Annotated in this window: 367 protein-coding genes, 6 tRNA genes and 60 pseudogenes (2 of these 433 running past the window's edge); 273 read left to right on the plus strand and 160 right to left on the minus strand. The window is 69.3% G+C overall.

What is annotated here, in order from left to right; all coding sequences use genetic code 11:
• The 6 genes from BTZ20_RS10345 to BTZ20_RS10370 all read right to left on the minus strand — a co-directional run.
• A protein-coding gene (locus tag BTZ20_RS10345; protein WP_077041291.1) for a hypothetical protein crosses the window boundary here: on the minus strand, window positions 1–645 show its 5' portion. 303 nt of this gene lie to the left of the window's left edge; the window shows 645 of its 948 coding nt (coding positions 1–645); the start codon lies at window positions 643–645; its stop codon lies beyond the left edge, outside the window.
• Window positions 646–734: 89 nt separating this feature from the next.
• Window positions 735–2,204, minus strand: a complete 1,470-nt coding sequence (locus BTZ20_RS10350; protein ID WP_077041292.1) for an FAD-dependent oxidoreductase — start codon at window positions 2,202–2,204, stop codon at window positions 735–737.
• A gap of 57 nt (window positions 2,205–2,261) precedes the next feature.
• Window positions 2,262–2,702 carry a carboxymuconolactone decarboxylase family protein gene (locus BTZ20_RS10355; RefSeq protein ID WP_077041293.1) on the minus strand — a complete coding sequence of 147 codons (441 nt, stop codon included), beginning with the start codon at window positions 2,700–2,702 and terminating at the stop codon, window positions 2,262–2,264.
• Window positions 2,699–3,598 carry an NAD(P)-dependent oxidoreductase gene (locus BTZ20_RS10360; RefSeq protein WP_077041294.1) on the minus strand — a complete coding sequence of 300 codons (900 nt, stop codon included), beginning with the start codon at window positions 3,596–3,598 and terminating at the stop codon, window positions 2,699–2,701. Before BTZ20_RS10360 ends, BTZ20_RS10355 begins: the two co-directional genes overlap by 4 nt.
• Window positions 3,595–4,344, minus strand: a complete 750-nt coding sequence (locus tag BTZ20_RS10365; RefSeq protein ID WP_077041295.1) for an SDR family oxidoreductase — start codon at window positions 4,342–4,344, stop codon at window positions 3,595–3,597. The genes BTZ20_RS10360 and BTZ20_RS10365 overlap by 4 nt, the downstream gene beginning before the upstream one ends.
• A gap of 42 nt (window positions 4,345–4,386) precedes the next feature.
• Window positions 4,387–5,859, minus strand: a complete 1,473-nt coding sequence (locus BTZ20_RS10370; RefSeq protein WP_077041296.1) for an aldehyde dehydrogenase — start codon at window positions 5,857–5,859, stop codon at window positions 4,387–4,389.
• Between the two features lie 115 nt (window positions 5,860–5,974).
• Here BTZ20_RS10370 and BTZ20_RS10375 point away from each other — a divergent pair, with 115 nt between their 5' ends.
• The 23 genes and pseudogenes from BTZ20_RS10375 (at window position 5,975) to BTZ20_RS10475 (ending at window position 26,293) form a co-directional block, all read left to right on the plus strand.
• Window positions 5,975–6,832 carry a mycofactocin-coupled SDR family oxidoreductase gene (locus tag BTZ20_RS10375; RefSeq protein WP_077041297.1) on the plus strand — a complete coding sequence of 286 codons (858 nt, stop codon included), beginning with the start codon at window positions 5,975–5,977 and terminating at the stop codon, window positions 6,830–6,832.
• A gap of 77 nt (window positions 6,833–6,909) precedes the next feature.
• The gene (locus tag BTZ20_RS10380; RefSeq protein ID WP_077041298.1) at window positions 6,910–7,497 is read left to right on the plus strand and encodes a TetR/AcrR family transcriptional regulator; all 588 of its coding nucleotides are present in this window, start codon (window positions 6,910–6,912) and stop codon (window positions 7,495–7,497) included.
• On the plus strand, window positions 7,494–8,699 hold the full coding sequence (locus BTZ20_RS10385) for a cytochrome P450 (protein ID WP_077041299.1): 1,206 nt from the start codon (window positions 7,494–7,496) through the stop codon (window positions 8,697–8,699). The genes BTZ20_RS10380 and BTZ20_RS10385 overlap by 4 nt, the downstream gene beginning before the upstream one ends.
• Window positions 8,699–9,517: an SDR family oxidoreductase gene (locus tag BTZ20_RS10390; protein WP_077041300.1), complete on the plus strand. Its 819-nt coding sequence runs from the start codon at window positions 8,699–8,701 to the stop codon at window positions 9,515–9,517. The genes BTZ20_RS10385 and BTZ20_RS10390 overlap by 1 nt, the downstream gene beginning before the upstream one ends.
• On the plus strand, window positions 9,514–10,869 hold the full coding sequence (locus tag BTZ20_RS10395) for a cytochrome P450 (RefSeq protein WP_077041301.1): 1,356 nt from the start codon (window positions 9,514–9,516) through the stop codon (window positions 10,867–10,869). Before BTZ20_RS10390 ends, BTZ20_RS10395 begins: the two co-directional genes overlap by 4 nt.
• Window positions 10,866–11,072, plus strand: coding sequence for a ferredoxin (locus tag BTZ20_RS10400; protein ID WP_077041302.1), 207 nt, complete (start codon window positions 10,866–10,868; stop codon window positions 11,070–11,072). The genes BTZ20_RS10395 and BTZ20_RS10400 overlap by 4 nt, the downstream gene beginning before the upstream one ends.
• Window positions 11,072–11,623, plus strand: coding sequence for a hypothetical protein (locus BTZ20_RS10405; protein ID WP_077041303.1), 552 nt, complete (start codon window positions 11,072–11,074; stop codon window positions 11,621–11,623). The genes BTZ20_RS10400 and BTZ20_RS10405 overlap by 1 nt, the downstream gene beginning before the upstream one ends.
• Window positions 11,617–12,876, plus strand: a complete 1,260-nt coding sequence (locus BTZ20_RS10410; protein WP_077041304.1) for a hypothetical protein — start codon at window positions 11,617–11,619, stop codon at window positions 12,874–12,876. Before BTZ20_RS10405 ends, BTZ20_RS10410 begins: the two co-directional genes overlap by 7 nt.
• A 24-nt stretch (window positions 12,877–12,900) precedes the next feature.
• The gene (locus BTZ20_RS10415; RefSeq protein ID WP_077041305.1) at window positions 12,901–14,529 is read left to right on the plus strand and encodes an acyl-CoA synthetase; all 1,629 of its coding nucleotides are present in this window, start codon (window positions 12,901–12,903) and stop codon (window positions 14,527–14,529) included.
• Window positions 14,530–14,550: 21 nt separating this feature from the next.
• Window positions 14,551–15,820 (plus strand): annotated as a pseudogene (locus tag BTZ20_RS10420) (cytochrome P450).
• 56 nt (window positions 15,821–15,876) lie between these two features.
• A complete protein-coding gene (locus tag BTZ20_RS10425; RefSeq protein WP_037175188.1) occupies window positions 15,877–16,617 on the plus strand; it encodes an MlaE family ABC transporter permease in 741 nt (246 codons plus the stop codon).
• 4 nt (window positions 16,618–16,621) lie between these two features.
• Window positions 16,622–17,473, plus strand: a complete 852-nt coding sequence (locus BTZ20_RS10430) for an MlaE family ABC transporter permease (RefSeq protein ID WP_077041306.1) — start codon at window positions 16,622–16,624, stop codon at window positions 17,471–17,473.
• A 7-nt stretch (window positions 17,474–17,480) separates the two neighbouring features.
• Window positions 17,481–18,650, plus strand: coding sequence for an MCE family protein (locus BTZ20_RS10435; protein ID WP_077041307.1), 1,170 nt, complete (start codon window positions 17,481–17,483; stop codon window positions 18,648–18,650).
• On the plus strand, window positions 18,647–19,669 hold the full coding sequence (locus BTZ20_RS10440; RefSeq protein ID WP_077041308.1) for an MCE family protein: 1,023 nt from the start codon (window positions 18,647–18,649) through the stop codon (window positions 19,667–19,669). Before BTZ20_RS10435 ends, BTZ20_RS10440 begins: the two co-directional genes overlap by 4 nt.
• Window positions 19,666–20,688: an MCE family protein gene (locus BTZ20_RS10445; protein ID WP_077043614.1), complete on the plus strand. Its 1,023-nt coding sequence runs from the start codon at window positions 19,666–19,668 to the stop codon at window positions 20,686–20,688. The genes BTZ20_RS10440 and BTZ20_RS10445 overlap by 4 nt, the downstream gene beginning before the upstream one ends.
• Window positions 20,688–21,947, plus strand: coding sequence for an MCE family protein (locus tag BTZ20_RS10450; RefSeq protein WP_077041309.1), 1,260 nt, complete (start codon window positions 20,688–20,690; stop codon window positions 21,945–21,947). Before BTZ20_RS10445 ends, BTZ20_RS10450 begins: the two co-directional genes overlap by 1 nt.
• Window positions 21,944–22,384: an MlaD family protein gene (locus BTZ20_RS27195; protein ID WP_189636625.1), complete on the plus strand. Its 441-nt coding sequence runs from the start codon at window positions 21,944–21,946 to the stop codon at window positions 22,382–22,384. Before BTZ20_RS10450 ends, BTZ20_RS27195 begins: the two co-directional genes overlap by 4 nt.
• On the plus strand, window positions 22,357–22,902 hold the full coding sequence (locus BTZ20_RS27200) for an MCE family protein (RefSeq protein WP_189636626.1): 546 nt from the start codon (window positions 22,357–22,359) through the stop codon (window positions 22,900–22,902). The genes BTZ20_RS27195 and BTZ20_RS27200 overlap by 28 nt, the downstream gene beginning before the upstream one ends.
• Entirely contained in the window at window positions 22,869–23,048 is a 180-nt protein-coding gene (locus tag BTZ20_RS27205; RefSeq protein ID WP_189636627.1) for a hypothetical protein, read from the plus strand. The genes BTZ20_RS27200 and BTZ20_RS27205 overlap by 34 nt, the downstream gene beginning before the upstream one ends.
• The gene (locus BTZ20_RS10460) at window positions 23,045–24,358 is read left to right on the plus strand and encodes an MCE family protein (protein ID WP_077041310.1); all 1,314 of its coding nucleotides are present in this window, start codon (window positions 23,045–23,047) and stop codon (window positions 24,356–24,358) included. The genes BTZ20_RS27205 and BTZ20_RS10460 overlap by 4 nt, the downstream gene beginning before the upstream one ends.
• A complete protein-coding gene (locus tag BTZ20_RS10465; protein WP_145982268.1) occupies window positions 24,325–24,903 on the plus strand; it encodes a hypothetical protein in 579 nt (192 codons plus the stop codon). Before BTZ20_RS10460 ends, BTZ20_RS10465 begins: the two co-directional genes overlap by 34 nt.
• Window positions 24,900–25,388, plus strand: coding sequence for a hypothetical protein (locus BTZ20_RS10470; protein ID WP_077041311.1), 489 nt, complete (start codon window positions 24,900–24,902; stop codon window positions 25,386–25,388). Before BTZ20_RS10465 ends, BTZ20_RS10470 begins: the two co-directional genes overlap by 4 nt.
• 47 nt (window positions 25,389–25,435) lie before the next feature.
• Window positions 25,436–26,293 (plus strand): hypothetical protein, encoded by an 858-nt coding sequence (locus BTZ20_RS10475; RefSeq protein WP_077041312.1) that lies wholly within the window; start codon window positions 25,436–25,438, stop codon window positions 26,291–26,293.
• Window positions 26,294–26,304: 11 nt separating this feature from the next.
• On the opposite strand, the gene BTZ20_RS10480 is transcribed toward BTZ20_RS10475, so the two are convergent.
• Window positions 26,305–27,168 (minus strand): RNA polymerase sigma-70 factor, encoded by an 864-nt coding sequence (locus BTZ20_RS10480; RefSeq protein WP_077041313.1) that lies wholly within the window; start codon window positions 27,166–27,168, stop codon window positions 26,305–26,307.
• Window positions 27,165–27,737 (minus strand): carboxymuconolactone decarboxylase family protein, encoded by a 573-nt coding sequence (locus tag BTZ20_RS10485; RefSeq protein WP_077041314.1) that lies wholly within the window; start codon window positions 27,735–27,737, stop codon window positions 27,165–27,167. The genes BTZ20_RS10480 and BTZ20_RS10485 overlap by 4 nt, the downstream gene beginning before the upstream one ends.
• Before the next feature lie 431 nt (window positions 27,738–28,168).
• On the opposite strand from BTZ20_RS10485, the gene BTZ20_RS10490 reads away from it, so the two are divergent.
• The 3 genes from BTZ20_RS10490 to BTZ20_RS10500 all read left to right on the plus strand — a co-directional run bounded on the left by BTZ20_RS10490 (window position 28,169) and on the right by BTZ20_RS10500 (window position 32,528).
• The gene (locus BTZ20_RS10490; protein WP_145982269.1) at window positions 28,169–28,753 is read left to right on the plus strand and encodes a hypothetical protein; all 585 of its coding nucleotides are present in this window, start codon (window positions 28,169–28,171) and stop codon (window positions 28,751–28,753) included.
• Window positions 28,754–29,400: 647 nt separating this feature from the next.
• Entirely contained in the window at window positions 29,401–31,353 is a 1,953-nt protein-coding gene (locus tag BTZ20_RS10495) for an HNH endonuclease signature motif containing protein (protein WP_077041316.1), read from the plus strand.
• Between the two features lie 206 nt (window positions 31,354–31,559).
• Window positions 31,560–32,528 carry an alpha/beta fold hydrolase gene (locus BTZ20_RS10500; RefSeq protein WP_077041317.1) on the plus strand — a complete coding sequence of 323 codons (969 nt, stop codon included), beginning with the start codon at window positions 31,560–31,562 and terminating at the stop codon, window positions 32,526–32,528.
• Here the strand turns inward: BTZ20_RS10500 and BTZ20_RS10505 are convergent, their stop codons facing one another.
• Window positions 32,529–33,173: an FHA domain-containing protein gene (locus tag BTZ20_RS10505; protein ID WP_077041318.1), complete on the minus strand. Its 645-nt coding sequence runs from the start codon at window positions 33,171–33,173 to the stop codon at window positions 32,529–32,531.
• 588 nt (window positions 33,174–33,761) lie between these two features.
• On the opposite strand from BTZ20_RS10505, the gene BTZ20_RS27210 reads away from it, so the two are divergent.
• The 4 genes and pseudogenes from BTZ20_RS27210 (at window position 33,762) to BTZ20_RS27215 (ending at window position 61,343) form a co-directional block, all read left to right on the plus strand.
• Window positions 33,762–33,902 carry a hypothetical protein gene (locus tag BTZ20_RS27210; RefSeq protein ID WP_169310410.1) on the plus strand — a complete coding sequence of 47 codons (141 nt, stop codon included), beginning with the start codon at window positions 33,762–33,764 and terminating at the stop codon, window positions 33,900–33,902.
• Window positions 33,903–33,916: 14 nt separating this feature from the next.
• A complete protein-coding gene (locus tag BTZ20_RS10510) occupies window positions 33,917–34,357 on the plus strand; it encodes a tail fiber domain-containing protein (protein WP_223263714.1) in 441 nt (146 codons plus the stop codon).
• A 66-nt stretch (window positions 34,358–34,423) separates the two neighbouring features.
• Window positions 34,424–61,175 (plus strand): annotated as a pseudogene (locus BTZ20_RS10515) (non-ribosomal peptide synthase/polyketide synthase).
• A 15-nt stretch (window positions 61,176–61,190) separates the two neighbouring features.
• Window positions 61,191–61,343, plus strand: coding sequence for a hypothetical protein (locus tag BTZ20_RS27215; RefSeq protein WP_189636628.1), 153 nt, complete (start codon window positions 61,191–61,193; stop codon window positions 61,341–61,343).
• A 35-nt stretch (window positions 61,344–61,378) separates the two neighbouring features.
• Here the strand turns inward: BTZ20_RS27215 and BTZ20_RS10520 are convergent, their stop codons facing one another.
• From BTZ20_RS10520 to BTZ20_RS10535, 4 genes are all read right to left on the minus strand, one after another.
• Window positions 61,379–62,689 (minus strand): condensation domain-containing protein, encoded by a 1,311-nt coding sequence (locus BTZ20_RS10520; RefSeq protein ID WP_145982270.1) that lies wholly within the window; start codon window positions 62,687–62,689, stop codon window positions 61,379–61,381.
• Between the two features lie 146 nt (window positions 62,690–62,835).
• Window positions 62,836–63,684, minus strand: coding sequence for an SDR family NAD(P)-dependent oxidoreductase (locus BTZ20_RS10525; protein WP_077041321.1), 849 nt, complete (start codon window positions 63,682–63,684; stop codon window positions 62,836–62,838).
• Complete coding sequence (locus BTZ20_RS10530; protein ID WP_077041322.1) at window positions 63,681–64,181, minus strand: nuclear transport factor 2 family protein; 501 nt, start codon at window positions 64,179–64,181, stop codon at window positions 63,681–63,683. Before BTZ20_RS10530 ends, BTZ20_RS10525 begins: the two co-directional genes overlap by 4 nt.
• 115 nt (window positions 64,182–64,296) lie before the next feature.
• A complete protein-coding gene (locus BTZ20_RS10535; protein WP_083742617.1) occupies window positions 64,297–64,920 on the minus strand; it encodes a TetR/AcrR family transcriptional regulator in 624 nt (207 codons plus the stop codon).
• Between the two features lie 146 nt (window positions 64,921–65,066).
• Here BTZ20_RS10535 and BTZ20_RS10540 point away from each other — a divergent pair, with 146 nt between their 5' ends.
• A complete protein-coding gene (locus tag BTZ20_RS10540; protein ID WP_077043616.1) occupies window positions 65,067–66,500 on the plus strand; it encodes a DHA2 family efflux MFS transporter permease subunit in 1,434 nt (477 codons plus the stop codon).
• Window positions 66,501–66,511: 11 nt separating this feature from the next.
• On the opposite strand, the gene BTZ20_RS10545 is transcribed toward BTZ20_RS10540, so the two are convergent.
• Window positions 66,512–66,970, minus strand: a complete 459-nt coding sequence (locus BTZ20_RS10545; RefSeq protein ID WP_077041324.1) for a ferritin-like domain-containing protein — start codon at window positions 66,968–66,970, stop codon at window positions 66,512–66,514.
• Window positions 66,967–67,482: a hypothetical protein gene (locus BTZ20_RS10550; RefSeq protein WP_077041325.1), complete on the minus strand. Its 516-nt coding sequence runs from the start codon at window positions 67,480–67,482 to the stop codon at window positions 66,967–66,969. The genes BTZ20_RS10545 and BTZ20_RS10550 overlap by 4 nt, the downstream gene beginning before the upstream one ends.
• 163 nt (window positions 67,483–67,645) lie before the next feature.
• Between BTZ20_RS10550 and rimP the strand changes: the two genes are divergently transcribed.
• The 11 genes and pseudogenes from rimP (at window position 67,646) to truB (ending at window position 78,433) form a co-directional block, all read left to right on the plus strand.
• Entirely contained in the window at window positions 67,646–68,215 is a 570-nt protein-coding gene (rimP, locus tag BTZ20_RS10555) for a ribosome maturation factor RimP (RefSeq protein ID WP_077041326.1), read from the plus strand.
• A 4-nt stretch (window positions 68,216–68,219) separates the two neighbouring features.
• A pseudogene (nusA, locus tag BTZ20_RS10560) lies at window positions 68,220–69,250 on the plus strand (transcription termination factor NusA).
• Window positions 69,251–69,479: 229 nt separating this feature from the next.
• On the plus strand, window positions 69,480–69,602 hold the full coding sequence (locus BTZ20_RS29765) for a hypothetical protein (protein ID WP_411269122.1): 123 nt from the start codon (window positions 69,480–69,482) through the stop codon (window positions 69,600–69,602).
• 135 nt (window positions 69,603–69,737) lie between these two features.
• A complete protein-coding gene (gene infB, locus BTZ20_RS10570) occupies window positions 69,738–72,599 on the plus strand; it encodes a translation initiation factor IF-2 (protein WP_077041327.1) in 2,862 nt (953 codons plus the stop codon).
• Window positions 72,600–72,677: 78 nt separating this feature from the next.
• A complete protein-coding gene (locus BTZ20_RS10575; RefSeq protein WP_077041328.1) occupies window positions 72,678–72,968 on the plus strand; it encodes a DUF503 domain-containing protein in 291 nt (96 codons plus the stop codon).
• 100 nt (window positions 72,969–73,068) lie between these two features.
• Window positions 73,069–73,542: a 30S ribosome-binding factor RbfA gene (gene rbfA, locus BTZ20_RS10580; protein WP_077041329.1), complete on the plus strand. Its 474-nt coding sequence runs from the start codon at window positions 73,069–73,071 to the stop codon at window positions 73,540–73,542.
• A gap of 8 nt (window positions 73,543–73,550) precedes the next feature.
• Window positions 73,551–74,531, plus strand: coding sequence for a DHH family phosphoesterase (locus BTZ20_RS10585; protein ID WP_077041330.1), 981 nt, complete (start codon window positions 73,551–73,553; stop codon window positions 74,529–74,531).
• A 56-nt stretch (window positions 74,532–74,587) separates the two neighbouring features.
• Window positions 74,588–75,904, plus strand: a complete 1,317-nt coding sequence (locus tag BTZ20_RS10590; protein WP_077041331.1) for an MATE family efflux transporter — start codon at window positions 74,588–74,590, stop codon at window positions 75,902–75,904.
• Between the two features lie 5 nt (window positions 75,905–75,909).
• Window positions 75,910–76,836: a metallophosphoesterase family protein gene (locus tag BTZ20_RS10595; protein WP_077043617.1), complete on the plus strand. Its 927-nt coding sequence runs from the start codon at window positions 75,910–75,912 to the stop codon at window positions 76,834–76,836.
• Entirely contained in the window at window positions 76,833–77,501 is a 669-nt protein-coding gene (npt, locus tag BTZ20_RS10600) for a 4'-phosphopantetheinyl transferase Npt (protein ID WP_077041332.1), read from the plus strand. Before BTZ20_RS10595 ends, npt begins: the two co-directional genes overlap by 4 nt.
• Before the next feature lie 11 nt (window positions 77,502–77,512).
• On the plus strand, window positions 77,513–78,433 hold the full coding sequence (gene truB, locus BTZ20_RS10605) for a tRNA pseudouridine(55) synthase TruB (RefSeq protein ID WP_077041333.1): 921 nt from the start codon (window positions 77,513–77,515) through the stop codon (window positions 78,431–78,433).
• On the opposite strand, the pseudogene BTZ20_RS29770 reads toward truB, so the two are convergent.
• From BTZ20_RS29770 to BTZ20_RS10625, 4 genes and pseudogenes are all read right to left on the minus strand, one after another.
• A pseudogene (locus tag BTZ20_RS29770) lies at window positions 78,430–79,268 on the minus strand (cytochrome c biogenesis CcdA family protein). The gene truB and the pseudogene BTZ20_RS29770 overlap by 4 nt on opposite strands.
• A gap of 11 nt (window positions 79,269–79,279) precedes the next feature.
• On the minus strand, window positions 79,280–80,062 hold the full coding sequence (locus tag BTZ20_RS10615; protein ID WP_083742619.1) for a DsbA family protein: 783 nt from the start codon (window positions 80,060–80,062) through the stop codon (window positions 79,280–79,282).
• Window positions 80,063–80,184: 122 nt separating this feature from the next.
• Window positions 80,185–80,556 (minus strand): hypothetical protein, encoded by a 372-nt coding sequence (locus BTZ20_RS10620; protein WP_145982271.1) that lies wholly within the window; start codon window positions 80,554–80,556, stop codon window positions 80,185–80,187.
• Window positions 80,557–80,570: 14 nt separating this feature from the next.
• Window positions 80,571–81,296 (minus strand): metal-dependent transcriptional regulator, encoded by a 726-nt coding sequence (locus tag BTZ20_RS10625; RefSeq protein WP_077041335.1) that lies wholly within the window; start codon window positions 81,294–81,296, stop codon window positions 80,571–80,573.
• Window positions 81,297–81,473: 177 nt separating this feature from the next.
• Here BTZ20_RS10625 and BTZ20_RS10630 point away from each other — a divergent pair, with 177 nt between their 5' ends.
• From BTZ20_RS10630 to BTZ20_RS10650, 5 genes and pseudogenes are all read left to right on the plus strand, one after another.
• Window positions 81,474–82,208, plus strand: a complete 735-nt coding sequence (locus BTZ20_RS10630; RefSeq protein WP_223263717.1) for a TetR/AcrR family transcriptional regulator — start codon at window positions 81,474–81,476, stop codon at window positions 82,206–82,208.
• Window positions 82,209–82,251: 43 nt separating this feature from the next.
• On the plus strand, window positions 82,252–83,232 hold the full coding sequence (locus BTZ20_RS10635) for a bifunctional riboflavin kinase/FAD synthetase (protein ID WP_189636629.1): 981 nt from the start codon (window positions 82,252–82,254) through the stop codon (window positions 83,230–83,232).
• A gap of 135 nt (window positions 83,233–83,367) precedes the next feature.
• Entirely contained in the window at window positions 83,368–83,637 is a 270-nt protein-coding gene (gene rpsO / locus BTZ20_RS10640; protein ID WP_077041337.1) for a 30S ribosomal protein S15, read from the plus strand.
• Between the two features lie 374 nt (window positions 83,638–84,011).
• Entirely contained in the window at window positions 84,012–86,294 is a 2,283-nt protein-coding gene (locus tag BTZ20_RS10645) for a polyribonucleotide nucleotidyltransferase (RefSeq protein WP_077041338.1), read from the plus strand.
• Between the two features lie 136 nt (window positions 86,295–86,430).
• A pseudogene (locus tag BTZ20_RS10650) lies at window positions 86,431–87,761 on the plus strand (M16 family metallopeptidase).
• 108 nt (window positions 87,762–87,869) lie between these two features.
• Here BTZ20_RS10650 and BTZ20_RS10655 read toward each other — a convergent pair.
• Window positions 87,870–89,012 carry an epoxide hydrolase family protein gene (locus BTZ20_RS10655; protein WP_077041339.1) on the minus strand — a complete coding sequence of 381 codons (1,143 nt, stop codon included), beginning with the start codon at window positions 89,010–89,012 and terminating at the stop codon, window positions 87,870–87,872.
• A 101-nt stretch (window positions 89,013–89,113) separates the two neighbouring features.
• Here BTZ20_RS10655 and BTZ20_RS10660 point away from each other — a divergent pair, with 101 nt between their 5' ends.
• The 6 genes from BTZ20_RS10660 to BTZ20_RS10685 all read left to right on the plus strand — a co-directional run bounded on the left by BTZ20_RS10660 (window position 89,114) and on the right by BTZ20_RS10685 (window position 94,412).
• Window positions 89,114–90,775, plus strand: coding sequence for an ATP-binding protein (locus BTZ20_RS10660; protein WP_189636630.1), 1,662 nt, complete (start codon window positions 89,114–89,116; stop codon window positions 90,773–90,775).
• Window positions 90,715–91,290 carry a hypothetical protein gene (locus BTZ20_RS10665; RefSeq protein WP_145982272.1) on the plus strand — a complete coding sequence of 192 codons (576 nt, stop codon included), beginning with the start codon at window positions 90,715–90,717 and terminating at the stop codon, window positions 91,288–91,290. Before BTZ20_RS10660 ends, BTZ20_RS10665 begins: the two co-directional genes overlap by 61 nt.
• Window positions 91,221–91,946: a LuxR C-terminal-related transcriptional regulator gene (locus BTZ20_RS29415; RefSeq protein WP_077041342.1), complete on the plus strand. Its 726-nt coding sequence runs from the start codon at window positions 91,221–91,223 to the stop codon at window positions 91,944–91,946. Before BTZ20_RS10665 ends, BTZ20_RS29415 begins: the two co-directional genes overlap by 70 nt.
• 3 nt (window positions 91,947–91,949) lie before the next feature.
• Window positions 91,950–92,327: a VanZ family protein gene (locus BTZ20_RS10675; protein WP_411269123.1), complete on the plus strand. Its 378-nt coding sequence runs from the start codon at window positions 91,950–91,952 to the stop codon at window positions 92,325–92,327.
• Window positions 92,328–92,331: 4 nt separating this feature from the next.
• A complete protein-coding gene (locus BTZ20_RS10680) occupies window positions 92,332–93,438 on the plus strand; it encodes an alcohol dehydrogenase catalytic domain-containing protein (protein ID WP_077041343.1) in 1,107 nt (368 codons plus the stop codon).
• Window positions 93,439–93,557: 119 nt separating this feature from the next.
• Complete coding sequence (locus BTZ20_RS10685) at window positions 93,558–94,412, plus strand: esterase/lipase family protein (protein ID WP_223263718.1); 855 nt, start codon at window positions 93,558–93,560, stop codon at window positions 94,410–94,412.
• A 237-nt stretch (window positions 94,413–94,649) separates the two neighbouring features.
• On the opposite strand, the pseudogene BTZ20_RS27975 reads toward BTZ20_RS10685, so the two are convergent.
• Window positions 94,650–94,862 (minus strand): annotated as a pseudogene (locus BTZ20_RS27975) (MarR family transcriptional regulator); the annotation flags it as partial.
• Between the two features lie 91 nt (window positions 94,863–94,953).
• On the opposite strand from BTZ20_RS27975, the gene BTZ20_RS10695 reads away from it, so the two are divergent.
• The 5 genes and pseudogenes from BTZ20_RS10695 (at window position 94,954) to BTZ20_RS10715 (ending at window position 98,485) form a co-directional block, all read left to right on the plus strand.
• The gene (locus BTZ20_RS10695; protein WP_077041345.1) at window positions 94,954–95,403 is read left to right on the plus strand and encodes an SgcJ/EcaC family oxidoreductase; all 450 of its coding nucleotides are present in this window, start codon (window positions 94,954–94,956) and stop codon (window positions 95,401–95,403) included.
• A gap of 79 nt (window positions 95,404–95,482) precedes the next feature.
• Window positions 95,483–96,226, plus strand: a complete 744-nt coding sequence (dapB, locus tag BTZ20_RS10700) for a 4-hydroxy-tetrahydrodipicolinate reductase (protein WP_077043621.1) — start codon at window positions 95,483–95,485, stop codon at window positions 96,224–96,226.
• A pseudogene (locus tag BTZ20_RS10705) lies at window positions 96,223–96,692 on the plus strand (hypothetical protein). The gene dapB and the pseudogene BTZ20_RS10705 overlap by 4 nt, the downstream one beginning before the upstream one ends.
• Window positions 96,693–96,732: 40 nt before the next feature.
• The gene (locus BTZ20_RS10710; RefSeq protein ID WP_077041346.1) at window positions 96,733–97,212 is read left to right on the plus strand and encodes a flavodoxin family protein; all 480 of its coding nucleotides are present in this window, start codon (window positions 96,733–96,735) and stop codon (window positions 97,210–97,212) included.
• A gap of 59 nt (window positions 97,213–97,271) precedes the next feature.
• Window positions 97,272–98,485 (plus strand): annotated as a pseudogene (locus BTZ20_RS10715) (winged helix-turn-helix domain-containing protein).
• Window positions 98,486–98,511: 26 nt separating this feature from the next.
• Here the strand turns inward: BTZ20_RS10715 and BTZ20_RS10720 are convergent.
• The 3 genes from BTZ20_RS10720 to BTZ20_RS10730 all read right to left on the minus strand — a co-directional run bounded on the left by BTZ20_RS10720 (window position 98,512) and on the right by BTZ20_RS10730 (window position 100,366).
• A complete protein-coding gene (locus BTZ20_RS10720) occupies window positions 98,512–98,946 on the minus strand; it encodes an SRPBCC family protein (RefSeq protein WP_077041347.1) in 435 nt (144 codons plus the stop codon).
• Between the two features lie 89 nt (window positions 98,947–99,035).
• On the minus strand, window positions 99,036–99,512 hold the full coding sequence (locus tag BTZ20_RS10725) for a toxin-antitoxin system HicB family antitoxin (RefSeq protein WP_077041348.1): 477 nt from the start codon (window positions 99,510–99,512) through the stop codon (window positions 99,036–99,038).
• Window positions 99,513–99,559: 47 nt separating this feature from the next.
• Window positions 99,560–100,366 (minus strand): tyrosine-protein phosphatase, encoded by an 807-nt coding sequence (locus BTZ20_RS10730; protein ID WP_223263719.1) that lies wholly within the window; start codon window positions 100,364–100,366, stop codon window positions 99,560–99,562.
• A 166-nt stretch (window positions 100,367–100,532) separates the two neighbouring features.
• On the opposite strand from BTZ20_RS10730, the gene thyX reads away from it, so the two are divergent.
• The 3 genes from thyX (at window position 100,533) to BTZ20_RS10745 (ending at window position 104,287) form a co-directional block, all read left to right on the plus strand.
• Window positions 100,533–101,285 (plus strand): FAD-dependent thymidylate synthase, encoded by a 753-nt coding sequence (gene thyX, locus BTZ20_RS10735; protein ID WP_077041349.1) that lies wholly within the window; start codon window positions 100,533–100,535, stop codon window positions 101,283–101,285.
• Window positions 101,286–101,352: 67 nt separating this feature from the next.
• The gene (gene dapA, locus BTZ20_RS10740; RefSeq protein WP_077041350.1) at window positions 101,353–102,258 is read left to right on the plus strand and encodes a 4-hydroxy-tetrahydrodipicolinate synthase; all 906 of its coding nucleotides are present in this window, start codon (window positions 101,353–101,355) and stop codon (window positions 102,256–102,258) included.
• Window positions 102,170–104,287, plus strand: a complete 2,118-nt coding sequence (locus tag BTZ20_RS10745; RefSeq protein WP_317616087.1) for a ribonuclease J — start codon at window positions 102,170–102,172, stop codon at window positions 104,285–104,287. The genes dapA and BTZ20_RS10745 overlap by 89 nt, the downstream gene beginning before the upstream one ends.
• Before the next feature lie 67 nt (window positions 104,288–104,354).
• Here the strand turns inward: BTZ20_RS10745 and BTZ20_RS10750 are convergent, their stop codons facing one another.
• The gene (locus BTZ20_RS10750; protein ID WP_083742918.1) at window positions 104,355–105,119 is read right to left on the minus strand and encodes a sulfite exporter TauE/SafE family protein; all 765 of its coding nucleotides are present in this window, start codon (window positions 105,117–105,119) and stop codon (window positions 104,355–104,357) included.
• 80 nt (window positions 105,120–105,199) lie between these two features.
• Here BTZ20_RS10750 and BTZ20_RS10755 point away from each other — a divergent pair, with 80 nt between their 5' ends.
• The 3 genes from BTZ20_RS10755 to BTZ20_RS10765 all read left to right on the plus strand — a co-directional run bounded on the left by BTZ20_RS10755 (window position 105,200) and on the right by BTZ20_RS10765 (window position 109,718).
• A complete protein-coding gene (locus BTZ20_RS10755) occupies window positions 105,200–105,823 on the plus strand; it encodes a TIGR03085 family metal-binding protein (protein ID WP_077041352.1) in 624 nt (207 codons plus the stop codon).
• 61 nt (window positions 105,824–105,884) lie between these two features.
• Entirely contained in the window at window positions 105,885–108,539 is a 2,655-nt protein-coding gene (locus BTZ20_RS10760) for a DNA translocase FtsK (protein WP_189636631.1), read from the plus strand.
• Window positions 108,540–108,737: 198 nt separating this feature from the next.
• On the plus strand, window positions 108,738–109,718 hold the full coding sequence (locus tag BTZ20_RS10765; protein WP_077041353.1) for a TerC family protein: 981 nt from the start codon (window positions 108,738–108,740) through the stop codon (window positions 109,716–109,718).
• Between the two features lie 81 nt (window positions 109,719–109,799).
• On the opposite strand, the gene BTZ20_RS10770 is transcribed toward BTZ20_RS10765, so the two are convergent.
• Window positions 109,800–110,081 carry a YciI family protein gene (locus BTZ20_RS10770; protein WP_077041354.1) on the minus strand — a complete coding sequence of 94 codons (282 nt, stop codon included), beginning with the start codon at window positions 110,079–110,081 and terminating at the stop codon, window positions 109,800–109,802.
• Window positions 110,082–110,114: 33 nt separating this feature from the next.
• On the minus strand, window positions 110,115–110,639 hold the full coding sequence (locus tag BTZ20_RS10775) for an amino-acid N-acetyltransferase (RefSeq protein ID WP_077041355.1): 525 nt from the start codon (window positions 110,637–110,639) through the stop codon (window positions 110,115–110,117).
• Between the two features lie 147 nt (window positions 110,640–110,786).
• Here BTZ20_RS10775 and pgsA (BTZ20_RS10780) point away from each other — a divergent pair, with 147 nt between their 5' ends.
• The 5 genes from pgsA (BTZ20_RS10780) (at window position 110,787) to pspM (ending at window position 114,289) form a co-directional block, all read left to right on the plus strand.
• Entirely contained in the window at window positions 110,787–111,428 is a 642-nt protein-coding gene (gene pgsA / locus BTZ20_RS10780; RefSeq protein ID WP_083742919.1) for a CDP-diacylglycerol--glycerol-3-phosphate 3-phosphatidyltransferase, read from the plus strand.
• Window positions 111,425–111,925, plus strand: coding sequence for a CinA family protein (locus tag BTZ20_RS10785; protein WP_077041356.1), 501 nt, complete (start codon window positions 111,425–111,427; stop codon window positions 111,923–111,925). The genes pgsA (BTZ20_RS10780) and BTZ20_RS10785 overlap by 4 nt, the downstream gene beginning before the upstream one ends.
• Window positions 111,926–112,016: 91 nt before the next feature.
• Window positions 112,017–112,394, plus strand: coding sequence for a helix-turn-helix domain-containing protein (locus BTZ20_RS10790; protein WP_077041357.1), 378 nt, complete (start codon window positions 112,017–112,019; stop codon window positions 112,392–112,394).
• A gap of 186 nt (window positions 112,395–112,580) precedes the next feature.
• Window positions 112,581–113,414 (plus strand): PspA/IM30 family protein, encoded by an 834-nt coding sequence (locus BTZ20_RS10795; RefSeq protein ID WP_077041358.1) that lies wholly within the window; start codon window positions 112,581–112,583, stop codon window positions 113,412–113,414.
• 23 nt (window positions 113,415–113,437) lie between these two features.
• Window positions 113,438–114,289, plus strand: a complete 852-nt coding sequence (gene pspM, locus BTZ20_RS10800; protein WP_223263720.1) for a phage shock envelope stress response protein PspM — start codon at window positions 113,438–113,440, stop codon at window positions 114,287–114,289.
• Here the strand turns inward: pspM and BTZ20_RS10805 are convergent.
• The 3 genes from BTZ20_RS10805 to BTZ20_RS10815 are packed head-to-tail and all read right to left on the minus strand — an operon-like array spanning window position 114,286 to window position 116,117.
• Entirely contained in the window at window positions 114,286–114,891 is a 606-nt protein-coding gene (locus BTZ20_RS10805; protein WP_077041359.1) for an energy-coupling factor transporter transmembrane component T family protein, read from the minus strand. The genes pspM and BTZ20_RS10805 overlap by 4 nt on opposite strands.
• Window positions 114,888–115,568: an energy-coupling factor ABC transporter ATP-binding protein gene (locus BTZ20_RS10810; protein ID WP_077041360.1), complete on the minus strand. Its 681-nt coding sequence runs from the start codon at window positions 115,566–115,568 to the stop codon at window positions 114,888–114,890. The genes BTZ20_RS10805 and BTZ20_RS10810 overlap by 4 nt, the downstream gene beginning before the upstream one ends.
• Window positions 115,569–115,571: 3 nt before the next feature.
• Window positions 115,572–116,117, minus strand: coding sequence for a biotin transporter BioY (locus BTZ20_RS10815; protein WP_077041361.1), 546 nt, complete (start codon window positions 116,115–116,117; stop codon window positions 115,572–115,574).
• A gap of 285 nt (window positions 116,118–116,402) precedes the next feature.
• On the opposite strand from BTZ20_RS10815, the gene BTZ20_RS27220 reads away from it, so the two are divergent.
• Entirely contained in the window at window positions 116,403–116,576 is a 174-nt protein-coding gene (locus BTZ20_RS27220; protein ID WP_189636632.1) for a hypothetical protein, read from the plus strand.
• 45 nt (window positions 116,577–116,621) lie between these two features.
• Entirely contained in the window at window positions 116,622–117,329 is a 708-nt protein-coding gene (locus BTZ20_RS10820; protein WP_077041362.1) for a PIG-L deacetylase family protein, read from the plus strand.
• A 71-nt stretch (window positions 117,330–117,400) separates the two neighbouring features.
• Here BTZ20_RS10820 and BTZ20_RS10825 read toward each other — a convergent pair whose 3' ends face one another.
• A complete protein-coding gene (locus BTZ20_RS10825; protein WP_077041363.1) occupies window positions 117,401–118,285 on the minus strand; it encodes a diacylglycerol kinase in 885 nt (294 codons plus the stop codon).
• Window positions 118,282–119,862, minus strand: a complete 1,581-nt coding sequence (locus BTZ20_RS10830; RefSeq protein ID WP_223263779.1) for an FAD-binding oxidoreductase — start codon at window positions 119,860–119,862, stop codon at window positions 118,282–118,284. The genes BTZ20_RS10825 and BTZ20_RS10830 overlap by 4 nt, the downstream gene beginning before the upstream one ends.
• An 86-nt stretch (window positions 119,863–119,948) precedes the next feature.
• Here BTZ20_RS10830 and BTZ20_RS10835 point away from each other — a divergent pair, with 86 nt between their 5' ends.
• The 3 genes from BTZ20_RS10835 to BTZ20_RS10845 all read left to right on the plus strand — a co-directional run bounded on the left by BTZ20_RS10835 (window position 119,949) and on the right by BTZ20_RS10845 (window position 122,730).
• Entirely contained in the window at window positions 119,949–120,554 is a 606-nt protein-coding gene (locus tag BTZ20_RS10835) for a TetR/AcrR family transcriptional regulator (RefSeq protein WP_077041365.1), read from the plus strand.
• A gap of 8 nt (window positions 120,555–120,562) precedes the next feature.
• On the plus strand, window positions 120,563–122,068 hold the full coding sequence (locus BTZ20_RS10840) for a glycerol-3-phosphate dehydrogenase/oxidase (RefSeq protein WP_077041366.1): 1,506 nt from the start codon (window positions 120,563–120,565) through the stop codon (window positions 122,066–122,068).
• A gap of 107 nt (window positions 122,069–122,175) precedes the next feature.
• A complete protein-coding gene (locus BTZ20_RS10845) occupies window positions 122,176–122,730 on the plus strand; it encodes a DinB family protein (RefSeq protein WP_077041367.1) in 555 nt (184 codons plus the stop codon).
• Here BTZ20_RS10845 and BTZ20_RS10850 read toward each other — a convergent pair.
• Window positions 122,660–123,346 (minus strand): pyridoxamine 5'-phosphate oxidase family protein, encoded by a 687-nt coding sequence (locus BTZ20_RS10850; RefSeq protein ID WP_077041368.1) that lies wholly within the window; start codon window positions 123,344–123,346, stop codon window positions 122,660–122,662. The two genes, BTZ20_RS10845 and BTZ20_RS10850, sit on opposite strands and share 71 nt — an antisense overlap.
• 164 nt (window positions 123,347–123,510) lie before the next feature.
• Between BTZ20_RS10850 and BTZ20_RS10855 the strand changes: the two genes are divergently transcribed.
• From BTZ20_RS10855 to recX, 6 genes and pseudogenes are all read left to right on the plus strand, one after another.
• Window positions 123,511–124,494 (plus strand): LLM class F420-dependent oxidoreductase, encoded by a 984-nt coding sequence (locus BTZ20_RS10855; protein WP_189636633.1) that lies wholly within the window; start codon window positions 123,511–123,513, stop codon window positions 124,492–124,494.
• A gap of 15 nt (window positions 124,495–124,509) precedes the next feature.
• Entirely contained in the window at window positions 124,510–124,908 is a 399-nt protein-coding gene (locus BTZ20_RS10860) for a low affinity iron permease family protein (RefSeq protein WP_077041369.1), read from the plus strand.
• 37 nt (window positions 124,909–124,945) lie between these two features.
• Window positions 124,946–126,094 carry a glycosyltransferase gene (locus tag BTZ20_RS10865; RefSeq protein WP_077041370.1) on the plus strand — a complete coding sequence of 383 codons (1,149 nt, stop codon included), beginning with the start codon at window positions 124,946–124,948 and terminating at the stop codon, window positions 126,092–126,094.
• Between the two features lie 22 nt (window positions 126,095–126,116).
• On the plus strand, window positions 126,117–126,311 hold the full coding sequence (locus BTZ20_RS10870) for a DUF3046 domain-containing protein (protein ID WP_077041371.1): 195 nt from the start codon (window positions 126,117–126,119) through the stop codon (window positions 126,309–126,311).
• 234 nt (window positions 126,312–126,545) lie between these two features.
• Window positions 126,546–127,589 carry a recombinase RecA gene (gene recA, locus BTZ20_RS10875; RefSeq protein WP_077041372.1) on the plus strand — a complete coding sequence of 348 codons (1,044 nt, stop codon included), beginning with the start codon at window positions 126,546–126,548 and terminating at the stop codon, window positions 127,587–127,589.
• Window positions 127,590–127,619: 30 nt separating this feature from the next.
• Window positions 127,620–128,144: pseudogene (recX, locus tag BTZ20_RS10880) on the plus strand (recombination regulator RecX); the annotation flags it as partial.
• Window positions 128,145–128,149: 5 nt separating this feature from the next.
• On the opposite strand, the gene BTZ20_RS27980 reads toward recX, so the two are convergent.
• The gene (locus BTZ20_RS27980) at window positions 128,150–128,353 is read right to left on the minus strand and encodes a hypothetical protein (RefSeq protein WP_223263896.1); all 204 of its coding nucleotides are present in this window, start codon (window positions 128,351–128,353) and stop codon (window positions 128,150–128,152) included.
• An 80-nt stretch (window positions 128,354–128,433) separates the two neighbouring features.
• Window positions 128,434–128,778 (minus strand): annotated as a pseudogene (locus tag BTZ20_RS29775) (pyridoxamine 5'-phosphate oxidase family protein); the annotation flags it as partial.
• On the opposite strand from BTZ20_RS29775, the gene BTZ20_RS10890 reads away from it, so the two are divergent.
• Window positions 128,777–129,667: an alpha/beta fold hydrolase gene (locus tag BTZ20_RS10890; protein WP_077041374.1), complete on the plus strand. Its 891-nt coding sequence runs from the start codon at window positions 128,777–128,779 to the stop codon at window positions 129,665–129,667. The pseudogene BTZ20_RS29775 and the gene BTZ20_RS10890 overlap by 2 nt on opposite strands.
• Before the next feature lie 20 nt (window positions 129,668–129,687).
• Here BTZ20_RS10890 and BTZ20_RS10895 read toward each other — a convergent pair whose 3' ends face one another.
• The 4 genes and pseudogenes from BTZ20_RS10895 to BTZ20_RS10910 all read right to left on the minus strand — a co-directional run bounded on the left by BTZ20_RS10895 (window position 129,688) and on the right by BTZ20_RS10910 (window position 133,005).
• Entirely contained in the window at window positions 129,688–130,596 is a 909-nt protein-coding gene (locus BTZ20_RS10895) for an amino acid ABC transporter permease (RefSeq protein WP_077041375.1), read from the minus strand.
• Window positions 130,593–131,272: pseudogene (locus BTZ20_RS10900) on the minus strand (amino acid ABC transporter permease). The gene BTZ20_RS10895 and the pseudogene BTZ20_RS10900 overlap by 4 nt, the downstream one beginning before the upstream one ends.
• 98 nt (window positions 131,273–131,370) lie before the next feature.
• Window positions 131,371–132,203 (minus strand): annotated as a pseudogene (locus BTZ20_RS10905) (glutamate ABC transporter substrate-binding protein).
• A gap of 73 nt (window positions 132,204–132,276) precedes the next feature.
• Complete coding sequence (locus BTZ20_RS10910) at window positions 132,277–133,005, minus strand: amino acid ABC transporter ATP-binding protein (RefSeq protein WP_097211334.1); 729 nt, start codon at window positions 133,003–133,005, stop codon at window positions 132,277–132,279.
• 167 nt (window positions 133,006–133,172) lie between these two features.
• Here BTZ20_RS10910 and BTZ20_RS10915 point away from each other — a divergent pair, with 167 nt between their 5' ends.
• The 4 genes and pseudogenes from BTZ20_RS10915 to BTZ20_RS10930 all read left to right on the plus strand — a co-directional run bounded on the left by BTZ20_RS10915 (window position 133,173) and on the right by BTZ20_RS10930 (window position 136,855).
• Window positions 133,173–133,637 carry a group III truncated hemoglobin gene (locus tag BTZ20_RS10915; RefSeq protein WP_077041377.1) on the plus strand — a complete coding sequence of 155 codons (465 nt, stop codon included), beginning with the start codon at window positions 133,173–133,175 and terminating at the stop codon, window positions 133,635–133,637.
• Window positions 133,638–133,694: 57 nt separating this feature from the next.
• A complete protein-coding gene (gene miaB / locus BTZ20_RS10920) occupies window positions 133,695–135,245 on the plus strand; it encodes a tRNA (N6-isopentenyl adenosine(37)-C2)-methylthiotransferase MiaB (protein WP_077041378.1) in 1,551 nt (516 codons plus the stop codon).
• A pseudogene (locus tag BTZ20_RS10925) lies at window positions 135,233–135,816 on the plus strand (hypothetical protein). The gene miaB and the pseudogene BTZ20_RS10925 overlap by 13 nt, the downstream one beginning before the upstream one ends.
• A 55-nt stretch (window positions 135,817–135,871) precedes the next feature.
• Window positions 135,872–136,855, plus strand: a complete 984-nt coding sequence (locus tag BTZ20_RS10930; RefSeq protein WP_077041379.1) for a tellurite resistance/C4-dicarboxylate transporter family protein — start codon at window positions 135,872–135,874, stop codon at window positions 136,853–136,855.
• On the opposite strand, the gene BTZ20_RS10935 is transcribed toward BTZ20_RS10930, so the two are convergent.
• Window positions 136,852–138,207 carry a DUF349 domain-containing protein gene (locus tag BTZ20_RS10935; protein ID WP_077041380.1) on the minus strand — a complete coding sequence of 452 codons (1,356 nt, stop codon included), beginning with the start codon at window positions 138,205–138,207 and terminating at the stop codon, window positions 136,852–136,854. The genes BTZ20_RS10930 and BTZ20_RS10935 overlap by 4 nt on opposite strands.
• Before the next feature lie 160 nt (window positions 138,208–138,367).
• On the opposite strand from BTZ20_RS10935, the gene BTZ20_RS10940 reads away from it, so the two are divergent.
• From BTZ20_RS10940 to BTZ20_RS10980, 9 genes and pseudogenes are all read left to right on the plus strand, one after another.
• The gene (locus tag BTZ20_RS10940) at window positions 138,368–139,081 is read left to right on the plus strand and encodes a class III extradiol dioxygenase subunit B-like domain-containing protein (RefSeq protein ID WP_077041381.1); all 714 of its coding nucleotides are present in this window, start codon (window positions 138,368–138,370) and stop codon (window positions 139,079–139,081) included.
• Window positions 139,078–139,995 (plus strand): tRNA (adenosine(37)-N6)-dimethylallyltransferase MiaA, encoded by a 918-nt coding sequence (gene miaA, locus BTZ20_RS10945; RefSeq protein WP_077043627.1) that lies wholly within the window; start codon window positions 139,078–139,080, stop codon window positions 139,993–139,995. The genes BTZ20_RS10940 and miaA overlap by 4 nt, the downstream gene beginning before the upstream one ends.
• Entirely contained in the window at window positions 139,992–140,837 is an 846-nt protein-coding gene (locus BTZ20_RS10950) for a TrmH family RNA methyltransferase (RefSeq protein WP_077041382.1), read from the plus strand. The genes miaA and BTZ20_RS10950 overlap by 4 nt, the downstream gene beginning before the upstream one ends.
• Window positions 140,838–140,971: 134 nt before the next feature.
• A complete protein-coding gene (gene dapF / locus BTZ20_RS10955) occupies window positions 140,972–141,841 on the plus strand; it encodes a diaminopimelate epimerase (protein ID WP_077043628.1) in 870 nt (289 codons plus the stop codon).
• Window positions 141,842–141,886: 45 nt separating this feature from the next.
• A complete protein-coding gene (gene hflX, locus BTZ20_RS10960; RefSeq protein WP_077041383.1) occupies window positions 141,887–143,386 on the plus strand; it encodes a GTPase HflX in 1,500 nt (499 codons plus the stop codon).
• Between the two features lie 86 nt (window positions 143,387–143,472).
• Window positions 143,473–144,414, plus strand: a complete 942-nt coding sequence (locus BTZ20_RS10965) for a hypothetical protein (RefSeq protein WP_077041384.1) — start codon at window positions 143,473–143,475, stop codon at window positions 144,412–144,414.
• Between the two features lie 144 nt (window positions 144,415–144,558).
• Window positions 144,559–145,461 carry a hypothetical protein gene (locus tag BTZ20_RS10970; protein ID WP_145982273.1) on the plus strand — a complete coding sequence of 301 codons (903 nt, stop codon included), beginning with the start codon at window positions 144,559–144,561 and terminating at the stop codon, window positions 145,459–145,461.
• 93 nt (window positions 145,462–145,554) lie between these two features.
• Window positions 145,555–146,613 carry a beta-ketoacyl-ACP synthase 3 gene (locus BTZ20_RS10975; RefSeq protein ID WP_077043629.1) on the plus strand — a complete coding sequence of 353 codons (1,059 nt, stop codon included), beginning with the start codon at window positions 145,555–145,557 and terminating at the stop codon, window positions 146,611–146,613.
• A gap of 55 nt (window positions 146,614–146,668) precedes the next feature.
• Window positions 146,669–147,678: pseudogene (locus BTZ20_RS10980) on the plus strand (PHP domain-containing protein).
• A 339-nt stretch (window positions 147,679–148,017) separates the two neighbouring features.
• Here the strand turns inward: BTZ20_RS10980 and BTZ20_RS27990 are convergent.
• Window positions 148,018–148,617: pseudogene (locus BTZ20_RS27990) on the minus strand (pyridoxamine 5'-phosphate oxidase family protein); the annotation flags it as partial.
• 149 nt (window positions 148,618–148,766) lie between these two features.
• Between BTZ20_RS27990 and BTZ20_RS10990 the strand changes: the two are divergent.
• Complete coding sequence (locus tag BTZ20_RS10990) at window positions 148,767–150,044, plus strand: solute carrier family 23 protein (protein ID WP_077043630.1); 1,278 nt, start codon at window positions 148,767–148,769, stop codon at window positions 150,042–150,044.
• A gap of 122 nt (window positions 150,045–150,166) precedes the next feature.
• Window positions 150,167–151,312 (plus strand): acyl-CoA dehydrogenase family protein, encoded by a 1,146-nt coding sequence (locus BTZ20_RS10995; protein ID WP_027499503.1) that lies wholly within the window; start codon window positions 150,167–150,169, stop codon window positions 151,310–151,312.
• Between the two features lie 78 nt (window positions 151,313–151,390).
• Here the strand turns inward: BTZ20_RS10995 and lexA are convergent, their stop codons facing one another.
• The gene (lexA, locus tag BTZ20_RS11000; protein ID WP_077041386.1) at window positions 151,391–152,122 is read right to left on the minus strand and encodes a transcriptional repressor LexA; all 732 of its coding nucleotides are present in this window, start codon (window positions 152,120–152,122) and stop codon (window positions 151,391–151,393) included.
• Window positions 152,123–152,309: 187 nt separating this feature from the next.
• Here lexA and BTZ20_RS11005 point away from each other — a divergent pair, with 187 nt between their 5' ends.
• Together BTZ20_RS11005 and nrdR are read left to right on the plus strand one after the other, a co-directional pair.
• Window positions 152,310–152,792, plus strand: a complete 483-nt coding sequence (locus BTZ20_RS11005; RefSeq protein WP_145982274.1) for a LysM peptidoglycan-binding domain-containing protein — start codon at window positions 152,310–152,312, stop codon at window positions 152,790–152,792.
• A gap of 108 nt (window positions 152,793–152,900) precedes the next feature.
• Window positions 152,901–153,365: a transcriptional regulator NrdR gene (gene nrdR, locus BTZ20_RS11010; RefSeq protein ID WP_077041388.1), complete on the plus strand. Its 465-nt coding sequence runs from the start codon at window positions 152,901–152,903 to the stop codon at window positions 153,363–153,365.
• A 3-nt stretch (window positions 153,366–153,368) separates the two neighbouring features.
• Here the strand turns inward: nrdR and hrpA are convergent, their stop codons facing one another.
• On the minus strand, window positions 153,369–157,277 hold the full coding sequence (gene hrpA / locus BTZ20_RS11015; RefSeq protein ID WP_077041389.1) for an ATP-dependent RNA helicase HrpA: 3,909 nt from the start codon (window positions 157,275–157,277) through the stop codon (window positions 153,369–153,371).
• Between the two features lie 73 nt (window positions 157,278–157,350).
• Between hrpA and BTZ20_RS11020 the strand changes: the two genes are divergently transcribed.
• Both BTZ20_RS11020 and BTZ20_RS11025 read left to right on the plus strand, forming a co-directional pair.
• Window positions 157,351–158,052 (plus strand): Pr6Pr family membrane protein, encoded by a 702-nt coding sequence (locus BTZ20_RS11020; RefSeq protein ID WP_077041390.1) that lies wholly within the window; start codon window positions 157,351–157,353, stop codon window positions 158,050–158,052.
• A gap of 35 nt (window positions 158,053–158,087) precedes the next feature.
• Window positions 158,088–159,281, plus strand: a complete 1,194-nt coding sequence (locus BTZ20_RS11025; RefSeq protein ID WP_083742921.1) for an aspartate aminotransferase family protein — start codon at window positions 158,088–158,090, stop codon at window positions 159,279–159,281.
• A gap of 25 nt (window positions 159,282–159,306) precedes the next feature.
• Here the strand turns inward: BTZ20_RS11025 and BTZ20_RS11030 are convergent, their stop codons facing one another.
• The 3 genes and pseudogenes from BTZ20_RS11030 to BTZ20_RS11040 all read right to left on the minus strand — a co-directional run bounded on the left by BTZ20_RS11030 (window position 159,307) and on the right by BTZ20_RS11040 (window position 161,649).
• Window positions 159,307–160,284 carry an Acg family FMN-binding oxidoreductase gene (locus tag BTZ20_RS11030; protein WP_077041392.1) on the minus strand — a complete coding sequence of 326 codons (978 nt, stop codon included), beginning with the start codon at window positions 160,282–160,284 and terminating at the stop codon, window positions 159,307–159,309.
• Between the two features lie 135 nt (window positions 160,285–160,419).
• Complete coding sequence (locus tag BTZ20_RS11035; protein ID WP_077041393.1) at window positions 160,420–161,382, minus strand: TauD/TfdA family dioxygenase; 963 nt, start codon at window positions 161,380–161,382, stop codon at window positions 160,420–160,422.
• Between the two features lies 1 nt (window position 161,383).
• Window positions 161,384–161,649, minus strand: a pseudogene (locus tag BTZ20_RS11040) (hypothetical protein).
• Between the two features lie 17 nt (window positions 161,650–161,666).
• Here BTZ20_RS11040 and BTZ20_RS11045 point away from each other — a divergent pair.
• Window positions 161,667–162,383 (plus strand): hypothetical protein, encoded by a 717-nt coding sequence (locus BTZ20_RS11045; RefSeq protein WP_077041394.1) that lies wholly within the window; start codon window positions 161,667–161,669, stop codon window positions 162,381–162,383.
• A 23-nt stretch (window positions 162,384–162,406) separates the two neighbouring features.
• Here the strand turns inward: BTZ20_RS11045 and BTZ20_RS11050 are convergent, their stop codons facing one another.
• Window positions 162,407–162,985 (minus strand): dihydrofolate reductase family protein, encoded by a 579-nt coding sequence (locus tag BTZ20_RS11050; RefSeq protein ID WP_077041395.1) that lies wholly within the window; start codon window positions 162,983–162,985, stop codon window positions 162,407–162,409.
• Window positions 162,986–163,041: 56 nt separating this feature from the next.
• Between BTZ20_RS11050 and BTZ20_RS11055 the strand changes: the two are divergent.
• A pseudogene (locus tag BTZ20_RS11055) lies at window positions 163,042–163,628 on the plus strand (TetR/AcrR family transcriptional regulator).
• A 9-nt stretch (window positions 163,629–163,637) separates the two neighbouring features.
• Here BTZ20_RS11055 and BTZ20_RS11060 read toward each other — a convergent pair.
• From BTZ20_RS11060 to BTZ20_RS11070, 3 genes are all read right to left on the minus strand, one after another.
• Window positions 163,638–164,312 (minus strand): PhzF family phenazine biosynthesis protein, encoded by a 675-nt coding sequence (locus BTZ20_RS11060; protein ID WP_077041396.1) that lies wholly within the window; start codon window positions 164,310–164,312, stop codon window positions 163,638–163,640.
• Between the two features lie 93 nt (window positions 164,313–164,405).
• Window positions 164,406–164,945, minus strand: coding sequence for a carboxymuconolactone decarboxylase family protein (locus BTZ20_RS11065; RefSeq protein WP_077041397.1), 540 nt, complete (start codon window positions 164,943–164,945; stop codon window positions 164,406–164,408).
• A 2-nt stretch (window positions 164,946–164,947) separates the two neighbouring features.
• The gene (locus BTZ20_RS11070) at window positions 164,948–165,535 is read right to left on the minus strand and encodes a peroxiredoxin (protein WP_077041398.1); all 588 of its coding nucleotides are present in this window, start codon (window positions 165,533–165,535) and stop codon (window positions 164,948–164,950) included.
• Between the two features lie 188 nt (window positions 165,536–165,723).
• On the opposite strand from BTZ20_RS11070, the pseudogene BTZ20_RS11075 reads away from it, so the two are divergent.
• The 4 genes and pseudogenes from BTZ20_RS11075 to BTZ20_RS11090 all read left to right on the plus strand — a co-directional run bounded on the left by BTZ20_RS11075 (window position 165,724) and on the right by BTZ20_RS11090 (window position 170,454).
• Window positions 165,724–166,664, plus strand: a pseudogene (locus BTZ20_RS11075) (LysR substrate-binding domain-containing protein).
• Window positions 166,665–166,728: 64 nt separating this feature from the next.
• Window positions 166,729–167,013: a DUF1490 family protein gene (locus BTZ20_RS11080; protein WP_077041399.1), complete on the plus strand. Its 285-nt coding sequence runs from the start codon at window positions 166,729–166,731 to the stop codon at window positions 167,011–167,013.
• Between the two features lie 6 nt (window positions 167,014–167,019).
• Complete coding sequence (locus BTZ20_RS11085) at window positions 167,020–169,209, plus strand: heavy metal translocating P-type ATPase (protein ID WP_077041400.1); 2,190 nt, start codon at window positions 167,020–167,022, stop codon at window positions 169,207–169,209.
• 66 nt (window positions 169,210–169,275) lie between these two features.
• Window positions 169,276–170,454, plus strand: coding sequence for an acetyl-CoA C-acyltransferase (locus BTZ20_RS11090; protein WP_189636635.1), 1,179 nt, complete (start codon window positions 169,276–169,278; stop codon window positions 170,452–170,454).
• Window positions 170,455–170,497: 43 nt separating this feature from the next.
• Here BTZ20_RS11090 and BTZ20_RS11095 read toward each other — a convergent pair whose 3' ends face one another.
• Window positions 170,498–171,262 (minus strand): LysR substrate-binding domain-containing protein, encoded by a 765-nt coding sequence (locus tag BTZ20_RS11095; protein ID WP_083742624.1) that lies wholly within the window; start codon window positions 171,260–171,262, stop codon window positions 170,498–170,500.
• Between the two features lie 55 nt (window positions 171,263–171,317).
• Here BTZ20_RS11095 and BTZ20_RS11100 point away from each other — a divergent pair, with 55 nt between their 5' ends.
• Window positions 171,318–171,755, plus strand: a complete 438-nt coding sequence (locus BTZ20_RS11100; RefSeq protein WP_077041402.1) for a DUF5997 family protein — start codon at window positions 171,318–171,320, stop codon at window positions 171,753–171,755.
• On the opposite strand, the gene BTZ20_RS11105 is transcribed toward BTZ20_RS11100, so the two are convergent.
• From BTZ20_RS11105 to BTZ20_RS11120, 4 genes and pseudogenes are all read right to left on the minus strand, one after another.
• Window positions 171,752–173,182 (minus strand): amidohydrolase, encoded by a 1,431-nt coding sequence (locus BTZ20_RS11105; RefSeq protein ID WP_077041403.1) that lies wholly within the window; start codon window positions 173,180–173,182, stop codon window positions 171,752–171,754. The genes BTZ20_RS11100 and BTZ20_RS11105 overlap by 4 nt on opposite strands.
• A 7-nt stretch (window positions 173,183–173,189) precedes the next feature.
• Window positions 173,190–175,689: pseudogene (locus tag BTZ20_RS11110) on the minus strand (DEAD/DEAH box helicase); the annotation flags it as partial.
• Between the two features lie 26 nt (window positions 175,690–175,715).
• On the minus strand, window positions 175,716–176,753 hold the full coding sequence (locus BTZ20_RS11115; protein ID WP_077041404.1) for an alpha/beta fold hydrolase: 1,038 nt from the start codon (window positions 176,751–176,753) through the stop codon (window positions 175,716–175,718).
• Window positions 176,754–176,851: 98 nt separating this feature from the next.
• Window positions 176,852–177,802 (minus strand): proteasome assembly chaperone family protein, encoded by a 951-nt coding sequence (locus tag BTZ20_RS11120; RefSeq protein ID WP_027499525.1) that lies wholly within the window; start codon window positions 177,800–177,802, stop codon window positions 176,852–176,854.
• Window positions 177,803–178,031: 229 nt separating this feature from the next.
• On the opposite strand from BTZ20_RS11120, the gene BTZ20_RS11125 reads away from it, so the two are divergent.
• Together BTZ20_RS11125 and BTZ20_RS11130 are read left to right on the plus strand one after the other, a co-directional pair.
• The gene (locus BTZ20_RS11125; protein WP_411269124.1) at window positions 178,032–178,763 is read left to right on the plus strand and encodes a DUF5642 family protein; all 732 of its coding nucleotides are present in this window, start codon (window positions 178,032–178,034) and stop codon (window positions 178,761–178,763) included.
• Between the two features lie 43 nt (window positions 178,764–178,806).
• Window positions 178,807–179,907 carry a DUF4192 domain-containing protein gene (locus BTZ20_RS11130; protein ID WP_223263722.1) on the plus strand — a complete coding sequence of 367 codons (1,101 nt, stop codon included), beginning with the start codon at window positions 178,807–178,809 and terminating at the stop codon, window positions 179,905–179,907.
• Window positions 179,908–179,920: 13 nt separating this feature from the next.
• Here BTZ20_RS11130 and BTZ20_RS11135 read toward each other — a convergent pair whose 3' ends face one another.
• From BTZ20_RS11135 to BTZ20_RS11145, 4 genes are all read right to left on the minus strand, one after another.
• On the minus strand, window positions 179,921–180,679 hold the full coding sequence (locus BTZ20_RS11135; protein ID WP_223263723.1) for a phosphatidylinositol-specific phospholipase C: 759 nt from the start codon (window positions 180,677–180,679) through the stop codon (window positions 179,921–179,923).
• Window positions 180,649–180,930 (minus strand): hypothetical protein, encoded by a 282-nt coding sequence (locus BTZ20_RS27995; RefSeq protein WP_223263724.1) that lies wholly within the window; start codon window positions 180,928–180,930, stop codon window positions 180,649–180,651. The genes BTZ20_RS11135 and BTZ20_RS27995 overlap by 31 nt, the downstream gene beginning before the upstream one ends.
• A 69-nt stretch (window positions 180,931–180,999) precedes the next feature.
• Window positions 181,000–181,995 carry a UDP-glucose 4-epimerase GalE gene (gene galE, locus BTZ20_RS11140; RefSeq protein ID WP_077041405.1) on the minus strand — a complete coding sequence of 332 codons (996 nt, stop codon included), beginning with the start codon at window positions 181,993–181,995 and terminating at the stop codon, window positions 181,000–181,002.
• Window positions 181,996–181,999: 4 nt separating this feature from the next.
• Window positions 182,000–182,686: a metal-dependent transcriptional regulator gene (locus tag BTZ20_RS11145; RefSeq protein ID WP_077043633.1), complete on the minus strand. Its 687-nt coding sequence runs from the start codon at window positions 182,684–182,686 to the stop codon at window positions 182,000–182,002.
• A gap of 231 nt (window positions 182,687–182,917) precedes the next feature.
• Here BTZ20_RS11145 and BTZ20_RS27225 point away from each other — a divergent pair.
• A pseudogene (locus BTZ20_RS27225) lies at window positions 182,918–184,087 on the plus strand (acetoin utilization protein AcuC); the annotation flags it as partial.
• Window positions 184,088–186,767: pseudogene (locus BTZ20_RS28000) on the plus strand (GNAT family N-acetyltransferase).
• A gap of 126 nt (window positions 186,768–186,893) precedes the next feature.
• Here the strand turns inward: BTZ20_RS28000 and BTZ20_RS11160 are convergent.
• The 3 genes from BTZ20_RS11160 to BTZ20_RS11170 all read right to left on the minus strand — a co-directional run bounded on the left by BTZ20_RS11160 (window position 186,894) and on the right by BTZ20_RS11170 (window position 189,925).
• Window positions 186,894–187,865, minus strand: coding sequence for a sigma-70 family RNA polymerase sigma factor (locus tag BTZ20_RS11160; RefSeq protein ID WP_077041406.1), 972 nt, complete (start codon window positions 187,863–187,865; stop codon window positions 186,894–186,896).
• A gap of 157 nt (window positions 187,866–188,022) precedes the next feature.
• On the minus strand, window positions 188,023–189,510 hold the full coding sequence (locus BTZ20_RS11165; protein WP_077043634.1) for a methyltransferase: 1,488 nt from the start codon (window positions 189,508–189,510) through the stop codon (window positions 188,023–188,025).
• A 52-nt stretch (window positions 189,511–189,562) separates the two neighbouring features.
• On the minus strand, window positions 189,563–189,925 hold the full coding sequence (locus tag BTZ20_RS11170; protein WP_077041407.1) for a DUF3099 domain-containing protein: 363 nt from the start codon (window positions 189,923–189,925) through the stop codon (window positions 189,563–189,565).
• 80 nt (window positions 189,926–190,005) lie between these two features.
• On the opposite strand from BTZ20_RS11170, the gene BTZ20_RS11175 reads away from it, so the two are divergent.
• Window positions 190,006–190,242 (plus strand): DUF3039 domain-containing protein, encoded by a 237-nt coding sequence (locus BTZ20_RS11175; protein ID WP_077041408.1) that lies wholly within the window; start codon window positions 190,006–190,008, stop codon window positions 190,240–190,242.
• On the opposite strand, the gene BTZ20_RS11180 is transcribed toward BTZ20_RS11175, so the two are convergent.
• Entirely contained in the window at window positions 190,215–191,396 is a 1,182-nt protein-coding gene (locus tag BTZ20_RS11180; RefSeq protein ID WP_077041409.1) for a YihY/virulence factor BrkB family protein, read from the minus strand. The genes BTZ20_RS11175 and BTZ20_RS11180 overlap by 28 nt on opposite strands.
• Before the next feature lie 223 nt (window positions 191,397–191,619).
• On the opposite strand from BTZ20_RS11180, the pseudogene BTZ20_RS11185 reads away from it, so the two are divergent.
• Window positions 191,620–193,346, plus strand: a pseudogene (locus BTZ20_RS11185) (DEAD/DEAH box helicase).
• A gap of 113 nt (window positions 193,347–193,459) precedes the next feature.
• On the opposite strand, the pseudogene BTZ20_RS11190 reads toward BTZ20_RS11185, so the two are convergent.
• Window positions 193,460–193,662, minus strand: a pseudogene (locus tag BTZ20_RS11190) (hypothetical protein).
• A gap of 205 nt (window positions 193,663–193,867) precedes the next feature.
• Here BTZ20_RS11190 and BTZ20_RS11195 point away from each other — a divergent pair.
• Complete coding sequence (locus BTZ20_RS11195) at window positions 193,868–194,272, plus strand: DUF952 domain-containing protein (protein ID WP_077041410.1); 405 nt, start codon at window positions 193,868–193,870, stop codon at window positions 194,270–194,272.
• On the opposite strand, the gene BTZ20_RS11200 is transcribed toward BTZ20_RS11195, so the two are convergent.
• On the minus strand, window positions 194,225–194,866 hold the full coding sequence (locus BTZ20_RS11200; RefSeq protein WP_077041411.1) for a response regulator: 642 nt from the start codon (window positions 194,864–194,866) through the stop codon (window positions 194,225–194,227). The two genes, BTZ20_RS11195 and BTZ20_RS11200, sit on opposite strands and share 48 nt — an antisense overlap.
• Complete coding sequence (locus BTZ20_RS11205; RefSeq protein ID WP_077041412.1) at window positions 194,863–196,050, minus strand: sensor histidine kinase; 1,188 nt, start codon at window positions 196,048–196,050, stop codon at window positions 194,863–194,865. Before BTZ20_RS11205 ends, BTZ20_RS11200 begins: the two co-directional genes overlap by 4 nt.
• A gap of 72 nt (window positions 196,051–196,122) precedes the next feature.
• Here BTZ20_RS11205 and BTZ20_RS11210 point away from each other — a divergent pair, with 72 nt between their 5' ends.
• Genes BTZ20_RS11210 through BTZ20_RS11220 form a run of 3 tightly spaced genes read left to right on the plus strand, consistent with a single transcriptional unit; the run spans window position 196,123 to window position 198,650 of the window.
• The gene (locus BTZ20_RS11210; protein ID WP_223263725.1) at window positions 196,123–196,851 is read left to right on the plus strand and encodes a GAP family protein; all 729 of its coding nucleotides are present in this window, start codon (window positions 196,123–196,125) and stop codon (window positions 196,849–196,851) included.
• 59 nt (window positions 196,852–196,910) lie between these two features.
• Window positions 196,911–197,393, plus strand: coding sequence for a cation:proton antiporter regulatory subunit (locus tag BTZ20_RS11215; RefSeq protein WP_077041413.1), 483 nt, complete (start codon window positions 196,911–196,913; stop codon window positions 197,391–197,393).
• Between the two features lie 54 nt (window positions 197,394–197,447).
• Window positions 197,448–198,650, plus strand: a complete 1,203-nt coding sequence (locus tag BTZ20_RS11220) for a cation:proton antiporter (protein ID WP_077041414.1) — start codon at window positions 197,448–197,450, stop codon at window positions 198,648–198,650.
• Window positions 198,651–198,665: 15 nt separating this feature from the next.
• Here BTZ20_RS11220 and BTZ20_RS11225 read toward each other — a convergent pair whose 3' ends face one another.
• The 4 genes and pseudogenes from BTZ20_RS11225 to ppgK all read right to left on the minus strand — a co-directional run bounded on the left by BTZ20_RS11225 (window position 198,666) and on the right by ppgK (window position 203,465).
• The gene (locus BTZ20_RS11225) at window positions 198,666–199,013 is read right to left on the minus strand and encodes a hypothetical protein (RefSeq protein ID WP_077041415.1); all 348 of its coding nucleotides are present in this window, start codon (window positions 199,011–199,013) and stop codon (window positions 198,666–198,668) included.
• Window positions 199,014–199,046: 33 nt separating this feature from the next.
• Window positions 199,047–201,026 (minus strand): alkaline phosphatase D family protein, encoded by a 1,980-nt coding sequence (locus BTZ20_RS11230; protein ID WP_077041416.1) that lies wholly within the window; start codon window positions 201,024–201,026, stop codon window positions 199,047–199,049.
• A gap of 154 nt (window positions 201,027–201,180) precedes the next feature.
• Window positions 201,181–202,547: pseudogene (locus BTZ20_RS11235) on the minus strand (RNA polymerase sigma factor).
• A 120-nt stretch (window positions 202,548–202,667) separates the two neighbouring features.
• Window positions 202,668–203,465 carry a polyphosphate--glucose phosphotransferase gene (ppgK, locus tag BTZ20_RS11240; protein WP_077041417.1) on the minus strand — a complete coding sequence of 266 codons (798 nt, stop codon included), beginning with the start codon at window positions 203,463–203,465 and terminating at the stop codon, window positions 202,668–202,670.
• A 58-nt stretch (window positions 203,466–203,523) separates the two neighbouring features.
• Here ppgK and BTZ20_RS11245 point away from each other — a divergent pair, with 58 nt between their 5' ends.
• Window positions 203,524–204,447 carry an inositol monophosphatase family protein gene (locus BTZ20_RS11245; RefSeq protein ID WP_083742625.1) on the plus strand — a complete coding sequence of 308 codons (924 nt, stop codon included), beginning with the start codon at window positions 203,524–203,526 and terminating at the stop codon, window positions 204,445–204,447.
• A gap of 4 nt (window positions 204,448–204,451) precedes the next feature.
• On the opposite strand, the gene cei is transcribed toward BTZ20_RS11245, so the two are convergent.
• Complete coding sequence (gene cei, locus BTZ20_RS11250) at window positions 204,452–205,144, minus strand: envelope integrity protein Cei (protein WP_077041418.1); 693 nt, start codon at window positions 205,142–205,144, stop codon at window positions 204,452–204,454.
• A gap of 420 nt (window positions 205,145–205,564) precedes the next feature.
• On the opposite strand from cei, the gene BTZ20_RS11255 reads away from it, so the two are divergent.
• The gene (locus BTZ20_RS11255; RefSeq protein WP_027499550.1) at window positions 205,565–205,867 is read left to right on the plus strand and encodes a DUF4193 domain-containing protein; all 303 of its coding nucleotides are present in this window, start codon (window positions 205,565–205,567) and stop codon (window positions 205,865–205,867) included.
• A gap of 117 nt (window positions 205,868–205,984) precedes the next feature.
• On the opposite strand, the gene BTZ20_RS11260 is transcribed toward BTZ20_RS11255, so the two are convergent.
• Window positions 205,985–206,428 carry a DUF3093 domain-containing protein gene (locus tag BTZ20_RS11260; RefSeq protein ID WP_077043637.1) on the minus strand — a complete coding sequence of 148 codons (444 nt, stop codon included), beginning with the start codon at window positions 206,426–206,428 and terminating at the stop codon, window positions 205,985–205,987.
• A 90-nt stretch (window positions 206,429–206,518) separates the two neighbouring features.
• Between BTZ20_RS11260 and dut the strand changes: the two genes are divergently transcribed.
• Both dut and BTZ20_RS11270 read left to right on the plus strand, forming a co-directional pair.
• Window positions 206,519–207,010 carry a dUTP diphosphatase gene (gene dut, locus BTZ20_RS11265; protein WP_097211344.1) on the plus strand — a complete coding sequence of 164 codons (492 nt, stop codon included), beginning with the start codon at window positions 206,519–206,521 and terminating at the stop codon, window positions 207,008–207,010.
• Window positions 207,010–207,860 (plus strand): annotated as a pseudogene (locus tag BTZ20_RS11270) (DUF3710 domain-containing protein). Before dut ends, BTZ20_RS11270 begins: the two are co-directional and overlap by 1 nt.
• A 16-nt stretch (window positions 207,861–207,876) precedes the next feature.
• Here the strand turns inward: BTZ20_RS11270 and BTZ20_RS11275 are convergent.
• Window positions 207,877–208,578 carry a hypothetical protein gene (locus BTZ20_RS11275; RefSeq protein ID WP_077041420.1) on the minus strand — a complete coding sequence of 234 codons (702 nt, stop codon included), beginning with the start codon at window positions 208,576–208,578 and terminating at the stop codon, window positions 207,877–207,879.
• Between the two features lie 194 nt (window positions 208,579–208,772).
• Between BTZ20_RS11275 and BTZ20_RS11280 the strand changes: the two genes are divergently transcribed.
• Together BTZ20_RS11280 and BTZ20_RS11285 are read left to right on the plus strand one after the other, a co-directional pair.
• Window positions 208,773–209,150, plus strand: a complete 378-nt coding sequence (locus BTZ20_RS11280; protein ID WP_077041421.1) for an OB-fold nucleic acid binding domain-containing protein — start codon at window positions 208,773–208,775, stop codon at window positions 209,148–209,150.
• 31 nt (window positions 209,151–209,181) lie between these two features.
• The gene (locus tag BTZ20_RS11285; protein ID WP_077041422.1) at window positions 209,182–209,886 is read left to right on the plus strand and encodes a DUF3159 domain-containing protein; all 705 of its coding nucleotides are present in this window, start codon (window positions 209,182–209,184) and stop codon (window positions 209,884–209,886) included.
• A 187-nt stretch (window positions 209,887–210,073) separates the two neighbouring features.
• Here BTZ20_RS11285 and BTZ20_RS11290 read toward each other — a convergent pair whose 3' ends face one another.
• A complete protein-coding gene (locus BTZ20_RS11290; RefSeq protein ID WP_077043638.1) occupies window positions 210,074–210,736 on the minus strand; it encodes a potassium channel family protein in 663 nt (220 codons plus the stop codon).
• Between the two features lie 70 nt (window positions 210,737–210,806).
• Window positions 210,807–211,472 (minus strand): potassium channel family protein, encoded by a 666-nt coding sequence (locus BTZ20_RS11295; protein ID WP_077041423.1) that lies wholly within the window; start codon window positions 211,470–211,472, stop codon window positions 210,807–210,809.
• A gap of 170 nt (window positions 211,473–211,642) precedes the next feature.
• On the opposite strand from BTZ20_RS11295, the pseudogene BTZ20_RS11300 reads away from it, so the two are divergent.
• The 4 genes and pseudogenes from BTZ20_RS11300 to BTZ20_RS11315 all read left to right on the plus strand — a co-directional run bounded on the left by BTZ20_RS11300 (window position 211,643) and on the right by BTZ20_RS11315 (window position 217,286).
• Window positions 211,643–213,645 (plus strand): annotated as a pseudogene (locus tag BTZ20_RS11300) (APC family permease).
• On the plus strand, window positions 213,642–214,910 hold the full coding sequence (locus tag BTZ20_RS11305; RefSeq protein WP_077041424.1) for a class I SAM-dependent RNA methyltransferase: 1,269 nt from the start codon (window positions 213,642–213,644) through the stop codon (window positions 214,908–214,910). Before BTZ20_RS11300 ends, BTZ20_RS11305 begins: the two are co-directional and overlap by 4 nt.
• Window positions 214,911–215,208: 298 nt before the next feature.
• Entirely contained in the window at window positions 215,209–215,700 is a 492-nt protein-coding gene (locus BTZ20_RS11310) for a MarR family winged helix-turn-helix transcriptional regulator (protein WP_077041425.1), read from the plus strand.
• On the plus strand, window positions 215,697–217,286 hold the full coding sequence (locus BTZ20_RS11315) for an MDR family MFS transporter (RefSeq protein WP_077041426.1): 1,590 nt from the start codon (window positions 215,697–215,699) through the stop codon (window positions 217,284–217,286). The genes BTZ20_RS11310 and BTZ20_RS11315 overlap by 4 nt, the downstream gene beginning before the upstream one ends.
• Window positions 217,287–217,406: 120 nt before the next feature.
• Here BTZ20_RS11315 and BTZ20_RS11320 read toward each other — a convergent pair whose 3' ends face one another.
• The 5 genes and pseudogenes from BTZ20_RS11320 to glsA all read right to left on the minus strand — a co-directional run bounded on the left by BTZ20_RS11320 (window position 217,407) and on the right by glsA (window position 222,099).
• On the minus strand, window positions 217,407–217,622 hold the full coding sequence (locus BTZ20_RS11320) for a hypothetical protein (protein ID WP_077041427.1): 216 nt from the start codon (window positions 217,620–217,622) through the stop codon (window positions 217,407–217,409).
• A 94-nt stretch (window positions 217,623–217,716) separates the two neighbouring features.
• Window positions 217,717–218,342, minus strand: a pseudogene (locus BTZ20_RS11325) (SIMPL domain-containing protein).
• A gap of 8 nt (window positions 218,343–218,350) precedes the next feature.
• The gene (locus tag BTZ20_RS11330) at window positions 218,351–219,190 is read right to left on the minus strand and encodes an ABC transporter permease (protein ID WP_083742628.1); all 840 of its coding nucleotides are present in this window, start codon (window positions 219,188–219,190) and stop codon (window positions 218,351–218,353) included.
• On the minus strand, window positions 219,187–220,176 hold the full coding sequence (locus BTZ20_RS11335) for an ATP-binding cassette domain-containing protein (RefSeq protein ID WP_077041429.1): 990 nt from the start codon (window positions 220,174–220,176) through the stop codon (window positions 219,187–219,189). The genes BTZ20_RS11330 and BTZ20_RS11335 overlap by 4 nt, the downstream gene beginning before the upstream one ends.
• 100 nt (window positions 220,177–220,276) lie before the next feature.
• A pseudogene (glsA, locus tag BTZ20_RS11340) lies at window positions 220,277–222,099 on the minus strand (glutaminase A).
• 197 nt (window positions 222,100–222,296) lie between these two features.
• Here glsA and dxs point away from each other — a divergent pair.
• Both dxs and BTZ20_RS11350 read left to right on the plus strand, forming a co-directional pair.
• Window positions 222,297–224,228 carry a 1-deoxy-D-xylulose-5-phosphate synthase gene (gene dxs, locus BTZ20_RS11345; protein ID WP_077043639.1) on the plus strand — a complete coding sequence of 644 codons (1,932 nt, stop codon included), beginning with the start codon at window positions 222,297–222,299 and terminating at the stop codon, window positions 224,226–224,228.
• 270 nt (window positions 224,229–224,498) lie between these two features.
• Window positions 224,499–225,950, plus strand: coding sequence for an amidase (locus BTZ20_RS11350; protein ID WP_262982566.1), 1,452 nt, complete (start codon window positions 224,499–224,501; stop codon window positions 225,948–225,950).
• Here the strand turns inward: BTZ20_RS11350 and BTZ20_RS11355 are convergent.
• Together BTZ20_RS11355 and BTZ20_RS11360 are read right to left on the minus strand one after the other, a co-directional pair.
• Window positions 225,910–227,354: pseudogene (locus BTZ20_RS11355) on the minus strand (sugar porter family MFS transporter). The gene BTZ20_RS11350 and the pseudogene BTZ20_RS11355 overlap by 41 nt on opposite strands.
• A gap of 177 nt (window positions 227,355–227,531) precedes the next feature.
• Complete coding sequence (locus tag BTZ20_RS11360) at window positions 227,532–228,182, minus strand: TetR family transcriptional regulator (protein WP_189636637.1); 651 nt, start codon at window positions 228,180–228,182, stop codon at window positions 227,532–227,534.
• 26 nt (window positions 228,183–228,208) lie between these two features.
• On the opposite strand from BTZ20_RS11360, the gene BTZ20_RS11365 reads away from it, so the two are divergent.
• Window positions 228,209–229,144: an aldo/keto reductase gene (locus BTZ20_RS11365; protein ID WP_077041431.1), complete on the plus strand. Its 936-nt coding sequence runs from the start codon at window positions 228,209–228,211 to the stop codon at window positions 229,142–229,144.
• 11 nt (window positions 229,145–229,155) lie between these two features.
• Here the strand turns inward: BTZ20_RS11365 and BTZ20_RS11370 are convergent, their stop codons facing one another.
• The 6 genes and pseudogenes from BTZ20_RS11370 to BTZ20_RS11395 all read right to left on the minus strand — a co-directional run bounded on the left by BTZ20_RS11370 (window position 229,156) and on the right by BTZ20_RS11395 (window position 237,717).
• The gene (locus BTZ20_RS11370) at window positions 229,156–230,160 is read right to left on the minus strand and encodes an iron-siderophore ABC transporter substrate-binding protein (RefSeq protein ID WP_077041432.1); all 1,005 of its coding nucleotides are present in this window, start codon (window positions 230,158–230,160) and stop codon (window positions 229,156–229,158) included.
• Between the two features lie 98 nt (window positions 230,161–230,258).
• Window positions 230,259–231,323 carry an alpha/beta hydrolase gene (locus BTZ20_RS11375; RefSeq protein ID WP_077041433.1) on the minus strand — a complete coding sequence of 355 codons (1,065 nt, stop codon included), beginning with the start codon at window positions 231,321–231,323 and terminating at the stop codon, window positions 230,259–230,261.
• Window positions 231,324–231,587: 264 nt separating this feature from the next.
• The gene (locus tag BTZ20_RS11380) at window positions 231,588–233,693 is read right to left on the minus strand and encodes a 3-hydroxyacyl-CoA dehydrogenase NAD-binding domain-containing protein (protein WP_077041434.1); all 2,106 of its coding nucleotides are present in this window, start codon (window positions 233,691–233,693) and stop codon (window positions 231,588–231,590) included.
• Between the two features lie 2 nt (window positions 233,694–233,695).
• Window positions 233,696–234,819: pseudogene (locus tag BTZ20_RS11385) on the minus strand (thiolase family protein).
• A 151-nt stretch (window positions 234,820–234,970) separates the two neighbouring features.
• A pseudogene (locus BTZ20_RS11390) lies at window positions 234,971–236,246 on the minus strand (HRDC domain-containing protein).
• A 47-nt stretch (window positions 236,247–236,293) separates the two neighbouring features.
• Window positions 236,294–237,717 (minus strand): annotated as a pseudogene (locus BTZ20_RS11395) (WS/DGAT/MGAT family O-acyltransferase).
• A gap of 81 nt (window positions 237,718–237,798) precedes the next feature.
• On the opposite strand from BTZ20_RS11395, the gene BTZ20_RS11400 reads away from it, so the two are divergent.
• A complete protein-coding gene (locus BTZ20_RS11400; RefSeq protein ID WP_077041435.1) occupies window positions 237,799–239,055 on the plus strand; it encodes an alpha/beta hydrolase in 1,257 nt (418 codons plus the stop codon).
• Here the strand turns inward: BTZ20_RS11400 and BTZ20_RS11405 are convergent.
• Window positions 239,024–239,617 carry a DUF3000 domain-containing protein gene (locus tag BTZ20_RS11405; RefSeq protein ID WP_077041436.1) on the minus strand — a complete coding sequence of 198 codons (594 nt, stop codon included), beginning with the start codon at window positions 239,615–239,617 and terminating at the stop codon, window positions 239,024–239,026. The genes BTZ20_RS11400 and BTZ20_RS11405 overlap by 32 nt on opposite strands.
• A 115-nt stretch (window positions 239,618–239,732) precedes the next feature.
• Here BTZ20_RS11405 and BTZ20_RS11410 point away from each other — a divergent pair, with 115 nt between their 5' ends.
• The 4 genes and pseudogenes from BTZ20_RS11410 to hemQ all read left to right on the plus strand — a co-directional run bounded on the left by BTZ20_RS11410 (window position 239,733) and on the right by hemQ (window position 243,676).
• Entirely contained in the window at window positions 239,733–240,425 is a 693-nt protein-coding gene (locus BTZ20_RS11410; protein WP_077041437.1) for a hypothetical protein, read from the plus strand.
• A gap of 102 nt (window positions 240,426–240,527) precedes the next feature.
• The gene (hemE, locus tag BTZ20_RS11415; RefSeq protein WP_077041438.1) at window positions 240,528–241,625 is read left to right on the plus strand and encodes a uroporphyrinogen decarboxylase; all 1,098 of its coding nucleotides are present in this window, start codon (window positions 240,528–240,530) and stop codon (window positions 241,623–241,625) included.
• Window positions 241,622–242,976 (plus strand): annotated as a pseudogene (locus tag BTZ20_RS11420) (protoporphyrinogen oxidase). The gene hemE and the pseudogene BTZ20_RS11420 overlap by 4 nt, the downstream one beginning before the upstream one ends.
• 4 nt (window positions 242,977–242,980) lie before the next feature.
• Window positions 242,981–243,676, plus strand: a complete 696-nt coding sequence (gene hemQ / locus BTZ20_RS11425) for a hydrogen peroxide-dependent heme synthase (protein ID WP_077041439.1) — start codon at window positions 242,981–242,983, stop codon at window positions 243,674–243,676.
• Window positions 243,677–243,681: 5 nt separating this feature from the next.
• Here hemQ and BTZ20_RS11430 read toward each other — a convergent pair whose 3' ends face one another.
• On the minus strand, window positions 243,682–246,123 hold the full coding sequence (locus BTZ20_RS11430) for a hypothetical protein (RefSeq protein WP_145982275.1): 2,442 nt from the start codon (window positions 246,121–246,123) through the stop codon (window positions 243,682–243,684).
• A gap of 160 nt (window positions 246,124–246,283) precedes the next feature.
• Here BTZ20_RS11430 and BTZ20_RS11435 point away from each other — a divergent pair, with 160 nt between their 5' ends.
• Window positions 246,284–248,560, plus strand: a complete 2,277-nt coding sequence (locus tag BTZ20_RS11435; RefSeq protein ID WP_077041441.1) for a molybdopterin-dependent oxidoreductase — start codon at window positions 246,284–246,286, stop codon at window positions 248,558–248,560.
• Between the two features lie 6 nt (window positions 248,561–248,566).
• Here the strand turns inward: BTZ20_RS11435 and BTZ20_RS11440 are convergent, their stop codons facing one another.
• The gene (locus tag BTZ20_RS11440) at window positions 248,567–249,745 is read right to left on the minus strand and encodes an MFS transporter (RefSeq protein WP_223263728.1); all 1,179 of its coding nucleotides are present in this window, start codon (window positions 249,743–249,745) and stop codon (window positions 248,567–248,569) included.
• Between the two features lie 192 nt (window positions 249,746–249,937).
• Here BTZ20_RS11440 and BTZ20_RS11445 point away from each other — a divergent pair, with 192 nt between their 5' ends.
• Together BTZ20_RS11445 and BTZ20_RS11450 are read left to right on the plus strand one after the other, a co-directional pair.
• Window positions 249,938–250,726 carry a LysR family transcriptional regulator gene (locus BTZ20_RS11445; RefSeq protein ID WP_223263729.1) on the plus strand — a complete coding sequence of 263 codons (789 nt, stop codon included), beginning with the start codon at window positions 249,938–249,940 and terminating at the stop codon, window positions 250,724–250,726.
• Window positions 250,727–250,965: 239 nt separating this feature from the next.
• Entirely contained in the window at window positions 250,966–252,216 is a 1,251-nt protein-coding gene (locus tag BTZ20_RS11450; RefSeq protein WP_077041442.1) for a serine hydrolase domain-containing protein, read from the plus strand.
• 27 nt (window positions 252,217–252,243) lie between these two features.
• Here BTZ20_RS11450 and BTZ20_RS29420 read toward each other — a convergent pair whose 3' ends face one another.
• Together BTZ20_RS29420 and BTZ20_RS11455 are read right to left on the minus strand one after the other, a co-directional pair.
• Window positions 252,244–252,402, minus strand: a complete 159-nt coding sequence (locus BTZ20_RS29420) for a hypothetical protein (protein WP_317616088.1) — start codon at window positions 252,400–252,402, stop codon at window positions 252,244–252,246.
• A gap of 8 nt (window positions 252,403–252,410) precedes the next feature.
• Entirely contained in the window at window positions 252,411–253,184 is a 774-nt protein-coding gene (locus BTZ20_RS11455) for a sigma-70 family RNA polymerase sigma factor (RefSeq protein ID WP_317616089.1), read from the minus strand.
• A gap of 121 nt (window positions 253,185–253,305) precedes the next feature.
• On the opposite strand from BTZ20_RS11455, the gene BTZ20_RS11460 reads away from it, so the two are divergent.
• A complete protein-coding gene (locus BTZ20_RS11460) occupies window positions 253,306–253,689 on the plus strand; it encodes a hypothetical protein (protein WP_077041443.1) in 384 nt (127 codons plus the stop codon).
• A 7-nt stretch (window positions 253,690–253,696) separates the two neighbouring features.
• On the opposite strand, the gene msrB is transcribed toward BTZ20_RS11460, so the two are convergent.
• The 4 genes from msrB to BTZ20_RS11480 are packed head-to-tail and all read right to left on the minus strand — an operon-like array spanning window position 253,697 to window position 257,777.
• Window positions 253,697–254,116: a peptide-methionine (R)-S-oxide reductase MsrB gene (msrB, locus tag BTZ20_RS11465; protein ID WP_077041444.1), complete on the minus strand. Its 420-nt coding sequence runs from the start codon at window positions 254,114–254,116 to the stop codon at window positions 253,697–253,699.
• Window positions 254,117–254,129: 13 nt separating this feature from the next.
• Entirely contained in the window at window positions 254,130–255,368 is a 1,239-nt protein-coding gene (locus tag BTZ20_RS11470) for a glycosyltransferase family 87 protein (protein ID WP_189636638.1), read from the minus strand.
• Window positions 255,369–255,427: 59 nt separating this feature from the next.
• Entirely contained in the window at window positions 255,428–256,999 is a 1,572-nt protein-coding gene (locus BTZ20_RS11475; protein ID WP_223263730.1) for an alpha/beta hydrolase, read from the minus strand.
• Window positions 257,000–257,021: 22 nt separating this feature from the next.
• The gene (locus BTZ20_RS11480) at window positions 257,022–257,777 is read right to left on the minus strand and encodes a pyrimidine reductase family protein (protein ID WP_077041446.1); all 756 of its coding nucleotides are present in this window, start codon (window positions 257,775–257,777) and stop codon (window positions 257,022–257,024) included.
• 34 nt (window positions 257,778–257,811) lie between these two features.
• Here BTZ20_RS11480 and zapE point away from each other — a divergent pair, with 34 nt between their 5' ends.
• A complete protein-coding gene (zapE, locus tag BTZ20_RS11485) occupies window positions 257,812–258,825 on the plus strand; it encodes a cell division protein ZapE (protein WP_077041447.1) in 1,014 nt (337 codons plus the stop codon).
• Here zapE and BTZ20_RS11490 read toward each other — a convergent pair.
• Both BTZ20_RS11490 and BTZ20_RS11495 read right to left on the minus strand, forming a co-directional pair.
• Complete coding sequence (locus BTZ20_RS11490) at window positions 258,822–259,358, minus strand: GNAT family N-acetyltransferase (protein WP_077041448.1); 537 nt, start codon at window positions 259,356–259,358, stop codon at window positions 258,822–258,824. The genes zapE and BTZ20_RS11490 overlap by 4 nt on opposite strands.
• A 4-nt stretch (window positions 259,359–259,362) precedes the next feature.
• Entirely contained in the window at window positions 259,363–260,646 is a 1,284-nt protein-coding gene (locus BTZ20_RS11495; protein ID WP_262982568.1) for an MFS transporter, read from the minus strand.
• 17 nt (window positions 260,647–260,663) lie between these two features.
• Between BTZ20_RS11495 and BTZ20_RS11500 the strand changes: the two genes are divergently transcribed.
• Complete coding sequence (locus BTZ20_RS11500; protein ID WP_077041450.1) at window positions 260,664–262,052, plus strand: GH1 family beta-glucosidase; 1,389 nt, start codon at window positions 260,664–260,666, stop codon at window positions 262,050–262,052.
• The gene (locus tag BTZ20_RS11505) at window positions 262,052–262,975 is read left to right on the plus strand and encodes an alpha/beta hydrolase fold domain-containing protein (protein ID WP_077041451.1); all 924 of its coding nucleotides are present in this window, start codon (window positions 262,052–262,054) and stop codon (window positions 262,973–262,975) included. Before BTZ20_RS11500 ends, BTZ20_RS11505 begins: the two co-directional genes overlap by 1 nt.
• Here BTZ20_RS11505 and BTZ20_RS11510 read toward each other — a convergent pair.
• The 7 genes and pseudogenes from BTZ20_RS11510 to BTZ20_RS11540 form a co-directional block, all read right to left on the minus strand.
• Window positions 262,959–263,339 (minus strand): DUF2784 domain-containing protein, encoded by a 381-nt coding sequence (locus BTZ20_RS11510; protein ID WP_077041452.1) that lies wholly within the window; start codon window positions 263,337–263,339, stop codon window positions 262,959–262,961. The genes BTZ20_RS11505 and BTZ20_RS11510 overlap by 17 nt on opposite strands.
• A 47-nt stretch (window positions 263,340–263,386) precedes the next feature.
• Window positions 263,387–264,465 (minus strand): annotated as a pseudogene (locus BTZ20_RS29780) (metallophosphoesterase).
• 188 nt (window positions 264,466–264,653) lie between these two features.
• Window positions 264,654–264,728: transfer RNA gene (locus BTZ20_RS11520), tRNA-Val, on the minus strand.
• A 30-nt stretch (window positions 264,729–264,758) separates the two neighbouring features.
• Window positions 264,759–264,830, minus strand: a tRNA-Gly gene (locus BTZ20_RS11525).
• Window positions 264,831–264,910: 80 nt separating this feature from the next.
• Window positions 264,911–264,982, minus strand: a tRNA-Val gene (locus tag BTZ20_RS11530).
• A gap of 1 nt (window position 264,983) precedes the next feature.
• Window positions 264,984–265,054 (minus strand) — tRNA-Cys (locus BTZ20_RS11535).
• 24 nt (window positions 265,055–265,078) lie between these two features.
• Window positions 265,079–265,150 (minus strand) — tRNA-Gly (locus BTZ20_RS11540).
• Window positions 265,151–265,481: 331 nt separating this feature from the next.
• Here BTZ20_RS11540 and BTZ20_RS11545 point away from each other — a divergent pair.
• From BTZ20_RS11545 to BTZ20_RS11605, 14 genes and pseudogenes are all read left to right on the plus strand, one after another.
• A tRNA-Val gene (locus tag BTZ20_RS11545) sits at window positions 265,482–265,553 on the plus strand.
• A gap of 145 nt (window positions 265,554–265,698) precedes the next feature.
• Complete coding sequence (locus tag BTZ20_RS29785) at window positions 265,699–266,247, plus strand: beta-ketoacyl synthase N-terminal-like domain-containing protein (protein WP_262982569.1); 549 nt, start codon at window positions 265,699–265,701, stop codon at window positions 266,245–266,247.
• Window positions 266,244–276,290, plus strand: coding sequence for a type I polyketide synthase (locus BTZ20_RS11550; RefSeq protein ID WP_262982570.1), 10,047 nt, complete (start codon window positions 266,244–266,246; stop codon window positions 276,288–276,290). Before BTZ20_RS29785 ends, BTZ20_RS11550 begins: the two co-directional genes overlap by 4 nt.
• Window positions 276,291–276,356: 66 nt before the next feature.
• Window positions 276,357–276,857, plus strand: a complete 501-nt coding sequence (locus BTZ20_RS11555; RefSeq protein ID WP_077041453.1) for a DNA-deoxyinosine glycosylase — start codon at window positions 276,357–276,359, stop codon at window positions 276,855–276,857.
• Window positions 276,858–276,928: 71 nt separating this feature from the next.
• Window positions 276,929–277,306: a TIGR02611 family protein gene (locus BTZ20_RS11560; RefSeq protein WP_077041454.1), complete on the plus strand. Its 378-nt coding sequence runs from the start codon at window positions 276,929–276,931 to the stop codon at window positions 277,304–277,306.
• An 8-nt stretch (window positions 277,307–277,314) separates the two neighbouring features.
• On the plus strand, window positions 277,315–278,097 hold the full coding sequence (locus BTZ20_RS11565) for a (2Fe-2S)-binding protein (protein ID WP_077043641.1): 783 nt from the start codon (window positions 277,315–277,317) through the stop codon (window positions 278,095–278,097).
• An 89-nt stretch (window positions 278,098–278,186) separates the two neighbouring features.
• Window positions 278,187–280,238 (plus strand): threonine--tRNA ligase, encoded by a 2,052-nt coding sequence (gene thrS / locus BTZ20_RS11570; RefSeq protein ID WP_077043642.1) that lies wholly within the window; start codon window positions 278,187–278,189, stop codon window positions 280,236–280,238.
• A complete protein-coding gene (locus tag BTZ20_RS11575; RefSeq protein ID WP_027499599.1) occupies window positions 280,235–280,774 on the plus strand; it encodes an HIT family protein in 540 nt (179 codons plus the stop codon). Before thrS ends, BTZ20_RS11575 begins: the two co-directional genes overlap by 4 nt.
• A gap of 85 nt (window positions 280,775–280,859) precedes the next feature.
• A complete protein-coding gene (gene pgsA / locus BTZ20_RS11580; RefSeq protein ID WP_077041455.1) occupies window positions 280,860–281,540 on the plus strand; it encodes a phosphatidylinositol phosphate synthase in 681 nt (226 codons plus the stop codon).
• Complete coding sequence (locus BTZ20_RS11585; protein ID WP_077041456.1) at window positions 281,537–282,439, plus strand: phosphatidylinositol mannoside acyltransferase; 903 nt, start codon at window positions 281,537–281,539, stop codon at window positions 282,437–282,439. The genes pgsA (BTZ20_RS11580) and BTZ20_RS11585 overlap by 4 nt, the downstream gene beginning before the upstream one ends.
• Window positions 282,436–283,565 (plus strand): annotated as a pseudogene (locus tag BTZ20_RS11590) (glycosyltransferase family 4 protein). Before BTZ20_RS11585 ends, BTZ20_RS11590 begins: the two are co-directional and overlap by 4 nt.
• Window positions 283,562–284,599 carry an NUDIX hydrolase gene (locus tag BTZ20_RS11595; RefSeq protein ID WP_077041457.1) on the plus strand — a complete coding sequence of 346 codons (1,038 nt, stop codon included), beginning with the start codon at window positions 283,562–283,564 and terminating at the stop codon, window positions 284,597–284,599. The pseudogene BTZ20_RS11590 and the gene BTZ20_RS11595 overlap by 4 nt, the downstream one beginning before the upstream one ends.
• A 78-nt stretch (window positions 284,600–284,677) precedes the next feature.
• Entirely contained in the window at window positions 284,678–285,580 is a 903-nt protein-coding gene (pdxS, locus tag BTZ20_RS11600; protein WP_077043643.1) for a pyridoxal 5'-phosphate synthase lyase subunit PdxS, read from the plus strand.
• A gap of 99 nt (window positions 285,581–285,679) precedes the next feature.
• Window positions 285,680–286,497: pseudogene (locus tag BTZ20_RS11605) on the plus strand (acyl-CoA thioesterase).
• On the opposite strand, the gene BTZ20_RS11610 reads toward BTZ20_RS11605, so the two are convergent.
• Window positions 286,384–288,189, minus strand: coding sequence for an APC family permease (locus tag BTZ20_RS11610; RefSeq protein ID WP_083742924.1), 1,806 nt, complete (start codon window positions 288,187–288,189; stop codon window positions 286,384–286,386). The pseudogene BTZ20_RS11605 and the gene BTZ20_RS11610 sit on opposite strands and share 114 nt — an antisense overlap.
• 211 nt (window positions 288,190–288,400) lie before the next feature.
• On the minus strand, window positions 288,401–289,567 hold the full coding sequence (locus BTZ20_RS11615; protein ID WP_411269125.1) for a sodium:proton exchanger: 1,167 nt from the start codon (window positions 289,565–289,567) through the stop codon (window positions 288,401–288,403).
• Window positions 289,568–290,141: 574 nt separating this feature from the next.
• Between BTZ20_RS11615 and BTZ20_RS11620 the strand changes: the two genes are divergently transcribed.
• The 16 genes and pseudogenes from BTZ20_RS11620 (at window position 290,142) to BTZ20_RS11695 (ending at window position 307,430) form a co-directional block, all read left to right on the plus strand.
• A complete protein-coding gene (locus BTZ20_RS11620; protein ID WP_077041459.1) occupies window positions 290,142–290,549 on the plus strand; it encodes a YciI family protein in 408 nt (135 codons plus the stop codon).
• Window positions 290,550–290,557: 8 nt separating this feature from the next.
• On the plus strand, window positions 290,558–291,730 hold the full coding sequence (locus BTZ20_RS11625) for an RNA polymerase sigma factor (RefSeq protein ID WP_077043644.1): 1,173 nt from the start codon (window positions 290,558–290,560) through the stop codon (window positions 291,728–291,730).
• 96 nt (window positions 291,731–291,826) lie between these two features.
• Entirely contained in the window at window positions 291,827–293,083 is a 1,257-nt protein-coding gene (locus BTZ20_RS11630) for a hypothetical protein (RefSeq protein ID WP_083742631.1), read from the plus strand.
• A gap of 43 nt (window positions 293,084–293,126) precedes the next feature.
• Window positions 293,127–295,052 carry an HNH endonuclease signature motif containing protein gene (locus BTZ20_RS11635; protein WP_083742632.1) on the plus strand — a complete coding sequence of 642 codons (1,926 nt, stop codon included), beginning with the start codon at window positions 293,127–293,129 and terminating at the stop codon, window positions 295,050–295,052.
• A 19-nt stretch (window positions 295,053–295,071) separates the two neighbouring features.
• Entirely contained in the window at window positions 295,072–295,524 is a 453-nt protein-coding gene (locus BTZ20_RS11640) for a YbaY family lipoprotein (protein ID WP_083742633.1), read from the plus strand.
• Between the two features lie 8 nt (window positions 295,525–295,532).
• A complete protein-coding gene (gene pdxT / locus BTZ20_RS11645; protein WP_411269126.1) occupies window positions 295,533–296,171 on the plus strand; it encodes a pyridoxal 5'-phosphate synthase glutaminase subunit PdxT in 639 nt (212 codons plus the stop codon).
• 80 nt (window positions 296,172–296,251) lie between these two features.
• A complete protein-coding gene (locus BTZ20_RS11650) occupies window positions 296,252–297,004 on the plus strand; it encodes a YebC/PmpR family DNA-binding transcriptional regulator (RefSeq protein ID WP_077041462.1) in 753 nt (250 codons plus the stop codon).
• Window positions 297,005–297,139: 135 nt separating this feature from the next.
• On the plus strand, window positions 297,140–297,724 hold the full coding sequence (ruvC, locus tag BTZ20_RS11655; protein WP_077043647.1) for a crossover junction endodeoxyribonuclease RuvC: 585 nt from the start codon (window positions 297,140–297,142) through the stop codon (window positions 297,722–297,724).
• Complete coding sequence (ruvA, locus tag BTZ20_RS11660) at window positions 297,721–298,320, plus strand: Holliday junction branch migration protein RuvA (RefSeq protein WP_077041463.1); 600 nt, start codon at window positions 297,721–297,723, stop codon at window positions 298,318–298,320. The genes ruvC and ruvA overlap by 4 nt, the downstream gene beginning before the upstream one ends.
• Window positions 298,321–298,328: 8 nt before the next feature.
• Window positions 298,329–299,401, plus strand: a pseudogene (ruvB, locus tag BTZ20_RS11665) (Holliday junction branch migration DNA helicase RuvB).
• Between the two features lie 73 nt (window positions 299,402–299,474).
• On the plus strand, window positions 299,475–299,861 hold the full coding sequence (gene yajC, locus BTZ20_RS11670) for a preprotein translocase subunit YajC (RefSeq protein ID WP_077041464.1): 387 nt from the start codon (window positions 299,475–299,477) through the stop codon (window positions 299,859–299,861).
• 104 nt (window positions 299,862–299,965) lie between these two features.
• Window positions 299,966–301,628, plus strand: a pseudogene (gene secD, locus BTZ20_RS11675) (protein translocase subunit SecD).
• A gap of 2 nt (window positions 301,629–301,630) precedes the next feature.
• The gene (secF, locus tag BTZ20_RS11680; RefSeq protein WP_223263731.1) at window positions 301,631–302,806 is read left to right on the plus strand and encodes a protein translocase subunit SecF; all 1,176 of its coding nucleotides are present in this window, start codon (window positions 301,631–301,633) and stop codon (window positions 302,804–302,806) included.
• Window position 302,807: 1 nt separating this feature from the next.
• Window positions 302,808–304,522: pseudogene (locus BTZ20_RS29790) on the plus strand (ABC transporter substrate-binding protein).
• Window positions 304,489–305,052, plus strand: coding sequence for an adenine phosphoribosyltransferase (locus BTZ20_RS11690; protein ID WP_077041466.1), 564 nt, complete (start codon window positions 304,489–304,491; stop codon window positions 305,050–305,052). The pseudogene BTZ20_RS29790 and the gene BTZ20_RS11690 overlap by 34 nt, the downstream one beginning before the upstream one ends.
• Before the next feature lie 47 nt (window positions 305,053–305,099).
• Window positions 305,100–307,430, plus strand: a complete 2,331-nt coding sequence (locus BTZ20_RS11695) for a RelA/SpoT family protein (RefSeq protein ID WP_077041467.1) — start codon at window positions 305,100–305,102, stop codon at window positions 307,428–307,430.
• A gap of 68 nt (window positions 307,431–307,498) precedes the next feature.
• On the opposite strand, the gene BTZ20_RS11700 is transcribed toward BTZ20_RS11695, so the two are convergent.
• Together BTZ20_RS11700 and BTZ20_RS11705 are read right to left on the minus strand one after the other, a co-directional pair.
• Window positions 307,499–308,299, minus strand: a complete 801-nt coding sequence (locus BTZ20_RS11700) for a peptidylprolyl isomerase (protein ID WP_145982276.1) — start codon at window positions 308,297–308,299, stop codon at window positions 307,499–307,501.
• Window positions 308,296–309,168, minus strand: coding sequence for a peptidylprolyl isomerase (locus BTZ20_RS11705; RefSeq protein WP_077041468.1), 873 nt, complete (start codon window positions 309,166–309,168; stop codon window positions 308,296–308,298). The genes BTZ20_RS11700 and BTZ20_RS11705 overlap by 4 nt, the downstream gene beginning before the upstream one ends.
• Window positions 309,169–309,355: 187 nt before the next feature.
• Between BTZ20_RS11705 and BTZ20_RS11710 the strand changes: the two genes are divergently transcribed.
• The 4 genes from BTZ20_RS11710 to BTZ20_RS11725 are packed head-to-tail and all read left to right on the plus strand — an operon-like array spanning window position 309,356 to window position 312,580.
• On the plus strand, window positions 309,356–310,036 hold the full coding sequence (locus BTZ20_RS11710; RefSeq protein ID WP_077041469.1) for an MBL fold metallo-hydrolase: 681 nt from the start codon (window positions 309,356–309,358) through the stop codon (window positions 310,034–310,036).
• Between the two features lie 34 nt (window positions 310,037–310,070).
• Window positions 310,071–311,351 carry a histidine--tRNA ligase gene (gene hisS / locus BTZ20_RS11715; RefSeq protein WP_077041470.1) on the plus strand — a complete coding sequence of 427 codons (1,281 nt, stop codon included), beginning with the start codon at window positions 310,071–310,073 and terminating at the stop codon, window positions 311,349–311,351.
• Window positions 311,338–311,973: a hypothetical protein gene (locus BTZ20_RS11720; protein WP_077041471.1), complete on the plus strand. Its 636-nt coding sequence runs from the start codon at window positions 311,338–311,340 to the stop codon at window positions 311,971–311,973. Before hisS ends, BTZ20_RS11720 begins: the two co-directional genes overlap by 14 nt.
• Before the next feature lie 7 nt (window positions 311,974–311,980).
• A complete protein-coding gene (locus BTZ20_RS11725) occupies window positions 311,981–312,580 on the plus strand; it encodes a CHAP domain-containing protein (RefSeq protein WP_077041472.1) in 600 nt (199 codons plus the stop codon).
• A gap of 147 nt (window positions 312,581–312,727) precedes the next feature.
• Here BTZ20_RS11725 and BTZ20_RS11730 read toward each other — a convergent pair whose 3' ends face one another.
• Genes BTZ20_RS11730 through BTZ20_RS28010 form a run of 5 tightly spaced genes read right to left on the minus strand, consistent with a single transcriptional unit; the run spans window position 312,728 to window position 316,125 of the window.
• A complete protein-coding gene (locus BTZ20_RS11730) occupies window positions 312,728–313,150 on the minus strand; it encodes an HIT family protein (RefSeq protein WP_077041473.1) in 423 nt (140 codons plus the stop codon).
• Window positions 313,147–313,821: a TetR/AcrR family transcriptional regulator gene (locus BTZ20_RS11735; RefSeq protein ID WP_077041474.1), complete on the minus strand. Its 675-nt coding sequence runs from the start codon at window positions 313,819–313,821 to the stop codon at window positions 313,147–313,149. The genes BTZ20_RS11730 and BTZ20_RS11735 overlap by 4 nt, the downstream gene beginning before the upstream one ends.
• Window positions 313,818–314,672 carry a Fic/DOC family protein gene (locus BTZ20_RS11740; RefSeq protein WP_223263732.1) on the minus strand — a complete coding sequence of 285 codons (855 nt, stop codon included), beginning with the start codon at window positions 314,670–314,672 and terminating at the stop codon, window positions 313,818–313,820. Before BTZ20_RS11740 ends, BTZ20_RS11735 begins: the two co-directional genes overlap by 4 nt.
• Window positions 314,669–315,979: a putative nucleotidyltransferase substrate binding domain-containing protein gene (locus tag BTZ20_RS11745; protein WP_262982571.1), complete on the minus strand. Its 1,311-nt coding sequence runs from the start codon at window positions 315,977–315,979 to the stop codon at window positions 314,669–314,671. Before BTZ20_RS11745 ends, BTZ20_RS11740 begins: the two co-directional genes overlap by 4 nt.
• Window positions 315,979–316,125 carry a hypothetical protein gene (locus tag BTZ20_RS28010; RefSeq protein WP_223263897.1) on the minus strand — a complete coding sequence of 49 codons (147 nt, stop codon included), beginning with the start codon at window positions 316,123–316,125 and terminating at the stop codon, window positions 315,979–315,981. The genes BTZ20_RS11745 and BTZ20_RS28010 overlap by 1 nt, the downstream gene beginning before the upstream one ends.
• A gap of 197 nt (window positions 316,126–316,322) precedes the next feature.
• On the opposite strand from BTZ20_RS28010, the gene BTZ20_RS11750 reads away from it, so the two are divergent.
• The 7 genes and pseudogenes from BTZ20_RS11750 (at window position 316,323) to BTZ20_RS11780 (ending at window position 323,705) form a co-directional block, all read left to right on the plus strand.
• Window positions 316,323–317,840, plus strand: a complete 1,518-nt coding sequence (locus BTZ20_RS11750; RefSeq protein WP_077041475.1) for an amino acid permease — start codon at window positions 316,323–316,325, stop codon at window positions 317,838–317,840.
• A 2-nt stretch (window positions 317,841–317,842) separates the two neighbouring features.
• Window positions 317,843–318,682 carry an urea amidolyase associated protein UAAP1 gene (locus tag BTZ20_RS11755; RefSeq protein WP_077041476.1) on the plus strand — a complete coding sequence of 280 codons (840 nt, stop codon included), beginning with the start codon at window positions 317,843–317,845 and terminating at the stop codon, window positions 318,680–318,682.
• Complete coding sequence (locus tag BTZ20_RS11760; RefSeq protein WP_077041477.1) at window positions 318,679–319,335, plus strand: urea amidolyase associated protein UAAP2; 657 nt, start codon at window positions 318,679–318,681, stop codon at window positions 319,333–319,335. Before BTZ20_RS11755 ends, BTZ20_RS11760 begins: the two co-directional genes overlap by 4 nt.
• Entirely contained in the window at window positions 319,332–321,338 is a 2,007-nt protein-coding gene (locus tag BTZ20_RS11765) for a 5-oxoprolinase/urea amidolyase family protein (RefSeq protein ID WP_077041478.1), read from the plus strand. Before BTZ20_RS11760 ends, BTZ20_RS11765 begins: the two co-directional genes overlap by 4 nt.
• Before the next feature lie 17 nt (window positions 321,339–321,355).
• A pseudogene (atzF, locus tag BTZ20_RS11770) lies at window positions 321,356–323,010 on the plus strand (allophanate hydrolase).
• 78 nt (window positions 323,011–323,088) lie between these two features.
• Window positions 323,089–323,355: a DUF1876 domain-containing protein gene (locus BTZ20_RS11775; RefSeq protein ID WP_077043650.1), complete on the plus strand. Its 267-nt coding sequence runs from the start codon at window positions 323,089–323,091 to the stop codon at window positions 323,353–323,355.
• Window positions 323,356–323,357: 2 nt separating this feature from the next.
• Window positions 323,358–323,705 carry a YidH family protein gene (locus tag BTZ20_RS11780; RefSeq protein WP_077041479.1) on the plus strand — a complete coding sequence of 116 codons (348 nt, stop codon included), beginning with the start codon at window positions 323,358–323,360 and terminating at the stop codon, window positions 323,703–323,705.
• Here the strand turns inward: BTZ20_RS11780 and BTZ20_RS11785 are convergent.
• From BTZ20_RS11785 to BTZ20_RS11810, 6 genes and pseudogenes are all read right to left on the minus strand, one after another.
• A complete protein-coding gene (locus tag BTZ20_RS11785; RefSeq protein ID WP_077041480.1) occupies window positions 323,700–324,629 on the minus strand; it encodes a formylglycine-generating enzyme family protein in 930 nt (309 codons plus the stop codon). The two genes, BTZ20_RS11780 and BTZ20_RS11785, sit on opposite strands and share 6 nt — an antisense overlap.
• A gap of 22 nt (window positions 324,630–324,651) precedes the next feature.
• A pseudogene (locus tag BTZ20_RS11790) lies at window positions 324,652–325,592 on the minus strand (HAD family hydrolase).
• A 5-nt stretch (window positions 325,593–325,597) separates the two neighbouring features.
• Entirely contained in the window at window positions 325,598–327,136 is a 1,539-nt protein-coding gene (locus BTZ20_RS11795; protein WP_077041481.1) for an arylsulfatase, read from the minus strand.
• Window positions 327,137–327,187: 51 nt separating this feature from the next.
• Window positions 327,188–327,871 (minus strand): hypothetical protein, encoded by a 684-nt coding sequence (locus BTZ20_RS11800; RefSeq protein ID WP_077041482.1) that lies wholly within the window; start codon window positions 327,869–327,871, stop codon window positions 327,188–327,190.
• A gap of 53 nt (window positions 327,872–327,924) precedes the next feature.
• Window positions 327,925–329,564: pseudogene (locus BTZ20_RS28015) on the minus strand (FAD-dependent monooxygenase).
• 12 nt (window positions 329,565–329,576) lie between these two features.
• A complete protein-coding gene (locus BTZ20_RS11810) occupies window positions 329,577–330,491 on the minus strand; it encodes a DUF5995 family protein (RefSeq protein WP_077041483.1) in 915 nt (304 codons plus the stop codon).
• A gap of 87 nt (window positions 330,492–330,578) precedes the next feature.
• On the opposite strand from BTZ20_RS11810, the gene BTZ20_RS11815 reads away from it, so the two are divergent.
• From BTZ20_RS11815 to BTZ20_RS11825, 3 genes are all read left to right on the plus strand, one after another.
• Window positions 330,579–331,607: an Rv2578c family radical SAM protein gene (locus BTZ20_RS11815; RefSeq protein ID WP_077041484.1), complete on the plus strand. Its 1,029-nt coding sequence runs from the start codon at window positions 330,579–330,581 to the stop codon at window positions 331,605–331,607.
• Window positions 331,608–331,665: 58 nt separating this feature from the next.
• The gene (locus BTZ20_RS11820; RefSeq protein WP_145982277.1) at window positions 331,666–332,604 is read left to right on the plus strand and encodes a hypothetical protein; all 939 of its coding nucleotides are present in this window, start codon (window positions 331,666–331,668) and stop codon (window positions 332,602–332,604) included.
• An 83-nt stretch (window positions 332,605–332,687) separates the two neighbouring features.
• Window positions 332,688–333,821 (plus strand): AI-2E family transporter, encoded by a 1,134-nt coding sequence (locus tag BTZ20_RS11825; protein WP_077041486.1) that lies wholly within the window; start codon window positions 332,688–332,690, stop codon window positions 333,819–333,821.
• Between the two features lie 38 nt (window positions 333,822–333,859).
• Here BTZ20_RS11825 and BTZ20_RS11830 read toward each other — a convergent pair.
• A pseudogene (locus tag BTZ20_RS11830) lies at window positions 333,860–334,806 on the minus strand (neutral zinc metallopeptidase).
• A 153-nt stretch (window positions 334,807–334,959) separates the two neighbouring features.
• Here BTZ20_RS11830 and aspS point away from each other — a divergent pair.
• The 3 genes and pseudogenes from aspS (at window position 334,960) to BTZ20_RS11845 (ending at window position 339,082) form a co-directional block, all read left to right on the plus strand.
• A pseudogene (gene aspS, locus BTZ20_RS11835) lies at window positions 334,960–336,755 on the plus strand (aspartate--tRNA ligase).
• 207 nt (window positions 336,756–336,962) lie between these two features.
• Window positions 336,963–338,150 (plus strand): phosphotransferase family protein, encoded by a 1,188-nt coding sequence (locus tag BTZ20_RS11840; protein ID WP_077041487.1) that lies wholly within the window; start codon window positions 336,963–336,965, stop codon window positions 338,148–338,150.
• An 83-nt stretch (window positions 338,151–338,233) separates the two neighbouring features.
• Window positions 338,234–339,082, plus strand: a complete 849-nt coding sequence (locus BTZ20_RS11845; RefSeq protein WP_077041488.1) for an alpha/beta fold hydrolase — start codon at window positions 338,234–338,236, stop codon at window positions 339,080–339,082.
• Between the two features lie 82 nt (window positions 339,083–339,164).
• Here the strand turns inward: BTZ20_RS11845 and BTZ20_RS11850 are convergent, their stop codons facing one another.
• Together BTZ20_RS11850 and BTZ20_RS11855 are read right to left on the minus strand one after the other, a co-directional pair.
• Window positions 339,165–340,853: an alkaline phosphatase D family protein gene (locus tag BTZ20_RS11850; protein WP_077043651.1), complete on the minus strand. Its 1,689-nt coding sequence runs from the start codon at window positions 340,851–340,853 to the stop codon at window positions 339,165–339,167.
• A gap of 143 nt (window positions 340,854–340,996) precedes the next feature.
• Window positions 340,997–342,781 (minus strand): alkaline phosphatase D family protein, encoded by a 1,785-nt coding sequence (locus BTZ20_RS11855; RefSeq protein ID WP_083742636.1) that lies wholly within the window; start codon window positions 342,779–342,781, stop codon window positions 340,997–340,999.
• A gap of 73 nt (window positions 342,782–342,854) precedes the next feature.
• Here BTZ20_RS11855 and BTZ20_RS11860 point away from each other — a divergent pair, with 73 nt between their 5' ends.
• The 10 genes and pseudogenes from BTZ20_RS11860 to aroQ all read left to right on the plus strand — a co-directional run bounded on the left by BTZ20_RS11860 (window position 342,855) and on the right by aroQ (window position 353,583).
• On the plus strand, window positions 342,855–344,255 hold the full coding sequence (locus BTZ20_RS11860) for a replication-associated recombination protein A (RefSeq protein WP_077041489.1): 1,401 nt from the start codon (window positions 342,855–342,857) through the stop codon (window positions 344,253–344,255).
• Window positions 344,256–344,342: 87 nt separating this feature from the next.
• Window positions 344,343–347,012, plus strand: a complete 2,670-nt coding sequence (gene alaS, locus BTZ20_RS11865) for an alanine--tRNA ligase (protein WP_077041490.1) — start codon at window positions 344,343–344,345, stop codon at window positions 347,010–347,012.
• Window positions 347,009–347,518, plus strand: a complete 510-nt coding sequence (ruvX, locus tag BTZ20_RS11870) for a Holliday junction resolvase RuvX (protein WP_077041491.1) — start codon at window positions 347,009–347,011, stop codon at window positions 347,516–347,518. Before alaS ends, ruvX begins: the two co-directional genes overlap by 4 nt.
• Window positions 347,519–347,541: 23 nt before the next feature.
• Window positions 347,542–348,749, plus strand: a pseudogene (locus tag BTZ20_RS11875) (endolytic transglycosylase MltG); the annotation flags it as partial.
• Window positions 348,739–349,562, plus strand: a pseudogene (locus BTZ20_RS11880) (shikimate dehydrogenase). The pseudogenes BTZ20_RS11875 and BTZ20_RS11880, both read left to right, overlap by 11 nt.
• Before the next feature lie 243 nt (window positions 349,563–349,805).
• Window positions 349,806–350,239 (plus strand): annotated as a pseudogene (locus tag BTZ20_RS29025) (prepilin peptidase).
• 46 nt (window positions 350,240–350,285) lie between these two features.
• Entirely contained in the window at window positions 350,286–351,485 is a 1,200-nt protein-coding gene (gene aroC, locus BTZ20_RS11890) for a chorismate synthase (protein WP_189636640.1), read from the plus strand.
• A complete protein-coding gene (locus tag BTZ20_RS11895; protein WP_077041493.1) occupies window positions 351,482–351,985 on the plus strand; it encodes a shikimate kinase in 504 nt (167 codons plus the stop codon). Before aroC ends, BTZ20_RS11895 begins: the two co-directional genes overlap by 4 nt.
• A 63-nt stretch (window positions 351,986–352,048) precedes the next feature.
• Entirely contained in the window at window positions 352,049–353,161 is a 1,113-nt protein-coding gene (gene aroB, locus BTZ20_RS11900; RefSeq protein WP_077041494.1) for a 3-dehydroquinate synthase, read from the plus strand.
• Window positions 353,158–353,583, plus strand: coding sequence for a type II 3-dehydroquinate dehydratase (gene aroQ / locus BTZ20_RS11905; RefSeq protein ID WP_077041495.1), 426 nt, complete (start codon window positions 353,158–353,160; stop codon window positions 353,581–353,583). Before aroB ends, aroQ begins: the two co-directional genes overlap by 4 nt.
• A 67-nt stretch (window positions 353,584–353,650) precedes the next feature.
• On the opposite strand, the gene BTZ20_RS11910 is transcribed toward aroQ, so the two are convergent.
• Window positions 353,651–354,352: a B-4DMT family transporter gene (locus BTZ20_RS11910; protein ID WP_189636641.1), complete on the minus strand. Its 702-nt coding sequence runs from the start codon at window positions 354,350–354,352 to the stop codon at window positions 353,651–353,653.
• Between the two features lie 100 nt (window positions 354,353–354,452).
• On the opposite strand from BTZ20_RS11910, the gene BTZ20_RS11915 reads away from it, so the two are divergent.
• The 21 genes and pseudogenes from BTZ20_RS11915 (at window position 354,453) to BTZ20_RS12015 (ending at window position 375,579) form a co-directional block, all read left to right on the plus strand.
• Window positions 354,453–355,565, plus strand: a complete 1,113-nt coding sequence (locus tag BTZ20_RS11915) for a M24 family metallopeptidase (RefSeq protein WP_077041497.1) — start codon at window positions 354,453–354,455, stop codon at window positions 355,563–355,565.
• Window positions 355,566–355,581: 16 nt separating this feature from the next.
• Window positions 355,582–356,145, plus strand: a complete 564-nt coding sequence (gene efp / locus BTZ20_RS11920) for an elongation factor P (protein WP_077041498.1) — start codon at window positions 355,582–355,584, stop codon at window positions 356,143–356,145.
• Window position 356,146: 1 nt separating this feature from the next.
• The gene (gene nusB, locus BTZ20_RS11925; protein WP_077041499.1) at window positions 356,147–356,650 is read left to right on the plus strand and encodes a transcription antitermination factor NusB; all 504 of its coding nucleotides are present in this window, start codon (window positions 356,147–356,149) and stop codon (window positions 356,648–356,650) included.
• 207 nt (window positions 356,651–356,857) lie between these two features.
• Window positions 356,858–357,507, plus strand: a pseudogene (pyrR, locus tag BTZ20_RS11930) (bifunctional pyr operon transcriptional regulator/uracil phosphoribosyltransferase PyrR).
• The gene (locus BTZ20_RS11935; protein ID WP_077041500.1) at window positions 357,504–358,448 is read left to right on the plus strand and encodes an aspartate carbamoyltransferase catalytic subunit; all 945 of its coding nucleotides are present in this window, start codon (window positions 357,504–357,506) and stop codon (window positions 358,446–358,448) included. The pseudogene pyrR and the gene BTZ20_RS11935 overlap by 4 nt, the downstream one beginning before the upstream one ends.
• Window positions 358,445–359,770, plus strand: coding sequence for a dihydroorotase (locus tag BTZ20_RS11940; protein WP_223263734.1), 1,326 nt, complete (start codon window positions 358,445–358,447; stop codon window positions 359,768–359,770). Before BTZ20_RS11935 ends, BTZ20_RS11940 begins: the two co-directional genes overlap by 4 nt.
• Window positions 359,767–360,258 carry a transporter gene (locus BTZ20_RS11945; protein ID WP_077041501.1) on the plus strand — a complete coding sequence of 164 codons (492 nt, stop codon included), beginning with the start codon at window positions 359,767–359,769 and terminating at the stop codon, window positions 360,256–360,258. The genes BTZ20_RS11940 and BTZ20_RS11945 overlap by 4 nt, the downstream gene beginning before the upstream one ends.
• Complete coding sequence (gene carA / locus BTZ20_RS11950; RefSeq protein ID WP_223263735.1) at window positions 360,255–361,436, plus strand: glutamine-hydrolyzing carbamoyl-phosphate synthase small subunit; 1,182 nt, start codon at window positions 360,255–360,257, stop codon at window positions 361,434–361,436. Before BTZ20_RS11945 ends, carA begins: the two co-directional genes overlap by 4 nt.
• On the plus strand, window positions 361,436–364,789 hold the full coding sequence (gene carB, locus BTZ20_RS11955) for a carbamoyl-phosphate synthase large subunit (protein ID WP_077041503.1): 3,354 nt from the start codon (window positions 361,436–361,438) through the stop codon (window positions 364,787–364,789). Before carA ends, carB begins: the two co-directional genes overlap by 1 nt.
• Window positions 364,786–365,643: an orotidine-5'-phosphate decarboxylase gene (gene pyrF, locus BTZ20_RS11960; protein ID WP_077041504.1), complete on the plus strand. Its 858-nt coding sequence runs from the start codon at window positions 364,786–364,788 to the stop codon at window positions 365,641–365,643. The genes carB and pyrF overlap by 4 nt, the downstream gene beginning before the upstream one ends.
• Before the next feature lie 126 nt (window positions 365,644–365,769).
• Window positions 365,770–366,093: an integration host factor, actinobacterial type gene (mihF, locus tag BTZ20_RS11965; protein WP_027499670.1), complete on the plus strand. Its 324-nt coding sequence runs from the start codon at window positions 365,770–365,772 to the stop codon at window positions 366,091–366,093.
• 91 nt (window positions 366,094–366,184) lie between these two features.
• On the plus strand, window positions 366,185–366,736 hold the full coding sequence (gene gmk / locus BTZ20_RS11970; RefSeq protein WP_077043655.1) for a guanylate kinase: 552 nt from the start codon (window positions 366,185–366,187) through the stop codon (window positions 366,734–366,736).
• A gap of 128 nt (window positions 366,737–366,864) precedes the next feature.
• A complete protein-coding gene (gene rpoZ, locus BTZ20_RS11975) occupies window positions 366,865–367,167 on the plus strand; it encodes a DNA-directed RNA polymerase subunit omega (protein WP_027499672.1) in 303 nt (100 codons plus the stop codon).
• Between the two features lie 10 nt (window positions 367,168–367,177).
• On the plus strand, window positions 367,178–368,473 hold the full coding sequence (gene coaBC, locus BTZ20_RS11980) for a bifunctional phosphopantothenoylcysteine decarboxylase/phosphopantothenate--cysteine ligase CoaBC (protein WP_077041505.1): 1,296 nt from the start codon (window positions 367,178–367,180) through the stop codon (window positions 368,471–368,473).
• Window positions 368,474–368,625: 152 nt separating this feature from the next.
• Window positions 368,626–369,840, plus strand: a complete 1,215-nt coding sequence (gene metK / locus BTZ20_RS11985) for a methionine adenosyltransferase (protein ID WP_077041506.1) — start codon at window positions 368,626–368,628, stop codon at window positions 369,838–369,840.
• Between the two features lie 179 nt (window positions 369,841–370,019).
• Window positions 370,020–371,981 carry a primosomal protein N' gene (locus tag BTZ20_RS11990; RefSeq protein WP_411269146.1) on the plus strand — a complete coding sequence of 654 codons (1,962 nt, stop codon included), beginning with the start codon at window positions 370,020–370,022 and terminating at the stop codon, window positions 371,979–371,981.
• Window positions 371,982–372,078: 97 nt separating this feature from the next.
• Window positions 372,079–372,477, plus strand: coding sequence for a VOC family protein (locus tag BTZ20_RS11995; RefSeq protein WP_077041507.1), 399 nt, complete (start codon window positions 372,079–372,081; stop codon window positions 372,475–372,477).
• 120 nt (window positions 372,478–372,597) lie between these two features.
• A complete protein-coding gene (locus BTZ20_RS12000) occupies window positions 372,598–372,828 on the plus strand; it encodes a DUF2188 domain-containing protein (protein ID WP_145982278.1) in 231 nt (76 codons plus the stop codon).
• Between the two features lie 42 nt (window positions 372,829–372,870).
• Window positions 372,871–373,665 carry a class I SAM-dependent methyltransferase gene (locus BTZ20_RS12005; RefSeq protein ID WP_077041509.1) on the plus strand — a complete coding sequence of 265 codons (795 nt, stop codon included), beginning with the start codon at window positions 372,871–372,873 and terminating at the stop codon, window positions 373,663–373,665.
• A gap of 101 nt (window positions 373,666–373,766) precedes the next feature.
• A complete protein-coding gene (locus tag BTZ20_RS12010) occupies window positions 373,767–374,444 on the plus strand; it encodes a PadR family transcriptional regulator (protein WP_077041510.1) in 678 nt (225 codons plus the stop codon).
• A 91-nt stretch (window positions 374,445–374,535) separates the two neighbouring features.
• Complete coding sequence (locus BTZ20_RS12015; RefSeq protein ID WP_223263736.1) at window positions 374,536–375,579, plus strand: esterase/lipase family protein; 1,044 nt, start codon at window positions 374,536–374,538, stop codon at window positions 375,577–375,579.
• 24 nt (window positions 375,580–375,603) lie between these two features.
• Here the strand turns inward: BTZ20_RS12015 and BTZ20_RS12020 are convergent, their stop codons facing one another.
• On the minus strand, window positions 375,604–376,794 hold the full coding sequence (locus BTZ20_RS12020; protein WP_077041511.1) for a dipeptidase: 1,191 nt from the start codon (window positions 376,792–376,794) through the stop codon (window positions 375,604–375,606).
• A gap of 99 nt (window positions 376,795–376,893) precedes the next feature.
• The gene (locus BTZ20_RS12025; protein ID WP_077043658.1) at window positions 376,894–377,100 is read right to left on the minus strand and encodes a hypothetical protein; all 207 of its coding nucleotides are present in this window, start codon (window positions 377,098–377,100) and stop codon (window positions 376,894–376,896) included.
• 223 nt (window positions 377,101–377,323) lie between these two features.
• Between BTZ20_RS12025 and def the strand changes: the two genes are divergently transcribed.
• From def to BTZ20_RS12040, 3 genes and pseudogenes are all read left to right on the plus strand, one after another.
• Window positions 377,324–377,869, plus strand: a complete 546-nt coding sequence (gene def / locus BTZ20_RS12030; RefSeq protein ID WP_077041512.1) for a peptide deformylase — start codon at window positions 377,324–377,326, stop codon at window positions 377,867–377,869.
• A 1-nt stretch (window position 377,870) separates the two neighbouring features.
• Window positions 377,871–378,793: pseudogene (gene fmt, locus BTZ20_RS12035) on the plus strand (methionyl-tRNA formyltransferase).
• Window positions 378,790–380,256 carry an RsmB/NOP family class I SAM-dependent RNA methyltransferase gene (locus BTZ20_RS12040; RefSeq protein ID WP_077041513.1) on the plus strand — a complete coding sequence of 489 codons (1,467 nt, stop codon included), beginning with the start codon at window positions 378,790–378,792 and terminating at the stop codon, window positions 380,254–380,256. The pseudogene fmt and the gene BTZ20_RS12040 overlap by 4 nt, the downstream one beginning before the upstream one ends.
• A 9-nt stretch (window positions 380,257–380,265) precedes the next feature.
• Here BTZ20_RS12040 and BTZ20_RS12045 read toward each other — a convergent pair whose 3' ends face one another.
• A complete protein-coding gene (locus BTZ20_RS12045) occupies window positions 380,266–380,622 on the minus strand; it encodes an Rv2640c family ArsR-like transcriptional regulator (RefSeq protein WP_077043659.1) in 357 nt (118 codons plus the stop codon).
• Window positions 380,623–380,715: 93 nt separating this feature from the next.
• Here BTZ20_RS12045 and BTZ20_RS12050 point away from each other — a divergent pair, with 93 nt between their 5' ends.
• The gene (locus tag BTZ20_RS12050) at window positions 380,716–381,201 is read left to right on the plus strand and encodes an ArsI/CadI family heavy metal resistance metalloenzyme (protein WP_077041514.1); all 486 of its coding nucleotides are present in this window, start codon (window positions 380,716–380,718) and stop codon (window positions 381,199–381,201) included.
• 15 nt (window positions 381,202–381,216) lie between these two features.
• Here the strand turns inward: BTZ20_RS12050 and BTZ20_RS12055 are convergent, their stop codons facing one another.
• From BTZ20_RS12055 to BTZ20_RS29795, 3 genes and pseudogenes are all read right to left on the minus strand, one after another.
• Window positions 381,217–381,867 (minus strand): YrhK family protein, encoded by a 651-nt coding sequence (locus BTZ20_RS12055; RefSeq protein WP_077041515.1) that lies wholly within the window; start codon window positions 381,865–381,867, stop codon window positions 381,217–381,219.
• Window positions 381,868–381,922: 55 nt separating this feature from the next.
• Window positions 381,923–382,165, minus strand: coding sequence for a hypothetical protein (locus BTZ20_RS28030; protein WP_223263898.1), 243 nt, complete (start codon window positions 382,163–382,165; stop codon window positions 381,923–381,925).
• 182 nt (window positions 382,166–382,347) lie between these two features.
• A pseudogene (locus BTZ20_RS29795) lies at window positions 382,348–382,506 on the minus strand (helix-turn-helix domain-containing protein); the annotation flags it as partial.
• A 176-nt stretch (window positions 382,507–382,682) separates the two neighbouring features.
• Between BTZ20_RS29795 and BTZ20_RS12065 the strand changes: the two are divergent.
• The 10 genes from BTZ20_RS12065 (at window position 382,683) to BTZ20_RS12110 (ending at window position 391,355) form a co-directional block, all read left to right on the plus strand.
• The gene (locus BTZ20_RS12065) at window positions 382,683–384,395 is read left to right on the plus strand and encodes a DUF3556 domain-containing protein (RefSeq protein ID WP_077041517.1); all 1,713 of its coding nucleotides are present in this window, start codon (window positions 382,683–382,685) and stop codon (window positions 384,393–384,395) included.
• A 1-nt stretch (window position 384,396) separates the two neighbouring features.
• Window positions 384,397–385,851, plus strand: coding sequence for a phytoene desaturase family protein (locus BTZ20_RS12070; RefSeq protein ID WP_077041518.1), 1,455 nt, complete (start codon window positions 384,397–384,399; stop codon window positions 385,849–385,851).
• A 40-nt stretch (window positions 385,852–385,891) separates the two neighbouring features.
• Entirely contained in the window at window positions 385,892–386,575 is a 684-nt protein-coding gene (gene rpe / locus BTZ20_RS12075; RefSeq protein WP_077041519.1) for a ribulose-phosphate 3-epimerase, read from the plus strand.
• 1 nt (window position 386,576) lies between these two features.
• Window positions 386,577–387,668, plus strand: a complete 1,092-nt coding sequence (ribD, locus tag BTZ20_RS12080; protein WP_077041520.1) for a bifunctional diaminohydroxyphosphoribosylaminopyrimidine deaminase/5-amino-6-(5-phosphoribosylamino)uracil reductase RibD — start codon at window positions 386,577–386,579, stop codon at window positions 387,666–387,668.
• Window positions 387,669–387,681: 13 nt separating this feature from the next.
• Window positions 387,682–388,293 carry a riboflavin synthase gene (locus BTZ20_RS12085; protein ID WP_077041521.1) on the plus strand — a complete coding sequence of 204 codons (612 nt, stop codon included), beginning with the start codon at window positions 387,682–387,684 and terminating at the stop codon, window positions 388,291–388,293.
• Between the two features lie 93 nt (window positions 388,294–388,386).
• Window positions 388,387–389,640 (plus strand): bifunctional 3,4-dihydroxy-2-butanone-4-phosphate synthase/GTP cyclohydrolase II, encoded by a 1,254-nt coding sequence (locus BTZ20_RS12090; RefSeq protein WP_027499690.1) that lies wholly within the window; start codon window positions 388,387–388,389, stop codon window positions 389,638–389,640.
• A complete protein-coding gene (ribH, locus tag BTZ20_RS12095; protein ID WP_027499691.1) occupies window positions 389,637–390,134 on the plus strand; it encodes a 6,7-dimethyl-8-ribityllumazine synthase in 498 nt (165 codons plus the stop codon). Before BTZ20_RS12090 ends, ribH begins: the two co-directional genes overlap by 4 nt.
• Window positions 390,131–390,580: a PH domain-containing protein gene (locus BTZ20_RS12100; RefSeq protein ID WP_077041522.1), complete on the plus strand. Its 450-nt coding sequence runs from the start codon at window positions 390,131–390,133 to the stop codon at window positions 390,578–390,580. The genes ribH and BTZ20_RS12100 overlap by 4 nt, the downstream gene beginning before the upstream one ends.
• A 98-nt stretch (window positions 390,581–390,678) precedes the next feature.
• Window positions 390,679–390,879, plus strand: coding sequence for a dodecin family protein (locus BTZ20_RS12105; protein WP_077041523.1), 201 nt, complete (start codon window positions 390,679–390,681; stop codon window positions 390,877–390,879).
• Between the two features lie 215 nt (window positions 390,880–391,094).
• Complete coding sequence (locus BTZ20_RS12110; protein ID WP_077041524.1) at window positions 391,095–391,355, plus strand: hypothetical protein; 261 nt, start codon at window positions 391,095–391,097, stop codon at window positions 391,353–391,355.
• A gap of 24 nt (window positions 391,356–391,379) precedes the next feature.
• Here the strand turns inward: BTZ20_RS12110 and ggt are convergent, their stop codons facing one another.
• On the minus strand, window positions 391,380–393,305 hold the full coding sequence (gene ggt, locus BTZ20_RS12115; RefSeq protein ID WP_077043660.1) for a gamma-glutamyltransferase: 1,926 nt from the start codon (window positions 393,303–393,305) through the stop codon (window positions 391,380–391,382).
• A gap of 132 nt (window positions 393,306–393,437) precedes the next feature.
• On the opposite strand from ggt, the pseudogene uvrC reads away from it, so the two are divergent.
• From uvrC to BTZ20_RS12155, 8 genes and pseudogenes are all read left to right on the plus strand, one after another.
• Window positions 393,438–395,577, plus strand: a pseudogene (gene uvrC / locus BTZ20_RS12120) (excinuclease ABC subunit UvrC).
• A gap of 29 nt (window positions 395,578–395,606) precedes the next feature.
• Window positions 395,607–396,473, plus strand: coding sequence for an RNase adapter RapZ (gene rapZ / locus BTZ20_RS12125; protein ID WP_077041525.1), 867 nt, complete (start codon window positions 395,607–395,609; stop codon window positions 396,471–396,473).
• A pseudogene (locus BTZ20_RS12130) lies at window positions 396,470–397,484 on the plus strand (gluconeogenesis factor YvcK family protein). The gene rapZ and the pseudogene BTZ20_RS12130 overlap by 4 nt, the downstream one beginning before the upstream one ends.
• Window positions 397,475–398,458 (plus strand): DNA-binding protein WhiA, encoded by a 984-nt coding sequence (gene whiA / locus BTZ20_RS12135; RefSeq protein ID WP_077041526.1) that lies wholly within the window; start codon window positions 397,475–397,477, stop codon window positions 398,456–398,458. Before BTZ20_RS12130 ends, whiA begins: the two are co-directional and overlap by 10 nt.
• 218 nt (window positions 398,459–398,676) lie before the next feature.
• The gene (gene gap / locus BTZ20_RS12140) at window positions 398,677–399,696 is read left to right on the plus strand and encodes a type I glyceraldehyde-3-phosphate dehydrogenase (protein ID WP_077041527.1); all 1,020 of its coding nucleotides are present in this window, start codon (window positions 398,677–398,679) and stop codon (window positions 399,694–399,696) included.
• 5 nt (window positions 399,697–399,701) lie between these two features.
• Window positions 399,702–400,913 carry a phosphoglycerate kinase gene (locus BTZ20_RS12145; RefSeq protein WP_077041528.1) on the plus strand — a complete coding sequence of 404 codons (1,212 nt, stop codon included), beginning with the start codon at window positions 399,702–399,704 and terminating at the stop codon, window positions 400,911–400,913.
• Between the two features lie 3 nt (window positions 400,914–400,916).
• A complete protein-coding gene (tpiA, locus tag BTZ20_RS12150) occupies window positions 400,917–401,702 on the plus strand; it encodes a triose-phosphate isomerase (RefSeq protein WP_077041529.1) in 786 nt (261 codons plus the stop codon).
• 113 nt (window positions 401,703–401,815) lie between these two features.
• Window positions 401,816–402,265 carry a nitroreductase family deazaflavin-dependent oxidoreductase gene (locus tag BTZ20_RS12155; protein WP_223263737.1) on the plus strand — a complete coding sequence of 150 codons (450 nt, stop codon included), beginning with the start codon at window positions 401,816–401,818 and terminating at the stop codon, window positions 402,263–402,265.
• A gap of 67 nt (window positions 402,266–402,332) precedes the next feature.
• On the opposite strand, the pseudogene BTZ20_RS29800 reads toward BTZ20_RS12155, so the two are convergent.
• Window positions 402,333–403,261 (minus strand): annotated as a pseudogene (locus BTZ20_RS29800) (tyrosine-protein phosphatase).
• Between the two features lie 214 nt (window positions 403,262–403,475).
• Here BTZ20_RS29800 and secG point away from each other — a divergent pair.
• From secG to BTZ20_RS12175, 3 genes are all read left to right on the plus strand, one after another.
• Window positions 403,476–403,709 carry a preprotein translocase subunit SecG gene (gene secG, locus BTZ20_RS12165; RefSeq protein WP_077041530.1) on the plus strand — a complete coding sequence of 78 codons (234 nt, stop codon included), beginning with the start codon at window positions 403,476–403,478 and terminating at the stop codon, window positions 403,707–403,709.
• A 64-nt stretch (window positions 403,710–403,773) separates the two neighbouring features.
• Window positions 403,774–406,590, plus strand: coding sequence for a phosphoenolpyruvate carboxylase (gene ppc / locus BTZ20_RS12170; RefSeq protein WP_077041531.1), 2,817 nt, complete (start codon window positions 403,774–403,776; stop codon window positions 406,588–406,590).
• Window positions 406,591–406,627: 37 nt separating this feature from the next.
• Window positions 406,628–407,248, plus strand: a complete 621-nt coding sequence (locus BTZ20_RS12175) for an isochorismatase family protein (RefSeq protein WP_077041532.1) — start codon at window positions 406,628–406,630, stop codon at window positions 407,246–407,248.
• Here the strand turns inward: BTZ20_RS12175 and BTZ20_RS12180 are convergent.
• From BTZ20_RS12180 to tkt, 6 genes are all read right to left on the minus strand, one after another.
• Window positions 407,158–408,654, minus strand: coding sequence for an HNH endonuclease signature motif containing protein (locus BTZ20_RS12180; protein WP_083742639.1), 1,497 nt, complete (start codon window positions 408,652–408,654; stop codon window positions 407,158–407,160). The two genes, BTZ20_RS12175 and BTZ20_RS12180, sit on opposite strands and share 91 nt — an antisense overlap.
• A gap of 346 nt (window positions 408,655–409,000) precedes the next feature.
• A complete protein-coding gene (pgl, locus tag BTZ20_RS12185; protein ID WP_077041533.1) occupies window positions 409,001–409,750 on the minus strand; it encodes a 6-phosphogluconolactonase in 750 nt (249 codons plus the stop codon).
• Window positions 409,743–410,651: a glucose-6-phosphate dehydrogenase assembly protein OpcA gene (opcA, locus tag BTZ20_RS12190; RefSeq protein ID WP_077041534.1), complete on the minus strand. Its 909-nt coding sequence runs from the start codon at window positions 410,649–410,651 to the stop codon at window positions 409,743–409,745. Before opcA ends, pgl begins: the two co-directional genes overlap by 8 nt.
• A 19-nt stretch (window positions 410,652–410,670) precedes the next feature.
• A complete protein-coding gene (gene zwf / locus BTZ20_RS12195) occupies window positions 410,671–412,275 on the minus strand; it encodes a glucose-6-phosphate dehydrogenase (RefSeq protein WP_411269127.1) in 1,605 nt (534 codons plus the stop codon).
• Window positions 412,220–413,353: a transaldolase gene (tal, locus tag BTZ20_RS12200; protein ID WP_077043662.1), complete on the minus strand. Its 1,134-nt coding sequence runs from the start codon at window positions 413,351–413,353 to the stop codon at window positions 412,220–412,222. Before tal ends, zwf begins: the two co-directional genes overlap by 56 nt.
• Before the next feature lie 5 nt (window positions 413,354–413,358).
• On the minus strand, window positions 413,359–415,461 hold the full coding sequence (gene tkt, locus BTZ20_RS12205) for a transketolase (RefSeq protein ID WP_077041536.1): 2,103 nt from the start codon (window positions 415,459–415,461) through the stop codon (window positions 413,359–413,361).
• A 264-nt stretch (window positions 415,462–415,725) separates the two neighbouring features.
• Between tkt and BTZ20_RS12210 the strand changes: the two genes are divergently transcribed.
• The gene (locus tag BTZ20_RS12210) at window positions 415,726–416,709 is read left to right on the plus strand and encodes a heme o synthase (protein WP_077041537.1); all 984 of its coding nucleotides are present in this window, start codon (window positions 415,726–415,728) and stop codon (window positions 416,707–416,709) included.
• A gap of 529 nt (window positions 416,710–417,238) precedes the next feature.
• Here the strand turns inward: BTZ20_RS12210 and BTZ20_RS12215 are convergent.
• Window positions 417,239–418,201, minus strand: a pseudogene (locus BTZ20_RS12215) (quinone oxidoreductase family protein); the annotation flags it as partial.
• Window positions 418,202–418,305: 104 nt separating this feature from the next.
• On the opposite strand from BTZ20_RS12215, the gene BTZ20_RS12220 reads away from it, so the two are divergent.
• A complete protein-coding gene (locus BTZ20_RS12220; RefSeq protein WP_411269128.1) occupies window positions 418,306–418,599 on the plus strand; it encodes a hypothetical protein in 294 nt (97 codons plus the stop codon).
• A gap of 112 nt (window positions 418,600–418,711) precedes the next feature.
• Here the strand turns inward: BTZ20_RS12220 and BTZ20_RS12225 are convergent, their stop codons facing one another.
• The 6 genes from BTZ20_RS12225 to mptB form a co-directional block, all read right to left on the minus strand.
• Window positions 418,712–419,119, minus strand: coding sequence for a hypothetical protein (locus BTZ20_RS12225; protein WP_077041539.1), 408 nt, complete (start codon window positions 419,117–419,119; stop codon window positions 418,712–418,714).
• Window positions 419,120–419,171: 52 nt separating this feature from the next.
• Complete coding sequence (locus BTZ20_RS12230; RefSeq protein ID WP_077041540.1) at window positions 419,172–420,146, minus strand: COX15/CtaA family protein; 975 nt, start codon at window positions 420,144–420,146, stop codon at window positions 419,172–419,174.
• A gap of 63 nt (window positions 420,147–420,209) precedes the next feature.
• Complete coding sequence (locus BTZ20_RS12235; RefSeq protein WP_077041541.1) at window positions 420,210–421,628, minus strand: hypothetical protein; 1,419 nt, start codon at window positions 421,626–421,628, stop codon at window positions 420,210–420,212.
• A gap of 86 nt (window positions 421,629–421,714) precedes the next feature.
• Window positions 421,715–422,506 (minus strand): ABC transporter permease, encoded by a 792-nt coding sequence (locus BTZ20_RS12240; protein ID WP_077041542.1) that lies wholly within the window; start codon window positions 422,504–422,506, stop codon window positions 421,715–421,717.
• A complete protein-coding gene (locus tag BTZ20_RS12245; RefSeq protein WP_077041543.1) occupies window positions 422,503–423,447 on the minus strand; it encodes an ABC transporter ATP-binding protein in 945 nt (314 codons plus the stop codon). The genes BTZ20_RS12240 and BTZ20_RS12245 overlap by 4 nt, the downstream gene beginning before the upstream one ends.
• The gene (gene mptB, locus BTZ20_RS12250) at window positions 423,444–425,132 is read right to left on the minus strand and encodes a polyprenol phosphomannose-dependent alpha 1,6 mannosyltransferase MptB (RefSeq protein ID WP_145982279.1); all 1,689 of its coding nucleotides are present in this window, start codon (window positions 425,130–425,132) and stop codon (window positions 423,444–423,446) included. The genes BTZ20_RS12245 and mptB overlap by 4 nt, the downstream gene beginning before the upstream one ends.
• Before the next feature lie 243 nt (window positions 425,133–425,375).
• On the opposite strand from mptB, the gene BTZ20_RS12255 reads away from it, so the two are divergent.
• From BTZ20_RS12255 to BTZ20_RS12285, 7 genes and pseudogenes are all read left to right on the plus strand, one after another.
• Window positions 425,376–426,056, plus strand: a complete 681-nt coding sequence (locus tag BTZ20_RS12255) for a helix-turn-helix transcriptional regulator (protein WP_223263738.1) — start codon at window positions 425,376–425,378, stop codon at window positions 426,054–426,056.
• A gap of 62 nt (window positions 426,057–426,118) precedes the next feature.
• The gene (gene sufB / locus BTZ20_RS12260) at window positions 426,119–427,576 is read left to right on the plus strand and encodes a Fe-S cluster assembly protein SufB (protein ID WP_077041545.1); all 1,458 of its coding nucleotides are present in this window, start codon (window positions 426,119–426,121) and stop codon (window positions 427,574–427,576) included.
• Complete coding sequence (sufD, locus tag BTZ20_RS12265; RefSeq protein WP_077041546.1) at window positions 427,576–428,775, plus strand: Fe-S cluster assembly protein SufD; 1,200 nt, start codon at window positions 427,576–427,578, stop codon at window positions 428,773–428,775. Before sufB ends, sufD begins: the two co-directional genes overlap by 1 nt.
• A gap of 35 nt (window positions 428,776–428,810) precedes the next feature.
• Window positions 428,811–429,601, plus strand: a pseudogene (sufC, locus tag BTZ20_RS12270) (Fe-S cluster assembly ATPase SufC).
• A gap of 4 nt (window positions 429,602–429,605) precedes the next feature.
• Window positions 429,606–430,900 (plus strand): annotated as a pseudogene (locus tag BTZ20_RS12275) (cysteine desulfurase).
• Window positions 430,901–430,903: 3 nt separating this feature from the next.
• A complete protein-coding gene (gene sufU, locus BTZ20_RS12280; RefSeq protein WP_077041547.1) occupies window positions 430,904–431,413 on the plus strand; it encodes a Fe-S cluster assembly sulfur transfer protein SufU in 510 nt (169 codons plus the stop codon).
• A complete protein-coding gene (locus BTZ20_RS12285; protein ID WP_077041548.1) occupies window positions 431,410–431,829 on the plus strand; it encodes a metal-sulfur cluster assembly factor in 420 nt (139 codons plus the stop codon). The genes sufU and BTZ20_RS12285 overlap by 4 nt, the downstream gene beginning before the upstream one ends.
• Before the next feature lie 71 nt (window positions 431,830–431,900).
• On the opposite strand, the gene BTZ20_RS12290 is transcribed toward BTZ20_RS12285, so the two are convergent.
• The 6 genes and pseudogenes from BTZ20_RS12290 to BTZ20_RS12315 form a co-directional block, all read right to left on the minus strand.
• On the minus strand, window positions 431,901–432,254 hold the full coding sequence (locus tag BTZ20_RS12290) for a hypothetical protein (RefSeq protein WP_145982280.1): 354 nt from the start codon (window positions 432,252–432,254) through the stop codon (window positions 431,901–431,903).
• 270 nt (window positions 432,255–432,524) lie between these two features.
• Window positions 432,525–432,908, minus strand: coding sequence for a fumarate reductase subunit FrdD (gene frdD, locus BTZ20_RS12295; protein WP_077041549.1), 384 nt, complete (start codon window positions 432,906–432,908; stop codon window positions 432,525–432,527).
• Window positions 432,905–433,315, minus strand: coding sequence for a fumarate reductase subunit C (locus BTZ20_RS12300; protein ID WP_077041550.1), 411 nt, complete (start codon window positions 433,313–433,315; stop codon window positions 432,905–432,907). The genes frdD and BTZ20_RS12300 overlap by 4 nt, the downstream gene beginning before the upstream one ends.
• Entirely contained in the window at window positions 433,312–434,058 is a 747-nt protein-coding gene (gene sdhB / locus BTZ20_RS12305) for a succinate dehydrogenase iron-sulfur subunit (protein ID WP_077041551.1), read from the minus strand. Before sdhB ends, BTZ20_RS12300 begins: the two co-directional genes overlap by 4 nt.
• A 3-nt stretch (window positions 434,059–434,061) precedes the next feature.
• Window positions 434,062–435,817: pseudogene (gene frdA, locus BTZ20_RS12310) on the minus strand (fumarate reductase (quinol) flavoprotein subunit).
• Between the two features lie 3 nt (window positions 435,818–435,820).
• Entirely contained in the window at window positions 435,821–436,000 is a 180-nt protein-coding gene (locus BTZ20_RS12315) for a hypothetical protein (RefSeq protein WP_223263739.1), read from the minus strand.
• A 341-nt stretch (window positions 436,001–436,341) separates the two neighbouring features.
• On the opposite strand from BTZ20_RS12315, the gene BTZ20_RS12320 reads away from it, so the two are divergent.
• Window positions 436,342–437,337, plus strand: coding sequence for a zinc-binding dehydrogenase (locus BTZ20_RS12320; protein WP_083742642.1), 996 nt, complete (start codon window positions 436,342–436,344; stop codon window positions 437,335–437,337).
• A gap of 46 nt (window positions 437,338–437,383) precedes the next feature.
• Window positions 437,384–437,851 (plus strand): DUF4334 domain-containing protein, encoded by a 468-nt coding sequence (locus BTZ20_RS12325; protein WP_077041554.1) that lies wholly within the window; start codon window positions 437,384–437,386, stop codon window positions 437,849–437,851.
• Here the strand turns inward: BTZ20_RS12325 and BTZ20_RS12330 are convergent.
• A pseudogene (locus tag BTZ20_RS12330) lies at window positions 437,848–438,728 on the minus strand (Ku protein). The gene BTZ20_RS12325 and the pseudogene BTZ20_RS12330 sit on opposite strands and share 4 nt — an antisense overlap.
• 64 nt (window positions 438,729–438,792) lie before the next feature.
• Between BTZ20_RS12330 and ligD the strand changes: the two are divergent.
• The 5 genes from ligD (at window position 438,793) to BTZ20_RS12355 (ending at window position 442,439) form a co-directional block, all read left to right on the plus strand.
• The gene (gene ligD, locus BTZ20_RS26260; RefSeq protein ID WP_411269129.1) at window positions 438,793–440,478 is read left to right on the plus strand and encodes a non-homologous end-joining DNA ligase; all 1,686 of its coding nucleotides are present in this window, start codon (window positions 438,793–438,795) and stop codon (window positions 440,476–440,478) included.
• Complete coding sequence (locus BTZ20_RS29805; protein ID WP_411269130.1) at window positions 440,409–440,696, plus strand: hypothetical protein; 288 nt, start codon at window positions 440,409–440,411, stop codon at window positions 440,694–440,696. The genes ligD and BTZ20_RS29805 overlap by 70 nt, the downstream gene beginning before the upstream one ends.
• A gap of 135 nt (window positions 440,697–440,831) precedes the next feature.
• On the plus strand, window positions 440,832–441,203 hold the full coding sequence (locus BTZ20_RS28040; protein ID WP_262982597.1) for a hypothetical protein: 372 nt from the start codon (window positions 440,832–440,834) through the stop codon (window positions 441,201–441,203).
• Entirely contained in the window at window positions 441,136–441,504 is a 369-nt protein-coding gene (locus BTZ20_RS28045) for a sulfatase-like hydrolase/transferase (RefSeq protein WP_083742644.1), read from the plus strand. Before BTZ20_RS28040 ends, BTZ20_RS28045 begins: the two co-directional genes overlap by 68 nt.
• 125 nt (window positions 441,505–441,629) lie before the next feature.
• A complete protein-coding gene (locus tag BTZ20_RS12355) occupies window positions 441,630–442,439 on the plus strand; it encodes a metal-dependent hydrolase (protein ID WP_077041557.1) in 810 nt (269 codons plus the stop codon).
• Here BTZ20_RS12355 and BTZ20_RS12360 read toward each other — a convergent pair.
• The 3 genes from BTZ20_RS12360 to BTZ20_RS12370 are packed head-to-tail and all read right to left on the minus strand — an operon-like array spanning window position 442,402 to window position 444,707.
• On the minus strand, window positions 442,402–443,565 hold the full coding sequence (locus tag BTZ20_RS12360; protein ID WP_077041558.1) for a lycopene cyclase family protein: 1,164 nt from the start codon (window positions 443,563–443,565) through the stop codon (window positions 442,402–442,404). The two genes, BTZ20_RS12355 and BTZ20_RS12360, sit on opposite strands and share 38 nt — an antisense overlap.
• 4 nt (window positions 443,566–443,569) lie before the next feature.
• A complete protein-coding gene (locus tag BTZ20_RS12365) occupies window positions 443,570–443,917 on the minus strand; it encodes a VOC family protein (RefSeq protein WP_077041559.1) in 348 nt (115 codons plus the stop codon).
• 19 nt (window positions 443,918–443,936) lie between these two features.
• A complete protein-coding gene (locus BTZ20_RS12370) occupies window positions 443,937–444,707 on the minus strand; it encodes an SDR family oxidoreductase (protein ID WP_077041560.1) in 771 nt (256 codons plus the stop codon).
• A 139-nt stretch (window positions 444,708–444,846) separates the two neighbouring features.
• Here BTZ20_RS12370 and BTZ20_RS12375 point away from each other — a divergent pair, with 139 nt between their 5' ends.
• Together BTZ20_RS12375 and BTZ20_RS12380 are read left to right on the plus strand one after the other, a co-directional pair.
• Window positions 444,847–446,478 (plus strand): ABC-F family ATP-binding cassette domain-containing protein, encoded by a 1,632-nt coding sequence (locus BTZ20_RS12375; RefSeq protein ID WP_077043665.1) that lies wholly within the window; start codon window positions 444,847–444,849, stop codon window positions 446,476–446,478.
• Between the two features lie 115 nt (window positions 446,479–446,593).
• Window positions 446,594–446,818 (plus strand): helix-turn-helix domain-containing protein, encoded by a 225-nt coding sequence (locus tag BTZ20_RS12380; RefSeq protein ID WP_077041561.1) that lies wholly within the window; start codon window positions 446,594–446,596, stop codon window positions 446,816–446,818.
• A 22-nt stretch (window positions 446,819–446,840) separates the two neighbouring features.
• On the opposite strand, the gene BTZ20_RS12385 is transcribed toward BTZ20_RS12380, so the two are convergent.
• Together BTZ20_RS12385 and BTZ20_RS12390 are read right to left on the minus strand one after the other, a co-directional pair.
• Window positions 446,841–447,407, minus strand: a complete 567-nt coding sequence (locus tag BTZ20_RS12385) for a TetR/AcrR family transcriptional regulator (RefSeq protein WP_077041562.1) — start codon at window positions 447,405–447,407, stop codon at window positions 446,841–446,843.
• 93 nt (window positions 447,408–447,500) lie between these two features.
• Window positions 447,501–450,322, minus strand: a pseudogene (locus BTZ20_RS12390) (aconitate hydratase).
• Window positions 450,323–450,663: 341 nt separating this feature from the next.
• On the opposite strand from BTZ20_RS12390, the gene BTZ20_RS12395 reads away from it, so the two are divergent.
• From BTZ20_RS12395 to BTZ20_RS12430, 8 genes and pseudogenes are all read left to right on the plus strand, one after another.
• Window positions 450,664–451,170 (plus strand): DUF6676 family protein, encoded by a 507-nt coding sequence (locus tag BTZ20_RS12395; protein WP_223263740.1) that lies wholly within the window; start codon window positions 450,664–450,666, stop codon window positions 451,168–451,170.
• 418 nt (window positions 451,171–451,588) lie between these two features.
• Window positions 451,589–453,088, plus strand: a complete 1,500-nt coding sequence (locus BTZ20_RS12400) for an NlpC/P60 family protein (protein WP_083742645.1) — start codon at window positions 451,589–451,591, stop codon at window positions 453,086–453,088.
• A gap of 64 nt (window positions 453,089–453,152) precedes the next feature.
• A pseudogene (locus BTZ20_RS12405) lies at window positions 453,153–454,272 on the plus strand (AAA family ATPase).
• Entirely contained in the window at window positions 454,269–455,237 is a 969-nt protein-coding gene (locus tag BTZ20_RS12410; protein WP_077041565.1) for a DUF58 domain-containing protein, read from the plus strand. Before BTZ20_RS12405 ends, BTZ20_RS12410 begins: the two are co-directional and overlap by 4 nt.
• Window positions 455,234–456,214: a VWA domain-containing protein gene (locus tag BTZ20_RS12415; protein ID WP_077041566.1), complete on the plus strand. Its 981-nt coding sequence runs from the start codon at window positions 455,234–455,236 to the stop codon at window positions 456,212–456,214. Before BTZ20_RS12410 ends, BTZ20_RS12415 begins: the two co-directional genes overlap by 4 nt.
• 71 nt (window positions 456,215–456,285) lie before the next feature.
• A complete protein-coding gene (fabG1, locus tag BTZ20_RS12420) occupies window positions 456,286–457,008 on the plus strand; it encodes a 3-oxoacyl-ACP reductase FabG1 (RefSeq protein ID WP_077041567.1) in 723 nt (240 codons plus the stop codon).
• A gap of 51 nt (window positions 457,009–457,059) precedes the next feature.
• Entirely contained in the window at window positions 457,060–457,890 is an 831-nt protein-coding gene (gene inhA, locus BTZ20_RS12425; RefSeq protein ID WP_077041568.1) for an NADH-dependent enoyl-ACP reductase InhA, read from the plus strand.
• A gap of 7 nt (window positions 457,891–457,897) precedes the next feature.
• Window positions 457,898–458,947, plus strand: a complete 1,050-nt coding sequence (locus BTZ20_RS12430; protein ID WP_077043666.1) for a ferrochelatase — start codon at window positions 457,898–457,900, stop codon at window positions 458,945–458,947.
• 9 nt (window positions 458,948–458,956) lie between these two features.
• Here BTZ20_RS12430 and BTZ20_RS12435 read toward each other — a convergent pair whose 3' ends face one another.
• Window positions 458,957–459,337 carry a VOC family protein gene (locus BTZ20_RS12435; protein ID WP_077041569.1) on the minus strand — a complete coding sequence of 127 codons (381 nt, stop codon included), beginning with the start codon at window positions 459,335–459,337 and terminating at the stop codon, window positions 458,957–458,959.
• Between the two features lie 154 nt (window positions 459,338–459,491).
• Between BTZ20_RS12435 and BTZ20_RS12440 the strand changes: the two genes are divergently transcribed.
• Window positions 459,492–460,382: a class I SAM-dependent methyltransferase gene (locus BTZ20_RS12440; RefSeq protein ID WP_077043667.1), complete on the plus strand. Its 891-nt coding sequence runs from the start codon at window positions 459,492–459,494 to the stop codon at window positions 460,380–460,382.
• Between the two features lie 8 nt (window positions 460,383–460,390).
• On the opposite strand, the gene BTZ20_RS12445 is transcribed toward BTZ20_RS12440, so the two are convergent.
• Complete coding sequence (locus BTZ20_RS12445) at window positions 460,391–461,203, minus strand: hypothetical protein (protein WP_077041570.1); 813 nt, start codon at window positions 461,201–461,203, stop codon at window positions 460,391–460,393.
• Window positions 461,204–461,270: 67 nt separating this feature from the next.
• Here BTZ20_RS12445 and BTZ20_RS12450 point away from each other — a divergent pair, with 67 nt between their 5' ends.
• Window positions 461,271–461,373, plus strand: the start of a protein-coding gene (locus BTZ20_RS12450; RefSeq protein ID WP_223263741.1) for a DUF3097 domain-containing protein. It continues 728 nt past the right edge of the window; the window shows 103 of its 831 coding nt (coding positions 1–103); the start codon lies at window positions 461,271–461,273; the stop codon falls past the right edge of the window.

The following is a 461,373-nucleotide window of genomic DNA, read 5'->3' on the forward strand; positions in this document are numbered from 1 at the left end:
CGGGGCGATCACCGGATATCGGTCCGCGTCGCGGTAGGCGAGCAGCAGGTGCGGCAGCCTCGCCGCCCGCTCGCCGGTTTTCGCCGCGTCCACCCGCGGGCCGGTGCCCTTCTTCGGTGGCCGCTGCGGCGCGGCGGCGGCCTCGGGCCGTGGTGCACCGAATACCTCGGGCTCACCGTCTGCGTTGGCCGAGGGCCAGGCCACGACGCGGGTCACGGTCACCGTCACCAGCACCCGGTCCTCGTAGTACGCGCGCAGCCACCGGTCCCAGAACCACCCCGTCTTCGGTGCGCCCATGTACGGCCCCAGACGGTCGCCGATCTCGTCGAGCGTCGCACGGTCGGGGTGTGGGTCGAATCGGGCCTCGCCCTGGACGAGGACGAACCGCGGGTCGGGGCGATCACCGACGCCGTGTTCGCGGGCGTGGAACGCCAGCGCGACCAGGGGATCGTCTTTGATGCGCTCGAGTTTGCGGCCGAAGCCGAGCGAGGTGGTGAAGCCGACCGTGCCGCGTTCGCGGTCGCGGATCCCGATGGGCGCCACCGACGTCACGACCGCCCCGCCCGCCGGGGTGAGGCAGGCGAGACCACAGGTGAGGTCTCCGCCGATGATGTCGTCGACCTCGTCCGACCAGGTGACCGGCATGGGTCAAGGCTACTCGGGCGCTTCGCGCCTGTGCGCGGTTGACGAGTCCCTGCACTCGTCAACCACGCACAGGCGGCGCAGCCGCCTGCCTACCCCTTCGCTGCGGCGATTCCGGCGCGGCGACCGTAGAAGCTGCCGTCGCCCAGCGAGGTGCCGCTTGCGTAGCCGCCCGCGCAGACGCCGGAGGTGCAGCGGCCGGCCGCGAACAGGCCGGGGATCGGCTCGCCGCTCACGTGCAGCACCTCCGAGTTGAGCGTGGTGCGCAGTCCGCCGAGGGTGAATCCGGCGGTGAAGTTGCGCAGGTCGAGCGCGGCGATGGGGGAGCCGATCGGCTTGCACCATTCGGACTTCTTGCCCAGCACCGGATCCTCGCCGTTCTCGGCGTGCCGGTTGTACACCTCGACGGTCGAGACCAGCGTGCCGGCAGGCAGGCCCATCTCCGACTCGAGCTCCTCGACCGTCTCCGCCACCCACTTCGGCTGGAACCGGAAGAACGGCGTCGAGCTGTCGCCCGCGCAGCCCTCCTCGTAGGCGTCTTCATCGATGATCAGGTAGGCCTGGTTCTCGTTGCGCAGCAACGTCTCCTGGCCGATCCGGCCCGGGTACGTGTCCTCGTTGACGTATCGCTGGCCGCGGCCGTTGACGAGGATGCCCCTGACCATCAGCTGCGGGTCGCCGAAGAACGCGACCTCGGTCGCGTCCATGTGCGCCAGGTCCGCGCCGAGGGCCTGTGCCATCCGGATCGCCCTGCCGTCGTGCTCCTCGATCGAGGCGCCCGGCTTGCCGATCAGGCGCGGCGCGTAGTTCTGCACCATCTCCTTGTTGTAGGCGAAGCTGCCGGTGGCAAGCACCACGCCGGTGCGGGCGCGGACCGCGATCTCCTTGCCGTACTGCTTGGCGACGATCCCCACGACCCGGCCGTCCGCATCGACGATCAGGCGCTGCACCCGCATGTCGTACTCGGCACGGACGCCGAGCTCCTCGGCCGTCTCCACCAGCGGCTTCATCAGCATGTAGCCGCCGCCCTTCTCGCCGGTGCGCTTGTCCGCCATCTGCGGGACGTGCCCGCGCGGCGCCGGGGTGGCGATGGTGTTGAACGGCGCCGCGTTCTCGCCGCCGGAGTACATCAGCCCGTCGTCGAACGGGGTCTCCCAGCCGGGCTGGCCGTAGAAGGACTCCTTGAACGGAACCCCGTTGTCCACCAGCCAGTTGTAGTGCTCGACGCTGCCCTCGCAGTAGTCGGTGATCTTCTCCTCGTCGGCGCCGGGGCCGAGGGCCGCCATCATGAAGGCCTTCATGTTGGCCGGCGTGTCCTCGAAGCCGAGCGCCTTCTGAAGCGGGGTGCCGCCGCCGAGGTAGATGAATCCGCCTGCCAGCGCCGCCGCGCCGCCCCAGCCGCTGGTTCGCTCGAGCACCAGGACATCCGCGCCAGCGCGAGCGGCCTCGATCGCGGCGCTGACTCCGGCGATCCCGTAGCCGGCGACGACCACGTCGGCTTCGTAGTGCCAGGTTTCGATGGTGTCAGCGGGCTGCGGACGGATGGGAGTGGCCTCGGCCATGAATGTGATCCTTGTCTCGAGAGTTGTTGCCTAGAGTGCAGTATTTCCGGCCGAGCCTCAACCGGCGGTGGTTTCCGCGGAGTCGGCCTCGGAGGCCTCCGCGGCCTTCGCCGCGGCGCGTGCGGCCTTGCGGCGGTCCGCCTTGACGGCGATCAGGGCGTTGTTGAGTCCGGTACCCAGCGGCCAGCCGACGTAGTGGCAGAGGAAGATCGCCGCCTCCTCGACCTGTTCCTCGGTCAGTTCCTCGTTGTGCAGTGCCGCGTTGATCTGGATCTTCGCGACGTCGCCCTGACCCTGCGCGGTGATGGCGCCGAGCAGCAACAGCCGCCGGTCGCGCAGGCTCAGCCCGGGCCGGGTCCAGATGTCGGCGAACAGATGGTCGGCGGTGACCGCGAAGAAGTCGCCGGGGATGTCGGCGGGCATCTCCCAGCCGTAGACCTGGTTCATCATCGCCACCCCGCGCGCGCGGGCGTCGCTGACACCGTTTCCGTCGGTCATGCGTGCTCCTTTGTGACAGCGTCGGATTGGGCACCGGTCCCGACCCCGAGTCCGGGGCCGAGGTCGGTGAGGGCTCGCCGGGCGAGCGGCAGGTCGATGTCGAGCCGCTCGCCGAGGTCGAGTGCCAGGGACAGGTCCTTCTCGCCGAGGTTGCGGACGTGCGAGAGGATCGGGTGCCAGAAGTCGTCCTCGGCGACCGGGGCGGTGTTCTCGCGCAACATGATCGCGCCCGCGCCCCCGGTGATGGCGTCGGTGTGCCGGACCACCTTGCCGAGCTCGCGGATGTCCAGGCCCGCGGCCTCGGCGAGGCGCTGTGCCTCGCTCGCGGCGGTGAACGAGACGAAGTGGAGCAGGTTGCGTGCCAGTTTCATCCGGGTGCCCGCGCCGACCGGACCGGCGTGGACGACCAACTCGGCCCAGCATGCGAACGGCCCGCTCACCGCAGCGAATGCCTCCTCGGACCCGCCGACCATGACCGCGAGACGCCCCTGCTTGGCGCCAGGGGCTCCGCCGCTGACGGGCGCATCGACCAGGTCGACCCCCCGTTCCCGGCAACGCTGCGCGAGGTCGGTGGCCGTCTGGTCGCTGATCGTCGAGTGCACCGCGATCACCGTGCCGGGTTCGGCGGCGGACAGGATCCCGTCGGGTCCGTCGACCACGTCCCGTACCTGTGCGTCGTCGAGGACGGTCACCGAGATCACCTGGGCCTGTGCGGCGACCGCGGCGGGCGTGTCCGCCGCGGTCGCACCCGCGTCCGTGAACGGTGTCAGTACCTCCGGTCGTGCGTCGCACACGACCAGTCCGCCGGGCCAGTCGAGCAACCGGGTGGCCATCGGCGCGCCCATGTTGCCGAGGCCGATGTAGCCGACCGTGATGTCGGTGTCGGTGCCCGTCATGACCGGAACACCTGTCCGCCGTCGACATTGAAGATCTGCCCGGTCACCCAGCCCGCCTCGTCGGAGAGCAGGAACAGGCACATTCCGACCAGGTCGTCGGTTGTTCCCATGCGCTGCAGGGGGATTCGCCTGACGATGTCCTTGACGATGTTGCCGGGCGTGACGGTGCGGGTGGCCTCGGTGTCGATAGGGCCCGGCGCGATCGCATTGATGCGAATGTTCGACCAGCCGAGCTCGGTGGCGAGCTGCTGGGTGAGGCTGTTGACGCCCGCCTTCGCCAGTCCGTAGTAGTTCGAGTACAACCAGGCCGCGGTGGAGGACTGGTTGACGATCGAGCCGCCATTGGCCCGCATGTGCGGGACGACCGCCCTGCAGACCTGCAGCGCGCCGTCCATGTTCACGCTCATGAACCTGCGGTAGTAGTCCCAGTCCACCGTGAGCAGCGAGTCGATCTTCATCTCGCCGTAGATCGCGGCGTTGTTGACCAGGTGCTCGATGCTGCCGTACCTCTCGATCGTGAAGTCCGCCAGCGCCTTCGTCGATGCCCCGTCCGCCACATCGACTTCCTTGAAGGCGGCGGAGCCCCCGTCCGCGGTGATCTGCTTGGCCACGGTCTCGCCGAGCTCACGGTTGAGGTCGGCGACCACCACGTTGGCGCCCTCCGCCGCGAGTGCTCGCGCGTAGCTCTCGCCGATGCCCTGCGCCGCGCCGGTGACGATGGCGGTGCGTCCGTCGAAACGTCCCATGTGTCTGTTCTCCTCGGTAGGTGTACGTCGGCAGGCTGTGGATCAGGTCGTCGCGGGGGAGGCGACGAGTTTGGTCTCCAGGTACTCCTCGAAGCCGGCCACGCCCATCTCGCGGCCGATCCCGGACTGCTTGTAGCCACCGAACGGGGCGTCCGCGGAGTACCAGACCCCGCCGTTGACGCTGAGCGTTCCGGTGCGCACACCTGCGACCACGCGGTTCACCCGTTCCGGGTCGGTACCCCACACCGAGCCGGACAGCCCGTACGGCGAGTCGTTGGCGATCCGGACGGCGTCCTCGTCGCCGTCGTGCGGGAGGATCACCAGGACCGGGCCGAAGATCTCCTCCTGGGCGACCCGCGCGGAGTTGTCCACCCCGGCGATCAGGGTCGGCTCGACGAAGAACCCGCGGTCCCGGTCGGCGGGTCGGCCACCGCCGGTGACGATGGTGCCGCCCTCCTCGACCGCCAGCTTCAGGTAGCCCTCGACCCGCTCGCGTTGGCGCGCGGAGATCAGTGGCCCGCATACCGTTCCTGGCTTGCTGGGGTCGCCTGCGCGGATGCCGGACATGGTCGCGGCGGTCGCCGCGACCGCCTCGTCGTAGCGGGCGCGTGGGACGAGCAGCCGGGTCGTCAGCGCGCAGCCCTGCCCCGCGTGCACGCAGACCGAGAAGGCCGCGACCGAACAGGCGCTCGCGAGGTCGGCGTCGTCGAGCACGATGAACGCGGACTTGCCGCCGAGCTCGAGGAACACCTTCTTCAGGCTGTCGGCCGCCGAGGCCATCACCGTGCGGCCGGTCGCGGTGGACCCGGTGAACGAGACCAGGTCCACGCGCGGGTCGGTGCACAGCTGCGCGCCGAGTGCGTGGTCGGTGGAGGTCACGATGTTGACCACGCCCGCAGGGATCTCGGTCTCCTCGGCGATCACCCTGCCGACCAGCGCCGCACACCACGGGGTGTCGGGTGCCGGCTTGAGCACCACGGTGTTGCCCGCGGCAAGGGCGGGCCCGAGCTTGGCGAAGTTGATCTGGTGCGGGAAGTTCCACGGGGTGATCGCGCCGACGACACCGACGGCCTCCTTGAGAACCCGGCGGGCGGTGGGGATCCCCATCGGCGTCGCGGACCCGAGATCCTGTTCCCACGAGTAGTTCTCGGCCAGATCGGCCCAGTAGCGCAGGTCTGCGATGGGGCCCTCGAGCTGCGGTCCGCTTGTCAGCATCGCGGGCGCACCGACCTCGGCGATGGTCACCTCGCGCAACTCCTCGATGTGTGACTGCAAGGCGTCGCACAGTTGGCGCAGGCACCGGGCGCGGAACGCGTGATCGCGGGACCAGGTGCCCTGATCGAACGCGCGGCGGGCGGCCGCGATCGCGGCGTCCATGTCGGCGGCGGTGGCCTCGGCCGCCGATCCGAGCACCTCCTCTGTTGCGGGGTTGAGCACCTCGAAGGTGCCGCCGGAACCGGGGACGAGCTTTCCGTCGATCAGCAGGGCCGAACTGTCGGTCGGGCGAAGCGTCATGCTCAATTCCTCCACATCTGGACAGGTGTCTGGACTATAGTTCGCACAGAGGTGCCTCGCAATGCTTTCAGGCAGAAGAACGTCGAACGTTCCATTGATTGCAGGGAGTAATCCGATGAATCGAGTCGCAGGCAAGGTCGTGTTCGTGACCGGCGCAGCACGCGGGCAGGGCCGCAGTCACGCGGTCCACCTCGCCGAAGAGGGCGCGGACATCATCGCGTTCGACCTCTGTGCGGACATCGCGAGCAACGAATACCCGCTCGCCACCGAGGCCGATCTGGAGGAGACGGCACGGCTGGTCGAGAAGACCGGCCGCAGGGCGTTCACGGCCCGCGTCGACGTCCGCGACCGGGCGGCCGTCGAGGCGTCGCTGGCCGAGGCCGTCGGCGAGCTGGGGGGCCTCGATGTCGTGGTGGCCAACGCGGGAATCTGCCCGCTGGGCAAGCACGTTCCCAACGCGGGCTTCGTGGACGCCTTCGATGTGAACTTCGTCGGCGTGGTGAACACCGTGCACGCGGCGATGGAGTACCTCGGCGAGGGTGGCTCGATCATCGCGATCGGTTCGGTCGCCGGCCTGGTGCCGCAGACCGGGTTCAACGGCCAGCAGGCGCTGCAGGGTCCGGGCGGTGACGGGTACGGGCTGGCCAAGAAGCTGATCCAGGCCTATACGAACGCGCTGGCGCTGACGTTGGGGCCGAGTTCGATCAGGGTCAACGCGATCCATCCGACGAACGTGAACACCGACATGTTGCAGAGTGCGCCGATGTACAAGACGTTCCGGCCCGACCTCGAGAACCCCACCGCTGAGGACGCGGCGCTGACCTTTCCGTTCATGCAGGCCATGCCGATTCCGTGGGTCGAGCCCGCGGACATCTCGCACGCGGTGGTGTACCTGGCCTCGGACGAATCGCGGTACGTGACCGGTCAGCAACTGCGTGTCGACGGCGGGGCCGGAATGAAGATCGGGCTCTAGGCGATCGACTCGCTGACCGGCCGCGAAAGGCGAAATCGAGCGCGAAAACGGGTACCGCCGGACGGGAGACCGTAGTAATGTCCAGACATGTGTCCAGTCGTAGTTTCGAGTCGACCCGCAGACGGTTGACCGAGAAGCAGGCCGACACCGTCGAGCGACTGACCGGTGCCGCCGTCGAGGTGTTGCGCGAGCAGGAGTTCGGTGGGCTGACCGTGCGTGCGGTGGCCGCGCGGGCAGGCGTCGGCCCGGCGACCGCGTACACCTACTTCTCGTCGAAGGAACATCTCGTCGCCGAGGTCTTCTGGCGACGGCTCGAGGCCTCCGAGGTTCCGGACGGCACCGGCCTGGACCGCACGGAACGGGTGCTGTCGGTGCTGCGCGGGATCGCACTGCTGCTGGCCGACGAGCCGGAGGTGTCCGACGCGGTGACCGGCGCCCTGCTCGGCGCCGATCCGGACGTCGAGCACCTACGCGGCCGGATCGGATTCGAGATCCACAACCGGCTCGGGCAGGCCCTCGGCCCGGGGCACGACCCAGAACTGCTCGAAACCCTCGAACTTCTCTACGCGGGAGCTCTCCTGCGCGCCGGGATGGGATACGGGTCCTACCCGCAACTCGCGCAGCGACTAGAGGCCTCCGCCAGACTGATCCTGGAGCCACGATGACCGAAGCCCTGATCACCCCGGTGGTCTTCAATCCGTACGACTACGACTTCCACGACGATCCGTACCCCACGTACAAGCGGCTGCGTGAGGAGTCACCGATCTATCACAATCCGGCGATCGGGTTCTGGGCGCTCTCGCGGCACGGCGACGTCGCCGACGCCTTCAAGGACAATCGCCGGCTCTCGAGTGCCAACGGCGTCTCGCTCGATCCGGCCGCCTACGGACCGCACGCGCATCTGGTGATGTCCTTCCTCGCGATGGACGACCCGCGGCATATGCGGTTGCGGCAGTTGGTCTCTCGTGGGTTCACGCCCCGCAGGGTGGCCGAGCTCGAGGGTCGGATCCTGGAGCTGACCGATCAGTACCTGGAGCCGGCGCTGGCGGCGGGAGAGTTCGACTGGATCGCCGAGGTGGCAGGCAGGCTGCCGATGGACGTGATCTCCGAGCTGATGGGGGTGCCGGAGCCGGATCGCGCTGAACTGCGACGGATGGCGGACCTGGTGGTGCACCGGGAGGACGGGGTTCAGGACGTCCCGCAGGCCGCGGTGGAGTCCTCGATCGCCCTGATGGGCTACTACCGGGACATGATCGCGGAGCGCAGGCGGTCGGCGACGGAGGACCTCACCTCCGCGCTCCTCGAGGCCGAGATCGACGGGGACCGGCTCAGCGACGAGGAGATCCTCGGGTTCATGTTCCTGATGGTGGTGGCGGGCAACGAGACCACCACCAAGCTGCTGGGGAACGCGCTGTACTGGGGCTCACGTCATCCCGGCCAGGTTGCGCCGGTGCTCGCCGACCCGGACCGGACACCGGACTGGGTGGAGGAGACGCTGCGCTACGACACCTCGAGCCAGATCATCGCCCGCACAACGGCGGTGGATCTCGAGTACTACGGCCAGACCGTGCCCGCGGGGGAGAAGATGCTGCTCCTGATCGGCTCCGCCAACCGGGACTCCGACGTGTTCGAGGAGGCCGACGAGTTCCAGATCGGGCGGAACTCGACCAACAAGCTGGCGAGTTTCGGTGGCGGCGTGCACTTCTGCCTCGGAGCCCACCTGGCCAGGCTCGAGGCCAACATCGCGCTTGCGGAGTTCGCCAGGAAGGTGTGCGACTTCGAGGTGGACGAGTCCGGGATCGAGCGCGTCCATTCGACGAACGTCAGGGGCTTCGCGGCCCTGCCGGTGAAGGTGCAGGTGAACTGATGCCACGATTCGAACCGAACCCGGAGCGCAGACCCGCGGTGATCTCCGGCGCCTCCTCGGGGATCGGCACCGCCACCGCCTATGCGCTCGCCGAGCTCGGCCACCCGGTGGCGCTGGGAGCCAGGCGGGTCGCGGAGTGCGAGGCGATCGCGGAGAAGATCAGGCAGGGCGGCGGCGAGGCGTTCGCGTACTTCCTCGACGTCACCGACGCCGCCTCGGTCGACGAGTTCGTCACGGCCGCGGAGGATGCCTTGGGGCCGACGGAGATCGTGCTCTCCGGCGCCGGCGACCTCGAGTTCGGTGCGGCCGACCAGATGGAGCCGGAGCGATTCCTCAAGCAGGTCGAGGTGCACCTGGTCGGTGCGCAGCGGCTGGCGCACCGGATCCTGCCCGGCATGCGCGAGCGGCGCCGCGGCGACTTCGTGCTGATCGGATCCGACTGCGCGGACCGTCCACGGCCGCTGATGGGTGCCTACGACGCGGCCAAGGCGGGTCTCGAGGCGATGGGGCGGCAGATGCGAATGGAGCTCGAGGGCACCGGAATTCGTGCCTCCATTGTCAGGCCGGGGCCGACGCTCACCGGGATGGGGATGGATTCCACCCCTGAGGTCATCGGCCCGCTCGCCGAATCCTGGAAGACCTGGGGCTTCGCCCGGCACGGCTACTTCCTGCGCGCCTCCGACATCGCGAACGCCGTCGTCGCGGTGGTGTCGGCGCCGCGCGGCGCGCACCTGGTGCTGGTCGAGGTCCAGCCGGAGGCGCCGCTGAGCGCTCCCGCCACCGAGAACCACCCCGACCCGAAGGAGGCGAAGCGATGAGTCTGCAAGATCCCCAACGCGTATCCGGCGGCGAGCACGAGCACGGCCACCTCGAGGAACTGCGCACCGATCCGATCGCGTTGATGCGCCGCGTGCGCGAGGAGTGCGGCGATGTCGGGACCTTCCGGCTCGCCGACCGCGAGGTGGTGCTGCTCTCCGGGGCCGAGGCCAACGAGTTCTTCTTCCGCTCGTCGGACGAGGACCTCGACCAGCAGGCCGCGTACCCGTTCATGAAGCCGATCTTCGGGGCGGGTGTGGTGTTCGACGCCAGCCCGGAGCGGCGCAAGGAGATGCTGCACAACCAGGCACTGCGCGGTGAGCAGATGAAGGGTCACGCCGCGACGATCGGTGCCGAGGTGGAGGCGATGGTCGCGGGATGGGGAGACGAGGGGGAGATCGACCTGCTCGACTTCTTCGCCGAGCTGACCATCTACACCTCCTCGGCCTGCCTGATCGGCAAGAAGTTCCGCGATCAGCTCGACGATCGGTTCGCCAAGCTCTACCACGAGCTCGAACAGGGCACGGACGCAATCGCATTCGTCGACCCGTACGCGCCGATCGAAAGCTTCCGGCGCCGCGACGAGGCGCGGCTGGCGCTCGTGGCGCTCGTGCAGGAGATCATGACCGGACGGATCGCGAACCCGCCGCAGGGCAAGGACGACCGGGACATGCTCGACGTGCTGGTCTCGATCAAGGACGAGTCCGGTGCGGAGCGGTTCAGCGCCGACGAGATCACCGGAATCTTCATCTCGATGATGTTCGCGGGCCACCACACCACCTCCGGCACCGCGGCCTGGAGCCTGATCGAACTGCTCCGGCACCCGGACGCCATGAAACAGGTGGTCGGCGAGCTCGACGAGCTGTACTCGGACGGCGCGGACATCAGCTTTCACGCGCTGCGGCAGATCCCGGTGCTGGAGGCGGTGGTCAAGGAGACCCTGCGACTGCACCCGCCGCTGATCATCCTGCTGCGGCTGGCGCGCGACGACTTCGAGGTCGGTGGGTTCCGGATCGAGAAGGGCAACCTGGTCGCGGCGACCCCGGCGATCTCCAACCGGATCCCCGAGGACTTCCCGCGCCCGGACGACTTCGACCCGGGTCGCTACATCGATCCGAACCAGGAGGACATCGTCAACCGGTGGACCTGGATCCCGTTCGGGGCGGGCAGGCACCGCTGCGTCGGGGCCGCGTTCGCGCAGATGCAGCTGAAGGCGATCTTCTCGATCCTGTTGCGGGACTTCGAGTTCGAGATGGCGCAGCCGTCGGAGTCGTATCGGAACGACCACAGCAAGATGGTGGTCCAGCTCGAGCAACCGTGTCGGGTCCTGTATCGCAGGCGGCGAGTCGAATGAGGATCGAGGTCGACGCGGACCTGTGCCAGGGGCACGCCGCGTGCGAGATGGAGGCGCCCGAGGTCTTCTCCGTACCCAAGCACGGGACCGTGCAGATCCTCGATTCCGACCCTCCCGAGTCCCTGCGCGCGAGTGTGGAGAACGCGGTGAAGTTCTGTCCGACCCGCGCGCTGAGAATGACCGAATCCGAAGGAGACCAGTGATGTCCCAGTTCGATCGTGCGGAGCTCGACGAGATGGTGTCGCGATGGGTCGAGGAGAACAAGCGTTGCGAGGCCGCAGGCGACTGGAAGCCGTTGGCGCAGATGTACACCGAGGACGCGACCTACGGCTGGAACTACGGCCCGCAACAGGACTTCATGGCCGTCGGCCGCGACGAGATCCGCGACATCGCGCTCGGCCAGGAGATGTTCGGCCTCGAGGGCTGGCAGTACCCCTATCAGGAATTCGTTGTCGACGAGCGCAGTGGCAACGTCATCGGCCTGTGGAAGCAGATCGCCGACGCCACCCGCGCCGACGGCAGCAACTATTCCGTCCACGGCATCGGTGGCAGCTGGTTCCGCTACGGCGGAGACTTCCAGTGGTCCTGGCAGCGTGACTTCTTCGACTTCGGCAACGTCTCGGCGCTGTTCCTGGAGATGATCACCGACGGCGCGCTCTCGGACGGAATGAACGCGCGCATCCAGCGGTCGGTCTCCGGGGAGAAGCTCCCCGGCTGGTACCCGGCCGGCGGCGCCCCGGTTCCACTGTGGTGAGCGGGGTGGCGGTCAGCGATTCGTTCGCGGCGCTGTCGCGGGCCGAACTCGCGACATTGGTGCCCGAGCTGCTGCTGTGTGGGCAGCTGATCGATCGCTCGGGAATGGCGCACCTGATCGTGGAGTTCGGGCGCGAGGGCATGGCGGCCGTCGCGATCGAGGAGTGGCAGGCGTCGAGCCCCTGGTACACGCGCCGGATGCAGAAGGCGCTGGGATACGAGGGCGACGACGTGGTCACGATCTTCAAGGGACTACAGCTCGACATCGGGGCACCGCCCCAGTTCATGGACTTTCGGTACCGGGTCGACGATCCCGCGCACGGCGAGTTCTGGCTCGATCACTGCGGCGCCCTGATGGACGTCGAGCCGCTCGGTGACGAGTACGTGAAGACCATGTGCCACGACATCGAGGACCCGACCTTCGATGCGACTGCGCTGGCCACCAACCCGCACGCACAGGTGCGGCCCATCCACCGCCCGCCGCGCCGCCCGGCGGACCGTGGGCCGCACTGCGCGTGGACGGTGGTCATCGACCCGTCGCACGCGCCGCCCCAGATGACTACGCACACCGAGCAGATCGGCCGCACCGAGGCCAACACGGTGGAGCTGAGCCCCATCGACCGCACGGGGGAGGGCGCGCACGACTATTCGGGCCCGTTGCTCTCCGACGTCCGGTTCGCGGACTTCTCGCACTCGGCCCTGGTGCGGATCGCGGAGGAGGTCTGCCTGCAACACCATCTGCTCGCGCTCGGGTTCCTGCTCGCGGTCCGCAAGCGGGCGGAGGAGGACAAGGCGCTCGAGATCACGCGCAAGCAACTCACCGGGATCGCGGGCGTGGCCGCGCAGCGGATCCGCGATGCGCTCGGGCTGCCGCATGACCTGGCCGGCCTTGCCGAGGTGATGTCGGTGCATCCGCTGCTGAACCCGAAGCAGTACGTGGACAGCGATATCCGGCTCGGGGGCGGGCGGCTGGAGCTGCAGCTCGGTCGCGGCGGAGCTGCGGACGCCGACGGAGGCTGGCCAGCCCTGATCGTCGGCGACCACCTCGAGCCGCTGCAGGCGCTGGTGCGCGGGGTCGACCCCCGATTCACCGTCCGATTGCTCTCGGAGGACGTCGACGCGCTCCTCGTCGAGGTGGTGACCGAGGACGAACCCGCGCCTGAGTGTGTCGAGGTCGCCATCACCCGGGTCAGTACCGGGGCCGGGTTCGTGTTCGCAGATCGTGGAATCCCCTTGCCGCTCACGGTGATCTGAGCGCCCAACGCTGGAAGGACTCGCATGGCATATACGTTCGCTGACCTGTTCGAGCACGCCGTCGACGCCATGGGCGACCGCGTCGCCGTGATCGCGGGCGACGGGCAGGTGACCTACCGGGAGTTGGACGAGCGCGCGAACCGCCTCGCCCACCATCTCGAGTCCGTGGGGTTCGGCGCGGGGGCGCACATCGGTATCCAGATGCACAACTCGATCGAGACCATGGAGGCGGTGCTGGCCGCCTTCAAGATCCGGGCGGTGCCGCTGACCGTCAACTATCGTTACACGGCCGACGAATTGGCTTACCTCTACGACGACGCCGATCTGGATGCGGTGGTCTATCACCGCGGGTTCGGCGAGCGGGTCGCGGAGGTCGCGCCCTCGATGCCGCGGATCCGGCATTTCGTCGAGGTGCCGGACGTGCTGGAACCGGCCGCCGTCGACGCCCCGGTGCTCGTTCATGGCGCGGTCCGATACGAGGAAGCGCTCGCCGCCGAGTCCCCGGCCCGCGGCTTCGACGAGCGCAGCGGCGACGACGTCTACATCCTGTACACCGGCGGCACCACCGGCAGGCCGAAGGGGGTGGTGTGGCGACAGGAGGACATGTGGCGGGTCCTCGGCGGCGGCCTCGACTTCTTCACAGGGGAACCGATCGCCGACGAGTACCAGCAGTCCCGCACCGGGGCCGCTGGCGAGCAGATCCGGATGCTGATCCTGCCGCCGCTGATCCACACCTCGGCGCTGATGCCGACGTTCACCGCGCTGCTGGCGGGCAACGCGGTGGTCTACGACGCGAAGTTCGATGCCGAACGCACCTGGGACCTGGTCGCCCGGCACCGGCCGACGGCGATGGTCATCACCGGCGACGCGATGGGTCGGCCGCTGGTGGAGGCATACCGGAACGTCCAGGCGGACACGTCGAGCCTGGCCGTGGTCGCCTCGGGTGCGGCGCTGTTCTCCGCGTCCGTCAAGGATGCGTTCTTCGAGGCCATCCCGAACCTGATGATCTCGGACTCGGTGGGTTCCTCCGAAACCGGCTTCGGTGGTATCGGATTCGCCACGAAGGGGTTCGAGCAGCATGGCGGCCCGAAGGTGGGATCGCACAGGCACACCGTGGTGGTCGACGACGAGAATCGGGTGCTCGCACCGGGATCCGGCGGGGAGGGATGGCTGGCGAAGCTCGGCTACGTCCCCCTCGGCTACTACAACGACCCCGTCAAATCGGCGGAGATCTTCCGGGAGATCGACGGGGCGCCTGCCGTGGTCACCGGGGATAGAGCGCGCATCGAGGACGACGGGTCGGTCACGCTGCTCGGTCGCGGCAACATGGTGATCAACACCGGCGGCGAGAAGGTGTTCGCCGAGGAGGTCGAGGCGATCGTCAAGGCCCATCCGGACGTATACGACGCCATCGTGATCGGGGTGCCCGACGAGCGCTGGGGAAATCGGGTGGCCACGGTGCTGTGCCCCCGCGACGGTGCGCCCGACTTCGAGAGCCTCGAGAAGCACGCCCGCAGCCACCTCGCCGGGTACAAGATCCCGCGATCGTTCTGGATCGCCGACGAGGTCGAGCGGACGCCGAGCGGCAAGCCGGACTACCGCTGGGCCCGCGACCACGCCGCCGGCCGCGCGCCCGATCACCGAATCGACTGACCCCGCCCCGAAAGGCCTGCCATGACCGATCTGCACGTCCCGGCGCTCGACCTCCCGACGGGCTTCGACGTCACCGATCCCAAGCTGTACGGCGACCGCGTGCCGCTCGCCGAGTTCGCGCAACTGCGCCGCTGCGCCCCGGTGTGGTGGAACGAGCAGGAACCGGGCACCGGCGGCTTCCACGACGGCGGCTGCTGGGTGGTCTCGCGGCACGCCGACGTGCGCGAGATCTCGCGCCGACCCGAGCACTTCTCGAACCACGCGAACGGGTCGATCCCGCGGCACCAGGACGACATCTCCGCCGAGGAGCTGGAGGTGACCAAGCACGTCCTGATCAACAAGGACGCGCCCGAGCACACCCAGCTGCGCAAACCGGTCTCGCGGCTGTTCACCCCGCGCGCGGTCGAGTCGATGCGGGCCGCCCTGGACGAGCGCGCGGACCTCATCGCCCGCACCGCGGTGGCGAACCGGAGCGGGGACTTCGTCTCCGAGGTTGCCAGTGAACTCCCGATGCAGGCGATCTCGGAACTGCTCGGGGTGCCGGAGGACGCCAGGAAGCAGCTCTTCGAGTGGTCCAACCAGATGACCGGGTATGACGACGAGACCCTCGAGGGCGCGTCGCGGATGGCGTCGGCGCAGATCCTCGGGTACGCCTACCAGCTCGCGGAGGCGCGCCGTACGGAGCCGCTCGAGGACATCATCTCCACGCTGGTGCACGCCGATGTCGACGGGGAGGCCCTGACCCCGAGCAGTTCGGCTTCTTCGTGATCATGCTCGCGGTTGCAGGCAACGAAACGACCCGAAACGCGACGACGCTCGGCATGATGGCGTTCATGGAGCACCCCGAGCAGTGGGAGCGCTACAAACGTGAGCGTCCCCGCACCGCGGCGGACGAGATAATCCGCTGGGCGTCGCCGCTGACCTCGCTGCAGCGAACGGCGCTGGTGGACACGGAAATCGGTGGAACCGCCATCAAGGCGGGACAGCGAGTGGTACTGCTGTACGGGTCAGCGAATTTCGACGAGGACGTGTTCGACAACCCACGCACCTTCGACATCACCAGGGATCCGAACCCGCACCTCGCCTTCGGGGGACCGGGCCGCACTACTGCATCGGGGCCAACCTGGCCCGAATGGAACTGGATTTGATCTTCAACAAGATCGCAGACCACATGCCCGACATCTCGAAGCTCGGTGACCCTCGCCGCCTGCAGTCCGGATGGATCAACGGGGTCACGAGCTTCGAGGTCGACTACGGACCCCGCGCGTCCGGGTGTCCCGTAGCGCACTGACAGGGCGTGCACACGACGAGGGAGGGCTCGTGGCGAGTACGACGCTGAAGGGGCCGATGCGCGAGCTCGGCCACTTCTACCGGATGGGGGCGGATGTCGCGGTCGGGTTGGTGCGCACCCGTTTCCAGCTCCAGGAGTTCCTGGAACAGAGCTGGATGATCGCGCGGGTGTCGATCGTGCCGACGGTGCTGGTCGCGGTGCCGTTCACCGTGCTGGTCAGCTTCACACTCAACATCCTGCTCCGTGAGATCGGGGCGGCCGACCTCAGCGGGGCGGGCGCCGCCCTCGGCGCGGTCACCCAGGTGGGCCCGGTGGTGACGGTGCTGATCGTCGCGGGTGCAGGGGCCACCGCGATCTGCGCCGATCTCGGCTCGCGCACCATCCGCGAGGAGATCGATGCGATGGAGGTGCTCGGCATCGATCCGGTGACCCGCCTGGTGATCCCGCGGGTGGTGGCGTCGACGGTGGTCGCGCTGCTGCTCAACGGGCTGGTCTGCGTGATCGGCATCGCGGGCGGGTTCGTGTTCTCGGTGTTCCTGCAGGGCGTCAATCCGGGCGCGTTCGCGGACGGGATCACGCTGCTGACCGGCCTGCCGGAGGTGGCGATCTCGATGGTGAAGGCGGCGCTGTTCGGCCTGCTCGCGGGGCTGGTCGCGTGCTATCGGGGACTGACGGTGCGCGGTGGGCCCAAGGGCGTGGGGGAGGCGGTCAACGAGACCGTGGTCTACGCCTTCATGGCGCTCTTCGTGGTCAACACCATCGTCACCGCGGTGGGCATCCGGCTGACGGCGGGCTGACGCGATGGCATTGGCGACGACCGGCAAGTTCGGCCGTACCCGCAACCGGGCGGCAGGCCTTTCCCGAACCGTGGACGACATCGGCCGCCAGGCGGTGTTCTTCGTCCGCGCGCTCGCGCACGTGCCGTGGGCGCTGCGTAAGCATCCCAAGGAGGTGCTCCGGCTGATCGCCGAGATCAGTATGGGCACAGGTGCATTGGCCCTGATCGGCGGGACCGTTGCCGTCGTCGGGTTCCTCACCCTTGCCTCCGGTGGCACGATCGCGATCCAGGGTTTCAGCTCGCTGGGTAATATCGGGGTCGAGGCGCTGACCGGGTTCTTTTCCGCCTTCATCAACGTGCGGATCGCGGCGCCGGTGATCGCCGGCATCGGGCTGTCGGCCACGATCGGCGCCGGTTCGACGGCGCAGCTAGGCGCGATGCGGATCAGCGAGGAGATCGACGCGCTCGAATCGATGGCGATCAGTTCCGTTCCGTATGTGGTCAGTACCCGGGTGGTGGCGGGCATGATCTCGATCCTGCCGCTGTACTCGCTGGCGCTGGTCGCCTCGTTCCTGGCGGGCCGGTTCACCACCGTGGTGCTGTTCGGCCAGTCGTCCGGGCTCTACGACCACTACTTCTCGACCTTCCTCGACCCGATCGACGTCATGTGGTCGTTCGTGCAGGTCCTCGTGATGGCGATGCTGGTCATGCTGATCCACACCTATTACGGCTACCACGCGACGGGTGGGCCCTCCGGGGTCGGCACCGCGGTCGGCCGCGCGGTCCGGCTGTCGCTGATCTGTGTGGTCGCGGTGACCCTGCTCGTCTCACTCGCCATCTACGGCGGGTCCGGCAACTTCAACCTGTCGGGTTAGGGGGCAGATGCGCAGGAACGGGTACAAGCTGGCCGCACTCGCGCTGGTGACCGCGATCGGGGGCGTCGTCGCACTGGCCGTGGCGATGTTCGATCAGTCCTTCTCCGACCGGGTTCCGGTGACCGTGGTCGCCCAGCGCGCGGGCCTGGTGATGGATCCGGGCGCCAGGGTCAAGATGGCGGGGGTCACCGTCGGCACCGTCGATTCGATCACCCAGTCCGGCGAGTCCACCGCGCTCCTGTCACTGCTGATCGATCCCGATGCGCTCGATGCGATCCCGGCGAACGTCGACGTGCAGGTCACGTCGAACACGGCGTTCGGAGCCAAGTTCGTCAGCATGTCCGCGCCCGAGCAGCCGAGCGCGGAGCGGCTCGCCGCGGGTTCGACCATCGACGCCTCACACGTGACGGTGGAGATGAACACGGTCTTCGAGAACCTGACCGAGGTGCTGCGCACCGTCCAGCCCGAGAAGCTGGACGCCACGCTTGCCGCCCTCTCGAGTGCACTGCAGGGCCGTGGTGATCGGCTCGGTGTCGCACTCGGACAGGCGGACTCGTCGCTGGCGGAGTTCGGGGCGGCCCACGGCGCGCTCGACCAGGTGCTGACCGAGCTGCCGCCCGTGTCCGACACCTATGCCGCGGTGGCCCCGGATCTGATGCGTTCGCTCGGCGCGCTGACCACCACCGGGAACACCGTGGTGGACCGACAGGCGGACCTTGACCTGTTGCTGCTCGAGGTGACCGGGCTAGCGAACACGGGGGACGAGGTGTTGACGCAGAACAGCAACGCAGCCGTCGACGTGGTCTCGCTGCTGCGTCCCACCGCGGTGCTCCTCGAGGAGTACTCGCCGGTGATCCCCTGCATGTTCACCGGACTGCAGGAGAGCAAGAAGATCGGTGACGGCGCGTACAACGGCCAGCCGGGGATCAAGATGTCGATCGGCCTGATCGCAGGCACCGAGCCCTACCACTACCCCGACGACCTGCCCAAGGTCGCGGCGACCGGCGGCCCGCATTGCATGGGGCTGCCACTGCGTGACCCGAACGTCAACGCACCCTTCCTGGTCACCGATATCGGAGTGAATCCCTTTGCCCCCGAGCGTCAGCCGAATGGCGGCCTGCCGAGCGGTGCGACAGCGAACCTGATGACCTACCTGTTCGGAACGGCGGTCCGATGAAAGTGCGCGGGTACACCGTCAAGTTCGGGATCTTCGTCCTGGTGATGCTGCTGGTGAACGCGGGATTGATCCTCGTGTTCGGCCAGTTGCGTAGCGGCGGCGCGAACTCGTACGGCGCCGAGTTCACCAGCGTGTCCGGTCTCAAGCCCGGCGACAAGGTGCGGATCGCCGGGGTGCCGGTTGGTGCCGTCAGCGCGGTCGAGCTCGGCGAGAACCGGCGGGCACAGGTGGAATTCACCGTCGACGCCGGTAACACGGTGACCGTCGCGACCAGAGCCGCGGTGCGATACCAGGACCTGGTCGGCAACCGGTACCTCGAGTTGCTCGACAGCCCCGGCACCGCCGAGCCGCTCGTCGAGGACGCGACCATCCCGGTCGAACGCACCGCGCCCGCACTGGATCTCGACGCGTTGCTCGGCGGCTTCAAGCCCCTGTTCCAGGCACTCGACCCGGAGCAGGTGAACGCGCTGTCGATGTCGTTGCTGGAGGTGTTCCAGGGGCAGTCGGGGACCGTCTCGTCGGTGCTCGCGCACACGGGCTCGCTGACCAACACCCTGGCGGACCGCGACGAGCTGATCGGCCGCGTGATCGACAATCTCGACGGGGTGCTGAGCGAACTACGTGCTCGCGGTGGGCAGTTCAGCGGCACCCTGGACCACCTACAGCAGCTGGTCAGCGGCCTCGACGCGGACCGCCAACTGATCGGCGCCGCCGTGACGAGCGTGAACACCGCCACCGGTACCTTCGCCGACCTGCTGACCGACACCCGGCCGAACATCGCGGGCACCCTGACCGAGCTGAACACGAGCCTGGATCCACTGATCGAGCAGCAGGGCGAGCTGAACCGGATCGTGGAATCGATGCCCGCGAACTACCGACAGCTCATCCGGGTCGGCGCCTACGGTTCGTTCTTCAACTTCTACCTGTGCGGAATCGCGATGAAGGTCGACGGTGCCGACGGCAGGCCGATCACGGTCGACCTGGTCGACCAGAAGACCGGGAGGTGTGCGCCGCGATGAGGAACATGGTGGAGAGCAACGCGGTGCGCGTCGGGGTGATCGGCCTCGCCGTCACCGCGGCGGTCGTGCTGACCGCGCTGCAGTACCAGGACCTTCAGTTCCTGAAGTCCGGGGTGGGGTACAGCGCGGTGTTCGACGATGCCAGCGGGCTGGCCGTCGGCGACGAGGTCAACGCCGCGGGAGTGAAGATCGGCACCGTCGAGGAGATCGGTGTCGAGGGCGGGCGAGCCGTGGTGAGCTTCACCCTCGACGGATCGATCGGCATGGGGGAGAGCACCGCCGCCGCCATCACCACCATGTCGCTGCTCGGCAAGCGGGCGGTCACCCTCGACCTGGCGGACGACGGCCGGATGCCGGTGGGCGGGCAGATATCCCTCGAACGCACCCGGTCGGCGTACTCCTTGCCGGATGTCCTGGGGGACCTGACCACGACCGTGGAGGACATCGACCTCGACCAGTTGTCGGCCTCGCTGGACGAGGTGGGGAAGGTGATGGCGGACAGCGCCCCGAACCTGCGACCCGCCCTCGACGGCGTCAGCCGGATCTCCACCAGCATCAGCAGCCGTGACGAGACCCTGCGGGCGCTGCTCGCCGACGCGAACAACGTGGCCGGGCTGCTCGCCGAGCGTGGTCCGCAGGTGAATTCCCTGCTCGTGGACGGCAATACGCTGCTCGGAGAGCTCGTCAGTCGCCAGGGCGCCCTGTCGGAGGTGATCACGAACGTCTCCGCGGTCTCGACAGAGTTGAGCGGGCTGGTGCATGACAACGAGGCGCAGTTGAGCCCGGTCCTCGACGAGCTCAACACCGTGGTGGGGATCCTGCAGAAGAACCGGGACAACCTGGCGCAGGGCATCGACGGGTTGGGAACCTATGTCGGCACTCTCGGCGACACCGTGGCCAGCGGCCCGTTCTACTACGCGTACATCCAGAACCTGTTGCCCGCCCAGTACAACCAGCCGCTGATCAATGCGATGTTCGGGCTGCCGCCCGCGCCGCTGCCGATTCCGGAGGTCCGCTGATGATCACCTGGCGCAGGATGGTTGTTGGCGGGGTGGGCCTCGCACTGGCAGCCGCGGTCGTGGTGTCCGGTTACCTTGCGGTGGACCATTTCCGGCACTACCGGGTGACCGCCTACTTCACCTCCGTCACCGGCCTGTACGTCGGCGACGACGTGCGCGTGGTCGGGGTCGACGTCGGCAAGGTGACCGGCATCGACCCGGATGGCGACCGGATGCGGGTGCGACTCGAACTGGATCGCTCGGTGCCCGTGGCTGCCGACGCGAAGGCGGTGATCGTGGCGCAGTCCCTCGTCTCCGCGCGGTTCGTCCAGCTGACCCCGGCGGTCACAGAGGAGTCGACACCGGCCCTGGCCGACGGCGCCGAGATCGGACTCGATCGCACCGCCGTCCCGGTCGAGTGGGACCGGGTCAAGCAGGAACTGGGCCGGGCGGCGGAGGCGTTGGGTCCGAACGGGGACGACCCCGGCCCCGCGGCGAACCTGCTCGACGGGGCGGGAACCGCGTTGCAGGGCAACGGCGTCGCGCTGGGGGAGTCCGTTGTGGAGCTGTCGCGGGCGATGAGCACCCTCGCGGGCAGCGGCGGTGACCTGTTCGGCACGATCCGCGGTCTGCAGGCGTTCACCACCGCGCTGGCCGCAAGCAACGAGCAGATCGTGCAGTTCCAGGGCCGACTCGCGACGGTGACGGGGGTACTGGCCGACAGTCGAACACAATTGGCGCCCGCGCTGGCACAGCTGGACACCGCGATCGCCGACGTGCAGCGTTTCGTCGCGCAGAACCGGGCCGGGCTGACCGAGCAGGTGCGCACACTCGCGGACGTGTCGCAGGTGCTGGTCGACAAGAAGGACGGCCTCGAGAAGGTGCTGCACCTGGGGCCGACCGCACTGTCGAACTACTACAACGTCTACCGCCCGGCGCAGGGCGCGATGGTCGGCGTGCCCGCCTTCCAGAACATCGGCAACCCTATCGACCTGATCTGCGGCGGCATCGCCGGTCTGGCGAACGAGACCTCGGAGCAGGGTGCGGAACTGTGCGCCCAGTATCTCGGTCCGCTGCTGAACACCGTCCGGGCCAACTATCCGGACCTGAGCATCAATCCGACTCGGGCGCTCGGCGCCACCCCGGACCAGTTGGTGTACAGCGAGCCGCAACTGAAGCCGGCGGCGTCCGCCACGTCGATGCCTGCACTGACCATGCCGACGGTTCCGGTGCCGCCGAACCTGGCCGATCTGATGACACCAGGGAGGTCGACCCGATGACGAAGCGCGCGTGGGGGATCGGCGGCGCGGTGGTGGCCGCCGCGACGCTGCTGTCCGGCTGCCAGTGGAGTGGGCTGAACTCGGTGGCCCTGCCCGGCGCGGCAGGCAGGGGCGAGGGCAGCTACACCGTGGTGATCGAGATGCCCGACGTCACCACGATCAGCCCGAACTCCCCGGTGCTCGTCGATGACGTCACGGTCGGCAGCATCAGCTCCATCGAGACGCAGAACTGGCACGCGAGAGTGACCGTGTCGCTGGAGGACTCGGTGCAACTCCCGGCCAACGCGACCGCGAAGATCGGTCAGACCAGCCTGCTCGGCTCCAAACACATCGCGCTGGCGCCGCCGACCGATGTCGCACCGGAGGGCAGGCTCGACGAGGGGTCCGTGATCCCGCTGGCCTCGGCGGGGTGTACCCGACCACCGAGGAGGCGCTGACCGCGCTGTCCGTCGTCCTCAACGGTGGCGGGCTCGCGCAGGTGCAGACCATCACCACCGAACTGAACAAGGCGCTCGACGGCAGGCAGGATGCGGTGCGGGACCTGCTGCCGCAGCTGGACTCGCTCACCGAGATCCTGGACCGGCAGCGGGAGGCGATGGTGACCACGATGGCGAACCTGGAGCTGTTCGCGGGCGAGATCAGCTCTCAGCGTGAGGTTCTCGGTCAGGCGCTGGAGACCCTGGACCCGGCGATGGCGGTGCTGGCCGCGCAGCGCGCCGACCTGACGGCCGCCCTCGACGCGGTCGGGAGGTTCGGCGACGTGGGGACCGACCTCGTGAACAGGAGCCGCGACGATCTCAAGGCGGATCTCGCGGCACTGGAGCCGACCCTGGCCAAGGTCGTCGAGGCGGGGCCGGACCTGATCAACAATCTGGGCAACCTCAGCACCTTCCCGTTCCCCAGACGGCGATCGACCAGGGCATGCGAGGCGACTACACGAATCTGTGGGCGCTGATGGACCTGACCTCGGATCGGTTGCGGACCGGCCTCGGCTTCGGCACGCCGTTCGGTCCGCCGCCGTCCGTGTCCGGTGGCAAGCCCACCAACCCGATGACCGCGCCGCTCACGGCCGCGGCAGGCCAGGACGGGAGCGGTCGATGATCCTGACACGCATGGTCCGCACGCAGTTGACGATCTTCGCGGTCATCGCGGTGATCGGCATGACCGCGGCAGCGGTCTCCTACCTGAGGGTCCCGACGGCGCTCGGTATCGGCCGCTACACGGTGACCGTGGAATTGCCGAATGCCGGTGGCCTGTACCGCAACGCGAACGTCACCTACCGCGGTGACACCGTGGGCCGTGTGCGGGAGGTGCGACTGGATCCGGACAGTGTGCGCGCCGAGCTGACGCTGGAGAGCGCGGTGCCGGTGCCCAGCAGCGATCTCACGGTCGCGGTGCGCAGCGTGTCGGCGATCGGTGAGCAGTACGTGGACCTGCAGCCGACCGGCACCGAGGGGCCGTTCCTTGCCGATGGCGATGTCATCGAGGCCGAGCAGGTGACGGTGCCGCAGGAGATCGGTCCGGTTCTCGACCAGGCGAAGGCGATGCTGGCGTCGGTTCCGAGGGACAAGTTGCGCGCGGTGATCGACGAATCCGCGGCCGCCTTCGCGGGCCGGGCTCCGGACCTCGCGCGGTTGCTGGACTCGACCACTTCGTTCATCGACCAGGCGTCGGAGGCGACCACTCCCGCGACCACACTGGTGCAGCAGCTCGCCCCGCTGCTCGAGACCCAGGTGGTGACCGGTGATCAGATCCGGCAGTGGACCACGAATGTGGCGCACCTGAGCGGCGAGTTGGCGACCGCAGACGGGTCGGTGCGCGGCATCCTCGACAAGGGCCCGGGGTTCGCCGACGAGGCCGACGCGCTTTTCCAGGACCTGCGCCCGACCCTGCCGCTGCTGCTCGCGAATCTCACCAGCACCGAGCAGGTCGCGGTGACGTACAACGCGTCCCTCGAGCAGGTCCTGGTGATCCTCCCGCCGCTCATCGCGGCCCAGGAGACGGTGGTGCAGCGCGGTCAGGCCGATGGAGCCGCCAACGTCAACTTCCACCTGGAGGCCCAGGATCCGGCGGCCTGCTCGACCGGGTACCTGCCCGCCTCGGAGCGTCGTGATCCCAACCAGACGAGCGTCCCCGACACACCCCCGGATCTGTACTGCAAGGTGCCGCAGGACTCGATCTTCGCGGTGCGCGGATCCCGGAACATCCCGTGCACGGAGGTGCCGGGCAAGCGGGCGCCGAATCCCCAGATCTGCCGCAGCCCCGAGCCGTTCGTCCCGAGCGGGACCAATGCGCCGGACGAGCTGTCCACGGGCGCAGCGGGAACCCGGCACACCGACCTCGCCCCCGCGGCGGCGCCCGCGGAGGGGGCACCGGGATGGCAGCAGCTGCTGACGGGACCGCGGCCATGACCGAGGCCGACACGGAGGTCCCCGACTCGCCCGTTGTGGATGAGGGCACCCGATCGCCGTCCGGACGACGTCGAATCCTGTTGTCCGCGTTGGCCGGCGGGGCGGCGATCGCAGTGGTGGCCTGCGCCGTCGTGGCGACCACCACCTACCTCGGCGATCGCTCGCGCGAGGCGCACCGCCAGGCGCTGGTCGAGGCTGCCGGCGACGGGGTGTTGGCGCTGATCGACGTGCACACCGGCACCACGGAAGACGACCTGGCGCAACTGCGAGAGCGGAGCACCGGTGCGTTCGCGCAGGAGCTCGGTGACAGCTCCGACGGACTCGCGGCGTCGATCCGGGACGCGGCGGTGAACTCGGACGGGCGGATCGACTCGGCCGCGCTGGTGAGCGAGTCGGGAGAATCGGGCGTGGTGATCGTGGCGGCATCGGCACAGGTCGGCAACGCCGACAGTCCGACCGCGACACCGCGCAGCTACCGGCTCCGGGTGATGATCGACGAGGTCGAGGGTCGGCTGCTGATGTCGGGTGTGGAGTTCGTGCCGTGAGCGGGCGGACGCGGCGGGTCGCGGCCGGCGGGGCAGTTCTGGTGCTCCTCGCATCGCTGCTCGTGACCGCGGCGCTGATGTGGACCAACCGGACGACGGCGCAGCAGGAGTCGGCCCGCGGCGAGGCGCTGGCCGTGGCACCGGAGCGAATCGAGGCGCTGCTGAGCTACGACCCCGCGACGGTGGATGCCGACCTCGACGAGGCGGCGCGCGGCGCCACCGGGACGTTCGCGGAGGGGTTCCGCGACTTCGCGGCGAACACCGTCGCCCCGAAGTCGAAGAGTGAGGGGATCAGCACCAGGGCGCGGATCGCGGAGACCGGCTATCTCGGCGGGTCCGCGGATCGTGCGCGACTGCTCGCCTTCGTCGACCAGATCACCACCAGCACGCGATCGCCCGCGCCGACCTCGACGTCGAGTCGGGTGATCGTGACGATGGAGCGCATCGGCGACGAGTGGTTGATCGCGGAGATGACCCCGATCTGATCGGTGGGTCGACCGCGGCGCGGCGGCGACGGTGACAGGATCGAGAGGTGGATCTTGACGATGTCACCGACGAGCTCTACGCCCTCGACCCCGCCGAGTTCGTCGAGAAGAGGACGGCGCGTGCCGCCGAGGCCCGCGAGGACGGGGACCGGGCGCTCGCGACCGCGATCACCGGGCTGCGGAGGCCGACGACGGTCGGGTGGGTGGTCAATCTCCTGGCCCGCGAGTCGCCGGACGAGGTCGCGGCGTTACTCCGGTTGGGCGAGGAGCTGCGCGACGCCCAGCGGCAGTTGTCCGGCGAGGACCTGCGGCAGCTGTCCTCGCAGCGGCAGCAGGTCGTCCGCGCGCTCGCCCGGCGGGCCGGTCGGCTCGCGGCGCAGCGCGGGCGGAAGGTCGGCGAGGGCTCGCTACGGGAGGTCGGGCAGACCCTGCACGCGGCGCTCGCGGATCCCGAGGTCGCGGACCGGGTCCGTGGGGGCCGCGTTGTCACCGCGGCCAGTTACAGCGGGTTCGGGCCAGCGGGGCTGAGTGTGGTCGCCGACCAGGAACCTGCTGCCCCGAAGCCGGAGCCGGGGCAGGAGGCAACGGAGCCTGCGGTGGTCGACGAAGACGAGCTGGCCGGAGCCCGAACCGAGCTCGCCGAGGCGACCGCGGACCTCGAGCGGGTGACCGCGGCCGCCGAGCGCGCACGGGCGGAACTCGAACACGCATCGGAAGGAACGGCAGAGATCGACGTCCGGATCGCCGCGCTCAGGGGCGAACTCGAGCGCGCCGAACAGGAACGTCAGTTCGCGCGCAGTGCGGAGACTGCTGCGGACGCGGCCTCGAAGCGGAGCGAGAGCGACCTGCAGGGCGCCCGTCGGCGGGTCGAGGAGGCCGAGCGGCGTCTCGGCGAGCTCGGGTAGGTGAGCGATCCTCAGCGCCGCAGTTCCGCCACCGTGCCCAGCCGCTCGAGCTTGTGCGGGTTGCGGATTGCGTATATCCGGGTGATCCGGCCGTCCTCGACCACCACACTCACCGCGGTGGCCTCGCCGCCGACGTCGATCCGAATTCCCGGCATGCCGTTGAAGAACGTTGACGCGGTCACGAAGTCCGGGAACTTTGCCGCGCGGGACAGGAAAGCCGCCACCCGTTCGGCCCCGACGATGGGCTTGCGCGCCGCCGCCGCGATGCCGCCGCCGTCGGCGATCACCACCACGTCCGGCGCGATCACCTCCATCAGTCCCTGTACGTCACCGGTGGAGAGGGCGGCCATCAGCTTTTCGACGGCCGCCAGCTGTTGGGCTCGGTCCACTTGCATCCGCGGCCGCCGCGCGGCGACGTGCTCGCGGGCTCGGTGCGCGATCTGACGGACCGCGGCCGGGGTCTTGCCCATCACCTCGGCGATCTCCTGGTACGGCGTCTCGAACACCTCGTGCAGCACGAACACCGCCCGTTCGGCAGGACCGAGGGTCTCCAGCACGGTGAGCATCGCGATCGAGACGCTCTCGGCGAGCTCGACATCCTCGGCCACATCGGGACTGGTCAGCAGCGGTTCGGGCAGCCATTCCCCGACGTACTCCTCCCTGCGGCGCGACACCGACCGGAGCCGGTTCAGCGCCTGTCGGGTGACGATCCGGACCAGATAGGCACGTGGGTGGTGAATCTCGGTCTGGTCGACGTCGGCCCAGCGCAGCCAGGTCTCCTGGACGACGTCCTCGGCGTCGGCGGCGGAGCCGAGCATCTCGTAGGCGACCGTGAAGAGCAGGCTGCGGTGTGTGACGAACGGGTCGTCGGTCATGACTTCGAGCGTACGGCGAGGGGCTTGAGGCCACAGGCCGCCGAGAATCCTTGCGATGTGATGCCCATTGCGGTGTTGCTTCGGGTGTAGAGGTTCGCCAGTCCGATGAACGCGGTCAGCTCCACCAGCGCGGGTGCGCCGAGCTGCTCGAGCAGCCGTGCGGACATCTCGTCGGTCACCGTCGGCGGGGTCTGGGTCATCGCCTCGGCGTATCCCATGACCTCCCGCTCCAACGGCGTGAACACGTCGGACTCGCGCCAGCGTGGCACCTCGCGTGCCTTGGTCAAATCGAGCCCGTCGTTGTTGGCTTGGAAGTAGCCGAGGTCCAGGCAGAAGCTGCAGCCGACCATGCTGGCCACCGCCATGTGGGCGAATGTCTTCAGATTCTCGTCGCACTGATCCCACTTCTGCGCCTTGCGACCGATGGTGAAGCTGAAATTCAGCACCTTGCGGTTGTGCCATGCCACCTCGGCCGGCTCGGGTACCTCGCCGAACATTTTGCGGGACATCCGCTTGACGATCGCGCCGTAGACGCCGGTCAGCTCGGCCCTCGGGATCCTGGTAGTCATCGTTCCTCCTCCGGTTGCTTGCTCTCGGCATGAAGACACCGGCGGAGGATTGAATGTGACACCTACGCGCCTACTCGGCGATCGAAATGCATGCCCGGCGGCCCGGCGCAGAGGAAGCCCCGAGTACGAAGAACCGTCCAGCTGGATCAGCGATCTAGGTCATCTGGTCGTCCATGTTCTCGCTTGTCCAGCCGTTCCATCTGTGAATCGCCAGCGCTGTTGGCAATCCCCGGAGCACTGACGTGCGGTGTGACAACCAGCGTGGCGATGAGAGAGCGCGATCGTGGTCATCGAAGTTGGTAATTGTTCGGTCGGCGATGGCTGACCCCGAAGTTCGGCATCGGCCGCGCATGCGCAGATTCAGAACCCGATGGCCGCACAGACTAAGGGCGAAATGTTCGGCCGAGCCATTGCTCTGCGATGATCTTCGAGTGGGACAACTCGGGCACGACGCGGCGAAACTGCTGGACGATGCAGGGATCGAACTCGGTCCCGGCTTGACCGACGCCGAATTCGACTCGATCGACGAACGCTTCGGATTCCGATTCAACCCGGACCACCACAGTCTCCTCGCGACAGCCCTACCGCTGGGCGACCGCTGGCCGGATTGGCGCAATGGTAGCGACCTCGAGTTAAGGACCTGGCTGGACAGGGTGGCCGAGGGGTTCATTTTCGACGCACTGAACCAAAATCCACCCTTCTGGCCTGCATCCTGGGGCGAGTTACCCTGCGCACCTGAGGATGTAGCCACGACCGTGCGCCGAGAACTAGCGACGTGGCCTCGCCTCGTCCCGATCTTCGGGCACCGGTTCACCCCCGCAGCGCCCTCCCCGGCGGGATCGCCGGTGTTCTCCGCGTGGCAAACCGACATCATCTACTACGGGGCCAACCTCGTCGAGTATTTGACCAACGAACTGCCATTCGGCCAGGGACGAAAAACGCTCTCACCCATCATCGTGCGAGTGCCGTACTGGTCACGGTTCGTCGAGTCGGCAAATAGCGCCGAATCGATCTGATCGGTCCACCAGGACACCGACTTAGATTACCCCGGCCCCTCCAGTCGCTGTCGAACCTGACTCGACAGGATGGGAGCCATGTGGTCGACGATCTCGACCGACGCTGTGCCAACTACCTGTCAATTTGCCAACTATGGTGACCGCTCTGCCAACTAGGGTGGCGATTCACACCATCAGGCTGACTGCGATGCCAAGGATCGCGAAGAATCCAACAATAAGCGCGATGATGCCTGCCAATTTCCCCCTGGATCACGCGCGGCAGTAAACAGGCCTGCCTTGGAGTCGCCCCCCGGCCGGCTCGTGCTCGAAACGGTACCAACCAGTTTGCCGCGGTAATGTCACCTTTGGACATTTATCCAGACTCAATCCGCAGTAGCCATGCGGCTGGCGGGACCCCGAGACGTTCGTACAATCCTCGCGCATCGTGCGCCAGGGACGTTTCGCGACTTGGTGTTTGAGACAGCGCTCGGCGTCGAGGTTTGCACTAGGCCGTCTTGCGTGGCGATAGACGTATCCGTTGGTGCTGGGTGTTCGTGGCTCGCCCCGCAGTTCGTGTCGGTGGCCGGGCGTAGACTCGTACACATGTTCGATGCCGGGGGTTTCGGGGTGGCGCCGCAGGTGAGGGCGCCCGCGGCGACGAGCGCCCGGTGGATTTCGAGGACGGTGCGGCGGCGTTGGCGGCGCTGCGGGAGTACGGGCGGGCGGAGAACATCGCCGCCGCCCACAAGGTGTTGACGGCGGCGGCATTCGCGCGGCGGCAGTTCGCGCACGAGGTGGATCTGTTCGGGGAGGAGTTCGCCTACCGGGCGGGGCGGTCGGCGGAGATGGAGACCTCGCTGGCGTTGGGTGTGAGTGCGTTCACCGCGGAACGGTATGTGGCGGTGGGTAATGCGTTGGATCTGCGGTTGCCGTTGATTCGTGCGGTGTTCGTGTCGGGGCGGGTGGACTTTCCGAGGGTGTTCGCGATCGTCGACGCGACCGCGGAGATCTCCGATGCCACTCTCGAACGGATGGAAGGCCACCTCGCGGACGCGGCCCTGTATCTGACGCCGAAGAAGTTGGCGGCGGAGGTGATGCGGGAGTTGATCCGCATCAATCCGGCGGAGGCGGAGGAACTCCGCAAGCGGCGGGAGCGGCACTCTCGGCGGGTGTCGGTGACCGCGGACCTGCACGGCATGGCCCAGGTATATGCCACCCTCACCGCGGCGGAGGGCCGAACCCTCGATTCGTTCGTCCGGGAGATGGCGGGCACGGTCTGCCGGGAGGACCCCCGCACGGTCGACAACCTGCGCACGGATGCGTTCATGGCGTTGGTGCACGGCGAGACCTATCTGCACTGCCTGTGCGGGCGCGACGTGTGTCCGACGGCGGATTTGCCGCGACCTGAACGGCCAAAGCCCGAGGTCCACATCCATATCGATCTGGAGAGCCTGCTGCGGCTGGCGGATCATCCCGGGCATCTGGAGGGTCATGGGCCGATTGATCCGGAGTTGGTTCGGTTGCTCGCCGGGGATGCGACGTGGCAGGCGGTGATTGCCGATGCGAGACGTATCCAGTCGGAACGAAACGCCGCGGTCGGTAATGAGGGAGAGACCGACATCGACACCGACGGTGACGCCGAGGTCGGGGCGGTCGAGGGGGTGGGGGACGAGCTACCTGACCCGGCGGGCGCTCAGGGTGACGGCCGGAACCCGATGGATCCCGACCGGTCCGGCCCTGCGAACGGTGCGCTGCCGCGAGAATTGAAGGGCAACATCGGTTTAGGGGACAGCTCTGCCTCCACCGCAACGCCCGGGGTCCCGACCCGCTACCGACTGCGACGCAGGACCGCAGGGCAACTGCCGCCGCGCAACCACCCACCGAAACCATCCCCGGGTACGAACTCTCGCGAGCCTCGGATCACGGACATCCTCGACGCCATCGCAGCCAACCCGACCCTGCTCGACGGCCAATACCCGGACGGGCACGGCGGCTTCGACCACCCGCCGCGCGGCGCCCTGACCTACCGCCCCAGCAACTCCGTCCGCGCCGCGGTCTTCGACAAATACGACACCTGCACCTTCCCCGGCTGCACCGTCAAAGCCCGCGACTGCCAGTTCGACCACATCATCGAATTCGACCCAAACAACCCCCACGCCGGCGGCTGGACCGTCGAGAGCAACGGCGAACCCGCCTGCACCCGCCACCACCAAGCCAAGACAGACCGCCTCTTCCGCGTCGTCCGCCTCGACGGCGACGTCATCGCCTGGATCGGCGCACACGGCACCATCGGCATCACCCTGCCGCTCCCGGTCGAACAACGACCCAGCGCCCGCACCACAACACCCACACCCCGACCGATCCAGAAACCGACACCCGCACCACCGCCACCCGCACCACCCGACCTCGGGATCTACGAACCGACCTGGTGGGAAACCCACATGCAACCCACCGACCTACCCCCGACGCTCCCGCAGCTCGCCACCATCACCGACCCCGGCCACCTCGCCCGATGCGCACAACTCCGCACCCACCACGCCGAACACCTCGCGATCATCGCCGCACGCGAGAAGCTCCGTCCCCGCCGTTCTGAGGGTGAGGGTTTTCCACCCCTGTGGTGATGGTCCGACGGGCCGCGCGCGAGTCATCCTTGAACGACTCCAGTCGAGCAGAATTTCCGCGGATTCCACCCCAGGTGTAAGAAACTGCACCCTCAGGTCGATATAGCGAGTACTTGGGTAGCTGGCTCCGTATCACCGCAGATAGCAGATTGGTATGTAACCGCAGAAGAGGGCGGAACAGGACGAACCCAGGTACGGAGGACGCAATGTTGAGCACGCCGAGCGCACGAGATCATTCCGGTCGCCGCATCACGGTGCTCGCCGACGATGGCGTCCCCCTCGCCGTCCAGGAGTTCGGTCGGGTGGATGCCCCCATCACTGCCGTATTCGTGCACGGTCACTGCCTGCGCACGGAATCGTGGTCCTTCATCCGCGAATACCTGTCCTATTCCTGGGGCGCCGACGTCCGCATGGTCTTCTACGATCACCGCGGGCACGGCGACTCCGGCCACGGCCCTGTCGACACCTACACGATCGACCAGCTCGGACACGACCTGGAAGCCGTCATCCGCACGGTGGTACCCGAGGGCCCGGTGGTGCTGATCGGCCATTCGATGGGCGGGATGACGGCCCTGGCGTATGCACGGCAGTACCCGGACTCGATCGGCTCGCGGATCGTCGGGATGGCGTTCATCGCATCGGCCGCCAACGGGCTCACGGAGGCCGGTCTCGGCCGGCTCCTGCACTCCCCGATGGTCTCCGCCTTCCGTAAGGCCGTCCGCAGGGCGCCGCGGGTGATGCAGGGCTCCAAGCAGCTCAGCCGCATGCTGTGCGCAGGCATCGTCCGGGTGATCGGGTGCGGCAGCCGCAGGGTGGATTCGCGGGTCGTCGCGCTCGCGGCCGCGATGGTCAACGACACCTCGGTGGTCACGATGTCCAGCTTCCTGGAATCACTGATCGGCTTCGACGAGTCGGAGTCGCTGTCCTCCCTTGTGGGGATCCCTTCGCTGGTCCTGTGCGGCGACGCCGACGTGATGACCCCGTTCGAGCACTCCGCAGCCATCGCGTCCCGGCTGCCGGCCTCCGAGCTCGTGCGCATCAGCGGGGCGGGTCACTCGGTGATCCTGGAGCGCGCGGCCGAGGTCGCACACGCGGTGGCCGCGCTCGTCGCCCGCGCAGGTCACGGTGGGTCGGCTACCACGGCGGACGAGGGGATCCTCGCCAACGCCGGCTGATCACAGGTCGCGCTCGTTGATGATGCCGCTCTGCATGGCCAGCTCGGCCAGCCGCACCCGCTTCTGGTTCTGAGGGAGGTCCTCGACATCGAACTTGGCGAATAGTGCCCGCAGGTGCGTCTTGATCGCATCGACGCTGAGGAACAGTTCCGCGGCGATCTGCTGGTTCGACGCCGGATTGGCGAACGTCGCCCCGTGCTTGTACGGCCTGCACAGCCCGGTCAGCACCGCGCGTTGTGTCTCGGTCAACGATCGCACGTTCGGCATGTTCGCGGCGACCATGGTCGCGTCGTCGACCGCGCCGCCGAACTCGTTGTAGGTCAACAGGGTTCCGCCGATCCTGATGCTGTCGCCCTGGCGCAGACGTCGGCGCCCGGTGATCCGCTCACCGTTGACGAAGGTGCCGTTGCGGGACATACCGTCGTCGACGACGGTCCAGTGGCTGCCCACACATTCGATGACCGCGTGCAGCCGCGACACCTCCTCGTCGGCGGTCAACGGCAGTCCGGAATCGGGTGAGCGCCCGACGGTCAGGCGTGGGTTATCGGGGGAGAGGTCCAGCTTGTGCTGTCGACCTTCCCTGTCTGAGTAGATCAGGCGAGACTCAGTTGCTCGGTCCACGACAACCCCAGGGCACGGTTCCATCGTGCCCTCCGGAGGTGCGCGCAGCAAGATCGAATTCTCGATAGCTGCGGTAAGGAACAATCTTGATCGCCTTGACGCCCACCTCGACCACGTCGAATACTTTTTCGTGAGGGTTGAATCGGAAAACTCGCCGCTGACCCCGCACAGGGGCTTCGGCGTATCGTGATAGACCTGCGTCAAAGGTGGTTGTGATGAACGCGTACGTGCAGGCCGGCAGACCCGCCGGCGCGGCGCCCGCCTATTCGAGCGGCGGGCGGCAGGCGCACATCACGTCCCGGAGTCGGTCCCGATCGGGGACCGAGCCAGCGGTCGGGGAGCTCAGGCGCCCATGGTCACCGCAGCACGCTCACGCACAGGATTTCTGGTGATGATCTGATGACGCCCTGACAAGGTAGAGGCATCAACTCTCTTGTGGCACAGCTGTTTCAGCCGTTGGGTTCCGCCGCATGGGTTTCGGGAAGGGTGGGCGTCACCACCCCTTGGGTTGGTTTCGGCGCCCGCATCGATGAATCAGGGTTGTAGGTGTTCACAACAGGAAGTTCGGCACATCGGCGGACTTCCGACACCAGACGACAATCAGGAGGAATCATGCTCGGACTTGTAATCGGACTCGGCGGCGCGGCGCTCAGTATCGGGCTCGGACTCGGACTCGGAGCGATCGGGCTCGGGCTCGGGCTCTTGCTCAGCGACGCGACCATCAAGCACGACGTCACAGAACTCACGGACTGAACCGAGGCGATTCGGTGACCGAAGCCATGAAAGCGAGCACCGAGCGCGCGCAGGACGCCCCTGGCCAGTGGGTGGACACCGGCCAGGGGCGAGCGCGTGCGCGCCTTTCCGCGCGAATCCGGCACCCGCTGGCCTGGCTGAATTCGGCCCTCAGCCGCCGGCGCGGGGTCCAGACCGACCGGTCCGTGCCCACCGGAGCCGACGAGGTCCTCCAACGCCTCGCCGAGATGCCGCTCAGCGTGTGGACCTACGGGTTCGACCACCCGTCGGTGCGCCACATGGGCCCGATGGCACAGGACTTCGCCGCAGCGTTCGGGCTGGGATCCACGGACCGGCGGATCTCCGTCGCCGATGCGAACGGGGTGTGTATGGCCTCTATCCAGGCACTCCATCGGCGCCTCGTCGAACTCGAGACCGAGGTGGCGCAGCTGCGCTCGGCCCGTGAGGAACTCTGAAAGGGGCCCGCGGTGGCTACCAACATTCCAGCCGGAGCGTTTCCCCTCTCTGCGGCGCAACGCGCAATGTGGTTCGCCCAGCAACTCACCCCGACGGTCCCGATCACCATCGCCCAGTACATCGAGTTGCACGGGGACCTCGATTTCGAGGTGCTGCACCAGGCGGCGAAGACCGCGGCGCACGAGTTCCAGTCGCCCTACCTCCGGGTGATCGAGGTCGACGGTGAACCGTTCCAGCTCGTCGACGAATCCATCGGCCTACCACTCGGCTTCGTGGACTTCCGGGGCGAGGACGATCCGGCCGCGGCGGCCGAGGAATGGATGCACCGGGACTATGCGACTCCGGTGAACCTCTCGACCGATCGCCTGTTCGACATCACCGTCCTGCAGGTCGGCGACCGGGACTACCTCTGGTACAGCCGAATTCACCATGTTGCTCTCGACGGCTACGGCGGCGCGACAGTGATGAACCGGATCGCCGCGCTGTACACCGCCGCGGTGGAGGGCGGGGACGCCGGTCCGGCCAAATGCTCTCCGTTGACGGATCTGTACGAGCTCGACGTGAAGTACCGGACGTCCAGCCGGTTCGAGTCGGACCGCAAGTTCTGGGCTGATCGGATCCGTGGCATCGAGGAGGGCTCGAGCCTGGTGGCGGAGGTGGCGCCCGCCGCCGCCCGTAGCCGGCTCGCGAGCGCGCCCCTGACCGAGGACGCCGTCCGGCTGCTCGAGGACTCCGACCTCCGGCGCGGCGCGACGTCGGCGGCCGTGGTGATCGCGGGATTCGCCTGCTATCTGTCCCAGATGACCGGTACCGAGGACGTCCTGGTCAACATCCCCGTCTCGGCGCGAACCACCTCGGTTCTGCACCGATCCGGCGGGATGCTGGTCAACGTGGTGCCGCTGCGCCTGAGCGTGCGGCCGGGCGACACCGTCGCCGAGCTGGTGCAGCGCGTCAATCTCGAGTTGATGGGTGCGCTGCGGCATCAGCGTTGCAGCCTCGAGGACATCCGTAGGGACGCCGGGCGCAGCGGCGAGCGCTCCCTGCACGCGCCGATGGTCAACGTGATGCTGTTCAGCCAACAGGTCACGCTCGGCTCCGTCGTCGGCGAGAACCGCATCATGACCTCGGGCCCGGTCGACGACCTGCTGGTCAACATCTATCAGAGCGGCAGCCCTCCGAGCACCGTCATCGACTTCCGGGGCAACCCGAACCTCTACGAGGACGACGACCTGCGATCGCGGCACCACGCCTTCGTCGAGATGCTGGAGGGGTTCGTCGCGGCCGATCCCGACACCAGGCTGATGGAGATCCACGCGCGCAGCTTCCGGATGGCCGGGCGCAAGCACAAGGCCGCGTCGCTGCTGGCGCACTGGTCTCGAGTCCTCTCGGGGATACCCGAGGTGCTGACGCTGCCCGCGGATCGACCCCGCCCGATCGTGCTGTCGGACCGACGCCGTCGTGTGGAGTTCGACATCGGCGCCGATCTCCAGGAGCGGCTGATCTCGCTGACCCGGGACCGGAGCTCGAGTGTGTTCACTGCGGTGCACGCGGCGCTGGGCGTGCTGCTGAGCAGGCTCGGCGATACCGACGATGTGGCCATCGGCACCCCGGTCACGGTGCACGCCGCGACCGTGGACGGCACCGTCGAACCCTCCGACAACACGGTCGTCCTGCGCACGCGGGTCGACGGCGGCGACTCGTTCGGCAAACTCCTGCACGAGGCGTGCCTCGGCGAGCTCAGCGCCTTCAATCACGCCGAGCAGTCCTTCGAGCGTCTCGTCGAGACGGTCTGTCCGGTCCGCTCGACGGCCTACGCGCCCCTGGTCCAGGTGCTGCTCGAGGTGCGCAATGCGCGGCGACCACATCTCGAACTGCCAGGGCTCACAGTCGAATATGCCGATGCCGACGGTGTCGCAGGCGAGGTGGATCTGTGCCTGAGCATCGCCGAGCGGCACGACGCCGACGGCGCCCTCGCTGGGATGTCGGCCGCGTTCACCTACGCCACCGACCTGTTCGATCCGGGGACGATCGAGCGCTTCGCGACCCGGTTCGTCCGGATACTCGATGCCGCGACCGCGGACCCGTCGATCGCGGTGGGGGACATCGAAATACTCGACCCCGACGAACGCGACGCCCTGGCGCCGGTGTTCGGGGCCCGGAGGCGCCGCCGCGGACGTTGCCGGAGCTGTTCGCCGACGCCGCGCACATCGACCCCGATTCGGCGGCGCTCGTGTTCCAGGACGTGAGCCTGACGTACCGCGAACTCGACGAGCGCTCGAATCGGCTGGCGCGGCTGTTGATCGAACGGGGAGCGGGCCCGGAATCGATTGTGGCGCTGGGGATGGCCAGGTCCGTCGAGTCCGTGCTGTCGGTGTGGGCGGTGGCCAAGGCAGGCGCCGCGTTCGTGCCGGTCGACCCGAACTATCCGGCCGAGCGCATCGAGCACATGCTCACCGATTCCGGTGCCGCCCTAGGCCTGACCGTGGGCGAACGCAGGAATCGACTTCCCGACGCGGTGCCGTGGCTGGTCCTCGACGCACCCGACCTGCAGGCAGAACTCGAGCGCTACTCCCCGGCGCAGGTGACGGACGAGGACCGCCGCGCCCCGCTGCTGCTCACGCACCCGGCCTACCTGATCTACACCTCGGGCTCGACGGGTGTGCCCAAGGGCGTGGTGCTGAGCCACCGCGGCCTCGCCAGCCTCGCGGCCGAGGAGCGTGACCGTTTCGCCGTGACCCCGGCGTCGCGAACCCTGCACTTCTCGTCGCCGAGTTTCGACGCGTCCGTCCTCGAATTGCTGATGGCCTTCGGATCGGGCGCGACGATGGTGGTCGCCCCTCCGAGCGTGTACGGCGGCGCGGAACTCGCCGAACTACTCGGCCGACGCCGGGTCACCCATGCCTTCGTCACCCCGGCCGCGCTGGCCTCCGTGGACCCCGTCGGCCTCGACGACATCGAATGCCTCATCACCGGCGGCGACACCTGCCCGCCGGAACTGGTGCAGCAGTGGGCGCCCGGCCATCGGATGTTCAACGCCTACGGCCCGACCGAGACGACGATCGTCTCGTCGATCAGCCACCGGATGACCCCCGGTGAACAGGTCACCATCGGCAGGCCGCCGCTCGGGTGCGGCGAGGTGGTGCTCGATGGCCGACTGCACCCGGTGCCCGCGGGGGTGCCCGGTGAGCTCTATGTCACCGGCACCGGTCTCGCTCGTGGCTACCACCGGCGGCCGGTCCCCACGGCGGACCGCTTCGTGGCCAGCCCGTTCGGTGGGCCCGGCACCCGGATGTACCGGACGGGAGACCTCGCGCGCTGGACGAGGAGCGAGGACGGGCACGGCTACACCCTCGAGTACCTCGGACGCAGCGACTTCCAGGTGAAGATCAGGGGCTTCCGGATCGAGCTCGGCGAGATCGACGCCACCCTCACCACACACCCCGACGTCAGCTTCGCCGCCACCGTCGGCCACCCCGGCCCGTTCGGGGACACCGTGCTGGTGTCGTACGTGCACCCGACCAACGACGCTGCGATCGCCGCCGCCGAGCTGACCGCGCACCTGGCCGCCCGGCTGCCGGGGCACATGGTGCCGTCCAGCATCGTCCTGCTCGACGAGATCCCGATGACGCCAGCGGGGAAGTTCGACCGGAAGGCGCTGCCCGCACCGGACTTCGTCACCTCGACCGCCGAGTTCCTTGCACCGGAAACCCACAGCGAAGAGGCGGTCGCCGGGGTCTTCGCCACGGTCCTCAGCGTCGAGCGGATCAGTACAAGGGACAGCTTCTTCGACCTCGGCGGCAACTCACTCATCGCGACCCGGGTCGTCGCGCGCATCAACGCAGTCCTCGACAGCGACATCGGGGTGCTGGATCTGTTCGAGGCGCCGACGGTCGAGACGCTCGCCGCGCGGATCGATCTGATCGGCCGCCGGGACTCGGACCGGCCCGTGCTGGTGGCGGGGGAGCGGCCGGACCGTGTACCGGTCTCCCTTGCGCAGCAACGTATGTGGTTCATCAACCGGTTCGACCCGTCCTCGGCGGCGTACAACATCCCGATCGCCGTGCGCCTCGCGGGCGAACTGGACCCCGACGCGTTGGCCAGGGCGCTGGCCGATGTCGTCGAACGGCACGAGTCGCTGCGCACCGTTTTCCCCGACTCTCCCGACGGTCCCTTCCAGCTGATCCGGCCCGCTGCCGAGGTGGTGCCGGATCTCACCCCGGTGCCCGTGTCCGAGGGCGGTCTGCGTGACATGGTCACCGGGCTCGCGTCGACCGGCTTCGATGTCACCACCGAGTTCCCGGTGCGGACCGAGCTGCTCCGCCTCGGGCCGACCGAGCACGTGTTGGTCCTGGTCGTCCACCACATCGCCGCCGACGGCTACTCCATGGCACCGCTCGCGCGGGACGTGATGACCGCGTACAACTCCCGCAGGCTCGGCAGTGAACCGGACTGGGCTCCGCTCGAGGTGCAGTACGCGGACTACTCCCTGTGGCAGCGCGAGCTGCTCGGTGACGAACACGACCCCGACAGCCTGATCTCTCGCCAGTTCGAGTACTGGACGAGGGCGCTGTCGGGCGCCCCCGACGTGCTCGAGCTGCCCACGGATCGTCCCCGCCCCCTGAACAGTCGTTCCGGGGTGCGATCGAGGAGTTCACGATCTCCGCCGAGCTGCACAACAAGCTGATCTCGCGTGCAGGGCAGATGGATTCGAGCCTGTTCATGGTGCTGCACTCCGCCTTGGCGGTCCTGCTGGCGCGGCTGAGCGGGTCATCGGACATCTCCATCGGAACGCCGATCGCGGGCAGGGGTGAGGCCGCGCTCGACGACCTGGTCGGCATGTTCGTCAACACGCTGGTGCTCCGCACACCCGTTGATGCCGGGATGACCTTCTCGGAGATGGTCAGGCAGACCCGCACTGTGGACCTGAATGCGTTCGGCCACACCGACGTACCGTTCGAGCGGGTCGTGGAGGTGCTCAACCCGACGCGGTCCACCGCATACTCCCCGCTGTTCCAGGTGCTGCTGGTGCTCCAGAACACCGGTCACACGCGACTCGAACTACCCGACCTGATCGTGGACGTCGAGGCGCTGGACAACGGAACCGCCAAGTTCGACCTGCAGCTCACCCTGACCGAGACCTATGACGGCCAGGGCGCGCCTGGCCGGATCCATGCTGCGTTCTCCTATGCCACCGACCTGTTCGACGCGCCGAGCGTCCGCCGGTTCGCGCAGCGATTCGTCCGGGTGCTCGAATCGGTCACCGAGGACGTCGCGGTGACGGTCGGTGATGTCGAGCTCCTCGCCGGGAGCGAGCGCTCGCAGGTGCTGACCGACTGGAACGCCACCGAGCAGGAGTTGCCGTCGACCACCCTCGGCGACCTCTTCGACGCGCAGGTCGCACGCACACCCGACGCGGTCGCCGTCGTGTTCGGCGAGGACCGGCTGACCTACGCCGAGCTCGACGCTGCGGCCAATCGACTGGCCCGTCACCTGATCTCGCTGGGGGTCGGACCCGAGTCGACCGTCGGCCTCGCGATGCGCCGCTCCATTGAGCTCGTGGTCGGCATGTACGCGGTGGTCAAGGCAGGCGGCGCGTACGTGCCGATCGATCCGGACCATCCGGCGGACCGGACCGCGTATGTGCTGGGCAGCGCCCGGCCGGTGTGCGTGCTCACCACCCACGCCGACCGCGGTGCACTCTCGGAGTCGTTGGAGGCGTTGGAGATCGACCGCCTCGACCTCGACGCGCAGGATCCGTCGCCGATCGTCGACGCCGACCGGCTGGGCCGCGTACACCCCGACGACGTCGCGTATGTGATCTACACGTCCGGTTCGACCGGCAGGCCGAAGGGCGTAGCGGTCACGCACGCAGGGATCGCCAACAGGTTGTCGTGGATGCAGCACCGGTACCCCCTCACGTCCGAGGACGTGGTGCTACAGAAGACCCCTGCCACCTTCGACGTCTCGGTGTGGGAGTTCTTCTGGCCACTGCAGACCGGTGCCCGGCTGGTGGTCGCCGCCCCCGACGGTCACCGGGATCCGGATTACCTGTCGCGGCTGATCGAGGCCGAACGGGTCACCACGATCCACTTCGTGCCCTCGATGCTGGCGACCTTCACCGCGGGCGCGAATCCGGCCCGTTGCCGGTCGCTGCGCCAGGTGTTCTGCAGCGGCGAGGCGCTCGCACCGTCGGCGGCGGAGGCGTTCCGAGAGTTCAGCGGCGCGGAGTTGCACAACCTGTACGGACCGACCGAGGCCTCGGTCGACGTGACGCACTGGGCGTGCAGCGCCGCTGACGAGGTGGTCGTGCCCATCGGCGCGCCGGTGTGGAACACCCGGGTCTACGTACTCGACGGCCGGTTGAACCCGGTCCCTGTCGGTGTCGCGGGCGAGTTGTACCTGGGTGGTGTCCAGCTGGCGCGCGGCTACGTCGGTCGAGCGGACCTCACCGCGGACCGTTTCGTGGCCAACCCCTTCGCACCGGGTGAGCGGATGTACCGCACCGGCGACCTGGTGCGGTGGAACGAGACCGGGAACATCGAGTACATCGGCCGCACCGACTTCCAGGTCAAGCTGCGGGGTCTGCGCATCGAGCTGTCCGAGATCGAGCTGGCATTGCTCGAACACCCTGCGGTTGCGCAGGCGGCGGTGACGATGCACAGCGACGCGCTCACGGGCGATTCGCTGATCGGCTACCTGGTCGCCGAGGTCGGCCTCGAGATCGACACCGACGACGTGCTCGAACGCCTCGCGTCGAGGCTGCCCGGCTACATGGTTCCCGCGCAGCTGATGGTGCTGGAGGAATTCCCCCTCGGTTCAACCGGCAAGCTCAACCGTTCCGCGCTTCCTGAACCGGTGTTCGCGGCCAAGACCTCCGAGTTCGTGGCGCCGCGGAACCCGATCGAGGAGATCATCGCGTCGATCTTCGCGGACCTGCTCGGCCTCGGTCGGATCGGCGTGTACGACAACTTCTTCGACCTGGGCGGGAACTCGCTGGTGGCGACCAGGTTGGTCGCCAGGGTGAACGCGGCCGTCGACACCCGGATCGGGGTGCGCGAGCTCTTCGACTCCCCGACGGTGGCTGCGCTCGCCGTGTGCGCCGAGTCCGAGAGTTCACGGGCGGTTCCGCGCCCCGCGTTGCTGGCGGCCGCTCGTCCGCCGCGGGTGCCCGTCTCGCTCGCGCAGCGACGGATGTGGTTCATGAACCAGTTCGACACGTCGTCCGCCGCTTACAATGTTGCACTGCCGGTCCGGCTCTCCGGTGCACTCGACGCGGACGCCATGGGTAAGGCGATCCTCGACGTCGTCGACCGGCACGAGGCACTGCGCACGATGTTCCCGCTCGTCGAGGGGGAGCCGATGCAGGTGATCGTCGACGCCGACGACGTGGTGGGGGACCTGTCGCCGATCGCGGTGCCACCGGATGCGATGCCAGAGGAACTGGCCCGCTTCGTCGCCGCCGGCTTCGACGTGACCGCGTGGGTTCCGTTGCGGGCGGTGCTGTTCGAACTGAGCGAGACCGAGCACGTCCTTGTCGTCGTCGTGCACCACATCTCGGCCGACGGCTTCTCGCTGGTCCCGCTGGCCCGGGATGTCATGGCGGCGTACAGCTCCCGGATGGCGGGCGAGTCCCCGCAGTGGGCACCGCTGCCGGTGCAGTATGCCGACTACGCGCTCTGGCAGCGCGAGATGCTCGGCTCCGAGGAGGACCCCGAGTCCCTGGTCGCGCGGCAGCTGAACTACTGGACGCGGACGCTGTCCGGCCTGCCCGAGGTGCTGGCCTTGCCGGTCGACCGGCAGCGGCCCGCGGAGCGCTCGTTGCGCGGCGACCGGGTGGAGTTCTCGATCGCCGCCGATACCCATCGCAGGCTCGTCGCGACCGCGAGGGCGCGCAGTTCGAGCGTGTTCATGGCGATGCACGCCGTCCTGGCGGTACTGCTGAGCAGGCTGGCGGACACCGACGATGTCGCGGTCGGCACGCCGATCGCCGGCCGCGGCGAGGCCGCGCTAGACGACCTCGTCGGGATGTTCGTCAACACCCTCGTCCTGCGCACCCGCGTCGACCGCTCGACCACTTTCGCCGACTTGCTCGACTCCGTCCGCGAGACGGATCTCGGCGCGTTCGGTCACGCCGATCTCCCGTTCGAGCGCCTGGTGGACGTCCTCGCCCCGCAACGCTCGACTGCGCACTCCCCGTTGTTCCAGGTGATGCTCGAGTTCAAGAACACCGAGCGGGCGCGGCTGGAGCTGCCCGGACTCGTCATCGAGCCCGTCGAACTCGATTCCGTCACAGCGAACTTCGATCTGCAGCTGACCCTTGACGAACGCTATGACGGGGACGGCACCCCCGCGGGGGTTGCGGCCGCGTTCACCTTCGCCACCGACCTCTTCGACTCGGCGACGGTCGACGGCCTCGCCGCGCGGTTTGTCCGGCTCCTCGAGGCCGCGACCGCGGATCCGTCGATCGCGGTGGGGGACATCGAGCTGCTCGATCCGAGCGAGCGCCGGTCGCTGACGCCGGTCACAGGGCCCGCAGGGGCGACGCCGCGCACCCTGCCCCAATTGCTCTCGGACGCCGCCGTGATCGATCCCGATGCCGTCGCGGTGACATGCGAGGGCGACAGTCTGACGTACCGCGAGCTGGACGAACGCGCGAACAGGTTGGCGCGGGTGCTCATCGGCCGGGGCGTCGGCCCGGAATCGATCGTGGCGCTCGGGATGGCGCGGTCGATCGAGTCGGTGCTGTCGGTGTGGGCCGTGGCGAAGGCGGGGGCCGCCTTCGTGCCGGTGGATCCGAGCTATCCGGCCGAGCGCATCGAGCACATGCTGACCGATTCCGGGGCCGTGCTGGGTCTCACGGTCTCGCGGTCGCGTACGCAGCTGCCGGACACGACGCAGTGGCTGGTCCTCGACGACCCGGGATTCGGCGCCGAGATCGACGGGCAGCCGGGAACGGCGGTCACCGACACCGACCGGCGTGCGCCGCTACTGCTCGGGCACCCCGCCTACCTGATCTACACCTCCGGTTCGACCGGCGTCCCCAAGGGGGTGGTGCTCACGCACCGCGGGCTCGCGAACTTCGCGGCCGACGAGCGCACCCGGTTCGGGGTCCGCCCGGTGGCGCGGACACTGCACTTCTCCTCGCCGAGCTTCGACGCGTCCGTGCTGGAGTTGCTGCTGGCCTTCGGCGCGGGTGCCACGATGGTGATCGCGCCGCCCACCATCTACGGCGGCGCGGAGTTGGCCGAACTGCTCGCCCGCGAGCGGGTCACCCACGCCTTCGTCACCCCCGCCGCGCTGGCCTCCGTTGACCCGGCCGGGCTCGAGGCCCTCGAGTGCGTGGTGACCGGTGGCGACACCTGCCCGCCGGAACTGGTGCGCCAGTGGGCCGCAACTGTCACGATGTTCAACGCCTACGGCCCGACCGAGGCCACCGTCGTGGCCAGCGTCAGCGATCCGATGGTCCCTGGCACGGCGGTCGCGATCGGGCGGCCCCCGGTCGGGTGCGGCGTCGCGGTCCTCGACGAGCGCCTGCACCCGGTTCCGGCGGGTGTCGCGGGTGAGCTCTATGTCATGGGACCCGGGCTCGCCCGCGGATACCACCGCAGGGCGAGGGCGACCGCGGACCGGTTCCTGGCGAATCCCTTCGGCGACCCCGGATCCCGGATGTACCGCACCGGCGACGTGGTCCGCTGGCGTCCCGACGGCCAATTGGCCTACCTGGGCCGCAGCGACTTCCAGGTCAAGGTCCGCGGATTCCGCATCGAACTCGGCGAGGTCGAATCCGCCTTGCGGGGCTGCGCGGGGGTGGCCGACGCGGTAGCCACCGTCCGGGATGACGGCCGCGGCGTCGGGCGACTGGTCGGTTACGTGGTGCCCGAGGAGGGCGGCGAGCTCGCTGCCACGGAGATCCTGGCCTCGGTCGGGGAGGTGCTGGCGCCGCACATGGTGCCAGCCGCGCTGGTGGTGCTGGACGAGCTTCCGCTGACCCCTGCGGGCAAGATCGACCGGAAGGCGCTGCCCGCGCCCGACTTCGGCGCCCGCGCGACCGAGAGCCGGGCTCCGGTCACCGAGACCGAACGCCTGCTGGCCGAGCTGTTCGCCGAGGTGCTCGGGGTGGAGTCGATCGGCGTCGACGATTCCTTCTTCGCTCTTGGCGGCGACAGCATCATGTCGATCCAGCTGGTCTCGCGGGCCAAGACGGCCGGGGTGTTCCTGTCGCCGCGGGATGTCTTCGAGCACAAGACCGTCGCCGCGCTCGCCGAGGTGGCCGTGGTCGGCGAGACGGCCGAGGTGCCCACACTCGACGAGCTCCCCGGCGGCGGGGTGGGCGAGGTCCCGCTCACGCCGATCGTGCGCTGGCTGCTCGATCGCGGGGGTGACTTCGACCGCTACTCCCAGTCCGTGCTGCTCACGCTCCCGCCGGGCATGGACCGCGACGTGCTCGAACGCGCGTTGCAGGCGGTGCTGGACCGCCACGACATGCTCCGTTCCCGCTTGCACGGCGGGCAAGGAGGCTGGGGACTCGAGGTACTGCCGACCGGATCGGTGTCGTCGGAGACGGTGCTGCGCCGGATCCCGGTCGACGCGGTCACCGGCCAGGAGTTCACGGCCGTGGTGGCCGACACGCTCGCGCAGACACAGGGCCGACTCGACCCGTCCGCAGGGGACATGGTGCAGGCGGTGTGGTTCGAGACCCCTGCCGGGGTCGGACGGCTGCTGGTGGTCGCGCATCACCTCGTGGTGGACGGGGTGTCCTGGCGGGTACTGATTCCCGACCTCGCGACCGCATGGGCACAGCTGGAGGCGGGGGAGCGGCCGGACCTCGCCGCCGTCGGTACCTCGATGCGCCGCTGGGCGCACGCGCTGGCCGACGCCGCGCGCGACCGGTCCGATGAGCTGGACACCTGGACCCGGATGCTGGCCGAACCGGACCCGCTGCTCGGGTCCCGGCCGCTCGATCCGGCCGTCGACGTCAATGCCACGGTTGCCAGGGTCGAGATCGAACTCCCGCCCGCGGTGACCGAGGCGGTGCTCACCGCGCTGCCCTCGGCATTCCACGGCAGCGTGAACGACGGTCTGCTCACCGCCCTGGCTCTGGCGTTGACCCGGTGGCGTGAGAACAGGGGCGTGCGCACGAGCGGAGCGCTCGTCACCCTCGAGGGCCACGGTCGCGAGGCGCAGGTGGTGCCGGGCGCGGACCTGACCCGCACGGTCGGCTGGTTCACCGCGGTGTTCCCTGTGCGCCTCGACCTGTCCGGCATCGACCTCGACGACGCGTTCGCAGGCGGACCGGCTGCCGGCGCGGCGATCAAGTCGGTGAAGGAGCAATTGCTGGCGATCCCGGATCACGGCATCGGGTACGGAATGCTGCGCCACCTCGACCACGCCGCCTCCTCGGTGCTCGGCGAGCTGGCCACACCCCAGATCAGCTTCAACTACCTCGGCCGGTTCGCCACGGCCACATCCGATCACGGTGACGTCGGCTGGCTTCCTGTCGAGGATGCGGGGGACCTCGGCGGCGTCACGGATCCGCGGCTGCCCGTCGCGGCGGCCGTCGATGTCAACGCGGTCACCGCCACGACCACCGCAGGCCCCCAGCTGCGGGCCACCTGGGCGTTCCCAACCGGAGCCCTCTCCGAGGACGAGGTCGAGGAGCTCGCCGAGCTGTGGGTCACGGCGCTCACGGCGCTCGCCGGGTACGCCCTGTCCCCCGGAGCGGGTGGCCTGACGCCCTCGGACCTCGGATTGGTGTCGCTGGACCAGGCGGCGATCGACCGGCTCGAGGTCCGGTACCCGGACCTGGCCGACGTATGGACGATGGCCCCGCTGCAGAAGGGTCTGCTGTTCCACGCGCTGCTGTCGGACCGGTCGGTGGACGCCTACCTCGTCCAGCTCGGACTGGAGCTGGACGGCGTCGTCGACGCGGAGCGGATGCGGCGCGCCGCGCAGGCACTGCTGGACCGGCACCCCAATCTGCGTGCCGCCTTCCATCAGGACGGCGACGCCGAGCCCGTGCAGCTGATTGCCGAGCATGTCGAGGTGCCGTGGGTCGAACTGGACCTGTCCGAGGAGGTTCCTGCGGTGCTCGAGGCACGGCTCGCGACGATCCTCGCGGCGGACCGCGCCACCAGCTTCGACATGGCGAGGCCGCCGCTGATGCGGTTCATGCTGATCAAGACGGCACCGAACCGGCACCGGATCTATATGACCAACCACCACATCCTGCTCGACGGCTGGTCGACACCGTTGCTGCTCAAGGAGCTGCTCGTCCTCTATGCCACCGATGGAGATGCTGACGTGCTCCCGCGGGTGGCGCCTTACCGGAACTATCTGGAATGGCTTGCGCGTCAAGATATCGCGGAGTCGACGGACGTGTGGGTGCGCGCGTTCGCAGACGTCGAGGACCCGACGCTGCTCGTCCCCGCGGAGCCGGGACGCGAGGTGAGCACCGTCCCGGGGGAGGTGTACGCCTCGGTCAGCGAGGAGCACACCGATGCGCTGCGCGAGGTGGCACGGACACACGGGGTCACGCTGAACACCATGGTGCAGGCGGCCTGGGGGATCGTGCTCGGGATGCTGACCGGTCGGGACGACGTGGTGTTCGGGGCCACCGTCTCCGGAAGGCCACCGCAGATCGCGGGCGTCGAGACGATGGTCGGATTGTTCATCAACACGCTGCCGGTTCGAATCACCCTGGACCCCAACGAGACTCTCGGTGAGTTGTTGAGCCGAGTCCAGACGGAGCAGGCCGCCCTGCTCGACCACCACCACCTCGGCCTGCCGCAGATCGCCGAGGCGGTCGGATCCGGGCTCGGCTTCGACACCCTCACCGTGTTCGAGTCGTATCCCGTCGACCGGGCCGGGCTGTCCCAGGTCACCGACATCGCCGGGATGCGGATCGCGGATGTGATCGAGGGTGGCGACGCGACGCACTATCCGCTGACCGTCATCGCCTCCGCCGACGCGGAACTGCGACTGCGGCTCACGTACCTGCCGGACCTGCTGGATCGCGCAGCGGTGGAATCCATCGCGGATCGGGTGGTCCGGGTACTGACGGCGGTCGCGGCCGATCCCGGCACGGCGCTGGCCGGTCTGGACCTGCTCAGCGCGGCCGAGCGGGATCGGCTCGCGCCCGTGTACGGGCCGAGGGGACTGTCCATCCGGCTGCTGCCGCAGTTGCTCGCCGATGCGGCGGCCCGCCGGGCCGATGCGGTCGCGGTGATCTGCGAGCACGACTCGGTGACCTACGGCGAACTCGACCAACGCTCGAACCGGATGGCCCGTGTCCTGATCGAACGCGGAGCGTGTGCCGAGACCTTTGTGGCGGTGGCGATCTCCCGATCGATCGAGTCCGTGCTCGCGGTGTGGGCGGTGGCCAAGAGCGGTGCGGCCTTCGTGCCGGTGGACCCGAACTACCCATCCGAGCGGATCGTGCACATGCTCACCGACGCGGGCGTGACCGAGGGGCTGACCGTCACGGCCCAACGCGACTCGCTGCCGGGCCGGGTCGACTGGATGGCGATCGACGATCCCCACTTCGAGCGCGACTGTGCGCGCATGTCCGCGGACCCCGTCACCGATGCCGACCGGCGCACCGCGCTGCGCTTCGACCATCCGGCCTACCTGATCTACACCTCGGGATCGACGGGCATGCCGAAGGGTGTCGTGGTCACGCACCGGGGGCTGGACAACTTCGCCGCCGAGGAGCGGGCGCGCTGCGGGACCGAGGCAACCTCACGGGTGCTGCACTTCTCCTCGCCCAGCTTCGACGCATCGGTCCTCGAGTACCTGCTGGCGTTCGGTCCTGGCGCGACGATGGTGATCGCGCCGCCGACCGTCTACGGCGGCGCCGAACTCGCGGAACTGCTGCGCGCCCAGCGCGTCACGCATGGCTTCCTCACCCCGTCCGCCCTGGCATCGATCGAACCCGACGGCCTTGACGAGTTCACCTCCGTGATCGTCGGTGGCGAGGCCGTCCCGCGCGAGCTGGTCGGCGAGTGGGCGGCGGCGTCGCGACGGCTGTTCAACGCGTACGGCCCCACCGAGGCCACCGTCGCGACGAACATGAGCGACGCGATGTCGGCGGGTGAGTCCGTCACCATCGGCGGCCCGATCCGTGGCGTCGCCGAGGTCGTCCTCGACTCCCGGCTGCAGCCGGTGCCGGTGGGTGTGCCGGGCGAGTTGTACGTTGCCGGAGCCGGTCTGGCCAGGGGCTATCACCGCCGCGGGCCGCTGACCGCCGATCGGTTCGTCGCGAGCCCGCACGGTGAGCCCGGTTCGCGGATGTACCGAACCGGCGACCTCGCCCGGTGGACGGACGACGGCAGGCTCGAGTACCTGGGGCGTGCCGACTCCCAGGTGAAGGTCCGCGGTTTCCGGATCGAGCTGGGCGAGATCGACGCCGTACTCACCGACCACCCGGAGGTCGACTTCGCGACCACGGTCGGTCACACCGGCCCCTCCGGGGACACCAGGCTGGTCGCCTATGTGCTGCCTGCCCCGGATGTGGCCGCCGCGAACGGATCCGCGGCCGATCTCACCGCCCGGCTCACCGCACACGCCGCCACCCGGCTGCCCGGACACATGGTGCCGTCCTCGATCGTGATGATCGAGGAGATCCCACTGACCCCGGTCGGGAAACTCGATCGAAAGGCGCTGCCCGCGCCGGAGTACGTGCTGTCCACCGCGGAGTTCCGGGCGCCGGCGACCCCGGCGGAGGAAGCCATCGCGGACGTGTTCGTCGCGGTCCTCGGTGCCGATCGGATCGGTGTCGACGACGACTTCTTCGATCTAGGCGGCAATTCGCTGACCGCCACCCGCGTCATCGCCCGGGTCAACGAGGCGCTCGGCTCGGACATCGGCGTGCGCGCGCTGTTCGAGGCGCCCACCGTGCACCGCCTGGCGACCGCCATCGAGCACCACACCGACGACCGGCGGGACCGCCCCGTGCTGCGTCCGGTCCCTCGCCCCGACCGCATCCCGCTCTCGCTGGCGCAGCAGCGGATGTGGTTCATCAACCAGTTCGACCCCGCCTCGTCGGCGTACAACATCCCCCTTGCCATCCGGCTCACCGGCAGCCTGGACGTGATCGCCCTGCGCGCCGCGATCCGCGACGTACTGACCAGGCACGAGTCGCTGCGCACCGAGTTCCCCACCATCGACGGGCAGCCGGTCCAGCGGATCGTCGACGCCGCGCAGGCCGGGCCGGATCTGGTTCCGGTTGAGGTGGTCGAGGCGGACCTGGCGGACCGGATCGCGTCCTTCGTCTCGGCCGGATTCGACGTCACCCGTGAGGTCCCGTTGCGCGCGGGCCTTTTCGAACTCGGCGAGAACGATCACGTCCTCACGGTCGTCGTGCACCACATCGCCGCGGACGGCTTCTCGATGGCGCCGTTGGCCCGCGACGTCATGATCGCGTACAGCTCCCGGGTGGAGGGGCGGGAGCCCGAGTGGGCCCCGCTGGCCGTGCAGTACGCCGATTTCACGCTCTGGCAGCACGAGCTTCTCGGCTCGGAGGACGACCCCGACTCGGTGATCTCGCAGCAGCTGGCGTACTGGACGTCGAACCTCACCGGGCTGCCCGATCTGCTGCAGCTCCCGGCTGACCGCCCGCGCCCGCTCGCCCGCTCCTTCCGTGGCGAGGTGGTCGACTTCGACATCGGCCCGCGCATCCACCGGGAGCTGGCAACGATTGCCCGGCAGCACAACTCGACCTTGTTCATGGTGGCGCACGCCGCCCTCGCGGTGCTGCTCGCCCGCCTGTCCGGGACTGCCGACATCGCCATCGGTACCCCGGTCGCCGGACGTGGCGAGGCGGAGCTCGACGACATGGTCGGGATGTTCGTCAACACCCTCGTCCTGCGCAGCGACGTCCAGGCCGCGGCGACCTTCGCCGACCTGCTGACCCGGGTTCGTGAGACCGACCTGGCGGCGTTCGGGAACGCGGACCTGCCGTTCGAGCGCCTGGTCGACGTGCTGGCGCCCGAACGCTCCACCGCGCACTCGCCGCTGTTCCAGGTGTTGATCGAGTACCAGAACAACCTGTCCGCCCACCTCGAGCTGCCCGGACTCGCCGTCGACGCGGTCGACCACGACCTGGGCGTGTCGAAGTTCGATCTGCAGCTCACCCTCGGCGAACGTCACGACGATCAGGGTGAGCCGGTGGGCATGAGCGCCGGGTTCACCTTCGCCACCGACCTTTTCGACCGGGACACCGCTGCGGCCTTCGCCGAGCGGTACCTGCGCATCCTCGAAGCGGTCACCGCGGACCCGGACAGCACCATCGGCGACATCGACATCGTGGACCCAGCCGAGCGGGATCGGATGCTCGTAGGCGAGGAGGGCGTTGCCGTCTCCTCTGTCACGCTCGCGGACCTGTTCGCGCGCAGCGCCGCGGAGCATCCAGGAGCCGTCGCGGTCACCTACGAGAACACCTCCCTGACCTACGCGGAGCTCGACGACCGCGCCAACCGCCTAGCGCGCCATCTGATCTCGCTCGGGGTCGGGCCGGAGGACCTGGTGGCCGTTGCGATGCCGCGCTCCGCCGAGCTGGTCGTCGCGCTCCTCGCGGTGATCAAGGCGGGCGGCGGCTACCTGCCGGTGGACGTGACCTATCCCGCGGAACGGCTGGCGTTCATGCTCGAGGACTCGCGGCCCGTGTGCGTCCTGACCACGGTGGCCGACGCCGAGTCGGTACCCGGGTCGGGGATCCCGACCGTCCGGCTCGACACGCCCGAGATCGTCGGCCGGCTCGACGCCCTGCCCTCCGCGCCGATCACCGACGCGGATCGTCGCGGGGTGCTGGAACCGGCGTCGTTGGCGTACGTGATCTACACCTCGGGGTCGACCGGGAGACCCAAGGGCGTCGTCGTCTCGCATCGGAACGTGGCGACACTGATGGCCAATACCGAGGGCCGGTTCGGATTCGACCACACGGACGTGTGGACGATGTTCCATTCCTACGCTTTCGATTTCTCGGTGTGGGAGCTGTGGGGCCCGCTCGTGTACGGCGGCACGCTGGTGGTCGTGGACTACTTCACCGCCCGCGCGCCGGAGATGTTCCTGGAGCTGTTGCGGCGCGAGCGGGTGACGGTGCTCAATCAGACGCCGACCGCCTTCTACCAGCTGGCCGAGGCCGACCGGGTGGCGGCGGAGCGCGGCGACCCGGCCGGGCTCGGCCTGCGGTACGTGATCTTCGGCGGCGAGGCGCTCGATCTCGGTCAGCTCGGCCGCTGGTACGGCAGACACAGCGACAGGGCCCCCGCGCTGGTCAACATGTACGGCATCACCGAGACCACGGTGCACGTCAGCCACATCCCCCTTGACCGGGAGTTCGCAGCCGAGGCGTCCGCGTCCGTCATCGGCAGGGGTCTACCCGGGCTTCGGGTGTACGTGCTCGACGAGAGGCTGCACCCGGTCCCTCCCGGCGTCTCGGGTGAGATGTACGTCTCGGGTGCCCAGGCCGCCCGTGGCTACCTCGGCCGGGCCGCGCTGACCTCCTGCCGTTTCGTGGCCGATCCGTTCCGCGGCGACGGCGCGCGGATGTACCGGTCCGGCGACGTGGCCAGGTGGAACACCGATGGCGAGCTGGAATACCTGGGCCGCAGCGATTTCCAGGTGAAGGTCCGCGGGTTCCGGATCGAGCTCGGCGAGATCGAATCCGCGCTGCTGCGCTGCCCTGGCGTCGCGCAGACCGTGGTCCTTGCCCGCGACGACGGCAGCGGTGGAGTCCGCCTCGTCGGGTACCTCGTGCCGGAGGCGGGCACCGTTCTCGACGTCGGCGCCGTCTCCGATTTCGCGGCGGAGGTGCTCGCCGCGCACATGGTGCCCGCAGCGCTGGTGGTCCTCGACGAGTTGCCGCTGACCTCGAACGGCAAGCTGGACAGGAAGGCGCTGCCTGCGCCGGACTTCGGGGCGCGGGTGACGGCGAGCCGGGCGCCGGTCAGCGAGTCGGAACGGGTGCTGGCCGAGCTGTTCGCCGAGGCACTCGGGCTCGAGTCGGTCGGAATCGAGGACTCGTTCTTCGCGCTCGGCGGCGACAGCATCATGTCGATCCAGCTGGTGGCGAGGGCGAAGGCCGCCGGGGTCGTCATCACTCCCCGAGATGTCTTCGAGCGCAAGACGGTCGCCGCGCTCGCCGAGGTGGCCCGTGTCGCGGAGGCCGCCGGGGCCGAGGTGCTGGAGGAGCTCCCCGACGGCGGCGTCGGAACGGTTCCGCTCACGCCGATCGTGCGCTGGATGCTCGAACGCGGCGGCACATTCCATCGCTACGCACAGGCGGCGGTGCTGGCCCTGCCGCCCGACATCGACGAGTTCTCGTTGCGGCGCACCGTGCAGGCCGTCGTGGACCAGCACGACGCGCTGCGCGCGCGGTTGCGGTCGGATCGGGGCGACTGGTTCCTGGAGGTGCAGCCCGTCGGCTCGGAGCACGGGGACCGGATGCTCCGCCGGGTCGCCGTGCCGTCGGTGGTGGGCGAGGAGTTCACCGCGATCGCTGCGGCCGAGTTGGACGCGGCGGCGGACCGGCTGGACCCCGCGGCCGGGATCATGCTGCAGGCCGTCTGGTTCGACCCGCCCGAGGGGCAGGGCCGGCTGCTGGTGCTCGCGCACCACGTCGCGATCGACGGGGTGTCCTGGCGCATCCTGGTCCCGGATCTGGCCGCCGCTTGGGCGCAGATCGCCTCCGGCGCCGAGCCCGTGCTCGCGCCGGTCGGGACATCCCTGCGCCGGTGGTCCCACGGACTGACCGAGGCGGTGCACCGCGAGGAGCGCATCGCGGAGCTGGACCTGTGGCGGGAGATGCTGGCGGCCGAGGACCCGGTGCTCGGCAGCAGGCCGCGGGACCGCGCCCTCGATCTCAACGCGACCGTGCAGAAGGTTCAGGTCACGGTGCCGACCGACGTGACCGACGCGGTCCTGACCTCGTTGCCGCAGGCGTTCCACGGCAGCGTCAACGACGCCCTGCTCGCCGCGCTGGCGATGGCGATCACCCGGTGGCGGCGCGAGCGGGGAGTGCGGGCCGACAGTGCGCTGGTCAACCTCGAGGGTCACGGTCGCGAGGAGCAGGTCGTTCCCGGCGCCGACCTCGCGCGGACCCTCGGTTGGTTCACCACGATATTCCCTGTGCGCCTCGATCTCTCGGGCATCGACCTCGACGACGCGTTCGCGGGCGGGCCCGCAGCGGGCGCAGCGGTGAAGGCGGTCAAGGAGCAGCTACTGGCGATCCCGGACCACGGCATCGGTTTCGGCATGCTGCGGTATCTCGACGACGCGTCGGCGGCCGTGCTCCGCGAGTTGCCGGTGCCACAGGTCAGCTTCAACTACCTGGGCCGGTTCGCGTCGGCCACGGCAGGCGGTTCCGGTGAGGCGGCCTGGCTGCCGGTCGACTACGCGGGGCTCGGCGACCCGCACAACCCGGAGATGCCGGTCGCGGCGGTACTGGACATCAACGCCATGACCAGGACCACCGAGAACGGTCCGCAGCTGCGGGCGACGTGGTCGTTCCCCGGCGGCGTGCTCACCGTTGCCGAGGTGGAGGACGTCGCGGAGATGTGGATCCGCGCGCTCCGGGCCCTGGCGACGCACGCCGCCGGCCCCCGTGCGGGCGGGCTGACCCCCTCGGACCTGGACCTCGTTGACCTCGACCAGTCCGCGATCGATCGCCTCGAGAGCCGGTACCCCGACCTGACCGACGTCTGGTCGATGTCGCCGCTCCAATCCGGAATGCTGTTCCACGCCTTGCTGTCCGACGAGAGCGTCGACTCCTATCTGGTCCAGCTCGGGCTGGAACTGCGCGGGGCCGTCGACCCGCAGCGGATGCGCAGGGCGGGGCAGGCGCTGCTGGACCGGCACGCGAACCTACGGGCAGCCTTCGTCCAGGACGAGGAGGGCCGGTCGGTACAGGTCATCCAGGACCGGGTGACACTGCCGTGGGCCGAGGTCGACCTCTCGCCCCTGGATCCGGTGGTGCGCGAGGCCGAGCTGACGGCGCGACTCGCCGCGGACCGGGTCACCAGCTTCGACATGGCGCGGGCTCCACTGCTGCGGTTCACGATGATCAGGACGGCACCGGAGCACTACCGACTGGTGATGACCAACCATCACGTCCTGCTCGACGGCTGGTCCACCCCGCTGCTGCTGCGCGAACTGCTGGTCCTCTACGCGACGGACGGCGACGCGGAGGTCCTGCCGCGCGTCCGCTCGTACCGCGACTACCTCGAATGGCTGTCGGAGCGCGATGCCGCCGAGTCCATCGCGGCATGGACGACCGCTCTCGCGGGGGTCACCGATCCGACCCTGCTCGTCCCGGCCGATCCGGGCCGGGAGGTGTCCACGGTCTCGAACGAGGTGGAGCTCTCGCTCACCGAGCAGCAGACCGATCGCCTGCGGGCGATGGCACGAGAGCGTGGACTGACCCTCAACACCGTCGTGCAGGCCGTGTGGGCCATCGTGCTCGGTGCCATGACCGGCCGCGACGACATCGTCTTCGGTGCGACGGTGTCCGGCCGCCCGCCGCAGATCTCCGGGATCGAATCGATGATCGGACTGTTCATCAACACGATCCCGGTCCGGGTCCGGCTGTTGCCGGGGGAGACCCTCGGCGACCTGCTGGACCGGGTCCAGACCGAACAGGCCGCCGTGCTCGATCACCACTACATGGGCCTGCCCGAGATCAAGCGCGCGGTCGGGGAGGGGCTCGGTTTCGACACGCTCGCCGTGTTCGAGTCCTACCCCGTCGACCGCTCCGGACTGTCCGAGGAGACGGACATCGCGGGCATGCGGGTCGTCGATGTGGAGGGATCCGACTCCGCGCACTACCCGCTGTGTCTGGTCGCGTCCGTGGACTCCCGCATGCACCTCAAGCTCGAGTACCTCCCCGATCTGTTCGATCGCGACAGCGTCGAGTCCATCGCGCGGCGGGTGGAGCGCGTGCTCGACCTCCTGGATCTCGACCTCCCGGTGGCCCGGATACAGGTGCTCGACGAGCGGGAGCGCCGCGAGTTGGCGCCGGTGCGAGGGCACCCCGGCGGGTCGATCCGCACACTGCCGCACATCTTCTCGGATGCCGCGGCGACCGACCCGGAGGCGATCGCGCTGAGCTTCGAGGGTCGGGAGGTCAGCTATCGCGAGCTCGACGAGCGTTCGAACCGGATCGCCCGCCTGCTGATCGCGCAGGGTGCCGGACCGGAGACCTTTGTCGCGCTCGGCATCCCACGATCGGTGGAGTCGGTTCTCGGGGTCTGGGCGGTCGCGAAGACCGGGGCCGCCTTCGTGCCGGTCGACCCGAACTACCCGGCCGAGCGGATCGAGCACATGCTCACCGACGCAGGCGCCACGCTCGGCCTGACGACCGCGGCCGAGCGGGATCGACTCCCGGCCGCGGCGCACTGGATCGCCCTCGACGATCCCGCCTTCGAGTCGGACTGTGCGGCAACCTCATGCGCGGACCTGACCGACGCCGACCGGATGTCACCGATCACGCTGGACTCCGCCGCGTACATCGTCTACACGTCGGGGTCGACCGGTGTGCCGAAGGGCGTCGTCGTCACCCACCGCGGGCTCGACAACTTCGCGGCCATGCAGACCGAGCGGTTCCACGCCACGCCCGCGTCGCGGACACTGCACTTCTCGTCGCCGAGTTTCGACGGGTCGATCTACGAGTACCTGCAGGCCTGCGGGGCGGGCGCGACGATGGTGGTGGTCCCGCCGACCGTCTACGGCGGCGTCGAGCTGACCCGGCTGCTGGCGGCGGAACGGGTCACGCACGGGTTCATCACCACGGCGGCGTTCTCCACCATGGATCCCGCGGGCCTCGACGACTTCCAGTTCGTGGTGTTCGGCGGCGAGGCCTGCCCGCCGGACCTGGTGGCCAGGTGGGCGCCGGGCCGCCGGCTGTTCAACGCCTACGGCCCGACCGAGACCACCGTCATGTCGAACATCAGCGCTGCGATGACCCCGGGGGAGCCGATCACCATCGGCGGGCCGCTCCGCGGCGTCGCTGAGTTGGTGCTGGACTCCAGGCTGCAGCCGGTGCCCGTCGGCGTCGCGGGCGAGCTGTACCTCGCAGGCGTCGGGCTGGCGCGCGGCTACCACCGGCGGGCGGCGCTGACCGCGGGCCGCTTCGTGGCCAATCCGTTCGAGCCGGGCGCCCGGATGTACCGGACCGGGGACATCGTGCGCTGGAGGCGGGAAACCGAGAGCGGCGCCCTGGCGATCGAGTACGTGGGCCGCAGCGACTTCCAGGTCAAGGTCCGCGGGTTCCGCGTCGAGCTCGGCGAGATCGACACGGCGCTCACCGATCATCCCGACGTCGCCTTCGCCGCGACCCTCGGGCACACCGGGCGATCGGGCGACACCGTGCTGGTCTCGTACGTGCTGCCTGCGGGCGGCGCGCCGGTGGCGACCCGCGAGCTCACCGAGCACCTCGCGAGCCGGCTGCCCGCGCACATGGTGCCATCGGCGATCACCGTGCTCGACGAGATCCCGTTGAACCCGGTCGGCAAGCTCGACCGAAAGGCGTTGCCGGAACCCGACTTCGTCTTCGCCACCACCGAGTTCCGTGCGCCGACGACGCCGATCGAGGAGGCCGTCGCGGACGTCTTCACCGCGGTCATCGGATGCGATCGCGCGGGCCTCGACGACAACTTCTTCGATCTGGGCGGCAACTCGCTGACCGCAACCCGGGTGATGGCCCGCCTGAACGCGGCGCTGCACACCGAGATCGGCGTGCGCGCGCTGTTCGAGGCCCCCACCGTGTGGGAGTTGGCCAACCGTGTCGAGCGGCACGCGGGGGTCGGCACCGCCCGGCCCGCGTTGTCCGCTGGACCGCGCCCCGCGGACATCCCGCTCTCCCTTGCCCAGCAGCGGATGTGGTTCATCAACCAGTTCGACCCGTCCTCGGCCGCGTACAACATCCCGCTCGCGGTCCGCCTCTCCGGCGATCTCGACCTGCATGCGCTGCAGACCGCGCTCGCCGATGTCGTGGCCCGGCACGAGTCGTTGCGGACCACTTTCCCGGAGTCGACAGAGGGACCGCGCCAGGTGATCCACCCGGTGACCGGGGTCGTGCCCGATCTCACCCCCATCGATCTCGGCGACGAGACCGATCTGCCGGATCGCCTCGGCCGGTTCATGGCGACCGGATTCGATGTGACCACCGCCATCCCGCACCGTATCGCCCTGTTCCGGCTGGCGCCCGACGAGCACGTGCTTGCGATCGTGGTCCACCACATCTGCGCCGACGGGTTCTCGATGGCGCCGTTGGCACGCGACGTCATGACCGCCTACACCTGTCGGATCGACGGCCGCGCGCCGGACTGGGCGCCGCTGGAGATCCAGTACGCCGACTACGCGCTCTGGCAGCACGAGCTGCTCGGCTCCACGGACGATCCGGGCAGCCTGGCGTCGCGCCAGCTCGACTTCTGGACCGAGACGCTGGCGGGCCTGCCTGACGTGTTGCAGCTGCCGGCCGACCGGCCCCGACCCGTTCAGCAGTCCTTCCATGGCGACCGGGTCGACTTCACCGTCGAACCCGACCTGCACCGCCGGATGGTCGCACTGGCACGGGAGCACAACACGAGCGTGTTCATGGTCGTCCACGCCGCGCTCGCCGTGCTGCTCAGCAGGATCGGCGGCACCGATGACGTCGCGATCGGCACGCCGGTCGCGGGCCGGGGGGAGGAGGAACTCGACGACCTCGTCGGGATGTTCGTCAACACGCTGGTGCTCCGCAGCCGCGTAGACGGGGCCGCGTCGTTCATCGAGCTGCTCGCCGGGGCGCGCGAGGTCGATCTGGCCGCGTTCGGCAATGCCGACGTGCCGTTCGAGCGGATCGTCGAGGCGCTCAACCCGATCCGATCGACCTCCTACTCGCCGATCTTCCAGGTTTCGCTGGAGTTCCAGAACAACCTCCGTCCCCGGCTGGAACTGCCCGGACTGACCGTGTCCGGCGTCGATCTCGAGGTGAACGTGGCGAAGGAGGACCTGGAACTGTTGCTGTCCGAGGAGTTCGGCACCGATGGCACGCCCGCGGGGATGACGGCCGGCTTCGACTTCGCGACGGATCTGTTCGACCCCGGTACGGTGCGCGGTTTCGCGGAGCGGTTCCTGCGCATCCTCGAGTCCGCCACCGCGGACCCGGCCCGGCCGGTCGGTGACATCGAGATCCTCGACGGCAGCGAACGGGCCGACCTGGCGCCCGCGATGGGACTGCCGGGCGAGCCGCCGCGGACCTGGCCGGAGTTGCTCGCCGACGCGGTCGCGGCCCGGCCCGACTCGGTGGCGCTGACCTACCTGGGATCCTCGATGACCTACCGCGAGCTGGACGAGCGCTCGAACCGGCTGGCGCGCGCACTGGTCGACCGGGGCGTCGGACCCGAGTCGGTGGTGGCGCTCGGACTGCCGAGATCCGTCGAATCGGTTCTCTCGGTGTGGGCCGTGACCAAGGCGGGCGCCGCCTTCGTGCCGGTTGACCCGAACCATCCCGCGATGCGAATCGGCCACATGCTGACCGATTCCGGGGCGCTGCTGGGGCTGACGGCGAGCGGCAGCAGGGCGAACCTGCCCGACCTCGTGCCGTGGCTGGCGCTCGACGCTGCCGAGGTGCAGGCCTGGGTTCACGGGTACTCGGCCGCCCCACTGACCGACCACGACCGGATCTCTCCGCTGAGGCACGTGCACCCCGCCTACCTGATCTACACCTCCGGCTCGACCGGGGTGCCCAAGGGCGTCGTGGTCACCCACGGCGGACTGGCGAACCTCGCGAGGCAGGAGCGCGAGCTCTTCGAGGTGACGCACGAGTCGCGGGTGTCGCACCTGGCGTCGCCCAGTTTCGATGCGTCGGTGTACGAGCTGCTGATGGCGTTCGGGGCGGCCGCGCGCCTGGTGATCGTCCCGCCCACCGTGTTCGGCGGCGCCGAGCTCGCCGACCTGCTGCGCGACGAGGGCGTCACCCACGCGCTGGTCACCCCGACCGCGCTCTCGTCGATCGACCACCGTGGACTCGATGGCGTGGAGGTCCTCGTCGTCGCGGGGGAGGCGTGCCCGCCGGAACTCGTCGCGCGCTGGGCCCCGGGACGCCGGATGTACAACGGGTACGGCCCCACCGAGACGACGGTGCAGGCAGCTGTAGGCGGTCCGATGATCTCGGGGAAGGCGGTGGACATCGGCGGGCCCGCAATCGGTTTCGGTGTGGCGGTGCTCGATTCCCGCCTGCGGCCCGTTCCGATGGGGGTGTCCGGCGAGCTGTACGTGTTCGGTCCCGCCCTCGCTCGCGGCTACAACGGAAAGGGCGGGCTGACCGCCCAGCGCTTCGTGGCCAATCCGTTCCGCGGGGCGAGCGAAGCGACGGGGAATGTCTCAGCGAATGGGTCGAGGATGTACCGGACCGGGGATCTCGTGCGATGGCTGCCCGACCACACCCTCGACTACCTCGGCCGCAGCGACTTCCAGGTCAAGGTGCGCGGGTTCCGGATCGAGCTGGGCGAGATCGACGCCGTGCTGATGGGTCACCAGGGGGTCAGCTTCGCGACCACGATCGGGCACGCCGGCCCAACCGGCGACACCGTCCTGGTGTCGTACGTCCTCCCGCACGAGGGCGTCACCCTCGAGCCGGGGGAGGTCAAGGCCCATGCCGCGGCGTTCCTCCCCGCGTACATGGTGCCCTCGTCCATCCGTGTGCTGAGCGAGGTCCCGTTGACGCCGGTCGGAAAGCTCGACCGAAATGCGCTGCCCGCACCCGAATTCGGTGCGCGGACGGAGGGGTTCCGGGTGCCGGGCAGTCCGCTCGAGGAGGCCGTCGTCGGCGCCTTCGAGACAATCCTCGGCCTCGAGCGGGTCGGTGTCGACGACAGCTTCTTCGACCTCGGCGGGAACTCTCTTGTGGCCACCCGGGTGATGGCGGAGCTGCACGAGCGGCTCGGCAGGCCGATCCCGCTGCAACTGATGTTCTTCGATCCGACACCCGCGGGTCTCGCCCGGCGCATCGCGGACCTGGACGGTGAGGTCACCGGGGTCGGGGCCTCGGGCCTCGAGGAGGCGCTGTCGGTGGTGATCTCCCTGCGCGCGACCGGTAGCAAGGCGCCGCTGTTCTGCGTGCACCCCGGAATCGGTCTGTCCTGGGGGTACGCCGGCCTGGTCGCGCAGCTCGCGGCGGATCGGCCCGTCTACGGACTGCAGCTGCCGACCATCAGCGAAGGCGTGCACTTCGATTCGGTGGAGCAGCTCGCGCACCGCTACGTCGAGGAACTGCGCTCGATCCAGCCGCAGGGCCCGTACCACCTGCTGGGCTGGTCACTGGGTGGGTGTGTGGCGCACGCGATGGCGGTAGAACTGCGCGGCGCAGGCAATGAGGTGGCGACCCTCGCCCTCATGGACAGTTACGCGGTGACCGGGGAGCCGGTCCAGCCGCGGCTGAGTGCCGAGGAACTGCTCGCCGGCCTCGGCCTCGAGGTCGAGGACACGGGCGACGGCGGCCTGACCTACGAGCGCGCCGCCGAGCTGCTCAATGATTCGCTGGGCCAGGACATGGGACTGACCGCGGCGCACCTCGAGAGGATCGCCGACGGCTTCGCCGATTCCGCCGAGAACATGTCCCGGTTCAGGCCGGGGCTCTTCGACGGTGACCTGCTGTTCTTCTCCGCGGTGAGGTCGGAGAGTGGGCACTCCGCGCAGGAATGGCGGCAGGCGATCACCGGCGAGCTCCGGGAGATCGAGGTGGACTGCGAACACAATCAGATGATCGAGCCAGACGCGGTCGAGGTGATCGGTCCGGTGCTGGCGGAGCACCTCGATGTGCAGGTGGGGGGCGCATTCTGAGGAAGGCTTCCGGTGATGACCTTCCCCGTACGCACGGGCCAGGAAACCAGCCATTCAGCGAGAAGATTCATCATGCTCGGACTCGCGGGCGCCGCCCTCGGACTCGGATTCGCCTTGCTCATCAGCGACAGAAACATCAAGTACAACATCGAAGAACTCGCGGCCTGATCCGCCGGCGCCGACCGCACTCCCGGTGCGTCAGGTCAGGCGACCGTCGACACCGGGCTGTCCGCGTCCGCGGCGAGGAAGCCCTCGACGAAGACCAGGAACCGCTGGTGCAGTCGGCGGAGTTCGGTCTCCGAGTACAGGTCCCGGTTCGCCAGGAAGTCGATCCGGGTGGCGCCCTCGACCGCGCCCGGGCGGACCCGGACGGTGAGGTCGTCGACCCGGCCCGTGGTCAGGACGTGGAGTGCGCCGTCCAGCGGTCCGAGCGGGACCTCGCTGTCGGCGAGCATCAGCTCGATGGTGGGGCCGAAGGAGGCCGCGCGGTCGCCGATCACGCCGACCTCGCGTGCGATGTCCTCCTGGCGGTACCGCTGACGACTCAGCGCACCCGCGAGTTCCCGGCCTGCCGCCATGCTCGCGTCACCGACCGTCATCCCCGCGCCCGAGGACAGACGCAGTGGGACCACGTTGGCGAGCGATCCACCCGAGCGCCGCAGTGCCGCGGTGCCCCGGGCGGGGGTCGGGAGCGTGACGGTGACCTCGTCTCGCCCGGTGTGCTGCGCCAGGAAGGCCCCGAACGCGGCGACCACCGTCGGCGCCGACAGGGCGGCACCGGGGCCCGAGGGCGCCAGCTCGCCGCCGATCACCAGGGGCTCGGACTGCGCCGGTGCCGCCGCGCCTGCGAACGTGACCGGATCCGGGACGCCCGCGAGATGCTCGGCCCAGGACTCGCGGTCGCGCTCGAAACGGTCGGATGTCCGGTAGGTCGCGTCGGATGCCACCACTGCCTCGAGGTCGAGGGCCTCGGACGGGCTGGCGGCGGCGCCGACGAATGCATGGGTGTAGAGCTCGGCGGAGCGTTCGATCAGTGTGCGCAGCCCGTACGCGTCGAGGGCGACCTGGTGTGCCCGCACGTACCAGTAGGTGTGCTCCTCGCTGATCCGCAGCACGGCCGCGACGATGAGCTGGTCGGCCGACATGTCGACCGGGCGGGACTGTTCTTCGCGCATCCATTGCTGTGCGGCGGCAACCGGGTTCACCCGGCCGCGGAAGTCGACCGTGGCGACGAAGTCGTCGTCGGCGGCGGCGAGGGCCTGGTAAGGGAACCCGTCGACCTCGACCACGTGCAGCCGTCCCGCCCCGAATTCCCGTCCCGCCCATCGGACCGAGTCCATGAGCAGGTCGACGTCGAGCGCGCCGCGGATGTCGACGTACTGCGCGACGGAGATCGGTGCGTCACCGGAGACGCGCTGGGAGAACCAGACCGAGTGCGCGGCGGCGGAGAGCGGGAGGACCCGCGTCCTTGCGCCACAACCGGAGATGCTGGCGGGCTGCACTGGCTGGTTCACGAAACTCTCCCTCGACTCGGACTTCGGTGACCGGAACTGCTCTGGTCTCAAAGTCTCGTCGGAGGGGGAGGGCGCGGACAGGCCCCCAAGCGGTGGGGCGGGCGACACCCAGGGTGATGGATTCACCACCCTGGGTGTCGTCGGCGTCAGAACAGGGGACCGCCACCGAACGCGGCGCGGTGCGAGGCAGGCTGGGCGCCGTCAACGTCGGTGATCCCGTACTCGAGGGCGGTCTCCGCGGTGATCTGGGTGCTCCCACTGAGCTTGCCGACCTCCGGGTCGTTGGCGAGGGCGACGATCACCCGGCCGATGAACTCGGGGGTCTCCGCCTCGGAGAGGGGGAACCCGGCGAAGCTCTCCATCCCGCTCGCCAGCATCGCCTCGTTGCGCACCAGTCCGGGCCAGAAGGACAGGGCCGTGACGCCGGTGCCCTTCAGTTCGACCGCCATGTCCGCCGCCATCTTGTCGAGGCCGGCCTTGGACATCCCGTACAGCACCGAATGCAGGTAGCCGCGGGTGCCGAACGAGGAGATGTTGCCGATCAGGCCGGAACCGCGCGGGACCATGAGCTTGGCGGCCTCGACGCTGGCGACGTAGTGAGCGCGCAGTCCGACGCCGATCAGCGTGTCCCAGTCGCTGATGGGACGCTTCCAGAACGGGTCGGAGAAGCCGGCGAAACCCTTTGGGTGCGCCCAGACGTTGTTGACCAGCAGGTCCAGCCGTCCGGACTGCTCGTCGGCGATGCGGGCGAACAGCGCCTCGATCTGCGCGTCGTCGGTGTGGTCGCACTGCACGGCGATCCCGGTGCCGCCGCGCGAGGTGACCTCGGCCGCCGTCGCGTCGAGCGGGCCGTCGGTCCCGACCTCGCCACGGGCCGTGACATAGACCGTCCAGCCGTCCGAGCCGAGGGCAAGCGCGATGCCCTTGCCGACGCTGCGGCTGGCGCCGGTGACGAGGGCGACCCGCCGCTCACTCGCTGCTTCATGAACATTCACTGCGCCACCCCCGCGAACTTGCCCTCGGACACCACGGCGTCGGGAGAGAGCGGGCGGGTCAGCGACCAGGTCTCGGTGAAGTGGCACTTCGACATGCGCCACTCGCCGTCCTCGAGCACGTACTCGTCGTCGTATTCGCCGGTCGAGACGGTCTCGGTGTTCTCGAGCAGGTTCAACTGACGAAAGCGCAGCGTCCACCGCCCCGTCGCGGTGCCCTCGCCCGTGATGGTGATGTCGGGGTGCAGGCCGTGGTGCATGTCGAGGATGACGTGCTTGCCGCCGACCCGGTGCAAGGCGATCTTCTCGAAGATCTCGGCCATCGGCTCGATGTCGTCGAACGCGCCGAGCCGGCCGTAGTCGATGTTCGCTCCCGAGCGGATGAAGCAGGCGCGGAAGGACTTCGGGTCCTTGCCGTCGCACGCCCGCCAGTATCGGTGCTTGAGGTTCTTGATCGCTTCGATCTCTTCGAGGGCGGCGATCCGTTGCGCGAGGTCCAAGGTGTGTCCCGTTCTCTGGTCACTGATCTTCTGTGACCTGGACGATAGGTGGCCCGGGTCACACCGCGCAGCAACCCTTCCCACACTGCGGGCAAAAGACGAGCAGGCGCCGGAGCTATCCCCGCGCGGCCGCGGCGGCGTTCATGATGGCCGCCGAACCCGAGATCGCGGCGTCCAGGGTCTGGCCGAAGGCGCACTCGGAGAGCTCGGCGAGCGCCGGGTCCTCGTCGAAATGCTCGGGCGCCTGCATGGCGAGCAGGACGTTGAGCAGCATCCCCTTCGCGATGAACTCCCGCGCCTCCTCCGGGGTGCACCCGGTGCGGGTGCGGATCTGGGTGTAGATCTCCGACATCGCGGCCCGCGCCTGCGCGCCGATCTCGGGGGTTCCGCCCGCGGAGAACCCGTGCATCATCACCAGCAGCAGGTCGCCGTCGGAGATGAGCTCGCCGTAGGAGGCGCCGAGCCGGGACCAGAAATCCTCGCTCTGGGGATCGATGCCGCCCGGCTCGGCCGCGATCCGGTCCAGTTCCTCGTCGAAGGCCGCCACGATGCTCGTCAGCGCGCGGGCGAACACCTCGCGGAAGAGTTCGGCCTTGGAGCCGAACATCCGGACCACGTAGGGCTGCGACACGCCCGCCTCCTTGGCGACCGCGTCCGTGCTGGTGCCGGCGTAGCCGCCGCGCGCGAAGGCCCGCGAGGCCGCGGCCAGCACGAGCTCGCGGCGCTCCGGTGCGCTCATCCGGGTCGCGGGACGGGGGGACTTCGTCGACTCAGCGGAGCCGCCTTGCACTGCCATGTTGACAGGTTATCACTTGATGCCTTAGCGTTCTCATTTAAGTAATCATTCGATGCTTACAAGTCAGATCTTCGCTTCGAGGAGTGGTGATGACCGCAACAACCGATGAACTCGATGTCCTGATCGAGAGCCCGCCTCGAATACGGGCCGGGCGCCGGGTGCCGATCTGGCTGGCGATGCTCGCGGCCTCGCTGCCGATGTTCATGGCGACCCTGGACAACCTGGTGATGACCAGCGCGCTGCCGGTGATCCAGGCGGATCTCGGTGCCTCGGTCGGGCAGCTGCAGTGGTTCATGAACGCGTACACGCTGTGCTTCGCGACGCTGATGCTGTCGGCGGCGACGCTCGGGGACCGGTGGGGCAGGCGGCGCATGTTCCTGTTCGGCATCGGGCTGTTCACGGTCGCCTCGATCGCCTCCGCGCTGTCCACAACGCCGGAGCTGTTGATCGCCTCGCGCGCCCTGCAGGGAGCAGGCGCGGCCGCGATCATGCCGCTGTCGCTGACCCTGCTCGCGGGTGCGGTGCCCGCCTCCAAGCGGGCGCTGGCCATCGGTGTCTGGGGCGGGGTGTCCGGCCTCGGCGTCGCGCTCGGCCCTGTGGTCGGTGGGGCCGTGGTCGACGGCGTCTCCTGGCAGGCGATCTTCTGGCTCAACGTCCCGGTCGCGCTGGTCGCGGTGCCGCTCGCTCTCTACGCGCTCAGCGAATCCCGCGGCAGGCGTGAGCGCCTCGACGTGCTCGGCGTGGTGCTGGCGGGCGCGGGCGTCTTCCTCGGTGTCTGGGGAATCGTGCACGGCAACGATGACGGTTGGACCTCCGCGAGCGTGCTGGGCGCGCTGGCCGGCTCCGTGGTCACCCTCGCCGCGTTCGTGTTCCGCGAGGCGCGGACGTCGAATCCGGTGATGCCGTTGCGGCTGTTCCGTTCGCGCAGTTTCTCGATGGCCAACATCATCGGTCTCGCGTTCACGCTCGGCATGTTCGGTGCGGTGTTCCTGCTGGCCCAGTACCTCCAGATCGTGATGGGGTACAGCCCATTCGAGGCCGGACTGCGAACCCTTCCGTGGACGGCCGCGCCGATGGTGGTGGCGCCCATCGCGGGCATCCTGGCGCCGCGGGTCGGTCTGCGGCCGCTGCTGATCGCCGGTCTCGCCCTGCAGGCGGCGTCACTGGTGTGGATGTCCCAGCTGCTCGAGCCGGGCGCCGCCTACGGCGAGATGGTGCCCGCGTTCGTGATGGCAGGCATCGGCATGGGGCTGACCTTCGCCCCGAGCGCGACCGCGGTGCTCGCGGACATGGCTGAGGTGGACCACGCGACCGCCAGCTCCGCGAACTCCACCATCCGGGAGATCGGCGTCGCGCTCGGCATCGCGATCCTCACGGCGGTGTTCCTCGGCAACGGCGGCAGCCTCACCCCGGCAGGCTACGCGGAGGGACTGCAGCCAGCGCTGCTCGTCGGCGCGGGCGCCGTCGGGGTCGCCATCATCGCGGCACTGTTCATGCCGAGCCGGCAGGCTCAGCAGGTCTAGCCGGAGGTCGGTCAGGGCTGGCCCGGGAACGGCACCGTCGGCGGCGCCGTTCCCAGGATCGCGCGCCAATTCGCCGCGCGCAGAGCCGCTTCCGTCAGTGCGTCGACCGCCGCCTGGCGGGTGTGCTCGGACTCGGCCCGCTCGATCACGGACCGCCACGCGACCGCGGTATCGGCCTCGACCGCCGCCGCCAACTGGATCGCGGAGATCGGATCGACGACGGGGAAGGGCATGGTGTAGCCCGAGTCGGCCGCGGGCGCACGGACCCCGGCGGCGGTGAGCGCATCGATGGTGGCGTCGCGCCTGGCCCGGTGGGCCGCCGCATCGGTCGTGATGTCGCCGATCCGGGCGGGGTTCGAGAAGGCGGCGATCAGGCCGTAGGCGTAGACGGCGGCGTGCTCGGCGCGCAGCGCATCGGACAGGGCCTGCTGCTCCGGACCGAGTGACGATGTGGGGCTGGGTGAGGTCATAGCAGCAACACCGCCTGCTCTGCCGCGATGGCGGCGCTGATCGAACCGAGTAGGCCGGCCCGGTAACCGGACAGGCGACGGGCAAGGCCCGCGGCATCGCGCTGGGAAGTGGCCAGCTGGGTGCGCAACTCGTCGACGGTCGGTGGGGGCGGTGCCGGTTCCGTGGGGGAGCCCGTCGGGCTGGGTGAGGGCATCGCGGTCGGATCGACCCCGGCCGCGCGCGCGACCTCCGCCGAGAGTGCGTCGGCGTGGGCGCCGCGCTCGCTCGCGATGACGCTCAGCGCCCCGGCCCGCTCGGGCGCGAGGGCGGTCGCGGCGGTCGCGGTGGCCGCGTCCCTGCGCGCCGATTCCGCCGCGGAGATCAACGGATCGGGTTCGGCGGAGTCCCGGTCGGAGGAGTCGGATGTGCACCCGGCGGACAGCGCGAGCGCGGTCAGTCCGACCGACGCGGCGCCCGCGATCCGGAAGGCCGAACGCCGGGAGATCGGTGACGGGGTGACGGCTACAGGCACCCGACCATCTTGGCAGGTGCCCCGTCGATCGCGACGACCGAGGCTGGTCACGGAGCGGTCAAATGCGCGATATCCTTGATCATCGCGCCGGAAACCATTTCGGGCGCGCACGACTTGTGCACACGAGGCCTGCCGACCACAACTGAACGAGGGAGCTCCACTGATGCCGGTTCCGCCGAAGGAGAGGGTGATCGAGCTTCTCTCCGATCTGGTTCATCGCCAGGGATACGACCTGGAGGATGTGGCGGTCACCCTCGCGGGCAAGCACAGTGTGGTCCGGGTGATGATCGACAGCGACACCGGACTCGACCTCGACGACGTCGCGGAGCTCAGCCGGACGATCTCCGAGACCTTCGACGCGACACCCGAATTCGGGGAGGCGCCCTACACGCTCGAGGTCACCTCGCCCGGGATCGACCGGCCTCTGACGGAGGACCGGCACTGGCGCCGGGCGCGGGGTCGCAAGGTCAAGATCGACCTCGCCGACGAGAGCGTGACCGGTCGCATCGGTCTCCTCGGTGACGGCGTGATCGCGATCGTGCTGCCCGGCAAGGGCGGACCGTCGGTGCGCGAGATCGCGCTCGCGGACATCGACAAGGCGGTCGTGCAGGTGGAGTTCTCGCCCCCGAACGAGCGCGAGCTCGAACTGGCCGGTGGCGTGGCCGAGGGTCGGGTGGCCTCGGCGCAGATCGATGAGACAGATTTTCAGGTTGATGAAGAGGTAGAGGGGTAGACAAGTGAATATCGACATTGCCGCGCTGCGCGCGATCGAGGTGGAGAAGGGAATCTCCGCAGGCACCATCATCGCGGCGATCCAGACCGCGCTGCTGACCGCGTACCGGCACACCGAGGGCCACCACGCGCACGCGCGGATCGACGTGGACACCAAGACCGGTGTCGTCCGGGTCATGACCCATGACGTCGACGCCGACGGGAACATGATCGGCGAAGAGATCGACGACACCCCGAGGGCTTCGGGCGGATCGCGGCGACCACCGCTCGCCAGGTGATCCTGCAGCGTCTGCGCGACGCCGAGCACGAGCGCAGCTTCGGTGAATTCTCCACGCACGAAGGCGAAATCGTCGGCGGCGTCATCCAGCGCGACACAAGGGCCAACGCCCGCGGCATGGTCGTCGTGCACATCGGCAGCGAGGCCAGTGGCGCCGAGGGCATCATCCCGGCCGCCGAGCAGGTGCCGGGGGAGAGCTACGAGCACGGCGAGCGGATCAAGTGCTACGTGGTCGGCGTCACCCGCGGCCAGCGTGGCCCGCAGATCACCCTGTCCCGGACGCACCCGAACCTCGTCCGCAAGCTGTTCGCGCTCGAGGTCCCGGAGATCGCGGACGGCTCGGTCGAGATCATCGCCGTCGCCCGCGAGGCCGGTCACCGGTCGAAGATCGCGGTGCAGTCGCGCGTCCAGGGTCTCAATGCCAAGGGTGCGTGCATCGGCCCGATGGGTCAGCGGGTGCGCAATGTGATGAGCGAGCTCGCGGGCGAGAAGATCGACATCATCGACTACGACCCGGATCCGGCCCGGTTCGTCGGAAACGCACTCTCCCCGTCGAAAGTGGTGTCGGTCACAGTCGTGGACGCGGATGCGCGTGCAGCCCGGGTGGTCGTCCCCGATTTCCAGTTGTCCCTTGCCATCGGCAAGGAAGGGCAAAATGCCCGCCTGGCAGCGCGGTTGACCGGGTGGCGAATCGACATCCGCAGCGACGCCGAACCCTCCCAGGATCGGCCTGCCGGACCCGCTTCCTCGCGTGTCTAGGGGCGGCATGCGGGAAACTGGCCCGAACAGCGGTAGAGTGGTCAATGGCTCAGCGTGAGCTTTCGGTACAGGCGCGTGCGAAACCCGGGAAACCGGTCCGCACATGCATCGGATGCCGTAAACAAGCGTTGGCCGCTGATCTGCTGAGGATCGTTGCGCGAGAGGTGCAGCCGGAAGGCTGGACGCTGGTGCCCGACCCGCGACGCAGACTCCCGGGCGAGGTGCCTGGTTGCACCCCGACCCGCAGTGTCTGAGTCAGGCCGAGAAGCGCCGAGCATTCGGCAGAGCACTGCGAGTGTCCGGAAGCCTGGACACGGCGGCCCTCGATCACATGATCGAATCGCTCCCATAACAGAGCAGTACCTCTCGAGAAGTCAGGCAAACACATCATGAGCACACCGTGAAGCACCAGCGATGATCGTCCATCGGAGATAACCCGAGGTCGTGCGGGCACCCAGCCGCGCTCGACCTCTCAGTGAGGAGAGCAGTGGCAGGCAAGGCCCGCGTGCACGAGTTGGCAAAAGAACTCGGTGTCACAAGCAAGGAACTACTCGCGAGGCTCAAGGAGCAAGGCGAGTTCGTGAAGTCGGCGTCCTCCACCGTGGAGGCCCCGGTTGCACGGCGCATCAGGGAGTCATTCCCCGGCGCACAGTCGGCAGATGCCGAGGCAGCAAAGCCCAAGACCCCGTCGCCCAGCGCGGCGAAGCCCGGTGCCCCGCGCCCCGGCCCGAAGCCGGCTGCACCCGCACCGGCAGCTCCGGCTCAGCCGGTCGCCCCCGCGGCCCCGGCCGCGCCGACCCCGGCCCCCGTCGCCCAGCAGCCGGCACCGCGTCCGGCAGCGCCTGCGGCACCGGTCCCGGCGGCCCCGCCGGTCCCCGCACCCGCGGCTCCGGCAGCGCCTGCGGCACCCGCCGCGAGCGCGGCTCCTGCCGCTCCTGCGGCCCCCGCAGGTCCGAAGCCCGGCCCGAAGCCGCCGCGCGTCGGTAACAACCCGTACTCCTCGGCCCCGGCCGAGCGTCCCGCGCCGCGTCCGGCCCCTGGTGCACCCCGTCCGGGTGCCCCGCGTCCGGCTCCCGGCCAGGGCGGTCCCCGTCCCGCGCCCGGCGCACCGCGTCCGGCCGCAGGTCAGGGCGGTCCCCGTCCGGCTCCCGGCCAGGGTGGCCCGCGTCCGAGCCCCGGCTCGATGCCTCCTCGCCCGAACCCGGGTGCCATGCCGTCTCGTTCGGCTCGTCCCGCTCCCGGTGCCGGTAGGCCCGGCGGCGGCGGTCGTCCCGGTGGTCCGGGCGGTCGTCCGCCCGGTGGCGGCGGATACCGCGGTGGCGGAGCTCCCGGCGCAGGTGCAGGCACGGGCGCTCCCGCCGGTGGCGCTCCCGCCGGTGGTTTCCGCGGTCGTCCCGGTGGCGGCGGTGGCCGTCCCGGCCAGCGCGGTGCCGCGGCAGGCGCGTTCGGTCGCCCCGGTGGTGCCGTTCGTCGTGGCCGTAAGTCGAAGCGGGCGAAGCGCGCCGAGTACGAGAGCATGCAGGCTCCCGCAGTCGGTGGCGTCAGGCTGCCTCGCGGCAACGGCGAGACCATCCGTCTCGCCCGCGGCGCGTCGCTGTCCGACTTCGCAGACAAGATCGATGCGAACCCCGCAGCACTCGTGCAGGCGCTGTTCAACCTCGGCGAGATGGTCACGGCCACGCAGTCGGTGAACGACGAGACCCTCGAGCTGCTCGGCGGCGAGATGAACTACGTCGTCCAGGTCGTCAGCCCGGAGGACGAGGATCGCGAGCTGCTCGACTCGTTCGACCTGACCTACGGCGAGGATGCCGGTGGCGAGGAGGACCTCGAGTCCCGTCCGCCGGTGGTCACCGTCATGGGCCACGTCGATCACGGTAAGACCCGACTGCTCGACACGATCCGTAAGGCCAACGTCCGTGAGGGCGAGGCAGGCGGCATCACCCAGCACATCGGCGCCTACCAGGTGCTGACCGAGCTGGACGGCAACGAGCGCCTGGTCACCTTCATCGACACCCCGGGTCACGAGGCCTTCACGGCCATGCGTGCCCGTGGTGCGAAGGCCACCGACATCGCGATCCTCGTGGTCGCGGCCGACGACGGCGTCATGCCGCAGACGGTGGAGGCGATCAACCACGCCCAGGCGGCCGACGTGCCGATCGTGGTCGCGGTGAACAAGATCGACAAGGAGGGGGCAAACCCCGACAAGATCCGCCAGCAGCTCACCGAGTACGGCCTCGTCACCGAGGAGTACGGCGGAGACACCATGTTCGTCAACATCTCGGCCAAGCAGGGCACCAACATCGATGCCCTCCTGGAAGCGGTGCTGCTGACCGCGGATGCCTCCCTGGATCTGCGCGCCAACCCGGACATGGACGCCCAGGGTGTCGCCATCGAGGCGCACCTCGACCGTGGCCGCGGCCCCGTCGCGACCGTGCTCATCCAGCGCGGAACGCTGCGGGTCGGCGACTCGATCGTGGCGGGCGACGCCTACGGACGCGTTCGCCGGATGGTCGACGAGCACGGCAACGACGTGCTCGAGGCGCTGCCCTCGCGTCCCGTCCAGGTGGTCGGCTTCACGTCGGTCCCCGGTGCAGGCGACAACCTGCTCGTGGTCGACGAGGACCGCATCGCCCGGCAGATCGCGGATCGTCGCAATGCGCGTAAGCGCAACGCGCTGGCCGCACGCAGCCGCAAGCGGATCAGCCTCGACGATCTCGATGCAGCGCTCAAGGAGACGAGTCAGCTCAACCTCATCCTCAAGGGTGACAACTCGGGCACCGTGGAGGCGCTCGAGGAGGCTCTGCTCGGCATCCAGATCGACGACGAGGTGCAGTTGCGCGTCATCGACCGCGGTGTCGGTGGCGTGACCGAGACGAACGTGAACCTGGCCTCGGCCTCGAACGCGATCATCATCGGCTTCAACGTCCGGGCCGAGGGCAAGGCAACGGAGCTGGCGAACCGCGAGGGCGTCGACATCCGGTACTACTCGGTGATCTACCAGGCCATCGACGAGATCGAGAAGGCCCTCAAGGGCATGCTCAAGCCGATCTACGAAGAGGTCGAGCTGGGCAAGGCGGAGATCCGCGCGATGTTCCGCTCCTCGAAGGTCGGCAACATCGCCGGCTGCCTGGTCACCTCCGGGTCGATCAAGCGCAACGCCAAGGCACGCCTCCTCCGCGACAGCGTCGTGGTTGCGGAGACGGTCACCATCTCCTCGCTCAAGCGGGAGAAGGAGGACGTCACCGAGGTCCGCGAGGGCTACGAGTGCGGCCTGACCGTCACCTACAACGACATCAAGGTCGGTGACGTGATCGAGGCGTACGAGCTTCGCGAGAAGCCGCGCGACTGAGCAGTGTGACACCTCGTGCGCGCCCCGTCGACCGCTGGTCGGCGGGGCGCGCACTGGGCAGACCGACGGGAGGGCTCGTTGTATCTCGGTGCTCTTGAGCTGGACATCCTGCTGGGCGACGTGCGTTCGCTCAAGGAGAAGCGGTCTGTGGTCAAGCCCGTGATCGCCGCCCTGGCCCGATACGGGGTGTCCGTTGCCGAGACCGGCGAGCACGACTGGTATCGGCGTTCACTGCTCGGTGTCGCGGTCGCGAGCGCCGACGTCGGCCACCTCACCGAGGTGCTCGACACCTGCGAGCGTCATGTGGCGGGCCGACCCGAGTTGCAGTTGCTCGCGGTACGGCGAAGGATCTTCGGACCCGAGGATTGACTCGGTGTCCGCATGGAATTGAATGGCTTCACGACGGCGGTGCCGTCAGGACACATCGACGGCACTGCCGTCCGATGATTTCGAGAAGGGACATCCCGTCATGGCAGATCCGGCGAGAGCGCGCAAGCTGGCGAAGCGCATCGCGACGATCGTCGCGTCGGCGATCGGGGGCGAGATCAAGGATCCGCGCCTCGACTTCGTCACGATCACCGATGCCAAGGTCACCGCGGACCTGCACGACGCGACCGTCTACTACACGGTTCGTGGTGTCGACCTCGAGACCGAGCCCGACTACGAGGGTGCCGCGGCCGGCCTCGCGAAGGCCACCGGATCGCTGCGCTCCAAGGTGGGCGCGGGTACCGGCGTCCGGTTCACCCCGACCCTGACCTTCGTCGCCGACACCGTGCCCGACACGGCCCGGCACATGGAGGAGCTCCTCGCCAAGGCCCGCGCGGCCGACGACGAGGTGGCCCGTGCCAGGGCGAACGCAACGCATGCGGGCGAGGCCGATCCGTACAAGGAGCCGCGCTCGGTGGACGACGAGGACGACGACCGGGCCGGCGAGGACGACTAGGGCCCGGGATGACCGTGACCGAGCAGAACTCTGACGTCGACCTGGCAGGCGCGGTCGGGTTGCTGTCCGCCGCCGCATCGGTGACGGTGCTGTGCCACATCCAGCCGGATGCGGACACCATCGGCAGCGGACTCGCGCTTGCGATCGTCCTCGAGCGCAAGGGCATCCCCGTTCAGGTGGCGTTCGCCCGCCCGGACGAACTGCCCGAGTCGATGAGCGGCCTGCCGGGAACACACCTGCTGGCCGCGGCCTCGGAGGTCAAACCCGAGGTGGACCTGTTGGTGACGGTCGACTGCGGTAGCCGCGGTCGGCTCGGTCACCTCGCCGATCGCTTCGACGGCGCGCGCACCAGCCTGGTGATCGATCACCACCGCTCCAACACCCGGTACGCCGAGCACAATCTGGTCGACGAATCGGCCGAGTCGACGACTGCGATCCTCGCGCGGCTCCTCGACGAGTGGGGCGTGGAGATCGATCGGGACATCGCACACTGCCTGTACGCCGGTCTTGTCACCGACACCGGTTCGTTCCGCTGGGTCCAGCCCGGCACCCACCTGCTGGCCGAGCGGCTCATCGACACCGGCATCGATTCGGCGGAGATCGCCCGCGTGCTGCTCGACACCCATCCGTTCGGCTGGCTGCCGATGCTCGCCGCGGTGCTCGGGTCGGCGCAGTTGGTCCCCGACTCCGCCGAGGGGCTGGGGCTCGTGTACGCGCTACTCCGGCACGAGGACACCATCGGGATGCGCTCCGAGGAGATCGAGAGCGTGATCGACATCGTCCGGACCACATCGGAGGCCGAGGTCGCCGCTGTGCTCAAGGAGACCGCACCCGGCATGTGGTCGGTGTCGCTGCGGTCGAAGGCCGCCGTCGACGTGTCCGTCATCGCCGCTCGCCTCGGTGGGGGCGGACACCGGTTCGCCTCCGGGTACACCGCCGAGGGCGACAGCGAGTACGTCGTAGCCGCGCTGCTCGGCGCCCTCACCTGACAGACATTGGCTGAGCAGATCGCCCGGCGGGCCGGGCCGAACCGTCCGCCTCGCGGATACTGGGGCTCGCGCTGCCCGCTCTCGGCGTGCTGGCCGCCGAACCGCTGTACCTGCTCTTCGACATCGCGGTGGTCGGCAGGCTCGGCGCGTTCGCGCTCGCCGGGCTGGCCGTCGGCGGGCTGATCCTGGCGCAGGTCAGTACCCAGCTCACCTTCCTGTCCTACGGCACCACCGCCCGCGCCGCCCGGATGCACGGCTCGGGCGACGAGTCGGGCGCGGTCCGCGAGGGCGTGCAGGCCACCTACCTGGCCGTGGGTATCGGGCTGGCGATCATCACAGCGGTCCAGGTCCTGGCCGAGCCGGTCACCTCGCTGATCGCAGGCGGCGGTGACATCGCCGCCGAGGCGCTGTCGTGGCTGCGCATCGCGGTGTTCGGTGCGCCCCTGATCCTGGTGGCGATGGCGGGCAACGGCTGGATGCGCGGGGTGCAGAACACGGTGCGCCCGCTGCGCTTCGTGCTGGTGGGACTCGGGCTGTCCGCCGTGCTGTGCCCGGTTCTGGTGCACGGCCTCCTCGGCGCGCCGCGCTGGGGGTTGATCGGCTCCGCGGTCGCCAATGTCGTCGGGCAGGCCGTCACCGCGGCGTTCTTCGTCGTGGCGCTGCTGCTACAGGCCCGTTCCTCGGGCTCGGGGGTTTCCCTGCGGCCGGACTCGGCGGTGATGCGGGCCCAGATCATGCTGGGCCGGGACCTGATCCTGCGGAGCCTCGCCTTCCAGGCCTGCTTCCTGTCGGCGGCCGCCGTCGCGGCCCGGTTCGGGGCGGCCGCGGTCGCCGCCCATCAGGTGGTTCTGCAGCTCTGGAACCTGGTGGCGCTGACCCTGGACTCGCTCGCGATCGCCGCGCAGACGCTGGTCGGTGCGGCGCTCGGTGCGGGCAGGGCGGCCCAGGCGAAGGGGCTCGCGCGCCGGCTCACCGAGTGGTCGACGGTGTTCGCGGTGGCGCTCGCCGCGGCATTCGCGCTCGGGCACACGGTGATCCCGGAGCTGTTCACCGACGACACCGCCGTCCTCGGCCAGATCGATGTCATCTGGTGGTTCTTCGTCGCGATCATGCCGGTCGCCGGGGTGGTCTTCGCGCTGGACGGGGTGTTGCTCGGCGCGGGCGACGCGCCGTTCCTGCGAAACGCGACGCTCGGTTGTGCGATCGTCGGATTCCTGCCGGTGATCTGGCTCTCGCTCGTCCAGGACTGGGGTCTGGCGGGAATCTGGTCGGGGCTTATGGTGTTCATGGTGCTGCGGATGCTGGCCGTCGTGTGGCGGGTGGGTTCCGGGCGATGGGCCGTGACCGGTGCCGATATTCAGGCGGGAAGGTAGTGCACGTGACACGCAAGCTGTGGGCGGTGAGCGACACCCATGTCGGGCATCGCGGGAATCGTCCGATCACCGAGGAGCTGTACCCGGATTCGCCGGAGGACTGGCTGATCCTGGCGGGCGACGTCTCGGAGAAGACCGACGACATCGCGTGGGCGCTGAAACTGCTCCGCGGCCGGTTCGAGAAGGTGATCTGGGTGCCCGGCAACCACGAACTGTGGACCACGGCCAAGGATCCCGTCCAGATCCACGGCGCTGCCCGGTACGACCACCTGGTCGCGATGTGCCGCGAGCTCGACGTGATCACGCCCGAGGATCCCTATCCGGTGTGGGAGGGCGAGGGCGGCCCCGCCACCCTCGTGCCGATGTTCCTGCTCTACGACTACACGTTCCGGCCGCCGGGATCGATCTCCAAGGCGCACGCGCTGCAGATCGCGCGGGACAAGGGCGTGGTCGCCACCGACGAGTTCCTGCTCTCCTGCGAGCCGTACAGCACAAGGGCGGCGTGGTGTCACGCCAGGGTGGAGTCGACCCGTGCCCGGCTGGACGCGCTGGATCCCACCATCCCGACGGTGCTGATCAATCACTTCCCGCTGGTCCGCGAGCCCACCTCGGTGCTGTTCTACCCGGAGTTCTCGCTGTGGTGCGGCACCGAGCTGACGGCCGACTGGCACACCCGGTACAACGCCATCTGCAGCGTGTACGGCCACCTGCACATCCCGCGCACCACCTACTACGACGGCGTCCGCTTCGAGGAGGTCTCGCTCGGCTATCCGCGTGAGTGGCAGCGCCGCGGGATGCCCGAGCGGCTGCTGCGTCAGATCCTGCCGGTGCCGGAGTACCCGCCGGGCACGCTGAACAAGTGGGGCGGCCACTTCAAGGTCACCCCGGAGCAGGAAGCCGAATTCGATGCGATGAGGGCGGGGCGCGCGTGATCGAGAAGATTCTGCCGACCGGCGTCGCGTTCGCCGAGCTGTTCGAGGATCCGCCCGGACTCGTGCCGCACCCGCAGGAGGAGTCGCTGATCTCCAGGGCGGTCGAGAAGCGCCGCCGCGAGTTCACAAGCGCGCGGCACTGCGCGCGGGTCGCGCTCGACAAGCTCGGCATGGACCCGGCCCCGATCCTCAGGGGCGAGCGGGGCGTCCCGCTGTTCCCGCGTGGGGTGGTCGGCAGCCTGACGCACTGCGACGGCTACCGCGGCGCGGTCCTCGGCTACTCGATGCAGGTGCGGTCGGTCGGCATCGACGCGGAGCCGCACGGCCCGCTGCCGGACGGTGTCCTCGACGCGGTCAGCCTGCCGGAGGAGCGCACCGCCATCGCGGCCACCGAGGCGGGCGTCGTGCACTGGGACCGGATCCTCTTCTGCGCCAAGGAGGCCACCTACAAGGCCTGGTTCCCGGTGACCGGCCGCTGGCTCGGGTTCGAGGAGGCGCACATCACCTTCACCCTGTCCGAGGCCGCTGAGGGCACGGCGGAGGGCACCTTCCATTCGAAGCTGCTGGTGCCGGGGGAGGCGACGTCGGGCCCGCCGCTGTCCTCGTTCGACGGCCGCTGGATGGTCGCCGACGGCCTGGTGATCACCGCGATCACCGTCCAGTAGTCTCGAAACCCGTGTCTTCTCACCGCAAACCGTCCTCCGGCCTCGTTGGCGCCGGGCTGCTGATCGTCGACAAGGACGCGGGGATGACCAGCCACGACGTCGTGGCGCGGTGCCGCAAGATCCTGAACACACGCAAGGTCGGGCATGCGGGCACCCTCGATCCGATGGCCACCGGCGTGCTGGTGCTCGGCGTCGAGCGGGCCACCAAGCTGCTCGGGCTGCTGGCCCTGACCACCAAGGCGTACACGGCGACGATCCGGCTGGGCCAGGCGATGACCACCGACGACGCCGAGGGCGAGCCGATGTCGGAGGCCGACGCCTCCGCCGTCACCGACGCCGAGATCGCGGCCGTGATGGGCACGCTGACCGGCGACATCTCCCAGGTCCCGGCCAGCGTCAGCGCGATCAAGGTGGACGGGCAGCGGGCCCACAAGCTGATCCGCGCGGGCGAGGAGTTCGAACTCAAGGCCCGGCCCGTCACGGTGGACCGGTTCGCGCTGACCGAGACCAGGCGCGACGGACCGTTCGTCGACCTGGACGTGGAGGTCGAGTGCTCGTCAGGAACCTACGTCCGGGCGCTGGCCCGGGACCTGGGTGCCGCGCTCGGCGTCGGCGGACACCTGACGGTGCTGCGGCGCACCCGGGTCGGCCCGTTTACCCTGGAGCACGCGCGCACCCTCGAGGCGCTCGCCGAGGATCCGGCGGTCAGCCTCGACATCGATCAGGCCGCCCAGACCGCGTTCGCCCACCGGCAGATCACCGCGGACGAGGCCGAGTCGATCAGCCAGGGTCGGTGGCTCGAGCCGATCGGGATCCCGGGCACCTACGCGGCCATCGACCCGGGCGGCCACACGATCGCACTGCTGCAGGAGCGTGGCAGGCGAGCCAGCTCGGTGATGGTGGTCCGCCCGGCGACGCTGCGCGAGCACTAGTCCGAATCGGGCGAATCCTCGGCCCGCACCCCCGGCCGCAGGAGCCGCCAGGCCAGCACCAGCAGCGCTGCGACGCCGAGCAGGAGCAGCACGGCTGTCGTCGGGACGGCATCGCCCAACCGCATGACCTGGGTCTCCAGCGTGAAACCGGTATCGGCTCCGACGGTTCCGGCCAGGGCGGAAGTGCCGTCGGACACGAGGAACAGGACGCCGACGGCAATGAAGAAGACCCCGGAGATCAGCGATGTGGTGTGCAGGTGGAAGCGGCCGACCGTGATGGCCCGACCCCGCAGCCAGCGGCGATGACCCAGATCGAAGCGGTCCCAGAGGATCGCCATCAGGAACAGCGGCATGGCCATCCCGAGGGCGTAGACGGCCAGCAGCGAACCACCGTGGATGGGGAGGAACTCAGCGCCGCAACGGTGAGGATCGAGCCCAGAATGGGGCCGACACAGAACCCGGACAGGCCGTAGACCATGCCGAGCAGATAGACGGCGCCACCCCTGTCGGATCGGCCGTGCTCGGCCATCGTGCGCTGCGCGAACTCGAATGAGAAACCGCGGCCGAGGATCTGGAGGATGCCCAGCACGATGATGGTCACACCGCCGATCGTGATCACCGTTTCGCGGTGCCGGGTCAGCACCCCACCCAGGAGGGAACCGGCCGCGCCCAGCGGCACGAGAGTCGTGCACAGGCCCAGGTAGAACGTGCCGGTGCGGGTGAGCAGCTTGCCGGTGGAGTTGAAGGAGTAGGCGAAGAAGCTGGGCAGCAGCAGCGCGCTGCACGGGCTGAGCAGGGCGAGCAGCCCGCCGAGGAAGGCTGCGCCGTATCCGATTCCGAAGCCCACTACCGACCCGCCTCGGTGTCGTCCTGCAGTCCCGCTTCGATGACCGCGATCATCTGCTCGATCGGACGCGCGCCGAGGACCGGCCTGCCGTTGATCAGGAAGGCGGGGGTGGAATTGATGCCGATGCCGACCGCCTCGTCGACATCGGTGTTCATGGCGGCGCGCGCGGCATCGGAATCCATGTCGGCACGGAACCTGGTCAGGTCCGCGACGCCGGCCTGCCCGGCCCATTCGGTCAGTCGATCGGCGGTGTACACGCCGGTGTTCTTCTTGGCGGGCGAGTGCTCGAACATGATCGCGTGCATTTCCGGGAACTTGTCCTGCTGCCCGGCCGCCCAGGCGGCGCGCGCCGCGAGCTCGGATTCGTCGCCGAAGATGGCGAGGTTGCGCCATTCGATCCGCAACTGGCCGCTGTCGACGTACTTCTCGATCAGTTCGGGCTCGGTGTTCTGTGCGAACTGGCGGCAGAACGGGCACTGGAAATCGGAGTACTCGATCATGACCACAGGTGCGGTCACCGAGCCCCGTGCCATCGGATCGGCCGCATCGCGGCGCGCGAACGCGGCCAGCTGTCGGTACATCTCGCTCTCGCCCGACTGCGTCGCCGCGGCCCTGTCCGGCTGTTCGGATTCGGTGCGATCACCGATCTGTGAGATCGCGAGGAAGAGCAATCCGACCGCTGCGAGGAGGGCGAGCGCCGCGCCGATCTTGCGGGCGGGTGAACCGGTCCGAAGCGGTGTGGGAGCGGACTTCTTGGCACGACTCTGGGGACGGTTGGACATGGGGATGGCTCCTGACTGGGCGCGCGCCGACTCGGTGGCGCGCGAAACCGCGAATTGAGGACATGGCGAAGCCCGGCCCGAGCACCGCCCATCGGGCGACGTCGAGGCCGGGCACGGGTCGTCTAAATTCGCAGAATTGTGGTCAGGTCCATGGCCGGTGACGGCGGACCGTTCGTGTCGACCGGTCCGAAGCCGGTGTGGATCGAGCGCCCGAGCATCAGCGGCGCGGGTGCGTGGTGGACGGCGAGCGGAATCCGAATGTCCTCGCGATGGGGAACCCCCGCCTGGATCGGCGCGACCGGTGCGGCCGGATCCTTACGACAGGAGGGCGACTTGCCGATGGCATCGCGTTGATCGGCGGTGACCGGCGCGGTATGAGCGAGCGCGGAACCTTCGGCGACCACGGTCCGCTCGGCGAGCGGGCAGGCCGCGATGATCCCGATGAACAATCCGATGATCGCGGTCAGCACGCCGCCGAGCAGCATGGTCCTCACTCGCCGCACCCCGGTCAGCCCTCGACGAGCCAGATCGCCTCGGCGGCCGGATTGCCCAGGTCCACGGTGTCGTCGACGCCGTCCCCGAGCCGGACCGAGACGGTGCCGGCGAAGTCGCGTCGTTCGATCACCGTGATCGTCAGGTCGAGGGCGATCCCCACCGTGTCGAAGTACCGCAGCATCGCCGGGTCGGAGTCGGAGATCCTCGCCACCCGGCCGCTCTCGCCGTCCGCGAAATCGCTGAGCTGCCGGGCGGGCGGGGTCGGGATCGCGCCGTCGGCGGTCGGGATCGGGTCGCCGTGCGGGTCCCGCTCCGGATGGCCCAGCTTGGCGTCGATCCGGGCGATCATCAGCTCCGAGACCGCGTGCTCGAGGACCTCGGCCTCGTCGTGGACCTCGTCCCAGCCATAGCCGAGCTCGTTGACCAGGAAGGTCTCGATCAGCCGATGCCTGCGGACCATGCCGATCGCGGCGGCCCTGCCCCTGTCGGTCAGCGCGATCGATCCGTAGCGGGCGTGGTCGACCAGACCCTGGCCCGCGAGCTTGCGGATCGCCTCGGACACGGTGGAGGCCGATACCCCGATCTTCTCGGAGAGCATCTTCGTCGAGACGTGCTCGCCGGACCATTCGCCTGCCGTCCAGATCACCTTGAGATAGTCCTGCGCGACGGTGGTCAGGGATTCCGGCGCCGCCGCGCTCCCGGTCTCGCTCGGTCCACTCTTGCTCTCGGCCACGATCATGAGCTTAGGCAATGCACGCCTGCGGGCGTAAGCCGACACTCTCGGGGCCGGGGGCGGGGGACCCGACAGGGGGGATTCGCGGGGGATAGGGGCTGGGGACACGGGCCGGCCCCTATTCGACCCCTAACGCGTGTCCGCCATCTCACCAGAGCCCCTTAGCGCTGGTATCAATATGCGATGACCTCCACGATGATGACCGACACGATGACGACCGGCGCGGTGACGGTTCAGTCGGCGCCCTCGGGTGGCCCCACGGCTTCCGCCCCGGTCTCGACAGCTCGGCTGACCGCCGACGAGCGCCGCCGCCAATTGATCGAGTGTGCGCTGGACATCGCCGAGCGCGGCGGAATCGGCGCGGTCACGGTGCGGGCGATCGCACGGGAGGCGGGCATATCCCTCGGGATGGTGCACTACTGCTTCACGAGCAAGGAAGCGCTCCTGACGGAGATGGCGGAGCGGCTGGTGCTCGAACTGAGCACAGCCTCGCAGATGGTGCTCGCCGCGGTGGGCGACGCACCACAGGCGCACGGACAGGCGGGACTGCGTGAGTTCGTCCGGATCGGGCTGAAGGCCATGTGGTCGATCGTCGAGGCCAATCCGAATCGCAGGTTGCTGACCTATGAGATCGCCACGCATGCCCTGCGCCTGCGCGAGGCGGGATCGCCCGATGCGGGCGATGTCGTCGGCGAGCAGTACCGGATCATGGACCGTGAGGTCACGGCGTTTCTCGACGAGTGTGCGGACCGCACCGGGATGGTCTGGACGGAGCCTGTCGCGTCGATCGCGCACCGCAGCCTGTCCGTCGTCGACGGTCTGGTGCTGCGCTGGTTGGTCGACAGGGACACCGACGCGATCACCCTCGGACTCGCCGAGGTCGCGAATGCGATCGCCGCGAAGGCCGTCGAGTCCTGAGCCGAAGGTGACGCACTCGGACCGGGGCCGTAGGCTGCCACTCGTGCAGAGATGGCGTGGTCTCGACGAAGTGCCTGCCGACTGGGGTCGTTGCGTTCTCACGATCGGCGTTTTCGATGGCGTGCACCGTGGGCACGCACAACTGATCAGCAGGGCGGTCAAGGCCGCCAGCGAGCGTGGAATCGCAAGTGTGCTCATGACTTTCGATCCACATCCGGCCGAGGTCGTGCGCGCGGGCAGTCACCCCGCGCAATTGACGACGCTCGCGCGCAGGGCGGAACTGGCCGAGGAACTCGGCATCGACGTCTTCTGCGTGATGCCGTTCACCCCGGAGTTCATGAAGCTGACCCCCGAGCGCTACGTGCACGAGATCCTCGTGGAGCGGCTGCACGTCGCCGAGGTGGTGGTCGGCGAGAACTTCACCTTCGGGCGCAAGGCGGCAGGCAACGTGGACCTGCTGCGCAAGACCGGCGAACGGTTCGGCTTCGCGGTCGACGGGGTCAGTCTGCTGGCCGAACACGCGGTGACCTTCTCGTCGACGTACATCCGCTCGTGCGTGGACGCAGGCGACGTCGCGGCCGCGTCCGAGGCGCTGGGTCGGCCGCACCGGGTCGAGGGTGTGGTGGTGCACGGCGACGGGCGCGGCCGCCAGCTCGGCTTCCCCACGGCGAACATCGCGCCCCCGATGTACTCGGCGATTCCCGCGGACGGCGTGTACGCGGCGTGGTTCACCGTCCTTGGCGCCGGACCGCTGACCGGAACCGTCGTTCCTGGCGAGCGGCACCAGGCGGCGGTGTCGGTTGGCACCAACCCGACGTTCTCCGGACGCAGCCGCACGGTCGAGGCGTTCGTGCTCGACGGTGAGGCCGACCTGTACGGCCAGCACGTCGCGGTCGACTTCGTGGAGCGACTACGCGGCATGGAGAAGTTCGACTCGGTCGATGAACTCGTCACGCAGATGGGCAGGGACGCGGAGCGCTCGCGCGAGATCCTGATCGAGGCCGACCTGCGTCACGGCGAGTAGTTCGCCCCGTATGCCCTGGTAGTATCTGCTGTCGGTGTGTGCTGCGGTCCGCGGTGGCCGCACCAACTGGGGTGAACATCTTCGGGTGGGAGCCGCGGTTCCAATCACGCGGACGTCAGTTACAGGAGATTCACAGTGGCATTGACCACCGAAGAGAAGAAGTCCGTCCTCGGCGAGTACGGACTGCACGAGACCGACACCGGTTCGCCGGAGGCGCAGGTGGCGATGCTCACCAAGCGCATCGTCGATCTCACCGAGCACCTCAAGAAGCACAAGCACGACCACCACTCCCGCCGCGGCCTGCTGCTGCTGGTCGGACGCCGTCGTCGTCTGCTCAAGTACGTTCAGAAGGTCGACATCGCGCGTTACCGCTCGCTGATCGAGCGTCTGGGCCTGCGTCGATAATTCGGCGTGCACGGTGACCCGCGACACGTTGCGGGTCATCTGGACGTGAACTTCCCGGTAGCCAGCGAGCCGAGTGCATAGACTTGGCCTCGCTGGCTACCGGCGTTTTTCACGCCGCAGCTTTAGCATCGGATCCACGGGATCCAGCCGTACGTACCTGAAGCCGTGGCGTCGGTCCTCGGTAGTGGTCACTCGGACGCGTCGGTCACACGACGGCGCCAATCCGGAGGGCTTCGATCGATGACCGCCTCCGCGCAGCGATGTTCCCGCCCGCCTCGGGCGCTGGACCGTCGTGATGGTGCGCGTCGCAGCCAGGAGGGCTGCGACGCCCACACACGGATACGGCAAAAGACGAGAGGACGAGAAGAGAAAAGATGACAGAGAATTCCGCAGTAGAAGTCGACGAGGGCGTGTTCGAATCCACCGCCGTGATCGACAACGGGAGCTACGGCACCCGCACCATCCGTTTCGAGACCGGTCGTCTCGCGCAGCAGGCCGCAGGCGCGGTCGTCGCCTACCTGGACGACGAGACCATGCTGCTGTCGGCCACCACGGCCAGCAAGCACCCCAAGGAGCACTTCGACTTCTTCCCCCTCACGGTGGACGTCGAGGAGCGCATGTACGCCGCGGGCCGCATCCCCGGCTCCTTCTTCCGTCGTGAGGGTCGTCCCTCCACGGACGCGATCCTGACCTGCCGCCTGATCGACCGGCCGCTGCGCCCGTCCTTCGTCGACGGTCTGCGCAACGAGATCCAGGTCGTCGTGACGGTCCTGAGCCTGGACCCGAAGGACCTGTACGACGTGGTGGCGATCAACGCCGCCTCGGCGTCGACGCAGATCGCGGGCCTGCCGTTCTCCGGCCCGGTCGGTGGCGTTCGTGTCGCGCTGCTCACCTCGGAGGAGAACAAGAAGGGCCAGTGGGTCGCCTTCCCGACCGTCGAGCAGCTCGAGACCGCGGTCTTCGACATGGTCGTCGCCGGCCGTATCGTCTCCGGTTCCGGTGACGACGCCGACGTCGCGATCATGATGGTCGAGGCCGAGGCGCCCGCACACGTGATCGACCTGATCGAGGGCGGCGCGCAGGCGCCGACCGAGGCGATCGTGGCCGAGGGCCTCGAGGCCGCCAAGCCGTTCATCGCGCGTCTGTGCACCGCTCAGCAGGCACTCGCCGCCAAGGCCGCCAAGCCGACCGGCGACTACCCGGTGTTCCCGGCCTACCAGGACGACGTCTTCGCCGCCGTGGAGAAGGCCGCAGCCGACAAGCTCAGCGCCGCACTGACCATCGCGGGCAAGCAGGAGCGCGACGACAAGACCGACGAGATCAAGGTCGAGGTCCTCGAGCTGGTCGCCCCGAACTTCGAGGGTCGCGAGAAGGAGATCGGCGCGGCGTTCCGCTCGCTGACCAAGAAGCTCGTGCGCCAGCGGATCCTCAAGGACCACTTCCGCATCGACGGCCGCGGCATCACGGACATCCGTTCGTTGTCGGCCGAGGTCGCGGTCATCCCGCGGGCCCACGGCTCCGCGCTGTTCGAGCGTGGCGAGACCCAGATCATGGGCGTCACCACCCTCGACATGGTCAAGATGGCGCAGCAGATCGACTCGCTGGGCCCCGAGACCAGCAAGCGTTACATGCACCACTACAACTTCCCGCCGTACTCCACCGGTGAGACCGGTCGCGTCGGCTCGCCGAAGCGTCGCGAGATCGGCCACGGCGCCCTCGCCGAGCGCGCCCTGATGCCGGTGCTGCCGAGCCAGGACGAGTTCCCGTACGCGATCCGTCAGGTCTCGGAGGCGTTGAGCTCCAACGGTTCCACCTCGATGGGTTCCGTCTGTGCCTCGACCCTGTCGCTGCTCAACGCCGGTGTGCCGCTGAAGGCTCCGGTCGCGGGCATCGCCATGGGCCTGGTCTCCGACCAGGTCGACGGTGAGACCCGGTACGTCGCGCTGACCGACATCCTCGGTGCCGAGGATGCGTTCGGCGACATGGACTTCAAGGTCGCGGGCACGAAGGACTTCGTCACGGCGCTGCAGCTGGACACGAAGCTCGACGGCATCCCGTCCAAGGTGCTGGCAGGCGCGCTCTCGCAGGCGCACGATGCCCGCACCACGATCCTCGAGGTCATGGCCGAGGCCATCGACACCCCGGACGAGATGAGCCCGTACGCCCCGCGCGTCACGGCCATCAAGGTGCCGGTGGACAAGATCGGCGAGGTCATCGGGCCCAAGGGCAAGATGATCAACTCGATCACCGAGCAGACCGGTGCGAACATCTCCATCGAGGACGACGGCACCGTGTTCGTCGGCGCCACCGATGGTCCGTCTGCGCAGGCCGCGATCGACATGATCAACGCCATCGCCAACCCGCAGCTGCCCAAGGTGGGCGAGCGTTTCCTCGGCACGGTCGTCAAGACCACCGCCTTCGGCGCGTTCGTCTCGCTGCTCCCGGGCCGCGATGGGCTGGTGCACATCTCGAAGCTGGGCAACGGCAAGCGGATCGCCAAGGTCGAGGACGTGGTCAACGTGGGCTCCAAGCTCCGCGTCGAGATCGCCGACATCGACAACCGCGGCAAGATCTCGCTGATCCCCGTCGAGGACGAGTCCTCGGCATCGGACGCGCCTGCTGACGCGGCCGCCGACGAGGCGACCGACTCGGAGTAGATCCGGCCCTATCGGCTGGTTGAACACCGGTGCTCCCGCGCGCTCGCGCGGGAGCACCGGTGTTTTCGTATCCCGCCCGGTGTGTACTGTTTGAGCCTCACACCCGCACAGCTGACGAGGACCGTAGACCCACTTCATGGCCGCACACAATCGCAGTCGAACCTCCGCACTGACGACCAGATCCGAGGACTTCGGAGTCCGACGCACCGTCCTCCCCGGCGGTCTCCGGGTGGTCACCGAGCACATGCCGGGCGTCCGTTCCGCATCGGTGGGCGTGTGGGTGGGCGTGGGGTCTCGCGACGAGCAACCGTCGGTGGCGGGCGCCGCGCACTTCCTCGAGCACCTGCTCTTCAAGTCGACGCCGACCCGAAGCGCGCTGGAGATCGCCCAGGTGGTCGACGGCATCGGCGGCGAGCTCAACGCCTTCACTTCCCGCGAGCACACCTGCTTCTACGCGCACGTGCTCGACGACGACCTGCCGCTGGCCATCGACCTGGTCAGCGATGTCGTGCTGCGGGACGCTGCCGCTCCGACGACGTCGACGTCGAGCGCCAGGTGGTGCTCGAGGAGATCTCGATGCGCGACGACGACCCCGAGGACCTGCTCGGTGACGACTTCCTGACCGCGCTCTTCGGTGACCACCCGGTGGGCCGCCCGGTGATCGGCAGCGTCGAGTCGATCGAGTCGATGTCCCGCACCCAGCTGCACTCGTTCCACGTCCGCCGGTACACGCCGCCGCGGATGGTCGTGGCGGTGGCGGGCAATGTGGACCACGACGAGACCGTCGCACTGGTGCGGCGCAGTTTCAAGGGGCACCTGACCAGGGGGCCGAAACCGGCGGAGCGGCGCGAGGGCCGGCTGCGGCTGCGCACCGTCCCCGAGCTCACCCTGCGTGGGCGCGACAGCGAGCAGGCGCACCTGTGCATGGGTGTGCGCGCATTCGGGCGGCACGAGGGTCACAGGTGGGCGCTGTCCGTGCTGAACACCGCCGTCGGTGGTGGGCTCAGTTCCCGTCTGTTCCAGGAGATCCGGGAGTCGCGCGGCCTTGCGTATTCGGTGTACTCGAGCATCGACACGTTCGCGGACAGCGGCGCGTTCTCGGTGTACGCCGGTTGCCAGCCGGAGAACCTCGGCGAGGTGACGACGGTGATCCGCGAGGTGCTCGCGAACGTTGCGGCCAACGGCATCACCGACGACGAATGCGCGCGCGCCAAGGGTTCGATCCGCGGCGGACTGGTTCTCGGCCTGGAGGATTCCGGCTCCCGGATGCACCGGATCGGCCGAAGCGAACTGAACTACGGGAACCACCGCAGCATCTCGGAGACGCTGGCACGGATAGACGAGGTCACCACCGAGGAGGTGCGTGAGGTCGCCGCGATGCTGTTGACCCGGCCGTTCGGCGCCTCGGTCGTCGGTCCCTACAAGCGCAAGAGGGACCTGCCTGCCGCCGTCCGCGGAATCGTCTGACCGCTGACGCTTCCTACGTACTGCTGAACTCGGCACACCTGTAGCCCGCGCTCGGACGCGGGCTACAGGTGACCGGGAAGCCTCTCTGTCACACGGGGATGCGTGCAGCTACAGGCCGGCGAAGAAGGCGCGGATATCGTCGATCAGCAGGTCGGGGACCTCCAGGGCGGGGAAGTGACCGCCCTTGTAGAACTCGGACCAGTGCGTGATGTTGTGCGCCTTCTCGGCGAAGCGGCGGATCGCGAAGTCGCCGTCCTTGAACACCGCGACGCCGGTGGGCACGGTGCCGCGCGGCTTGGGCGCGAACATGGCGGCGTCGTGGAAGCGCTCGTAGTAGAGGTTGGCGACACTGCCTGCGGTATCGGTGAGCCAGTAGATGCTGACGATGGTGAGCAGTCGATCCCGGTCCACGGCCATATCCGGGAGCTCGTGCGACTGGTCGGTCCACTCCTTGAACTTCTCCACGATCCAGCCCAGCTGCCCGGTCGGCGAATCTGCCAGCAGCTGCGCGATGGTGTTCGGGCGGGTGCCGTTGAGCTGCATGTACGCCGAGCCATCGTCCTGGAAGTTCTTCATGGCACCCAGACGCTGCTTCTCGGTATCGGTCAGCGCCGCCATGTCGGCCGGGTCGCCGGTCGGGAAGGTGACCAGGGCATTGGCGTGTACGCCGATCACGCGGTCGGCGAAGTCGCGGCCGATCCGCGGGCCGATGAACGCCCCGTGGTCACCGCCATGCACGCCGAAACGCTCATAGCCGAGGCGTGTCATGAGGTCGGTCATGGCGGCCGCCACCCGGCCGTCGTGCCAACCGGTTTCGGTGAGGGGGCCGGAGAAACCGTGGCCGGGGAGGGAGGGGATCACCAGGTGGAAGGCGGGCGCATCGTCGGACGGGTCGGTGAGCGGGTCGATCAGGTCGAGGAAGTCGACCACCGAGCTGGGCCAGCCGTGAATGAGCAGCAGCGGGGTGGCATCCTCGCGGGCAGAGCGAACGTGCAGGAAATGAATCTTCTGCCCGTCGATGACGGTGGTGAACTGCGGGTGCGCGTTGAGTTCGGCCTCTGCTGCGCGCCAATCGAACTTGTCGGCCCAGTAGTCGGCCAGCTCCTTCAGGTAGGCGGTGGGTACGCCGCGCTCCCAGCCGACCCCGGGGATCTCGTCGATCCAGCGGGTGCGAGCCAGGCGGTCACGCAGATCGTCGAGGTCGGCCTGTTGGATGTCGACGCGGAAGGGGCGGATCTCGGTGTTTGTCATGGCATTCACTGTTCCGGTAACGAGGGGGTCGGCGAATCATGAATCTTCGTTACTTCTGGCCGTGATGGCTCTGTATGGCTCTTTGCGGCATGATCGGTCCGGTGGTGAACCTCCCTGTCAGCAGCACCTTCGTCGGGCGGGGCGGTGAGTTGACCACATTGCTCGACGGTCAGCGGGATCCACTGGTGCACGCCGTGCTGGTGGCAGGTGAGGCCGGTATCGGGAAGTCTCGGCTGATCGGTGAGTTCACTGATCGGCTACCTGCGGGAACGCTGGTCCTGATCGGTCGATGCCCGGAGTTCGGCAACGAGGGTGTGCCGTTCGCACCGTTCATCGCCATCATGCGAACGCTGATTCGTCGGTTGGGTGCCACACGGCTCGCGGCGCTACTCCCGGCGCGCCCGGCGCTCGGCCGGTGGCTTCCCGAGCTGACCACGGAATCGAGCTCGGCAGTGGAATCCGATCGCATCCGGCTGTTCGGGGAGATCCTCACCCTGTTCGAACAGCTGGCCGCCGCCGAGCCTGTGGTGGTGGTGATCGAGGACCTGCACTGGGCCGATGACTCCAGCCGGGAACTGCTCGCCTTCCTGGTCGCCAATCTGGCTGTGACCCAGGTGTTGTTGGTGGCCACCTATCGGCCGGTCGGCGCGCCCGAGATGCGGCAGATGCTCGCCGAACTCGCACGCAATCCGGGGGTGCGAAGCATTGCGCCGACCCCGTTCACCAAGCATGAAGTGGGCCGCCAGCTCGCGGCGATACTCGGAACCGAACCCGAATCCGACATGGTGGCTAGGGTTTTCGACCGTAGTGCGGGTAATCCGCTGTTCGTCGCGGCGCTGAGCCTGTCGCCGGAGGACGCACCGGTGGAGCTCAGCGAACTACTGCTGGCCTGCCGATCAGGGCTCTCCGACGACGCTCTCGTGGTGTTGCAGGTCTCCGCCGTGGCCGGCTCGCCGGTCGGACACGAACTCCTGGAGGCCGCCGCCGAACTGCCCGAACGGGCATTGAATGCCGCGGTGCGCGAACTCATCGACCATCGGCTGCTGGTCACCGTGGATACCGGCTACGAGTTCCACCACGTCCTGCTGAAGCGGGCGGTGTACACCGATCTGCTGCCGATCGAACGGAACCGCCTGCACGCACGGCTGGCGCGCCTGCTGCAGAAATATCCGAGTCTCGTTCCGGTGGAAAGTCACAGCGCCGAGCTCGCCGAGCATGCCCTGGTGGCGGGGGAACCGGCGCTCGCGTTGGAGGCATCCTGGGCGGCGTCGGGAATCGCTGAAGTTGCAGGCGCGCACCCGGAGCGACTGAGGCACCTGGAACGGGTCCTGGAGTTGTGGGACAAAGTCCCGGAGAACGCGGAACGGCCCGTGGCCGACCGGCTCGCAGTACTCGAGCAGATCGTTGACGCCTGCTATCGCGGAGCGACGGGCGAGCGAGGCATCGATGCGGCGGACGAGGCGATCGAGGCCGTTGATGCGCAGTTGTATCCGCACCGGGTCGCGCTGTTGCGACATCGGCGGGCGGTGCTACGGAACAAGGCGGGTAAGGGCGGTCGGGACGATCTGTTGCGGGCACTGGAACTGCTACCCCCGAAGCGCCGACGCCGTTGCTCGGGGAGGTCCAGGCGGACCTGGCCGGGACCCTGGCCTTCGGTGGCCGATCGGAGGACGCCGCGCGCTGTGCCGCAGCCGCATTGGAGGTGGGTGAGCAGCTCGCCGTACCGTCGCTCATCGCGCGGGCGAATGCCTACCTCGGCTTGACGGCAACCGAAACCGAGACGGCGGTGGCACATTTCGCCGATGCGCACGCGGCGGCCGAGGATCCGCGGACCCTGCTCGAGGTGGTCACCTGGGAGTCGGCCATGCTCGTCGCGGCCGGCGACTACGAGACGGCGATTCACGCCATCCAGCAGGGACTACGGGCCGCCCACCAGACCCTACGATTCACCGAGCAGGGTCCGCTGTTGACGGTGAAGTGGGTGCAGGCGTTGCATGCACTCGGGCGTTGGGATGAGGCGGTCAACCTCGTGGACGAAACCCTGGCAGAACCCGTACCACCGCTCAGCGCCGCGGTGCTGCGGTTGAACCGTGCTGGAATCTCGTTGACGCGTGGTCATCTGGACAGGGCGGGGGCGGACGCCGATATCGCAGGGGAACTGCTCGGGGCAGCCTCTGGGCAGGACAGTACCGGCTCGAGTTGGCCGGTGTGCGTTGCCGACTCGCGCTCCAGCAGGGCTCGCACGAACAGGCGGCGACCATTCTTGCCGACGCGCTGATCGGCGAGGAGCTCGCGAGGCATCCGCGTGAAGCCTGGATGCTGCTCGTGCTCGGTGCTCGAATCCCGGAACTGACGGTGGATCTCACAGAGTTCGCGGCTGTGTTGCCGTCGCCGACGCCGGTCGGGGCCGCGTATCGCACGGTCTACGCCGCAGTCAGGAGCGGCGATTCGACGATCTGGACCGACGCGGTGCGGCAATGGCGAGCGTTGGGGGAGCGCGAAGAGGAGGCGAGGAGTCTGCTCGGCGCTGCCGAAGCCGCATTGGTGCACGGGGATCGGACCGAGGCAGGGACTGCCCTCCTGGACGCGTTGACCATCGCGACGGACCTCGATGCGGCCGCATTGGTGGATGTGGCGCAGAAGATGGCTTCCCGTGCCCGGTTGAGTCTCGGTACGCAGGCGAAGGGCGCCTCGTCCGGGCATCAGGTTTCCAGCACTCTCGGCCTGACCCCGCGCGAACTCGAGGTATTGCGTCTCGTCGCACAGGGGTTGAGCAATCGAGGCATCGCGGAGGAACTGTTCATCAGTGCCAATACCGCCGGTGTGCACGTCTCCCGCATTCTCACCAAACTCGGTGCGGCGTCCCGCACCGAGGCCGCCGCTGCGGCGCACCGGCACGGGTTGTTCCCCGCGTCGGTCCGCGGAATCGTCTGACCGGTGGCGCTCTTCCGATCGCGGCGTGTGGTGCCGCTGGCCGTCGTCACGCTCATCACCCTCGTGATGCTGTTCTCACCCGGTTCCACGGTGCCGAGCGGGCCGCCGAACATCGACAAGGTCACCCACCTGCTGATGTTCGCGGCCCTGGCCTACAGCGCGCGGTTCGCGGGTGTCGGGGTCGCGGCGGTGGTCGTCTGGGCCGGGCTCTACGCGGCGGCGTCGGAGGTCCTGCAGGGTCTGCTGCCGATCCACCGGAGCGCGTCGGTCTGGGACTGGGTCGCGGACATCGTGGGTGTGGCAGTCGGGCTGGGGATCTTCCTGGCGTGGCAGGCTGGACAGCGGAGACCGGCGACGGACGGTCGCGACGAGGAGAGGTAGCGGCATGCGGATTCGTGGTGCGGTGCTGGAGGAGATCGGTCGGGAGCGTCCGTTCGCGCAGTCGCGGCCCATCTCGATCTCGGAGCTCGAGCTCGACGGGCCCGGCCCCGGCGAGCTGCTGGTCCGCATCGAGGCGGCCGGGCTGTGCCACTCGGACCTGTCCGTGGTGGACGGGAACCGGGTACGACCCGTACCGATGCTGCTCGGTCACGAGGCCGCGGGACGCGTCGAGCGGGTCGGCGACGGCGTCAGCGACGTCAGGGTCGGTGAGCGCGTGGTGATGACCTTCCTACCGCGCTGCGGTGAGTGTGCGGGCTGTGCGACCGACGGCCGGATGCCCTGCAGCGCGGGCGGTGCCGCGAACAACGCGGGCACCCTGCTCGGCGGAGGGGAGCGGCTGCACCGCGACGGCGAGCCGGTGCACCACCATCTCGGTGTGTCCGGGTTCGCGACGCATGCGGTGGTCGACCGCCGGTCGGTGGTCCCGGTTGGCGACGACGTGCCACCCGCGGTCGCCGCGGTGCTCGGGTGCGCCGTGCTGACCGGCGGCGGCGCGGTGCTGAACGCGGCACGGACGGCGCCGGGGGATTCGATCATGGTGGTTGGCCTCGGTGGGGTGGGGATGGCCGCGATATTGACCGCGGTGTCGCTCGGCCTCGGCGAGGTGATCGGCGTCGATGCGATGCCCGAGAAGCTCGCGGTGGCAACCGAACTCGGCGCCACGCAGGTGTACACCCCGACTGAGCTGGCGGAACGCGGCGTGCGGGCATCGCTGGTGGTGGAGGCGGCGGGCAACGCGCGCGCCTTCGAGTCCGCGGTGGCGGCGACGGCCCCCGGCGGCACCACCGTCACGGTCGGGCTGCCCAGTCCCGAGGCCAGGTCCTCGGTTTCGCCGCTGTTGCTGGTCGCCGAGGCCAGGACCATCGTCGGCAGCTACCTCGGATCGGCCGTGCCCTCGAGGGACATCCCGAGGTACGCGCAGATGTGGCGCGAGGGCCGACTGCCCGTCGAGCGGCTGATCTCCTCGCAGATCACGCTCGACGACATCAATCGCGGCATGGACGAGCTGGCCGAGGGCCGGGCGATCCGTCAGGTGATCGTCTTCGACTGAGCCGGCCGCTCCGGCGCGCAAGAGGCTGTGATCTGCGTTACTGTCCAGCCGTGACAAGACCTATGAGTGCCTGGACCCTGATCCGTCGGGTCGGAACAGCGTTGATCACACTGGGCGCGTTGACATTTGCCGTCGCAGGTCCGGCGGGCGCCGGGTCGGTCGGCGATTCCGAGCCCGCGGAGGCGCCGCCAGGCGCGAACATCTGGGAGTGCAAGCCCACCGCCGATCATCCGCGTCCCGTCGTCCTGTTGCACGGCACCATGAGCAACCAGAACAGCTGGGACGGTCTCTCGCCCGAACTCGCGGCGGACGGGTACTGCGTCTTCACGCTGAACTACGGCCAGGACCCGACGAGCATGATGGGCGCGATGGGCATGTACGCGACCGGCGACATCCCGACGTCGGCCAGGCAGGTCGGTGCGTTCGTCGGTCGCGTGCTGGAGAGCACCGGCGCCGATCAGGTGGACGTCGTCGCGCATTCGCAGGGCGGGGTGGTCGCCCGCCAGTTCCTCAGGTTCGAGGGCGGTGCGAACGCCGAGCATCCGTCGCAGAACAAGGTTCGCACGCTGATCACGCTCGGCGCGACCAATCACGGCACCACGATGTCCGGGATGTCCGAGCTGGCGAAGCGGATCCCGCCGATTGTCGGTCTGGCCGAGGGCGTCGCGGGCAAGGCCTCGGTCCAGCAGCTCGTGGACAGTCCGGTGATCACCGCACTGAACTCCGGTGGTGACACCCTGCCGGGGATCGACTACACGGTCGTCGCGAGCCGGAACGACTCGATCTCCACGCCGCCAGAGGCGACCTTCCTCGCCGCGGGCCCCGGTGCCACGGTCGAGAATCTGTGGATCCAGGACCTGTGCGCCGCGGATCACTCCGACCACATCGCGCTCGCCACCTCGCCGACGGCCGGCTATATCGTCAGGAAGGCGCTGGACCCGAGCTTCTCCGCGGACCCCTGTTCCGGGAAGTAGTCGCGGCGCGGATCTCCTCGGTGGCCGCGCGAAAGGCCGGCGCGGCGTGCGAGAAATAGTCGAACAGCAGGTCGAGCTGTTCGGGGAGTATCGACTGAGGACCTCGGCCAGGCGTCGGCGGGCCGGGCCCACCACCTCGTCGACCTCGGGTAGGGCTTCCGCGACCGGTTCGATGATCACGCGCCTGCGGTCGGCGGGATCGGCTGCCCGCCGCACGTACCCGGCGCGCTCGAGACGGTCGATCAGGCGGGTGGTGGCGCCGGTGGTGAGGCCGGTCTCGGCCGCCAGCTGACCCGACGTCAGGCTGCCGTGCAGGCCGATCCTGCTCAGGGCGTGCCATTCGGAGGTGTGCAGCCCAGCCGCTTCCGCGCTGGCCAGGCCGTTGAGGCCGACGGCGTCGAGGTATTCGCGGAAGATCGCGTGCCGGTTAGCCTCGGTATCGCTTGCCATGACCGTGCATCCCTCCTAGTCTTATATCTGCACGCATGCAGATAATGATTATGTGCAGTATCTGCTCCAGTCTAACGAGGAGGAGGACGGTATGGGTACCACCGAGGATCGCGCCGCGATCGGTCAGGTCATCGATGCACTGGTCGACGCGTGGGGGCGCCACGACGCCGATGCCTACGGCGCGCAGTTCACCGACGATGCCACCTACGTCACCTATGTCGGCACCTACTACCGGGGCCGCGCCGACATCGTCGAGAGTCATCGGGTGCTGTTCGACAAGTTCGTCAAGGGAACCCGCCTGGCGGACCAGGTGCTCGAGGTCAGGTTCCTCGGCGCGGACGCCGCCGTGGTCACCGGCCGCGGCGACACCTTCAAGGGAGATCCTCCCGCGAAGCTCGGCAAGGTCCAGACGTACGCGATGGTCCGCGAGGCCGACGGGCGGTGGCGGATCGCGGCGTTTCACAACACCAAGCGCAGGCCGTTGATGGAGCGGATCTCGTTCCGGACGGCGCCCGGTCTGGTGCCCGCGGCGGATCGGTAGCGCCGCGCGCGCCGCGGGTGCGATTGCGTAGGCTTCCTTCGAGAGTCAACGTGATAGACGGAGAGTGAATCGAGTGACGATGATCCGGGTCGGTGTTCTGGGTGCCAGCGGCAAGGTCGGCCGCGCTATCTGCGAGGCCGTTGAGGCCGCGCCCGATCTGGAACTCGTCGCGCAGGTCGACCAGGGCGATCGGATCGAGACGTTCGTCGACACCCGCACGCAGGTCGTTGTCGATTTCACCCACCCCGATGTGGTGATGGGGAACCTGGAGTTCCTTGTCGCCAACCGCATCCATGCGGTCGTCGGGACCACCGGCTTCGACGACGCCAGGCTGGCCACCGTGCAGTCCTGGCTGGTGCAGAACCCCGAGGTGGGCGTGCTGATCGCACCGAACTTCGCCATCGGCGCGGTGCTGTCGATGCGGTTCGCCGAGCAGGCCGCGCGATTCTTCGACTCGGTCGAGGTCATCGAACTGCACCACCCGAACAAGGCGGACGCTCCGTCGGGCACCGCCTACCGCACCGCCGCGTTGATCGCGGCGGCACGCGAGAAGGCCGGCCGCGGGCCGAGCCCGGACGCGACCTCCACCGAGCTCGAGGGTGCGCGCGGCGCCGACGTGAACGGGGTCAGGGTTCACTCGGTCCGTCTCGCGGGACTCGTTGCGCACCAGGAGGTTCTGCTCGGAACCCAGGGTGAGACGCTGACCATCCGGCACGATTCGATCGACCGCAACTCCTTCGCGCCCGGCGTTCTGCTCGGTGTCCGGGAGATCGCGGGTCGTCCGGGGCTCACCGTCGGCATCGACCCCCTGCTCGACCTGTGAAGAACGGCACCACCAAGGTCGTCGTCACCATCGCGGCGATCGTCCTCGCGCTCGGCTTCTACTTCGTGCTGCTCGGCCAGCGCGGCCTCGACCTGATCCGGGAGGGGGAGTCGCGCCGATCGGGCTGGGAATCGGCGTGTTGCTGCTGCCGGTGCTGGGAGTCTGGATCGTGGTGGTGACGCTGCGCGCCGGGTTTCAGCACCAGCACCTCGCGCAGCGCATCGCGGACGAGGGCCTCGAGCTCGACGTGTCGGAGCTGCCGAAGCGGCCCTCCGGCCGCGTCGACAGGGACGCCGCGGATCAGCTTTTCGCACAGGTGAAGTCGGAGTGGGAGGCCGATCCGGACAACTGGCGCAACTCCTACCGGCTCGCGCGGGCGTACGACTACGCGGGCGATCGCGGCCGGGCCCGCGACACCATGCGCCGGGCCGTCGCGCTGGAGCAGGCCGAGCGGGAGCAGGGCTGACCCGCACCGCCGGTCCCGCCTCGGCCGTACTCTGGACCACGTGACGGACGAGCGCAGGCAGCCAACCCTTTTGGTCGTGCACCACACGCCCTCGCCCGCTACCCGCGAATTGCTCGAATCGGTACTCGGCGGTGCCAATGACCCGGAGATCGAGGGTGTCACCGTGCGTTCGCTGCCTGCGCTCGGGGCCACAATCCCGGATGTGCTGGGTGCGGACGGCTACGTCTTCGGCACCTCGGCGAACTTCGGCTACATGTCGGGGGCACTCAAGCACTTCTTCGACACCGTCTACTACCCGTGCCTCGACGCCGTCGCGGGCCGCCCGTACGGGCTGTGGGTGCACGGCAACAACGACACCGCAGGGGCGGTGCGGTCGGTGGACAAGATCGTCGCCGGGCTCGCGCTGACGAAGGTGGCCCAGACGGTGGAGGTAACGGACGGGATCGATGCCCGCGCCCGCGAACTCTGTTACGAGCTGGGGGCGACCGTCGCGGTGACGCTGGCGGAATCCCGGGGCTGAACCGGAAGGCGCCGCTGCGGAATCGATCGGATGTCGGACCCCGATGGCAGGGTGGGGACATGCTCGAGATGACGGCCGCGGCCGCCAGGCGAACCGCGCTGGCCGCACAGGGGTTCGCCGACACCCGCCCGACCGCCGCGCCCACCCGCAGGCACCTGCTCAAGGCCGTCGGTAGGACCTCGCTGCTGCAGATCGATTCGGTCTCGGTGGCCGTGCGGGCGCACTACATGCCGGTGTTCAGCCGGATCGGCGCCTACGACCGGGGTCTCCTGGACGACGCCGCGTGGCGGCACACCGCCGCGAAGCCCCGTGCGCTGGTCGAGTATTGGGCCCACGAGGCGGCGCTGATCCCGGTGGGGACTGGCCGCTGCTGCGCTGGCGGATGCGCGCCTACGAGGGCGGTCGCTGGGAGGGGGAGCGCAAGGTGCTCGAGCGGAACCCGGCCCTGATTCGCGACGTCCTCGACGTGATCTCGGCGGTCGGGTCGGCGAGCGCGGGCGACATCGAGCGGCACCTCGAGATCGACCGCGGTCGCAAGGCCGGGCCGTGGTGGGATCGCAGTGATACGAAGGTCATCTGCGAGCAGCTCTTCGCGGCGGGTGCACTGTCGGTGGACAGGCGGGTCGGCTTCGTCCGGCGCTACGACCTCGCCGACCGGGTGCTCCCGGCCGGCGTCGTGTCCAGCCGGATCGACGACGGGGACGCGGTGCGCGAACTGATCCGTCGCGCCGCGCGGTCGCTCGGCGTCGGGACGGAGCCGGACCTGCGCGACTACTACCGGCTCTCGCGGGCCCAGGCCGCCACCGCGATCGCGGACCTGGTGGACGAGGGGACCCTGGTCCCGGTGACCGTGCGCGGCTGGGGAGTACCCGCCTACCACCACGTCGAGGCGCGGACGCCGCGCCGGATCACCGGAGCGGCGTTGCTGTGCCCGTTCGACCCGCTGGTGTTCTTCCGCCCGCGGACCGAACGGATCTTCGACTTCCACTACCGGCTCGAGATCTACACACCCCAGCACAAGCGGGTGCACGGGTACTACGTGTTCCCGTTCCTGCTCGACGGCGAGTTGGTCGCCCGCGTGGATCTCAAGGCCGACCGCGGGGCCGACGCCCTCCAGGTGCTCGGTGCCTTCGCGGAGGGCGAGCGCGGGGACGGGCGCGTGGTGGAGTCGCTGGCCTCGTCGCTGCGCGAGATGGCGGACTGGCTCGGGCTCTCGGACGTCAGGGTCGGTGAGCGCGGCGATCTCGCCGCCGCGCTCGCCGACCGGGTCTGATCACCCGGATCGGATCCGGTTGTCGGTCAGAGCGTTTCGACGAACTTCGTGAGACCCTTCGAGGCCGTTTCGAGGGCGATCTTCTGGCCGCGCTTGACGATGAACCCGGGCATCGGGATCTTCAGGTCGACGGTCAGATCGAAGGTCACATTCGTGCCGTCGCCGTCCGCGACGAGCGTGTACGAGCCGTCCTGGGTCTTCTGCTGGTCGCTTTCCACGAGGGTCCAGCTCACCTTCTCGTCGCCGACCCACTGGTAGTCCACGACCTGCTCGTCGTTGACGCCCAGCACCGAGACCTTCATGCGCACGCGCAGCGGACGGCCGTCGGGGTGGGTGCTCTCGACGATCACCGACTTGTGCGAGGACGACCACTCCGGTACCCGTTCCACCGCGACGATTGCCTCCATCACCTTGGCCGGATCGGCCTTGATGTGGAATTCCTTGTTGCCTGACACGGCCATCGAGCCCACCCCTTAATGCGATTGCGTCCAAACTCAGTGCGTCATTACATCACTCCGGGACCGTCCTGGGTTGCGGACGCGCGTCCAGCTCATTCCTCCGGACGCCTGCCCTTGCGCACCTGGTCCCGCAGTGCCCCCTGGACGGCCTGCGACACCCAGGAGTTCAGCGACATCCCGTTCTGGGATGCGGCCTCCTCCGCGCGTGACTTCATCTGATCCACCAGGCGCAGGGTCACCCGGGAGATGTCACCTGTGACGTCATCAACGGCGTCATTGATGTAGTCGCTCGTCGTGCTCTCGCCGCGCGGCCCGGATCCGGGCCGCGCACGGCGAGCCACCTCGACATGCGTTCGATCGCCGTCGAGTCGCACGTGCACCGTCCGGTCGCCGAGCGCGGTCGACACCTCCGCCGCCAGGTCGGAGAGCGCGGACAGCAGCATCAATCGCGCCGAGTTCTCGGCCGCGACGGCCAGCGCCTCGGCGATTCGCTTGGTGTTCTCGTCGCCGAGGGCGGCCGCCGCGATCAGGTCGTCGCGCAGGGTGGTGGTGTACTCCGACAGTTCCATGACGTCATTGTGACGTCATAATTGACGTCGGTCAAGGTGCCGTGGCGTCAGGCGAGCAGCTTCGCCTTCAGTGCGGCGATGTCGGCGTCGGTCAGGCCGAGGCCCTGGTGCACGTAGTTGTCGAAGCTGCTGTAGCGCTCGTCGGCGGTGGCGAAGGCGTTGTCGAGCCATTCCTGCTTGACGCCGTCGAGCATCGCGGTGGGGCTGGTTGCGTCGACCCCGCGGTAGACGTTGCTGAGCATGAAGTCGGCGTTCACCGTCGCGCGGTCGACACCGAGGATCGTCAGCAGCACCGCCGCGGTCCAGCCGGTCCTGTCCTTGCCCGCGCTGCAGTGGAAGAGCACCGAGCCGTCGGTGTCGCGGATGTCGCGGAGCACGGCGGCGAAGGCCTCGTTGGCGCCGGGGCCGGTGATGAAGGCGCGGTACGCCGAGTTCAGGTCGACCAGCGTGGTGACGGGTGAGGCGCCGAGCACGTCGTACCAGTTGGCCTTGGCGCCCGCGGGCACGAGGTCGGGCTGCAGGGCCCGCTCGTAGACGGTGCGCAGGTCGTCGACGGCCTTGACGTTGCGGCCCTCGAGCTTGGTGAGGTCGGCGGGGGACAGCTTGTTCAGCGCATCGGTGCGGAAGACGAGCCCGGTCTTGACCGTGCGGCCGTCGACGGTGGTGTATCCGCCGACGTCGCGGGCGTTCTTGGCGCCGTCGAGGTGCAGGGACCGGTCGAAGGTGGGCTGCTCGACAGCGGCCGGCGCCGAGGCGAGGGCGGTGCCTGCGGCGGAACCGACGAAGATCGAGGTTCCGACGGCGAGGGCGGCGACCGCGCGCAGGACGCGGGCGCGGTTCATGGTGAGGGCCACGAGGTGTCTCCATCAGGGGTGGGCGCGGATCACGGAGCGGTGATCCAAGACGTTCGGACACTGGAGTTGGTACACCGTTCAGGTGAACGCGAGGAGTCGCGCCGATAGGGTGCGGTGATTCGGCGAGCAGGACTCAGCAGGGCGAGCAGGACCAGGAAGGAACGCAGTGCGGCAAGCGGTGTCTCTGAAAGTGCAACTCATCGCGAAGACGGAGTTCGCCCCACCGGCGGACGTGCCGTGGGAGACCGATGCCGACGGCGGCGAGGCGCTCGTCGAGTTCGCCGGTCGGGCCTGCTATCAGAGTTGGTCGAAGCCGAACCCGCGAACCGCGACCAACGCCGGCTACCTGCGTCACCTGCTCGAGGTCGGGCACCTGTCGGTCCTCGAACACGGCAGCGTGAGCTTCTACGTCACGGGGATCTCGCGGTCCTGCACGCACGAGCTGATCCGGCATCGGCACCTGTCGTACTCGCAGCTCTCGCAGCGATCGGTCACCGAGCGGGACGCCAATGTCGTGGTGCCACCCGCCGTGGTCGGCGACCCCGAGCTCGAAGCGCTGTTCATCGCGGCGACCGATGCCAGCCGCGCCGCCTACGTGGAACTGCTCGAGGCGCTCGAGGCCAAGCTCGCGCACGTCCCGAACGGGTCCCTGCGGGCGCGCCAGGCTCGGCAGGCGGCGAGGTCCGTGCTGCCCAATGCGACCGAGACCCGGGTGGTCGTCACCGGCAACTACCGCGCCTGGCGGCATTTCATCGCGATGCGTGCCTCCGAGCATGCCGACGTGGAGATTCGCAGCCTGGCAATCGAATGCCTTCGTCAGCTCACGGAGGCAGCGCCGAATGTGTTCGGAGACTTCGAGATCGCGACACTGCCGGACGGCACCGAGGTCGCGGTGAGCGAGTTCGACAACCGCGACTGAGCGGGGCGATTCGGCACGGGCACTGCGGTGTTCAATCTTCACCTGCCCACCGGGTAACCTTCTGACCATGACCAACGGTGAATCCGCCCCCGTCGAGCATCCGTTCGGCACCATCCTGACCGCGATGGTGACCCCGTTTACCGGCGACGGGAAGCTGGACGTCGATGCGGGCGTTCGGCTGGCGACGCACCTCGTCGACGGCGGCTGCGACGGGTTGGTGCTCGCGGGCACCACCGGTGAATCTCCCACCACCACGGAGAACGAGAAGCTCGAGCTGATGCGCGCGGTCATCGACGCCGTCGGCAGCCGGGCCCGGATCATCGCGGGCGCGGGCAGCAACGACACCGCACACAGCGTCGAGCTGGCGCGTGACGCCGCTCGGGCGGGTGCGCACGGACTGCTCGTCGTCACCCCGTACTACTCGAAGCCGCCGCAGGCAGGCCTGCTGGCGCATTTCACCGCGGTCGCCGACGCGACGGACCTGCCCGTGATGCTGTACGACATCCCGCCGCGCTCGGTGGTGCCGATCGAGACAGAGACGATCTACCGGCTCGCCGAGCACCCGAGGATCCTGGCGGTCAAGGACGCGAAGGGCGACCTGAACGCGGGCGCGGAGCTGATCGCGAACACGGACCTGCAGTTCTTCTCCGGCGACGACCCGCTGAACCTGCCGTGGCTCTCCGTAGGAGCCACCGGTTTCGTCAGCGTGATCGGTCACCTCGTCCCTGGGCGCCTGCGCGAGCTGCGTGATGCGTTCCTGGCGGGCGACAACGACCGCGCCCGCGAGATCAACGTGAGCCTGCTCCCGCTGATCCGTTCGCTCGGCATGCTCGGTGGCGTCTCGGCCTCGAAGGCCGGGCTGCGACTGCAGGGCATCGACGTCGGTGACCCACGATTGCCACAGGTGCCGCCAAGCCCGGAACAGGTCGAGGTCCTCGCGGCCGACCTGCGCGCGGCAGGGGTGCTGTCATGACCCGCCCGCCGCGTCGTCGCAGCGCCAGCCGTCAGGCCGGCCCCCGGCCCCCGCCGCGGCTCCCGAGGCAGCCCCGAAGCAGCAGGCGCCCGCCCCGCAGCAGCAGCAGGCACCCGCGCCGGCCGCCGAACAGCCGCAGCAGCAGGCACCGGCCGAGTCGGCACCGGCGGCGCAGGAGCAGGCACCCAAGCGTCGCCGCGGTGGCGCGAAGTCCCAGGGCGGCGCCGCCGCCAAGTCGCAGGGTGGCAACGCCCCCAAGTCCCGTTCGCAGGGCGGTTCGGGACGTCCGCAGCGGCAGCCCAAGAACGCGGGCGGCGCGCAGCGCCCGGACGGCCGTGTCGGGGTCGACCCGACCGAACGGCTCGGCCTCCCGCCGAAGGCGCCCCGTAACGGCCTGCGGGTCGTCGCGCTCGGCGGCATCGGTGAGATCGGCCGCAACATGACGGTCTTCGAGCACAAGGGCAAGATCCTCATCGTCGACTGCGGCGTCCTCTTCCCCGAGGACCAGCAGCCCGGCGTCGACCTGATCCTCCCGGACTTCGCGTACATCGAGGACCGGATGGCGGACGTCGAGGCCGTGGTGCTCACGCACGGTCACGAGGACCACATCGGCGCGATCCCGTTCCTGCTGCGCCTGCGCCCGGACCTGCCGGTCATCGGCTCGAAGTTCACCCTCGCGCTGGTCGCCGCCAAGTGCCGCGAGCACCGGCAGCGGCCGAACCTGATCGAGGTCATCGAGGGTCAGCGCACCACGCACGGCCCGTTCGAGTGCGAGTACTTCGCCGTCAACCACTCGATTCCGGACGCCATCGCCATCGCGATCCGCACCGACGCAGGCGTCGTGCTGCACACCGGCGACATCAAGCTGGACCAGCTGCCGCTCGACGGCCGCCTGACCGACCTCGCGGGCTTCTCGCGGCTCGGCGACGAGGGCGTCGACCTGTTCCTGGTGGACTCCACCAACGCCGAGGTGCCCGGCTTCGTCACTCCCGAGCGGGAGATCGGCGGCGTCCTGGACAACGTCATCGGCAAGGCCAAGCAGCGCGTCATCGTCGCGTCGTTCGCCAGCCACGTGCACCGCATCCAGCAGGTGGTGGACGTCGCGGTGCGGTACAACCGCCGGATCGCATTCGTCGGCCGGTCCATGGTCCGCAACATGCAGATCGCCCAGGACCTCGGTTATCTGTCCGTTCCCGACGGGGTCGTCGTCGACGTCGACACCGCGGCGAACCTGCCCGACGACCGGCTGGTGCTCATTTCCACCGGCTCGCAGGGCGAACCGCTCTCCGCGCTGTCCCGGATGGCCCGCGGCGAGCACCGGCAGATCAACGTCCGCGCGAACGACCTCGTGGTCCTCGCGTCCTCGCTGATCCCCGGCAACGAGAACTCGGTGTTCGCGGTGGTCAACGGCCTCGCCAAGCGCGGCGCCACCGTCGTCACCCAGCAGAGCGCGAAGGTGCACGTCTCCGGTCACGCCTCGGCGGGCGAGCTGCTGTATCTGTACAACGCGGTGCGGCCGACCAACGCGATGCCCGTGCACGGCGAGTGGCGGCACCTGCGGGCCAACGCGGCGCTGGCCAAGGCCACCGGTGTCCCGGAGGAGCGCATCGTGCTCGCCGAGGACGGCGTCGTGGTGGACATGGTCGACGGACTCGCGGAGATCGTTGGCCGGGTCCCGGTCGGCATGGTCTACGTGGACGGGAACTCCGTCGGCGACGTCGGCGACTCGACCCTCTCGGACCGGCTGGTGCTCGGCGAGGGTGGATTCATCTCGATCTCGCTGGCCGTGGACACGCACACCGGCAAGGCCGTCAGCACCCCCGAGGTGCACGGGCGCGGCTTCTCCGACGACCCGGCGGCGCTCAAGGAGGCCGCGGTGCTCGTCGAGGCGGAGCTCGCCCGACTCGCGGCCGAGGGCATCACCGACACCCATCGGATCGCACAGGCGGTTCGGCGCGTTGTCGGTCGCTGGGTGGCGGACAAGTACCGGCGTCGGCCGATGATCGTGCCGACCGTCATCGGCGTTTAGCCCGCCGCGCCACCACACCTCGTGACGGCCGGCCCGGTTCGATCACTGGGCCGGCCCGCGCGGGGCGTCAGAACAGTAGTCGCCACAGTCCGATCAGGCCGACGACGACGATGACGGCGCGGAGCGCCGTCGGGGACAGGTGTCGGCCGTACCTGGCGCCGACGGCTCCACCGATGAGCGATCCGACGGCGATGAGTCCCGCTGCGGCCCAACTGATCCGGTCGAAGGCCACCAGGGTGTACGCGGTGGCGGCGACGACGTTGACCAGCAGCGAGAGCAGGTTCTTCGCGGCGTTCATCCGTTGCATCGACTCCGGCAGCAGGGCGCCCATCACGCCAACCAGCAGGATTCCCTGTGCGGCCGTGAAGTAGCCGCCGTACACCCCGACCGCGAAGGTGCCCGCGGTCAGCGCAGCCATCCGACCAGGCCCGACGTGCTCGGCGTTCCGGCCCTGCGCCTCCGCGCGCTCGCGGGCCCAGGTCTGGATCCGTGGACCGGCGACCACCAGGATAAGTGCGAGTGCCAACAGCACCGGCACGATCGTGACGAACGCCTTCTCGGGCAGGTGTAGCAGCAGCCAGGCGCCGAGGCCCGCTCCCGCCAGCGATGCCGGGATCTGCCAGCGCAGCCGGTCCCACTGGCCACGGAGTTCGCGGCGGTATCCCCAGGTACTCGACACGCCACCAGCAACGAGGCCGACCGCATTCGACATCGTCGCGACCACAGGCGGATAGCCGAACGCGACCAGGGTGGGAAAGGTGATCAGGGTTCCCGAGCCGACGAGGGCGTTGATCGCGCCCGCGCCGAATCCGGCGAGGGCGATGACGATCATCTCGGTGATGGGCACCGGAGGGACGGTACTGGGTGCGTGTCAGCGCGCGGACGGGCCCGCGCGGCAGTAGCGTTGCGGGCATGAAGCTGGCCCATGACGAGCGTCTCGCGCTCGTGGTCACGATGGCCGAGTTCGGGCCCGACGCGCCAACGCTGTGCGGCGAGTGGACCGTCCGGGATCTGGCTGCCCACCTGGTGCTCCGCGAACGACGCCCCGACGCGGCCGCGGGCATCATGGTCTCCGCCCTGTCCGGGTACACCGAGCGGGTGCAGGCGTCGATCGCCAGCGGATCCTTCGAGGACCTGCTCGAGCAGATCAGGACGGGCCCGCCAGTGTGGTCGCTGATGCGGCCCTTCGACGAGCAGCTGAACATGGCCGAGATGTTCGTCCACCACGAGGACGTGCGGCGCGGTGGTCCGGACTGGGAGCCCCGGACCCTCGATCCGGCCTGGTCGGGTCCGCTGTGGACGCTGGCCCGGCGGATGGGCAGGCGCGCTTATCGAGGGGCGTCCTGCTCGGTCGTGCTGGAGCGCCCGGACGGAGGACGGGCCACGGTGCGCAGCGCGGGCGGCGAGACGGTGGTGCTGCGCGGCGACCCCGCGGAACTCGCCCTGCACGCCTTCGGGCGCGACGCGGTCCGACTCGAGGCCACCGGCTCCGATCAGGCCGTCCGGGGTGTGATGTCGCTCGATCGCGGCATCTAGAAGCCCTGTTGCGGGTGTTGCGGATGGTCCTGATGGGGCCTCAGCGACTAACCTGACGTGCATGGCAGGTAAGACCGGGACCAGAACTACCAAGAGCGCGTCATCCTCGCCGCGGTCCTCCGCGAACTCGGGATCGTCGGCGTCGGGTGGTTCGAAGGCGCGGTCGGGCGGCCGGACCACCAAGACGGTGACCACCCCGCGCAAGCCGACGGCGCCGCGCAGCAACGCACAGGCGGCGAGGCGCAAGCCGGCCGCGAAGGCGCCGGTGAGCCCGCTCAAGGCCGCAGGGCGAGGGTTGGGCCGCGGCTGGGCCTTGATGGCGCGCGGCGTCGGCGCGACGACGAGGACGGTCAGCAAGGCCGCCGACATCGAGCCGGGACACCGCAGGGACGGAATCGCGCTCGGCCTCGTCGCGGGCAGCGTGATCGTCGCGGCCGCCATGTGGTTCGCCGCCGGTGGCCCGGTCGGGGACTGGATCGAGACCGGGGTGCGGGCGCTGTTCGGTGGCGCGGGCGCGGTCCTGCCGATCATCGCGGGCGCGATCGCGGTGGTGCTGATGCGTTCGGAACCGCACCCGGAGGTCCGGCCACGGTTGATCCTCGGTTCGCTGCTGATCGGCTTGCCCGCGCTTGGGGTGTGGCACGTCATCAGCGGGGCGCCCGTCGATGCGGAGGGCAGGGCCGGGGCGGCGGGGTTCCTCGGGTACGTCATCGGTGGACCGCTGACCGACGGCCTCACCATGTGGCTCTCGATCCCGCTGCTGATCCTGGCGATGGGGTTCGGGGTCCTGCTGGTCACCGGCACCACCGTCCGTGAGGTGCCGGAACGGCTGAGGGCGCTGTTCGGCGTGCACGGTCACGCCGACGAGTACGAGCCGTACGACCCGGAGGACGGCTACGACCACGACGAGCAGGGGTACGACGACCTCGAGGACCTGCGAAACCTGCGTCCGGCGCGCCGATCACGTCGGTCGAGCCAGGACCCGTCTGACTTCGACCCGACCCTGTTCGACGCCGACGGCTACCCGGTGGACGAGCGGGTGGGGCCCGCCGCGAACTATCCGGTCGAGGAGACCGCGAACGAGGCGGTCACCGAGGTCATCGCGGCGCCGCCCGCCGCGCCTGCGCCCCCTGCCCGACCGCGACCGAAGCCGAAGCCGACCCCCGCCCCGGCCGCGGCCGAGGACACGACGCCCGCGATGCTGATCCCGGACCGTGTCATCGAGGGCGATTACACGTTGCCGCCGACGTCGCTGCTGATCGAGGGCGATCCGCCGAAGACCCGCAGCTCGGCCAACGACACCATGATCGAGGCCATCACCGAGGTGCTCGAGCAGTTCAAGATCGACGCCGCGGTCACGGGTTTCACCCGCGGACCGACGGTCACCCGATACGAGGTGGAGCTCGGCCCCGGCGTCAAGGTCGAGAAGATCACCGCCCTGGCCCGCAACATCGCGTATGCCGTTGCGACCGACAACGTCCGGTTGCTTGCGCCGATCCCCGGCAAGTCCGCGGTGGGCATCGAGGTACCGAACTCGGACCGGGAGATGGTGCGCCTGGCGGACGTGCTGTCGGCGCCGTCGACCCGGAAGGATCACCACCCGTTGGTGATCGGTCTCGGCAAGGACATCGAGGGCAATTTCGTCAGCGCCAACCTGGCGAAGATGCCGCACCTGCTGGTGGCGGGTTCGACGGGCTCCGGTAAGTCCAGCTTCGTGAACTCCATGCTGGTCTCCCTGCTCGCCAGGGCCACCCCGGACGAGGTGCGGATGATCCTGATCGACCCGAAGATGGTCGAACTGACCCCGTACGAGGGCATCCCGCACCTGATCACGCCGATCATCACCCAGCCGAAGAAGGCGGCGGCCGCGCTGGCGTGGCTGGTCGAGGAGATGGAGCAGCGCTACCAGGACATGCAGGCCAACAAGGTCCGGCACGTCGACGACTTCAACAAGAAGGTCCGCTCCGGGGAGATCACCGCACCGCTCGGCAGCGAGCGCGTGTACCGGCCGTACCCGTACATCCTGGCCATCGTCGACGAGCTGGCGGACCTGATGATGACCGCGCCGAGGGACGTGGAGGAGGCGATCGTCCGGATCACGCAGAAGGCGCGCGCTGCGGGCATCCATCTGGTGCTCGCCACCCAGCGCCCGTCGGTGGACGTGGTCACCGGACTGATCAAGACGAACGTGCCCTCCCGCCTTGCGTTCGCGACATCCTCGCTCACGGACTCGCGGGTCATCCTCGACCAGCCGGGCGCAGAGAAGCTGATCGGTATGGGCGACGCGCTGTTCCTGCCGATGGGGGCAGGCAAGCCGACTCGTCTGCAGGGCGCCTTCATCACCGACGAAGAGATCTCCGCGATCGTCGACTTCTCCAAGAATCAGGCCGAGCCCGAGTACACCGAGGGCGTCACGGCCTCGAAGGCGGCGGACAAGAAGGACGTCGATCCCGACATCGGCGACGACATGGACGTGCTGCTGCAGGCCGTCGAGCTGGTGGTCACCAGCCAGTTCGGGTCGACCTCCATGCTGCAGCGCAAGCTCCGGGTCGGCTTCGCCAAGGCGGGTCGACTGATGGACCTGATGGAGACCAGGGGAGTGGTCGGCCCCAGCGAGGGCTCCAAGGCACGCGACGTGCTGATCAAGCCGGACGAGCTGGACGGGCTGCTGTGGTCGATCCGTGGTGGGGACCCGGAGTCCGAGCCGGAGGACTGAGTCGGGCCAGCGCCTGACCGGCGGGCGGGCCGTGTTGTGGTTGAATGAACGGGCCTTGGAGGGGAGTATCCCCCATTCCTGTGGCAACCTCGTCAGCACGAGCGGCACCATTGCCGCTCCGGGGTTGCCGGTCGACTGCACCGTCGGCGGGAGAGACCTCCGGTGCCCTACCTATCGGCAACCGGAGGTCGTTGGCTGATGCATGTCACACCGCTCATCTGGATCGTCACCATCTTGGTGATCCTGGGGCTCTTCGTATTCGACTTCTTCGCGCACGTGCGCACCCCCCACGAGCCCACCTTCCGCGAATCCGCCTTCTGGTCGGCCGTCTACATCGGTATCGCGATCCTGTTCGGCTTCGTGATCATCTGGGGCTGGGGCGGCACCTACGGCGGTGAGTATTTCGCCGGGTACGTCACCGAGAAGGCCCTCTCGGTCGACAACCTGTTCGTGTTCGTCATCATCATGTCGACCTTCGCGATTCCCCGTCAGTACCAGCAGAAGGTGCTGTTGATCGGCATCGTGATGGCCCTGGTGATGCGCGGCGCCTTCATCGCCGTCGGCGCCGCGGCGATCAACGCGTACAGCTGGGTCTTCTACCTGTTCGGCATTTTCCTCGTCTACACCGCGTACAAGCTGATCCGCGAGGCCGGTCACGAGGCGGAGGTCGAGGAGGAACGCGAGAGCAAGATCATCGCGATGGCCAAGCGCTTCCTGCCGACTACCGAGGAGTTCGACGGCGACCGGCTGACCACCAAGATCGACGGCAAGCGTCTGGTCACGCCGCTGTTCCTGGCTCTCGTCGCGATCGGGTTCACCGACATCCTGTTCGCGCTCGATTCCATCCCGGCGATCTACGGCCTCACCAAGGAGCCGTACATCGTGTTCACCGCGAACGCGTTCGCGCTGATGGGCCTGCGGCAGCTGTACTTCCTGATCGGCGGGCTGCTCGAGCGGCTCGTGTACCTGTCCTATGGCCTCTCGATCATCCTCGCGTTCATCGGCGTGAAGCTGGTGCTGCACGCGCTGCACGAGAACACCCTGCCGTTCATCAACGGCGGCGAGCCCGTGAGCGTCCCCGTGATCTCCACGGGATTCTCGCTGCTCGTGATCCTCGGTGTGCTGGTGGTGACCGCGGTGGCGAGCCTGCTCAAGACCCGCAACACCGCCGCCAAGTAAGGCCGAGCAATACGCTGACGCCGCGGTGGTGCGGTCACGGAACCCAAGGGCTCGTGACCGCACCACCGCGGCGCAGCCGCATCAGGAGAAGGCGCCCATCACCGGCGTCCATTCGGTGAACCGTGCGGCCTCGACGAGGCCGGCCTTGGCGAAGGGGTCGTTCGTGAAGAGCGAGCGCACGGCCGCGACGTCCTCGGCCGTCGCCAGGATCAGTGCGCCGCTGCCGTCCGCGAACGGTCCCGTTGTCAGCACGGCGCCGCGCTCGACCAGTCCGGACAGCCACGCGCGGTGGTCGGGCCGGATCTCGTCCCTTGCGGCGGCGGTTGCCTCGCTGTAGGTGTACTCGACGGCGACGATGGGCATGGGGGCTCGCTTTCGGGAGGGGGTGGGCGGGTTCTAGAGGGTGAGGAGCATGCGGGTGTTGCCGAGCGTGTTCGGCTTCACGTAGCTCAGGTCGAGGAACTCCGCCACGCCGGTGTCGTAGGACCGGCACATCTCGCCGAACACCTCCGCGGTCACCGGGGTCCCCTCGATCTCGACGAAACCGTGCTTGCCGAAGAAGTCGACCTCGAAGGTGAGCACGAACACCCGCCCGAGTTCGAGCTCGCGCGCGACCTGGACGAGCTGCGCGACCACGAGGTGCCCGATACCGCGGCCCTTGACCTTCGGGTCGACGGCGACCGTGCGTACCTCGCCGAGGTCGGCCCACAGGACATGCAGTGCGCCACAACCGATCACCTCGCCGTCGAGTTCGACGATCCAGAACTCCTGAACGGCCTCGTAGAGGGTCACCAGGTTCTTCTCGAGCAGGATCCGGCCCGCGTAGATGTCGATCAGGCGCTTGATCTGCGGCACGTCGGAGGTTCGTGCGCGGCGGACGGTCGGAGCGTCCGGATCGGAGGTCATGGGCCCAGAGGTCATGTGGTGAAGAGTAGTCATGGAGCCAACCGATATTCTTAGCCATGTGCCCGCCCGATTGGACAGCGTCCGCGACGAAACCCTCTTCTACGGGGTGGCGTCTCGCGCTGCGTGGGTGGCGTCCCGGTGACCGCGCAGTCGCACGACGAGATGGCGTCCGGCGGGCACAAGGACGCCGGGACTGAGGTGGCACCGATCTCCGGCGGCGTGCCGCACGAGAAGCCGGTGCCCGTGGTCAACATCGCCAACATCCTCACGGTGCTCCGCATCTTCCTGGTCCCTGTCTTCCTGGTCACGCTGTTCATGGACGGCGGGCACTCGACCTTCTGGCGGATCATCGCCACGATCGTCTTCGCGGTCGCCGCGATCACGGACCGGATCGACGGCCAGCTCGCGCGGAAGTACGGACTGGTCACCGACTTCGGCAAGCTGGCCGATCCGATCGCCGACAAGGCCCTGATCGGTGCCGCTCTGGTGGGGCTGTCGGTGCTCGGCGATCTCAGCTGGTGGGTCACGGCGATCATCGCTGCCCGCGAACTCGGGATCACCCTGATGCGTTTCGCGGTCCTGCGGCACGGAGTGATCCCCGCTGGACGGGGCGGCAAGCTCAAGACGCTCGTGCAATCCCTGGCCATCGGCATGTACCTGCTGCCGCTGCCCTCCGGTTGGGCGGCGGTGAGCGCGATCGCGATGGGCCTGGCGGTCTTCCTCACGGTCGTGACCGGACTGGACTACGTGATCCAGGCGGTTCGCCTCAGGGCAGGCGTGCACCCGCACGAACCCGGGCAATGACCGACCCCCTGGTCGCCGGGACCGAGGCGGCTGACCTGGTGTCCGCTCTCACCTCGCGGGGGCAGACGGTCGCCACCGCGGAGTCGCTCACCGCGGGTCTGCTCGCGGCCACGATCGCCGGGGTTCCGGGCGCGAGCCTGGTGCTGCGCGGCGGACTGGTGGTGTACGCAACGGATCTCAAAACCGGCCTCGCTGGAGTCGATCCCGTGGTGCTGGCCTCGGATGGTCCGGTCGCCGCGAGCACGGCCAGGGCGCTGGCGGTGGGCGCGCAGGCACGGTGCGGGGCCGACTGGGGTGTGGGATTGACCGGTGTGGCGGGGCCAGACCCGCAGGATGGCCAGCCGGTCGGCACGGTCTACCTCGGTATCGCCGGGCCCGACGGGGTCTCGGCGGAGCGGCTCGAACTCGCCGGTGACCGCTGGGCGATTCGTAGCGGCGCGGTCCGATCGGCCGTGTCGACACTCCTAGTCCGCATGCGCGCGGCCGCGGCGGGATAGGCTCGGTTTGCTCAAGCCGCGGCCACCGGGAACCATTTCGGAACCCTCGGGCGTTGAACAAGCTGTTGGGCGGAGATGAAGGAGGAGCCACATGGCGGTGCTGTTGCGTGAAGCAATCGGTGACAGTCTGCGGCGTGCGAGGGTCTCGCAGAGCCGAACCCTGCGTGAGGTCTCGGGCACCGCGCGGGTGAGCCTGGGCTATCTCTCCGAGGTGGAACGCGGGCGCAAGGAGGCCTCCAGCGAGCTGCTGGCGGCCATTTGCGATGCCCTCGAAGTGCCCCTGTCCGAGGTTCTGTACGACGTCAGCGAGTCGCTGTCGGACTCCGCAGCCGATCGGGGCGCCCCTGCGAACCCGAACGTGGCCCCCGCGAGCGCGACCCCCGGTGTGGCAGGCGGTTCGCCACGCATCGCCGAGGACACCCGCATGGTGATCCCGGCGCCGAACGCCACCGCGCTCGCCGCCGCATAAGTTCTTGACAATTGGGCCGTGGCGGGGATGCCAGCGGTCGTCCGAACCGATAGATTTGTGTGTGACCACCAGTGCTCGGCTGGTGGGTCCGACCAGCATGTAGGGCAGTGCCCGTGTTCCGGTGCGTGACGGTCGCGCATCGGGTCGCGCATCGCGCGGCGCATCAAATGGAGGCAGGATCAACCCATGGCTAATCCGTTCGTCAAGGCATGGAAGTACCTGATGGCGCTCTTCAATGCGAAGATCGACGAGAAGGCCGACCCGAAGGTTCAGATTCAGCAGGCGATCGAGGACGCGCAGCGTCAGCACCAGGCACTTTCCCAGCAGGCCGCGTCGGTGATCGGTAACCAGCGTCAGCTGGAGATGAAGCTCAGCCGCCAGCTCGACGAGGTGGAGAAGCTCAACGCCAATGCCCGTCAGGCGGTCACGCTTGCGGATCAGGCCGCCACCGCCGGTGACGTCGAGAAGGCCACCCAGTACACCAATGCCGCCGAGGCGTTCGCCGCGCAGCTCGTCACCGCCGAGCAGGGCGTCGAGGACCTCAAGGCGCTGCACGACCAGTCGCTGCAGGCCGCCACCCAGGCGAAGAAGGCCGTGGAGCAGAACGCGATGGCCCTGCAGGCCAAGGTCGCCGAGCGGACCAAGCTGCTCAGCCAGCTCGAGCAGGCCAAGATGCAGGAGAAGGTCAGCGACTCGCTGCGCTCGATGGACAGCACGCTCTCCGCACCGGGCAACACCCCGAACCTGGACGAGGTCCGCGACAAGATCGAGCGTCGCTACGCGGATGCGCTCGGTTCGGCCGAGCTGGCGCAGAACTCGGTGCAGGGTCGCATGATGGAGGTCCAGCAGGCCAGCGTCCAGATGGCAGGGCACAGCCGGCTCGAGCAGATCCGGGCCTCGATGAAGGGCGACGCGCTGCCCACCGGCGGCACGGCGACCCCCGCCGCGGCCCCCGCCACCCCGGCAGCCCCCGCCACCCCGGCGGCCAATCCCGATGCAGCGGGACCTGCCGCGCAGTAGTCGCGTGGTCCGATGAGGGTGAGATGACGAGTTCGAGGCGCGGCCGAGCGGGAAGTGATTCCCGTTCGGCCGCTGCCTTTTTCACCGCCGCGGCGAACGGTGCCTCCGGTGTGGTCGCGGCCACCGAGGCGGCCCGCACCATGAGCGGGACGGTGGCGTCGGCCGTGCGGAAATGGTCCGATCCCCGTGCGAAGTTGCTCCGCAGGCGGCGCCGCGCAAACCGGCGTCGGATGCGGTACGGCACCGTCTCGGGTGCCTCGGCGGTGGGCACGGTGGGTCTGGCCGCTGCGTCGGCGCCGGAATGGTCGCTGATCGTGGGCGGCGGCGCCACCGCGCTGTTCGCGGTTCCTGCGGTCGCCGCATGGCGAACCTACCGGCGGCTCAACGAGATTCCGTTGCCCGCGCGCGCCCCGGCGCGACGGGCACTGCCACCGGTCGGGTCGGCGGCACGCGAGCCGGTTGGTCGGCTGCTCGGCGCACAGACGGGTCTGCAGGAGCTGCTGGGGGTGCTCACCAGGTCCGCTGTGGTCGCGGAGGAGGACATCGAGCAGATCGGCGATACCGCGGCGTCGGCCGCCGAGGCGCTGTTCGCGGTGGCCGATGACGTCATCGCGATGGAACGCGCGGGTTCGACGACGGCGGGGCTGCAGCTCGGCGGCGCGATCGAGGCCACAGCTGCCCGCCTGTCGGCAGGCGTGGAGCAGTACGAGGAGCTCCTCGCCTCCGTGGCGAAGATGACGGTGCCCGCCACGGCCGATTCGCTCGGAGCCCTCGAAAGGCAGCGGTCCGAGATGCTTTCGGCGTCGGATCGCCTGGAGGGGTTGGCCGGGGCGCTCGAGGAGATCGAGGCGATCAGGCGCAGGCACCGCGCCTAATCGTCGACGCCGCGCGCGGCCAGTGCCTCGCCCATCGCGTCGGCGGTGCGCAACGCGCCCACCACGACCGGTACCGCGAGTGCGCGCAGCGAGAACCCAAGGCCCCTGGCCTTTCTCGCCTCCGTCACGTCGGAGACGAGGCCGCTGAGCAGGGGGATACACCGGATGGTCATGGCGAGGACGAGTCCCACCCGATCCGGGTTGACGCCGAACCGCCGCAACGGAGCCAGCATCCGCGCCACCGCGTCCAGCATGTCCATGACCTTGGTGGTCAGCGTGACCAGGGCGGCGAGCGCCACGGACAGCAGCAGCACCCCGCACACCACGAGCGCGCGCTGCCAACCGGTGAAGATCACCTGGAAGGCGCCGACGAAGAGGAGCATCCAGATGGCAGGTCGCAGCTGCCCGAGGGTGAGCCGCCATGGGATGCGCGCCGTCGCGAATCCCGCCGCCACCAGCAGCGCGGCGGGGATGAGTTGCCAGGGTGACCGCACCGCCGCTGCGAGCGCGATGAGCGCAACGACGAGGCCGGCGAGCTTGGCCCCTGCGGGCGCTCGATGCAGCAGTGAGGCGCCCGGGTGGTAGATGCCGAGCGTGGTCATCCGATCAGTCGCCGGTAGAAGCCGATCGCCTCGTCCGGGGCGCCGTCCGCGACCACCCGACCGGAGTCGATCACCAGAACCCGGTCGAAGTCGCCGAGCAGGTCGAGCTGGTGGGTCACCGCGACCACCTGCTGGGTCAGCGCGGCGAATGTCTCGGCCACCAATCGGGTGTTACGCAGGTCGAGCAGCGTGGTCGGCTCGTCGGCGACGATCAGCTCGGGGTCGGTGACCATGATCGCGGCGAGGGCGAGCAGCTGCTTCTGGCCCCCGGAGAGCAGATGCGTCGGATGCTCTGCGTGCCCGGCCAGTCCGAACGTCTCGAGCACCGTCGCGACCCGGGCGGCGCGATCGGCTGCGGGAATCGAGCTGCGGCGCAAGGAGAACGCGATGTCCTCCGCGACCGTCGGCATGATGATCTGGTGGTCGGGGTCGGTGAACACGAAGCCGACCTTGCGCCGCACCTTGCGGCCCTCGCGCGCGGTGTCGAGGCCGTCAACTGTGACCCGACCGCCACTCGGTGTCACCAGGCCGTTGATCATCCGGGCCAGGGTGGACTTACCGCTGCCGTTCGCGCCGATGACCCCGATCCGCGCCTCGGTGAGGACCAGATCGACATCCGAGAGCACGGCGCGCTCACCGTAGTGGTGAGCGACGGACTCGAAGCGGATCTCGGGCATCGACTAGACGGCGTCGGCGGGCGTGCGGGCGGGTGCCGCCGACGTCAGCAGCGCCGGGTAGGCGCGATGCACCTGGGCGGCCACGACCGCCGCGATGACGGCCTTGAGGAGGTCGCCGGGGACGAAGGTGCCGTTGGCGCTCAGCGCCTGCCAGAAGGTGAGGTCGCTGCGGAGCATCATGCCCGCGATGCCGAAGGCGTAGATCACCACGATCCCGCCGAGCACGTTGATGACGATGCCGATGAAGACGTTGTAGCGGGGCAGCATCTTGACCGTGAGCCAGCCGATCAGCGCAACCGCGGGAATCCAGCCGATGAGGAATCCACCGGTGACGCTGGAGAGGGAGGTGAGCGACGTCCGGCCGCCCGCGAGCACGGGCAGGGCCAGGCCGAGCACGATGACGGTGAGCACGGTCAGGACGCCCTTGCGGGGTCCCAGCAGCGCGCCCGCGACCATCACGCCCAGCGTCTGCAGCGTGATGGGGACGCCGGAGGAACCGATGGTGATCGTGCCGGGCAGCCCGAGGGCGATGATCAGGGCGGCGAACACCGCGACCTGGGCGAGGTCACGAGCGGTGTTGCGGGGGCGCCTGCGGTGCGTGTAGACACGAGCGGTCGAGCTCCTTGCGAGTACGGGGACAACCCGCTGAGCCTATGCCAGCGGTGAGGACCTGCGGTGGTTCACCCGGACCGCCGCGACCTCGGCACACTAAGGGATCACCCTGATCTTTCCCTGATCTTGCCTCTGAGCTGGTGCTTTTCTGATCGATCCCTGCCAGGCTGGACGCATCGGGCCGTCAAATGCGGCGGTCGGATCGAGTGAACGGAGACCCCGGTGTTCTGGAAGATCGTAGGTATTGTCGCTCTCGTCTGGATCGCGCTCGCCGTGGTCGGCGCGCTGGTCAAGGGGCTGTTCTGGGTTCTGGTCGTCGGTGCGGTGGTGTTCGGCCTGTACCTGCTCTTCAAGGCGATGTCCGACAGCGATGCGAAGGACGTCACCCGGCTCTAGCGCGGCGCCGCGCGGTACCGCTCGGGGCCGGGCATGCTGAGGCGCATGGAGCCGATTCCCGAGGACTGGAAGCGGGGCGTCGTCATCGTCGCCCACCCCGACGACATCGAGTACGGGGCCGCCGCGGCGGTGGCCCGCTGGACCGGACAGGGTAAGGACATCCGGTATGTCCTCGCGACCAGCGGCGAGGCGGGCATCGCGGGCCTGCCGCCCGCCGAGTGCGGGCCGCTGCGCGAGGAGGAGGAACGCCGCTCGGCGGCAGTCGTCGGTGTCAGTGAGGTCGAATTCCTGGGTCACCGGGACGGCACGCTCCAGGAGGGGCTGGACCTTCGACGCGATCTGGCGGCGGCGATCCGGCGGCATCGGCCCGAGTTCGTGCTCACCATGAACTATCGCGAGACCTGGGGGCCGGGCTTCCTCAACAGCGCCGACCATCGGGCGCTCGGGCAGAGCGTGCTCGACGCGGTGTCCGACGCGGCCAACGAGTGGATCTTTCCCGAGCTCACCGAACTGCGGTGGTCGGGCGTGCGGTGGGTGGCGGTCAATGTCATGGTCGGGGCCACGCACGCCGTCGACGTCAGCGGCACGGTCGACACCGCGGTGGCGTCGCTCGCCGAACACAGCCGGTACCTGCAGGCGCTCAGCGACGTCCCGGTACTGGACCAGGCGCGGGCGCAGATCGAGATGGCGACAGGTCCGAGGGACGGTTTCGCGGCCGATCGTGCCGTCGGGTTCGAGCTGTACCAGTTCTGACGGCCTCGATGCGCTCGCCGAGGTGGAGGCGGAATGGACCGCCCACCTCGGCGAGCGCTACGACCGGACCGTCAGCGGACCGGCGCCCCGACGATGACGGATCCGGCGCCGGGAACCGCCTCGATGTCGATCGGCAGAGGGGCGACCCGCTCGCCGTCGGCGTATGCGGTGATGCCCGCCGCCTCGAGCCGCACCCGGCGGGACCGGAACGTCTGCACCTCGTCCAGGTCGACGTGGGTGCCCTTGTAGACCGTCGGGAACAGGCGCACCAGCCGCAACCGGCTCCCGGCCGCCACCACGGTGACGTCCAGCAGTCCGTCGGTGACCTCCGCGTTCGGGGTGATCAGCATGCCGCCGCCGTACGAGGTGCCGTTGCCGACCGTGACCATCGCCGCGTCCAGCTCGATCGTCTGGTCGTCGAGCACGATCCGGTAGGGGATCGGGCGCAGCTGCGCCAGCTCGACGAGCATCGCGACGTTGTAGCGCATCGGCCCGCGGGGCCACCGCAGCCGGTTCGCGCGGTCGGTGACCAGCGAGTCGAAGCCGCTGGAGAGCACGGTGCCGAACCAGCGGTCGCCGATCTTGCCGAGATCGATGGTCTCGGTGGTGCCGCGGGCGATGACATCGGCGGCGGCGGCCGGGTCGTCGACCGGGATGTGGAACAGCCGGGCGTGGTCGTTGCCGGTGCCGCCGGGGATGATGCCGAGCGGGATGCCGCTCTGGGCAAGGGCCTGCCAGGCGATGCTGATCAGCCCGTCGCCGCCGGCCGCGACCAACGCGTCGGTGCCGTCGGCAACCGCCTTCCGTGCCAGCTCGAGCGCCTCGGCCGCGGAGTCTCCCTCGATCTCGGTGACCTGGACGCCGAGCTCGCGGAGCCGGGCGATCGCGGCCGCGGCGGCCTCAGGGGCGTGGCCGTTGCCTGCGGCGGGGTTCGTCAGAACCGTGACTGATCTCATGGAATCAGCTTGCCAGGGTTGAGGATTCCGGTGGGATCAACGGCGTCCTTGACTGCCTGGAGCACCCGTCCGCCCAGCTCGCCGACCTCATTCGACATCCACGGACGGTGATCGCGCCCGACGGCGTGGTGGTGGGTGATGGTGGCGCCGACGGAGACGATCGCGTCGCCAGCGGCCTTCTTCGCCGCCGCCCACTGGGGCAGCGGATCGGCGGTCTGTGCGCAGACCACGGTGAAGTAGAGGGAGGCGCCGGTGGGGTAGGTGTGCGAGATGTGGCACATCACCAACGCCGGAGTGCCCTGTGCGGTCAGCGATTCGGTGAGCGCGGTGGTGACGGCGGTACGCAGGTTCGACAGGTTCGACCAGGTGGTGGCCGTCTCCAGTGTCTCCACGATGGCGCCCGCGTTGAGCAGCGCATCGCGCAGGTACGGCGCGTCGTAGCGGCCGTGCTCCCATGACCTGGCCGGCAGCTCGCCCAGGTCGGTACCGCCCGCGGCGGCGAGCAGCGCGCACGCCTCGGCGTGCCGGGACTCCACGTGCGCCGCGGTGCCCTCGAAGGTGGTGATCGCCAGGCAGCCCGCCGCGGGGCTCTCGCCGCCGACGTCGCCCGCCAGCGCCAGATTGAGGCCGGTCTCCGCCTCGTCGGACAGCCGCATCACGGTCGGGGTCGCGCCGGTCTGGATCACCGTGCGCAGCGCGGCCGCGCCGGTCTCGAAATCGGGGAACGACCAGGCCCGGTAGGCGGTGGTCTCGGGAATCGGGTGCACGCGAACGGCGACCTCGGTGATGATCCCGAACGCGCCCTCCGACCCGACGAACAGCTCGCGCAGGTCCGGTCCGGCGGCGGACGCGGGCGCCCGACCGAGGTCGAGGTCGCCGGTGGGGGTGGCGACCCGGATCCGCTGGACCATGTCGTCGAAGCGGCCGTAACCGGCGGAGGCCTGGCCGGAGGACCTGGTCGCGGCGAACCCGCCGATCGTGGCGAACTGGAAGCTCTGCGGGAAGTGTCCGAGCGAGAAGCCGTGTGTGCCGAGGAGCTGCTCGGCCTGCGGGCCGGTGACGCCGGCCTGCAGCGTCGCGATGCCGGACACGGTGTCGAGCTCGAGCAGGGCGTCCAGGCAGCGCAGGTCGAGAGCGATCACCTCGTGGAAACCGCCGCGCGCCGGGTCGACGCCGCCGACGACGCTGGTGCCGCCGCCGAAGGGCACCACCGCGATCGACTCGGCCGCGCAATACCGCAGCAGGGCGAGCACCTCGTCGTGCGAGCCGGGCAGGACCACCGCGTCGGGGGCATCCTGCGGCTCGGTGTCCTTGCGGCGCAACAGGTCCGGCGTGCTCTTGCCGCCTGCATGGCGGAGTCGCGTCGCGTCGTCGGTGCGCACGTGCTCGGAGCCGATCAGCTCGGCGAGGTCGGTGTGGTGGCCATCGGTCAGGTCGGTCGGGCGCAGCACCGCGGCCGACTCCTCGGGCGGCGGCGACTGCTCGGCGCTGACGCCGAGTGCGGAACGGAGCAGGGTGAGCACCTGCGGCGAGAGTTGCTTGCGGAACTCGGCGACTCCCCAGGCGTCCCACTCCATGGTGGGTGCCGCGGTGTCGGGGAACTGCGGAGTGGAGGCTGATTGCGGAGCTGCGGTGTCGGACATGCGTTACAGTGTTACATACGATGTCTATCCGTAACGCTGATCCGCAGACTGCAGCCGCAGCGCCCACCGTCGACGACCTCATTCTCGACGCAACCCGTGCCTGTGTGCTGGAGTTTGGCCTCAGGCGGACCACCCTGGCCGAGATCGCCCGTCGCGCGGGGGTGAGCCGACCCACCGTGTACCGCCGCTGGCCCGACACCAAGGCGGTCGTCGCGGACCTGCTGACCAGGGAGATCGAGCAGGCGCTGCCGGAGATGTCCGGGTCGGGGGTTGCGCGTGAGCAGTTGGTACGCGGCGTGGCGGAGACCGCTGAGACGGTGCGGACCCATCCGCTGTTCGTCAAGATCCTGCGCTCGGACCCGGAACTGCTCATCACCTACATCGTCGACCGGCTCGGGGCGAGCCAGCGGGCGATCGTCGAGACGCTCACCCCGGTCGTTCTTGTCGGCCAACACGACGGCTCGATCCGCGCGGGCGATGCCACCGGTATCGCCACCATGATCCTGCTGATGGCGCAGTCGGCCGTGCAGTCCGCCGGCATGGTCGCGGAGATCCTGCCGCCGAAGGCGCTGATCGCGGAGCTCACGCACGCGGTCGACGCGTACCTCAGACCACCCCTCACATAGGAGCAACGGTGAACCAGCAATCGAAGTCGGCGCTGAACGCGGACCGGCGCAGCCGGGAACTGTCCGGGCTCGGCGACGGGACCGCGGTGGACGTGCTCGTCGTCGGCGGCGGCATCACCGGTGTGGGTACCGCCCTCGATGCGGCCTCGCGCGGCCTGCGGGTGGTGCTCGTGGACAAGCACGACCTGGCGTTCGGGACGAGCCGGTGGAGCTCCAAGCTCGCCCACGGCGGGTTGCGCTACCTGGCGTCGGGAAATGTCGGCATCGCGCGGGAAAGCGCCGTCGAGCGCGGGATCCTGATGACGAGCACAGCGCCGCACCTGGTCCGGGCGATGCCGCAGCTCGTGCCGCTGCTGCCGTCGGTCGGGGCCTTCGAGAAGACCCTGGTGCGAACCGGATTCCTGGCGGGCGACGTGCTGCGGGCGACGGCCCGCACGTCGACGAAGGTGCTGCCGCGCTCGCGCCGGGTGTCCGCCGATCGCGCCGCGGAGCTCGCGCCCGCGGTCCGGCGGGACGGCCTGCGCGGTGGGCTGCTGGCGTTCGACGGTCAGCTGATCGACGATGCCAGGCTGGTGGTGGCCATCGCGCGCACCGCAGCGCAGCACGGTGCCACCGTACTGACCCGGGTGGGCGCGTACGACGTGACCGGTACCTCGGCGCGGCTGCGCGATGAGCAGACCGGCGAGGAACTGACGATCCGGGCGCGCGCGGTGGTGAACGCGGCGGGGGTCTGGGCCGGACAGGTCGATCCCGACATCCGTCTGAAGCCGAGCCGGGGCACTCACCTGGTGTTGCCTGCGCAGGCGCTGGGGAATCCCACCGCCGCGCTGACGGTGCCGATCCCTGGCGAGACCAACCGATTCGTGTTCGCGCTGCCCGCGCAGCTCGGGCGGGTCTACCTCGGCCTCACCGACGAGGCGATCGAGGGCGAGATCCCCGACGTGCCGCAGGCCGCGGACTTCGAGATCGACTTCCTGCTCGACACGGTGAACACCGCACTGGGGACGCCGCTGACCAGGGCGGACGTGCTGGCCACCTATTCGGGTCTGCGGCCGCTGCTCGACACCGGGGAGGGCTCCACCGCCGATCTCTCACGCAACCACGCGGTGCTCCGGTCGTCGAACGGCGTCATCAGCGTGGTCGGCGGCAAGCTGACCACCTATCGGAAGATGGCGCAGGACGCGGTCGACGCGGCCATCCGCGCGGGTGGTCTCGTGGCGGGACCGTGTGTGACCAAGAAGCTCCCGGTGGTCGGCGCGGGGCCGGTCACGGGCGACCTGCCCGCCTCGCTCGTCGCCCGCTACGGCAACGAGTCGGCGCAGGTGGCGGCGGCGGGCGAGCTCGCCCCGATCGCCGAGGGCATCGACGTCACGCACGCCGAGCTGGCCTTCGCGGTCAGCCACGAGGGGGCCCTCGACGTCGACGACCTGCTGGACCGGCGGACCCGGATCGGGCTGGTGCCCGCGGATCGCGAACGCGCGACGCAGGCGGCCGAGGCCGCGCTGAACGGCTGACGGGGCGGATCTACGGGTTTTTCCCCGACACCGGTAATTGAGGACCGTTTCTGACCGCAATTGCTCGTAGCGTCATCCCTACCAACAGACAAGGGAAGGCCGATCACATGAGCACCGTTCAGAACGCCGCCGCACAGGCCACCGTCACCGGAGAGCACGCCGACATCCTGGCGATGCTGGCCGACCAGCGCCAGACCTTCCTCATCACGTTTCGGGGACTCGACGACGCACAGGCGCGGACCCGGTCCACGGCGAGTGAACTCACCCTGATGGCCCTCGTCAAGCACGTGGCCGCCACGGAACGGCACTGGATCGAGACGCTGCTCGAGCCCGACGAGAACGCCGAGTTCGACATGGAGACCGCCACCGCGGCGTGGACCGTGGGCGAGGACGAGACCCTGGCCTCGCTGCTCGAGGACTACGCGGCGGTCGCGCGCGCGACGGAGGCCGCGGTGTCGGGGTTGCCGGACCTGGGCGTGCTCATCCCGATGCCGACCGCGCCGTGGGCCCCCGAGCGCGAGTGGTGGACGGCCCGAAAGATCCTGCTGCACATCCTCCGGGAGACCGCGCAGCACTCGGGTCACGCGGACATCATCCGCGAGTCGCTCGACGGCGGGAACACCACCATGCAGATGGGGGCCGACGCCGGCATGGAGTTCTAACGGGGAGGTCGCGCTCGGCGGCGACTCCGAAGTAGTCGCCGCCCTTGTGCTCCGCGTCGTGGGTGCCCCACCAGCGGACCCGGTCGACAGGCACCAACCGGGGGATGTGCTTGCGGCAGTGGATGTATGCCTCCTCGACGTGCACGAGAACCCAGCGCTCCGCGCGGCGGCCGCGTACCCGCTCCGTCGGGAGGTCCGGGTGCGCGCGGCGCACCTCGTCATCGGTGACGATCCGCGCCGTGCCGTTGACGTGCAGACCGATCAGATCGGTGACGAAATCCGCCATGAACAGCCCGATGTGCGGGTTCTCGACGATATTGCCCAGGCTGGCCATCACCCCGTTGCCCTGGTACTCGGGATATCCGATGAGGTCCGCGGCGAAGACCTGGACGAAACCCGGTGGGCCTGCCCGCAGCGACACGTCGCAGGTGCCGTCCGACGCGGCCGTGCCGATGAACACCAGGTCCATTCTCGCGATGAACTCGATCATCGCGGGGTTCAGGCGGGCGCACATCTGGCGGGCGTAGAAGCGGTCGGCGCGGAACGAGGTCGCCAACTCGTCCTGCATCTCCCGCTCGCCGTTGGTGCCGTTCGCCGGGAGTTCGGCGCTGGACATCGTGGTTCTCCTGGAGCCGAGGCATGTGGTGCGAAGCGATCACCCTCATGATCTGTCCGGCCAGGGTCCGCCACCACCGACCCTGGGGTGACGATCCGCCACCCTTGGGGTGGCCCGCCTCGATGCCGCGCGTGCCGGGCCCGCCGGGAGTAGCGTCGGAGTTCGTGAGCATTCGACTCGGATATCAGATGCCCAACTTCAGCTACTCGCGGTCGGTGCGGGAGCTGTTCCCCACCGTGATCGCCCAGGCCCGCGAGGCCGAGGCGGCCGGATTCGATACCGCATTCGTGATGGACCACTTCTATCAGCTGCCCGGCATCGGGGAGCCCGACGAACCGATGCTCGAGGCCTATACGGCGCTGGCCGGGCTCGCGGCGTCGACCCAGAGCATCCAGCTCTCGGCGCTCGTCACCGGCAACACCTACCGGAACCCGCCGATGCTCGCCAAGACGGTGACGACCCTGGACGTGGTCAGCGGCGGGCGGGCCGTGCTGGGCATCGGCGCCGGCTGGTTCGAGCTCGAACACCGCCAGTTCGGTTATGAGTTCGGCACTTTCACCGATCGCTTCGAGCGGCTAGGCGAGGCGTTGGAGATCATCGTGCCGATGCTGCGCGGTCAGCGTCCGACGTTCGAGGGCAAGTGGTACCGGACCGAGGGTGCGATCAACGAACCGCGGGTCCGCGACGATCTGCCCATCCTGATCGGCGGCAGCGGCGAGAAGAAGACCTTCGCGTACGCCGCCCGGTTCGCCGACCATCTCAATGTCATCTGCAACGCATCCGAGCTGCCCCGCAAACTCGACGCGCTCGAGGCGCGCTGCGCGGAGATCGGCCGGGACCGCAGCACGCTGGAGACGAGCTTCCTGGCGTTCGTGATGATCGACGAGGACGGCGATCGCGCCCGCCGGCTACAACGCGACTTCCTGCTCGCCCGCGGCATCGACCTGAGCGCGCTCGACGAGGACGGGCGCGCCGCCGCGACGGACCGGCAGTTCGTCGGCGATCCCGACGACGTGGCCGAGCAGATCGCGTCGCGGGTCCTCGATCGCGGGATCGACGGCGTCATCATCAATCTGGTCGCGAACGGTCACGAGCCGGGCATCGTCGAGCTGGCGGGCCGGACCCTGGGCGGGTTGGTGCGCCGCTAGGAGGAGGCGAGCGGGATGGAACGCAGGAGTGACGCGGCGCAGACCCGGCGGAGCGGGGATCGGCGTTCCGCGTTCGAGCGGTTCGTCGAGCAGGCCCAGCTCCGGGTCAGTCAGGCGCCCTTCTTCTTCGTGTGCGCCGGGTTGGTCGCACTCTGGCTGGTCAGCCTTCCGCTGTGGACCGACCTCAAGACGTGGCAGGTCGCCATCCATACCGTCGCGAGCGTCTTCACCCTGCTGTTGGTTGTGCTGCTGGAGAACGCGAGCCGCCGGGCCGACGAGGCCGCGCAGGAGAAGCTCAACGTCATCGCCGAGGCGTTGGCCGCGCTGATGGATTCGTCGGCGGCGCACGACCCGGCGCTGCGCGAGGCGGCGGCACGGCTTCGCGACGCCGTCGGGCTCGAAGCACGTCACTGAGGTCGGGGCGCTCCGGCCGCTGTGGCACGCTGATCGGATGCGAGTCGCCGTCGTCGCCGGACCGGATCCGGGTCATGCCATTCCAGCCATTGCGCTCTGCCTGAGATTCATTGCGGCCGGTGACGATCCGGTTCTCTTCACCGGGGCCCGCTGGTTGGAGGCGGCGCGGGAGGCCGGCATCACCGCGCGCAAGCTAAAGGGCCTGGCGCCGCGGCCCGAGGACGACGACATGGACGCGGGCCAGCGCATCCACTCGCGGGCGGCGCACATCTCGACCGAGGTGTTGCCGGACCTGAGCGCCATGCTCCCGGACCTGGTGGTCTCCGACATCCTCACCGCGGGCGGCGGGATGGCGGCCGAACGCCTCGACGTGCCATGGGTGGAGTTGTCGCCGCACCCGCTGTACTCGGCCTCGAAGGGCTTGCCGCCCATCGGCAGCGGCCTCGCGCCGGGGGAGGGCCTGCGGGGCAAGGCCAGGGACGCGCTGATGCGCGCGGCCACCGCGCGTTCGATCCGGCAGGGCGCACGCCAGCGATCCGCCGCCCGGGTCGGCGTCGGGTTGCCCGCGACGGACCCCGGCCCGGTCGCCCGGCTGATCGCGACGCTGCCCGCGCTGGAGGTACCGCGGCCGGACTGGCCGGAGAACGCGCACGTGGTCGGCCCGCTGCTGTGGGAGCCGACCGCGGACCTGCTGACGCCGCCGCCGGGCGACGAGCCGCTGGTGATGATCGCGCCCTCCACCGCGTTCACCGGCGCCGAGGGCATGCTGGAGACGGCGCTGAAGGCGCTCGACGGCGCGGGCGTGCGGGTGGTCGCCTCGATGCTCGACGAGCCGCCGACCGACCTGCCGGACTGGGCCCGCGCGGGGCTGGGCAGGCAGGACGCGTTGCTCGCGCAGTCCGCCGCGGTCGTGTGCGGCGGCGGGCACGGCATGCTCGCCAAGACCCTGCTGGCCGGGGTCCCTGCGGTCACGGTGCCCGGTGGTGGGGACCAATGGGAACTGGCGAACCGCGCGTCCAGGCAGGGCAGCGCCGTTGTGGTGCGCCCGCTCGGGGTGGACGCCCTGCGCGAGGCCGTCCTGCGCGTGCTGTCCGAACCCGGGTTCGGTGCTGCCGCGGCGGGCGCGGCAGCAGGCCTGACGGAGGTGGCGGACCCGGTGGCGGTGTGCAGGGCGGCGGCCCGGTGACGATGCGCGCTACCGTTGCCGTGTGCGACTGACCGAGTTCAACGAGATGGTCCACGGGGAGTTCGGCCGACTGTACGGCGACTCGCTGCTGGTGGACCACGTCCTGATCAGCCTCGACGGCAAGACCGCGGCCGAGGCCATCGAGGCAGGTCGCGATCCCCGCGAGGTCTGGCGTGCGCTGTGTGCCGAGTTCGAGGTCCCGCGCGCCCGCTGGTGAAACCGGATCCGTCGATTGGTCCGGCGCCACGCCGCCGCGGATGTTGACTCGAACAGGTGTTCCCCTATGCTTGGGTGTGTTCGGTGATCGCCCGGATCGGCGACCTTGTTCCTGGACAAGTCGACTGATCACGAACTTGTCGGTACCCCGCTCTAACGTGACGGCATCGCTTGAAACAGATCGCTGATGAATCCCAGATCGCTGGACGAGTCGTTGACTTAAGGAGAACCGAAGATGGCACCACAGGCACACGATCGCGACAAGGCGCTCGAGCTCGCGCTGGCGCAGATCGACAAGAACTTCGGCAAGGGTTCGGTGATGCGCCTCGGGGACGAGTCTCGTCAGCCCATCGCGGTGATCCCGACCGGCTCGATCGCGCTGGATGTCGCCCTCGGCATCGGCGGTCTGCCGCGCGGTCGTGTGATCGAGATCTACGGTCCGGAATCCTCCGGTAAGACTACGGTCGCCCTGCACGCGGTCGCCAACGCGCAGGCCAACGGCGGAATCGCGGCCTTCATCGACGCCGAGCACGCGCTCGATCCGGACTACGCCAAGAAGCTCGGCGTCGACACCGATGCGCTGCTGGTCTCCCAGCCGGACACCGGTGAGCAGGCGCTGGAGATCACGGACATGCTGATCCGTTCCGGCGCGCTCGACATCCTGGTCGTCGACTCCGTGGCGGCGCTGGTGCCCCGCGCCGAGATCGAGGGCGAGATGGGCGACAGCCACGTCGGTCTGCAGGCCCGACTGATGAGCCAGGCGCTGCGCAAGATCACGGGCGCGATGAGCAACTCCGGCACCACCGTCATCTTCATCAACCAGCTGCGCGAGAAGATCGGTGTCATGTTCGGCTCGCCGGAGACCACCACCGGCGGTAAGGCGCTGAAGTTCTATGCGTCCGTCCGGATGGACATCCGGCGGATCGAGACGTTGAAGGACGGCTCCGATGCGGTCGGTAACCGCACCCGCATCAAGGTCGTCAAGAACAAGATGGCGCCGCCGTTCAAGCAGGCCGAGTTCGACATCCTCTACGGTCACGGGATCAGCAAGGAAGGCTCGCTGATCGACATGGGCGTCGAGCACGGCTTCATCAGGAAGTCGGGCTCCTGGTTCACCTACGAGGGCGACCAGTTGGGCCAGGGCAAGGAGAACGCCCGGAAGTTCCTGCTGGAGAACACCGACATCCGCGACGAGATCGAGAAGAAGATCAAGGAAAAGCTGGGCATCGGCGCCGACGTGACGGCGGACGCGGCGCCTGCTGCACCGGTCGACTTCTAGGACCACCGTGCGTTCCGGTGACGATGCCCCCGGACCCCCGCCGCTCAGGAGGCGCAGGCAAAGGATGCGTGCCTGCGCCTCCTGACGGATCGGGCGCGCAGCCGGGCGGAGCTGGCGAAGAAGCTCGCGGACAAGGGCTTCGACGAGGATGTCGCCGTGCGGGTGCTCGATCGGCTCACCGTGGTCGGTCTGATCGACGACGCGTCCTTCGCCGCCCAATGGGTGCACTCGCGGCACACCTACTCCGGCAAGGGGAAGCGCGCGCTGGCGATGGAACTGCGCACCAAGGGGGTCGCGCCGGAGATCGCCGCGCAGGCGCTGGACCAGATCGACGGTGACGACGAGCGTGCCCGCGCCATCGAACTGGTGCAGCGGAAGCTACGCACCATGTCCCTGGACTTCGAGGTGGACGGACCGGGCGGGCGCAGCAGCGAAAGGGACCGGGCCGTGCGCCGGCTGGTGTCCATGCTGGCCCGCCGCGGCTACCCGCAGTCGATGGCCTTCGATGTGGTGAAGAGCGAACTCGCGCAGGCCGGTTCGGATCTCGACGACTAGGTCTCCTAGCCGTCGATGTCGAGTGCCGTTCCGTACAGCCGATCTACCTTCAGCCGGATCACCACCCGGCGCTCGGCTACCAACTGCTCGAGGAACGCGTCTTCATCCTGCGGCCTCGCGGCCTCCGGAACCATCGCGAGCAGCTCTCGCCCGATCGCATCACCCGGCGTGGTCGTGATCTCGGAGACCTCGGCCTCGCCCTCGGCCACGGCGAACGACCATACGTCGCCCCAGGAACGTGCACGGCCGCGCGCGGATCACGCCGAAGCTGCGTGACCTTGATGCGGTCGGCAGTGGTGGAGAACCGCACTATGCGCGCTTCGGCATCCCAGTTGTAGAGCATGGTCGTGAGATGTGGATGGCCACTGCGCTTATTGGTGGCAAGGGTGCCGAACTGCTGAGTGCGCAGCAGATCGGAGAGTGCGTCGTCGGACAGGGTGCGGGGTGCTGGACCTTGAGCCATGACGTGATCAACTTCCGAATGCGCCTCGGCATTCCGCAAACCCCACCATCGGGAGCACCGACCAGAACCTCGGTGGTGCCTACTATGGGGGAGATCGGAGTACCTGCAGTTTCGACGCCGGACCATCCATCCCAGTGGGGATGTCCGGCCAACACTGTGAGGAGTCCTCATGACTCGAGAGGGAAGTATCCGGGTAGGCAACCGGACCGTCACCTATCTCGAAGCCGGTGACCCGGCCGACCCACTCGTCCTGCACAACCACGGGGGACCCTCGAGTCGACTCGAGGCCGAGCTGTTCGAGAAGTCCGCGAAGGCCAACGGATTGAGACTTGTGTGCGCGGATCGGCCGGGCATGGGCGGGTCAGATCCTCAGCCGGGCCGCACCTTCGAGGGCTGGACCGATGACCTGCTGCTACTGGCCGACTCTCTTGGCGCACACCGATTCGCGGTGACCGGCTGGTCCGAGGGTGGACCGTGGGCCCTTGCGGCCGCCGCGTACCTGGACCCGGCCCGCCTCGTCCACGTCTCCTGCATTGCAGGCGGGAACTACGGAACGTTCGGAGCGAACTGGGCCGCGAAGTATCTGAGCAGCGTGGACGCGCTTGGCGGTCGTCTGGCGCTGCACTTCCACCCCGGATTCACGCTCATGTACGAGCTGCTCGGTATGAGCGCCACCCACTTCGAGGATCGCTATGCGAAGGCGATCACCAAGTCGGTCAGCACCGCGGATCGGGAGGTGTTGGCCGACGAGGAGGTTCTGAGGCAGTTTCTCGGCGCGAGCCGGGAGTGCTTCCGGCACGGCGCGGACGGCCTCGTGGTGGACGCCACCATGCTCTACCAGGCCTGGCCCTTCGACATGACCCAGGTGACGCGACCGGTGCACTTCTGGCAGGGCAACGCTGACACCCTGGTGCCCGAGGTGATCAACAAGACGGTGGCGGACAAGACCCCGGGGGCGCTCTGGCATCCGATCAGCGGCGGTGGTCATTTCATCGCTGTCAGCCACGCGGACGACATTCTCGCGCTGGTGGCGAACGATCTTGCGCCGGAGTCGAACTGAACCAGTCTCACATTCGCCGGCTAGCTGCGAACCTCGGGTTCGTTGCCGGTCAGGTCCATCCCCGGTACAGCTGTGACCGGGACGGCGGTCGGGACCACGGCGGCGCGGCCCCGCCTGCCCGTGCGCAACCGCTTCTCGACCCGGGTGGCGAGCAGGGTCAGCGCCGAGTTCAGCGCGATCATGATCGCTGCCACCACCAGCAGCGCCGGTAGGTAGTTGCCGTAGAACGAGCCGAGCTGCTGCCCCGAGCGGACCACCTCGATGTAGCCGATGAGGTAACCGAGCGCGGAGTCCTTCAGCGCGACCACCATCTGGGAGATGAGCGCGGGCAGCATCGCTGTCACCGCCTGCGGCAACAGGATGGTCCGCATGATCATGCTCTTGCGCATGCCGAGCGCCTTCGCGGCCTCGGTCTGGCCCTTCGGGAGCGACTTGATGCCCGCGCGGACGATCTCGGCGATGACCGAGCCGTTGTAGAGCGTCAGTCCCGTGACCACGGCCGCCAACGCCAGGTACTTCGCCTTGAAGATCTGGTAGTCGGCGAACAACTGGTAGGCGAAGATCATCAGGATCAGCACCGGGATCGCGCGGAACAGCTCGACGAAGAAGCCTGCCAGGCTCCGGATCACCCGATGATCGGACAGTCGGGCGATGCCGAGCACCGCGCCGAGGATCAGCGCGAGCACGATCGAGAGGGCCGCGGCGATCAGGGTGCCTCGGATGCCGGGGATCAGATACGTCGTCCACGAGGTGGACTCGGTGAAGGGGCTCCACTTCTCGGAGGTGAGCTGGCCCTTCGAGTCCAGCGCGCGGTAGACGAGGTATCCGATGACACCGAGCGCCACCGCCACCGCCACCGACAGCAGTCGGTAGAGATTGCGTGCCTTCGGGCCGGGCACGTCGTAGAGGAGGGTCGGTTCGGCTCTCATCGGGCGACCTCCAGCCGCTTGCCCAGATAGCCGAAGAGCAGTCCCATCGGCAGTGTCAGGATCACGAACCCGAGGGCAAAGATGCCGCCGACCACGAAGATCGCGGCCTCGTTCTCGATCATCGACTTCATCAGCAGCGACGCCTCGGCCACACCGATCACCGAGGCGATCGTCGAGTTCTTGGTCAGCGCGATCAGCACGCTGCCCAGGGGCGCGATCACGGACCGGAACGCCTGCGGCAACACGATCAACCGGAGGTTCTGCGCGAAGGTGAGGCCGAGCGAGCGCCCGGCCTCGGCCTGTCCGACGTGCACGGTGTTGATCCCGGCGCGCAGCGACTCGCAGACGAACGCGGCGGTGTACACGCTCAGGCCCAGGATTGCGAGCCGAATGTTGTTGTCCACCAGGAAGGTCGGTGAATTCTCCGGCGCCAGGCTGACGCCCATCGTCTGATACAGGCCGAACGAGCAGAAGATGATGATCAGCGTCAGCGGGGTGTTGCGGAAGATGGTCACGTAGGCGGTGCCGATCCACCGGGCCACCGGGATGGGGAGACACGCATGGCGGCCAGAATCGTGCCGAGGACGAGCGCACCCACCGCGGACAGCGCGGTCAGTTTGATCGTCATCCAGAATGCGGAGATCAGTTGATCCCAATACTCGCTGAGTATGTCCACGCGGCCTCTCCCGAGTCGTGAAGATGATGCGGCTGCGCCAGTGGTGCGGTTACGGAGAGCAGGCCCTCGGTCACCGCACCACTGGCGCGTAGCGCCGGCTAGTAGCGGTCGACGGTGGGCGGAGCCGGGATCGGGTAGCCGGACGGGCCGACGTTCTTCTCCAGCGCCGCCTGCCAGGAGCCGTCCGCGATCATCGCCTCGATCGCGTCGTTGATCTTGTTGCGGGTCTCGGTGTCGCCCTTGGCGAGTCCGATGCCGTAGTTCTCCGTGGTGAACGGCTGCCCGACGACCTTGAGCTGACCGGGGTACTGGGCGGCGTAGCCGGCCAGGATGACCGCGTCGGTCGTCACCGCGTCCACCGCGCCGTTGCGCAGCGCCTCGACACAGGCCGAGTAGGTGTCGAACTCCTGCAGCTGGACGTCCTTGGCGTAGTTGTCCTTGACCTTCTGCGCGGGCGTCGAACCGGTCACCGAGCACAGCTTCTTGCCGCCGGTGAGGGACTCGGGGCCGGTGATGTCCGTGTTGTCCGAGCGCACCAGCAGAGACTGGCCGGTGGTCAGGTACGGGCCGGCGAAGTCGACCTTCTCCTTGCGTGCGTCGGTGATCGAGTACGTCGCGACGATGTAGTCGACCTCGCCGTTCTGGATCAGCGTCTCGCGCTGGGCGGAGGGGACTCCTTGAAGGTGATGCCGGAGGCGGGCACGCCCAGCTTGTCGGCCACGTAGGTGGCGACGTCGACATCGAAGCCGGTGAACGTGCCGTCCGGATTGCGCAGGCCGAGGCCGGGCTGGTCGAACTTGATGCCGACGGTCAGCTTGCCGCTCTCGGCGCTCTCCGAGGCGTTCTTCTGCTCGTCGCCTCCGCATGCGGTGGCGACGACGGCGATCGCGACCATGCCGACGCCGAGTCGTAGTGCGCGGGTGATCCTCATGGTGTTCCTCTCTGTGGTCAGAACGGTGGTGAAGGGTGGCGGGTGGGGCCGTGTCCGGAGGAGCGTCCCGAGCTCAGTGGCCCAGGATCTTGCCCAGAAAGTCCTTGGCGCGGTCGGTTTCCGGTGCGGTGAAGAAGGTCTCGGGATCGGTGTCCTCGACGATCAGGCCGTCTGCCATGAACAGGACGCGGTTGCCCGCGCGGCGTGCGAACCCCATCTCGTGGGTGACCACGAGCATCGTCATGCCCTCCTTCGCCAGCGAGATCATCACCTCGAGGACCTCGCTGACCATCTCGGGATCCAGCGCGGAGGTCGGCTCGTCGAACAGCATCACCTTGGGGTTCATCGCGAGTGCCCGCGCGATGGCCACCCGCTGCTGCTGGCCTCCCGAGAGCTGGGCCGGATACTTGTCCGCCTGGTTGGCGATGCCGACCCGCTCGAGCAGTTCCGTCGCCCGCTGCTTGGCCTCGCTCTTGCTCTTCTTGCGCACCTTCATCGGCCCGAGCATCACGTTCTCGAGAATTGTCTTGTGCGCGAACAGGTTGAAGGACTGGAACACCATCCCGACGTCGGCCCGCAGCGCGGCGAGCGCCCGGCCCTCGGCGGGCAACTCCTTGCCGTCGATCGCGATCGTTCCGGAGTCGATCGGCTCGAGCCGGTTGATCGTTCGGCACAGCGTGGACTTTCCGGACCCCGACGGCCCGAGCACGATCACGACCTGACCGGTCGGGACCTCCAGGTCGATGTCACGAAGCACGTGCAGGTCACCGAAGTGTTTCTGGACCGACTTCATCGAGATCATGGTGGGGGAGTCGGCCACCGAGGTGGCAGCCCCCGATTCACCCGCGTTCGTCATAGCCCAAGACCCTAGGGGGTCGGGACGGCGCACCGCGACCTTTGCGGGCCGCGCCGCGCCGTGGCCCCGGTAGGTTTGCCGGGCCGAACGTGACAGGAAGCAAAGGGGAGCGCATGACCGGGGACCTGACCTGCCGGGCCGACGTGGAGGCCCTGCTCCGACGGTTCTACGGCCGGGCCCTTGTCGACGACCTGCTCGCGGAGCCGTTCACGGAGGTGCGCGAACAGGGCCTCGAGTCCCACCTGCCGGTGATGTGCGACTTCTGGGAGACGGTGTTGTTCGGCGCGGGGACCTACCGGGGTAGCGCGTTCCGGGTGCACCAGCGGGTCCGGACGCAGCACCCGTTCGGGGCCGCGCACTTCGATCGCTGGCTCGAACTCTGGCACCGCACCGTCGACGAGATGTACGCGGGTCCGCATGCGGACCGGGCCAAGGTCCAGGGCGCCGGGATCGCGACGTCGATGAACCGGCGTTTGTCGGGGCTGCCGAGCATGGCGGCGGAGCTCGCTGGTCGCTCCGCAGGCTCCGCTCCGGAAGCCCTGAGGCTGGGCGTACCGGGGTCGCCGTCGCCGGCCTGAGCCGCAGGCAAACGTGGGCGTGCGAGCGGCCCTCGACGGGGCCGTACCCTTGTTGACGTGGACACGATCGACCGAGAGACCCCCGCGGCGCACAGCGACTCCGACGACCAGGTGGCGCGTAGCTACGAGGTACGCACGTTCGGCTGCCAGATGAACGTGCACGACTCCGAGCGCCTGTCCGGTCTGCTCGAGGACGCCGGCTACACAAGGGCGGAGCCGGGGGCCGAGCCCGACCTGCTGGTGTTCAACACCTGCGCCGTCCGCGAGAACGCCGACAACAAGCTGTACGGCACCCTCGGCATGCTCCGACCGACCAAGGCCTCGCACCCGGGCATGCAGATCGCCGTCGGCGGCTGCCTGGCGCAGAAGGACCGCGACACCGTGGTCAAGAAGGCGCCCTGGGTGGACGTGGTGTTCGGCACCCACAACATCGGTTCGCTGCCCACCCTGCTCGACCGGGCCAGGCACAACCAGCGGGCCGAGGTGGAGATCCTCGAGTCGCTCGAGGCCTTCCCCTCCACCCTGCCCGCCAAGCGGGAGTCCGCCTACGCGGGCTGGGTGTCCATCTCGGTCGGCTGCAACAACACCTGCACGTTCTGCATCGTGCCCGCGCTTCGCGGCAAGGAGGTGGACCGCCGTCCCGGCGACATCCTCGCCGAGGTGCAGGCCCTGGTCGACGAGGGAGTCCTCGAGGTCACCCTGCTCGGCCAGAACGTCAACTCCTACGGCGTCTCCTTCGCCGACCCCGAGGTCCCCCGCGACAGGGGCGCCTTCGCCGCCCTGCTGAGCGCCTGCGGGAACATCGAGGGTCTGGAGCGGGTCCGCTTCACCTCCCCGCACCCCGCCGAGTTCACCGACGACGTGATCGAGGCGATGGCCACCACCCCCAATGTGTGCCCCCAGCTGCACATGCCGCTGCAGTCCGGCTCCGACCGCGTGCTCAAGGCCATGCGCCGCTCCTACCGCAAGACCAAGTTCCTCGGCATCATCGAGAAGGTCCGGGCGGCCATGCCGCACGCCGCGATCACCACCGACATCATCGTGGGCTTCCCCGGGGAGACCGAGGAGGACTTCCAGGAGACCCTCGACGTGGTCAGGAAGGCCCGCTTCACCAGCGCCTTCACCTTCCAGTACTCCAAGCGTCCCGGTACCCCCGCCGCCGAGATGGAGGGCCAGCTGTCGAAGGCGGTCGTCCAGGAACGGTACGAGCGGCTGATCGCGCTGCAGGAGCAGATCACCCTCGAGGAGAACCAGAAGCTCCTCGGCGCCGAGGTCGAGCTGCTCGTCGCCGCGGGTGAGGGCCGCAAGAACGAGGCGACGCAGCGGATGAGCGGGCGCGCCCGCGACGGCCGGCTGGTGCACTTCCGCCCGGAGGGCAGGCTCGACGGCGTCATCCGCCCCGGCGACGTGATCACCGCGACGATCACCGGCGCCGCTCCTCACCACCTGATCGCTGACGGCCCGGTGCTCAGCCACCGTCGCACCAGGGCGGGCGACTCGCACGAACGTGGCATCACCCCCAAGACGCCGCCCATCGGCGTGGGGCTGGGCCTACCGCAGATCGGCGCGCCCGCGCCGCTGCCCACCGCAACCGGATGTGGAGCATGAGCAAAGACGCGCACGAGGACCCCATCGAGCAGTACCGCAAGGACATCGACGCGGCGGAGCGGAAGGTCGCAGGGGAGATCGACCCCGGGATGCGCGCTGTCGTCGTCGCGGTGGCCGTGCTGGTGCTCCTGCTCTCGTTCATGCTGCCGCATGCCGGGTCCGCGAACGGGTGGGACGTGCTCGCGGGCGACGACACCGCCATCGCCGAGTCGATCGCGCTGCCGTCCCGCATATTCGTGTGGCTCGCCATGGTGTTCGGCGTCGGGGTGAGCGTGCTGGCCCTGGTCACCCGCCGCTGGGCGTTGGCCTGGATCGCGTCGGCCGGCTGCGCGGTGGCCTTCGTGTTCGGCATGCTGGCCATCTGGTCGCGGCAGACGCTGCCCCGACCAGCACGGGCGGCGGGCCAGGCATCGGCCTGATCCTCGGCTGGATCGCGGTGCTGGTGCTGACCTTCCACTGGCTGAAGGTGGTCTGGAGCCGTACCTCCCTGCAACTGGCCGCGGAGCAGGAACGCAGGCAGAAGACGGCCGAGGCCGAGCAGCGGACGATCTGGGGCGACCAGAAGGATTGAGCGGCCTGACCGTATTCGTCCGGCGCGGCGCCGTCGCTGCCGTCATGCTGGGTCGGTGCGCAGTCACCATCAGGACGTAGTCGCCGCGGATCGCGCTCTGAGCGCCGTGCCGCCTGGCGCGGGTGCCGCCGCCATGGCGACCGGGATCGTGTCGGTCGCGCTGCACCTGGCCGACATCGAGTGGTTCTCCAGGATCTGGCTGGCCATCGCGATCGGTATCTGGGCGGTGCTCGTCGGCGTTTTCCTCATGCGGTTGGTCGGCGACCGGGCCCGCTGGGTGGCGGAGGCCGACACCCCGGCCGCACTGACGGCTGTCGCGGCGACCACGGTCCTCGGCGCCCGGGTCGTCCTGCTCGGCTGGGACGCGATCGCGGTGCTCGCGCTGTGCGTGGCCGCTCTGGTCTGGGCGGTACTGATGCCCGCGGTGATCGGGCACTGGACCGGACCGACCGTCGGGGCGCACTTCCTGCTGTGCGTGGCGACGCAGGGACTGGTCGTCCTCGGCGCGACCCTCTCGGTGGCGCTCCCGGTGTTCTGGCTGACCCCGGTGGCGGCGGCGACCTTCGTCCTCGGACTGATCGCGTACCTCGTGGTGCTCTCGCGGTTCTCGTTCGCGCAGTTCAAGACCGGCGCGGGCGACCACTGGGTGTGCGCGGGCGGACTGGCCATCAGCGCTCTCGCGGCGGGCAAGCTCATCGTCGCGATGGATGCGGCCGGCTGGAATGGCTGGCCGCACACCGTGATCCGGGTCGCCGCGGCGGTGATCCTTGCCCTGGACCTCGCCGGGTACCTGGCGCTGGTGATCTGTGAGGTGCGGTGGCCCCGCATGGGATTCGACGTCCGGCGTTGGTCCACCGCGTTTCCGATGGGGATGACCGCCGCGGCAACGATCACGGTCGCCGATGCGATCGGAGCGCCCTGGCTCAGATCGATCGGGCTGACGCTGATCTGGCCCGCGGTGGCGGTGTGCGTGATCCTGTTGGTGGCCTCGGCCCGGCACCTGGTGTCCGCGGGATCCGCGGACACCAGCGCCGACTAGAGTCCGTTGACCGCGCCCTCGGCGGCCTCGGCCCACTCGCGCCACTGCTGTGCCTGGGCGAGGGCCTTCTCCGCGTCCTTGGTCTTGCCCGCGGCAGTCGCCTTGGCGGCCTGGTCCTCGAACTGCGCGACCCGCTCGCGGAACTGGGCTGCCCTGGCCATGGCCTCGGGATCGGTCCGGCGCCACTGGGAATCGACGGCGTCGCGGACCTTCTTCTCGATCGCGCGCAGCTTGCCCTCGAGATCGTGCATGCGCTCGCGCGGCACCTTCCCGATGGCGTCCCACTTGTCCTGCAGGTCCCGCAGCGCGGCGCGGGCGGCCTCGAGGTCCTTCTCGGGGTTGATGTCGCCGAACTCGCGCAGCAACGCCTCCTTCGCGGTGGCGTTCTCGTCGAACTCGGCGTCGCGCTCGGACGCCGCGGCGTTGCGGGCGGCGAAGAACACGTCCTGGGCGCCCTTGAACCGCTTCCACAGGGCGTCGTCGGCATCGCGCGGCGCCCGGCCCGCGGCCTTCCACTCGGTCAGGAGATCACGGAAGGCGGCGGCCGTCGGGCCCCAATCGGTGGAGTCGGACAGCGCCTCGGCGCGGACCACGAGCTCCTCCTTGACGACCTTCGCGGAGGCACGGTCGCGGTCGAGTTCGGCGAAATGCGCGCCGCGACGCCGGTTGAACGCCTCCCTGGCCTTCGAGTACCGCTTCCAGAGCGCGTCGTCGACCTTACGGTCCACTCCGCGGATCGTCTTCCACTCGTCGAGGATCTCGCGCAGCCGATCGCCCGCGGCCTTCCACTGGGTGGACTCGGCGCCGATCTGCTCGGCCTCCGCGGCGAGCTCCTCCTTGCGGTGGGTGTGCTCCTCCCGCTCGTGCTCGCGTTCGACCTTCGCGGCCGCTGCGGCCTGATCGGATTCGGCGACGACCACGTCCAGCCTGCGTGCCAGCGCATCGATGTCGCCGATCACCGCGGCCGTCGACAGCGACTCCGCGAGCGCGACGGCTGCGGCCTTGGTCTTCTTCGCGTCGCCAGCACCAGAGGCGAGCCGGGCCTCCAGCAATCCGACCTCGGTGGCCAGGTCGTCGTATCGGCGACCGAAGTGGGCCAGGCCCTCGGCCGCGTCCCCGGCCTGCCAGGAACCGATCTGGCGCTCGCCGTCGGTGGTCTTGACCCAGGCGGTGCCGTCCTCGTCCACCCGGCCGAAGAGGCTCGGGTCGCTCGGCGGAGCCAGGGTGGGCGGGTGCGCCACGGCGGGGGCGGGCCCGGCGGCCGACGGCTTGATCGCGCCGGGCTTGGGGGCGCCGGGCTTGGGCGCTCCTGGCTTCGGGGCGCCTGGCTTGGGTGCGCTGCTGTCGGTCATGACTCCTCATCTCTGCCGCGCGTCACGGCTGCCGTTGCGTCGTTGGTCTCATGCCACTCGTACATGTGGGTTCCATTCAACCCGCTGCAAGTGGCCAGGACTATTGAAACAGGTCAGACCCCGAAGTCGGGGATTCCGCCGTCGACTACCGTGGCCCACTGTGTTCACCGCCGCGGCTCTCGTCCCCTCGCCACCCCTGCTGATACCCGAGTTGGCTGGCGGCGCGGCGGCCGAGACCGATGAGCTGCGGCTGGCCTCGAAAGGTGTGGCCGCACGGCTCGGCGCGCTCTCGACTCGCTGGACCGCGATCGGCGTCGGACGCACCGAATGCGAGATCCCGGCGACCGCGGCGGGCACCTTCCGCGGCTACGGGGCTGACGTGCGGGTCGCGCTGTCGCCCGCCGCCTCGGGTCTGGACCCGGAGCTGCCGCTGGCCGCGTTGATGGCCGGCTGGCTGCGGGCCGCTGCGCCCGCCGAGACCGTCGTGGACGCGATCATCGTGGCCGAGGACACCTCGCCGGTGTACTGCGCCGAACTCGGCGCCCAGCTGCGTGATCGCCTCGAGGCCGACCCCCGACCACACGGCGTGCTGGTGATAGCCGACGGCGCCCGGACGCTGACGGCCAAGGCGCCGGGCTCGTTCGACGAGCGGGCGCCCGAGGCGCAGGCCGAGCTGGACCGGGCACTGGACTCCGGTGACGCGGAGTACCTGGCGGAACTCGACCCGGTGGCCTGCCTCGACATCGGGATCGAGGGGCGCGCGGCCTGGCAGGTGCTGGCCGGGCTGTTCGGGGGCGCTCCGAGCGAGTGCCGGACCTACTACCGCGGCGCGCCGTTCGGCGTCGGCTACCACGTCGGCATGTGGTTGCCGTGAGCGAGCGCACACCCGTACCGGTCGCGGTGGTCGGACCGACCGCGACCGGGAAGTCGGACCTCGGACTCGACCTCGCGGAGCGGCTCGGCGGCGAGATCGTCAACATCGACGCGATGCAGCAGTACCGCGGCATGGACATCGGCACCGCCAAGCTGCCACCGGATCAGCGCCGCGGCATCCCGCACCACCAGCTCGACGTGCTCGACGTGACGGAGACGGCCACCGTCGCCAACTATCAGAGTTCGGCGAGGGCTGACGTGGAGGCGATCGCAGCCCGCGGCGCGGTGCCGATCATCGTCGGCGGGTCGATGATGTACGTGCAGTCCCTGCTCGACGACTGGTCGTTCCCCGCCACCGATCCCACGGTGCGGGCGCGCTGGGAGGCCGTACTGGCCGAGCGCGGGGTGGCGGGGGTGCACGCGGAACTGCTCAAGGCGGATCCCGAGGCCGCCGCGACGATCCTGCCGACCGACGGCAGACGGATGGTCCGGGCCCTCGAGGTCGTCGAGCTCACCGGCAGGCCGTTCGCGGCATCTGCGCCGGCCATCGGCGAACCGCGTTGGGGGACCGTTATTCTCGGTGTGGATCGCGACACCGCGGAGCTCGATGAACGAATCGGGCTGCGCACCCGGTTGATGTTCGACGGCGGTCTCGTCGAGGAGGTTCTCGGCCTGATCGAGGTGGGACTGCGCAAGGGTGTGACGGCCCCGCGTGCCATCGGCTATGCCCAGGTGCTGGCCGCCCTCGACGGCGAGTACGACATGGACGAGGCCCGGGAGCGGACCCTGATCGGGACCAGGCGGTACGTCCGCAGGCAGCGTTCCTGGTTCCGGCGCGACCAGCGGGTGCACTGGCTCGACGGCGGTGACCGCGATGTGATCTCTAGAGCAATGACGATTGTGGGGAGCCAGTGAGCAAGAAGCCGGTGAGCAGACTCGCGGCACGTGAGGCGCGGGTCACGGTGCGCAATGCGCGCTTTCAGCAGTGGGAGTCGTACCTGAACACCCGCGCCAAGCGGACGAAGTCGGCGCGGTTCCTGATCCAGGGCGTGCGACCGCTGACGCTCGCGATCGAGCACGACTGGCCGCTGGAGGCGCTGCTGTACCGGATCGACGGACCGCCGCTCTCGTCCTGGGCCCGCGGTGTGCTCGATGGTTGGCAGCACGAGAAGGTCGGCGTCAGTGGCGAACTCATGGCGGAACTGGGGGAGAAGGACGCCTCACCCGAACTAATCGCGGTCGCGAAGCAGCGGCATCGCGGACTGGGTTCGCTTGCCCTCGCCGGTGCGTCGCCCCTGCTCGTGGTGTTCGACCGGCCGTCCTCGCCAGGCAACCTGGGCACCCTCATCCGGTCGGCCAATGCCTTCGGCGCGGACGCGGTGATCGTCGCAGGGCACGCGGCCGATCCCTACGACCCGCAGTGCGTGCGCGCCTCGACGGGATCGCTGTTCGCCGTGCCCGTGCTGACGGTCTCCGACGCGGACGAGGTGCTGGCCTACCGGGCGCGGGTCCGCGACGGCGGCACCGAGCTGCGGATCGTCGGCACCGACGAGGACGGCGACATGGCGATCTTCGAGCACGACTTCACCGGGGGCACGATCCTGGTCATCGGCAACGAGACCCGCGGGATGAGCGCCTCATGGCGCGCGGCCTGCGACGTCACCGTGAGCATCCCGATCGGCGGTGCGGCCAGCTCCCTCGGCGCGCCGAGCGCGGGCGCGGTCTGCCTCTACGAGATTGCGAGGCAGCGCGGATGAGCGACGAGTGGGATTCGGACTGGACGTCGCATCCGGACGCGTCGTCGTCGGCGCTCGCGGGCAGGCTCGCCGCGCGGATGGCGCTGTTCGCCGGGGTCGGCGAGCCGTACCCGCCGCTCGGTAGCATGATCGGCATGGAATTCAGCAAGGGCCACGGCACCGAGAACGACTTCGTGGTGCTGCCGGACCTCGACGTGCGCCTGGATCTGCGCGCCGATCGGGTGGCCGCGCTGTGTGACCGGCGTCGGGGACTCGGCGCCGACGGCGTCCTGCGGGTCGCCAGGGCGGGCGCCCTGCGCGCGGCAGGCGTCCTCGACGCGCTGCCCGAGGGCGTCGGAGACGACGACTGGTTCATGGACTACCGCAACGGCGACGGCTCGATCGCCGAGATGTGCGGCAACGGGGTCCGGGTGTTCGCGCATTATCTCCGGGCCACCGGCCTCGAGGGATCCGCCGAATTCGTGGTCGGCAGCCGCGCGGGCGCCAGGCCGGTGGTCGTGCACCGCTGCGACGGATGGACGGCCGATGTGAGCGTCGGCATGGGCACGGTCACCGAGCTCGGGACCTCCAGCGCCACCGTGGGCGGCCAGACGTTCACCGGGGTGGGCATCGACGTGGGCAATCCGCACCTGGCCTGCGTCGAGGAGTCGCTCACGGCCGACAAGCTCGCCGCGCTCGACCTGACCGCCGCGCCCGAGTTCGCGACGGACTTCTTCCCGCACGGGGTCAACATCGAGATCCTCACCCCGCTCGTCGACGGCGCCGTCGATATGCGCGTCTACGAGCGCGGGGTCGGCGAGACCCGGTCCTGCGGCACCGGCACGGTCGCGGCCGCCGCTGCTGCGCTGCGGGCCGACGGGCGCGAGGAGGGCGAGGTCCTGGTGCGGGTGCCGGGTGGTGAGGTCCTGGTCGCGGTGCGCGACGGCGCAGCCGAACTGCGGGGTCCGTCGGTTCTGGTCGGCTCCGGGCGCATCGACGACGACTGGTGGAACGCGCTCGCGTAAATGCGCGTGCACCAGGAGGGTCGGTCGTGGGACCATGGGTCTTGTATGACGAAAACACCGCGTATCACGAAGACACCGATCCTCGATCACATCGACGCCGAGCACGACGGCGCCGATGGCCACGACGCCACCGACCGCGACACCGACTGGGCGGGCCATGACCCCTCGGTCGGCGAGATGCAGTTGGACGAGCGCGCCGCGCTGCGCCGGGTCGCCGGACTGTCCACCGAGCTCACCGACGTCACCGAGGTCGAGTACCGACAACTCCGCCTCGAGCGGGTGGTGCTGGTCGGCGTCTGGACCCATGGCACGGCCGAGCAGGCCGAGGCGAGCATGGCCGAGCTGGCGGCGCTTGCCGAGACCGCGGGTTCGGAGGTGCTCGAGGGGCTGGTGCAGCGCCGCGACAAGCCCGACGCCGCGACCTATATCGGCTCCGGCAAGGCCAACGAACTGCGTGAGGTGGTGCTCGCCACCGGCGCCGACACCGTCATCGCCGACGGCGAGCTGACCCCTGCGCAGCTCAACGCGCTGGAGAAGGTCGTGAAGGTCAAGGTCATCGACCGGACCGCGCTGATCCTCGACATCTTCGCCCAGCACGCCACCTCCAGCGAGGGCAAGGCGCAGGTCGCGCTGGCGCAGATGCAGTACATGCTGCCGCGGCTGCGCGGCTGGGGTGAGTCGATGTCCCGGCAGGCGGGCGGACGCGCGGGCAAGGACGGCGGCGTGGGAACGCGCGGACCGGGCGAGACCAAGATCGAGACCGACCGCCGACGGATCCGCGAGCGGATGGCGAAACTGCGCCGCGAGATCAAGGAGATGAAGGGCGCCCGCGACACCAAACGCACCCAGCGTCTGCGGAACGAGGTGCCCTCGGTCGCGATCATCGGTTACACCAATGCCGGCAAGTCCAGCCTGCTCAACTCGCTCACCGGCGCGGGAGTGCTGGTGCAGAACGCACTCTTCGCCACCCTCGACCCGACCACCCGCAAGGCGGAGTTCGAGGACGGCCGCCAGTACGTACTGACCGACACCGTCGGCTTCGTCCGGCACCTGCCGACCCAGTTGGTCGAGGCGTTCCGGTCGACGCTGGAGGAGGTGGCCGACGCCGACCTGCTGCTGCACGTCGTCGACGGCTCCGACCCGCTGCCCACCGATCAGATCAAGGCGGTGCGCGAGGTGGTCACCGAGGTGCTCCGCGAGACCGATTCGCCTGCGCCGCCCGAGCTGTTGGTGGTCAACAAGATCGACGCCGCGGATCCGGTGATGCTCACCCAGTTGCGGGGGCTGCTGCCCGGTGCGGTGTTCGTCTCCGCGCGGACCGGCGAGGGGATCGCCGAGCTGCGGGAGTGCCTCGCAGAGATCGTGAAGGCGCCGGAGGTGGAGGTCACCGTGCTGGTGCCGTACACCCGCGGCGACCTGGTGGCCCGAATTCACGCGGATGGCCGCATTCTCGGGTCTTCGCACGAGCCGGAGGGCACACTGGTCCGCGCGAAGGTGCCGGAGGCGCTGGCCTCCGCACTCCAGGAGTACCGACACAGCGCCTGACCGGACGGGAACGGACATGACGGAACCGGGCGCTGCTGCCTGTCTCGACGCCGCGGGCACCGCGGCCGGATCTTGTTGGTGGGCCGATGCGTAGCAAGCTGGCGGTACTCGCGCTGGCGGTGGTCGGGTCGGCCGTGGTGACCGCGGCCTCGGCCGGGGCCGCGCCGGGGTCGAGCGGTTCCGCCGGCTCCTCGACCGGTTCCGAGGCGTCCGACGCGCGTTTCGAGACGCTCTGCACCCCAACCGATCCCGGGCTCGCGGAGATCTCCGGGCTGGTCTCCACCGGCGAGACGATCTACGCCATCGGTGACAGCGGCACCGACGACGAGGTGTGGGTGCTCGACAACCAGTGCCAGGTCACAGGCACGGTGGCGGTTCCGCCGACTCCGGTCGACGTCGAGGACATGGCCATGGCAGGCGGTCGGCTCTGGCTCTCGGACACCGGCGACAACACCAAGGTCCGCCAGCAGGTGTCGCTGACCGGCCTGGACCCCGTCACCGGCGCAGGCGCGATGCACCTGCTCACCTACCCGGACGGCCCGCACGATGCGGAGACGCTGCTGGTCGGCCATGACGGCCGACCGGTGATCGTCACCAAGGAAATCCTCGCGGCCAGCGGCATCTACCGACCGGCCGGCGGCGCCACCCTTGACCAGCTCGGCCCGGGCCCGGCGCCGCTGCAGCGCATCGGGCAGATCGCCTACGCACCCACCGACACCCCCGGCAGCCCGATGCCGGTCGCGGGGTCCATCCTGGTGACCGGCGGCGCGGTCAGCGCCGACGGCCGGGTCGTCGCGGTGCGCACCTACACCGACGTCTACCTCTACCCTGCGCCCGACGGCGACATCGCGGCCGCGCTGACCGGCGCGACGCCGGTGCGGGTCCCGATGCCGGATCAGCCGCAGGGTGAGGCCATCGCGTTCACCCCGGACGGCGATCTGCTCAGCGCATCCGAGGCGAACGGCGGTCCGCTGCCGCCGATTCAGGTCCTGCGCGGCGCAACCGGACTGGTCGACCTCGGTGCGTAGCCGCCTCGCGGCGGTGGTCGTCACAGTCCTGGGTTCGGCCGTTCTCTGCGCGCTGCCCGCGGTGGCGCAGCCGAGCTCGGCCCCGGGGCGATCGAGACCGTCGATGCCGACTTCGAGAACCTCTGCACTCCAACGGATCCCGCTTTGGAGGAGTTGTCCGGACTGGCGGTCACCGACGAGGGGATCTATGCGGCCGCCGACAGCGGGACGGACGATGCGGTCCGGGTCCTCGACGATCAGTGCCGGGTGACCGGCACGTTGCCCCTGCCCGTCGACCCGTTCGACGTGGAGGACCTCGCCCAGGCCGACGGGCGGTTGTGGCTCTCGGACACAGGCGACAACGCCGGTGCGCGGACCACCGTCGCGCTGACCGACATGGACACCGGCACCGGCGCGGGAACATTGCGCCGGCTCACCTACCCGGACGGCGCCCACGACGCCGAGGCGATCCTCCTTGGCAGTGACGGGGTCCCTGTGCTCGTGACGAAGGAACTGTTCGGCGCGAGCGGCATCTATCGGCCCGCCGGTGCGCTGCGCGCCGAGCAGTTGCCGAGCCCGGGACCCACCGCGTTGGAGCGGGTGGGGCAGATCGGGTTCGAGCCCACCGAGACGCCGGGCGGCCCGATCCCGTTCGCTGCCTCGACCATGATCACCGGCGGCGCGGTCAGCGCGGACGGCACGGTGGTGGCGCTGCGTACATACACCGACGTGTACCTGTACCCGGCGCCGGACGGCGACGTCGTGGCGGCGCTGACCGGCGCCGAACCGATCAGGGTGCCGATGCCGGAGCAGCCGCAGGGCGAGGCCATCGCCTTCACCCCGGCAGGCGACCTGCTCAGCGCGTCCGAGGCGAACGGCGGACCGCTGCCACCGATCCGGGTCCTGTACGGGGCGGAGGGGCTGGTTGAGCCCGGGACCGGGTCGGTGGAGGTCGCACTGCAGGTGGAACCCGGGGCGGTGATCGCCGCGGGCGTCGGCGCCGGGCTCGTGGTCGCCCTCGGCGGCGTGCTGTGGTGGCGGATCCGCTCGCGGCGTCGACGGAACTGAACAGTTGTCGGGTTCGGGTCGGTAGGCTCCATGCCGATTCACACGTCAGCCGAACGGCGGACAACTCTCACAGCGGCGAAGGGCAAGCTCCAGATGTTCAACATTGCGGTCAAGAAGGGGCACGAGAACGTGTCGCTGCTCGGTATCGGTGCCTACCGGCCCCAGCGGATCGTCAGCAACGCCGAGGTGTGCGAGGTACTCGACTCGTCGGACGAGTGGATCTACGAGCGCAGCGGCATCCGCAACCGCCGTTGGATCAGCGGCGACGAGACCGCGAAGTCGATGGCCGTGGCCGCGGCCGAGCGCGCGATCAAGAACAGCGGCATCGACAAGGAGCAGATCGGTGCGCTCGTCCTCGCCACCGGTAGCTGGAAGACGAAGATCCCGCACGGCGCCCCGCAGGTGGCGCACGAGCTGGGGATCAACGGCATCGCGGCGTTCGACCTCGCGTCCGGCTGTGGCGGCTTCGGCTACGGGCTCGGCGTTGCCACCGACATGATCCGGTCCGGTTCGGCCGAGTACGTCCTTGTCATCGGTGTCGAGACGATGTCCGTGGTGATGGAACCGACCGACCGCAACACCGCCTTCATCTTCGGCGACGGCGCGGGTGCGGTTGTTGTCGGCCCCAGCGAGCGGAACGGCATTTCGCCGACCGTGTGGGGTAGCGACGGCGAGAACTCCGCCGCCATCAGCCAGAACTACGACATCCCCGCGTACATGGACCGTGCGGAGGCGCTGCAGGCCCAGGGTGCGGACGCCGAGCAGATCGGCCGCATGGTGGTGTCGATGGAGGGCCCCCGCGTGTTCCGGTGGGCGGCGATCACCCTGCCCAAGGCCCTCGGCAGCATCTTGTCGGAGTCCGGCGTCGCGATCGAGGACATCGAGGTCTTCGTCCCGCACCAGGCCAACGCCCGGATCAACGACCTCATGAAGAAGAACCTGGGCCTCGGGGACGACGTGCCCGTCGCGAACGACATCGAGAACACCGGCAACACGTCGGCCGCGTCGATTCCGCTCGCGATGGAGGAGATGCTGGTGACGGGCAAGGCGAAGGGCGGACAACTCGCCCTGCTGCTCGGCTTCGGCGCCGGACTGAGCTACGCGGGCCAGGTCGTCACGTTGCCGCCGGTGCCCGTCGAAACGAGCTTCTGACCCGTCGCAGCCGCGTGCGGCTGCCCGGAGCGCTGTCGTAGCGCATCATGGGCTGATGGACCCTGTCGAGGCGTTGCGGGAGATCGCATACTGGCTCGAGCGATCGCGGGCCGAGACGCATCGCGTCAAGGCCTACCGCCGCGCCGCGGACATCGTCGAGGCCCTCAGTGACGAGCAGCGGGACCGGCTCGGCCGCACCGGGACCTGGGCCGCGCTGAGCGGGATCGGGCCTAAGACGGCCGCGGTGATCGCGGAGGCGTATGCGGGTGGGGTGCCCGCCTACCTGACCGAGGTGAAGTCGAAGGCCGGCCAGATCGGTGAGGGTGGGCGGGCGCTGCTCGCGGCGCTGCGCGGCGACCTGCACACGCACTCGGACTGGTCCGATGGGGTAGCCCCATCGGGGAGATGATGCGCCGGGCCGCGATGGTCGGTCACGAGTACTGCGCACTGACCGACCATTCGCCGCGGCTGACGGTGGCGAACGGACTCTCCGCGGAGCGGCTGCGCCGACAGCTCGAGGTGGTGGCGGAGCTGAACTCAGAGCTCGCGCCGTTCCGCATCCTGACCGGGATCGAGGTGGACATCCTCGACGACGGCTCCCTTGACCAGGAGGAGGAGCTGCTCGCCGAACTCGACATCGTGGTCGCGAGCGTGCACTCGAAGCTCGCGATGGAGTCCGACGCGATGACCAGACGGATGGTGCGGGCCGTCGCGAACCCGCATGTGGACGTGCTCGGGCACTGCACCGGCAGGCTGGTCGAGGGCACCCGAGGGACAAGGCCGGAGTCGAAGTTCAACGCGGAGGTCGTCTTCGAGGCGTGCCGCCAGTTCGGCACGGCGGTGGAGATCAACAGCAGGCCCGAGCGCCGTGATCCGCCCGCGCGTCTGATCGAGTTGGCACTCGAACGGGACTGCCTGTTCGCGATCGACACCGATGCGCACGCGCCCGGCCAGCTCGACTTCCAGGGATACGGGTGTGAGCGGGCTCAGGCGGCCGGGATCGGGGCCGAACGGGTGGTCAACACCTGGACAGCCGACGATCTGATCGCCTGGACCCGGCAATAGATCCTCCGGTCACTCCTCGACGGCCGGCTCCGATGCGCCCGTCCGCTTCGCCGGAGTGCGTGCGGCAGTGGTCTTCTGGGTGACGCTCTTCTTGACCGGGGTCCGCGAGGTGGCCGCCGTCGCGGCGACGGCCTTTCGTGGAGCGGCCTTTCGTGCGGGGGCCTTCTTGGCTGGTGTCTTGGCCGTCGGTGTCTTCTTGGCCGGAGTCTTGGTGGCTGGAGTCTTGGTCGCCGGGGTCTTTCCGGTGGCCGCCTTCTTCGCGGTCCGCTTCCGCGCGGGCGCCTCGGCGGGTACGACCGGGACCTCCGCGGCCGGCGCGGCCGGCTCCTGCAGTTCGTGCGGGGTGCCCTTCGCGTCGAAGTAGTCGCCACCCTTTCGGCGCACGTCATCGGTGCCCCAGGACCGATCCCTGTCTACGGGCGCCATCCGTGGAATGTGCTTGCGGCAGTGAATGTATGCCTCCTCGACATCCACGACCACCCAGCGTTCGGGCGTGCGGCCGTTGGCGTGTGTGTCGGGCAGGTCGGCCAACTGGGCACGTAGGTCGACATCCTCGACAATGCGGGCCGAGCCGTTGACGTGGAGACCGATCAGGTCGCGGACGAAATCCATCATCAGGATACCGACATGTGGGTTCTCCCTGATGTTGCCGAGACTGGCCATCACCCCGTTGCCGCGATATTCCGGATATGCGACGGTCCGCGGATCGATGACGTGGATGAAGCCCGGTTCACCTGCTCGGAATGTGGAATCGCATTCGCCGTGTGCATCGGCTGTCGCGATGAACGCCATTTCCTGCCGGGCTACGAACTCGATCATTGTCGGATTCAGGTGATTGAGCATCTGATCGGAATAGAACCGCTCGGCACGTTCTGTGGTGCCGAATTCGTTCTGCAGTTCATGTTCGCCAACACTCCCCAAAGTGGGACGAATAGACATGGAACTCCTCGGGAACGGAAGTCACGGACCAGCTGGCCCGTTCATGGGCGGTAACGCTAGCCGAGGGGCCGATCGATCGCACCGTTTCCTCCACGTGGGCGCGAATGCGGTGTCGCGTCCTAGAATTGGCCCCCGTGACTGAGCAGGAGATGACGACGGGCGCCGGTGGATCCCGATTCCGCTGGCAGATGCACGGCGACGGCAAGAGGATCGCGGACGGTGCCGTCGTGGCGCCCGACGAGCGGCTGTCGTGGCCCCGCACGGTCGGAATCGGCATGCAGCACGTGATCGCAATGTTCGGCGCAACATTGTTGGTGCCGACGATCACCGGGTTCCCGGTGACGACCACACTCTTGTTCTCTGGCATCGGCACCGTGCTGTTCCTCGTCATCACCAGGGGCCGGATCCCGAGCTATCTGGGTTCGTCGTTCGCGTTCATCGCTCCGCTCACCGCCTCCGCGGCCGACGGACCTGCCGCGCAGCTCGGCGCGGTGCTGGCTGTCGGCATCGTGCTGATGTTGGTCGGCATCGTGGTCAAGCTGGCGGGCGCCCGGGTGCTCGACGCCGTGATGCCGCCGGTGGTGACCGGTGCCGTGGTCATGCTGATCGGATTGAACCTGGCGCCTGCGGCGGTCGGCTCGTTTCAGGCCCAGCCGCTGATCGCGGCCGTCACCCTCGTCGCGATCCTTGTCGTCACCGCGGCCGGTCCGGGACTGCTCGGCAGGCTGGGAATCCTTGTCGGCGTCGTGATCGGGTGGGTGTTCGCCGCGGTGACGGGTGGCCTGTCGACCGAGCGAGTGGACGCGCTCCGTGAGGCGGCCTGGGTGGGTTTGCCGCACCTACGAGGGCCGAGTTTCCAGTGGTCGGCGATCGCGCTCGCGCTCCCGGTGGTGATCGTGCTGATCGCCGAGAACGTCGGTCACGTCAAGGCGGTCGCGGCGATGACCGGTCGGTCGCTCGACGACGTCGCGGGCGACGCGCTCTTCGCGGACGGTCTCGCCACCACCCTCGCGGGCGCGGGCGGTGGCTCGGGTACCACCACCTATGCGGAGAACATCGGCGTGATGGCGGCGACAAGGGTGTACTCCACCGCCGCCTACTGGGTGGCGGCGGCGACGGCGATCGTGCTCGCGTTCTCGCCGAAGTTCGGTGCCCTCGTGTTCACCGTGCCGGACGGCGTGATCGGCGGCGCCACGCTGGTGCTCTACGGGCTCATCGGGATTCTCGGCGTTCGGATCTGGATGGAGGCGAAGGTCGATTTCACCGATCCGGTGAATCTCACCGTCGTCGCCGCGGCGCTGGTGGCAGGCATCGGAAACCTCACCCTGATGGTCGGGTCGGTTGAGCTCGGTGGCATCGCGTGGGGCTCGGTCGGGATCCTCGTCGGGTACCCGCTGATGCGGGCGTTGGCGCGGCTGCGTCGGTGACCCACTCGTCGCCGAGGCCGGGATTCGCCGTGGGTCACAGATTGCGCTCGCTAGGGTCATCGACCGCCGAGTCGGCCGACGCCTAGCCTGGCAGGCAGCTACGTCGACACACAGGAGCCTTGATGGAACGCACGCTTTTCGAGCCCGAGCACCTTCTCTTCCGGGAGTCCTACCAGAAGTTCCTCGAGCAGGAGGTCGCTCCCAACCACGACAAGTGGGAAGAGCAGAACATCGTCGACCGTGAGGTCTGGAAGAAGGCCGGCGAGCAGGGCTTCCTCGGCATGGACGTGCCGGAGGAGTACGGCGGCGGCGGCGTCGAGGACTTCCGCTACAACGCAATCATCACCGAGGAGACCACCCGCGGTGGTTTCAGTGGCGTCGGCTTCATGCTGCACAACGACGTGGTGGCGCCGTACCTGCTCAAGCTGGCCAACGAGGAGCAGAAGAAGCGCTGGCTGCCCGGTTTCTGTTCCGGTGAGATCATCACCGCGATCGCGATGACCGAGCCGGGAACCGGCAGCGACCTGCAGAACATCAAGACCCGCGCGGTGCGCGACGGCGACCACTGGGTCCTCAACGGCTCGAAGACCTTCATCACCAACGGGATCAACGCCGACCTGGTGGTCGTGGTCGCGTGCACGGACCCGGACAAGGGTGCCCAGGGCTTCTCGCTCCTCGTCGTCGAGCGCGGCATGGAGGGCTTCGAGCGCGGTCGCAACCTGGACAAGATCGGCCTCAAGGCGCAGGACACCGCCGAGCTCAGCTTCACCGACGTGCGGGTTCCCGCAGCCAACCTCCTCGGCGAGGAGGGCATGGGCTTCATCTACCTGATGCAGAACCTGCCGCAGGAGCGCATGTCGATCGCCGTCGTGGCCGCTGCCGCGATGGAATCCTGCCTCGAGATGACGATGCAGTACGTCCGCGACCGCAAGGCGTTCGGCAAGCCGATCGGCAGCTTCCAGAACACCCGCTTCGTGCTGGCCGAGCTCGCCACCGAGACCACCGCCGTGCGGATCCTCGTGGACAAGTTCATCGAGCAGCTCAACGAAGGCAAGCTCACCGTCCAGGAGGCCGCGATGGCCAAGTGGTGGACCACCGAGGCGCAGGTCAAGCTCATCGATCGCTGCCTTCAGCTGCACGGCGGTTACGGCTACATGCGCGAGTACCCGATCGCCAAGGCGTACATGGACTCTCGCGTGCAGACCATTTACGGCGGCACCACCGAGATCATGAAGGAGATCATCGGTCGGGGACTGAACCTGTCCTGATCGGACCGGAGACGAGAAAGGCCGCGGCACCGGGTGCCGCGGCCTTTCTCGTGCGCACTGGGGTTCAGTCGCGGCGGATCAGATCTTGCGCATCACCGTGACGACCTTGCCGAGAATGGCCGCGTCGTTGCCGGGGATCGGTTCGAACAGCGGGTTGTGCGGCATCAGCCACACCTCGCCCTTGGTCCGCTTGAATGTCTTGACGGTCGCCTCGCCGTCGATCATCGCGGCAACGATGTCGCCGTTGTCGGCCACGCTCTGCTGCCGGACGACCACCCAGTCGCCGTCGCAGATCGCCGCCTCGATCATCGATTCGCCGACCACCTTCAGCAGGAACAACGATCCCTGGCCGACGAGCTCGCGGGGGAGGGGGAACACGTCCTCGACGGCCTCCTCGGCGAGGATCGGACCGCCTGCGGCGATCCGTCCGAGCACGGGGACGAAAGTCGGCTTCGGCAGCTGGGTCTCGGTGCCCTCGCCCGCGGGCTGCGCCGCGTGCTCGAAGCCTGCCTCGGTGTCGGAGGCCGCAACACCGTCGTCCAGCCCGCGGACGTCCACGGCGCGCGGACGGTTGGGATCGCGTCGCAGGAAGCCCTTGCGTTCGAGCGTGCGGAGCTGGTGTGCGACCGACGAGGTCGACGTGAGCCCGACCGCGTCGCCGATCTCGCGGATGCTCGGCGGGTAGCCGCGTTCGCTGACCGAAGCGCGGATCACCTCCAGGACCCGGCGCTGACGATCCGTGAGCCCCGCCGCGAGGTCGGATCCGCCTGGGGTGGCGGCCGAGCCGTCGTTGGAGCTGTCGTCCTTCATGGAGGGCCTCCCGTGTCGATGTGGGTTCTGACACGAATCTAGACCGGATTCCAGCATGTTTCAAACATCTGTTCGAGATGTGTCGCGTCAAGTCGAGACTTTGTCGGACCGCCGTGGTAGAAATCGAACATGCGTTCACTCGAACGTGTGAACGAATGAAGCGACACGAGCACCGGCGGAGGTTCCGATGAGCATGGCAGTCCCCATGAGCATGGCAGTTCCCACGAGCAGGGCGGTCCCGAAGAACACGGTCCCGAAGAACACGGTCCCGAACGGCGCGAGGTCGCGACAGGTCGCCGCGCGCCGACGCCGGGTGGACGGGTTCGTCGAATACGGCCGGGCGCCGATGCCGGTGTCGAGGGCGGTCCACGGCAGGCGCAGGCGGGACGGCGGAATCGGCGCGCTGCTCGTGGGGATGCTGCTGTCGGCCGTCGCCGTGGCTGGCCTGCTCGGGATCGCGCAGGCCCGGTCGAACCCGCAGTTCGCCCTCGGCGAGACCGCGGTGGTGCAGGTGCAGGGCGGGGAGACGCTCAGCGACGTCGCGTCGCGCGTCGCGCCTGCGAGCCGTGTCGAGCAGGTCGTGGCGCGGATTCTCGACCTGAACGCCATGTCAGGAGCCTCGGTGCAGGCGGGACAATCGCTGGTGGTGCCCGTCGGACCGGTGGACTGAACCCCGATGCGCGCCCTCGGGCGCCCGGCGGCGGTATCCTCGAACCCTGTCAGCCCCACCACATCCAGTGGTCGTACAGGGCTCCTCGGTTCCGACGAAGGATTCGCCATGCATTGCCCGTTCTGTAGGCATCCCGATTCGCGCGTGGTCGACTCTCGTGAAGCCGACGAGGGCAACGCCATTCGCAGGCGGCGATCATGCCCGGAATGCGGTCGGCGGTTCACCACCGTCGAGACCGCGGTGCTCTCGGTGGTCAAGCGCAGCGGCGTCACCGAGCCGTTCAGCCGCGAGAAGGTGGTCCGCGGCGTTCGGCGAGCCTGCCAGGGCCGGGCGGTGGACGAGGACGCGCTCTACAAGCTCGCCCAGAAGGTCGAGGAGGCCGTGCGCGCGGCCGGATCGGCAGAGATCCCCAGCAACGAGGTCGGGTTGGCGATTCTCGGCCCGCTCCGCGACCTCGACGAGGTGGCCTACCTGCGATTCGCCTCGGTGTACCGCTCTTTCAGCTCCGCGGAGGATTTCGAGCGCGAGATCAAGGACCTGCGCGTGCATCGCGAGGAATCCGCGACCGACTGACCGTCACCGGGTGATCGCGGCGATCGCCTTTCGGATCCGCTTCTCGGACACGGGGTACGGGGTCCCGAGCGACTGCGCGAACAGGCCGACCCTCAATTCCTCGATCATCCAGCGGACCGCGTCCACATCCGGATCGTGGTGCCTGCGCTCGTCCAGGCGTGCGAGCAGTCGGCCGTAGTCCTCGTACACCGCGTCCAGCACCACCAAACCCTGGCTGTCGCGCCCCGCGCTCGCGGGGAGCGCCTCCAGACGGCGGATGGCTCCCTCCAGGTAGCGAGGCAGCTCCCGCAGCCGGTCGGTGCCGGTGTCGGTGACGAATCCGGCATACATCAGCGCCTCGAGCTGCTCGCGCACGTCGTCGGCGGCCTCTCCCGTTGCGCGATCGAGGATCACGCGCAGCTCCTGGGCGCGGGACAGCGCGGGGACCACCAACCGGACCAGCACAGCCACCCGAGTGGCGAGCTGGGCTCGCACCGCGGCCTGCAGCTTCTCGAACGCCTCCGGGGTCCGGGTCGGCCCGCCGTTCGCGTCCATCAGCTCGTTCACCGCGCAGGCGCGGCAGTCCTCGACGAGGGCCTCCACGTTGCCGTGCGGGTTCTGACTCAGTGCCAGCCGATCCCGGGTGCCGAGGCCGGAGACCGCGGTCTTGGTCGGGGTGACGATGGCGCTGAGCAGCAGGGCCCTTGTGCCCTCGCGCATCGCCTGGCGCTGCGCGAGAGGGGTGCTGAGGACCCGGACCGCGACGCCCTCCTTCTCGGGGACGAGTGCCGGGTAGCCGACCACCTTCTGGCCCGCGATGGTGCGGGTCACGCTGTCCGGCAGGGTGCCGAGTGTCTCCGACGTCCAGACCGCGGCGGCCGGACGCTCGGTGCTCGAGGCGGCCTTGGCCACCTCGACGTCGACGCGGGGCGAGAGCGAGGCGGAGAGCCCGGTCAGGCTCTTGCTCCGGCCCAGCACCTTGCCCGAACCGTCGACCGCGGCGAAGGTCATCCTCAGGTGATCCGGGACCGCGCTCAGGTCGAAGTCGCGGGGCGAGATCGGGGCGCCTGCCATTCGGGACAGTTCCCTGGCGATCGCCATCGTCAACGCCTCGGATCGCGGTTTGACGGCCGACAGTGCTGCCCTGGCGTAGTCGGGTGCGGGGACCACGGTGCGACGCAACGGTTTCGGCAGCGTCTTGATGAGCGCGGTGACCAGGTCCTCGCGCATGCCGGGCACCAGCCAGTCGAAGCCGACCGGGCGGACCTGGGCGAGCAGCGCGACAGGGATGCGTGCGGTGACGCCGTCGTCCTCGGTCCCGGGTTCGAACTGGTAGGTCAGCGGGAACGAGATCTCGCCCTGGCGCCAGGTGTTCGGGTAGTCGCCGCCGAGCACCCCGGCGGCATCGGCATTCACCACGGTCGACGCGGTGAAGTTCAGCAGGTCCGGATCCGTGCGCCGGGCGCGCTTCCACCAGGTGTCGAAGTGCCTGGCGGACACGGCCTCCTGGCCGACGCGCTGGTCGTAGAACTCGTAGAGGGCCTCGTCGTCGACCAGGATGTCGCGCCTGCGTGCCCTGGTCTCCATCTCCTCGACGTCCTCGAGCAGGGCGCGGTTCTGATGGAAGAACTTGTGCTGGGTCTGCCATTCGCCCTGTACCAGCGCGTGCCGGATGAACAGCTCTCGCGAGGTCTCGGGGTCGATCGAGCTGTAGGTGACAGCCCGCTTCGCGACCAGTGGGATGCCGTACAGAGTGACCCGCTCGTACGCCATCGCGCAGGCGCGCTTGGTCGACCAGTGTGGCTCGGAGTAGGTGCGCTTGATCAGGTGCGGTGCCAGCTTCTCCGCCCACTCGGGCTCGATGCCTGCCGCCATCCTGCCCCAGAGCCTGGAGGTTTCCACCAGTTCGGCGGCCATCACCCAGCGCGGCGGCTTCTTGAACAGCGAGGAACCGGGGAACACCGCGAACCGGGCACCACGGGCGCCGAGGAAGTCTCGCTTGTCGCCCTCGCGCAGGCCGACGTGGGAGAGCAACCCGGACAGCAGCGCCTGGTGCACCGAGGCCTCGCTCGCGGGCTGGTCGTTGCCGGTCCAGCCGAGCCCACGGGTGATCTGCGCGAGCTGGCCGTGCAGGTCCTGCCACTCCCTGATCCGCAGCCAGTGCAAGAACTCGTTCTTGCACATCTTCCGGAACTGGTTGGAGGACAGCTCCTTCCGCTGCTCGCCGAGGTACTCCCACAGCTTGAGGTAGGCGAGGAAATCGGAGCCGGCAACGGTGAACCGCGCGTGCTTCTCGTCGGCGGCCTGCTGGTGTTCGGCGGGCCGCTCGCGTACGTCCTGGATCGACAGCGCGGCGACGATGATGAGGGTCTCGCGCAGGCACCCGGTGTTGTGCGCATGGGCGAGCATCCGCGCCATCCTGGGGTCCACCGGCAACTGGGCGAGCTCCCGCCCGACCGGGGTCAGCTCGGTGACGCCGTCCTTGGCGCCCGGTTTGATCGCCCCGAGTTCCTCGAGCAACGCGACGCCGTCACGGATGGCACGCGGATCCGGCGCCTCCACGAACGGGAAGGCGGCGATGTCACCGAGGCCGAGTGCGGTCATCTGCAGCACCACCGACGCCAGGTTGGTACGCAGGATCTCGGGTTCGGTGAAGGCCGGACGCGACTCGAAGTCGTCCTCGGAGTAGAGGCGGATGCAGATGCCGTCGGCGACACGGCCACAGCGTCCGGCCCGCTGCCGGGCCGAGGCCTGCGAGATCTCCTCGATCGGCAGTCGCTGGACCTTGGTGCGGACGGAGTACCTGGAGATGCGGGCGGTGCCCGGATCGACCACGTACCGGATGCCGGGGACCGTCAGCGAGGTCTCCGCGACGTTGGTCGAGAGCACCACCCGGCGTCCCGTGTGCCGCTCGAAGACCCGGTGCTGCTCGGCCGCGGACAGCCGCGCGTACAGGGGCAGGATCTCCGTGCCGCGCAGCTTGCGGTCCCGCAGCGCGTCGGCGGTGTCGCGGATCTCGCGTTCGCCGGAGAGGAACACGAGGATGTCGCCGTCACCCTCGCCGAGCAGTTCCTCGACGGCCTCGCCGACCGCGTCGACAGGGTCGCGATCGATGGTCTGCTCGCCGACGTCGACGCTCAGCGGCCGGTACCGGACCTCGACAGGGAAGGTGCGACCCGAGACCTCCACGATCGGCGCGGGCACCCCGTTCACGGCGAAGTGCTGGGCGAAGCGCTCCGGGTCGATCGTCGCGGAGGTGATGATCACCTTCAGGTCGGGCCGCCGCGGCAACAGTTCCCTGAGGTAGCCGAGGATGAAGTCGATGTTGAGGCTGCGTTCGTGCGCCTCGTCGATGATGAGGGTGTCGTACCGGCGCAGCATCCGGTCGCGCTGGATCTCGGCGAGCAGGATGCCGTCGGTCATCAGCTTGATCAGAGTGCCGTCGGACACCTGGTCGGTGAAGCGGACCGTGTAGCCAACGGCCTCGCCGAGCGGGGTGTCCAACTCCTCGGCGATGCGCTCGGCGACGGTGCGCGCCGCGATCCGGCGCGGCTGGGTGTGCCCGATCAGCCCGCGCACCCCACGCCCGAGGTCGAGACAGATCTTCGGGATCTGTGTTGTCTTACCGGATCCGGTCTCGCCGGCCACGATGACGACCTGGTTAGCCGCGATCGCGGCGGCGATGTCGTCACGGCGCAGGCTGACAGGAAGGTTGTCCGGATAGCTGGTCTTCGGGGTGTTCGCGCGGCGAGTGGCGATCCGGGCCTCCGCCTGCGACACCTCGCGGAGGACCCCGGCGAGGGCCTCGGGGTTCGAGGCGCGGTCGAGGCGGCGCCGGAGTCGGTGCTCGTCCCGGAGGGAGAGGTGGGCCAGGCGGCGCTTGAGCTCACGCCGGTCGACGTCGGGCAGCTCGGGCGAAGGTGTGGTGGACATGCTCGGACCAGCCTATCGAAAGGCCGCCACTCAAATACCGCAGCCCGTTGTTGCCCTGTGCGAACATCTGCGGGTGACTGCTGCCACGGAGACCCCGGTCTACCCACACACGAACCCGATCTGGCGGGCGCTGCGGCTGGTGTTCGCCGGTCTCGGGATCCTCGCGCTGGTCTGGATCCCGCTGCGCAACATCGACAGCGAGACGTTCTCGACGACCAACTACTTCAGCTACTTCACCATCCTCAGCAATGTGTTGACGGTGATCGTGTTCCTCGTCGGGGCGTTCGCGGACCCGCAGTCGCGGAACTGGCAGCTCTTTCGCGGGGCGACCACCGTGTACATGGTCATCACCGGGATCATCTACGCGGTCCTGCTCGCCAACGTCGATGTGATGCTGCAGGACAAATGGATCAACGTCCTGCTGCACGAGATCCTGCCACTGGTCATCTTCCTCGATTGGCTGATCAACCCGCCGCGCATGCGGATCACCGACCGGCAGTCGATGACCTGGCTGACGTTCCCGGTCGTCTACGGCGTCTACACGCTCGTCCGCGGCCCGATCGTCGACTGGTACCCGTATCCGTTCATCGATCCCCGCGTGCAGGGCTACCTGCAGATGTCCATCGGACTCGTGGTGCTGCTGTTGGCCATGGTGCTGATGTCGTTCGCGGTCAACGCCGCGGGCAGGCTCGCCCAGCGGTGGCGATACGGTGGAACCGAGCGCCGGACGGCGGCGGACGGGATCGCCACCGGCGAGAGCGAGGAGATGGCGTGACGAACACCCAGGCACTGTGGCACGGATTCGCGGACATGGGCGCGGTGAGCGATGGCGGTCCTTTCGTCGTCAGCCGCGGCGAGGGCGCGTACATCTGGGACGACAAGGGCAATCGCTACCTGGACGCGACCGCGGGCCTCTGGTTCACCAACGTCGGGCACGGTCGCGCCGAGATCGCGGACGCGGTCGCGACGCAGCTCCGGTCGATCGCGCACTTCTCCAACTTCGGCGACTTCGCCCCCGAGACGACGTTCGCGCTCGCCGAGCGCTTGTCCGCGATCGCGCCGGTGCCCGGTAGCAAGATCTTCTTCACCTCGGGCGGCTCGGACTCCGTCGACACGGCGGCCAAGCTGGCCAGGCGCTACTGGCACGAGATGGGCAAGCCGAACAAGCGGATCGTGGTCGGGCGGCAGAAGGCCTACCACGGCATGCACGTGGCTGGCACCGCGCTGGCAGGCATCCCGGTGAACCGGGAAGGCTACGGCGAGCTGATGCCGGATGCCAGGACGGTGGAGTGGGACAACGGCAAGAGCCTGCTCGAGCTCATCGAGCGGGAGGGCGCCGACACGATCGCGGCCTTCTTCGTCGAGCCGATCATCGGCGCGGGTGGGATCTACCTGCCGCCGGAGGGCTACCTCGCCGAGGTCCGGCAGATCTGCCGCGAGCACGACATCCTGTTCGTCGTCGACGAGGTGGTCACGGGCTTCGGCCGGATCGGCGGGTCGTGGTTCGCCTCGACGCGTTTCGACCTGCAGCCGGACATGGTGACCACGGCGAAGGGGCTCACCTCGGGGTACGTCCCGATGGGTGCGGTGTTCATCGCGCCCCGGGTCGCCGAGCCCTTCTTCTCCGGCGGCGTGTGGTGGCGGCACGGGTACACCTATGGCGGGCACGCGGGCGCGGCAGCCGCGGCACTGGCGAACCTCGACATCCTCGAGCGGGAGAACCTGCTCGAGGAGTCCGCTCGGCTCGAGCGTTCGCTGCACGAGCACCTGTCGCCGCTGGCCGAGCACCCGCGGGTCGCGGAGGTGCGCAGCGGTCTCGGCGCGGTCGCGGCGGTGCAGCTCGCGGATCCCGCGGAGGCGTTGCCATTCGTCAAGACCCTTCGGGAGCACGGCATCTCGGGTCGCGCGGCAGGCGTCGGCGCCATGCAGTTCTCGCCGTCCTTCGTGATGACCGACGACGAGGTGGCCGAGATGGCGGCGGGGGTCCTCAAGGCGCTCGGCTGAGTGCTCGCGCCCGCCGGTCGGCGGTTCAGTGCAGGGTGAGAACCTCTGCGGTCGATCGGCGCGGCGTGCGCCCCGCCGGGGGCGAACCGGTGACCGAGCCGACCCGGAGCAGGACCTGGGGGAGTCCGGCGTCGGGCGCCAGCGCCGCGATCATGTCCCGGCTCCGTCCGACTTCGGTGAGGTGCGTCAGCGGGCAGGTCGCGATCCCTCTCGATGTCGCCTCGAGCAGGACCGCGGACAGTGCCTGCCCGCATCGCGTCCAGGCCGCCGGTGAGTCGGAATCGGTGCTCAGCATCAGCACGGTGGACTCGTCGACGCCCGGCAGGGGCGTCGACTCCTGCCTGCCAGGCCGCGGGAACACTCGTCCGATCGGGACGTGTGCGCTCTCGCCCGTGGTCGCCAGCGAATCGGGAGGTATCCCCTCGCCGGTGAGGGAGTGCCCGGCCCACCAGTGCAGTTCGGCCTGGTAGTCGGAGTCGTACCGCCTTGCCGCGGAGCTGGCGTCGGTCGCCGCGGCCAGCGTCGTCCGTGCCTCGGGCGCGAGGACCGTCAGCGTGACGCCGAACCTGCCCGCCTGATCGCCCAGGCGCTCGGCCGGCCCCGCCTCCACCGCGAGCGGGCCGAAGGGTCTGCGATCGGTGCGGCGATGGCGGATGGCGGAGACCAGGTCGAAGTCGTGTGAGCGTGGGGTCGCATCCCGGTGACAGTGGATCGCGGCGACGAGCCGGGGGAGGCTGGGCTCCGGCAGGAGGTCGATGTCCGATCGCCAGCGCAGTGAGATGAGGGCGACCTCGACGTGATGGAGCGCCGCGCCGCAGCTGATGTGCAGCTGGCGTCCGGACGGATCGGCGGAGGGCAGGAGCCGGGTGCGCTCGCTGAACAGGTCGAGCCGACCCGCGGAGTATCGCCACCGCCACGGCTGGCTGTTGTGCACCGATGGTGCTCGGCACGCCAGATCGACCGCGCTCTGGATGACGCCGGTGTCCGGCACCGCGGTGTCCATGACTGTCTCCTCACCGTTGACCGGTGCCAGGGGACCTCGCCTGGGAGCCTCCCCGATACCGGACAGTCAATTATCTGCCATGCGGATCGGGCTCGGCTAGGGCCTTTCGACCCCACTCCAGGGATCGCCCGTGGCTCAGCGCCGCGGGATGCCCGATCGCAGCGGTTCCGCGACGCTGGGTGCGCTGGCGGCCGACAGCCACAAACGCAGCAGGTGCCTGCGCTTGTCGAGGTCGGGGTGGTCCTGGTAGGTGTTGCGGGCGTGCAGGATGCGCCCGTTGTTCAGGATCTGGACGTCGCCGGGTTCGAAGACCATCTCGACATGGAAGCGCGGCTCGTTGGCGATGGCCTCGACGAGTTCGAGGGCCTCGTGTTGCTCCGCCGTCAGGCGTGGGGCCTGCGGGTGCCGTTGGGAGTCGCGGATGTACCAGCTGATGTAGAACAGGCGGGGCACCCCGCCGATGTCGTTGAGTGGGGCGAGTTCGAAGTACGGGGGGTCGCCCGCGGCCTCCTCGCCGTTGCGGTCCCATGGCATGGGGGAGTAGAGGACCTCGAGCAGATCCGGCCGCCGCCGCAGCACCTCGTTGTAGATCGCTGCCGAGCTGGCGATCCAGCTCTCGCCTCCGGTGGCCGCCTTGGCCAGGCACAGCAGCGCGACCAGGTCGGAACCGTCGGTGTGGAAATCCTGGCGCTCCCTGGTCCGGTAGAGCCGGACGGTGGGATCGGTCCTCTCGATCCGCTCGTCGCGAATGTGGGTGAGCACCGAGCCGTCGCGATCCTGACTCACCGGGTCTCCGAGCATGGCTCCCAGCGCGAGGTAGGCCCGCTCGATCTCATCGGTGCCGAGTTCGTCCAGGGGGAACCCGCGCAGCAGGACGAAACCGCATCCCGAGTTCAGCGTGTGCGCCCACCGGCCGCAGCGGGACCGAAGGGTGGGGAACAGGTGCGAGTCGTCGGCGGCGTCGGATCTGGCCGCCTCGACGATCTCCGATCGCTCGGCTCGGGTGAGCACCACGGTCCACGTCGAACTGTCGGGGAAGTCCGATCTCTCCCAGACCGCGTCCGAAACCTGAGGTGATCGGATCACATGATCGGGCATGTCATTTCCCGCCTTGCCGGCAAACTCGCCGGAAGAGGCCCGACACGCGTTCGCGCAGAGTCGGTTTCACCTCGATCAGATCCACCCGTGGGAGGTCGGCCGCGGCGGTGGCCTGCGCGAAGCGGGCGTGCAGCTGGGACCTGACCTCGTCGGGGTGTAGGCGCGGCGCTTGCGTTCGGCGCGCGCGGCGAGCGCCCCCGTGGCCGCGACCCCGACGACGCCCGCGAGACCGACGAGCTTCCACACGTTCCTGCCGTCCATGCGCATCGCTCTAGGCTAGGTGCATGAGTCGCCGGATGCACGAATCGCAGGTGAGCCTCGACGAGGCCGTGGATGCCACCCGAACCGGGGACATCTGGATCTTCCGCGGCCACTCGGGCGCCGATCGGGCGATCCAGACGCTGACGAACAGCCCCGTGAACCACGTCGGGATGTCGGTGGTTCTCGATGACATGCCGCCGCTGATGTGGCACGCGGAGCTCGGACATTCCTTGCAGGACATGTGGACCGGGCGGTTCCAGCGCGGCGTGCAGCTGCACGACCTGCGGCAGGCGGTCCAGGTGTGGGGTGCGAAGTACGGTCAGCGCGGCTGGCTGCGGCAGCTCGAGGAGCCGGTGACCAGGGAGCAGGAGGACGCGCTGATGCGCACCGTCGCGCGGCTCGACGGCACGCCGTTCCCGTCCACGGCGAAGCTGGTCTCGCGCTGGTTCGGTGGCAGGCTGCCGTCGCTGCGTCGCCGTTCGGCAGGGGATTCCGCGGAGGCTTCGGCCGGCCTCGAGAGCGCGTACTGCGCCGAGGTGGTCGCGCAGACTTACGAGTCGATGGGGCTGCTCACCGAGCGCCGCAAGACGAATTGGTATGACCCGGGCCGATTCTGGAGCGGCGACCGGTTGCCGCTCGCGCCGGGGGTGACGCTGGGCGGGGAGATCGAAGTGTTGCTCAGCGAGGCGGATCTCGCGGCGGGCCGGTCGCCGCAACACCTCGGGCAATGTGAGAGCTGACGGCGACCGGCCTCCGCTTCGGGTCAGGCCGCCGGGGTCCGGGAGAGCCAGGTGACCGAGGCGCCGCTGTCGAAGGACTCGGTGCGGTTCGGGGTGAACCGCGTCGGCTGGAACGCCCCGTCGAACGCCGGGATGCCTGCCCCCGCGACCACCGGGTAGCGCTTGATGACCAGTTCGTCGATCTCGGGCAGCAGGGTGCCCGCCAGCTTTCCGCCGCCCGCGAGCCAGACGTCCATCCCCTCCTGGGCCTTGAGGTCACGGACGAGGCCGAGCGGGTCGCCGGCGACCAGTTCGACCGCCGGGTCGGCGATCTCGCCGAGGGTGGTCGAGACCACGTACTGCTTCAGGTGGGCGTAGGGGCTGGTGACGCCGACGTCGAGGGCGGGTTGATAGGTCCCGAGGCCCATCACCACCGCTCCGAACGCCTGGTTGGCGGCGCCCTCAAGGCCGACGTGCGGGCGGATATGGGTGGGGACGGTGTCCGGGTACCGCTGCGTGATCCACGCCGTCACGTCGTCCGAGACCATGAAGTCCCATTCGCCGCCCGGGCCTGCGATGTAACCGTCGAGCGAGATACCCACGTAGTAGACAAGCTTTCGCATATGTACCGCTCCGTCCGTAGTACTCTATTTGAAGTGGTCTGAAAGTAGTACTACGGATGGAGTGGTGTCAAGTGCGGAGCAATCCGGAGAGACGAGCGGCGTTGGTCGACGCCGCGATCGAGGTCCTGGCGGAACTGGGCGCGCGCGGACTCACCTTCCGGGCCGTCGATTCGCGGGCGGGGGTGCCACCGGGTACGGCGTCGAACTACTTCGCCAACCGCGACGACCTGTTGGCTCAGGCGGGCGGCCGGTTCTACGAGCGGCTGACCCCGACGACGAGTCCTTGGCGCAGAGCCTCGGCGGTCCGCACGACCGTGATCATCTGGTCGGGCTGATGCGCGAGGTCGTCGGCAGGATCACCGAGTTCCGCACGGGCTTCCTCGCCCTACTCGAGCTCAGGCTCGAGGCGACCCGGCGACCCGAGTTGCGCGCGGTGCTGACCGAACGGATCCGGGCCGACCTGGACTTCAACGTCACCAACCACCTGGACGCGGGCATGCCGGGCGACGCCACCACGGTCCGCCTGCTCTATCTCGCGCTGAACTGGCTGATCGTCGATCGGCTGACGCTGCCAGAGCTGTTCTCGGAGAGCGAGATCGACGAACTCATCGAGGCCGCGGTCGACCGCGCGTTGTCCGGGTAACCGGTCGGTCTACACGCTCAGCGTGCGGTCCGGGTGCACCCGTCCGCCGACGTCGACCCATCCGTCGCGTGAGTAGACGGTGTAGATCTGCGATCCGCGCCCCTGGGTGATGTGCAGGCTTCGACGCAGGTGCTCGGTGATCCGGACCGCCGCCGCACCGGTGGCCTCGTCCTCCGGTATCCCCATGAGCGGGGCGAACATTCGGGATCTGATCGCACCCTCACCCGCCCAGGCCCAGACGTAGTGGTGTCCGGAGTCGAAGGAATCCGCCCTGGTGGAGACCACCGCCGCGGAGTCGGGCTTCGGGTGCAGGGTGAACTCGGGCGCCCAATCGGGTTTGGCGCGCACCCAGGTCATCCCGCGGTCGACGTAGGTCGTGACCGGACCCGCCGGGACCTCGAGGACGTCGACCGCCGCGCCCCGTTCGCGCAGCCACCAGGACAGGCCCACCGTCGGGTGCCCGGCGAAGGGCAGTTCGGTGGCGGGGGTGAAGATCTGCGCCCGCACGCTCGCGGCGCCCGGGCCGGGCAGTTCGACGAAAATCGTCTCGCTGAACCCGAGTTCGGCGGCCAGGCCCTGCCTGCGCTCCGCCGGCACCAATGCCGCATCCACGATGCCCAATGCGTTGCCGTGGTGGCCGTTCGCATCGGTGAAGACCCTGACGACGTCAACCTCGATACTCATCGTTAAACGATACCGCCGGTAACGACCGAAGGTGCCTTTTGCGCGGGTTGATCGCACAAAAGACACCTTCGGGGTGTTGCGGGTGAAGCCGGCCTAGACGCTCGCGCCCGCGAGGGCCTCGCTGGCGGTGACCGCCTGGGCCACGCCCTGGAGGGTCGCGGCGACCTTGACGGCCTCCCAGACCTGTTCCTTGGTCAGGCCCTCCTTGCGGACGACCGCGTCGTGGGCGCCGGTGCAATGGTCGCAGCCGTTGATGGTCGACACCGCGAGCGACCACAGCTCGAAGTCGGCCTTCTCGACGCCGGGGCTGCCGATGATGTTCATGCGAAGGCCCATGCGCACCTGGGTGTAATCCTCACCGAGGTAGCCCTTTGCGCGGTACGCGACGTTGTTCATGCCCATGATCGTCGCGGCACCGAGGGCGGCGTTGTACGCCTCCGCCGACAGGTTGTCGGCGGCCTCTTCCGCGATCTCCCGCAGCACGGTCGCGGAGCGGGTGGCCGCCGCTGCGGCGAGGAACGTGCCCCAGAGCTGCTGCTCGTTCAGCTCGGTGGACCGGGACAGCGAGCTGAGGTTCAGCTTGAGGTCCTTGGCGTACTCGGGCAGCGAGTTCTTCAGGTTCTCGACGCTCATGACTAGACGCTCTCGGCCAGGAGCTCGCCGGCGTTGATGGTCGGGTCGCCCTTCTTCCAGTTGCAGGCGCACAGCTCGTCGGACTGCAGTGCGTCGAGCACGCGCAGCACCTCGTCGACGTTGCGGCCGACGGAACCGGCGGTCACGGAGACGAACTGGATCTCGTTGTTCGGGTCCACGATGAAGGTGGCGCGGTCCGCGACGCCGTCGGCGTTGAGAACGCCGGTGGCCTCGGCCAGCTCACGCTTGAGGTCCGAGAGCATCGGGAAGGGGAGGGTCTTGAGCTCGTCGTGCTGTGCGCGCCACTGGAAGTGCACGAACTCGTTGTCGACCGAGGCGCCGAGCACCTGGGCGTCGCGATCCGCGAACTCCTCGTTCAGCTTGCCGAACGCGGCGATCTCGGTGGGGCACACGAAGGTGAAGTCCTTGGGCCAGAAGAAGACGATCCGCCACTTGCCCGCGTAGTCGTCGCTGGTGACCTGGGTGAAGTAGTCGTCGGGCTGCTGGGCGTCGACCTTGGACAGGTCCCCGCCGATGACGGCCTTGAGGTTGTACGCCGGGAACTGGTCGCCGATGGTCAGCAGAGCCATATGTCTCGTCCTCCTACTTGTGATGGATCTTCGGGCACGGGCAGCCGCACTGGTGGCTGCGCCGGGGTGATTTCGATACCGGGAGCGGGTCCCGCGGTTCCCCGCTGACCTGCGCTCTTTGGTATGAGTCCATAGTGCCCGAAACCTTTCAAAAGGTAAAGGCGATATATGCCACTACACTGATAGGTATGGCTGATCAGACTTATCAACCCACACTGTCGCAGCTGCGTGCCTTCGTCGCGGTGGCCGAATACCGCCACTTCGGTACCGCGGCAGCGCGATTGAATGTGAGCCAGCCCACGTTGTCGCAGGCGCTGGCGGCGCTCGAGAACGGGCTCGGGGTGCAGCTGATCGAGCGCAGCACGCGTCGCGTGCTCGTGACCGACGCAGGCACCCAGCTGCTCGCGCAGGCGAAGATGATCCTCGAAGCCGCGGACGGGTTCGTCGCCACCGCGGCGGGCGTGGGGGACCGGCTCGGCGGCCCGCTTCGCATGGGTCTGATCCCGACCGTCGCGCCGTACGTGCTGCCCGCTCTGCTGCCTGCGATGCGTGCGGAGCTGCCGGCCGTGGTGCCGCAGGTGATCGAGGACCAGACCGCGCGGCTGCTGGATTCGCTGCGCGCGGGCGTGCTGGACGTCGCGGTCCTTGCGCTTCCGTCGGAGGCGACCGGGTTGGTGGAGATCCCCCTCTACACAGAGGATTTCGTGATGGTGGTGCCAGGCGACCACGAGCTGGCCGGCCGGGTCGACCTGTCGCCACAGGTGCTCGACGACCTGCCGCTGCTGTTGCTCGACGAGGGGCACTGCCTCCGTGACCAGACCCTCGACCTGTGCCGATCGGTGGACGCGCATCCGTCGTCGGGGATACAAGGGCGACCTCGCTCGCGACCGTGGTGCAGTGCGTCGCAGGCGGCCTCGGGGTGACCCTGGTGCCGGATTCGGCGGTCCCGGTGGAGACCCGCCGAGGTGACCTCGCCACGGCCCGGTTCGCGAGCCCGGCGCCGGGCCGGACGATCGGCCTCGTGTTCCGCTCCTCCAGCGGGCGGGCCGACGGCTACCGCAGGCTCGCCGATGTGGTGCGGACTGTCGCGCCCGGCGCCGCCGCGCCGCCGTCCGTGGGTTCGCGATAGGGCTCCGCGATTGCGTGTCGGTGCGTCACAATGGACATACGCCGCACCAGCAGGAGGAACGACGATGCCTCTGCACGGACTGATCATCAAGGCCGCCTCGACGGTCGTCACCGGAGCCGTGGGTGTCGCCGCCTACAACGGGGCGCGGCGGATCGTCGCGAGAGCGCCGCTGCGGGAGGCCGCCGTGACGGCCACCGAATGGGGCCTGCGCGGCGCCCGCAAGGCGGAGGAAGGCGCGGAGTCCGCCCGTCTCACGATGGCAGACGTGGTGGCCGAAGCGCGCGAGCGACTCGGTGAAGAGGTGCCGCCGCCAGGGGTTGCGGACGCGGGCCACGGGCACGCTCACTAGGGCGAGATGTCCGCGGAACCGGCGGTGCTGCATCAGGTTCCGACCACGGTCGGCGACCTGACTGTCCTCTCCGACGCGGGTGGGCGGGTGCGGATGCACGCGCCGTGGCTGCGGGGCAGCCGACCGCGGGCGGTCGCCGTCGAGGACGCCGTCGGCGCCCTGACCGGGGTGCGGGCCGTGCACGCCTATCCGCGCACCGCCTCGATCGTCATCTGGTACTCGCCCCGCACCGCCGACCGGGACGGATTCGCGGCGGCCATCCGCGACAGCAGGCTCATCCCCGACGCCCTGGTACCGGATCGGGCGCCGACCTCCGCGGACATCGGCAATGCGGACGTCGTGCGGATGGCGGTCGGCGGGGTGGCGCTCGTGCTTCTCGGTTTCCGCAGGTACGCGCTCGGGAGGCCCGCGCTGCTCGGCCCCGCCGGACGCGCCGTGGCCACAGGGGCGACGGTGTTCACGGGATACCCGTTCCTGCGCGGGGCGCTGCGGGCGCTGCGCGGCAGCAGGGCGCCCGGCACCGATGCGCTGGTCTCGGCCGCGACCGTCGCCAGCCTCGTGCTCCGCGAGAACGTCGTCGCCCTGACCGTGCTGTGGCTCCTGAACATCGGTGAGTACCTTCAGGATCTGACCCTGCGCCGTACCCGACGCGCCATCTCGGACCTGCTCAAGGGCACCCAGGACACCGCCTGGGTCCTGACCGCCGACGGGAGTGAGATCCAGGTCGGGATCGACGCACTGGAGATCGGCGACGAGGTGATCGTGCACGAGCACGTCGCCCTCGCGGTCGACGGGATTGTGATCGAGGGTGAGGCCATCGTCGACCGGTCCGCGATCACCGGCGAGACGCTGCCCGCGAGCATCGTCGCAGGGGTAAGGGTGCACGCAGGGTCGGTGGTGATGCGGGGCAGGCTGGTGGTGCGTGCGGACGCGGTCGGTGACGACACGACCATCGGTCGGATCATCACCCGCGTCGAGGAGGCGCAGGAGGACCGGGCCGCGATCCAGACGGTGGGGGAGAACTTCTCGCGCCGGTTCGTCCCCGCCTCCTTCGTGCTCTCCGCGCTGACACTGGCGGCGACGCGGGACGTACGCCGGGCGATGACCATGCTGCTGGTCGCCTGCCCGTGCGCGGTCGGGCTCGCGACGCCGACGGCCATCAGCGCGGCCATCGGCAACGGCGCCCGGCGGGGGATCCTCATCAAGGGCGGCTCGCACCTCGAGGACGCAGGCCGGGTGGACGCGTTCGTCTTCGACAAGACGGGAACCCTGACCGTCGGCAGGCCCGTGGTGACCAATATCGTCGCGTTGGCGAAGGACTGGCGACCCGATCAGGTGCTGGCCTACGCCGCGAGCTCCGAGATCCACTCGCGGCATCCGCTGGCCGAGGCGGTGCTGCGATCGACGGCGGAACGGCACATCGAGATCCCGCCGCACCAGGAGTGCGAGGTGCTCGTCGGGCTGGGCATGCGCACCTGGGCCGACGGCAGGACACTGCTGCTCGGCAGCGTGTCGCTGCTGGAATCGGAGAACGTGCGGGTGTCGAAACGGGCCGCCGACTGGGTCGGCAAGTTACGTCGCCGGGCGGAGACCCCGCTGCTGCTGGCGGTCGACGGCAGGCTGGTCGGCCTGATCAGCCTGCGCGACGAGCTGCGACCGGAGGCGCAATCGGTCCTGGACCGATTGCGGGCCACCGGGGCGCGGCGGGTGATCATGCTCACCGGCGACCATCCGGAGACGGCCGCCGCGGTCGCGACGGAGCTGGGTATCGAGGAGTGGCGGGCCGAGGTGCTCCCCGACGACAAGCTCGAGGTCGTGCAGCGGCTGCGGGCGGAGGGCCATGTGGTCGCAATGGTCGGCGACGGCACCAACGACGCACCCGCTCTCGCCGCGGCCGACATCGGGATAGCGATGGGCCTGGCGGGTACGGACGTCGCCGTCGAGACCGCTGACGTCGCGCTCGCGAGCGATGATCTGACCAGGCTGCTCGAGGTCCGCGACCTCGGGGGTCACGCGGTCCGCCTGATCCGGCAGAACTACTCGATGTCCATCGCCGTCAACGCGCTCGGCCTGCTGGTCGGGGCGGGCGGCGCGTTGTCCCCGGTGTTCGCGGCGATCCTGCACAACGCGTCCTCGGTAGCCGTGGTGGCCAACAGTTCCCGCCTGATCCGCTACCGGGTCGACGGGGAACGCTGAGGCCCTGGGACGATGGATCGAACCCGCACCGGCGTGCGGCGATCGAACGACGAAGGAGATTCAGGCGTGAGCACCAGTGTCATCGTGGCGGGGGCCAGGACCCCGATCGGCAAGCTCTCCGGCGCGCTGGCGTCGCTGACGGCGGCGGAGCTGGGTGGGCGCGCGATCGCCGCCGCCCTCGAACGCAGCGGCCTCGGTACCGACGGTGTCGACGCAGTGGTGATGGGCACCGTGGTGCAGGCCGGTGTCGGCCCGAACCCGGCGCGGCAGGCGGCGGTCGCGGCAGGCCTGCCGATGACGGTGCCCGCCACCACCGTGAACAACCTCTGTCTGTCCGGCCTCGAGGCGATCATGCAGGCCGACCGGCTGATCGCCACCGGCGCCGCCGACGTCGTGGTCGCGGGCGGCATGGAGTCGATGACGAACGCGCCGTATCTGGTACGCGGAGCCAGGACCGGACTGAAGTACGGCACCACCGGCTTCGAGGACGCCCTGGACCGGGACGCGCTGGTGTGCGCGTTCGACGGCGTGTCGATGGGCGCGTCCACCGAGAGCTACCAGGCGTCGGAGGACATCAGCCGCGCCGAGCAGGACGAGTTCGCGGCCCGCTCGCACCGCCTCGCCGCCGCCGCGACCGAGTCGGGCGCGTTCGCGGCCGAGATCGCGCCGGTGGAGATCGCGTCCCGGAAGGGCGCCGTCACCGTCGCCGACGACGAGGGCATCCGCGCGGGGACCACCGTGGACTCCCTCGGCAAGCTGCGTCCGGCGTTCGCGAAGGACGGCACCATCACCGCGGGTGCGTCCTCGCAGCTGTCGGACGGCGCGGCCGCCGTCATCGTGATGCGTAAGGACGTCGCCGAGGCACGCGGCATCGAGTGGATCGCCGAGATCAAGGCGCACGCCCTGGTCGCGGGCCCCGACACCTCCCTGCTGCACCAGCCCGCCAACGCCATCGAGGCGGCGCTGAAGCGAGACGGTGAGACCACCGTCGCCGACCTCGACCTGCTCGAGATCAACGAGGCGTTCGCCGGCGTCGCGATCGCGTCGATGCGTCAGCTCGGCGTCGACGCGGACAAGGTCAACATCCACGGAGGCGCGATCGCGGTCGGGCACCCGGTCGGCATGTCCGGCGCGAGGATCGTCCTCTCCCTGGCGCATTCGCTCAAGGCGCGCGGCGGCGGCAAGGGCGCGGCCGCCCTCTGCGGCGGCGGTGGCCAGGGCATCGCGATGATCATCGAGGTCTAGGCGGCTACGCCGCCCGTGCGCGGTTGACGAGTGTCAGGACTCGTCAACCGCGCACAGGCGCGTCAGCGCCTGCCGCGCTTGGCGGGCTTGCCGCCCTTGGTGTTCCGGGGGTCGGGGTCTTGCCCGCCTTGGCGCGCGCCGCTTGTTTCGCGGCGGCCTTCTGGGAGGCGGTGCGCTTGGGGGCGGGCTCCTGCGCGTCGCGACCGCGGGAGCTGTTGACGCTGCGGCCGCGCACGATCCCGACGAACTCCTCCACCCTGTCCGTGGTCGCGTCCTGCGGCCAGGCCAGCGCGACCGGCGACTCCGGCGCATCGGTGACGGTGCGGTAGGTGAGGTCCTTGCGGTGGTGCAGCCGGGCCAGCGACTGTGGCAGCACCAGCACCCCGATCCCGGCCGCGACCAGCTCGATCGCGTCGGCGGTGGTGGCGGGCCGCTGGGCGGCGGGCGTCCCCGGCAGCGACTCCCAGTCCAGGGCGTCGTCGAGCGGGTGCAGCACGATCTCGCCCTCCAGGTCCGCCGTCGACACCTCGTCGGCAGCGGTGACCACGTGGTCCTTCGGCACCACCACGACCGGGGTCTCCTCGTACAACGCGATCACGCTCAGGCCGACGCTGTCGATCGGCAGCCGCACCAGGCCGGCATCCGCGAGGCCGTCACGCAGCAGGGTCGGCGCGTCGGCCGCGGTGGTGTCGACCAGCTCCAGCCGGACGTCGGGGTGGCGTTCACCCCAGATCCGCACCCACTTGGACGGGGTGACGCCGGGCACATAGGCGAGCCGGAACGGGGTGGGCGCATCGGGCTCGGTCATTCCGCCAGGCTACCGGGGCGGGGAGCTCGGGTGGCAGCTCGATAGGCTGAACCCCATGAGCGCGCAGAAGACACCCCAGACGATGAAGCCGGCGACCGCCGCGAAGAAGCTGGACGTCTACCTCGAGGCAACCCCCGCCGAGTTCCGCGACGGTGTGGTGACTCGCGACGAGCTCGCCGAGCTGCGCACGAACCCGCCGCAGTGGCTGATCGACCTGCGCGCCGAGGGCCCGCACCCGAAGTCCGTGGTCGCCGACAAGCTCGGTGTCTCGATCGCCGGGCTGGCCCGCGGCGGCGTCGAAGAGGCGCTCACCACCGCTCAGATCGAGGCGCTGCTCGCCGATCAGCCGGACTGGCTGCAGGCCGAGCGCAAGTCCCTGGTGGAGGTCCGCAAGGAGGAGAAGCGGATCAAGGAGCAGCAGGCCACCCGCCGCGAGCAGTCGAACCGCAAGCAGCGGTTCGCGAAGCCGATCCACCACCCGAACGAGGACTAGGCCGCCGGTTCGTAGGTCCACCGCCCGCCGAGCATCGTGCCCCACACGGGCATCGAGGCCAGGCAGGCACCGGTGGTCGGGAGCTCGTCGGTGTCCAGCACCACCAGGTCCGCGAGGTCGCCGTTCGTGACTCTCGCGCGGCCGCCGGTCGACGCGGCGAGGGCAACCTCCCACGGGATCTCGTGCTCGCGGTGCCACACCCGGCCGTCCGGCAGGGTGCGGTCCACCGCGGCGGCAAGGGTCAGCCACGGGTCCAGCGGCGCCACCGGAGCATCCGAGCCCAACGCCAACCGCGTACCCGAGGACAGCAGCGAGCCGTACGGGAACGACCGGCCGGTGCGGCCGGCCCAGTAACGTTCGGCCAGGTCCGCGTCGTCGTGCACGTGTGCGGGCTGGACACTCGCGATCACACCCAGCTCCGCGAACCGCCGAAAGTCCTTCTCCGCCACCAGTTGCGCGTGCTCGACGGACCCGTGTGCACCCGTGGTCGCGAAGGCGTCGAGCACGTGCTCGCATGCCTGGTCGCCGATCGCGTGGATCGCGCACTCGAGCCCGTGACGGGTGGCCCGCGACATCAGCCCGACCAGTTCGCGCGGCGGCACCGACAGCACCCCGTTCCCGCCGCCCGGATACGGGGCGTGGCAGTACGCGGTCCTGGTGCCGAGCGAACCGTCCACGATCACCTTCATCGGCCCGACCGTGGCCAGCCCGCGGGTACCGGGCACCGCGTCCCCGGTGCCAACGCCGTCGGTGATCGCCTGGTCGAGCCACCGCGGCCAGATGCCGCAGCGCACCCGCAGCAGGTCGGTGCCCGCGGCGATCCGCCTCGCCCATACCGCGCGGTTGTCGGCGATCTCGAAGTCCGTCACCCCGACAACCCCGCGCGCGGCCGCGGCCCGTACCGCCGCGTCGACACGGCGATCGAGCACCGCCGGGTCCACTCGCTGCACGTCGTTCATGATCGGCATGAACTCGGTCTCGGTGAGCAGGCCGCTCGGGTGCGGCGCGAGCGAGAAGCGCCGCAGCGCAGCGGTGTTGAACCAGCCGCTGTGCAGGTCGCCGCTCAACGCGACGACCGGGCGGTCGGCGGTGGCCGCGTCCAGCAGCGCGGCGGTGGGGGAGTCCGGCCACAGGCCGTCCCGGAACCCGTGTACGACGACGACCGCGGTGTCGGCTGAGGGCAGGTACTCCGCGATCGACCGAACGGCGTGCGCGGCCGAGGTTGCGCCCGACAGGTCAAGCGCGGCGCGTGAGAGTGCCCACTGGTCGAGGTGCACGTGCGCGTCCCACAGGCCCGGGAGCACCAGCCGCCCACCGAGATCGACGACATCCGACGCGGTGGAGCCGTCGCCGCCGATCCGGTCGCCGGTGACCATCAGATCCGTCGGCGCCTCGCCCGGCCCCAACCGGGCCCCGCGCAGCAGCATCGCGCTCACCCTCGACGACCTCGAACTCGTCGAACACCACCTCGCCTGCCGCGTCGGACTCCGCCAGGTTCACCTCGCCGACCAGCGCCCAGCCGTGATCGCCCTGCGGATCGGCGATGGTCTGGCGCACCCGCCACAGCTCCGGCTCCACCTGGACCGAGAACAGTTGCGGTCCCCTGGCATCGGGTCCGGTGCCGATCTCGTCGTACTCGTCGAAGTACAGCTCCATCAGATCGGACCAGTCCTCCGACTCCAGTCCGTCGCCGAGCTCGGCGAGCGCGTCCCAGCGTTTGCGCGAGGCCAGCTCGATCCGCTTGAACATCGCGTTGCGGATCATCACCTTGAAGGCCCTGGTGTTCGCGGAGACCGGGCGCGGGATGTCGGCGCCGAACGCGATCTGCTGATCGTCGGACTCCACGCCCGGATTGGTGAGCTGCTCCCACTCGTCCAGCAGCGAGGAATCGACCTGGCGGATCAGCTCACCCAGCCACTCGGTGATGTCCTCGAGCTCCTCGGTGCGGGCCGCGTCGGGCACGGTCTGACGCAGCGCGCGGTAGGCGTCGGCGAGATAGCGCAGCACCAGGCCCTCGGAGCGGGCCAGCCCGTAGTGGCTGACCAGCTCGGCGAAGGTCATCACGTTCTCCACCATGTCCCGCACCACCGACTTGGGGAGAGGGAGAACTCGGAGACCCAGGGGTGCCCGCCGCGGTACATCTCGAACGCGGGATAGAGCAGTTCCTCCAAGGGTTTCGGCCAGGTGATCTCCTCGAGCAGCTCCATCCGCTCGTCGTACTCGATGCCGTCGGCCTTCATCTGCGCGACCGCTTCGCCGCGGGCATGGTGCTGCTGGCCCATCAGGATCTGGCGGGGGTCGTCCAGGGTGGACTCGATCACCGACACCACGTCGAGGGCGTAGGTCACCGACTCCTGGTCGAGCAGTTCGATCGCGGCCAGCGCGAAGGGCGACAGCGGCTGGTTGAGTGCGAAGTCGCGCTGCAGGTCCACCGTCAGCCGGGCCCATGACCCGTCCGGGTCCGGTGCATCGAGCTGCTCGACGATGCCTGCCTGGATCAGCCCGCGGTACAGCGCGATCGCCCGGAGGATGTGCTTGCGCTGCTGGGGACGGGTCTCGTGGCTGTCCTCGAGGAGGTGACGCATCGCGCCGAAGCAGTTGCCAGGGCGGGCTATCACGTTGAGCAGCATCGAGTTCGAGACCCGGAAGCGGGACGTGAGCTGCTCGGGGGAAGCGGAGACGAGTCGCTCGAACGTCGGTTCCCCCCAGGACACGAAGCCCTCCGGCGGCTTCTTGCGCTGGATCTTCTTGAGCTTCTTCGGGTCGTCGCCGGCCCGCGCCACGAGCCGGTGGTTCTCGATCTCGTACTCAGGGGCCTGCACCACCACGGTGCCCATGGTGTCGTAGCCGGCCCGGCCTGCCCGGCCCGCGATCTGATGGAACTCCCGGGCCCGCAGGTGCCGGGTCCTTGTGCCGTCGTACTTGGTGAGTCCGGTCAGCAGCACGGTCCGGATCGGCACGTTGATGCCGACGCCGAGGGTGTCGGTTCCGCAGATGACCTTGAGCAGTCCGTCCTGCGCGAGCTTCTCGATGAGCCTGCGGTACTTGGGCAGCATGCCTGCGTGGTGCACGCCGATGCCGTGCCGGACCAAGCGGGACAACGTCTTTCCGAAACCGGTGCTGAACCGGAAACTCCCGATCGCCTCCGCGATGGCGTCCTTTTCCTCCCGGCTGCTCATGTTGACACTGGTCAACGCCTGCGCCCGTTCGAGCGCAGCGGCCTGGGTGAAGTGCACGACGTACACGGGTGCCTGGTTGGTGGTGGCCAGTTCCTCGATGGTCTCGCCGATGGGGGTGCGGGCATACGAGAAGGACAGCGGCACCGGCCGTTCGGTGCCGCCGACCAGCGTTGTGGGGCGCCCGGTCCTGCGGGTCAGATCCTCCTGGAAGAACGAGACGTCACCGAGCGTCGCGGACATCAGCAGGAACTGGGCGTGCGGGAGTTCGATCAGCGGGACCTGCCAGGCCCATCCGCGGTCCGGCTCCGAGTAGTAGTGGAACTCGTCCATCACGACCTGGCCGATGTCGGAGTCGGCGCCCTGCCGCAGCGCGAGGTTCGCCACGATCTCTGCGGTGGCGCAGATGATCGGCGCGCCGGCGTTGACCGAGGCGTCGCCGGTCATCATGCCGACGTTCTCGGCGCCGAACACCTCGCAGAGAGCGAAGAACTTCTCGCTCACCAGCGCCTTGATCGGTGCGGTGTAGTAGGTGCGCCTGCCCTCGGCGAGCGCCGCGAAATGGGCGCCGATCGCGACCATCGACTTGCCGGACCCGGTCGGCGTCGACAGGATGACGTTCGCGCCCGAGACCACCTCGATCAGCGACTCCTCCTGCGCCGGATACAGGGTCAGGCCCTGCTCGGCCGTCCACCGTGAGAAGGCGTCGAAGAGCGAGTCGGCATCGGGACTCGCGGGACCAGGTCGGAGAGCAGCACCGACCCAGGTTACGGCCTTGCCGGAGTCAGGTCGCGCTGCGCTCGTCCGAGCCCATCGCCTCCAGCACGGCCTCGCGGGTGGAATCGGTGCCGGTGATCTGCGATTCGCCGACGCCGTCGACGAGCATCTGCCGCCACTTCGCCGGATCGAACTCCAGCGGTGCGGTGCTCGCGATGAAGTCCTCGACCACCTGCAGGAACCGGATGGGGTCGTCGTGGAACGGGAAATGGCCGCTACCGCGGAAGATCTCCAGGCGTGAGCCCGGCATCGCGGAGTGCGCCAGGTGGGCATGGCTGACCGGGATCACCGAGTCGACGTCGCCCCAGATGATCTGCACCGGCAGGTCGGCGGTCAGGTAACACCGATCCAGCATGGTGATCGCCTGGCCACGCCAGTCCACGGCCGCACGCAGCGTGCGCAGGAAGGCCTCTCGCGCGGTGGGATCGGGCAGGTCGCTGAGCACCCGCACCAGGTCGGGCGCGTCGTGGAAGACCCGCACCGCCTTGAAGGGCCCGCGGTACAGCTGGTCGGCGATCTTGCCGAGCACGCTGAGGGCGGAGATGGTGCCGGGGATCTGCAGCAGGCGCAGCGACTGGTTCGCGATCGGCAGCGATGCGAAGCGCAGCGCGGGGTTGACGTCCTTGGTCACGCCCCCGGCGGAGACCACCACGAGGCGTTCGATCATCTGCGGGAACTGGTACGCGAACTGCAGCGCGACGCCGCCGCCCAGCGAATGGCCGATGACCGTGACACGGTCGTAGCCGAGCACCGTGAGCAGATCCCGCATCCCGTTCGCGTAGGCCGCGATGGAGTAGTCGGCACGCGGCTTGTCCGAACGGCCGTGGCCGAGCAGGTCGGGCGCGATCACCGTGAAGTGCTTGGCGAGGTGCGGGATGATGTCGTTCCAGGTCGACGAGTTGTCGCCGATGCCGTGGATCAGCAGGATCGGCGGACCCTCGCCCGCCATCCGGAAGGCCCGCCGGTACCCGTGCACGGTCCGGAAGACGAGGCGCGGTTCGGTGTTCGGAACCGGCCGCAAGGCGCGGCCCTTGCGTTCACTCATGTCGCCTCCTCTGTCGCCGGCTGTGCCGACCCCTAAGTCACTGACTTGGGCGATCGTATAGTTCGGGGGTCGGCCCGCCGGGTAACTGTGCAACCGAGTCACAGATCAGGCTCGTCTCGGTCGGTCTTCTCGTCCAGTCCGGCCTGCTCAGCGAGGAATTTCTCGAATTCCGCGCCGAGTTCGTCGCCGCTGGGCAGGTCGGCCTCCCCTGCGAGCAGGGTGGACTGGCGTTCCTGCGCCGCGACGAACGAGTCGTACTGGCGTTCGAGGGCGGCGACGACGGACTGGACCTCGTCATTGCCGGTGATCTGCGCGTCGACCTGCTCGCGGACGCGGGCGGCCGCCTCGCCGAGTGCGGCGAGCGGCAGCTCCAGGTCCGCGATCTCGCCGAGGTTCTCCAGCAGCGTCTCCGCGGCCGCCGGATAGTCCGTCTGTGCCAGGTAGTGCGGCACGTGCACCGAGTAGCCCATCGACTCGTGACCGTGCTGGGCCATCCGCAGCTCCAGCAGCGCGGAGGCGCTGCCCGGGATCTGCAGTTCCCCGGACCAGCTCTGGTTCTCGCCGATCAGGTCCTTGTTGGTCGAATGTGCCGTCACCCCGAGCGGGCGGGTGTGCGGGATCGCCATCGGGATCGCGCCGAGGGAGATGGTGCGTCGCACCCCGAGCTGCTCGGCGAGCAGCCGCACCGCCGTCGTGAAGCGTTCCCACTTCAGGTCGGGCTCCAGGCCCGCGAGCAGCAGAAACGGCGTTCCGGCGGTGTCGCGGAGCGCATACAGGTTGAGCTCCGGCTCGTCGTAGTCGGAGAAATGATCCGCCTTGAAGGTCATCGTGGGTCGACGCGATCGGTAGTCGATCAGCTCATCCACGGAGAACGACGCGACGAGTTCGGTCTCCAGGCTCTCGCGGAGGTGGGTGGTGGCGATCTTCACCGCGTGTCCCGCGTCGGAGAATCCCTCGAGACCATGCACCAGCACCGGCCCTCGGCCGTCGCCCGCGGACACCTGGGGTGCCGGGAATTCCAGCTCGTACATCCTCGACTGATCGTCCATCAGTGATCCCTTCGCGTTTCGTTCACTCTCAGTGTCCCCCACACGGCTGCGAGCACCCACACCCGATATCGGAAAAACGTGCCGCGGCGTCACATTCATTCCCGGAACCGGCGTTTTGTGCTGACAGCGAACTGCCGTTCGACGACACCGCAGCCGGCCTGCGGCGACCCGGCAGGCGGAGGTGGCACAGTGGTGGGGCAGTGTCCCGCGAGTACTGGAGGACTTTCCGTTGAAGCGCCGCATCCTGATCGCGGGCCTCGCCATGGGCGCATGCCTTGGTGTCGCCGGGTGTTCGTCCACGGTGGACGGCATGGCGAGCCCGGTGGCCGCCGCAGGCCCCTCGTCCGCATCCGGCCCCTCGTCGTCTGCGGGTGCAGGCGAGGACGGCCGGGTGGATGCGACCCTGGAGTCGATGTTGTTGACCCCGACCGATTTTCCGGCGCCGTACCAGGCGATCGTGTTGCCGCCACATGCCGTCTCGCAGGCCGCCGCGGACCTGGACGGGATCCCGCCGGGCGCGAAGGTCGACCCGCCCGGGTGCAAGCCACCCGCCCAGGACTACGGCCCGGACGGCACCGCGATGATCGTCGGCACCGACAACGCGAACAGGTCCACCATCTCGGTGGAGCTGATGCGATCGGATCTGCCGCTCGACAAGCGCACCGGGGAGATCGAGCGGTGCCTGGAGGTGACCACCACCAAGGACGGCGCCGAGGCGGTCGTACGGACCGAAATCCTGCCTGCGCCGCCGCTGAACGCGGACGACACCATCGCCATGCGACAGACCGTGACCTCGGGCAAGGGTGAGGGGAAGGTGACCCAGTCGATGCTCACGCTCGTCGCGCAGATCGATGACGTGCGGGTTTCGGCGACATACATGTCGTTCGGCGACGGAAAACCGGACACGGTGGTGCTCGACCAGGTGTTCACGGAGGCTGTGCAGCGAGTCAACGCGGCCTGACCGACCGAACCTGTGGATAGTCCGTTTTCCCTCCACAGGCCCGGTGAAGACGCAGGTCGCGGCCGTGGCCCGGTCGGGGCAGGGCGGCATGGTCATGGCCATGACAACCATGCATCCGGACCAGCCGGTCCGAATCGGCGACCCCGGTGACCTGATCGCGGCGATCCCCGCGATGCTGGGGTTTCGGCCCGCACATTCACTGGTCCTCGTCTGTCTCGACGGCGGCGGCGGCGACGGCCCGGCCCGGGTGCGGGCGGTGATGCGGCACGACCTGCCGGACGGCGCGGTCGGCGCGCTCGATCGGGAGGCCATCGAGCGGATGTCCCTCGTCTGCGCACGAGAGGACATCGGTGCGGTCATCGCGGTGCTCGTCGACGAGCGGCGGGCGACCGGCATGCACCATGCCGTGGTCGGTGAACTCGATCTGCACCTGAGCGGTCGCGGTGTCGTTCTGGTGGGAGCGCTCGTGGTCCCCGAGATCGCGGCGGGACGGCCGTGGCGAGGTCTGTGCGGCGACGCCCGTCGCGGACGGCTCCCGGACCCGGCGGCCTCCTGTGTCGCGCTCGCCCAGGTGGTCGGCGGGCGCGCGATCCGGTCCTCACGCGAGGAACTGGAAGCAGTCGTGGCCCGGCGGCCGGAGCGCGAGCGCGCCCGTCTCGCGGAGCTGCTGCGCGTCCGGCCAGCGTGCCGTTCGCGCCCACGCGACGAACTGCGGCTGGTGCTCACCCGGATCGAGGAGCTGGCCTCCGGACAGGCGTTGCAGCTCCACGATCTCGCGGACCTGGCCAGCGCGCTGTCGAACCCGCGGGTGCGCGACGCGTTGCTGTCGCTCGCGGTGACCGCCGAGGCCGACGCGGCCGAGCAGCTGTGGATCCTGCTGGCCCGGGCGTTGCCCGATCCGGAGCGCGCCGAGCCCGCGACACTGCTCGGCTACAGCGCCTACGCGCGCGGGGACGGGCCGATGGCGGGGGTGGCCCTCGTCGCGGCGCTGGAGGCGAACCCGCGGCACCGGCTGGCGGGCATGCTCGACGCCGCGTTGCAGTCCGGCATGCGGCCGGAGACCATCACGGGGCTCGCGGTGACCGGGTTCGACGAGGCCGCGAGGATCGGGGTGCGGATGCCGCCGCCGATCGAAGGCGGTTGAGCGTCGTGGCAGGTCAGCGGAAGTTCTGCTCGATGATCTCGGTCACCAGTTCCGCGGTCGGGAAGTCGGCCATCACCGCGCCCAGCCGTCCGGGGCCGTCGGCCTTCAGGTACTCCTCGGTGCGGGGGAGGATCCCGACGACACCGGGGGCGCCGCGCGCAACGGTGACCGGGACCGTGCCCGTCACCAGGGCTGCGGGGTTTCCGGTGGCGCTGAGATGGTTGATGAACAGGATGTCGGGGGACCCGGTCCGGGCTCGCTCGAACTGTGCACGGATCAGCTCCCACTTGCGGCCGATGTCGGCCGGGCCGGTCAGCTCGTAGGTGTCCTGGATCGCCATGCTCGCATCGCCTAACCGGGGCCCGGGCCACGCGATCGCGTCGAAGTCCCGGAGGACGACGATCTTGCCGCGGGCCTCGCCGAGGCGGGGCAGGCCGCCGCTGTATCCGGCGGCCGGGCGCCACAGACGTTCTTGGAGCCGGTCCCTGGTCTCGGGGTTCTCGTTCAGGTACCAGTTCAGTGTGTCCTCGTAGCTGCGAGTGTTCTCCGCAGGGGTGTACTCCTCCTTGAGTCGCATGACGATGGACTCGGTCGGGTGTGCGCTCAGGAAGTCGGTGAGCGCGACCACCACGTCGGTGAAGTTCGAGTTCAGGTACTCGACCCCGTGATGGATGGGGAACACATTCCGGAAATGCCGGGTGCGGATGTCGACGGCGCGAACCCCGGCCCTCAGCTGGGTGGTCAGGTCGGCATCCTGGGTCTGTGCGAACACGGAGGCCCCGAGGCCATCGTGTCGTGGGTACCGGGCAGCGACAGCCCCGCGAGGCCGTCCCCGTCGGGCAGTCGGCCCATCCAATCCGGATTGACGGCATCGGCCAGCCCGCTCGATTGCAGTGACCCGGTCGACCCGGCATCGGACCCGGTCGTCGCGGACGCGAGCGGGGCGGGCAGCATCACGGTCGCGATCGCGATACCCACCAGGGCGCGCGCGAACCCGCGCCGCCTGCGGACGGAGAAACTCATCGTGGCAGCGTGCCACGCCGATACCTCCCGTGGGGTGGTATCGGCGTGATCGGCGGTCGAACGGGTGGGTCAGCCGCGGTGTGCGTGCGACCTGTCGCCCAACTGCTGCAGGAACTCCCAGGCATCCGCGACGATCTCGTCGAGGTCGGTGTGCTGCGGCTGCCAGCCGAGGTCGGCGATCGCCCGCTCGCTGGAGGCGATGAGGACCGCGGGATCGCCCGCACGGCGTGGGGCGTCCTCCACGGCGATCGGCAGCCCGGTGACGCGCTGGCAGGCCGAGATCACCTCGCGGACACTGAAACCGGCCCCACTGCCGAGGTTGTAGATGCTGTGTGTGCCAGGGGTCGCCGCCCCCAGCGCCAGCAGGTGCGCCTCGGCGAGGTCCAGGACGTGGATGTAGTCGCGGACCGCGGTGCCGTCCTCGGTCGGCCAGTCGGTGCCGAAGACCGAGATCTTGTCCCGCTGCCCGAGGGCAACCTGCAGCACGAGCGGGATGAGATGTGTTTCCACCACCCGGTTTTCGCCGGCGCCGCGGTACGCGCCCGCGACATTGAAGTAGCGCAGGCTGGTGGCGGCGAGTCCGTACGCGTTGGCATACGAGGTGATCGCGTGGTCGATCGCCAGCTTCGTGGCCCCATAAGGGTTCGTCGGCCTCGTCGGATCCGTCTCGGTGATCGGGGAGCGCTCCGGCTCGCCGTACGTCGCGGCGGTCGAGGAGAAGACCAGCTTCGGGGTGCGGGAGACCCGGATCGCCTCGAGGAGCTCGATCGTGGCGACGACGTTTCCGCGCCAGTACTTTTCGGGCGCGACGACCGATTCGCCGACGAGCGACTGCGCCGCGAAGTGCAGCACGCCGTCGAAGCGGGGTTCGGTCGACCCGTCGCCGAGAACGGACGAGGCGACCTCGGCGACGTCGCCCTCGACGAACTCGGCTCCGGTCGGTACCGCATCCGCGTTCCCGGTGGACAGATCGTCGACGACGACCACCTCGTGGCCGCGTTCGAGCAGGACGGTGGCACACACGCTGCCGACATAGCCGGCACCGCCGGTGACCAGGAGTCGCACGCCGCTAGACCTGCTTGACCTGGACTGCGTGCGCCATCTCCTCGGACAGGTCGAAACCCTCGTGTCCCGGAACGGTGATGGTCACCGAACCCGGCTTGGTCTCCACCGTCACGCGTGCGTCGGGGACGACGCCCGCCTCGCGGAGGCGGCCGATCACCTCCGGATCGGACTGCACGTGCTCGGCGAGCCTGCGCACCACCACAGCGGTGGGCTGCCCGGGCGGCACATCGGTCAGGCGGATCAGGGTCTCGCCGTTGTCGGCGGGCCGATTCAGTCCGAGTTCGTCCAGTCCCGGGATCGGGTTGCCATAGGGCGAGGTGGTGGGGTTGTTGAGCACCTCGACCAGACGGCGCTCGACCTCCTCGCTCATCACGTGCTCCCAGCGGCAGGCCTCGGCATGCACCTGGTCCCAGTCGAGTCCGATCACATCGACGAGCAGTCGCTCGGCGAGCCGGTGCTTGCGCATCACGGCGATCGCGAGCCCACGACCCTTGTCGGTCAACTCGAGATGGCGGTCACCGGCCACCAGTAGGAGACCGTCGCGTTCCATCCTGGCGACCGTCTGGCTCACCGTCGGACCGCTCTGCTCGAGCCGCTCGGCAATACGTGCCCGCAGCGGCACCACGCCTTCCTCTTCAAGGTCGTAGATGGTACGGAGGTACATCTCCGTCGTGTCGACAAGATCCTTCACCTGCACGCCCCTTCGTCTGTGGCCGATTCTACCGGCATGCGTGCGGGAATCGGCGTTGCACTCACTCTGACGCAACGCCACCCGCCCTCGCCTCTTCCCGCGGCGCGCAAGTAGCGTGGATCGTATGGCCTCGACCTCCAGCCCCCGGTGGGGCATGCGCACCCGAATTCGGACCGGGCCGTCGTCTGGAGTCCGGACTATCTCAGCTACCGGTGGAGCGCCGACCACCCGATGAACCCCACCCGACTCGAGCTGACGATGAACCTCGCGCGGAGCCTCGGTCTCATCGAGGGTGCCGAGATGGTCCGCCCCGCCGCCGCCACCGACGCGGACCTGCTGCGGATCCACACCCCCGCCTACGTCGCCGCGGTCAAGGCGGCGGGAGCGGGGCCACTGCAGGGACTGGCCGACGCCCGCGCGGATGGCGATGTGGCCCCGCACGGACTCGGTACCGAGGACAACCCGATCTTCCCCAGGATGCACGAGGCGAGCGCGATTCTCGCAGGTGGAACGCTCACCGCGGCGAAGGAGATCGCGTCGGGCCGGGCCCGCAGGGCCGTCAGCATCGGGGGCGGGATGCACCACGCGATGTCCGACTGGGCCTCCGGATTCTGCGTCTACAACGACGCAGCGATCGCGATCTCGTGGTTGCTCGACAACGGTTTCGATCGCATCGCCTATATCGACGTCGACGCCCATCACGGGGACGGCGTCCAGCATGCCTTCCTCGGTGACCCCAGGGTCCTGACCGTGTCCATCCATCAGCACCCGGCCACGCTGTGGCCGAACACCGGATGGTCGAGCGAGGTCGGATCGGGCGCGGCCGAGGGTGCGACGATCAACCTGCCGGTACTGCCGGGAACCGTGGATTCGGTGTGGCTGAGGGGTTTTCACGCCGTCGTTCCTGCGGCGATGGGGGCCTTCAAGCCGCAGATCGTGATCAGCCAGTGCGGGGTGGACAGCCACAGGGAGGACCCGCTGGCAGACCTCTCGCTGACGGTCGACGGTCAGCGGGCGGCGTTCCTGGCGATGCGTCAGCTCGCGGATCGGTACGCGGAGGGTCGCTGGCTTGCCGTCGGCGGTGGCGGCTACGGGCTGGTGCGGGTGGTCCCGCGCGCGTGGACGCACCTGATCGCCGCGGCGCTCGACCGCGACATCGATCCCGCGCTCGCGGTGCCGCAGTCCTGGCGCGACCGGGTCTCGACGCTGGCGCCGAGCGTCGAGCTGCCGGAGACGATGGGCGACGGCAGCGAGGCGACGTACCTGTCCTGGGACGGACCCGGCGGCACCCCGGAGACCGGCGTCGAATCGATGGATCGCGCTCTGGTCCGGGTGGATTCGGCGATCGCCGCAACCCGTCGCGCTGCCTTCCCGCTGCTCGGCCTCGACCCGGAGGATCCCGTGACTGAGCCCGTGACCGGGGGTACCGACGCCGAATCGCGTGCACCGTTCCCCAAACACTGGCTGGCGGACGTGCTGCTCACCGACGGCGGAGTCGCGGCCCTGCGGCCGATCTCGCCGGACGACGCAGACCGGCTGATCGCCTTCCACGCCAAGTTGTCCGAGCGCACCCGTTACCTGCGCTACTTCGGTCCGTACCCGACGATGTCGCAGCGTGACCTCAAGCGGTTCACCACCGTCGACCACAAGGACCGGGTCGCGTTCGTGGCCGTGCTCGGCGACGAGATCATCGCGGTCGGCCGGTACGAGCGGTTGCTCGACGTCGGTGACGGCAGGTCCGCGGAGGTCGCGTTCGTGGTCGCCGATGCGCACCAGGGACGCGGGCTGGGGCCGATCCTGCTCGAGCACCTGGCCGCGGCCGCCGCCGAGAACGGCCTGACCATGTTCGTGGCCGAGGTGCTCGCCGAGAACCGGAACATGGTGACCGTGTTCCGCGAGGCCGGGTATCAGGTCAGCCGGACCTACGAGGGGGGAGTGCTGCGGCTCGAGTTCGCCATCGATCCGACCGAAACCCTTGTCACGGTTCGTAATTCTCGCGAACGGGCCACGGAGGCGCGGAGCGTCCGTAACCTGCTCAGCCCGCAGTCGGTCGCCCTGATCGGCGCGTCGACCGACGCAGCGAAGGTGGGCAATGCGGTGCTGCGCAACCTGCTCGGGGCCGGGTTCACCGGGCCGGTCTACCCGGTCAACGCCGAGAACCGCTCCGTGCGGGGGTGCGGGCCTACCCGACGGTGCACGACATTCCCGACGACGTGGACCTCGCGGTGGTGGCGGTTCCGGCAGAGGCCATCGACTCGGTCCTCGACGACTGCCTCGCGAAGGGCGTCAAGGCGCTGGTCGTGGTGTCGGGTGGGTTCAGCGACGCGGGACCCGACGGACGCCAGTCCGAGCGACGGCTGGTGCACGCCGCACGAGCGCACGGGATGCGACTGGTCGGTCCCAACGCACTCGGTGTCGCGAACACCAGCGCGGCCGTTCGGCTCAACGCCACCCTCGCGCCCGAACTGCCGCCGCCGGGCCGGGTCGGGTTCTTCTGCCAGTCCGGCGCGCTCGGCATCGCGATCCTCGACGAGGCGGCGCGCCGTCAGCTCGGTCTGTCCACCTTCGTCTCGGCGGGCAACCGCGCCGACGTCTCCGGAAACGATCTACTGCAGTACTGGGACTCGGACCCCGAGACCGAGGTGGTGCTGCTGTACCTGGAGAGCTTCGGCAACCCACGCAAGTTCTCCAGGATCGCGCGCCGGGTCGGCAGGAACAAGCCGATCGTGGCGGTGAAGTCCGGCAGGCACGCCGTGCCCGAGGCACTCGCCGCGAACGGGGTCGAGATCGACGACTCCGTGGTGTCGGCGTTGTTCGAGCAGGCGGGTGTCGTGCAGGTCGGCTCGATCGCCCAGCTCTTCGACTGCGCGGTGCTGCTCGGCTACCAGCCGCTGCCCGCGGGGCCGAGGGTCGCGGTGGTGGGCAACTCGTCGGCGCTCGGCGTGCTGGCCGCGGGAGCGGCCCGCAGCGAGGGGCTCGAGCCGGCGAAGCCCGTCGACCTGGCCGCGCAGTCCACGCCGGCGGAGTTCGCCGGTGCGGTGAGCGCCGCGCTGGAGTCGGCCGAGGTGGACTCGGTCTTCGCGGTGTTCGTGCCGCCGGTGAGCGTGGACGTCGAGCCGTACGCGAAGGCGCTGCGCGATGCGGCCCGGGACAGCAGCAAGCCGATCGTGACGACATTTCTTGCCGCGGAAGGTATCCCGGATGTGCTGGCGGTCCGAGGGGAGGACGGTCATCCCACGAGGGGGTCGGTCCCGTCGTATCCCGGGCCGGAGCGTGCCGCCCTGGCGCTCTCACGCGCCTGGCGTTACGCCAAGTGGAGGTCGCGGCCTGCCTCGAAGGTGGTCCGCCCGAGCGGTATCGACTCCGACCGCGCGGAGGCGCTGGTGCAGTCGTGGCTGGGCGCGGGCGAGGGGCGCTGGCTGACGGATTTCGAGGCGTCGGAGTTGCTGGCCTGCTACGGCCTGCGGGTGGTGGATTTCACGCTGGCGCGCTCCGAGGACGAAGCGGTCGCCGCGGCGCAGGCGCTCGGCTTTCCCGTCGCGGTCAAGGCGACCCGCGAGGGGTGGCGGCACCGCCCCGACCTCAGCGGCGTGCGGTTGGACGTCAGCACCCCCGACGCGGTGCGCGACGCCTACCGCGCGCTTTCCGTGGCGTCTGCGGAACCGCTTCTGCACGTGCAGAAGATGGCGAACAAGGGAATCGGCTGCGTCGTCGGGGTGCAGGACGATCCGTCCTTCGGTTCGCTGATCTCGTTCGGACTCGCGGGGTGATCTCGGATCTGCTCGGTGACCGCGCCTACCGGGTGCTGCCGCTGACGGAGGACGAGGCGACCGAACTGATCGACGCCCCGAAGGCCGCGCCGCTGCTGTCCGGCTATCGGAATGCGGCGCCGGTCGACAAGAGCGCCCTGGTCGATCTGGTTCAGCGGGTCTCCGCGCTCGCCGACGACCTGCCCGAGGTGCGGGAGCTCGTCTGCGAGCCGGTGCTGGCCAGTGCGATGGGGGCCGAGATCACCGACACCCGGGTTCGGATCGGCCCCGAGCCGAGCCGGGCCGACCTGGGTCCGCGCCGGCTGCGTTAGCGCCCGCAACGCAGTCGCGCCGGCCGATCCTTGCGCTCCGAGGGGGAGGAGCGGGTCGGATCGACCGGCGGGGGGTGCGCTGACACTCAGGGGGATGGTCAGCGCACCGGACTGTGGGCGGGAGTATCAGCTCGCGTAGGAACGCAGCCGCTCGGCGCGGTCGCCCTCGCGGAGCTTGCCCATCACCTCACGCTCGATCTGGCGGACGCGCTCGCGGGAGAGCCCGAAGATCTTGCCGATCTGATCGAGGGTGCGCGGCTGGCCGTCGTCGAGACCGTACCGGAACCGGATCACCTGCTGCTCGCGCTCGTCGAGGGTGGCGAGGACGGACCGGATGTCGCTGTGCAGCAGGCCCGCGATCACCGCGTTCTCGGCCGACGTGGCCTCGGCGTCCTCGATGAAGTCGCCGAGCGGCGCCTCCTCGTCGCTGCCGACCGGCATGTCGAGGCTGACCGGGTCCCGGCTGTGGTCGAGCAGGTCCGCGATCTTCGCGACCGCGATTCCCGATTCGTTCGAGAGCTCCTCGTCGGTGGCCTCGCGGCCGAGCTGCTGATGCAGTTCACGCTTGATCCTGGCCAGCTTGTTGACCTGCTCCACCAGGTGCACTGGCAGCCGGATCGTGCGGCTCTGATCGGCCATGCCACGGGTGATGGCCTGGCGGATCCACCAGGTCGCATACGTGGAGAACTTGAAGCCCTTCGCGTAGTCGAACTTCTCCATCGCGCGGATCAGGCCCAGGTTTCCCTCCTGGATCAGGTCCAGCAACGGCATTCCGCGCCCGGTGTACCGCTTGGCCAGTGACACCACGAGCCGCAGGTTCGCCTCGAGCAGGTGGCTGCGCGCCGACTGGCCCTCGCGGACGATGGTGGCGAGGTCACGCTTCTTGGCGGCGGTCAGCCTCTTGCCGGTCTCGAGCACGTGTGCGGCGTACAGACCCGCCTCGATCCGCTTGGCCAGCTCGACCTCATCCGCGGCGGTCAGCAGCGCGGTGCGGCCGATCCCGTTCAGATAGACGCGAACCAGGTCCGCAGCGGGGCTCTGGGCATCCAGATCCTCGGCGCTGGGGCGCAGCCGGCGGGTGGTGGTGGGGCTTGTCATGACCTGCCTCCTCATCGGTGGTGTCTCATATGGCTCAACGCCGCGCCACCGTGCAAAGTTCCCGCGTGTGATCCACGGAATTACTTCTGACCTGCATTTTTGCGTCGGCGGTCCTGAGAAGTTGCTGAGAAGACGGGCCGGGGGAACCGACCGGGAACTACCGCGGGAACTCCGCGGGCAGCACCAGCCCGTGCCGAACCAGCGAGTGCACCAGCGGGATGGCGGCGGAGGCGAGCTCGTCGGGATCTTCGCCGTTCGCGGCCGCCAGCAGTTCGAGCAACTCGTTCAACGCCAGCGAGTCCGGCCGCATTCCACCGAGCAGCGCGGCGGTCAGATCGTCCACCTCGTGCTGCCAGTTCGGTCCGCTGCCGCGGTGCACCCGGGCCACGACCTGCTGCCAGCCCTCCTCGCCCGGCAGCGACACCCGCTCGAGGGCGGTCGTCGGCTCGAGCCTGAAGCGCTGTTCGAGCACGTCACGCTCGCGCAACCAGGCCAGCCGGTCGAAATAGCCGAGCGCCTCGCCGCCGAGCGGATCGGTGAAGCCGTGCCGCAGGTCCTCGGCGAGCACATCGCTTGGCTCGTCCGTGCGCCGCAGGTAGACGAAGCCGAAGCCGATGCCCTCGACATCGGCGGCCTCGAAATGGGCCAACCAGGCCTCGGCCTGCGCCGCGGTCGCCGGGTCACGCGGATCCAGGCCGCCGTCGCGCATCCACGTGCCCACGTACAGCGCGGGGTCGGCGACGTCGCGCTGCACGATCCAGGCGTCGACGCCGTGCGCGGGCAGCCAGGACGCGATCCGCGACCGCCAGTCCTCGCCGCGCACGCGCACCCAGGACGCCAGCATGGATGCGGTGCCGCCCGGCTCGAGATGGTCGAGCACGTTCGAGACCATCAGTTCGCTCGCGCCGTCGAGATCGAGCCCGGAATCGCGGTAGGTGTGCTCGACCCGGCCGCGGCCGACCACGAACGGCGGGTTGGCGACCACCCGGTCGAAGCGGCGGCCGTCGACCGGCTCGAACCACGGACCGCCGAGCAGTTCGACGTCGATCTCGTTGAGCGCGAACGTCGCAGCCGACAGGTCGAGCGCGCGCAGGTTGATGTCGGTGGCGGTGACCGACCGCGCGTACCCGGCTGCGTGCAGCGCCTGGATGCCACAGCCGGTACCCAGGTCGAGCACCGAACCGGTCGGGGTGGTCGGGGTGGCGCGAAGCAGGGACAGCGACGCGTGCCCGACGCCGAGCACGTGATCGGGCGCCGTCGTCCGCGGTCCCATGCTGCCGTCCAGGTCGGAGAGCACCCATCGGTCGCCCGCGCCGAGGTCGAGCGGCCGCAGGTCGAGCGCCGCCCGGACCTCGTCGCCCGAGCGCTCGAGCAGTCCCACGGCCACGGCCCTGTCCAGATCGAGCGGCCGCAGCGCGCGGGCGACCTCCGCCGCCGGGCAGGGATCGGCCAACAGGAAGAGCCTCGTCAGTACCCCGAGATCGCCCGCGGTGCGGCTGGCCAGCCGCACAGGAACGGGTTCGCTGCGGCCGAGCGCATCGTGTGCGTCGGAGCCGAGCATCTCCAGCAGGGCGTCGGCGGTGTACTCGGTGCGGTGCAGGGCCTCGCGGAGCGGTGCGCAGGCGGAGAGCAGTTCTCGGTTCACCGCCACAGTTTGTCAGCTCGTGGCGGCGGGGTCGGCGGTCGATGCCGAAACGTCAGCCCTCGATCGTGGGGTGCTGCTGCGATTCGATCGCGGGCGGGGTCGGGGCCTGGCGGTCGTAGCGGCGCGGCTCGTCGGCCTTGCGCGGCGGGCGGTCGTTCGCGACCAGCACCGCGATCCACGGCAACGGGACGGAGATGCCGATGATGGCCAGGCTGATCCAGGGGTTGGCCCATTCGCTGTATGCCAGCGCGGCCAGCACCAGTGCCGGGATCCGGATCGCCATCAGGATCGTGTACTTGCGGACCCGGACGCGCTGTTCGTCGTAGAACGACTGGGCCGCATCGGTGATGAGAACCGGGTTTCCCGACGCGTCGTCGTTGCCCTTCGCGCGGTCGAAATCCGAACTCGATGCCATCTGTCCACCTTCCCACTCTCCGCAGTCGAATGCACTACCGGGGGCTCGCCCACCGCGCGGGAGTGCGTCATCATGGACGGGTGAGCACTCAGACCAAGGAACGTCCCGACACCACCACCGACGAGTCCACCGATGACGACCGCCCCAAGTTCTTCCACTATGTGAAGAAGAACAAGATCGCCGAGAGCGCGGTGATGGGTACCCACGTCGTCGCGTTGTGCGGTGAGGTCTTCCCGGTGACCAAATCGGCCAAGCCCGGCTCGCCGGTGTGCCCCGAATGCAAGAAGATCTACGACGGGTTGCGCGCGGGCGACTGAGCCGCCACGACCGGACAGCGGCCGCCGTCGGTGTCGTCGGCCGCGTCGACGGTGGACGCGTCCTCGGCGGCCTCGTGCTTGCCGCGGTCCGGTCCGGCGATCCGCATCGGGCCGCCCGCGAGTCGCCTGGTGAGATTCGTGACGGGCCCGACGGACGCGCCGTCGGGCGCCCGTGCGGCCGCCGCGGCCTGCGCGGCGAGCCACTCCCGCATCTGCTCCATCCGGGTGGCCCTGGCCGGCCAGAACTCCTGGATGGTCGCGTTGAACTCGGCGCCGAGGACCACCGCGAAGCCAAGGAAGAACGTGAACAGCAGGAAGGCGATCGGTGCCGCCAGCGCGCCGTAGGTGTAGCCGGTCTGGGTGATCCAGGAGAGGTACCAGCGCAGGACGGTGCTCGCGCCCATGAAGAAGACGCCCGCGAGCAGCGACCCGCCGAGCAGTCGGTGCCAGGGCAGGGACTTGGCCAGCGCAACCTTGTACAGGGTGGTCAGGCCGATGATCAGGAGCAGGCCGACGGCCGGGTAGTAGAAGGCATCCACCGCCTCTGTCCCGAACGAATACCAGGACCGCGGTAGCACCTGCCCGATCAGGGTGGGGCCCAGTGCGACGAGCGGCAGCACGAACACCGCGACGATGAGAAACATCACATAGAGCAGCAGCGCGAAGATCCGTTGCCAGACGGGATGTCTCACGTCCTTCTGGCCGTGCGCCTCGACGATGGAGTCGACGAACGTGGAGATCGCGGACGATCCCGCCCACAGCGACAGCAGGAAGCCGGCGGAGACGATCTCGGGTCGGCCCTGGCCGAGGACGTCGTTCACCGTCGGGCTGATGAGCTGGTCGACGACGCTCTCGCTGAAGGCCGTGCGGCTGAAGGTGATGATCTTCGACTCGATGATCTCGACCGTGTCGGGGCCGAACCAGCCGCCGACGTAGCCGATGCTGCCGAGCAGTCCGAGCAGCAGGGGAGGCAGCGAGAGGGTCTGCCAGAAGGCGGCCGTCGCGGCCTTGCCGAAGATCGAGTCGCCCCAGGCCTTCGTCGCTGTTCTCGCGATGACCTGCCAGGCGCGGTGGAGCGGGTGGAATCCCGAGCGCGCATCGGTGTGCCCGGCAGGCTGGTCGCCGCCCGGCTCTCCGTTGCTCGGCTCGTCCATGATGGTTCCAGCATTCCCGACGCGGCCACATCGCCGCGCATTGAGGCCCCCGTGTCGGGAGAAATCTGCCGCTACCAGAGATCGCGGCCGGTCCGCGACCGCGCCGCGACGCGCGGTCACCGGTGATGCGGGGAACGTCGGTGGTCGGCGTTAGGCTCCTCCAGGATCGAATCACGGCGACCGATCGCATCACGGACACAGCGCAGAAGGAGCGGCAGCGACAGTGCTCACGGGTAGTACCGAATCCACACCACCCGCACCCGTCGCCACCCTCCGAGCGTGGCAGCGTCGCGCGCTGACCAAGTACCTGGCCACCGGGCCCCGCGACTTCCTCGCGGTGGCGACGCCCGGCGCAGGCAAGACGACATTCGCGCTCCGGGTCGCCTCGGAGCTGCTGCGGGATCGCACCATCGACCAGGTGACGGTCGTGGCGCCTACCGAACACCTCAAGCACCAGTGGTCAGGGGCCGCGGCCCGGATGGGCATCGCGCTGGACTCGAACTTCACCAACTCGACGGGTCAGACGTCCTCCGAGTATCACGGCGTTGTCGTCACCTACGCGCAGGTGGCCTCGCATCCGACCAAGCATCGGGTGCGCACCGAGAACCGGCGCACCCTGGTGATCCTCGACGAGATCCACCACGGCGGCGACGCCAAGAGCTGGGGCGACGCGATTAGGGAGGCGTACGAGCCTGCCACCCGCCGGCTGGCCCTGACCGGAACCCCGTTCCGCAGCGACGACAGCGCGATCCCGTTCGTGCAGTACGAGCCGGACCGCGAGGGGTTGCTGCGGTCGAAGGCCGACCACTCCTACGGCTACTCGGATGCCCTCGCCGACGGCGTCGTGCGGCCCGTGGTCTTCCTCGCGTACTCGGGGAGGCGCGCTGGCGCAACAACGCCGGTGAGGAGTTCGCGGCCCGGCTCGGCGAGCCGCTGTCCGCCGAGCAGACCGCGCGAGCCTGGCGGACCGCCCTCGACCCGAACGGCGACTGGATCCCGTCGGTGCTCACCGCAGCCAACACACGGCTGCAGCAGCTGCGCGCCGGTGGCATGCCCGACGCTGGCGGGCTGGTCATCGCGACGGACCAGACGGTGGCGCGGGCGTACGCGAAGATCCTCGAGGCAGGCACCGGGCGGGCGCCGACCGTCGTGCTGTCCGACGACCCGACCGCCTCGAAGAAGATCGCCGAGTTCAGCGAGAGCTCCGAGCCGTGGATGGTGGCGGTGCGGATGGTGTCCGAGGGTGTCGACGTGCCGCGGCTGGCCGTCGGCGTCTACGCCACCAGCTCCTCGACACCACTGTTCTTCGCGCAGGCCATCGGCCGGTTCGTGCGCATGCGGGCCAAGGGCGAGACGGCCAGCGTGTTCGTGCCCTCCGTGCCGGTGCTGCTCGACCTCGCCAGCCAGCTCGAGCTGCAGCGCGACCACGTGCTCGGCAAGCCGCACCGGGAGAAGGACGGCCTCGACGACGAACTGCTCGTCGACGCCAACAAGCAGAAGGACGAACCGGGGGAGGAGGAGAAGGCGTTCACCTCGCTCGGCGCCGATGCGGAGCTCGACCAGGTGATCTACGACGGATCCTCGTTCGGGACGGCGACCTTCGCGGGTAGCGACGAGGAGGCGGACTATCTGGGCCTTCCGGGGCTGCTCGACGCCGACCAGATGCGGGCCCTGCTGCGTGAGCGCCAGGCCGATCAGCTGGACAAGGGGAGCAGGGAGCCCGCGCCGGTCCAGGCGCCCGCCGCGGTGGCCGACCGGGTCTCGTCCGCGAGCAAGCTGGCCGAGCTGCGCAAGGAGCTCAACGGGCTCGTCGCGATGCAGCACCACCGAACCGGCAAGCCGCACGGATGGATCCACGGTGAGCTGCGCCGGGTCTGCGGCGGTCCGCCGACCGCGATCGCCACGGTCGAGCAGCTCACCGAACGGATCGCGATGCTCCGGCAGTGGTGACACGGCAGTGGTGAAAACCAGACAGTGCTGAAACCAGACAGAGCCCGCACCGGGAGGTGCGGGCTCTGTGCTGACTGGGGTGCCCCGAACGGGCGCCCGGTTTGGCTGACGGCCTAGATCGTCGCCTCATCGAGTACGGCATCGGAGACGATGGTGGCGTTCATCGCGCGGAGTCGATCCTCGTGCTCATTGGCGTGGTGCTGGCAGAAGAGAAGCTCTCCGCCAGTCGAGAGGACCGCGCGCACGCGGGCTCCCGCACCACACCGGTCGCACCGGTCGGCAGCGGTCAATGGGGGCTGGTCAGTGTTCCGGGCATGACTCCTCCGTACTGGCGTTCGGCCGAAGCCGGGTGCCTGGGGCCTGGTCCGCCGCACCGGGATGGCGCGGTGAATCCACTCTGTCAGACGTTTGGGCTTCAGGAGTTGTTCCCGTCGGCGTTTCTTTGTGGTTTCACTAACAGGGAACACGGGCCTCGCACGTGACGGAGATCACTGCCGGGACGCCCCGGATAGCCTGCGGGGGTGACTCATCCGGACAGCACCCTGGTACACATCTGCACCGCCGAACAGTGGCGGCAGGCGCAGCGGGCGGGGGAGCGGCTGCCCGAGACCTACGACGCCGACGGCTTCGTACACCTCTCGAGCACCGAACAGGTGCACCTGCCCGCCAACCGGCTGTTCGCCGGCCGCACCGATCTCGTGCTGTTGTACCTGGACCGGGAGCGACTCGGGGCCGAGGTCCGCTGGGAACCGGGCGTGCCGACGGACCCCGAGTCGATGCGGTTCCCACACCTGTACGGGCCGCTTCCTGTGGTGGCGGTCACCGGGGTGTGCGCGTACCGGCCCGGTCCCGACGGCAGGTTCGGGACACCGGAGGACTCAGTACGCGGGGAGTTCCCTGGCGATGATCGCGGCCTGGACGCGTGAGCTGACGCCGAGCTTGGTGAGCACCCGGGACACATGGGTCTTGACGGTGGTCTCTCCGATGAACAGGCGTCCGGCGATCTGCTGGTTCGTCAGACCGTCGCCCAGACAAGCGAGCACCTCCCGTTCTCGGTCGGTGAGGTCCTCGAGGCCCGCGGGCTGCCGTGCCGGGGTCGGCGGTACCGCCGCGAAGGCGTCGATCAGGGTGCGGGTCACCTGTGGGGCCAGCACGCCGTCCCCCGCGGCGACCGCGCGGACGGCTGCCGTCAGCTCCGCGGCCGCCGCCGATTTCAACAGGAACCCGGAGGCGCCCGCCTGCAGCGCCCCGAACACGTACTCGTCGATGTCGAAGGTCGTCAGCACCAGTACATGGGCCAGGCCGGCCGCGGTGATCTCCCTGGTCGCCGCGATGCCGTCGGTGCCGGGCATCCGGATGTCCATCAGCACCACGTCGGGCCGCAACGCGCGGGCCTGGCCGAGCGCCACCTCGCCGTCGGCGGCCTCGCCGACCACCTCGATGTCGTCGGCCGACCCGAGGATCATCGACAAACCCGATCGGATCGCGGCGTGGTCGTCGGCGACGACTACCCGGATCATGCGCTTGCCGCCGGTCCGTCGACCGGGATGGACACCGCGACCCGCCAGCCGTCGGTGGCCGGTCCGGCGCTGAACCGGCCACCGAGCAGTTCGGTGCGCTCGCGCATGTTCGTGAGCCCCGTGCGTTGGCGTGGCGGATCCGACGGGAACCCTCGCGGCGGAAGCGGATTGCAGATCGTCATCAGCAACTGCCCGGACTGCGACTCGAGGGTGAGTTCGACCGGATGGCCCGGTGCGTGCTTGATGGCATTGGTGAGGGCCTCCTGGGCGATCCGATAGGCGGTGTGGTCCACGGCGGTGGGGAGGTGGCCGGGTGCGAGGTGGTCGTGCACCGCGACCTCGGTGCCCGCGGCGTGTGCGGAGTCGACCAGCTTGGCGAGCTGACGGAGACGGCCGGGCGCCGCCGCCTCGTCGACGATCTCCGTGCGGAGCAGACCGATCATCGAGCGCATCTCCTCGAGCGCGTCGATGCTGTTGCCGCGCACGGATTTCAGGATCCGGTGCAGGCGCTCGTCGGACTCCGCGCCGGTGATGCCGAGGGCGGCCTCGGACTGGATGGCGATCGCGGACAGGTGACCGGCGACGACGTCGTGCAGGTCGCGGGCCATCCGAGTCCGCTCGTCCGCGATCGCCGCCTGTCGGTCCAGTACCGCGATGGTGGTCAGCGCCTCGGCCCGCGCCCGCTCGGAGTCTGCGACGTCCTTGTGCAGCCGCACCGCGCGCCCCCACCACAGCGGGGTGCCGACGAAGGCGAAGGCGGCGATCGTGCCGATCACCAGCGGCGGCCAGCTCCTGGTGAGGATCAGCACGAGGGCAAGGCCAACGCCGGTGCCCGCCGCGGCCACGCCGACCATGATGCGGGACTGCCTTGCGGTGCCGTACAGCGCGACGGCGTACACGAGGTCGGAGAAGACCAGCCAGATCGGCAGGGTCGGCCCGAGCGCGAAATCGATGCCGAGGGGGATGGTGGCGAGCCAGATCGCCAGTACCGGGCGGTCCCGCCGGTACACCGCCGCGCCGCAGATCGCGGCCAGCAGGACAAGTCTGGTCGGGACGGGGACCCCGGCGGAGATCGGTGCGAGCGAGTACAGGTTGGTCGAGTACAGCACCGCGCCCGCGGCGAACGCGAGGAGCGCGATCAGCGCACTCTGCGCGAGTGAGGGCAGGGCGGTCCAACGTGACACGCCATCATCACAGCACACCGAGCACCCCGTGACGTCCTCCCAAGGGAGGACGTCGGATCCGGCGTGCGGGCGATGCGCGGCAGCGTCGCGCTGCTGATGATCGTCTGCATGGAGATGGCACTCGTTCTCGGGCTCGTCGCGCTCGCCCTGGTGGACAGCACCAGCCTGGGGACGCTGGTGATACCGCTGTGGCTGTTGATGTCCCCGGAGCGGCCGCCGGTGCGCCGGATGGTCGCGTACCTGGGCGCGATCGCGGGCTTCTATTTCGCGGTGGGGATGGTGATCCTGCTGACGGCGTCGACCGGAATCTCGGTGGCAGGGTCCGTGCTGCGCGGACCCGTCGCACTCAGTGCGCAGCTGGCGCTCGGTGTCGGGCTGTTCGCGATCAGCTGGCGATTCGACTCCAGGGCGAAGGGCGGTGGTGGTCGGGTGACCCGGTGGCGGGCAAAGGCTCTGGATGCGCAGTCCTCCGGATCCGGCGTCGCGGTCCTCGCGATGAGCGCGGGTTCCCTCGAACTGGTCACGATGCTGCCGTACCTCGCGGCGATCGGGCTGATGGTCTCGAGCGGGCTGTCCCCAGCGGTCTCGGCGGCGGCGCTGGCCGGCTATTGCGTCGTGATGGTGCTCCCCGCCTGCCTGCTGATCGTCGCCAGGACGGTGGCGCACACGTGGGTCGAGCCCTGGCTGGCGCGCGCGGACAGCTTCCTGTCCAGGCATGCGGACAGCGCACTGGGCTGGGTGCTCGGCATCGCGGGATTTCTGCTGGCTCGCGATGCCGCCGCCCTGCTCTTCTTCCAGTGATCACCTGCGAATATCGCGCGTCGCGGCACCGATCCCGCGCGCGGCGCTACCGTTGAGTCATGAACGTGGAAGTGACTCCCCTTCCAGGGATCGGCATCCGGAAGGATTTCGAGCTGTCGACCGGCAGGCGCATCGGCGTGGTCACCCATCGGGACGGCGGCACGGACCTCATCGTCTCGAAGAAGGACGATCCCGACGCCTGTGCCGCATCGGTGCCGTTGACCGACGAGGAGGCCGCCGTGCTGGGCAATCTGCTCGGCGCCCCGCAGCTTGTCTCGCAGTTGCGGGAAGAACACCGTGACCTGCCGGGGATCAACACCCGGCAACTGCCGATCACCGAGGACTCGCCCTTCGACGGCCGGACGCTGGGGGAGACCGCGATGCGAACCAGGACCGGGGTCTCGGTGGTGGCGGTGATGCGGGCCGGACAGGTGTACCCGTCGCCGAATCCGGATTTCAACCTCACCGAGGGAGACCTCTTGGTCGCCGTGGGCACCTCGGACGGGCTCGACGGTGCGGCCAAGATACTGCACCACGGATGAGCTCCGGCGAAGACCAAGACAACTGGATGAGCTCCGGCAACCACCCGGGGCGCCATGACTAGCACCGCGCTCTCGCTGATCCAGCTCGGCGCGGTGTTCTTCGCGCTGGGTGTCCTCGGGCGCCTGGCCGGCCGAATCGGGATGTCACCGATCCCGCTGTACCTGGTCGGCGGCCTCTGCTTCGGCGAGGGTGGGTTCTTCACGCTCGACGGCATCGGCGACTTCGGGCATCTGGCCGGTGAGATCGGTGTTGTCCTGCTGCTCCTGCTACTCGGCCTCGAGTACACCGCGAGTGAGCTGGTCACCGGGCTGCGCAAGTCGTGGATGGCGGGCGCGGTGGACATCGTGCTCAACGCGGCGCCGGGCGTGATCGTCGCCTTCATGCTCGGCTGGGGGCCGGTCGGTGCCCTCGTGATGGGTGGCGTCACCTACATCTCGTCCTCGGGCATCATCGCGAAGGTCCTCAGCGACCTGGGCCGGCTCGGTAACCGCGAAACCCCCGTCGTGCTGTCGATCCTCGTGTTCGAGGACCTGACCATGGCCGTCTACCTGCCGATCCTGACGGCGATCCTGGCCGGGGTCGGCTTCTTCGGCGGCCTGCAGGCGCTGGCGATCTCGTTGTGCGTGGTCACCTTGGTGCTGGTGATCGCGTTGCGATACGGCCACTACGTGTCGGCGATCGTCGACAGCAAGGACAAGGAGGTCTTCCTCCTCAAGCTGCTGGGCGCGGCGCTGTTGGTCGCAGGGATCGCCTCGGCGATGCAGGTGTCGGCGGCGGTCGGGGCGTTCCTGCTCGGCATCGCGATCTCCGGGTCCACCGCCCGCAACGCGGCGAAGGTACTCGAGCCCCTACGGGACCTGTTCGCGGCGATGTTCTTCGTGGTGTTCGGCCTGAACACCGATCCGGGCACCATTCCGCCGGTCCTCGGCTGGGCGGCCCTGCTGGCGGTGGCGACCACCGCGACCAAGATCGCGACCGGATGGTGGGCGGCCCGCAGGCAGGGAGTCGCCGTGATGGGCCGGGCGAGGGCGGGCGCCGCCCTGGTCGCCCGCGGCGAGTTCTCGATCGTCATCGCGGGGCTCGCGGTTGCGGCGGGCGCGGTCGAGGGTGAGCTCGCGGCGCTGGCGACGGCGTACGTGCTGCTGATGGCGATCCTCGGGCCGGTTGCGGCGCGGGTGGTCGAGCCGCTCGTCGGCGCGCTGCGGCGGCCGCAGAAGCCGTCAGGGGAGTCGAGCGACCCCTACCTCACGACCTGACGGCGCACGCCGGGCTCACCGCTTGTGCCGCGCGTTGCGGAACCTCTCGACGACGTCGCCGACCTTCGCGACCTCGTCCGGGCAGCACGGGCAGCGCAGCGTCACGGTGCCGTCGAGCGTCTCCACCCAGTGCGGCTCGGAGCCGTCGCCGGGGACGAACAGGTAGCGGCCGATGCCGAGTTCGGGGTTGTAGAGATTGTGGAAGATCTGCAGCCTCAGACAGCCGTGCGCGCAGCGATCCTTCGCGACCGTGAGCGCCCGCACCACCCGATCGGGCAACGCCATGATGCGATCGGCGATCTCCCGCGTGTTGCCGAACACCACCGTGTCCGGGTGGTCGTGCCGCTGGTCTTCGGTCGTCATCTCGGGTCACCTCGCGATCCAGTCTAGGTCGCACTAGACCTCCGGCGGGAACCACGGCGCCTGTGGGCCGTGCGGCGCCCCGGCGGTCGGCCCGTACGGCAGGCCGTGCAGCTCGACGGCATCGATCTGATCCCGGAACCGCGGCGGCACCGCCGATCGGTCCTCCTCGGCGAACGCCACCATCTGGTGGCCGAGGACATCCGGCGAGCGCGGCACATTCTTGTCCTGCCACCAGAACTCGAACACGGCGCGGTCGCGGTCGAGGTCGATGATCCCGTAGCCGTGGTCGACCCACTCGACGAACTGGGCGTTGCGGTTGAGCGTGAGGATCGCAGCCTCGGCGGCGCGCGCGATCTCGGTGGACTCCGCCCGCCCGAGGCCGGTGGCGCCTCGGATCATGTCGTCGGCGCCGCCGCGCCCCATCGAGGTGGGGGCGAACTCGACACCGACGGACAGGCCTCGGACGTCGGCGGGGTCGTGGGCGCCTGCGGGCGCCGGGGCGCCGTTGCCGGTGCTCACCCGCAGCGCCCCGGCACCGCGGTTCTGCGGTTCGGCACCGTTACGGGTGTTGCGGCCGGGGATCCCCGAGAGATACCCGTCGCCGAGGTACGTCGTGGAGATGACGTCGGACGCGAAATTCCCGTGCGCGTCCCCGGTCACCATGACGTTCCGCCAGGTCCGCTCCCCGCGCGCGCCTCGGAGGTGATCGACGATCGCGTCGCGCTCGGCGGCGTACCGGCCCCAGCGGCCGATGCCGAGCTTCGGCATCTTCACCCCCTGCACGACCTCCGGGATGTCGGTCGGAGCGAACCACGCCTGGTTGCCGATGACCCGCCACCGGGTTCCCCGGTGCGACGAGTCGGTGAGCGTAGCCGTGAGCCACTCGTACTGCCGCCGACCGAGGAGGCTCGGCTGCCCGGGCGGCAGGTGCGAGGAATCGGCGGTGGGCCCGTGCACGCCGTGCGACTCGGCGTCGATCCCGACGACGTCAACGAGGTCGCCGTACCGCAGCGCCCGGTAGACGAGCAGCGGGTCCTCCGGCGCGGGATAGGAGCCGTCGTCGACGAGCACGAACTCGCCGCTGCCGTCGGCGCGCACGGGCCGGGTCGGAGTCCACTCGTGGAACGCGCGCACCGTGTCGGCGAGGGTCGTTGTCGCCGACGCCGGGTCGATCCCGGGGGCGTTCACCTCGGTGCCGTAGGCGACGTCGATGTCGTGGTTGTCCCACACGATCATCCACGGGTGCTGCTGGTGCGCCCGGACGAACTGGGGGTCCGAGCGCCACAGCGCGTACCGCCGCCGCACCTCGGCGAGGTCGAGCCAGTCCCGGTTGTCCGGGTGGTCCATGTCGGCGAAGCCGACGCGCGAGCGCACCAGCTCGTCCTTGTCGGGGAAGTCGTAGATGTAGTCGCCCACGTGCAGCACCAGATCGAGGTCGTCCCTCGCGGCGATGTGCTCGAACCCGCTCCAGAACGAGGACCAGTAGGAGCTGCACGACATCGTGGCGATGCGCACCCGGTCGACGGCGGCACCCGGGGCAGGCGCGGTGCGTGTTCGCCCCGTGATCGAGTGGGCGCCGGAGTGCGTGAAGCGGTAAAAATACGTCGCGGCCGGGGCCAGGCCGGTGACGTCGACCTTCACCGTGAAGTCGTGCTCCGCCACCGGGGTCTGCACACCGGAGCGGACGAGGGCCGTCATGCCGGGGTCGGTGGCCACCTCCCACCGCACGGGTCCGGGCGCGCCGGTCACGCGCTCGGGCATGAGACGGGTCCAGAGGATGACGCGGTCCGGCAACGGGTCGCCGCTGGCGACGCCGTTGGCGAACGGTCCTGGGCAGCACGTGGGGTAGTCGAAGGGACGGGCGGGATCGACGGAGGGCGCCGCGGCGGTCGCGGAGGGGGCGCTTCGGAGACCAGCCACCGCGAGGCCGCCTGCGAGGGCGGAGCCGCGCAGGAACGTGCGGCGGGAGGGGCCGCGCGGGGAGGTGGGGGTGACAGGGGGCTGGTCGCTCATCCGGCAACTCTCGCCCACCTCGGGGCGTGCGCGGTGGGGATCCGATGACGACCCGACGTGTACCGGGTGAACTGTCGGTGGCAGGAGACCATCGGACACACGAATGCCCCGTCACCTCGAGGTGACGGGGCATTCGTCGTCTGGTCGGGACCGACTAGTCCAGGTAGTCCCGGAGTACCTGCGAACGCGACGGGTGCCGCAGCTTCGACATCGTCTTGGATTCGATCTGACGGATCCGCTCACGCGTGACGCCGTAGACCTGGCCGATCTCGTCGAGGGTGCGGGGCTGGCCGTCGGTCAGGCCGAAGCGCAGCCGGACCACGCCCGCCTCGCGCTCGGACAGCGTCTCGAGCACCGACTGCAGCTGATCCTGCAGCAGGGTGAACGACACCGCGTCGACGGCCACCACGGCCTCGGAGTCCTCGATGAAGTCGCCGAGCTGGCTGTCGCCCTCGTCGCCGATCGTCTGGTCGAGGGAGATGGGCTCACGCGCGTACTGCTGGATCTCCAGCACCTTCTCCGGCGTGATGTCCATTTCCTTGGCGAGCTCTTCGGGCGTGGGCTCGCGGCCCAGGTCCTGGAGCAGTTCGCGCTGGATGCGGCCGAGCTTGTTGATGACCTCGACCATGTGCACCGGGATGCGGATGGTGCGGGCCTGGTCGGCCATCGCGCGGGTGATGGCCTGGCGGATCCACCAGGTGGCGTACGTGGAGAACTTGTAGCCCTTGGTGTAGTCGAACTTCTCGACCGCGCGGATCAGGCCGAGGTTGCCCTCCTGGATCAGGTCGAGGAACGCCATGCCACGACCGGTGTAGCGCTTGGCCAGCGAGACGACCAGTCGCAGGTTGGCCTCGAGCAGGTGGTTCTTCGCGCGGTTGCCGTCGCGGCAGATCCAGTTCATGTCGCGGCGCTGCGCGACGGGGAGCTTCTCGCCCTTCTCGGCGTGCTCGGCCATCAACTGGGTGGCGTAGAGGCCGGCCTCGATGCGCTTGGCCAGCTCGACCTCCTCCTCGGCGTTGAGGAGGGCGACCTTGCCGATCTGCTTGAGGTAGGCGCGGACCGAGTCGGCGGAGGCGGTGAGCTCGGCGTCCTTACGGGCCTGCCGGAGCGCCTCGGACTCCTCCTCGTCCCAGACGAAGTCCCCGGAGGCCTTGTCCTTGTCGGACGGCTCCGCGGCTTCTTCCTCGTCCTCGCCGACCGCGACGACCTCGACGACCTCGTCGACGGCGAGGTCACCCTCGGGTACCTCGAGATCGGCCATGTCGGCTTCGTCGGGCGCGTCCTCGAGATCGACGCCGTCGGCCTTGCTGCTCGCCTTCTTGGCGGGGACTTCTTCGCCGCGGCCTTCTTGGCCGGGGCCTTGGCTGCGGCCTTCTTGGCCGGGGCCTTCTTAGCAGCGGCCTTCTTGGCTGGAGCCTTCTTCGCCGCGGCCTTCTTCGCGGGGGCGGTGCCGTTGGTCGCCGCGGCGGACGCCGATTCGGTGCTTGGTTCGGCGGTCTGACTTGTATCGGAGGCGGCCACGTACGCCCTTTCGTGACGGTGTCGTGCGGCGTCACGCCAGAGTGATTTTCCGGCGGAGAGGTCAGTTGAGTTCGGCCGGCTGAGAGCCGGACGTGTCCATTGTAACTATCGCCACGGGTGTTACGACGCGATGCTGGTCTGCGCGGCGAGTGCGGCGCCCACGATGCCCGCCGTGTTCAGCAGCGCAGCGGGCACGACGGGGGTGCGATTGGTCAGCAACGGGATCCATTTCTCGCTCTTGCGGCTGATGCCGCCGCCCGCGATGAACAGGTCGGGCCAGAGCAGGTCCTCGAACGTGGTGAGCACTCGGGAGACCTCAGCCGCCCACTGCTTGTAGGACAGATCCTTGGTCTCCTTGACCGAGGACGCGGCGCGGTGCTCGGCCTCCTTGCCGCCGACCTCCATGTGCCCGAACTCGGTGTTGGGGAGCAGGACGCCCCGATGCAGGATCGCGGATCCGATCCCGGTGCCGAACGTCAGCAGCACGACGACGCCGTCGACATCCTTGCCAGCACCGTAGGTGTCCTCGGCGACGCCTGCCGCGTCCGCGTCGTTGAGCACCGTGACGGGCCTGCCGCCGAGCGCCTGCCCGAACAGGGCCGCCGCGTCCGTTCCGATCCAGGACTTGTCGATGTTCGCCGCGGTGCGCGCGACCCCGCCGGTGACCACGGCAGGCAGCGTGATGCCGACCGCGCCGTCCCAGCCCGCCCGGGTGACGATCTCCGCGACGGTGGCCGCGATGGCCTCGGGGGTTGCGGGCTTCGGGGTCTCGATCTTGATCCGGTCGCCGATCAGCTCGCCGGTCTGCAGATCGACCAGGCCGCCCTTGACTCCGCTTCCGCCGACGTCGACGCCGAACCCGCGTCGGCTGCTGCCGTTGCTGTCGTCTGAGGGCAGGGCTGGGGTCGATTCAGTCATGGCGCAAACCCTAATCGTCGTGGCGACGACGGGCGCGGGAGTGGGGAGATGAGGCACCATGGGGCGTGCCCTCTTTGCGGTCCGATGCTCCCGTCCCCACCACCCCGAACGTGACGCCCCCGGCGGTCCCGACGATCCGCGCACGCTGCGCGACGTGGCGGTCCGGGTGGCCGTCACCGCCGCCAGGCACGTGCGTGCCCGCCGCCCAGAGGTGTTCGCCGCGACGGGCGTCCTCGCGGAGGACAGCTCGGTCGCGACCAAGAGCCACCCGACCGATCCGGTCACCGTCGTGGACACCGAGACCGAGGAACTGATCCGCGGACTGCTCGCGGGCCTGCGCCCGGACGACGCCATCCTCGGCGAGGAGGGTGGGGGACAGGCCGAGCAGATCCGGGGCGTGCGCTGGGTGGTCGACCCCATCGACGGGACGGTGAATTTCTTGTACGGCATCCCCGCCTTCGCGGTGTCGGTCGCAGCGCAGATCGACGGTGTCTCCGTGGCGGGTGCGGTGGTGGACGTCCCGGCCGATGCGGTCTACTCGGCGGCCCTCGGCCACGGCGCGACGCTGCTCGAGGCAGACGGCACTGAGCACACGTTGCGGTGCAACCCGGTGTCCGACGTGTCGGTGGCCCTGCTCGCGACGGGGTTCGGCTACGGACGGGCCCGCAGGCAGGCGCAGGGCGCACTGATCGGGCGGGTGCTGCCCCAGGTGCGCGACATCCGCCGGATCGGCTCCGCAGCCCTCGACCTGTGCATGGTGGCCTCGGGGCGCGTCGATGCGCATTTCGAGCACGGGCTCAGCCCGTGGGACTGGGCAGCGGGCTCGCTGATCGCGAGCGAGGCGGGCGCCCGGGTCCGCACGCCGGCGCCGCACTCGATGAGCGCCGAAGGCGAGGTGGTGGTGGCGGCGGCCCCGGGGATCGCGGCGGAGTTGGACGAGGTCTTCGCAGCGGCGGGCGTGTTCGACCCGATCCCGGACTGAGCCGTCAGCAGCGAGCGGTGCGGGCGGCCTTGAGGAGGCTGATGTCGACCGGCGCGGCGGCCATGCCGCCGGGCGCGGGCTCCTTCAGCACGGCCAGCACCTCTTCGGCGTCGGTGTTCGGGCGCAGCTCGTTGAAGTAGGTGCCGAGCGCCAGGTCGACGGTGTCGTCCTGACGCTGGTCCTCGATCAGCTCCGCGCACGGGGCGACCAGCCACAGGGCACTGGCGGCGGCGAGACCGTTTGCGCCGAAACGGATCTGGCCGTGGCACTGCATGTTCTGGTCGATGTAGACGGGGTCGTTGCCGACCTGGACGTCGGGCGCGCTGGCGTAGCCGTACTCGCTGAGCTGCGCGGCCACCTGCGCGGCCTGGCCGCGTTCGCCGTTGGCGTTGAAGACGCGGACCCTTGTCGCCGCGAGGGTGGTGGGTTCCACGTCCATCAGCGTCGTCGGGTCCATCTTCTGGCCGAGCGGCTGCGGGGCGGGGTCGTTGGGGTCGGCGGACTGTGAGGCCGGCCTCGGGAGGTTGCACGTCACCGCGGCGGAGACCTCCTCGTCCTTGGTGAGAATGCGAACCCACAGCACCGAGCCGAGCAGGGCGAGGATGCCGATCAGCACGACGACGGGCATCGCGCGCCGTCTGCGGAACGGACGGCCCTGCTCATCGGTGGAGTGACCCTGTGTGATCAGTGAAACCACGATTCGTCCCGACCTCTCCGCCGCGCCCGCCGATCGGCGCCATTGTGGCGCCGGTGCGCACCCACTCTAGAGTGCGGCGCCGGGATCGTTGTCGACGCGGTCGCGGCTCGGAATGTCGCGGAAATGTCACGGTCGACCCGCCGTTTGTGTCGATTTTCAGACAGTTTCCGACGTGTGGTGAATGGCCCGCGACTTTTCTCCAGAGTTCGGCTATTGTCTGGCGGCCGCAGTCGTACACGACAGGCGTTTGGAGGACCGGACGGAAGGGCCAAATGTGGTGCAGATCATATTACCTGCGCTAACTTTTGGGCACTATTCGGCGCTCTCGAGCGTTATGCAGCCACACGGGTTGATTCGTGTATTCGGCTGTGGTGTGTGGCCGGGGGAATCGATGACGAGAGAAGACGAGGGGAAGACGAGATGGCAACCGACTACGACGCACCGAGGCGTTCGGAATCCGACGAGGTTTCGGAGGATTCGCTTGAAGAGTTGAAGGCCCGGCGCAATGAGGCGCAGTCCGCGGTCGTCGACGTCGACGAGTCGGACACCGCGGAGTCGTTCGAGCTGCCCGGAGCAGATCTGTCCGGCGAGGAACTGTCGGTCCGGGTCGTTCCGAAGCAGGCCGATGAGTTCACGTGTTCGAGCTGCTTCCTGGTGCATCACCGGAGCAGGCTCGCCAGCGACGCCGGTGGCGTGCTCATCTGCATGGATTGCGCAGCCTGACAGCGCTACCGAGGTAGTGGATCCGACCGGGGCACCGAGTGCCCCGGCCTGGTATCAAAAGTCGTGCCCGGCCTGTTCGCAGGCCGGGCACAGTGGTTTCCGGGGCACCCGGACCCGTCAGGGAGTCAGCAGTGCCGCCAGCTCGGCGGGCCTGCGGGTGCTGACCAGCCAGTACGGCGTTGGATCCTCCGGATCGTCGAGAACGATCAGGACCATCGTCTTGATCCAGGTCCGGTGCTGCACGTAGGCGGCGGGGTCCAGCTGCCTGCCGAGCGCCGCCGACTTGGCGGTGGCGGGAACCACCGCAACCCGGGAGATCACGTCCAGCGGCAGGTTCGCCCGGCCGACGCGCAGCTCGCCTCGGCCGGGGCCGTCGCCGACCTCGATCCGGAGCCGGCTCAACCAGAGCAGGACCCACACCGGGAAGGGCAACAGCAGCACGTACGGCAACCAGGCCAGCAGGCCGGGGTTGCCCATGTGAACCTCCGCGGCGAGCAGACCGGCGACGGCGAGGCCGGCGGCCCACCACCACAGCGGTACCCACAGTCGCTCCGAGTAGATCGGTGCGGTGGGGTCGGTCTTGCCACCGGTGGCGGCGGTCGAGGCAGGTTGAGGGTTCTCGGGCACGCATCCAGAGTAGTCTCGGTGCGCGTGAGCGATCTTCCAGCCATCGAGCTGCTGCGCCTTGATCCCGACATGCCGATCCCACAGCGTGCCCACGCGGGCGACGCGGGTGTCGACCTCTGTTCCACCGTCGACGTGACCATCGAGCCGGGGGAGCGGACCCTGGTGGGGACCGGAATCGCCGTCGCGCTCCCTGTCGGCACCGTCGGGCTGATCCACCCCAGGTCGGGACTGGCAGCCAAGTCCGGTCTGTCCGTGGTGAACACGCCGGGGACGGTCGACGCGGGTTACCGCGGTGAGATCAAGGTGTGTCTGATCAATCACGATCCGCGCACGCCCATCGCGATCACTCGCGGTGACCGGATCGCTCAGCTGTTGGTGCAGCGGGTGGAGTTGGTCTCGTTCGTGGAGGTCGAGTCGCTCGACGAGACGACGCGCGGCGCGGGCGGATACGGATCCAGTGGTGGACATGCCAGCCTGCACGCGGTGTCGGCACTGCCCGAGGAAGGGGCACGATGATTTTCGGACGTAAGAAGAAGGCCGCGGACGAGGACCTCGATCAGTTCGAGGATCTCCGCGACGACGTCGACGCGCAGGCCGAGAGCGACGAGTTCGACGAGTTCGATGTCGAGGAGCGGCCCGAGGGCGGGCCGTACGACCGGGACGAACTCGACGACCCCGAGGGTGCCGCGCAATCGCGGCTCGACCTCGGGTCGGTGCAGGTCCCGCTGCCCGAGGGCGGACAGATCCAGGTGGAGATGGCTCAGGACGGCACCCCGCAGGCGGTGCACCTGGTCACCGAGCACGGTCGGGTCACGATCGCCGCGTACGCCGCGCCGAAGTCGCCGGGACAGTGGCGCGAGGTCGCGGGTGACCTCGCCGAGTCGCTGCGAGCCGATCAGGCGGAGATCAGTGTGCAGACCGGTCCATGGGGTCGTGAGCTGCACGCGGTCACCCGAACGCCGACCTGCGCTTCATCGGCGTCGACGGCCCGCGCTGGATGATCCGGTGCGTGGTGGCAGGCCCGGTCGGTTCGGCCGGCCTCGAGGCGCCGCTGACCGCGATCGCGAGGGAGATCCTCGCCGGAACGGTTGTCAACCGCGGCGCCGAGCCGTACCCGGTGCGGACGCCCCTCCCGGTCGTGCTCCCGCAGATGCTGGCCGAGCAGCTGATCGCGGCCCAGCAGCAGCAGATGCAGGCACAGCAGCAGGCCGCGCAGGCCCAGCAGACGGCCGAGGTCCAGGAGGCCGCCGTCGCCGAGGCCGCGGCAGCCGCCGAGGCCGCCGCGGCAGCCGCCCAGGATCACACCCTGCCGCCGGAGGAGCGTCCTGGCGGCTCCGGGTCGGCGATGCAGCAGCTGCGTCGCTGATCCGGCCGGCGGCCGGTCAGGACGAGGTCAGCGCCGCAAGGCAGGACCGGCCGAGGATTCCGGCGTCGGCGCCGATCTCGTCGAGGGTGACGGTGGCCAGCGAGGCGGACCGGAGCACCGTCACCCATCGCCGGGCGACGGCGATGGGGTGCACCGGGTCGTCGGTGGCGGCGCAGATGCCCACCGGCACCGTGATCCGTGCGAGGTGTTCCTCGACGAGGCCGTGGTAGGCCGCGGCCTCCTCGAGAGCATTGGGCAGGTGCGGCCACTGCGATCGCCAGGACCGCTCGAGTTCGCCGCCGAGCCACGCCGGGCTGGTCTCGATCATCGCGCTGGTCACCGCGTCGAGGCCGTCCGCGCGCAGCATGCGCGCCGTCATCGTCGCGCTCAGCGCCGCGGGGGCCTCGGCCGGGTCGCCGATCCAGGCGGGCAGCGCCGCGAGCACCCCGGCCGCGCGGGACTCGTTGCGAGCGGCCCACTGTGCCGCGACCGCGGCACCGATGGACACGCCCCCGACGAGGATCCGCCCATACCGGTCCGCGGCCGCGTCCATCGCCTCGAGGTAGCTCTCGACCACCCGCCGCGGGTCGGGTTCCACGGCGATGATCTCCACCCCGACCTGCGTCAACGCGCCCGAGAACGCCCTTTCAGCGAAGTGTGCGTCGGACCCGGTTCCCGGCAGCACCACCGCTGCGTGCGGCCATGTCATCTCCTGCATCCGTCGATGGTCGCACCGAGCCCGGGGTCGGGTGCCATACGGGTGCTGTCGGGGCCGCGAATGGGCTATCCGCCCGGTGGCCGGGACGCTCCTCACAGTGGTGTGGTTCCCGGTTCGGGATGGGTCTACAGTGGCGATCACACAGACCTACAAGCGGGGCGACAGTCGCACCGCACCTGCTCCAGGAGCGCGCTATGGCACTCGCGGCCACAGGCTATTTTCGTCGGCTGACCCGCCGGCTCACCGAGGACCTCGATCAACTCGATGCCGAGGCAATGGTGGAATCGTCGCAGGCGTCGGGCGCACAGCGCGCCTGCGACTGTAGTCGTGGTGAGGAGGTCACCATGCTCGGGCGGCTGCGCAGCGTCGAGACATGTCCCAAGGCCTCGACCGCGAACATGGAGGCCGAGTTCTTCGACGGAACAGAGGCCGTGACGCTGGTCTGGATCGGCAGGCGCCGGATCGCGGGGATCGAGCCGGGCAAGACCTTGCTCGTTCGCGGACGCGTCGGTGAGCGCAACGGCCAGAAGGTGATCTACAACCCGTACTACGAGCTACGAGGGGATTCGTAGTCATCGCCGGTACATGTGGCAGTCTCGTCGGGTGACCGACAGGCAGCAGCAGTCCGTACTCGAACAGCTCGGTGGAGTCAGTGGGCTGGTCTACTCGACCCTGCCGGTCCTGGTCTTCGTCCCGATCAACAGCTTCTTGGGCCTCACCGCGGCCATCTGGGCCGCCCTGGGTGTGGCAGCCGCGATCCTCGTGTGGCGGGTGATCGCCAAGGGTGCCATCCAGCCCGCGATCTCGGGCTTCCTCGGCGTCGGTATCTGCGCATTCATCGCGTACCGGACCGGGGATGCCAAGGGGTACTTCCTGTTCGGGATCTACACGAGCCTCGCCTACGCCGGGGTCTTCCTGCTCTCGATCGTGGTCCGGTGGCCGCTGGTCGGCGTCCTGTGGGGCTTCCTCAACGGCCACGGCAACTCGTGGCGGGGCAGCAGGGCCGCGGTCCGGGCCTACGACCTCGCCACCGCCGCGTGGGCGCTGGTGTTCGGGGCCCGCTACCTGGTCCAGTCTCAGCTCTACGACACCGATCACACCGGGTGGCTCGCGGTCACGCGCATCGCGATGGGCTGGCCGCTGACGGCGCTGGTCCTGGTGACGACAGTCTGGTTGGTCCGGCGCGCCGACCGCGCCGCCGAGGCCGTGGTGGAGGCGGAGGCCGACGCGGAGTCCGAGCCCGAGGCAGGGGTGGATTCGGATGATCGCGGCGCCGAGCCGAATGGTGCGGGTGGCGAGCGTTCTTAGCGAACACCCGCGATCGCCCGCAATGGGCGCGCCGGAATTGTGTGCGCGCCGCATCGGATGTGACGTATCGCACGTTCGGTGAATTGGGTCCGCCGAATTCAGTGCGTCTCAAAATGATGACCGCATTGCCCGATTTCGGACAATGCGGTCATCAAATTCAGTTACGTGACAATTCGGAACTTTTGTATCAGCGCTTGACGCCGACCGCCGCGCGCAACGCGTCCTCGACCTCGACGGAGGCGACGAAGAGCAGCTCGTCGCCGCCCTCGATCGGGTCGTCCTGCTGCGGGACGATCACCCGACCGCCCCGCAGGATGGTCACCAGGGCGGCGTCGCGGGGCAGCTGGATCTTGCGGACCGGCTTGCCTGCCAGTTCGGTGTCGTCGGGCAGGGTGATCTCCACCAGGTTCGCCTGACCCTGCCGGAAGGTCATCAAGCGGACCAGGTCGCCGACCGAGACGGCCTCCTCGACAAGCGAGGCGAGCATCCGCGGCGTTGACACGGCGACGTCCACGCCCCAGGAGTCGTCGAAGAGCCATTCGTTGCGGGGGTCGTTCACCCGGGCGACGACTCGCCGCACGGCGAACTCGGTCTTGGCCAGGAGGCTGACCACGATGTTGACCTTGTCGTCGCCGGTCGCGGCGATCACGACGTCGTAGGACTCGAGTTCGGCGGACTCCAGCAGGGCCAGCTCGCAGGCATCGGCGTGCACCCACACGGCGTCCGGGATCGCCTCGGGATCGACGTGTTCGAGATTGCGCTCGAGCAGCATCACGTGGTGGTCGCCTCGGATCAGCTCGCGGGCGATCGATCGGCCGACCGCGCCTGCTCCGGCGATTGCGACTCTCATCGGGTCCATCCGTTCGGGTCTGTGGTCGAATCGTGCGCCGCGGTCGGCGACGCCTGAGGGACGGTGGTCATCAGGAGTCCGCGGGCGGTGGGGTTGCGGCCAGCGCGACCGCCTCGGCGACGGTCCCGGAGACCGCGGCGACGTACACCTGGTCGTCGGCCTGGATCATCGTGCGGCGGTCGGGGAGCACCCCGGTGCCGAAACGGATGAGGAAGGCGACCCTGGACCCGGTGTGTTCCTCGAGCTCGGTGACCTGGTGGCCGACCCAGTCCTCGTGCAGATCGAGTTCCGCGACCGCGACGGTGCCGGAGGGATCGCGCCACTTGGTGGTGTGACTCTCGCGGGTGAGATGGTGCAGGAAGCGGTCGGTGGTCCACGGCACCGTGGCCACGGTGGGGATGCCGAGGCGTTCGTACACGGCCGCACGCTTGGCGTCGTAGATCCGGGCGACGACCCGGCTCACACCGAAGTTCTCCCTGGCCACCCTGGCGGAGATGATGTTCGAGTTGTCGCCGGAGGAGACCGCCGCGAAGGCCTCGGCCCGTTCGATGCCTGCCTTGAGCAGGACGTCGCGGTCGAATCCCATGCCGACGACGCGGTGTCCGGTGAATCCGGGGTCAAGGCGTCGGAACGCGTCGGGGTCGCGGTCGATGATCGCGACCTCGTGGCCGATCCGGTTCAGCCCGGCCGCGAGGGCCGATCCGACCCGGCCGCACCCCATCACGACTACGTACACCGTTCGCCTCCGCTCGTCGGCTTTCCGACGTGTGTCGCGGTCGCCGCGGCGGCGGAGACCATCGATTCGAACGGTACCGTCCCCGGTTCGGCGGCGTCCGCGCACATCGCGATTTGGCGAACTGGGCGGCGGATAGCACTGGATCGGTTCGGACGGATTACGCTTTGCCGGTGTCAAAGCTCTCGACCGCTGCCAAGCGGCTGCTGGTAGGTAGACCGTTCCGCAGCGACAAGCTGGGGCACACACTGCTACCCAAGCGAATCGCGCTGCCGGTCTTCGCCTCCGATGCGATGTCCTCGGTCGCCTATGCGCCGGAGGAGATCTTCCTCGTCCTGTCCGTGGCGGGCATCTCCGCGTACATGTACACGCCCTGGATCGGCCTTGCCGTCTGCGCGGTGATGGCGGTCGTGGTGGCCAGCTACCGGCAGAACGTGCACGCGTATCCCTCGGGCGGTGGCGACTACGAGGTGGCGACGACGAATCTCGGGCCGACGGCGGGCCTGACGGTCGGCAGCGCGCTGATGGTCGATTACGTGCTCACCGTGGCCGTCTCGATCTCCTCGGCCGCGTCGAACATCGGTTCCGCTGTGCCGTTCGTCGCCACTCACAAGGTGCTGTTCGCGGTCGCCGCCATCGTGATCCTGACCGCGATCAATCTGCGCGGTATCCGAGAGTCCGGGACCGCGTTCGCCATTCCCACCTACGCGTTCATCGTCGGCATGTTCCTGATGCTCGGGTGGGGGTTGTTCCGGATCTTCGTGCTCGGCGACGACGTCAAGGCCGAGTCGGCGGGCTTCGACCTGCACGCGGAGAACACCCAGCTCTACGGGATCGCGTTCGCCTTCCTCATCGCCCGCGCATTCTCGTCGGGTTGCGCGGCGCTGACCGGCGTCGAGGCGATCAGCAACGGGGTGCCTGCCTTCCAGAAGCCCAAGTCCCGTAACGCGGCCACCACGTTGTTCCTGCTGGGCGCCATCGCGATCGTCCTCCTGATGGGCATCATCACGCTGGCCCAGAAGATCGGGATCGTGTACGCGCACAACCCGGCCGAGCAGCTCACCGGAGCGCCCGAGGGCTATCAGCAGAAGACGCTGATCGCACAGATCGCCGAGGCAGTGTTCTCGGGTTTCCCGATCGGCTTCTACTTCATCGCGATCGTCACTGCGCTGATCCTGGTGCTCGCGGCGAACACCGCCTTCAACGGATTCCCGGTCCTCGGCTCGATCCTCGCGCAGGACCGCTACCTGCCCCGACAGCTGCACACGCGCGGAGACCGGTTGGCCTTCAGCAACGGCATCCTGTTCCTGTCCGGCGCCGCGATCGCCTTCGTCGTCTTCTTCGGGCCGAGGTCACCAAGCTGATCCAGCTCTACATCGTGGGCGTGTTCGTCTCGTTCGTGCTGAGCCAGACGGGCATGATCAGGCACTGGACCCGGCACCTGAAGAGCGAGTCCGATCCCGCGGCCCGGCGGCGCATGAAGCGTTCGCGCATCATCAACTCCATCGGCCTCGCCATGACGGCCACCGTTCTGGTCATCGTGTTGATCACCAAGTTCGCGGCAGGCGCCTGGATCGCGATCGTGGCGATGGTCGCGATCTTCATCGTGATGAAGTCGATCCGCAGGCACTACGACAGCGTTGCGGCGGAGCTGGACGAGCAGGAGTGGGACGGCGTGCTGCCGAGTCGGACCCATTCGATCGTGCTGGTGTCGAAGCTGCACATGCCGACGATGCGCGCCATCGCCTACGCCCGCGCCACCCGGCCGGACACTCTGGAGGCGGTCACGGTGAACGTCGACGAGGCCGACACCCGGGCGCTGGTCCGTGAATGGCAGAACAGCGATATCACCGTGCCGCTCAAGGTGATCGAGTCGCCCTACCGCGAGATCACCAAGCCGGTCCTCGACTACGTCAAGCGAGTGCGACGCGATTCGCCCCGTGAGGTCGTGACGGTGTTCATCCCCGAGTACGTGGTCGGGCACTGGTGGGAGCAGATCCTGCACAACCAGAGTGCGCTGCGACTGAAGAGCCGCCTGCTGTTCCAGCCGGGCGTGATGGTCACGAGCGTGCCGTGGCAGCTCAGTTCCTCGGAACGGGCCAAGCGCGAACGGATCCAGGCGGTGCCCGGCGGCACCAGGCGTGGATTCGATGCCGCGGAGGACAACGGTCGGTGAGCGAGAGCTGGTACGGCCGCAGCATCGAGGTTCGGCTCGGGAATCCGGGTCATGGCGGCTTCTGTGTTGCCAGGCACGAGGGCCGGGTGGTGTTCGTCCGGCACGGGTTGCCGGGTGAGCTCGTCCGGGCCGAGATCACCGAGGATCGCGGCGGCTCGTTCTGCCGAGCGGACGCAGTGGAGATCGTGGAGGCCTCACCGGCGCGAGTGACGGCGCGATGCCCGATCTCCGGGCCCGGCGGGGCCGGCTGCTGCGACTTCTCGCACGCCACCCCGGACGCCCAGCGCGCGATGAAGTCCTCGGTGGTCGCCGAGCAGCTCCGGAGGATCGCAGGCGTCGAGCGGGAGGTCGAGGTCGAGGAGCTGCCCGGCACAGGAGACGGCACCGGGTGGCGAACAAGGCTCCGGCTCGCGGTCGACCCTGCGGGCCGGGCTGGTTTCCATGGCTACCGCAGCTCCCAGGTGATCACCGACCTGCTGTGTCCGCAGCCGGTACTGGGCACGTATCAGGGCTTGGCCGAGCGGGACTGGCGGCCGGGCGGCGAGATCCAGGTGACCGTCGACGGCGACGGAGTCAGACACGTGGTGGAGATCGAGCCCGCGAAGGTCTCGAGCACCGGCCGCCGCAGTCCGGGCCGACGCGGTGCCACCGCGAGGCGCGCCGCACAGGCGGGTCCGCGCCGCGAGCACGTGGTGGAGGGCAGCGGCCGCGCCGTGGAGCGGGTCGGTGGGCGTTCGTGGGAGCTGTCGGCGACCGGCTTCTGGCAGGCGCATCGTGGTGCGGCACAGACCTATTCGACGGTGGTGGGGGAGTGGGCGGAGGCCGCTCCCGGCTCGATCGCATGGGATCTGTACGGCGGGGTCGGCGTGTTCGCCGCCGAGCTGGCCGACCAGGTGGGGCCGGACGGCGAGGTGGTGTCGGTCGAGTCGGGCCGCGGCGCGGTCGACGACGGCAGGCGTGCGCTGGCGGATCTCGGGCAGGTGCACCTGCGGGCGGCCCGGGTGGAGAAGGTGGTCGGGGAGTTGCCGGTTCCGGTGGGCGCGGTGGTGCTCGACCCGCCGCGGTCCGGGGCGGGCCGTGAGGTCATCGAGGCGCTCGCACACGCCGGCCCGGGCCGGGTGATCCACATCGGCTGCGATCCGGCCGCGTTCGGGCGCGATGTCGGGCTGTACCTCGCGCAGGGGTACCGGCTCGAGCAGGTGCGCGCCTTCGACGCCTTCCCGATGACCCATCACGTGGAGTGCCTCGCGCTGCTGGTGCGGTAGCGGTCGATCGGGCGCGGACCCTGGCCGGGGGTCACTTCATCGGCATCATGGGCATCTGCCAGCCCATCTGCTGCATCCAGGACATGAACATGTCCATCATTTCCTGCCACATCATGTGATCTCACCTCCGCTCCGGGTGGTGGTGATCCACTCACACATGATCGTGTGCACCACCGATTTTACCGGCGTCACGGCGTCCGGACGTGACCCAAGTCTCGTGGCAAATAAATTGCATGGGTAATGCAACCAATATATAGTTGCAGACTGCAAGCATCAATCACTCTGTTCAGGGGAGCCCATGGCCGTGCAGACCGCCACCGCGGAGGACCTCGTCGAGGAGGTCTTTCTCTTCGGGAGGGCATTGCGCAATATTCTCGGCGGCGCCGAGACGAGCGGACTTCCGCCCGCTCTTCTCGGGGTGCTGCACGTGCTCGCCACCGTCGGCGAATGCAGACAGATGGAGCTCGCCTCCAACCTGTGCGTCAGTCAGTCGTCGTTGAGTCGACAGATCGCGGATCTGGTGGAGGCCGGGCTCGTCGAGCGGCACGCCGATCCGGAAGACGGAAGGGTCTCGCTCGTGCGGCTGTCGGAGTCCGGGACAGAGCTGCTGAGGGCGAACAGAGAACGCCGGGCCGAACGTCTACGCACCCTGCTGGGCGAATGGAGCGAGGAAGAGGCTCACGAGGCCGTGACCTCGCTCCGTCGACTCAAGCACACCTTCATGACCCCGCCGGTACGGAGAGCCGTGTCCGACGCCGTTTCTCAGAACCAGGGGAGAACACACCTATGACCGAAACCGATAACAAGCCGCGCCACGCCGCCCCGCCGGGCGAGGAGGTGCTCATGACGCACCGCGAGATCCTCGAGGTCCTCGCGGGGCTGCTCGCGGCGCTGTTCACCGCACTGCTCAGCTCGACGATCGTCTCGACGGCCCTGCCCACGATCATCGGTGATCTCAACGGCAGCCAGACCCAGTTCGCCTGGGTCATCACCACGGCGCTGCTGGCCACCGCGGCATCGACGCCGATCTGGGGCAAACTCTCCGATCTGTACAACAAGAAGGTCCTGGTCCAGTCGGCGATCGTGATCTTCGTGATCGGCTCGATCATCGCAGGCTTCGCCCCGAACGTGCCGGTCCTGTTGGGCGCCCGCGTGATCCAGGGCATCGGCATGGGCGGCCTGACCGCGCTCGTCGTCGCCATCATCGGGAGCATCATCCCGCCGCGCGATCGCGGCCGGTACTCCGGATACATGGGTGGGGTCATGGCGGTGTCGATGGCAGGCGGCCCGGTCCTCGGCGGCGTCATCGCCGATGGGCTCGGCTGGCGCTGGTGCTTCTTCGTCTGCGTCCCGCTCGCCGTGATCGCACTCGTCCTGCTGCAGAAGACGCTGCACATCGAGACCGACCGCAAGGAGGGCGTCACCATCGACTGGCTCGGCGCGACCCTGCTGACGGCGGGCGTCTCGGTGCTGCTGATCTGGGTGTCCTTCGCGGGCAAGGCCACCTACTACGACTGGATCTCCGCCGAGTCCGCGGCGCTGGTCGGCATCGGCGTCCTGCTGCTGATCGCGACCGTCTTCGTCGAGAGCAAGGCCACCTCGCCGATCATCCCGCTCAAGATCGTCACCGAGCGGACCACCGCGCTCGCCATCATCTCGTCGGTCGCGGTCGGTGTCGGACTCTTCGGTGCCACCACGTTCCTCGGTCAGTACTTCCAGACCGCGCGCGGGCACACCCCGACCGAGGCCGGCCTGCTGACGATCCCGATGGTGTTCGGCATGTTGGTGGGCACCGTCGGCTCCGGCCAGCTGATCACCAAGTTCGGCAAGTGGAAGGGCTTCGTCGTCGCGGGCTCCATCCTGCAGCTCATCGGCTTCCTGCTGCTGAGCACGATCGACCACGAGACGCACATGTGGCTGATCGGGTTGATGATCGCCCTGCTGGGTCTCGGCACCGGCATGCTGATGCAGAACGTCGTCCTGGCGGTGCAGAACACGGTGAGCGTCCACAACATCGGCGCCGCCAGCAGTGTGGTCGCCTTCTTCCGGACCTTCGGCGGCGCGATCGGTGTCTCGGTGCTCGGTTCGGTGCTGGCCACCCGGGTCACCGACCTCACCGCGGAGGGATTCGCGAAGCTCGGTATCGACTCGCACACGCCCGGTGGCGGTGGCAACCTGAACCTGAAGGCGCTGCCAGCCCCCGTGCAGGACGTGATCCGGATGGCCTACGGCGATGCGACCGGTCGGATCTTCTTGATCGCGGCGGCCGTTGCGGTGGTCACCGTCATCGCGGTGATCTTCCTGCCGAACAAGCCGCTGCGTACCACGATCGACCTCAAGCCGTCCGTGGCGGACGTGGAGTACGAGAAGGTCTAGTCGGCCCGTCCGGGACACGCCACAGTCCGGGACACGCCACAGTCCGGGACACGGCACAACAGTGCGGCCCACCCCGATCGGGGTGGGCCGCACTGCGTCGTGGCTCAGATGACGGCCGGCTCAGGCCGCCCGGAACACGTCGGCATTGATGTACGCCGCCACCAGATCGTGGTACTCGCGTCGCGGGCGGTGGTCCGCGGGCAGGACGCCGGCCAGCGGAGCCTGCGAGCGGAACTGGTCGAGGTTGAAGGCCTGTCCGCCGTTGGTCCGGCGGCCGATGACGACCACGCCCACGAGCGCGATCAGTACCGAGGAAAGAACGAGGTAGGGGATCACGACACCAGTGTCGCCGACCGACCCGCACCTTCCCAAACTATGGGAACGAGATCTTCGGCACAGGTGATGCAGGTCACGAGTACTTTTTGGGGGTTCAGATCAGGGTCCAGCGCACCCGCACCGTCGCCGACAGCTCGGTCTCGCCGCGTTCGATCGGCATGGCATCGGCGGACGCCTTCATCGCCCGCACCATCGGCCTCGGCATCGGAGGAGAGTCGACGTCCTCGGAGACCTCGACGACCTTGCCGAGCTCGCGCCCCGACAGGCCCGCGTACTGTGTCGCCTTCGCGAGGGCATCGGCGAAGGCCGCGTCCCTTGCCTGACTCAGCAGCCCGGCCTGGTCGGCGATCCCCAGCTCGAGACCGCCGAGCCGGACGTCGTCCCCGCCCGCGCCGACGCAATCGGCGATGACCCGACCGGGGTCCGACAGATCGCGCAGCGTCACCGACAATGCGGTACTGGCGATGTAGCCGACCACCTGCTGGCCCTGGTTCTCCTGCCATACGGTGTCCGCGTGCACGGACAGTCCCGTGGTGGAGACGTCGCTGGGGACACTCCGGCCGCGCGGAGCGCCCCGGACACCGCATGAGCCGCGTGCCCAGCCCGTTCGAACGCACCGGTCACGTCGGGCCTGCGGGCCTCAACGGACACCGTGATCCGCATGATGTCGGGGGAGGCGGCCGCCGAGCCGTGGCCGAGAACGGTGACGGACGATTTCATCTGCGGGGTCACGACTTCCTGTTGTACAGGCGCATCGTGATGGGCCCGAAGATCACGATGAAACCGGCACACCAGCCGAGCACGATGGCCAGATCGCCGAGCTCGACGGTGCCCGCCATCAACCCGCGGATCGCGGTCACCAACTTGCTGATCGGATTGACGTTCACGAAGGCCTGCAGCCAGCTCGGCATGGTGGAGGGGTCGACGAAGATGTTGCTCGCGAACGTGAGCGGGAACAGGATGAACATCGACACGCCCATCACCGCCTGCTCGGTGCGCATCAGCATCGCGAACATCGTCCAGACCCACGACATGCTGAACGAGAACAGCAGCAGCAGCGCGATGGAGGCCACCACGCCGACGAACCCGCCCTGCGGCCGGAACCCGATGATCAGTCCGAGGACCATCACGATCACCGAGGCGATCGTGTAGCGGACCACATCGCCGAAGAGGGCACCGACCAGCGGCGCGGGCCGCCAGATCGGCAGGGACCGGAAGCGGTCGAAGACGCCCTTCTCGATGTCCTTGTTCAGCGTCAATCCGGTGTACATGGTGATCATGACGACCGTCTGGACCAGGATGCCCGGGATCAGGAACTGCACGTAGGCCTCGGTGGACCCGGCGAGTGCACCGCCGAACAGGTACGTGAACATCAGCGTGAACATGATCGGGAACATGGTCACGTCGAACAACTGCTCGGGCACGTGCTTGATCTTCAGCAGCGCCCGCCACCCGAAGGACAGCGACGTCGACAGCGCGTTCGGCCGTGCCGGCCGCGGCCCCGAGAGCTGCAGCACGTCGCTCACCGCCGGCGCAACCGACGGGGATTGCACGGAGGTCGATGTCATGATGCCGTCTCCTTCACGAATTCCTGGTCGTCTTCTGATTCGGCCGGCCGGCCGGTGAGCGCGAGGAACACCTCGTCGAGGCTGGGCTGTCCGAGCGCGAAGGTGGTCACCGAGATCCCCGCGTCGTCGAGTGCGGGCAGGGCGCGGGCGACCCGCTGCGGGTCCTCGATCCGCGCGGTCAGCGCCGCCGGATCGGATTCCCGCGTGATCTCGACGCCGAGGACGTCGCCGAGCAGGACGGCCGCGGCGTCCCGTTTGGTCTGATCCGCGACGCGCACGTGCAGGGCGCCGGACCCGACCGAGGCCTTGAGCTCACCTGTGGTGCCCTCCGCGATGACCTTGCCGTGGTCGATCACCGCGACCCGGTCCGCGAGCTGATCGGCCTCGTCGAGGTACTGGGTGGTGAGCAGCACGGTGGTGCCGCCCGCGACCAGGGCCCGGACGATCTCCCAGACCTGGTTGCGGCTGCGTGGATCGAGTCCGGTGGTCGGTTCGTCGAGGAAGATCAGCTCCGGTGTGACGATGATGCTGGCCGCGATGTCCAGGCGCCTGCGCATCCCGCCCGAGAACGTCTTCACCTGGCGCGGTCCCGCCTCGACGAGGTCGAAGGCCGTCAGCAGCTGTTCGGACCTGGCCTTGGCGGCGGACCTCGAGAAGCCGAACAACCGTGCCAGCAGTACGAGGTTCTCGGTTCCGGACAGGTCCTCGTCCAGGGAGGCGAACTGACCGGTCAGGGCGACCTTGCTGCGGACGGTGTCCGCTTCCTTGGCTACGTCGTGTCCGAGCACCCTTGCGCTGCCGCCGTCGATCTCGAGCAGGGTCGCCAGCATCCGGATGGTGGTGGTCTTGCCGGCCCCGTTGGGGCCGAGGACGCCGTAGACGCCGCCGGAGGGGACCGCGAGATCGACACCATCGACCGCGACGTTGGATCCGAACCGTTTGACCAGTCCGTGGGTTTCGATCGCGAGTCCTGCGTTCAAGGTCATGTGATGTACCTTCTCCGATCCTGCGGTCGACGGCAACGTGGTTTCGAGCGTAGGTGCCGGGTCCGACAATTCGGGCGGGATCGACTCGCTGACGGGCGGTTCAGCCCAGGCGGCCGCGCGGCGCCAGCGACCGGATCGCGGCCTCCATCTGGGCATATGCGCCCGCCGCCAACTGCTCGAGGAGCGCCACCTTGAGGCCGGGTGCGTCGGCGCTGAGGCGGGCGAAACGGTCCGGCGGCAGCACCGCCAATCGAACATCGGTGTCGGCGTGCACGTCGCCGAGGAACCGTTCCCCGATCAGCAACGGCATCTCGCCGAACGTCATCCCCGGTGCGAGTGTGGTGATCCGGTGGGGGACCCCGTCCGGCCCCTGCAGGGTGTTGCTCACCCGTCCGGCGAGGATCAGGAAGAGGCCCGCCGCCGGATCGCCGCGGTGCACGATCAGCTCGCCCTTGGCGACGGTCCTGATCTCCAGCTCGCCAGCGAATCTGTCGAACTGCTCGACGCTGAGCGCCGACAACAGGGGGTGCTCGGCGAGCGTGATCGACTCCGGCAGCCGGTCACCCGCGCAGTGCCGATCCAGGAGGGTGTCCTCGCACCACTCGAGGGCCGAGTCGAGGTCGACGAAGACCCGGCCGCCTGCGGCGGGAGCAAGCCCGGAGGTGGTGTGCCCCAGCCGGCCCTCGGGGTCGACAAGCGCGAGCTGGCAGCCCTTGACACCGAGGTCGTCGTACAGGTCCGACAGCATCCTGCCCGCGACCCCGCTGACGTCGTCCACCCGCCGGACGTCGACGGCGACCGCCTCGAGTTCGTCGCTCTGCGCGGTGATCTCGCGCACCGCGGTCTCCGTGCCCGCAAACAGGAGGTCACCGTGCAATTCGTAGATCCGCGCGCGCCGCCCGAACTTTTCGAGCGACTCGCGTTCGGCCTGCCCGCGTCGCTGCCTCGACGGTGCCTCCGCGACCGAGTAGCTGGACCTGACCGCGGAGCGGGCCGCGCGCGTCACGTGCAGGAAGTGCAGCTCGAGTTCCTTCGAGAGCTCCCGGCAGGCCTGGACCCGCGGACGCTGTTGCCGTGGGCGTCGAGGCGCGGCGAGTACACCGCGATCCCGATCTGACCGGGCAACACCGCGAGCACGCCGCCGCCGACGCCGCTCTTGGCGGGCAGGCCCACCTGCGTCACCCAGTCGCCCGCGGCGTCGTACATCCCGCAGGTGGTCATCACGCTCAGGACCCGTTCGACGAGGTCAGGCGCAAGGGCCCGCTCATGGGTGACCGGGTTGACCCCGTTGTTGGCCAGCGTCGCAGCCATCAGTGCGAGGTCGCGGCAGGTGACGTCGATCGAGCACTGCCTGAAGTACAGGTCGACGGCCGCGTCGGGGTCGTCCTCGATGATGCCGAACGAGCGCAGCATGTGTCCGATGGCGCGGTTGCGGTGACCGGTTCGCGCCTCGGACCGGTAGACCGCCTCGTTGAGCGCGAGCTCGCGGCCCGCGTAGCGGGAGTAGCACCGGCGCAGTCGCTCGAATCGATGCTCGGCATCGTCCCCGTCGATCAGCGAGGCGGCCGCGATCGCGCCCGCGTTGATCATGGGGTTACGGGGCCGCTCCGTGACGGGGTCGAGGCTGATCTCGTTGAACGGCTCCCCGGACGGTTCGACATCGATCTTCTCGCCGACCGCGCTCAGGCCGCGGTCGGCCAGTGCCAGACCGTAGGTCAGGGGTTTCGAGATGGACTGAATGGTGAACTCGGTGTGCGCGTCGCCCGACTCGTAGACGTAGCCGTCCGAGGTCGCGATACACAGGGAGAACGAGTCGGGCGCGACGGCGGCGAGTTCCGGGATGTAGTCGGCGAGTGCTCCGGTGCGGTTCTCCCGGCACCGTGCGAACACTTCCCCGATGAGGCCGTCCACGACGTTGCGCATGGGGCTCAGCCTAGGTCCACCGCGGTGACCTCGGTCACCGAAGTTCGGCATAATGAGCAGGCAGCGCCGCCGCGCCGCGCGGGTGGACGGGACGTCGGGTAGTTGTCGGATGCGGACTCCGTAGACTGGGTCGGTCGGCACGGTGTCGACGCCGTGTTCACGCAGTTTTTGCTGTGTCTCTGGAGGGAGCGATCTCGTTGGGTGTCCTTTCTCGAATCCAGGCGCCCACCGATCTGCGCGCGCTGAGCCCCGCCGAGATGCGGGAGCTCGCCACGGAGATCCGTGAATTCCTCGTCCACAAGGTCTCCGCCACCGGCGGCCACCTCGGGCCGAACCTGGGCGTCGTCGAGCTCACCTTGGCGCTGCACCGCGTCTTCGACTCGCCGTCCGACCCGATCATCTTCGACACCGGTCATCAGGCCTACGTGCACAAGATGGTCACCGGCCGGATGGACCAGTTCGACTCGCTGCGCAAGCAGGGTGGACTGTCCGGTTACCCGTGCCGCGCCGAGAGCGAACACGACTGGGTCGAGTCCTCCCATGCCTCCGCCGCGTTATCCTACGCGGACGGTCTGGCGAAGGCCTTTGAGCTGACCGGGCAGGACCGGCACGTGGTCGCCGTGGTCGGCGACGGCGCGTTGACCGGCGGAATGTGTTGGGAGGCACTCAACAACATCGCGGCGGGCCGCAATCGGTCGGTCGTCATCGTCGTCAACGACAACGGCCGCTCCTATGCGCCGACCATCGGTGGGCTCGCCGATCACCTCGCGGCGCTGCGGCTGCAGCCGGGCTACGAGAAGGTTCTCGACAACAGTCGGCGAATGGTCAAGAAGATGCCGTGGGTGGGGCGCGCCGCGTACCAACTCCTGCACGGCATGAAGGCCGGGATCAAGGACATGGTGAGCCCGCAGGTCATGTTCACCGACCTCGGCATCAAGTACCTGGGTCCGGTCGACGGCCACGACGAGGCCGCCCTCGAGTCGGCGATGCGTCGGGCGAAGTCCTTCGGTGGGCCGGTGATCGTGCACGCCGTGACGCGAAAGGGCATGGGTTACGCCCACGCGGAGAACCACGTCGCCGATCAGATGCACGCGACCGGCGTCATCGATCCGCTCACCGGACGGTCGACCTCCGAGCCCGCCGCGGACTGGACCTCGGTGTTCTCCGAGGAACTCGTCGCCCAGGCCGAGCGCCGCCAGGACATCGTCGCGATCACAGCGGCGATGCCGGGGCCGACCGGCCTCGCCGCCTTCGGCGAGCGGTTCCCGGACCGGATGTTCGACGTCGGTATCGCCGAACAGCACGCGCTCACCTCCGCTGCGGGCCTCGCCCTCGGCGGGCTGCACCCGGTGGTCGCGGTGTACTCGACCTTCCTCAACCGCGCGTTCGACCAGTTGCTGATGGATGTGGCGCTGCTCGACCAGCCCGTGACAATCGTGCTCGACAGGGCGGGGATCACCGGTCCGGACGGGGCCAGCCACAACGGCATGTGGGACTTCTCGCTGCTCGGGATCGTGCCGGGCATCCGCGTCGCCGCGCCGAGGGATGCGGCGTCATTGCGAGAGGAGCTCGCGGAGGCGCTCGCGGTCAGCGATGGCCCGACCGCTCTGCGATTCCCGAAGGGCGCTGTGGCCGAGGATATCCCGGCGATCGAGCGACTCGGCGGCACGGTGGATGTGCTGCGCATGCCGGAGGCGGGCACGGGTGATGTGCTGATCGTCGCTGTCGGCCCCTTCGCCGAGGTGGCACTCGAGACGGCCGTCCGGCTCGAGCAGCAGGGCATCAGTGCCGCGGTCGTCGACCCGCGCTGGGTGCTGCCGGTGTCCGAGGCGTTGGTCGCGCTCGCCGCGGACTTCCGCATGGTCGTCACGGTCGAGGACAGCGGACTGCACGGCGGCATCGGTTCCAGCGTGTCGGCGGCCCTGCGCGCCGCCGGGGTGGACACGCCCTCGCGGGATGTAGGTGTGCCGCAACGGTTCCTGGACCACGCGTCGCGAGATCAGATCCTCAAGGAACTCGGTCTCACGGCTCAGGATCTGGCCCGCCAGATCACCGGCTGGGTCGTCGGTGTTCGTGCCGACGTGTCTCAAAAGTCTGAATTGGAAGTGCGGGACCCCCGAATCAGTTAGATTGGTGCAAATCGCTAACCAATTGGGGGGAAATTTCGCATGGGTACCGCTCTGCCTCCGTCGCGTTCTGACGGTGAGAGGGTTCGGATGACCACAAGGGCGGTCGTTTTGGCGAAGGGGGAGCGGACCGGCAGATCGCGTTCGATCATCCCGACGGATCCTGCTCTGCTGAGTGCGGTCGAAGCGGCGAGTCTGCTGCAGACCCGCGAGCTGCATCCCCGAGAGTTGTTGGACGCGTGCCTATCTCGCAGTGCAGACCTGGATGGCGAGGTGTCGGCCTGGGTTCGGATCTATCCGGAGCTGGCATATGCACAGGCGGACCGGGCGGCTCAGCGTCTTTCCGCCACCGAGGTCGAGCGCCACGGCGCGGCGCCCCTGGTGTGCGGCCTGCCCATCGCGCTCAAGGACTTGTTCGCGGTGGAGGGCCTGCCGCTGACGGCGTCGAGCCGGGTGCTCGAGGGCAATATCGCCGCGGGCAACGCCACCGTGTGGCAGCGCATGAGCGAGGCGGGCATGGTCCTGATGGGTCACGCGCACACCCACGAGTTCGCGATCGGATCGTGCACCCCGCAGGTCGGAAATCCCTGGGACACAACCGCGTCCGTCGGTGGTTCCTCGGGCGGTAGTGCCGCGGTTGTGGCCGCACGGTTCGCGCCGCTCGCCACCGGCACGGATACGGGTGGGTCCATTCGCCTGCCCGCGTCGGTGTGCGGGGTGAGCGCCATCAAGCCCACCTACGGTCTGTGTAGCAGCTACGGCGTGATCCCCGGGATCTGGAGCCGCGATCACGTCGGTTCGATCGGCCGCAGCATCGCCGACGCGGCACTGCTGCTCGGCTTCATGGCCGGATTCGACCCGCAGGACCCGGTGACCGCGACCGCGCCTGCTCTGCCAGAGGGCGGATATCCTCTCGTCGCCCGCGGCGGGCGGAATCCTCTGGCGGGTAAGCGGTTCGGTCTTCCGAGCGGTGTCGGCGAGGCATTGCCGGGCGCATTGGCCACGGTCTTCGAGGGATTCATCGGACTCGTGCGCGAGCTCGGTGGGGAGATCGTGGGCGTCGAGATGCCCCCGCTGCCGGAGGGAATGCTCCCGGGGGACTACATCGAGGCCGGGGCCTACCACCGCCAGTTCTCTGACCGGACAGCCGATTACGAGCCGATGTCCGCGGCGATGATGGGCGGCGCCATCGCGATGTTGGCCGCACCCGTCGCCGAGTACTGGGACTTCCAGCGCTCACGGGCCGAGTATCAGCGTGCGTACAACCGAATGCTCGCGGACAACCGGCTCGACTGTGTGCTGCTTCCCGGTACGAAGCTGGACGGTGTGAAGCGTCCGGAGAACGTGGTCGGCGACGTCGAGTGGGCGAATTACAGTGGCGCGCCTGCACTCTGCATTCCTGCGGGTCGATCGGCCGAGACGGGCATCCCGTTCGGCGTTCAGCTCGGTGGCCGGCCATGGGATGAGGCCGGGCTGATCGCGTTGGCTCTCGAACTCCAGGAGGCGCAACCGATCTGGCGGGAGATGGCGCCGCTGTCGGGTGCCCCCGTCAGATCCCGGAGGTCTCGCTCGGTACGCCCGGTGCCGGTCCCGACCCGACCAACACCGATGCCGCCCCCGCGGCGTTCCGGATCGTCGCCACGACGGCCACCGCCCGGATCTGACGTCCGTCCGGGGCTGATGGTCAGCCGGCCGCCTCGAGGGTGCGTCCGCGGGTCTCCTTGACGAACCGCAGGACGACGAAGAACGAGATCACGGACATCGCGGCGTACCCGGCGTAGGTAAACGAGAGGTTCCAGTCGGCGAGCGCGGGGAAGGTCGACGACACAAGGAAGTTCGCGACCCAGTTGGCTGCGGTGGCGATGCCGACCGCAGCCGCGCGGACCCGGTTCGGGAAGAGTTCGCTGATCAGCACCCAGACCACGGGCCCCCAGGAGAACGCGAAGAAGAACACGAAGGCGTTGGCGGCCAGCAGGGCGATCATGCCGTTGGTGTCGCTGAGCGTCGCGACCGAGTCGCCATCGGCGTCGGTGGTGATGGTGGCGGTGTGGAAGCACGCCGCCGTGATGGCCAGCGAGATGGCCATGCCCACCGAGCCGACCAGCAGCAGAGGCTTGCGGCCGATCTTGTCGATGACCGCGATCGCAATGAAGGTGCCGAGTATGTTGACCAGCGCGCTGACAACGCTGATGAACAGGGACCTGTCCTCGCCGTAGCCGACGGCCTGCCAGAGCGTGCTGGAGTAGTAGAAGATCACGTTGATTCCGACGAACTGCTGCAGCGCGGCGAGCGCAATGCCGATCCAGACCAGCGGCGCCACGCCGAGTCGCTTCGAGAACAGTTCGCGGACGGTGGTCTTGGTCCGGTGTTCGCTCAGCGAGTCGCGGATCTCGTTCATCCGCCGGGTCACCGCGTCGTGGTCACCGCCCTCCAGCCGGGAGATGATCTTCCTGGCGTCCTCGTCGCGCGAGCGGGCCACCAGGAACCGCGGCGACTCGGGGATGGTGAACGTCATGATCAGGTAGAGCGCCGCGGGGACCGCCTCGAGCGCGAGCATCCATTGCCAGGCCTCGATGCCGGCCAGCTCGCCCCTCGCCCCTCCCGCCGACGAAGACAGCGCGTAGTTGACGAGTTGGGAGACGGCGATGCCGAGGACGATGGCGAGCTGATACATCGATCCGAGACGGCCCCGGATCGCGGCGGGGGAGATCTCCGCGATGTAGGCGGGCGCGATCACCGATGCGACACCGACCGCCACACCGCCGACCACACGCCACGCTGTGAGGTCGTAGATGCTGAACGGAAAGGCGGAACCGAGGGCGCCGACGATGAACAGCACTGCGGCGATCCGCATCACCCGGATGCGCCCGAGGCGGTCGGCGACCTCGCCGGCTATCCACGCGCCGAGCGCGGCCCCGAGCAGCGTGAGAGAGACGGACAGTCCCGTTCCGGCCGCGCCGATGTCGTACCGATCGCGGATCGCGCCCACCGCGCCGTTGATGACCGCGGTGTCGTATCCGAAGAGGAAGCCGCCGAGCGCTGCTGCCCCGCGAACATCACTGCGTGGGCGACGTCCGCCTTCGCCGCGCCCGACCCGGTGCCGCCGAAGGCGGTGTCGCTCTGTGCCATCTCTGACCCCTAGCGCGCCCCGCGGTCGACGCCCCATTGCGTCGTGCAGCACCCGGGACAATGTGGACGCTACGCCGATGCGGGTGCGATGTTGTCGAATAACGCCGCCCCGGATCGCGGCCTCCTTGTGGGGGTCGCGGTCCGGGGCGGGCTTTACCTAGCGCGCTGTAGTCGGCCCTATGCCGGATTCCTGGGCGCGAGCGTGGCGAAAGATCGACGGAGCAGTTCCACGGCGTCCATGGTCTCGTCAGGCCCGGCCCAGGTGGTCATCGCAACGTCGAAGCAGGCCAGCGACGCCTGAACCAGCGTCTGTGCTCGCAGACCCGCGAGATCGCCGGTGAGTCGCTCCTGCGCGAGCGGAGTCAGCAGACTTGCCCACAGCATGTGCTTCTCGAGGTTGCGAGCGCGTAGGGACGCTGCGCTCGTCAGAACGCGCATGGTCCTCTTGCTTCGTTGTTCGTCCGTGTTCGGTTGAGCCAGTAGGGCTTCGAAGGCCGCGTGCAGGGAATCCCAGACCGGTTCATCGGCCGGCCGCGCGGCGAAGGCGTCGCGGACGAATTCGCCCCAGGGAACGAGGTCGCCGATGACGGCGTCCTCCTTGGCTGGGAAGTAGCGGTGGAAGCTGCGGGACGAAATGCCCACCTCGGCGGCGATCTGCTCGACGGTGACCGCATCGAAACCCTGCTGGGCGAACAGGTCGATCGAGACCTCGGCGATCCGTGTACGCACGGCCTTGCGCGTGATGTCGCGCAGGCCCGGATTCGATGAACTTCCCACGATGGAAGCGTACAGTGCCGAAAGTGTCATAGGCTGACACAATTGACGCATCGTGACATAAGACGAAGGGCTTCATCATGGACACGCGCACTCTCGGCCGGCAGGGCCTTGCCACTGGCGCTCTCGGCTACGGGGCGATGGGTACCGCCACGGGTTATGGCCCCACCGACGACACCGAGTCGATCGCCGCGATCCGAAAGGCCTACGAGCTCGGCGTGACGATGTTCGACACCGCCGAGATGTACGGCTGGGGCAAAGGCGAGAAACTGCTCGGGCAGGCCCTGGCGCCGATCCGCGACGACGTGGTCATCGCGACGAAGTTCGGCTTCACCCACTCCTTCGGCCTCGACTCCCGCCCGGAGCACATCGGCGAGGTGGTCGAGGCCAGCCTGCGCAACCTTCGCGTCGATACGATCGACGTGCTCTACCAGCATCGACCCGACCCGAACATCCCGATCGAAGACGTGATCGGCGCAATGAAAGAGTTCGTGGAGGCAGGCAAGGTCAAGTATCTGGGGCTGTCTGAAGCGGACGAGTCCACCATCCGCGCCGCGCACGCGGTTCACCCGATCTCGGTGCTGCAGACCGAGTACTCGATCTTCGCGCGCGACGTCGAACCCCTGTTCCCCGTCCTCGAGGAGCTCGGTATCGGGTTCGTCGCCTATTCACCGCTGGCTCGGGGCTTCCTCAGTGGCGCGGTAGCTTCCCGCCAGAGTTACGACGCCAACGACTTCCGTCAGTACATCCCCTGGTGGGCGCCCGAGAACTTCAACGCCAACATCGCCATCGTCGACGAGTTGACCGCACTGGCAGGAAGCAAGGGTGCCACGCTCGCGCAGCTGTCACTGGCGTGGCTGCTGACCCGCAAGGATTACGTCGTCCCGATTCCGGGATCCCGCAACCCGCAGCGCGTCGACCAGAACGTCACCGCGGCCGAATTGGACCTGACTCCCGACGATCTCGCCACCATCGAGCAGATCGCCCCGACAGGTGGCGTCGGGGGCCGCATGTAGGTGGCGAGACCTCAGCCCGCGCGCTTCGCCGCTTCCGACAGCTGCGGGACGATCTTGTCGAGCACCCACGGGATGCTGAGCACGTTGACGTTGCTGAGTCCGGCGATGACCTGCTGATCGCTGAGGAGGACGGCCGAGCCGCGCTGAACCGCCCCGAGTGAGGCGATGGCGGGGTTGCCGAGCGGATCAGTCGCGCCGTCGGTGAAGGCCACGATGACGTCCGCATCGATGTCGCGCACGTTCTCCAGCGAGATGTCCTGGTAGAACTTGCCGCTCTCGTTGGCCGCGGCGAGCTTCTCCACGCCGGGGGCGTTGACGAAGCCGAGCTCGGTGAGGACCTGGACCCGTGGATCCGTCGGCAGGTAGACGTTGGCCTCACCCGCGCCGGTGTCGAAGTTCACCACCGCGAGGGTCTTTCCCGCGAACTCGGGGTGCTGGGATCCGGTGTCGGCCAGGGTCTTCCCCAGTCCGTCGATCAGGCCCTGCGCCTCGTCGGGCTTGCCGACCGCCTCGCCGATGATGCTGGTCTGGTCCTGCCAGGTGGTCTGCCAGGCCTTGCCCGGATAGGCGACGGTGGGGGCGAGCCGGCTGAGCTTGTCGTAGTAGGCCTGGTCGAACCCCTCGTACGGCGCCAGGATCGCGTCGGGGGCCAGTGCGGCCAGTGTCTCGATGGACGGCTCGCCCGCCTGTGGATCGTCGAACAGGGTGGTCTTGTCCGCGTCGTAGTACTTCTCGGCCCAGGGCATCACGCCGTTCGGGCTGGCCCCGTACACGTATTTCGGCTGGCCGACGGGCGTGAGGCCGAGCGCGTAGAGCACGTCCTGGGCGTTCCAGCCCATCGTGACGAGTCGGTCCGGCCTCGCCTCGAGGGTGGTGGTGCCGAAGGTGTTGTCGATGCTGACCGGGTAGGTGCCGTCGCCTGCCGCGGCGTCGCCGGAGTTCGCGGTGTCGGAGGCGCAGCCGACCAGGGTGGTGGCGGCGAGGGCGGCGATGCCGAGACGAAGAAATGAACGCATACAGGGGAGCCTAACCTAACTATCTCGGCCCCGGAAACGGGTCCGCGCCCCGGGCGAGGTGCCGGGGGCGCGGATCCGCGAGAACTCCTGGGGACGAATCAGCCGATGTTGGCCGACAGGTCGGGAATCATGCGGTGGACCTGGTCCTCCCAGTTCTTCCAGTTGTGGACTCCCGTGGCCGGGTAGTCGTAGTGGGCGTTGCCTGCGCCGATGGTGGCCATCCGGACCTCGAACGCGCGGGTGTTGGCCAGTGCCAACGCCTCCAACGGAACGGCCTGCACGACGCCGAGGGCATCGCTGACGTCGCCGGGGCCGGGGAGTCCGCTGCCGGAAGCGATCCACAACCGGGTGTTGTTCGCCTTCAGCATCGGCGCGAAGACGAACGGATCCATCCGCAGCCACTGCGGCCCCCACGGCGGCGCCATCGCATCGATGTTGAAGCCGCCGGCCGAGACCATCGCGACGCGAAGTGCCTCGCGCATGCCGGGCGCCGAGTTGTTGAGGAAGCCGGAGTACGACCCGGCGAAGCTGAACTGCTGCGGGTGGTAGGCGGCGAGCGTCAGGGCCGCGCTACCGCCCATCGACAGGCCGAACACGCCGTTGCGGGTGGAGCGGAACCCTTCCCGGTCGGCCAGCGCGCGCGGCAGCTGTCGGGCCAGGAAGGTCTCCCACCTGTAGGTGTTGGCCTTGCCGTCGACGTCGGCCGCGGCATCCGAGCTGCCCAGCGCCGACGACCCGCCGGAGCTGCCTGTGGAGGACCCGAGGTCGCCCGGGAGCCAGGTGCTCGGCGCGTTCCAGTCCGCGTAGAAGCTGGACTCCCCGCCGACCGGCATCACGACGTTGATGTTCGCGGCGGTCAGCGCGTGGGCGACGTTGGTCTCGATCTCCCAGCCGTTGAGGTCGTTGCGGGCGCGCATCCCGTCGAGGGCGTACACGACACGGTTCCTGTTGCCGTCCGCGGCACGGAAGATCCGGGATTTGATCGGACCCATGTCGCTGTCGACCCAGAAGTCGTACCCGAAGTTCGGATCGAACGCCGCGTTCGCGGTGCCGACCGGACCTGCTACCGACACCCCGAGCGGTAGCACGATCGCCATTGACACCAGCATTGCGCGTTTGAGCCTCGAGACGGCCCTCCCACCCCTGAGACGTCTGACTCGCATTCTGTTATGGCCTTTCGTCGGTGCGGCCATGCACGGCCGCCGTTCACGGGCACTCTGCACCATAACGCTGTATCGGTGCAGAATCCCCCAAAACGTGGTGGGGGAGGCGTGTGTCCGGATCCCGTCGAACGCCAGGAACGGGGGGATTCGAGTATTTCCGCAGGTCACAGACGCGGCGACGCGGCAGGTGGCCCGACACGCGAAACGGGCGCGACACGGGAGATTTCCCGCGCCGCGCCCGTTTCGTGACGTGTGCCGTCTGGTCTAGACGCTCGCGACGCCCTGCGCCAGGAAGCGCTTGCCGTTCACGGCCTCCGAGGTGCCGGTCCGGTCCAGGTACGGCGTGATGCCGCCGTTCCAGAAGCCGAAGCCGCCACCGAGGATCAGGCAGAGGTCGATGTCCTCGGCCGCCGCGACGACACCCTCATCGAGCATGATCGCGATCTCCTCGGCGAACGCGCGACGCGTGCGCTCGAGGACCTCTTCGGCGGTGGAGGCCTTGTCGCCCTGGGGCCACAGCGCGGCGACCTCGGGGTCGACGACCTGGCCGTTCTCGCCGTAGGTCCACACGCCGGGCTTGCGGGCCTCGACGAGCGCCTCGAGTCCGGGCGAGCTCGTGAACCGCTCGGGGTACGCGGCCTGCAGGGTCTCGCCGGTGTGCAGCGCGACCGCGGGACCGACGAGGGCCAGCAGCGTGAACGGGCTCATCGGCATGCCCAGCTCGCCCACCGCGTTGTCCGCGACGTCGAACGGGGTGCCCTCGTCCACCACGGTCATGACCTCACCGAGGGTGCGGGTGACGAGGCGGTTGAAGACGAACCCGGCCTTGTCGCCGCACAGCACGGCCGACTTCTTCAGCGTCTTGGCGGTGGCGAAAGCCGTTGCCAGCGTCGCGTCGTCGGTCTTGGCGCCCTTGATGATCTCGAGCAGGGGCAGCACCGCGACGGGGTTGAAGAAGTGGAAGCCGACGACGCGCTCGGGGTGCTTGAGGTCGGCCGCCATGTCGGTGATCGACAGCGACGAGGTGTTGGTCGCGAGGATCGTCTCGGGGGCGATGAAGTCCTCGAGCTCGGCGAAGATCTTCTTCTTCAGGTCGAGGTTCTCGAAGACGGCCTCGATGACGAAGTCGGTCTTGGCGAACGCCGACTTGTCCAGCGAGCCGGAGACCAGCGCCTTGAGGCGGTTGGCGGCGTCGGCGGACAGTCGTCCCTTGCCCTGCAGCTTGTCGATCTCGGTGTGGACGTAGCCGACGCCCTTGTCGATGCGCTCCTGGTCGATGTCCGTGAGGATCACCGGGACCTTGAGCTGGCGCACGAACAGCAGCGCGAGCTGGCTGGCCATCAGGCCGGCGCCGATGATGCCGACGCCGGTCACCTTGCGCGCCAACGACTTGTCCGGCGCGCCTGCGGGACGCTTCGCCCGCTTGTTCACCAGGTCGAAGGCGTAGAGGCCGGCACGCAGCTCGTCGGCCATAAGCAGGTCGGCGAGCGCCTCGTCCTCGGCCGCGAAGCCGGCGTCCAGCGAGGCCGGATCGGTGAGGTCGGTGCCGCGGGCCAGCTCGAGCAGCTCGATCGCCCTGACCGCGCCGGGGGCGTTGTTCTTCGTCTTGCCTGCGACGATGGCCTTCGCGCGGGCGATGGCGTCGTCCCAGCCCTGACCGCGGTCGATCTCCTGGCGGGCCGGGGTGATCTCGCCCGCGAGGACCTGAGCGGCCCAGCCGAGGGACTGCTCGATGAAGTCGGCGGAACCGAACACCGCGTCGACGACGCCGAGCTCGAGGGCCTTCTTCGGGTTGATGACCCGGCCGTTGTTGAGCGGGTTCTCGATGACGAGGGTGACCGCCTTGTCGGCGCCGATCAGGTTCGGCAGCAGCTGCGTGCCGCCCCAGCCGGGGACCAGGCCGAGCATGGTCTCGGGCAGGCCGAGCGCGCCCGCGCTCTCGGATGCGGTGCGGTAGTGGCTGTGCAGCGCGACCTCGAGGCCGCCGCCGAGCGCGACTCCGTTGACGAAGGCGAAGGTCGGGACGGTGGACTCACGCAGGCGACGGAACACCTTGTGGCCCAGGCGGCCCAGTTCGAGGCCCTGCTCGCGGCTGGTGATGGACGGCACGCCCTTGAGGTCCGCGCCCGCGGCGAAGATGAACGGCTTGCCCGTGATGGCGATCGCCGTGGGGTTCGCGGCGAAGGCCTCGTCGAGCGCGGCGTCGAGTGCGGTGAGTCCGCCGGGGCCGAAGGACGACGGCTTGGTGTGGTCGAAGCCGTTGTCGAGGGTGATCAGCGCGACCTGACCCTCGATGCCGGGAACGGACACGAGCTTGGTGAACGCGTTCGTCACGACCTCGTCGGCGAATGCGGTTGCGATTTCAGACATGGTTACTTGGCTCCGTCGAAGTTCGGGTTCTCCCAGATCACGGTTCCGCCCATGCCCAGACCGATGCACATGCTGGTCAGGCCGTAGCGGACGTCGGGACGCTGGGCGAACTGGCGGGAGAGCTGCGTCATCAGACGCACTCCCGAGGAGGCGAGGGGTGGCCGCAGGCGATGGCGCCGCCCCACTGGTTGACGCGCGGGTCGTCGTCGGCGATGCCGTAGTGCTCGAGGAAGGCGATGACCTGGACGGCGAAGGCCTCGTTGAGCTCGAAGAGCCCGATGTCCTCGATCTTCAATCCGGTACGGGCCAGCAGCTTCTCGGTCGCCGGGACCGGTCCGTAGCCCATCACGGCCGGGTCGACGCCCTGGTAGGCGAAGCCGACCATGCGCATACCGATCGGCAGGCCGAGCTCGATGGCGGTGTCCTCGCCCGCGAGGATCGCGGCGGTGGCGCCGTCGTTCAGGCCAGCCGCGTTGCCCGCGGTGATCCGGCCGGCGGGACGGAACGGGGTCTTCAGGCCGGCGAGGTCCGCGACGGTGGTGCCGGGGCGCGGCGGCTCGTCCTCGGTCGCCAGGCCCCAGCCCGCGGCCGAGCGGGTGGCGACGGGCACCAGGGTGTCGGTGATGTAGCCGGCCTCCTTGGCCGCCTGGTACTTGGTCTGCGACGCGACGGCGTAGGCGTCGGTGCGCTCCTTGGTGATGGTCGGGAACCGGTCGTGCAGGTTCTCGGCGGTGTTGCCCATCACCAGCGCGCTCTGATCGACCAGGCGGTCGGCCAGGAAGCGCGGGTTGGGGTCGGCGCCCTCGCCCATCGGGTGACGGCCCATGTGCTCGACACCGCCGGCGATGACGACGTCGTACTGGCCGAAGCCGATGCCGGAGGCGGTGGTGGTGACGGCGGTCATCGCGCCCGCGCACATGCGGTCGATGGCGAAGCCGGGCACGGTCTCCGGGAGGCCGGCGAGGATTCCGGCGGTGCGGCCGATGGTCAGGCCCTGATCGCCGGTCTGCGTGGTCGCGGCGATGGCGACCTCGTCGATGCGGGCGGGGTCGAGCTGCGGGTTGCGGCGGAGCAGTTCGCGGATGGCCTTGACGACGAGGTCGTCGGCACGGGTCTCCGCGTACATGCCCTTCGGTCCGGCCTTGCCGAACGGGGTACGGATGCCGTCGACGAAGACGACGCTGCGCTGTGATGCGGGAGCAGCCACGCTGGATTCCTCCTGGCTGGAGTGGACGAACGGCCGGACACGACGTCCGGCCCGTCCACTCTAGCGCGTATTACTCACCAGTAACATGGGTGGGTGCCGTGCGCAGTGCCTCCGCGAGCAGGGGGCGGTCAGCTCGCGCTGCCACGGCCTGGCGCCGCCCGCAGCCAGTGTCTCGTCGATCTCGGCGGTCACCCGTGTGAGGTCTCCTGGGTGATCGGTGGGATCGAAATCCCAGCACAGGCGCCGGACGAGCTCGGGGGTGAGCAGGTTCTCCACCGGGACCTTCACCCGCTCCGAGAGTTCGGTGATGGCCGCGCGGGCCGCCGCCAGCCGTTCGGCGGCCTCGGGATTGCGGCGTGACCAGCGGTTGACCGGCGGCGGACCGGTGAAGGGCTGCGTGACAGGGGGGAGCTCCTCGGACGAGAGGGCCCTTGCCCGTTCGAGTGCCTGCATCCACAGCGCCGAGGACCGGCGCTGACGCGGTCCGCCGAACACCGGCAACGACCGCAGTGCGTCGACGTTCTTCGGGTCGGCGGTCGCCGCCGCGACGATCGCCGAGTCGGGCAGGACCCGCCCCGGCGCGACGTCACGCTTGCGTGCCAACTCGTCCCGTGCGGTCCACAGTTCGCGCACCGCGGCCAGCTGGCGCGACGACTTGAGGGAGTGGATCTGCGACGTGCGTCGCCAGCGGTCGGGCTTGGGCTTCGGCGGGCCCGCGAGCCGCACGTGCTCGAATTCCTGCGCGGCCCAGTCGGTCTTGCCCTGCGACTCCAGGTCCTCTGCGACGGCGTCGCGCAATTCCAGGAGCACCTCGACGTCGAGGGCTGCGTAGTTCAGCCAGGTTTCGGGCAGCGGGCGGTTGGACCAGTCGTCGGCCCCGTGCCCCTTCTTCAGTTCGAAGCCGAGCTTGCGTTCGACGATCGCGGCCAGGCCGACCCGCTCGTAACCGGCAAGCCGGCCCGCGAGCTCGGTGTCGTAGAGGGCGGCGGGCCGCATGCCGAGCTCGTCGAGACCCGGGAGATCCTGATCGGCCGAGTGCAGCACCCATTCGAGCGGGTTGATCACCTCGGCGAGCGGGGCCAGTTCGCCCGCGATCGGGATGGGATCGACCAGGACGGTGCCCGCACCTGCCCGCCGGAACTGCAGCAGGTAGGCGCGGTTCGAGTACCGGAAGCCGGATGCGCGCTCGGCGTCCACCGCGAGCGGGCCGGTGCCCCGGCGAGCCGCTCAACGGCCGCGGCCAGCAACCGGGTCGAGTCGACGAGCTCGGGGAGCCCGCCTGCGGGGGTCAGGAGCGGCACGGCGGTGCGCTCGGGGCCTGGTCGCTGACGTCGGACATGAACAATGACCTTACGGCGCGAACCCGGCCGCTTCAGCAGACGCCGGGTGCGCGTCACGTCCGGGCAGGCGTGGTCTTGCGCTTGCGGGTCTTGGCGCGGGCGGCCTTGACCATTTCGTCGAGGGCGGGCCCGAAGGCGTCGGCCAGGTCCCACAGCTCGGGGCGAGCTCCGGGCAGGACATCAGGCCGACGTTCAGCCTGCCGTCGAGGGACATCACCGTGGCGTTCAGTCCGGCGCCGTGGAAGATCGGTCCGAGCGGGAACATGGCCACGATGCGGGCGCCGAGGAGATACAGCGGGACCGGCGGACCCGGGACGTTGGAGACCACCAGGTTGTGCACCACGGGATGGCGCTCGGCCAGCTTGAGCGAGGAGTAGACCCGCATCGCCGGGCCGAAGGCCGCAGGCGCCGCGAACTGGGACCAGTCCTGGAGCAGGCTGGCGCCGAGCGAGGCGTTGTGCGACTTCACCATGGTGTTGTGCGCGTTGGCCTCGGTGAGCCGGGTGACGGGGTCGCCGATCTGGGTACCGAGCTGGGTGAACATCCCCGAGATCTGGTTGGTCCCAGGCCGATCGGAGGTCTCGTGCACCGAGACCGGGACCATCGCGACCAGTGAGGTGTCGGGCAGCTCGTCGCGGTCGGAGAGGTAGCGGCGCAGCGCGCCGCCGACCATCGCCAGCACCACGTCGTTGACCTTGACGCCGAAGGCGTCCTTGACCAGCTTGACCTTCGCGAGATCCAGCTGCGCGTAGGCGATATTGCGGTGGCCGGTCAGTGCCCCGTTGAGGGAGGTCCGCGGCGCGGTGAAGGGCGCGGGCATCGCCTCGCCGCGCCGGGCGCGGGTGATCCATTTCGGCAGCAGCGCGATCCCGCTCGGCAGTGCCCGGGCCAGCTGGAGCGGGCGGCTGACGAAACCGAGCAGGCCGCTGACGGCGAGGTCGAGGGTGTCCGCGTCGCCCGCCGTGCGCTGGTCGGGGTCGACCTCCGGTCGCGGCGCGTCGGGGGTCAGCCCGCACAGCTGCGCCATCATGCTCGCCCCGGTCACGCCGTCCACGTTCGCGTGATGCATCTTGGACATGATGGCGACGGTGCCGTCCTCGGACCCCTCGATCACCCACATCTCCCACAGGGGGATGGTGCGGTCCATCTGCTGGCCCGCGATGTGGCCGCACAAGTCGGCGAGCTCCTTGCGGCCGCCGGGGCCGGGTACCGCGATCCGGTGCACGTGCCGGTCGATGTCGAACTCGGGGTCGTCGACCCAGACCGGATGGTCGAGGTTCAGCACGGAGTCGTGCAGCTTCCTGCGGAAGACGGGCATGCCCTGCGCTCGGGCGGTGAGCTCCGCCTTGAAGGAATCGAAGTCGTACCCGCCCGGGATCGTCGAGACGTCGAGGACGATCAGCCCGCAGACATGCAGGAGCTGGGTGGGCGTCTCGAGATAGAGGAACGTTGAATCCAGACCGCTCAGTCTCTCCATGTCCCAACTTTAGAGGCGCTTCTACTATTGAATCGGGTGAACGGAAAAGCCCACTCCGGGCACAGGGGTGAAAGAGGTCACATGACACGGGGTTTCCTGATCCGGCAGGCGGTCAACGCGGCGCTGACGGCCAACGCGCTGCGGCCCGTCCCCGGTATGTGGGCCTCCGTGCCCGCCTTCCTCGCCGGCTGGCTGACGTCGGAACTGGCGCCACAGCAACTCGGGGCGACGGTCCTCGACGCGGGTGTCCACCTGGCCCGCCACGGCGCGTCAACGCGCAGCGACCGGCTGGGTCTCGCGCTCGCGGCGGTGTCCGCGGCCGGGCTGACGGCGGCGATGGTCTCGTCCCGTCGCGCGGGGCAGGAGATGGCGGACGCCCTGCGCGAGATCGGCGTTGACGATCCCGGTGCAGGCAGCCCCATCGACTGGCGCTCGAGCAGCAGGCCGTTCCGGATGCGCCGCGACGATGTCGCAAGGGTCAGCAACCTCGAGTACGCGCCCGGCGGCGCCCGGTTCCGCGTGGACGTCTACCACCACCGCGACCTACCGCCCGACGCGCCGATGCTGCTGCAGATCCACGGCGGCGGTTGGGTGATCGGGAGCAAGGACCATCAGGGCCTGCCGCTGATGGTGGAGCTGGCCTCCCGCGGGTGGGTGTGCGCGGCGGTGAACTATCCGCTCTCGCCGCGCGCCAGCTGGCCGGCCCATCTCATCGCGCTCAAGCAGGCCGTCGCGTGGCTGCGGACGAACGGCGACAAGTACGGCGGAGACCCGGATTTCCTCGCCGTCACGGGCGGCTCGGCGGGTGGGCACCTGGCCGCGATGGTCGCGCTCACCGCCAATGACCCCGGCCTCCAGCCGGGTTTCGAGGACATCGACACCTCGGTGTCGGCCTGTGTGCCGATGTACGGGGCCTACGACTTCGCCGCGGAGACGGGGATCAGGCAGGTGCGGGCCCGGGTCGAGTCCAGGATCAGCGAGATGGTGCTCGGCAAGGGCGCGAGATTCCCCGAGGACTATCTGGCCGCGTCGCCGCTGGCGAAGGTGCGCGCCGATGCGCCACCGTTCCTCGTCGTGCACGGGACCCACGACTCGTTGCTGCCGGTGACAGAGGCCAGGGAGTTCGTGGCGAGGCTGAGGGCGGTCTCGACCAGCCCGGTCGCCTATGCAGAACTGCGCGGCGCGCAGCACGCCTTCGACATCTTCCACTCGATCCGGAGCGACCAGGTGATCCGCGCGATCGCGGCGTTCCTCGAGTCGGTCAGGGCGGGCAGGGCGTCCTGCGCGGAGCGCCCGAACGCCGAGCTCACCCCTTCGACGGACTCCCGAGCTGGGTGACGCCGACCGGAGGCAGGCCTGCGGCGTAGGCCAGCACCTCGCAGAACGCCTCCACGTGGGGGCCGAGTTCGATGGACGTCGCGGTCCAGGAGGCACGCAGCTCGAGCTGATGCGCGTGCGGAGGTCCCGCGATGTCGCCGTACCGCACCGAGCTGGTCGCGGTCACGGTGCCGCCGAGCGCGGTCATGGGTTCGCCGCGGGTCTCGAGCGCGTCGACCAGCCAGCTCCAGGCGACCTCCGGCAGTAGCGGGTCCGCGGCGAGATCGGCGTCGAGGTCGGCCTGGATGTAGGCGACCAGGCGCATGGTGCCGTTCCAGGCCTCGTCGCCTTCGGGGTCGTACAGCAGGATCAGCCGTCCGAAGGCGTCACCCTCGGACTGTTCGGCCACGATGTCGGACTCGGGATGCCGGACCTCGGCGCCGAGCGCGTAGCTGTACGGCGCCAACCGCTGCGGCGGCCGGATCGGACCGATCTCGATCTGCGGGTGCACCGCGGCCTTCTGCATCGCAGCTATCGCGCTGCGAAACTGAGCAGGCTCGGCAGGGGATCCCGACGTGGTCACACCGCGGACGTTAGACCTGCCCCGATCGTCGCCGGTGGAGGCGCGCCGGTTCTAGCGGCATCGGCTCCCGGCGCTCCGCGTCGCGCGTTGCTCTCGCCGGAGGCATCATGAAGAGGTGGACCAGCTGCTCGGGTTTCTCTCGCACTCCTGGTGGCTGCTGTTCGTCTTCGGCGGCAGTATCGGCGGGGCCGTGAAAGCAGTCGGCGCGGCCAACCGGCGCCGCGCCGAGCGGCGACTGGAGCGCTACCGGCTGAAGCAGCAGACGAAGATCGAGATTGCTCGCGCCAAGGCGCAGATCCACACCGACGAGCGGACCCAGCGACGCGAGATCGCCAAGATCGTCGATGAGCACGATCAGACCGACGCGCGCTGGTTCGGTTACGAGATGAGCCTGGTGACGCTGCTCGACTTCCCGATGGTCACGGACATGCGCGAACCGCTGACGGTCGAGTTCCACAAGGCAAAGCGGCGCGCGGACCTGCTCCGGCCGGAGGACCCGGAAACGATGGTGGGCAACCACGAGGCGCAGGTCGAGTACCGCGACGCCGTGCATGCCTACGCGATCGCCTTCGACGTCTGCGAGGCGGAGGCGAAGCGACGGCGTCGCAGCGGATTCACCGCTCGCGAGCAAGAGCGCCTGGTGCGTGCCCAGCGGCTGCTGCGGCTGGCCATGGATGAGGGGGCCACGCCGGAGGAGCGGCAGAGCGCGTACGTGAAGGCGCGTAAGGACCTCGACGGGCTGATCGTGCTACCGGCCGGTGCACGAGCACAGCTCGAGCACCGGATCGCCGGCCAGATCGGCGCATGAGTCGCCCGGGCCCGCCCGCCACGGCTGGAGTCGGGTTCCCGGTCGCGGATCTGGCAGCATGACCGGGAAAGGAAACTTGGCGGGCGACGAGCGTTGGGACATATGAGCGACCTGGAAGACACGAATGCGGCCATGACCACCGGCGCGCAGTACCCGTACCGGCGGATGCTGCCCCAGGCACCGCTGCTGGCGGCCGCGACCGGGCGTACACCGGCACACCGACCGGTGTGGTTCATGCGGCAGGCAGGCCGGTCGTTGCCCGAGTACCGCGAGATCCGGGCCGGGATCGGGATGCTCGAATCCTGCTTCAACCCCGAACTGGTCTGCGAGATCACCATGCAGCCGGTCCGCAGGCACGGGGTGGACGCGGCGATCCTGTTCTCCGACATCGTCGTCCCGCTCAAGGCGGCGGGCATCGACCTGGACATCGTGGCAGGCACCGGGCCCGTCGTCGCCTCGCCGATCCGCTCGGCGGCCGATGTCACGGCGCTGCCGCGGCTGCGCACCGAGGAGGTCGGCGCGGTCACCGCGGCGATCTCGCTGCTCACCAAGGAACTGGGCGACACCCCGCTGATCGGGTTCGCGGGGGCGCCGTTCACCCTTGCCTCCTACCTGGTCGAGGGCGGTCCCAGCCGCAACCACGAGCGCACCAAGGCGCTGATGCACTCGGATCCGCAGACCTGGCACGCGCTGCTCGGGTCGCTCGCGGACACCACGATCACCTTCCTCAAGGCGCAGCTGCATGCGGGCGTCGACGCGGTGCAGCTGTTCGACTCCTGGGCGGGTGCGCTCTCGCTCGCCGAGTACCGCAGGTTCGTGCTGCCGCATTCGGAGCGGGTGTTCGCGGAGGTCGCCGAGGCAGGCGTGCCGCGGATCCACTTCGGTGTCGGCACCGGCGAACTGCTCGGCGCCATGGGCGAGGCGGGCGCGGACGTGGTCGGCGTCGACTGGCGGATCCCGCTCGACGAGGCCGCCCGCCGGGTCGGCCCCGGCAAGGCGCTGCAGGGCAACCTCGACCCGGCGGTGTTGTTCGCCGGCTGGGACGCCGTCGAACGCGAGGTCCGCCGGGTCGCGGGCGAGGCGGACCGCGCCCTCGCGGCGGGTGCGATCGGACACATCTTCAATCTCGGCCACGGGGTGCTCCCGGACACCGATCCGGGCGTGCTGACCGCGGCGGTGGAGCTGGTGCACTCGCTGTGACATCGGTCGCCGTCATCGGTGGGGGCATCTCCGGCCTCGTGGCCGCGTATCGGCTGCGGCAACGGCTCGGGCCCGACGCCGTCATCACGATGGTCGAGGCGTCCGGGCGCGTCGGCGGCAAGCTGCGGACCGTGGAGCTGGCGGGCGACGGCGTCGACGTAGGCGCGGAGGCCTTCATCGCCCGGCGGCCCGAGGTGCCCGCGCTGCTCGCCGAACTCGGCCTGTCCGACCAGATCGTGGCCCCGGCCGCGGTGCGCCCGCTGATCTGGTCGGGGACACGCTGCACCCGCTGCCGGGTGGAACCCTGATGGGCATCCCGGCACGACCGGAGTCGATGGTGGGGCTCGTCGACGAGCAGACGCTGGCCCGGATCGCCGCCGAGCCGGGCGTCCCGCTGGACTGGCGGCCCGGCTCCGACACCGACGTCGCGACCCTGGTCGGTTCCCGATTCGGCGAGCAGGTGGTGCGCCGCTCGGTGGACCCGCTGCTCGGCGGCGTCTACTCGGGACTGTCGGACTCGATCGGTGTGCGCGCCGCGCTGCCGACCCTGGCCGCGGCGCTGGACCGCGGCGCCTCCAGCCTGTCCGCGGCGGTCGCGCAGGCCCTGCCGGAGCCGAGCCCAGGCCCGGTGTTCGGCGGGCTTCGTGACGGCTACGGCGTGCTGCTCGACGCGTTGACGGAACGGGCGGCCGCGACGGTGCTGCGTGCCGACGCGTCGGGCCTGTCCCGCTCACCCGACGGGAAAGGCTGGTGGATCGATCCGCTCGGCCGGGTCGACGGCGTGGTCCTTGCCGTGCCCGCGCCGTCGCTGGCCGCGCTGCTGTCCGAGGTCGCGCCGGCCGCGAGTGCGGCCGCCGCCCGGATCCCGCTGGCCTCGTCGGTCGTCGTCGCGCTCGCGCTGCCCGATGGGACGCCGCTGCCGCAGAACTCCGGCATCCTCGTCGCCACCGGGGAAGCCGTGCGCGCCAAGGCATTCACGCTGTCCAGCCGCAAATGGCCGCACCTGGCCGAGCGCGGCGGGGCGCTGGTGCGGGCCTCGTTCGGGCGGTTCGGGGACGCGGACATCGTCGACGCCCCCGATGCCGAACTCGTCGCGGCCGCGCGCGCGGACCTCGAGACGGTGACCGGCCTTCGGGTCGATCCGGTCGACGCGGTCGTGCAGCGCTGGCACGGTGGGCTGCCCCAGTACGGGCCGGGCCACCTCGACCGCGTGCAGGTCATCGAGGAGGCGATCGGCGCGCTGCCAGGGCTCGCCGTCGCGGGGGCGCTGCTGCACGGTGTCGGTGTGCCCGCATGCGTGGCGGCGGCGACGACGGCGGCGACCACGGTCGCGGAGCAGATGGCACGATAGAGCCATGGCACGCCTCGATTACGACAAGCTCAACTCCACGCTCCGCTACGCGATGTTCTCGGTGTTCCAGGTGCAGCCGGGTGTCCTCGAAGAGGACCGCACCAAGGCGATCGACGACGCGAAGGCGTTCTTCGATTCCTTCGAGGACACCGACGCGACCGTCCGCGGCGTCTACGACATCGCCGGGATGCGCGCCGACGCGGACTTCCTGATCTGGACCCACGCGGAGAAGTTGGAGGATCTGCAGAAGCTCTACGCCGACTTCCGGCGCACCACCATCCTCGGTCGCGCGAGCGACCCGGTGTGGAGCAACGTCGCGCTGCACCGTCCCGCGGAGTTCAACAAGAGCCACCTGCCGGCCTTCGTCGCGGGCGAGGAGCCGGGCGCCTACATCTGCGTGTACCCGTTCGTGCGGTCCTACGAGTGGTACCTGCTCCCGGACGACGAGCGCCGCAAGATGCTCGCCGACCACGGCAAGGCGGGTCGCGGTTACCCGGACGTGCGCGCGAACACCATCCCCGCCTTCGCACTCGGCGACTACGAGTGGATCCTCGCGTTCGAGGCGCCCGAGCTCGACCGGATCGTCGACCTGATGCGTGACCTGCGTGCCACCGAGGCGCGGATGCACGTGCGCGAAGAGGTCCCGTTCTTCACCGGTCCCCGGGTGGACGTCGAGAAGCTCATCGCGTCCCTGCCCTGACGGGCTCACGCCCCGATCAACCGCCGCAACTCCACGAGCGCGTCCCGGTACTGCGGGGTGCGGACGTAGCCGCTGTGGCCGGCGACGGTCGGCAGGTACTCGGACCTGTCGACCTCGTCGGCCCGCACGTCCACCCGGTTCGGGAGTCGTGAGTACGCCGGGAAGCCAAGGTGGTCGGTCTCGCGCCACAGGTTGATCCACCGCGGGCGCCCTGGTGTTCCGCGGAGCAGACCGGCCAGCGTCTCCGCGCGGGGCTGTGGCGCCGGGCCGGCGTCGTCGCCCAGGAACTCGTCGGGCGCGAGCGCGCGCGCACTCGATGCGGGTGCGTTCGCGATGGCGTCGGGTCCGAACAGTTCCGGGAAGATGCGGCCGAAGTAGGCACGCAGTTGGGAACCGTAGGTGAGCAGGGCACCGCGCCCGGCCAGTCGCTCGGACCGTGGGTCGAGGACGGCCGCGACGGCCAGCACGGACCCCATCGAATGGGCCGAGAGCACCACCCGGTTCTGCTCGTCCGCGCGGAGCCAGGCGTCGCACCGCGCGACGAGTTCCGGCACCGCCCGCTCCGAGTAGCTCGGAGGGCCGAACGGGTGCGCGGCCCGCGGGACCACACCCAGCAGGTCCCAGACGATGCCGAGCGGCCTGCCGCCGCTGGGCCGCAGGGCCAGGGCGCCCACCAGCGCCGCCGCGAGCGCCGCGGCGAGCAGCGCGCCCCATGCGGTGAGGTCGGGCAGAGGCGGGGGCTCCTTGTCGTGCTCCCAGGGCCGCAGCGGCAGGATCACGCAGGGGAGCAGCGTGAGGAGGGCGAGCGCGGCGAGCACGCCGATCGCCGGTTCGGCGCGATGGGCGGCGTTGGCGAGCCGCTCGGCGGGGACGGTGTCCGGGTCCACGAGCGCGATCGCGTCCGCGGTCGCCGGGGATGGCGTGGCACCTGCGCTGCGGGTCCGGACGAATGCGGCCCACTGAACGGCGCAGCACCCCGCCACCACGAGCACGACCACCAGCACGGCGGCGGCCGCGACCAGGCCGACGCCGAACCAGCCGAAGATCGGCGGGATGCGGATCTCGGTCTGGCGACCCGCGAGTTCGTCCGACACCAACTCCGCGGCCCCGCCGGAGCCGTTGAGCCAGTTGCCGACGCCGACCACCACGAGGTTCGACAGCAGCATGGCGCCGCCGAGAGCCAACAGCAGGAAGACTCCGACGGCCCGGCCCGACCAGGCCTGGAATTCGCTGCCGGGCAACGCGAGTGCGAGCAGCACGAGGAAGACGGCCGCGCCCGCGACCACCGACGGGCCCCGCTGCCCGCAGAGGTACGCGACCGCCGCCATGCCGAGCGCCGTCGCCAGCGCGACCGCCCACCACGGGGACATCCGCCGGATCGAGAGTCCGGCCAGCGCCAGCGCCAGCAACAGGAGGACGAGGACGCCGGGAACCGCGATCAGGCCGTCCAGCCGCGGCGCGTCCCCGCCCGGAGTATCCGTGTCGTGGGGCCCGAAGGCGAGCAACACCGACTGCGCCACGAAGGCCGCCGCGCTGACCGCGACCACAACCCAGGTCGCCGCGGGCACGCCCTCCTCCGCGCGGGGGACCGGCACGTCCACACCGCGCTCGCTCGTGAGCACCAGCCGCACCGCGCCCGCGACCATCGCCAGCACCGCGACGATCGCGATCGCCGAGAAGGCCCAGCCGAACCGCTCGTCGCGGGGCGGGGCGAACAGCGCGGCCATCGCCGCGGTGCCCGCCACACCCGCCGCGACGTGGATCATCGCCGTCTCGGTGGCATGGCCGCGGTTGTTCCAGAACCCGTGCCGCCGCAGAACCGGTGTCGCATCCGCGGACGCCGCGGTCTGCAGCGAGCCGTCCACGTCGTAGCGGGTGCGCGACCGCGACGAGACAAACCACAGCACCGCCAGCGCGGCGGCGGGCACCAGCAAGAACACCGCCAGTCGCCGTTGCGGGGGCAGATTCGCCACGGTTCCGAACTGCGAGGGCAGGTTCCCGTACCCGTGCTCGAGATACTGCAGCGCGATCAGGTCCGAGGAGACCGTCACCACGGTACTGACGAACAGCAGCGTGAGGCCGAGCCCGAACAGCCGGACCAGGGTGGCGGTCCGGCGCACCTGCGCCGGGGTGGTGCAGAGATTGCGCGCCCAGTACGCCAGGTTCGTCAGCCCGTACGGCAGCACCAGGCACCAGGCCGCCCTGATCACCACGGCCAGCACCGCCTGACCGAGGGGTGCCGTGCCGCCCGGAGTCGTGCGCGCCAGCGCGCCCCACGAGTACGCCTCGCGCCGGATCCCCGGCGGCGTGTACCCGCGTTGCTCGGGGCCGAACTCGGCCGCGGCGTCAGCGTCGACGGTCCAGAAACCGGCGAGCTGGTCGCCGATCACCCGGTGCACCTGGTCCGCCTGCACGTCGAGCATGTCATGCGGCGGGGTGTTGCTCACCCCGTGAATGCGAAGTTCCAGGACGTGTGGAGCCGGTCCGTCGCCGCGACCCATGAATCAGGCATACACCCAAAACCGGGCGTTCGAGGGGCTTCGGGGCGGTGCCTGCGCTGGTGGCAGACTGGCCGCCATGAGTTCGGGAACCGCGCGCCGCCAGCACATGGCGCATTGGGGCATGTTCGAGGCGGAATCCGACGGCGCCGAGGTCACCGCGGTGCACCCGTATCCCGGCGACGGCGATCCCTCACCGATCCTGGCCAACGCGGTTGGCTCGGTCCGGCATCGCTCGCGGGTGGCGGGACCGGCCGTCCGGCGCGGCTGGCTCGAGCGGGGACCGGGGCCGTCCGAGGGGCGGGGATCCGACGAGTTCGTCGCGGTGTCCTGGGACGAACTGGCCGACCTGCTCGCCGGTGAGCTGCGTCGCGTCGTGGACACGCACGGCAACCGCGCGATCTTCGGCGGCTCCTACGGCTGGTCCTCGCCCGGCCGGTTCCACCACGCGCAGAGCCAGGTCCACCGATTCCTCAAGATGCTCGGCGGCTACACCCGCTCCGAGCACAGCTACTCGCTCGGCGCGACCGGGGTGATCATGCCGCGCGTGGTCGGGACGCACTGGAAGATGTTCGCCCGCTCCACGAACTGGGACGTCATCGCCCGCGAGACCGACCTGATGGTGTGCTTCGGGGGAGTGCCGCTCAAGAACACCGCCGTCAACGACGGCGGCACAAGTCATCACCCGACCCGCGGCGCGCTCGACGCCCTGCGGGCGCGCGGCGGCCGGATCGTGTCCATCAGCCCGTTGCGCGACGACCTGCACGGTGAGGCGGAGTGGCTCGCACCGCATCCGGGAACCGACGTGGCCATCATGCTCGCCTGCGCCTACGTGCTCGCCGACGAGGGACTCGCGGACCGGGAGTTCCTTGACCGCTACTGCACCGGCTATGAGTTGTTCGAGAAGTACCTGCTGGGCAGGGCGGACGGCGTCGCGAAGACGCCCGAGTGGGCGGCAGCGTTGTCGGGCCTGCCCGCCGACGCCATCGCGGGCCTGGCCCGCCGAATGGCCGAGGGGCGCACCCTGATCTCGGTCACCTGGTCGCTGCAACGGGTGCGACACGGCGAGCAGGCGCCGTGGGCGGGCATTACCCTGGCCGCCATGCTCGGCCAGATCGGCTTGCCGGGAGGCGGTTTCGGGCACGGGTACGGCTCGATGAACGAGCCGGGTCTTGCGCCGGTGCCGTACCCGTTGCCGACCCTGTTCCAGGGGACCAACCCGGTGTCGGACTCCATCCCGGTGGCAGCGATCTCGGACCTGTTGCTGAATCCGGGGCAGGAGTACGACTTCGACGGTCAGCGTCGCACCTTTCCCGACATCCGGCTCGTGTACTGGGCCGGGGGCAACCCCTTCCATCACCACCAGGACCTCGGCCGGCTGCGCCGCGCGCTGGCCAGGCCCGACACGATCGTCGTGCACGACCCGTACTGGACGCAGATGGCCAAGCACGCCGACATCGTCGTTCCGTCCACGACGTCCCTCGAACGCGAGGACCTGTCCTGCACGCGCAACGATCCGCTGATGGTCGCGATGCACGCCGCCACACCGCGATTCGCCGACGCCCGCGACGACTACGACACCTTTGCCGCGCTCGCGCGCCGGCTCGGGTTCGGGGAGAGGTTCACCGAGAGCCGCACCGCGGGAGAATGGATCGAGCACCTCTACGGCCAGTGGCGAGGGTACGTCCTGGCGGACGGAGGCGAGGCGCCGGAGTTCGACGAGTTCTGGCGGCGCGGGCACGTCCGGATGCGCACCGAGGAGGAGCTGACGCTCTTCGAGGAGTTCCGGGCCGATCCCGAGGCCAACGCACTGCGCACCCCGAGCGGCAAGATCGAGATCTTCTCGGCAGACATCGACGGCTTCGGCTACGAGGACTGCGCCGGACACCCGACCTGGTACGAGCCGGAGGAGTGGCTCGGTGGGCGGCGGGCCGAGGCGTTCCCGCTGCACCTGATCGCGAATCAGCCGAAGACCCGGCTGCACAGCCAACTCGACCACGGCGCCACCAGTCAGAACTCGAAAGTGCAGGGGCGCGAACCGATCCGGCTGCACCCCGACGACGCGGCGGTCCGCGGTATCGCGGACGGAGACGTGGTCCGGGTGTTCAACGACCGGGGAGCCTGCCTGGCCGGGGCGGTGCTCGACGAGGGCGTGCGGGTCCGCGTCGTCCAACTCTCTACGGGCGCCTGGTTCGACCCGTTGGACCCCGCAGACCCGGATTCGATGTGCGTGCACGGCAATCCGAACGTCCTCACCGCCGACGTCGGCACCTCGAGCCTGGCGCGCGGCTGCACCGGTCAGCACGTCCTCGTGCAGGTCGAGCGGTTCGACGGCGAGCTGCCACCGATCCGCGCCTACGACCCGCCCACGATCCGGCCGCGCTGAACCGAGTCATGTTGCCCGGACGTCCTCGGCCGACTCGGCGACCGCGGGTTCGGGCATGTCCTTCCGTGTGGGTAGCAGGAGAGGGGTGGCGAGAAGGAGAACGCCGGACATGGTGATCGCGGCGAGCGGGCTGGTGACTGTGGCGAGGATGCCCCAGATCACCATGAGGGTGGCCTGGACGAGCTTGCTGCTGACACTCCATGCGGTGAGGACTCGAGCGGCGTGATCGGCGGGCGTGCGCTGCAGGCGTTCTGTCGCGTTGATGGGGTTGAAGATCCCCATGCTGGTGATCAGCAGGCCCTCGACGACGATCACCGTGAGGAGCCCGGCGATGCCCGGTTGGGTCAAGGCGAGGCCGAGCGGGAAGATCGAGCGCGGCCAGCCGGAGACGATCATGACCCGGTAGCGGCCGTGGCAGGCGACGAGGCGCGCGGAAAGGCGGGCACCCACGAAGCCGCCGAGTGCCGGGATGCCGAAGGCGAGACCGTATTGCCAGGCGGGGAAACGGTATTCGCCCAGCAGCAGGACGGCCAGGAGCGGGAGGGTGGCCATGATCAGGCCGCTCACCAGGATCGAGTTGAGGAACAGGCGCCATAGGACGCGGTCGTGCAGGATGAATCGCCAGCCGCCGAGAAGGTCGGTGGCGCGCAACCTGGCGGTCGCGGCGCGGGGCACTGCGATGTCGCTGCCACGGATGCGGAGGACCCCGAGGGCGGACAGCAGGAAGCTGAGCGCGTCGGCGGCGACGGTGACGACCGGGCCGAGCAACCCGACGAGCGCTCCGCCGAGGGGCGGCCCCGCCGCGGTCGCCACCCAGCTCGTGCCTTCGAATCTTCCGTTCGCGACGAGGAGATGCTCGCTGCGGACGAGGTGTTTCAGGTACGCGCCGGAGGCGGCGGTGAAGATGATGCTCGAGGTTCCTGAGATGACCGAGACGACCAGCAGTTGGCCGTAGGTCAGTGAACCGAGGAAGTATGCGATCGGAACGCTCGCCATCGCGAGGAACCGGGCCAGGTCCGAGGCGATCATCACGGGCCGTTTGGCCCGGTGCTCGACCCACGGCCCGAGCGGGACCGCGACGATCGCCGCGACGGTGAGGCCGGCCGCTTCGAGGAGCGAGACGGCGAATGCCGGTGAGTGCAGCACCTGCACCGCGATGAGGGGAATGCTCCGAAGGCGATCCACGTGCCGTAGGTGCTGACGGCGTAGGCCGACCACAGCCGGCCGAAGCTGCGCCCCAACTGCACTCGCATGCGACTCCTTCGTAACAACCGATGTTCGGGCCTGTCGATCACATCAGCCGTGCCGATGCCGGACCAAACAACTGCTGTCCGCGCGAGCCACAACGATCAGTTGTGCATGAATAGGCTGTGTCGAATGGATACCGAGGCAGTGCGATCGTTCGTCCGGGCCGCCGAGCTGGGACAGCTGCAACACGCGGCCAACGAGCTGGGCGTGACGCAACAGGCCGTCTCGAAGCGGATTGCGACACTGGAGCGGGAGCTCGAGGTCCGGTTGTTCACCCGTACCGCCCGCGGGGTCGAGCTGACTCTCGACGGCCAGGCCTTTCTTCCGCACGCACGTAGCATCGTCACGGGTGTCGATCGCGCCGTCACCGCGATCAGGCCGGGCTCGCGGGCCCTCCGGATCGACGTCCTCGGCCTGCGATCCGCGCAGGCCGTTGTCCTGCACGAGTATTGGCGGTCGCATCCCGACACCGACCTCGACGTGGTGACCCTCAAGGTCAACGATCCACGGGTCGTGGTCGCCGCCGTCGAAGCAGGAGATATCGACGCCTCGTTCCGCACGGTCACCGATCCGGCCACTTTGCCGCGTGAGCTGCGCATGATCCACGCGTTCGACTCCCCGCTGGAACTCCTCGTCGGCCCGCGACATCCGCTGGCCTCCGCACGATCACTGACGCCGCTGCAACTGCGCAGACACCGGATCTGGGTGCCGGGTATCGCGCCCCGCAGCGAATGGGGGAGTTCTACGATCAGCTCGCCACCGAATTCGACCTCCGCATCGACGCGGCAGGCCCGCACTTCGGCGACGAAGTACTCCTGGACACCCTCGCGGACTCGGCAGAGGTGGCCACCCTCGTCGGGGCACGCGATCGGTACATCTGGCCGACGAACCATGACCTACGCCGCATCCCGATCGTGAATCCGACGCTCGCATACCCGCTCTCGCTCATCCTCCCAGAACGAACCCGCACCCCGGACTACGGGCGATCATCAAACACTTCGCAAGCCTGACACCGCTCGCGGAGCCGGCCTGGCGCCCGTCCTGGGCAACGACCCCGGTCGGTCCCGACGGCGACTGACCCCGGCGATATCGTCGACGATCGTCAAGCCCGCCGTTTTGCCGGTGCGCGGCACCGCTGCGGCGTACGGTCGTCAGGCATGGACCGTCGTGCGGTGACCTGTCGACCACGCCATCTCCGAGCGGCCGGCGCCGCATTCGCCCTGACCCTGCTGCTCGGTGCCTGTTCCTCGGACACCGGGTCGGACTCGGGCACCACCTCCGCAGCCGCTTCGCCAGGAGCGTCCGCCCCCGCGATCGACGATGCGACACTGCAGTCGACCGTGCAGGAGGCCGCCAAGCAGTTCATGCTGCCCGGCGCGGTGGTGTTGCTGCGCACGCCGGAGGGTGAGCAGACCGTCACCTACGGCACGACCGAACGCGACGGCGGTGCGCCGGTGTCCCTCGATGACCATGTCCGGGTCGGCTCGAACACCAAGACCTGGACAGGAACGGTGATCCTGCAGCTGGTGCAGGAGGGCAAGCTCGCGCTCGAGGACCCGGTCTCGAAATACCGGCCCGAGGTCCCCGGCGGCGAAGGCATCACGATCGAGCAGCTGCTGAACATGCGCAGCGGGCTGTTCAACTACAGCGAGACGCTCGAGCTGAACGAGTCCCTCGACCGGGACCCGCAGAAGGTGTGGGCCCCTGAGGAATTGCTGTCGCTGGCATTCGCGCATCCGCCGTACTTCCCGCCAGGGCAGGGCTACCACTACTCCAACACCAACTTCGTCCTGCTCGGCCTGATCGCCGAGCAGCTCGACGGCAAGCCGCTGCCGGAGATCTTCCGTGACCGCCTGTTCACCCCGGTCGGCCTGGAGCACACCGAATTCCCGGCGCTGACCTCGAACGCCATCCCCACCCCGTACTCGCGGGGCTACATGTTCGGGGACAACGTGCTGACCATGACCGACCCCGCGCTTCCGCCGGACATGCAGGCCGCCGCGACGGCTGGCACCCTCGCGCCGAACGACGTCACCGACGGCAACCCGTCCTGGGCGTGGTCGGCCGGATCGGGCATCTCCACCGCGCACGACCTCGCGACCTGGGTCGAGGCCCTGGCCGACGGCAAGTCCCTCGACGCCGACATGCAGGCACGCCGCCTCGCGAGCGTGCAGCCGGTCGACCCGAGCACGCCGGACGGACCGGGCTACGGCTGGGCGATCGCCAAGCTGGGCCCGCTCTACGGCCACACCGGCGAACTGCCCGGCTACAACTCGTTCATGGGCTCCGACGAGGAGAGTGGCATCACGCTGGTCGTCTGGACCAACCTCGCGCCCGGCGCCAACGGTCAGGACCCGGCCAGCACCATTGCCAAGACGATCATCGAGAAGATGTTCGCCCCGAAATGAGCGATTCCCGGTCAGTTGATCGGGGATCTACGCCGGTGCGTTCTCGGTCCAGGGACGGAGTTTCTCCGGGTTGCGGACCGCCCAGATGCGCGTGATGCGGTCGTCGGCGAGGTCGAATGCCGCCACGGTGACGGTGACGCCGGTGTGCTGGGCGACCAGCCCGGGCCTGCCGTTGACCGACCGCACCAGGAGCGTCAGCCCGGGGCCTTGTCGGCGATGTGGACCAGGTATTCGGCGATGCGTTTGCTGCCCTCGACCGGGCGGAGGACCGTGCCGACCAGGCCACCGCCGTCGGCGAGCATTCTGGCGTCGGGGTCGAGGAGGTCGACGAGGGCCTCGATGTCCTTGGCCTCCCACGCCTCCTTGAACAGCCGCACCGGGGCGGCCTGCGCCGCCGTCGGGAGCGCCGAAACCTGCGCTGCGCGAACACGCCGACGGGCTGAGGACGCCAGCTGTCGGCACGCCGCAGGCGTCCGGCCGACGATCTCAGCGATCTCGGCGAAGGGGTACCGGAAGACATCGTGCAGGACGAAGACCACACGTTCGGCCGGAGTCATCGACTCCAGTACGACGAGGAAGGCCATGTTCACCGACTCGTCCAGGGTGACCCGGTCGGCGGGGTCGGCCCCGCCGCTCGCCTGCCCGGTGGACCACTCCGTACGGTCGGGCAGCGGCTCGGGAATCCATGCGCCGACGTAGCGCTCACGTCGGGCCCGCGCCGAGCCGAGCACGTCCAGGCAGACGCGGCCGACCACGGTCGTCAGCCAGGCTCCGGGTGACTCGATGGCCTCTTGCTGTTGCCGAGACATCGCGTACCAGCGGGCGTAGGTCTCCTGCATCGCGTCCTCGGCCTCGGACAGCGAACCGAGCAGCCGGTAGGCGAGATTGGTCAGGTGGCGGCGCTCGCCGACGATCGCGTTCGGGCCCGGCTCGGACCGTTCACGCCCTGGCTCGGATGGGGTGCTCATGGCTGCGACCGCTCCCTGGACTGTGAGGTCGACGCCTCACCTCACATTTCGCGGGCCTGCGTCGTCGACTTGTCGAGACACTACTGATCCATCGCCGCGAGGCAGAAGAGGGGACCGCGCCATGGCCACAGAAACGATGACGGTACCGAGCAGGCTCACGTTCCCGCGGATCGCGGTTGCCCTGCAGACCGGGACCATCTTCTTCCAGGCGGTCACCGCGGGCATGCTGCTGTCCGCCTCCCATGGCGCGGTGCTGCACGACGTCGGATCGCGCGTGATGTACGGCGCATCGATGCTGTACGTGCTCGCCACGATCCTGGCGTGGCGGCCGGGCGGAGCCTCGCCCCGCCCGATCCTCTACGCGACCGGCTTCCTCGTACTGGCCTCGCTGCAGGTTGCATTGGGCATCGCGCACGTGCCGTCGCTCCATGTGCCCCTTGGCGTCCTGATGTTCGGCCTGAGCATGATGGCGCTGGGCCAGGCGTTGTCCGGCCGCGTGCACTGAGCGCGACTCAGCCCTGCGGCACCATACGGAGCGAGATCGAGTTGATGCAGTAGCGCTGATCGGTGGGCGTGGGGTAGCCCTCGCCCTCGAAGACGTGGCCGAGGTGACTGTGGCAGTTCGCGCACAGCACCTCCACCCGGCGCATGCCGAGGGTGGTGTCCTCGCGCAGGATCACCGCGTCGGAGTCTGCCGGGTCGAAGAAGGACGGCCACCCGCAATGGGATTCGAACTTCTCCGTACTGGTGAACAGCAGCGCGTCGCACGCCCGGCAGTGGTACTCGCCGACGGTGGTGGTGTCGGTGTACTCGCCGACGAACGGGCGCTCGGTGCCTGCCTCGCGGAGCACCGCGTACTCCTCGGGGCTCAGTCGTTCGCGCCACTGTGCTTCGGTGAACTGGACGGGTGCCGGATCTGCCGCGGAACTCATGGCACCACGGTACTCAGGCGACTGCCACCTTCGCCCGCTCCTCGATCAGGAATGCCGGGTCGATGCCGCCGTCCAGCCTGTTCTCCCGCTTCGCGATGAGGTACCGGCCGAGCAGGACCGCGAAGATCACGATGAGGAGCAGGCTCCAGCCGAGGGTGGTCTTCATGTACTCGGCCGCGCGGCCCGCGGCCGGCCATCGCACCGAAAGCCAGCTGTCGTAACTCATGAACCCGTATACGGCCAGCCAGGCGGGCCAGTTCCGCATCACCGAGTTCCGCAGCACCACGCTCATCAGCAGCGGGAACATCATCATCGAGTAGTACATCTGGCCGAGCGAGCCCAGCAGGAACGACGCGGTCAGAAGCACGCCGGAGGCGGTGGTGACGAAGAAGAGCTGATCGTCGCGGTAGTAGCGGTACAGCAGCCACAGCGACACAAGGACCATCACGCCGAACAGGGCCCGCAGCCCCAGGACCAGCAGGTCCGGCAGTCCGTAGTAGGCGCCGTTGCCGACGATCGCGCTGTTGAAGTAGTCGCGGGACTCCGCCAGGTACGGCGCGGTGCGGCGCACGAAGTCCATCGGGTCTGCCGACAGCGGCCAGGCGATCGCGGTGAGGATCAGCGGGATGCCGAGCGCGGTCACGAAGACCTTCCACTGCTTGCTCACCAGTGGCAGCAGCAGCAGGGGCCAGAGCACGGGTTTGACCGCGAACGTCAAACCGAGGGCGACACCCGACCACGCGTCCTTCTTGCGCAGCAGCAGGTACATGAACGCCACCTCGCCGAGCAGGACGAGGCCGTTGATGTTGGTGAAGACCAGGGTGTTGGTGACGGTCTCGGACGCGAACATCGCGAACAGCAGGATCGGTGCCGCGATGGAGTCGAGCGCCAGGTTGAACATCTTCAGCATCAGGTAGCCGGCGATGATGACGGCCGCCGCGTTGGCGAGGATGAACAGCCAGCGCGAGCGCTCCGGGTCGATGAGCGCGATCGGGGCGATCAGCAGGGTTCCGCTGGGTGGGTACAGGTAGTGCGGGTCCACCCAGTTGAAGTTCGCGGTGTAGACGGGCTTGTGGTTGAGGAAGGCCAGTGCCGCCCGGTAGACCGGCGCGAAGTCGTCCGTCCGGAACCCGTTCACCGCCTTGACGAGCACTCGATGCAGCACCGTCATGATGGCGATCGGCCACAGCGCGAACTTGACCACCTCTGCGGTCGTCCGGCCGGTGCGCGGTTCGAGATGTCGAAGGAACACCGTGGCACGGTACACCGAGCGGGCAGCCGGGCGTTCGGTTGACACTCCGCGAGGCCGCGTCAGCCCGGGCAGGCGCCGCCGTCCGGCGGCAGCACGCCGGTGCGCGCGTACCCCGCGATGGCGAGCTGCCCGCAGCTGGAATGCGTCGACACCGGATGCCCGCTGCCGAGCCAGGCGACGGTGGCGTTGGCGGCACCCGCGGCCGCGACCGCCCCGGTCACGGAGCCGGCCCCGGCGCTGCCGACGACCGGGTCCGCGGCCCCGCTGAGCGTGAGCACCGCGACGTCGAGTGTGGCCGGCAGCTCCGGCGGCGGCGTGGTGGGCCACGCCGTGCACAGCAGCAGCGAGAGCGCGGCGTCCGGACCGAAGACCGGGTACTGCTCGGCCCAGGCGGTCCGCAGCTCACGGGCCCGACCGGGCGTCGGCCACTGGTGCCCGTCGGAGCAGCGCGCGATGAACTGTCCGTCCGAGTCGGTGGCGGCGGCGGTGTGCCCGATGAGGGAGTCGAGCGGGCCGACGTCGCCGCGGCCAGCCGCGGCCAGCACGTCCGAGAACTCGCGGACGCGGTCCTGCTGATCGCCGCGGGGCGCGCCGAGGAAGCCGGTGAGGGCGGTCAGCACTCCGTTCGAGGAGACCGGGGCCAGCTCGCCCGCCGACGCGCGACGGACCAGGTCGGCCACGGCCGACCGGGGATCGGGGCCAAGCGAGCAGGCGAGCGCGGCGCACTGCCGGGCGAAGGCGGCCAGCGCCGCCTCCTGCCCCGCGACGCGGGACTCGGCGGCGGTCACCGCGTCGGCGCGGACCGAACCGGGGGCGTCGAGGACGAGCCTGGAGAGCCGATCGGGGTGCTGCGCCGCGTACGAGAGCCCGACTGCCGCGCCGTTTCCTGTGGTGAGCAGGCCCAACCGCTCGACGCCCCACGCCTTGCGCAGCTGCTCGAGGTCGTCCGCGGCGTGCGCGGCGTCGAAGTCCAGCTCCTGCGGCTGCAGGAAGTCGGTGCAGCCGACCGTGGCGTCGCGGCTGAGCGTCATCACCTTGTCCGCGGCGTCGCCGCCGTCCGGGTCAGGCGGGGAGAACTGGCCGAGGTCGAGCATGGCCCTGCGCAGGCCAGGGGTGTCGATGCACTCGATGGTGGTCGAGGTCCCGATCCCGCGACGGTCGACGGCCACCACCGGCCTGGTGGCCAGCAGGTCGGTGATGGGACCCGCTGCCAGCGCCGCGAGGGTGGCGGTCGAGGCCCGGTCCGCGCCGGAGGTGAGGACGAGCGGGCCCGCGTCGGCCGGGGTCTGCGGGAGCCTGGCCCGGGACACCCCGAGACTGAAGGTGCCGGGGATCGGGGAGGACTGGTCGATCGGGGCCGCGAGCTGTGCGCATTCGATGATCAGCCCCGCCGGTCCCGGTCCGAGACCGAGCGTGTCCAGGGTGGTGCGGGTGCAGTCGCTCCAGTCGAGGTCCGTGCGGGGCACCTCGAGCGGGGGTGGCTCCTGCTCGGCGTCGGCGGTCCGGCCCATCGTCTCTCCCGGACGCTGCGCGACCGCGACGTCGGGGCGCACACTCGGCCCGGCGCTGCAGGCGCAGCAGACGGCGAGCACCACGGCGAGCGGCCACGTCCTGCGCAGTGGGGATGTCACGGTGCACAGCCTGCCAGGTCGCTCAGCCGTTCCGCTCGCGTACCCAGCGGGCGAGCAGCGTGCCGTCCTCGTCCCCGAGCAGGTGCGCCCGACGCATCGCGGTCGCGGCGGCGTTGGGGGAGAAGGCGATCCGCGGTGCGGTACCGGCGACCAGCAGCGGGGCCGTGGTCAGGCACAGCTCGTCGACGGCGTCGGCGGCCAGCAGCTGTCCGAACAGCCCTGGCCCGCCCTCGCACAGCACCCGTGCCAGGCCGAGCCCGTGGAGGGTGTCGAGGATCGCCGCGGGCGGCACGGTGGACTCGCCGAGTTCGAGAACCCGCGCGCCGGCCGCCTCGAGCCCGGCCTTCCGATCCCGGGGTGCGGCGGCGGTGGTGAGGATCAGGGGCGCGGTGGTGGTGTCGGTCAGCAGCCGGGACGTCGGGTCGATGTCGGCGCTCGCGGTGACGACGGCGACGGGCGGCGCGTCCGCCTGGCCGCGCTCGCGTCTGCGTGCGCGGCGCTCCGCGGTGACCCGGGCGCCACCGTAGTTCTCGGCCCGCACCGTTCCTGCGCCGACCAGGATCACGTCGGCCAGCTCGCGCAGGACGCCGAACAGGCGCTTGTCGGCCGGAGTGCCCAGCCCGGCGGACGTCCCGTCGGCACTCACCGCGCCGTCGATACTGGAGACGAAGTTGACCCGGACCCACGGTGCGGACGTCGTGTCCGGATAGACGTGCAGGTCGCGGAGTTCGTCGTCGTCGAGTGGTGTGAGGTGGGTCGCAATATCGAGGCGCTGCATATGGGAGATGACAGCACGTCGATAACCTCCATGCATGCACGAGCGTCTTGTTGATCGCAGTCCGGTGGTTCAGGCGGACCAGCTGATCGCACAAATGGTCCCGCCGGCGATGTTCGACGAGGTCAGTTTCGCCTCCTACATCCCCGACCCGAACGAGCCGAGCCAGGCCGCTGCCGTGCACAAGGCCGAGGAGTTCGCGGCCAAGGTGACGAAGATCCGTTCCGGCGGACGGCGAGGGTTGTTCGGCAAGAAGGCCCAGGCCAGCGGCGCGGGCCTGTACCTCGACGGCGGCTTCGGCGTCGGCAAGACCCACCTGCTGGCATCGATCTTCCACAGCGTGCCCTCGCCGAAGGCGTTCGGGACGTTCGTCGAACTCACCCACGTGGTCGGCGCGCTCGGCTTCAACAACGCGGTCGAGCAGCTCTCCGGCCACAGCGTGCTCTGCATCGACGAGTTCGAGCTCGATGATCCGGGCGACACCATGCTCGTCTCGCGCCTGCTCACCGAACTGTCCGCGCGTGGCGTGTCGATCGTGGCCACCTCCAACACCCTGCCCGGGCAGCTGGGCGAGGGCCGGTTCGCGGCCCAGGACTTCCTGCGGGAGATCAAGAAGCTCGGGTCGATCTTCGAGACGATCCGGGTGGACGGCCCCGACTACCGTCACCGTGACCTGCCGCCCGCGCCGGAGCCGATCTCGGACGCCGAGCTCGCCGACCGTGCCGACGGGATCCCGGGCGCGACCCTGGACGACTTCGACGCCCTGTGCGCGCACCTGAGCACCCTGCACCCCTCGCGCTACAACAAGCTGATCGCGGACGTGCCCGCGGTGTTCCTGCGGGGCGTGCACCCGGCCCAGGACCAGTCCGTCGCGCTGCGACTGGTCGTGCTCGCCGACCGCCTGTACGACGCGAGCATCCCGGTCACCGTGTCCGGCGCCAAGCTGGACGAGATCTTCACCCCGGAGATGCTCGCGGGCGGCTACCGGAAGAAGTACCTGCGCGCGACCTCGCGGCTGCTCGCGCTGTCCCGTTTCGAGGTCGCTGCCTAGACCGCGCGCTGCATCACGAAGTCGTGGTGCAGCTGCCCGCCGACCAGGTTCGTCTTCGTGCCGACCCTCTCGAACCCGTGCTTGGCGTAGAAGCGCTGCGCCCGCGTGTTCACCTGGTTCACCCCGAGCCAGACTCCTGCGGCACCGAGGGCGCGCGCGTGGTCGAGGGCGGCGGTCATCAGCGCCGCAGCCACCCCGTCGCCGTGCCGGTCCGGCAGCACGTACAGCTTGCTGATCTCCAGGGTCGGCAGCAGTGTCACCGCCGCCAGTACATCGGGATCCTCGGGGGTGCCGTCGATGAGCATCGAGTAGCCGATGATCCCGTCCGCGCCGATGGCCTTGAGCACCGTCCGGTCCGGCGCGGCCAGGTACTCGGTGAAGCGGGCCTCCGACAGCATGGTTGCGACGAAGTCCGCGACCTCGGTCTCGGTCGCGGTCGGCGGGCACGCCAGCGGGAACGTCTGGGTGGCGAGGGCGGCGAGCGCGCCCGCGTCGGATGCGGTCGCGCGGATGACGGCAAACTGGTTCGGCATCGGTCTAGTCGACCACACGCGTCAGGTCGGCGGAATCGGCCCCTGCGGCGACCCGTTTGGGCCGGAACGCGGGGGCCAGCAGGAACAGGGCCACCGCGAACAGCAGCGGCAGCACGAAGCCGATGCGCAGATCGGAGACGGCGGCGACCGCACCGACGATGGCGCCGCCGACCAGCGTTCCCGCGTAGTTGAACAAGTTGAGCCGGGCGATCACGGCGTCGGTCTGGTCCGGCGGGGCGAGCCGACCGGCGGCGCTGAAGCACAGCGGGGCGATGACGGGGGCGCCGAGTCCGACGATGAGGAATCCGATGATCGCGACGGTCGGGCTCTGCGCGACGATCACGACGACCAGCCCGAGCGCGGCGATCGCCGCGCCGACCCGGACGACCGCGACCTCGCCGTGGCGCCGCACCCAGAAGTCGCCGGTCAGGCGGGAGACGAGGCCCGCGGTCTGATAGGCGGCGACCGCGAGGGCCGCCGTGCTGGCGCTGGCGAGCAGCAGGTCCTTGAGGTACAGCGCCGACCAGTTGCCGACGCTGAAGTCGATGGCGAAGAACAGCGCCATCGCCGCACCGAGGGCGAGGAACGGGCGCATCGGGATCGTCAGCGGCGCGGCGGACGTGTTCGCCTCGGCCTCTGGTCCGACCTCGAGCAGTCGCGGTCCGATCAGCAGCGTTCCTGCGGCGACCCCGAGCGCGGCGCCGAAGATCGACACCGGCAGGCTCACCTCGAGCGCCGAACAGGCCGAGACGTACAGCGCACCGACGATGGCGCCGACGCTCCACGCGCCGTGGAACGACGACAGGATCGACCGACCGTAACGGTGTTGGATCGCCACGGCCTGCATGTTGGTGGCCGCGTCGACCATGCCGAGGCCGATGCCGTACACGGCGAACCCGGTGAAGAACGCGGCGGGGGACGGCGCGAAGGCGATCCCGGTGCCTGCGCAGGCGATGACGAACAGTCCCGCTCGCAGGGTGGTCTTGCTCGAGGTCCTGGTTGCCAGGTACTCGGCGATCACGCTGCCGACGGCCGCGACCAGCGAGACCAGCACCACCGCGACGACGATGGTGGAGTCGTCGAAGCCGTACCGGTCCTTGAACTGCGGGAGCTGCGTCAGGAGTGCGGCGAGGAACATGCCCTGCAGGCCGAAGCCAACGGCGGTCGACACGCGAGCGGCCCGCAATGCGGGGGTGGGGAGCGTCATGAGGCCAGTGTGCTTTCGCCGGGCCCGTTTCGGGCGGTGTGTTGATGAATTCAAGCACCGCACTGGACGTGCGTCCAACATTTCGGCAAACTCGGCTCATGACTGCGACTGAAACCAATCCGACGTTCCCTCATGGCTTTCTGTGGGGCGTCGCCACCGCCGCCTATCAGATCGAGGGCGCGGTGGATGAGGGTGGGCGGGGCCGCTCGATCTGGGACGAGTACTGCGAGCGGCCCGGCGTGATCGTCGGAGGCGAGACAGGAGTGGTCGCCATCGACCACTACCACCGCTACCGCGAGGACGTCGGGCTGATGCGCGACCTCGGCGTCGACGCCTACCGGCTGTCCGTGTCCTGGTCCCGAGTGCAGCCCACCGGCAGTGGTCCGGTCAACGAGGAGGGTCTGGATTTCTACGACCGCCTAGTCGACGAGCTCGTCGCGGCCGGGATCGATCCGGCCGTGACCCTGTTCCACTGGGACCTGCCGGTCGAGCTGCAGGAGGCGGGCGGCTGGCTCAACCGCGAGACCTCCTATCGACTGGCCGAGTACGCCGACATCGTCGGTCGCAGGCTCGGCGATCGTGTGCGCATGTGGATGCCGTTGAACGAGCCGGTCGTGCACACCCTGTACGGGCACGCGCTCGGCGTGCATGCCCCCGGCCAGGAACTGGGCTTCGGCGCACTGCAGGCCGCCCACCATCAGTTGCTCGGCCACGGGCTCTCGGTGCAGGCGCTGCGCGCGGCGGGGTGCGGCAACATCGGCATCGCCTCCAACCACGCGCCTGTACACGCGGCCAGTGAATCGGAGGCCGATGTCGCCGCCGCCGAGATCTACGACCACATCGTGAACTGGACGTTCGCCGACCCGGTCCTGCGGGGCAGCTACCCGGCGGAGGAGTTGGCCGCGGCACTGCAGGGGCCGGTTGCCGAGGACCTGAAGGTGATCTCGCAGCCGCTCGACTGGTTCGGCATCAACTACTACGAGCCGACGCTGATCGCCGCGCCCACCTCCGACGAGGGGAGCAGCGGGGTCCTCGAGGTCGACCTGCCGCCGGGGATGCCGTTCCAGCCGGTCGCGCTCGAGGGCTACGAGCGGACGGACTTCGGCTGGCCGATCGTCCCCGCGGGACTGCGCGAGATCCTCGGGATCTTCGCGGATCGGTTCGGTGACGCGCTGCCGCCGATCTACATCACCGAGAGCGGGGCGTCGTTCCACGACGACGACCCCGACGAGAACGGCCGGGTCGACGACCGTCGCCGGATCGACTACCACCGCGAACACCTGCACGCGGTCCGAGCGGCGATCGAGGACGGCGTCGACGTGCGGGGCTACTTCGCCTGGTCGATCTTCGACAACTTCGAGTGGGCGGCCGGGTACAAGGAGCGATTCGGGCTCGTCCACATCGACTACGAGACCCTCGCCCGGACGCCGAAGGACTCCTACTTCTGGTACCGCGATCTCATCGCCGGGCACGCGAGCGTGAGCTGATGACCAGCCTGGCAAGCCGATTGATGCCCGCAGCGCTCGCGTTGCGCGGCAGCAGGCGGGTGGGCGCCGAGGCCACCCACCGGGAGATCGCGGGCCGGGCGTTGCGGCCCCGTTCGTTCAGCCCACCGCGCGGGCTCGACCGGCGGGTCGACATCCGATTGGAGCGCACCGCCTCGGGCTGGCCGGTGTACTCGGTGGCCGCGCACGGCGCGTCGCGGCGGGATCTGGACAGCGCGCTCTACCTCCACGGTGGCTCCTACTTCCGCGAGATCACCCGGCAACACTGGCTGCTGGTCGCGGATCTGGCCCGGTCGCTGCCGATGGAGGTGGTGGTCCCGATCTACCCCCTCGCGCCTGCGGCGACCGCGGACATCGTGGTGCCCGCGGCCGCCGACCTCGCCGAATGTCTGATGGGGGAGTGCGGTGCCGAGCGGTTCTCCCTACTCGGCGACTCCTCGGGCGGGGGAATGGCGCTGGCAGTCGCGGTGGCGTTGCGGGAACGCACCCTCGCGCCGCCGCGGCGCACGGTGTTGATCTCGCCGTGGCTCGACATCACCGCCGACGACCCGGCCATCGCCGGCCTCGCGGCACACGACCCGTGGCTGAGTCCGGACGGCCTGCGGGTGGCGGGCGAGGCGTACCGCGGCGCACTGGACCCGGCGGATGTTCGGGTGAGCCCGATCAACGCCGACCTCGACGACCTGGGGCACATCACGGTGTTCACCGGCACCCGGGACATCCTCAACGCGGACGCGCGGCGGCTGCGCGAGCGAATCGCGCTCAGCAACACCGAGTTCGAGTACCACGAGGAGCGGGACATGTTGCACGTCTACCCGCTGTTGCCGACGCCAGAGGGCAGGGCGGCCCGGCGGACCCTGCGCGGCCTCGTCGACCCGAGGGGCGCGATCAGCTCGGCGCGCTGACCCTGGCCCGGGTCGGATGCCTGCGCCGGATGAGGAAGCCGGTCCAGGACACGAGGACAACGAGCCCGGCGAGCATCTGCAGCAGCGTGGTGTACCGCTCTGGGTAGACGACACCGGTCAGGTAGGTGTCGATGAATCCGGTGCGCAGCCCCTGCTCGCCTGCCTCGTGCCTGGCCCAGTTCTCGAGGTGGGTGAGCGGGCAGTCGAACCCGAACACGATGGTCGAGAAGCCCCAGCCGGCGAGCACGAGATGCGGCCAGATCGCCCACGGCCAGCGCCAGGCCAGGAACCCGCCGGCGACGACGTACACCAGGAACGCGAAGTGCACGGTCATCGTCGCCTCGGCGAGCACCCGAAAGACCATGTGGCCATTGTCCCTCCGGGGCGAGCCGGAGGGGTACGCCTCGGTTGTTACAGGCGGCGGTTGAACACTTCCTTCGCCTTCGAGGTCGTGATGTCGACCGTGTACACGCGGAGCGTGGCGGCGGTGGGCGAGAGGTCCATCACCATGAACCCGACGTCCGCGAAGTTCTCGAAGAGGCTCTTGTTCGTGGTGGAGCTGGCCTTGCCGCTGCTCGTCTTCCCTGCGGCACCGGAGACGATCTGACGGGTGCCCTTGGACTCGACGGTCGGCTCGAGGACCTGCAGCGAGTGATCGTGTCCGGCGAGGAGGAACTGGCAACGTCCGAGGACGTGCTCCTCGTAGAACTTCTTGGCGTCGGCGCCGTTCGCGGGAGGGACCGGCATCCCGTCGTACTTGCCCGCGTTGCCGTGGGATCCGTTGCTCAGGTAGGGGTGGTGGGCGCAGGCGACCTTCCATTTCGCAGGCGAGGCTGCGATCGCCGCGTCCAGCCACGCGCGCTGCTCGTTCATGAACTGCCCGTCCGCCGCCCAGTAAGGGCGAGGATCGGGGGCAGCATGGCGGCGACCGGGTTCATGTCGAGGACGAAGAACTCGACCACCGGGTTCTTCTCGGGCACGCGGACCGAGTAGTAGCGGCTGGGCATCCACCACCGCCGGGAGAGCTGGTGGTAGTCCACCTCTTCGTCGCCGCGCAGCAGCCAGCCGCCGTCGCCGGGGAAGATCGCGCTGTTGTCGTGGTTGCCGAGGGCCATCACCCAGGGGAAGTCGAGATCGTGGTTGGGGTCCTCGAACTTCGCCTTGAACTGGGTGTCGTTCTCGTTGGTCGGGCCCATCTCGTAGATGTTGTCGCCGAGACCGAGCGCCATCGAGAAGGGCTCGCGGCTGTGCAGGTCGCGGATCGCGTCGGCCACCGCCCACTGCGCCTTGGTGCCGGTGCCCGCGTCGCCGGTGATCAGCACCCGAAGGTTGGTGTCCGCGGGAAACGGGAACTTGCCTGCGCCTGCGGCGGGTGTGGTGTCGGCGGCGGCCGCGATCCCGGGTGCCATGGCTGCCAGCGGCAGGGCGGCGCCCGCCGCGGCGGCACCTGCCAGGAATCGGCGGCGATCGATCTGGTTGAACTCCATCACAGTCCTCGGGTCGCATCGTTCGGTGTCCGGACGAGCAAACCTTAATGTGAACGGCCGTTCAACTCGACAGGCCAGGCCGACGTCGGTGTTCACCCGCCGTTCAGACGGTGTGCACCCCGTTGCTGCTCCGATACGACTGCTGCCCCGATACGACGAAAGCCCCGGCCAGTGGCCGGGGCTTTCGATGATGGTGCGCGATACTGGGATTGAACCAGTGACCTCTTCCGTGTCAGGGAAGCGCTCTCCCGCTGAGCTAATCGCGCGGGAAGCCGGAACCGGGTCCGGCCCAAACGAGCGGATGACGGGATTCGAACCCGCGACCCTCACCTTGGCAAGGTGATGCGCTACCACTGCGCTACATCCGCATTGTGCACTACCGGACCCATTGTGTAGGTCCGGCGGTGCGTGTACAGAAAAGGCACCCGTCCGGGTGCCTTTTCCTTCGTGCGCGATACTGGGATTGAACCAGTGACCTCTTCCGTGTCAGGGAAGCGCTCTCCCGCTGAGCTAATCGCGCGAGGTGGAGACGGGAATCGAACCCGTGTGCACGGCTTTGCAGGCCGTTGCCTCACCACTCGGCCACTCCACCGTCAAGGTCGAGTCCAACCTCGAGAGCGGATGACGGGATTCGAACCCGCGACCCTCACCTTGGCAAGGTGATGCGCTACCACTGCGCTACATCCGCATTGCACTTCCGGGGGCGGCGTTGCTGCCTCCGTGGTGCGAGATGAAACATTAGCCCACGGGGTGTGTAGTCACAAATCGCCAGTTCAGTGGCGGAAACGGGGAACGGATGCAGTGCATGTACCGCACTGTTTCTCCGCATAGACGGGGGTGGGCTCCTGTTTCTGGCCGCCGTCGGGTCGGAGGGCAGGACGGACGGAGAACGAGGGTCGGGCGGTAAGTGGGATGTGGTTCGACGGGTGTGGGACGGGGCCGGACTGCGGTTTTTCACTTCCGCGGAAGTCGTGTTAATGTTCCATCCCGTCCGGCCGCGAGAGTTCAACGCGCGGCTCGGTCCCGTGGCTCAGTGGGAGAGCGTCCGCTTCACACGCGGAAGGTCGCTGGTTCGATCCCAGCCGGGACCACAAGAAAAAGCCCCCTCATTCGAGGGGGCTTTTTTGTGTTCTCGATCTGCCTCGTGACCGGCAGACCGCTGCCTCCGCGAGGTGGTGGCGGATACAATCGGTGTCCCGCGCTGATACGGGGGGCTCAGATTGGAGCTGATCTCGGATGGCCGATCAGGCGAAGCTCCTCGACTATCTGAAGCGGGTGACCGCAGAGCTCTATCAGACGCGGGAGAAGCTTCGTGAGGCCGAGGGAGTCAGCCGCGAACCGATCGCTGTGATCGGGATGGGCTGCCGGTACCCGGGCGGGGTCCGGTCGCCTGAGGATCTGTGGCGCCTGGTCGAGTCGGGTTCGGACACCGTCACCGGGTTCCCCGAGGACCGCGGCTGGGGGATCGCGGACCTCTACGATCCGAAGGCCGAGCAGTCCGGCAAGACCTACACGGTGCAGGGCAGCTTCCTCGACGACCCGGCCGGGTTCGATCCGGAGGTCTTCGGTATCTCGCCCCGCGAGGCCCTGGCCATGGACCCGCAGCAACGTCTTCTCCTCGAGACGAGCTGGGAGACCTTCGAACACGCGGGCATCGATCCGAGGTCGGTGCACGGTGCCCAGGTCGGCGTCTTCACCGGGCTGTCCGGTATCGATTACGCGGCGCGGGCAGGCGGGGCGCCACCCAGGACCTCGAGGGTTACTTCATCACCGGCAACGCCATGAGCGTCGCCTCCGGACGCGTGGCATACAGCTTCGGCCTGTGTGGACCAGCGATCACCGTCGACACCGCGTGCTCCTCGTCCCTGGTGTCCATCCACCTCGCCATGCAGGCGTTGCGCAGCGGTGAGTGCGAACTGGCCCTCGCGGGCGGGGCGACGGTCATGGCGACACCAGCGGTGTTCGTCGAGTTCAGCCGCCAGCGCGGACTGGCACGGGACGGGCGGTGCAAGGCCTTTTCCGCCGCCGCGGACGGCACGGCCTGGGGTGAGGGCTCGGGAATGGTCGCGCTGGAAAGACTTTCCGACGCGGAGCGAAACGGTCGCCGGATACTGGCCGTCATCCGTGGCAGTGCGGTGAACCAGGACGGTGCCAGCAACGGTCTGACCGCTCCGAACAAACAGGCACAGGAGCGGGTGATCCGGCAGGCCCTTGTCAGTGCCGGGCTCGGCCCGGCCGATGTCGACGCCGTCGAGGCACACGGAACCGGAACCACGCTTGGCGATCCGATCGAGGCGTCCGCCCTGCTGGCCGGCTACGGCCGCGATCGCCCCGCCGACCGGCCGCTGTGGCTCGGCTCGGTGAAGTCGAATCTCGGGCACACCCAGGCGGCCGCGGGCGTGGCCGGGGTGATCAAGATGATCATGGCGATGCGTCACGGCGTCCTGCCGAAGACGCTGCACATCGACCGGCCGACCCCGCACGTCGACTGGTCCGCCGGTTCGGTGTCCCTGCTCACCGAGAACCGCGACTGGCCGGAGACCGATCGGCCCCGACGCGCAGCGGTGTCCTCGTTCGGCATCAGCGGCACCAACGCGCACCTCGTGCTGGAGCAGTCACCGTCCGTCTCGCCGTCGCCCGACGAATCGACCGCCCCCGAAGCCGAGGTCGTGGCCTGGTTCGTATCGGGCCACACCGAACCTGCGCTGCGCGCCCAGGCCGAGCGATTGCGCGAGTACGTCGCAGGCCATCCCGAACTGACGCCCGCCGAGGTGGCCGGGGCGTTGCTGGGTTCGCGCGCCGCCTTCGACCACCGCGCCGCCGTGATCGGCGCGGAGCCCTCGGGTCTGTTGGCGGGGCTCGATGCGCTCGGCCGTGGCGCGCCCAGTCCCGATGTGGTGACCGGCCTGGCCCTGGAAGCAGGGGACCGGCCGGTGTTCGTGTTCCCTGGCCAGGGTGCGCAGTGGGTGGGCATGGCCGCCGAACTGCTCGAGTCGTCGCCGGTGTTCGCCGACAGCGTGCGCGAATGCGCCGACGCGCTGGCGCCGTACACGAAGTTCTCCCTGCTCGACGTGCTCCGCGACCGCGATCCGTCCTCTCTGGACCGGGTCGACGTCGTGCAACCCGCGCTGTTCGCGGTGATGGTGGCACTCACCCAACTGTGGCGCGCGTACGGCGTCGAACCGGCGGCCGTGGTCGGACACTCGCAGGGCGAGATCGCCGCCGCCTGCGTCGCGGGTGCGCTGAGCCTGTCCGACGCGGCGCTTGTCGTCGCCGCGCGGAGCAGCGTGATCGCCGCGTCGGCGCGACGCGGCGGCGGGATGGCCTCGGTGGCACTGCCCGCGGACGCGGTGCGGGCGAGGATCGAACCGTGGGCGGGCGCCGTCGAGGTGGCGGCGATGAACGGTCCCTCCGCGACGGTGGTGTCCGGTCCCGTCGACGCGCTCGACCTGCTGGTGGGGCAGTTGCAGGGCGAGGGCGTCCAGGCCAGGCGGATCGCGGTGGAGTACGCCTCGCACTGCGCGGATGTCTCGGTGTTGCGGGATCCGATCCTCGACGCGCTCGCCTCGATCACACCCCGCCGGTCGCGGATCCCGTTCTATTCGACGGTGACCGGTGGCGCGCTGGACGGCGCCGCGCTCGACGCGGACTACTGGTACCGGAATCTGCGGCGCCCCGTCCGGTTCGAGCAGGCGACCAGATCGCTGGCCGCGGACGGCTATCGATTGTTCATCGAGTCGTGCAGCCATCCCATCCTCACAGTGCCGTTGCAGGAGACCCTCGACGCGGCGGGCGTCGCGGGCCGAACCATCGGGACCCTGCGGCGCGATCGAGCGGGCATGCGCCAGTTCACCGCCGCGCTCGCCGAGGCACAGGTGTCGGGGGTGCACATCGACTGGGACCGGGTCGGCTGGGCCCGACGCGACGACCGGCAGCGGTGGGTGGACCTGCCCACGTATGCCTTCCAGCACCGTCGCTACTGGCTGGACGGTCCGGTTCCGCACGGGGATGTCGGGTCGGCGGGCATGGACACCGGCGGACACCCGATGCTCGCCGCGTCGGTCGAACTCGGTGACGACCGGGGCGTGGTGTTCACGGGCTTGCTCTCCCCACAACGCCTTCCGTGGCTGCGTGACCATGCGGTGAACGGAACCGTCATCCTGCCCGGAACGGCATTCGTGGAGCTCGCCCTGCACGCGGGGAACCGCGTCGCGCTCGGCGGGCTCGAGGACCTCGCGATCGAAGCGCCCCTGTTGATCCCGGCCGAGGGTGAGGTGGCGGTGCAGGTGAGCGTCCTCGCCGACGGCGACGGCGGCCGCTCCACGGTGGCGGTGCACTCGCGGCCTGCGGATGCCTCGGGGGAGACCCCGTGGACCAGGCACGCCACCGGCACGCTCACGGCTGCCGTCGGTTCCGCCGACTCCGGCGAACAGCAGTGGCCGCCTGCCGATGCCACGCGGATCGACGTCGGGGGTCTGTACGGAGTGCTCGACGAGGCCGGCTACGGGTACGGCCCGAGCTTCCGTGGGCTGCGCGCGGCGTGGCGACGCGGCGACGAGTTGTACGGCGAGGTGAGTCTGGGCGGCGAGGACCCGGCCGAGGCGGTCGTGGGATACGGGATCCACCCGGCCGTGCTCGACGCGGCTCTGCACGTGATCGCGCTCGGGAGCGCCGCGTCCGGCGCGAGCGGTGTCCGGCTGCCTTTCGCCTGGGGCGCGGTGCAGTTGCACGCCGTCGGCGCCACAGCTCTGCGTGTGCACGTCACGACGATCGGTCCCGAGCGGTACCGGGTGTCGGCGTTCGACGTGGCGGGCAAACCCGTGTTGACCGTGGATTCGTTGGCGCTGCGGCCGCTCGGGGACACCCAACTGCCCGCAGCCCGCTCAGGCGAGAACCTCTACCGTGTGGAATGGATGCCGGTGGGCGCGGCCGCGGCGACCGGGGCGGATCTGGTGCCGCTCGCGGAGGCACTGGCGGGCGGCGACCACTCCGGCCGTGTGCTGTGGCTGGATTGCGAGCCGGGTGGGGAGTCCGATGTGCCGACCAGGGCGCACGCCGCCGCGGAGGCAGCGTTGACCGCTGTCCAGTCCTGGCTCCTCGAGGATCGACTGGCGCAGACCCGCCTGCTCGTCACGACCCGGCTCGGGGTTGGCGTGCGCGACGGCGAACCGATCGACGACGTGTCCGCCGCACCGGCCTGGGGGCTGATCGGCGCGGTGCAACACGAATTTCCGGACCGCATCTGCCTGGTGGACCTGGATGCGGCGGCGGGTGAACCAGCCGATCCCGCGCTGCTGGCAATGGCATTGGCCTGCAACGAACCCCAGCTGGCGATCCGGGACGGCGTCCTCCTGGCGCCCATGCTGGCCGCGGAGACGCCCGTCAGGACCGCACTCGATGCGGATCCGGCCCCCTTCGGTCCGGATGGCACGGTCCTCATCACGGGTGGCACCGGGACCATCGGCAGGTTGGTCGCCCGCCACCTCGTCACGAGATACGGGGTGCGCAGGTTGGTGTTGACCGGCAGGCACGCACTCGACGCCGACAGCGCGGCCGAACTGCGAGCCGATGTCGCCGAGTCGGGGGCCGAGATCCGCCTGGTCGCATGCGACGTGGCCGACCGCGAGGCGGTCACCGCCCTGCTCGCCGACATCCCCGACCTGTCCGGCGTGATCCACGCTGCCGGGGTGCTCGAGGATGCCACCGCCGCCACGGTGACCCGAGACCAGCTGCACGACGTCATGCGACCCAAGGTGGACGGTGCCTGGCACCTGCACGAACTGACCCGCGACCACGACCTGTCGGCGTTCGTCCTGTTCTCCTCCGCGGCGGGTGTGCTCGGCGGCGCAGGCCAGGCCAACTATGCGGCCGCGAACGTCTTCCTCGACGCCCTCGCGCAGCACCGTCGCGCCCGCGGGTTGCAGGCGATCTCCCTGGCCTGGGGGCTGTGGGATCGTCCGAGCGGGATGACCTCCCACCTGAACGCGGCAGACCTGGACCGGTTGCAGCGCTCCGGCATCGACACCATCAGCCCGGAGTCGGGGTTGGCCCTGTTCGATGCGGCGCTGGCCGTGAACCGGCCGCTGATCGTGCCGATCCGTCTCTCGACGCGCCCCTCCCGTTCCGATGCCGAGTCCCTGCCGCCGATCCTGCGCCGCGTCCTCGGGATCCGTCGCCGGGTCGCCGCCACCGAATCACCCACCGGCCTGGCCGACGAGCTGCGGGCACTCGATCCCGGCGAGCGACACGGCCGGGTCCTCGACCTCGTCACCACCCATGTGGCGGCCGTACTCGGCCACGACAGCAAGGAGGCGATCGACCCGGAGCGGGCCTTCAAGCAGCTCGGCTTCGACTCGCTGACCGCGGTGCAACTGCGCAACCAGCTCGCGACCGCCACCGGCGTCGGACTCGCCGCGACGGTGGTGTTCGACCATCCCACCGCCGATGCGCTCGCGCAGGAGCTCGTGGCCCGCCTGCTCGGGTCGGACGCGGCACCGCAGCCGACCCGGCCTGCGCGTACCCGCAGGGGCGAGGACCCGATCGCGATCGTCGGGATGGCGTGCAGGTATCCGGGTCGGGTGTACTGCCCTGACGACCTGTGGCAACTCGTGCGCGAGGGCCACGACACGGTGGGCGCGTACCCCGACAACCGCGGCTGGAATCTCGCGGAGGTCTACCACCCCGATCCGGAGCGCGCCGGCACCACCTACATGAGCCAAGGGGGATTCCTCTACGACGCCGACGAGTTCGACGCCGCGTTCTTCGGCATCAGCCCGCGCGAGGCGATCGCGATGGACCCCCAGCACCGGCTGCTCCTCGAGAGTGCCTGGGAAGCGTTGGAACGGGCGGGGATCCAGCCGAACGGACCGGGACTCACCGACACCGGCGTGTACGTGGGGCTGATGGGCGGCGATTACGGCTTCCACCTGATGAGCAGGCGCAACGTCGACGCCGAGGGCTATCTGATGACCGGCACCAGCAACAGTGTTGCCTCCGGCCGGATCTCGTACTCTCTCGGCTTCACCGGGCCCGCGGTCACGGTGGACACCGCCTGCTCGTCATCGCTGGTGGCCATGCATCTCGCGGCGCGGGCCCTGCGCGACGGTGAATGCACCCTCGCGTTGGCAGGAGGGGCGACGGTGATGTCCACACCCGGGGTGCTGATCGAGTTCAGCCGCCAGCGCGGCCTCGCCGCGGACGGCAGGTGCAAACCGTTCTCCGACCGGGCGGACGGCACCGGGCTCAGCGAGGGCGCGGGAATGGTGGTGCTGGAACGGCTGAGTGACGCCGAACGCAACGGCCACCGGGTGCTGGCGATCGTCCGCGGATCGGCGATCAACCAGGACGGGGCCTCCAACGGGATCACCGCACCGAACGGGCCGTCCCAGGAACGGGTGATCCGCCAGGCGCTGGCCGATGCCTCGCTCGCACCCACCGACATCGACGCGGTGGAGGCGCACGGCACCGGCACGACGCTCGGTGACCCGATCGAGGCACAGGCGCTGCTGGCCGCCTACGGGCAGGACCGCGAGGGCAGGCCTTTGTGGCTCGGTTCGGTCAAGTCGAACATCGGCCACGCCCAGGCCGCGGCGGGGGTCGCAGGCGTGATCAAGATGGTGATGGCGATGCGGCACGGGGTGCTGCCGCCGAGCCTGCACGGCGACGCCCCGACCCGGCACGTCGACTGGACCGCGGGAGAGGTCTCGCTGCTCGCCGAAGCTGTGTCGTGGCCGGAGACCGGGCGACCCCGTCGCGCTGCGGTCTCGTCGTTCGGCATCAGCGGCACCAACGCGCACCTGATCCTCGAACAGCCACCCGACTTCCCGACGCCCGATCCCTCGCCGCGGTCGGCCTCGCCGCTGGCCTGGGTGATCTCCGGAAAGACCGGCGACGCGCTGCGGGCGCAGGCAGCTCGGCTGGCGGAGTTCCTCGACGACGCGGCAGATCCTCCCGATCCGGCCGACCTCGCCTACTCCCTGGCCACCACCCGATCCGGTTTCGCCCACCGCGCCGCGGTGATCGGCGAGACGCTCGCCGACCTGCGCGACGGCCTGGACCGCATCGTGGAGGGGCGACCTGGCGGCGACGTCATCGACGGGACCAGCGTCCGCGGCAAGACGGCCTTCATGTTCACAGGACAGGGCGCGCAACGGATCGGGATGGGCCGTGGCCTCTACGAGGCCTACCCGGTGTTCGCGGAGGCACTGGACGAGGTCTGTGCCGCACTCGACGAGCATGTGGAAGTCCCGGTGCGGGAGGTGATCTGGGACGACGCCGACGGCGGCGCCGCCAAGCTCGACAGCACCGAGTACACCCAGCCGGCCCTGTTCGCCATCGAGGTCGCGCTCTATCGGCTGCTGCGGGACTGGGGCATCACCCCGGACTACCTGATCGGCCATTCGATCGGAGAGATCACCGCGGCACACGTCGCGGGAGTGTTCAGTCTGCCCGACGCCGCCGCGCTGGTGGGCGAGCGGGGACGGTTGATGCAGTCGACGAAACCGGGCGCGATGATCGCCGTCCGTGCTGGGGCCGAGGACGTGCTCGCACGGATCGACGACCGGGTCGACCTGGCGGCCGTCAACGGTGCCGAATCGGTGGTGCTCGCGGGCGGTGAACGCGATCTGGACACCATCGCATCCGAATTGTCCGCCGCCGGCATGAAGACCACGAGCCTGCGGGTCGAGCGGGCCTTCCATTCCACCCTGATGGACCCCATCCTCGACGAGTTCGCCACCGTGGTGTCGAGGCTGACTCCGCAGCCGCCGAGTGTGCCGGTCATCTCCAACGTCACCGGTCGCGTCGCCACCGCCGAGGAACTCGTGTCCCCGGACTATTGGACGCAGCACATCCGGCAATCGGTGCGCTTCCACGACGGCATTCGCGCCCTCGACGAGCTCGGGGTCACCCGCCTCGTCGAAGTCGGTCCTGGCGCGACCCTGACCGCGCTCGCCGCGGAGGTCGTCCCGAACGCGATCGCAACGCTGCCAGGGCGCGGAGACGAGGCGCACGGCATCATCGCGGCGGTCGCGGCGGCATACGTGCAGGGCGTCCGCATCGACTGGGATCGGGTACTGCCCGGGCGCCGCCGGGTCGACCTGCCCACCTACGCGTTCCAGCGTCGTTCCTTCTGGCCGTCGACGTCGATGCGGAGCACCGGCGATCCGACGGAGCTTGGGCTCGGCGCGGCGGATCATCCGCTGCTCGGCGCGGCGGTGAGCCTCGAGGACGGCGCGCTGATGTTCACCGGACAGCTCTCCCTGCCGCGCGATTCGTGGCTCGTGCCGCCGCCGGTCGATGACGGTGAGGCGCCCTCGCCCGACGCTCCACACTCGGTCTCGAGTGCGGTGCTGGTCGAACTCACGCTGCACGCGGCCCACCACATCGGTCTCGACCACATCGACGAGCTCACGCTGCACCAGCCGCTGACCCTCCCGTCGCCGGGGCAGGCATCGATCAGGGTGCTCGTGTCGCCTATCGACGCAACCGGTGGTCGCACCGTCACCATCTCGTCGAACGCGGCCGAAACCGACAGCCCCGATGCCTGGGTCCGGAACGCCTCCGCGACGATCGACGACGTCGTGGGGCCCGCGGCGGCTGCCGCGCACCAGGTTCCTGACGACGCCGAGGCCGAGGTGCGCCTGGAGGAAGGCACCGACGCGACCGGCTACGGAATACATCCGGAGCTGTTGGAGGCCGCGATCGAGCCGATCCTCGGGTGGGACGGCTGGCCGGTGACGTGGTCGGGAATCCGCCTGCACACCGTCGGAGCGGAAGCGGTGTCGGTGCGGTCCGAGGCGAGCGAGGACGGGCGATATCGCCTCGCCCTCGCCGACCCCCGAGGCGAGCCGGTGCTGACCGTCGACGCTCTGCGGGTGGTGCCGAGGGCCGTCGACGCGGCGGGTGCGGGTGGCAGGTCGGCCCCGCCCTTGCACCGGCTGACCTGGATTCCGGTCGAGGACCCCTCGTCGGCGCCTGCACCGGGACCGGTGGTCGTCCTCGGCTCCTGGTGGCCGGGCGAGCGGGGCAACGGTTCGGCTCTACCGCACCATCCCGACCTGGCGGCGCTGCGAACCGCGATGGAGTCCGTCCCCGACGGCGGCGACCGGGTCCCCTGGACGGTGCTGGTCGGATGCGGAACCGGGGGCGAGCACGCTCCGGACGCGACCCACGAACTGTGCGCTCGGGTGTTGGACCTGTTGCAGGAGTGGCTGGACGACGACATCGTCGCCGACAGCAGGCTGGTGATCGTGACCCGCAACGCGATGGTCACCGACGACGGGCAGGACCGGGACGCGGGCGCCGATCTCGCGGCCGCGGCGGTGTGGGGACTCGTGGGGTCCGCACAGAACGAGAACCCGGACCGGTTCGTCCTGGTCGACCTCGACGACGCGGCGGATGCCGAAGCCGCGATCATGTCGGCATCGGCGAGCGGGGAACCCCAATTGGCGGCCAGGAGCGGCACTCTGCTCGCACCCCGATTGCGGCGGATGCCCGCCGTCGAGACATCGGCGCCGCTCGATCCGGACGGCACCGTTCTCGTCACCGGCGGCACCGGCACCCTGGGGTCGTTGGTGGCCCGGCATCTGGTCGCCGCGCACGGGGCGCGGCATCTGGTGCTGACCAGCAGGCGTGGACCCGACGCCGAGGGGTGCGACCGGTTGCGTCGCGAACTCGCCGATCTGGGTGCCGAGGTGAGCATCCTCGCCTGCGACACCTCCGATGAGTCGGCCGTCGCGGCGCTGCTGGCGGGGATACCGCGGGAGCACCCGCTGACCGCGGTGATCCACGTGGCAGGCGTGATCGACGACGCCACCCTCGGCTCGTTGACCCCCGAGCGTCTCGACGCGGTGCTGCGGCCGAAGGTCGACGCGGCCTGGCATCTGCACCGGTTGACCGCGACATCCGGGGTGCAGGCCTTCGTGCTGTTCTCCTCGCTCGCCGGCGTCCTCGGCGCGCCGGGACAGGCGAACTATGCGGCGGCGAACATGTACCTCGATGCCCTGGCCCGGCACCGCCACACCCTCGGTCTTCCCGGGGTGTCGATCGCGTGGGGCATGTGGGCACCGCCGAGCACCATGACCGACAGCCTCGGGGCAATCGATCTGGCCCGGGCGCGCCGCAGCGGCATGGTTCCGATGACCGCTCCCGACGGCCTGGCCCTCTTCGACAACGCGCTGGCCGCAGGCGTTCCGGCCGTGGCCGCCGCCCGGTTCGACCTCTCCGGGTCGGCCGCGCCCTACGTGCCCGCCCCACTGCGCGGCCTGATCCGGGAACCGCGCAGGCGTGCCGCGGGGTCGGGATCGGCCGGATCCAGCGGGTCCGAGCCGTCCGATTGGGCGCTGCGACTGGCGGACCTGTCGATTCCCGAACAGCGGCACCTGATGCTCGAACTGGTACGGGCAGGCGCCGCCACGGTGCTCGGCCACGACGCTGCGGACTCGGTCGACCCCGACCAGGCGTTCAAGGAACTCGGCTTCGACTCGCTCGCCGCCGTGGCGCTCCGCAACCACCTCGGTGCGGCAACGGGGCTGCGGTTGCCGCCCACCATGGTGTTCGATCACCCGAGCTCTCGTGCCGTCGCCGAGTTCCTGCGCGCGGAGCTCGTTCCGGATCCGGTGTCGGTGGCCTTCGCCGACATCGACAGGCTTCGCGCGACAATTGCCGAGCTCGGGGAGGACACCGAGGCCAGGGCGGCGCTCGCGCAGCGCCTGGCACACCTGTTGGCCGAGGTCGGCACGGGCCGTGGTGATAATGCCGACGCGGTCGACAAGATTCACGCGGCGACCAGCGAGGAAATCCTCGACCTGATCGATCGCGGCCTGTGAATCCGCGCCGGTGGGCGACACCGGCCCCCTTTTTCTCGTGCCCATGTTGGGGTGTAATGGACGCCCATGACCGTCGTCCACAGCTTTCCCGCCGTACTCGACGACCGCGCCGACACCCTGATCCTCGGGTCGATGCCGGGTATCCCGTCGTTGGCCGCGGGCATGTACTACGCGAATCCGCGCAACAGTTTCTGGCCGATCATGGGTGAGCTCTTCGACGCGGGCCCCCGGCAGACGTACGCGCAGCGGCTGCAGCGGCTCCAGGACGAGGGCATCGCGCTGTGGGACGTGTTGAAGCTGTGCAGGCGGGAGGGCAGCCTCGACTCGAGCATCGACCCTGATTCCGAGGTGGCCAACGACTTCGCGGCCCTGTTCGAGCGTCACCCCCGGATCGGCCGGGTCTTCTTCAACGGGGCCAAGGCCGAACAGGCGTACCGGCGCGCCGTCGTCGCGCGCGGCCTGCACCCGGAGTCGGTTGCCATGGCGCGGTTGCCGTCGACGAGTCCGGCGAACGCGGGCACCCCGGTGGCGGACAAGCTCGAGGCGTGGCGGGCGGTCGCCAGGTAGCTCGACGACGAGCGCGTCGCGGCCCGCCCGTCGGTACTGTTGTCCGGGTGGTGACGACTGAGAATCGATGGATGCGCCTGCGGCGGGATATCGCGGGAAACACCGCACTGAACCTGGCTTATCGGATCTGCGTCGGCGTCGTCGGCACGGTGGTTCTCGTCGTCGGCATCATCACCATTCCGTACCCCGGTCCTGGTTGGTTGATCGTGTTCGCCGGGCTCGGCATCCTCGCCTCGGAGTTCGCGTGGGCGCACCGCGTGCTCCGGTTCGCGCGGGAGCGCTACGACCGGTTCATGGCGTGGTTCGTCCGCCAGTCGGTCGCGGTGAAGGCGCTGTCTGCATTGCTGACGTGCGTCATCGTGATCGGAACCCTGTGGGTGCTGGGGACTCTCGGGCTGATCGCGGGTTGGGTGGGTATCGAGCACCCGCTCCTGGAGAGCCCGCTCTAGCCGTGGCGATGGATCCGGAACTCAGCGACGCCTACGAGCGAGCGGTCGCGGCGATCCCGTCGCTGCGGGACGCCACCGTACCCGCGCCGGGTGCGGTGGAACACCCGGGCAGCGTCCTGGTGGACCGCGACTGGCTGGCGGCCAGGGTCGTCGACACCGCGCGACGCTGGGCCTGCGAGGATCCCCGTGTCTCTGCCACGCTGTGGTGGTACTCGGCTAGCTCGACGCTGATGTCGGTGCCCGCCTCGATGTTGTTGACGACGGGCCTTGCGCCCGACCCGACCCTGGACGGGCTGACCTGTACGTTGCGGCCCGACGGGTACCTGGGGACCATTCGCTCCGAGGCCGGCATCCGCGACGACGAGGTACTGGCCGAGCGGCTCGGCACCGCGCTCGCCCCGATGATCGCCACGCTGAGCGGCCTCAGCGGTGCGGGCGTGCGCTCGCTGTGGGCCATCGCGACCGACTCGCTGGGCAACCGTGCGCTGGACGCCGGCACCGCGCTGGGCAGCCCGGTGCTCGGCAGCGCGCTGGCGGTGCGGTTGGCCGACCTGATCGGTGCCGAGATGCCTCGCCCCCGGTTCGTCGATGTCGCCCGCGGGGGACCGGTCGGAGCGGACCCGCGGGCCGTGCCTGCACCGGGTTCCCGGCGGGTGATCCGCAGGTCGTCCTGCTGCCTGATCTACGAGACGGAGCCCGATCCGGTCGCCGCCGAGGGCATCAAGTGCACCAGCTGCCCCCGTCAGCAGCCGTCGGTTCGTGCGGCGCGGCTCGGCGCGCTGCTCGGGTGACAGGTCCGTCCGATCCGCGTGCCGATAGCATGAGGGCTCACCGAGCTGCCGTCTTCGAGACGGCGCAGAACATCGAGGAGCACATCGCCGTGACCACGCCCGCATCCGCAGTCTCAGCCGCCCACGTCCGGGTGCCCGCGGGGACTACCGCCGGTACGGCGGTTCGGGAGGCGGGGCTCACCGGTAAGGGTGCGGACGCCATCGTCGTGGTCCGCGACGCGGAGGGCCAGCTCAAGGACCTGTCCTGGATCCCCGAGGAGGACGCACTGGTCGAGCCCGTCGCGGCCGACTCGGAGGACGGCCGCACCGTGATCCGGCATTCCGCCGCGCACGTGCTCGCCCAGGCCGTGCAGTCGGAGTTCCCGAACGCCAAGCTCGGCATCGGCCCGCCGATCAAGGACGGCTTCTACTACGACTTCCGGGTCGACGAGCCGTTCACCCCTGAGGACCTGACCCGCCTCGAGAAGAAGATGAAGCAGATCATCAAGGGCTCGCAACGCTTTTCGCGGCGCGTGGTCGAGAACATCGAGGACGCCCGCGTCGAGTTGGCCAACGAGCCGTTCAAGCTCGAACTGATCGACGACAAGTCGGGCATCGACGACCCCGAGGTGATGGAGGTCGGCGGCAACGAGCTGACCATCTACGACAACCTCGACCCGAGGACCGGCGAGAAGGTGTGGGGCGACCTGTGCCGCGGCCCGCACATCCCCACCACCAAGCACATCCCCGCCTTCAAGCTGACCCGCAGCTCGGCCGCGTACTGGCGCGGCGACCAGAACCGCGAGGACCTCCAGCGCATCTACGGCACCGCGTGGGAGTCGTCCGAGGCGCTCGACAAGCACATTGAACTGATCGCGGAGGCCGAGCGTCGTGACCACCGCAAGCTGGGTGCGGAGCTGGACCTGTTCAGCTTCCCCGACGAGCTCGGGTCCGGGCTGCCGGTGTTCCACCCCAGGGGCGGCATCATCCGCACCGAGATGGAGGACTACTCCCGCAAGCGCCACGTCGAGGAGGGGTACGAGTTCGTCAACACCCCGCACATCACGAAGGGGCACCTGTACGAGGTCTCGGGTCACCTCGATTGGTACCGCGACGGGATGTTCCCGGCGATGCACATCGACGAAGAGTTGAACGAGGACGGCACCGTGCGCAAGCCGGGCCAGGACTACTACCTCAAGCCGATGAACTGCCCGATGCACAACCTGATCTTCCGTTCCCGCGGGCGTTCGTACCGGGAGCTCCCGCTGCGACTGTTCGAGTTCGGCTCCGTCTACCGCTACGAGAAGTCGGGCGTCGTGCACGGCCTGACCCGCGTGCGGGGCATGACGCAGGACGACGCGCACATCTACTGCACCCGTGAGCAGATGCGCGACGAGCTGGCCACCACGCTGGACTTCGTGCTCGGTCTGCTCAAGGACTACGGCCTCGACGACTTCTACCTCGAACTGTCGACCAAGAACCCGGACAAGTTCGTCGGCGACGACGCGGTCTGGGAGGAGGCGACCAACACCCTCGCCGAGGTGGCCCAGGCGTCCGGGCTGACCCTGGTGCCGGACCCGGGCGGCGCCGCGTTCTACGGCCCGAAGATCTCGGTGCAGGTGCAGGATGCGTTGGGTCGTACCTGGCAGATGTCGACCATCCAGCTCGACTTCAATCTGCCGAACCTGTTCGACCTCGAGTACACCGGATCCGACGGCGCCAAGCACCAGCCGGTGATGATCCACCGTGCCCTGTTCGGTTCGATCGAGCGGTTCTTCGGTGTGCTCACCGAGCACTACGCGGGCGCATTCCCGGCATGGCTTGCGCCCGTGCAGGTCGTCGGCATCCCCGTCGCCGAGGCCTTCGAGGAGCACCTGTTCGACGTGGTGGCCAAGCTCAAGGCCGCCGGTGTGCGGGCCGAGGTGGACGTCAGCGACGACCGGATGCAGAAGAAGATCCGTAACCACACCACGCAGAAGGTGCCGTTCATGCTGCTCGCGGGCGAGCGGGACGTGGAGGCGGGCGCCGTCAGCTTCCGTTTCCGCGACGGCACCCAGATCAACGGCATCGCGGTGGCGGACGCCGTCGAGGCGATCACCGGATGGATCGCGCGGCGCGAGAACGCCTCGCCCACAGCCGAACTGCTCGGAGGCCTCGGATGAGCGACGAGGGCTCGGTCGTCGACACCGGCCCCGGCGATCCGGACCGGCTGCAGCGACTCTGGTCGCCGCACCGGATGTCCTACATCGCCGAGGCACCGAAGGTCACGACCCCGGGCGAGGGACCGTTCACCGACATCCCGAAGATGAGCGACGAGGAAGGGTTGATCGTCGCCCGCGGCGAGCACGTCTACGCGGTGCTCAACCTGTACCCCTACAACCCCGGCCACATGATGGTGGTGCCCTACCGTCGCGTCGCCGCGCTCGAGGACCTCACACCCGAAGAGTCGGCCGAGTTGATGGCGTTCACGCAGCAGGCGATCCGCGTGATCAAGCGGGTCTCGCGTCCGGACGGCTTCAACGTGGGGCTGAATCTGGGCGCCGCGGCGGGCGGTTCGCTGGCAGAGCACCTGCACCAGCACATCGTTCCGCGCTGGGGTGGCGACGCGAACTTCATCACCGTCGTCGGTGGGGCCAAGGTGATGCCCCAGCTCCTGCGCGAGACCAGGGCGCTGCTCTCGGCAGCCTGGAACGCGTGAGCCGTATCGCCTGCGTCATGGCAGGATCGTTGACGAGATCAACTCGAAATCGGGTCTCTTCCAGCACAGGAACGGGGGTCGACAGGTGCTGAGCGTTCTCGGGCGCGCCGCGGTGTCGAAGGTGATCGCGCCGGTGGGTAAGGCCTTGGTCGCGGTCGGGCTGTCCCCGGACGTCGTGACCGTGTTCGGCACGACCGCCAGTGTGGTGGCCGCGGTCACCCTGTTCCCTTCCGGGCACCTGTTCTGGGGTGCGATCGTGATCGCCGCGTTCGTCCTGTTCGACCTCGTGGACGGCGCGATGGCGCGGGAACGCGGCGGCGGAACCCGGTACGGGGCTGTGCTCGACGCGACCTGTGACCGGATCGCGGACGGTGCCATCTTCGCCGGCCTGGCCTGGTGGGCGGTGTACCACGAGAACAGCAGGTCGCTGCTGGTGGCGACCCTGATCTGCCTGGTCACCTCGCAGGTCATCTCGTACGCAAAGGCTCGCGCCGAGGCGAGCGGACTGTCCGCGGAGGGTGGCCTCATCGAACGGTCAGACCGTCTGGTGATCGTCCTCCTCGGCTCCGGCCTGACCGGCCTCGCGGGACACTTCGGCATCGACTGGCTCGAATGGGCCGTCTACGTGGCGATGTGGCTGCTGGCGGTGGCGAGCATCGTCACCGTGTTCCAGCGGGTGCTGCAGGTGCGCAACGCCCCGGGTGCCCGGGATCCGCTGCCGATGAAGACCGGCACCGCGGAGAGCGGAGAGGCGCCGACGACGTGAGCTGGACCGAACGGGTAAGCGACCTCGGCTACGCCGCCGGGTGGCGATTGGTCCGCGCGCTGCCGGAAGGGGCGGCGGAGTCGCTGTTCAACTGGGGTGCGGATCGGGCGGCCCGCCGCGGCGGCCCGGATCAACTGCGCCGCAACCTGGCACGGGTGCTCGGGGTACCCGCAGCGGAGGTGCCGGACGAGCTGATCCGGGACTCGTTGCGCTCCTATGCACGCTACTGGCGAGAGGCCTTCCGGCTCCCCGCCATGGATCAGCAGGAGCTTGGCGGGCGGCTCGATTCCCTGGTGCACGGTCAGGAACACCTGAACAAGGCGATGGCCGACGGCAAGGGCGTGGTGCTTGCCCTGCCGCACAGCGGCAACTGGGATATGGCGGGTGTGTGGGCCGTGCAGCACTGGGGCACGGTGACGACGGTCGCCGAGCGGCTCAAGCCGGAGTCGCTGTACCTGCGGTTTCTCGAGTACCGGGAGAGCCTCGGCTTCGAGATCTTCCCGCTCAGCGGCGGCGAGCGCCCGCCGTTCGAGCAGCTTGCCGAACGGCTGCGCGAGAACCGGCTGGTGTGTCTGCTGGGGGAGCGAGACCTCGCCAAACACGGTGTGCCCGTGACGTTCTTCGGCGAACCAACCCGGATGCCCGCCGGACCGGCCAAGCTCGCGATCGAGACCGGCGCCGCGCTGCTGCCGGTGCACTGCTACTTCGAGGGCGACGGCTGGGGTTTCCAGGTCGATCCGCCGGTGGACACCGCCGGTGGAGTGGCCGCGGCCACCCAGGCCCTCGCCGACCGCTTCGCCGCCAACATCGCGGACCACCCGGCCGACTGGCACATGCTCCAGCCGCTGTGGCTCGCCGACCTGTCCGAGGGCAGGCTGGCGCGGATGGAATCGCCATGAGGATTGGGATGGTCTGTCCCTATTCGTTCGACGTGCCGGGCGGGGTGCAGGCCCACGTCGTCGAGTTGGCGTCGGTGCTCATCGAGCGGGGACACAAGGTCAGCGTGCTGGCGCCCGCCTCGGAGGGCACCGAGCTCCCCGACTTCGTGGTCTCGGCAGGCCGGGCGGTCGCGATCCCGTACAACGGCTCGGTGGCCCGGTTGAGTTTCGGACCCGTCTCCTATGCCCGGGTCCGTCGGTGGATCGTCGACAACGATTTCGACGTACTGCACATCCACGAGCCGAACGCTCCGAGCCTCTCGATGCTGGCGATGAAGATCGCCGAGGGCCCGATCGTCGCGACCTTCCACACCTCGACCACGAAGTCGTTGGTGCTGAGCACCTTCCAGGGCGTGCTCGCGCCGTACCTGGAGAAGATCAGCGGCCGCATCGCCGTCTCCGAACTGGCGAGGCGCTGGCAGATGGAGTCGCTCGGCTCCGATGCCGTCGAGATCCCCAACGGCGTCGACGTGCCCGCGTTCGCGAACGCGGACCCGCTGCCCGGATACCCGCGCGCGGGGGGCACCGTGCTGTTCCTCGGTCGCTACGACGAGTCGCGCAAGGGCATGGCGGTGCTGCTCGAGGCGCTGCCGGAGCTCGTCGCCAAGCACCCCGACCTGGAGATCCTGGTCGTCGGCCGGGGGACGAGGACAGGCTGCGCAAGGACGCAGGCAGGTATGCCGGGCACCTGCGGCTGCTGGGGCAGGTCACCGACGCGGAGAAGGCCTCGGCCCTGCGCAGCGCGGACGTCTACTGCGCGCCGAATCTCGGCGGCGAGAGTTTCGGCATCGTGCTCGTGGAGGCGATGGCGGCTGGCACGGCGGTGGTGGCCAGTGAACTGGACGCTTTCCGTCGGGTGCTGCGCGACGGCACCGCCGGAATGCTGGTGCCGGTCGGCGATTCGGCCGCGCTGGCCACCGCGATCGATTCGGTGCTCAGTGACCCGGACCGCCGTCGCGCCCTGGTCGGCACGGCCACCGAGGTGGTGGCCGAGTACGACTGGCCGGTGGTCGCGGAGCAGATCCTGCGTGTCTACGAGACGGTGACTGTCGGCGGCAGTGGCGTCGGCGTGGAGGTCCGCTCGTGACCTTCTCCGCGACCTCGATCCTCATCCTCGCGCTGATCGCCGCGGTGATCATCGCGATCGGTGTGTGGGCGTACGGCACCGCCAACCGGCTCGACCGATTGCACGTGCGCTCCGACCTGTCCTGGCAGGCGCTCGACTCCTCGCTCGCGCGCAGGTCGGTGGTGGCCCGTGCGGTGGCCGCCGCGCTCACGACCGGTGGAGACGCCCCGGTGCCAGACGGAAAAGCCCTGGCGGCGTTGGCGATCAAGGCCGAGCGGGCCGATCGCGGACACCGCGAAACCGAGGAGAACGCGCTGTCCGTGGCGCTGGCATCGGTGCCTGCCGAGGCGCTGCCGCCCCAGCTGGTGGCGGAGCTGGCCGATGCGGAGGCGCGGGTGCTGATCGCCCGCCGCTTCCACAACGACGCGGTGCGCGACACCCTCGCGCTGCGGACCAGGCGACCGGTGCGCTGGCTGCACCTCGGCGGCACGGCCCCGCTGCCCACCTACTTCGAGATCGCCGAGCGCACCGCCCCGGTGGTGGGCGCCGGTCTGAACGTGGACGAGACGCGGACGTCCTCCCGCGTGGTACTGCTCGACGAGAAGGGTCGGGTGCTGTTGCTGCGCGGGCACGACCCTCAGGTGCCCGACGTCTACTTCTGGTTCACCATCGGCGGCGCCGTCGAGATGGGGGAGACCCTGCGGGCGGCCGCCGTCAGGGAGATCGCCGAGGAGACCGGGCTGTCGGTGGACGAGGCGGTGCTGCGGGGGCCGATGTGGCGCCGGGTCGCGGTGTTCCCCTACGACGGCGAGCTGATCCGTTCCGAGGAGCTGTTCTTCGCGTTGCAGACCACCGAGTTCACCCCGACGCGCAGCGGCTTCACCGACCTCGAACGGCGTGCGATCACCGGTCACCGCTGGTGCAGCCCGAGCGACATCCGGGAGATCGCCGCGACCGGCGAGGTGGTGTACCCGGAGGAGCTGCCGGACCTCCTGGAGGAGGCGAATGTCGTGGTCGCAAGGCTGGTCGAACCCGAGGTCCGATCGATTCGCTGACCGGCCGACCGGCAGAAACCCGCATCGTCCTAGAATTGAACGAGTTCCCCTGACAGGTCACTACCGATGGAGTATGCCGTGAGCACCCCTGATACCGCCCCGACCACCGGCACGGCCCGCGTCAAGCGCGGCATGGCCGAGATGCTCAAGGGCGGGGTCATCATGGACGTCGTCAATGCAGAGCAGGCGAAGATCGCCGAGGATGCGGGTGCGGTGGCGGTCATGGCCCTCGAGCGTGTGCCCGCGGACATCCGCGCGCAGGGCGGCGTGTCCCGGATGAGCGACCCGGACATGATCGACGGCATCATCTCTGCCGTGTCCATCCCGGTGATGGCCAAGGCCCGGATCGGCCACTTCGTGGAGGCTCAGATCCTGCAGTCCCTCGGCGTCGACTACATCGACGAGTCCGAGGTGCTGACCCCGGCGGACTACGCCAACCACATCGACAAGTGGAAGTTCACCGTGCCGTTCGTGTGCGGTGCCACCAACCTGGGTGAGGCGCTGCGTCGAATCACCGAGGGCGCGGCCATGATCCGCTCGAAGGGCGAGGCAGGCACGGGCGATGTCTCCAACGCGACCACGCACATGCGCACCATCCTCGGTGAGATCCGTCGTCTCGGTTCGCTGAGCGAGGACGAGCTGTACGTGGCGGCCAAGGAGCTGCAGGCGCCGTACGACCTGGTGGTCGAGGTGGCCAAGGAGGGCAAGCTCCCGGTCACCATGTTCACCGCGGGCGGCATCGCCACCCCGGCGGACGCGGCGATGATGATGCAGCTGGGCGCGGAGGGTGTGTTCGTCGGCTCCGGCATCTTCAAGTCCGGCAACCCGGCCGAGCGTGCCGCCGCGATCGTCAAGGCCACCACCTTCTTCGACGACCCGGACGTGCTGGCGAAGGTCTCCCGCGGTCTGGGTGAGGCGATGGTCGGCATCAACGTCGACGATCTGCCGGTCGCGCACCGCCTCGCCGAGCGCGGTTGGTGATCGGCGGCGCCTGACCGCATGAATTCTCGACGCGGCCCCGCATCCCTGATGCGGGGCCGCGTCGTTGCTAGCGTGAGCACCGGTCGAAAGGGGTACGCCATGTCGTCCATCGAAGAGATCCTGGAACTCGAACGGCTGGAGAAGGACATCTTCCGCGGCATCGTCGCGGATACGATGCTGACCCGGACGTTCGGCGGTCAGGTGGCCGGCCAGGCCCTGGTCTCCGCGGTCCGCACGGTCGACGAGCAGTACCGCGTGCACTCGCTGCACGGTTACTTCCTGCGGCCGGGGAACCCGACCATCCCCACCGTCTTCCTCGTCGACCGGATCCGGGACGGCCGATCGTTCTGCACCCGCCGGGTCACCGGGGTCCAGGACGGTCAGGCGATCTTCACCATGTCCGCCTCTTTCCACGTGGGCGACATCGGAATCGAGCACGAGGACGAGATGCCCCGGTCCCGAACCCGGAGGACCTGCCCGACACCTCGGAGATGATGAGCGAGGAACTGTCGTGGGAGTTCCGGGAGTGGGCCGACTGGGATCTGCGATTCGTGCCAGAGGACAAGGTGACTCGGCGCAGGGGCGTGCCCGCGCAGCAGCAGGTCTGGTTCCGGTACCGCCGCACGCTCCCCGAGGACCCCGTCTTCCACGTCTGCACCCTCGCCTACATGAGCGACATGACGTTGCTCGGTTCGGCGAAGGTGCCGCACCCCGACGAGGACATCCAGCAGGCCTCGCTCGACCATGCGCTGTGGTTCATGCGGCCCTTCCGTGCCGATGAGTGGCTGCTCTACGACCAGTCGTCACCGTCCGCGGGGTTCGGCCGGGCGCTGACCCAGGGCCGGATCTTCGATCGCAGCGGGAACCTGGTCGCGGCGGTGGTCCAGGAGGGGCTGACCCGGTTGCTGCGGGACTGATCGGCCCACCCGCAGTCGCACCCGACAGACGACGGCGTCGGTGTCGCGGCGCAGTGCCCGGTCCAGCTCGTCGCCGCGGTGGTTCGGCAGGATCCGTTGCCACCCGGAGCCCGGCTCCACCTGGGCGATCACCACGACCACCCGGCGGTCGGCGAGCCTGTCTGTGATGTGACGGGTCAAGGTCGGAGCGAGCCCGCCGTCGGAGCCGTCGAGCAGGAGCAGCCGGACGCCGGGGTGCCAGGCCTGCCATGCCTTGGTGAAGGCGCGGGGCGATTCGCCGCTCGGGCAGACCCGGACGGCGACGACGTCGGTGCCGATGGACAGGCCGGCGCAGATCGCCTCGCGGCTCAGCTCTGAGACCTCGGCCACCGGAACGAGGACGACGGTGCCCTGCGCGGCGGGCGCGGCGGGCACCTCGCCGAGGTGCAATCGATCGCCGATGGCCGCGTAGGCCGCCCGCACCCGCTCCATCAGGAACACGAGCAGGGGCGGGGCCAGCACGATGAGCCAGGCGCCCTCGGTGACCTTCATCGCGGTGGTGACGAGTGCCGCGATGGCGGTCAGGGTCGCGCCGAATCCGTTGAGGCAGGCGCGCCACCGCCAACCGGGGGCCCGGGTCAGCAGCCAGTGCCGGACGAGTCCGGCCTGGGCGATGGTGAACCCGACGAACACACCGATGGCGAACAGGGGCACGAGGGCGTTCATGCTGCCGCCGGAACCGATCAGCAGGGCGCCCGCGGTGACGCCGAGAGCCACCACGCCGTGCCGATACACCTCGCGAGGGGACCGCAGCGCGAACCGGTGGGGCAGGCAGTTGTCGTCGGCGAGCAGGCGCGCCAGCGTCGGCAGGCCGCCGTAGGAGGTGTTCGCGGCCAGCGCGAGCAGCACCACGGTGGCGAATTGCACGACGTAATAGCCGATCCCGTGTCCGAGTGACGCCTCGGTCAGCTGCGAGAGCACGGTGGTCCCCTCGACCGGGTGCAACGAGAACTTGCCGATGAGGACGGCGAGTCCGATCAGCATGGTGCCGAGCAGGATTCCGAGCGCGACCTCGGCTCGTTGCGCGTTCCTCACACGCGGCTCGCGGAAGCTGGGCACCGCGTTCGCGATGGCCTCTACGCCGGTGAGTGCGGCGCATCCGCTGGAGAAGGCCTTGAGCAGCAACAGGACCCCGACGGTCTGGACGTTGGCGGCGACGGCGGTGCCCGCGGAGACGCTGAGCGGTTCCGAACGCAGCAGCCCGGCGATGATCACGGTGAAGATGCCGAGCACGAAGACCGCGGTCGGGATCATGAATGCCCTGGCGCTGTCCGCGATCCCGCGCAGGTTCAGCGCCGTGATCCCGACCAGGATGGCCAGGCATATCCAGACGGTGTGGGGGAGCAGGGCCGGAAACGCGGAGGTGAGTGCGGCGACGCCCGCGGCGATGGAGACCGCGACGTTGAGTATGTAGTCGATCACAAGAGAGGCCGCCGCGACGAGCCCGGTGCGGTGTCCCAGCCGGGCCCTGGCGACGGCGTACGCGCCGCCACCGTTCGGGAAGGCTGCGATGAGTTGGCGGTACGACGCGACGAGCACCGCGAGCAGCGCGGCGATCGCGAAGGTGACGGGCAGCGTGTAGCCCAGCCCGGTGCCGCCCGCGACCGCGAGGACGAGAACGATCGCCTCGGGGCCATAGGACACCGACGCCATGGCGTCGAGGGAGAGTCCGGCCAGGCCGGTGGAGACCGAGAGCTTGTGTCGATCGGTCTTTCGCTTGGGGCGTCCGGTGCGGGGTGCCCGGATCAGCAGTGCGGTGGTCACCGAGCGAGTTTGGTCCCGGATCGCGTGTGTACCAGCGGTCTTGATGGTTCTCTGATGCCCTCGGCCGCGCTCTTGATGCGGCGTGGACGCCGCTGGGGAGTCAACCGTGCACCATGCTGCTGCGGGTGAACGGCGCGGCGAGGGTGGGAGCGAGATGCCTGCGATTGATCGTCAACGCGACCAGCGCCACGACGGCATAGACACCGCACAGGATCATCCGCCCTTGAGTCGAGGTGATCGGGAACTGGATGACGAACAGCGCCAGCAGTGCCCAGGCGGACCCGCGGCCGAATCGCATGGCGAGGATCAGGGCGACACCCATCATCGTCTGGGTGGCGGTCAGCAGCATCTCCTCGACCTGGCGCGCGTCGAGCATCAGGGCGGTGCCGCCGCCGCCGGCGAGATGGGCCAGCGGCAGTGATCCCACCAGCAGGGTCCACTGATTGACCTTCGACGAGATCAGCATCGCGATCGCCGCCGTGCCCTTGCCCCGTGCGGCGAAGAGGATCGCGATGATGAACTCGGGCGCCTCGGAGGCGAGTGGGGCGAGCCACTGCACGAGAAGGAACTGATCCACGCCGAGCTCGGCGCCTGCGTTGACGAGGCTGTTCGCGAAGGGTTCCGCGCAGGCGACGATGACCGCGGCCGCCACGACGAGCATCGCGATCAACGTCGTGCGGCGCGCCCGGTCCGGCAATGCGCCGATCGCGGCGGCGGTACCGATCAGGTCGGGCTCCTCGACCTGGCCGCCGGACAGTCGGTAGAGGTAGAAGCTGAACCAGCCGAGCAGGGCGACACCGAATACGAGGTGGATCTGACCCGTCGCCGGGATGACGAACGCCGCGACGCCCGCAATGAGGAGGAACCCGAGCTCGACGCGATTGCCGGACTCGAGGGCCAACGCCGAGACCGGTTTGCCGGTGAGCTTCTTCGCGACCGCGATCGAGATCAGCACCACCAGGGGCCAGCCGATGCCCATCAGCAGCCTGTTCGAGCCGGTCATGTTGGCCGCCGCGTACTGCACGTAGGTGGAGTCGTGTCCGGAGGTGTAGGCGTAGTAGAGATCGACTGCGTACTCGGGGAGTACCGCGATCAGGGCGAGGACCGCGATCGCCAGGCCGCCGGAGACGTCGATCTGTGCGGCCTCGGCGGCCCAGGCGAGCAGGAAGCTCGCCGCGACGACCGCGGCCCCGTAGATCAGCAGCGCCACTATCGGATTCGGGTGCATGCCCGAGAGTCGGACGACGAGCGCGGGAAGAATGAACACCGCGGTGATTCCCAGTGATCGCGGCAATGTGCCGCGGTAGGTCGGAGTATCGGGTGCATCCAATGTTGCCGAATTCGGTGAAATTGGTCTCAGGCCTTCGGGTCAACGGCCGCAGACTCGCCAAATACTGAAAGGGAGAGTCTTCGGCCAACGGTGGTGTTGGTCCGAAGGTCTCGCTCGCCGAACAGCTTTCGCGCATGCCGCCCGGTGGATGACCGGGCGCCATCTGGCGCCAGCATGTCGACCATCCGCCTCTGCCCGACCGCGTCGGGATATTCAGAGTGAACTACTCCCCTTCGCTTTCGAATGCTAGCGGTGTTCTTTTGGGAAGCAAATTCGTCGTATCTGCTCAATTCATTATTCGGTTGCGCCATTCCGATTAGTTTGGCCGCCCGCAATGGCGTCGGTGTGCCGGTGAGGTTCACATGTTGTGTCGGCCTGGGACTGGTCTTCGGCGTGGTGGCCCACGAGATCCCGAAGAATTTCGGACGGCGATGTCGAGAATCCGTGACTGGCGTCGTCCTTGCTCTGAGTGCGACCAGAATGGGTTGCACCGGAACCGAGGAGAAACACGATGGCCAAGTACCTGCTTCTCAAGCACTACCGTGGCGCCCCGGCTGCGGTCAACGACGTGCCCATGGACCAGTGGACGCCCGAGGAGATCTCGGCCCACATGCAGTACATGCAGGACTTCGCGGACCGGCTCGAGGGGACCGGGGAATTCGTCGACGGTCAGGCGCTCGCCCCTGCGGGCACGTTCGTCCGGTACGACGGCGAGGGTCGCCCGCCGGTCACCGACGGCCCGTTCGCCGAGACCAAGGACCTGATCGCCGGCTGGATGGTGATCGACGTCGACAGCTACGAGCGCGCCATCGAACTGGCAGGGGAGCTGTCGGCCGCACCAGGGGCGGATGGCAAGCCGATCCACGAGTGGCTCGAGGTGCGTCCGTTCCTGACCGCGCCGCCCACCATCACGGAATGACCTTTCCGGTGGACGAGGTCCTGATCCGGAGCCTCACACCGCACGTCCTCGGGATCCTCGTCCGCCGCGGAGCAGATTTCGCGGCGGCCGAGGATGCCGTGCAGGACGCGCTGGTCGAGGCGGTCCGTGTGTGGCCCGCCGACCCGCCGCGGGACCCGAAGGGTTGGCTGGTCGCGGTGGCCTGGCGCAAGTTCCTCGACGCGACGAAGGCGAACGTGGCCCGGCGCAGGCGTGAGGACGTTGTGGACGCGGAGCGAGGCTTGCCGAGCGACCATGACGTGGAACCGGCACCCGATCCCGCGCCGGCGGTGGATGACACGCTCCAGCTCTACTTCCTGTGCGCTCACCCGGCGCTGACGCCGTCGTCCGCGGTCGCGCTCACGCTGCGTGCCGTAGGCGGGCTGACCACCCGCCAGATCGCCCAGGCCTATCTGGTGCCCGAGGCGACCATGGCGCAGCGCATCAGCCGGGCCAAGCGCACCGTCTCCGGCGTGCGGTTCGACCAGCCCGGCGACGTCGCCACCGTGCTGCGCGTCCTCTACCTGGTCTTCAACGAGGGCTACTCCGGCGACGTCGACCTCGCCGCCGAGGCCATCCGGCTCACCCGGCAACTCGCGGCCGCCGTCGACCACCCCGAGGTGGCCGGGCTGCTCGCCCTGATGCTGCTCCACCACGCCCGACGCGCCGCCAGGACCGCGCCCGACGGCAGCCTGGTGCCGCTCGCCGAGCAGGATCGCGGCACGTGGGACACCGAGTCGATCGCCGAGGGCGTCGTGATCCTGCAGACGGCCCTCGCCCGCGACCGGCTCGGCGAGTTCCAGGCGCAGGCCGCCATCGCGGCACTCCACGCCGATGCGCTCACCGCCGAAGAGACCGACTGGGTGCAGATCGTCGAGTGGTACGACGAGCTCGAGCTCCTGACCGACAGCCCGGTCGTCCGGCTCAATCGCGCGGTGGCCGTCGGTGAGGCCGACGGACCGCGCGCCGGCCTGGCGGCGCTTGCGTCGCTGGACGACTCGCTGCCGCGCCACACGGCGGTGGCGGCGTACCTCCACGAGCGGGACGGCGACCTGGCGGTGGCGGCACGGCTGTACGCCGAGGCGGCACTGAAGGCGCCCAACCTCGCCGAGCGCGAGCACCTGACGCGCCAGGCTGCCCGGCTCAATGCACGTCGTGGGTAACGTCGGCGTCGATTGCGACGAAGTGGACATCGCGAGACGTGCTCGCGGTCGGGGGTATCTGTGGGCAGGCGTGGCGGGGGAGTCGGCGTCGATGTCGTGGTGGTCGGGGCGGTCGTTGCCGTGGGCGTTGTGGTGGCCGGGCTGCTGAACGACGTTGGCGGTGGGGAGTATTCGGCGCAGATCCCCGGGTGCGATGTCGTCGTACCGCCGTCAGAGGTCAGGCGCATCAACTTTGCAGCTGTCGGCACGTCGGCCGGCTACGACAACGCGAACTATCCGTGGTTCTCTGGCCCCAAGGCCACCGCGATGTCGGACGCGCTGAAGGATGCACTGCCACCTGGCGTGGAGGTCGAATTCGGTACTCCGGCGGACTCGCTTCTCTTCGAGCCGATTCTGGACTGGCACCGGCCGGACTCAGCTGGCGCGGTGGACGGACTCAGCGGTTGGACCAAGGCGGAAGGCACGTTGATCCGGGGTGCAACATACAGTTCGCTCTCCGTCGAGGTTCGTCATTCAGACGAACCAGTGCCGTCTTGTATTGCCGGACATCTCGACCGCCGGGTGAAACGCGCTGACGGAACGATCGTCGACTCCCGGGAACAGTGGGTCGAATTCGGCGGAATCGGCAACCAGGCCAGAACAGTCACGGCATACCTCACCGATGGCACGACGATCCAAGCACTATCCGGATTCGTGATGCGGGATGGAGATGCCGAGAAGGCTTACAGCGGAAGGGTTCCGTTGGGCATTGACGAGCTCACCGCACTGGTGACGGCGCCTGGTTTGCGTGTGACGGCACCAGTTCCGGAGGGGATGTCAGCACCACCGGAGGGCTGCTCGGCGGCCGCAAGTGGGGACGGCCCGGAAATCGACCGGAAGACCATCGACCGCCTCAATCGCTCGCTCGATGACCAATGGCAAACCGAACTCGCGGGTATCGCCACTCTCGATCGCCCTATTGGATCATTGCAACTGTCGGATTTCGACAACCTGGGCGCGTGCGAAGTGCTGACGGCGGATGTTGCAGGCTCCACGAGTCGCATGGACATTTCGATCACGGGTGGGGTGGCGTTGCCGACCGAGGTTGACGCTCCCGATCGGATTGTCGATGGACTGCGGAGGTCAGCCAGGGTCTTACCGGATGGATCGGTGGTCCAGCGAGTGGAGAAGTTCCCCTCGCCTGCGCCGACAAATCCGGGCGACATGCCCAGTCTTGATGAGGTTCGGTCGGTGACCGTGATCCGGCCCTCCGGCACCCAGGTTTCGGTGTCATCGTCCGCTCAACCACCGGCCGTTCAGCTGACCCTCGACCAGCTCGAAGCGATCGCGACTACTCCGGGGTTGGAGTTGTAGCTTCTCCTGGTTCGTGTCGGTGGCCGAGCGTAGACTCGTACACATGTTCGATACCGGGGGGTTTCGAGGTTGCGCCGCAGGTGAGGGTGCCCGCGCGGACGCGCGTCCGGTGGATTTCGATGATGGTGCGGCGGCGTTGTCGGCGTTGCGGGAGTACGGGCGGGCGGAGAACGCCGCGGCGGCGCACAAGGTGTTGACGGCGGCGGCGTTCGCGCGGCGGCAGTTCGCGCACGAGGTGGATTTGTTCGGTGAGGAGTTCGCCTATCGGGCGGGGCGGTCGGCGGAGATGGAGACCTCGCTGGCGTTGGGGGTGAGTGCGTTCACCGCGGAACGGTATGTGGCGGTGGGTAATGCGTTGGATCTGCGGTTGCCGTTGATTCGTGCGGTGTTCGTGTCGGGGCTGGTGGACTTTCTGAGGGTGTTCGCGATCGTCGACGCGACGGCGGAGATTTCCGATGCCACCCTCGCCAGGATGGAGGGGCACCTCGCAGATGCCGCCCTGTATCTGACGCCGAAGAAGTTGGTGGCGGAGGTGATGCGTGAGCTGATCCGCATCAATCCGGCCGAGGCGGAAGAACTGCGGAGGCGGCGGGAGCGGCACTCTCGGCGTGTGTCGGTGACCGCGGACCTGCACGGCATGGCCCAGGTTTACGCCACCCTCACTGCGGCGGAGGGCCGCACCCTCGATTCGCTCGTCCAGGAGATGGCGGGCACGGTCTGCCGGGAGGACCCCCGCACCGTCGACAACCTGCGCACAGATGCGTTCATGGCGCTGGTGCACGGCGAGACCTACCTGCACTGCCGGTGTGGGCGCGAGGACTGCCCGACCGCGCACCTACCCCGACCCGAACGACCGAAGCCCGAGGTGCACATCCATATCGATTTGGAGAGCCTGCTTCGGCTGGCCGATCGCCCGGGTCATCTGGAGGGTCACGGGCCGATCGATCCGGAGCTGGCTCGGTTGCTCGCCGGGGATGCGACGTGGCAAGCGGTGATCACCGATGCCAGGCGAATCCAGGCGGAACGAAATGCCGCGGTCGGCGATGACGGCGAGACCGAGAACGAAATCGAGTCGGCCGAGCCGAAAGGCGGTGAGCCGCCACACGGATTGCAGGCCGGCGGTGCTCCATCCGCCCGTGAGAGCGACACATCGCCACGAGAAACGAAGCACGGCAACGGTTCAGGGGACACCTCTGTGCCCATCCGTTACCGGCTTCGGCGCCGCCCCGCTGGACAGCTACCTCCACCGTCTGTCGTGCGCCCACGGTCTGGCACCAGCCCTCAAGAGCCGCGGATCACCGACATCCTCGACGCGGTCACCGCCAACCCGACCCTGCTCGACGGCCAATACCCGGACGGGCACGGCGGATACGACCACCCACCCCGCGGCGCCCTGACCTACCGACCCAGCAACGCCGTCCGCGCCGCGGTCTTCGACAAATACGACACCTGCACCTTCCCCGGCTGCACCGTCAAAGCCCGGGACTGCCAGTTCGACCACATCGTCGAATTCGACCCAAACAACCCCCTCGCCGGCGGGTGGACCGTCGAGAGCAACGGCGAACCCGCCTGCACCCGCCACCACCAAGCCAAGACAGACCGCCTCTTCCGCGTCGTCCGCCTCGACGGCGACGTCATCGCCTGGATCGGCGCACACGGCACCATCGGCATCACCCTGCCGCTCCCGGTCGAACAACGACCCAGCGCCCGCACCACAACACCCACACCCCGACCGATCCAGAAACCGACACCCGCACCACCGACACCAGAACCACCCGACCTCGGGATCTACGAACCGACCTGGTGGGAAACCCACATGCGGCCCACGGACCTACCCCCGACGCTCCCGCAGCTCGCCACCATCACCGACCCCGGCCACCTCGCCCGATGCGCACAACTCCGCGCCCACCACGCCGAACACCTCGCGATCCTGGGCGAACGCCACCGCCACCAGCCCCCACCGTTCTGACCATCCGTATCCTCGACCTGTGCAGACGAGACGAATTCTGGAACTGACCCTCGGTGCGGCGGCACTGATCGCGGTCGTCGCGGCCGTGGTGGTGTCGATCGGATCGACACCCGAGACCGCGCAGGCCGACAGCGTGGACGACACGCTCACCGTCACCGGGACCGTCTCGTACCGCGAGCGGATCGCCTTCCCCGAGAACGCCGTCGTGACCGTGCGCCTCGAGGACATCTCGCTGGCAGACGCTCCGGCGACCCTGCTCGCCGAGCAGCGCATCGAGGACGCAACCGGCGTGCCGGTGCCGTTCGAGCTCGCCGCCTATCGCGACGCCATCGACCCAAGGGCGCGACTCGCCGTCCGCGCGCAGATCGAGGTCGACGGCGCGCTGCGCTGGACCACCGACACCGTCCACCCGATCCCGGTCGAGGGTGACGTCCCGGCACAGGAGCTCATCCTCGTGGCGGTCCCGCAGTGAGCGTCGACATGATCGAGCGGAAATCGGCCACCATGACACCCACCATCGGCGTGCTGGCGCTGCAGGGAGATGTGCGCGAACACCTTGCGGCGCTGGAGGCCTCGGGTGCCCGCGGCATCGGCGTGCGCCGGGTCTCGGAGCTCGAAGCGGTGGACGGCCTCGTCATCCCCGGCGGGGAGTCCACCACCATGAGCCGTCTGCTCACGGTGTTCGAACTGCTCGAACCGCTGCGTGCCCGGCTGCGCGACGGTATGCCGGCATACGGCTCCTGCGCGGGCATGATCCTGCTGGCGGGCGAGGTGCTCGACACCCGCCCGGATGCCCAGTGCCTGAGCGGAATCGACATCACCGTGCGGCGCAACGCCTTCGGTCGTCAGGTCGACTCCTTCGAGGAGGACCTCGACTTCGCGGGTATCGAGGGCGCCCCGATGCGAGCAGTCTTCATCCGCGCGCCCTGGGTGGAGCGGGTCGGCCCGGGCGTCGAGGTGCTGGCCACGGTCCCCGAGGGCCCGGCCGCCGGACGGGTCGTCGCGGTCCGTCAGGGCAACGTTCTCGCGACCTCATTTCACCCCGAGGTGACCGGCGACAGGCGCGTCCATCAGCTGTTTGTCGACATGGTGCGGGAAGTCGCGGTGGCCCGCGCGTAAACTGGCGCTACTGTGTGCTCCCCGCTGCAGCGTGCTCCGCTGTCGCGTGCGCATCTACGAACGGGAAGAGGGAACTACGCATGAGCGGCCACTCCAAATGGGCCACCACCAAGCACAAGAAGGCTGCGATCGACGCCAAGCGCGGCAAATCCTTCGCGAAGCTGATCAAGAACATCGAGGTGGCGGCGCGGACCGGTGGTGGTGACCCAGCGGGTAACCCGACCCTGTACGACGCCATCCAGAAGGCGAAGAAGACGTCCGTCCCCAACGACAACATCGAGCGCGCCCGCAAGCGCGGCGCGGGCGAAGAGGCGGGCGGCGCCGACTGGCAGACCATCATGTACGAGGGCTACGGCCCCAACGGTGTGGCGCTGCTCGTCGAGTGTCTGACCGACAACCGCAACCGCGCGGCGGGCGAGGTTCGGACCGCGATGACGCGCAACGGCGGCAACCTCGCCGATCCGGGTTCGGTTGCGTACCTGTTCACCCGCAAGGGCGTCGTGGTGCTCGAGAAGAACGGTCGCTCCGAGGACGAGATCCTCGAGGTGGTGCTCGAAGCCGGAGCCGAGGAGATCAACGACCTCGGCGATACCTTCGAGATCGTGTCCGAGGCGGGCGACCTGATCGGAGTGCGGACCGCACTGGTGGACGCCGGCATCGACTACGAGTCGGCCGACCCCGACTTCCGCGCCTCCGTCGAGGTGCCGGTGGACGTGGACGGCGCTCGCAAGGTGTTCAAGCTCGTCGACGCGCTCGAGGAGTCCGACGACGTGCAGAACGTGTACACGAACGTCGACCTGTCCGACGAGGTGCTCGCTCAGCTCGAGGACTGACCCCCGCTCGATCATCGGGCCGGACCACGCTGGTCCGGCCCGATGTTTGTCTTCGACCGCGTGTTGGTCGGCCAGCGTGTCGGCAGATCCACCTATACTCTCGAACAGCTGTTCGTAGTGGTGAGAGGTGATCGCGTGCGCGTGTTCGGGGTGGATCCAGGCCTGACCCGATGCGGGTTCGGGGTGGTCGACTCGGGTCGCGGCCGCACGGTGGCCCCGGTGGCCGTCGACGTCATCCGGACGCCGCCGGAGATGGACTTGTCGCAGCGATTGCTGCGGATCTCGAACGCGGCCGAGGAATGGCTGGACCTCTATCAGCCGACCGTCGTCGCCGTCGAGCGTGTCTTCTCGCAGAACAACGTGCGCACCGCGATGGGCACGGCCCAGGCCGGTGGCGTCGTCGCGCTCGCCGCGGCCCGGCGCGGGATCGACGTCTGCTTCCACACCCCGAGCCAGGTGAAATCGGCGGTCGCGGGCAACGGTGCCGCGGACAAGAAGCAGGTCACCGCGATGGTGACGAAGATCCTCGGGCTGGCGGTCGCGCCGAAGCCAGCCGACGCCGCCGACGCGCTCGCGCTGGCGATCTGTCATTGCTGGCGCGCCCCGATGCTGTCGCGGATGGCGCAGGCGGAGCAGGCCGCCGCCGAGCAGAAGCGGCGATACGAGGCCAGACTCGCGGAACTGAACAAGACCCGGCTCAAGAAGGCAGGTACCCCATGATCGCGTCCATTCGCGGCGAGGTGCTCGAGATCGCGCTCGATCACGTGGTGCTCGAGGCGGCGGGGGTCGGCTACCGGCTCAACGCCACCCCGGCCACGCTCGGCACCCTCCAGCGCGGAACCGAGGTCCGGCTCGTCACCGCGATGATCGTCCGCGAGGACTCGATGACCCTGTACGGGTTCCACGACATCGAATCGCGGGATCTGTTCGGCCTGCTGCAGACGGTGTCCGGGGTGGGCCCGCGGCTGGCGATGGCGACGCTGGCCGTCCTCGAGCCGGAGGCGCTGCGCAAGGCGCTCGCCGAGGGCAACGTCACCGCGCTGACCCGGGTGCCCGGCATCGGCAAGCGTGGCGCCGAGCGGATGGTCGTCGAGCTCCGGGACAAGGTGGAGGCCGTCGCCGTCACGTCCGACCCCGGCGCGCCCGCGGTGGTGCCGGGTCTGGTCCGCGAGCAGATCGTCGAGGCCCTGGTCGGCCTCGGCTTCCCGGCGAAGTCCGCCGAGCAGGCCACCGACACCGTGCTGGCCGCGGACCCGGACGCGAGCACGTCGACGGCCCTGCGCTCGGCGCTGTCCCTGCTGGGTAAGACCCGGTGACCGAGGACATGGAGGACCCGGCCGGGCTGGAATCGTCGGTCACCGCGAATTTCGTCGCCGCCGACAGCGAGATCGAGGCCAGTCTCCGGCCGACCAGCCTGACCGACTTCATCGGCCAGCCGCGGGTGCGTGAGCAGCTCCAGCTCGTGCTGACCGGCGCCAAGCTCCGCGGCGGCACACCCGACCACATCCTGATGTCGGGTCCCCCGGTCTCGGCAAGACCAGCATGGCGATGATCATCGCCTCGGAACTGGGCACCTCGCTTCGGCTCACCTCCGGTCCGGCGCTCGAGCGGGCAGGCGACCTCGCCGCCATGCTGAGCAACCTCGTCGAGGGCGACGTGCTCTTCATCGACGAGATCCACCGGATCGCGCGGCCGGCCGAGGAGATGCTCTACCTGGCCATGGAGGACTTCCGGGTGGACGTCGTCGTCGGCAAGGGACCGGGCGCGACCTCGATCCCGCTGGAGGTCGCGCCGTTCACCCTGGTCGGCGCCACCACCCGCTCCGGCGCACTGACCGGGCCGCTGCGCGACCGGTTCGGTTTCACCGCCCACATGGACTTCTACGATCCGCCGGAGTTGCAGCGGATCCTGCTGCGGTCCGCGGGCATCCTCGGCGTCGAACTGGGGGAGGAGGCCAGCGCCGAGATCGCGGGTCGCTCCCGTGGCACGCCGCGCATCGCGAACCGGCTGCTGCGCCGGGTGCGGGACTACGCCGACGTGCGGGCCGACGGCGTGATCACCCGCGACATCGCCAGGGCGGCGCTCGCGGTGTACGACGTCGACCAGCTCGGCCTGGACCGTCTCGACCGGTCGGTGCTCAGCGCTCTGGTGCGCAGCTTCGGCGGTGGCCCCGTCGGCGTGTCGACCCTCGCCGTCGCGGTCGGGGAGGAGCCGGGCACCGTGGAGGAGGTCTGCGAGCCGTTTCTCGTGCGTGCGGGGATGATCGCACGGACACCGCGGGGTCGGGTGGCGACCGCAGCGGCATGGGAACAGCTCGGTCTGACGCCGCCGCCGGAGGCCGCGGCGGGCGGCATCGACGTGCGTGTCAACGAACCGCCGCAAGGTCTGTTTGACTAGTGGCACACTGGAGTACTGCGCCGGTCTGTTCCGGATTGTGCGCGTCGACGACCCTCGAGGACTGAACTCAACGATGGAACTGCTGTTTCCGCTCCTGATTCTCGCCCTGCTCGTGCCCATGTTCCTGGGCATCCGCCGCCAGAAGAAGGAGATGGCGAAGACTGCGGAACTGCAGGACTCGCTCAACGTCGGTGACCGCGTGCTCACCACCTCCGGGCTGCATGCGACCGTGGTCGAGCTCGGTGAGGGCACCGTCGACCTCGAGGTCGCGCCCGGAATCGTCACCACCTGGTCGCGGATGGTGATCCGTGAACTCCTCGTCGAGGACGACGAGGAGTTCGAGGAGGAGGACATCGACGAGATCGTCGATGACGCCCCCGCCGATGAGACCCCCGTGGTCGAGAAGGCCCCCGTCGAGGAGACCCCCGAGGAGACCAAGCGTCGCCTGGACACCGAATGAGTTGAGTTTCGGACCGCTGCCGAGTGATCCTGCTCGGCAGCGGTCGCGTGTAGGGCCTCGAACCCGACCATCGCACGACACACGTACTAGGAGAACTACGGATCGTGGCACCTTCGACTGGAGCCGTACGACCAGCACGCTCGCTCGTGATCTTCGGGCTGATCGTCGCTGCGCTGTACGCGCTCGTCTTCTTCACCGGGGACAAGTCCCCGACGCCGAAGCTCGGCATCGACCTGCAGGGCGGCACCCGTGTCACCCTGACCGCGCGCACCCCGGACGGCAGTAAGCCCAGCCAGGACAGCCTTCGTCGCGCGCAGGAGATCATCGAGACCCGTGTCAACGGGCTCGGCGTCTCCGGCTCCGAGGTGGTCATCGACGGCGACAACCTGGTGATCACGGTCCCCGGCGACGACAGCTCGCAGGCCCGCACGCTCGGCCAGACGGCGCGGCTGTACATCCGTCCCGTGCAGAGCTCGGCCGTGTCCTCGAACGCGCAGGCTCAGGCCCCGAAGGCCGAGACCCCGGCCCCGGCGCCCGCGCCGCAGAACCGGCCCTTCCCGGCGCAGGAACCGGGCACCCCGGCTCCGCCGACCGAGACCCCAGCACCCCCGCGGAGCAGGGCGCGGCATCGGCCGACGATCAGGCGGCCGCGGAGATCGCCGAGGCGAAGAAGACCAGGCAGAGCACGGACCCGGCGGTGCAGCAGCAGGCGATGGCGACGCTCGACTGCAACGCCAGTGACCCGCTGCAGGGCAACGACGATCCGGCGCTGCCGCTGGTGGCCTGCTCGACGGACGGCACCACGGTCTATCTCCTCGGGCCGAGCATCATCGACGGCCAGGAGATCGCGGACGCGTCCTCTGCCTTCAACTCGCAGCAGTCCCGCAACGAGGTGTCGCTGACCTTCAAGTCGAGCGGAAGCACCACCTGGGCGCAGTTCACCGCCGCGAACATCGGCAAGCAGGCCGCGTTCACACTCGACTCCAAGGTCGTCAGCGCGCCGGTCGTCCAGGGCGCGACCCCGCGGGCAGCGCCACCTCGATCACCGGTGACTTCACGTCGGCGTCGGCGAAGGAACTCGCGAACACCCTGAAGTACGGCTCACTGCCGCTCTCCTTCCAGGCATCCGAGGCCGAGACCGTCTCCGCGACCCTGGGTCTCGCCTCCCTCCAGGCGGGCCTCATCGCGGGCGCCATCGGCCTCGCGCTGGTGCTGCTCTACTGCCTCATCTACTACCGGATGCTGGGCGTGCTGACCGCACTCTCACTGGTGCTGTCCGGTGTGATGGTCTACGCGATCATGGTGCTGCTCGGCCGGTACATCGGCTTCACCCTCGACCTCGCGGGCATCGCCGGTCTGATCATCGGTATCGGCATGACGGCCGACTCGTTCGTCGTGTACTTCGAACGCATCAAGGACGAGATCAGGGAGGGCCGCAGCTTCCGCTCGGCTGTGCCGCGCGGTTGGGCGAGGGCTCGCCGGACCATCCTGTCCGGAAACGCGGTGAGCTTCATCGCGGCCGCCGTGCTGTACGTCCTCGCGGTCGGCCAGGTGCGCGGCTTCGCGTTCACCCTCGGCCTGACCACCATCCTCGACGTCGTCGTCGTGTTCCTGGTGACCCATCCGCTGGTCCACCTGGCATCGAAGTCGGACTTCTGGTCGAAGCCGAGCATCAACGGTCTCGGAGCGGTGCAGCAGGTCGCCCGTGAACGCAAGACCGCGGCGTCCGCGCGCACCAGCGTCGGCGCGCAGGCGAAGGAGGCCTGACTGTGACCACATCTGAAGATCTATCGTTGTCCGATTCCTCGGCCGACCAGGCGAAACTGCCCAGGCACAGCCTGCTCTCGCGGCTCTACACCGGCACCGGCGCTTTCGAGGTAGTCGGCAGGCGCAAGTTCTACTACGGCCTGGTCGGCGTCATCCTGCTGATCTCGATCGCCAGCATCCTGATTCGCGGGTTCACCCTCGGCATCGACTTCGAGGGCGGCACCCGGATCCAGTTCCCGGCCGGCGACAACGTCACGACCGAACAGGTCGAGCAGGTCTACACCGAGAGCATGGGCGAGCCCCCTGTCTCCGTTCAGACCGTCGGCTCCGGCGCGAGCGCGACAATCCAGATCCGTTCGGAGGCGCTCGACGCTCGTGAGGTCGTCGTCGTTCAGGACGCGTTGTACGAGACCTTCCAGCCGGAGGACAAGGACGGCAACCCCAGCAAGAACGCGATCAGCGTCGCCGACGTGAGCGAGACCTGGGGCAGCCAGATCACCCAGAAGGCGCTCATCGCGCTCGTGGTGTTCCTGGTCATCGTGAGCATCTACATCGGCATCCGGTTCGAACGCGACATGGCGATCGCCGCCATCGTGGCGCTCTTCTTCGACATGATCGTCACGGCGGGCGTCTACGCGCTGGTCGGTCTCGAGGTCACACCGGCCACGGTGATCGGTTTGCTCACGATTCTGGGCTTCTCTCTCTACGACACCGTTGTGGTGTTCGACAAGGTGGAGGAGAACACCCGAGGGGTGTTGCACTTGACCAGGCGGACCTATGGCGAACAGGCCAACCTGGCCGTCAACCAGACGCTGATGCGCTCGATCAACACCACCGTGATCAGCGTGTTGCCGGTGATCGGACTGCTCGTCGTCGCGGTCGGGTTGCTCGGCGTCGGCACGCTCAAGGACCTCGCTGTGGTCCAGTTGGTTGGCATCATCGTCGGCGCGTTCTCCTCGATCTTCTTCGCTACCCCGTTGCTGGTCTCGATCAAGGAGCGTTGGGGACCCGTGGCGGCGCACACCAAGAAGGTGCTCGCCCGCCGCGAGACCCGGTCCGAGGGCGCCTCCGCGCCTGCCGCGGCCGCGGAGGCCTCCGCCGTCGCGTCCCGTGTCACCGCGGCGAGCCCGCGGCCCGGTGCCCGACCGACGGGGAAGCGCGACAAGAAGAGGCGTTGACATGGGTACCGGCGCACGACGGGCTGGCACGGCCCGCGGTTTGAGGGTCGGCACCGCCGGCGTGATCGCGATGATCGCGGCGGCGGCCGTCGGCTGCTCCACAGCCGAGGATCAGGTCCAGTCCATCGGGTACGCCGTCGACAACGTGTTGACCACCTACAACGCGAACACGGTCGACGGCGCGGCATCGGGTGCGCGGCAAGCGTTCTCGCGGGTGCTCACCGGCCTGAGCTACATCGGGCCGGAGGGCAGTGCGCTGTCCGACGGCGACGTCGGCACCGCGGCCACCGTTCCTGGCGACGCACTCACCGTTGCGGTCAAGCTGAACCCGCAGGCCGTGTACTCGGACGGTGTGCCGACGGCCTGCGACGATCTGGTGCTGGCCTGGGCGGCGAGCAGCGGTCGCTTTCCGATGTTCCGGGCGGCGGACACCGCCGGCTACACGGACATCGACCGGGTCGACTGCCAGTCCGGGTCGAAGGATGCGACCGTCGTGTTCCGGCCCGGCCGGGCGTTCGCCGACTGGCGGGCGCTGTTCGGCGCCACCGCGCTGATGCCTGCGCACGTGGCGGCACGGGCCGCGGGGGTCCCGGACCTCGTCGGCGCCGTCGCGTCGAACGACGTGCCCGCGCTGGAGCGGGTCGCCGAGTTCTGGAACAACGGCTGGAAGCTGGTCCCGGACCAGCTCGATCTCACGCTGTTCCCGTCCTCGGGGCCGTACCGGGTCGAGTCCTTCACGACGGACGGCGGACTCGTGCTCGTCGCCAACGAGCGGTGGTGGGGCAACAAGCCGGCCACCCGCAGATCGTGGTGTGGCCGAAGGGAACCGATCTCGAGTCCAAGACCGCTTCCGGCGAGGTCGACGTGATCGACGCGGGTGCGGGGTCGATGCCTGGGCTGTCCCCGGGTGGCGGGTTCTCCTCGGTGACCGCGCCATCCCGCAGCAGCGAGCAGCTGGTGCTCGCGACGTCGGGGGTTTTCGAATCCGCCGATGCGCGCCGGGCGCTCGCCCTGTGCGTGCCGCGCCAGCAGCTCTTCGATCGGCTCGGGCACCCGGACTTCGACAAGCAGTCGGGCCTCGGTTCCGGCGTGCTGAGTTCGCGGATCGTGCAGCCGGACATGTTGATCTACCCCTCGGTCGCCGCGACCGAGGGCGGCCGGTATCTGCACCCCGACGTGCCCGCCGCCGTCGCCGCGAGGACCGCCTCGGGGCAGGGCCCGATCACGGTCAGGATCGGTTACCTGGCCCCGGACACCCGGCGCGCCGACACCGTCAAGGCGATTGCCGAGGCGTGCGCCCCCGCGGACATCACCGTCGAGGACGCCGGCTCGCCGGAGTTCACCCCGACCGCGCTCGGCGCGGGCGGACTGGACGCCATCCTCGGCGGCACCGCTTCCGCGCAGGGCGCCGCGGGTACCGACTCCGAGGTTCCGCCGGTGTACTCGCTGGTCGGGGGCAACGGCACGAACTTCGGTGGCTACCGCAACGGCCGCATCACCGCGATCGCGGAGCAGCTGGCCGTGGACACGGCGGAGGGCAGCAGGCTGAACCTGTCGACGGAGGCCGAGGGCATCCTGTGGAACGACCTGCCGTCGATCCCGCTGTTCAACGAGCCGAGGACCACGGTGTTCGCGGACGGCCTGCACGCCGCGGTGCCGAACCCGACGGTCTCCGGTGTGGGATGGAACATGGACAGGTGGATACTTCTCCGGTGACTGCATTGACGACGGCGTCCGACGACGTGGCCCGACTGACCCGCTGGGCCGACGACTTCCCGGAGCCGGGGGTGACCTTCGCCGACCTGACCCCGGTGTTCGCCGACGCCAAGGCCTTTCGCGATGTCATCGATGCAATGGTCCAGGTCGGCGACGGTGCCGACCTGGTCGCGGGCATCGACGCCAGGGGATTCCTTCTCGGTGCCGGAGTGGCCCTCGCGCTGGACGCGGGCGTGCTCGCGGTCCGCAAGGCGGGCAAGCTGCCGCCGCCGGTGCTCACCCGTGAGTACCAGCTCGAATACGGAACCGCGTCCCTGGAGATCCCCGCCGACGGGATCGAGCTCGCCGGCCGCCGGGTGCTGGTGATCGACGACGTGTTGGCCACCGGCGGCACCCTGGCCGCGGCGGCGGAGCTGCTGGCCACCGCAGGCGCCGAGGTGATCGGGATCGCGGTGGTGCTCGAGATCGAGGCGCTCGGCGGGCGCTCGCGGCTCGCGGGCCACCCGGTCACATCGCTGCTTCGGGTCTGAGGACTAAAGTTTCCGTTGAGGCGACCGACAGCACGGGAGGTGACGCAATGACCCAGAACCTCGACCGGTCGCAGTCCGAGACCGGGACCCCGGCTGCCCCGCAGGAGGGCGTCGCGCCCGCGGTGCCCACCTCGGCGTCGCGGCGGGTACGGGCCCGGCTGGCGCGCCGGATGACCGGGCAGCGCAACGCCACGATCAAACCGGTGCTCGAGCCGCTGGTCAGTGTGCACAAGGAGCTGTACCCCAAGGCGAACCTGGCGCCGTTGCAGCGCGCCTACGACGTCGCGGAGGAGCGCCACTCCAGCCAGAAGCGCAAGTCCGGCGATCCCTACATCACCCATCCGCTGGCGGTGGCGAACATCCTCGCCGAGCTCGGCATGGACACCACGACGCTGGTCGCGGCGCTGCTGCACGACACGGTGGAGGACACCGGGTACTCGCTCGAGCAGCTCACCGAGGAGTTCGGTGAGGAGGTCGCGCACCTCGTCGACGGCGTCACCAAGCTCGACAAGGTGGTGCTCGGCAGCGCGGCGGAGGGCGAGACCATCCGCAAGATGATCATCGCGATGGCCCGCGACCCGCGGGTGCTGGTGATCAAGGTCGCCGACCGGCTGCACAACATGCGCACCATGCGCTTCCTGCCTCCCGAGAAGCAGGCGCGCAAGGCCAAGGAGACCCTGGAAGTCATTGCGCCGCTTGCGCATCGACTCGGTATGGCCACGGTCAAGTGGGAACTCGAGGACCTCTCGTTCGCGATCCTGCACCCGAAGAAGTACGAGGAGATCGTCCGCCTCGTCGCGGACCGGGCGCCGTCGCGCGACACCTACTTGGCGAAGGTGCGGGCGGAGATCAACGCCACCCTCGCCGCGTCCCGGATCAACGCCGTCGTCGAGGGCAGGCCAAAGCACTACTGGTCGATCTATCAGAAGATGATCGTCAAGGGTCGCGACTTCGACGACATCCACGACCTCGTCGGGGTGCGGATCCTGTGCGACGAGATCCGGGACTGCTATGCCGCGGTCGGCGTCGTGCACTCGCTGTGGCAGCCGATGGCGGGCCGGTTCAAGGACTACATCGCGCAGCCCCGCTACGGGGTGTACCAGTCGCTGCACACGACGGTGGTCGGCCCGGAGGGCAAGCCGCTGGAGGTGCAGATCCGCACCAGGGACATGCACCGCACTGCGGAGTTCGGCATCGCCGCGCACTGGCGCTACAAGGAGACCAAGGGCAGGCACTCCGGTGACGCCGCCGAGGTCGACGACATGGCGTGGATGCGGCAGCTGCTCGACTGGCAGCGCGAGGCCGCGGACCCGGGGGAGTTCCTCGAATCGCTGCGCTACGACCTTGCGGTCAAGGAGATCTTCGTCTTCACCCCGAAGGGCGACGTCGTGACGCTGCCCGCCGGTTCGACACCGGTGGACTTCGCGTACGCGGTGCACACCGAGGTCGGGCACCGGTGCATCGGTGCCCGGGTGAACGGCCGGCTGGTCGCGCTCGAGCGCACGCTCGAGAACGGTGAGGTCGTGGAGGTGTTCACCTCCAAGGCCGCGAACGCCGGTCCGAGCCGGGACTGGCAGGGCTTCGTCGTCTCGCCCAGGGCGAAGACGAAGATCCGCCAGTGGTTCGCCAAGGAGCGCCGCGAGGAGGCCCTCGAGGCGGGTAAGGACGCGATCGCCAAGGAGGTCCGCCGCGGCGGGCTGCCCCTGCAGCGCCTGCTCAGCTCCGAGTCGATGTCGGCCATCGCGCACGAGCTGCGCTACGTCGACGTGTCCGCGCTGTACACGGCCGTCGGCGAGCACAATGTGTCGGCTCAGCACGTGGTGCAGCGGTTGGTCGCGAATCTCGGCGGCGTGGAGTCCGCCGAGGAGGAGCTGGCCGAGCGGTCGACGCCGTCGACCATCCCGATGCGCCAGCGCCGCACGACCGACGCCGGTGTGCTGGTGCCGGGTGCCACAGGCACGGTGGCCAAGCTCGCGAAGTGCTGCACCCCGGTGCCGGGCGACGAGATCATGGGCTTCGTGACCCGCGGTGGCGCCGTGAGCGTGCACCGCACCGACTGCACCAACGCCGGGTCGCTGCGCGAGCAGTCCGAGCGGATCATCGAGGTGCAGTGGGCGCCGTCGCCGTCCTCGGTGTTCCTGGTCGCGATCCAGATCGAGGCGCTGGACCGGCACCGGTTGCTCTCCGATGTGACCAAGGCGCTGGCCGACGAGAAGGTGAACATCCTGTCCGCGTCAGTGACCACCTCGGGCGACCGCGTCGCGATCAGCCGCTTCACCTTCGAGATGGGCGACCCGAAGCACCTCGGGCACGTGCTGAACGTGGTCCGCAACGTCGAGGGCGTCTACGACGTCTACCGGGTCACCTCAGCGGCATAGGCGGCTGCGCCGCCCGTGAGTCCTTCTGGCCCTCCTGCGGGCCAAAAGGACTCACGGGCGCGAAGCGCCTAGCTGACCTTGACGGTCTCGATCTGCACCGGGGTGTTCGGCTTGCCGCCGCCCGCGGGCATGGAGCCGTCGTCGCCATCCGCGGCGATCTTCTCGATGGTGGCCAGGCCCTCGTCGGTGATGGTGCCGAAGACGGTGTACTGCGGAGGCAGCACCGAGTCCGCGTACACCAGGAAGAACTGGCTGCCGTTGGTGCCGCCGGGACCCGAGTTGGCCATCGCGATCGTGCCGCGGGGGTAGAGCATGCCCTGCTGGGCGGCCGGGTCGCCCTCGGCGAAGGCCGTGGTCGGGTACTCGTTGGCGAACCGGTAGCCGGGGCCGCCGTTTCCGACGCCCGAGGGATCGCCGCACTGCAGAACCTGCAGGCCCGGGCTGGTCACCAGGCGATGGCAGGGGGTGTCGTCGAAGTAGCCCTGCTCGGCCAGGCTGACGAAGCTGTTGACCGTGCACGGCGCCTCGGCGCGGTCGAGGGTGAGGCCGATCGGGCCCTGCGTGGTCGCCATCGCGAGGCTGACGGTGCCCGCGGTGGAGACGCCGTCCGTGCTCGGCGGTTGGACTTGCTTGGACGCCTGGCCTGCCTGCGCGTACGCACAGGAGACGGTCGCCGACGCCGGCGCGGCCGGGGCGGGCAGCGGCGGGTACCCGGACAGGTCCGGCGCCGCGCTCGGCTGGCTGGCCAAGGTGCGCGTCGTCGGTGGGGTCGAGGAGCTGTCGTCGCTCGAGCAGGCGCTCGACGCCAGCAGCAGGCCGATGCCTGCCGCGGCCAGCACGCCCCGCCGGATGCTCACCGGGGCCCTCATGCCGCCACGCTCGCGGTCGTGATCTTGATCGGGAGGTTCGGCTTGCCGCCGCCCGCGGACATCGAACCGTCGTCGCCTGCCGCCGCGACCTTCTCGATCGTCGCAAGGCCCTCGTCGGAGATGGTGCCGAACACCGTGTACATCGGGGGCAGCGGGGAGTCGTCGTAGACCAGGAAGAACTGGCTGCCGTTGCTGCCGGGCTGGCCGGTGTTGGCCATCGCGATGGTGCCGCGCGGGTAGGTGACGGGCTCGCCGAGGTTCGGGTCGTCGGGGTTGTACTGATCCGTCGGGAACTCGTTCTCATAGCCGTAGCCCGGGCCGCCGGTACCCATTCCGGTCGGGTCACCGCACTGCAGGATCTTCAGCCCGGTGGTGCTCAGGCGGTGGCACGGGGTGTCGTTGAGGTAGCCCTGCTGCACGAGGCTGACCATGCTGTTGACGGTGCAGGGCGACTTCGCGCGGTCGAGCGTGAGCCCGATCGGGCCCTGGTCGCTGTCGAGGTTCACCGTGACCGTGCCCTCTGCGGACACCCCGGTTGTGGCGGGGAGGTTCGCGGGCTTGGCGGGCGGCGTGCCGTCCGGCGTGTAGCCGCAGTCGACCGTCGCGGGCAGCGCCTGGGACCGGCCGGCAGGCATGACACCCGGAGTCGGGGAGTCCGCCGCGGACGTCGAGGTGTCCGAGGCCTCGGAGGCATCCTCGTCACTGGTCAGGGAGTAGATGAAGGCGCCTGCGGCGACCACGAGTACGACCCCGAGGGCGGAGGCCCCGATGGTCATCTGCTTGCGCTTGCGGGCCCGCTCGGCTCGGTGCTCGAGTTGCCGTTCCAGCTTTCGCTTGGCGGCTTGGCGTCGCTGCTCATTGGTCGGCACTGCTGCATACCTCTTTTCTCGGGCGAAGCCTCGGAAAATGTCGCGGCTCCTAGGGCGGAGCCTCGGGCTCGCGAGACGGCTCGTCTGGTCGCTGAGTGAGTCTGCCATCTGATCCTGAGAAGAGGCCGCATAGGCTGTATCCGGTCCTCACCCCGGACCGACACCCACGTCATTAGGAGCGATCGCTGTGCTCGTCACCGGATTCCCGGCCGGAGCGTTTCAGACGAACTGCTACATCCTCGCCCAGGACGGCGCGAGCGAGTGCATCGTCGTCGATCCAGGTCAGAACGCGGCCGAGCCGCTCGTCGAGTTCCTCGCGCAGTCGTCGCTGACGCCGACGGCGGTGCTGCTCACCCACGGCCACCTCGACCACACCTGGTCGGTCGAACCGGTCTGCGAGAAGTTCGGCATCCCCGCCTACATCCACCCCGAGGACCGCTACATGCTCAGCGACCCGCTTCGGGGGACCGGGCCCGCGCTGGCCGCGATGCTGGGGGACGCGGAGTTCCACGAGCCGCGGGAGGTGATCGAGCTGGCCGATGGCGACGTCCTCGAGCTGGCCGGGATGTCGATGACCGTCGATCACACCCCTGGCCACACGCAGGGGTCGGTTGTGCTCCGGACGGTGGCCGATACCGACGACGGACCTGTGCAGATCGCGCTGACCGGCGACACGCTGTTCGCCGGCTCCATCGGCCGCTCCGACCTGCCGGGTGGCGATCACGAGCAGTTGCTCCGGTCGATCGCGGCGAAGCTGCTGGTGCTCGCCGACGAGACTGCGGTGCTGCCGGGCCACGGCGGGTCGACCTCGATCGGACAGGAACGGGCGTCCAACCCGTTCCTGGTCGGACTGGCCGGATCCAGGTAGGGGCTCGTGTTTGCTGATAGGAGAGACTAGACCCGTGAGCAAGCCCAGTAACACCGCATTCTCCGCCCCCAAGGGCGTTCCCGACTACGTGCCGCCCGCCTCCGCGGAGTTCGTCGCCGTCCGCGACGGCCTGACCCGCGCCGCGCGGCTCGCGGGCTACGGCCACATCGAGCTGCCGATCTTCGAGGACACCGGGCTGTTCGCACGCGGCGTCGGCGAGTCGACCGATGTGGTCAGCAAGGAGATGTACACCTTCGCCGATCGTGGCGACCGGTCGGTGACGCTGCGACCGGAGGGCACCGCGGGCGTGATGCGCGCGGTGATCGAGCACGCTCTCGACCGCGGCCAGCTCCCGGTCAAGCTCAGCTACTCCGGGCCGTTCTTCCGCTACGAGCGACCGCAGGCGGGCCGCTACCGGCAGCTGCAGCAGGTGGGTGTCGAGGCGATCGGTGTCGACGACCCGGCGCTGGACGCCGAGGTGATCGCCATCGCCGACGCCGGCTTCCGTAGCCTCGGCCTCGAGGGCTTCCGGCTGGAGATCACCTCCCTCGGCGACGACACCTGCCGCCCCCAGTACCGGGAGCTGTTGCAGGAGTTCCTGTTCGGCCTCGATCTCGACGAGGACACCCGGCGACGCGCGGAGATCAACCCGCTCCGCGTGCTCGACGACAAGCGTCCGCACATCAAGGAGATGACGGCGGGCGCCCCGCTGATGCTCGATCACCTCTCGGAGGAGGCCAAGGCGCACTTCGACGAGGTGCTCGCGCACCTGGACGCGCTCGGGGTGCCGTACGTGGTCAACCCGCGGATGGTGCGCGGCCTGGACTACTACACGAAGACCACCTTCGAGTTCGTGCACGACGGCCTCGGCGCCCAGTCCGGCATCGGCGGCGGCGGTCGCTATGACGGCCTGATGGAGCAGCTCGGCGGGCAGCCGCTGTCGGGCATCGGTTTCGGGCTCGGCGTCGACCGCACCGTGTTGGCACTTGCGGCCGAGGGCAAGACCGTCGGCAACCCGGCTCGCTGCGAGGTGTTCGGGGTGTCCCTCGGAGACGAGGCGAAGGCACAGATGGTCGTGATCGCGGCGCGGCTGCGCGCGGCCGGGATTCGCGTCGACATGGCCTACGGCGGCCGCGGCGTCAAGGGTGCGATGAAGGCAGCGGATCGCTCGGGGGCCAGGCTCGCCCTCGTACTCGGCGAGCGGGACATCGCGGACGGCGTGATCGGGGTCAAGGATCTCGCGACGGGCGACCAGCGCCAGGTCCAGCTCGGCGAGGTGGTCACCGAGGTCGGGGCGATCCTTGCCGACGGGTGACCCCGCCGGGTCGGTGCCCCTCGACCTCATCCCGTCCTCGCTGATCGCGCCCCGGCTGCGCAAGGTCGCGTTGTTCGCGATCGTGCTCGGCGTCGTCGTCGCGGTCGGCGTCGGCTTCTTCGCCTCGACCGGGCTGGCCGTGCTCGTCGGCGCGATCATCGCGGTGCCGACCGCGCTGTCGGCGCTGCTGACCATGCGTCGGCGGATCTGGTTGACGGGCACCACGATCCACGCCCGCCACGGCCTGCGAACCAGGTCGGTGGACGCGAGCAGGGCGGTGAGCGCGGAGGTGGTGGTGCGCGCCGCACGGGTCAGTCAGGTCGGCGTCCGGATCGGCGACGGGAACGCGCTGGTCTCGATCCCGCTGGCGCTGTACACCGACGACGGCGGCCGCGAACTCGACCTGCTCGGGCTGCGCTCGCTGGCCGATGCGCTGAACGCGGGCGAACTGGCCCCGGCGGTGGCCGTCGCCTCCGTTCTGATCGGGCAGCTGCGCGCCGAGGCGCGCGGCGCCGGGCTGGAGGAACGGCCCCTCTACCGGGCGGTGCGGACCGCGCGCGAGGCGGGCCGCGTTCCGCAGACCGTTCTCACCGACCACGAGGTCGCCGGGCTGGCAGACTGATCCGGTGATGTCCGCTCCCGAGTCGACCCGTCGCCGTCGCCGCCCGATGGTCTGGATCGTTGCCGCCCTCGCCACGCTCGCCGTCGTCGTGGTCGGGGTGCTGTGGGCCGCACCGACCCGCTATCTGCCATGGGACACCACTGATTTCCCTGCGGTCGACCTGGCGGCGTTGTCGCAGGAGCAGGCGCGGGTCGTCACCCTCCTCGAGGAGGAGCACCGGAGTCAGCGGCCGGGGACCTTCTACGCCGAGGGAGTCGAGGAACCCTGGTGCGCGGACTTCGTGAGCTGGATCATGCGGGAGGCGCAGCAGCCGCTGTCGAATCCGAACTCGGGTCACTGGCGGATTCCCGGGGTCTACACACTGCAGGCGTACTACGAATCTCAGGGCCGGTTCGAGCCGGTCGACGGCGGCTACCGTCCGAAAGTCGGTGACGTTGTGCTCTACAACAACCGCAGCTGGGTTGGCCAGCACACCAACATCGTGGTCGCGGTCGACGGCGACACCGCAACGACGGTGGGTGGCAACGAGTTCGGCCGGATCCGGGTGCACACTCTCGATTGGTCGAGCGACTCCGCGGTGGTCGGGTTCGGCCGGCTCGTGTCCTGACCGTGTCACGGCACCAGGGAATGTCTAGGTTGTGGCGCCGCCGGGGTCGGGGGTCACGGCGGCGCCACATGTCATTGGTACAGCAGCGCCGCGCCAATCGGAAGTGTTGATCCTCGAAATGGGGGAACAACTAGGGGTTGGTTGCGATTAGGGGAATCGCAACGCGGCGCGGATGCGGGCGGCGTGGTCGGCGGCATCTGTGTCGTCGGTGTAGCGGGTGCGGGGCCAGAAGAAGCCCCGCAGCCCGTCGCCCTTGGTGCGCGGCACGATGTGCACGTGCAGGTGCGGAACGCTCTGTGAGACCACGTTGTTCATCGCGACGAACGAGCCCTGCGCGCCCAGCCCGGTGACCATGGCCTCCGAAAGGCGTTGCGCGACCGTGAACAGAGGGGAGACCAGCTCGGCCGGGAGCTCGGGCAGGGTGGCGACGTGGCGCCGCGGCATCAGCAGTACGTGGCCCTTGAACACCGGGCGGTGATCGAGGAACGCGACGGTGTCGGCGTCCTCGAACACGACGTGGGACCCGGACGGGTCGGCGACCACGTCGCAGAACGCGCAGTCGGTGCTCATGCGGACCGGGTGGCGGCCAGCAGCCGCTCGGCCTGGGCTCGAAGGGATTCGGCGTCGTGCCACCCCAGTACCCGCAGGCCTGCCTCGGCCAGCAGTACCGGCGACTGCTCGCCGGTGCCGGTGCCGCCGCCCTCGGCGTCGCTGCGCTCGTTGATCACCGTTTCCACGATCCGGAAGGGCAGGCCCGCGCGGGACTCGTCGTCGGTTCCGAGCTCCGTGAGAACCGCGGCCGCGAGCTCGCGGTAGCGTCGGCGCAGCTGCTGACGTTCCTCTCGGAACCGGGAGAACCGCTCGGTGCGCAGCTCGGGCAGCAGGTACAGGGCGCCGAGGTTCCACCGGCCCGCCATCAGCTGACCGCTGTCGAACAGGAGCAACGCGTACAACCGCACCGCTGCGGGCTCCGTCGTCGCCGCGAGCCGATTGGCCAGCTCCAGTGGGGCGGTCACGGTCTGCTCGAGCAGTGCCGCCAGGATGTCGTCCTTGGTGGCGAAGTGGTGATACAGCGACGCCTGCCGCATCCCGACCATTTCGGCGATCTGCCGGGTGGAGGTGGATGCAAAGCCCTTGGTGGTGAACAGTTCCGCCGCGGCGTCGAGGATCTCGGCCTGCGCCGTTGGGCCGGGCCTGCGCTGTTTCGTCAGGCGGGGTCGTCCTGGGCCTGCGTTGGTCACGCTTCCATCCTGTCAGTTCGCGGGGCGAGCGCGCGGTGGAAGATCGGGATCAGCGGCCGGGGCGAGGGTTCGCCGGAGCGACGGAACGGCGCCGAGTCCCGGGAGGCCTCGGTCCAGTCGCGGACGCTCACCGCGGACAGATCGAGCAGGAACGGGGTCTGCGCCGCCAACTGGTGCAGGAACAGCGTCGCGGTGCGGCCGTTACCCTCGCGGAACGGGTGGGCGTGATTGAGGGTGGCGTAGACACGCGCGAGCGTGAAGGCGAGCGCGCCCCGATCGGGCGTCGACCAGTCGGCGTCGGCAATGTATCCGCCGACGAGGCCGAGGTAGTCGTCGATGGCGGGGACAGGGGCGAACTCGTTGCCGCCCTTGGTGATGTCGACGATCCGGGTCTGTCCGGCCCACGCGAACACGTCGCCGAACACGTGCTGGTGCAGCTCGCGCAGGTGGGTGGCGTCGAAGCCGGACCCGACATCGGGACGTCGGTCGTGCACCTGGAGGATACGGACGGCGGTCGCGGTGAACTCGATCGACCGCAGCGCGGCGCCGTCCCGGTAGTCGAAGTTGTTCCGCAGCACCCGGGTTCCGGGGACCAGGTACGGGTGACGCCGCAGGAACAGGCGTCGACGCGGCGGCACCGCGACGCGGAAGGTGTCGGCTTCGGCGCGGCAGTTCACCAGGTAGCTGCCGACGGTGAGCTCCCGGAGCAACACGGCGACGAGGTCCGCGATCTGGTCCGGGCGTGGCTCCCAGCCCTCGAGGCACTCGGCGGCGACGGTCTGGTCCACCGCACGTGTCTGCCGTTCGTCGAGCCGGGTGAACAGCGTCGGCCAGCGCTCCGAGGCGTTCACGCGCCCGGGCCCGCGTAGGCGAGTTTGCGTTGCACGCCCGCGATCTCGCGGACGGCGTTCGCGAGCAGGCTTCGGTAGAGCGGGGTGAGCGAGGCGATGGTGAGCTCGTCGGTGACCGGTAGCCCCTGTTCGAGCTGCTCGCACTGGTGTCGCAGCCGGATCTGTTGCAGCACGTCGAAGGATTCCGCCAGGATCCGGGCGTCGTCGTCCAGTAGCAGCCCCGTGTCCGCCGCGGCCTGTAGGCGCGCGGGGGTCGAACCCGCGCCCATCCCGGCGGCCAGGCCCGCCCAGCGCGCGATGTTGACGATCGGCATCACACCCTGCGACTTCAGGTTCACCGAATCGGTCCGTCGGGTGAGGACCTGGCGCAGCGAGTGGATGCGGACCTTGTCCTCGACAGCCTCGCGGAGCAGGAGCTTCATCGCCGAGGGTGTCGCCCTGGTCCTGGCCGAGACCTGCGCGGACAGGTCGAGGGCGTCGTCTCCCCAGGTGACCCGGCTGTCGGTGAGCAGGGAGATCATCAGGACTCCCTTGTCCTCGTACGGGTCCGCGATCCACTGGTCCGCGGCCTGCATCCAGGCCCCGGCGGACCGCGCGAAACGCGGTCGCGCGGCGGTGGCCCCCTTCTCGTCGGACGGGAAGCCGCACCGGTCGAGTAGGCGGTGTACCCGCGCTGCGGTGGCCATCAGTTCCGTGTCGGTGTCGGGCCGCCGGGCGTCGTCCGCCCACACCAGGGCACTGTCGACATCGGAGCCGGGCATCGCTTCACGGCGGGCGACGCTCCCGAGCGAGAGCCAGGTGAACGGTGTCCGGCCGGACCTCGCGGACCCGGTCTCCAGGTGCAGGGCTCGCGTTGCGGCGGCGTCGACGATCACCGAGAGGATCGCGGAGACGTCCAGCGGTGCGACCCTTGCCCGCCAGAGGCCGAGCACCAGCCCTGGCACCTGGGCGGTCGCCGCGACCAGCGCATCCGGGGTGGCGGCCCTGGCGACGGCGGCGCGGAGCAGAAACCCGCTGCGGGTTGCGGTGGCCAGCAGGTCACCGTCCTCGAGGACGCCGAGCAGTGCGCCCGTCTCGGACAGCACCGGCATGTGCCGCACCCCCCGCTCGAGCATGTCCATCAGGACATCCGCGCCGAGACGGTCCGCGGACACGGTGCGTGCGGGCACGGTCATCACGGCCGAGACCGGTGTGTGGGTGCCGAGCCCGGCGGCCACCACCCGCCGCCGCAGGTCGCCGTCGGTGAAGATCCCGTGCGAGCCCCCGGCCAGCGGGACGATGACATAGCGCCTGCCCTCCCGGGTCATCAGCTCGGCCGCCTCACGCGCGGTGCTCTCGGGGGACAGATCAGCGCGGGTCCGCGCAGCAGCTCGCCTGCCCGGCGCATCGCCGGATCGCGAACGACCAACGGGGCGGGTCCGCCGCCGCCGTCCTTGCTCTGCACCGCTCTCATGGGCACATCCTTCCAGGACCAGGTCTTCCGACGCCGCAGGCGGCGGCGGTGAGCAGTTCGCAATGTCTGCGTAACCAATGACATTGAGACGCAACGGAAAGCCCGAACCTCGAAACGTGCGGGACACCCATGCGCACTGGTGGAACGGAAAACTATCAACTGACAGATACTCCGCCGCCCGCCTCGCAGGAGAGCCCATGACGACCGTCGCATCTCAGTCCCAGGACCACGACGACCTGGCGGAATTCGGGTACGAACAACAGCTGCACCGGTCGCTGGGCAAATTCGCCTCCTTCGCGGCCGGCTTCTCCTTCGTCTCGATCCTGACCACGATCTTCCAGCTGTTCGGCCTCGGTTTCAGCTTCGCCGGACCCGCCTTCTTCTGGACCTGGCCGTGCGTGTTCATCGGCCAGTTCATGGTGGCCCTCTGTTTCGCCGAGCTGGCAGCCCGCTACCCGATCTCGGGCGCGATCTACCAATGGTCGCGGCGAATGGGCGGCGAACTCGTCGGGTGGTTCGCCGGCTGGTTCATGATCCTGGCCCAGATCGTCACGGCCTCCGCCGCGGCGATCGCGCTCCAGGTCGTGCTGCCGACGGTGTGGAGCGGATTCCAGATCGTCGGCGAGGACAGCGCCCTGACCTCGCCGAGCGGCGCCGCGAACGCGGTCCTGCTCGGGTCCGTGCTGCTGGTGTTGACCACCACCATCAACTGCATCGGCGTCAACTGGATGTCGCGGATCAACAACATCGGCGTCACCTGCGAGATCATCGGCGTCATCGCCGTGGTCGGGATGTTCTTCACCCACGCCCAGCGCGGCCCCGACGTCGTGTTCGACACGGGCGAGGCAGGCACCCAGCCGGGGTACATCTGGGCCTGGATCGTCTCCGGGCTGATGGCCGCCTACGTGATGGTCGGGTTCGGCTCCGCGGGCGAGCTCGCGGAGGAGACCCGCAACCCACGCCGGGTCGCGCCCCGCACCATCCGGCTCGCGCTCTCGGTCTCCGCCATCGGCGGCGGCCTGATGATCGTCGGCGCGCTGATGGCGGCGCCGAGCCTCACCGATGGCCGCCTCGCGACCGAGGGCCTGCCGTACGTGCTGACCTCGATCCTCTCCTCGCCCTGGGGGACGCTGCTGCTGATCGACGTCGCCATCGCGGTGTTCGTGTGCACCCTCGCCATCCAGACCGCGGCCTCGCGGCTGATGTTCTCGATGGCCCGCGACGGTCGACTGCCCGCCTCGTCGGTGCTGGCCCGGGTCAACCCCCGGACGGGGACCCCGATCGCGCCCTCCGTCCTCATCGGCCTGCTGTGCGTGGCGGTGCTGGCGGTCAACGTCGGCAACTCCGCGATCTTCACCACTCTCTCGAGCGTGTGCATCGTGCTGATCTACCTGGCCTACCTCATGGTGACCGTGCCGTTGCTGGTGCGCAGGCTCAGCGGCTGGCCGACCGGCGGGCCGCAGGTGGACGCGGAGGGCCGCCCGCTCTTCTCGCTCGGGAAGTTCGGTATCCCCGTCAACATCGCCGCGGTCCTCTACGGCGCGCTCATGGTCGTCAACCTCTCCTGGCCGCGCGCCGAGATCTTCAACCCGACAGGCGAATTCCCACTCCTGCAGTGGGCCGCGCCGCTCACCGTCGCTGCCGTGGTGCTCATCGGAGCCCTCTGCTACCCGCGCGGCAAGACCGTCCCGAACCCCGTCACGATCGGAGCCTGACAGTGACCGCAACCAACACCACGACCGCTGCCCGCGCGCACGCCCGCGCACAGGCGGGCGAGATCACCGATTCGATGCCGGTCCTGCCGGCGTCCCGGTGGCCCAGCCCACCGGATGGTGTTCCCGCCGAACGCCTGACCTGGGCGGAGACCGTGCCGGGTGGCCGCTACACCTCGAAGGTGCTGGCCCGCGGTACCAGGCTGCGCCTGCGCGACCTCGACGGGGCGGCCTGCGCGAACCTGTTGCTCTACCGCGCCGACGCGCCATGGGAACGGCTCAACGCTGCCGACACGGTGAAGGTGCCCTGGCAGGCCTACCTCGGTACCGGGCATCCGCTGCTCTCCGATCAAGGGCGGGTCCTGGCCACGATCGTCGCCGACACCTCCGGACGGCACGACGCCTTCTGCGGCACCAGCAGCCTGGCCGACAACCTCGCACGGTACGGGGAGGGCGCCGCGCACTCGGGCGCCCCGGCGGGCCGGGAGTTGCTGACCCTCGCCGCCGCCAAGCACGGCATGACCCCTCGCGACCTGCCACCCGTGTTGAGCTTCTTCCACGGCGTCCGGGTCGAGGCGGACGGCGCCTTGACCAGCACCGGGAATGCCGGGGCCGGAGCGGAACTCGAGCTGCTGATCCACCTGCCGGTGATCGTGCTCATCGCGAACACCGCCCACCCGCTCGACCCGGCGCCGACGTACCCGACCACCTCCCTCGAGGTGCTCGCTTGGGAGGCGGCGGCCGATCTCGCCACCCTGCCCAACGAGGACCCCGAGTACCGGCGGGCGGTCCTGGGCAGCGAAGACGCCTGGGCCGCCGCACAGTTCGGAAAGGACGCGAAATGACCTCCACCCTCGACAACCTCGCCCTTGTGCCCGGCGCCGTCGTCCTCGACGAGACCGTCGGTGCCCGCGGACCGTGGTCGGCGATCGTTCGCGCGGGCGACGTGCTGACCATCGTCGACCTGCACGGAAACCAGGCCGTCGACAGCCTCTTCTACGCGGCCGACGACCACGCCGTCCGGTACTCCGCCGCGGCGACCGTTGCCGCGCAACGCAATCTCTTCCTCACCACGGGAAGCGTGCTGCGGGCCGACGATTCGAGCGCGCTCATGACGATCGTCGCGGACGAGGTCGGCAACCACGACACCGTCGGCGGCGCCTGCTCGCAGGAGTCGAACACGCTGCGTTACGGCCACCACACCAAGCACCAGCACGCCTGCGTGGAGAACTTCCTGGCCGAGGGCGCGAAATGGGGCCTGGGGAAACGCGATCTGGTCTCCAACATCAATTTCTTCATGAACGTGCCGGTCGACGCCGACGGCACCCTCGGGATCGTCGACGGGCTGTCTGCGCCCGGCAAGCGGCTGGCGCTGCGGGCCGAGGTGGACACCCTGGTGCTGGTCTCGAACTGCCCGCAGATCAACAACCCGTGCAACGGCTTCGACCCGACCGAGGTCCGGATGATCGTCACCCGGCCGACCGCGGACAACCGGTGAACGCCGTCACCGTCGAGCGGCCGGGAATGCTGACGGCCGTGCAGGACTGGCCCGGTCGGGTGGGGTACTGGCAGATCGGGGTGCCGCCGTCGGGGCCGATGGATGACCTGTCCTTCCGGCTCGGGAACGTCGCGCTCGGCAACGACGAGGGCGCACCCGGCCTCGAATGCACCATGGCAGGCCCCGCCCTGCGGTTCACGGAGGCGACGACGGTCTGCGTGACCGGCGCGCCGACGGTCGTCACGGTCGACGGGCGGCCCGTCGCGTCGTGGCAGTCGGTCGCCGTGCCCGCGGGCGGCGTCCTCGACGTGGGCGCGGTCAGCGGTCCCGGCCTGCGGATCTACGTCCTGGTCCGGGGCGGACTGACCGTGCCGGACTACCTCGGCAGCGCCGCGACCTTCACGCTGGGGCGGTTCGGGGGCCACGAGGGCCGGACCCTGCGGGAGGGCGACGTGCTCGTCGCCGGTGGCGGTTCGTCGAACCCGGCTGCCGCCCAACCCGTTCCGATGGAGCACCGGCCGGTCATCGGGGGCCACTGGGAGATCGCGGTCACCGAGGGGCCGCACGGGGCGCCGGAGTTCTTCACCAGGGAGGACATCGACACCCTGCTGGCCACCGACTACGAGGTGCATTTCAACTCGGATCGCACCGGCGTCCGGCTGATCGGCCCGAAGCCGGACTGGGCGCGCGCCGACGGTGGCGAGGCGGGACTGCATCCGTCCAACATCCACGACAACGCCTACTCGGTCGGAGCGCTCGACTTCACCGGCGACACCCCCATCCTGCTCGGGCCCGACGGTCCCAGCCTCGGCGGGTTCGTCTGCCCGGTCACCGTGGTGGCCGCGGAACGATGGAAGCTCGGCCAGCTCAGCCCGGGGGACACCATCCGGTTCGTCCCCATTCGCGCGGCCCACGCCGCGTCGAGAAGCGAACTGGGACTGGGCCGCCGGGCCAGCCTGTCGACGGTCTTCGGGCGGGGCGGCGACGGGGACGACGGGGTGATCGCCACGCGGGACGGGGCGACCCAGGTCACCTACCGGCGCTCCGGCAACGACAATGTGCTCGTCGAGTACGGCGACATGAGCCTGGATCTGGCCCTGCGCGCGCGGGCACACGCCCTGCACCAGCGGCTCGAGGCGGAGAAGCCGGCGGGCCTGCTCGACCTGACCCCCGGCATCCGGTCGCTCCAGGTCCGCGTCGACCCCGACGTGCTGCCGGTCCCGAAGCTGATGGGCCTGCTCGCCGAGGCCGAGGACCAGCTCCCCGATGCCTCCGAACTGGTCGTGCCCAGCCGCGAGGTCCGGATGCCCCTGTCCTGGGACGACCCCTCCACCCGCGAGGCCATCAAGCGATACATGCACGGCGTCCGGGCCGACGCGCCCTGGTGCCCCTGGAACATCGAGTTCATCCGGCGGATGAACGGTCTGGAGTCGGTGAACGACGTCTTCGAGACCGTCTTCGGCGCGCAGTACCTGGTCCTCGGGCTGGGCGATGTCTACCTCGGCGCGCCGGTGGCAACCCCGCTCGACCCGAGGCACCGGCTGGTCACCACCAAGTACAACCCGGCAAGGACCTGGACGCCGGAGAACGCGGTCGGGATCGGCGGCGCCTACCTCTGCATCTACGGGATGGAGGGTCCGGGTGGTTACCAGTTCGTCGGCCGCACCACCCAGGTGTGGAATCACCGGCACCCCCAGCGGTCGGGACCGTTCGAGGAAGGCACCCCGTGGTTGCTGCGGTTCTTCGACCGGATCAGTTGGTACCCCGTCGAACCCGACGAGCTACTGGAATTGCGCGCCGAGACTGCCGCGGGCGGAGCGGGCGGTGTCCAGATCGTCGACGGTAGCTTCTCGCTCGCCGAGCACGACCGTTTCCTCGCGGACAACGCCGAGTCGATCGACGCGTTCCGGGCCACCCAGGCTCGCGCGTTCGGGGCCGAACGCGAGGCCTGGTCCGCGGCGGGGGAGTTCGCCAAGACCGAGACAAAGGAGGTGGCCGCATGACGGCGGTGGAGCGGGTCATGGCGGCCTATCGCGCGATCGAGGCGGCCGACCGCCAGGAGATCTGGATCCACCTGCGCCCCGAGCCGGAGGCATTGGCGGAGGCGGAGGCGGTGGATCGGCGCGCCGACGGACCGCCGTTGCGCGGCACGGTGCTGGCGGTCAAGGACAACGTCGACGTGGCGGGGATGCCGACCACCGCGGCCTGCCCTGAGTTCGCCTTCCTGCCGGAGTCGGACGCCGAGTCGGTTGCCGCCCTGCGGGAGGCAGGCGCGGTGGTGATCGGGAAGACGAACCTCGACCAGTTCGCGACCGGTCTCGTCGGTACCAGGAGCCCGTACGGCGCGGTGCGCGATTCTCTTCGCCCCGAGTACATCTCGGGCGGCTCCAGCTCGGGCTCCGCGGTGGCGGTCGCGCTCGGCCTGGTCGACCTCGCGGTCGGCACGGACACCGCTGGATCGGGGCGGGTGCCCGCCGCCCTGCAGGGGATCGTCGGGATCAAACCGACCTACGGGGTCGTCTCCACGGGGGCGTCGTGCCCGCGTGCGCGTCCTATGACTGCGTGACGATCTTCGCGCCCGACCTGCAGGGCGCGTCGCGGGCAATGGCCGTGCTCGCCGCGGGCGCGCCGGGCCGCGCCTGGCCCGCGGACGTTCGGCTGGCCGCACCGCCGCGGCCGCGGGTGGCCGTGCCGCGCGAGCTGCCTGGCCTCGATGCCGAGTGGGCGGCGGCGTTCGGTGCGGCGGTCCGTGCGCTGGCCGAATCCGGCGCGGAGATCGTGGAGATCGATCTCGACCCGTTCCTGGCGGCCGCCAGGCTCCTCTACGACGGCGCGCTGGTGGCCGAGAGGTACGCGGCCGTGGGGGAGTTCGTGGATTCGCGGCCCGACGCCGTCGATCCGACCGTGCGGGCGATCATCTCGCCTGCTGGCGAGCTCGAGGCGCATCGGCTGATCGCCGACCGGAACCGCCTGACGCAGCTGCGCGCCACGGCGATGACGCGGTTGGAGGGCATCGACGCGCTGATGGTCCCCACCGCGCCGGAGCATCCGACCATCGTCGACGTCGCGGCCGATCCGATCGGGGTGAACTCGCGGATGGGGACCTACACCAATTTCTGCAATCTCTTCGATCTGTGTGCGGTGGCGGTGCCCGCAGGGACCGCGGGACCCGCGCACTTCGGGGTGACCGTGCTCGCGCGGGCCTTCGAGGACGCGGTCGCGGCGGACATCGCGGGGATGGTGAGCGGCTGCGTGGCCGAGGGGTGGTCGGCCGCGGCGGCTCCGTCGGTCGAGCTGGCGGTGTTCGGCGCCCACCTGCTCGGCCAGCCGCTCGAGCACCAGCTCACCTCGCTGGGCGCCCGCTGGCTCGGGCCGGTGTGGACCGCGCCGACCTACCGGCTCACGGCCCTGGACACCGTGCCCCGCAAGCCCGGACTGATCCGGGTGGCCGATGGTGGGGTGTCGATCGCGGGGGAGAAGTGGCTGCTCTCCCCGGCCGCTCTCGGGCGCTTTCTCGCCGAGCTGCCTACACCGATGCAGCTCGGTGCCGTCGAGTTCGACGACGGGAGCTGGGGGACCGGATTCGGCTGTGATCACGCCGCGTCGGCGCGCGGTCGCGACATCAGCGAGTACGGCGGATGGAAGGCGGCGTTGGCCGCGGGCGCGCTCGCCTGAGGGACCGATGTTCTCGCGCTCTCGACGGGTGGCCGTGCGCCTGCAATGGTTGAGGTGTGACTCGAGGAGGTGAGCATGATGGATGTGAAGCAGTGGTCGGTGGGCGTTGTCATCGACGAGCACGACGGCCGAACGCGGGCCAAGGCACGGCTGAGCGCGAGCGACAAGCCTGAGATGGTCGGCGTCGGGTTGGCCAGGCTCAACCCGGAGGACGCCGATGTCCCCGCGATCGGTGACGAACTGGCGACCGCGCGTGCACTGGCGGACCTGTCCCACCAATTGATCGAGGCCACCGCCGCCGATATCGAGGAGGTCACCAAGCAGCCGTCGAATCTCTACAGCTAGGCATGAGCCGCAACCTGTTCGGCCCCACCCAGCCGAACACCGGCAGCACCGCTCGCGACCATCTCGCGAACGAGCGGACCTATCTCGCGTGGCATCGCACTGGTATCAGCGTCGCCGCGCTCGGTGTCGCTGTCGCGAAGTTCGCCCCGAACCGCGGCGGCCACGCCGTCGCCGCCGGGTTCATCCTGATCGGCGCCGGACTGCTGGTGTCCGCCTACGGCACCATGCGCTATCGGGCCATCAGCAGGCAGATCGAGTCGGGGGAATTCGCTCCGGCGACCTTTGCAGCGATCGCCACCTCGAGTGTCGTGACAGTGCTCGCGCTGCTCGCCGTGGCGGTCCTGCTATGAGTCGGTCGCGACGCAGCGGAACCCGATGTGACTCATCCCTGTGTCGATCATCTGCGGCCTCCTGGCCGCGGGCCGATACCGTCGGCAGTAGCTGTCCGCGCACAGGAACGAGCCGCCCTTGATCACCTTGCGGGGAACTCGGAACTGGGGCTGGCGGGGGTCGAAGCTCTCCGACCGGCCGGGCCCGCGCGGGTTGCGGGGGGCGCAGCACGACTCCGTCGTGTCGGGGTGCCGGGCCGAGTACCAGTCCTCGGTCCATTCCCAGACATTGCCCGCCATGTCACAGAGGCCGTACTCGTTCGGCGGGTAGGCGCCGACGGCGGTGGTGGCGCCGTATCCCGCCTCGGCGCGCCACGGGAAGTCGCCGTGCCAGTAGTTCGCCAGCGGACGGGTTTCGGTTTCGGGCTCGTCGCCCCAGGTGAAGTCGGTGCCGTCGAGCCCGCCCCGCGCCGCGGCCTCCCATTGTGCCTCGGTGGGCAGTGACCGGCCCGCCCACCGTGCGTACGCTTCCGCATCCTCGTGCGCGACATGGACGACGGGATGATGTTCCAGGCCTGCCGTCGAGGATCCGGGGCCTGTCGGGTGCTGCCACGACGCACCGACCGTCCACGTCCACCACTGGCTCAGGTGGCGGAGGTCGACGGGGCCAGTCGTCGGCGTGAACACCATCGAGCCCGGTTGTAGGTTCTCGGCGGGAGCCCCGGGGAACTCGGCGGGATCGAGCGGGCGTTCGGCGACCGTGACATAGCCGGTGTCCCGCGTGAATCGCGCGAACTGCGCGTTGGTGACCGGGTGGGTCTCGATGGCGAAGGTGTCGACCGCGACGCGATGCGCCGGACCTTCCTCGGGGTAGTGCCGATCCGAGCCCATGGTGAAGGTCTGGGCGGGGATGCGCCGGACCTCGGAGGCGATCTGGGTGTCCAACGAAGCCTTTCCTACTGCCTGATCAGGTGACGGCCGACGAGAAGACGTTCGTCCAGTCGTTCTTCATGCTCACCACGGTCCAGTTCTTCTCACGTGCGTGATCGAGGGCCTGCTCGGCCCCGGCGACGTAGTCGAATTCACGGTCGGCGTCGTCGTGCAGGATCAACGCCCGCAGGGACGGGCGGTCGGGCTGCCCGGAGAAGGCGAGCATCGGCAGGTCGCCGTTGGAGTTGCCGACCGACAGGATCGGCCGTCGTCCGATCCGGCTCCAGATCCGGATCGGCTTCTCCGGTCCGTCGTCGAAGAAGTCCATCGCGGCCTTGTACAGCAGGTCCGTCGCCTCCGCCCCTCCCGGTACGAGAGACCGAGGGCGCTGCCGATGATGCGTTCCGGCGGCACACCGTAGAGCTCACCCGCGACGGGCCGCATGAAGTCCCGATCACCGCCGGACGCGATGTAGTTCGCGAAGCCGTTCGCCTCGAGATAGCGCAGGAGCTCGACCATCGGCGCGTATCCGCAGCCCCGGTAGGGGCGGCCGAGGGTGGGGTGGTCGGCGCCTGCGAAGAAGGCCCGGACCCGTGCGTCGTAATTCTCGACCGTGACGGAATCGAACGCCTCGGTGACCGCGCCCATCAACAGTTTCAGGTCGCCGTCGTCACCGTTGTAGTGCTTGACCATCGCCGCGCCGAGCCACCGGAGGTCGTGCTCGTGGGCCGCCTTCCATGGTTGCTGCTGCTGGAGGGCGGGATCAGCCGCGGCCATCTCGGCGAACCGCCGGACGGTGAAGTCGAGCTGGATGGGCATCGGCTTCTCACACCAGAGCGTGCCGTCGTTGTCGAAGACGGCCACCCGGTCCGCGGGTTCGACGAAGTCCGCGCCACCCGTAGTGGTGACCCGCTCGACGAAGTCGACGATCGCGGACCTGGTCGATCCGTCGGTCCAGGAACCCAGATCGATCCCCAAGGCAGTCAGTCCTTCGCCAGGAAGGCGTGCAGCTTGGCCACCGCGTGATCGATGGTGAAGCTGGCCGGCTCCTGCCGCGGCGGGAATTCCTTGAATGTCTCGAGGAATTGACTGGTGATGAACGTTCCGTAGATGGCTATGTAGTCGTGATCGAGGAACCAGTCCCAGTAGGTGTTCGAGGTGATGTCGGCGCGCTCGAACGGGTCGGTGCGCAGGTTGAACACCTTCGGTACCCGCAGGGGTGTGAACGGCTCCGCCCACAGCCCCAGGGTGCCCTGCGCCCGTTGTTCCATGAACACGATCTTCCAGTTGTCGAAACGTATGCCCAGCACGTCACAGTCGTCGGAGAAGTAGATCAGGCCCCGGCGCGGAGAGGTCTCGACCTCGCCGGTGAGGTACGGGAGCAGGTTGTAGCCGTCGATGTGCACCTTGAACGTCTTCTCGCCGACCGAGTGCCCTGACTTCAGCTGATCGACGATCTCGGGCGCGCCCGCGGCGGCGAGGAAGGTCGGCAGCCAGTCGTGGTGCTGGACGATCTCGTTGGACACCACCCCGGCGGGGATCTTGCCCGGCCAGCGGATCACCTCGGGAACGCGGAAGGCGCCCTCCCAGTTGGTGTCCTTCTCGCTGCGGAACGGGGTGGTCGCGCCGTCCGGCCATGTGTTCGCGTGGGGACCGTTGTCCGTGCTGTAGATGACGATGGTGTCCTCGGCGAGGCCCAGTTCGTCGACTGCATCGAGCAGTCTGCCGACGTGCTTGTCGTGATCGACCATGGTGTCGTGGTACGGCGACTGCCAGTGCCCGGCCTGCCCGAGGCTCTCCGGCTTCGTGTGGGTCCGCAGGTGCATGTGGGTGGTGTTCATCCACACGAAGAACGGTGTCTCCGCTTCCTTCTGGCGCGTGATGAAGTCGATTGCCGCGGAGACCGTCTCGTCGTCTATGGTCTCCATCCGCTTCTTGCTCAGCGGCCCGGTGTCCTCGATGCGCTGCTTTCCGACCGGCCCGTAACGCGGATCGACCTCGCCGGCGTCCTCCTCGGTGGCCCAGCAGTGCAGGACACCGCGAGGCATCATCACCTCGTGGAGTTTGGGGTAGTCCTGTGCGCTCGGGTAGTCGGGGAGCTCGGGTTCCTCCTCGGCATTGAGGTGGTACAGGTTGCCGAAGAACTCGTCGAACCCGTGCACGGTCGGCAGGTACTTGTTCAGGTCGCCGAGATGGTTCTTCCCGAACTGCCCGGTGGCGTATCCGAGCGGCTTGAGCAGTTCGGCGATCGTGGGGTCCTCGGCCGCCAATCCGACGTCGACGCCAGGGATACCCACCTTGCTCATGCCGGTGCGGTACACGCTCTGACCGGTGATGAACGAGGCGCGGCCCGCGGTGCAACTCTGCTCGCCGTAGGAGTCGGTGAACTTCATGCCCTCGTCGGCGAGGCGATCGATGTTCGGAGTCCGGTACCCCATCAGCCCGTCGCTGTAGCAGCTGAGATTGGTGATGCCGATGTCGTCGCCCCAGATCACCAGGATGTTGGGTTTGGTGTCCGCCATCGTTCGCTCCTCGCGTGTGCGGTCGGATGCAATGTCGCGGCTCCGACGTTGCTAGGGGTGCGTGTGAGGCGCATCACCCGTATCGGGTGAGAGGCGCCGTCGAGCCCGGTCCGTGGTCAGGATGTACGCGCTGATCAACACGACCCACGCCGGGAACGCCAACGTCACCCACAGGCTGAAACTGACGACCACCAGCAGGCTGAGCGCGAGCACGTAGGTGATGACCGCCAGCGCTCGCGGCATCAGGTCGGTGCGTAGCCAGATGGTTCCCAGCGAGATCATGAACACCGCCGCCATCCGGACCTCGTAGACGTTGTTGATGTGCAGCATCACCTCGCGGCCGAAGTACATCAGCTCGCCCTCCGGAGCCTTCGATTGCCGGGAGACGGCGAGAAGGCCGCCTGCCAGCGCCATCGACACGCACATCATCGCGAGGAGCAGCAGCCCGCTGCCGAGGAAGACCGTCGAGAAGAACCGGTCCTCCAGCTCCCCGAACCGGTCGCGGACGACGCCCATGAACCAGAGGAAGGCGATGCCTGCGAAGGGGGCCAGCACCAGGGCGATCGTGATCTGGGTCTGGCCGCGCAGCCAGGGCGACCCGGTGGCGGCCGGTAGCGAGGTGCGCAACAGCACGATGCTGGCGGCGAACAGGACGCCGAAGACGATCCCGGCGACCGCCGCGGCGCGTGGCGTGCGCAGCTTCCGGAACTCGGCCTCTCCCAGCGTGCCGGCCATGGGATCAATCTTCGCCGAATTCGGGCCGCAGGACCAGTATTCCGCGTGAACGGTCAGCGCAGGGTGCGGGACAGAATGTCGGCGAGACCGGCGAGGGTGATCTCGTCCGAGCGATAGCCCACGTAGCCGTCCGGGCGGACGAGGTACCCGGACAGGTCGCCTGCTCCGTAGCCGTCGGCGAAACTGCCGTCGGCGTCGCGCAGGATGATCCCCGAGATCCCGGGCAGGTCGACATCCCGGGCGACGATGACGTGGCTGCGCACCGCAAGGCCGAAACGGTCGGTCACCTCGGCCGCGAGTGCGTGCTGCGTCTCGGCGTCCCTGGCGTCGGAGGCCCACAGCAGCAGTGTGTGGCCGGTGTGTCGGAACAGTTCGTGCAGGCGGATCGGGAAGGCGACGCTGTCTTGGCGCAGGCCCGCGGCATCGGGTGCGCGGTCGCCGGGCCGGGGTCCCGCATCGGCCGCTCCTGACCCGGAACCGACCAGCGGGCTCGAGGGATAGCCGACCAGGATTTGAGCCTCCCGCACGATCGCCTCGGCGGGGTCGGCCATGTCCGCCCCGATGCCCTCCCTCGCGCTCTTGACGGTGCGCCCCACCACCTCCTCCCCGACGGGGTGCCGCTCCTCGTGATAGCTGTCGAGCAGCAGGGGCGCCGCCGAACCGGTGACCGCCAGTGCCAGCTTCCAACCGAGGTTGTACGCGTCCTGGACCCCGGTGTTCATGCCCTGCGCGCCGGTGGGCGGGTGGATGTGCGCGGCGTCGCCAGCCAGGAACACCCGACCGATGCTGTACCGGCCCGCCAGTCGGTGGCTGATCCGGAAGACGGAGGACCACCGCAGGCTGCTTGCGGTCGTCGGCTGAGGTGAGAGCCGGTCCAGCACGGCCTGCACGTGCCGCAGCTCGGGCCGTTGCCCGCCCTCGAGGCCGTGTGCGACCTCACCGGAACCCGGAGGCGCAGTGGCGAGTTCGTCGGGGACGAGCATCGAGATCCGGTAGCGCTTGTGTCCTGGCAGGGGGATGCAGACCAGCAGGTCGTCGGTGACGCCGTCGGTCTGATGCATGGCCCGGACGCCGTACCCGGCGGGCATCGTCCAGTCCACCTCGACGTCCGCGAGCATGTACTCCTCGGCGAACGCGCCGCCCTCGAAGGAGATTCCCAGCCCCTTGCGGACCAGGCTGTGCGCGCCGTCGCAGCCGACCAGATACTGCGACTCGACCGTGAACTCCCCGAATCCGTCCCGGACGGTCGCGCGGACCCCGGCCGGATCCTGTTCGAACCCGGTGAGTTCGGTGCCCCTGGTGACCTGGCCGCCGAGGCCCTCCAATGCCTCGCCGAGTACTCGTTCGGTCTCGCACTGCGGGAGCGCGAGGAAGCCGTACGGGATCTCCGCGGGCAGGGTGAGGTCGAGCCGGGCGACTTCGGCGCCGTTGACGTACACGAGCTGACCGCGCATCGTGGTCGCCGCGTCGAGCGCGGGCCGGACCACCCCATCGCGTCCCAGACCTCGACGGTGCGCGGCTGGATGCCGACGGCCTTCGCGTAGGGCGCGCGCTCGGTGAGACGGTCGACGACGATGACGTCGACGCCGCGCCTGCGCAGTTCCACCGCCAGCGTCAGCCCGACAGGCCCAGCCCCGACGATCAGCACGTCGGCCGTCACGGGTGCCACCTGCGGTTCGACTGCCGAGGTCATCCCTGGATTCTGTCAGAGCCCGCCGAGTCGGGTGAGCAATTCGATCGCGCCGTCCGCGGTGGCCCAGAGCGCCTCCATCTCCGCGGTGGCGGCGGGCGCGGTCTGCGGATTCTGCAGGGCGAAACCGTTGGCGAGGGTGAGGGTGTTGTAGCCGCTGTCGGCGGCCCGCAGCAGCAGTTCGGAGGCCACTCCCTCGCCCGCGATCCGGTCGAGACCCTCGCCGAGGAAGTAGAACCGCCACAGGGGGCCCAGATCGGCGCCGTACACGGCCTTCGTCCTTGTGACGATCGCGTCGCCGTCGGTGGCGATGGAGTCGACGATCTTGTAGTAGTCGGCCACGTTCCGCTCGGTGGTGCCGGTTGCGGCGACGGCCCGCGCGAGGTCGACCGTCAGGTGCGCGTTGTAGCCGATCATGGCGACCCGGGCTGGGGACAGGGTGCAGTCCCTGGTCAGTGCGAAGTAGCGCTGCCAAGCGGGTTCGGTTGGGGTGCCGGTGAACTCGGCGTGCACGTTGTCCAGGTAGCGGCGCAGCAGATCGGTGCTGATCGCGTGGGCCCACTCGGGGGTGACGAAGGAGGCCGGGTCGCGCTGCAGCGGCATGACGGCTCGTTGCACGACGGCGTCGAGTCCGATGCCGAACAGTCCGCGCCGGTCGCCGTGCGAGACCAGGATGTCGGAGATCCGTTGCTGGCGGACCACCTCCTCCTCGAGCCGGTCCATCGACGCGGTCGAGGTGATCGTGGTGGTGTCGGAGAGCGCGGCGACGGTGTCGGCCTCGGCGGCGGACAGCGGGGTGCCGCAGGCCGAGGCGGTCGCGGGGTCGGCGGCCGCGGGCTGGGTGAGGGTGATCGAGGCGAGGAGCGCGATCGAGGAGAGGGTGGCGAGGCGGGAGACGGACGTGCGGGATATGGTCCGGCGCGGGCTCATCGCCGGAGTGTAACGACCGAGGCGCGGCGATGTCGGTTGCCTGCGAGCGCACTTGACAGCACCTAGAACACGTGTTCGACTCTGTATATGCGATGGCAGGGGCAGGCTCTCGACGCCGACGACGGCGCCCTTCCCGGACTCGCCCGTGCCGGGCTCGTCCGCACTGTACAGACGCCCGAGTTCGAGGGCATCACCTTCCACGAGGTGCTCTGCAAGTCCGCGCTGAACAAGATGCCCGACGAGTCCACACTGCCGTTTCGCTTCACCGTCAATGCGTTTCGCGGCTGCTCCCACGCGTGCCGATACTGCTTCGCCAGGCCGACCCACGAGTACCTCGACCTGGACGCGGGCCGGGATTTCGACAGCCAGGTCGTGGTGAAGACCAACGTGGCCGCCGTGCTGAGGCGTGAGCTGGCCCGTCGGTCGTGGAAGCGCGAGCATGTCGCGCTCGGCACCAACACGGATCCGTACCAGCGAGCGGAGGGGCGCTACCGGCTGATGCCGGGGATCATCGGGGCGCTCGCGGAGTCGGGCACGCCGTTCTCGATCCTCACCAAGGGCACCCTCCTGCGCCGGGACCTGCCGCTGCTCACGCTTGCGGCGCGGCAGGTCCCGGTGGGGATCGGGGTCTCGCTCGCGATCGGGGACCCGGACCTGCAGAAGGCCATCGAACCGGGCACGCCGTCGCCGAAGGCCCGGCTGGAACTGATCAGGGCGATCACCGATGCGGGATTCGACTGCAACGTGATGGTGGCCCCGGTGATCCCGTATCTGACCGACTCGACGCGGCATCTGGACGAGTTGCTGGGGGCGATCGCCGACGCGGGCGCGACCGGGGTCACGGTGTTTCCGATGCACCTGCGCGGAAGCACCCGCGGGTGGTTCCTGAACTGGCTGGCCGAGGAGCATCCCGCGCTGATCCGTCGGTACCGACAGCTCTACGGTCGTGGCGCCTACGTGACCCCGGAATACAAGCTGTGGTTGCGTGGGCGGGTGACGCCGCTGGTCGAGAAGTACGGACTCGGTGGTGATCCGGGACATCGGCAGGAGGCCTCGCCCGCACCCATGCGCGAGCTGGTCGGGGCGGGTACTGCCCCTGCGCTGACGCTGTTCTGAGGCAACGCCGAAACCTATAGTGGTAGATGGGAAATACCCCTGCTTCAAAGGTCGGCATATGTCCGGGTGCTGCCGCTCGGGATTGGTTCGCGGGGCGATGGGCGGCGCGCTCGCCGTAGTGATCTGCGCGGGCCTGACCTCCGGTGAGACAGCAGCGCCCGGGTGGTCGGCCGCGCCAACAGGCCCGGTTTCGCGCTCCGAGAGCCACGGCCTGTGCGACCCGTTCGTCGATGCGCTCGCGACCGCGGTCTCGGAGGCGGCGGCGGACGGCGACATCGTCGGGATCGCCTACGTTGACCGAGAGACCGACGTCTACCTCGGCGTGGGCGACACGGCCGTGAGATTCCCGGCCGCGTCGCTGGCGAAGCTGTTCATCGCCGACGACTATCTCCATCGCCGCGCGGCAACGTGGGCGGCGAGCGACGGCGAGATGCTGGCCGGGGTCGTGTCCATGCTGGCCACCTCCGATGACGGCGCGGCCGAGCTGTTGTGGACGCTCGGCGGCGGCCCGGCCGTCGTCGAACGGGTAGCCGAGCGATATTCGCTGTCCGCGACCTCGGCGGACGGCGCGTGGTGGGACACCACCGTCACGGCCGCCGATATCGCCCGGTACTACGACGGCCTGCTCTCCGGGCGCGGCGGCCTCACAGCGCCCGCACGGCAGATCATGATCGCCGGGCTCCAGGCGACCGCGCCCGTGGCCGCCGACGGTTTCGACCAGGACTTCGGGGTCTGGGCAACGGTGGAGCGGTGGGGTGGACCCGGGCTCAAACAGGGCTGGATGACGACGGGGGACAGGACCATCCGGCACTCGACGGGATTCGGGGGACTGGACCACCGCTACGTCCTGGTGGAGCTCGCGGCGCTCGACTCCGGGTCGCCGTCCGTCGCCGACGACATCGCCAACGCCGACGCGAGTGCCAGGGCCACCGCGATCATCGAGGCCGCGATGCCCGCGAGCATCACCGAGGCCACCGCCTGCGTCAGCACTCCGTGACGACCGCTTTGGCGCCCGCGCCGCCACGGGCGGCGAGTACATTTCCGCTGTAGCGGCACGACCATCCGACCACGGAGTGTGCGATGACCGACGACAGCGAAGCGAACGCACGGCAGGCGCCCGAACCCGTGGCCGATGCGGGCACAGCCCCCTATCGCCGCTGGCTGCGGACCGCGATCCTCTACGTTCTCCTCGCCGTCGCGGGCTACCAGGTGCTCGGCTGGCTGCTGCACAACCTGCGCGGCTTCCTCGGCATGCTGTTCCTGGCATGGCTCTTCAGCGTCACCATCGAACCGGTTGTCGACTGGTTCGAACGTCGTGGATGGCGCCGCGGCGCGGGGACCGGACTGGTGCTGGTCTCCCTGCTGCTGTTCGCGATCGGATTCCTCGCGGTGTTCGGCGCGCTGCTCGCCGAGCAGCTGGCCCAGCTGCTGACCGCGCTTCCCGGGGCCGTCTCGCGAGTGACCGAGTGGGCCAACCGGACCTTCGACACCAACTTCTCGACCGGCGATGATCTGCTCAAGCTCACCCCGGACACCATTCGCGAACTCGCGCAACGCTTCACACCTGGTGTGCTCGGGGTCGTGTCGTCCCTGCTCGGGGTCGTGTTCCAGGCGATGACCCTGCTGCTGTTCGTGTTCTACATGTCGGCGGAGGGCCCGGCGCTGCGCCGGACGATCTCGAGCTGGTTCCCGGCGCGGCAGCAGCAGGTCATCTCCACCGTGTGGGAGATCTCCGTCGACAAGGCAGGCGGCTACGTGGTGTCCCGATTGATCCTTGCGGCCGTGAGCACCGTCGCCACCGGCATCTTCCTGATGGCGATCGGGGTGCCGTACTGGTTGCCGTTGGCCATCTGGACCGGAGTGGTCTCGCAGTTCATCCCCACCCTCGGCACCTACCTGGCGATCGCGCTGCCTGCGATCATCGCGGCCGCGGCGCAGCCCATGGACGGGGTGTGGGTGGTGGTCTTCGGGACGGCGTACCAGCAGGTCGAGAACTACCTGCTACACCCGCGCATCACGTCCAAGACCGTGTCGATCCACCCGGCCGTCGCCTTCGGCTCGGTGATCGTCGGGGCATCGCTGTTCGGGGCGATCGGCGCGCTGGTGTCCGTCCCGGTCGTCGCGGTGATCCAGTCGCTCGTCGAAACCTACGGTCGCCGTTACGAACTGGTCCACGATCGACAGGCCGAACCCGACGCGCCCGCCGCTGAGTAGCGGGGCGGGCGCGTCGGACCTGTCGGACCTGTCGGTGATCAGCGCTGGGAGTTCAGCCCTGCGGGGTTGTCCAGGTCGCGGGCCGCGTAGGTGTTGCAGGCGCTGACCTGCCCGGTCTTGTAGCCGGTGGCGAACCACTTCTGCCGCTGCGACGAGGAGCCGTGCGTCCAGCCCTCCGGGTTCACCCGGCCGCTGGAGGCCTGCTGGATCCGGTCGTCGCCCACCGAGGAAGCGGCGGACAGCGCGTCCCGGATGTCGTTCTCGCTCAGCGTCTTGAGGAACGGTGCACCGCCGCCGGGGCAGGCTTGGTGTCCGCATAATGCGCCCAGACACCCGCGTAGCAGTCGGCCTGCAGCTCGGTGCGTACCGCCCCGGACTCGGCGCCCTTCGGGTCCGCCTGCGCCCGGCCGATGTCGCCGAGCTGGTTCTGGATGTGGTGGCCGATCTCGTGCGCGACCACGTACTCCTGCGCGAGCGGGCCAGCGCTCGACCCGAACTGGTCCACCAGCAGCTGGAAGAAGCTGGTGTCGAAGTAGGCGGTGGAATCGGCAGGGCAGTAGAACGGGCCGACATCGCTGGTGGCGTTGCCGCAGCCGGTGTTCACCGCGCCGGAGAAGAGCATGACGCCTGGCTGGACATAGCGGACACCGGTCTGCTTCTGCAGTTCCTCGCCCCACACCGAATCGAGGCTCGCGGTGGTGAACGCGACCCGGCAGTTCACATCCCGGTTGGCGTCCGCTCCGGTCTGGCAGTTCTCCAGCTCCGTGATCGAGCCGGTACCCAGCTGGGCGGAGTCGGAGGCGCCGGTCAGGCCGCCGAGCAGCGAGCCCGGGTTGCCACCGAGCAGCAGGGCCAACACGAGCACCACCAGTCCGCCGAGGCCGCCACCGAGCGCGGCCTTGCCGCCTCGACCGCCTCCGCCGCGGTGGCTGCCGCCGACCGTCACGCGGCCGGAATCCATCCGCGCACCCTCGTTGAAGGTCATCGTCATCGCTTTCGTTCGAAGTCGAGGAACTGCGGGATACAGCTTTACACGCGATCGCGTGCAAAGTTCCGACTGCGCGGTTATGTCTTCTGAGTGTCTCTCCGTAGGATCGCACCAACTGAGAAGTCGCTGGATAACTGTGGAAGGAACCCCGTGCTGCGCACCCACCTCGCCGGCTCGCTGCGAGCCGAGCACGCCGATCAAACCGTCACCCTCACCGGATGGGTTGCCAGGCGTCGCGATCACGGCGGAGTGATCTTCATCGATCTGCGCGACGCCTCCGGGGTCTCCCAGGTGGTGTTCCGCGAGGGCGAGGTCGCCGAGCAGGCCCATCGCCTGCGCGCCGAGTACTGCGTCAGGATCACCGGCAGCGTCGAGGTCCGGCCGGAGGGCAACCAGAACTTCGAGATCCCGACCGGCGCGATCGAGGTCAACGCGACCACGCTCGAGGTGCTGAACGAGAGCGCCCCTTTGCCGTTCCAGCTCGACGACCAGGTCGGCGAGGAGGCGCGCCTCAAGCACCGCTACCTCGACCTGCGTCGCGAGGGTCCGGGTCAGGCGATCCGGCTGCGCTCCAAGGTGAACGCGGCGGCCCGCGAGGTGCTGGCGCACCACGAGTTCGTCGAGGTCGAGACCCCCACCCTGACCCGGTCCACCCCGAGGGCGCCCGCGACTTCCTGGTTCCCGCGCGCCTGCAGCCCGGCAGCTTCTACGCGCTGCCGCAGAGCCCGCAGCTGTTCAAGCAGCTGCTGATGGTCGGCGGCATCGAGCGCTACTACCAGATCGCGCGCTGCTACCGGGACGAGGATTTCCGTGCCGACCGGCAGCCGGAGTTCACCCAGCTCGACATCGAGATGAGCTTCGTCGAGCAGGACGACGTCATCCATCTCGCCGAAGAGATCCTCACCAACGTGTGGAAGCTGATCGGCCACCAGATCAGCACCCCGATCCAGCGGATGACCTACGCGGAGGCGATGCGCCGCTTCGGCTCCGACAAGCCGGACCTGCGTTTCGGGCTCGAGCTCGTGGAGTGCATGGAGTTCTTCAAGGACACCACCTTCCGGGTCTTCCAGGCCGAGTACGTCGGCGCCGTCGTGATGCCGGGAGGCGCAAGCCAGCCGAGGCGTCAGCTCGACGGCTGGCAGGAGTGGGCGAAGCAGCGCGGCGCCAAGGGACTGGCGTACGTCCTCATCGGTGAGGACGGGGAACTGACCGGTCCGGTCGCCAAGAACCTGACCGACGCCGAGCGCGAGGGCCTCGCCGCGCATGTCGGTGCCGAGCCGGGCGACTGCATCTTCTTCGCGGCAGGCCCGACGAAGCAGATGCGCGCCCTGCTGGGCGCCGCCCGCGGCGAGATCGCGCGCAAGCAGGACCTCATCGACCCGAACGCGTGGGCCTTCCTGTGGGTCGTCGACGCGCCGATGTTCGAGCCGACCGCCGACGCCACCGCCAGCGGTGACGTCGCCCTCGGCTACAGCGCGTGGACCGCCGTGCACCACGCCTTCACCTCGCCCAAGCCCGAGTCGATGGACACCTTCGACACCGATCCCGGTAAGGCGCTGGCCTATGCATACGACATCGTCTGCAACGGCAACGAGATCGGTGGCGGCAGTATTCGTATCCACCGCAAGGACATCCAGGAACGCGTCTTCAAGGTGATGGGGATCGACCACGAGGAGGCGGAGGACAAGTTCGGCTTCCTCATCGACGCCTTCTCCTACGGTGCGCCCCCGCACGGCGGCATCGCGTTCGGTTGGGACCGCATCACCGCGCTCCTCGCGGGGATGGACTCGATCCGCGAGGTCATCGCCTTCCCGAAGTCGGGCGGCGGAGTCGACCCGCTCACCGATGCGCCCGCGCCGATCACCCCGCTGCAGCGCAAGGAGTCGGGCATCGACGCCAAGCCGGAGCCCAAGGGCAAGCCGGAGACGGATACGCCGGTCTCCTGACCGGACACGGCAAGGACTCCAGCGGTTCGGGGCGATCACCCTCGGGCCGCTGGAGTCGGTAGTGGCGGGTGTCGGCTCGCCGCTCCATCAATTTTTCGTACGGATCGGTCTGTTTCTGCAGGTCCGCATGGCGGGTCCATCGGTAACCGACCGGACGGGCGACCGAGGGGGCCCGCTTCGGGGCCCGGGCGGGTAGGTTGGACGGCGATGACCGCACTATTGGCCGACCCCGTTTCAGAGGTAGTCGCAGCAGCCGAGCAGCTGCTGGAGCGACGTACCGGAGCTCCGGTCACCCTCGTTGACCCCATCGATCTTGGCGGCAGCGGCCGCACGGTCGTGCTGCGGGTCCGGTGTGCCGAGAATCCCTTCTCGCTGCCGCGCACGTTGGTGATCAAGCAGGTCCGTGAGCTGTCCCCGGAGGCCGAGGCCCGGCGCATCGCCGCCTACGCGGCGCTGCCCGCCGACGAGCCGCGCGTGATGGACACCGCCTTCCTCCGCGAGGCCGTGTCGTACCAGTTCGCGACCGCGCTGGCAACCGACAGCAGGCCGGGCCCGGAACTGATCGCCTACGACCTCGACGCTCGACTGCTGGTGCTGACCGACCTCGGTGACGCCACCCCGATCGCCGAACTGCTCCAGCAGGCCGACGAGGCGGCGGTCACCAACTCGTTGATGGCACTCGCCCAGGCGATCGGCCGGATGCACGCCGCGACCGTGGGGCGTGAGGAGGACTTCACCGCGCTGCTGCGCCGCGCCGACGTCCCGCACTTCGGCAACAGCATCTCCGAGCAGGTGGTCGCCTCCGCCCCGAAGGTGCCCGCATTGCTGCGCCGCGAGCTCGGCATCGAGGTCGGCCAGGACATCGTCGATCGCGTCGCGAAGGCCGCGCGTCTCTTCGACGGCGGCCGCTACCGCGCCTTCAGTCCGTCTGACCTCTGCCCGGACAACATCATCGTCAACGATGCCGGGGTGCGCTTCCTTGACTACGAGTGGGGCGGGTTCCGCGATGCGACGCTCGACATCGCCTACGCTCTCGTGTCGTTTCCCGGCTGCCTGTGCGGGGTCGAGCTGTCGCCGGAACGCTCGGCGGCTATGGCCGAGGCCTGGCGCGCCGAGGTGGTCGGGATGTGGCCGCAGCTGGCCGACGACGAGGTGCTCTGCGCCAGGATGCTCGAGGCACAGCTGATCTGGGTCTGGCTCTCGACCTACTGGTACCTGCCCGACGACCACGAGCGGATCGCCGCCGCCAGGGAGCACCACCTGTCGCTGCCGCGTTCGAAGGCGCTGATCGCGCGGTGGAACACGCTCGCGTCCTGCGCCGACCATGCCGGGGCTCACGACGTGGCCGCGCATGCCCGCGAGGTCGCGGAGCGGCTCGCGACCTACTGGGCGTAGGGCCGCATTCGCGGACGGTCGCTTCGACCACACGCTCCATGCGTGAGCGATGAGTTCGGCCGGCGGATCGGGTCTGCACTGGCATGACTCGAACAATCGCTGACATCAACGAGATCGTCTTGGGCATCGAGTCGTTCGGTGACGACGACGCGCCACTCGTCCTGCTCGCGGGCGGGACGACGATGCTCTCCTGGCCCGACGCGCTGTGCGAGCGCCTCGCCGCCGGCGGACGCCGGGTGGTGCGCTACGACCTGCGCGACAGCGGGGAATCGACGGCGACGGATCCGGAGGCGCCCGACTACACCCTGCGCGATCTCGCCGCCGACGCGGCGGCCCTTGCTCACGCGCTCGGCGGGGGGCCTGCACACCTCGCCGGGATAGGCGTCGGCGGGATGGTCGCCCAGGTGGCCGTGCTCGACCATCCGGGTGCGTTCTCGGCGCTCACCCTGGTCGGTACCCGCGCGGTGGCCCCTGGCCCGCCCGACGATGAACTCCCCGGCCATGACGAGGCGACGATGAGCCGGCTGTTCGCGCGTCCGATGCCCGAGTGGACCGACCGCGAGGCGGTGGCGGAGTTCGCCGCCGCCGGCGCGGAGATCCGCGGCGACGACCCCGTCGCCGCGCGCGCCATCGCCGCGCGCATCTGGGACCGCACACCCGGCACCGCACCCACGGTCCACATGGCGAACCAGATGGGCGCGGTGTTCTCCAGGCTCGACTGCACCCCCCGCTGGCGCGAGCGCCTGCCCGAGATCGAGGTCCCCACACTCGTCGTCCACGGCCGCCGCGACCGGTTCTTCCCCGTCGGCAACGGCGAGGCGATCGCCGGGGCGATCCCGGGGGCACGGCTGCTCGTCCTGGAGGAGGCCGCCACCGCGATCCCCGATGCGGCGGTCGGCGAGGTCGCCGAGGCGATGCTCACGCTCGGATAGAGGACGGCGGGTGCCCGCCCGGATCGAGAGAGACTCCACGCACAGTGGACGTCGGAGGCTCGATCCGGGCGCGCGCCAGCGATTACGCGCCCGGTCGGTAGGACGCGGGGTCGAGCGGTGCGCCGACCGGGAGCGTGCGCTGGGCGCCGTCCGCGACCCGGTAGCTCGCGGCATGGCGGACCGCCGCGTTGGGGTCGGCCGGGTCGCTGATGTAGAACCAGTCCATCTGCGAACCGGCGGTTGCGATCTCGAACACGCCGTAGCCGTGGGAGTCGAGTTCGACGTACCGCACGTGCCGGTTGACGGCCTTGAACCCCTCCTCCGCCGCGACGGAGACGGACCGGGCAGGCACCCCCAACGTCTCGTCGATGTTCGGGGAGGTCACCGACGGCACCACGAACTCGGTGCCGACCGTGGCGCCGCCCGGGTAGTTCGCGGCGTCGGCCGGCAGGTCGCAGGCCCAGGACGTGTGGATGTCGCCGGTCAGGAAGACCGTGTTGTCGACTCCCGCCGCGGTGATCGCGTCGAACAACCGGCGGCGGTCGGCGGAGTAGCCGTCCCACTGGTCGGTGTTGTACGGAATCCCGGCATCGGGGACTCCGATCATGTCGGTGAGCGCCGCGGTGGTCTTGGTGTCGAGCGGCGGGAACACGCAGGGCGCGATCATCACCGGGTTGCCGACGATCTTCCATCGGGCAGGCGAGGACACGATGCCCTTGGTCAGCCAGTCCATCTGGGCGCCGCCCGCGATGGTCCTGTCGGGCGAATCCACCTTGCGCCAGCCGGCCCCCGACGCGGCGGGCTCGTCGCGGTAGGTGCGCAGGTCGAGCATGGAGATCTCGGCGAGGTTGCCGAACTGGAAGCGCCGGTACAGCGTGATCTCGGTGGAGGATCCGGTGACCCGCACCGGCATCCACTCGAAGTAGGCGCGGGTGGAACTGGCCTTGCGCGTTGCCCAGTCGCCCTCGGTGGCGGGGGTGTGGTTCTCCGCGCCGCCGTCGAAGGAGTTGTCCGCGGATTCGTGGTCGTCCCAGGTCGCGATGAACGGCAGCTTCGCGTGCAGGGCCATCAGGTCCGGGTCGGTCTTGTACTGGGCGTGCCGGATCCGGTAATCGGCAAGGGAGACGATCTCGTGCGCCGGGTCGTGCGGACGTACCGATCCGTTGCGGCCCCCGTACTCGCCTCTGCCGTACTCGTAGATGTAATCGCCGAGATGCAGGATCGCGTCAAGATCCTCACGCTGCGCGAGGTGGCGGTACACGGAGAAGTAGCCGGCCTCCCAGTTGGAGCAGGACACCACGCCGAACCGCAGCCGCGCCAGATCCGCGTCGTTTGCCGGTGCGGTCCTGGTGCGCCCGACGGGGGAGACCTGGCCGGCGACCGCGCCGCCGCGGGCGGTGAAGCGGTAGTGGTAGGAGGTGGCGGGCTTCAGGCCGGTGACGTCGACCTTGGCGGTGTGGTCGGCGTCGGCGTTCGCGGTGACGGTGCCGCTGCGTACGACCGAGGTGAAACCGGGATCGGTCGCGACCTGCCATTCCAGCGAGATCGACGGTCCCGCACCGGATCCGGGCTGCGCGTCGGGTGACGGGGTGACGCGGGTCCAGATGATGACCCGGTCGGGGAGCGGGTCTCCTGAGGCGACGCCGTGGGCGAAGCCGACGGCGGGCGCGCCGGGTGCGGCGGCGGCAGTGCCCGCGGCCACGACGGTGATGCCCACACCCGCGAGCGCGGCCGAGCCCTTCAGCAGGGTGCGCCTGCTCACGCTCGGCATGGTGGTGTGGTCGGGAAGGCAGTTGTCAGACACCCGAGCATCACAGCCGAACATGGACGTGTGTTCAAACTGCAACGGGGCCGATCGCCCAATGTTCATCTGACGTTCGTCCTCGTGTCGTTCGGATGCGGTCGGTCTGGAGCTCATGCGCCAGGACGGTGGGCGGCGGGGTCGAGCGGTGTGCCGACCGGGACCGTGCGCTGGGTGCCGGCCGCGACGCGGAAGCTCGCGCCGTGGCGCACGGTCGCGTTGGGGTCGATCGGATCGCTGATGTAGTACCAGTCCATTTGCGAACCGGCGGTGGCGATCTCGAACACGCCGTATCCGTGCGAGTCGAAGTCGAGATACCGGATGTGCCGGTTGACCGCCTTGTACGCCTCCTCCACCGCGAGGCTGGCGGTGCGGGGCGGCACCCCCAGTGAGTCGTCCATGTTCGGGGACGTCACCGACGGCACCACGAGTTCGGTGCCGATCGTGGGGCCCGCCGGGTAGTTCGCGGCGTCGAGAGGGAGGTCGCAGGCCCAGGAGGTGTGGACGTCGCCGGTCAGGAAGACCGTATTGGCGACGCTCGCCGCGGCGAGCGCGTCGTACAGTCGGCGGCGGTCGGCGGCGTAGCCGTCCCACGAGTCTGTGCCGTAGGGAATGCCCTCCTTGGGGAGTCCGAGTATCTCCGTGAGCGCCGCGGTGGTCTTGGTGTCCAGCGGCGGGACCAGGGTCGGTGCGATCATCACCGGATTGCCGACCACCTTCCACTGCGTCGGCGAGGACACGATGCCGTTGGTGAGCCAGTCCATCTGGGCGCGGCCGGTGATGGTCCGGTCGGGGGAGTCCACCTTGAGCCCTGCGGTGGCGGTGGTCTGCTCGTCGCGGTAGGTGCGCAGGTCGAGCATGGAGATCTCGGCGAGGTTGCCGAACCGGAACCGCCGGTACAGCGTGACCTCGGTGCCGGACCCGGTGGCCCGCACCGGCATCCACTCGAAGTAGGCGCGGGTGGAATTGGCCTTGCGGGTGGCCCAGTCGCCTTCGGTGGCGGGGTTGTGGTTCTCGGCGCCGCCGTTGAAGGAGTTGTCCGCGGACTCGTGGTCGTCCCAGGTCGCGATGAACGGCACCCGCGCGTGCAGCGCCATCAGGTCCGGGTCGGTCTTGTGCTGGGCGTGCCGGATCCGGTAGTCGGCGAGGGAGACGATCTCGTGCGCCGGGTCCGTGGGCCGGACCGCACCGTTGCGTCCGCCGTACTCGCCTCGGCCGTACTCGTAGATGTAGTCACCGAGGTGCAGGACCGCGTCCAGGTCGTCGCGCTGGGCGAGGTGGCGGTAGGCGGAGAAGTAACCGGCCTCCCAGTTGGAGCAGGACACCACGCCGAAGCGCAGTCGCGCCAGGTCGGCATCGTTGGCGGGCGCGGTGAGCGTGCGCCCGACGGGCGAGACCTGGCCGCCGACCGCACCGCCGCGGGCTGTGAAGCGGAAGTGGTAGGCGGTCGCGGGCTCGAGGCCGGTCACGTCGACCTTCGCGGTGTGGTCGGAGCCGGCGTCCGCGGTCACCGTGCCGCTGCGCACGACGGTGGCGAAGCCGGGATCGGTCGCGACCTGCCAGTCCAGCGGGACCGCCTCTCCCATGCCGGAGCCGGGCAGCGCGTCGGGTGACGGGGTGACGCGGGTCCAGATGATGACCCGGTCGGGGAGCGGGTCGCCGGAGGCGACGCCGTGCGCGAAACCGACCGTGCTCGCGCCGGGCGCCGCGCCTGCGGAGCCCGCGGCCACAATGGTGATGCCAACGCCCGCGAGCGCGGCCGAGCTCTTCAGGAGGGTCCGCCTGCTCAGGCTCGGCAGGGTGGTGCGATCGGGAAGCCAGTTATCAGACACCCGAAGATCACAACCGAACTTGGACGTGCGTTCAACACGTGGCGGGCCTGACGGCCGGATGTTCATCTGGCGTTTACTGCCTTGTCGTCCCGGCGCGGTCGGGGGCACCCGCGTCGGTGCCCTTTAGTAGCGTCGACACGTGAGCGATTGGCTGGGATCAACCGACGGTGGCGCGGACGCGGGGCTGTTCGCCGCCCCAGGGGAACCCGCGGATCATGCGGGGCCGGTGACCGCGGGCCTGCCGCCGGTGCGCCCGGACGCGCCGCTCGCGGTCCGCATGCGGCCGGTGAGCCTCGACGAGGTGGTGGGGCAGGGACATCTGCTGGGACCCGGCGCCCCACTGCGCAGGCTCGTGGACGGCTCGGGCGCGGCGTCGGTGATGCTCTACGGCCCACCCGGCACCGGCAAGACCACCCTCGCCTCCCTGATCTCGCGGGCGACCGGCCGTCGGTTCGAGGCGTTGTCCGCGCTGTCGGCGGGCGTCAAGGACGTCCGCGCGGTGATCGACCTGGCCCGCAGGCGGCTCACCGCGGGCGAGCAGACCGTGCTCTTCATCGACGAGGTGCACCGATTCTCCAAGACCCAGCAGGACGCGCTGCTGGCCGCGGTGGAGAACCGGATCGTGCTGTTGGTCGCGGCCACCACGGAGAACCCCTCGTTCTCGGTCGTGTCGCCGCTGCTGTCCCGGTCTCTGGTCCTGCAGTTGCACTCGCTCACCGAGGCCGACATCCGCTCGCTGCTCGACCGGGCCGTCGCGGATCCGCGCGGGCTGGGCGGTTCGGTCAGCCTGACGGACGAGGCGCGCGACCATCTCGTGCGGCTGGCGTCGGGCGATGCCAGGCGTGCCCTGACCGCGCTGGAGGCGGCCGCGGGCGCCGCGCTCGATTCGCCTGCCGAGGACGGGTCCGCCGTGGTCGACCTCGAGACCGTCGAGGCGAGTGTCGACAAGGCGGCCGTGCGCTACGACAGGGACGGCGACCAGCACTACGACGTGATCAGCGCGTTCATCAAGTCGATCCGCGGCTCGGACGTGGACGCCGCGCTGCACTACCTGGCCCGGATGATCACCGCGGGCGAGGATCCGCGCTTCATTGCACGCCGGCTGGTGGTGCACGCGAGCGAGGACATCGGCATGGCCGATCCGACCGCGTTGCAGACCGCGACCGCGGCCGCGCAGGCCGTCCAGCTCATCGGCATGCCGGAGGCCCGGCTCGCATTGGCGCAGGCCACGATCCACCTGGCGACCGCGCCGAAGTCGGGAGCGGTGATCGCCGCCCTCGGCGCGGCCATGGCCGATGTGTCCGCGGGGAAGTCGGGGCTGGTGCCGCCGCACCTGCGGGACGGGCACTACGCCGGCGCCGAGAAGCTGGGCAACGCGGTCGGATACCGCTACCCGCACAACGCCACCGACGGCGTGTTGCCGCAGCAGTACCCGCCGGACGAGTTGGTCGGCGTCGACTACTACGAGCCGACCGGGCACGGTGCCGAGCGTGAGATCGCGGCGCGGGTGGGTAAGTTGCGGCGGATCGTGCGGGGTTGACGCGGCCCCGAGCGCTGCGCACCCCGCCATCCTCGGCACGTTAAGCTGGATATTCATCCGAGATGCCCATGAAGTAAGGACCGGTTAGTGCAGACCCACGAGATCCGCAGGCGATTCCTCGACCACTTCGTCAAGGCGGGTCACGCCGAGGTGGCCAGTGCCTCGCTGATTCTCGACGACCCGAACCTGCTGTTCGTGAACGCGGGCATGGTCCAGTTCGTGCCGTACTTCCTCGGTCAGCAGACCCCGCCGTACGCGACGGCGACCAGCGTCCAGAAGTGCGTTCGCACCCTCGACATCGAGAACGTCGGCATCACGACCCGCCACAACACGTTCTTCCAGATGGCAGGCAACTTCTCGTTCGGCGATTACTTCAAGCGCGAGGCGATCAAGCACGCGTGGGCGCTGCTGACGAACAGTGTCGAGGACGGCGGCTACGGCTTCGACCCCGAGCGGCTGTGGGTGACGGTGTACCTCGACGACGACGAGGCCCGCGACATCTGGAAGGAAGAGGCCGGAATTCCGGACGAGCGCATCCAGCGCCGCGGGATGGCCGACAACTACTGGTCGATGGGCATCCCCGGCCCCTGCGGCCCGTGCTCCGAGATCTACTACGACCGCGGAGCCGAGTACGGCCTCGAGGGCGGCCCTGAGGCCGACGAGGACCGGTACCTCGAGATCTGGAACCTCGTGTTCATGCAGAACGAGCGCGGCCTCGGCGGCCCGGGCAAGGACAACTACGAGATCCTCGGCCCGCTGCCGAAGCAGAACATCGACACCGGCATGGGCGTCGAGCGCGTCGCCTTCCTGCTGCAGGGCGTGGACAACGTCTACGAGACCGACCTGGTGCGTCCGGTGATCGCCAAGGCCGAGGAGCTCACCGGCCGAACGTACGGGAAGAACCACGAGGACGACGTCCGGTTCCGCGTCATCGCCGACCACGCTCGGACCGCCGCCATGCTGATCGGCGACGGCGTCAACCCCGGCAACGACGGCCGCGGCTACGTGCTGCGCCGGCTGCTGCGCCGAATCGTCCGCTCCGCCAAGCTGCTCGGCGCCGAGAAGCCGAGCATGCGCGAGTTCATCACCGTCGTGCGCGACACCATGGCGCCGTCCTACCCGGTGCTCGAGACCGACTTCAAGCGCATCGAGACCGTCGCGGTCGGCGAGGAGACCGCCTTCCTCAAGACGCTGGTGTCTGGTTCCAAGCTGTTCGAGACGGCGGCCGACGACGTCAAGGCCGCGGGCAAGAAGGTGATCGCGGGCAGCGAGGCCTTCGCCCTGCACGACACCTACGGGTTCCCGATCGACCTGACCCTGGAGATGGCGTCCGAGGCAGGCCTGACCGTCGACGAGGACGGTTTCCGCGCCCTGATGGCCGAGCAGCGGCAGCGGGCGAAGGACGACGCGCGGGCGCGCAAGCAGTCGCACGCCGACCTCACCGTCTACAAGGAGTTCGTCGACCGCGGCGAGACCGAGTTCACCGGCTTCGCCGAGCTGACCTCGGAGGCCACCGTGCTGGCGCTGATCTCCGACGGCGTCCGCATCCCCACCGCGACCGTTGGCCAGGACGTCGAGGTCATCCTCGACCGCAGCCCGCTCTACGCGGAGGCAGGCGGCCAGATCGCCGACATCGGCGTGATCACCGGACCCGGGCTGCGGGTGCGGGTGCGCGACGTGCAGAAGATCGCGAAGAAGCTGTGGGTGCACAAGGTCACCGTCGAGGAGGGTCAGATCACCGAGGGTGACGCCATCCTCGCGCAGGTCGACGCCAACTGGCGGGCGGGCGCGACCCAGGGGCACTCCGGTACCCACATGGTGCACGCCGCGCTGCGACAGGTGCTTGGCCCCAACGCCGTTCAGGCCGGATCGCTGAACAAGCCCGGCTACCTGCGGTTCGACTTCTCCTGGCAGGGCCAGCTGTCGGAGGCCCAGCGCAACGACATCGAGGCCGTCGCCAACGAGGCCGTGACCGCCAACCACCCGGTCAACACCTTCGTCACCGACCTGGCCAAGGCCAAGTCGATGGGCGCGATGGCGCTGTTCGGCGAGAACTACGGCGACGAGGTCCGGGTTGTCGAGATCGGCGGACCGTTCTCGATGGAGCTGTGCGGTGGCACCCACGTCGCGCACTCCTCGCAGATCGGGCCGGTCACGCTGCTCGGCGAGTCCTCCGTCGGCTCCGGCATCCGGCGCGTGGAGGCCTTCGTCGGCCTCGACTCGTACCGGTACCTGGCCAAGGAGCGCGCGCTGCTCGCCGGTGTCGCGACCGCGCTGAAGGTGCCCTCCGAGGAGGTGCCCGGGCGCGTGGAGCAGCTGGTGGAGCGGCTCAAGGTGGCCGAGAAGGAACTCGAGCAGACCAAGGCGGCCGCGGTGCTGGCCGGCGCAGGCGCGTTCGTGGAGCGGGCCGAGCGGATCGGAGGGCTGTTGCTGGTCGCCGAGCAGGCCCCCGACGGCGTCGCGGGCAACGACCTGCGCACGCTCGCGACCGATGTCCGCGGCCGGTTCGGGACCGAGCCCGCTGTGGTGGTCCTGATCGGTTCCGCCGATGGCAAGGTGCCGTTCGTGGTGAGCGCCAACAAGGCCGCGCAGGACCTCGGCGTCAAGGCAGGCGACCTGGTGGCCGCGTTCGGTCCGAGCATCGGTGGCCGTGGCGGCGGCAAGCCGGAGATGGCCCAGGGTTCGGGCAGCGACGCGTCGGGCATCCCCGCCGCGCTCTCGGCAGTGCGCGCCCGCGTCGCCGAGATCGCCGGGTGAGCGAGGCCGATCAGCCCGGCGACCAGGGGCGGGGTCGCCGGATCGGGGTCGATGTCGGCAGTGTCCGGATCGGTGTCGCCGCCAGCGATCCGGATGGGATCCTGGCCACGCCGGTGGAGACCGTGGCGAGGGCCAAGTCCCGCGCCGACAGGTCTGACATCGAGCGACTCGCCGCGATTGTCGCGGAATACGAGGCCGTCGAGGTTATCGTCGGATTGCCGCGAACCCTGAGAGGGGAGAGCGGAACCGCGGCCGGACTCGCCTCGAAGTTCGCCGCGCAGCTCCGGGATCGGTTGGCGCCCATCCCGGTTCGCATGACCGATGAACGCTTCACGACGGTGACCGCGTCCAGGGCCCTGCGTGAGAGCGGGGTCAAGGCGAAGGGACAGCGGTCGGTGATCGACCAGGCCGCGGCCGTGGCGATCTTGCAAGGATGGTTGGACCAGCGCAGCAGGGAACTGCACTCGGAGCAGTCCCTGCCCTCACAGATGGAGGACGGCGAGTGACCGATACCCGGTCGAGAGGGCCCGAGTTGCAGCCGACTCGCGCGGAAGTGCGTCGCGCACGGGAGCGTGCCGCGGGACGCAAGGGCAGGGGCAAGATCGTGGTCGCGATCGCCGGAGTCGGCGCCCTCGCGCTGATCGTGGGTGTCGGCTACGTCGGCGGCAAGAAGCTTCTCGGCGGCGTCGACGTCCCGAGGACTACGAGGCAGGTCAGTCGGGGCCCGATGTCGTCGTGCAGGTGCACCCCGGTGACACCGCCGACCAGATCGCCACCGAGATGGCCGAGAAGGACGTCGTCGCGAGCGCGTCCGCGTTCTTCAACGCGGCCGTCCAGAACGATTCCATGACGTCGGTGCAGCCGGGCTTCTACAACCTCAAGTCCCAGGTCCCGGCCGCGCAGGCCGTAACGGGCCTTGTCGATCCGAACTCCCGCGTCGGAGCGCTGGTGATCTCCGAGGGTCGTCAGCTGCACGACACAAGGGACGTGAACACCGGCGCGACCAAGCGCGGCATCTACACCCTCATCTCCGAGGCGAGCTGCCTGCCGACCCCCTCGGGTCAGCAGAAGTGCGTGAGCGTCGAGGAGCTGAAGGAGGCGGGCGCCAACCCGAACCTCGCCGCGCTCGGGGTGCCCGACTGGGCGGCCGCTCGGGTCAAGTCGGTCCCGGACCGTACCCGGCAGCTCGAGGGCCTGATCGCCGCGGGCAAGTGGGACTTCGACCCGAGGGAATCGGCGGCGGAGATCCTCACCACCCTCGTCAGCGGCAGCGCCGCCAAGTACGAGGCCACCGGCATCGACCGCGCGGGGAACGCGGTCGGCCTGAGCCCCTACGACCTGCTCGTCGCGGCGTCGCTGGTGGAACGGGAGTCGCTGCCGGACGACTTCGGCAAGGTCGCGCGGGTGATCGTCAACCGGCTCGCCGCGCCGCAGCGCCTCGAGCTGGACTCGACGGTCAACTACGCGCTCGACACCACCGAACTCGCGACCACCGACGGCGACCGCGCGAAGGTCACCCCGTGGAACACCTACGCGATGGACGGACTGCCCGCGACCCCGATCTCGTCGCCGAGCATCGGCGCGGTGGAGGCCGTGGAGAAGGCGCCCGCGGGCGACTGGCTGTACTTCGTCACGATCGACGACAAGGGCACCACGCTGTTCACCAAGAGCTACACCGAGCACCTCGAGAACAGCAAGAAGGCGCTGGCGAGCGGGATCCTCGACAGTGGACGCTGACCTGCCACGCAAGGCGGCGGTCCTCGGCAAACCGATCGGACACTCCAAGTCGCCGCTGCTGCACCTGGCGGCGTACCGCGCCCTCGGCCTGACCGGCTGGTCCTACGACCGGATCGAGTGCACCGGCGAGCAGCTGCCCGGGCTCGTCGACGGGCTGGGCCCGGAATGGGTCGGGCTCTCGGTCACCATGCCCGGCAAGGTCGCCGCGCTCGAGTACGCGACCGAGCGCACCGAGCGCGCTGTGCAGGTCGGTTCGGCCAACACCCTTGTCCGGGTGCCGGGCGGCTGGCGGGCGGACTGCACCGACGTGGACGGCGTGACCGGGGCGCTCGCCGAGGTCGGGGTCACCGATCTGGGCGGCGCGAGCGCGGTCGTGATCGGCGCGGGCGGGACCTCACGGCCTGCGCTGCGGGCGCTGGCGGACCTCGGCGTCGACGCGGTGACCGTCGTCGCCCGCTCGGCCGACCGGGCGGCGGCCTCGCTGGCCTGCGCGTCGGAGATGGGCCTGCGGGCCCGCCATCTCGGCTTCGATGCCGACGCGCTGGCCGCGGCGTGTGCGGACGCGGCGACGGTGGTCAGCACCGTGCCCCCGGACGCGATCGCGCCGTTCGCGAGCGCGGTCGCGAAGGCACCTGTGGTGTTCGACGCCATCTACGATCCCTGGCCTACTCCGCTCGCCGCCGCGGTTCAGGCCGCGGGCGGGACGGTGGTCGACGGTCTGCGGATGCTGCTCAACCAGGCGTTCGGGCAGGTCGAGCAGTTCACCGGCCGTCCGGCCCGCGCGCGGAGATGGCGGCCGCGGTCGCGCGCTGACGCGCCATTCTCCACAGCTCCTGATCCATCCCCAGCACAGCTGGGATCGGCACTTTCGGGGCCCCTCCAGGTACCTTCCGGTGGCAGCGTCGGGGCATGGGAATCGGATTGCTCGGCCTGGCGGGACTGCTCACCGGCGTCGCGACGCGGCGGTTCCTGCGTCGCTTCACCGCGGCGATGCCGCGCTGGTGGGTCGCGGTCCTCATCGTCGGCTTCGTCGCGGCCGGACTCGCCTGCCCGCCGCTGACGGCCGCCGCGGCCTGCGCGTTGCTCTGGTGGTGTGTCTGCCTGTCCGTGGTCGACCTGGGGGAGCGCAGGCTGCCGAACGAGCTCACCCTGCCGGGCGCCTGCGCGGTGTTCCTGGTCTCGGTGCTGGTGGGCCGGGGATGGCGGCCCTGGTGGGGGCGGCGATGCTGGCCGGTCTCTACCTCGTCGTACACCTGGCCTCCCCGGCGGCGATGGGCGGCGGTGACGTGAAGCTGGCACTCGGGCTCGGCGCCGCGGCGGGTGCGGCGGGCGCCCAGGCGTGGCTGACGGCGGCCGTCGGTGCGGTGGCGCTGACGGCCGTGGTCGGCGGGTGCGCCCTTGCCCTCGGGCGCGGTGACCGCACCCTCGCGCACGGGCCGTCGATGTGCCTGTCGACGCTGCTGGCGTTGAGCCTGGCAGGGGGCGGCTAGCCGGGGACCGGGCCGGTGTGCGTTGACGCCTGCGTTTCGTGAAAAGATGGGCGGCGTGCTGCGCTGGATAACTGCCGGAGAATCCCATGGTCCCGCCCTCGTCGCCCTCCTGGATGGGATGGTCGCCGGGGTCGAGGTGACCTCCGATGACATTGCTTCCCAACTCGCCCGCCGTCGCCTCGGCTACGGCCGCGGTGCCCGCATGAGCTTCGAGAAGGACGTCGTGACGATGGTCGGCGGCGTCCGGCACGGCCGCACGATGGGCGGCCCCGTCGCCATCGAGGTCGCGAACAGCGAGTGGCCCAAGTGGGAGACGGTCATGTCCTCCGACCCGGTGGACGAGGCGCTGCTCAAGGACCTCGCGCGCAACGCGCCGCTGACCCGCCCGCGCCCGGGCCACGCCGACTACTCCGGCATGCTCAAGTACGGATTCGACGACGCCCGTCCCGTCCTGGAGCGCGCCAGTGCCCGCGAGACCGCGGCCCGCGTCGCGGCAGGAACCGTGGCCCGCGCCTTCCTGCGTCAGGTCTTCGGCGTCGAGGTGATCTCCCATGTGATCTCCATCGGCACCGCCTCGGGCCCCGTCGACTCCCCGGTCCCCGGTCCCGACGACCTCGCGCAGATCGACGCCAGCCCGGTGCGTGCCTTCGGCGCCGAGGCGGAGGCCGCGATGATCGCGGAGATCGACGCGGCCAAGCGGGACGGCGACACCCTCGGCGGTGTCGTCGAGGTGATCGTGCACGGCCTGCCCGTCGGGCTGGGGTCGTTCATCAGCGGTGAGAACCGGCTCGATTCCCGACTCGCCGCCGCGCTGATGGGCATTCAGGCCATCAAGGGCGTCGAGGTCGGCGACGGCTTCGAGACCTCCCGCCGCCGGGGCAGCGCCGCGCACGACGAGATGCGGCCCGGACCGGACGGCGTGCTGCGGTCGACCAACCGCGCAGGCGGCCTCGAGGGCGGCATGACCAACGGCGAGGCGCTGCGGGTCCGGGCGGCGATGAAGCCGATCTCCACCGTGCCGCGCGCGCTCGCGACTGTCGACATGTCCACCGGCGAGGAGGCCGTCGCCATCCATCAGCGCAGCGATGTGTGCGCGGTCCCCGCCGCGGGCGTCGTCGCGGAGTCGATGGTGGCCCTGGTGGTCGCGCAGGCCGCGCTCGAGAAGTTCGGCGGTGACTCGGTCGACGAGACGATGCGCAACATCGGCGGATACCTCGCCTCGGTCCGGGAACGCCTGTCGAGGTGACTCCACGGGCAGTCCTGATCGGACCGCCGGGCGCCGGTAAGTCCACCATCGGGAAACGATTGGCGCGGGCGCTGGACGTCGAGATCTTCGACACCGACGCCGCCATCGAGCGCGAGGCGGGCAAGACCATCCCGGAGATCTTCGCGCAGGACGGGGAACCGGCGTTTCGCGCGTTGGAGGAGGACATGGTCCGGCGCGCGCTGATCGAACAGACGGGCATCGTCTCGCTCGGCGGCGGCGCGATCCTGTCCGATGCCACCCGCGCCCGGCTGGTCGGCCACACGGTCGTCTACCTGGAGATCAGCGTGGCCGAGGGCCTCAAGCGGACCGGAACGAACACCTCCCGGCCCCTCCTCAACGGTGGCGATCCACGCCAGAAGTACCGGGACCTGATGCGGCGGCGGCGACCGCTGTACCGGAAGGTGGCCACCATCCGGGTCCGCACCGACGGGCGCAGTCCGGCCCGCGTGGTGCAGCAGCTCGTCTCCAAACTGGGGTAGAGCGGTGGCAGCACCCAGGCAGAAGCGATAAAGCAGCAGCGCACAGAAGCGGAGAAGCAGACAGTGACCGAACCCGTACGCGTCGAGGTCAAGACCGACAGTCCCTACCCGGTGATCATCGGCCGCGGACTGCTCGGTGAACTGGTGGACGAACTGATCGGCACGAGGACCGTCGCGATCTTCCACCAGCCGCCCCTCGCGCAGACCGCGGAGGCGGTGCGCGCCGCGTTGGCGGCGAAGGGCATCGACGCCCATCGCGTCGAGATCCCGGACGCGGAGGACGGCAAGGACCTGGCGGTCGCGGGCTTCTGCTGGGAGGTGCTCGGCCGCATCGGGCTGACCCGCAGCGACGCCGTGGTGAGCCTCGGCGGCGGCGCGGCCACCGACCTGGCCGGGTTCGTCGCGGCCACCTGGATGCGCGGTGTGCGGATCGTGCACGTGCCCACCACCCTGCTCGCGATGGTGGACGCGGCCGTCGGCGGCAAGACCGGCATCAACACCGATGCGGGCAAGAACCTCGTCGGCTCGTTCCACGAGCCGTCCGCGGTGCTGATCGACCTGGCGACCCTGGAGACGGTGCCGCGCAACGAGATCGTCGCAGGCATGGCCGAGGTGATCAAGACCGGGTTCATCGCGGACCCGACGATCCTGGACCTCATCGAGCGGGACCCCGAGGCGGCCCTCGATCCGACCGGCGAGGTGCTGCCCGAGCTGATCCGCCGGTCCGTGGAGGTGAAGGCGAAGGTCGTCGCCGCAGACCTCAAGGAGTCGGACCTGCGCGAGATCCTCAACTACGGACACACCCTCGGCCACGCGATCGAGCGCCGCGAGAAGTACCGCTGGCGCCACGGCGCGGCGGTGTCCGTCGGCCTGGTGTTCGCCGCCGAGCTGGGCCGGCTCGCGGGCAGGCTCGACGACGCGACCGCGGAGCGGCACCGGACCATCCTCGAGAGCGTCGGCCTGCCCACCACCTACGACGCGTCCGCCTTCGCGGACCTGGTCAAGGGCATGCAGACGGACAAGAAGAACCGGGCGGGCATGCTGCGGTTCGTCGTCCTGGACGGGCTGGCGAAGCCGGGACGGCTCGAGGGCCCGGACCCGACGCTGCTCGCGGCCGCCTACTCCGCGGTGGCCCGCGAGGACCAGCCGGGCACCGGCGGCACGGTGCTGCTGTGAGGGTGCAGGTCGTCAACGGACCGAACCTCGGACGGCTCGGCAAGCGGCAGCCCGAGGTGTACGGCGCGACCACGTATGCCGATCTCGTCGCGCTCTGCGAGGCGACCGCAGTCGAGCTGGGCATCGAGGTGACGGTCCGCCAGTCCGACAGCGAGGCCGAACTGCTCGGCTGGATCCACGACGCCGCCGACGCGGGCGAGCCGGTTGTGCTCAACGCAGGCGCGCTCACCCACACCTCGGTCGCGCTGCGGGACGCCTGCGCCGAGCTGGAGGCGGGACTGGTCGAGGTGCACATCTCGAACGTGCACGCCCGCGAGGACTTCCGGCATCACTCCTACCTGAGCGCGATCGCGACCGGCGTCATCGTCGGGTGCGGCGTCGCGGGATACCCGCTCGCGCTGAGGTTCCTCGCCGAGAGATAGCGCTGCGCGCCCGTGCGCGAGTCTCACCCCGATCGGGGTGAGACTCGCGCACGGGCGCGCAGCTGCGTTACTTGCCGTTCTCGGGCTTGATGGCCTCGAAGACCTCGGTGGGGGCGTCGTCGACGTAGTGGCGACCGCCGCCCGAGGTCTGGTCGTCTGCCTGCTGCTGGGTGGCCGGGTCGTTCTCGTAGTAGCCCTGATCGGACTCGTAGTAGCCCTGGCCGGTGCCGTGCTCGGAGGCCCACTCGGAGGCCTCGTAGTTCTCCTCCGCGGTCTCGACCACGTCGTAGTCCTGTTCGCTCGCGTACGCGCCCGCGGCGCCCGCTGCAGTGGCCCCGGACTTGCGGGCCTCGCGCCGCACCAGGAAGCGTCCGACCGTCACCGCGAGCATCGCGGGTAGGAAGACGAGCAGGATGGTGAAGGCGGCACCTGAGGTGAGCTCGAAGAACAGCGTGTTGTCGCCGAGTGCGATTCCGGTGACGGCGCCGATCAGCCAGGACACCGCGCCCGCCAGCACGCCTGCGACCGCGGCGGCCTTGAGCCACATCATGGTCAGGTCGGCGCCCGACTCCTCGTCGACCGCGGTGCGCGCGTCCCTGATGCCGTCGAGACCGCCCCACAGCAGGGCGACGAGCACCACGAACGCCAGCGAGATCCACCGTAGTGACGATCCGTGCAGGGGCCACTGCGTGACCGCGAGTCCGAGCACCACCCTCGTCACGACATGCACCGACGCCATACCCAGACCACGAAGAAGCCACGAGTTCATGCCGACAGCGTAACGACCGCTCAATGGGACCTGTGGCCTAACCCACACCTCGCGCGGCGAGGGCCCTCGCGAGGGCCCGACGCTGCCGTAGGTTGGGCTCATGTCGACCGTCGATCACGGGTCCCGCCGGGCCGCGCTGCGCACACTGCTCACCGACTGGGGCGTCGAGGCGCTCCTGGTGACCGATCTGCTCAACATCAGGTACCTCACGGGGTTCACCGGGTCGAACGCGGCGCTGCTCGTCGACGCCCGCGACGAACCGGGTGCCGAGTCGCGAACCCTGATCTGCACCGATGGCAGGTACCTGATCCAGGTCGGCGAGCAGGTGCCGGACCTGCAGGCGGTGATCGACCGGTCAAGCGCAGGCCACCTGATCGGTCGCTGCGCCGACACCGATGCCGGCCCGGTGCGGCTCGGATTCGAGAGCCATGTGGTGACCGTCGACGAGCTCGCCGCCTGGCAGGAGCTGGCACCGTCGCTGGAGATGATCCGGGCGCCGCGGCTGGTGGAGCGGCTCCGGATGGTCAAGGACGAACACGAGGTGGGGCTGCTGCGCCGAGCGTGTGCGGCGGCCGACCTCGCCCTCGCCGTCCTGATCGAGCGCGGGGGACTGCGACCGGGCCGGACCGAGCGGGAAGTCGGACGGGAACTGGAGTTCCTGATGCTCGAGCACGGTGCGGACGGCATCTCGTTCGAGACGATCGTGGCGGCGGGGGCGAACTCGGCGATCCCGCACCACCGTCCGACCGACGCAACGCTGGCCGCAGGGGACTTCGTCAAGCTCGACTTCGGGGCGACGGTCGAGGGGTACCACTCGGACATGACCAGGACGTTCGTGCTCGGCGCGGCGGCGGACTGGCAGCGCGAGGTGTACGAGCTCGTTGCGACCGCGCAGGCCGCAGGCCGGGCGGCCCTTGCACCGGGCACGGAGGTCGCCGCGGTGGACGCCGCGGCCCGGTCGGTGATCGAGGCCGCGGGGTACGGGGAGCTGTTCCTGCACGGTCTCGGGCACGGCGTCGGGCTGGAGATCCACGAAGCACCGGGAATCGGCAAGCTCGGCACCGGTACACTGCTAGCCGGTGCTGCGGTGACGGTCGAGCCCGGTGTGTACTTCTCCGGTCGCGGAGGCGTCAGGATCGAGGACACGCTCGTTGTTCGCGAGCAGGAGCCCGAGCTCCTCACCCTCACCACAAAAGATCTCGTAATCGTCTGAAGGAGACGCGAAGTAAGTGGCTGACACCAGTGATTTCAAGAACGGGCTCGTGCTGAAGATCGAGGGCCAGCTCTGGCAGATCATCGAGTTCCAGCACGTGAAGCCGGGCAAGGGCCCCGCGTTCGTGCGGACCAAGCTCAAGAACGTGCTCTCCGGCAAGAACGTGGACAAGACCTTCAACGCCGGCGTCAAGGTGGAGACCGCGACGGTCGACCGTCGCGACATGACGTACCTCTACCACGACGGTAGCGACTATGTGTTCATGGACGGCGACACCTACGACCAGATCTCGATCAGCGAGGCCACCGTCGGCGACGGCGCGCGCTTCCTGCTCGAGAACATGCAGGTCCAGGTCGCGACCCACGAGGATGCGCCGCTGTTCGTCGAGCTGCCGGTCACGGTCGAGCTCGTCGTCAAGCACACCGATCCTGGCCTGCAGGGCGACCGCTCGACCGGTGGCACCAAGCCCGCCATCCTGGAGACGGACGCCGAGGTGCAGGTCCCGCTGTTCGTCAACACCGGCGACAAGCTCAAGATCGACTCTCGGGACGGCAACTACCTGGGCCGCGTGACTTCGTAGCGTGTCCGGTAGTCAGAAGAAGCTCGGGGCCAGGCACAAGGCCCGTAAGCGCGCAGTCGACTTCCTCTTCGAGGCGGAGGCGCGCGACCTCGACCCGGTCGATCTCGCCACGGAGCGGGCCGAGCTCGCCGGGACAGACGACGCTGTCGCCCCGGTGAGCCCGTACACCGTCACCCTGGTGACCGGGGTCGCGGAGAACCTCGACCGGCTGGACCGGGTCATCACCGACCACCTGCAGGACTGGACGCTCGAGCGTCTGCCCGCGGTGGACCGGGCGATCCTGCGAATCGCCGTGTGGGAGCTCTTCCATGCCACCGACGTGCCGCCCGTGGTGGCGGTCGACGAGGCCGTGGAGTTGGCCAAGGAGCTGTCCACCGACGACTCGCCGGGATTCATCAACGGGGTTCTCGGCCAGGTGGTGCTCGTCGCGCCGCAGGTGCGGGCCGCCGCGGCCGCCACCTCGCAGCGCACGGAGGCGGCGCCCGAACCGGGCACCGACGCCTGACCCGGCGCAGAACGACACGCGAACGCCGCGGACCGATCACGGTCCGCGGCGTTCGTCGTTCCCACCGGGGAGCGGTCGAAAAGGGGGTTCGACTGTGGCTCAGCACACCCCGAACCGCTTCGGGTTCCCGGTCGCCGCGCTGATAGGCTGGCGGGCGTCAGACATCCTTTAACGATCCGTCCAGAGAGGCGGAGAAGGAGGTCCAGCTTGCTCACGCCTGAGCCATCCTCCGCCGATTCATCGGCCCAGGATCACCCTGTCACCAGGGAGCTGCTCTCTTCTGCCGACGTTGGTCGGACGATCGCGCGGATCGCGCACCAGATCATCGAGAAGACCGCGCTCGACGCCGAGACCGACCCGCCCCGAGTGGTGTTGATCGGCATCCCGACGCGCGGCACCACCCTCGCCAACCGGCTGGCGAACAAGATCGAGGAGTTCTCGGGTGTCCGCCCCCGACAGGCTCGCTCGACATCACTCTCTACCGCGACGATCTGCGCACCAAGCCGCACCGGCCGCTCGAGCGCACCTCGGTGCCCGAGGGCGGGGTGGACCAGGCGCTCGTGGTCCTCGTCGACGACGTGCTGTTCTCCGGGCGGACCGTGCGCTCGGCGCTCGACGCGCTCCGTGACCTTGGCAGGCCGAAGGCCGTGCAGCTCGCGGTCCTGGTCGACCGCGGCCACCGGGAGCTGCCACTGCGGGCCGACTTCGTCGGCAAGAACGTGCCGACCGCGCGCACCGAGGACGTGAAGGTGCAGTTGGTCGAGCACGACGGGGTCGACAGCGTGACGCTGAGCGGTGGAGCGAACATGCCACCGCGTGGGGACGCTAACAAGGCGAGCGGGGAGCCGAATCTGTGAAGCATCTGTTGTCGGTTTCGGATCTGACCCTCGAGAGCGCGACAGGTCTGCTCGACGAGGCCGAACGGTTCGAGCAGGCCCTGCTCGGGCGCGAGGTCCGCAAGCTCCCGACGCTGCGGGGGCGCACCGTGATGACGGTGTTCTTCGAGAACTCGACCAGGACCAGGGTGTCCTTCGAGGTCGCGGGCAAGTGGATGAGTGCCGACGTGATCAACGTCAGCGCCAGTAGTTCCTCGGTGTCGAAGGGCGAGTCGCTGCGGGACACCGCGATGACCCTGCGGGCCGCGGGGGCCGACGCGTTGATCGTGCGGCACCCGGCCTCCGGTGCCGCGCACCGGATCGCGGAGTGGACCGCGGACGGCGACGACGGTCCGGCCGTGATCAACGCCGGTGACGGCACCCACGAGCACCCCACCCAGGCGCTGCTGGACGCGCTGACCCTGCGGCAGCGGCTCGGCTCCATCGCAGGCAAGAGGGTCGCGATCGTCGGCGACATCCTGCACAGCCGGGTGGCCAGGTCGAACGCCTTCCTGCTCTCCACGCTCGGCGCGGAGGTGGTGCTGGTCGCGCCGCCCACCTTGCTGCCGGTGGGGGTGTCGAGCTGGCCGGTGACCGTCTCGCATTCGCTGGACGCGGAGCTGCCCGGCGTGGACGCGGTGCTGATGCTGCGGGTGCAGGCCGAGCGCATGAACGGCGGGTTCTTCCCCTCGCCGCGCGAGTACTCGATCACCTACGGGCTGTCCGAGAAGCGGCTCGGCATGCTCGCCGAGCATGCCGTTGTGCTGCACCCGGGCCCGATGCTGCGCGGCATGGAGATCGCGTCAGCGGTCGCGGATTCACCGAAAGCTGCAGTGTTGCAGCAGGTTACGAACGGAGTTCACATTCGCATGGCTGTCCTGTTCGGGTTGTTGGTCGGTACCGAGGAAGGTGTGGCGCTGTGAGCCAGGACATTTCCCGAGGCTTCGCCCGCGGTGACATCCTGATCCGCGGGGCGCGCATCTACGGCGAGGGCGAGCCGCAGGACGTGCTGATCTCCGACGGTGAGATCCGCGGGATCGGCGCCGCACTGGACGCACCCGAGGGTGCCGAGGTCATCGAGGCGGCAGGCCAGGTGCTGCTGCCCGGCTTCGTCGACCTGCACACGCACCTGCGCGAACCCGGTCGCGAGGACACCGAGACCATCGAGTCCGGGTCCTCCGCCGCGGCGCTCGGCGGCTATACCGCGGTGTTCGCGATGGCCAACACCAGCCCAGTCGCCGACTCCGTCGTGATCACCGACCACGTGTGGCGCAGGGGACAGGAGGTCGGCCTTGTCGACGTCCATCCGGTCGGCGCGGTCACCGTCGGGCTCGAGGGCAAGCAGCTCGCCGAGATGGCGACCATGGCGTCGGGCATCGGCAAGGTCAAGATGTTCTCCGACGACGGCCACTGCGTGTACGACCCGCTGATCATGCGCCGGGCGCTCGAGTACTCGAGCGCGCTCGGAGTCCTGATCGCCCAGCACGCGGAGGAGCCGCGGCTGACCGTCGGCGCAGTCGCGCACGAGGGCCCGACCGCAGCCCGGCTCGGTCTGGCCGGCTGGCCCCGTGCGGCGGAGGAGTCCATCGTCGCCCGCGACGCGCTGCTGGCACGCGACGCAGGCGCCCGCGTGCACATCTGCCACGCCTCCACCGCGGGCACCGTCGAGCTGATGAAGTGGGCACGCGGACAGGGCATCTCGATCACCGCCGAGGTCACCCCGCATCACCTGCTGCTCGACGACTCGCGCCTGGAGACCTACGACGCGGTGAACCGGGTGAACCCGCCGCTGCGCGAACCCAGCGACATCGCCGCGCTGCGACAGGGCCTGGCCGATGGCGTCATCGACTGCGTAGCGACCGACCACGCCCCGCACGCCGAGCAGGACAAGTGCTGCGAGTTCTCGGCCGCCAGGCCCGGCATGCTCGGGTTGGAGACGGCGCTGGCGATCGTCGCGCAGACGATGGTCGAGACCGGCCTGCTGGACTGGCGCGGCGTGGCCCGGGTCATGAGCGAGCGGCCGGCCGAGATCGTCGGACTGAGCGATCAGGGCCGGCCGATCGCGGTCGGCGAGCCGGCCAACCTCACGCTCGTGGACCCGGACCGCGAATGGACTGTGCGGGCACCGGAGCTGGCGTCGATCGCGCAGAACAGCCCGTTCGATGCGATGACGTTCGGCGCCAGGGTCACCACCACCCTGCTGCGCGGCCGGGTCACCGTCAGGGACGGGAAGGTGCGGGCATGAGCACGGACCGGATCCTGCTGACGGTCGGCTTCCTCCTGTTCTGGGCGCTGATGGTGGCGCTGATGTACCGGGGCTGGAAGAAGCGGGCCGGCCGCCAGGCGGACGCGATCGGGGATCTGCCCGCGGTGCCTGCGGAGCTGGGTGCACAGCTGATCCCGCCGAGCAGCGGCCTGTACGTCGGCAGCACCCTCGCGCCCAGCTGGCAGGACCGGATCGCGGTCGGGGACATCGGATTCCGCGCGACCGGCGACATCAGCAGGCACGAGAAGGGTGTGCTGCTCGAACGAGACGGCGCTTCGGCGATCTGGATCCCGCAGGCCTCGATCCGGGCGATCCGGACCGAACGCGGGCTCGCGGGCAAGGTCATGAGCAAGGACGGGGTCCTGGTGATCCGGTGGGAGCTGCCCACCGGAACGGAGATCGACACCGGATTCCGTGGAGACGACAAGAGTGTGTACCCGGCATGGGTGAACGGAGAGAACGCGTGAGTGACAGCTTTGAATCAGCGAGCGGCACAGGACCGGCGGCCCTGGTCCTCGAGGACGGGCGGATCTTCCGCGGCACCAGCTTCGGTGCGGTCGGCCAGACCCTCGGCGAGGCGGTCTTCAGCACCGGCATGACCGGCTACCAGGAGACCCTCACCGATCCGAGCTACCACCGCCAGATCGTGGTCTCCACCGCCCCGCAGATCGGCAACACGGGCTGGAACGGCGAGGACGGCGAGGCGCTGAGCGCGGGCCGTCAGGCCTCCGGCGACTCCAACAAGATCTGGGTGGCCGGCTACGTGGTCCGCGATCCCGCGCGTCGCACCTCGAGCTGGCGCGCCACCGGGTCGCTGCAGGACGAGCTCGTCCGCCAGTGCATCGTCGGCATCGCGGGCATCGACACCAGGGCGCTGGTCCGGCACCTGCGCACCCGCGGTTCCATGCGGGCCGGGGTCTTCTCCGGCGCGGCGCTGACCGACGACGCCGCCATGCTGCAGGCCGTCAAGGACCAGCCGTCGATGCTCGGTGCCGATCTCGCGGGCGAGGTCAGCACCGACAACGGCTACATCATCGAGCCGGTCGGCGGCGAGGCCCGGTTCACGGTCGCGGCCATCGACCTGGGCATCAAGACCAACACCCCGCGGATGTTCGCCCAACGCGGCATCCGGGTGCACGTGCTGCCCTCGAACGCGAGCCTCGAGCAGATCCTCGACCTCGGCGCGGACGGCGTGTTCCTGTCCAACGGCCCTGGCGACCCGGCCACCGCCGACGGCGCGGTGCACCTGACCAAGGAGGTGCTCGGCCAGGGACTGCCGCTGTTCGGCATCTGCTTCGGCAACCAGATCCTCGGCCGCGCGCTCGGCCTGAGCACCTACAAGATGAAGTTCGGCCACCGCGGCATCAACATCCCGGTGATCGAGCACGGCACCGGCCGGATCGCCATCACCGCGCAGAACCACGGGTTCGCGCTCGAGGGCGAGGCGGGCCAGGAGTTCGACACCCCGTTCGGCCGCGCCGTGATCAGTCACACCTGCGCCAACGACGGCGCCGTCGAGGGCGTCCGCCTGCTCGACGACTCGGCCTTCTCGGTGCAGTACCACCCCGAGGCCGCGGCGGGCCCACACGACGCCGCCTACCTGTTCGACCGCTTCACCAGCCTGCTCGAGGGAGTCAAGAAGTAATGCCACGTCGCACAGATCTCAAGCACATCCTGGTGATCGGTTCCGGACCGATCGTCATCGGACAGGCCTGCGAGTTCGACTACTCGGGCACCCAGGCGTGTCGCGTGCTGCGCGAGGAGGGCCTGCGCGTGTCGCTGGTCAACTCCAACCCGGCCACGATCATGACCGACCCCGAGTTCGCCGACGCCACCTACGTCGAGCCGATCACAGCGGAGTTCGTCGAGAAGGTCATCGCCCGCGAGGCCGAGCAGGGCCACAAGATCGATGCCGTGCTCGCCACCCTCGGCGGCCAGACCGCGCTGAACACCGCGGTCGCGCTGCACGAGCAGGGCATCCTCGAGAAGTACGACGTGGAGCTGATCGGCGCCGACTTCGACGCCATCCAGCGCGGCGAGGACCGGCAGAAGTTCAAGGACATCGTCGCCAAGGTCGGCGGCGAGTCGGCGCGCTCGCGGGTCTGCTTCACGATGGACGAGGTCCACGACACCGTCGCCGAGCTCGGCTACCCGGTCGTCGTGCGGCCCTCGTTCACCATGGGCGGCCTCGGCTCCGGCATGGCGTACAACGAGGAGGACCTCACCCGCATCGCCGGCGGCGGTCTGGCCGCCTCGCCCACCGCGAACGTGCTCATCGAGGAGTCGATCCTCGGCTGGAAGGAGTACGAGCTCGAGCTGATGCGCGACGGCCGCGACAACGTGGTCATCATCTGCTCGATCGAGAACGTCGACCCGGTCGGCGTGCACACCGGCGACTCGGTGACCGTGGCCCCGGCCATGACGCTGACCGACCGTGAGTACCAGAAGATGCGCGACCTCTCCATCGACATCCTGCGCGAGGTCGGCGTCGACACCGGCGGCTGCAACATCCAGTTCGCGATGGACCCGACCGACGGCCGCCTCGTCGTCATCGAGATGAACCCCCGCGTGTCGCGCTCGTCTGCGCTGGCGTCGAAGGCGACCGGCTACCCGATCGCGAAGATGGCCGCGAAGCTGGCCATCGGCTACACCCTCGACGAGATCGTCAACGACATCACCGGCGAGACCCCGGCCTGCTTCGAGCCGACCCTCGACTACGTCGTGGTGAAGGCGCCCCGCTTCGCGTTCGAGAAGTTCCCCGGCGCCGACGGCACCCTGACCACCACCATGAAGTCGGTCGGCGAGGCGATGTCGATCGGCCGCAACTTCACCGAGGCCTTCGGCAAGGTGATGCGGTCGCTCGAGACCAAGCGGGCCGGCTACTGGACCGGCCCCGAGCTCGAGGGCGACGACCTGGACGCCCTGCTCGCGGACCTCAGCGTGCCGCAGGACGGCCGGATGTACGGCATCGAGAAGGCGTTCGCACTCGGCGCGACCATCGAGCAGCTCTTCGAGGCCACCAAGATCGACCCGTGGTTCCTCGATCAGTTCCAGCAGATCCACGAGCTGGGGGAGCAGGTCCGCGCGGCCGAGGTCCTCGACGAGGCGCTGCTGCGTCAGGCCAAGTACCACGGTCTGTCCGACCGTCAGATCGCCTCGCTGCGCCCGGGTCTCGGAGGGGACAGCCAGGAGGGTGAGGACGCGGTCCGCACACTGCGCGACGCGCTGAAGATCCGCCCGGTCTACAAGACCGTCGACACCTGCGCGGCCGAGTTCGAGGCCAAGACGCCGTACCACTACTCCACCTACGAGCTCGATCCCGAGGCGGAGTCCGAGGTCGCGCCGCAGACCGAGCGGCCCAAGGTGCTGATCCTGGGCTCGGGCCCGAACCGCATCGGTCAGGGCATCGAGTTCGACTACTCCTGCGTGCACGCCGCGCTCACGCTCTCCGAGGCCGGCTACGAGACCGTCATGGTCAACTGCAACCCGGAGACGGTCTCCACGGACTACGACACCGCGGACCGGCTGTACTTCGAGCCGCTGACCTTCGAGGACGTCCTCGAGGTCTACCGCGCCGAGTCGGCGTCGGGCACGGTCGCGGGCGTCATCGTCCAGCTCGGCGGCCAGACCCCGCTCGGCCTGGCGAAGCGGCTCAAGGCCGCTGGCGTGCCGATCGTCGGCACCAGCCCCGAGGCCATCGACCTCGCCGAGGACCGCGGCGAGTTCGGCCGCGTGCTCACCGAGGCGGGCCTGCCCGCGCCGAAGTTCGGCACCGCCACCACCTTCGACGGTGCCCGCGAGATCGCAGGCGGCATCGGCTACCCGGTGCTGGTGCGCCCCTCCTACGTGCTCGGTGGGCGCGGCATGGAGATCGTGTACGACGAGAAGTCGCTGCAGGACTACATCTCTCGGGCCACCGAGATCTCCGACGACCGCCCGGTGCTGGTGGACCGGTTCCTGGAAGACGCGGTCGAGATCGATGTCGACGCGCTGTGCGACGGCACCGAGGTCTACCTCGGCGGCGTGATGGAGCACATCGAGGAGGCCGGCATCCACTCCGGCGACTCGGCCTGCGCGCTGCCGCCGATCACGCTCGGCAAGGCGGACCTCGAGAACGTCAGGCGTTCGACCGAGGCGCTGGCCAAGGGCATCGGGGTCAAGGGCCTGCTGAACGTGCAGTACGCACTCAAGGACGACATCCTCTACGTCCTCGAGGCGAACCCGCGCGCCAGCCGCACGGTGCCGTTCGTGTCCAAGGCCACGGCGGTGCAGCTGGCGAAGGCCTGCGCCCGGGTGATGCTCGGTGAGTCCATCGCGGACCTGCGCGCGAGCGGGGTCCTGCCCGCCACCGGGGACGGCGGCAACACCCCGGCCGGCGCACCGATCGCGGTCAAGGAGGCGGTGCTCCCGTTCAACCGCTTCCGCAAGGCGGACGGCACCGGAGTCGACACCCTGCTCAGCCCGGAGATGAAGTCGACCGGCGAGGTGATGGGCATCGACGCGGACTTCGGTACCGCGTTCGCCAAGAGCCAGACCGCCGCATACGGCTCGCTGCCCACCAGCGGCGTGGTGTTCGTCTCGGTCGCGAACAAGGACAAGCGGTCGCTGATCTTCCCGGTCAAGCGGCTCGCCGACCTCGGCTTCACGATCCTGGCCACCGAGGGCACCGCGGAGGTGCTGCGGCGTAACGGCATCACCTGCGATGAGGTGCACAAGCAGTCCGGCGAGGATCTGCCGGAGGGCGCGCGCACCATCGTCGACCAGATCAAGGCAGGGGAGGTGGACATGGTGATCAACACCCCGTACGGCAACTCGGGTCCCCGCGTGGACGGCTACGAGATCCGCAGCGCGGCGGTGTCGGTGAACATCCCGTGCATCACCACCGTCCAGGGTGCCTCGGCGGCGGTCCAGGGCATCGAGGCGGGCATCAGGGGCGATATCGGCGTGCGCTCGCTGCAGGACCTGCACGCGGCGCTGCGCGAGCCGGGACAGAAGTGAGCCAGCACAGCTGGGGCAGCCGGCTCCGGTCCGCCATCGCGGACCGGGGCCGGCTGTGTGTGGGCATCGACCCGCACCCGTCGCTGCTGCGGGCGTGGGGGCTCCCAGAGACCGCTGGGGGCGTCGAGACCTTCGCGGAGATATGCGTGGAGGCCTTCGTCGGCGACGTGGCGCTGGTGAAGCCACAGGTCGCCTTCTTCGAGGCCTACGGGTCGGCCGGGTACGCGGTGCTCGAGCGGACCATCTCGGTGGTGCGTGCGGCGGGCACGCTGGTCATCGCCGATGCCAAGCGGGGCGACATCGGTTCCACCATGGCCGCGTATTCGCAGGCCTGGCTGGGCGAGGACGCGCCGCTGGCATCGGACGCGGTGACGGTCTCGCCCTATCTCGGGTTCGGCGCGCTCGAGCCCGCCGTCGAGTTGGCGACCGAACACGGCCGCGGGCTCTTCGTGCTCGCCCGTACCTCCAATCCGGAGGGTGGGCAGTTGCAGGGGGCTCAGCTCGACGCTGCCGACCTGTCGGGCGTTTCTGCTGGTAAGGGCGTGTCGGTGGCGCAATCGATCGTCGACGCGGCCGTCGCGCAGAACCGGGACGGCCGGGACACTGTCGGTCTGGTGGTCGGCGCGACACGCGGACACGGATTGGATTTATCGGAATTTTCCGGGCCGATTCTTGCGCCCGGACTCGGTGCGCAGGGCGCCACCGTGGCCGATCTGGCGGAGATTTTCCGCGATTCGCGAGAGTTGTTGCTGCCCAACACTTCTCGGGATGTTTTGCGGCACGGGCCGTCGGTTTCCGCGCTTCGCGAGGCCGCGGAGCGGGTCAGGGACGATGTCGAGAACGGGCTCGCATAACCCACCGGAATTACGCGCTGACCTGGGGGGTGGGTTAGCAATCGGCGCTCGGCGTGAGTACGGTCGCTATCGCTGCTGGTTAACCGGTGGCAGAAGACTATTTGCACACGACGAGACGGAGGAACCGTGGCCCTTCCCCAGTTGACTGATGAGCAGCGCGCCGCTGCTTTGGAGAAGGCGGCTGCAGCCCGTAAGGCCAGGGCTGAGCTCAAGGAGCGCCTCAAGCGCGGCGGCACCGACCTGAAGCAGGTCCTCAAGGATGCCGAAGAGAACGAGATCCTCGGCAAGATGAAGGTGTCGGCACTGCTCGAGGCCCTGCCCAAGGTGGGCAAGGTCAAGGCGCAGGAAATCATGACCGAGCTGGAGATCGCTCCGACCCGTCGCCTTCGTGGCCTCGGCGATCGGCAGCGCAAGGCTCTGCTCACCAGGTTCGATTTCGACGCTGAGTAGGAATCTGGTGGCTGACACAGACAACGTGTCAGACAACAGCAAGACCACCCCGGCTTCGAACAGCGGGGAAAGCACAGCGCAGAGGGGCCGGCTGGTAGTACTGGCCGGCCCCTCAGCCGTGGGTAAGTCGAGTGTGGTCCGCAAACTGCACGAGCGACTTCCCGACCTGGTCTTCAGCGTGTCTGCCACGACGAGAGACCCGCGGCCCGGCGAGGTCGACGGCAAGGACTACACGTTCGTCACCGCCGACGACTTCGAGCGGATGATCGCAGCGGGCGAGATGCTCGAATGGGCGGAGATCCACGGCGGGCTGCAGCGGTCGGGCACCCCCGCCGCGCCGGTGATCGCGGCCCTCGAGGCCGGACACCCCGTGCTGGTTGAGGTCGACCTGGCGGGTGCCCGTGCCGTGAGGGCGGCGATGCCGGAGGCGATTCTGGCCTTCCTGGCGCCGCCGAGCTGGGAGGAACTGGTGTCCCGGCTGACCGGTCGCGGCACCGAGTCCGCGGACGTCGTCGCCCGCCGCCTGGAGACCGCGAAGGTCGAGTTGGCGGCAAAGGACGAGTTCGACACGGTCATCGTGAACGAGGATGTCGACCGTGCGTGCGATGAGTTGGTATCCTTGTTGGTTGGTACGCCGCGATAGTCGGCGTCCGTTCAGGATTCTGTAAAGAAGACAGCACCGATCTCGACTAGCAGCACCTTGCTCGAACCTGCAGTTCTCAGAAGTAGTTGCAGTTGAAACAAGCGCCGACCACCACAGGAGATTCGCCAGTGAGCGCAACTCAAGCAGCCTTGTCCGACGCCGAGCGACACGGCGTCCCGGCGTACGACACCCCGTTGGGCATCACCAACCCGCCGATCGACGAGCTGCTCGCCCGCACCTCCTCGAAGTACGCGCTGGTGATCTACTCGGCCAAGCGTGCCCGCCAGATCAACGACTACTACAACCAGCTCGGTGACGGCATCCTCGAGTACGTCGGCCCGCTGGTCGAGCCGGGCCTCCAGGAGAAGCCGCTCTCCATCGCGCTGCGCGAGATCCACTCCGACCTCCTCGAGCACACCGAAGGCGAGTGATACAGAGCCCGTGAGCGAGCTCCTATCGGATTCCGCTGACCGACCCCGCCGCATCGTCGTCGGGGTCGGCGGCGGAATTGCCGCATACAAGGCCTGTTCGATCATCCGCAGCTTCACCGAGAGTGGACACCACGTGCGGGTGATCCCCACGGACTCGGCTCTGGAGTTCGTCGGGCGCGCGACGTTCGAGGCGCTCTCCGGCAACCCGGTGCAGACCGGGGTTTTCGCCGACGTCCCGCAGGTGCCGCACGTGCGGCTCGGCCAGGAGGCCGACCTGGTGGTGATCGCGCCCGCGACGGCCGACCTGATGGCAAGGGCCGCGCACGGTCGCGCCGACGATCTGCTCACCGCGACCCTGCTCACGGCGCGGTGCCCGGTGGTGTTCGCGCCCGCGATGCACACCGAGATGTGGGAGCACCCCGCAACGGTCGCGAACGTGGCGACACTGCGTGAACGCGGAATCTGTGTGATCGAGCCCGCCTCCGGCCGGCTCACCGGCAAGGACACCGGCGCGGGCCGGCTGCCCGAGCCGGACGAGATCGTCGGACTGGCCACCCTGCTGCTCGAGCGACCCGACGCGCTGCGCCGCGACCTCGTCGGCCGCAAGATCCTGGTGTCCGCGGGCGGCACCCGTGAACCCCTCGACCCGGTCCGGTTCCTTGGCAACCGCAGCTCCGGCAAGCAGGGCTACGCCATCGCGCGGCTCGCCGCCCAGCGCGGCGCCGAGGTGACCCTGATCGCCGGATACACCGCGGACCTGGCCGATCCGGCCGCGCTCGAGGTGATCCGGATCCGCACGGCTGGTGAGCTGAAGGAGGCCGTGGACAAGGCGGCGGTCGCAGCGGAGGCGGTCGTGATGGCCGCGGCCGTCGCGGACTTCCGGCCGTCCACCATCGCCGACAGCAAGATCAAGAAGGGCGCGGACGAGCCCGACACGATCCCGCTGACCCGCAACGAGGACATCCTGGCCGGTCTCGTCCAGTCGCGACGCGACGGCGACCTGCCGAACACCTCCGTGATCGTCGGCTTCGCGGCGGAGACCGGGGACGCGCACGGCGACGTACTCACGCACGCGCGCTCGAAGCTCGCCCGCAAGGGCTGCGACCTGCTGGTGGTCAACGCGGTCGGGGAGGGCAAGGCGTTCGAGGTCGATCACAACGACGGCTGGCTGCTCGGCGCCGACGGCTCCGAGGTCGCGCTGGAGTACGGATCCAAGGCGCTGATGGCCAGTCGGGTGCTCGACGCCCTGGTGTCCCTGCTGGACAGTGGCGGGGGCGCGCACGCGCAGAACGGTTCGGCCTCGTAGTCTGAAAGTCAGACCCTTTGTCGCCGACCCCGGCGCGGAGGGAATACATTTCTGCTGATTTCATTTTTCTGCTGATTTCAATGGTTCATATCCGTCGTACCCCGCACTAGGGTCTGTGGGGCAATACCAACGCTGTGGCGAGAGGGAGATCTGTGAGCAAGTCCGGCAGTCGGCTATTCACCAGTGAGTCCGTGACCGAGGGACACCCGGACAAGATCTGTGATGCGATCAGCGACTCCATTCTCGACGCACTGCTCGAACAGGACCCGCGCAGCCGGGTGGCCGTCGAGACGCTGGTGACCACCGGTCAGGTGCACGTGGCGGGCGAGGTCACCACCACCGCATACGCCGACATCCCCAAGATCGTCCGCGACAAGGTCCTCGAGATCGGTTACGACTCCTCGGCCAAGGGCTTCGACGGCAACTCCTGCGGCGTGAACATCGCGATCGGCGCGCAGTCCCCGGAGATCGCGCAGGGTGTCGACCACTCGCACGAGGCCAGGGTCGACGGCATCACCGACGACGAGATCGACCGGCAGGGCGCGGGCGACCAGGGCCTGATGTTCGGCTACGCCTGCACCGACACCCCCGAGCTGATGCCGCTGCCGATCGCGCTCGCGCACCGGCTCTCGCGCCGGCTGACCGAGGTCCGCAAGACCGGCGTGCTGCCGTACCTGCGCCCGGACGGCAAGACCCAGGTCACCATCGAGTACGACGGTGACAAGGCCGTGCGGCTCGACACCGTCGTCATCTCCACCCAGCACGCCGCCGATATCGACCTCGACAACCTGCTCACGCCGGACATCCGCGAGAAGGTGCTCGGCTCGGTGCTCGCCGAGCTGGGCGTGCCCACCCTCGACACCGCCGACGTCCGGCTGCTGGTCAACCCGACCGGAAAGTTCGTGCTCGGCGGGCCGATGGGCGACGCAGGCCTGACCGGCCGCAAGATCATCGTCGACACCTACGGCGGCATGGCCCGCCACGGTGGCGGCGCCTTCTCCGGCAAGGACCCGTCGAAGGTCGACCGGTCCGCCGCGTACGCGATGCGGTGGGTGGCCAAGAACGCCATCGCCGCAGGCCTGGCGGATCGCATCGAGGTCCAGGTCGCATACGCGATCGGCAAGGCCGCCCCCGTCGGCCTGTTCGTGGAGACCTTCGGCACCGAGCGGACCGATCCGGCGCTGATCCAGAAGGCGATCACCGAGGTCTTCGACCTGCGCCCCGGTGCGATCATCCGCGACCTCGACCTGCTGCGCCCGATCTATGCGCCGACCGCGGCGTACGGGCACTTCGGCCGCACCGACATCGACCTCCCATGGGAGCGCACGGACCGGGCCGAGAAGCTGCGCGCGGCCGCCGGGCTCTAGATGGCGACAGCGGCGAGCCGCTCAACGCAGACAGCGGCGAGCCGCTCATCACACGCGGTCACGAGCCGCTCACCGATCGTGGTGGGCGGCTCGTGCCGTCGGTACGGGGTGGTCGTTTCGTGGCGGTGAGCGCGGAACGGGAACCGGCGGCGGAGCTGCCCGTCGCCAGGGTGATCCCGATGCTGCCGCTCGCGCACCTGGACCGCGAGTTCGACTACCGGGTACCGCGTGAGCTCGACGAGCAGGCCCAGCCGGGGGTGCGGGTGCGCATCCGCTTCGCGGGCAGGCTGGTGGACGGTTTCCTCGTCGAGCGCGTCGCGACCAGCGAGCACCCCGGCAAGCTGGGCTGGCTGGACCGCGTGGTCGGCGCCGAGCGGGTGCTGACGCCGGAGATCGCCGCGCTGGTGGACGCCGTCGCCCAGCGGTACGCCGGTACGAGGGCGGACGTGCTCCGGCTGGCGATACCGCCCCGGCACGCGCGCGTCGAGGCCGAGGCCGTGGGCGAGCGTGCCCCCCTTCCCTCGTCGACCGGCTGCGAGGCCTGGTCGAGCTATGTGCACGGCGAGGCCTTCGTGTCCGCGGTGCGGGAGGGGCGTGGACCGCGGGCGGTCTGGCAGGCGCTTCCGGGAGAGGACTGGCCCGCCCGGCTGGCCGAGCTGGCGGCCGTGGTCGTGGCGCGCGGTCAGACCGCGGTGTTGGTGGTGCCCGACCAGAAGGACCTGGACCGGGTCGCGGCCGCGTCTGTGGACCTGGTCGGCGACGACCTGGTGGTCCCACTGGCGGCGGGGCTCGGTCCGGCGATGCGGTACCGCCGCTGGCTCGCGGCGCTGCGCGGCACCGCACGGATCGTGGTCGGTACCAGGAGCTCGGTGTTCGCGCCGGTGCCGGACCTCGGCCTGATCGCCGTGTGGGACGACGGTGACGACAGTCATTCCGAGCCGCGCTCGCCGTACCCGCACGCCCGCGAGGTGGCGCTGCTGCGGGCCCACGCGAGCGGCTGCGCGCTGGTTGTCGGTGGTCATGCCAGGACCGCCGAGGCGCAGGCGCTGGTGAACTCGGGCTGGGCGCACGACCTGGTGGCCGACCGTGCCGAGGTTCGGGTCCGGGCACCGCAGGTCACGGCCCTCGCCGACAGTGATCATGCGCTGGCCCGCGACCCTGGGGCCAGGGCGGCTCGACTGCCTGCGATCGCCTTCGCCGCGGCCAGGGAGGCGCTCAAGGCGGGGGCGGGTGTCCTCGTGCAGGTGCCGCGCCGCGGATACGTTCCGTCCCTGGCCTGTGGCAAGTGCCGCGCGCCCGCCCGGTGCCGACGGTGCAACGGCCCGATGTCGCTGGCGTCGGCGGTGGGGCCGGACGGTGCCGGCACCCCGACGTGCCGGTGGTGCGGCGTCGCGGACGCCACCCATCGGTGCAATGCCTGCGGGTCACGATCGCTGCGGGCCGTGGTCGTCGGGGCGGGCCGGACCGCGGAGGAGCTCGGTCGGGCCTTCCCCGGTGTCGCGGTGACGCATTCCGGCGGGACCGAGGTGACGGCGGCGGTCAAGCCGGGCCCGCGGCTGGTTGTGGCGACCGTCGGGGCCGAGCCGGTGATGCCGGGCGGCTACGGGGCGGCGCTGCTGCTGGACGGCTGGGCATTGCTGGGGCGTGCCGACCTGCGGGCGGAGGAGGAGACGCTGCGACGCTGGATGACGGCGGGCTCGCTGGTGCGTCCCGCGGGCGAGGGCGGACGGGTCGTGGTGGTCGCCGACTCGGGTCTGCCCACGGTCCAGTCGCTGGTGCGCTGGGATCCGGTCGGCGCGGCCCAGGCCCAGCTCGACGAGCGGGCGGAGGTCCGGTTCCCGCCGACCGTGCACATCGCCGCGGTGGACGGCTCGCGCGAGGCGATCGAGGCGTTGCTGGCGAACGCGACGCTGCCCGAGGTGGTGGAGCGGCTCGGTCCGGTGCCGTTGCCGCCGGGCGAGCGATTGCCGTTCTCGGGTGACGGTCCGGAGCCGACCGAGGTCGAGCGGATGCTACTGCGGGTGCCACGGGGGAGCGGCGGCGCCCTTGCGAGGGCGTTGTCCGAGGCGCAGGCCGTACGAGGCGCCCGGCGCGAGGCGGGATCGGTCCGGGTGCAGATCGATCCCGTCCGGATCGGCTGAAGCCTCCCGATGCAGTCCGCCGAAGGACATTGCTCGATAGGTTGAGTGCCGGTGCGGAATCAACCAGGAAAGAGTTCTTCGAGGAAGCGAGCAGCACATGTCCAGTTTCCCGGGCCTCGCCCACATCGCCATCACGGTATCCGACCTATCCGCCAGCACCGCCTGGTACAGCGCATTGTTCGGGGCGGCGCCAGTGCTCGACGAGGACGAGGAGTCGGGAACCTTCCACCACACCGTGTTCGAACTCGACGACGGAATGCTCTTCGGACTGCATACCCACACCAGTGCTGGTGCCCTGACCACATTCGATGAACGGCAGGTCGGTCTCGACCATATTGCGTTCCGATGTTCCTCGGACGAGCTGCCCCGATGGCGGGATCGACTCGACGCCCTGGGGATTGAGCATGGCGGGATCAAGTCAGCTCACTACGGATCCGGTCTGCCCTTCCGCGATCCGGACAACATCGCGCTCGAGTTCTTCGCGCCGCCTGCGTAGGCGTGCGCGGTCGCTCCGCTGCTACTGGCGGCCACGGTCCTGCAGTTGTGCCAGGCACCGGCAGGGCGTTCACTGGAAGTGGATTCGTGGTTCAACCGTCTGAGTCCGAGGAGGCTCGGCATGAAGCGGGCAACGCCATCGACAACGCGCAGGACCTACGACGTCTTGCCCCACGAGGGTGACGCGGCGCACTGCTGGGAGGTGCACCAGTACGGTTCGCGCGAGCACAACTACTACGGCACCGAGCGGGAGGCGATCGCCGCCGCCCGCGAACTGGCGCACGCGCATCACCCGGCGAAAGTGGTGCTGCACGGGCGGGACGGTTTCGCGTACCGCGAATTCGACTGTTAGCGCGGGCGTTTCACCCCCTCGAGTTCGGTCGCGAGGAGTGCCATGGGAGCTCGGCCGGAGCAGTGGGCGAGCGGTGAGGACTATCAGCGCTACATGGGGCGATGGAGCCGCCTGGCCGCCGTCGAGTTCCTTCGCGGTCTGCCGCCGCTGCCCGCGGCGGTGTGGTGTGACGTCGGGTGCGGGACGGGTTCGCTGACCCAGGCGATCCTGGCCACGGAACGGCCGACGCGGATCCTCGGGGTCGACCCCTCGGCGGAGTTCCTGGCCGCCGCCGCGCTTCGTTCGGATGGCCGAGCGGAGTTCCGGCTCGGCTCCGCGGCCGGGATCCCAGCCGGCGACGGCGAGTTCGACCGGGTCGTGTCCGCGCTGGTGCTCAACTTCGTACCCGATCCGCTGGCGGCCCTGGCCGAGATGGCCCGGGTCACCCGAACGGCCGGGCTGGTCGCCTCCTATGTGTGGGACTACGCGGACGGCATGGACATGATCCGGCTGTTCTGGGACGCCGCCGTCGAGTTGGACCCGGCCGCCGCCGCGGTCGACGAAGGAGCCCGGTTTCCGCTGTGCCGCCCCGAGCCCCTGCGCGAGCTGTTCGGGTCGGCGGGATTGACCCGGATCCGGGTGGGACAGGTCGAGGTGGACACGGTGTTCGCGGACTTCGAGGACTTCTGGCGCCCGTTCCTCGGTGGTCAGGGACCCGCCCCCGGGTACTGCACGAGTCTGCCCGAGGACCATCGGGCGGCCCTGCGGGAGAGGCTTCGCGCCACGACCCCGCGGAACGCCGCGGGTGCCGTCGCCCTGCGCGCTCGGGCGTGGACGGTGCGCGGTCACCGGCCGTGAGCCACGCCCGTTTTGAGTGTGACGGTCGGCACCTTGCTATCGACTGTTTGTCGATATATCGTCGAATTCGTAATTGATACGAACAGTCGTAGGAGGCTGACATGGAACACATTCAACGAGAGCACGAGCATGGGCGCGGCAGGCGCAGGCCAGGACGCGAGGGGCGCGACCGTCGTCGCGACGGGTTCGGCCCCGGGTTCGGTCCTGGGATGGGCTTCGGGCCCGGCCACGGTCCCGGCGGCCAGCGGCTCGGCCGCGGGCGTGGACGCGGCGGGCGCGGGCGGCGCGGCGACGTGCGTGCCGCGGTGCTGCTGCTCCTCGCCGAGGGGCCGATGCACGGCTACGAGCTGATCCAGCGGATCGTCGAGCGCAGCAACGGCGTCTGGCGGCCCAGCCCCGGCTCGATCTACCCCGCGCTCGCTCAGCTCGAGGACGAGGGCCTGGTGTTGATCGAGAAGGTGGCAGGCCGCAAGACCGCGCGCCTGACCGAGTCGGGCGTCGCGTACGTGGAGGAGAACAAGGCCGACCTGGGGAACCCGTGGGACGAGGTCAGCGCCGGGGTCGGCCAGGAGGCGCAGGACCTGCGCGGACTGATCGGACAGCTGATGGGTGCTGCCGGCCAGGTCGCCGCGGTCGGGACCCCGGACCAGATCCGTACGGCGGGCGAGGTGCTCACCGAGTCCCGCCGGGCGCTGTATCGGATTCTCGCCGACGATCCGAACCCGACGTCCGCACCCCCTGCGGACGAGACCGAGGCCGAGTCCGATCCGCACGAGTGATCGGCAACCGGATCTCCAACCCGGGACCGTACTGAAATCGTGACCTCCTTGAGGTCCCGCGGCCGCCGCCGCCGCGTGCATGATGTGGGTCGTGAACCGGATCGATTCGAGGCTGTCAGGGGTGGGAGCCGGTCGCAGGATCGTCGCGATCGTTTCACTGACGTGCGCCGCCGCCGTCCTCCCGCTGGCGTCCGCCCACGCCCAATCCAGCACACCCGACGGCGCCGGGTCGATATCCGAGGTTCCCGAGAATCGCGGGCCCGTACAGGCGGCACACGCGGATGCGGCCGCCTTCGCCCGAACGCATCCCGGTACGACCCCGCCCGGATCGAACGACTTCTCCTGCAAGCCCTCCGCCGCGCATCCGCGGCCGGTGATCCTCGCGCACGGCACCGACGCCAATGCCTACTCCGACTGGTCCGCGATCTCGCCCGCGCTCAAGGCGGCAGGTTACTGCGTCTTCGCCCTCAACTACGGGGGTAAGTCCGGCGGGGACTCGTTCGGGACCGAGGACATGCGGGTCAGTGGGCAGCAGACCGCCGATTTCGCGGCGCGGGTGCGCGCGGCCACCGGCGCCTCGAAGGTCGACCTGGTCGGGTTCTCCCAGGGCGCGACGGTGACGCGGTACTTCGTCAACCGGCTCGGTGGGGCCGCGGTGGTCGAGCGGTGGGTCGGGGTGGCGTCGCCGTCCTACGGCGGGGTCTTCTACGGTCTTGCGCCGGTCGTCGACGGAATCCCGGGAGGGGCGGAGGCCATCGAGGCCGTGCTCGGTCAGGCCGTCGGCCAACAGATCCAGGGTTCACCCTTCCTGGACGCGCTGAACGAGCCCGCCGACACCGTGCCAGGCGTGAGTTACACGACAATCGGCACCCAGTACGACGAGATGATCCAGCCCGCGTCGAATGTCGCCCTGCGCGGTCAGGGTGCGACCAACGTCAGCATCCAGGCGCTGTGTCCGGAAGACCGGACCGGGCACATGAACATGGTCTACGACCCGTTCACCATCGGCCTCGTGCTCCGTGCGCTCGATCCCGGTGCCCCGGAACCCATCTGCGCCCCGGTCGCGCTGGGGACCGGGATCCCGCAGATGATGTACGAGAGCAACTTCGGTGGCGGCAGCAGCGACGGCAGCTGACCCGGTCGCTCGCGAGGTGGCGCCTCAGCCGGCGGGCAGCACCTCGCCCATCACGCGCAGTGTGTTGCCGCCCATGATCGCCCGGATCTCGTCGTCGCTGCGGCCACGGTCGCGCAGCTCCTGGGTGATCACCGCGATCTCGCTGGTGTCCCATGCGACCGTGGTCGCTCCGTCGTAGTCGCTGCCCAGCGCCGCTGTCGCGAGGCCGCCGACCTCGATCACGTGCTCGATCGCATCGACCACAGCGGCCGGGGTCAGCTCGCACACCGCCGCGTCCCAGTAACCGATACCGACCACGCCCCCGGTGGCCGCGACACCCCGGATCTCGTCGTCGGTGAGGTTGCGGTTGACGTCGCAGGTGGCCTGCACGCCGCCGTGGCTCGCGACGACGGGCCGCGTCGCGCGCTCGAGCATCTCCTTGATGGCCGGGTGGCTGGCGTGGGCGATGTCGACGATGATGCCGCGCCGCTCCATCTCCGCGAACACCGTCCGTCCGAGATCGGTCAGGCCGCCCTTGGCCTCGCCGTGCATCGAGCCGGACGCCTCATTGTCGAAGAAGTGGGTGAACCCCGCCATCCGCATGCCTGCGTCGTAGAGCGCGTCGAGGTTCTCGGCCTTGCCCTCGAGGTTCTGCAGGCCCTCGACCGAGAACAGGGCGCCGGTCACGTTCTGTCCCGCCGCGCGGTCCGCGAGCAGCGTCGCGAGCTCCTCTCGCGTCTTCACGAACCGGAGCTGACCGTCCGAGTCCGCAGCCGCGTTCTCGAGCTTCTCCGCGTGATAGAGCGACCGCTCGAGAAGGGAGCCCCAGGTCCGTGGCGGCTGCAGCTGGGCGATCGTGAGGAGCTCGATGTTGTCGGTCTCGTCCGAGTTGGCGTCGTAGTTCTGGCCCTTCGGCGACTTCGAGACGGACGAGAACACCTGCAAGGCCACGTTGCCGTCCTGGAGTCGGGGCAGGTCCATGTGACCGCGGCCGGAACGCTTGAGGAGGTCGCGATCCCACATCAGGGTGTCCGAGTGCATGTCCGCGATCTGCAGACTGTCGTGGAGGCTCTGCGTCTGCGCGGTCACCTCCGGCAGATCGGCCGGCACGACCTTGTTCATGCTTCGCTCGATGGCGCCGGGCGCGATGGTGAAGAAACCGACGAGTGCCACGACGATCAGGACAAGGGAACCGAGCAGGACGCGACGGGGCCACTTGCGCTTCGGGGACGACATGCCGCGAATCCTAAGGTGCGCGAACCAGTTTTGATCGAGTGTTGTGGGAACCCGAACGGATGCCGCCGCCCCGAGCGAGGGGCGGCGGCATCCTCGGTGCTATTCGGCCAGCTTGGCGACCGCCTGCGCCCACAGGAAGAACTTGTTGGTGCCGAGATCGGCCACGGTGGTGATGTTGAAAGCCGCCTTGAGATGTTCGGCGTCGGATTCGCTGACCCCCTGAAGGGCGGCGACCGGAGCCTTGGCCAAATCCTCGATGGACTTGGATTCCCATTCCTTGTCGAACTTGTTCGCGATTCCTGCCACTGTGACCTCCATCTGAGTTGGAACTTCACGTTCGGCGCACCGAAGTTCGGCACTCGGATTGCGCCAGGGCTCAGTCAATACCCCTTCTGGCGCGGTGTACATCACCGCGGCCGGAGTGTTTCTCGTGGTCGTGGAGCGCGCGGGTGTCATGGGGGGCCCGCAGGCTTCCCTAGACTGTTCGTGACGTCGGACCCGACATGACGAGAACCGTGGGAGCAGATTCGTGAGTATTCAGCCCGTTCGCCTGTTCGGCGATCCCGTTCTGCGAACCCGCGCGGACGAGGTGGTCGACTTCGACCGGGAGCTGCACAAGCTCGTCGCGGACCTCGAGGACACCATGGACGACGAGGGTGGGGCCGGTATCGCTGCACCGCAGATCGGCGTGAGCCTGCGGGTGTTCGCCTACAACTGCGGGGGCGCCGCGGGACACCTGATCAACCCGACCGTTCGTGTGATCGGTGACGAGGTCCAGACCGGGGTCGAGGGTTGCCTGTCGATTCCGGGCGTGCGCGCCGAGTGCACCCGGGCGATGAACGCCGTCGCCACGGGGTTCTCGAAGTACGGCGAGCCGATCACGATCGAGGGCACCGGGATCCTGGCCAGGTGTTTCCAGCACGAGACCGATCATCTCGACGGGATCCTGTTCCTGGACCGGCTGGACCAGGAGGCCAGGAAGGACGCCATGCGCACGATCCGTCAGTCGCTGTGGTTCGGCACCCAGGAGCCGGCGCAGGCCGGGCCGTTCGGCAGGACCGGGGCGGTGCGCTGACATGCGGATCGTCTTCGCCGGTACCCCGAGCCCGCCGTTCCGTCACTCGCGCGGCTGCTGAAGAACTCCCGGCACGAGGTGGTCGCGGTCGTGACGAGGCCGGACGCCGTCGCCGGTCGGGGCAGGAAGGTCACCCGGTCGCCGATCGGGCAGCTCGCCGACGAACACGGCATCGAGGTGCTCACCCCTACGCGAGCATCCGATCCCGAGTTCCTCGAGCGGCTGCGCGCCCTCGAGCCGGACTGTTGCCCGGTGGTCGCCTACGGCGCGCTGCTACCGCGACGGGTGCTCGACGTGCCGCGGCACGGCTGGGTGAACCTGCACTTCTCCCTGCTCCCCGCGTGGCGTGGCGCCGCGCCCGTGCAGGCGGCGATCGCCGCGGGCGACGACATGACCGGCGCGAGTGCCTTCCTGCTGGAAGAGGGACTCGACACCGGACCGGTGTTCGGGGTGATGACCGAGCGCATCCGCGCCGACGACACAGCGGGTGAGCTGCTCGGCCGGCTCGCGGACGGCGGCGCGGTGCTGCTCGAGTCCGTGCTCGACGGCATCGAGGACGGCGCCGCGACTGCCGTGCCCCAGCCGAAGGAGGGTGTTTCGCATGCGCCGAAGGTGACCGTCGAATCGGCCCGGATCCGGTGGGATCAGCCGGCGCAGGCGGTCGATCGGCTGGTCCGATCGGTCACCCCCGCGCCCGGTGCGTGGACGCAGGTGGGGGAGCTGCGGCTCAAGGTCGGCCCCGTGCAGGTCACCGACGAGACCCTGGAGCCGGGACAATTCCTGGTCCGCAAGGACGGCTGCTATGTCGGAACCGCGACGACCGCGGTCCGGCTGAGTCAGGTTCAGCCACAAGGTAAGAAGGCCATGGCGGCCGCCGATTGGGCGCGGGGAGCGCGCCTCGAACCCGAGGTGCGTGCACTGTGACCGAATCCCGTAGGCCCGCACGAGGAAAGCGTGATCAGTCGCGCGGCGGCGACAAGCAGGGCGCGAAGGGCGGCCCGAACACCCGGCCGCGCCAGGCAGGCAGGCCCGACCCGTCCGCGACCGGGGTCGATCGGCCCCGGGTCGCGGCCCGCGACGTGCTGCGCGCGGTGCGCGAGCGCGACGCCTACGCAAATCTGGTGCTGCCCGGTCTGCTTCGCGACCGGAAGATGGACGGCCGGGACGCGGCCCTGGCGACCGAGCTCGCCTACGGGGCCTGCCGCGCGCAGGGCCTGCTGGACGCGGTCATCGCCAGCGGCGCTGGACGGCCGATCGACGAGATCGACGGACCGCTGCTCGACGTGCTGCGCCTTGGCACCTACCAGCTGCTGCGCACCCGGGTCGCCCCGCACGCGGCGGTGGCCACCTCGGTGGATCTTGTCCGCAGCGAATTCGGTGGCGGCAAAGCCGGTTTCGTGAACGCGGTGCTGCGTCGGGTGGCCGAGAAGAGCGAGGAGCAGTGGGTGTCCGAGCTCGCGCCCGATGCGAGCTCGGACCCGGTGGGACACCTGGCTTTCGAGTACGCGCACCCGGTCTGGATCGCGCAGGCGTTCGCCGATGCACTCGGCCCGGACGCAGGCGAGATCGAGCGGGTGCTGGCGGCGGACGACGCCAGGCCGTCGGTGCATCTGGTGGCGCGACCGGGGGAGATCTCGGCGGAGGAGCTCGCCCTGGTGACCGGGGGCGAGATCGGCCCCTACTCGCCGTATGCGGTGCACCTCGACGGCGGCGACCCCGGCCAGCTCGACGCGGTCCGCGAGGGCCTCGCGGGTGTGCAGGACGAGGGCAGTCAGCTCGTGGCCCGGGCGCTGGCGCTGGCGCCGCTGCTCGGCGCCGACGGTGGACGCTGGCTCGACCTGTGCGCGGGACCGGGCGGCAAGGCGGCGCTTCTCGGTGCCCTCGCCGACATCGAGGGCGCGCGTCTGGACGCCGTCGAACCGGCGGAGCACCGGGCGGACCTGGTCCGCAAGACGACCAAGGGCCTGCCGGTGGACGTACACGTCGCTGACGGTCGGGACCCCGGCCTCGCGCCCGGATTCGACAGGGTGCTTGTGGATGCGCCGTGCACGGGCCTCGGCGCGCTGCGGCGTCGGCCGGAGGCGCGCTGGCGTCGCCAGCCCACCGATGTCGCGGCGCTGGTCAAGCTGCAGCGCGAGCTCCTGGCGTCGGCGATCTCGCTGGTCCGGCCCGGCGGGGTCGTCCTGTACTCGACGTGTTCCCCGCACCTGTCGGAGACCGTCGGCGTGGTCGCAGACGCGGTCCGCAGGCACGGCGTCGTCGCGCTGGATACCAGGGAACTGGTGCCGGGGGTGCCCGAGCTGGGTGACGGTCCTGGCGTGCAGCTGTGGCCGCACCGGCACGGCACCGACGCGATGTTCATGGCGGCGCTGCGTAAGCCGGAGTAGGCGGGTCGGTCAGCAGCAGTTCGGGTCGAGCACGAGGCGCAGCGCCTCGAGTGAGTCGGCGCGGGCGCGGTAGTAGACGTTCATGCCGCGCCTCGTCGACTCGACCATGCCCGCCTTCTTCAGCTGGGCGAGGTGGTGGCTGGCCGTGGACTCGGTCAGTTCGATCGCCGCGGCGAGGTCGCAGGTGCAGGCCTCGCCGTCGGGGTTGGTGAGCAGGATCGACATCAGTTTGATCCGGGTCGGGTCGGCGAGCGCCTTGAGTCGCAGCGCCACGTGCAGCGCGGCCTCGTCCGTCATCGGGCCCGCCGCCACCGGGGCGCAGCAGATCGGTGCGGTGACGTCCAGCAATGGCAGGGCCTTGGGCATGACAACCATCATGCCAGTCCCTTGACATATGTCAAAAAGGTGCCACAGTTATAGGTGAGTAATTCGATATATGTCTCACAACTGGAGGTTCTCATGTCCCGCGTACAGCTCGCCCTCAATGTCGACGACCTGGCCGAATCGGTCGCGTTCTATTCGAAACTGTTCAACACCGAGCCGGCCAAGCTGCGCGAGGGCTACGCGAACTTCGCCATCGCCGAGCCGCCGCTGAAGCTGGTGCTGCTGCAGAACCCCGGCAAGGGCGGCAGCATCAATCACCTTGGCGTGGAGGTGGAATCGAGCGAGGTCGTGCACGGGGAGATCGCCCGGCTGACCGGCGAGGGTCTGTTCACCGACGAGGAGATCGGCACCACCTGTTGTTTCGCGACCCAGGACAAGGTGTGGGTCACCGGCCCCGCGGGCGAGAAGTGGGAGGTGTACACGGTGCTCGCCGACAGCGAGACGTTCGGCACCGGACCGTCCTCGCTCGAGATGGCCGCGAGCGCAGCTCCCGCGGGCGGCGTGTGCTGCGCCTCGTCGTCGGCGGAGGAAGCCGCGCCCGCGCAGGGCTCCTGCTGCTGAACCGGCCCGGCCGGGTCAGGACACCGCGGCCGGCGCTCCATCCGCGTGGATGGAGCGCCGGCTCAACAGTGCCGCGGCGAGGAAGCACAGCGCCCCGAGGAAGGTGCCCAGGTTCGCCCAGAACAGGCTGAGGAGGTCGCCGGTCGTGGGAAGCACGTATGCGCCGATTGCCGACAGCCCGAAGAAGACCGAGCCGATCATGTTGAGCCAGGTTCCGTGCCACGTGCGGGCGTGCGTGTCCCACAGGGTGTGGCGATCCCTGGTGGCCACGACGGCGAGTCCGCTGGAAACCAGGAAGCAGATCGAGCCGAAGGCATCGGGACGCCAGCCGTCCGACAGGTGTGCGTCCGAGTCTGTGACCGTGAGCAGGGCCTCCGTCGTGCTCACGTTGAAGCAGAGCGTGCCTGCGAACTGGATGGCGGCGGCCCACCAGTCCGCCCGGTCTGCGGGGTTCGTGCCGCGCCGAGGCGGCTGCCTGCCGCTGAGGGCGAGCTGGATCAGGGCGGCGAGGGTGAAGAAGACGGCGCCGACGACGAACGTGAGGTTGGTGGCCACGGGGCCGACCGCCTCGGCGTACTGCGGCACCGCCCCGACGGCGAAGAAGATCGATCCGATGGCGAATCCCCACGCCTCGCGACGGAGGCGGATGATGCGGTCGCGCGTCACGGTTGGAGCGTAACTTCCCGCTCGTCCGAGCCGCGGGGTTCTGGCCGGGCGTTGTTCATGTCGGGCTGAACGCCGGACCGAGGAACGTCTGCAGATAGGCCAGCAGGGCATCGCGATCGTCCACGTCGACCGCCGATCCCGGCGTCCCCACCAGGGAGACGAGCATCCGGATCAGCCATTCCGCCGCACCGGGCAGGTCGAGGTCCTCGCGGGCCAGGCCGCGTTGCTGGGCGTCACGCAGTCGGTCAACCCAGAAGTCGGACAACTGGGCGACAACGTCCTGGGAGTAGGTGCCCATGATCTCGGCGTACTCGTGCGGTTCCTTGGCGGCCAGTTCGACGGCGAGCGGGCCCAGGGGTTCTGCCTCGACAGCACGACCGCCTCGGTCAGCATGCCGGCCACGCTCTCCTGTCGCGCGATCCGATCGCCTGCATCGTCCCAGAAGTCCTTGCCTCGGCGGATCAGTGCCGCCGAGAGCAGCGTCGGCTTGTCGGTGAAGAACCGGTACAGGTAGGCCCGGCTGACATCGGCTTCCTGGGCCACGCCGCGCACGGTGGTGCGGCGGATCCCGTCGCGCGCCAGACAGACTTCGGCGGCATCGAGGATGCGGTCGCGTACGGCGCTGGAGTGGGGTCTCATCGCCGCTCGATCATAGGACCGGGCACGTGTGGTGAGGCTTTTTGTAGGCACTTTTGCGGAAGTGTCTACAAATACTGCCGACAAGTCCTACGTTCTCCACCATGACCGGCCGTACGGAGGCCCGGTCGCCATCCGAGTCGACGTCGTGTCGGAACGGTGAGCGCAGCGGAGGACGTATGGGTTTCCTGCGACCGGTGGAACCAGATATCGATGTGGACGAGTTGCGCCGCGGTGGGCGATCCACCCAGATGCGCATCCTCTCGGAGAACTACCTATCGCAAGGTTTCGGGACGCCCGATGTGGTGTACGTCGGCTATCTCATGAAGATCGCTCTGTTCATCCTCGGTGCGGCATTGTTCGCGTTGACCACGCCAGGCGTGGACGGCCTGTTCGACGTCAGCCAGTGGTGGGCCCTGCCGGTCGTCTGGCAGAAGGTGGTGCTCTGGTGCATCCTCTTCGAGGTCACCGGTCTCGGCTGCGGATTCGGGCCCCTGAACCTGCGCTTCCTGCCGCCGTTGGGTTCGTTCCTCTACTGGTTCCGCCGCGGAACCATCCGGATGCCTCCGTGGCCGCGGCGAGTTCCGCTGACCTCCGGAGACCGGCGCGGCGTCGTCGACATCGTCCTGTACGCCGCGCTGCTCGTCTCGCTGCTGGTGGCGCTGGTGTCGGCGACCGCTGCCGGGACGGTTCAGCTGCCCTGGCAGAAGGTGGCTGTCGTCCTGGGGCTGCTCGCGGTCATCGGACTGCGCGACCGGACGATCTTCCTGGCCGCCCGCGCGGAGGTCTACGGCGCGATTGCCGTGACCTTCCTCGTGCCGTTTCCCGACTCCATCGTCGCCGCCAAGTTCGTGCTGCTGTGCATCTGGTGGGGTGCGGCGGTCTCGAAGCTCAACGTGCACTTCCCGTCGGTCGTGCAGGCGATGGAGGCGAACAGCCCGCTGTGGCGAACGAAGCGCATCAAGCACCTCTTCACCCGGTCCTACCCCGATGACCTGCGCCCCTCCGGACTCTCGAAGCTGCTCGCCCACGGCGGAACCGCGATCGAGTTCGGCGTTCCGCTCGTGCTGATCCTCTCCGGAGGTGGCACGGTCACGACGGTCGCTGCGACCGTGATGATCCTGTTCCACCTGCACATCATCGTGACGATCCCGATGGGGACGCCGCTCGAGTGGAACGTGTTCATGATCTTCGCCGTGCTGACGCTGTTCGTGGACAAGGCGTCCCTCGGTCTCGGCGACCTCGTACATCCCGCGGTCCTGCTCATCCCGGCCGTCAGTTTCCTCCTCGTTGTCCTCGGCAACCTGTTCCCGGAGCGGATCTGCTTCCTGTTCGGGATGCGGTACTACGCCGGGAACTGGGACACCAGCGTCTGGTGCCTGTCGCCCAGCGGCGAGCAGAAGCTGACCGACGGCACGATCCGCTTCGCGATGCTCCCGCACCGCCAGTTGGAGAAGATCTACGGCGGCGTGGAGGAGGCCCGGGTCACGCGGCTCACCGGCTTCGCGTTCCGAGCGATCCACACGCACGGTCGCGCGCACGCAGCCCTGCTGCCCCGACTCCTGGCCGACCAACCCACGACGGAGTACGTCGAACTCGACGGTGAGACGGTGGCCGGTGTCCTGCTCGGCTGGAACTTCGGTGACGGGCACCTGCATTCCGAACAGCTCGTCGAGACGCTCCAGGGCCTTTGTGCCTTCGAACCGGGTGAATTGAGGGTGCTGGTCCTGGACGCCCAGCCGATCCACAAGCAGACCCAGGCCTACCGGTTGCTGGACGCCGCCACCGGTGAGTTCGAGCGGGGCACTGTTCGGGTCGCGGACATGGTCAACCGGCAACCGTGGGCCGACGACATGCCGGTGACGGTCGGCCGCGGCGTTCGGGCGCGCTGACATGGCGAACGCGAGGACCGCAGTCGTGGTCGGTTCCGGCCCCAATGGGCTGGCCGCCGCCGTCCGGCTGGCCGAGCACGGACTGCAGGTGACGGTGCTGGAAGGTGCCGACAGTCCGGGAGGAGGCGCGCGCACCGCCGAACTGACGCTGCCCGGGCTGCTGCACGACGTCTGTTCCGCGGTGCACCCGTTCGGGGTCGCCTCGCCGTATATGGCGACCCTGCCGCTCGCTGAACACGGCCTGCGGTGGCGATGGCCCGAGATCGACCTCGTCCATCCGCTGGCCGACGGGTCGGCAGGTGTGCTGGTCGGCGACGTCGATCGCACGGCCGCCGGAATGGGTGTGGACGCGGGCGCCTGGCGACGGGTCTTCGGGCCCCTCGCGCGCACCTTCGACACCCTTGCCCCCGAGGTGCTAGGGCCGCTCCTGCGAGTGCCCCGGCATCCGATCGCGTTGGCCAGATTCGGACTCCGAGCTGGACTCCCCGCAACCGTCCTGGCCAAGGCCTTCCGCACGCCGCAGGCCCAGGCCTTGCTGATGGGGTGCGCGGCGCACCTGTTCCAGCCGCTGAACCGTCCGCTGTCGGCGTCGGTGGGTGTGATGCTGGTGGCGGCCGGACATCGTCACGGATGGCCGGTCGCCGAGGGCGGCTCGCAGGCGATCACGTCGGCGCTGGTGTCGGTTCTGCGTGAGCGCGGAGGGGAGATCGAGTTCAACGCTCCGGTCAGGTCGTTCGCCGATCTGCCCGCGGCCGACGTCACGCTGTTCGACACGACTCCACAGGCGGCTGCCGAGATCCTGGGCGAGCGGCTCGGCGGGCGACGCGAGCGCCGATACCGGTCCTACGAGTTCGGCCCCGCTGCCTTCAAGGTGGACCTGGCCGTGCGCGAGGGAGTCCCGTGGACGAATGAATCTGCACGCAAGGCCGGCACGGTCCATCTGGGTGGCACCGCCGGTGAGGTGGCGGCCGCGGAGGCCGCTGTCGTGACGGGCAGGATGCCGGAGCGACCGTTCGTGCTCGTCGGGCAGCAATACCTGGCCGACTCGACACGATCGGTCGAGGGAGTGCATCCGATCTGGGCGTATGCGCACGTCCCGTCCGGCTACGACGGGGATGCCACCGAGGTCGTGCTGGACCAGATCGAGGCGTACGCGCCAGGTTTCCGCAGCCGGGTCGTCGCGGTGCATGCCACCGGTCCGGCAGCGTACGAGCGCTACAACGCCAACTACGTCGGGGGCGACATCGGGGGAGGGGCGAACACGCCGCTCCAAATGATCGGGCGTCCTGGGTTCGCGCTCGACCCGTATGCGACCGGGGTCGATGGCATGTTCCTGTGCTCGGCGTCCACGCCTCCCGGCGCGGGCGTGCACGGCATGTGCGGGGCCGGGGCGGCCGCCAGCGCGTTGCGCAGCCTGGGCGTCGACGTGCAGCCCATCGGGCGCCGAGCCGACTGACGGACTAGGAGGGTTCGCGCACCAACTAAGCTGGCGACTTGTGGCTCACCCGATGATCGCTCCGTCCATTCTTTCCGCAGACTTCGCCCGGCTCGCCGAGGAGGCCGCCGCCGTGGCCGGTTCCGACTGGCTGCACGTCGATGTCATGGATGCGCACTTCGTGCCGAACCTGACGCTCGGGCTCCCGGTCGTGCAGAGCCTGCTCAAGGCGACCGACATCCCGCTGGACTGCCACCTGATGATCGACAACCCCGGCCGCTGGGCTCCGCCGTACGCGGAGGCGGGCGCACACAACGTCACCTTCCACGCCGAGGCCACCGACGATCCGATCGCCGTCGCGCGCGACATCAGGGCTGCGGGCGCGAAGGCGGGCCTCAGCGTCAAGCCCGGCACCCCGATCGAGCCCTACCTGGAGATCCTCAAGGAGTTCGACACCCTGCTCGTGATGAGCGTCGAGCCCGGCTTCGGCGGGCAGTCCTTCATGGCCGAGGTGCTGAGCAAGGCGCGCGCCGTGCGCAAGCTGGTCGATTCGGGTGAGCTGACCCTGCTGGTCGAGATCGACGGCGGGATCAACACCGACACCGTCGAGGCGGCCGCGGAGGCGGGCGTCGACTGCTTCGTCGCCGGCTCGGCCGTCTACGGGGCCTCGGACCCGGCGGCGGCCGTTCGCGCGCTGCGCGCGCAGGCCGCGTCGGCCTCGCCGCACCTGACCCTGGCCCACTAACGTGCCCGGTCCCCGTCGCGCTCCCGGCTCGGAGCCGACCGAGTCCGAGTCGGCGGCGTTGCGCCTCGCCGTCGATGCCGCCGAGCGGGTGCGCGGGACCACCAGCCCCAATCCGCCGGTCGGCGCCGTGATCCTCGACGAGAGCGGCGCGGTCGTCGGCGTCGGGGCGACCAGCCCGGTCGGCGGACCGCATGCCGAGGTGATGGCGCTGCGCGCCGCAGGCAGCCGGGCAAGGGGCGGCACCGCGGTGGTCACCCTCGAGCCCTGCAACCACCAGGGCCGGACCGGCCCCTGCGCGCTCGCCCTGATCGAGGCCGGGGTCTCCCGGGTGCTGTTCGCGGTGGACGATCCCCATCCGCAGGCCGCGGGCGGTGCCCAGACCCTGCGATCGGCGGGCGTGGACGTGCTGTCGGGTTTCGGCGCCCGCGACGTCGAACTCGGGCCGCTGCGCGCCTGGCTGCACCGCCAGCGCACCGGACGATCCCATGTCACCTGGAAGTTCGCCGCGAGCCTCGACGGGCGCAGCGCGGCGGCCGACGGCACCAGCCAGTGGATCACCGGCCCCGAGGCAAGGGCGCGGGTACACAGGGAGCGCGCCAAGCTGGACGCCATCGTGGTCGGCACCGGCACCGTCCTGGCCGACGACCCGTGGCTGACCGCCCGCGATCCGGACGGCAGCCTCGCCGATCATCAGCCGGTGCGAGTGGTGGTGGGGGAGCGCGAGATCCCGGCCTCGGCCAGGGTGCTCGACGGCGCGGCGCCGACCCTGGTGCTGCGGACCCGCGACCCCCGCGAGGTGGTCGAGGCGCTGGCCGATCTGCCCGATGTCCTGCTCGAGGGCGGACCCCGTCTGGCCGGGGCGTTCCTCGAGGCGGGACTGGTGGACCGGATCCTGGCGTTCCTCTCACCGGTACTGCTCGGCGCGGGGGCGGCCGCCGTAGAGGATGCTGGGGTCACGAACATCGCGCAGGCACTCCGGTTTCACCGGGAGTCCGTCGAGACGCTGGGGCCGGATCTGCTGCTGAGCCTGACGCCCGGCGACCGCGGTGTGCGAGCCGAGGACGAGAATGAAGAGAACAGCACCAACAACTGAGGAGCGGACTGAAGTGTTCACCGGGATCGTCGAAGAACTGGGTGAGATCGTCGCCAAGGAGGACCTGGCCGATGCCGCCCGCTTCACCGTGCGTGGCGCATTGGTGACCTCCGATGCCGGGCACGGCGACTCGATCGCGGTCAACGGCGTCTGCCTGACCGTGGTGGAGGTCCTCGGCGGCGACTCCTTCACCGCCGACGTGATGGCGGAGACGCTGAACCGCTCCAGCCTCGGGGCGTTGGATGTCGGCAGCCGGGTGAACCTGGAGCGGGCCGCGGCGCTGAACAGCAGACTGGGCGGTCACCTGGTGCAGGGGCACGTCGACGCCACCGGGTCCGTCATCAGCCGGTCGCCGTCGGAGAACTGGGAGGTCGTCCGGATCTCGTTGCCCGACTCGATCGCCCGCTACGTGGTGGAGAAGGGCTCGATCACCGTCGACGGCGTCTCGCTGACCGTGTCCGCCCTCGGTCGGGACGGGGACGGTGGCGAGTTCTTCGAGATCTCGCTGATCCCCACCACCCTCGAGATGACCACCCTCGGCGGTGCTGTCCCCGGCACCCCGGTGAACCTGGAGGTGGACGTGATCGCGAAGTACGTCGAGCGTCTGCAGACCGCCGGCCGGTAGCCGAATTTCGGGCCCGAGGAGTCGGGGTCGTACTGTTGAGGTGCACTTACGGGTGCACGGAGAGCTATTCATGACTTTGATGGAGCGCACCACGTGACCAGGTTCGACAGTATCGAGCGCGCAGTCGCCGATATCGCCGCAGGCAAGGCCGTCGTCGTCGTCGATGACGAGGACCGCGAGAACGAGGGCGACCTCATCTTCGCCGCCGAGAAGGCGACCCCGGAGCTGGTGGCCTTCATGGTCCGCTACACCTCCGGTTACCTCTGCGTCCCGCTCGACGGTGACGACTGCGACCGGCTCGGCCTGCCGCCGATGTTCTCCAGCAACCAGGACAAGCACGGCACCGCGTACACGGTGACGGTCGACGCCAAGGAGGGCATCGGCACCGGTATCTCGGCCTCCGACCGCGCCGCCACGATGCGCCTGCTCGCCGACCCGAACTCGGGCGCGAGCGATTTCACCCGCCCCGGCCACGTGGTGCCGTTGCGCGCCAAGGAGGGCGGCGTGCTGCGCAGGCCCGGCCACACCGAGGCGGCCGTCGACCTGGCCCGGATGGCCGACCTGCGTCCGGCGGGCGTCATCTGCGAGATCGTCAGCCAGAAGGACGAGGGTCACATGGCCCAGACCGACGAGCTCCGGGTCTTCGCCGACGATCACAACCTGGCCATGATCTCGATCGCGGATCTCATCGCCTGGCGCCGCAAGCACGAGAAGCATGTGGTGCGGATCGCCGAGGCGCGGATCCCGACCAACCACGGCGAGTTCAAGGCCGTCGGCTACCAGAGCATCTACGACGAGGTCGAGCACGTGGCCCTCGTGCGCGGCGACCTGGCCGGTCCGGACGGCGACGGGAGCGACGTGCTGGTCCGCGTGCACTCGGAGTGCCTGACCGGAGACGTGTTCGGTTCGCTGCGGTGCGACTGCGGCCCGCAGCTCGACGCGGCGCTCGACATGGTCGCCCAGGAGGGGCGAGGCGTCGTCCTGTACATGCGCGGTCACGAGGGCAGGGGCATCGGCCTCATGCACAAGCTGCAGGCGTACCAGCTGCAGGACGCGGGATCCGACACCGTCGACGCGAACCTGGAACTCGGGCTGCCCGCTGATGCCCGCGACTACGGCATCGGCGCGCAGATCCTCGTCGATCTCGGCATCTCGTCCATGCGGCTGCTGACGAACAACCCGGCCAAGCGGGTCGGGCTGGACGGCTACGGCCTGCAGATCACCGAGCGGGTGCCGATGCCGTTGCGCGCCAACGCCGAGAACCTCACATACCTGCGCACCAAGCGGGACCGGATGGGTCACGACCTGATCGGTCTCGACGACTTCGAGACCGGGGGCGCGGTATGAGCGGCGAGGGGCTGCCACAGCTCCAGCTTGACGAGGCGAAGGACCTCAAGCTCGCGATCGTGGCCGGGCAGTGGCACGCGGAGATCTCCGAGGCCCTCATCGCGGGTGCGCAGCGGGTGGCCGAGCAGGCCCAGCTCGAGGACGTCACGCTCGTCCGCGTTGCCGGCGCCATCGAGCTGCCGGTGGTGGCGCAGGCGCTGGCCCGCACCCACGACGCGGTGGTCGCGCTCGGTGTCGTGATCCGTGGCGGCACCCCGCATTTCGAGTACGTCTGCGACGCCGTCACCGCCGGCCTCACCCGGGTCTCTCTCGACGAGAGCACCCCGGTCGGCAACGGGGTGCTCACCACCGACACCGAACAGCAGGCCAGGGACCGCTCCGGACTCCCTGGCTCCGTCGAGGACAAGGGCGGCCAGGCCTGTGCCGCCGCGCTCGACACCGCGGTGACGCTCCGTCACCTGCGTCAGCCCTGGACCGAGCAGTCGTTCCGATGAGCGCGTGGGAGATGGACGTACGGTCCAAGCGGTCCGCCCGCTACGCGATGGCGGTCGCGGCTGTGTTCGTGCTGGTGTTCGTCGTGCTCGCGGTGCTGCTGCGCAGCTCGGCGACCGGCGTGTACTTCCGGCTGATCGATCAGCTCGCGATGGTCGGCATCGGCGGGATCCTCGCAGGCGGCGCGCTGCTGCTGACCCGTCCGCGGCTGCGCGCCAATGCCAGTGGCGTCTCGGTGCGCAACGCGTTCACCGAGCGGTTCGTCGAGTGGGATCTGGTGCGCGGCCTGACCTTCCCGGACGGGGCGGCCTGGGCGCGGATCGAGCTGCCCGACGACGAGTACATCCCGGCCATGGCGATCCAGGCGAACGACCGCGAGTACGCCGTGAACGCGGTCAGGAAGTTCCGCGAACTCGAATCGAAGTACGCGGAGGCGGACGCCGAATAGATCTGCCGCGCGGGGAACTGGGCAAGCCGTCCTGGTGACCTGCGTTTCGTGACACGATTGACCGCGCCATGATCGCTCCACCACAGAGGAGACGAACAATGTCGGTCGCGAAAGTTCTCGAGATTTCCGCTAGTTCCACCGTGAGCTCGGACGATGCCGTCAAGCAGGGCATCGCGAAGGCCGCGGAGACTGTGCACGGCATCACGGCCGCATGGGTGCAGGACACCCAGGTGGTCGTAGAGAACGGCAAGGTCACCGAGTGGCGCGTCAACCTGAAGATCACGTTCGTGCTCGAGTAGGCGCCCCCGCTGGACCACCACGGCCCGACGTGCCCACAGCGCGTCGGGCCGTTCTCGTATCCGAAAAGGTGTGTCCCATCCCACGTCCGGATCGGCCCGAGTTCACGCGGCCGTGACCTTTTGGTACGTCCAGCCCACTAATGTGGATCGAGTCAAGTACTTCGAATTCGAGACCGCTCGAATCGGGTGCCCGACTCAATTGCATTGGAGGTCCAGTGGAAATCCTCCTCGTCCTCGCATGCGGCCCGATCATCATGGCCGCCATCTACGTCGCGATCAGCGCGGTCTACTTCGTCGAGCTCCGCAGGCTCGACCGCGCCCGCGCCGACGTGACCGCCACGCCCCAGCCGTCCGGTTGTCAGCCGTCCCAGCGGCTGGCCGACCTCCGTCGGGCCGACGGTCGCCGCGTCCCCGCGGGGCGTGGCAACCACCCGCACGCGTCGAGTCGACGGACGTTGGTCTCCACCTCCGCGTAAGTCGCTGGGCCCCTGGCATTTCGACTACCCGACGACGTCGCCGGTCACCGCGCCCTCCCGGCGCGGGTCCGCGCCGCCGATCCAGCCCTCGTCGTGACGCCCAAGCACGCTCAGCCCACTCGATTGCGGTTCCGTCGAAACCTGGTGGCCCATCTCGGTCAACGCCCGCACCAGCGGGTCCGTGGCGCCGTTGTCGGCCGCCTCGATGTTGGGGTGCTCGCCGCCGACGTTCGTTTTCGGTGTGTTCGCCGCGCCGAAGTCGACCATGGACACGGCCTGTTGCGCGTCGAGTTCCCAGTCGAGCATGCCGACCAGCGTCTTGACCACGAACTGGATGATCACGGAGCCGCCGGGGGACCCCACGGCCAGCAGCACCTCGCCGCGGTGCCCGTTGCCCCGCTCGAACACCAGGGTCGGGGCCATCGAACTGCGCGGCCGCTTTCCCGGCTCGACCCGGTTGGCGAGCGGCGAACCGTCCGGCGCGGTCGGCTGCGCGGAGAAGTCGGTCAGCTGATTGTTGAGCAGGAAGCCGTCGACCATGTGGAAGGAGCCGAACGCCGACTCGATGGTGGTGGTCATCGCCGCGACGTTGCCGTACCGGTCGGCCACGGTGATCTGGCTGGTGCCGTGGTCGTTGCCCGGCTGCGTACCCATGGCGACCGGACCGAAGTCGCCGGGCTGGGCGGTGCCCATGCTCCGGCGCGGGTCGATCAGCGCCGAGCGGCCCCGCAGGTAGTCCGGATCGATCAGGGTGTCCGGGGAGTTGCCCGGCAGCGGCACGAAGTCCGAGTCGGCGACGTACTTGTCCCGGTCCGCGTATGCCAGTCGTTCCGCCTCGGCGATCAGGTGCACGCCCGTGGCGTCGGGTTCGCCGCCGTCCGCGTCGAGTGCCGTCGGCGGGTACGTTGACAGGTCGAAGTTGCTCAGGATCCCCAGCGTGGCAGCGACAGCCGTGCCGCCGGACGACGGGCTCGGCATCCCGCACACCTCGCGCCCGCGGTAGTCCGTACACAGCGCGGTGCGCTTCTTGGCCTGGTATCCAGCGAGGTCCGCGGTGGTCATCGCGCCGGGGGTGCGACCCCCGCTCGGGTCGTCGGTCGCCGCCACGATCGCCTCGGCGATGGGCCCCGCATAGAACGCGTCGGCACCGTCCGCCGCGATCGCCCCCAGCGTCTTCGCCATCGCCGGATTCGTCAACACGGTGCCCGCCGGCTTCGGTGACCCGTCCGGATTGAGGAAGTACGTCCGCGCATCCTCGTCGACGGCCAGGTCCCTGGCCGAGGCCGCGATCGAGCTCGCCATCCGGGGACTGATCTCGACCCCGTTGTCCGCGAGCTCGATCGCGGGCTCGAACAGCGTGTCCCATGGCTGCTTTCCGTGCTCGCGATGGCTCATCTCCAGCATGCGCAGCACCCCGGGAACGCCGATCGAGCGGCCGCTCGCCCGCGCCGAGGGTGTCGGCTCGGTCCGGTTGGCGTCGTCGATGAAGCGCAGATAGTTCTCGGTGGCGGCCATCGGCGCGGTCTCACGTCCGTCGTAGGCGTCGACGGTCCCGGTCGCCGCGTCGTGGTACAGCAGGAAGGCCCCGCCGCCGATGCCCGACGACTGCGGCTCGACCAGGCCGAGCACGGTCTGCGCCGCGGTCAGCGCGTCCGCGGCGGTACCGCCGTCGTCGAGCACCCGGCAGGCGGCCTCGGTGGCGACGGGGTTCGCGGTGGACACCGCGAACGTGGCCGTCGTGACCGGGGTCATCCCGGCGCGGTATCCGGTGGCGATCTCCGGATGAGTGGACAGGTTCGCGCTGGTCGGCGGCTGGGTCAGGGGTGCGGCGGCGATGGGCGTGCCGTTCGCCGCGATGGTGCACGGGCCGGCAGCACCGTCGTCGGTGGCGGCGCATCCGACCGCCAGCGTCAGGGTCAGGACCGTCGCGGTCGCCGCCGCGAAACGCATCGCGTCGCCTGTGCTCACACCGATCACCCCAGAACGAGTGGCCTACGTGCCCCGGCTTCCGACGCTAGCAGGCGAACGGGCCCCTCGGTGCGGCTGTCCGGGGTGGTCGGTGGGGACGACTAGCCTGGTGTTGTGCCCGATCCAGCCACCTATCGCCCCGCCCGGGAACCATTCCGGTGGCGCCAGGCGTCTACAAGTTTCGTGATCCCCACGGCCGGGTCATCTACGTCGGTAAGGCGAAGAGCCTGCGGAGTCGGTTGAGCTCCTATTTCGCGGACGTGGCGTCGCTCCATCCGCGCACCCGGCAGATGGTCACCACGGCGGGCAGCGTGGAGTGGACCGTGGTCGGCACCGAGGTCGAGGCGCTGCAGCTCGAGTACAACTGGATCAAGGAATTCGATCCACGCTTCAACGTCCGCTACCGGGACGACAAGACCTATCCGGTCCTGGCGGTGACCCTGAACGAGGAGTACCCGCGGCTGTTCGTGTACCGCGGGCCGAGGCGCAAGGGGTGCGGTACTTCGGTCCGTACGCGCACGCCTGGGCGATCCGCGAGACGCTCGATCTGCTGCTCCGGGTGTTCCCGGCCCGGACGTGCTCGGCGGGTGTGTTCAAGCGGCACAACCAGATCGGCAGGCCCTGCCTGCTCGGCTACATCGACAAGTGTTCGGCCCCGTGCATCGGCCGGGTCAGCGCCGACGAGCACCGGCGCATCGTCGAGGACTTCTGCGACTTTCTTTCCGGGCGCACCGACAAACTGGTGCGCGAGCTCGAGGCGAAGATGCTGCGCGCCTCCGACGACCTGGACTTCGAGAGCGCGGCGCGGCTGCGCGACGACCTGGGGGCGCTGCGCAAGGCACTGGAGAAGCAGGCCGTGGTGCTCGGCGACGGGACCGACGCCGACGTGGTGGCCTTCGCGGCCGACGAGCTCGAGGCCGCGGTCCAGGTGTTCCATGTCCGGGGCGGCCGGGTGCGCGGTCAGCGCGGCTGGGTGGTCGAGCGTTCCGGGGAGAGTGGATCCGAAGACCTGGTCGAACAGTTCCTGACCCAGTTCTACGGCGAACAGGCCGCGATGACCGATCAGCCCGGGCTGACCGCGGACAAGACGACGGTGGTGCCGCGCGAGGTGCTGGTGCCGGAGTTGCCGCCGAACGCCGAGGAACTCCAGGTCTGGCTCAGCGGCCTGCGGGGGTCGGCGGTGACCCTGCGGGTGCCGCAGCGCGGCGACAAGAAGGCCCTCGCCGAAACGGTGCAGCGCAACGCCCAGGAGTCGCTCGCGCAGCACAAGCTCCGCAGGGCGGGCGACCTCACCTCGAGATCGGCGGCGCTGCAAGGGATTCAGGAAGCGCTCGACCTCGACCAGGCGCCGCTGCGGATCGAGTGCGTGGACATCAGTCACGTCCAGGGCACCGACGTGGTCGCCTCGTTGGTGGTCTTCGAGGACGGCCTGCCCCGCAAGTCCGACTACCGGCACTACTCGATCAAAGAGGCTGCGGGGGACGGGCGTTCGGACGACGTGGCCAGCATCGCCGAGGTCACGCGTCGACGTTTCCTGCGGCACGCGGCGGACGTGGCGGGTACGGACGCCGCTGGCCCTGCGGACGCGGGCGACGGGGGAGACCAGGCGCCCGAAGCGGCGCTCGACCCGCAGACCGGTAGGCCGCGGCGGTTCGCCTATCCGCCGAACCTGTACGTCGTCGACGGTGGCGCGCCACAGGTCGCGGCGGCGGCGGCCGTCCTGGATGAGTTGGGGATCACCGATGTCGCCGTCGTCGGCCTCGCGAAGCGGCTCGAGGAGGTCTGGGTGCCTGGCGACGAGGACCCGGTGATCCTGCCGCGCACCAGTGAATCGCTTTACCTGCTGCAGCGGGTGCGCGACGAGGCGCATCGATTCGCGATCACTTTCCATCGGAGCAAGCGTTCGCGTCGGATGACGGCCTCGGCGCTCGACTCCGTCCGCGGTCTCGGCGAGGCCAGGCGCACCGCGCTGGTCACCCATTTCGGGTCGGTGGCCAAGCTCAAGCAGGCGACCGTTGAGGAGATCATCGAGGTGCCCGGGATCGGGGTCACCACCGCGAAGGCGGTGCTGGTCGCGCTCGGGGCCGAACCCGATCCGGCGCAAGCCGCGACATCAATGGGCGCGGATGACCCGGTGGTGGACGCCGCGGTGGGGGATGATGGTCCCAGCGTGACCGCCACGGCGGCGGGTGAGGGTGAGTTCGGGGGCTCCGACCAGCACGGAAACGGACTGAGGAGGGCGGGAGTCGAGTGAGTGACGTGACCGGGCAGGGGGAGTCGGAAATGGAGGTGGCGTTGGTCACCGGCCTGTCCGGCGCCGGAATGAGTACCGCGGCGAACGTGCTCGAGGATCTCGGTTGGTACGTCGCGGACAACCTGCCGCCCGAATTGATCTCCCGGATGGTCGACCTCGGCCTCGAACCCGGATCGCGGATCCCCAAGCTCGCCGTCGTGATCGATGTCCGGAGTCGCCGGTTCACCGGCGACCTCGTCTCGGTCATCAAAGAGGTGGAATCGAAGGCGACGCGGACCCGGGTGCTGTTCCTGGAGGCGACCGATCAGGTGCTGGTCCGACGGTTCGAGCAGGTCCGGCGCAGCCACCCGCTGCAGCAGGACGGCGTCGACGGCACCCTGATCGAGGGGATCGAGGCCGAGCGGGTGCAGCTCGCGCCGGTCAAGGCCGACGCGGACCTGGTGATCGACACCTCGTCGCTGTCGGTGCACGAGCTGCGGCAGAAGATCGAGTCCGCGTTCGGCGGCGAGACGACCGGGGCGATCGCGATAACCGTGCAGTCCTTCGGTTTCAAATACGGGCTGCCGATGGATGCGGATCTCGTGTGCGACGTGCGGTTCCTGCCGAATCCTCACTGGATTCCGGAACTGCGCGAACACACCGGGCGGGATGCGGCGGTGAGCGACTACGTCCTCTCCCAGGACGGTGCCAGGGACTACCTGGACACCTACCGGCATTTGTTGGAGTTGACGACCAACGGATACCGTCGGGAAGGCAAGCGTTACATGACAATTGCGGTGGGGTGCACCGGCGGGAAGCATCGGAGTGTGGCAATGACTGAGGCCCTTGCGGGCATGTTGGAGCGGGAGCAGGGTGTGACCGTCAAGGTCGTGCACCGGGACCTGGGGCGCGAATGACGTCCGACTCCTTCGCGGAGGTTCCCGCCGGCCCCACGATCGTGGCCCTCGGCGGCGGCCACGGTCTCTACGCCACCCTCGGTGCAGCGAGGCGAGTGAGCTCCGACGTCACCGCGGTCGTGACGGTCGCCGACGACGGCGGCTCCTCGGGTCGGCTGCGGTCCGAACTCGGCGTGATCCCGCCCGGCGACCTTCGGATGGCGCTGGCCGCGTTGGCGGCGGACACGCCCGAGGTGCGGACCTGGACGGCGACGCTGCAGCACCGCTTCGGCGGCACCGGCGCGCTCGCGGGTCATTCGGTCGGCAACCTCATCCTTGCCGGGCTCAGCGAGGTGATGGGCGGCACTGTCGCCGCCCTCGACGAGATGGGCCGGGTGCTCGGCATCCACGGTCGCGTGCTGCCGATGTCGCCGATCGCGCTCGACATCGAGGCCGACGTGGTGGGTCTGGAGAGCGACCCTCGGGTCAGTCGATGCATCCGCGGGCAGGTGGCCGTCGCAACCACACCCGGGAAGGTGCGGCGCGTGCGGTTGCTGCCGCCGGATCCGCCCGCCTGCCCCGAGGCGGTCGCCGCCATCGAGCGGGCCGACCTGGTGCTGCTCGGTCCCGGTTCCTGGTTCTCCAGCGTCATCCCGCACGTTCTGGTGCCCGAGCTGGTGCAGGCCCTGATGGAGACCAGGGCGCGCAAGACGCTGATCCTCAACCTGGTGGCCGAGCCGGGCGAGACGACGGGTTTCTCCGCGGAGCGGCATCTGCACGTACTGTCCCAGCATGCGCCCGAGCTGACGGTCGACGACATCATCGTCGACTCGGCGTCGGTGCCGGAGGGCAGCGAACGCGACTATCTTCACCGGGCCGCCCAGCTCCTGGGGCCGAATTGACCTACGCCGACGTTGCGGACAACGGCGGTGCGACACACCACGCGGGCAAGCTCGCCGCGGTCCTCGACCGCCTCGCGGTGCCGAAGGAACGCCAGACAACCCCGGAAGGGAGACCACTTCGTGGCAATGACAGCGGAGGTCAAGGACGAGCTGAGCCGGCTTGCGGTGACCCAGGTCTCCGCCCGCAAGGCCGAGGTCTCGTCCCTGCTTCGGTTCGCGGGCGGGCTGCACATCGTCGGTGGGCGCGTGGTGGTCGAGGCGGAGGTGGACCTCGGCAACACCGCGCGTCGGCTCCGCCGCGAGATCTTCGACCTGTACGGCTACTCCTCCGACGTGCACGTGCTCGGCGCGGGCGGGCTGCGCAAGAGCTCCCGCTACATCGTGCGGGTTGCCAAGGAGGGCGAGGCCCTCGCACGCCAGACGGGACTGCTGGACCTGCGTGGCCGTCCGGTGCGTGGGCTGCCCGCCCAGGTCGTCGGCGGCAGCGTCGTCGACTCGGAGGCGGCGTGGCGGGGTGCGTTCCTCGCACACGGCTCGCTGACCGAGCCCGGTCGTTCCTCGGCGCTGGAGATCAGCTGCCCTGGCCCGGAGGCGGCGCTCGCGCTGGTCGGCGCGGCCCGCAGGCTCGGTGTCGCGGCCAAGGCCAGGGAGGTCCGCGGCACCGATCGGGTCGTGGTGCGCGACGGCGAGGCGATCGGCGCGCTGCTCACCAGGATGGGCGCCCAGGACACGAGGCTCACCTGGGAGGAGCGCCGGATGCGGCGGGAGGTCCGGGCGACGGCGAACAGGCTGGCGAACTTCGACGATGCGAACCTGCGGCGGTCGGCGCGGGCCGCCGTCGCCGCGGCGGCGCGGGTCGAGCGGGCCCTGGAGATCCTCGGTGACGACGTGCCCGATCATCTCGCCGCGGCCGGCAGCCTGCGGGTGCAGCACCGGCAGGCCTCGCTGGAGGAGCTCGGCCAGCTGGCCGATCCGCCGATGACGAAGGACGCGGTCGCGGGCCGGATCCGTCGCCTGCTGTCGATGGCGGACCGCAAGGCGAAGGACACGGGGATCCCGGACACGGAGTCCGCGGTGACCGCCGACCTGCTGGACGAGGCGTAGCGCAGCGGAGCCGACCATCTGCACCGAGGCGTAGCGCAGCGGAGCCGACCATCGGCACTGAGGCCTAGCGCGGCGCAGCCGGCCGTGTATTGAGCCTCACCTCGGGCGCAGTGGGTGATCCATCCCACTGGGCCACCTGTCTTTGCGTCCCGCGCGGAGCACTAGTGTGGGGCACACATCTGATCGATGAACACTGAGAATGGTCAAAGGAGCGAATTGTGACTGTCCGGGTAGGCGTGAACGGCTTCGGTCGTATCGGACGTAACTTCTTCAGGGCGGTCGATGCGCAGAAGGCGCTCGGCACCACCGACATCGAGATCGTGGCGGTCAACGACCTGACCGACAACGCGACCCTCGCCCACCTGCTCAAGTACGACTCGATCCTGGGCCGTCTGCCGTACGACGTCTCCCTCGACGGCGACGACACCATCGTCGTCGGCGATCAGCGGATCAAGGCGCTTGCGCACCGCGGCCCGCTGGACGAGCTGCCCTGGGGCGACCTGGGCGTCGACGTGGTCGTCGAGTCCACCGGCATCTTCACCGATGCGGCCAAGGCGAAGGGTCACCTCGAGGCAGGCGCCAAGAAGGTCATCATCTCCGCGCCCGCCAAGGGCGAGGACATCACCATCGTGATGGGCGTCAACGACGACAAGTACGACGGCAGCCAGAACATCATCTCCAACGCCTCGTGCACCACCAACTGCCTCGGCCCGATCGCCAAGGTCCTCGATGACGAGTTCGGCATCGTCAAGGGCCTGATGACGACGATCCACGCGTACACCCAGGACCAGAACCTGCAGGACGCCCCGCACAGCGACCTGCGTCGTGCCCGCGCGGCCGCCCTGAACATCGTTCCCACCGGTACCGGTGCGGCCAAGGCCATCGGCCTGGTCCTCCCGCAGCTGCTCGGCAAGCTCGACGGCTACGCGCTGCGGGTTCCGATCCCCACCGGCTCGGTCACCGACCTCACCGCGAACCTGCGCAAGTCGGCCACCGCCGACGAGATCAACGCCGCGATGAAGGCCGCCGCCGAGGGCCCCCTCAAGGGCATCCTCAAGTACACCGATGCGCCGATCGTGTCCTCGGACATCGTCACCGACCCGCACTCGTCGATCTTCGACTCGGGCCTGACCAAGGTGATCGACGACCAGGTCAAGATCGTCTCCTGGTACGACAACGAGTGGGGCTACTCCAACCGTCTGGCGGACCTCATCGGTCTCGTCGCGAAGTCCCTCTGATCCACGTGGCTGTTCAGACACTGAAGGATCTGCTGGACGCCGGGGTCGCGGGCCGCACCGTGCTGGTGCGCTCGGACCTCAACGTCCCGCTGGACAACGGCACGATCACCGACCCGGGCCGCATCATCGCGTCCGCGCCGACGATCCGCACGCTGGCCGAGGCAGGCGCCAAGGTCATCGTGATGGCGCACCTGGGCCGCCCCAAGGGCGAGCCCGACGCGGCGCTGTCGCTGGCCCCGGTCGCGGCCCGGCTCGGCGAGGAGCTCGGACGCAACGTGCAGCTTGCCGGCGATGTCGTCGGGCAGGATGCACTGGCCCGTTCCGAGGGACTCACCGACGGCGACGTGCTCCTGCTGGAGAACATCCGCTTCGATCCCCGTGAGACCAGCAAGGACGACGCCGAGCGGGAATCGCTCGCCAAGGCGCTCGTGGAGCTGGTCGACGGGGACGGCGCGTTCGTCTCCGACGGATTCGGTGTGGTGCACCGCAAGCAGGCGTCCGTCTACGACGTGGCGAAGCTGCTGCCGCACTACGCGGGCACCCTGGTCGCCACCGAGGTCGAGGTGCTGCAGAAGCTGACCGAGGAGTCCGAGCGGCCGTACGCGGTGGTGCTCGGCGGCTCGAAGGTCTCCGACAAGCTGGCCGTGATCGAGGCGTTGGCCACCAAGGCCGACACCCTGGTCATCGGTGGCGGCATGTTCTACACCTTCCTTGCCGCGCAGGGGGTGTCCGTCGGTAACTCGCTGTGCGAGGAGTCGATGATCGACACCTGCAAGTCGCTGCTCGAGCGGTACGCCGACGTCATCCACATCCCGCAGGACGTGGTGATCGCCGACTCGTTCTCCGCCGACGCGGAGTCGAAGACGGTGTCGGTGCTCGAGATCCCGGACGGCTGGATGGGCCTGGACATCGGACCGGAGTCGGTGGAGCGCTTCGCGGCGATCCTGTCCGGCGCCAAGACGGTGTTCTGGAACGGGCCGATGGGCGTGTTCGAGTTCGAGAAGTTCTCGGCGGGCACCAAGGGTGTCGCCGAGGCGATCATCGGGGCCACCGGCAAGGGCGCGTTCAGCGTCGTCGGCGGCGGCGATTCCGCGGCCGCGGTGCGGCTGCTCGGCCTCCCGGAGGACGGCTTCTCGCACATCTCGACCGGCGGCGGTGCGTCCCTGGAGTACCTCGAGGGCAAGTCCCTCCCTGGCATCGAAGCGCTGGAGGGCTGAGCGATGGCACGTAAGCCGCTCATCGCGGGCAACTGGAAGATGAACCTCAACCACTTCGAGGCCATCGCCCTGGTGCAGAAGATCGCGTTCTCGCTGCCCGCGAAGTACTTCGACAAGGTCGACGTGACGGTGATCCCGCCGTTCACGGACATCCGCAGCGTGCAGACGCTGGTCGAGGGCGACAAGCTCCTGCTCACCTACGGTGCACAGGATGTCTCCGCGCACGATTCCGGCGCGTACACCGGTGAGATCAGCGGTGTCATGCTGGCCAAGCTGGGCTGCACCTTCGCGGTGGTGGGTCACTCGGAGCGTCGCACCCTGCACGGGGAGTCGAACGAGACGGTGCTCGCCAAGACCAAGGCGGCGCTGAAGAACGGCCTGACCCCCATCGTGTGCATCGGTGAGGGCCTGGAGATCCGCGAGGCAGGCAACCAGGTGGAGTACAACCTGGAGCAGCTGCGTGGATCCCTCGCCGGCCTGTCCGCGGACGAGATCGCCAAGGTCGTCGTCGCGTACGAGCCGGTGTGGGCCATCGGCACCGGCCGGGTGGCAACTCCTGCGGATGCGCAGGAGGTCTGCAAGGCGGTTCGCGGCGAGCTCGCGACGCTGGCGTCGGCCGAGGTCGCGGCGGGCGTTCGCGTCCTCTACGGCGGCTCGGTGAACGCGAAGAACGTCGGCGAGATCGTCGGCCAGCCGGACGTGGACGGTGCCCTCGTTGGCGGCGCCTCGCTGAAGGCGGACGAGTTCGCGACGCTCTCGGCAATTGCCGCGGGTGGTCCGCTGCCGTGATCTGACGGTCCCAGAACGAACGCCGGTGGGCGCGTGGTCTTCGGATCCCGCGCCCATCGGCGTTTTATGTGTCGAGAGGTAACATGTAGTTACGTCGACAAGAGGAGCACCAGGTGAAGTTCGAGGAGATCCCCGCGGTGAAGAAGATCGGGATCCAGGTGTTGAAGGCGCATCAGTGGGTCTACGAGCGCACGAACGGCCGGATCGGCCATCGGATCCTCGGGGTGCCGTGCCTGCTGCTGGACTCCGTCGGCGCGAAGACCGGGCAGGCGCGGGTCAACAGCCTCACCTATGTGCTGGACGGCCGGGACTACGTGGTGGTGGCCTCCAACGGCGGCGCACCGCGATCGCCCGGCTGGTACTTCAACCTGCGGGCACGTCCGGACGCCTCGGTCCGAGTGGGTACCACCACCGTGCCCGTCACCGCCCGCCTGATCGGACCGGAGGACGCGGACTACGCGCGGCTGTTCGCCGCGGCCGACGCGAACAACGGCGGCCGCTACAGCGGCTACCAGCGGCACACCGACCGCCCGATCCCGCTGGTCGTGCTCACGCCGCGGTAGGGAACGCAGAACGCCGGTGGGCGCGTGGCTTCGGGCCGCGCGCCCACCGGCGTTTCGCGAGGTCACATCAGCGGAGCAGCTTGGCCTTCAGCTTGCCGATGGTGGCCTGATCCAGGCCGAGGCCGTCGGTCAGGTACTTGTCCATCGAACCGTAGGTCGCGGTGACCTGGTCGAGGCCGGCCTGCAGGAAGCTCGACTCGACGGTGACCAGCGGGATGAAGTTGACGTAGGCGTCACCGAAGGCGCGCTTGAGGCCCTCGGTGTTCTTGGCGATCGAGTCCTTGGCGTACTCGTTGGTCAGCAGGTAGTCGTCCATGATCGTCTGGCTCGACACGCCGGCGATGCTGAGCAGCAGTGCGGAGGTCCAGCCGGTGCGGTCCTTGCCAGCGGTGCAGTGGAAGACCTGGCCGCCGTCCGTGTTGGCCATGGCGGTGAGCAGTTTGTTGAACTTCGACCGCTCGACGGAACCGGTGACGAAGGCGCGGTTCATGTCCTGCATCATCTTCCTGGCGTCCTCGGGGACTTGATCTTCCCGAGCATCTCGTTGATGTTGCCGGACAGGATCGGGATGCGCTTGTAGGCGACGCCTGCGGGCAGCACGTCCTGCTTCTGGGCGACCTCGTCGTCGGCGCGGAGGTCGTACACGGTGGAGAGCTTCAGGCCGGTCAGGGTCGCCATGTCGGCCTCGTTCGGGACGATGGCGTTGGCGCGGTAGAACACCCCCTTGTTGACGTTCTTGCCGTGCGATCCCGCGTATCCGGCGCCGGTGCCCGCGACATCACGGAAGTTGTCGATGCTGGCGAGGCGGGGAGCGTCCGGTGCGGTCTGGCCTGCGCCGACGCTACCGAGGCCTGCGGAGCCGGAGTTGAGCAGTTGGGCAAGAGCAGGGGGAACGACCGGGTCGGCCTGTGCGAGGCCCGCGCCGCTGAAACCGGCGAGCAGCACTCCGCTCGTCACCATCAGCGATCCCGCGATCCTGGAACCGTGTCGAGACATGAAGAACCTTCCGATCGGATTTGTGAGGTCTGTCGGGAGGCGAAGGTAGTCAGGTGGGCGCTCCGCTGTCTCGAATGACGGCCGTTCCTCCCGCTCAGCGGTCACAATTCGTGTTGGGAGGCTCACAGTCCGGTCCGATACGAGGGCATTGCGGGCCAAACGGTAGGCTTGGGCGACTTGTGGCCGTATCCGTCAGCGAAGGCGTGGAGATTACATGGAACTGTTCCTGGACATCCTGCTGGTGATCACCAGCCTGCTGCTGATCGTGCTGGTGCTGCTGCACCGTGGTAAGGGTGGCGGCCTGTCCAGCCTGTTCGGCGGCGGCGTGCAGTCCAGCCTGTCCGGTTCCACGGTCGTGGAGAAGAACCTCGACCGGCTCACCGTTTTCACGGCCATCATCTGGCTGATCGCGATCCTCGGCATCGGTCTCCAGATCAAGTACAGCTGACGACACCACCGGATCCGGGCGTCCTGATCCTGCCGGGACGGGGCTGAGCACCGATACTGGTTCCATGAACCCGTTGCCCGTGCACGAGGGTCCGCGTCCCCACCATCCGGCCGAGCCTCCGCGGGAGGCCACCGAACCGCTGCGCGAGGACATCCGGCTGCTCGGCGGGATTCTCGGCGAGATCATCCGCGAGCAGGCGGGCGACGAGGTCTTCGAACTGGTCGAGCGCGCGCGGGTCGAGTCGTTCCGGGTGCGCCGATCGGAGATCGATCGCGCCGAGCTGGCCGCCCTGTTCTCGAGCGTCGATGTCGGCGTCGCGATCCCGGTGATCCGCGCATTCAGTCACTTCGCCCTGCTGGCGAACCTCGCGGAGGACCTGCACCGCGAGCGGCGCCGGGCCGTCCACGTCCGGGCAGGGGAGCCGCCGCAGGACAGCAGCCTCGCCGCGACCTACCGGAAACTCGATGCTGCGCACCTCGATCCGGCGATTGTGTCCCACGAGCTCGAGGGCGCATCGGTGGTGCCGGTGATCACCGCGCACCCGACCGAGACCCGCCGCAGGACCGTGTTCGAGACCCAGCATCGGATCACCGAGCTGATGCGATTCCGCGAGCGCACGGAGCTGGACCCGGGCGAACTGGCGGCGGTCGACCGCGACCTGCACCGGCAGATCCTCACCCTGTGGCAGACCGCCCTGATTCGGCTGTCGCGGTTGCGGATCCAGGACGAGATCGAGGTGGGCCTGCGGTACTACGACGCGGCCCTGTTCGAGGTGGTGCCGCGGATCAACGCCCAGCTGCGCGGGGAGCTCCGGCGCCGCTGGCCGGAGGCGAACCTGCTGGCCGAGCCGATGCTCACCATGGGGTCCTGGATCGGCGGCGACCGCGACGGGAATCCCTTCGTGACGGCGGAGGTGGTGCACCGGGCGACGCGGAGGGCCGCGGCCACCGCGCTCGAACACCACCTCGGCGAGCTCGAGCTCCTCGAACGGGAACTGTCTATGTCGGATCGGCTCGTCGACTCCTCGGCGGCGCTGCGGGCCCTCGCGGACGCGTCGGGCGACGACTCACCGTTCCGGTCGGACGAGTCGTATCGGCGTGCGCTGCGCGGGATCCGGGCGCGGCTCACGGCGACCGCGGTCCGCATCCTGGGCGGGGCCGAGGTCGCGCTGTCGAGGTCTGCCCTTCACCAGCCGGGTCTGGAGCCGTTCGGCACGGCGGCGGAGCTGCTCGCCGACCTCGACGTGATCGACGCCTCGCTGCGCGGGCACGGCGACGAACTGGTGGCCGAGGATCGGCTCGCGACGATGCGTGAGTCGGTACAGGCGTTCGGGTTCCACCTGTCCGGGCTGGATATGCGGCAGAACTCGGAGGTGCACGAGCAGGTGATCGCGGAGCTGTTCGCCTGGGCGGGTGTGCATCCGGATTACCCGTCGCTGTCCGAGCAGGAGCGGGTCGCGTTGTTGACGGCGGAGCTCGGGATGCGGCGGCCGCTGGTGGGTCCAGGGGCCCGGTTCGGCGAGCTGACCACCTCCGAACTGGCGATCCTGGCGGCGGGGGCGGAGGCCGTCAAGAGCATCGGGGCAGGCTCGATCCCGAACTACATCATCAGCATGTGCACCTCCGTCAGCGACATGCTGGAGGCGGCGGTGCTGCTCAAGGAGGTCGGCCTACTCGATCCGGGGGCGAACGGGTCCGCGCCCTCGTGCCCGGTCGGGATCGTCCCGCTGTTCGAGACCATCGAGGACCTGCAAGGCGGTGCGGCGACGCTGACCGCGGTGCTGGACGTGCCGGTGTACCGCGCGCTGCTGACCGCGCGCGGCGGGCGGCAGGAGGTGATGCTGGGGTACTCGGACTCCAACAAGGACGGTGGGTACCTGGCGGCGAACTGGGCGTTGTACCGGGCGGAGCTGGACCTGGTTGAGGCCGCGCGGTCGGCGGGGATCCGGTTGCGGCTCTTCCACGGCCGTGGCGGAACCGTCGGTCGAGGAGGGGGACCGAGCTACGAGGCGATCCTGGCGCAGCCGCCCGGCGCGGTGGCGGGGTCGTTGCGGATCACCGAGCAGGGCGAGGTGATCGCGGCGAAGTACGCGGAACCCCGACTGGCGCACCGCAATCTGGAGACCCTGCTCGCCGCGACGCTCGAGTCCACGCTGCTGGATGTGGAGGGGCTCGGCACGGATGCGGAACCGGCGTACGCGGTGCTCGACGAGCTGGCCGCTGCGGCCCGGGTTGCGTACAGCGACCTGGTGCACGACACCCCCGGGTTCGTGGAGTACTTCACCACCTCGACGCCGGTCGCCGAGATCGGCGCGCTGAACATCGGCAGCCGGCCTGCCTCGCGGAAGGCCACCAAGTCGATCGCGGACCTGCGGGCGATCCCGTGGGTGTTGTCCTGGAGCCAGTCCCGCGTGATGCTGCCGGGCTGGTACGGCACGGGGACGGCATTCGAGGAGTGGGTCGGCGGCGATCCGGCGCGCCTGGCGAGGCTCACGGAGCTGTACGAGCGGTGGCCGTTCTTCCGTACCGTGCTCTCGAACATGGCGATGGTCATGTCGAAGTCGGACATGGGCCTGGCGGCGCGGTACGCGGAGCTGGTGCCGGATGTGGCGTTGCGGGAGAGGGTATTCGGCAAGATCACCGCCGAGCACGCGCGGACGATCGCGATGTACAAGGCGATCACCGGTAACGACGACCTGCTCGCCGACAACCCGGGACTGCGGAGGTCGGTGCACAACCGGTTCCCGTACCTCGAGCCGCTGAACCACCTGCAGGTGGAGTTGCTGCGACGGTACCGATCCGGCGACGACAGCGATCTGGTGCGGCGCGGCATCCAGCTGACGATGAACGGACTGGCCACCGCGCTGCGCAACAGCGGATAGCGGATCGGCGTTCGGGCGAGGGAAGGGACGATCGCCGATGGCGACCTTCGACGTGACGGTCGAGGACTACGACTCGCGCGACCTGCTCGCGATGTCCGGATGCCCGGCGTGGACTTTGGACGTCGAGCGGTCCGCGCTGCTCGTCCACGACCTCCAGCCCTACTATGCGGATGTGCTGGCGAGCGGGGTTCGTTCGCGAGTGGTAGCCGAGACGTCCCGGTTGGTGGACTGGGCAGCAGACCGGGGAGTGCCCGTCATTGGGAGCGCCCCTCGCGCGGCTACCGAGCTGAGGCAGCGCGGCCTGCTCGGGGAACTATGGGGGATGGGTCCGACGGAGTGTCAATCGGCCGAGATGGCGATCGACTCGCTCGCATCGGGCGTGACGTGGGTGAAGAAGCGCAGTTACAGTGCCTTCTTCGCAACCGACCTCGCCGAGGAGTTACGCCGCACCGGTCGTGACCAGTTGGTCGTCGCGGGCGTCTTCGCGTCGGGGGGCATCCTCGCGACGACCTTCAATGCGTTCGCGCGCAATGTGCAGTCCTTCGTCGCAGTCGAGGCAACCGCCGACTATACGAAGGGCAGGCACGCGACAGCGCTCGGACTCATCACAGAGCTCACCGGACGGGTGGTTCCGGTTGCCGAGATCATCGCGAGGTGATGACATGCCAGAAACTCAAGCGGCGAAGGTGAATCGGTTCTGCCGGTTGTGAGCCGGCCTGGGTGATCGTTGGGAGTCGATCCATCTGGGCGGGCGGAACCACGGGTGTCCGTCGTCCCCATGAAGACTTCCCAGTCGTCCTTGTGGATGAGCTGATGGTGAAATCGGCAGAGTAGTACCAGGTTCGACAGTTTGGTATGGCCGCCGTTGGACCAGTGTTTGATGTGATGCGCCTCGGTCCAGGCGGCGGGTCTGGTGCAGCCTGGGAAGGCGCATCCGCCGTCGCGAGCGTGGAGTGCTCGACGCAGTTTCCTGTTGACGAGTCGGGTGCTGCGGCCGACATCGAGCGGGGTGCCCTCGTTGTCCATGGTGATGGGGGTGATGACGGCATCGCAGGAGATGCGGGCAGCGAGCCGCAGTGAGATCGGGCCGAGCCATGGCATCCAGGCAGGCCCGCGCCTGCGGGCAGCTGATCTGTGGGGTGCGTGACTGTCGGGCACTGGCGCGTCGGGTGCTCCGGACGCGGAGGCGAGGTCGTTGGCATCGACGAAGACCGTGAGGTTGGGTCGTTCGCCACCTTCGCCGGGTGCCTGGCCGGAGTTCAGATAGGCGCGGACGATGTCGGTGAGTGCCTCGGCCCGGCGTTGCGCGGGGGTGCGGTCGTCCCGGTCGCTGGCTCCATCTCTGCTGGTTGCGCCGGGGCGCGGCTTGGAGAGTGCCGACAGCGCGGTGAGGAGGAGTTCGCCGGACTCGGCGTCCAGGGTGCCTTTGAGATGGACTCGCCCGCCGAGGGTGGGTGAGGCGAAGAACTCGTTGAGGTCGGGATTCTCTGCGGCTCTGGGTTTTCCGTCATCCTCGGATTCGAGGACTTGTCTGAGTGCGCGGGCTCGCTTGGCGAGGACGAGTGAGTCTTCGTCGTGGGCTGCGAAGAGCAGGTACTCAGCGCACGCCGTGGCTGCGTCGACGTCGGCCGCGTTCCACGGGAGGTTGGCATCGTCAGAATCTGTGCCATTGGGGTCGCGATCAGCCGCGGACCGGTCGGCGAGGTTGTCGGGGAGCGAAGTGAGAAACCCCAGTATCACCCGCACATGGTCGATATCGATCGCCCCGGAATCGAACGCGGTCGCGACGGCCGGATACTGCACCAACTGATTCCCGAGCGTGACCACTTGATTCGCACGGCCCGGCGTCAGGCCCGTGGCCACTGCCAGCCATGCTCCGGGCGAGGACGCCCCGGCATTCTCGGCGACACAACGCTGGTCGATCTCGTGCATCATCCGAACCCGCAGCGCCTCACACCGTCGCATCATCAACGACAGGGCAGGTACAAGGGCCAGCAGTTCGGTCTCGTCGAGGCGCCAGGCGGCCACATCCTGCGGCGCATCCAGCAACTCGTTGAGTTCCATAGGGCCAATCGTACTCGAATGTATGTTCGAGTGCGCGGGATTCGGGCGCTCTTGTGGAGTGCTGTGTGTGCGCCCAACTCCGTAGCCGACCTAACGGTGGAACCGCAGCGCCCGTCCCCGCGTCAAACTCCCCAACGGTCGCAAAAGACCGAGGGGGAGTTCTGTGATGACCGACTGCTCAGGAGCGCAGGCAGCGTGGCGTGGGGGAATCGACAAGCGATCGCGAAACCGGCCCGCGATCCGGAGTGGATGCAGACCTACTGGATCGCGGGAGGTGTGGGGTGCCCCCGAAGTGCATCCGGTCCGTCCTCCAGTCGTGGAGGACGAACCAGATGAGGGCTGAGCGTCAGCTCGCGGGCAGGTCCGCGGCAGCGGCCTTGTCGAGCATCCAGATGGTCGACTCGGAACCGATCGCACCGGCCGACGGGATGTCCACGGGGCGAGCGCCGGTCAGCGCAGCGCTCACGGCCTCGGCCTTGTCCGCGCCCGCGACCAGCAGCCACACGCGCTTGGCCCGCCGCACGGCCGGAAGCGTCAGGGTGACCCGCTGCGCAGGAGGCTTGGGGGAGTCGGTGACCCCCACGACGAACCGCTTGTCCTCGCGCACGGCATCGGTGTCCGGGAACAGCGAGTTGATGTGGCCCTCGCCGCCCATGCCGAGCAGGTGCACATCGAACTCGGGGATCGAGTTCGACCCGGCGTGCGCACTGAGCAGGTGGCTGTAGGCGACGGCCGCGGCATCGGGGTCGCCCGCGTACAGCCCGTCGCCGTACGGCATCGGGTGCAGGCGAGCAGGCGTGACCGGGACGTGGTCGAGCAGCGCCTCGTGCGCCTGGACCTCGTTGCGGTCCGGATGGCCCCGGGGCAGGAATCGCTCATCGCCCCAGTAGAAGTCGACCTTGGACCAGTCGACGGCGCCCGGGTTCTCCCGGACCTTGCGCAGCAGCCCGATCCCGTTCCCGCCGCCGGTGAGCACCACCGCGGCCTCGCCGCGCTCGGCCTGCGCGGCGACGATCACGTCGACGAACTGGGCGGCCGCGGCCGTCACCAGCTCATCGGAATCGGCGTAGGTCTGCACGCTCACGTTGTCACTCATAGTTCACCTTCGTCAGCCCGGAGAGCGCCGCGTGGTAGATCTCGTCCGGGTCGAGGCGGCGCAGCTCCTCGGCCAGGCAATCACGAGTTTCTCGACGAGCAAGCGAGACAAGGGAATCCGGCGCCCCGAGTCGGCTAAGGGTCGCGGTCTTGCCGGTCTGCGGCCTGCTGAGCGTCACCGACCCGCTCTCGCGCTCCAGCACGACCCTCAGCTCGCCCGCCACCCGCCGGACCGGCCCGTCGATCCGGCTGGCCAGCCAACCGGCGATCATGTCGACGGCGGGCTCCTCGGCGAGGCCGGACACGGTCGCCGAGACGATCCGCTCGTACGGCGGCTGATCGAGCGCGGAGGTGAGCAGCGCCCGCCAGTAGGTGATGCGGCTCCACGCGAGGTCGGTGTCGCCCGCGGTGTACGACTGCAGCCGCGACTTGATGGTGGCCAGCGGGTCCCGTGCGCCGGTCGCATCCGTGATGCGGCGGATCGCCAACCGCCCCACCGGATCCTGCGCGGGGAACGGCGGGCTCTTGTCGGGCCACCACGCCACCACCGGGGTGTCGGGGAGCAGGAACGGCACGACCACGCTGCTCTCGTGGTCGGCGAGCTCGCCGTGCAGCCGCAGCACCACGACCTCCGATGCGCCCGCGTCGCCGCCGACCCGAATCTGGGCGTCGAGCCGCGTCTCCGCGGCCCGGTCGCCGCGCGCGACCACGATCACCCGACACGGATGCTCGCGACTGGCCTCGTTGGCCGCGTCGATGACGTCCTCGGCGTTCTCGCTGTCCAGGGTGCAGACGACCAGCGTCAGCACCCGACCGAGGGTCACCGCACCGCCGGTCTCGCGGACCTCGACGAGCTTCTTGTTGATCTTCTCGGTGGTCGTCGAGGGGATGTCGATGATCACTGGAGCGCCTCCACGATTGTCACGGCCTTCTCCATTCACGTCCGGTGCGACGGAGCATCTCCTGCGCCGACTCCGGACCCCAGGTGCCGGCCTCGTACGGTTCGGGCTTGCCGGACTCGGCCCAGTGCTCGAGCACCGGGTCGAGGATCTTCCAGGACAGCTCGACCTCGGCGTTGACGGGGAACAGCGACGGCTCGCCGAGCAACACGTCGAGGATCAGGCGCTCGTAGGCCTCGGGGGAGGACTCGGTGAACGCCTGGCCGTAGCTGAAGTCCATGTTGACGTCGCGGACCTCCATGGAGGACCCCGGCACCTTGGAACCGAACCGCATCGTCACGCCCTCGTCCGGCTGCACCCGGATCACCAGCGCGTTCTGGCCGAGTTCCTCGGTCATGGTCTTGTCGAACGGCAGGTGTGGCGCCCGCTTGAACACCACCGCGATCTCGGTGACCCTGCGGCCCAACCGCTTTCCGGTGCGGAGATAGAACGGAACGCCCGCCCACCTGCGGGTGTCCACCTCGAGGGTGATCGCGGCGAAGGTCTCCGTGGTGGAGTCCTTCGAGAAGCCCTCCTCGTCGAGCAGGCCGACGACCTTCTGGCCGCCCTGCCATCCGCCCGCGTACTGACCGCGCGCGGTGGTCTCGTCGAGGGGCTCCGCGAGCCTCGTCGCGGAGAGCACCTTGATCTTCTCGGACTGCAGCTCCGAGGGCTCGAAGCTGACGGGTTCCTCCATCGCGGTGAATGCGAGCAGCTGCAGCAGGTGGTTCTGGATGACGTCGCGGGCGGCCCCGATGCCGTCGTAGTACCCGGCCCGGCCGCCGAGGCCGATGTCCTCGGCCATGGTGATCTGCACGTGGTCGACGTAGTGCGCGTTCCAGATCGGGTCGAACAGCTGGTTTGCGAAGCGCAGCGCCAGGATGTTCTGCACCGTCTCCTTGCCGAGGTAGTGATCGATGCGGAACACCGAGTCCTCGGGGAAGACCGTGTTGACGACCGCGTTGAGCTCTTTCGCGCTCTCCAGGTCGTGCCCGAACGGCTTCTCGATGACCACTCGCCGCCACTGGTCCTCGACCGGCTGCGCGAGCCCGGACTTGGACAGCTGCTCGCACACGGTGGGGAACGCGGCGGGCGGGATGGCCAGGTAGAACGCGTGGTTGCCGCCGGTGCCGCGCTCCTCGTCGAGATCACGCAGGGTCTTGGTCAGCTCGACGAACGCGGCATCGTCGTCGAAGCTGCCCTGCACGAACCGGATTCCCTCGGCGAGCCGCTCCCACACCTCCTCGCGGAAGGGGGTGCGGGAGTGCTGCTTGACCGCGTCGTGGACGACCTTGCCGAAGTCCTCTGCCGCCCAGTCCCTTCGGGCGAAGCCGACCAGGGCGAAGCCGGGCGGTAACAGGCCCCGGTTGGCAAGGTCGTACACGGCCGGCATCAGCTTCTTGCGTGCGAGATCGCCGGTGACCCCGAAGATCACCAGTGCGCACGGGCCCGCGATTCGCGGCAGTCGTTTGTCCCTCTCGTCCCGGAGTGGGTTGTCCCACCGCGGCGCGGAGCCCGTGCCCGGCACCGGGTCAGCCCTTGTCGGACGCGGCCGCGAGTTCCCCGGAAATGGCTTCGAGCAGCTCATTCCAGGAGACCTCGAACTTGTCGACTCCTTCGGTTTCCAGCTTCTCGAACACCTCGGGAAGCGAGACGCCGACCGCGGCAAGCGCGTCGAAGACCTGCTGCGAGGCGGCGGCGGTACCGGTGATGGTGTCGCCTGCGATGACGCCGTGATCGGCCACCGCGTCCATCGTCTTCTCCGGCATCGTGTTCACCGTGTTCGGCGCGACCAGCTCCGTGACGTAGAGCGTGTCGGAGTAGTCGGGGTTCTTCACGCCGGTCGAGGCCCACAGCGGACGCTGCACACGGGCGCCCGCGGCCGCCAGCGCCGCGTAGGTGCTGCCGCCCTCGAACACCTCCTGGTATGCCGCGTAGGCGAGGCGCGCGTTCGCGAGCCCGGCCTTGCCGCGCAGGGCCAGCGCCTCCTCGGTGCCGATGGCCTCGAGGCGGGCGTCGATCTCCGAGTCAACGCGGGAGACGAAGAACGAGGCGACCGAGTGGATCTGGGAGAGGTCGTGGCCCGCGGCCTTCGCGGCCTCGAGGCCGGCCAGGTAGGCGTCCATGACGGCCCGATGCCGCTCCACCGAGAAGATCAGCGTGACGTTGACGCTGATGCCCTCCGCGATCACCCGGGTGATCGCGGGCAGCCCGGCCAGGGTGGCCGGGATCTTGATGAGCAGGTTCGGGCGGTCGACGATCTTCCACAGCTCGATCGCCTGCGCGACGGTCGCGTCCGTCTCGTGGGCCAGTCGAGGATCGACCTCGATGGAGACGCGGCCGTCCACGCCCGCGCTGGCCTCGAACTGCGGGGCCAGCACGTCGCAGGCGTCGCGGACGTCGTCGGTGGTCAGCGCGCGGACCGTGTCATCCACGTTCGCGCCTCTGCCTGCGAGCTCCTTGAGCTGGATCGTGTACTCGTGACCCTTGGTGATGGCGCCCTGGAAGATGGTCGGATTGGTGGTGACACCGACGACGCTCTTCTCCCGGACGAGTGCCGCGAGATTGCCGGACTCGAGGCGGCCGCGGGACAGGTCGTCGAGCCACACCGACACCCCGGCCTGCGACAGCGCGGCGAGGTTGGCGTTCTGTACTGAATCGCTCATCGAGATCAACCCTTCACTCGGTCGAGGGTGCGGCGGGCAGCGGCGGTGACGGCCTCGGCCGTGAAACCGAACTCGCGGAACAGCGTCTTGTGGTCGGCGGACGCACCGAAGTGCTCGATCGAGACGGCCTCACCGGCGTCGCCGATGATCCGGTACCACGGCATCGCGATGCCGGCCTCGACGGAGACGCGGGCGCGGACCGCGGGCGGCAGCACCGAATCGCGGTACTCCTGGTCCTGCTCCTGGAACCAGTCAAGGCAGGGGACCGAGACGACCCGGGTGCCGATGCCGTCGGCCTCGAGGGCCTCCCTGGCCTCGACGGCCAGGTACAGCTCGGAGCCGCTGGCCAGCAGGATGACCTCCGGGGTGCCGGTGGAGGCCTCCGCGAGGACGTAGGCGCCGCGCGCCACGCCGTCGACGGATCCGGCCTTGGTGCCCTCGAGCACCGGGATGTCCTGGCGGGTCAGGGCGAGCGCGGTCGGCCCGGTCTTGTTCTCCAGGGCGGTCTTCCACGCGTGCGCCGTCTCGTTGGCGTCACCAGGACGGATCACCGCGAGGTTCGGGATCGCGCGCAGCGCGGCGAGGTGCTCGATCGGCTGGTGGGTCGGGCCGTCCTCGCCGAGTCCGATGGAATCGTGCGTCCAGACGTAGATCGCGGGCGTCTTCATCAGCGCGGCCAGCCGGACGGCCGGACGCATGTAGTCGCTGAACACCATGAAGGTGCCGCCGTACGGGCGGGTCGGGCCGTGCAGCGCGATGCCGTTGAGGATCGAGCCCATCGCGTGCTCGCGGATGCCGAAGTGCAGGGTACGGCCGTACGGCTGCGCGGTCCAGTCCTTCGTCGAGATCGACGCCGGACCAAAGGAATCCGAGCCGTCGATGGTGGTGTTGTTGCTGCCCGCGAGGTCGGCGGAACCGCCCCACAGCTCGGGCAGGATCGGGCCGAGCGCGTTGAGCACCTTGGCGGAGGCCTTGCGGGTGGCGGCGCCCTTGGCGTCGGGCTCCCAGGTCGGCAGCATGTCGGTCCAGCCGGCGGGGAACTCGCCTGCCTGCAGGCGGTCGAAGAGCGCCTTGCGCTCGGGCTCGCGAGCCGCCCAGGCCGCGAACTCGGAATCCCAGGCCGCACGCGCGGCGGCGCCGCGGACCGCGACCTCGCGGGCGTGCGCCAGCGCGGCCGGGTCCACGTCGAACGACTTCTCGGGATCGAAGCCGAGCGCCACCTTGACGCCGGCGACCTCGTCCGCGCCGAGCGCCGCGCCGTGCACGTCGCCGGTGTTCATCTTGGTCGGGGCGGGGTAGCCGATGATGGTGCGCAGCACGATGATCGACGGCTTGTCGGTCACGGCCTGCGCTGCGGCGACGGCGTCGAGCATCGCGGAGACGTTCTCGCCGCCCTCCACGCGCTGCACGTGCCAGCCGTACGCCTCGTAGCGCTTGGCGACGTCCTCGCCGAACGCGATGGCGGTGTCGTGCTCGATGGAGATCTCGTTGTCGTCGTAGAAGACGATCAGGTTGCCGAGCTGCTGGACACCCGCGAGCGAGGAGGCCTCGGAGGTGACACCCTCCTGCAGGTCACCGTCGGAGGCGATGACGTAGATGTTGTGGTCGAACGGGCTGGCGCCCTCGGCGGTGTCCGGGTCGAACAGCCCGCGCTCGCGGCGTGCCGCCATCGCCATGCCGACGGCCGAGGCCAGGCCCTGGCCGAGCGGTCCGGTGGTCATCTCGACGCCAACGGTGTGGCCGTACTCGGGGTGGCCGGGGGTCAGCGAACCCCAGGTACGCAGCGCCTCGATGTCGGAGAGCTCGAGGCCGTAGCCCGACAAGTAGAGCTGCAGGTACAGCGTGAGGCTGCTGTGTCCACAGGAAAGGACGAACCGGTCGCGGCCCACCCATTCGGCGTCCGAGGGGTCGTGGCGCATGACACGCTGGAAGAGCGTGTACGCGAGCGGCGCGAGGCTCATCGCGGTGCCGGGGTGGCCGTTCCCCACCTTCTGCACGGCGTCGGCGGCGAGGACACGGGCGGTGTCCACGGCCTTGGTGTCTAGCTCCGTCCAGTCGGTGGGGTGCACCGGCTGGGTGAGGACGCGGATCTCGTCTGTGATCGACACGAGCAGAAGTCTCCTGACAGTGGGGTACGGCGACGCGGTAACGCCAAGGGTAGTTCCGGGACAACACTAGTGCTCGGGCGCATCCCGGTCGATCGGACGAAGGGCCGTGTCGAGACCGGGCGGTCTGTGCTGGAACCGGCGTAAGTGCGACCTGCGGTTCGGATCTGTTCGCCCTGCCGTCTACCATCTTGTGTAGTAGTGCGAAGTCAGGCGCGCAGCGGTGCGCGACAGGATCAGGTGGTCACTCGCGTGTCGCAAGGAGAAATGGTGCGGATTGTGGAGCATGGCGGACACGGTCTCGCTGGTGGCTCCGAGCCCGCCCAGGTGAAAAGGCCCGATACCCTCTTGGGTCGGGCAATCGGGAAGGTTCTCGCCTACCTCGCCCTGACCAAGCCGCGGGTGATCGAGCTGCTGCTGGTCGCGACGATCCCGGCGATGCTGCTCGCGGATCGCGGCAACGTGAACTTCCCGCTCATCCTGAGCACGCTGTTCGGCGGCTGGATGGGTGCCGCGAGCGCCAACACACTCAACTGTGTGGTCGACGCGGACATCGACAAGGTGATGAAGCGGACCGCTCGCAGGCCGTTGGCCCGCCTGGCGGTGCCGACCTCGCACGCGCTGGTCTTCGGACTGGTCCTCGGCGCCGGCTCCTTCGCCTGGCTGTGGTGGGCGACGAACCTGCTGGCGGCCGTGCTGATCGTGCTCACCATCGCGTTCTACGTGCTCGTGTACACGATGATCCTCAAGCGCCGGACCTGGCAGAACGTGATCTGGGGCGGTGCAGCCGGTTGCATGCCGGTCATGGTCGGGTGGGCCGCGGTCACGGGCTCGATCAGCTGGGAGCCGATCGTGCTGTTCCTGGTCATCTTCTTCTGGACGCCGCCGCACACCTGGGCGCTCGCCATGCGCTACAAGGAGGACTACAAGGCGGCAGGCGTGCCGATGCTCCCGGTCATCGCGACCGAGGAGCGCGTCACCAAGCAGATCCTCGTCTACACCTGGCTGACCGTGCTGACCACGCTGGCCCTGGTTCCCGCGGCAGGCGTCGTCTACGCCGCCATCGCCCTGGTCGCAGGCGCCTGGTTCCTGCTGATGGCGCACCAGCTGTACGCGGGCGTGCGCCGCGGTGAGCCGGTGAAGCCGCTGCGCCTGTTCCTGCAGTCGAACAACTACCTCGCCGTGGTGTTCTGCGGACTCGCGGTGGACTCGGTGCTGGGCATGGACACGATCGGCTCCTTCTTCAGCTGATCGCTGGGGCAGTCGCTTCGTCCCTTCATCCCTCGCGTGTGTCCCTGCACCCGGTGGTGCATCAGGTCCACCAGCTCGCTCGTGCCCGGCACGTAGGTGTACAGGGCCATATCCGTGCGCCCGAGCCGTCCACTCGCCGATCGCATCGACAGGCCTGCCATCCCGTCCTCGTCCGCCATCTCGATCGCGGGTCCGCGACGATTCCGTCCAGGGTCAGCCCTGGCTCGGGTCCGGGTCTCGGGTCGCCGGCGGCGGGCGCCGGCCGCAGCAGCGCGACAGAGCGCGCGGAATCGCCCTGAACTGCAAGTACGCGCACCGGCTGTGTCTCTTTACGGCGTAAGGGATCGTTGCTTTACGTTGTAAGGAGATTGGGGGGCCGCGCGTGTCCAGGCCACACCCCCGCGCGCACACCTTTTGGCAAGAACGCACACACACTGCGGGCACAAAGCGGGTGCGACGTTGTCAAAAGGTGTGCGCCGTCGGCTGGCGCCGACGGCTGGCGCCACCTGAGTGGCGTGGCCGTCCGACTAGGGACCAGCACGATCGAGCCGGTGGTGCGGCGGCCCTGGAGATCGCGGTGCGCCTGCTCGGCCTCGTCGAGCGGGTACTGGGCGCCGACCCGGATCTTCAGGGAGCCGTCCCTGATCGCCTCGAACACCTCGCCGGAGCGCCACAGCAGCTCGTCCCGGTCGCGGGTGTAGTGCGCGAGGGTGGGTCGGGTCAGGAACACAGAGCCTGCCGGGTTGAGCCGCTGCGGATCGAACGGCGGCACCGGCCCGCTGGCCGCCCCGAACAGGGCGAGGGTGCCCCGGATCCGAACCGAGGCGAGGCTGGCCTCGAAGGTGTCGGCGCCGACACCGTCGAACGCCGCCGCGACACCCTCCCCGTCGGTGAGCGCCCGGACCTGCTGCGCGAGGTCGTCGGAATATCGCAGCACCTCCGCAGCGCCCGCCTCCCGGGACAGCAGTTCCTTCTCGTCCGAGGACACGGTGGTGATCACGCGCGCGCCCCTGGCGACCGCGAGCTGCGTCAGCACCAGGCCGACCCCGCCCGCGCCCGCGTGCACGAGCACTGTGTCGCCGGGCTCGACGTAGTAGACCGAGTTCATCAGGTAGTGCGCTGTCATGCCCTGGAGGAGCACGGAGGCGGCCTCGGCGGCGCCGACCCCCTCCGGTACCGGCACCGCCACCGCGGCGGGCACCACGACCCTCTCCGCGTAGCTGCCAGGCGCCGAGGACCACGCCACCCGGTCACCGACGCGGACGCCCGTGACGTCGGAGCCGACCACCTCGACGACGCCGCTGCCCTCGAGTCCCGGGACATACGGCAGGTCCACGGCATAGGCGCCGGTCCGGTAGTAGGTGTCGATGTAGTTCACGCCGATCGCGTCCGTGCGGACCAGCAGGTCCGCGGCACCCGGTACCGGGTCGGGGAGCTCGGACATTCGGAGTACCTCGGGGCCGCCGAACTCGGTCACGGTGATTGCGCGCATGACCCTATTTCTACTCTCCAGTATTCTGACGCCATGACTGTGGACACCCAGGACTCCGGCGCGAGCGCCCCCGCCGTATCGCTCCCCCGCGGACCGTCGCCGCGGTGAAGAAGTTCGTTGCCGAGCACGGCGGTTCGGCCTCGGCGGTGATCCAGCCGGTTGGTCTCGACGGCGTCCGGATCACTCTCGTCGGCGCCGACGGCGTCCTCGGCGATCAGGTCGTCGACGACCTCGCGACGGCGAACGCCGTGGTGGCCGCGGTCGACAACGTCACCGTCTCCGAGTGGGAGCGCGCCATCACCAGCATCGTCACCCCGCGTGTCGGTCACTGGCGGAAGATGGCCGGCTGGGTGGCGAACCAGACCCGCTTCCCGAAGGCGCGGAACGGTCTCGGCTGAGCAGGACCGTCGACGAATGCGGGCCCCGGTCATGGACCGGGGCCCGCATTCGTCGAGGACCGCAATGGGCAGACCTACGCAGGTCGAGGTGTGTTTCTCTCCCCGTGCCGAATCAGGGAACGAAGAAGGTCCCGAAGCCTGGTGACGCGATCGCCTGTGGGTCGACCAGCGCAACTACCTGACCAGCGCCCGGATGGATGGTCACGGGCGCAGCGTTCAAGGTCGGAAACGACGCGGACCCTGATGCGCCGGTGGCGAGACTGACCCAGTGGACAACCGCACTGTGTGGGTTTCCGCTTTCGGGAGTTCTGAGCACACTCAGGGTAGCGACGCCCGGTTCTTCGCCCACGGTCGCGGCGAGCCTGGGAGTGGGTAGCTCGATCAGCGGGATAAAGGGATCGACCTGGAACGGAATGGTGCTCGGCGCAGCTGCCGCGGGACCCACCGCCAGTAGACCGACGGTCGAGAAGGACAGGGCTGCGGCGATGGCGACACGCTTGGCTGTTCTGGATCGGGTCATGCGGATTCACGGTACCCGCGCTACACCAGATCTATCGTTTCTTCGGCCGTGATCACCGGATTCTCGACTTCATGGGCTCCCGCTCGGCCGGGGCGACCTCGCGAACCCGACCGGCGGCGTACAGCGCGGCCGTCGCGGCCGTGCAGGCGCCAGCGAGCGCGACGTGCACCGTCACCAGGACGGCGGGCACATGGGTCCAGAACTGGACAAGGCCGACGCAGGCCTGCGCGACCACGACGCCGACGACGACCTTGAGTCGAAGGGTCACCGCGGCTCTGGCGCCGACCGCGTACAGCCCGAAGCCCAGACCCACCAGCAGTGCGAGGTAGGCGACCAACAGCTCGGCGTGCAGGTGCACCAGGTTGGTGATGTCGAGGTTCAGGCGCTCGACCGTGCGCTCGGGGTTCTTGTCGCCCGCGTGCGGTCCTGCGCCCGTCACCATGGTGCCCGCGACCAGCGTCCCGGCCAGCGCGACGCCGGACAGCGCGGTCAGCCAGCGCAGCTGCTTCGGCACGGTGATGACCTCGACGCCGTCGTCTGGCTGGTCGATCTTGTGGTACAGGATCACCGACAGCCACACCATCGCCATCGACACCAGCAGGTGCACCGCGACGGTCCACCAGAGCAGTCCGGTGAGTACGGTGATGCCGCCGATCACCGCCTGCGCGACGGTCGAGAGCGGCATCAGCCAGGCGTAGGCGAGCACCTCGCGGCGGCGGGCGGCGCGGGTCACCGCGAGCACGACGGCCGCGGCGGTCGCCACGACCAGGAACGTCAGCAGCCGGTTGCCGAACTCGATGGCCTGGTGGAACCACGGCGCGGTCGCGGTCCCGGTGGGCACGAAGCTGCCCGGGTGGCACTGCGGCCAGGTGGTGCAGCCGAGGCCCGACGCGGTCACCCGGACCACGGCGCCGGTCACGGCGATACCGCCCTGGGTCAGGATCACCGCGACGGCGATCCATTTCTGCACCGCCAAAGAGGGGAGCGGCAGACGGTTGACCAGGCTCAGGAACCCTCGATACAGCACGCCCCCGATGGTAGATGCCCGTCAACTACAGAGCGTCGTTGGGGCTGGCCGCGGCCCGGGACCTCAGCTGCCGGAGCTCCCCGCACTGCCGAGGCTGCCGGAACCGTTCGCACCGACCTTGAGGATGCCGGTGATGGTGCCCTGCAGGTAGTCGCCCTGCCCGGTGATCAGCGCCGACATCTGCAGGGTGTCGTTCGCCGTGGTGCCGGGGAGCCCGGTGCGCTTGAGGATCGAGCCGGTGTTCGGGTCGATGGCGGCGAACGCGTAGCCGTCGAGGGGGCCGCCTGTGCCGTCCCGCAGCACCGTGTAGAGGTGGCCGTCCGCGGTCGACAGGTGCGGCACCGCGGAGCTGCGCAGCGCGTTGTCCCACACCTGATGGCAGCCGGCCCCGTCGAGGTCGACTCGGGTCATGCCGCCTGCGAACGGGGCGGTCGCGGGCACGGCCGGTCCGGCGCCCTCGGGCACCTTCGGGTACGGGTAGCCGTAGGTGCCCGCGATGAACACCGAGTTGCCCACGCCGATCGGGGAGTTCTCGCTGCCGGGTCCGCCCGCGCCGAGCACCGGGATCTTGCAGACCTCCTGCCCGGTGTCCGTGCGGTGCACCAGCAGGTTCACCTTGGTGTCGGCGCTGTCCACGATCGCGACGTAGTCGTAGCCGTTGGTGGGACCGAAATAGGTGGGGGTGGATCCGGTGCCCCAGCTCAGCTGCCCGGGCTTGCGGGCCGACCCCCGGTCGTACGCGCGCCGCCAATCGATCTTCGGGGTGCCGTCCGCGGCGAGGCTCAGCTGGTACAGGGCGTGGGTGGTGGCCACCGAGGTGCCTGCAGGGGAGGTGGAGATGCTGTTCTGCACCTGCTCGCCTGCCGGGACCGCGACGGTCTTGGCGACGCCCGCCGTATCGACGGAGCCGATCACCCCACCGCCGGTAGCGAACCAGACGTTGCCCTGCCAGTCCGGCGCGAGGCCCGTCACCGCGTCGCCGTCGGGGATGGCCCCGGACAGGTCGACGGTCGAGTCGATGAACAGCGTGTTGTTCGTGTGGCCGACCCGCCGGAGCTTGCGTTCGCCGTCGACGGCGACGAGCCGGTTCTGGTTGTCCAGGAATGCGTACACCCCGCCGAGCAGGCTGCCCTTGGCCAGCTTGAGCTGGGCGAGCGATCCACCCACCGGCACGGCCGGTGCGGCCGGATCGATCAGGTGCACGGTCGGGTCCTGGCCGAGCACCGAGGTGCACAGCGCGACCACCAGTCCGTCGGAGCCCTGCAGCACGGTCGGGCACGCGGCCAGGAGCGGGTACGAGGTCACGCCGACGGCTCCGGCGCCGGGGCCGGCCAGGGGCGTCGCGTCCGAGGACCCGGCGTCGCCGTGCATCGTCGAGGTGCCCATCGGCCCGAGGAACGGGTTCGGCGGTGCGAGCGGGCCCCATGTGGGCTGGGCGGAGGCGAGTCCACCGCCGAGGGTGATCGCGGAGACGGCGGCCATGCAGGCGAGGGCGCGGAGTGTTTTCGGCACGGCTTCGCATATTGCCGCCTCCGCGCGGAAATGAATACGTTTTGGAACGATCCGTATCAGGTGAATTTGAAGTATCGGGTCGCCAGCCATGCGGCGACCGAACCCCACACCACGAGCACCGCGACCGCGAACAGGTCGAGCGAGCCGCCGATCGCCTGTTGCAGGGCCTCGGCGAGGGCTCCGGACGGGATCAGCCGGGCGGCCGTGTGCAGCGGTCCGGGGATGTCGTCGGAGAACACGACGGAGCCGATGCCTGCCATCACGAACCAGAGGACGTTCGCAAGCGCGAGCACGATCTCGGCCCGCAGGGTGCCGCCGAGCAGCAGTCCGAGCGAGGCGAACGTGACGGTCCCGAGTGCGATGATCAGCGCGCCCAGCAGCAGGCCGGTCGGTTCGGGTCGCCAGCCGAGCGCGAAGGCGATGCCGCCAAGGAGGAGCGATTGCATGGCGACCACGATGATGACCGCGGCGCTCTTGCCCACGATGATTCCCCAGCGCGGCAAGGGGGTCGCGCCGAGCCGCTTGAGCGCGCCGTAGCGCCGATCGAAACCGACGGCGATGGCCTGTCCGGTGAACGCGGTGGACATGATCGCCACCATCATCACGGCGGGCAGGACGGTGTCGACCCTGGGGTCGCCGAGGTCGCCGATCGGGAGCAGGCACAGCCCGATCAGGAGGGTGATCGGGATGAACATGGTGAGCAGCAGTTGCTCACCGTTGCGCAGCAGCAGGGTCAGCTCGAGCCGGGTCTGGGCCGCCAGCATGGGCAGTGCGGCGCTGGGCCTGGGATCGGGGGTGAAGGTCCCCGTCTCGAACCTGTTGTCGGCGAGCCGGTCTTGCACGTTCATCCCCTCAGATCCCGTCCGGTGAGGTCGAGGAAGACGTCCTCGAGCCTGCGCTGATCGACCCGCAGTTCGGTGGCGAGCACATCGAGCTCGGCGCACCACGCGGTCACCGTCGCCAGCACCTTCGGGTCGACGATGCCCTCGACCAGATACGACCCGGGGGAGACCTCCCGTGGGGTGAATCCGGCGGGCAGGGCGGCGCGCAGCCCGCTCAGGTCCAGGTTCTCGGGCGCGAGGAACCGGAGCTGTCCGGCCGAACCGTGTCGCGTCAGTTCCGTCGGCGTGCCCTCGGCGACGATCCGGCCGTGGTCGATGATGATCAGGCGGTCCGCCAGGGCCTCCGCCTCGTCCATTAGGTGCGTGGTCAGCAGCACCGCGACGCCGTCGCGGCGCAGCGCGTCGATGAGCTCCCAGACCAGGAGCCTGGCCTGGGCATCGAGACCCGCGGTCGGTTCGTCGAGGAACACCAGCTCGGGCCGTCCGACGAGCGCGCAGGCCAGCGCGAGGCGCTGCTGCTGTCCACCGGAGAGCCGGCGGTAGGGGGTCCGGGCGGCGTCGGTGAGGCCGAGGGTTCGCAGCAGCCACGCCGGGTCCAGCGGATCGGCCGAGTACGCCGCCACCAGGTCCAGCATCTCGCCTGCGCGGGACCCCGGGTAGGCGCCGCCGCCCTGCAGCATGACGCCGACGCGCGCCCGGACCGCTCCGGAATCGGCGATCGGGTCGAGGCCGAACACGCGCACTGTGCCGCTGTCGGGGCTCAGGAAGCCCTCGCACATCTCCACGGTCGTGGTCTTGCCTGCGCCGTTGGGACCGAGCAGTGCCAGCACCTCGCCGCGGTGCAGGGACAGATCGAGGCCGTCGACTGCGGTGACGCTGCCGAAGGACTTGACCACGCCGTCGAGCCGAAGAACCGGATGCGCCGTGTCGGACGCGGAAGAGCTCACGGGGCCTCAGCGTATTCGGCGGTCGATCCGCGGCCGTTCGGTGCCCCGGTCCCGGCCCGCCACGGCAGCCGGTCTCGGGTGAGGAACATCGCCAGTCCCACCACGAGGATGGTGGCGACGGCGGCCTGGACGATCATGAACGGCTGGTACTCGCCGCCGTTGGGCATCACGATCAGACTCACCGCCGAGGAGAAGACGATCGCCGGGATGCGGAAGACCGGCCGGGTCGCCCACGCGGCCAGCGGGATGACCGCCCACAGCAGGTACCAGGGCTGGACCACGGGGAAGAGCAGCACCAGGACGCCGAGGGAGACGCCGAGCGCGCCAACCGGGTGCACCCGCCCGACGAGCACGGCGACCAGCATGCGCAGCGCGACGAAGGCCGCGGCGAGGGAGGCGATCGGCCGGGTCAGGTTGAGGACGGCGGTGGTGTGGTCACCCAGCCCGAGGAACACGCCCGCCAGGCCGGTGCCGAGGCCGAGCAGTGTCGGCAGCGACATCCAGCTGCGCACCTCGTTCGCGGTGCCGAGGGTGTCCGGGGAGAGCCAGCCGAACCCGAGGCCGCTGGCCAGGCTCACCACCAGGATGACCACCGCGGTCACCGCCATCAGCAGTCCGGCGGCCGCCAGTACGGATCGGACGGTGCCACCCCAGCGCCGCGCCAACGCCATGCCGATGAACCCGAGCGCCAGCAGGGACGGGATCTTGACCGTCGCCGACAGCGCTATCAGGCCGGACCCGGCCAGCAGATACGCCAGGTTCCTGCCGCCCGCGGTCGCGCCGCGGATGTCGAACCGGATCGGGTCGGCGCTCTCGACGGCGCGCAGCGCGAGTTCCATGCCCGCCAGCATCAGGCCGAGCATCAGCGCCTCGTTGTGGATCCCCGCGACCAGGTGGAACAGCAGCAGCGGGTTGGCGGCGCCGAGCCAGAGCGCGGTGACGCTGGCGACGCCGCATCGACGCGCCAGCCGGGGGAGTGCCCAGACGATCAGCGCGACGCCCGCGAGCGCGAGCAGCCGGTGCAGGAAGATACCTGCGACGATGTTCTCGCCGGTGACCGCGGAGATGCCGCGACCGATCCACAGGAAGAACGGCCCGTACGGCGCGGGGGTGTCGCGCCAGATGGTCGGCACGGTCCTGGTCAGCACATGGTCGACGCCGAGGGCCTGGGCGGGCCCGATCGCGTACGGGTCCAGTCCGCGCGCGGTGATCTCGCTCTGTGCCAGGTACGAGTAGACGTCCTTGCTGAACATCGGGGGTGCGATCGTCAGCGGGATCACCCACAGCAGCAGGGTGCGGTCCAGCTGGGAGCGGGTCAGCCGCCGGGGCGCGGCGCCCTCTCCGCGGTAGCGGCCGATCGCGAACCGGCCGAGCAGCAGCCAGGCCAGCACCACCATCACGCTGCCGGTCATCGTCAGCGTGAGCGCGGTCGCGCCGAGGCGCGCAGGCAGCCCGAGGATCCGCAGGCCCTGCACCGGGTTCTGCAGCACCGGCTGCGCGCCCGCCCCGAGCGCGCCGATCGCCATCAGCACGGCCCCGGTCGCGCCGAAGCGCCTGATCCCCTTGAGCTGACCGGTCTCGCGCTTGTTGAGCCCTGGGGCCTCCGCCTCGTCGCCGTGCAGGCTCGAGACCTCGAAGCCGTGGTGGGGGCCGTCGATTCCCAGCCCCCGCTTGGCGAGGGTCACCGCCCGTTCGCGGAATCTGGTCGCCGGGCCGGCGCTGGGGTGTCACCGGAGTCCGGTGCGTCGTCGGTCTGCGGCACATGGGGCAGCGTAGCGGTGTAATACAGGGCACCCTTGGTGGACCAGCTCCGATAATTCCGTCACACTTGTGTTGTGAAATCGGCACCGGCTCGGGACGCGCGGAGTGAAGGCGCAGGTCATGCACCTGTTTCGCCTGCGCTCAGTGGTGCCCCGACCGCGACCGTGGTGAGCCACGACGGGCACACCAGGGCCGCCGTGGTCCAGCTTCTCCTCGAGCAGGGCCCGATCACGGCACCCGAGATCGGCGCGAAGCTCGGTCTGAGCGCCGCGGGTGTCCGACGTCACCTCGAGGCGCTGATCGACGCGGGCGAGGCGCGATCCTCGAACGCCGCGAGCTGGCAGCACAAGGGCCGCGGTCGCCCGGCGAAGCAGTTCCAGCTGACCGCCGCGGGCCGTTCTCGTCTCGGTCACTCCTACGACGATCTCGCCGGTGCGGCCATGCGGCACCTCCGCGAGGTCGGCGGTGAGGAGGCGATCGTGGAGTTCGCGCGCCGCCGGGTCCAGACGATCGTCGCCGACATCGATCCCGTCGCCCCGCACACCCCCGGCGAGGTGGCCGACACCGCCGACGCCATCGCGGATGCGTTCACCTCGGCGGGCTTCGCGGCCACCACCCGGCCCGTGGGCAACGGCGTCCAGATCTGCCAGCACCACTGCCCGGTCTCGCACGTCGCCTCGGAGTTCCCCGAGCTGTGCGAGGCGGAGACGCAAGCCTTCGCCGAATTGCTCGGCACCCACGTGCAGCGCCTGGCGACCATCGCCAACGGCGACTGCGCCTGCACCACCCACATACCGATCGCTCCACCAGACGAGCCCAGCTCGTCGTCAGACGCATCCCCGAAGTAAGCACCACCCACGCCGATGCCCAGCCCGCACCGGTACGCAACAAGACTCCGGAAGGAGCTCGCATGACAGTCACCCAAGATCAGGCAGCCGGCAGCACGGAGAAGTCGCCTGCACTGACGCAGGACGAGGCCATCGCCTCGCTCGGTCATTACGGCTACGGCTGGTCTGATTCCGACGTGGCAGGCGCCAGCGCGCAGCGCGGGCTGTCCGAGGCCGTCGTGCGGGACATCTCCGCGAAGAAGAGTGAGCCCGAGTGGATGCTCGACATCCGGCTCAAGGCGCTCAAGACCTTCGACAAGAAGCCGATGCCGCACTGGGGCTCCAACCTCGAGGGCATCCACTTCGACAACATCAAGTACTTCGTGCGCTCGAGCGAGAAGCAGGCCGAGTCCTGGGAGGACCTGCCCGAGGACATCAAGAACACCTACGACAGGCTCGGCATCCCGGAGGCGGAGAAGCAGCGCCTGGTCGCCGGTGTCGCCGCGCAGTACGAGTCCGAGGTCGTCTACCACTCGATCCGTGAGGATCTCGAGAAGCAGGGCGTGATCTTCCTCGACACGGACACCGGGCTCAAGCAGCACCCGGAGCTGTTCAAGGAGTACTTCGGCTCCGTGATCCCCGCGGGCGACAACAAGTTCTCCGCGCTGAACACCGCGGTCTGGTCGGGCGGCTCGTTCATCTACGTGCCGCCGGGCGTGCACGTGGACATCCCGCTGCAGGCCTACTTCCGGATCAACACCGAGAACATGGGCCAGTTCGAGCGCACCCTGATCATCGTCGACGAGGGCGCCTCGGTGCACTACGTCGAGGGCTGCACCGCGCCGATCTACAAGTCCGACTCGCTGCACTCCGCGGTCGTCGAGATCATCGTGAAGAAGGGCGGCCACTGCCGCTACACGACCATCCAGAACTGGTCGAACAACGTGTACAACCTGGTGACCAAGCGCACCAAGGTGGACGCGGGCGGCTCGATGGAGTGGGTCGACGGCAACATCGGATCCAAGGTCACCATGAAGTACCCGGCCGTGTGGATGATGGGCGAGCACGCTCGCGGCGAGGTCCTCTCTGTCGCGTTCGCGGGCGAGGGCCAGCACCAGGACACCGGTGCGAAGATGCTGCACCTGGCGCCGTACACCTCCTCGACCATCGTCAGCAAGTCGGTGGCCCGCGGCGGCGGACGCGCCTCCTACCGCGGCCTGGTCCAGGTCAACAAGGGTGCGCACGGCTCGAAGTCGACCGTGAAGTGTGACGCCCTGCTGGTCGACCAGATCAGCCGTTCCGACACCTACCCCTACGTGGACATCCGCGAGGACGACGTGTCGATGGGTCACGAGGCGACCGTCTCGAAGGTCAGCGAAGACCAGTTGTTCTACCTGATGAGCCGCGGCCTCACCGAGGACGAGGCAATGGCCATGGTGGTGCGCGGGTTCGTCGAGCCCATCGCCAAGGAGCTGCCGATGGAATACGCCCTCGAGCTCAACCGCCTGATCGAACTGCAGATGGAAGGGGCCGTGGGTTAGTGGCCAACGCAAACGAGGCGACGACCGGGGTCAAGGCCGCCGTCGCCGGTGAGAACATCGTGCCCGCCACCAACAAGGGCGAGGTGTTCACCTCATACGACGTCAACGCTTTCGAGGTCCCCGCGGGACGCGACGAGGCGTGGCGCTTCACGCCGCTGCGCAGGCTGCGCGGCCTGCACGACGGCACCGCGGTCCGCTCCGGCGCCGCGACCGTCGAGGTCCAGGCGGTCGAGGGTGTCAGCGTCGAGACCGTCGGCCGTGACGATGCCCGTCTCGGTCAGGCCGGTGTTCCCGCCGACCGCATCGCCGCGCAGGCGTACTCCGGCTTCGAGTCGGCCACGGTGATCACCGTGGCCAAGGAGCACGAGGTCGCCGACGCCGTCAACATCGTGGTGACCGGGCCCGGCGTGGACAAGGTGGCCTACGGCCACATCCAGGTTCGGCTCGAGGCCTTCGCGAAGGCCACCGTGGTCCTCGACCAGCGCGGCAGTGGCACCTACGCGGAGAACGTCGAGTTCATCGTCGGCGACAGCGCCAAGCTGACCGTGGTCGCGGTGCAGGACTGGGCCGATGACGCAGTGCACGTCGCGGCGCACCACTCGCGGCTCAGCCGCGACGCCGTCCTCCGGTACACCTCGGTGAGCCTGGGCGGCGACCTGGTGCGGCTGACCCCGACCGTGAAGTACGACGGGCCCGGCGGCGACGCCGAGCTGCTCGGCCTGTACTTCGCCGACGCGGGCCAGTTCTTCGAGCAGCGCCTGCTGGTGGATCACTCGCAGCCGCACTGCAAGTCGAATGTCGTCTACAAGGGCGCGCTGCAGGGCGATCCGCACTCCGGCAAGCCGGATGCGCACACCGTCTGGGTGGGCGACGTGCTGATCCGCGCAGCGGCCGAGGGCACCGACACCTTCGAGCTCAACCGGAACCTGGTGCTCACCGACGGCGCTCGCGCCGACTCGGTACCGAACCTCGAGATCGAGACCGGCGAGATCGTCGGCGCGGGGCACGCAAGCGCCACCGGTCGATTCGACGACGAGCAGCTGTTCTACCTGCGTTCGCGGGGCATCCCGGAGGACCAGGCCCGTCGCCTGGTGGTCCGCGGGTTCTTCCACGAGATCATCAACCGCATTGCCGTCCCGGAGGTGCGCGAGCGCCTCGAAGCAGCCATCGAGGTCGAGCTCGCCGCGGTCGGCGTCTGAGATCGCCGACACCACACTTCTCTAAGGAACATTGAATGACTACCGCTGAAAACTCGGTTCTGGAAATCAAGGATCTGCACGTCAACGTCGCCACCACCGACGAGAACGCCGAGCCGATCAACATCCTCAAGGGCGTGAACCTCACGGTCCGCTCGGGGAGACCCACGCGATCATGGGCCCGAACGGCTCCGGCAAGTCGACCCTGTCGTACGCCATCGCCGGCCACCCCAAGTACGTGGTGACCTCCGGAAGCATCACCCTCAACGGTGAGAACGTGCTCGAGATGAGCGTCGACGAGCGGGCCCGCGCAGGCCTGTTCCTCGCCATGCAGTACCCGGTCGAGGTGCCCGGTGTCTCGATGTCGAACTTCCTGCGCACCGCCGCGACCGCGGTCCGCGGCGAGGCCCCCAAGCTGCGGCACTGGGTCAAGGAGGTCAAGGAGTCCCTGACCGAGCTCGAGATCGATCCGTCGTTCAGCGAGCGCAGCGTCAACGAGGGCTTCTCCGGCGGCGAGAAGAAGCGCCACGAGATCCTTCAGCTGGGCCTGCTCAAGCCGAAGATCGCGATCCTCGACGAGACCGACTCCGGCCTCGACGTGGATGCGCTGCGCATCGTGTCCGAGGGCGTCAACCGCTACAAGGAGCGTGAGCACGGCGGCGTGCTGCTGATCACGCACTACACCCGCATCCTGCGGTACATCACCCCGGAGTTCGTGCACGTCTTCGTCGGTGGCCAGATCGTCGAGTCCGGCGGCGCGGAGCTCGCCGACGAGCTCGAGGAGAACGGCTACGTCCGATTCACGCAGGCTGCAGCGACAGGAGCCTAGTTCCATGACCACCTCGGTGAAGGAACTCGACATCACCAGGATCCGGAAGGACTTCCCGATCCTCGGCCGTACGGTGCGCGACGGTAAACCGTTGGTGTACCTGGATTCCGGGGCGACCTCGCAGCGCCCCGTCCAGGTGCTCGATGCCGAACGGGAGTTCCTCACCACCTGCAACGCGGCCGTGCACCGTGGGGCGCACCAGCTCGCGGAGGAGGCGACCGACGCGTACGAGGGTGCGCGCGCGGCGATCGCCGACTTCGTCGGGGCCGACGCCGACGAGCTGACGTTCACCAAGAACGCCACCGAGTCGCTGAACCTGGTGACCTATGTGCTCGGCGACGAGCGCTTCGAGCGGCACCTGCGCCCGGGCGACGAGATCGTCATCACCGAGCTCGAGCACCACGCGAACCTGGTGCCGTGGCAAGAGTTGGCCCGTCGGACCGGCGCGACGCTGCGCTGGTACGGGGTGACCGACGACGGCCGCATCGACCTGGACTCGCTGGAGCTGACCGACGCGGTGAAGGTCGTGTCGTTCACGCACCAGTCGAACGTGACGGGTGCCGTGGCACCGGTGGCCGAGCTGGTCCGCCGGGCCAGGGCGGTCGGCGCGCTTGTCGTGCTCGACGCGTGCCAGTCGGTGCCGCACATGCCGGTGGACTTCCATGCGCTGGACGTGGACTTCGCGGCGTTCTCCGGGCACAAGATGCTCGGGCCGTCGGGCGTCGGCGTGCTCTACGGCAAGCGCGAGCTGCTCGCGTCGATGCCGCCGTTCATCACCGGCGGCTCGATGATCGAGACCGTCACGATGGAGGCGACCACCTACGCCGCCCCGCCGCAGCGTTTCGAGGCGGGCGTGCCGATGACCTCGCAGGTCGTCGCGCTTGGTGCGGCCGTGCACTACCTGAACGAGCTCGGCATGGACTCCGTTGCCGCGCACGAACACGAGCTGACGGCGCTGGCGCTCGAACAGCTCGGGGCCATCGAGGGCGTGCGGATCATCGGTCCGACCACCCCGAGAACCGCGGCGGCGCGGTGTCCTTCGTGGTGGACGGAATCCACGCGCACGACCTCGGCCAGATCCTCGACGACGAGGGCATCGCGATCCGGGTCGGGCATCACTGCGCCTGGCCGCTGCACCGCCACTTCGGCGTGGCGGCGACCGCGCGCGCATCGTTTGCCGTCTACAACACCGCCGACGAGGTGTACGCGCTGGCGGCGGCCATCCGTCGGGCGCAGGACTTCTTCGGTACGCACCCCTCGCCGGGTGCTACCGACGACTCGGTCGACGGGGCGTCGTAGACCATGCGGATGGAGCAGATGTACCAGGAGGTCATCCTGGATCACTACAAGCATCCGCACGGGCGGGGGCTGCGGGAGCCGTTCGGCGCCGAGGTGCACCACGTCAACCCGACCTGCGGCGACGAGGTCACCCTGCGGGTGGCGCTGACCGACGACGGCCGGGTGGGGGACATCTCGTACGACGGGCAGGGCTGCTCGATCAGCCAGGCCTCGACCTCGGTGCTCACCGATCAGGTCGTCGGGCTGAGCGTGCGGGAGGCGCTCGCGACGGTCGACGCGTTCGATGCGATGATCACCAGCCGCGGCAACATCGAGGGCGACGAGGACATGATCGGCGACGGGATCGCGTTCGCGGGCGTCTCGAAGTACCCGGCCCGCGTGAAGTGCGCGTTGCTGGGGTGGATGGCATTCAAGGATGCCGTTGTTCAAATAGTCGACGGCGCCGACGCTGCGCCCACGAAGAATGTCATCGGCACCGTTGTGCCGGTCCAGACCGGAGGATCGTCATCATGACCGAGACCCAGGCAAACGCCGAGTCCACCGAGGATCAGGCCGTGCAGGAGTCGGCGCCGGCCGCCGATGAGCAGGCGGTCATCGAGCTGACCCCCGACCAGCAGGCGGTGGTGGACGAGCTCGAGGAGGCGATGCGCGACGTCGTCGACCCCGAGCTCGGGATCAACGTGGTCGACCTCGGCCTCGTCTACGGCATCAGCGTCGACGCCGAGGATGTCGCCATCGTCGACATGACCCTGACGTCCGCGGCCTGCCCGTTGACCGATGTGATCGAGGAGCAGGCGCGCGGCGCGCTGGTCAAGAGCGGCCTCGTGAACGACCTGAAGATCAACTGGGTCTGGATGCCGCCGTGGGGCCCGGACAAGATCACCGAGGACGGCCGCGAGCAGCTGCGGGCGCTCGGCTTCACCGTCTGATCCGAACGTGACAGAGAAGGCGCCAGACCCGAGTGATCGGGTCTGGCGCCTTTGTCATGCGGTTTTGGGGATCAGTTGACGCGCACCGTACCGGTGCAGGACGTGGTCGGGATGCTCCACAGCGCGTTCCGGTTGACGGCGCTCCTGGTGATCTCGACGTCACCGGGACCGCTGTTGAGACGGAGGTTGACGGCGCTGCCCATGCCGATCGGCGTGGTCGCGGTGAGGGTGCCCCTGGCCCCGGTGGTCTTGTTGTGCCAGTCGAGGCGGGTGTCCGACAGGTAGGGCGGGGCGAAGAACCAGAGGCTCGACACGTCGGCGAGGGTGAGGTTGCCGGTGCCGGGTCCGTCCTGATTGAAGAATGCTCTGCTGGCGATGTAGGGCTGGTCGACGATGTACGGGCTCAGGCCGAAGCATGTGCTCATGGGTACGACCTGTGTTTCTGCTGCCGCTGCCGATCCGGCGCCCGCGACGACGCCCCCCGCGATTCCGGCCGATACCACCGCAGTGGTTGCGATGCGTCGAAAGGTGTTGCCGTTCATGTACACAATCTCCCCTGTTTGTTGAAACTAACCGTTTCCGATCATGTCAAGCCCCGCGAAGATTCGGAGTGCCGACACACGAAAGTCGAGAGAAACCGACGATTCGTTACGTGCGTCCAGAAGTACTCGGGCCGAGCGTCCCGAGCTTGCCTCTCACGCCGTGATCAACAGGTACGCGGCCACGACGGAGCCGACCGCGGCGGCGCCGTAACACGACACCGCGAGCGGACCCCGCGCCCTGCCGAGCCGCAGGCCGTGCTGCAGCAGGAAGCGCAGGCGGTGCGCCGCGTGGAAGAGCGCGAGCACGCAGAGCCCGATGAGCACCAGCACCGTGATCGGGTTGCGCACTACGGAGTGCAGCTGCCGGTGGTCGGGCGCGGGGATCCAGCCGAGCGGAATCGCGACGCCGAACAGGATCAGCAGGGCGGGAGCGAGCAGGGCGGCGGCCATCCCGCCCGCGCTGAACAGCAGCCAGAACACCGGTTCGGGGGACCGCCTGGTGTTTGCCCGCCCGGTCGGATTCGGTGCCGTCGTCATCGCAGGATCACCCACACCGCGATGATCGAACAGGCGATCCACAGCGCGTAGTGCGCGGCGACCACCGCGACGGGCGGAACGGGGCGTCCACCCACCCGGATCACCATCGCCTTGGGCGCCAGGTTGAACCAGGTCACGGCGTGCAGCAGTACGAACGCCGCCGCGATCACGTTGAGAGCGAGCACCCATGGGCGCGCGCTCCAGTCGAGGAAGTCCCGATAGGACTCGGGGCCGGAGCCGACCGCGACGACCAGCATCAGCGTGAACGCGACGAACCAGGCCACGAACACGCAGGACAGCTCGCGCAGCGCGAAGAGCAGGTAGGACCGGCGCCGCAGCCACCACAGCCGCGAGACCGGCTGACGGTACGGGCGCACAGGAACGATGCCGCTACCCGCGGCGGTCATCGCGCACCCCTTGGCAGCAGGAACTCCTTGAGCGACCTGGTCGCCGCGGTCAGCTTGTAGCGCTGGATCGCGCCTGCGGGGTCGACGCCCTTGGGACACGCCACGCTGCACTCGCCGACGAGGGTGCAGGCCCACGCGCCCTCCGCCGAGGCCAGCACATCGCGCCGGTCCTCGGCGCCCTGGTCGCGGGAATCCAGGTTGTAGCGCTGACCCAGTGCGATCACTGCGGGCCCGAGGAAGGTGGGTTCGAGGGCATATACCGGGCAGGCCGAGTAGCAGAGCATGCAGTTGATGCACATGCTGTAGCGCTGGTACGCGTCCTTCTCTTCGGGCGTCTGCAGGTACTCGCCGTCCTCCGGCTCGTCCTCGGCGCGGATCAGCCAGGGCTTGACCTTGGGCAGCTTGGCCATGAAGTCGCTGATGTCGACGACGAGGTCGCGGATCACCGGGAAGTTCCGCATCGGTTCGACCCGAATCGATCCGGGGGCGTAGTCGGTCAGGAACGTCGAACAGGCCAGCTTCGGCTCGCCGTTGACCGTCATGCCGCAGCTGCCACAGATCCCCATCCGGCAGGACCATCGGTAGGACAGCGTGCCGTCCAGCTGGTCCTTGATGTGGTTGAGTCCGTCGAGGATGGTCCACTCCTTACGCAGCGGGACCCGATAGCACTGTGGCGCCGGCACGGACTCCTGCTCCGGCCGGTACCGGGTGACCTCGACGGCGATGGTGTCGTGGTCGGCCATCGCTCACCTCCCGTATACCCGTTGCCCCGGGGCCAGCGGGTGATTGTCACCGGGAGATACGAGACCCGGGCCTCGCCATCCGGTTGCCGGTGGATCAGTGAATGCGCCAGGTATCTGTCGTCGTCGCGGTCCGGGAAGTCGGTGCGCTGGTGGGCGCCACGGGACTCCTCGCGCCGCAGCGCGCTGTCGACGATGCACTCGGCGACGTCCAACATCCCGAGAGTTCGAGAGTGGCGATCAGCTCGGTGTTGAACGTCCGGCTGTGATCGTCGATGACGGCGGCCGCGTAGCGCTGCTTCAATTCCCGGATCCGATCGATCGCCGTGCGCAGGGTGCGCTCGTCCCGGTAGATGCCGGCACCGGACTCCATCGCCTCCTGCATCCCGGTTCGGATATCGGCGATCCGGTCCGGCCGGGGACCGCCCGCGCCATCGTGACGGGCGAGTTCGCGTTCGAGCCGACGTTGCTCGTCGCGTCCCTGCGCCTCGATCGCCGCCGTGGCGCCGGAGGCCTGGGCTGTCGCGGCGTACGTGGCGGCGGCCCGTCCGGCGCGGGCGCCGAAGACGAGCAGCTCCGGCAGCGAGTTCGAACCGAGACGGTTGGCGCCGTTGATGCTGACGCAGGCGACCTCGCCCGCGGCGTACAGCCCGGCCAGATCGGTGGCTCCGTGCAGGTCGGTGTGGATCCCGCCCATCATGTAGTGCACGACCGGGCGTACCGGGACCAGCTCGTGGACCGGGTCGATGTTCTGGTAGCTCGCGCACAGTTCCCTCACGAACGGCAGTTTCGCGTCGATGACGTCGGCGCCGAGATGGCGCAGGTCCAGGTGGACGATCGGTCCATCGGGGGTGTCGATCGTCCTGCCCTTTTCCTGCTCGTGCACGAAGGCCTGGGAGAGCCGGTCCCGCGGCCCCAACTCCATGCTGCGCAGCACCGGTCCCGGCGTGGGTGTGCCGAGGTCGTAGTCCTGGAGGTACCGATACCCGTCCTTGTTGATCAGCCAGCCGCCCTCGGCCCTGGCGGCCTCCGTGATGAGGATGCCGGTGAACGGCAGTCCGGTCGGGTGGTACTGGACGAACTCCATGTCCTTCAGACCCGCCCCTGCCCGGTAGGCCAAGGCCATTCCGTCGCCGGTCTTGATGGTGGCGTTGGTGGTGAACGGGAACACCCTGCCGCAGCCGCCGGTGCACACGATGACGGCGTCGGCGACGATCGTCTCGATCCGGCCGGTGGACAGCTCGATGGCCACCACGCCCCGCACGCGTCCGTCGTCGACGAGCAGCGTGGTGGCGAACCATTCGTCGTAGCGCACGATGTCCGGGTAGGACAGCGCCTTCTGGAAGAGGGTGTGCAGCAGGTGGAATCCGGTCTTGTCGGCGGCGAACCAGGTGCGTTTCTTCTTCATCCCGCCGAACGCGCGCACGGCGATGTGCCCGTCCGGCTGCCTGCTCCACGGGCAGCCCCAGTGCTCCAGGCGGAGCAGCTCCTTCGGTGCTTCGTCGATGAATGCCTCGACGGCGTCCTGATCGCACAGCCAGTCACTGCCGGAGACGGTGTCGTAGGCGTGCTCGTCGAGCGAGTCGTCGGGGGCGATGACCGCGGCGGCGCCACCCTCCGCGGAGACGGTGTGGCTGCGCATCGGGTAGACCTTCGACACGATCGCGACGCTGCGGTTCGGGTCGGTCTCGGCGATCGAGATGGCCGCACGCAGCCCGGCGCCACCGCCGCCGACGATGACGACCGAATGGGAGGCGGTCATCGTTCAGGCCTCGTGGTTGCCGCTGTGCTCATCCGCCAGGACCTTGCCGTCGTGCCGAATCGTCTTGATCCGCACCGATCCGTCGTGATACTCGTGACGGATCACGCGACAACCGCAGGCGTAGGTGCGGTCGTCGATACGCAGGCCCTCGTCGTCGTTCTCCTGATGTCGGAGACCGTTCACGACGCGACCACACGGGGCCGTATCCGCGGTGATGGGTGAACTGGTGGTGCTCATCGCCGACCTCCGTGCCCTGGTGGACGGCCTAACCCCGATCGGTCTCGGCCGGACAGACGGGCCGGGCGCCACCACGCGGGTGTGATCTGTTTCACATCGGACGATACGCCTCTTTGCGGGTGGCGAATCCTGGCGAGGGGCGTAAGTTAACCGGAGTTCGCATACGTCGGAGGGGAGTTCTCGGTGGGTGATCGGGTGCGCGCGGCGGTGCTCGCGGAGTACGGCAGACCCCGCAGATCAGGGAGATCCGGACCGGTGCCCTGCGGGACCGGGAGATCCTGGTCCGGATGGCCGGCGTCGGTATCTGTCACACCGACCTGACGGCGGCAGCGGGGAAGATTCCCTTTCCGCTGCCCGCCGTTCTCGGCCACGAGGGGTCGGGTGTGGTGGAGTCGGTCGGCCCCGGGGTCGAGACGGTCCGACCGGGTGACCACGTCGTCCTCAGCTTCGCCTCGTGCCGGAGCTGCCGGAACTGCGTCGCAGGTCACCCGGCGTACTGCGCGGATTTCGCCGCGCTCAACTACTCGGGTCGCAGGCCGGACGGCAGCACCACGCTGCACTCGGGGGCCGAGGAGGTGCACGGCGGCTGGTTCGGGCAATCCTCGTTCGCGACGCACGCCGTGGTCGACGCCGCGGGTGCGGTCGTGGTTCCTGCGGATCTCCCGCTCGCTCTGCTCGGGCCGCTCGGATGCGGCATCCAGACCGGCGCCGGTGCCGTGTTGCGGGTGTTGCGACCCCAGCCGGGTTCGGCTGTCGTCGTCTTCGGTGTGGGTGCTGTCGGACTGGGGTCGGTCCTTGCCGCCGCGGCCGCGGGGTGCGGAACCATCGTCGTGGTCGATCCGGTGCCGGGACGGCGCGAGCTGGCGTTGCGGCTCGGCGCCACCGCCGCGCTGGACAGCGCCACTGCCGGGCTCGGCCGCGATCTGCGCCGGTTGACGGGCGGCGGTGCGGACCACAGCGTGGACACCGTCAGTAGCGAGGAGGTGCTTGACCTGGCGGTCTCGACCCTGCGCTCGCCGGGCAGCTGCGCGACGCTCGGCCTTCGCGGTCAACGCAATCCGGTGCTGATCGACCAATCGAGCCTGCTGATGGGCCGCACCGTGACCGGCGTCATCGAGGGCGACGTGGACCCCCAGACATTCATCCCCGAGCTCATCGATCTCTGGCGGGCCGGGCGCTTCCCGTTCGAGGAGATGATCACGACCTTCCCGTTCGAGGAGATCGGGTCGGCCCTCGCCGCGGCTGCGAGCAGCACCGTGGTCAAACCGGTGCTCACCTTCTGACCCCGACCGCACGATCACCCGACACCCACCCGACGAAAGGAACGCCGTGACCGGTCACCAGAAATTCTTCGAGCTCCTCGGCAGCGAGGGGCAGGTGGATCCCCTGGCCCTCGACGAGGTGTGGGCGGCACTGCCGACCGTGCACATCGACGAGCTCGAGGGGCGGTGGCGGGGGAGCGGCTTCGAGACCGGTCATCGCACCGGTCGACTGCTCGCCAGGTCCGGTTGGTACGGCAAGAACTTTGGTTCCCGATTCGATGTGCAACCGATGCTGTGCCGGGGGCCGGACGGCGAGCTGTACTCCGACGTGGCGGCGGGCAAGGGGGAGGCGAGCCTGTGGATGGTCGAGTTCCGGGGCGAGTGCACCGCGACGATGGTCTACGACGGGATGGCGGTGTTCGACCACTTCAAGCGGGTCGACGATCGGACCCTGATGGGCATCATGAACGGCAAGGACGTGCTCGACGGCGGCGAGCATTTCTACTTCGCCCTGGTCAAGGACGAGACCGGCTAGCCGGTCTTCCGCGCGGGTGATTTCTTTGCGGGTGCCTTCTTGGCCGCGGATTTCTTCGCGGGCGCGGCCTTCGTGGACGCCTCGCCGGATTTCCCCGATTTCGCCGCATCGACGCTGCGCTGCAGCGCAGCGACCAGGTCCACGACCTCCGCGTCCTCCTTGTGCGCGGCGACCTCCTCCGGCGGGGTGACCTTCTTGCCGCCGTTCTTGATCGCCTCGTCGAGCATCTTCTGTAGCTGGATCTGGTACTCGTCGGTGTACGACTCGGGCTCGAAGTCCTCGGACATCGACTCCACCAACGACTTTGCCATCGTCAGTTCCTTGGCGCTCGGAGCGGCCGCCTTGTCGAGTGTCTCGAACTCCGCGGCCCGCACCTCGTCGGGCCAGAGCAGTGTCTGGATGACCAGCACGCCGTCGCGCACCCGCAGGGCGGCGAGTCGGGTGCGCTGGCGCAGCGTGAAGTGCACCAGAGCGGTGCGGTCGCTCTCGGTCAGCGTGGACGCGAGCAGTTGGTAGGCCTTGGGGACGCGGAGTCCGGCTCGAGGTAGTAGCTCTTCTCGAACAGGATCGGGTCGATCTGCTCGGACGGGACGAACTGCAGGACCGGGATCTCGTGCTTCTCGGCGGCGGGCAGCTCGTCGAAGTCCTCGTCCGTGAGGATCACCTGCGTCCCGTCCTCGGACGAATACGCCTTGTCGATGTCGGCGAACTGGATGGTCTTGCCGCATTCCTGGCAGACCCGGTTGTATTTGATGCGGCCGCCATCGGCGCCGTGGACCTGGTGGAACTTGATGTCATGGTCCTCGGTCGCGGTGTAGACCTTCACCGGGACGTTCACGAGCCCGAACGCGATGGAGCCTTTCCAAATAGACCGCATGAAACCATGATGGTGCACAGGACGGGATCAGGCCAGGCAGTACCCGAAAATGGGTGGGCAGAGCATGAGTCACAACACCGCGGTGATGGTGGAGGGCAGGCGCCTGTCCCTGACCAATCTGGACAAGGTTCTCTATCCCGAGACGGGGACCACCAAGGCGGAGGTCCTGCAGTATTTCACCACGGTCGGGCCGCTGATGGTGCCGCTGCTCGCCGGTCGACCGGTCACGAGAAAGCGCTGGCCGGACGGCACATCCGCGACCCCGTTCTTCCAGAAGAACGTCGACGTGTCGACGCCGGACTGGGTGGATCGCCGGACCATGACCCACTCGTCGAAGACCATCACCTACCCGATCGTCGACGACCTGGCGTCGCTGGTGTACTTCGCTCAGGCGGGCTCGCTCGAGTTCCATGTGCCGCAATGGAGATTCGGCGAGGGTGGCGTGCCGATGGACCCGGACCGCCTGGTGATCGACCTCGACCCGGGGCCGGGCGTCACGCTGGAGGAGTGCGCCGAGGTGGCCTTGCGGGTTCGTGATCGGCTTGCGGACAGCGGTCTGGGTGCGCTGCCGGTGACCAGTGGCAGCAAGGGGATTCACCTGTATGCCGGGATCGGGGAGGGCTGGACGGCAGCGCGGTGCGTGGAGTTCGCGAAGAAGATCGCGGTCGAGCTCGAACGGGAGACGCCGAAGTCGGTGATCTCCAGGATGACCCGGGCCGAGCGTGCCGGCAGGGTCTTCGTGGACTGGAGCCAGAACTCGGCGTCGAAGACGACGGTGTCGCCGTACTCGCTCCGCGGCACCGCGATCCCGAACGTGGCCGCCCCGCGGACCTGGGACGAGCTGACACGGCCGGGACTGCGCCAGTTGGACTTCCACGAGGTCCTCGAACGGATGGCGGCGGGGGGTGAGCAGCCGGGGATCCCGCCGGCTCCGGAGCCCGAGCGCGCAGGCTCCGCACGGCGATCGCGCGCCGGCGCGGGTGATCTGGCCCCGATGCTGGCGTCGGCGGCGACCGTGGAGGACTTCGCGTCCCGGGCCGACCCCGAGGTGTGGGCCCTGGAACCGAAGCTGGACGGTATTCGCGCCCTGGTGCATTTCGACCACGACGCCGAGAGCGGCGTGTCCACGGTTCGGCTGGTCAGCCGCAGCGGATCCGACCTCACGCCGGGCTATCCGGAGTTGCTGGCCGTTCCGGAAGGCTTGCATGGTCATTCGGGTGTGGTGGACGGGGAGATCGTGGTCCTCGGCGACGACGGCGCCCCGAGCTTCGGGCGGCTGCAGCAGCGGATGGGCCTGACGAAGCCGCGCGATGTGCGGGCGGCGGCGGAGAAGAACCCGGTGCTGTTGGAGATCTTCGACGTCCTGCAGCTCGACGGGACGTCTCTACGCGCCAAGGTCTACCGGGACCGGCGCAGGGTGCTCGACGCGATACGCCTGGACGAGGACGAGCCCTGGCGGGTGCTCCCGCTGGCGCCCGCGGACCTGGGTGAGGCGCTCGAGTCCAGTCGAACCGCCCGCATGGAGGGGCTGGTCGCCAAGCGCTGGGACTCGACCTACCGGGCCGGTCGATCCGCGTCCTGGCTCAAGCTCAAGCATTTCCTTGACCTCGAGGTGGTGGTGGGTGGCTGGCAGCAGGGGAGGGTCGTCGGTCCGGGGGTATCGGATCCTTGCTGCTCGGGGTGCCGGAGGGCGCGGGTGGCCTCCGGTACGTCGGCAAGGTCGGGACCGGTTTCAGCGACGCCGCCCTGACGCGGCTGGCGGCGCTGTTGGCGGACGTGTCCGCGGCCAGCTCGCCGTTCGGTGACGCGGTTCCCGCGGTGGACGCTCGCGCCGCCCACTGGGTGCGCCCGGAAATCGTTGGGGAGGTGCGGTACTCGGAGCTGACCGGTGACGGGCGGCTGCGCCACCCGAGCTGGCGCGGGCTCCGTCCCGACAAGAGTCCAGACCAGGTCGCCGGCCTGGGGTGAGGGCCTGAGTTGAGGGCGACTGAACGGAGGGTTGATTGGTCTAGACCTTATTGAACGCGTCGTGAACAGTCGACCACGGGGTCCTCCTCGATCCTCGGTCACCCCACCATCTCCGCGCCGTCCTGGTCCACCATCCTGACCGGTGTCTGGAACACCAAGCACGGCGTCCAGGACAACTCCTTCACCGGTGCCCGGTACGACCAGTACCCCAGTGCGTTCACCCAGATCGAGAGGGCGGACCCCGCGCTGCGCACCGAGGCCATCTCGACATGGGACGGCATCGCGACCATCGCAGGCAGTGGCTCGCCGGAGGCCGATGTCGTCACCACCACCCCGGGCGCGGGCAGCGAGGGCGCGACCGACACGGCGACCGCCAGCGCGGTGGCAGCCGCGATCGCAACGTCGCGACCCGATTTCGTCTTCCACCCAGCTGGACCAGGTGGACGGGGCCGGGCACTGGACCGGCACCCTCGGCCCCGCGTACAACCAGGCAGTGGAAACGGTTGACGTCGAGGTCGGCAGGATCGTCGCGGCGGTGGACCGGCGTCAGCGCGACACCGGCGAGCGTTGGACCGTGCTGGTCACCGCCGACCACGGCCACCTGCTGTTCGGCGGGCACGGCGGTCAGACCCCCGACGAGGCCTCGACTTTCGTGATCGCGCGCGGTGATGGGTACCAGGCGGGCGGCATCGACAACGGCTACACGATCGCCGACGTCACACCGACCGTGTTGGAGAACCTCGGCGTGCCACGCCCGGCGAACCTCGACGGCAAGCCGTTGGCGAAGAGGGTGCCCCCGGTGGGCTGACCGTTCGCGGGGTCGGTGGGCGCCAACGCCCGTGGAGGGTGGTGTGTCGGTGTGGGTTGCTAGTTTTGTGTGGGCGGCTCCGATCGGGCACTGCTCGACGGTTCCTTCGAAAGGCGTTCTCTCACATGGTGATGGGTGCTACCCATGCTGTTTCCGGTGCGGTCGCGGGTCTGCTTGCCGCGCAGGTTCTTCCACCCGAATGGGGCGGGCCGACCTCGACGGCCGAGGTGTTCACCTTTGCGGGAGTGTGCGCGGGCGCCGCGCTCCTGCCCGACCTGGACACGGCGCAGTCCACGGTCGCGAGGTCCTTCGGTCCGGTCAGTCAGCTGGTCGCCCGCGGTGTGGACGAGCTCTCGCTGTGGTATTACCGGCTCACCCGCGGGAAGCGGGATCCCAAGCGCCGCGGCGGCCACCGGACGCTCACGCACACAGCGTTGTTCGCGATCGCGTTGAGCGCGGGGATCTCCGCGTTGGTGATCGAGTTCGGGCGCCCGGCGATCATCGGCACCCTGTTCGTCACCCTAGGCCTGGCGCTGCGCGGCCTGGCGGGGAGCTGGGCCGCGCGCAACGGCTGGATCGCGGTCACCCTCGTCGCCGCGGTGCTCTCGGCATTCACCTGGACCTGGTATCCGGACGAGGTGGGCTCCAGGGCGCTCGGTGTCGCGGTGGGCCTCGGATGTGCGGTGCACTGCCTCGGCGATGCGATCACCAAGGAGGGCGTGCCGTTCCTCGCGCCGCTATTGCCATGGGGGCGCAGGCGATGGTGGGAACTGCGCCTGCCGTCGATGCTCTCGATCCGGGCGGGCGGCACGGTCGAAAAGGTGGTCCTCGGTCCGCTGCTGACCCTCGTCGCGGTGGGTCTGGCGATCTGGGCGATCGAGGGTGTCCCCGGCGCGGTCACCGAGGTCGTGGCCGAGATCCGCGCCTGGGGTTGATGGTCGGCAGGGTCGCTCTCGCCAGCGTGCGCCGGACCGGGTTCGGGGCTCGTCGGAACACCGCGGCCATCGCCAGGCCAACCGCCACCGGGTCGGCACGCTCGGAGAGATAGGCGCGCTGTCGGCCGGCAGGCAAGTCGAAGAACGCCTCGAAGAACTCCGCGGTGAGTGGGGGTGGCAGCCGGAGCAGCGCGCGCAGCCCGACCTCGCGCAGACCGCGGACCGCCCGGGCGGCGGTCGGCCACAGCGCGGCAGTCGGATCGTCGTCGTCGAGGATGGCGCCGACCAGGCTGTCGACGGCGGCCAGCGAGGCGGCGACGCTGTATCCGGTGCCGGGGTGCATGATTCCGGCGCGCGCGCCGAAGGTGGCCACCGCGGGCGCAGCGCGCGGAACCCGAACCGGGAACCGCACCCGTTCGCGTTCCGCGTTGGCCGCCACCGGCACCCTCCGCGCGCGCAGCCTGGTCTCCAGGCGCGCGCGCAACACCTCCTGGGACAGCCCCGGCCTGCCCACCAGGCAGGTCTCCTCGAGCAGGACCCGGTCGCGGCCGAGGGGGACCGCGTAGAGGAACGACGGGGTCTCGTCCGGTGCTGCGCCGTTGTCCGCGCGCCAGTCCATGAACCATGCCTCGCCGTCCCCGAGGACCGGCACCGCGGCTTCCCCGGACACCACCACGCCATAGGCGGTCTGCTCCGCCAATCCCCGCGCGGGCTGGGCGCCGCGGGCATCGATCACCTGTCGGGCGCGCAGTCGGCTGCCGTCCAGGAGGATCACCCGGTCCGGCTCGACGTCGGCGGCGGTACCCGCGAGCACCCGGGCAGAGCCGAGATCCAGCGCCGCCAGCAACGCGTCGTTGTCGAGCACGCAGTAGGGCCGCGTCAGCACGTGCTCGCGGTTGGTCCACACGCGGGGCCGGTCGACCCGGGTCGCGGCCACCGCGTGCTCGTCGAGCCAACCGGGCAGCTCGTCGCACCACGCCGCGTAGGTGGGCGTCCAGCGACGGTCGGGATGCGGATCGACCGCGACCACGTCGAGCCCGGCGGCGGTGGCCCGGTGGGCCAGCGCTCGCCCGGCCGGCCCCAATCCGACCACCGCGAGATCGGCAACCGGTTCGCGCGTCGTCATCGGATCACAGGTGACCCACGACGTTGACCACGCGGCCGTTGGGGTCCCGGACGAAGAATCGGCGCACACCCCACTCCTCGTTCTGCAGCGGGTGCACGATCTCCGCGCCCGCCTCGACGACGGTCGCGTACACCGCGTCCACATCGTCCACCTCGACGCTCAGGTCGGGATGGACGGCCGCGGTGGCGTCCTGGCCCATGAGCGTCAGCTGAGCCGTCGGGTTCGACGGCGACGCCAGCGTCCTCACCCAGCCCAGGTTCATGACCTCCACGAAGCCGAGGAGGCCGTAGAACCTGTGGCTCCCGTCCAGATCGTCGGTGCGAATGTCCGGCACGACTCGGCGAATGGTCACAGCGTCTCCTCACTCATGACTACATCGAACCCGTCGAGAGCAGCCCGCCGTCCACCCGGACCGTCTCGCCGGTGATCCAGGAGGCGGCGTCCGAGACAAGGAACCCGACAAGGTTCGCGACGTCCTCCGGCGACCCGAGCCGCTTCATCGGGTAGCCCGCCGCGGCCTGGTCCTCGCCCGCCGCGACCAGCGCGGCCGCGAACTGTGTCTTCACGATGCCCGGGGCGACCGCGTTGACCCGGATCTTCGGCCCGAGCTGCCAGGCCAGCTCCTCGGTCAGGCGGATCAGCGCCGCCTTCGAGGCGCCGTACGCGGCGATCACCCCGGTCGATCGCAGTCCGCCGACGCTGGCGAGGTTGACCACCGCGCCGCCGTGTTCGCCCATCCAGGCCCGGTATGCCTGCTGGATGTAGCCGAGAGCGGCGACCACGTTCACGTCGAAGATCTTCCTGACCGCGTCCAGGTCGGCGTCCATCAGCGACCCGAAGACGGGGTTGATGCCCGTGTTGTTGACCAGGATGTCGAGCGAGCCCAGCTCGGCCACGGTCCGCGTGACCGCCTCCGCGCGCGCATCGGCGTCACCCGCGTTGCCCGCGATCGGCAGCACCACGGCGCCCGCGACGGCGGCCCGCAGCTCCTGCGCGGCGGCCTCCAGCGGCTCCGGCTTGCGGGCAGTGATGGCCACAGCGGCGCCGCGCGCGAGGAACTCGGCAGCGATTGCCCGGCCGATACCGCGGCTCGCGCCCGTGACCAGCGCCGTCTTTCCCTGCAGATCCTTGGGGTGAGTCATCTGCGGAACGTTAGCCGAATCACATCGCCGTGCAACTTCCACCGGGAATGTCACGGTAAAGTGGAGCGTTCTTGTGTCTCGTGTGCCGTCGGCGTTTGCCCGGTCACGCAAAGTTTCCGTTTCCATTTAGGAGTTCTTGTTGATTACCGCCACCGACCTCGAAGTTCGTGCCGGTGTGCGGACCCTTCTCTCCGCGCCGGGCCCGGCCCTGCGGGTCCAGGCAGGCGACCGGATCGGTCTCGTCGGCCGGAACGGCGCAGGCAAGACCACCACGCTCCGCATCCTCGCGGGTGAGGGCGAGCCCTATGCCGGTTCGGTGATCCGCACCGGCGATCTCGGGTACCTCCCGCAGGACCCCAAGGAGGGCGACCTCAGCGTCCTGGCCAAGGACCGGGTGCTCTCCGCGCGCGGCCTTGACACGATCATCCGGGACATGGAGAAGCAGCAGACCCTGATGGCCGAGCTGGTCGACGGCGCCGAGCTGGACAAGGCCGTCCGCAAGTACGGCGCACTGGAGGACCGGTTCTCGTCCCTCGGCGGCTACGTCGCGGAGAGCGAGGCGGCCCGGATCTGCAACAGCCTCGGGCTCGCGGACCGCATCCTCGCCCAGCCGCTGCGCACGCTGTCCGGTGGTCAGCGCCGCCGTGTCGAGCTGGCCCGCATCCTGTTCGCCGCCTCGGACGGCAGCGGCGGCCGCTCGGACACCACGCTGCTCCTCGACGAGCCGACCAACCACCTCGACGCCGACTCGATCACCTGGCTGCGCGGGTTCCTGCAGAACCACGACGGCGGACTCATCGTGATCAGTCACGACGTGGAGCTCCTCGGTGATGTCGTGAACCGGGTCTGGTTCCTGGACGCGGTCCGCGGCGAGGCCGACATCTACAACATGAACTGGAAGAAGTACCTCGACGCGCGCGCCACCGACGAGCAGCGTCGCAGGCGCGAGCGCGCCAACGCCGAGAAGAAGGCGGGCGCGCTGCGGGTGCAGGCCGCCAAGCTCGGCGCCAAGGCGACGAAGGCCACCGCGGCCCAGAACATGGCCAAGCGCGCCGACAAGCTGATGGCCGCCCTCGACGAGGTCCGGGTCTCGGACAAGGTCGCGCACATCCGCTTCCCGGAGCCCGCGGCCTGCGGCAAGACGCCGCTGATGGCGAAGAACCTGACCAAGATGTACGGCTCGCTGGAGATCTTCGCAGGCGTCGACCTGGCCATCGACCGCGGCAGCCGGGTGGTCGTGCTCGGGCTCAACGGTGCGGGCAAGACGACGCTGCTACGGATCCTGGCCGGCACAGAGCAGGCCAACGCAGGCGAGTTGGTGCCAGGTCACGGGATGAAGGTCGGCTACTTCGCGCAGGAGCACGACACCCTCGACGACGACGCCTCGGTGTGGGAGAACATCCGGCACGCCGCGCCGGACACGGGGGAGCAGGAGCTGCGCTCGCTGCTCGGCGCGTTCATGTTCACCGGCCCGCAGCTCGAGCAGCCTGCGGGCACCCTCTCCGGCGGTGAGAAGACACGTCTCGCGCTGGCCGGCCTGGTCTCCTCGGCGGCCAACGTCCTGCTGCTGGACGAGCCGACCAACAACCTGGACCCGATCTCGCGCGAGCAGGTGCTCGACGCGCTGCGCAGCTACAAGGGTGCCGTCGTGCTGGTCACCCACGACCCCGGAGCTGCGGAGGCGTTGAACCCGGAGCGGGTCATCCTGCTGCCCGACGGCCAGGAGGACCACTGGTCGCAGGAGTACCTGGAACTGATTCAGCTGGCCTGATCGTTGCCGCGGCGCGGCGCGGGTGGCTAGCCTGAGAGTGTTCGCTCAAGTCCGCCGAATGACGGCACGCGCCGCGCGCGAGGGATTCGTGCGCACTCCTGTACGGAGGTCAGCCATGGCCGAGCTCACGCGACTACCCAAGGGCGCCCGGGTGTCTGGGGGTGCGCGGGAGGCCCTGCAGACCGAGCTGAGGGATCGCTATCAGTCGGGCACCAGCATCCGGACGCTCGCGGACGCCACCGGCCGCTCGTACGGATTCATCCGGGCCCTGCTCACCGAGGCGGGCGTGACGCTGCGGGGCCGCGGCGGCGCGAACCGCCGCGGCCGCCTCTCGCATTGATCGCGGCGGCCCGCCGATCGCATCATTCTCTGCGGCGGACCGATTCCTCGACCAGGTCCAGCACGGCGGACAGGTTCTCGCCCGCGTGTCCCGAGGCGATCCGGGCGATGAGACCGTCGAGGACCAGATCGAGATAACCGACCAGCACATCGGTCGGGAGGTCGTCGCGCAGCCGGCCCGCGGACTTCTGGCGTTCGAGCCGATTGATCGTCGCCTCGGTCAGTTCCGCGCTGCGCTGGGACCAGCCCCGCGCGAACTCGGGGTCGGTCCGGAGTCGGCGTGCGATCTCGAGCCGGGTGCCGAGCCAGTTGAACTGGTCCGGCTGGGCCAGCATGTCCCGCATGACCTGGACCAGGCCCTGGTTCGCCGCGACGTCGGCCATCCGCATGGCGTCCTCGTGCGCGAGCGCGAGGAACAGGCCGTCCTTGTCCTTGAAATGGTGGAAAATCGCTCCCCGCGAGAGACCGGTGGTCTCCTCGAGGCGGCGCACGGTGGCACCGTCGTAGCCGTACTCCGCGAAGCAGCGGCGAGCGCCGTCGAGGATCTGGCTCCGCCGTGCGGCGAGGTGGTCTTCGCTGACCTTCGGCACAGCCGACGTCCTTTCGTACGAAAAGGGAACGGCGGGCCCGAGACGAGACGTCCCGAGCCCGCCGTCAGCGCAACTGCGTGGTGCCAGTTGTGACTAGCCCTTGATCATGTTGCGGAGCACGTACTGCAGGATGCCGCCGTTGCGGTAGTAGTCCGCCTCGCCGGGGGTGTCGATGCGGACGACCGCGTCGAACTCCACCTTGGTGCCGTCCGTCTTGGTTGCCGTGACCTTCATGGTCTTCGGGGTGACACCCTCGTTGAGCTTGGCGATGCCCGTGATGTCGAAGGTCTCGGTGCCGTCGAGGCCCAGCGACGCGGCGGACTGGCCGACCGGGAACTGCAGCGGCACAACGCCCATGCCGATGAGGTTGGAGCGGTGGATGCGCTCGAACGACTCGGTGATGACGGCCTTGACGCCGAGCAGGCTGGTGCCCTTGGCGGCCCAGTCACGCGAGGAGCCGGAGCCGTACTCCTTGCCTCCAAGGACGACCAGCGGGATGCCGGCGGCCTGGTAGTTCTGCGACGCGTCGTAGATGAACGACTGCGGGCCGCCCTCGAGGGTGAAGTCGCGGGTGTAGCCGCCCGAGACGTCGTCGAGGAGCTGGTTGCGCAGGCGGATGTTCGCGAAGGTGCCGCGGATCATCACCTCGTGGTTACCGCGACGCGAGCCGAGGGAGTTGTAGTCCTTGCGCTCGACACCGTTGGCGTCCAGGTACTGGGCGGCCGGGGTGCCGGGCTTGATGGGGCCAGCCGGGCTGATGTGGTCGGTGGTGACCGAGTCGCCCAGCAGCGCCAGGACGCGGGCGCCCGTGATGTCGGTGACCGGGGTGGTCTCCATCGTCATGCCCTCGAAGTACGGCGCCTTGCGGACGTAGGTCGAGTTCTCGTCCCACGCGAAGGTGTCGCCCTCCGGGGTGGACAGGTTCTGCCAGCGCTCGTCGCCCTTGAAGACGTTGGCGTAGGAGTTGACGAACATGTCCTGGTTGATCGAGGACGCGATGGTCGCCTCGATCTCCTGCGTCGAGGGCCAGATGTCCTTCAGGAAGACGTCGTTGCCGTCCGTGTCCTGTCCGAGGGCATCGGTCTCGAAGTCGAAGTCCATGGTGCCGGCGAGACCGTAGGCGATGACCAGCGGCGGGGAGGCCAGGTAGTTCATCTTCACGTCGGGGGAGATGCGTCCCTCGAAGTTGCGGTTACCCGACAGCACCGCGGTGACCGACAGGTCGTTGTCGTTGATCGCCTTGGAGATGTTCTCCGGCAGCGGACCGGTGTTGCCGATGCAGGTGGTGCAGCCGTAGCCACCGAGGTAGTAGCCGAGCTTCTCGAGGTACGGCCAGAGGCCGGCCTTCTCGTAGTAGTCGTTGACGACCTGCGAGCCCGGCGCCATGTTGGTCTTGACCCACGGCTTGGTGGACAGGCCCTTCTCGACCGCGTTGCGGGCCAGCAGGGCGGCGCCAAGCATCACCGACGGGTTCGAGGTGTTGGTGCAGGAGGTGATGCCCGCGACCACGACGGCGCCGTGGTCGAGCACGAACTCGCCCTGCTCCGGGGTGGTGACGCGCACCGGCTTGGAGGGGCGGCCCTCGGCGCCGTTCGCGGCCGACGCCACGGCGCCCGCACCGTCGTCAGCGAAGGAGAGCGCGGCGGGATCGGACGCGGGGAAGGACTCCTCGACGGCCTCGTCCAGCTGGCTGTGGTCGGCTGCGGCGTGATCCTCCACGTAGGTGTGGATGTCGCGACGGAACGCGTTCTTCGAGTCCGAGAGCAGGATGCGGTCCTGCGGGCGCTTCGGGCCTGCGATGGACGGCACCACGGAGCCGAGATCCAGCTCGAGGTACTCGGAGTAGTTGGGCTCGGCGTCGGCGTCGTGCCACATGCCCTGTTCCTTGGCGTACGCCTCGACGAGCGCGAGCTGCTCCTCGCTGCGGCCGGTCAGGCGCAGGTAGTTGACGGTCTCCTCGTCGATCGGGAAGATCGCGGCGGTGGAACCGAACTCGGGGCTCATGTTGCCCAGGGTGGCGCGGTTGGCCAGCGGCACCTCGGCGACGCCCTTGCCGTAGAACTCCACGAACTTGCCGACGACGCCGTGCTTGCGCAGCATGTCGGTGACGGTGAGCACCACGTCGGTGGCGGTCACGCCGGGCTTGATCTCGCCGGTCAGCTTGAAGCCGACGACGCGCGGGATCAGCATGGAGACCGGCTGGCCGAGCATCGCGGCCTCGGCCTCGATGCCGCCGACGCCCCAGCCCAGCACACCGAGGCCGTTGACCATGGTGGTGTGCGAGTCGGTGCCGACGCAGGTGTCGGGGTATGCCTGGCCGTTACGGATCATGACGGTGGGCGCCAGGTACTCGATGTTGACCTGGTGCACGATGCCCATGCCCGGGGGACGACCTTGAAGTCGTCGAACGCGCCCTGGCCCCAGCGCAGGAACTGGTAACGCTCGCCGTTGCGCTCGTACTCGAGGTCGACGTTGCGCTCGAGGGCGTCGGCCCGGCCGAAGACGTCGAGGATGACCGAGTGGTCGATGACCATGTCGGCGGGGGAGAGCGGGTTGACCTTGTTCGGGTCGCCGCCGAGGGTGGCGACGGCCTCACGCATGGTGGCGAGGTCGACGATGCAGGGCACACCGGTGAAGTCCTGCATGATCACGCGGGCCGGGGTGAACTGGATCTCGATGCTCGGGTCGGCCGACGGATCCCAGCTCGCGATCGAGCGGATGTGGTCGGCGGTGATGTTCGCGCCGTCTTCGGTGCGCAGCAGGTTCTCTGCCAGGACCTTCAGTGCATAGGGCAACTTCTCGGTGCCGGGAACGGCGTTGAGGCGGAAGATCTCATACGAGTTCTCTCCGACCTCGAGGGTTCCCTTGGCGCCGAACGAATCAATACTGGTGCTCACGTCAGCTCCACTCGTCATTGAGGTTCGCCGTCGACGGGGCTGTGCCGACGGCTGAAGCGAAGCGCATCGCGGCGGACCAAACGGTCACGCCGGGCGCATCGCGGCAAGTCTAACAGTACGCTTGTCCTGTGAGAATTTCGGGCATGTGTGTAGGGCGCGTCGCGCCCCAACCGACACCTGTCGATTCTTGTCGACGGCACCGGCGGCCGCAACGCGGCAATCCCGGGTTTCGCCGCGCCGCGACATGTGTCACGTAATGTGCATCGGGTCAGCAGCGATGGTCCCCATACCGTCGTTCCCGTAACGCTGCATATCCCTCGACCCGATCCGGATGAAAGATGCCTGCTGCTCTCACCTCTGTGTTTCGTCCGGTCCTGGCTGACGTTCCCCCCGATATCGGCATCGACGCGATCCTGGCCGACATCCAGGATGACGGGGTGTCGGCGCCCGCGAGTGATGTGGACGGGCTCAGGAGCGTCGTGGTCCGGGCAGAGCAGGACGGGATCGAGCTGAGCGTCGTTGCACTTGCGGCGAACCCGATGCGGGATTCGCAACTGCGTGACATCGCGACCGAGGTGGGCAAGCAGGAGGGCGGCACCGTGCTGGTGCTGAGCCCGAGTTGGGTTGGTACCTACAGCGACACCCTCAGCCGGGTCACCGTCGAGGATGCGCAGGACAAGGCGTACACCGGAAATGCGGTGGCCTCGGCCGACAACTTCCTCGGCGCGATCACGCGACCGGACCCGCCGTACGGGCTCATCACGGCGGCGCTGGTGCTGCTGGTCGGCGGCGTTGCCGCGGTGAGCTTTTGGGCGCGCTCGCGGCGTTCGGCGGCCACCGGCGACGGCGCCGCGGACGCTCGATAGAGCGACTAATTCGGGTGGCAGGCCGCGCCGCCCTCGGATAGCTCGGTTCATCACGAGAAATCCCAACTCCGCGAATATCTTTCGCAACCGATTCGACGAACCCGCAGCTCACGGCGCTCCGTGGGTGTGCGAACCAGTGTTTTTCTTGTGACTAGAGTTCCACTAGTGGGCATTGTGTCGTACGATACTTTTGGCACTTATGGGGAAGAAGTGTCGCTTTGAGCAGCATGGCCACGCAAGTGGCGCGAGTTCGACGTTTCTGCTGACCGTCGAGTGCTGCCGAGCTTGCGCGTCTTCCCTGTGCGGGTACGACCGAGCTGAGCGCTGATCCGTCCGGCTCGGTGGAGAACCGAGGGAGAGACCTGTGAGGCGAAGGGCACCGCGCACGAGGACTCGTAGTGCACAACTGCTGATCGGAATGGCGATAGTGGCCTCGTTGGTCACCGGAACCCCTGGGCTGGCCGCCGCAGTGCCGCCGCCACCGCCGAATCCGAGCGAATCCGAACTGCAACAGGCCGGCCAGGGCGTCGAGGAGCGCGTCGGGCAGGTCAGCTCCCTCATCAACGACGTGGCCGCCGCCGACCAGCAGTTGCGCGCGCTCGACGATGAGGTCGCGATCAAGCGTGAGCAGGTGAACAAGGCGCTGGTCGACCTGCAGATGTCCCGTGACGCGGCCGCCGCGGCCGCGGGTGCGGTCGGTATCAGCCAGCAGGCACTGCGGGACGCGGGCGCCCAGATCGAGTTGGCGCAGACCAGGTTCGACGAGTTCGCGGCCAGAACGTACAAGCAGGGCACCGGCCTCGCGTCGTTCGCGTCGTTCCTCGGATCGCAGGGGCCAGGGGACGTGCTCGACCGCGCCCAGGTGATGAAGATCCTCGCGACCAACAAGAATTCGGTGATGGACGCGCTGCAACGCGCGAGAACCGAACAGGCGAACAAGGATTCGTCGACGCGCGAGGCGAAGCAACAGGCGGATGTCGCCGCCGTCGCGGCCGAGTCCCGCAAGTCCGACGCCGAGAACGCCATCTCGGTCGCGAGGTCCGCATTGGCGGAGCAGGCAGGCAAGAAGGCCGCGATCGAGGCGCAGAAGTCGTCGGCGGAGTCCGCGCTCGCGGCGGCAAGGGAGAATGTCTCCGGGCTGCAGAGTCAGCGTCAGGCCTTCGTCAACTGGGACACCCAGCGGGCCGCCGAGCAGGCCGCGATCGCCGCCGCTGCGGCCGCTGCCCGCGAGGTCGCTGCCGCGGCCGCGGCGCGCGTCGCCGCGAACCAGGCGGCGAAGGACCGGGCCCGCGAGCTCGCCACGGGACAGCGCCCGCACACCCAGATCGAGGACGACACCGCGACCGACTACGGCACCGAGGAATCGGGCACCGTCGAGTCGGAATCCGAGGAGGCCGAGGCCGAAGAGTCGGAGGAGTCGGAGGAGTCGCCGCCGGTCACCACGAAGCCGGTCAAGCCGAAGCCGAAGCCGAGCAAGCCCAAACCGGCCGTCACCGGCAGCGCCGCCGTCGAGACCGTGATCGACCGCGGGATGTCGCAGCTCGGTGTCACCTACGCCTGGGGCGGCGGGGACGAGAACGGGCCGACCCTCGGTATCCGTGACGGTGGTGTGGCGGACAGTTATGGCGACTTCAACAAGGTCGGTTTCGACTGCTCGGGCCTGATGATCTACGCCTTCGCCGGTATTGGCGTCTCACTGCCGCACTACACCGGCTATCAGTACACCGCGGGCGAGCAGGTGCCGTCCTCGGAGATGCGACGCGGCGACATGATCTTCTATGGACCGAACGCCAGTCAGCATGTCGCGCTGTACCTTGGCAATGGGGAGATGCTGGAGGCGCCGCAGTCCGGTTCCATCGTCAAGGTGTCGCCGGTGCGCTGGGACGGCATGACCCCGTACGTGGTCCGAATGGTGTAGCGACCTGACCGCCTTCCTGGACACGGAGGCGGATCGAGGCGATCGATGTGAAAGCGGTGGATTCTTGGTGACCTCAGCTGACGGGGCAACCGGCAGTACGGACGTGCAGATCCTCGAGAAGGTGATCTACGAGGTCAAGCGAGTCATCGTCGGGCAGGACCGGCTTGTCGAGCGCATTCTCGTGGGACTCCTCGCGAAGGGGCACGTGCTCCTCGAGGGCGTGCCGGGCGTCGCCAAGACGCTGGCGGTGGAGACCTTCGCGACCGTCGTCGGCGGTTCGTTCTCCCGCGTGCAGTTCACCCCGGACCTGGTGCCCACCGACCTGGTCGGTACCCGGATCTACCGGCAGGGCCGGGAGGAGTTCGACACCGAGCTCGGTCCCGTTGTCGCGAACTTCGTGCTCGCCGACGAGATCAACCGGGCCCCGCGAAGGTCCAGTCGGCACTGCTCGAGGTGATGGCCGAGCGGCACGTCACCATCGGCGGCAAGACGTTCCCGATGCCGGAGCCGTTCCTGGTGATGGCGACCCAGAACCCGATCGAGAGCGAGGGCGTCTACCAGCTGCCCGAGGCGCAGCGAGACCGCTTCCTGTTCAAGATCCTGGTGGATTACCCGTCCGTGGAGGAGGAGCGCGAGATCGTCTACCGGATGGGTGTCGCGGCTCCCGAGCCGAAGCCGATCCTGGATCCGGCCGAGCTGATCCGCCTGCAGAAGGCCGCCAGCGCGGTCTTCGTGCACCATGCCCTGGTGGACTATGTGGTTCGCGTGATCGCGGCCACCCGTACCCCGCCGAACTGGGCCTGACCGACGTGGCCGGGTGGATCGCGTACGGCGCCTCGCCGCGTGCGACGCTCGGCATCATCGCCGCCTCGCGCGCCCTCGCGCTGATGCGCGGACGTGACTACGTGGTGCCGCAGGACGTGCTCGAGGTGATCCCGGATGTGCTCCGCCACCGCCTGGTGCTCTCCTACGACGCCCTCGCGGACGACGTCTCACCCGACGACGTCATCACCCGGGTGTTGCAGAGCGTCGGTCTCCCGCAGGTCGCGGCCCAGCCGGTTGCCCCGCCCGCGCAGGCGCAGAACGGAGCCGTCGCACCGCAGGCGGCCCCGCAGTCCAACGGCACGCCGCAGCAACAGGCTGTCGCCGACCCGACCGCGTCGGTCGGTGGCCAGCAGCGGTGAGCGCCCCGGCTCATCGTGACGGCGGCGCGTTGCCCTCGTTCCGTTCGGGCGAGCTGCGCAACCCGGAGCTGTCCGCGGCCCTGCGCACCCTCGAGCTGACGGTCCGCAGGCGGCTCGACGGCGTCCTGCACGGCGAGCACCTCGGGCTGATCCCGGGGCCGGGCACCGAATCGGGCGACGCCCGCGAGTACCAGCCAGGCGACGACGTTCGCCAGATGGACTGGTCGGTGACCGCGAGGACGACGCATCCGCACGTGCGGATGTCCGTCGCCGATCGCGAGCTCGAGACGTGGCTGGTCGTCGACCTGTCCGCGAGCCTGGACTTCGGGACGACCGGGGCAGAGAAGCGCGACCTGGCGGTGGCCGCCGCGGCCGCCGTCACCCACCTCACCAGCGGGGGCGGCAACCGGATCGGCGCCATCGTCGCGACCGGCGAGCGGACCGTGCGCATCCCCGCGCGCGGCGGCCGGTTGCACGCGCAGGCGATGCTCCGGAAGATCGCGACCACTCCGCACGCCCCGGACGGGGTGCGGGGCGACCTGCGCGGCGCGATCGAGTCGCTGCGCCGACCGCAGCGCCGACGCGGGCTCGCCGTGGTGATCAGTGACTTCCTCGGTCCGATCGACTGGGAGCGGTCGATGCGCGCGTTGTCCGGCAGGCACGACCTGCTGGGTATCGAGGTTCTCGACCCCCGTGATCTGGAGCTGCCGGACGTCGGCGACGTCGTGCTGCACGACCCGGAGACGGGCCGGACCCGGGAGTTCCACACCACCCCGTCACTGCGTGCCGACTTCGCCGCTGCCGCGCAGGAGCACCGCCGCGCGGTCGAGCACACGCTGCGCGGCTGCGGGGCGCCCGTCCTGACGCTGCGCACGGACCGGGACTGGATCGCCGATGTCGTTCGCTTCGTGGCCTCGCGCCGACACAGTTATGGTGCTCGAGTGAATCGGGTGCCGCGCCAGTGAGCTTCGCTGATTTCGCGTCCCCCCTGTGGTTGGCGTTCCTCGTGGTGGTGGCGGCCCTCGCCGTCGCCTACGTCCTCGTCCAGCGCACCAGGCACAAGCACCTGCTCCGGTTCTCCAATCTCGAGCTGCTCGAGAAGGTCGCCCCTTCGCGGCCAGGGCGTTACCGGCACGTGCCCACCGCGCTGGTGCTGTGCGGACTGTTGCTGCTCACGGTGGCGCTCGCCGGCCCGACCTCGGAGAAGCGGGTGCCGCGGAACCGGGCCACCGTGATCATGGTGATCGACGTTTCCCTGTCGATGAAGGCCACCGACGTCGAGCCGACCCGGTTCGACGCCGCCAAGGCCGCCGCGAAGGACTTCGCGGACGGGCTGACGCCCGGGATCAATCTCGGGCTGGTCGCGTTCGCGGGGACCGCCTCGGTCCTGGTCTCGCCGACGATCAATCGCGAGGAGACCAAGACCGCGATCGACCACCTCAAGTTGAGCGAACGAACGGCGACCGGCGAGGCCATCTTCACCTCGCTCCAGTCGATCGAGACGCTCGGCGCGGTCCTGGGCGGCGGGGATCAGGCGCCGCCCGCGCGGATCGTGCTCCTCTCGGACGGGAAGCAGACCGTCCCGGATGACCCGGATGCCCTGCGCGGCGGCTACACGGCCGCCAGGGAGGCGAAGGAGAAGGGCGTGCCGATCTCGACGATCTCGTTCGGCACCACCTACGGCACCGTCGACATCGAGGACGAGCGGATCCCGGTCCCGGTCGACGATCCGTCGCTTCGCGAGATCGCGAACCTCTCCGGCGGTAGCTTCTTCACGGCGTCCAGCCTCGAGGAACTGCGCAAGGTCTACGACACCCTCGAGGAACAGATCGGGTTCGAGACGACCAGGGGCGACGCCAGCAGGCCCTGGCTGGTGCTCGGGGTGCTGTGCACCACGGCGGGGCTCGCCATGGCGCTGGTTCTGCGCCAACGCCTGCCCTAGCGGGGCCATGACCCGTCACAATTCCACCGACCGACGCCGATGCGGCGTACACGAACAGATAGGTTGATCGCATGTCGAACACCCCCTCTCCGTCCCGTTCCGTGCTCGTGACCGGAGGCAACCGCGGCATCGGCCTCGCGGTGGCCCAGCGTCTGGCGGCGGACGGTCACAAGGTGGCGGTCACGCACCGTGGGTCCGGGGTTCCCGAGGGCTTGTTCGGCGTGAAGTGCGACGTCACCGACGCGGAGTCGGTGGATCGGGCGTTCACCGAGGTCGAGGAGCACCAGGGTCCGGTCGAGGTGTTGGTCGCCAACGCGGGCATCACCGACGACACGCTGCTCATGCGGATGACCGAGGAGCAGTTCACGAACGTCATCGACGCCAACCTGACCGGCGCCTTCCGGTGCGCCAAGCGGGCGAACCGTGCCATGTTGCGGGCGCGCTGGGGCCGGATGATCTTCCTCGGTTCGGTGGTGGGTATGGCCGGTCAGGCCGGGCAGATCAACTACGCCGCCTCCAAGGCCGGCGTGATCGGTCTGGCGCGCTCGGTGACCCGCGAGCTGGGGTCGCGGTCGATCACCGCGAACGTGGTGGCGCCCGGCTTCATCGAGACCGACATGACCGCCGACCTGCCGGAGGACATGAAAGAGATGGCGAAGAAGTTCATCCCGCTGCAGCGAGTGGGTAAGGCCGAGGACGTCGCGGCCGTGGTCAGCTTCCTCGCCTCGGAGGACTCCGCCTACGTCTCCGGCGCCGTCATCCCGGTGGACGGTGGCATGGGCATGGGCCACTAGGTCCGCTCGAAACTTCACCCACACACAGACTTTCATCACAGGAGAATCACCATGGGCGGACTGCTCGAAGGCAAGACCATCCTCGTCACCGGGATCATCACCGACTCGTCGATCGCGTTCCACGTCGCGAAGGTGGCGCAGGAGCAGGGCGCGAAGGTCATCATCACCGGGTTCGACCGGCTGCGGCTGATCGACCGCATCGCGCAGCGCCTGCCGCAGCCGGTGCCGCCGGCGATCGAGCTGGACGCCACCAACGAGGAGCACCTCGCCGCGCTCGCCGATCGTGTCCGCGAGGTGGCGCCGGAGGGTATCGACGGTGTGCTGCATTCGATCGCCTTCGCGCCGCGGACACTGATGGGGCCCGAAGCCAAGCCGTTCCTCGAGGGCCCGGGGCCGGATGTGGCGAAGTCGTTCGAGATCTCGGCGTGGAGCTATGCGTCCCTCGCTCGCGCCGTCCTCCCGGTCATGAACGAGGGCGGGTCGATCGTGGGCATGGACTTCGATCCTCGGACCGCGATGCCGTACTACAACTGGATGGGTGTGGCGAAGGCCGCGCTCGAGTCCGTCAACCGGTACGTGGCGCGAGAGGTCGGCGAGGCCAAGAAGATTCGCTCGAACCTGGTCGCAGCGGGTCCGATCAAGACCCTGGCCGCGAAGGCGATCGCGGGCACCGCCACCGACGACGCGAAGCAGCTGAACCAGCTCCAGTCCTACTGGGACGGTGCCTCGCCGATCGGCTGGAACGTTGGGGATCCGACTGCGGTCGCGAAGTCGGTCGTCACGGTGCTTTCGGACTGGCTGCCGGCCACGACCGGCTCGATCATCTACGTCGACGGCGGGGCCAGCCACAACATGTGGTTCCCGGAGGGCTTCGCGGGCTGACGTGCCGATGACTGCTGACGCCCTGCTGCTGCTCTCCTTCGGCGGACCCGAGAAGCCCGACGACGTCCGTCCCTTCCTGGAGAACGTGACCAGGGGCAGGGGAGTGCCGCCCGAGCGCCTCGACGAGGTGGTCGAGCACTACCTGCACTTCGGTGGGGTGTCGCCGATCAATCGGCTCAACCGCGACATCATCGCCGCGGTCGAGTCCGAGTTCGCCGGTGCGGGAATCGAATTGCCGATCTACTTCGGCAACCGCAACTGGCATCCGATGGTCGAGGACACCGTCGCTCGCATGCGCGACGACGGTGTCCGCTCGGCACTGGTGTTCCCCACCTCGGCGTGGGGCGGCTACTCCGGCTGCCGGCAGTACCACGAGGACATCGAGCGGGCCAGGTCCGCGGTCGGCGATGGTGCGCCCGCGCTGGTGAAGTTGCGCCAGTACTACGACCACCCCCTGCTCATCGCGGCGTTCGCCGAGGCGATCGTCGCGGCCCGCGAGCAGCTCCCGGCCGATCGGCGCGCCGGGGCCAGGCTCGTGTTCACCGCGCACTCCATCCCGGTCTCCGCGGACGCCTCGGCAGGCCCTCCCGCCGACGGCGGCCGGCTCTACAGCCGCCAGGTCGCCGAGGCCGCCCGGTTGTGCGCTGACGCAGTCGGTGTCGAGGAGTACGACCTGGTCTGGCAGTCGCGGTCGGGGCCGCCGCAGATCCCGTGGCTCGAGCCCGACATCTGTGATCACCTCGATGCGCTGGCCGCGGCAGGCACCGAGGCCGTGATCGTGTGCCCGGTGGGCTTCGTCTCCGACCACCTCGAGGTGATCTGGGACCTGGACACCGAGGCAAGGGACAGGGCCGCCGAGCTCGGGCTCGGCTACGTCCGGGTCGGCACGCCGGGCACCGATCCGCGCTTCGCGCAGCTGGTTTCGGCTCTGGTGCGGGAGCAGTCGGACGGCGCCGCCCCGCAGCGGCTCGGATCTGAACCGCTGTACGGGGCGGGCGCGAACGGCGCCCTCTGCGCGACGGCGTGCTGCGAGCCGCCGCGCAGGCCGGGGCGCTGACCGCTCGGATCAGACGGAGATCTGTTGCAGGGTCCAGCTGTTGCCGTCCGGGTCGGTGAAGCCCGCGTACGAGACGGTCGGCTTGCCAGGGGCGCCCATCTCCTCGACCTCACCCATCTCCACACCGCGGCCCTCGAGTTCGGCCCGCGCGCCGTGGATGTCGTCGACGACCAGGTGCAGGCCCTTCACCGAACCAGGAGTGGTGTCGACGATGCCGATGCCGAAACAGATGGAGCACGCCGACCCGGGCGGGGTCAGCTGCACGACGCGGAACTGATCACCCGCGCTGTGGTCGTGGTCGAGCGTGAAGCCCGCCTTGTCGATGTAGAAGGACTTCGCGCGATCGACGTCGGCGACGGGAATCGGTACGAGTTGGAGTCTCAGGTCCACGGTGGTCTGCCCTCTCCTGCGCGTGTCTGGGGACGATCACCGAGGATCCTCCTCCTCGGCTCGGCAGGTTGTCGACGCACCTCGCCGACGGTGTCGGGTCGGCGAACACCGGCGTAGTGTTCGGACCGTCGGATCTGGAGAGGCGATGGTGCTGATGCGTACCGACGGAGACACCTGGGACATCGTGAGCAGCGTGGGCCGCACCGCACTGGGGGTGGCGACCTTCCGGGCGCTGGAATCGGAACGTCCCGATCCGCTGATCACGGACGGATTCGCGCGCTGGTTCGTCGAGGCGGCCGGCGATGAGCACTTCACCGGGCTGCTGGCCGATCCGTCCCCGCTCGAGAAGATGCCGTTCTTCTTTCCCGGCTTCATGGGTGTGCGGACCAGATTCTTCGACGAGTACTTCACCGCGGCGTCCGCCGACGGGGTCGGGCAGGCGGTGATCGTCGCGGCCGGACTGGACGCGCGGGCCTACCGCCTGGACTGGGCGCCGGACATGGCGGTCTTCGAGGTCGACCAGCCGAAGGTGCTGGCATTCAAATCCGCAGTGCTCGACGCGCACGGCGCCCGGCCGAAGGTCGACCGCAGGCCCGTCGCGGTCGACCTGCGCGAGGACTGGCCTGCCGCGCTGGAGGCAGGGGGATTCGACCCGGGCCTGCCGTGTGCCTGGTCGGCCGAGGGCCTGCTGCCGTATCTTCCCGGCGCCGCACACGACGCGCTCTTCGAGCGGATCGACGGACTCTCCGCGGCTGGCAGCCGGATCGCCCTCGACGGATTCGGTGCCGGGACGGACGTGAAACGGTTCCTTGCGTTGCGGGACAAGTACTTCGGGGACAAGCAGTTAGACGACATCGATATCGCGTCACTGTTCTACGACGACGAACGGGCCGACCCGGCGCAGTGGTTGACCGACCACGGCTGGACCGTGCGGCGGTTCAGCCCGGTCGAACTCACCGCGGCCTACGGCGTGCAGGTCCCGGATCTTCCCGACGACCTCGCGGACCTGGCGCGGACCCCCGCGTACCTGGCGGCCACGAGATAGCGGCCGGGTTACACCCGCGGCCTGGCCGCTCGCACGGTCGCGGCGACCGCCCCCAGGCGGGCCGCCCGGATCGTCGACCAGAGCGGCCGGAGGGTCTCCTCGCGTGCCGCAACGCCAGCGGCGGTTTGCGCCCGGACCCCGGTTTCGCCCGCGACGGTGAGGATCGCGGCCACCTGGTCGGCGGTGTCGAAGATCCGCAGCGCACGATCGGGAGTCGAGTCGGGGTAGCTGTGGTGCGAGAACTCCTCGAGCGCCTCGGCGACGCGGGCGCGCGGGTCGCGGTCGTCGGCGGCGAACCCGCCGCGCATCGAGGCGAGGGTGTCGGCGGCGTCGCGGACGGCGCTGCGCATCTCGAACTCGGCCTCGCCCAGCCCCATCTGTTCGATGGGCTGCGGGATGACCGGCACCGGGAACACCGTCCAGCGCAGCACATCCGGCCCCTCCACGGTCGGCACGATGCCGGCCCCCGGCCGGCCGGGCGCGCCGACGAGGACGCCCTCCTCGGCGTGAATGGCTGCCGCGGCGAAGTCGGTACCGGTGGGCAACCCGCGGACATCACCCGGCGCGGGCAACACGAGGGTGAGCTGGGTGTCCGCCTCGTCGGCGCTGAGCATGCGGGCGATCCGCATCAGCACGATCGGTCCGTTGTCCTGGAGCTGCGGCCAGGGCAGGTCCAGACGCAGCGCCACCTCGGCGTCGGCCGCCCCCACCAGGTGCATGGGCGCCCAGGACTGCACGGCGTCGATGACGTCGTCGGGGGAGCTGGCCCCGGCGAGCCAGGAGGTGGCCCACATGGTCAGGGTGGTGCTGGGACAGGACACGGTATTCCAGCATAGGTCGGCGTGGCGGGCGACGACCAACCGAATCCGTGTCCTAGCGTTGTCGACCGTGAGTGCACGCGACATGTACGGCGGAAACATCTTCTCCGGTCACACCCGTAGCCGACGGCCGGAGTACCCGAAGGTCCCCGCGGACAAGGGGCTCGTGGTCG

The sequence above is a fragment of the Rhodococcus sp. MTM3W5.2 genome, from assembly GCF_001984015.1.
Classification (GTDB): Bacteria; Actinomycetota; Actinomycetes; order Mycobacteriales; family Mycobacteriaceae; genus Rhodococcus_G; species Rhodococcus_G oryzae.

Bases quoted from the DNA above. Each gene is read 5' to 3' on its own strand.
- BTZ20_RS10350 (WP_077041292.1), bottom strand. From the start codon at position 2,204: ATGGCCGAGGCCACTCCCATCCGTCCGCAGCCCGCTGACACCATCGAA.
- BTZ20_RS10355 (WP_077041293.1), bottom strand. From the start codon at position 2,702: ATGACCGACGGAAACGGTGTCAGCGACGCCCGCGCGCGCGGGGTGGCG.
- BTZ20_RS10360 (WP_077041294.1), bottom strand. From the start codon at position 3,598: ATGACGGGCACCGACACCGACATCACGGTCGGCTACATCGGCCTCGGC.
- BTZ20_RS10365 (WP_077041295.1), bottom strand. From the start codon at position 4,344: ATGGGACGTTTCGACGGACGCACCGCCATCGTCACCGGCGCGGCGCAG.
- BTZ20_RS10370 (WP_077041296.1), bottom strand. From the start codon at position 5,859: ATGACGCTTCGCCCGACCGACAGTTCGGCCCTGCTGATCGACGGAAAG.
- BTZ20_RS10375 (WP_077041297.1), top strand. From the start codon at position 5,975: ATGAATCGAGTCGCAGGCAAGGTCGTGTTCGTGACCGGCGCAGCACGC.
- BTZ20_RS10380 (WP_077041298.1), top strand. From the start codon at position 6,910: ATGTCCAGACATGTGTCCAGTCGTAGTTTCGAGTCGACCCGCAGACGG.
- BTZ20_RS10385 (WP_077041299.1), top strand. From the start codon at position 7,494: ATGACCGAAGCCCTGATCACCCCGGTGGTCTTCAATCCGTACGACTAC.
- BTZ20_RS10390 (WP_077041300.1), top strand. From the start codon at position 8,699: ATGCCACGATTCGAACCGAACCCGGAGCGCAGACCCGCGGTGATCTCC.
- BTZ20_RS10395 (WP_077041301.1), top strand. From the start codon at position 9,514: ATGAGTCTGCAAGATCCCCAACGCGTATCCGGCGGCGAGCACGAGCAC.
- BTZ20_RS10400 (WP_077041302.1), top strand. From the start codon at position 10,866: ATGAGGATCGAGGTCGACGCGGACCTGTGCCAGGGGCACGCCGCGTGC.
- BTZ20_RS10405 (WP_077041303.1), top strand. From the start codon at position 11,072: ATGTCCCAGTTCGATCGTGCGGAGCTCGACGAGATGGTGTCGCGATGG.
- BTZ20_RS10415 (WP_077041305.1), top strand. From the start codon at position 12,901: ATGGCATATACGTTCGCTGACCTGTTCGAGCACGCCGTCGACGCCATG.
- BTZ20_RS10425 (WP_037175188.1), top strand. From the start codon at position 15,877: ATGCGCGAGCTCGGCCACTTCTACCGGATGGGGGCGGATGTCGCGGTC.
- BTZ20_RS10430 (WP_077041306.1), top strand. From the start codon at position 16,622: ATGGCATTGGCGACGACCGGCAAGTTCGGCCGTACCCGCAACCGGGCG.
- BTZ20_RS10435 (WP_077041307.1), top strand. From the start codon at position 17,481: ATGCGCAGGAACGGGTACAAGCTGGCCGCACTCGCGCTGGTGACCGCG.
- BTZ20_RS10440 (WP_077041308.1), top strand. From the start codon at position 18,647: ATGAAAGTGCGCGGGTACACCGTCAAGTTCGGGATCTTCGTCCTGGTG.
- BTZ20_RS10445 (WP_077043614.1), top strand. From the start codon at position 19,666: ATGAGGAACATGGTGGAGAGCAACGCGGTGCGCGTCGGGGTGATCGGC.
- BTZ20_RS10450 (WP_077041309.1), top strand. From the start codon at position 20,688: ATGATCACCTGGCGCAGGATGGTTGTTGGCGGGGTGGGCCTCGCACTG.
- BTZ20_RS27195 (WP_189636625.1), top strand. From the start codon at position 21,944: ATGACGAAGCGCGCGTGGGGGATCGGCGGCGCGGTGGTGGCCGCCGCG.
- BTZ20_RS27205 (WP_189636627.1), top strand. From the start codon at position 22,869: ATGCGAGGCGACTACACGAATCTGTGGGCGCTGATGGACCTGACCTCG.
- BTZ20_RS10460 (WP_077041310.1), top strand. From the start codon at position 23,045: ATGATCCTGACACGCATGGTCCGCACGCAGTTGACGATCTTCGCGGTC.
- BTZ20_RS10465 (WP_145982268.1), top strand. From the start codon at position 24,325: ATGGCAGCAGCTGCTGACGGGACCGCGGCCATGACCGAGGCCGACACG.
- BTZ20_RS10480 (WP_077041313.1), bottom strand. From the start codon at position 27,168: ATGACCGACGACCCGTTCGTCACACACCGCAGCCTGCTCTTCACGGTC.
- BTZ20_RS10485 (WP_077041314.1), bottom strand. From the start codon at position 27,737: ATGACTACCAGGATCCCGAGGGCCGAGCTGACCGGCGTCTACGGCGCG.
- BTZ20_RS10500 (WP_077041317.1), top strand. From the start codon at position 31,560: ATGTTGAGCACGCCGAGCGCACGAGATCATTCCGGTCGCCGCATCACG.
- BTZ20_RS10505 (WP_077041318.1), bottom strand. From the start codon at position 33,173: ATGGAACCGTGCCCTGGGGTTGTCGTGGACCGAGCAACTGAGTCTCGC.
- BTZ20_RS27210 (WP_169310410.1), top strand. From the start codon at position 33,762: ATGCTCGGACTTGTAATCGGACTCGGCGGCGCGGCGCTCAGTATCGGG.
- BTZ20_RS27215 (WP_189636628.1), top strand. From the start codon at position 61,191: ATGACCTTCCCCGTACGCACGGGCCAGGAAACCAGCCATTCAGCGAGA.
- BTZ20_RS10535 (WP_083742617.1), bottom strand. From the start codon at position 64,920: ATGAGCGCACCGGAGCGCCGCGAGCTCGTGCTGGCCGCGGCCTCGCGG.
- BTZ20_RS10540 (WP_077043616.1), top strand. From the start codon at position 65,067: ATGACCGCAACAACCGATGAACTCGATGTCCTGATCGAGAGCCCGCCT.
- BTZ20_RS10545 (WP_077041324.1), bottom strand. From the start codon at position 66,970: ATGACCTCACCCAGCCCCACATCGTCACTCGGTCCGGAGCAGCAGGCC.
- rimP (WP_077041326.1), top strand. From the start codon at position 67,646: ATGCCGGTTCCGCCGAAGGAGAGGGTGATCGAGCTTCTCTCCGATCTG.
- rbfA (WP_077041329.1), top strand. From the start codon at position 73,069: ATGGCAGATCCGGCGAGAGCGCGCAAGCTGGCGAAGCGCATCGCGACG.
- BTZ20_RS10585 (WP_077041330.1), top strand. From the start codon at position 73,551: ATGACCGTGACCGAGCAGAACTCTGACGTCGACCTGGCAGGCGCGGTC.
- BTZ20_RS10615 (WP_083742619.1), bottom strand. From the start codon at position 80,062: ATGTCCAACCGTCCCCAGAGTCGTGCCAAGAAGTCCGCTCCCACACCG.
- BTZ20_RS10625 (WP_077041335.1), bottom strand. From the start codon at position 81,296: ATGATCGTGGCCGAGAGCAAGAGTGGACCGAGCGAGACCGGGAGCGCG.
- BTZ20_RS10630 (WP_223263717.1), top strand. From the start codon at position 81,474: ATGACCTCCACGATGATGACCGACACGATGACGACCGGCGCGGTGACG.
- BTZ20_RS10645 (WP_077041338.1), top strand. From the start codon at position 84,012: ATGACAGAGAATTCCGCAGTAGAAGTCGACGAGGGCGTGTTCGAATCC.
- BTZ20_RS10655 (WP_077041339.1), bottom strand. From the start codon at position 89,012: ATGACAAACACCGAGATCCGCCCCTTCCGCGTCGACATCCAACAGGCC.
- BTZ20_RS10680 (WP_077041343.1), top strand. From the start codon at position 92,332: ATGCGGATTCGTGGTGCGGTGCTGGAGGAGATCGGTCGGGAGCGTCCG.
- BTZ20_RS10695 (WP_077041345.1), top strand. From the start codon at position 94,954: ATGGGTACCACCGAGGATCGCGCCGCGATCGGTCAGGTCATCGATGCA.
- dapB (WP_077043621.1), top strand. From the start codon at position 95,483: ATGATCCGGGTCGGTGTTCTGGGTGCCAGCGGCAAGGTCGGCCGCGCT.
- BTZ20_RS10720 (WP_077041347.1), bottom strand. From the start codon at position 98,946: ATGGCCGTGTCAGGCAACAAGGAATTCCACATCAAGGCCGATCCGGCC.
- BTZ20_RS10725 (WP_077041348.1), bottom strand. From the start codon at position 99,512: ATGGAACTGTCGGAGTACACCACCACCCTGCGCGACGACCTGATCGCG.
- dapA (WP_077041350.1), top strand. From the start codon at position 101,353: ATGACCAACGGTGAATCCGCCCCCGTCGAGCATCCGTTCGGCACCATC.
- BTZ20_RS10750 (WP_083742918.1), bottom strand. From the start codon at position 105,119: ATGATCGTCATCGCCCTCGCCGGATTCGGCGCGGGCGCGATCAACGCC.
- BTZ20_RS10755 (WP_077041352.1), top strand. From the start codon at position 105,200: ATGAAGCTGGCCCATGACGAGCGTCTCGCGCTCGTGGTCACGATGGCC.
- BTZ20_RS10760 (WP_189636631.1), top strand. From the start codon at position 105,885: ATGGCAGGTAAGACCGGGACCAGAACTACCAAGAGCGCGTCATCCTCG.
- BTZ20_RS10765 (WP_077041353.1), top strand. From the start codon at position 108,738: ATGCATGTCACACCGCTCATCTGGATCGTCACCATCTTGGTGATCCTG.
- BTZ20_RS10770 (WP_077041354.1), bottom strand. From the start codon at position 110,081: ATGCCCATCGTCGCCGTCGAGTACACCTACAGCGAGGCAACCGCCGCC.
- BTZ20_RS10775 (WP_077041355.1), bottom strand. From the start codon at position 110,639: ATGACCTCTGGGCCCATGACCTCCGATCCGGACGCTCCGACCGTCCGC.
- pgsA (WP_083742919.1), top strand. From the start codon at position 110,787: ATGGCGTCCGGCGGGCACAAGGACGCCGGGACTGAGGTGGCACCGATC.
- BTZ20_RS10785 (WP_077041356.1), top strand. From the start codon at position 111,425: ATGACCGACCCCCTGGTCGCCGGGACCGAGGCGGCTGACCTGGTGTCC.
- BTZ20_RS10790 (WP_077041357.1), top strand. From the start codon at position 112,017: ATGGCGGTGCTGTTGCGTGAAGCAATCGGTGACAGTCTGCGGCGTGCG.
- BTZ20_RS10795 (WP_077041358.1), top strand. From the start codon at position 112,581: ATGGCTAATCCGTTCGTCAAGGCATGGAAGTACCTGATGGCGCTCTTC.
- pspM (WP_223263720.1), top strand. From the start codon at position 113,438: ATGACGAGTTCGAGGCGCGGCCGAGCGGGAAGTGATTCCCGTTCGGCC.
- BTZ20_RS10805 (WP_077041359.1), bottom strand. From the start codon at position 114,891: ATGACCACGCTCGGCATCTACCACCCGGGCGCCTCACTGCTGCATCGA.
- BTZ20_RS10810 (WP_077041360.1), bottom strand. From the start codon at position 115,568: ATGCCCGAGATCCGCTTCGAGTCCGTCGCTCACCACTACGGTGAGCGC.
- BTZ20_RS10820 (WP_077041362.1), top strand. From the start codon at position 116,622: ATGGAGCCGATTCCCGAGGACTGGAAGCGGGGCGTCGTCATCGTCGCC.
- BTZ20_RS10825 (WP_077041363.1), bottom strand. From the start codon at position 118,285: ATGAGATCAGTCACGGTTCTGACGAACCCCGCCGCAGGCAACGGCCAC.
- BTZ20_RS10830 (WP_223263779.1), bottom strand. From the start codon at position 119,862: ATGGAGTGGGACGCCTGGGGAGTCGCCGAGTTCCGCAAGCAACTCTCG.
- BTZ20_RS10835 (WP_077041365.1), top strand. From the start codon at position 119,949: ATGTCTATCCGTAACGCTGATCCGCAGACTGCAGCCGCAGCGCCCACC.
- BTZ20_RS10845 (WP_077041367.1), top strand. From the start codon at position 122,176: ATGAGCACCGTTCAGAACGCCGCCGCACAGGCCACCGTCACCGGAGAG.
- BTZ20_RS10850 (WP_077041368.1), bottom strand. From the start codon at position 123,346: ATGTCCAGCGCCGAACTCCCGGCGAACGGCACCAACGGCGAGCGGGAG.
- BTZ20_RS10860 (WP_077041369.1), top strand. From the start codon at position 124,510: ATGGAACGCAGGAGTGACGCGGCGCAGACCCGGCGGAGCGGGGATCGG.
- BTZ20_RS10865 (WP_077041370.1), top strand. From the start codon at position 124,946: ATGCGAGTCGCCGTCGTCGCCGGACCGGATCCGGGTCATGCCATTCCA.
- recA (WP_077041372.1), top strand. From the start codon at position 126,546: ATGGCACCACAGGCACACGATCGCGACAAGGCGCTCGAGCTCGCGCTG.
- BTZ20_RS10890 (WP_077041374.1), top strand. From the start codon at position 128,777: ATGACTCGAGAGGGAAGTATCCGGGTAGGCAACCGGACCGTCACCTAT.
- BTZ20_RS10895 (WP_077041375.1), bottom strand. From the start codon at position 130,596: ATGAGAGCCGAACCGACCCTCCTCTACGACGTGCCCGGCCCGAAGGCA.
- BTZ20_RS10910 (WP_097211334.1), bottom strand. From the start codon at position 133,005: ATGATCTCGATGAAGTCGGTCCAGAAACACTTCGGTGACCTGCACGTG.
- BTZ20_RS10915 (WP_077041377.1), top strand. From the start codon at position 133,173: ATGACCGGGGACCTGACCTGCCGGGCCGACGTGGAGGCCCTGCTCCGA.
- BTZ20_RS10935 (WP_077041380.1), bottom strand. From the start codon at position 138,207: ATGACCGACAGCAGCGCACCCAAGCCAGGCGCCCCGAAGCCAGGAGCG.
- dapF (WP_077043628.1), top strand. From the start codon at position 140,972: ATGGAATTCAGCAAGGGCCACGGCACCGAGAACGACTTCGTGGTGCTG.
- hflX (WP_077041383.1), top strand. From the start codon at position 141,887: ATGACGAAAACACCGCGTATCACGAAGACACCGATCCTCGATCACATC.
- BTZ20_RS10965 (WP_077041384.1), top strand. From the start codon at position 143,473: ATGCGTAGCAAGCTGGCGGTACTCGCGCTGGCGGTGGTCGGGTCGGCC.
- BTZ20_RS10975 (WP_077043629.1), top strand. From the start codon at position 145,555: ATGTTCAACATTGCGGTCAAGAAGGGGCACGAGAACGTGTCGCTGCTC.
- BTZ20_RS10990 (WP_077043630.1), top strand. From the start codon at position 148,767: ATGACGACGGGCGCCGGTGGATCCCGATTCCGCTGGCAGATGCACGGC.
- BTZ20_RS10995 (WP_027499503.1), top strand. From the start codon at position 150,167: ATGGAACGCACGCTTTTCGAGCCCGAGCACCTTCTCTTCCGGGAGTCC.
- lexA (WP_077041386.1), bottom strand. From the start codon at position 152,122: ATGAAGGACGACAGCTCCAACGACGGCTCGGCCGCCACCCCAGGCGGA.
- BTZ20_RS11005 (WP_145982274.1), top strand. From the start codon at position 152,310: ATGAGCATGGCAGTCCCCATGAGCATGGCAGTTCCCACGAGCAGGGCG.
- nrdR (WP_077041388.1), top strand. From the start codon at position 152,901: ATGCATTGCCCGTTCTGTAGGCATCCCGATTCGCGCGTGGTCGACTCT.
- hrpA (WP_077041389.1), bottom strand. From the start codon at position 157,277: ATGTCCACCACACCTTCGCCCGAGCTGCCCGACGTCGACCGGCGTGAG.
- BTZ20_RS11025 (WP_083742921.1), top strand. From the start codon at position 158,088: ATGGGCGCGGTGAGCGATGGCGGTCCTTTCGTCGTCAGCCGCGGCGAG.
- BTZ20_RS11030 (WP_077041392.1), bottom strand. From the start codon at position 160,284: ATGGACACCGCGGTGCCGGACACCGGCGTCATCCAGAGCGCGGTCGAT.
- BTZ20_RS11035 (WP_077041393.1), bottom strand. From the start codon at position 161,382: ATGCCCGATCATGTGATCCGATCACCTCAGGTTTCGGACGCGGTCTGG.
- BTZ20_RS11045 (WP_077041394.1), top strand. From the start codon at position 161,667: ATGAGTCGCCGGATGCACGAATCGCAGGTGAGCCTCGACGAGGCCGTG.
- BTZ20_RS11050 (WP_077041395.1), bottom strand. From the start codon at position 162,985: ATGCGAAAGCTTGTCTACTACGTGGGTATCTCGCTCGACGGTTACATC.
- BTZ20_RS11060 (WP_077041396.1), bottom strand. From the start codon at position 164,312: ATGAGTATCGAGGTTGACGTCGTCAGGGTCTTCACCGATGCGAACGGC.
- BTZ20_RS11065 (WP_077041397.1), bottom strand. From the start codon at position 164,945: ATGAGCGTCGAGAACCTGAAGAACTCGCTGCCCGAGTACGCCAAGGAC.
- BTZ20_RS11070 (WP_077041398.1), bottom strand. From the start codon at position 165,535: ATGGCTCTGCTGACCATCGGCGACCAGTTCCCGGCGTACAACCTCAAG.
- BTZ20_RS11080 (WP_077041399.1), top strand. From the start codon at position 166,729: ATGCCTCTGCACGGACTGATCATCAAGGCCGCCTCGACGGTCGTCACC.
- BTZ20_RS11085 (WP_077041400.1), top strand. From the start codon at position 167,020: ATGTCCGCGGAACCGGCGGTGCTGCATCAGGTTCCGACCACGGTCGGC.
- BTZ20_RS11095 (WP_083742624.1), bottom strand. From the start codon at position 171,262: ATGACCGAGCCCGATGCGCCCACCCCGTTCCGGCTCGCCTATGTGCCC.
- BTZ20_RS11100 (WP_077041402.1), top strand. From the start codon at position 171,318: ATGAGCGCGCAGAAGACACCCCAGACGATGAAGCCGGCGACCGCCGCG.
- BTZ20_RS11105 (WP_077041403.1), bottom strand. From the start codon at position 173,182: ATGCTGCTGCGCGGGGCCCGGTTGGGGCCGGGCGAGGCGCCGACGGAT.
- BTZ20_RS11115 (WP_077041404.1), bottom strand. From the start codon at position 176,753: ATGAGTGAACGCAAGGGCCGCGCCTTGCGGCCGGTTCCGAACACCGAA.
- BTZ20_RS11120 (WP_027499525.1), bottom strand. From the start codon at position 177,802: ATGGACGATCAGTCGAGGATGTACGAGCTGGAATTCCCGGCACCCCAG.
- BTZ20_RS27995 (WP_223263724.1), bottom strand. From the start codon at position 180,930: ATGAGTTTCTCCGTCCGCAGGCGGCGCGGGTTCGCGCGCGCCCTGGTG.
- BTZ20_RS11160 (WP_077041406.1), bottom strand. From the start codon at position 187,865: ATGACAAGCCCCACCACCACCCGCCGGCTGCGCCCCAGCGCCGAGGAT.
- BTZ20_RS11170 (WP_077041407.1), bottom strand. From the start codon at position 189,925: ATGGCATCGAGTTCGGATTTCGACCGCGCGAAGGGCAACGACGACGCG.
- BTZ20_RS11180 (WP_077041409.1), bottom strand. From the start codon at position 191,396: ATGGACGAGCCGAGCAACGGAGAGCCGGGCGGCGACCAGCCTGCCGGG.
- BTZ20_RS11200 (WP_077041411.1), bottom strand. From the start codon at position 194,866: ATGATCCGGGTAGTCGTCGCCGACGACCACGCCGCGATCCGATCGGGT.
- BTZ20_RS11210 (WP_223263725.1), top strand. From the start codon at position 196,123: ATGCGCGGCAGCGTCGCGCTGCTGATGATCGTCTGCATGGAGATGGCA.
- BTZ20_RS11215 (WP_077041413.1), top strand. From the start codon at position 196,911: ATGAACGTGGAAGTGACTCCCCTTCCAGGGATCGGCATCCGGAAGGAT.
- BTZ20_RS11220 (WP_077041414.1), top strand. From the start codon at position 197,448: ATGACTAGCACCGCGCTCTCGCTGATCCAGCTCGGCGCGGTGTTCTTC.
- BTZ20_RS11225 (WP_077041415.1), bottom strand. From the start codon at position 199,013: ATGACGACCGAAGACCAGCGGCACGACCACCCGGACACGGTGGTGTTC.
- BTZ20_RS11230 (WP_077041416.1), bottom strand. From the start codon at position 201,026: ATGAGCGACCAGCCCCCTGTCACCCCCACCTCCCCGCGCGGCCCCTCC.
- ppgK (WP_077041417.1), bottom strand. From the start codon at position 203,465: ATGACTGAATCGACCCCAGCCCTGCCCTCAGACGACAGCAACGGCAGC.
- BTZ20_RS11245 (WP_083742625.1), top strand. From the start codon at position 203,524: ATGGGGCGTGCCCTCTTTGCGGTCCGATGCTCCCGTCCCCACCACCCC.
- BTZ20_RS11255 (WP_027499550.1), top strand. From the start codon at position 205,565: ATGGCAACCGACTACGACGCACCGAGGCGTTCGGAATCCGACGAGGTT.
- BTZ20_RS11275 (WP_077041420.1), bottom strand. From the start codon at position 208,578: ATGCAGGAGATGACATGGCCGCACGCAGCGGTGGTGCTGCCGGGAACC.
- BTZ20_RS11280 (WP_077041421.1), top strand. From the start codon at position 208,773: ATGGCACTCGCGGCCACAGGCTATTTTCGTCGGCTGACCCGCCGGCTC.
- BTZ20_RS11290 (WP_077043638.1), bottom strand. From the start codon at position 210,736: ATGAGAGTCGCAATCGCCGGAGCAGGCGCGGTCGGCCGATCGATCGCC.
- BTZ20_RS11310 (WP_077041425.1), top strand. From the start codon at position 215,209: ATGGCCGTGCAGACCGCCACCGCGGAGGACCTCGTCGAGGAGGTCTTT.
- BTZ20_RS11315 (WP_077041426.1), top strand. From the start codon at position 215,697: ATGACCGAAACCGATAACAAGCCGCGCCACGCCGCCCCGCCGGGCGAG.
- BTZ20_RS11330 (WP_083742628.1), bottom strand. From the start codon at position 219,190: ATGACATCGACCTCCGTGCAATCCCCGTCGGTTGCGCCGGCGGTGAGC.
- BTZ20_RS11335 (WP_077041429.1), bottom strand. From the start codon at position 220,176: ATGACCTTGAACGCAGGACTCGCGATCGAAACCCACGGACTGGTCAAA.
- BTZ20_RS11360 (WP_189636637.1), bottom strand. From the start codon at position 228,182: ATGCGTCAATTGTGTCAGCCTATGACACTTTCGGCACTGTACGCTTCC.
- BTZ20_RS11365 (WP_077041431.1), top strand. From the start codon at position 228,209: ATGGACACGCGCACTCTCGGCCGGCAGGGCCTTGCCACTGGCGCTCTC.
- BTZ20_RS11370 (WP_077041432.1), bottom strand. From the start codon at position 230,160: ATGCGTTCATTTCTTCGTCTCGGCATCGCCGCCCTCGCCGCCACCACC.
- BTZ20_RS11375 (WP_077041433.1), bottom strand. From the start codon at position 231,323: ATGCGAGTCAGACGTCTCAGGGGTGGGAGGGCCGTCTCGAGGCTCAAA.
- BTZ20_RS11380 (WP_077041434.1), bottom strand. From the start codon at position 233,693: ATGTCTGAAATCGCAACCGCATTCGCCGACGAGGTCGTGACGAACGCG.
- BTZ20_RS11400 (WP_077041435.1), top strand. From the start codon at position 237,799: ATGACACGGGGTTTCCTGATCCGGCAGGCGGTCAACGCGGCGCTGACG.
- hemE (WP_077041438.1), top strand. From the start codon at position 240,528: ATGAGCGACCTGGAAGACACGAATGCGGCCATGACCACCGGCGCGCAG.
- hemQ (WP_077041439.1), top strand. From the start codon at position 242,981: ATGGCACGCCTCGATTACGACAAGCTCAACTCCACGCTCCGCTACGCG.
- BTZ20_RS11435 (WP_077041441.1), top strand. From the start codon at position 246,284: ATGGCGCATTGGGGCATGTTCGAGGCGGAATCCGACGGCGCCGAGGTC.
- BTZ20_RS11445 (WP_223263729.1), top strand. From the start codon at position 249,938: ATGGATACCGAGGCAGTGCGATCGTTCGTCCGGGCCGCCGAGCTGGGA.
- BTZ20_RS11450 (WP_077041442.1), top strand. From the start codon at position 250,966: ATGGACCGTCGTGCGGTGACCTGTCGACCACGCCATCTCCGAGCGGCC.
- BTZ20_RS11455 (WP_317616089.1), bottom strand. From the start codon at position 253,184: ATGAGCACCCCATCCGAGCCAGGGCGTGAACGGTCCGAGCCGGGCCCG.
- BTZ20_RS11460 (WP_077041443.1), top strand. From the start codon at position 253,306: ATGGCCACAGAAACGATGACGGTACCGAGCAGGCTCACGTTCCCGCGG.
- msrB (WP_077041444.1), bottom strand. From the start codon at position 254,116: ATGAGTTCCGCGGCAGATCCGGCACCCGTCCAGTTCACCGAAGCACAG.
- BTZ20_RS11480 (WP_077041446.1), bottom strand. From the start codon at position 257,777: ATGCAGCGCCTCGATATTGCGACCCACCTCACACCACTCGACGACGAC.
- zapE (WP_077041447.1), top strand. From the start codon at position 257,812: ATGCACGAGCGTCTTGTTGATCGCAGTCCGGTGGTTCAGGCGGACCAG.
- BTZ20_RS11490 (WP_077041448.1), bottom strand. From the start codon at position 259,358: ATGCCGAACCAGTTTGCCGTCATCCGCGCGACCGCATCCGACGCGGGC.
- BTZ20_RS11495 (WP_262982568.1), bottom strand. From the start codon at position 260,646: ATGTTGGACGCACGTCCAGTGCGGTGCTTGAATTCATCAACACACCGC.
- BTZ20_RS11500 (WP_077041450.1), top strand. From the start codon at position 260,664: ATGACTGCGACTGAAACCAATCCGACGTTCCCTCATGGCTTTCTGTGG.
- BTZ20_RS11505 (WP_077041451.1), top strand. From the start codon at position 262,052: ATGACCAGCCTGGCAAGCCGATTGATGCCCGCAGCGCTCGCGTTGCGC.
- BTZ20_RS11510 (WP_077041452.1), bottom strand. From the start codon at position 263,339: ATGGTCTTTCGGGTGCTCGCCGAGGCGACGATGACCGTGCACTTCGCG.
- BTZ20_RS29785 (WP_262982569.1), top strand. From the start codon at position 265,699: ATGGCCGATCAGGCGAAGCTCCTCGACTATCTGAAGCGGGTGACCGCA.
- BTZ20_RS11550 (WP_262982570.1), top strand. From the start codon at position 266,244: ATGAGCGTCGCCTCCGGACGCGTGGCATACAGCTTCGGCCTGTGTGGA.
- BTZ20_RS11555 (WP_077041453.1), top strand. From the start codon at position 276,357: ATGACCGTCGTCCACAGCTTTCCCGCCGTACTCGACGACCGCGCCGAC.
- BTZ20_RS11560 (WP_077041454.1), top strand. From the start codon at position 276,929: ATGCGCCTGCGGCGGGATATCGCGGGAAACACCGCACTGAACCTGGCT.
- BTZ20_RS11565 (WP_077043641.1), top strand. From the start codon at position 277,315: ATGGATCCGGAACTCAGCGACGCCTACGAGCGAGCGGTCGCGGCGATC.
- BTZ20_RS11575 (WP_027499599.1), top strand. From the start codon at position 280,235: ATGAGCGACGAGGGCTCGGTCGTCGACACCGGCCCCGGCGATCCGGAC.
- BTZ20_RS11610 (WP_083742924.1), bottom strand. From the start codon at position 288,189: ATGGCGTCGGTGTCCTATGGCCCCGAGGCGATCGTTCTCGTCCTCGCG.
- BTZ20_RS11620 (WP_077041459.1), top strand. From the start codon at position 290,142: ATGGCCAAGTACCTGCTTCTCAAGCACTACCGTGGCGCCCCGGCTGCG.
- BTZ20_RS11635 (WP_083742632.1), top strand. From the start codon at position 293,127: ATGTTCGATACCGGGGGGTTTCGAGGTTGCGCCGCAGGTGAGGGTGCC.
- pdxT (WP_411269126.1), top strand. From the start codon at position 295,533: ATGATCGAGCGGAAATCGGCCACCATGACACCCACCATCGGCGTGCTG.
- BTZ20_RS11650 (WP_077041462.1), top strand. From the start codon at position 296,252: ATGAGCGGCCACTCCAAATGGGCCACCACCAAGCACAAGAAGGCTGCG.
- ruvA (WP_077041463.1), top strand. From the start codon at position 297,721: ATGATCGCGTCCATTCGCGGCGAGGTGCTCGAGATCGCGCTCGATCAC.
- yajC (WP_077041464.1), top strand. From the start codon at position 299,475: ATGGAACTGCTGTTTCCGCTCCTGATTCTCGCCCTGCTCGTGCCCATG.
- BTZ20_RS11690 (WP_077041466.1), top strand. From the start codon at position 304,489: ATGGAACATGGACAGGTGGATACTTCTCCGGTGACTGCATTGACGACG.
- BTZ20_RS11695 (WP_077041467.1), top strand. From the start codon at position 305,100: ATGACCCAGAACCTCGACCGGTCGCAGTCCGAGACCGGGACCCCGGCT.
- BTZ20_RS11700 (WP_145982276.1), bottom strand. From the start codon at position 308,299: ATGAGGGCCCCGGTGAGCATCCGGCGGGGCGTGCTGGCCGCGGCAGGC.
- BTZ20_RS11725 (WP_077041472.1), top strand. From the start codon at position 311,981: ATGTCCGCTCCCGAGTCGACCCGTCGCCGTCGCCGCCCGATGGTCTGG.
- BTZ20_RS11730 (WP_077041473.1), bottom strand. From the start codon at position 313,150: ATGAGCACCGACTGCGCGTTCTGCGACGTGGTCGCCGACCCGTCCGGG.
- BTZ20_RS11745 (WP_262982571.1), bottom strand. From the start codon at position 315,979: ATGACCCGGGAGGGCAGGCGCTATGTCATCGTCCCGCTGGCCGGGGGC.
- BTZ20_RS28010 (WP_223263897.1), bottom strand. From the start codon at position 316,125: ATGAGAGCGGTGCAGAGCAAGGACGGCGGCGGCGGACCCGCCCCGTTG.
- BTZ20_RS11750 (WP_077041475.1), top strand. From the start codon at position 316,323: ATGACGACCGTCGCATCTCAGTCCCAGGACCACGACGACCTGGCGGAA.
- BTZ20_RS11760 (WP_077041477.1), top strand. From the start codon at position 318,679: ATGACCTCCACCCTCGACAACCTCGCCCTTGTGCCCGGCGCCGTCGTC.
- BTZ20_RS11775 (WP_077043650.1), top strand. From the start codon at position 323,089: ATGGATGTGAAGCAGTGGTCGGTGGGCGTTGTCATCGACGAGCACGAC.
- BTZ20_RS11780 (WP_077041479.1), top strand. From the start codon at position 323,358: ATGAGCCGCAACCTGTTCGGCCCCACCCAGCCGAACACCGGCAGCACC.
- BTZ20_RS11795 (WP_077041481.1), bottom strand. From the start codon at position 327,136: ATGGCGGACACCAAACCCAACATCCTGGTGATCTGGGGCGACGACATC.
- BTZ20_RS11800 (WP_077041482.1), bottom strand. From the start codon at position 327,871: ATGGCCGGCACGCTGGGAGAGGCCGAGTTCCGGAAGCTGCGCACGCCA.
- BTZ20_RS11810 (WP_077041483.1), bottom strand. From the start codon at position 330,491: ATGAGCCCGCGCCGGACCATATCCCGCACGTCCGTCTCCCGCCTCGCC.
- BTZ20_RS11815 (WP_077041484.1), top strand. From the start codon at position 330,579: ATGCGATGGCAGGGGCAGGCTCTCGACGCCGACGACGGCGCCCTTCCC.
- BTZ20_RS11820 (WP_145982277.1), top strand. From the start codon at position 331,666: ATGTCCGGGTGCTGCCGCTCGGGATTGGTTCGCGGGGCGATGGGCGGC.
- BTZ20_RS11825 (WP_077041486.1), top strand. From the start codon at position 332,688: ATGACCGACGACAGCGAAGCGAACGCACGGCAGGCGCCCGAACCCGTG.
- BTZ20_RS11840 (WP_077041487.1), top strand. From the start codon at position 336,963: ATGACCGCACTATTGGCCGACCCCGTTTCAGAGGTAGTCGCAGCAGCC.
- BTZ20_RS11845 (WP_077041488.1), top strand. From the start codon at position 338,234: ATGACTCGAACAATCGCTGACATCAACGAGATCGTCTTGGGCATCGAG.
- BTZ20_RS11850 (WP_077043651.1), bottom strand. From the start codon at position 340,853: ATGCCGAGCGTGAGCAGGCGCACCCTGCTGAAGGGCTCGGCCGCGCTC.
- BTZ20_RS11855 (WP_083742636.1), bottom strand. From the start codon at position 342,781: ATGAACATCCGGCCGTCAGGCCCGCCACGTGTTGAACGCACGTCCAAG.
- aroC (WP_189636640.1), top strand. From the start codon at position 350,286: ATGGGCGGCGTGCTGCGCTGGATAACTGCCGGAGAATCCCATGGTCCC.
- BTZ20_RS11910 (WP_189636641.1), bottom strand. From the start codon at position 354,352: ATGAACTCGTGGCTTCTTCGTGGTCTGGGTATGGCGTCGGTGCATGTC.
- BTZ20_RS11915 (WP_077041497.1), top strand. From the start codon at position 354,453: ATGTCGACCGTCGATCACGGGTCCCGCCGGGCCGCGCTGCGCACACTG.
- BTZ20_RS11945 (WP_077041501.1), top strand. From the start codon at position 359,767: ATGAGCACGGACCGGATCCTGCTGACGGTCGGCTTCCTCCTGTTCTGG.
- carB (WP_077041503.1), top strand. From the start codon at position 361,436: ATGCCACGTCGCACAGATCTCAAGCACATCCTGGTGATCGGTTCCGGA.
- BTZ20_RS11990 (WP_411269146.1), top strand. From the start codon at position 370,020: ATGCTGCCGCTCGCGCACCTGGACCGCGAGTTCGACTACCGGGTACCG.
- BTZ20_RS11995 (WP_077041507.1), top strand. From the start codon at position 372,079: ATGTCCAGTTTCCCGGGCCTCGCCCACATCGCCATCACGGTATCCGAC.
- BTZ20_RS12000 (WP_145982278.1), top strand. From the start codon at position 372,598: ATGAAGCGGGCAACGCCATCGACAACGCGCAGGACCTACGACGTCTTG.
- BTZ20_RS12005 (WP_077041509.1), top strand. From the start codon at position 372,871: ATGGGAGCTCGGCCGGAGCAGTGGGCGAGCGGTGAGGACTATCAGCGC.
- BTZ20_RS12010 (WP_077041510.1), top strand. From the start codon at position 373,767: ATGGAACACATTCAACGAGAGCACGAGCATGGGCGCGGCAGGCGCAGG.
- BTZ20_RS12020 (WP_077041511.1), bottom strand. From the start codon at position 376,794: ATGTCGTCCCCGAAGCGCAAGTGGCCCCGTCGCGTCCTGCTCGGTTCC.
- BTZ20_RS12045 (WP_077043659.1), bottom strand. From the start codon at position 380,622: ATGCCCAAGGCCCTGCCATTGCTGGACGTCACCGCACCGATCTGCTGC.
- BTZ20_RS12050 (WP_077041514.1), top strand. From the start codon at position 380,716: ATGTCCCGCGTACAGCTCGCCCTCAATGTCGACGACCTGGCCGAATCG.
- BTZ20_RS28030 (WP_223263898.1), bottom strand. From the start codon at position 382,165: ATGGGCACCTACTCCCAGGACGTTGTCGCCCAGTTGTCCGACTTCTGG.
- BTZ20_RS12065 (WP_077041517.1), top strand. From the start codon at position 382,683: ATGGGTTTCCTGCGACCGGTGGAACCAGATATCGATGTGGACGAGTTG.
- BTZ20_RS12070 (WP_077041518.1), top strand. From the start codon at position 384,397: ATGGCGAACGCGAGGACCGCAGTCGTGGTCGGTTCCGGCCCCAATGGG.
- ribH (WP_027499691.1), top strand. From the start codon at position 389,637: ATGAGCGGCGAGGGGCTGCCACAGCTCCAGCTTGACGAGGCGAAGGAC.
- BTZ20_RS12100 (WP_077041522.1), top strand. From the start codon at position 390,131: ATGAGCGCGTGGGAGATGGACGTACGGTCCAAGCGGTCCGCCCGCTAC.
- BTZ20_RS12105 (WP_077041523.1), top strand. From the start codon at position 390,679: ATGTCGGTCGCGAAAGTTCTCGAGATTTCCGCTAGTTCCACCGTGAGC.
- ggt (WP_077043660.1), bottom strand. From the start codon at position 393,305: ATGCGTTTCGCGGCGGCGACCGCGACGGTCCTGACCCTGACGCTGGCG.
- rapZ (WP_077041525.1), top strand. From the start codon at position 395,607: ATGGAGGTGGCGTTGGTCACCGGCCTGTCCGGCGCCGGAATGAGTACC.
- tpiA (WP_077041529.1), top strand. From the start codon at position 400,917: ATGGCACGTAAGCCGCTCATCGCGGGCAACTGGAAGATGAACCTCAAC.
- secG (WP_077041530.1), top strand. From the start codon at position 403,476: ATGGAACTGTTCCTGGACATCCTGCTGGTGATCACCAGCCTGCTGCTG.
- ppc (WP_077041531.1), top strand. From the start codon at position 403,774: ATGAACCCGTTGCCCGTGCACGAGGGTCCGCGTCCCCACCATCCGGCC.
- BTZ20_RS12175 (WP_077041532.1), top strand. From the start codon at position 406,628: ATGGCGACCTTCGACGTGACGGTCGAGGACTACGACTCGCGCGACCTG.
- BTZ20_RS12180 (WP_083742639.1), bottom strand. From the start codon at position 408,654: ATGGAACTCAACGAGTTGCTGGATGCGCCGCAGGATGTGGCCGCCTGG.
- pgl (WP_077041533.1), bottom strand. From the start codon at position 409,750: ATGAGTGACAACGTGAGCGTGCAGACCTACGCCGATTCCGATGAGCTG.
- zwf (WP_411269127.1), bottom strand. From the start codon at position 412,275: ATGAGCTGCTCGAAGCCATTTCCGGGGAACTCGCGGCCGCGTCCGACA.
- tal (WP_077043662.1), bottom strand. From the start codon at position 413,353: ATGAGCGATTCAGTACAGAACGCCAACCTCGCCGCGCTGTCGCAGGCC.
- BTZ20_RS12210 (WP_077041537.1), top strand. From the start codon at position 415,726: ATGGTGCGGATTGTGGAGCATGGCGGACACGGTCTCGCTGGTGGCTCC.
- BTZ20_RS12225 (WP_077041539.1), bottom strand. From the start codon at position 419,119: ATGACCCGATCCAGAACAGCCAAGCGTGTCGCCATCGCCGCAGCCCTG.
- BTZ20_RS12235 (WP_077041541.1), bottom strand. From the start codon at position 421,628: ATGGCCGCCGTCTCCGCGATCACCCTCGGCGGTGGACTCGCCTCCGCC.
- BTZ20_RS12240 (WP_077041542.1), bottom strand. From the start codon at position 422,506: ATGAACGTGCAAGACCGGCTCGCCGACAACAGGTTCGAGACGGGGACC.
- sufB (WP_077041545.1), top strand. From the start codon at position 426,119: ATGACAGTCACCCAAGATCAGGCAGCCGGCAGCACGGAGAAGTCGCCT.
- sufU (WP_077041547.1), top strand. From the start codon at position 430,904: ATGCGGATGGAGCAGATGTACCAGGAGGTCATCCTGGATCACTACAAG.
- BTZ20_RS12285 (WP_077041548.1), top strand. From the start codon at position 431,410: ATGACCGAGACCCAGGCAAACGCCGAGTCCACCGAGGATCAGGCCGTG.
- BTZ20_RS12290 (WP_145982280.1), bottom strand. From the start codon at position 432,254: ATGAGCACATGCTTCGGCCTGAGCCCGTACATCGTCGACCAGCCCTAC.
- frdD (WP_077041549.1), bottom strand. From the start codon at position 432,908: ATGACGACGGCACCGAATCCGACCGGGCGGGCAAACACCAGGCGGTCC.
- BTZ20_RS12300 (WP_077041550.1), bottom strand. From the start codon at position 433,315: ATGACCGCCGCGGGTAGCGGCATCGTTCCTGTGCGCCCGTACCGTCAG.
- sdhB (WP_077041551.1), bottom strand. From the start codon at position 434,058: ATGGCCGACCACGACACCATCGCCGTCGAGGTCACCCGGTACCGGCCG.
- BTZ20_RS12320 (WP_083742642.1), top strand. From the start codon at position 436,342: ATGGCCGGCGTCGGTATCTGTCACACCGACCTGACGGCGGCAGCGGGG.
- ligD (WP_411269129.1), top strand. From the start codon at position 438,793: ATGAGTCACAACACCGCGGTGATGGTGGAGGGCAGGCGCCTGTCCCTG.
- BTZ20_RS12355 (WP_077041557.1), top strand. From the start codon at position 441,630: ATGGTGATGGGTGCTACCCATGCTGTTTCCGGTGCGGTCGCGGGTCTG.
- BTZ20_RS12360 (WP_077041558.1), bottom strand. From the start codon at position 443,565: ATGACGACGCGCGAACCGGTTGCCGATCTCGCGGTGGTCGGATTGGGG.
- BTZ20_RS12370 (WP_077041560.1), bottom strand. From the start codon at position 444,707: ATGACTCACCCCAAGGATCTGCAGGGAAAGACGGCGCTGGTCACGGGC.
- BTZ20_RS12380 (WP_077041561.1), top strand. From the start codon at position 446,594: ATGGCCGAGCTCACGCGACTACCCAAGGGCGCCCGGGTGTCTGGGGGT.
- BTZ20_RS12400 (WP_083742645.1), top strand. From the start codon at position 451,589: ATGGCGATAGTGGCCTCGTTGGTCACCGGAACCCCTGGGCTGGCCGCC.
- fabG1 (WP_077041567.1), top strand. From the start codon at position 456,286: ATGTCGAACACCCCCTCTCCGTCCCGTTCCGTGCTCGTGACCGGAGGC.
- inhA (WP_077041568.1), top strand. From the start codon at position 457,060: ATGGGCGGACTGCTCGAAGGCAAGACCATCCTCGTCACCGGGATCATC.
- BTZ20_RS12430 (WP_077043666.1), top strand. From the start codon at position 457,898: ATGACTGCTGACGCCCTGCTGCTGCTCTCCTTCGGCGGACCCGAGAAG.
- BTZ20_RS12440 (WP_077043667.1), top strand. From the start codon at position 459,492: ATGCGTACCGACGGAGACACCTGGGACATCGTGAGCAGCGTGGGCCGC.